At 61.9% G+C, this 448,397-nt stretch carries 443 protein-coding genes, 2 tRNA genes, 1 other RNA gene and 27 pseudogenes; 230 read left to right on the top strand and 243 right to left on the bottom strand.

The window, feature by feature from the left end:
• The first annotated feature begins 383 nt into the window (after positions 1-383).
• The 4 genes from NLM15_RS32500 to NLM15_RS32515 all read left to right on the top strand — a co-directional run bounded on the left by NLM15_RS32500 (position 384) and on the right by NLM15_RS32515 (position 3,589).
• Positions 384-665, top strand: a complete 282-nt coding sequence (locus NLM15_RS32500; RefSeq protein ID WP_254121841.1) for a hypothetical protein — start codon at positions 384-386, stop codon at positions 663-665.
• Positions 666-1,047: 382 nt separating this feature from the next.
• Positions 1,048-1,374, top strand: coding sequence for a low affinity iron permease family protein (locus tag NLM15_RS32505; RefSeq protein ID WP_254121842.1), 327 nt, complete (start codon positions 1,048-1,050; stop codon positions 1,372-1,374).
• Positions 1,375-1,490: 116 nt separating this feature from the next.
• On the top strand, positions 1,491-2,762 hold the full coding sequence (locus NLM15_RS32510) for a DUF892 family protein (RefSeq protein ID WP_254121843.1): 1,272 nt from the start codon (positions 1,491-1,493) through the stop codon (positions 2,760-2,762).
• Between the two features lie 104 nt (positions 2,763-2,866).
• Positions 2,867-3,589: a DUF72 domain-containing protein gene (locus NLM15_RS32515; protein ID WP_254121844.1), complete on the top strand. Its 723-nt coding sequence runs from the start codon at positions 2,867-2,869 to the stop codon at positions 3,587-3,589.
• Between the two features lie 30 nt (positions 3,590-3,619).
• Here NLM15_RS32515 and NLM15_RS32520 read toward each other — a convergent pair whose 3' ends face one another.
• Complete coding sequence (locus NLM15_RS32520) at positions 3,620-4,402, bottom strand: SDR family oxidoreductase (protein WP_254124534.1); 783 nt, start codon at positions 4,400-4,402, stop codon at positions 3,620-3,622.
• 396 nt (positions 4,403-4,798) lie between these two features.
• Here NLM15_RS32520 and NLM15_RS32525 point away from each other — a divergent pair, with 396 nt between their 5' ends.
• The gene (locus NLM15_RS32525; RefSeq protein ID WP_254121845.1) at positions 4,799-5,779 is read left to right on the top strand and encodes a DUF305 domain-containing protein; all 981 of its coding nucleotides are present in this window, start codon (positions 4,799-4,801) and stop codon (positions 5,777-5,779) included.
• 35 nt (positions 5,780-5,814) lie between these two features.
• Here NLM15_RS32525 and NLM15_RS32530 read toward each other — a convergent pair whose 3' ends face one another.
• A complete protein-coding gene (locus NLM15_RS32530; RefSeq protein WP_254121846.1) occupies positions 5,815-5,982 on the bottom strand; it encodes a DUF2934 domain-containing protein in 168 nt (55 codons plus the stop codon).
• A gap of 44 nt (positions 5,983-6,026) precedes the next feature.
• On the bottom strand, positions 6,027-7,076 hold the full coding sequence (locus tag NLM15_RS32535; RefSeq protein WP_254124536.1) for an ATP-dependent DNA ligase: 1,050 nt from the start codon (positions 7,074-7,076) through the stop codon (positions 6,027-6,029).
• Between the two features lie 125 nt (positions 7,077-7,201).
• Between NLM15_RS32535 and NLM15_RS32540 the strand changes: the two genes are divergently transcribed.
• Entirely contained in the window at positions 7,202-7,717 is a 516-nt protein-coding gene (locus NLM15_RS32540; protein ID WP_254121847.1) for a ferritin-like domain-containing protein, read from the top strand.
• A gap of 319 nt (positions 7,718-8,036) precedes the next feature.
• Complete coding sequence (locus NLM15_RS32545) at positions 8,037-8,399, top strand: response regulator (protein WP_254121848.1); 363 nt, start codon at positions 8,037-8,039, stop codon at positions 8,397-8,399.
• Between the two features lie 114 nt (positions 8,400-8,513).
• Here NLM15_RS32545 and NLM15_RS32550 read toward each other — a convergent pair whose 3' ends face one another.
• Entirely contained in the window at positions 8,514-9,119 is a 606-nt protein-coding gene (locus NLM15_RS32550; protein WP_254121849.1) for a cupin domain-containing protein, read from the bottom strand.
• A 227-nt stretch (positions 9,120-9,346) separates the two neighbouring features.
• Between NLM15_RS32550 and NLM15_RS32555 the strand changes: the two genes are divergently transcribed.
• From NLM15_RS32555 to NLM15_RS32565, 3 genes are read left to right on the top strand one after another with little or no spacing between them, the layout of a single operon-like run.
• Complete coding sequence (locus tag NLM15_RS32555) at positions 9,347-9,514, top strand: hypothetical protein (RefSeq protein WP_254121850.1); 168 nt, start codon at positions 9,347-9,349, stop codon at positions 9,512-9,514.
• A gap of 14 nt (positions 9,515-9,528) precedes the next feature.
• On the top strand, positions 9,529-9,927 hold the full coding sequence (locus tag NLM15_RS32560) for a low affinity iron permease family protein (RefSeq protein ID WP_254121851.1): 399 nt from the start codon (positions 9,529-9,531) through the stop codon (positions 9,925-9,927).
• A 24-nt stretch (positions 9,928-9,951) separates the two neighbouring features.
• Positions 9,952-10,284: a SemiSWEET family sugar transporter gene (locus NLM15_RS32565; RefSeq protein WP_254121852.1), complete on the top strand. Its 333-nt coding sequence runs from the start codon at positions 9,952-9,954 to the stop codon at positions 10,282-10,284.
• Here the strand turns inward: NLM15_RS32565 and NLM15_RS32570 are convergent.
• The 3 genes and pseudogenes from NLM15_RS32570 to NLM15_RS32580 all read right to left on the bottom strand — a co-directional run.
• Positions 10,214-10,957: pseudogene (locus tag NLM15_RS32570) on the bottom strand (excinuclease ABC subunit A); the annotation flags it as partial. The gene NLM15_RS32565 and the pseudogene NLM15_RS32570 overlap by 71 nt on opposite strands.
• A gap of 304 nt (positions 10,958-11,261) precedes the next feature.
• Positions 11,262-12,404, bottom strand: a complete 1,143-nt coding sequence (locus NLM15_RS32575; RefSeq protein WP_254121853.1) for an AI-2E family transporter — start codon at positions 12,402-12,404, stop codon at positions 11,262-11,264.
• Between the two features lie 15 nt (positions 12,405-12,419).
• Positions 12,420-12,635, bottom strand: coding sequence for a hypothetical protein (locus tag NLM15_RS32580; protein WP_254121854.1), 216 nt, complete (start codon positions 12,633-12,635; stop codon positions 12,420-12,422).
• Between the two features lie 1,015 nt (positions 12,636-13,650).
• Here NLM15_RS32580 and NLM15_RS32585 point away from each other — a divergent pair.
• Entirely contained in the window at positions 13,651-13,905 is a 255-nt protein-coding gene (locus NLM15_RS32585) for a PilZ domain-containing protein (RefSeq protein WP_254124538.1), read from the top strand.
• 14 nt (positions 13,906-13,919) lie between these two features.
• Here the strand turns inward: NLM15_RS32585 and NLM15_RS32590 are convergent, their stop codons facing one another.
• From NLM15_RS32590 to NLM15_RS32600, 3 genes are all read right to left on the bottom strand, one after another.
• Entirely contained in the window at positions 13,920-14,138 is a 219-nt protein-coding gene (locus tag NLM15_RS32590; protein WP_254121855.1) for a hypothetical protein, read from the bottom strand.
• Complete coding sequence (locus NLM15_RS32595; RefSeq protein ID WP_254121856.1) at positions 14,135-15,178, bottom strand: glycosyltransferase family 4 protein; 1,044 nt, start codon at positions 15,176-15,178, stop codon at positions 14,135-14,137. Before NLM15_RS32595 ends, NLM15_RS32590 begins: the two co-directional genes overlap by 4 nt.
• Positions 15,179-15,310: 132 nt before the next feature.
• Complete coding sequence (locus NLM15_RS32600) at positions 15,311-15,520, bottom strand: hypothetical protein (RefSeq protein WP_254121857.1); 210 nt, start codon at positions 15,518-15,520, stop codon at positions 15,311-15,313.
• Between the two features lie 253 nt (positions 15,521-15,773).
• Here NLM15_RS32600 and NLM15_RS32605 point away from each other — a divergent pair, with 253 nt between their 5' ends.
• Positions 15,774-16,094 carry a hypothetical protein gene (locus NLM15_RS32605; protein ID WP_254121858.1) on the top strand — a complete coding sequence of 107 codons (321 nt, stop codon included), beginning with the start codon at positions 15,774-15,776 and terminating at the stop codon, positions 16,092-16,094.
• 12 nt (positions 16,095-16,106) lie between these two features.
• Positions 16,107-16,733: a hypothetical protein gene (locus NLM15_RS32610; RefSeq protein WP_254121859.1), complete on the top strand. Its 627-nt coding sequence runs from the start codon at positions 16,107-16,109 to the stop codon at positions 16,731-16,733.
• A 113-nt stretch (positions 16,734-16,846) separates the two neighbouring features.
• Here NLM15_RS32610 and NLM15_RS32615 read toward each other — a convergent pair whose 3' ends face one another.
• Complete coding sequence (locus tag NLM15_RS32615) at positions 16,847-17,233, bottom strand: VOC family protein (RefSeq protein ID WP_254121860.1); 387 nt, start codon at positions 17,231-17,233, stop codon at positions 16,847-16,849.
• A 68-nt stretch (positions 17,234-17,301) separates the two neighbouring features.
• Positions 17,302-18,159, bottom strand: coding sequence for an SDR family oxidoreductase (locus NLM15_RS32620; protein WP_254121861.1), 858 nt, complete (start codon positions 18,157-18,159; stop codon positions 17,302-17,304).
• 144 nt (positions 18,160-18,303) lie between these two features.
• Between NLM15_RS32620 and NLM15_RS32625 the strand changes: the two genes are divergently transcribed.
• Genes NLM15_RS32625 through NLM15_RS32635 form a run of 3 tightly spaced genes read left to right on the top strand, consistent with a single transcriptional unit; the run spans position 18,304 to position 19,867 of the window.
• Positions 18,304-18,540 carry a DUF3551 domain-containing protein gene (locus NLM15_RS32625; RefSeq protein ID WP_254121862.1) on the top strand — a complete coding sequence of 79 codons (237 nt, stop codon included), beginning with the start codon at positions 18,304-18,306 and terminating at the stop codon, positions 18,538-18,540.
• A 16-nt stretch (positions 18,541-18,556) separates the two neighbouring features.
• Positions 18,557-19,528 (top strand): patatin-like phospholipase family protein, encoded by a 972-nt coding sequence (locus NLM15_RS32630; RefSeq protein ID WP_254121863.1) that lies wholly within the window; start codon positions 18,557-18,559, stop codon positions 19,526-19,528.
• A gap of 54 nt (positions 19,529-19,582) precedes the next feature.
• Positions 19,583-19,867, top strand: coding sequence for a hypothetical protein (locus NLM15_RS32635; RefSeq protein ID WP_254121864.1), 285 nt, complete (start codon positions 19,583-19,585; stop codon positions 19,865-19,867).
• Between the two features lie 421 nt (positions 19,868-20,288).
• On the opposite strand, the pseudogene NLM15_RS32640 reads toward NLM15_RS32635, so the two are convergent.
• A pseudogene (locus NLM15_RS32640) lies at positions 20,289-20,363 on the bottom strand (metallophosphoesterase); the annotation flags it as partial.
• A gap of 110 nt (positions 20,364-20,473) precedes the next feature.
• On the opposite strand from NLM15_RS32640, the gene NLM15_RS43800 reads away from it, so the two are divergent.
• From NLM15_RS43800 to NLM15_RS32665, 6 genes and pseudogenes are all read left to right on the top strand, one after another.
• Entirely contained in the window at positions 20,474-21,103 is a 630-nt protein-coding gene (locus tag NLM15_RS43800) for a DUF3459 domain-containing protein (RefSeq protein ID WP_254121865.1), read from the top strand.
• A 143-nt stretch (positions 21,104-21,246) separates the two neighbouring features.
• Complete coding sequence (locus tag NLM15_RS32650) at positions 21,247-22,422, top strand: zinc-dependent alcohol dehydrogenase (protein ID WP_254121866.1); 1,176 nt, start codon at positions 21,247-21,249, stop codon at positions 22,420-22,422.
• Positions 22,423-22,433: 11 nt separating this feature from the next.
• Positions 22,434-22,979 (top strand): hypothetical protein, encoded by a 546-nt coding sequence (locus NLM15_RS32655; RefSeq protein WP_254121867.1) that lies wholly within the window; start codon positions 22,434-22,436, stop codon positions 22,977-22,979.
• A complete protein-coding gene (locus tag NLM15_RS43805) occupies positions 22,966-23,406 on the top strand; it encodes a hypothetical protein (protein ID WP_309143629.1) in 441 nt (146 codons plus the stop codon). The genes NLM15_RS32655 and NLM15_RS43805 overlap by 14 nt, the downstream gene beginning before the upstream one ends.
• Positions 23,390-23,965 (top strand): annotated as a pseudogene (locus NLM15_RS32660) (YihY/virulence factor BrkB family protein). The gene NLM15_RS43805 and the pseudogene NLM15_RS32660 overlap by 17 nt, the downstream one beginning before the upstream one ends.
• A gap of 237 nt (positions 23,966-24,202) precedes the next feature.
• Positions 24,203-24,424, top strand: a pseudogene (locus NLM15_RS32665) (DUF892 family protein); the annotation flags it as partial.
• A gap of 18 nt (positions 24,425-24,442) precedes the next feature.
• On the opposite strand, the gene NLM15_RS32670 reads toward NLM15_RS32665, so the two are convergent.
• Genes NLM15_RS32670 through NLM15_RS43810 form a run of 3 tightly spaced genes read right to left on the bottom strand, consistent with a single transcriptional unit; the run spans position 24,443 to position 25,571 of the window.
• Positions 24,443-24,919, bottom strand: a complete 477-nt coding sequence (locus NLM15_RS32670; protein WP_254121868.1) for a DUF3147 family protein — start codon at positions 24,917-24,919, stop codon at positions 24,443-24,445.
• A complete protein-coding gene (locus tag NLM15_RS32675) occupies positions 24,916-25,248 on the bottom strand; it encodes a hypothetical protein (RefSeq protein WP_254121869.1) in 333 nt (110 codons plus the stop codon). Before NLM15_RS32675 ends, NLM15_RS32670 begins: the two co-directional genes overlap by 4 nt.
• Positions 25,245-25,571 carry a phosphatase PAP2 family protein gene (locus NLM15_RS43810; protein WP_309143657.1) on the bottom strand — a complete coding sequence of 109 codons (327 nt, stop codon included), beginning with the start codon at positions 25,569-25,571 and terminating at the stop codon, positions 25,245-25,247. The genes NLM15_RS32675 and NLM15_RS43810 overlap by 4 nt, the downstream gene beginning before the upstream one ends.
• Positions 25,572-26,448: 877 nt before the next feature.
• Here NLM15_RS43810 and NLM15_RS32685 point away from each other — a divergent pair.
• Entirely contained in the window at positions 26,449-26,886 is a 438-nt protein-coding gene (locus NLM15_RS32685) for a hypothetical protein (protein WP_254121870.1), read from the top strand.
• 98 nt (positions 26,887-26,984) lie between these two features.
• Here the strand turns inward: NLM15_RS32685 and NLM15_RS32690 are convergent, their stop codons facing one another.
• The gene (locus NLM15_RS32690) at positions 26,985-27,158 is read right to left on the bottom strand and encodes a hypothetical protein (protein ID WP_254121871.1); all 174 of its coding nucleotides are present in this window, start codon (positions 27,156-27,158) and stop codon (positions 26,985-26,987) included.
• Positions 27,159-27,318: 160 nt separating this feature from the next.
• Positions 27,319-27,543 carry a DUF2171 domain-containing protein gene (locus NLM15_RS32695; protein WP_254121872.1) on the bottom strand — a complete coding sequence of 75 codons (225 nt, stop codon included), beginning with the start codon at positions 27,541-27,543 and terminating at the stop codon, positions 27,319-27,321.
• Between the two features lie 269 nt (positions 27,544-27,812).
• On the opposite strand from NLM15_RS32695, the gene NLM15_RS32700 reads away from it, so the two are divergent.
• From NLM15_RS32700 to ligD (NLM15_RS32720), 5 genes are all read left to right on the top strand, one after another.
• Positions 27,813-28,124 carry a hypothetical protein gene (locus NLM15_RS32700; RefSeq protein WP_254121873.1) on the top strand — a complete coding sequence of 104 codons (312 nt, stop codon included), beginning with the start codon at positions 27,813-27,815 and terminating at the stop codon, positions 28,122-28,124.
• Positions 28,124-28,687, top strand: a complete 564-nt coding sequence (locus tag NLM15_RS32705; RefSeq protein WP_254121874.1) for an MOSC domain-containing protein — start codon at positions 28,124-28,126, stop codon at positions 28,685-28,687. Before NLM15_RS32700 ends, NLM15_RS32705 begins: the two co-directional genes overlap by 1 nt.
• A gap of 46 nt (positions 28,688-28,733) precedes the next feature.
• A complete protein-coding gene (locus tag NLM15_RS32710) occupies positions 28,734-28,994 on the top strand; it encodes a hypothetical protein (protein ID WP_254121876.1) in 261 nt (86 codons plus the stop codon).
• Between the two features lie 37 nt (positions 28,995-29,031).
• Positions 29,032-30,435: a TAXI family TRAP transporter solute-binding subunit gene (locus tag NLM15_RS32715; RefSeq protein WP_254121878.1), complete on the top strand. Its 1,404-nt coding sequence runs from the start codon at positions 29,032-29,034 to the stop codon at positions 30,433-30,435.
• A 108-nt stretch (positions 30,436-30,543) separates the two neighbouring features.
• Positions 30,544-31,491 carry a non-homologous end-joining DNA ligase gene (gene ligD, locus NLM15_RS32720; RefSeq protein ID WP_254121880.1) on the top strand — a complete coding sequence of 316 codons (948 nt, stop codon included), beginning with the start codon at positions 30,544-30,546 and terminating at the stop codon, positions 31,489-31,491.
• A gap of 31 nt (positions 31,492-31,522) precedes the next feature.
• Here the strand turns inward: ligD (NLM15_RS32720) and NLM15_RS32725 are convergent, their stop codons facing one another.
• Complete coding sequence (locus NLM15_RS32725; RefSeq protein ID WP_254121882.1) at positions 31,523-32,347, bottom strand: ribonuclease HII; 825 nt, start codon at positions 32,345-32,347, stop codon at positions 31,523-31,525.
• Between the two features lie 254 nt (positions 32,348-32,601).
• Here NLM15_RS32725 and NLM15_RS32730 point away from each other — a divergent pair, with 254 nt between their 5' ends.
• Positions 32,602-33,705, top strand: coding sequence for a DNA topoisomerase IB (locus NLM15_RS32730; protein ID WP_254121884.1), 1,104 nt, complete (start codon positions 32,602-32,604; stop codon positions 33,703-33,705).
• A 1,853-nt stretch (positions 33,706-35,558) separates the two neighbouring features.
• Here NLM15_RS32730 and NLM15_RS32740 read toward each other — a convergent pair.
• The gene (locus NLM15_RS32740) at positions 35,559-37,118 is read right to left on the bottom strand and encodes a hypothetical protein (RefSeq protein WP_254121888.1); all 1,560 of its coding nucleotides are present in this window, start codon (positions 37,116-37,118) and stop codon (positions 35,559-35,561) included.
• A gap of 718 nt (positions 37,119-37,836) precedes the next feature.
• Between NLM15_RS32740 and NLM15_RS32745 the strand changes: the two genes are divergently transcribed.
• A complete protein-coding gene (locus NLM15_RS32745) occupies positions 37,837-38,139 on the top strand; it encodes a hypothetical protein (RefSeq protein ID WP_254121890.1) in 303 nt (100 codons plus the stop codon).
• 28 nt (positions 38,140-38,167) lie between these two features.
• Here NLM15_RS32745 and NLM15_RS32750 read toward each other — a convergent pair whose 3' ends face one another.
• On the bottom strand, positions 38,168-38,350 hold the full coding sequence (locus NLM15_RS32750; protein ID WP_254124540.1) for a cold-shock protein: 183 nt from the start codon (positions 38,348-38,350) through the stop codon (positions 38,168-38,170).
• A 255-nt stretch (positions 38,351-38,605) separates the two neighbouring features.
• Here NLM15_RS32750 and NLM15_RS32755 point away from each other — a divergent pair, with 255 nt between their 5' ends.
• The gene (locus tag NLM15_RS32755; RefSeq protein ID WP_254121891.1) at positions 38,606-38,812 is read left to right on the top strand and encodes a hypothetical protein; all 207 of its coding nucleotides are present in this window, start codon (positions 38,606-38,608) and stop codon (positions 38,810-38,812) included.
• A 1,212-nt stretch (positions 38,813-40,024) separates the two neighbouring features.
• Here NLM15_RS32755 and NLM15_RS32760 read toward each other — a convergent pair.
• Entirely contained in the window at positions 40,025-40,234 is a 210-nt protein-coding gene (locus tag NLM15_RS32760) for a hypothetical protein (protein WP_254121893.1), read from the bottom strand.
• A gap of 142 nt (positions 40,235-40,376) precedes the next feature.
• On the opposite strand from NLM15_RS32760, the gene NLM15_RS32765 reads away from it, so the two are divergent.
• From NLM15_RS32765 to NLM15_RS32775, 3 genes are all read left to right on the top strand, one after another.
• On the top strand, positions 40,377-41,300 hold the full coding sequence (locus NLM15_RS32765) for an arginase family protein (protein ID WP_254121894.1): 924 nt from the start codon (positions 40,377-40,379) through the stop codon (positions 41,298-41,300).
• A 794-nt stretch (positions 41,301-42,094) separates the two neighbouring features.
• Entirely contained in the window at positions 42,095-42,298 is a 204-nt protein-coding gene (locus NLM15_RS32770; protein ID WP_254121896.1) for a hypothetical protein, read from the top strand.
• 513 nt (positions 42,299-42,811) lie between these two features.
• Positions 42,812-43,015: a hypothetical protein gene (locus NLM15_RS32775; protein WP_254121898.1), complete on the top strand. Its 204-nt coding sequence runs from the start codon at positions 42,812-42,814 to the stop codon at positions 43,013-43,015.
• A 158-nt stretch (positions 43,016-43,173) separates the two neighbouring features.
• Here NLM15_RS32775 and NLM15_RS32780 read toward each other — a convergent pair whose 3' ends face one another.
• Positions 43,174-43,395 carry a hypothetical protein gene (locus tag NLM15_RS32780; protein WP_254121900.1) on the bottom strand — a complete coding sequence of 74 codons (222 nt, stop codon included), beginning with the start codon at positions 43,393-43,395 and terminating at the stop codon, positions 43,174-43,176.
• Positions 43,396-43,924: 529 nt separating this feature from the next.
• Here NLM15_RS32780 and NLM15_RS32785 point away from each other — a divergent pair.
• The 3 genes from NLM15_RS32785 (at position 43,925) to NLM15_RS32795 (ending at position 47,404) form a co-directional block, all read left to right on the top strand.
• Positions 43,925-44,896, top strand: coding sequence for a DUF418 domain-containing protein (locus tag NLM15_RS32785; RefSeq protein ID WP_254121902.1), 972 nt, complete (start codon positions 43,925-43,927; stop codon positions 44,894-44,896).
• A gap of 1,091 nt (positions 44,897-45,987) precedes the next feature.
• Positions 45,988-46,734 (top strand): C13 family peptidase, encoded by a 747-nt coding sequence (locus tag NLM15_RS32790; protein ID WP_254121904.1) that lies wholly within the window; start codon positions 45,988-45,990, stop codon positions 46,732-46,734.
• Between the two features lie 253 nt (positions 46,735-46,987).
• Positions 46,988-47,404, top strand: coding sequence for a hypothetical protein (locus NLM15_RS32795; protein ID WP_254121906.1), 417 nt, complete (start codon positions 46,988-46,990; stop codon positions 47,402-47,404).
• Between the two features lie 157 nt (positions 47,405-47,561).
• On the opposite strand, the gene NLM15_RS32800 is transcribed toward NLM15_RS32795, so the two are convergent.
• On the bottom strand, positions 47,562-48,005 hold the full coding sequence (locus NLM15_RS32800) for an ABC transporter substrate binding protein (RefSeq protein WP_309143658.1): 444 nt from the start codon (positions 48,003-48,005) through the stop codon (positions 47,562-47,564).
• Between the two features lie 43 nt (positions 48,006-48,048).
• Here NLM15_RS32800 and NLM15_RS32805 point away from each other — a divergent pair, with 43 nt between their 5' ends.
• The gene (locus NLM15_RS32805) at positions 48,049-48,564 is read left to right on the top strand and encodes an MBL fold metallo-hydrolase (protein WP_254121909.1); all 516 of its coding nucleotides are present in this window, start codon (positions 48,049-48,051) and stop codon (positions 48,562-48,564) included.
• Between the two features lie 77 nt (positions 48,565-48,641).
• Here NLM15_RS32805 and NLM15_RS32810 read toward each other — a convergent pair whose 3' ends face one another.
• Positions 48,642-48,878, bottom strand: coding sequence for a hypothetical protein (locus NLM15_RS32810; RefSeq protein ID WP_254121911.1), 237 nt, complete (start codon positions 48,876-48,878; stop codon positions 48,642-48,644).
• 456 nt (positions 48,879-49,334) lie between these two features.
• On the opposite strand from NLM15_RS32810, the gene NLM15_RS32815 reads away from it, so the two are divergent.
• Together NLM15_RS32815 and NLM15_RS32820 are read left to right on the top strand one after the other, a co-directional pair.
• A complete protein-coding gene (locus NLM15_RS32815; protein WP_254121913.1) occupies positions 49,335-49,562 on the top strand; it encodes a hypothetical protein in 228 nt (75 codons plus the stop codon).
• Between the two features lie 236 nt (positions 49,563-49,798).
• Positions 49,799-50,329 carry a septal ring lytic transglycosylase RlpA family protein gene (locus NLM15_RS32820; RefSeq protein WP_254121915.1) on the top strand — a complete coding sequence of 177 codons (531 nt, stop codon included), beginning with the start codon at positions 49,799-49,801 and terminating at the stop codon, positions 50,327-50,329.
• A gap of 812 nt (positions 50,330-51,141) precedes the next feature.
• Here the strand turns inward: NLM15_RS32820 and NLM15_RS32825 are convergent.
• The 11 genes and pseudogenes from NLM15_RS32825 to NLM15_RS32870 all read right to left on the bottom strand — a co-directional run bounded on the left by NLM15_RS32825 (position 51,142) and on the right by NLM15_RS32870 (position 62,808).
• On the bottom strand, positions 51,142-51,396 hold the full coding sequence (locus NLM15_RS32825; RefSeq protein ID WP_254121917.1) for a PepSY domain-containing protein: 255 nt from the start codon (positions 51,394-51,396) through the stop codon (positions 51,142-51,144).
• Positions 51,397-51,541: 145 nt separating this feature from the next.
• Positions 51,542-51,808: a hypothetical protein gene (locus NLM15_RS32830; RefSeq protein WP_254121919.1), complete on the bottom strand. Its 267-nt coding sequence runs from the start codon at positions 51,806-51,808 to the stop codon at positions 51,542-51,544.
• 482 nt (positions 51,809-52,290) lie between these two features.
• Positions 52,291-52,732: pseudogene (locus NLM15_RS32835) on the bottom strand (patatin-like phospholipase family protein); the annotation flags it as partial.
• A 15-nt stretch (positions 52,733-52,747) separates the two neighbouring features.
• Positions 52,748-55,786 (bottom strand): efflux RND transporter permease subunit, encoded by a 3,039-nt coding sequence (locus NLM15_RS32840; RefSeq protein WP_309144952.1) that lies wholly within the window; start codon positions 55,784-55,786, stop codon positions 52,748-52,750.
• Between the two features lie 4 nt (positions 55,787-55,790).
• Positions 55,791-56,900 carry an efflux RND transporter periplasmic adaptor subunit gene (locus tag NLM15_RS32845; protein ID WP_254121921.1) on the bottom strand — a complete coding sequence of 370 codons (1,110 nt, stop codon included), beginning with the start codon at positions 56,898-56,900 and terminating at the stop codon, positions 55,791-55,793.
• 49 nt (positions 56,901-56,949) lie between these two features.
• Entirely contained in the window at positions 56,950-58,026 is a 1,077-nt protein-coding gene (locus NLM15_RS32850) for a calcium:proton antiporter (protein ID WP_254121923.1), read from the bottom strand.
• Between the two features lie 197 nt (positions 58,027-58,223).
• Positions 58,224-58,709: pseudogene (gene opgC / locus NLM15_RS44105) on the bottom strand (OpgC domain-containing protein).
• Positions 58,710-59,150: 441 nt separating this feature from the next.
• On the bottom strand, positions 59,151-60,014 hold the full coding sequence (locus NLM15_RS32855; protein WP_254117117.1) for an intradiol ring-cleavage dioxygenase: 864 nt from the start codon (positions 60,012-60,014) through the stop codon (positions 59,151-59,153).
• A gap of 233 nt (positions 60,015-60,247) precedes the next feature.
• Positions 60,248-61,828 (bottom strand): 4-hydroxyphenylacetate 3-hydroxylase family protein, encoded by a 1,581-nt coding sequence (locus NLM15_RS32860; protein ID WP_254117116.1) that lies wholly within the window; start codon positions 61,826-61,828, stop codon positions 60,248-60,250.
• Between the two features lie 21 nt (positions 61,829-61,849).
• Positions 61,850-62,254, bottom strand: a complete 405-nt coding sequence (locus tag NLM15_RS32865; protein WP_254117115.1) for a nuclear transport factor 2 family protein — start codon at positions 62,252-62,254, stop codon at positions 61,850-61,852.
• On the bottom strand, positions 62,251-62,808 hold the full coding sequence (locus NLM15_RS32870) for a flavin reductase family protein (protein ID WP_254117114.1): 558 nt from the start codon (positions 62,806-62,808) through the stop codon (positions 62,251-62,253). Before NLM15_RS32870 ends, NLM15_RS32865 begins: the two co-directional genes overlap by 4 nt.
• Positions 62,809-63,104: 296 nt before the next feature.
• Between NLM15_RS32870 and NLM15_RS32875 the strand changes: the two genes are divergently transcribed.
• Complete coding sequence (locus NLM15_RS32875) at positions 63,105-64,019, top strand: LysR family transcriptional regulator (protein ID WP_254117113.1); 915 nt, start codon at positions 63,105-63,107, stop codon at positions 64,017-64,019.
• A gap of 611 nt (positions 64,020-64,630) precedes the next feature.
• Entirely contained in the window at positions 64,631-65,530 is a 900-nt protein-coding gene (locus tag NLM15_RS32880) for a LysR substrate-binding domain-containing protein (RefSeq protein ID WP_254121925.1), read from the top strand.
• Here NLM15_RS32880 and NLM15_RS32885 read toward each other — a convergent pair.
• The 8 genes from NLM15_RS32885 to NLM15_RS32920 all read right to left on the bottom strand — a co-directional run bounded on the left by NLM15_RS32885 (position 65,527) and on the right by NLM15_RS32920 (position 75,103).
• A complete protein-coding gene (locus NLM15_RS32885; protein ID WP_254121927.1) occupies positions 65,527-67,023 on the bottom strand; it encodes an amidase in 1,497 nt (498 codons plus the stop codon). The two genes, NLM15_RS32880 and NLM15_RS32885, sit on opposite strands and share 4 nt — an antisense overlap.
• A 16-nt stretch (positions 67,024-67,039) precedes the next feature.
• Positions 67,040-67,837 carry a xanthine dehydrogenase family protein subunit M gene (locus NLM15_RS32890; RefSeq protein ID WP_254121929.1) on the bottom strand — a complete coding sequence of 266 codons (798 nt, stop codon included), beginning with the start codon at positions 67,835-67,837 and terminating at the stop codon, positions 67,040-67,042.
• Positions 67,838-67,848: 11 nt separating this feature from the next.
• Positions 67,849-70,236 carry a xanthine dehydrogenase family protein molybdopterin-binding subunit gene (locus NLM15_RS32895; RefSeq protein ID WP_254121931.1) on the bottom strand — a complete coding sequence of 796 codons (2,388 nt, stop codon included), beginning with the start codon at positions 70,234-70,236 and terminating at the stop codon, positions 67,849-67,851.
• A 2-nt stretch (positions 70,237-70,238) separates the two neighbouring features.
• Positions 70,239-70,730, bottom strand: coding sequence for a (2Fe-2S)-binding protein (locus NLM15_RS32900; protein ID WP_254121933.1), 492 nt, complete (start codon positions 70,728-70,730; stop codon positions 70,239-70,241).
• Positions 70,731-70,752: 22 nt separating this feature from the next.
• Positions 70,753-71,859: an ABC transporter ATP-binding protein gene (locus tag NLM15_RS32905; protein ID WP_254121935.1), complete on the bottom strand. Its 1,107-nt coding sequence runs from the start codon at positions 71,857-71,859 to the stop codon at positions 70,753-70,755.
• Between the two features lie 18 nt (positions 71,860-71,877).
• Entirely contained in the window at positions 71,878-72,783 is a 906-nt protein-coding gene (locus NLM15_RS32910; RefSeq protein ID WP_254121938.1) for an ABC transporter permease, read from the bottom strand.
• Positions 72,780-73,658 (bottom strand): ABC transporter permease, encoded by an 879-nt coding sequence (locus tag NLM15_RS32915; protein ID WP_254121939.1) that lies wholly within the window; start codon positions 73,656-73,658, stop codon positions 72,780-72,782. Before NLM15_RS32915 ends, NLM15_RS32910 begins: the two co-directional genes overlap by 4 nt.
• An 83-nt stretch (positions 73,659-73,741) precedes the next feature.
• Positions 73,742-75,103 carry a PotD/PotF family extracellular solute-binding protein gene (locus NLM15_RS32920; protein ID WP_254121940.1) on the bottom strand — a complete coding sequence of 454 codons (1,362 nt, stop codon included), beginning with the start codon at positions 75,101-75,103 and terminating at the stop codon, positions 73,742-73,744.
• A gap of 534 nt (positions 75,104-75,637) precedes the next feature.
• Between NLM15_RS32920 and NLM15_RS32925 the strand changes: the two genes are divergently transcribed.
• Positions 75,638-75,715 (top strand) — tRNA-Met (locus tag NLM15_RS32925).
• Positions 75,716-75,990: 275 nt separating this feature from the next.
• On the opposite strand, the gene NLM15_RS32930 is transcribed toward NLM15_RS32925, so the two are convergent.
• A complete protein-coding gene (locus NLM15_RS32930) occupies positions 75,991-77,538 on the bottom strand; it encodes a winged helix-turn-helix domain-containing tetratricopeptide repeat protein (protein ID WP_254121941.1) in 1,548 nt (515 codons plus the stop codon).
• A 144-nt stretch (positions 77,539-77,682) separates the two neighbouring features.
• Between NLM15_RS32930 and NLM15_RS32935 the strand changes: the two genes are divergently transcribed.
• The 6 genes from NLM15_RS32935 to NLM15_RS32960 all read left to right on the top strand — a co-directional run bounded on the left by NLM15_RS32935 (position 77,683) and on the right by NLM15_RS32960 (position 82,746).
• On the top strand, positions 77,683-77,922 hold the full coding sequence (locus NLM15_RS32935) for a DUF1127 domain-containing protein (RefSeq protein ID WP_254121942.1): 240 nt from the start codon (positions 77,683-77,685) through the stop codon (positions 77,920-77,922).
• An 814-nt stretch (positions 77,923-78,736) separates the two neighbouring features.
• Entirely contained in the window at positions 78,737-79,576 is an 840-nt protein-coding gene (locus NLM15_RS32940) for a Crp/Fnr family transcriptional regulator (RefSeq protein WP_254121943.1), read from the top strand.
• Between the two features lie 654 nt (positions 79,577-80,230).
• Positions 80,231-80,800 (top strand): thermonuclease family protein, encoded by a 570-nt coding sequence (locus NLM15_RS32945; RefSeq protein WP_254121944.1) that lies wholly within the window; start codon positions 80,231-80,233, stop codon positions 80,798-80,800.
• A gap of 123 nt (positions 80,801-80,923) precedes the next feature.
• On the top strand, positions 80,924-81,397 hold the full coding sequence (locus NLM15_RS32950; RefSeq protein ID WP_254121945.1) for a hypothetical protein: 474 nt from the start codon (positions 80,924-80,926) through the stop codon (positions 81,395-81,397).
• Between the two features lie 274 nt (positions 81,398-81,671).
• Positions 81,672-82,166, top strand: coding sequence for a hypothetical protein (locus tag NLM15_RS32955; protein ID WP_254121947.1), 495 nt, complete (start codon positions 81,672-81,674; stop codon positions 82,164-82,166).
• A gap of 313 nt (positions 82,167-82,479) precedes the next feature.
• On the top strand, positions 82,480-82,746 hold the full coding sequence (locus NLM15_RS32960; protein ID WP_254121949.1) for a hypothetical protein: 267 nt from the start codon (positions 82,480-82,482) through the stop codon (positions 82,744-82,746).
• Positions 82,747-82,774: 28 nt separating this feature from the next.
• Here NLM15_RS32960 and NLM15_RS32965 read toward each other — a convergent pair whose 3' ends face one another.
• From NLM15_RS32965 to ligD (NLM15_RS32995), 6 genes are all read right to left on the bottom strand, one after another.
• The gene (locus NLM15_RS32965) at positions 82,775-83,005 is read right to left on the bottom strand and encodes a hypothetical protein (protein ID WP_375166895.1); all 231 of its coding nucleotides are present in this window, start codon (positions 83,003-83,005) and stop codon (positions 82,775-82,777) included.
• 2,319 nt (positions 83,006-85,324) lie between these two features.
• A complete protein-coding gene (locus NLM15_RS32975; protein WP_254121955.1) occupies positions 85,325-85,576 on the bottom strand; it encodes a DUF6894 family protein in 252 nt (83 codons plus the stop codon).
• Between the two features lie 4 nt (positions 85,577-85,580).
• Positions 85,581-86,303, bottom strand: coding sequence for a Crp/Fnr family transcriptional regulator (locus NLM15_RS32980; protein ID WP_254121957.1), 723 nt, complete (start codon positions 86,301-86,303; stop codon positions 85,581-85,583).
• 643 nt (positions 86,304-86,946) lie between these two features.
• Positions 86,947-87,144 (bottom strand): hypothetical protein, encoded by a 198-nt coding sequence (locus NLM15_RS44110; protein WP_375166947.1) that lies wholly within the window; start codon positions 87,142-87,144, stop codon positions 86,947-86,949.
• A 1,565-nt stretch (positions 87,145-88,709) separates the two neighbouring features.
• Complete coding sequence (locus NLM15_RS32990; RefSeq protein WP_254121961.1) at positions 88,710-88,949, bottom strand: hypothetical protein; 240 nt, start codon at positions 88,947-88,949, stop codon at positions 88,710-88,712.
• Between the two features lie 32 nt (positions 88,950-88,981).
• The gene (gene ligD, locus NLM15_RS32995) at positions 88,982-89,860 is read right to left on the bottom strand and encodes a non-homologous end-joining DNA ligase (protein WP_254121963.1); all 879 of its coding nucleotides are present in this window, start codon (positions 89,858-89,860) and stop codon (positions 88,982-88,984) included.
• Between the two features lie 371 nt (positions 89,861-90,231).
• Between ligD (NLM15_RS32995) and NLM15_RS33000 the strand changes: the two genes are divergently transcribed.
• The 5 genes from NLM15_RS33000 to NLM15_RS33020 all read left to right on the top strand — a co-directional run bounded on the left by NLM15_RS33000 (position 90,232) and on the right by NLM15_RS33020 (position 92,125).
• Positions 90,232-90,681, top strand: a complete 450-nt coding sequence (locus NLM15_RS33000) for an Hsp20 family protein (RefSeq protein ID WP_254121966.1) — start codon at positions 90,232-90,234, stop codon at positions 90,679-90,681.
• Between the two features lie 70 nt (positions 90,682-90,751).
• Positions 90,752-91,072, top strand: a complete 321-nt coding sequence (locus NLM15_RS33005) for a hypothetical protein (RefSeq protein WP_254121968.1) — start codon at positions 90,752-90,754, stop codon at positions 91,070-91,072.
• Positions 91,073-91,092: 20 nt separating this feature from the next.
• On the top strand, positions 91,093-91,269 hold the full coding sequence (locus NLM15_RS33010) for a hypothetical protein (protein WP_254121970.1): 177 nt from the start codon (positions 91,093-91,095) through the stop codon (positions 91,267-91,269).
• A gap of 43 nt (positions 91,270-91,312) precedes the next feature.
• Positions 91,313-91,492, top strand: a complete 180-nt coding sequence (locus NLM15_RS33015; RefSeq protein ID WP_254121972.1) for a hypothetical protein — start codon at positions 91,313-91,315, stop codon at positions 91,490-91,492.
• 93 nt (positions 91,493-91,585) lie between these two features.
• Positions 91,586-92,125 carry a hypothetical protein gene (locus NLM15_RS33020; RefSeq protein WP_254121974.1) on the top strand — a complete coding sequence of 180 codons (540 nt, stop codon included), beginning with the start codon at positions 91,586-91,588 and terminating at the stop codon, positions 92,123-92,125.
• Positions 92,126-92,376: 251 nt separating this feature from the next.
• Here the strand turns inward: NLM15_RS33020 and NLM15_RS33025 are convergent, their stop codons facing one another.
• The 5 genes from NLM15_RS33025 to NLM15_RS33045 all read right to left on the bottom strand — a co-directional run bounded on the left by NLM15_RS33025 (position 92,377) and on the right by NLM15_RS33045 (position 95,558).
• A complete protein-coding gene (locus tag NLM15_RS33025; RefSeq protein WP_254121977.1) occupies positions 92,377-92,577 on the bottom strand; it encodes a hypothetical protein in 201 nt (66 codons plus the stop codon).
• Positions 92,578-92,985: 408 nt separating this feature from the next.
• Positions 92,986-93,630, bottom strand: coding sequence for a DUF2182 domain-containing protein (locus NLM15_RS33030; RefSeq protein WP_254121979.1), 645 nt, complete (start codon positions 93,628-93,630; stop codon positions 92,986-92,988).
• Between the two features lie 109 nt (positions 93,631-93,739).
• Positions 93,740-94,441 carry a DUF1326 domain-containing protein gene (locus NLM15_RS33035; RefSeq protein WP_254121981.1) on the bottom strand — a complete coding sequence of 234 codons (702 nt, stop codon included), beginning with the start codon at positions 94,439-94,441 and terminating at the stop codon, positions 93,740-93,742.
• 284 nt (positions 94,442-94,725) lie between these two features.
• On the bottom strand, positions 94,726-94,911 hold the full coding sequence (locus tag NLM15_RS33040; protein WP_254121983.1) for a hypothetical protein: 186 nt from the start codon (positions 94,909-94,911) through the stop codon (positions 94,726-94,728).
• Positions 94,912-95,348: 437 nt separating this feature from the next.
• Positions 95,349-95,558, bottom strand: a complete 210-nt coding sequence (locus NLM15_RS33045; protein ID WP_254121985.1) for a PRC-barrel domain-containing protein — start codon at positions 95,556-95,558, stop codon at positions 95,349-95,351.
• A gap of 354 nt (positions 95,559-95,912) precedes the next feature.
• On the opposite strand from NLM15_RS33045, the gene NLM15_RS33050 reads away from it, so the two are divergent.
• From NLM15_RS33050 to NLM15_RS33065, 4 genes are all read left to right on the top strand, one after another.
• On the top strand, positions 95,913-96,422 hold the full coding sequence (locus tag NLM15_RS33050; protein WP_254121987.1) for a Phasin protein: 510 nt from the start codon (positions 95,913-95,915) through the stop codon (positions 96,420-96,422).
• A gap of 217 nt (positions 96,423-96,639) precedes the next feature.
• Positions 96,640-97,599 (top strand): alpha/beta fold hydrolase, encoded by a 960-nt coding sequence (locus tag NLM15_RS33055; RefSeq protein WP_254121989.1) that lies wholly within the window; start codon positions 96,640-96,642, stop codon positions 97,597-97,599.
• Positions 97,600-97,633: 34 nt separating this feature from the next.
• The gene (locus NLM15_RS33060) at positions 97,634-97,933 is read left to right on the top strand and encodes a hypothetical protein (protein WP_254121991.1); all 300 of its coding nucleotides are present in this window, start codon (positions 97,634-97,636) and stop codon (positions 97,931-97,933) included.
• A 1,080-nt stretch (positions 97,934-99,013) separates the two neighbouring features.
• Positions 99,014-99,343: a PQ-loop repeat-containing protein gene (locus tag NLM15_RS33065; RefSeq protein ID WP_254121993.1), complete on the top strand. Its 330-nt coding sequence runs from the start codon at positions 99,014-99,016 to the stop codon at positions 99,341-99,343.
• A 46-nt stretch (positions 99,344-99,389) separates the two neighbouring features.
• Here the strand turns inward: NLM15_RS33065 and NLM15_RS33070 are convergent, their stop codons facing one another.
• The gene (locus NLM15_RS33070; RefSeq protein ID WP_254124544.1) at positions 99,390-99,599 is read right to left on the bottom strand and encodes a PRC-barrel domain-containing protein; all 210 of its coding nucleotides are present in this window, start codon (positions 99,597-99,599) and stop codon (positions 99,390-99,392) included.
• 163 nt (positions 99,600-99,762) lie between these two features.
• Here NLM15_RS33070 and NLM15_RS33075 point away from each other — a divergent pair, with 163 nt between their 5' ends.
• A complete protein-coding gene (locus NLM15_RS33075; protein ID WP_254121994.1) occupies positions 99,763-99,993 on the top strand; it encodes a DUF6894 family protein in 231 nt (76 codons plus the stop codon).
• Between the two features lie 1,307 nt (positions 99,994-101,300).
• A complete protein-coding gene (locus NLM15_RS33080) occupies positions 101,301-101,630 on the top strand; it encodes a hypothetical protein (RefSeq protein WP_254121995.1) in 330 nt (109 codons plus the stop codon).
• Between the two features lie 266 nt (positions 101,631-101,896).
• On the opposite strand, the gene NLM15_RS33085 is transcribed toward NLM15_RS33080, so the two are convergent.
• Together NLM15_RS33085 and NLM15_RS33090 are read right to left on the bottom strand one after the other, a co-directional pair.
• The gene (locus tag NLM15_RS33085) at positions 101,897-102,094 is read right to left on the bottom strand and encodes a DUF6894 family protein (RefSeq protein ID WP_254121996.1); all 198 of its coding nucleotides are present in this window, start codon (positions 102,092-102,094) and stop codon (positions 101,897-101,899) included.
• A 611-nt stretch (positions 102,095-102,705) separates the two neighbouring features.
• Complete coding sequence (locus NLM15_RS33090) at positions 102,706-103,056, bottom strand: hypothetical protein (protein ID WP_254121997.1); 351 nt, start codon at positions 103,054-103,056, stop codon at positions 102,706-102,708.
• Positions 103,057-103,618: 562 nt separating this feature from the next.
• Between NLM15_RS33090 and NLM15_RS33095 the strand changes: the two are divergent.
• The 3 genes and pseudogenes from NLM15_RS33095 to NLM15_RS33105 all read left to right on the top strand — a co-directional run.
• Positions 103,619-103,906: pseudogene (locus NLM15_RS33095) on the top strand (DNA ligase); the annotation flags it as partial.
• A gap of 1,329 nt (positions 103,907-105,235) precedes the next feature.
• Complete coding sequence (locus NLM15_RS33100; RefSeq protein WP_254121998.1) at positions 105,236-105,463, top strand: hypothetical protein; 228 nt, start codon at positions 105,236-105,238, stop codon at positions 105,461-105,463.
• Positions 105,450-105,878 (top strand): hypothetical protein, encoded by a 429-nt coding sequence (locus tag NLM15_RS33105; protein ID WP_254122000.1) that lies wholly within the window; start codon positions 105,450-105,452, stop codon positions 105,876-105,878. The genes NLM15_RS33100 and NLM15_RS33105 overlap by 14 nt, the downstream gene beginning before the upstream one ends.
• A gap of 624 nt (positions 105,879-106,502) precedes the next feature.
• On the opposite strand, the gene NLM15_RS33110 is transcribed toward NLM15_RS33105, so the two are convergent.
• A complete protein-coding gene (locus tag NLM15_RS33110) occupies positions 106,503-107,498 on the bottom strand; it encodes an MBL fold metallo-hydrolase (protein ID WP_254122002.1) in 996 nt (331 codons plus the stop codon).
• Positions 107,499-107,740: 242 nt separating this feature from the next.
• On the opposite strand from NLM15_RS33110, the pseudogene NLM15_RS33115 reads away from it, so the two are divergent.
• A pseudogene (locus NLM15_RS33115) lies at positions 107,741-107,914 on the top strand (DNA ligase); the annotation flags it as partial.
• A 102-nt stretch (positions 107,915-108,016) separates the two neighbouring features.
• On the opposite strand, the gene NLM15_RS33120 reads toward NLM15_RS33115, so the two are convergent.
• Complete coding sequence (locus NLM15_RS33120) at positions 108,017-108,160, bottom strand: SDR family oxidoreductase (RefSeq protein ID WP_375166896.1); 144 nt, start codon at positions 108,158-108,160, stop codon at positions 108,017-108,019.
• A gap of 117 nt (positions 108,161-108,277) precedes the next feature.
• On the opposite strand from NLM15_RS33120, the gene NLM15_RS33125 reads away from it, so the two are divergent.
• From NLM15_RS33125 to NLM15_RS33140, 4 genes are all read left to right on the top strand, one after another.
• Complete coding sequence (locus tag NLM15_RS33125; RefSeq protein WP_254122004.1) at positions 108,278-108,910, top strand: cysteine hydrolase family protein; 633 nt, start codon at positions 108,278-108,280, stop codon at positions 108,908-108,910.
• A gap of 188 nt (positions 108,911-109,098) precedes the next feature.
• Positions 109,099-109,602 (top strand): ferritin-like domain-containing protein, encoded by a 504-nt coding sequence (locus NLM15_RS33130; RefSeq protein WP_254122005.1) that lies wholly within the window; start codon positions 109,099-109,101, stop codon positions 109,600-109,602.
• A gap of 253 nt (positions 109,603-109,855) precedes the next feature.
• Positions 109,856-110,113 (top strand): response regulator, encoded by a 258-nt coding sequence (locus tag NLM15_RS33135; protein ID WP_254122006.1) that lies wholly within the window; start codon positions 109,856-109,858, stop codon positions 110,111-110,113.
• Positions 110,114-110,354: 241 nt separating this feature from the next.
• Positions 110,355-110,840, top strand: coding sequence for a ferritin-like domain-containing protein (locus NLM15_RS33140; protein ID WP_254122007.1), 486 nt, complete (start codon positions 110,355-110,357; stop codon positions 110,838-110,840).
• A gap of 14 nt (positions 110,841-110,854) precedes the next feature.
• Here the strand turns inward: NLM15_RS33140 and NLM15_RS33145 are convergent, their stop codons facing one another.
• Genes NLM15_RS33145 through NLM15_RS33160 form a run of 4 tightly spaced genes read right to left on the bottom strand, consistent with a single transcriptional unit; the run spans position 110,855 to position 112,860 of the window.
• On the bottom strand, positions 110,855-111,343 hold the full coding sequence (locus NLM15_RS33145) for a DUF3147 family protein (RefSeq protein WP_254122008.1): 489 nt from the start codon (positions 111,341-111,343) through the stop codon (positions 110,855-110,857).
• Positions 111,340-111,687 carry a DUF3147 family protein gene (locus NLM15_RS33150; protein WP_254122009.1) on the bottom strand — a complete coding sequence of 116 codons (348 nt, stop codon included), beginning with the start codon at positions 111,685-111,687 and terminating at the stop codon, positions 111,340-111,342. The genes NLM15_RS33145 and NLM15_RS33150 overlap by 4 nt, the downstream gene beginning before the upstream one ends.
• On the bottom strand, positions 111,684-112,289 hold the full coding sequence (locus tag NLM15_RS33155) for a cupin domain-containing protein (RefSeq protein WP_254122010.1): 606 nt from the start codon (positions 112,287-112,289) through the stop codon (positions 111,684-111,686). The genes NLM15_RS33150 and NLM15_RS33155 overlap by 4 nt, the downstream gene beginning before the upstream one ends.
• Positions 112,276-112,860: a phosphatase PAP2 family protein gene (locus NLM15_RS33160; RefSeq protein WP_254122012.1), complete on the bottom strand. Its 585-nt coding sequence runs from the start codon at positions 112,858-112,860 to the stop codon at positions 112,276-112,278. Before NLM15_RS33160 ends, NLM15_RS33155 begins: the two co-directional genes overlap by 14 nt.
• Positions 112,861-112,944: 84 nt before the next feature.
• Between NLM15_RS33160 and NLM15_RS33165 the strand changes: the two genes are divergently transcribed.
• The 6 genes from NLM15_RS33165 to NLM15_RS33190 all read left to right on the top strand — a co-directional run bounded on the left by NLM15_RS33165 (position 112,945) and on the right by NLM15_RS33190 (position 116,965).
• Positions 112,945-113,451: a SemiSWEET family sugar transporter gene (locus NLM15_RS33165; protein ID WP_254122014.1), complete on the top strand. Its 507-nt coding sequence runs from the start codon at positions 112,945-112,947 to the stop codon at positions 113,449-113,451.
• 51 nt (positions 113,452-113,502) lie between these two features.
• Complete coding sequence (locus NLM15_RS33170; protein ID WP_254122015.1) at positions 113,503-114,099, top strand: hypothetical protein; 597 nt, start codon at positions 113,503-113,505, stop codon at positions 114,097-114,099.
• 78 nt (positions 114,100-114,177) lie between these two features.
• Complete coding sequence (locus NLM15_RS33175; protein WP_254122017.1) at positions 114,178-115,125, top strand: DUF3618 domain-containing protein; 948 nt, start codon at positions 114,178-114,180, stop codon at positions 115,123-115,125.
• Between the two features lie 12 nt (positions 115,126-115,137).
• A complete protein-coding gene (locus NLM15_RS33180; protein ID WP_254122019.1) occupies positions 115,138-115,818 on the top strand; it encodes a hypothetical protein in 681 nt (226 codons plus the stop codon).
• A complete protein-coding gene (locus NLM15_RS33185; protein ID WP_254122020.1) occupies positions 115,815-116,231 on the top strand; it encodes a phage holin family protein in 417 nt (138 codons plus the stop codon). The genes NLM15_RS33180 and NLM15_RS33185 overlap by 4 nt, the downstream gene beginning before the upstream one ends.
• Complete coding sequence (locus tag NLM15_RS33190; RefSeq protein WP_254122021.1) at positions 116,228-116,965, top strand: hypothetical protein; 738 nt, start codon at positions 116,228-116,230, stop codon at positions 116,963-116,965. Before NLM15_RS33185 ends, NLM15_RS33190 begins: the two co-directional genes overlap by 4 nt.
• Before the next feature lie 83 nt (positions 116,966-117,048).
• Here NLM15_RS33190 and NLM15_RS33195 read toward each other — a convergent pair whose 3' ends face one another.
• Positions 117,049-117,312: a GlsB/YeaQ/YmgE family stress response membrane protein gene (locus NLM15_RS33195; protein ID WP_249759731.1), complete on the bottom strand. Its 264-nt coding sequence runs from the start codon at positions 117,310-117,312 to the stop codon at positions 117,049-117,051.
• 51 nt (positions 117,313-117,363) lie between these two features.
• On the bottom strand, positions 117,364-117,819 hold the full coding sequence (locus NLM15_RS33200) for a YidB family protein (RefSeq protein ID WP_254122023.1): 456 nt from the start codon (positions 117,817-117,819) through the stop codon (positions 117,364-117,366).
• A 272-nt stretch (positions 117,820-118,091) separates the two neighbouring features.
• Here NLM15_RS33200 and NLM15_RS33205 point away from each other — a divergent pair, with 272 nt between their 5' ends.
• Positions 118,092-120,020, top strand: a complete 1,929-nt coding sequence (locus NLM15_RS33205; protein WP_254122025.1) for an AI-2E family transporter — start codon at positions 118,092-118,094, stop codon at positions 120,018-120,020.
• A 43-nt stretch (positions 120,021-120,063) separates the two neighbouring features.
• On the opposite strand, the gene NLM15_RS33210 is transcribed toward NLM15_RS33205, so the two are convergent.
• Complete coding sequence (locus NLM15_RS33210; RefSeq protein WP_254122027.1) at positions 120,064-121,194, bottom strand: YihY/virulence factor BrkB family protein; 1,131 nt, start codon at positions 121,192-121,194, stop codon at positions 120,064-120,066.
• A 226-nt stretch (positions 121,195-121,420) separates the two neighbouring features.
• On the opposite strand from NLM15_RS33210, the pseudogene ligD (NLM15_RS33215) reads away from it, so the two are divergent.
• Positions 121,421-122,368 (top strand): annotated as a pseudogene (gene ligD, locus NLM15_RS33215) (non-homologous end-joining DNA ligase).
• A 28-nt stretch (positions 122,369-122,396) separates the two neighbouring features.
• Here the strand turns inward: ligD (NLM15_RS33215) and NLM15_RS33220 are convergent.
• Positions 122,397-123,222 (bottom strand): annotated as a pseudogene (locus NLM15_RS33220) (ribonuclease HII).
• Between the two features lie 246 nt (positions 123,223-123,468).
• Between NLM15_RS33220 and NLM15_RS33225 the strand changes: the two are divergent.
• Positions 123,469-123,774, top strand: coding sequence for a hypothetical protein (locus tag NLM15_RS33225; RefSeq protein WP_254122031.1), 306 nt, complete (start codon positions 123,469-123,471; stop codon positions 123,772-123,774).
• Here NLM15_RS33225 and NLM15_RS33230 read toward each other — a convergent pair.
• Together NLM15_RS33230 and NLM15_RS33235 are read right to left on the bottom strand one after the other, a co-directional pair.
• Positions 123,723-124,034: a hypothetical protein gene (locus NLM15_RS33230; protein WP_254122033.1), complete on the bottom strand. Its 312-nt coding sequence runs from the start codon at positions 124,032-124,034 to the stop codon at positions 123,723-123,725. The two genes, NLM15_RS33225 and NLM15_RS33230, sit on opposite strands and share 52 nt — an antisense overlap.
• 23 nt (positions 124,035-124,057) lie before the next feature.
• Positions 124,058-125,167, bottom strand: a complete 1,110-nt coding sequence (locus tag NLM15_RS33235) for a DUF1236 domain-containing protein (RefSeq protein WP_254122035.1) — start codon at positions 125,165-125,167, stop codon at positions 124,058-124,060.
• A 217-nt stretch (positions 125,168-125,384) separates the two neighbouring features.
• Between NLM15_RS33235 and NLM15_RS33240 the strand changes: the two genes are divergently transcribed.
• Entirely contained in the window at positions 125,385-125,612 is a 228-nt protein-coding gene (locus NLM15_RS33240; RefSeq protein WP_254122037.1) for a hypothetical protein, read from the top strand.
• Between the two features lie 273 nt (positions 125,613-125,885).
• Here NLM15_RS33240 and NLM15_RS33245 read toward each other — a convergent pair whose 3' ends face one another.
• The 4 genes from NLM15_RS33245 to NLM15_RS33260 all read right to left on the bottom strand — a co-directional run bounded on the left by NLM15_RS33245 (position 125,886) and on the right by NLM15_RS33260 (position 128,616).
• Positions 125,886-126,380, bottom strand: a complete 495-nt coding sequence (locus NLM15_RS33245; protein ID WP_254122039.1) for a PRC-barrel domain-containing protein — start codon at positions 126,378-126,380, stop codon at positions 125,886-125,888.
• Between the two features lie 128 nt (positions 126,381-126,508).
• Positions 126,509-127,549, bottom strand: coding sequence for a glycosyltransferase family 4 protein (locus tag NLM15_RS33250; RefSeq protein WP_254122041.1), 1,041 nt, complete (start codon positions 127,547-127,549; stop codon positions 126,509-126,511).
• A gap of 443 nt (positions 127,550-127,992) precedes the next feature.
• The gene (locus NLM15_RS33255) at positions 127,993-128,400 is read right to left on the bottom strand and encodes a hypothetical protein (RefSeq protein ID WP_254122043.1); all 408 of its coding nucleotides are present in this window, start codon (positions 128,398-128,400) and stop codon (positions 127,993-127,995) included.
• Positions 128,401-128,415: 15 nt separating this feature from the next.
• Complete coding sequence (locus tag NLM15_RS33260) at positions 128,416-128,616, bottom strand: hypothetical protein (RefSeq protein WP_254122045.1); 201 nt, start codon at positions 128,614-128,616, stop codon at positions 128,416-128,418.
• 309 nt (positions 128,617-128,925) lie between these two features.
• Here NLM15_RS33260 and NLM15_RS43685 point away from each other — a divergent pair, with 309 nt between their 5' ends.
• A complete protein-coding gene (locus NLM15_RS43685; RefSeq protein WP_305887439.1) occupies positions 128,926-129,327 on the top strand; it encodes a hypothetical protein in 402 nt (133 codons plus the stop codon).
• 79 nt (positions 129,328-129,406) lie between these two features.
• On the opposite strand, the gene NLM15_RS33270 is transcribed toward NLM15_RS43685, so the two are convergent.
• The gene (locus NLM15_RS33270) at positions 129,407-129,787 is read right to left on the bottom strand and encodes a hypothetical protein (protein ID WP_254122047.1); all 381 of its coding nucleotides are present in this window, start codon (positions 129,785-129,787) and stop codon (positions 129,407-129,409) included.
• A 125-nt stretch (positions 129,788-129,912) separates the two neighbouring features.
• Positions 129,913-130,251, bottom strand: coding sequence for a DUF1236 domain-containing protein (locus NLM15_RS33275; RefSeq protein ID WP_145668885.1), 339 nt, complete (start codon positions 130,249-130,251; stop codon positions 129,913-129,915).
• Positions 130,252-130,452: 201 nt separating this feature from the next.
• Between NLM15_RS33275 and NLM15_RS33280 the strand changes: the two genes are divergently transcribed.
• The 4 genes and pseudogenes from NLM15_RS33280 to NLM15_RS33295 all read left to right on the top strand — a co-directional run bounded on the left by NLM15_RS33280 (position 130,453) and on the right by NLM15_RS33295 (position 134,711).
• A complete protein-coding gene (locus NLM15_RS33280; protein ID WP_254122049.1) occupies positions 130,453-131,751 on the top strand; it encodes an Nramp family divalent metal transporter in 1,299 nt (432 codons plus the stop codon).
• A gap of 50 nt (positions 131,752-131,801) precedes the next feature.
• A pseudogene (locus NLM15_RS33285) lies at positions 131,802-132,850 on the top strand (hypothetical protein).
• A gap of 1,164 nt (positions 132,851-134,014) precedes the next feature.
• Entirely contained in the window at positions 134,015-134,188 is a 174-nt protein-coding gene (locus tag NLM15_RS33290; protein WP_254122051.1) for a hypothetical protein, read from the top strand.
• A gap of 280 nt (positions 134,189-134,468) precedes the next feature.
• Positions 134,469-134,711 (top strand): hypothetical protein, encoded by a 243-nt coding sequence (locus tag NLM15_RS33295; RefSeq protein WP_254122053.1) that lies wholly within the window; start codon positions 134,469-134,471, stop codon positions 134,709-134,711.
• Positions 134,712-134,764: 53 nt separating this feature from the next.
• Here NLM15_RS33295 and NLM15_RS33300 read toward each other — a convergent pair whose 3' ends face one another.
• The gene (locus NLM15_RS33300) at positions 134,765-134,989 is read right to left on the bottom strand and encodes a hypothetical protein (RefSeq protein WP_254122055.1); all 225 of its coding nucleotides are present in this window, start codon (positions 134,987-134,989) and stop codon (positions 134,765-134,767) included.
• Positions 134,990-135,867: 878 nt separating this feature from the next.
• Here NLM15_RS33300 and NLM15_RS33305 point away from each other — a divergent pair.
• Positions 135,868-136,053: a hypothetical protein gene (locus NLM15_RS33305; RefSeq protein ID WP_254122057.1), complete on the top strand. Its 186-nt coding sequence runs from the start codon at positions 135,868-135,870 to the stop codon at positions 136,051-136,053.
• 436 nt (positions 136,054-136,489) lie between these two features.
• Here the strand turns inward: NLM15_RS33305 and NLM15_RS33310 are convergent, their stop codons facing one another.
• A complete protein-coding gene (locus NLM15_RS33310; protein WP_254122059.1) occupies positions 136,490-136,717 on the bottom strand; it encodes a hypothetical protein in 228 nt (75 codons plus the stop codon).
• Positions 136,718-137,187: 470 nt separating this feature from the next.
• Here NLM15_RS33310 and ligD (NLM15_RS33315) point away from each other — a divergent pair, with 470 nt between their 5' ends.
• The 5 genes and pseudogenes from ligD (NLM15_RS33315) (at position 137,188) to NLM15_RS33330 (ending at position 140,884) form a co-directional block, all read left to right on the top strand.
• Positions 137,188-138,108, top strand: a complete 921-nt coding sequence (gene ligD / locus NLM15_RS33315) for a non-homologous end-joining DNA ligase (protein WP_254124546.1) — start codon at positions 137,188-137,190, stop codon at positions 138,106-138,108.
• A gap of 178 nt (positions 138,109-138,286) precedes the next feature.
• Positions 138,287-138,745, top strand: a complete 459-nt coding sequence (locus NLM15_RS33320) for an Hsp20 family protein (RefSeq protein ID WP_254122061.1) — start codon at positions 138,287-138,289, stop codon at positions 138,743-138,745.
• 71 nt (positions 138,746-138,816) lie between these two features.
• Positions 138,817-139,137 (top strand): hypothetical protein, encoded by a 321-nt coding sequence (locus NLM15_RS33325; RefSeq protein ID WP_254122063.1) that lies wholly within the window; start codon positions 138,817-138,819, stop codon positions 139,135-139,137.
• A gap of 994 nt (positions 139,138-140,131) precedes the next feature.
• A pseudogene (locus NLM15_RS44115) lies at positions 140,132-140,215 on the top strand (L,D-transpeptidase); the annotation flags it as partial.
• A 450-nt stretch (positions 140,216-140,665) separates the two neighbouring features.
• Positions 140,666-140,884: a DUF6894 family protein gene (locus NLM15_RS33330; protein ID WP_254122064.1), complete on the top strand. Its 219-nt coding sequence runs from the start codon at positions 140,666-140,668 to the stop codon at positions 140,882-140,884.
• Between the two features lie 389 nt (positions 140,885-141,273).
• Here the strand turns inward: NLM15_RS33330 and NLM15_RS33335 are convergent, their stop codons facing one another.
• Positions 141,274-142,245 (bottom strand): ABC transporter substrate-binding protein, encoded by a 972-nt coding sequence (locus NLM15_RS33335; protein ID WP_254122065.1) that lies wholly within the window; start codon positions 142,243-142,245, stop codon positions 141,274-141,276.
• 184 nt (positions 142,246-142,429) lie between these two features.
• Positions 142,430-142,921 carry a hypothetical protein gene (locus tag NLM15_RS33340; RefSeq protein ID WP_254122066.1) on the bottom strand — a complete coding sequence of 164 codons (492 nt, stop codon included), beginning with the start codon at positions 142,919-142,921 and terminating at the stop codon, positions 142,430-142,432.
• Between the two features lie 234 nt (positions 142,922-143,155).
• Between NLM15_RS33340 and NLM15_RS33345 the strand changes: the two genes are divergently transcribed.
• Complete coding sequence (locus NLM15_RS33345; protein ID WP_254122067.1) at positions 143,156-143,296, top strand: hypothetical protein; 141 nt, start codon at positions 143,156-143,158, stop codon at positions 143,294-143,296.
• 134 nt (positions 143,297-143,430) lie between these two features.
• Here the strand turns inward: NLM15_RS33345 and NLM15_RS33350 are convergent, their stop codons facing one another.
• Positions 143,431-143,889: an Hsp20 family protein gene (locus tag NLM15_RS33350; protein WP_254122068.1), complete on the bottom strand. Its 459-nt coding sequence runs from the start codon at positions 143,887-143,889 to the stop codon at positions 143,431-143,433.
• Between the two features lie 325 nt (positions 143,890-144,214).
• On the opposite strand from NLM15_RS33350, the gene NLM15_RS33355 reads away from it, so the two are divergent.
• On the top strand, positions 144,215-144,436 hold the full coding sequence (locus NLM15_RS33355; protein WP_309143631.1) for a hypothetical protein: 222 nt from the start codon (positions 144,215-144,217) through the stop codon (positions 144,434-144,436).
• An 81-nt stretch (positions 144,437-144,517) separates the two neighbouring features.
• Here NLM15_RS33355 and NLM15_RS44120 read toward each other — a convergent pair.
• From NLM15_RS44120 to NLM15_RS33375, 5 genes and pseudogenes are all read right to left on the bottom strand, one after another.
• Positions 144,518-144,665, bottom strand: a pseudogene (locus tag NLM15_RS44120) (IS110 family transposase); the annotation flags it as partial.
• A 212-nt stretch (positions 144,666-144,877) separates the two neighbouring features.
• Positions 144,878-145,276 (bottom strand): hypothetical protein, encoded by a 399-nt coding sequence (locus NLM15_RS33360; protein WP_254122069.1) that lies wholly within the window; start codon positions 145,274-145,276, stop codon positions 144,878-144,880.
• Positions 145,277-145,415: 139 nt separating this feature from the next.
• A complete protein-coding gene (locus NLM15_RS33365) occupies positions 145,416-145,946 on the bottom strand; it encodes a VOC family protein (RefSeq protein WP_254122070.1) in 531 nt (176 codons plus the stop codon).
• Positions 145,947-146,051: 105 nt separating this feature from the next.
• Entirely contained in the window at positions 146,052-146,900 is an 849-nt protein-coding gene (locus tag NLM15_RS33370) for an alpha/beta fold hydrolase (protein WP_254122072.1), read from the bottom strand.
• A 46-nt stretch (positions 146,901-146,946) separates the two neighbouring features.
• A complete protein-coding gene (locus NLM15_RS33375) occupies positions 146,947-147,771 on the bottom strand; it encodes an oxidoreductase (RefSeq protein ID WP_309143659.1) in 825 nt (274 codons plus the stop codon).
• Positions 147,772-147,931: 160 nt separating this feature from the next.
• Between NLM15_RS33375 and NLM15_RS33380 the strand changes: the two genes are divergently transcribed.
• The 4 genes and pseudogenes from NLM15_RS33380 (at position 147,932) to NLM15_RS33395 (ending at position 151,682) form a co-directional block, all read left to right on the top strand.
• Positions 147,932-148,786: a LysR family transcriptional regulator gene (locus tag NLM15_RS33380; protein ID WP_254122076.1), complete on the top strand. Its 855-nt coding sequence runs from the start codon at positions 147,932-147,934 to the stop codon at positions 148,784-148,786.
• A 1,455-nt stretch (positions 148,787-150,241) separates the two neighbouring features.
• Positions 150,242-150,472 (top strand): annotated as a pseudogene (locus NLM15_RS33385) (DNA ligase); the annotation flags it as partial.
• 24 nt (positions 150,473-150,496) lie between these two features.
• On the top strand, positions 150,497-150,676 hold the full coding sequence (locus tag NLM15_RS33390; protein WP_254122077.1) for a hypothetical protein: 180 nt from the start codon (positions 150,497-150,499) through the stop codon (positions 150,674-150,676).
• A gap of 469 nt (positions 150,677-151,145) precedes the next feature.
• Positions 151,146-151,682, top strand: a complete 537-nt coding sequence (locus tag NLM15_RS33395) for a DUF4142 domain-containing protein (RefSeq protein WP_254124550.1) — start codon at positions 151,146-151,148, stop codon at positions 151,680-151,682.
• A gap of 192 nt (positions 151,683-151,874) precedes the next feature.
• Here NLM15_RS33395 and NLM15_RS44125 read toward each other — a convergent pair.
• The 4 genes and pseudogenes from NLM15_RS44125 to NLM15_RS33415 all read right to left on the bottom strand — a co-directional run.
• Positions 151,875-151,946, bottom strand: a pseudogene (locus tag NLM15_RS44125) (DUF2934 domain-containing protein); the annotation flags it as partial.
• 292 nt (positions 151,947-152,238) lie between these two features.
• Positions 152,239-153,204 (bottom strand): non-homologous end-joining DNA ligase, encoded by a 966-nt coding sequence (gene ligD, locus NLM15_RS33405; protein ID WP_254122078.1) that lies wholly within the window; start codon positions 153,202-153,204, stop codon positions 152,239-152,241.
• Positions 153,204-153,734 carry an alpha-ketoglutarate-dependent dioxygenase AlkB gene (locus NLM15_RS33410; RefSeq protein ID WP_254124552.1) on the bottom strand — a complete coding sequence of 177 codons (531 nt, stop codon included), beginning with the start codon at positions 153,732-153,734 and terminating at the stop codon, positions 153,204-153,206. The genes ligD (NLM15_RS33405) and NLM15_RS33410 overlap by 1 nt, the downstream gene beginning before the upstream one ends.
• A 43-nt stretch (positions 153,735-153,777) precedes the next feature.
• Positions 153,778-154,020, bottom strand: a complete 243-nt coding sequence (locus NLM15_RS33415) for a hypothetical protein (RefSeq protein ID WP_254122079.1) — start codon at positions 154,018-154,020, stop codon at positions 153,778-153,780.
• A 343-nt stretch (positions 154,021-154,363) separates the two neighbouring features.
• On the opposite strand from NLM15_RS33415, the gene NLM15_RS33420 reads away from it, so the two are divergent.
• The 3 genes from NLM15_RS33420 (at position 154,364) to NLM15_RS33430 (ending at position 155,655) form a co-directional block, all read left to right on the top strand.
• Positions 154,364-155,002, top strand: coding sequence for a cysteine hydrolase family protein (locus tag NLM15_RS33420; RefSeq protein WP_254124554.1), 639 nt, complete (start codon positions 154,364-154,366; stop codon positions 155,000-155,002).
• On the top strand, positions 154,999-155,313 hold the full coding sequence (locus NLM15_RS33425; protein WP_254122080.1) for a hypothetical protein: 315 nt from the start codon (positions 154,999-155,001) through the stop codon (positions 155,311-155,313). The genes NLM15_RS33420 and NLM15_RS33425 overlap by 4 nt, the downstream gene beginning before the upstream one ends.
• An 84-nt stretch (positions 155,314-155,397) precedes the next feature.
• Positions 155,398-155,655 (top strand): hypothetical protein, encoded by a 258-nt coding sequence (locus tag NLM15_RS33430; RefSeq protein ID WP_254122081.1) that lies wholly within the window; start codon positions 155,398-155,400, stop codon positions 155,653-155,655.
• 6 nt (positions 155,656-155,661) lie between these two features.
• Here NLM15_RS33430 and NLM15_RS33435 read toward each other — a convergent pair whose 3' ends face one another.
• Complete coding sequence (locus NLM15_RS33435; protein ID WP_254122083.1) at positions 155,662-155,886, bottom strand: hypothetical protein; 225 nt, start codon at positions 155,884-155,886, stop codon at positions 155,662-155,664.
• 83 nt (positions 155,887-155,969) lie between these two features.
• On the opposite strand from NLM15_RS33435, the gene NLM15_RS33440 reads away from it, so the two are divergent.
• The 3 genes and pseudogenes from NLM15_RS33440 (at position 155,970) to NLM15_RS33450 (ending at position 157,856) form a co-directional block, all read left to right on the top strand.
• Positions 155,970-156,614: a cell envelope biogenesis protein TolA gene (locus NLM15_RS33440; protein WP_254122085.1), complete on the top strand. Its 645-nt coding sequence runs from the start codon at positions 155,970-155,972 to the stop codon at positions 156,612-156,614.
• 138 nt (positions 156,615-156,752) lie between these two features.
• A pseudogene (locus NLM15_RS33445) lies at positions 156,753-157,570 on the top strand (DUF72 domain-containing protein).
• A 40-nt stretch (positions 157,571-157,610) separates the two neighbouring features.
• Entirely contained in the window at positions 157,611-157,856 is a 246-nt protein-coding gene (locus NLM15_RS33450) for a hypothetical protein (protein WP_254122087.1), read from the top strand.
• Positions 157,857-158,049: 193 nt separating this feature from the next.
• Here the strand turns inward: NLM15_RS33450 and NLM15_RS33455 are convergent, their stop codons facing one another.
• On the bottom strand, positions 158,050-158,319 hold the full coding sequence (locus NLM15_RS33455) for a hypothetical protein (RefSeq protein ID WP_254122089.1): 270 nt from the start codon (positions 158,317-158,319) through the stop codon (positions 158,050-158,052).
• Positions 158,320-158,451: 132 nt separating this feature from the next.
• Positions 158,452-158,646: a hypothetical protein gene (locus NLM15_RS33460; protein WP_254122091.1), complete on the bottom strand. Its 195-nt coding sequence runs from the start codon at positions 158,644-158,646 to the stop codon at positions 158,452-158,454.
• A gap of 498 nt (positions 158,647-159,144) precedes the next feature.
• Between NLM15_RS33460 and NLM15_RS33465 the strand changes: the two genes are divergently transcribed.
• A complete protein-coding gene (locus NLM15_RS33465; protein WP_375166897.1) occupies positions 159,145-159,426 on the top strand; it encodes a Rieske 2Fe-2S domain-containing protein in 282 nt (93 codons plus the stop codon).
• A gap of 95 nt (positions 159,427-159,521) precedes the next feature.
• Positions 159,522-159,770: a PilZ domain-containing protein gene (locus NLM15_RS33470; RefSeq protein WP_254122093.1), complete on the top strand. Its 249-nt coding sequence runs from the start codon at positions 159,522-159,524 to the stop codon at positions 159,768-159,770.
• A 24-nt stretch (positions 159,771-159,794) separates the two neighbouring features.
• On the opposite strand, the gene NLM15_RS33475 is transcribed toward NLM15_RS33470, so the two are convergent.
• The 3 genes and pseudogenes from NLM15_RS33475 to treZ all read right to left on the bottom strand — a co-directional run bounded on the left by NLM15_RS33475 (position 159,795) and on the right by treZ (position 163,010).
• Positions 159,795-160,007, bottom strand: coding sequence for a hypothetical protein (locus NLM15_RS33475; protein ID WP_254122094.1), 213 nt, complete (start codon positions 160,005-160,007; stop codon positions 159,795-159,797).
• A gap of 260 nt (positions 160,008-160,267) precedes the next feature.
• Positions 160,268-161,124: pseudogene (locus NLM15_RS33480) on the bottom strand (SDR family oxidoreductase).
• A 68-nt stretch (positions 161,125-161,192) separates the two neighbouring features.
• On the bottom strand, positions 161,193-163,010 hold the full coding sequence (gene treZ / locus NLM15_RS33485; RefSeq protein WP_254122095.1) for a malto-oligosyltrehalose trehalohydrolase: 1,818 nt from the start codon (positions 163,008-163,010) through the stop codon (positions 161,193-161,195).
• A 338-nt stretch (positions 163,011-163,348) separates the two neighbouring features.
• Between treZ and glgA (NLM15_RS33490) the strand changes: the two genes are divergently transcribed.
• The 6 genes and pseudogenes from glgA (NLM15_RS33490) to NLM15_RS33515 all read left to right on the top strand — a co-directional run bounded on the left by glgA (NLM15_RS33490) (position 163,349) and on the right by NLM15_RS33515 (position 169,466).
• A complete protein-coding gene (gene glgA / locus NLM15_RS33490; protein WP_254122096.1) occupies positions 163,349-164,758 on the top strand; it encodes a glycogen synthase GlgA in 1,410 nt (469 codons plus the stop codon).
• A gap of 22 nt (positions 164,759-164,780) precedes the next feature.
• Positions 164,781-165,917 carry a glycosyltransferase family 4 protein gene (locus NLM15_RS33495; RefSeq protein WP_254122097.1) on the top strand — a complete coding sequence of 379 codons (1,137 nt, stop codon included), beginning with the start codon at positions 164,781-164,783 and terminating at the stop codon, positions 165,915-165,917.
• A gap of 72 nt (positions 165,918-165,989) precedes the next feature.
• Positions 165,990-166,271, top strand: a complete 282-nt coding sequence (locus tag NLM15_RS33500) for a DUF3606 domain-containing protein (protein WP_254122098.1) — start codon at positions 165,990-165,992, stop codon at positions 166,269-166,271.
• A gap of 21 nt (positions 166,272-166,292) precedes the next feature.
• Positions 166,293-168,530, top strand: coding sequence for a glycogen debranching protein GlgX (gene glgX / locus NLM15_RS33505; protein WP_254122099.1), 2,238 nt, complete (start codon positions 166,293-166,295; stop codon positions 168,528-168,530).
• 214 nt (positions 168,531-168,744) lie between these two features.
• Positions 168,745-169,248 (top strand): annotated as a pseudogene (locus tag NLM15_RS33510) (DUF72 domain-containing protein); the annotation flags it as partial.
• A gap of 11 nt (positions 169,249-169,259) precedes the next feature.
• The gene (locus tag NLM15_RS33515) at positions 169,260-169,466 is read left to right on the top strand and encodes a DUF72 domain-containing protein (RefSeq protein ID WP_254124556.1); all 207 of its coding nucleotides are present in this window, start codon (positions 169,260-169,262) and stop codon (positions 169,464-169,466) included.
• A 37-nt stretch (positions 169,467-169,503) separates the two neighbouring features.
• Here NLM15_RS33515 and NLM15_RS33520 read toward each other — a convergent pair.
• A pseudogene (locus NLM15_RS33520) lies at positions 169,504-170,285 on the bottom strand (SDR family NAD(P)-dependent oxidoreductase).
• Between the two features lie 158 nt (positions 170,286-170,443).
• Between NLM15_RS33520 and NLM15_RS33525 the strand changes: the two are divergent.
• Genes NLM15_RS33525 through NLM15_RS33535 form a run of 3 tightly spaced genes read left to right on the top strand, consistent with a single transcriptional unit; the run spans position 170,444 to position 173,301 of the window.
• Complete coding sequence (locus NLM15_RS33525) at positions 170,444-171,619, top strand: zinc-dependent alcohol dehydrogenase (protein WP_254122101.1); 1,176 nt, start codon at positions 170,444-170,446, stop codon at positions 171,617-171,619.
• Between the two features lie 13 nt (positions 171,620-171,632).
• Positions 171,633-172,178, top strand: coding sequence for a hypothetical protein (locus tag NLM15_RS33530; RefSeq protein ID WP_254122103.1), 546 nt, complete (start codon positions 171,633-171,635; stop codon positions 172,176-172,178).
• Positions 172,165-173,301 carry a DUF305 domain-containing protein gene (locus NLM15_RS33535; RefSeq protein WP_254122105.1) on the top strand — a complete coding sequence of 379 codons (1,137 nt, stop codon included), beginning with the start codon at positions 172,165-172,167 and terminating at the stop codon, positions 173,299-173,301. Before NLM15_RS33530 ends, NLM15_RS33535 begins: the two co-directional genes overlap by 14 nt.
• A 52-nt stretch (positions 173,302-173,353) precedes the next feature.
• Here the strand turns inward: NLM15_RS33535 and NLM15_RS33540 are convergent.
• The 8 genes and pseudogenes from NLM15_RS33540 to NLM15_RS33575 all read right to left on the bottom strand — a co-directional run.
• A pseudogene (locus NLM15_RS33540) lies at positions 173,354-174,265 on the bottom strand (ATP-dependent DNA ligase); the annotation flags it as partial.
• 10 nt (positions 174,266-174,275) lie between these two features.
• On the bottom strand, positions 174,276-174,482 hold the full coding sequence (locus NLM15_RS33545; RefSeq protein WP_254122107.1) for a DUF2188 domain-containing protein: 207 nt from the start codon (positions 174,480-174,482) through the stop codon (positions 174,276-174,278).
• Positions 174,483-174,497: 15 nt separating this feature from the next.
• Positions 174,498-174,671, bottom strand: coding sequence for a hypothetical protein (locus NLM15_RS33550; protein WP_254122108.1), 174 nt, complete (start codon positions 174,669-174,671; stop codon positions 174,498-174,500).
• 158 nt (positions 174,672-174,829) lie between these two features.
• A complete protein-coding gene (locus tag NLM15_RS33555) occupies positions 174,830-176,089 on the bottom strand; it encodes a hypothetical protein (protein WP_254122109.1) in 1,260 nt (419 codons plus the stop codon).
• A gap of 727 nt (positions 176,090-176,816) precedes the next feature.
• Positions 176,817-177,188: a hypothetical protein gene (locus tag NLM15_RS33560; RefSeq protein ID WP_254122110.1), complete on the bottom strand. Its 372-nt coding sequence runs from the start codon at positions 177,186-177,188 to the stop codon at positions 176,817-176,819.
• A 12-nt stretch (positions 177,189-177,200) separates the two neighbouring features.
• Positions 177,201-177,497, bottom strand: a complete 297-nt coding sequence (locus NLM15_RS33565) for a hypothetical protein (protein ID WP_254122111.1) — start codon at positions 177,495-177,497, stop codon at positions 177,201-177,203.
• Positions 177,498-177,789: 292 nt separating this feature from the next.
• The gene (locus tag NLM15_RS33570) at positions 177,790-177,969 is read right to left on the bottom strand and encodes a hypothetical protein (RefSeq protein ID WP_254122112.1); all 180 of its coding nucleotides are present in this window, start codon (positions 177,967-177,969) and stop codon (positions 177,790-177,792) included.
• Complete coding sequence (locus NLM15_RS33575; protein ID WP_254122114.1) at positions 177,966-178,181, bottom strand: hypothetical protein; 216 nt, start codon at positions 178,179-178,181, stop codon at positions 177,966-177,968. The genes NLM15_RS33570 and NLM15_RS33575 overlap by 4 nt, the downstream gene beginning before the upstream one ends.
• Before the next feature lie 334 nt (positions 178,182-178,515).
• Here NLM15_RS33575 and NLM15_RS33580 point away from each other — a divergent pair, with 334 nt between their 5' ends.
• Together NLM15_RS33580 and NLM15_RS33585 are read left to right on the top strand one after the other, a co-directional pair.
• Positions 178,516-178,974 carry an Hsp20 family protein gene (locus NLM15_RS33580; protein ID WP_254122116.1) on the top strand — a complete coding sequence of 153 codons (459 nt, stop codon included), beginning with the start codon at positions 178,516-178,518 and terminating at the stop codon, positions 178,972-178,974.
• A 78-nt stretch (positions 178,975-179,052) separates the two neighbouring features.
• Positions 179,053-179,385: a hypothetical protein gene (locus tag NLM15_RS33585; protein ID WP_254122118.1), complete on the top strand. Its 333-nt coding sequence runs from the start codon at positions 179,053-179,055 to the stop codon at positions 179,383-179,385.
• Positions 179,386-179,637: 252 nt separating this feature from the next.
• Here the strand turns inward: NLM15_RS33585 and NLM15_RS33590 are convergent, their stop codons facing one another.
• Entirely contained in the window at positions 179,638-179,808 is a 171-nt protein-coding gene (locus NLM15_RS33590; RefSeq protein WP_254122120.1) for a hypothetical protein, read from the bottom strand.
• A 138-nt stretch (positions 179,809-179,946) separates the two neighbouring features.
• A complete protein-coding gene (locus NLM15_RS33595) occupies positions 179,947-180,474 on the bottom strand; it encodes a hypothetical protein (RefSeq protein WP_254122122.1) in 528 nt (175 codons plus the stop codon).
• A 913-nt stretch (positions 180,475-181,387) separates the two neighbouring features.
• Here NLM15_RS33595 and NLM15_RS33600 point away from each other — a divergent pair.
• Positions 181,388-181,603: a DUF6894 family protein gene (locus NLM15_RS33600; RefSeq protein WP_254122124.1), complete on the top strand. Its 216-nt coding sequence runs from the start codon at positions 181,388-181,390 to the stop codon at positions 181,601-181,603.
• A 794-nt stretch (positions 181,604-182,397) separates the two neighbouring features.
• Here NLM15_RS33600 and NLM15_RS44130 read toward each other — a convergent pair.
• Together NLM15_RS44130 and NLM15_RS33615 are read right to left on the bottom strand one after the other, a co-directional pair.
• Positions 182,398-182,562: a hypothetical protein gene (locus NLM15_RS44130; protein WP_375166898.1), complete on the bottom strand. Its 165-nt coding sequence runs from the start codon at positions 182,560-182,562 to the stop codon at positions 182,398-182,400.
• 190 nt (positions 182,563-182,752) lie between these two features.
• Entirely contained in the window at positions 182,753-183,250 is a 498-nt protein-coding gene (locus NLM15_RS33615; protein ID WP_254124561.1) for a ferritin-like domain-containing protein, read from the bottom strand.
• A gap of 421 nt (positions 183,251-183,671) precedes the next feature.
• Between NLM15_RS33615 and NLM15_RS33620 the strand changes: the two genes are divergently transcribed.
• Complete coding sequence (locus NLM15_RS33620) at positions 183,672-184,559, top strand: manganese catalase family protein (RefSeq protein ID WP_254122128.1); 888 nt, start codon at positions 183,672-183,674, stop codon at positions 184,557-184,559.
• Positions 184,560-184,609: 50 nt separating this feature from the next.
• Here NLM15_RS33620 and NLM15_RS33625 read toward each other — a convergent pair whose 3' ends face one another.
• The 4 genes from NLM15_RS33625 to NLM15_RS33645 all read right to left on the bottom strand — a co-directional run bounded on the left by NLM15_RS33625 (position 184,610) and on the right by NLM15_RS33645 (position 186,999).
• The gene (locus tag NLM15_RS33625; RefSeq protein WP_254122130.1) at positions 184,610-184,816 is read right to left on the bottom strand and encodes a hypothetical protein; all 207 of its coding nucleotides are present in this window, start codon (positions 184,814-184,816) and stop codon (positions 184,610-184,612) included.
• 106 nt (positions 184,817-184,922) lie between these two features.
• Positions 184,923-185,156, bottom strand: coding sequence for a hypothetical protein (locus NLM15_RS33630; RefSeq protein WP_254122132.1), 234 nt, complete (start codon positions 185,154-185,156; stop codon positions 184,923-184,925).
• Between the two features lie 116 nt (positions 185,157-185,272).
• Positions 185,273-186,040 carry an NUDIX hydrolase gene (locus NLM15_RS43820; protein ID WP_309143633.1) on the bottom strand — a complete coding sequence of 256 codons (768 nt, stop codon included), beginning with the start codon at positions 186,038-186,040 and terminating at the stop codon, positions 185,273-185,275.
• A 785-nt stretch (positions 186,041-186,825) separates the two neighbouring features.
• Positions 186,826-186,999 carry a hypothetical protein gene (locus tag NLM15_RS33645; protein WP_254122134.1) on the bottom strand — a complete coding sequence of 58 codons (174 nt, stop codon included), beginning with the start codon at positions 186,997-186,999 and terminating at the stop codon, positions 186,826-186,828.
• Positions 187,000-187,265: 266 nt separating this feature from the next.
• Between NLM15_RS33645 and NLM15_RS33650 the strand changes: the two genes are divergently transcribed.
• The 13 genes from NLM15_RS33650 to NLM15_RS33705 all read left to right on the top strand — a co-directional run bounded on the left by NLM15_RS33650 (position 187,266) and on the right by NLM15_RS33705 (position 199,676).
• Positions 187,266-187,475, top strand: a complete 210-nt coding sequence (locus tag NLM15_RS33650; protein WP_254122136.1) for a hypothetical protein — start codon at positions 187,266-187,268, stop codon at positions 187,473-187,475.
• A 29-nt stretch (positions 187,476-187,504) separates the two neighbouring features.
• Positions 187,505-187,627, top strand: coding sequence for a hypothetical protein (locus NLM15_RS43605; protein WP_256565527.1), 123 nt, complete (start codon positions 187,505-187,507; stop codon positions 187,625-187,627).
• A gap of 201 nt (positions 187,628-187,828) precedes the next feature.
• On the top strand, positions 187,829-188,812 hold the full coding sequence (gene coxB / locus NLM15_RS33655; RefSeq protein ID WP_254124567.1) for a cytochrome c oxidase subunit II: 984 nt from the start codon (positions 187,829-187,831) through the stop codon (positions 188,810-188,812).
• Positions 188,809-190,722 (top strand): cytochrome c oxidase subunit I, encoded by a 1,914-nt coding sequence (gene ctaD, locus NLM15_RS33660; RefSeq protein ID WP_254122138.1) that lies wholly within the window; start codon positions 188,809-188,811, stop codon positions 190,720-190,722. The genes coxB and ctaD overlap by 4 nt, the downstream gene beginning before the upstream one ends.
• A complete protein-coding gene (locus NLM15_RS33665; RefSeq protein ID WP_254122140.1) occupies positions 190,719-191,318 on the top strand; it encodes a cytochrome c oxidase subunit 3 in 600 nt (199 codons plus the stop codon). The genes ctaD and NLM15_RS33665 overlap by 4 nt, the downstream gene beginning before the upstream one ends.
• Complete coding sequence (locus tag NLM15_RS33670; RefSeq protein WP_254122141.1) at positions 191,315-191,668, top strand: hypothetical protein; 354 nt, start codon at positions 191,315-191,317, stop codon at positions 191,666-191,668. Before NLM15_RS33665 ends, NLM15_RS33670 begins: the two co-directional genes overlap by 4 nt.
• Positions 191,656-192,579 carry a cytochrome c oxidase assembly protein gene (locus tag NLM15_RS33675; protein WP_254122142.1) on the top strand — a complete coding sequence of 308 codons (924 nt, stop codon included), beginning with the start codon at positions 191,656-191,658 and terminating at the stop codon, positions 192,577-192,579. The genes NLM15_RS33670 and NLM15_RS33675 overlap by 13 nt, the downstream gene beginning before the upstream one ends.
• Positions 192,580-192,663: 84 nt before the next feature.
• The gene (locus tag NLM15_RS33680) at positions 192,664-193,452 is read left to right on the top strand and encodes a heme-binding protein (RefSeq protein ID WP_254122144.1); all 789 of its coding nucleotides are present in this window, start codon (positions 192,664-192,666) and stop codon (positions 193,450-193,452) included.
• A 114-nt stretch (positions 193,453-193,566) separates the two neighbouring features.
• Positions 193,567-195,414 (top strand): methanol/ethanol family PQQ-dependent dehydrogenase, encoded by a 1,848-nt coding sequence (locus tag NLM15_RS33685; RefSeq protein WP_375166899.1) that lies wholly within the window; start codon positions 193,567-193,569, stop codon positions 195,412-195,414.
• Positions 195,398-196,237, top strand: a complete 840-nt coding sequence (locus NLM15_RS33690) for a substrate-binding domain-containing protein (protein ID WP_254122146.1) — start codon at positions 195,398-195,400, stop codon at positions 196,235-196,237. Before NLM15_RS33685 ends, NLM15_RS33690 begins: the two co-directional genes overlap by 17 nt.
• Positions 196,238-196,410: 173 nt before the next feature.
• Positions 196,411-196,872 (top strand): c-type cytochrome, encoded by a 462-nt coding sequence (locus NLM15_RS33695; protein WP_375166900.1) that lies wholly within the window; start codon positions 196,411-196,413, stop codon positions 196,870-196,872.
• Positions 196,873-196,893: 21 nt separating this feature from the next.
• A complete protein-coding gene (locus tag NLM15_RS33700) occupies positions 196,894-197,271 on the top strand; it encodes a cytochrome c family protein (protein ID WP_254122150.1) in 378 nt (125 codons plus the stop codon).
• 5 nt (positions 197,272-197,276) lie between these two features.
• Complete coding sequence (locus NLM15_RS33705; RefSeq protein ID WP_254122152.1) at positions 197,277-199,676, top strand: glucose/quinate/shikimate family membrane-bound PQQ-dependent dehydrogenase; 2,400 nt, start codon at positions 197,277-197,279, stop codon at positions 199,674-199,676.
• On the opposite strand, the gene NLM15_RS33710 is transcribed toward NLM15_RS33705, so the two are convergent.
• The 4 genes from NLM15_RS33710 to NLM15_RS33720 form a co-directional block, all read right to left on the bottom strand.
• Positions 199,661-201,457: an SDR family oxidoreductase gene (locus NLM15_RS33710; protein ID WP_254122154.1), complete on the bottom strand. Its 1,797-nt coding sequence runs from the start codon at positions 201,455-201,457 to the stop codon at positions 199,661-199,663. The genes NLM15_RS33705 and NLM15_RS33710 overlap by 16 nt on opposite strands.
• Before the next feature lie 86 nt (positions 201,458-201,543).
• The gene (locus NLM15_RS33715) at positions 201,544-201,891 is read right to left on the bottom strand and encodes a hypothetical protein (protein WP_256565905.1); all 348 of its coding nucleotides are present in this window, start codon (positions 201,889-201,891) and stop codon (positions 201,544-201,546) included.
• A gap of 54 nt (positions 201,892-201,945) precedes the next feature.
• The gene (locus NLM15_RS43610) at positions 201,946-202,068 is read right to left on the bottom strand and encodes a hypothetical protein (RefSeq protein ID WP_256565529.1); all 123 of its coding nucleotides are present in this window, start codon (positions 202,066-202,068) and stop codon (positions 201,946-201,948) included.
• A gap of 70 nt (positions 202,069-202,138) precedes the next feature.
• Complete coding sequence (locus NLM15_RS33720) at positions 202,139-202,414, bottom strand: hypothetical protein (protein ID WP_254122158.1); 276 nt, start codon at positions 202,412-202,414, stop codon at positions 202,139-202,141.
• Positions 202,415-202,621: 207 nt separating this feature from the next.
• Between NLM15_RS33720 and NLM15_RS33725 the strand changes: the two genes are divergently transcribed.
• Positions 202,622-204,223, top strand: a complete 1,602-nt coding sequence (locus NLM15_RS33725) for an alpha-amylase family glycosyl hydrolase (RefSeq protein ID WP_254122160.1) — start codon at positions 202,622-202,624, stop codon at positions 204,221-204,223.
• 46 nt (positions 204,224-204,269) lie between these two features.
• On the opposite strand, the gene NLM15_RS33730 is transcribed toward NLM15_RS33725, so the two are convergent.
• Entirely contained in the window at positions 204,270-204,659 is a 390-nt protein-coding gene (locus NLM15_RS33730) for a hypothetical protein (RefSeq protein WP_254122162.1), read from the bottom strand.
• A gap of 20 nt (positions 204,660-204,679) precedes the next feature.
• On the opposite strand from NLM15_RS33730, the gene NLM15_RS33735 reads away from it, so the two are divergent.
• Positions 204,680-205,564 carry an NAD(P)/FAD-dependent oxidoreductase gene (locus NLM15_RS33735; RefSeq protein WP_256565530.1) on the top strand — a complete coding sequence of 295 codons (885 nt, stop codon included), beginning with the start codon at positions 204,680-204,682 and terminating at the stop codon, positions 205,562-205,564.
• A gap of 41 nt (positions 205,565-205,605) precedes the next feature.
• Here the strand turns inward: NLM15_RS33735 and NLM15_RS33740 are convergent, their stop codons facing one another.
• Positions 205,606-205,890, bottom strand: a complete 285-nt coding sequence (locus tag NLM15_RS33740; RefSeq protein ID WP_254122166.1) for a hypothetical protein — start codon at positions 205,888-205,890, stop codon at positions 205,606-205,608.
• Entirely contained in the window at positions 205,891-206,190 is a 300-nt protein-coding gene (locus NLM15_RS33745) for a hypothetical protein (protein WP_254122168.1), read from the bottom strand.
• A 142-nt stretch (positions 206,191-206,332) separates the two neighbouring features.
• Here NLM15_RS33745 and NLM15_RS33750 point away from each other — a divergent pair, with 142 nt between their 5' ends.
• Positions 206,333-206,635, top strand: a complete 303-nt coding sequence (locus tag NLM15_RS33750) for a hypothetical protein (protein ID WP_254122170.1) — start codon at positions 206,333-206,335, stop codon at positions 206,633-206,635.
• A gap of 1,053 nt (positions 206,636-207,688) precedes the next feature.
• Here NLM15_RS33750 and NLM15_RS33755 read toward each other — a convergent pair.
• Positions 207,689-208,153 (bottom strand): NUDIX hydrolase, encoded by a 465-nt coding sequence (locus NLM15_RS33755; protein WP_254122172.1) that lies wholly within the window; start codon positions 208,151-208,153, stop codon positions 207,689-207,691.
• Between the two features lie 183 nt (positions 208,154-208,336).
• Between NLM15_RS33755 and NLM15_RS33760 the strand changes: the two are divergent.
• Positions 208,337-208,723, top strand: a pseudogene (locus NLM15_RS33760) (transposase); the annotation flags it as partial.
• A gap of 38 nt (positions 208,724-208,761) precedes the next feature.
• Positions 208,762-209,391: a tyrosine-type recombinase/integrase gene (locus tag NLM15_RS33765; RefSeq protein WP_254122174.1), complete on the top strand. Its 630-nt coding sequence runs from the start codon at positions 208,762-208,764 to the stop codon at positions 209,389-209,391.
• Positions 209,392-209,533: 142 nt separating this feature from the next.
• Here NLM15_RS33765 and NLM15_RS33770 read toward each other — a convergent pair whose 3' ends face one another.
• Complete coding sequence (locus NLM15_RS33770) at positions 209,534-209,800, bottom strand: DUF6894 family protein (RefSeq protein ID WP_254122176.1); 267 nt, start codon at positions 209,798-209,800, stop codon at positions 209,534-209,536.
• A 931-nt stretch (positions 209,801-210,731) separates the two neighbouring features.
• On the opposite strand from NLM15_RS33770, the gene NLM15_RS43615 reads away from it, so the two are divergent.
• Both NLM15_RS43615 and NLM15_RS33775 read left to right on the top strand, forming a co-directional pair.
• Positions 210,732-210,854, top strand: a complete 123-nt coding sequence (locus NLM15_RS43615) for a hypothetical protein (RefSeq protein ID WP_256565531.1) — start codon at positions 210,732-210,734, stop codon at positions 210,852-210,854.
• 319 nt (positions 210,855-211,173) lie between these two features.
• Positions 211,174-211,452 (top strand): hypothetical protein, encoded by a 279-nt coding sequence (locus tag NLM15_RS33775; RefSeq protein ID WP_254122178.1) that lies wholly within the window; start codon positions 211,174-211,176, stop codon positions 211,450-211,452.
• Between the two features lie 8 nt (positions 211,453-211,460).
• Here NLM15_RS33775 and NLM15_RS33780 read toward each other — a convergent pair whose 3' ends face one another.
• Positions 211,461-211,631 carry a hypothetical protein gene (locus tag NLM15_RS33780; RefSeq protein ID WP_254122181.1) on the bottom strand — a complete coding sequence of 57 codons (171 nt, stop codon included), beginning with the start codon at positions 211,629-211,631 and terminating at the stop codon, positions 211,461-211,463.
• 2,276 nt (positions 211,632-213,907) lie between these two features.
• Here NLM15_RS33780 and NLM15_RS33785 point away from each other — a divergent pair.
• Positions 213,908-214,150: a hypothetical protein gene (locus NLM15_RS33785; RefSeq protein WP_254122182.1), complete on the top strand. Its 243-nt coding sequence runs from the start codon at positions 213,908-213,910 to the stop codon at positions 214,148-214,150.
• Positions 214,151-214,244: 94 nt separating this feature from the next.
• Here the strand turns inward: NLM15_RS33785 and NLM15_RS44135 are convergent, their stop codons facing one another.
• Positions 214,245-214,553 (bottom strand): hypothetical protein, encoded by a 309-nt coding sequence (locus tag NLM15_RS44135; RefSeq protein WP_375166901.1) that lies wholly within the window; start codon positions 214,551-214,553, stop codon positions 214,245-214,247.
• A 1,293-nt stretch (positions 214,554-215,846) separates the two neighbouring features.
• On the opposite strand from NLM15_RS44135, the gene NLM15_RS33795 reads away from it, so the two are divergent.
• Together NLM15_RS33795 and NLM15_RS33800 are read left to right on the top strand one after the other, a co-directional pair.
• Positions 215,847-216,101, top strand: coding sequence for a hypothetical protein (locus NLM15_RS33795; protein WP_254122184.1), 255 nt, complete (start codon positions 215,847-215,849; stop codon positions 216,099-216,101).
• A gap of 74 nt (positions 216,102-216,175) precedes the next feature.
• Positions 216,176-216,484: pseudogene (locus NLM15_RS33800) on the top strand (transposase); the annotation flags it as partial.
• Here the strand turns inward: NLM15_RS33800 and NLM15_RS33805 are convergent.
• Positions 216,479-216,715: pseudogene (locus tag NLM15_RS33805) on the bottom strand (transposase); the annotation flags it as partial. The pseudogenes NLM15_RS33800 and NLM15_RS33805 sit on opposite strands and share 6 nt — an antisense overlap.
• On the opposite strand from NLM15_RS33805, the gene NLM15_RS33810 reads away from it, so the two are divergent.
• Together NLM15_RS33810 and NLM15_RS33815 are read left to right on the top strand one after the other, a co-directional pair.
• Complete coding sequence (locus NLM15_RS33810) at positions 216,651-216,953, top strand: hypothetical protein (protein WP_254122185.1); 303 nt, start codon at positions 216,651-216,653, stop codon at positions 216,951-216,953. The pseudogene NLM15_RS33805 and the gene NLM15_RS33810 sit on opposite strands and share 65 nt — an antisense overlap.
• A 214-nt stretch (positions 216,954-217,167) precedes the next feature.
• Entirely contained in the window at positions 217,168-217,944 is a 777-nt protein-coding gene (locus NLM15_RS33815) for a Crp/Fnr family transcriptional regulator (RefSeq protein ID WP_254122186.1), read from the top strand.
• 4 nt (positions 217,945-217,948) lie between these two features.
• Here the strand turns inward: NLM15_RS33815 and NLM15_RS33820 are convergent, their stop codons facing one another.
• Positions 217,949-218,785 (bottom strand): hypothetical protein, encoded by an 837-nt coding sequence (locus NLM15_RS33820; protein WP_254122187.1) that lies wholly within the window; start codon positions 218,783-218,785, stop codon positions 217,949-217,951.
• A gap of 94 nt (positions 218,786-218,879) precedes the next feature.
• Positions 218,880-219,167 carry a hypothetical protein gene (locus NLM15_RS33825; RefSeq protein WP_254122189.1) on the bottom strand — a complete coding sequence of 96 codons (288 nt, stop codon included), beginning with the start codon at positions 219,165-219,167 and terminating at the stop codon, positions 218,880-218,882.
• A 317-nt stretch (positions 219,168-219,484) separates the two neighbouring features.
• On the opposite strand from NLM15_RS33825, the gene NLM15_RS33830 reads away from it, so the two are divergent.
• From NLM15_RS33830 to NLM15_RS33895, 14 genes are all read left to right on the top strand, one after another.
• Positions 219,485-220,585 carry an inositol-3-phosphate synthase gene (locus NLM15_RS33830; protein ID WP_254124571.1) on the top strand — a complete coding sequence of 367 codons (1,101 nt, stop codon included), beginning with the start codon at positions 219,485-219,487 and terminating at the stop codon, positions 220,583-220,585.
• Entirely contained in the window at positions 220,585-221,181 is a 597-nt protein-coding gene (locus tag NLM15_RS33835; protein ID WP_254122191.1) for a histidine phosphatase family protein, read from the top strand. The genes NLM15_RS33830 and NLM15_RS33835 overlap by 1 nt, the downstream gene beginning before the upstream one ends.
• The gene (locus tag NLM15_RS33840; RefSeq protein WP_254122193.1) at positions 221,178-222,278 is read left to right on the top strand and encodes a glycosyltransferase; all 1,101 of its coding nucleotides are present in this window, start codon (positions 221,178-221,180) and stop codon (positions 222,276-222,278) included. The genes NLM15_RS33835 and NLM15_RS33840 overlap by 4 nt, the downstream gene beginning before the upstream one ends.
• Positions 222,275-223,042: a TIGR04290 family methyltransferase gene (locus NLM15_RS33845; protein WP_254122194.1), complete on the top strand. Its 768-nt coding sequence runs from the start codon at positions 222,275-222,277 to the stop codon at positions 223,040-223,042. Before NLM15_RS33840 ends, NLM15_RS33845 begins: the two co-directional genes overlap by 4 nt.
• Positions 223,039-223,980 carry a beta-xylosidase gene (locus tag NLM15_RS33850; RefSeq protein ID WP_254122195.1) on the top strand — a complete coding sequence of 314 codons (942 nt, stop codon included), beginning with the start codon at positions 223,039-223,041 and terminating at the stop codon, positions 223,978-223,980. Before NLM15_RS33845 ends, NLM15_RS33850 begins: the two co-directional genes overlap by 4 nt.
• A gap of 240 nt (positions 223,981-224,220) precedes the next feature.
• A complete protein-coding gene (locus tag NLM15_RS33855; protein ID WP_254122196.1) occupies positions 224,221-225,333 on the top strand; it encodes an NAD-dependent epimerase/dehydratase family protein in 1,113 nt (370 codons plus the stop codon).
• Positions 225,333-226,397: an NAD-dependent epimerase/dehydratase family protein gene (locus tag NLM15_RS33860; protein ID WP_254122198.1), complete on the top strand. Its 1,065-nt coding sequence runs from the start codon at positions 225,333-225,335 to the stop codon at positions 226,395-226,397. Before NLM15_RS33855 ends, NLM15_RS33860 begins: the two co-directional genes overlap by 1 nt.
• Positions 226,394-227,680, top strand: coding sequence for a TIGR04295 family B12-binding domain-containing radical SAM protein (locus tag NLM15_RS33865; protein WP_254122202.1), 1,287 nt, complete (start codon positions 226,394-226,396; stop codon positions 227,678-227,680). The genes NLM15_RS33860 and NLM15_RS33865 overlap by 4 nt, the downstream gene beginning before the upstream one ends.
• Complete coding sequence (locus NLM15_RS33870) at positions 227,677-228,789, top strand: glycosyltransferase family 4 protein (protein ID WP_254122204.1); 1,113 nt, start codon at positions 227,677-227,679, stop codon at positions 228,787-228,789. The genes NLM15_RS33865 and NLM15_RS33870 overlap by 4 nt, the downstream gene beginning before the upstream one ends.
• Positions 228,786-229,913, top strand: a complete 1,128-nt coding sequence (locus tag NLM15_RS33875) for a glycosyltransferase (protein ID WP_254122206.1) — start codon at positions 228,786-228,788, stop codon at positions 229,911-229,913. Before NLM15_RS33870 ends, NLM15_RS33875 begins: the two co-directional genes overlap by 4 nt.
• Entirely contained in the window at positions 229,910-230,998 is a 1,089-nt protein-coding gene (locus NLM15_RS33880) for a glycosyltransferase (RefSeq protein WP_254122208.1), read from the top strand. The genes NLM15_RS33875 and NLM15_RS33880 overlap by 4 nt, the downstream gene beginning before the upstream one ends.
• A complete protein-coding gene (locus NLM15_RS33885; RefSeq protein WP_254122210.1) occupies positions 230,995-232,119 on the top strand; it encodes a glycosyltransferase in 1,125 nt (374 codons plus the stop codon). Before NLM15_RS33880 ends, NLM15_RS33885 begins: the two co-directional genes overlap by 4 nt.
• 12 nt (positions 232,120-232,131) lie before the next feature.
• Positions 232,132-233,196: a UDP-glucuronic acid decarboxylase family protein gene (locus tag NLM15_RS33890; RefSeq protein WP_254122212.1), complete on the top strand. Its 1,065-nt coding sequence runs from the start codon at positions 232,132-232,134 to the stop codon at positions 233,194-233,196.
• A gap of 91 nt (positions 233,197-233,287) precedes the next feature.
• Positions 233,288-234,574: an NRAMP family divalent metal transporter gene (locus NLM15_RS33895; protein ID WP_256565532.1), complete on the top strand. Its 1,287-nt coding sequence runs from the start codon at positions 233,288-233,290 to the stop codon at positions 234,572-234,574.
• Between the two features lie 200 nt (positions 234,575-234,774).
• Here NLM15_RS33895 and NLM15_RS33900 read toward each other — a convergent pair whose 3' ends face one another.
• Both NLM15_RS33900 and NLM15_RS33905 read right to left on the bottom strand, forming a co-directional pair.
• Entirely contained in the window at positions 234,775-234,954 is a 180-nt protein-coding gene (locus NLM15_RS33900; RefSeq protein ID WP_254122216.1) for a hypothetical protein, read from the bottom strand.
• Entirely contained in the window at positions 234,951-235,175 is a 225-nt protein-coding gene (locus tag NLM15_RS33905) for a hypothetical protein (protein ID WP_254122218.1), read from the bottom strand. Before NLM15_RS33905 ends, NLM15_RS33900 begins: the two co-directional genes overlap by 4 nt.
• A gap of 320 nt (positions 235,176-235,495) precedes the next feature.
• On the opposite strand from NLM15_RS33905, the gene NLM15_RS33915 reads away from it, so the two are divergent.
• On the top strand, positions 235,496-235,783 hold the full coding sequence (locus NLM15_RS33915; protein ID WP_254122222.1) for a hypothetical protein: 288 nt from the start codon (positions 235,496-235,498) through the stop codon (positions 235,781-235,783).
• Between the two features lie 1,451 nt (positions 235,784-237,234).
• Positions 237,235-237,600, top strand: coding sequence for a hypothetical protein (locus NLM15_RS33920; RefSeq protein WP_254122224.1), 366 nt, complete (start codon positions 237,235-237,237; stop codon positions 237,598-237,600).
• An 860-nt stretch (positions 237,601-238,460) separates the two neighbouring features.
• Here NLM15_RS33920 and NLM15_RS33925 read toward each other — a convergent pair.
• Positions 238,461-239,036 carry an alpha/beta hydrolase gene (locus tag NLM15_RS33925; RefSeq protein WP_254122225.1) on the bottom strand — a complete coding sequence of 192 codons (576 nt, stop codon included), beginning with the start codon at positions 239,034-239,036 and terminating at the stop codon, positions 238,461-238,463.
• 133 nt (positions 239,037-239,169) lie between these two features.
• Positions 239,170-240,078, bottom strand: coding sequence for a LysR family transcriptional regulator (locus NLM15_RS33930; protein ID WP_254122226.1), 909 nt, complete (start codon positions 240,076-240,078; stop codon positions 239,170-239,172).
• A gap of 132 nt (positions 240,079-240,210) precedes the next feature.
• On the opposite strand from NLM15_RS33930, the gene NLM15_RS33935 reads away from it, so the two are divergent.
• From NLM15_RS33935 to NLM15_RS33960, 5 genes are all read left to right on the top strand, one after another.
• Positions 240,211-240,873: a hydrolase gene (locus tag NLM15_RS33935; protein ID WP_254124573.1), complete on the top strand. Its 663-nt coding sequence runs from the start codon at positions 240,211-240,213 to the stop codon at positions 240,871-240,873.
• A gap of 429 nt (positions 240,874-241,302) precedes the next feature.
• Positions 241,303-242,103 carry an SDR family NAD(P)-dependent oxidoreductase gene (locus NLM15_RS33945; protein WP_254122227.1) on the top strand — a complete coding sequence of 267 codons (801 nt, stop codon included), beginning with the start codon at positions 241,303-241,305 and terminating at the stop codon, positions 242,101-242,103.
• Between the two features lie 216 nt (positions 242,104-242,319).
• Complete coding sequence (locus NLM15_RS33950; protein WP_254122229.1) at positions 242,320-243,060, top strand: SDR family NAD(P)-dependent oxidoreductase; 741 nt, start codon at positions 242,320-242,322, stop codon at positions 243,058-243,060.
• A gap of 72 nt (positions 243,061-243,132) precedes the next feature.
• A complete protein-coding gene (locus NLM15_RS33955) occupies positions 243,133-243,999 on the top strand; it encodes an alpha/beta fold hydrolase (RefSeq protein ID WP_254122231.1) in 867 nt (288 codons plus the stop codon).
• Positions 244,000-244,030: 31 nt separating this feature from the next.
• On the top strand, positions 244,031-244,429 hold the full coding sequence (locus NLM15_RS33960; RefSeq protein ID WP_254122233.1) for a RidA family protein: 399 nt from the start codon (positions 244,031-244,033) through the stop codon (positions 244,427-244,429).
• Positions 244,430-244,706: 277 nt separating this feature from the next.
• Here the strand turns inward: NLM15_RS33960 and NLM15_RS33965 are convergent, their stop codons facing one another.
• The 9 genes and pseudogenes from NLM15_RS33965 to NLM15_RS34005 all read right to left on the bottom strand — a co-directional run bounded on the left by NLM15_RS33965 (position 244,707) and on the right by NLM15_RS34005 (position 251,691).
• Positions 244,707-245,219, bottom strand: coding sequence for a nuclear transport factor 2 family protein (locus NLM15_RS33965; protein WP_254122235.1), 513 nt, complete (start codon positions 245,217-245,219; stop codon positions 244,707-244,709).
• A gap of 65 nt (positions 245,220-245,284) precedes the next feature.
• The gene (locus NLM15_RS33970) at positions 245,285-245,722 is read right to left on the bottom strand and encodes an OsmC family protein (RefSeq protein WP_254122237.1); all 438 of its coding nucleotides are present in this window, start codon (positions 245,720-245,722) and stop codon (positions 245,285-245,287) included.
• A 53-nt stretch (positions 245,723-245,775) separates the two neighbouring features.
• Positions 245,776-246,553, bottom strand: a pseudogene (locus NLM15_RS33975) (pirin family protein).
• A complete protein-coding gene (locus NLM15_RS33980; protein WP_254122239.1) occupies positions 246,550-246,855 on the bottom strand; it encodes a GNAT family N-acetyltransferase in 306 nt (101 codons plus the stop codon). Before NLM15_RS33980 ends, NLM15_RS33975 begins: the two are co-directional and overlap by 4 nt.
• On the bottom strand, positions 246,852-247,694 hold the full coding sequence (locus NLM15_RS33985) for an alpha/beta fold hydrolase (RefSeq protein WP_254122241.1): 843 nt from the start codon (positions 247,692-247,694) through the stop codon (positions 246,852-246,854). The genes NLM15_RS33980 and NLM15_RS33985 overlap by 4 nt, the downstream gene beginning before the upstream one ends.
• Positions 247,695-247,771: 77 nt before the next feature.
• On the bottom strand, positions 247,772-247,939 hold the full coding sequence (locus tag NLM15_RS33990; protein WP_254122243.1) for a hypothetical protein: 168 nt from the start codon (positions 247,937-247,939) through the stop codon (positions 247,772-247,774).
• Positions 247,940-248,322: 383 nt separating this feature from the next.
• Entirely contained in the window at positions 248,323-249,903 is a 1,581-nt protein-coding gene (locus NLM15_RS33995; protein ID WP_254122245.1) for a Na+/H+ antiporter, read from the bottom strand.
• 196 nt (positions 249,904-250,099) lie between these two features.
• Positions 250,100-251,320 carry an amino acid ABC transporter substrate-binding protein gene (locus NLM15_RS34000; protein ID WP_254122247.1) on the bottom strand — a complete coding sequence of 407 codons (1,221 nt, stop codon included), beginning with the start codon at positions 251,318-251,320 and terminating at the stop codon, positions 250,100-250,102.
• Positions 251,317-251,691, bottom strand: coding sequence for a nuclear transport factor 2 family protein (locus NLM15_RS34005; RefSeq protein WP_254122250.1), 375 nt, complete (start codon positions 251,689-251,691; stop codon positions 251,317-251,319). Before NLM15_RS34005 ends, NLM15_RS34000 begins: the two co-directional genes overlap by 4 nt.
• Positions 251,692-251,808: 117 nt before the next feature.
• On the opposite strand from NLM15_RS34005, the pseudogene NLM15_RS34010 reads away from it, so the two are divergent.
• Positions 251,809-252,292, top strand: a pseudogene (locus NLM15_RS34010) (3'-5' exonuclease); the annotation flags it as partial.
• Positions 252,293-253,216: 924 nt separating this feature from the next.
• Here the strand turns inward: NLM15_RS34010 and NLM15_RS34015 are convergent.
• Positions 253,217-253,867 (bottom strand): hypothetical protein, encoded by a 651-nt coding sequence (locus NLM15_RS34015; RefSeq protein ID WP_254122252.1) that lies wholly within the window; start codon positions 253,865-253,867, stop codon positions 253,217-253,219.
• Positions 253,868-254,856: 989 nt separating this feature from the next.
• On the opposite strand from NLM15_RS34015, the pseudogene NLM15_RS34020 reads away from it, so the two are divergent.
• A pseudogene (locus NLM15_RS34020) lies at positions 254,857-255,101 on the top strand (hypothetical protein); the annotation flags it as partial.
• 72 nt (positions 255,102-255,173) lie between these two features.
• On the opposite strand, the gene NLM15_RS34025 reads toward NLM15_RS34020, so the two are convergent.
• Positions 255,174-257,261 (bottom strand): hypothetical protein, encoded by a 2,088-nt coding sequence (locus NLM15_RS34025; protein WP_254122254.1) that lies wholly within the window; start codon positions 257,259-257,261, stop codon positions 255,174-255,176.
• Positions 257,262-260,399: a hypothetical protein gene (locus NLM15_RS34030; RefSeq protein ID WP_254122256.1), complete on the bottom strand. Its 3,138-nt coding sequence runs from the start codon at positions 260,397-260,399 to the stop codon at positions 257,262-257,264.
• Between the two features lie 294 nt (positions 260,400-260,693).
• Here NLM15_RS34030 and NLM15_RS44140 point away from each other — a divergent pair, with 294 nt between their 5' ends.
• The 5 genes from NLM15_RS44140 to NLM15_RS34050 all read left to right on the top strand — a co-directional run bounded on the left by NLM15_RS44140 (position 260,694) and on the right by NLM15_RS34050 (position 270,887).
• Complete coding sequence (locus tag NLM15_RS44140) at positions 260,694-261,032, top strand: tyrosine-type recombinase/integrase (protein ID WP_375166948.1); 339 nt, start codon at positions 260,694-260,696, stop codon at positions 261,030-261,032.
• 820 nt (positions 261,033-261,852) lie between these two features.
• Positions 261,853-262,221: a hypothetical protein gene (locus NLM15_RS34035; protein ID WP_254122258.1), complete on the top strand. Its 369-nt coding sequence runs from the start codon at positions 261,853-261,855 to the stop codon at positions 262,219-262,221.
• Positions 262,193-262,360: a hypothetical protein gene (locus NLM15_RS34040; protein WP_254122260.1), complete on the top strand. Its 168-nt coding sequence runs from the start codon at positions 262,193-262,195 to the stop codon at positions 262,358-262,360. The genes NLM15_RS34035 and NLM15_RS34040 overlap by 29 nt, the downstream gene beginning before the upstream one ends.
• Before the next feature lie 1,253 nt (positions 262,361-263,613).
• Entirely contained in the window at positions 263,614-264,900 is a 1,287-nt protein-coding gene (locus NLM15_RS34045; protein ID WP_254122262.1) for a CARDB domain-containing protein, read from the top strand.
• 1,013 nt (positions 264,901-265,913) lie between these two features.
• Positions 265,914-270,887 (top strand): ATP-binding protein, encoded by a 4,974-nt coding sequence (locus NLM15_RS34050; RefSeq protein WP_254122263.1) that lies wholly within the window; start codon positions 265,914-265,916, stop codon positions 270,885-270,887.
• Positions 270,888-271,173: 286 nt separating this feature from the next.
• On the opposite strand, the gene NLM15_RS34055 is transcribed toward NLM15_RS34050, so the two are convergent.
• The 5 genes from NLM15_RS34055 to NLM15_RS34070 form a co-directional block, all read right to left on the bottom strand.
• Positions 271,174-272,145, bottom strand: coding sequence for a hypothetical protein (locus tag NLM15_RS34055; protein WP_254122264.1), 972 nt, complete (start codon positions 272,143-272,145; stop codon positions 271,174-271,176).
• Positions 272,146-272,460: 315 nt separating this feature from the next.
• Positions 272,461-273,897, bottom strand: coding sequence for a hypothetical protein (locus NLM15_RS34060; RefSeq protein WP_254122266.1), 1,437 nt, complete (start codon positions 273,895-273,897; stop codon positions 272,461-272,463).
• 48 nt (positions 273,898-273,945) lie between these two features.
• Positions 273,946-276,231, bottom strand: coding sequence for an AAA family ATPase (locus NLM15_RS34065; protein WP_254122268.1), 2,286 nt, complete (start codon positions 276,229-276,231; stop codon positions 273,946-273,948).
• Positions 276,232-276,657: 426 nt separating this feature from the next.
• The gene (locus NLM15_RS43620) at positions 276,658-276,792 is read right to left on the bottom strand and encodes a hypothetical protein (RefSeq protein ID WP_256565533.1); all 135 of its coding nucleotides are present in this window, start codon (positions 276,790-276,792) and stop codon (positions 276,658-276,660) included.
• 424 nt (positions 276,793-277,216) lie between these two features.
• Positions 277,217-277,396 (bottom strand): helix-turn-helix domain-containing protein, encoded by a 180-nt coding sequence (locus tag NLM15_RS34070; protein ID WP_254122270.1) that lies wholly within the window; start codon positions 277,394-277,396, stop codon positions 277,217-277,219.
• 157 nt (positions 277,397-277,553) lie between these two features.
• Here NLM15_RS34070 and NLM15_RS34075 point away from each other — a divergent pair, with 157 nt between their 5' ends.
• The gene (locus tag NLM15_RS34075) at positions 277,554-277,964 is read left to right on the top strand and encodes a hypothetical protein (RefSeq protein WP_254122272.1); all 411 of its coding nucleotides are present in this window, start codon (positions 277,554-277,556) and stop codon (positions 277,962-277,964) included.
• Positions 277,965-279,657: 1,693 nt separating this feature from the next.
• Here NLM15_RS34075 and NLM15_RS34080 read toward each other — a convergent pair.
• From NLM15_RS34080 to NLM15_RS34095, 4 genes and pseudogenes are all read right to left on the bottom strand, one after another.
• The gene (locus tag NLM15_RS34080; RefSeq protein ID WP_254122273.1) at positions 279,658-279,981 is read right to left on the bottom strand and encodes a DUF736 family protein; all 324 of its coding nucleotides are present in this window, start codon (positions 279,979-279,981) and stop codon (positions 279,658-279,660) included.
• Between the two features lie 665 nt (positions 279,982-280,646).
• Positions 280,647-280,958 carry a DUF736 domain-containing protein gene (locus NLM15_RS34085; RefSeq protein WP_254122275.1) on the bottom strand — a complete coding sequence of 104 codons (312 nt, stop codon included), beginning with the start codon at positions 280,956-280,958 and terminating at the stop codon, positions 280,647-280,649.
• A 711-nt stretch (positions 280,959-281,669) separates the two neighbouring features.
• A pseudogene (locus tag NLM15_RS34090) lies at positions 281,670-283,681 on the bottom strand (ParB/RepB/Spo0J family partition protein).
• A gap of 873 nt (positions 283,682-284,554) precedes the next feature.
• On the bottom strand, positions 284,555-285,601 hold the full coding sequence (locus NLM15_RS34095) for an IS110 family transposase (protein WP_254122277.1): 1,047 nt from the start codon (positions 285,599-285,601) through the stop codon (positions 284,555-284,557).
• 799 nt (positions 285,602-286,400) lie between these two features.
• On the opposite strand from NLM15_RS34095, the gene NLM15_RS34100 reads away from it, so the two are divergent.
• Positions 286,401-287,537, top strand: a complete 1,137-nt coding sequence (locus NLM15_RS34100) for a hypothetical protein (RefSeq protein ID WP_254122279.1) — start codon at positions 286,401-286,403, stop codon at positions 287,535-287,537.
• 57 nt (positions 287,538-287,594) lie between these two features.
• Here NLM15_RS34100 and NLM15_RS34105 read toward each other — a convergent pair.
• From NLM15_RS34105 to NLM15_RS34130, 6 genes are all read right to left on the bottom strand, one after another.
• A tRNA-Lys gene (locus NLM15_RS34105) sits at positions 287,595-287,670 on the bottom strand.
• 170 nt (positions 287,671-287,840) lie between these two features.
• Entirely contained in the window at positions 287,841-288,449 is a 609-nt protein-coding gene (locus NLM15_RS34110) for a Spy/CpxP family protein refolding chaperone (protein ID WP_254122281.1), read from the bottom strand.
• Between the two features lie 204 nt (positions 288,450-288,653).
• Entirely contained in the window at positions 288,654-289,667 is a 1,014-nt protein-coding gene (locus NLM15_RS34115) for a TRAP transporter substrate-binding protein (protein ID WP_254122283.1), read from the bottom strand.
• Between the two features lie 330 nt (positions 289,668-289,997).
• Positions 289,998-293,600 carry a hypothetical protein gene (locus NLM15_RS34120; protein WP_254122285.1) on the bottom strand — a complete coding sequence of 1,201 codons (3,603 nt, stop codon included), beginning with the start codon at positions 293,598-293,600 and terminating at the stop codon, positions 289,998-290,000.
• Between the two features lie 177 nt (positions 293,601-293,777).
• On the bottom strand, positions 293,778-295,340 hold the full coding sequence (locus tag NLM15_RS34125) for a 2-isopropylmalate synthase (protein ID WP_254122287.1): 1,563 nt from the start codon (positions 295,338-295,340) through the stop codon (positions 293,778-293,780).
• 561 nt (positions 295,341-295,901) lie between these two features.
• A complete protein-coding gene (locus tag NLM15_RS34130; protein WP_254122289.1) occupies positions 295,902-296,147 on the bottom strand; it encodes a hypothetical protein in 246 nt (81 codons plus the stop codon).
• Between the two features lie 304 nt (positions 296,148-296,451).
• Between NLM15_RS34130 and NLM15_RS34135 the strand changes: the two genes are divergently transcribed.
• The gene (locus NLM15_RS34135) at positions 296,452-297,684 is read left to right on the top strand and encodes an SMP-30/gluconolactonase/LRE family protein (RefSeq protein ID WP_254122291.1); all 1,233 of its coding nucleotides are present in this window, start codon (positions 296,452-296,454) and stop codon (positions 297,682-297,684) included.
• A gap of 87 nt (positions 297,685-297,771) precedes the next feature.
• On the opposite strand, the gene NLM15_RS34140 is transcribed toward NLM15_RS34135, so the two are convergent.
• Positions 297,772-299,661, bottom strand: coding sequence for a peroxidase family protein (locus NLM15_RS34140; protein ID WP_254122293.1), 1,890 nt, complete (start codon positions 299,659-299,661; stop codon positions 297,772-297,774).
• A gap of 195 nt (positions 299,662-299,856) precedes the next feature.
• Between NLM15_RS34140 and NLM15_RS34145 the strand changes: the two genes are divergently transcribed.
• From NLM15_RS34145 to NLM15_RS34175, 7 genes are all read left to right on the top strand, one after another.
• Entirely contained in the window at positions 299,857-300,990 is a 1,134-nt protein-coding gene (locus tag NLM15_RS34145; protein ID WP_375166949.1) for an NAD(P)/FAD-dependent oxidoreductase, read from the top strand.
• A gap of 286 nt (positions 300,991-301,276) precedes the next feature.
• Positions 301,277-302,521, top strand: a complete 1,245-nt coding sequence (locus NLM15_RS34150; RefSeq protein ID WP_254122296.1) for an ABC transporter substrate-binding protein — start codon at positions 301,277-301,279, stop codon at positions 302,519-302,521.
• Between the two features lie 102 nt (positions 302,522-302,623).
• The gene (locus tag NLM15_RS34155) at positions 302,624-303,499 is read left to right on the top strand and encodes a branched-chain amino acid ABC transporter permease (protein WP_211384649.1); all 876 of its coding nucleotides are present in this window, start codon (positions 302,624-302,626) and stop codon (positions 303,497-303,499) included.
• A 1-nt stretch (position 303,500) separates the two neighbouring features.
• Positions 303,501-304,427, top strand: coding sequence for a branched-chain amino acid ABC transporter permease (locus NLM15_RS34160; protein WP_254122298.1), 927 nt, complete (start codon positions 303,501-303,503; stop codon positions 304,425-304,427).
• Positions 304,427-305,905, top strand: coding sequence for an ATP-binding cassette domain-containing protein (locus NLM15_RS34165; protein WP_254122300.1), 1,479 nt, complete (start codon positions 304,427-304,429; stop codon positions 305,903-305,905). The genes NLM15_RS34160 and NLM15_RS34165 overlap by 1 nt, the downstream gene beginning before the upstream one ends.
• Before the next feature lie 39 nt (positions 305,906-305,944).
• On the top strand, positions 305,945-307,183 hold the full coding sequence (locus NLM15_RS34170) for an ABC transporter substrate-binding protein (protein ID WP_254122302.1): 1,239 nt from the start codon (positions 305,945-305,947) through the stop codon (positions 307,181-307,183).
• A gap of 195 nt (positions 307,184-307,378) precedes the next feature.
• Positions 307,379-308,689 carry an ABC transporter substrate-binding protein gene (locus tag NLM15_RS34175; protein ID WP_254122303.1) on the top strand — a complete coding sequence of 437 codons (1,311 nt, stop codon included), beginning with the start codon at positions 307,379-307,381 and terminating at the stop codon, positions 308,687-308,689.
• Positions 308,690-308,885: 196 nt separating this feature from the next.
• Here the strand turns inward: NLM15_RS34175 and NLM15_RS34180 are convergent, their stop codons facing one another.
• From NLM15_RS34180 to NLM15_RS34220, 9 genes are all read right to left on the bottom strand, one after another.
• On the bottom strand, positions 308,886-310,055 hold the full coding sequence (locus NLM15_RS34180; RefSeq protein ID WP_254122304.1) for a Gfo/Idh/MocA family protein: 1,170 nt from the start codon (positions 310,053-310,055) through the stop codon (positions 308,886-308,888).
• 218 nt (positions 310,056-310,273) lie between these two features.
• Positions 310,274-310,585 (bottom strand): septal ring lytic transglycosylase RlpA family protein, encoded by a 312-nt coding sequence (locus NLM15_RS34185; RefSeq protein ID WP_254122305.1) that lies wholly within the window; start codon positions 310,583-310,585, stop codon positions 310,274-310,276.
• A 103-nt stretch (positions 310,586-310,688) separates the two neighbouring features.
• On the bottom strand, positions 310,689-311,534 hold the full coding sequence (locus tag NLM15_RS34190) for a CmcJ/NvfI family oxidoreductase (protein ID WP_254122306.1): 846 nt from the start codon (positions 311,532-311,534) through the stop codon (positions 310,689-310,691).
• A 331-nt stretch (positions 311,535-311,865) separates the two neighbouring features.
• Complete coding sequence (locus NLM15_RS34195; RefSeq protein ID WP_254122307.1) at positions 311,866-312,804, bottom strand: ABC transporter substrate-binding protein; 939 nt, start codon at positions 312,802-312,804, stop codon at positions 311,866-311,868.
• A complete protein-coding gene (locus NLM15_RS34200) occupies positions 312,801-313,901 on the bottom strand; it encodes an LLM class flavin-dependent oxidoreductase (RefSeq protein WP_254122308.1) in 1,101 nt (366 codons plus the stop codon). Before NLM15_RS34200 ends, NLM15_RS34195 begins: the two co-directional genes overlap by 4 nt.
• 20 nt (positions 313,902-313,921) lie before the next feature.
• Positions 313,922-315,094: an acyl-CoA dehydrogenase family protein gene (locus tag NLM15_RS34205; protein ID WP_254122309.1), complete on the bottom strand. Its 1,173-nt coding sequence runs from the start codon at positions 315,092-315,094 to the stop codon at positions 313,922-313,924.
• Positions 315,088-315,888 (bottom strand): ABC transporter ATP-binding protein, encoded by an 801-nt coding sequence (locus NLM15_RS34210; RefSeq protein WP_254122310.1) that lies wholly within the window; start codon positions 315,886-315,888, stop codon positions 315,088-315,090. The genes NLM15_RS34205 and NLM15_RS34210 overlap by 7 nt, the downstream gene beginning before the upstream one ends.
• Entirely contained in the window at positions 315,882-316,904 is a 1,023-nt protein-coding gene (locus NLM15_RS34215) for an ABC transporter permease (protein WP_254122311.1), read from the bottom strand. The genes NLM15_RS34210 and NLM15_RS34215 overlap by 7 nt, the downstream gene beginning before the upstream one ends.
• Complete coding sequence (locus NLM15_RS34220) at positions 316,882-317,985, bottom strand: ABC transporter substrate-binding protein (RefSeq protein WP_254122312.1); 1,104 nt, start codon at positions 317,983-317,985, stop codon at positions 316,882-316,884. The genes NLM15_RS34215 and NLM15_RS34220 overlap by 23 nt, the downstream gene beginning before the upstream one ends.
• Before the next feature lie 475 nt (positions 317,986-318,460).
• On the opposite strand from NLM15_RS34220, the gene NLM15_RS34225 reads away from it, so the two are divergent.
• A complete protein-coding gene (locus tag NLM15_RS34225) occupies positions 318,461-319,441 on the top strand; it encodes an ABC transporter substrate-binding protein (RefSeq protein ID WP_254122313.1) in 981 nt (326 codons plus the stop codon).
• A 123-nt stretch (positions 319,442-319,564) separates the two neighbouring features.
• On the opposite strand, the gene NLM15_RS34230 is transcribed toward NLM15_RS34225, so the two are convergent.
• On the bottom strand, positions 319,565-320,032 hold the full coding sequence (locus NLM15_RS34230; protein WP_254122314.1) for a hypothetical protein: 468 nt from the start codon (positions 320,030-320,032) through the stop codon (positions 319,565-319,567).
• A gap of 377 nt (positions 320,033-320,409) precedes the next feature.
• Between NLM15_RS34230 and glgC the strand changes: the two genes are divergently transcribed.
• The 4 genes from glgC (at position 320,410) to NLM15_RS34250 (ending at position 324,406) form a co-directional block, all read left to right on the top strand.
• Complete coding sequence (gene glgC / locus NLM15_RS34235) at positions 320,410-321,672, top strand: glucose-1-phosphate adenylyltransferase (protein WP_254122316.1); 1,263 nt, start codon at positions 320,410-320,412, stop codon at positions 321,670-321,672.
• Complete coding sequence (gene glgA / locus NLM15_RS34240; RefSeq protein ID WP_254122317.1) at positions 321,669-323,126, top strand: glycogen synthase GlgA; 1,458 nt, start codon at positions 321,669-321,671, stop codon at positions 323,124-323,126. The genes glgC and glgA (NLM15_RS34240) overlap by 4 nt, the downstream gene beginning before the upstream one ends.
• Before the next feature lie 35 nt (positions 323,127-323,161).
• Entirely contained in the window at positions 323,162-323,422 is a 261-nt protein-coding gene (locus NLM15_RS34245; RefSeq protein WP_254122318.1) for a SemiSWEET transporter, read from the top strand.
• A gap of 300 nt (positions 323,423-323,722) precedes the next feature.
• Entirely contained in the window at positions 323,723-324,406 is a 684-nt protein-coding gene (locus tag NLM15_RS34250; RefSeq protein ID WP_254122319.1) for a nucleoside deaminase, read from the top strand.
• A 23-nt stretch (positions 324,407-324,429) separates the two neighbouring features.
• Here the strand turns inward: NLM15_RS34250 and NLM15_RS34255 are convergent, their stop codons facing one another.
• A complete protein-coding gene (locus NLM15_RS34255) occupies positions 324,430-325,200 on the bottom strand; it encodes a phosphorylase (protein WP_254122320.1) in 771 nt (256 codons plus the stop codon).
• 196 nt (positions 325,201-325,396) lie between these two features.
• Entirely contained in the window at positions 325,397-326,194 is a 798-nt protein-coding gene (locus NLM15_RS34260; RefSeq protein WP_254122321.1) for a class III extradiol ring-cleavage dioxygenase, read from the bottom strand.
• A gap of 151 nt (positions 326,195-326,345) precedes the next feature.
• Here NLM15_RS34260 and NLM15_RS34265 point away from each other — a divergent pair, with 151 nt between their 5' ends.
• Positions 326,346-326,525, top strand: a complete 180-nt coding sequence (locus NLM15_RS34265; protein WP_254122322.1) for a hypothetical protein — start codon at positions 326,346-326,348, stop codon at positions 326,523-326,525.
• A 15-nt stretch (positions 326,526-326,540) separates the two neighbouring features.
• Here NLM15_RS34265 and NLM15_RS34270 read toward each other — a convergent pair whose 3' ends face one another.
• Both NLM15_RS34270 and NLM15_RS34275 read right to left on the bottom strand, forming a co-directional pair.
• The gene (locus NLM15_RS34270; protein ID WP_254122324.1) at positions 326,541-328,001 is read right to left on the bottom strand and encodes a carboxylesterase/lipase family protein; all 1,461 of its coding nucleotides are present in this window, start codon (positions 327,999-328,001) and stop codon (positions 326,541-326,543) included.
• Positions 328,002-328,082: 81 nt separating this feature from the next.
• Positions 328,083-328,259, bottom strand: a complete 177-nt coding sequence (locus NLM15_RS34275; RefSeq protein WP_254122326.1) for a hypothetical protein — start codon at positions 328,257-328,259, stop codon at positions 328,083-328,085.
• A gap of 260 nt (positions 328,260-328,519) precedes the next feature.
• On the opposite strand from NLM15_RS34275, the gene NLM15_RS34280 reads away from it, so the two are divergent.
• From NLM15_RS34280 to NLM15_RS34290, 3 genes are all read left to right on the top strand, one after another.
• Complete coding sequence (locus tag NLM15_RS34280; protein ID WP_254122328.1) at positions 328,520-331,210, top strand: alpha/beta hydrolase fold domain-containing protein; 2,691 nt, start codon at positions 328,520-328,522, stop codon at positions 331,208-331,210.
• Between the two features lie 126 nt (positions 331,211-331,336).
• A complete protein-coding gene (locus tag NLM15_RS43825; protein WP_309144971.1) occupies positions 331,337-331,609 on the top strand; it encodes a hypothetical protein in 273 nt (90 codons plus the stop codon).
• A 112-nt stretch (positions 331,610-331,721) separates the two neighbouring features.
• Positions 331,722-332,027 (top strand): hypothetical protein, encoded by a 306-nt coding sequence (locus tag NLM15_RS34290; RefSeq protein WP_254122332.1) that lies wholly within the window; start codon positions 331,722-331,724, stop codon positions 332,025-332,027.
• 138 nt (positions 332,028-332,165) lie between these two features.
• On the opposite strand, the gene NLM15_RS43625 is transcribed toward NLM15_RS34290, so the two are convergent.
• The 8 genes from NLM15_RS43625 to NLM15_RS34325 form a co-directional block, all read right to left on the bottom strand.
• Entirely contained in the window at positions 332,166-332,294 is a 129-nt protein-coding gene (locus tag NLM15_RS43625) for a hypothetical protein (RefSeq protein WP_256565996.1), read from the bottom strand.
• 60 nt (positions 332,295-332,354) lie between these two features.
• Complete coding sequence (locus NLM15_RS34295) at positions 332,355-332,510, bottom strand: hypothetical protein (protein ID WP_212096529.1); 156 nt, start codon at positions 332,508-332,510, stop codon at positions 332,355-332,357.
• 115 nt (positions 332,511-332,625) lie between these two features.
• Positions 332,626-333,135: a septal ring lytic transglycosylase RlpA family protein gene (locus NLM15_RS34300; protein ID WP_254122334.1), complete on the bottom strand. Its 510-nt coding sequence runs from the start codon at positions 333,133-333,135 to the stop codon at positions 332,626-332,628.
• Between the two features lie 170 nt (positions 333,136-333,305).
• Complete coding sequence (locus tag NLM15_RS34305) at positions 333,306-334,469, bottom strand: serine hydrolase (protein ID WP_254122335.1); 1,164 nt, start codon at positions 334,467-334,469, stop codon at positions 333,306-333,308.
• Positions 334,470-334,639: 170 nt separating this feature from the next.
• Complete coding sequence (locus NLM15_RS34310) at positions 334,640-335,890, bottom strand: DUF1501 domain-containing protein (RefSeq protein WP_254122336.1); 1,251 nt, start codon at positions 335,888-335,890, stop codon at positions 334,640-334,642.
• Between the two features lie 2 nt (positions 335,891-335,892).
• On the bottom strand, positions 335,893-337,374 hold the full coding sequence (locus tag NLM15_RS34315; protein WP_254122337.1) for a DUF1800 family protein: 1,482 nt from the start codon (positions 337,372-337,374) through the stop codon (positions 335,893-335,895).
• A 168-nt stretch (positions 337,375-337,542) separates the two neighbouring features.
• Positions 337,543-340,053, bottom strand: coding sequence for a M56 family metallopeptidase (locus tag NLM15_RS34320; RefSeq protein WP_254122338.1), 2,511 nt, complete (start codon positions 340,051-340,053; stop codon positions 337,543-337,545).
• Positions 340,050-340,442, bottom strand: coding sequence for a BlaI/MecI/CopY family transcriptional regulator (locus NLM15_RS34325; RefSeq protein WP_254122339.1), 393 nt, complete (start codon positions 340,440-340,442; stop codon positions 340,050-340,052). The genes NLM15_RS34320 and NLM15_RS34325 overlap by 4 nt, the downstream gene beginning before the upstream one ends.
• 349 nt (positions 340,443-340,791) lie before the next feature.
• Between NLM15_RS34325 and NLM15_RS34330 the strand changes: the two genes are divergently transcribed.
• Positions 340,792-342,195 (top strand): hypothetical protein, encoded by a 1,404-nt coding sequence (locus tag NLM15_RS34330; RefSeq protein WP_254122340.1) that lies wholly within the window; start codon positions 340,792-340,794, stop codon positions 342,193-342,195.
• A 296-nt stretch (positions 342,196-342,491) separates the two neighbouring features.
• Here NLM15_RS34330 and NLM15_RS34335 read toward each other — a convergent pair whose 3' ends face one another.
• The 13 genes from NLM15_RS34335 to NLM15_RS34395 form a co-directional block, all read right to left on the bottom strand.
• Entirely contained in the window at positions 342,492-344,144 is a 1,653-nt protein-coding gene (locus NLM15_RS34335; RefSeq protein WP_309144953.1) for an NAD-dependent malic enzyme, read from the bottom strand.
• Positions 344,145-344,282: 138 nt separating this feature from the next.
• Entirely contained in the window at positions 344,283-345,281 is a 999-nt protein-coding gene (locus NLM15_RS34340) for a tripartite tricarboxylate transporter substrate-binding protein (protein ID WP_254122342.1), read from the bottom strand.
• 102 nt (positions 345,282-345,383) lie between these two features.
• Positions 345,384-347,711, bottom strand: a complete 2,328-nt coding sequence (locus NLM15_RS34345) for a mechanosensitive ion channel domain-containing protein (protein WP_254122344.1) — start codon at positions 347,709-347,711, stop codon at positions 345,384-345,386.
• Between the two features lie 769 nt (positions 347,712-348,480).
• Positions 348,481-349,335 (bottom strand): arylamine N-acetyltransferase, encoded by an 855-nt coding sequence (locus NLM15_RS34350; RefSeq protein ID WP_254122345.1) that lies wholly within the window; start codon positions 349,333-349,335, stop codon positions 348,481-348,483.
• Positions 349,336-349,635: 300 nt separating this feature from the next.
• Positions 349,636-350,673: a patatin-like phospholipase family protein gene (locus NLM15_RS34355; RefSeq protein ID WP_254122347.1), complete on the bottom strand. Its 1,038-nt coding sequence runs from the start codon at positions 350,671-350,673 to the stop codon at positions 349,636-349,638.
• Positions 350,670-351,599, bottom strand: coding sequence for a polyphosphate kinase 2 family protein (locus tag NLM15_RS34360; RefSeq protein WP_254122349.1), 930 nt, complete (start codon positions 351,597-351,599; stop codon positions 350,670-350,672). Before NLM15_RS34360 ends, NLM15_RS34355 begins: the two co-directional genes overlap by 4 nt.
• Positions 351,559-352,578, bottom strand: coding sequence for a branched-chain amino acid ABC transporter permease (locus NLM15_RS34365; RefSeq protein ID WP_254122350.1), 1,020 nt, complete (start codon positions 352,576-352,578; stop codon positions 351,559-351,561). The genes NLM15_RS34360 and NLM15_RS34365 overlap by 41 nt, the downstream gene beginning before the upstream one ends.
• Positions 352,575-353,456, bottom strand: a complete 882-nt coding sequence (locus NLM15_RS34370; protein ID WP_254122352.1) for a branched-chain amino acid ABC transporter permease — start codon at positions 353,454-353,456, stop codon at positions 352,575-352,577. Before NLM15_RS34370 ends, NLM15_RS34365 begins: the two co-directional genes overlap by 4 nt.
• A 5-nt stretch (positions 353,457-353,461) precedes the next feature.
• A complete protein-coding gene (locus NLM15_RS34375) occupies positions 353,462-354,166 on the bottom strand; it encodes an ABC transporter ATP-binding protein (RefSeq protein ID WP_254122354.1) in 705 nt (234 codons plus the stop codon).
• A gap of 5 nt (positions 354,167-354,171) precedes the next feature.
• Positions 354,172-354,939 (bottom strand): ABC transporter ATP-binding protein, encoded by a 768-nt coding sequence (locus NLM15_RS34380; protein WP_254122356.1) that lies wholly within the window; start codon positions 354,937-354,939, stop codon positions 354,172-354,174.
• Between the two features lie 15 nt (positions 354,940-354,954).
• Positions 354,955-356,265 (bottom strand): ABC transporter substrate-binding protein, encoded by a 1,311-nt coding sequence (locus NLM15_RS34385; protein ID WP_254122357.1) that lies wholly within the window; start codon positions 356,263-356,265, stop codon positions 354,955-354,957.
• Positions 356,266-356,360: 95 nt separating this feature from the next.
• Complete coding sequence (locus NLM15_RS34390; RefSeq protein WP_254122359.1) at positions 356,361-357,065, bottom strand: NUDIX hydrolase; 705 nt, start codon at positions 357,063-357,065, stop codon at positions 356,361-356,363.
• A 29-nt stretch (positions 357,066-357,094) separates the two neighbouring features.
• Positions 357,095-358,120: an ABC transporter substrate-binding protein gene (locus tag NLM15_RS34395; RefSeq protein WP_254122360.1), complete on the bottom strand. Its 1,026-nt coding sequence runs from the start codon at positions 358,118-358,120 to the stop codon at positions 357,095-357,097.
• Positions 358,121-358,258: 138 nt separating this feature from the next.
• Here NLM15_RS34395 and NLM15_RS34400 point away from each other — a divergent pair, with 138 nt between their 5' ends.
• Positions 358,259-358,708 (top strand): cupin domain-containing protein, encoded by a 450-nt coding sequence (locus NLM15_RS34400; protein ID WP_254122361.1) that lies wholly within the window; start codon positions 358,259-358,261, stop codon positions 358,706-358,708.
• 43 nt (positions 358,709-358,751) lie between these two features.
• Here the strand turns inward: NLM15_RS34400 and NLM15_RS34405 are convergent, their stop codons facing one another.
• Both NLM15_RS34405 and NLM15_RS34410 read right to left on the bottom strand, forming a co-directional pair.
• Entirely contained in the window at positions 358,752-359,537 is a 786-nt protein-coding gene (locus NLM15_RS34405; protein WP_254122362.1) for an ABC transporter permease, read from the bottom strand.
• Positions 359,537-360,355: an ABC transporter ATP-binding protein gene (locus NLM15_RS34410; protein ID WP_254122363.1), complete on the bottom strand. Its 819-nt coding sequence runs from the start codon at positions 360,353-360,355 to the stop codon at positions 359,537-359,539. Before NLM15_RS34410 ends, NLM15_RS34405 begins: the two co-directional genes overlap by 1 nt.
• A gap of 134 nt (positions 360,356-360,489) precedes the next feature.
• Here NLM15_RS34410 and NLM15_RS34415 point away from each other — a divergent pair, with 134 nt between their 5' ends.
• Together NLM15_RS34415 and NLM15_RS34420 are read left to right on the top strand one after the other, a co-directional pair.
• A complete protein-coding gene (locus NLM15_RS34415; RefSeq protein ID WP_254122364.1) occupies positions 360,490-361,272 on the top strand; it encodes an ABC transporter ATP-binding protein in 783 nt (260 codons plus the stop codon).
• A complete protein-coding gene (locus NLM15_RS34420; RefSeq protein WP_254122365.1) occupies positions 361,269-362,828 on the top strand; it encodes a glycine betaine ABC transporter substrate-binding protein in 1,560 nt (519 codons plus the stop codon). The genes NLM15_RS34415 and NLM15_RS34420 overlap by 4 nt, the downstream gene beginning before the upstream one ends.
• 30 nt (positions 362,829-362,858) lie before the next feature.
• Here NLM15_RS34420 and NLM15_RS34425 read toward each other — a convergent pair whose 3' ends face one another.
• The 3 genes from NLM15_RS34425 to NLM15_RS34435 all read right to left on the bottom strand — a co-directional run bounded on the left by NLM15_RS34425 (position 362,859) and on the right by NLM15_RS34435 (position 366,067).
• Positions 362,859-363,236 carry a rhodanese-like domain-containing protein gene (locus NLM15_RS34425; RefSeq protein ID WP_254122366.1) on the bottom strand — a complete coding sequence of 126 codons (378 nt, stop codon included), beginning with the start codon at positions 363,234-363,236 and terminating at the stop codon, positions 362,859-362,861.
• Between the two features lie 137 nt (positions 363,237-363,373).
• Entirely contained in the window at positions 363,374-365,086 is a 1,713-nt protein-coding gene (locus NLM15_RS34430) for a sulfatase-like hydrolase/transferase (RefSeq protein ID WP_254122367.1), read from the bottom strand.
• 315 nt (positions 365,087-365,401) lie between these two features.
• Positions 365,402-366,067 (bottom strand): TetR/AcrR family transcriptional regulator, encoded by a 666-nt coding sequence (locus NLM15_RS34435; RefSeq protein WP_254122368.1) that lies wholly within the window; start codon positions 366,065-366,067, stop codon positions 365,402-365,404.
• A 105-nt stretch (positions 366,068-366,172) separates the two neighbouring features.
• Here NLM15_RS34435 and NLM15_RS34440 point away from each other — a divergent pair, with 105 nt between their 5' ends.
• On the top strand, positions 366,173-366,793 hold the full coding sequence (locus tag NLM15_RS34440) for a hypothetical protein (protein ID WP_254122369.1): 621 nt from the start codon (positions 366,173-366,175) through the stop codon (positions 366,791-366,793).
• A 4-nt stretch (positions 366,794-366,797) separates the two neighbouring features.
• Here the strand turns inward: NLM15_RS34440 and NLM15_RS34445 are convergent, their stop codons facing one another.
• From NLM15_RS34445 to miaA, 9 genes are all read right to left on the bottom strand, one after another.
• Entirely contained in the window at positions 366,798-367,649 is an 852-nt protein-coding gene (locus tag NLM15_RS34445) for an SDR family oxidoreductase (RefSeq protein WP_254122370.1), read from the bottom strand.
• A 476-nt stretch (positions 367,650-368,125) separates the two neighbouring features.
• Positions 368,126-369,145, bottom strand: a complete 1,020-nt coding sequence (ilvC, locus tag NLM15_RS34450; RefSeq protein WP_014493068.1) for a ketol-acid reductoisomerase — start codon at positions 369,143-369,145, stop codon at positions 368,126-368,128.
• Positions 369,146-369,280: 135 nt separating this feature from the next.
• Positions 369,281-369,883: a LysE family translocator gene (locus NLM15_RS34455; protein WP_254122371.1), complete on the bottom strand. Its 603-nt coding sequence runs from the start codon at positions 369,881-369,883 to the stop codon at positions 369,281-369,283.
• A gap of 7 nt (positions 369,884-369,890) precedes the next feature.
• Positions 369,891-370,766, bottom strand: coding sequence for an EamA family transporter (locus NLM15_RS34460; protein ID WP_254122372.1), 876 nt, complete (start codon positions 370,764-370,766; stop codon positions 369,891-369,893).
• Between the two features lie 49 nt (positions 370,767-370,815).
• Positions 370,816-371,511, bottom strand: coding sequence for a class I SAM-dependent methyltransferase (locus tag NLM15_RS34465; RefSeq protein WP_254122373.1), 696 nt, complete (start codon positions 371,509-371,511; stop codon positions 370,816-370,818).
• 3 nt (positions 371,512-371,514) lie between these two features.
• The gene (gene ilvN, locus NLM15_RS34470) at positions 371,515-372,057 is read right to left on the bottom strand and encodes an acetolactate synthase small subunit (protein ID WP_254122374.1); all 543 of its coding nucleotides are present in this window, start codon (positions 372,055-372,057) and stop codon (positions 371,515-371,517) included.
• Positions 372,058-372,080: 23 nt separating this feature from the next.
• The gene (locus NLM15_RS34475) at positions 372,081-373,052 is read right to left on the bottom strand and encodes a threonine dehydratase (RefSeq protein ID WP_254122375.1); all 972 of its coding nucleotides are present in this window, start codon (positions 373,050-373,052) and stop codon (positions 372,081-372,083) included.
• Between the two features lie 4 nt (positions 373,053-373,056).
• A complete protein-coding gene (locus tag NLM15_RS34480) occupies positions 373,057-374,832 on the bottom strand; it encodes an acetolactate synthase 3 large subunit (RefSeq protein WP_254122376.1) in 1,776 nt (591 codons plus the stop codon).
• A 329-nt stretch (positions 374,833-375,161) separates the two neighbouring features.
• Positions 375,162-376,094 carry a tRNA (adenosine(37)-N6)-dimethylallyltransferase MiaA gene (gene miaA / locus NLM15_RS34485; protein ID WP_254122377.1) on the bottom strand — a complete coding sequence of 311 codons (933 nt, stop codon included), beginning with the start codon at positions 376,092-376,094 and terminating at the stop codon, positions 375,162-375,164.
• A 135-nt stretch (positions 376,095-376,229) separates the two neighbouring features.
• On the opposite strand from miaA, the gene NLM15_RS34490 reads away from it, so the two are divergent.
• Positions 376,230-377,948 carry a hypothetical protein gene (locus NLM15_RS34490; protein ID WP_254122378.1) on the top strand — a complete coding sequence of 573 codons (1,719 nt, stop codon included), beginning with the start codon at positions 376,230-376,232 and terminating at the stop codon, positions 377,946-377,948.
• A 100-nt stretch (positions 377,949-378,048) separates the two neighbouring features.
• Positions 378,049-378,954: a phosphoserine phosphatase SerB gene (gene serB, locus NLM15_RS34495; protein ID WP_254122379.1), complete on the top strand. Its 906-nt coding sequence runs from the start codon at positions 378,049-378,051 to the stop codon at positions 378,952-378,954.
• 143 nt (positions 378,955-379,097) lie between these two features.
• Here serB and NLM15_RS34500 read toward each other — a convergent pair whose 3' ends face one another.
• From NLM15_RS34500 to NLM15_RS34555, 12 genes are all read right to left on the bottom strand, one after another.
• Positions 379,098-380,597, bottom strand: coding sequence for a Do family serine endopeptidase (locus NLM15_RS34500; protein ID WP_254122380.1), 1,500 nt, complete (start codon positions 380,595-380,597; stop codon positions 379,098-379,100).
• A gap of 157 nt (positions 380,598-380,754) precedes the next feature.
• Positions 380,755-380,961 carry a DUF2065 domain-containing protein gene (locus tag NLM15_RS34505; protein WP_025038031.1) on the bottom strand — a complete coding sequence of 69 codons (207 nt, stop codon included), beginning with the start codon at positions 380,959-380,961 and terminating at the stop codon, positions 380,755-380,757.
• A 71-nt stretch (positions 380,962-381,032) separates the two neighbouring features.
• Positions 381,033-381,929 carry a protease modulator HflC gene (gene hflC / locus NLM15_RS34510; RefSeq protein ID WP_254122381.1) on the bottom strand — a complete coding sequence of 299 codons (897 nt, stop codon included), beginning with the start codon at positions 381,927-381,929 and terminating at the stop codon, positions 381,033-381,035.
• Positions 381,926-383,062, bottom strand: a complete 1,137-nt coding sequence (gene hflK / locus NLM15_RS34515; protein WP_254122382.1) for an FtsH protease activity modulator HflK — start codon at positions 383,060-383,062, stop codon at positions 381,926-381,928. The genes hflC and hflK overlap by 4 nt, the downstream gene beginning before the upstream one ends.
• A 153-nt stretch (positions 383,063-383,215) precedes the next feature.
• Positions 383,216-383,725: a dihydrofolate reductase gene (locus NLM15_RS34520; RefSeq protein ID WP_254122383.1), complete on the bottom strand. Its 510-nt coding sequence runs from the start codon at positions 383,723-383,725 to the stop codon at positions 383,216-383,218.
• Positions 383,725-384,210: a GNAT family N-acetyltransferase gene (locus tag NLM15_RS34525; protein ID WP_254122384.1), complete on the bottom strand. Its 486-nt coding sequence runs from the start codon at positions 384,208-384,210 to the stop codon at positions 383,725-383,727. Before NLM15_RS34525 ends, NLM15_RS34520 begins: the two co-directional genes overlap by 1 nt.
• Positions 384,211-384,215: 5 nt before the next feature.
• The gene (locus NLM15_RS34530; RefSeq protein ID WP_254122385.1) at positions 384,216-385,010 is read right to left on the bottom strand and encodes a thymidylate synthase; all 795 of its coding nucleotides are present in this window, start codon (positions 385,008-385,010) and stop codon (positions 384,216-384,218) included.
• Between the two features lie 170 nt (positions 385,011-385,180).
• Positions 385,181-386,161: a tripartite tricarboxylate transporter substrate binding protein BugD gene (locus tag NLM15_RS34535; protein ID WP_254122386.1), complete on the bottom strand. Its 981-nt coding sequence runs from the start codon at positions 386,159-386,161 to the stop codon at positions 385,181-385,183.
• 140 nt (positions 386,162-386,301) lie between these two features.
• On the bottom strand, positions 386,302-387,816 hold the full coding sequence (locus NLM15_RS34540) for a tripartite tricarboxylate transporter permease (protein WP_254122387.1): 1,515 nt from the start codon (positions 387,814-387,816) through the stop codon (positions 386,302-386,304).
• A gap of 7 nt (positions 387,817-387,823) precedes the next feature.
• Entirely contained in the window at positions 387,824-388,585 is a 762-nt protein-coding gene (locus NLM15_RS34545) for a tripartite tricarboxylate transporter TctB family protein (protein ID WP_254122388.1), read from the bottom strand.
• 93 nt (positions 388,586-388,678) lie between these two features.
• Positions 388,679-389,209, bottom strand: coding sequence for a chromate transporter (locus tag NLM15_RS34550; protein ID WP_254122389.1), 531 nt, complete (start codon positions 389,207-389,209; stop codon positions 388,679-388,681).
• Positions 389,206-389,811: a chromate transporter gene (locus tag NLM15_RS34555; RefSeq protein ID WP_254122390.1), complete on the bottom strand. Its 606-nt coding sequence runs from the start codon at positions 389,809-389,811 to the stop codon at positions 389,206-389,208. The genes NLM15_RS34550 and NLM15_RS34555 overlap by 4 nt, the downstream gene beginning before the upstream one ends.
• 96 nt (positions 389,812-389,907) lie before the next feature.
• On the opposite strand from NLM15_RS34555, the gene ssrA reads away from it, so the two are divergent.
• The 7 genes from ssrA (at position 389,908) to NLM15_RS34590 (ending at position 395,441) form a co-directional block, all read left to right on the top strand.
• Positions 389,908-390,275: a transfer-messenger RNA gene (ssrA, locus tag NLM15_RS34560) on the top strand.
• Positions 390,276-390,388: 113 nt separating this feature from the next.
• Positions 390,389-390,907 (top strand): SspB family protein, encoded by a 519-nt coding sequence (locus NLM15_RS34565; RefSeq protein ID WP_254122391.1) that lies wholly within the window; start codon positions 390,389-390,391, stop codon positions 390,905-390,907.
• An 87-nt stretch (positions 390,908-390,994) separates the two neighbouring features.
• Positions 390,995-392,428 carry a class II fumarate hydratase gene (gene fumC, locus NLM15_RS34570; RefSeq protein ID WP_254122392.1) on the top strand — a complete coding sequence of 478 codons (1,434 nt, stop codon included), beginning with the start codon at positions 390,995-390,997 and terminating at the stop codon, positions 392,426-392,428.
• Between the two features lie 276 nt (positions 392,429-392,704).
• Positions 392,705-392,893, top strand: a complete 189-nt coding sequence (locus NLM15_RS34575) for a DUF4169 family protein (RefSeq protein WP_254122393.1) — start codon at positions 392,705-392,707, stop codon at positions 392,891-392,893.
• Entirely contained in the window at positions 392,890-393,144 is a 255-nt protein-coding gene (locus NLM15_RS34580) for a ribbon-helix-helix domain-containing protein (protein ID WP_027529561.1), read from the top strand. The genes NLM15_RS34575 and NLM15_RS34580 overlap by 4 nt, the downstream gene beginning before the upstream one ends.
• Before the next feature lie 115 nt (positions 393,145-393,259).
• A complete protein-coding gene (locus tag NLM15_RS34585; RefSeq protein WP_254122394.1) occupies positions 393,260-393,535 on the top strand; it encodes a FeoA family protein in 276 nt (91 codons plus the stop codon).
• A gap of 34 nt (positions 393,536-393,569) precedes the next feature.
• On the top strand, positions 393,570-395,441 hold the full coding sequence (locus tag NLM15_RS34590; RefSeq protein WP_254122395.1) for a ferrous iron transporter B: 1,872 nt from the start codon (positions 393,570-393,572) through the stop codon (positions 395,439-395,441).
• 194 nt (positions 395,442-395,635) lie between these two features.
• Here NLM15_RS34590 and NLM15_RS34595 read toward each other — a convergent pair whose 3' ends face one another.
• From NLM15_RS34595 to NLM15_RS34615, 5 genes are all read right to left on the bottom strand, one after another.
• A complete protein-coding gene (locus NLM15_RS34595) occupies positions 395,636-395,953 on the bottom strand; it encodes a hypothetical protein (RefSeq protein WP_254122396.1) in 318 nt (105 codons plus the stop codon).
• Positions 395,954-395,973: 20 nt separating this feature from the next.
• Entirely contained in the window at positions 395,974-396,444 is a 471-nt protein-coding gene (locus NLM15_RS34600; protein WP_254122397.1) for a DUF302 domain-containing protein, read from the bottom strand.
• A gap of 7 nt (positions 396,445-396,451) precedes the next feature.
• Positions 396,452-397,000, bottom strand: a complete 549-nt coding sequence (locus NLM15_RS34605) for a c-type cytochrome (protein WP_254122398.1) — start codon at positions 396,998-397,000, stop codon at positions 396,452-396,454.
• Entirely contained in the window at positions 396,987-398,258 is a 1,272-nt protein-coding gene (soxC, locus tag NLM15_RS34610; RefSeq protein WP_254122399.1) for a sulfite dehydrogenase, read from the bottom strand. The genes NLM15_RS34605 and soxC overlap by 14 nt, the downstream gene beginning before the upstream one ends.
• A 122-nt stretch (positions 398,259-398,380) precedes the next feature.
• Complete coding sequence (locus NLM15_RS34615) at positions 398,381-398,719, bottom strand: carboxymuconolactone decarboxylase family protein (RefSeq protein WP_375166902.1); 339 nt, start codon at positions 398,717-398,719, stop codon at positions 398,381-398,383.
• Between the two features lie 106 nt (positions 398,720-398,825).
• Here NLM15_RS34615 and NLM15_RS34620 point away from each other — a divergent pair, with 106 nt between their 5' ends.
• From NLM15_RS34620 to NLM15_RS34635, 4 genes are all read left to right on the top strand, one after another.
• Positions 398,826-399,761 (top strand): AraC family transcriptional regulator, encoded by a 936-nt coding sequence (locus NLM15_RS34620; protein ID WP_254122400.1) that lies wholly within the window; start codon positions 398,826-398,828, stop codon positions 399,759-399,761.
• A 169-nt stretch (positions 399,762-399,930) separates the two neighbouring features.
• Positions 399,931-401,442 (top strand): ATPase domain-containing protein, encoded by a 1,512-nt coding sequence (locus tag NLM15_RS34625; protein ID WP_254122401.1) that lies wholly within the window; start codon positions 399,931-399,933, stop codon positions 401,440-401,442.
• The gene (locus tag NLM15_RS34630) at positions 401,439-403,145 is read left to right on the top strand and encodes an ATP-binding protein (RefSeq protein WP_254122402.1); all 1,707 of its coding nucleotides are present in this window, start codon (positions 401,439-401,441) and stop codon (positions 403,143-403,145) included. Before NLM15_RS34625 ends, NLM15_RS34630 begins: the two co-directional genes overlap by 4 nt.
• 179 nt (positions 403,146-403,324) lie before the next feature.
• Complete coding sequence (locus NLM15_RS34635; protein WP_254122403.1) at positions 403,325-403,780, top strand: hypothetical protein; 456 nt, start codon at positions 403,325-403,327, stop codon at positions 403,778-403,780.
• Between the two features lie 245 nt (positions 403,781-404,025).
• Here the strand turns inward: NLM15_RS34635 and NLM15_RS34640 are convergent, their stop codons facing one another.
• Both NLM15_RS34640 and NLM15_RS34645 read right to left on the bottom strand, forming a co-directional pair.
• Complete coding sequence (locus NLM15_RS34640) at positions 404,026-404,781, bottom strand: outer membrane protein (protein ID WP_254122404.1); 756 nt, start codon at positions 404,779-404,781, stop codon at positions 404,026-404,028.
• Between the two features lie 159 nt (positions 404,782-404,940).
• Positions 404,941-405,117 carry a hypothetical protein gene (locus NLM15_RS34645; protein WP_375166903.1) on the bottom strand — a complete coding sequence of 59 codons (177 nt, stop codon included), beginning with the start codon at positions 405,115-405,117 and terminating at the stop codon, positions 404,941-404,943.
• Between the two features lie 268 nt (positions 405,118-405,385).
• On the opposite strand from NLM15_RS34645, the gene NLM15_RS34650 reads away from it, so the two are divergent.
• Entirely contained in the window at positions 405,386-405,883 is a 498-nt protein-coding gene (locus NLM15_RS34650) for a GNAT family N-acetyltransferase (RefSeq protein WP_254122406.1), read from the top strand.
• 8 nt (positions 405,884-405,891) lie between these two features.
• Here the strand turns inward: NLM15_RS34650 and NLM15_RS34655 are convergent, their stop codons facing one another.
• Together NLM15_RS34655 and NLM15_RS34660 are read right to left on the bottom strand one after the other, a co-directional pair.
• A complete protein-coding gene (locus NLM15_RS34655) occupies positions 405,892-406,377 on the bottom strand; it encodes a YkgB family protein (protein ID WP_254122407.1) in 486 nt (161 codons plus the stop codon).
• Between the two features lie 210 nt (positions 406,378-406,587).
• Entirely contained in the window at positions 406,588-406,926 is a 339-nt protein-coding gene (locus NLM15_RS34660) for a response regulator (protein WP_254122408.1), read from the bottom strand.
• Positions 406,927-407,183: 257 nt separating this feature from the next.
• On the opposite strand from NLM15_RS34660, the gene NLM15_RS34665 reads away from it, so the two are divergent.
• Positions 407,184-407,411 carry a hypothetical protein gene (locus tag NLM15_RS34665; RefSeq protein ID WP_254122409.1) on the top strand — a complete coding sequence of 76 codons (228 nt, stop codon included), beginning with the start codon at positions 407,184-407,186 and terminating at the stop codon, positions 407,409-407,411.
• A 173-nt stretch (positions 407,412-407,584) separates the two neighbouring features.
• On the opposite strand, the gene NLM15_RS34670 is transcribed toward NLM15_RS34665, so the two are convergent.
• From NLM15_RS34670 to NLM15_RS34685, 4 genes are all read right to left on the bottom strand, one after another.
• Entirely contained in the window at positions 407,585-407,818 is a 234-nt protein-coding gene (locus NLM15_RS34670) for a hypothetical protein (protein WP_254122410.1), read from the bottom strand.
• A 23-nt stretch (positions 407,819-407,841) separates the two neighbouring features.
• Positions 407,842-408,957: a DUF2336 domain-containing protein gene (locus NLM15_RS34675; RefSeq protein ID WP_254122411.1), complete on the bottom strand. Its 1,116-nt coding sequence runs from the start codon at positions 408,955-408,957 to the stop codon at positions 407,842-407,844.
• A gap of 369 nt (positions 408,958-409,326) precedes the next feature.
• Entirely contained in the window at positions 409,327-412,944 is a 3,618-nt protein-coding gene (locus NLM15_RS34680) for an AsmA-like C-terminal region-containing protein (protein ID WP_254122412.1), read from the bottom strand.
• 290 nt (positions 412,945-413,234) lie between these two features.
• On the bottom strand, positions 413,235-414,467 hold the full coding sequence (locus NLM15_RS34685; protein ID WP_254122413.1) for a cytochrome P450: 1,233 nt from the start codon (positions 414,465-414,467) through the stop codon (positions 413,235-413,237).
• 129 nt (positions 414,468-414,596) lie between these two features.
• Between NLM15_RS34685 and NLM15_RS34690 the strand changes: the two genes are divergently transcribed.
• The 5 genes from NLM15_RS34690 (at position 414,597) to NLM15_RS34710 (ending at position 419,088) form a co-directional block, all read left to right on the top strand.
• Entirely contained in the window at positions 414,597-415,208 is a 612-nt protein-coding gene (locus tag NLM15_RS34690) for a TetR/AcrR family transcriptional regulator (protein ID WP_254122414.1), read from the top strand.
• A 196-nt stretch (positions 415,209-415,404) separates the two neighbouring features.
• Complete coding sequence (locus NLM15_RS34695; RefSeq protein WP_254122415.1) at positions 415,405-416,364, top strand: AraC family transcriptional regulator; 960 nt, start codon at positions 415,405-415,407, stop codon at positions 416,362-416,364.
• A gap of 97 nt (positions 416,365-416,461) precedes the next feature.
• A complete protein-coding gene (locus NLM15_RS34700) occupies positions 416,462-416,752 on the top strand; it encodes a hypothetical protein (RefSeq protein ID WP_254122416.1) in 291 nt (96 codons plus the stop codon).
• A gap of 120 nt (positions 416,753-416,872) precedes the next feature.
• A complete protein-coding gene (locus NLM15_RS34705) occupies positions 416,873-418,078 on the top strand; it encodes an NAD(P)/FAD-dependent oxidoreductase (protein WP_254122417.1) in 1,206 nt (401 codons plus the stop codon).
• A 92-nt stretch (positions 418,079-418,170) separates the two neighbouring features.
• Positions 418,171-419,088, top strand: coding sequence for an MBL fold metallo-hydrolase (locus NLM15_RS34710; protein ID WP_254124578.1), 918 nt, complete (start codon positions 418,171-418,173; stop codon positions 419,086-419,088).
• A 177-nt stretch (positions 419,089-419,265) separates the two neighbouring features.
• On the opposite strand, the gene NLM15_RS34715 is transcribed toward NLM15_RS34710, so the two are convergent.
• Both NLM15_RS34715 and NLM15_RS34720 read right to left on the bottom strand, forming a co-directional pair.
• Entirely contained in the window at positions 419,266-420,567 is a 1,302-nt protein-coding gene (locus NLM15_RS34715) for an MFS transporter (RefSeq protein WP_254122418.1), read from the bottom strand.
• Positions 420,568-420,658: 91 nt separating this feature from the next.
• Positions 420,659-423,088, bottom strand: coding sequence for an EAL domain-containing protein (locus tag NLM15_RS34720; protein WP_254124580.1), 2,430 nt, complete (start codon positions 423,086-423,088; stop codon positions 420,659-420,661).
• Positions 423,089-423,372: 284 nt separating this feature from the next.
• Between NLM15_RS34720 and NLM15_RS34725 the strand changes: the two genes are divergently transcribed.
• Entirely contained in the window at positions 423,373-424,539 is a 1,167-nt protein-coding gene (locus NLM15_RS34725) for an ABC transporter substrate-binding protein (protein ID WP_254122419.1), read from the top strand.
• A gap of 53 nt (positions 424,540-424,592) precedes the next feature.
• Here NLM15_RS34725 and NLM15_RS34730 read toward each other — a convergent pair whose 3' ends face one another.
• Genes NLM15_RS34730 through NLM15_RS34740 form a run of 3 tightly spaced genes read right to left on the bottom strand, consistent with a single transcriptional unit; the run spans position 424,593 to position 428,490 of the window.
• On the bottom strand, positions 424,593-425,570 hold the full coding sequence (locus NLM15_RS34730) for an NAD(P)-dependent oxidoreductase (protein WP_254122420.1): 978 nt from the start codon (positions 425,568-425,570) through the stop codon (positions 424,593-424,595).
• A 12-nt stretch (positions 425,571-425,582) separates the two neighbouring features.
• A complete protein-coding gene (locus NLM15_RS34735; protein WP_254124582.1) occupies positions 425,583-427,436 on the bottom strand; it encodes a TRAP transporter large permease subunit in 1,854 nt (617 codons plus the stop codon).
• Positions 427,437-427,458: 22 nt separating this feature from the next.
• Complete coding sequence (locus NLM15_RS34740; protein WP_254122421.1) at positions 427,459-428,490, bottom strand: TRAP transporter substrate-binding protein; 1,032 nt, start codon at positions 428,488-428,490, stop codon at positions 427,459-427,461.
• A 427-nt stretch (positions 428,491-428,917) separates the two neighbouring features.
• On the opposite strand from NLM15_RS34740, the gene NLM15_RS34745 reads away from it, so the two are divergent.
• The 7 genes from NLM15_RS34745 (at position 428,918) to NLM15_RS34775 (ending at position 437,117) form a co-directional block, all read left to right on the top strand.
• Positions 428,918-430,402, top strand: a complete 1,485-nt coding sequence (locus NLM15_RS34745) for a caspase family protein (RefSeq protein WP_254122422.1) — start codon at positions 428,918-428,920, stop codon at positions 430,400-430,402.
• A gap of 226 nt (positions 430,403-430,628) precedes the next feature.
• Positions 430,629-432,296 (top strand): SulP family inorganic anion transporter, encoded by a 1,668-nt coding sequence (locus tag NLM15_RS34750; RefSeq protein WP_254122423.1) that lies wholly within the window; start codon positions 430,629-430,631, stop codon positions 432,294-432,296.
• A 211-nt stretch (positions 432,297-432,507) separates the two neighbouring features.
• Positions 432,508-432,687, top strand: coding sequence for a hypothetical protein (locus NLM15_RS34755; protein WP_254122424.1), 180 nt, complete (start codon positions 432,508-432,510; stop codon positions 432,685-432,687).
• An 89-nt stretch (positions 432,688-432,776) separates the two neighbouring features.
• Positions 432,777-434,093, top strand: a complete 1,317-nt coding sequence (locus NLM15_RS34760; protein ID WP_254122425.1) for an ABC transporter substrate-binding protein — start codon at positions 432,777-432,779, stop codon at positions 434,091-434,093.
• Positions 434,094-434,159: 66 nt separating this feature from the next.
• Positions 434,160-435,095 (top strand): carbohydrate ABC transporter permease, encoded by a 936-nt coding sequence (locus NLM15_RS34765; protein ID WP_254122426.1) that lies wholly within the window; start codon positions 434,160-434,162, stop codon positions 435,093-435,095.
• 3 nt (positions 435,096-435,098) lie between these two features.
• The gene (locus NLM15_RS34770; protein WP_028147670.1) at positions 435,099-435,950 is read left to right on the top strand and encodes a carbohydrate ABC transporter permease; all 852 of its coding nucleotides are present in this window, start codon (positions 435,099-435,101) and stop codon (positions 435,948-435,950) included.
• A 75-nt stretch (positions 435,951-436,025) separates the two neighbouring features.
• Positions 436,026-437,117 (top strand): ABC transporter ATP-binding protein, encoded by a 1,092-nt coding sequence (locus NLM15_RS34775; RefSeq protein WP_254122427.1) that lies wholly within the window; start codon positions 436,026-436,028, stop codon positions 437,115-437,117.
• A gap of 128 nt (positions 437,118-437,245) precedes the next feature.
• Here the strand turns inward: NLM15_RS34775 and NLM15_RS34780 are convergent, their stop codons facing one another.
• Positions 437,246-437,605 (bottom strand): hypothetical protein, encoded by a 360-nt coding sequence (locus NLM15_RS34780; RefSeq protein ID WP_254122428.1) that lies wholly within the window; start codon positions 437,603-437,605, stop codon positions 437,246-437,248.
• 98 nt (positions 437,606-437,703) lie between these two features.
• Positions 437,704-438,684, bottom strand: a complete 981-nt coding sequence (locus NLM15_RS34785; protein WP_254122429.1) for a Spy/CpxP family protein refolding chaperone — start codon at positions 438,682-438,684, stop codon at positions 437,704-437,706.
• Positions 438,685-438,711: 27 nt separating this feature from the next.
• Between NLM15_RS34785 and NLM15_RS34790 the strand changes: the two genes are divergently transcribed.
• Positions 438,712-439,173: a hypothetical protein gene (locus NLM15_RS34790; protein WP_254122430.1), complete on the top strand. Its 462-nt coding sequence runs from the start codon at positions 438,712-438,714 to the stop codon at positions 439,171-439,173.
• Here the strand turns inward: NLM15_RS34790 and NLM15_RS34795 are convergent.
• A complete protein-coding gene (locus NLM15_RS34795) occupies positions 439,142-440,566 on the bottom strand; it encodes an FAD-binding oxidoreductase (RefSeq protein WP_254122431.1) in 1,425 nt (474 codons plus the stop codon). The two genes, NLM15_RS34790 and NLM15_RS34795, sit on opposite strands and share 32 nt — an antisense overlap.
• An 84-nt stretch (positions 440,567-440,650) precedes the next feature.
• Between NLM15_RS34795 and NLM15_RS34800 the strand changes: the two genes are divergently transcribed.
• On the top strand, positions 440,651-441,145 hold the full coding sequence (locus NLM15_RS34800; protein WP_254122432.1) for a thioesterase family protein: 495 nt from the start codon (positions 440,651-440,653) through the stop codon (positions 441,143-441,145).
• A 154-nt stretch (positions 441,146-441,299) separates the two neighbouring features.
• Here NLM15_RS34800 and NLM15_RS34805 read toward each other — a convergent pair whose 3' ends face one another.
• Entirely contained in the window at positions 441,300-441,473 is a 174-nt protein-coding gene (locus tag NLM15_RS34805) for a DUF1328 domain-containing protein (RefSeq protein ID WP_018319670.1), read from the bottom strand.
• 240 nt (positions 441,474-441,713) lie between these two features.
• On the opposite strand from NLM15_RS34805, the gene NLM15_RS34810 reads away from it, so the two are divergent.
• From NLM15_RS34810 to NLM15_RS34840, 7 genes are all read left to right on the top strand, one after another.
• Positions 441,714-444,341 (top strand): ATP-dependent helicase, encoded by a 2,628-nt coding sequence (locus tag NLM15_RS34810; protein ID WP_254122433.1) that lies wholly within the window; start codon positions 441,714-441,716, stop codon positions 444,339-444,341.
• Positions 444,342-444,349: 8 nt separating this feature from the next.
• Positions 444,350-444,634 carry a type II toxin-antitoxin system HicB family antitoxin gene (locus NLM15_RS34815; RefSeq protein ID WP_254122434.1) on the top strand — a complete coding sequence of 95 codons (285 nt, stop codon included), beginning with the start codon at positions 444,350-444,352 and terminating at the stop codon, positions 444,632-444,634.
• 88 nt (positions 444,635-444,722) lie between these two features.
• Positions 444,723-445,139, top strand: a complete 417-nt coding sequence (locus NLM15_RS34820) for a hypothetical protein (protein WP_254122435.1) — start codon at positions 444,723-444,725, stop codon at positions 445,137-445,139.
• On the top strand, positions 445,139-445,795 hold the full coding sequence (locus NLM15_RS34825; RefSeq protein WP_254122436.1) for an OmpA family protein: 657 nt from the start codon (positions 445,139-445,141) through the stop codon (positions 445,793-445,795). The genes NLM15_RS34820 and NLM15_RS34825 overlap by 1 nt, the downstream gene beginning before the upstream one ends.
• 153 nt (positions 445,796-445,948) lie before the next feature.
• Positions 445,949-446,485 (top strand): DUF962 domain-containing protein, encoded by a 537-nt coding sequence (locus NLM15_RS34830; protein WP_254122437.1) that lies wholly within the window; start codon positions 445,949-445,951, stop codon positions 446,483-446,485.
• 29 nt (positions 446,486-446,514) lie between these two features.
• Complete coding sequence (locus tag NLM15_RS34835; RefSeq protein WP_254122438.1) at positions 446,515-447,546, top strand: NAD-dependent epimerase/dehydratase family protein; 1,032 nt, start codon at positions 446,515-446,517, stop codon at positions 447,544-447,546.
• A gap of 27 nt (positions 447,547-447,573) precedes the next feature.
• Positions 447,574-448,200, top strand: a complete 627-nt coding sequence (locus NLM15_RS34840; protein WP_254122439.1) for an isoprenylcysteine carboxylmethyltransferase family protein — start codon at positions 447,574-447,576, stop codon at positions 448,198-448,200.
• The last annotated feature ends 197 nt before the right edge of the window (positions 448,201-448,397 follow it).

A 448,397-nucleotide genomic window follows, 5' to 3' on the forward strand; every position in this document is an offset into this window, starting at 1 on the left:
GAGCCTCAGCCTGAGCAACAATCTCGGCGCTGCTGGCGAGGGTGGAGTAGCTACGCTCTAGGGTTGCGAGCGAATGTTTGGCTCGCCCTTCATTTGCAGCCAACTTTGCGGCCCTACAACGCTCAGCCAACTCGCGGTATTCTTGCGCTTTTCTCATGACAACCAAGCCATCGGCGCTCTGGACGTTCCTACGCTGCGCGACAGTAGCGGGGTTTCACCGGAGGCAGAAAGTCCGCTGTCCGATAGGAACGGCAAAGAACATGACCCGTTGCCGGACATCGATGACGATCATTGCTCTCCTCCGCATTGACTAACCCGGTCAGCAACGCTGGCCGGGTGCTTGTCAGTGGCAAGAACGGGCACGAACGTAGGCAGAAAAAACAATGAAGTGGATGTTGGTGGTCTTGGTAGGCGGCGTCTCGCCCGTCAACACCGATCTGGTGTTCGATAAGTTCACCGACTGTCTCGCCGCCGAGGAGCAAATGCGACAGCATTATGCGGATGCGTTCGATGCGAGGGATCGTCAGGCGGCGGCAAGGATCGACCGGCGCAAGGACTACAAGAAGGCCCGCGACATTGAGGCCAAACGACTGCTGAGTAACGTGGGGACCTGTGTCCCGCATGGAGGCGGTGATCAGCAGCCCGGCACGGCTCCGCAGCGGTAGCCCCCTGTTACATCGTCGCAGCATCCCGCAACGTCACCGCCTCAGCCAGCACCTCAGCCGACGCCGCCGACCTAACGGCAGCGGTGTCAGCTTCTGGCCCATAGCCGAAGGTCTCGGCAGCCGTCGGCGCGTCCGTTGTTGGGGGTAGAGCGGAAGTCGCGAAGATCGGCCATGACCGTACCGCAGTGAGCTTCTCTCCGCTGCAGCTGGACGGCGATGACGACCCGCCCCGCTGCGGCGGGGTGCCCATGCGCTTGCGGCGGCCTCGGGCCGCCGCTTTTCAGAGGCGGCCCCGATCCTGATCCGAGCGGTCAGAGACGGCCGGCGGAATCTCCAACTGTCCCTCGGCGGGAACTCCGTCCCTCACTCGACGTTTGCGGGAATGCCCCCTGCCCACGCCAAAGGTTGGCTGACGGAACTCGGTGTCGCGATGTCGCGTCCGGCCGCGTTCGTGGTCTATCTGATCTATTGTGTTTGCTGGCTCACCCTTGGAAACGGCCTGGAGTGGCATTCGATGGCAACGCTTGCCACGTGGGGAATGACGCTCCTCATTCAGCGAGCCGAGCACCGCGATACCCAAGCCATTCACGCAAAGCTCGACGAACTCCTGAAGGTCCACGGCGGAGCCGACAATTCGTTGATGAGCATCGACGACAAGGACGCAGAGGAAGTCGAGAAAGACCGCACGCAGGTGCAGGAAGCGAAGTAGCAAGAGCGAGCGTCGCCACCTAGACAACCTGATGGCACTGACATCTGAATTAGGAACAAAGGTCGACAGCCACCGGTTCGAGAACTGAACTTTCTCGTACCCTGAGGGCAACCGGAATGTACCATCACGTCAAGAAACTCATGTTCACCGTCCGTGTCGACGAGCCGGATCCGCGGTTCGGCAACATGCTTCTCGAGCAGTTCGGCGGCGCCAACGGCGAGCTCGCCGCTGCCATGCAGTATTCCATCCAAGGCATCAATTGCGAAGATCCGGACCGCAAGGACCTCCTAATGGACATCGGCACCGAGGAGCTCAGCCATCTCGAAGTCGTTGGAACGCTTGCGCGCATGCATCTCAAACCGATGAAATTCGATCGCGAGGCGGCCGAAGCAGACCCGCTGATCGCGATCGCCGGCGGCGGGGGCGTAAATCTGTTCAACTCGCAAGGAAACGCCTGGACCGCCGACTACCTCAAGATTACGGGCGAACTCGATGTCGATCTGCGCAGCAACATCGCCGCCGAAGCCCGGGCAAAGATCGTCTATGAGCGGCTCATCAACTTCACCGACGATTCCGGCACAAAGGATGCGCTGCAATTCCTGATGACCCGCGAGATCACGCACATGAAGGCCTTCTCGCTGGCGCTCGAAAGCATGGCGAAGCCGGCATTCAGCATCGGGCGCATCGCTCCGACACCTGGCCTCGTCGACCAGTTCTTCAATGATTCGACCGGAACGGGCGATCACGGCGAGATCGATACGCGCGGGCCGTGGAACGAAGGGGGCGAGTGGGTCTTCACCGAGTCCCCTGCGATCCAGGCGGGTGAGCCTGGCCCGGCGTCGGCGATCGTGACCGAGAGCTCCCCGCCCGTGGACGAAGCCGGACTCGGTGAGCTCCTGATCGACGAGCTGCGCGACATCCTTCATGCAGAGAAGCAACTAACCAAAGCGCTGCCCAAGATGGCGGAAGCCGCGCGCTTCGATCAGCTTCGCGAGCTGTTTGAGCAGCATCTCGCCGAGACCGAAGCCCAGGTGGAACGCATCAACGAGTGTTTTGAGTTGCTCGGGAAGTCCGCGCGAACCAAGCCGTGCAAGGGTATGATGGGCCTCGTCGAGGAAGGCCAGGAGATCATGGACGAGGGCGAGGAGAAGGAGGATGCCGCCGCCGACCTGGCCTTGATCGGGGCGGCGCAGCGAGTCGAGCATTACGAGATCGCCGGCTACACCACCGCGCGCAACCTCGCCCAGCAACTCCGCCACAGCGCCATCGTCAGCTTGTTGTCGAAATCTCTGGCCGAGGAGGAAAATGCGGACCAACTGTTGAACCAGGTGGCCCGCTCGCTGATGTCGGTCGCAAAAATGCCGGCTACGGTCGAACAGACGGAGTAGACGCTACAGCCTGGCTCGGCAGTGCCAAGCAACGGTTCTGCCGCCCAACTGTTCTCCGTCAGACCGGCGGCGTCATGTCGCCGCGTCCAACGACGGAGAATTCAGTGGCGCGCGTCATGATTGGCACATCCGGCTGGCATTACGATTCCTGGCGAGGGCCATTCTTTCCGGAAAGTTTGCCGCTGAAGGAACAACTTCGCTACTATGCGAGCCAATTCGACACGGCCGAGCTGAACGGCGTCTTCTATCGCACCCCGACGCGCGAAGCGGTGAAAGCCTGGTGCGAGCAGACCGGACCAGAGTTCGTCTTTGCCTGGAAGGCCTCGAAGTTCATTACCCATTGGAAGCGCTTATCAGATCGTTCCGAAAACAGCCTTGAACTCCTGGAGGATCGCATTTCCTGCCTGAGAGGCAAGGAGGGCCCGATCCTGTTCCAACTTCCCCCGCAGTTCGAGGCAAATCCCGACCGGCTTGCCTCGTTCCTCAAGCTGCTGTCGAAGAAACGTCGGTACAGCTTCGAATTTCGCCATCCGAGCTGGTATCAATCCCGCATCCTCCGGATGCTCGCCGATCAAAACATCTCGCTATGTTTGTCGGACCATCACGATGCGCCTGCGCCCTGGAAACGTACGGCGGACTTCGTTTATGTGCGTGGTCACGGCCCGAGTGGACGCTATCACGGTCACTACACGCGACCGGCGCTGACGCAATGGGCAAAGCGTATCAAGTCATGGAAGCGACAAGGTTGCGACGTCTACGTCTATTTCGACAATGATCAAAAGAGCGCCGCCCCGGCCGACGCCCAGAAGCTAAAAGCTCTGCTCTAGCGCGCAAGGATTCAGCACATTCGAGCCATGCTACTGCTTGGCTGTGCCCGGCTCGGCCATCTTGCGGTGTTGCTTCGCCAGTATCTCGTTGGGCATGACATTCGCTATGCTCGACTGCACTTTGTTCTTGAAGCCCGTCACGATGTCAGACTCGCCATTCATCATCGCCGCGAAGCCGGCCTTCGCAACGTCAGCGGCACCATCCTTTTCTTCCGTTCCGACCTTGGTATCCATCATGTCGGCGCGGCGGAAGAACTCGGTCTCGGTGGCGCCAGGCATCAGGCAAGTGACGGTAATGCCGCTGTCACGGAGCTCCTCGCGCAGCGCGAAGGAAAACGAATCCAGGAATGCCTTGCTGCCATTGTAGACGGCTTGGAAGCTGCCCGGCGTGAATCCGGCGATCGAACCCGTAATCAGAATGCGTCCCGACTTGCGCCGAAGCATCTCGTTGGCGGCCCGATGGATCAGGTACAGCGTGCCGGTGATGTTGGTATCTACGACGTTCCGGATCCGACGAAATTCCTGATCGAGGAACGCCTTTCCTAGTCCGACGCCGGCATTGGCGAGCAACGCGTCGATCGGCCTGTCGCCGACCGCAACACAAAGTTTGTCGACACCCTCGGTGGTCGCGAGATCGGTCTCCACAGCCTGCACGCTGACCCCGAGCTTCCGGAGCTCGGCCCCCGCCGTCTCAATCGCCGGCTCGTTCGCGGCGATGAGGAGATCAAAGCCATCCTTGGCGCAGCATTTTGCAAGTTCCAGGCCTATTCCTGTGGAGGCACCAGTGACGACGGCGAATTGCTTGGCGGGCATGGGAGGGTCCTCGATATTGCTCTGACGAAGCTCAATCGTTCCGCCGGTCACCCGTTCCTAACCGACCTGAAGCGACCGATCGGCCAGCTACTGTAGTTCTGTATCGACCATAGCAACCTTCGTTCGGCGCTCGGCTTTGATGTGTTTGTTCAAGTGGAGGGACGAGGATGAAGGCGCTGACCAGGCACGGCAAAAGCGACATCCGCTGCGAGACGGCTCCTGATCCGAAGATCAGGACGGCTGCATCAAGGTGGTGATGAAGCCCTTTGACGCATGACACCTGCGAAATCGCGCTGGCTGGCGGCAACCCAGCTCGGAATCGTCAGCAGCAGTTTTTCAACCTTACTGAGCCAGGTGACGGCAGGCCAGATCGGCCGCGACCCGCTGGTCGACTGGATGACGGTCGCCGCGATCCCGGCGCGCGACGCGGTGCTGTCGTCCGAGCCGGGCGCTGCCGCGGTTGCGATCGGCATCGCCTTTCACCAATGGGCCGACGTCTCCTGGGCGCTGGTGTTCTTCGGCCTGTTCGGCCGCTGGACCGGGCGCCTCCACCCGGCAACTCTCGCCGGCCTCGCCCTGCCCTGGGCCGCCCTGACGTCAGCGACCGAGTGGTTCGTGCTGGTCCCCCTGTTTCCGTTCCGGCAGCCGATATTCACCCTGCAGCAGCCCTATTGGATCGGATTTCTGGTCCATCTCTCCTCCGCCCTGATCTATCCGCTGTTCGCGTGGCTCCGCTGGCCGATCGGCCAGGCGCCGGCGACCAGTGAGGTCCGGTTCGCGCAACGCTGGACGATCGGGGCGTTGTGCGCCCTCGCCTTGTCGACAACGCTCGGACTGGCCGAGGGAATGTCGGATCCGTTGCCGCTCGTGAGCGGCGATCCAGCCGACGACCAGCGCTATATCCGACACATGAGCACGCACCACGAGCAGGGCATCGAGTTGGCACGGCTTGCTGCCGCCCGTGCACAAGCACCGCACTTGCGCGCTCTCGCGGCGTTGATGGTCGCGTCGCAGGTGGGCGAGAACCGCATCTTCGCGCGCTGGTGGGACGGCTGGTCCACCGAGCCGATGCCGGTCTGCTCCAGCGAGGAGCGCGCGGCGATGCCGGGTTATCTTACCGCCGCGCAGATGGAACAGCTGCACGAGGCCACGGACGCCGAGTTCGACGCGATGTTCGTCCGCCTGATGAGCCTGCATCATGCCGGCGCGGTGCGGATGGCCGATGCCGAATTGCATTCATCGGGCGATCCGCAGCTGCGTCTGATGGCTCATGCGATCCGCCATGAACAGCAGGGCGAGATCGCACTGATGCACGGTGTCGGCGGCATCGAGGCGGTACGCCAGGCAACGCGGAACATGCTGGCGAACAAACTTTGACGGAACGGTCAGCGGGTTGTCTCGAGCCGCGCGGGCTACTCCGTGAACGTCTCGGCGGATTCTTCCGAATTTATGGCACTATGGTTCGAGAGCTCGCGCTCGGCATCGTGCCAGAACTCGTCGTCCCGCCCTTCCGGCCTACCCGCCAATTCCCAAAGCTGATGCGCGCGGGTCTTGATCTGGTCGTCCGTCGGCTTTTGCATGTGATTCCTCCCTATATCCTTCGCTCCAACGTAGCTTCCCTGCCTCACGATCCTGCCGCGCACGCACGCTGACGTGACTCGGACTTCGCGACCCTGGCCCGGCCTCGCTTGACCGATGTTTGCCGAAGCTGGTCCATCCGGCATTGCGAGGCTTTCTTGTCCGGGCGCCAGCGCAGGAGCCTCGTGCCATGGCGAAACCGGTCGCCGGACACATGGTCGTAGCAAACCTCGACGACGTTGACGGGGCACACCGGCTGCCACGCCGCGGATCGCTTCGTAGACCACCGGCTCGGCCCGCCCGGCGCCTTGCCAGTAAAGCTGCATTGGCTTGCAATCTTCTCGAATTTTTCGGTCAGGCCTGGCCGGTCTGAGGTCTTGATCGCCGAGGTGAAGCCGACGTGATGCAGAAGGCCGGAATCGTCATATAGACCAAGCAGCAGCGAGCCGATCACCTTGCGGCCACCCTGCTTCTTCTCGCCATAGCGGAAGCCGCCCACCACGCAATCGGCAGAGCGCAGCAGCTTGATCTTCTGCATCCCGTCTCGCGTGCCACAGCAATAGGGAAGGTCGAGCCGCTTTGCGACGACGCCGTCGTGACCGTCTTCCACATGCTGCAGCCATCGCGTCGCCTCGGCGCGGTCGCGGCTTGCCGGCGACAGCGTGAACACGTCCTTGCCGCCAAAATAGCGCCGCGCGAATTTCTCGAGCGCTGGGCGGCGCTTCGAAAGCGGAAGCCCCGCAAAGTCGGCGCTGGCCGACCGCAGCAGGTCGAAAGCGATGAAGCAGGCCGGCGTCTCGACGGCAAGGCGCTTGACCCGGCTGGCGGCGGGATGGATGCGCTGGAGGAGTGCGCCGAAAGAGTAGCCCTCCTCCAGGTGGATGATCAACTCGCCGTCAAGGATGAAGGATTCGGCGGACATGGCCGACGCAGCGGCAGCGACCTCTGGGAAATAGCGCACGAGGTCGCGACCGCCCTTCGACTGCATACGAATTCGTCCGCCATCGCGGCTCAGCAGGCAGCGAAATCCGTCCCATTTCGGCTCGTACTGCCACTCCGCCCCGCGGGGGATCTCAGTGACGGACAGCGCTTCCATCGGCTCCATGAGCAGCACCCCACTTCGATCGTCGAGAGGGCCTCCGTCTTGACGCATCGTAGCAGATGGGAACCCCGCGAGACGCCACGCGTTCCTCACCATCATTGCGAGAGGAGAAATCGATTATGGGCTTCTTCACGAAGGACATCAAAACGATGGAGGACCTGCTGATCCACGGTCTGCAGGACATCTACTATGCCGAGCAGCAGATCTTGAAAGCGCTGCCGACGATGATCGACAAAGCGACCAACCGCGACCTCGTCACCGGCCTCAAGAACCATCTGGAGGAGACTAACAAGCAGGTCGAGCGGCTGGAGAAGGCGTTCGCGAAGGTCGGGAAGGAGCCCAGCGGCACCAAGTGCCCGGCCATCGACGGCATCATCAAGGAAGCTGACGAGACCGCGGGTGAGATCGAGGACAAGGCAGTGCTGGACGCCGCCATCGTCGCGAACGCTCAGGCCGTCGAGCACTACGAGATGTGCCGCTACGGCACGCTGATCGCCTGGGCGGAAGAACTTGGCCACGACGAGATCGTCCGCTTCCTGACCACCAACCTCAACGAGGAAAAGGCGGCGAACACCAAGCTCAACACGGTGGCGCTGCGCAAGGGCGTCAACGCCAAGGCGTCGACGGCGGCCTAGGCCAGCTTCTTCCGTCTTGATCTCAGCGGCTCCGCGACATCGCGGGGCCGCTGCTCGTTGAGCCGAGAGCGTGACGCGAATTGGCGCAGCACGAACCAGGCGGCGACCGCGACGCCTGGAGCATCCGTTCAGCCCTAACCGCAGCGGCTCCTCAGGTCGCTTCATGCCCGGATATCGCGAGACCGCCGCGAATGCCCGTTAATGCGGATCAATCGTGAAGCGTCGCAGCAAGAAGGCGATTAACTTATGACATTTTCGGAACTGCGCAAACATTTAGCAGTTTGCAATTCGCAAATCAAAACGTTCAGGACGGCTGCAGGTGCGCATACTCATTGTCGAAGACGACACCCTCATCCGCGAATTCGTCGTCGATGTCCTCAGGGACGAGGGCTACGACGTCATCCATGCGGCCGACGGCGAGCAGGCGCTGGCCTGGTGCGGACGCAAAGCCGCCGACGTTCTGGTGACCGACGTGAAGCTGCCTGGAAAGATCGACGGCTGGCAGGTCGCCGAACGTTGCCGTCAGGATCATCCTAATCTTCCGGTGATCTACGCCACCGGCTTTTCGCCGGTCACGCCGCGTCCGGTCCCCGGCAGCCTCATCCTGCAGAAGCCGTATCACCCTGACCAGATCGTCGAGGCGATCAGGGAGGTGACGTCCGGCCGGTCACCGTCTGCCTAGCTCGTGCGTTGCTGCGGTTGATGAAGCGGGCATTACCTAGACTGGTCCCGACGGTCAGCATGGCAAAGGCCGAGACTACCGCGCCGCTGGCCAGAAAGCGGATGACATACTCGCTCATTTCGGCTTTTTCCATAGCTTGGGGAGCGGACCATCGGCGCCGTACGCCGGGTCCTTTCGCGGTACCGGCACTTTCGGGATCGTCTTCAACGCCCGCGAACGATCCTCGACGGTCGTGCACTCGTCGTACCTGCCCGTCCAGGGGTAGGCCCCGACGACGAGAAAGTACTTGTCTGCGGACAGGCACTGATGGCCCGTACCGGCGGGCAGGATCGCGACGTCACCTGCCTTCAGCTTGAATATCCGGCCCTTGCTGCCACCGAACCGGACGCGGCCCTCACCGCGAGCGATGCCGAGCACCTCGTGAATGCGGGAGTGGTAGTGAACATAGTCGTAGATGCCGTCGCGCCAGCTGTCGGCCCATCCGTTCGCCTCGAACAGGTCTTCGAGCACTGCCGCGGGATCGTGCTCCCCGTCGAAGTCGACCGCGCCCCTGTACAGGATCAGGGCCCAGCGTGGATGGTTCGGGATCAACCCATCATCCTTGAACCGAACGGTGTGGGGCTTTCTTGAACGCACAAGTTCGGGCGCCTTCCGCTTGCCAGGCCGGCGCAGACCGGTGGCTCGCTCCGCATATTCCTTGAAGTCTTCAAGTATCGGCATGGTCCGTCTCCTTCCGGGATAACCGGTGCAACCGCGAAGCATTCGTCCGAACCAGCACCGGGTGCACAATCGGCCACCATCGTCCGTCCGATCCAACATTCGGACTCCATAACTCCGAAGCGAGTTCCGGGTTCGATCCTCGTCGACGGAACGAACCGCGCAAGTCGTTGTTAGAAAAGCGAATTGGAGGCGCAGTGAAAAGGAAAGCGCGGACGTCGACGTTAGACGTGGTCGGACTCGCTGTGCCCGCAGCAGCCGCCTTCTATCTGCTTACCGGCGGCAAGAATGCCGGCGTCGTTCACGCCGACACTGGCGTCACGACGCAGAAGGCGGCGAACGCCGCCGGTGCGCGCGTCCTGCCCTCCGACCCCAAGCTCAAGGTCGAGCCGAATTAATCGGAGGAGTCATCATGCGAGCACACCTGCCTGTCGGGAATGCATCACCGGCGTCGCAGCGGAATGGCGATTGGTTCGCCCGACTGGCGGTAGCGACGTCGCGAATCTCCGGGCGCCCGCTCACTTTCCTTCTCGCGGTTACCACGGTGCTGGTTTGGGCCATCACGGGACCGCTGTTCGGCTTCAGCGACACCTGGCAACTCGTCATCAACACAGGCACCACCATCGTCACCTTCCTAATGGTCTTCCTGATCCAGGCGACCCAGAACCGGGATACGCTGGCGCTTCAGGTTAAACTCGACGAGCTCATCCTCGCGACCAAGAATGCTCACAACGCTATCGCAGGCATCGAGGAAGCTCCCGACAAGGAGATCGAGAAGGCGAAGGTGGAGGTCCTCAAGCGCGCCAGCTGAGGAAACGAGGAACGGCATCACGCCATGTCCGGCTCCATCGCTACCTATGTCGGCGGCGTCGCCGCCTTTCTCGCATCGCTCTCCTACATTCCGCAGGTTAGGAAGGCTTGGCCGCGCGGATCGACCCGCGACCTCTCGCTAGGCACGCTGGCTGCGCTTACGCGGGGACTGGGCCTCTGGACCGTTTACGGCGCGATCCAGGGCGACTGGGTCATCGTGCTGGCCAACGTCGTGGGAGCGACGCTCTCCGGTATCGTGCTGGCGTGCAAGATCCGTAACCTGCTGACCGCAGCGCTCTCTGCACCTCCTTGGCGTCATAGCCGGCATAGACGGGGACCGTGGGCTGCTCGTCCGTAAACAGGATCCAGTTTCGCGCCTTTCTTGGAAGGTCGCGCCAGGGCGTGTCGACGTCGTAACCAAGGGTCGTCAGGATATCGCGCAGGTTCTGGCCGTGCCATGCCGTCGGCCACGCCGCGACGGCCCGCTCGCGGATGGTGAGGGTGTCGTCCGGCACCATCGAGCGTTCGGTCACGTCGTAGACGCGGCCGAGACCGTGGCATTTCGGACAAGCCCCTTCTGCCGAATTGGGCGAGAAGGATTCTGCATGAAGCAGAGGTTGCGACTTCGGGTAGTCGCCGGCGCGCGAATAGAGCATCCGGAACAGGTTCGACAGCGTCGTGACGCTGCCGACGCTGGATCGCGTTGTCGGCGAGCCCCGCTGCTGCTGCAGCGCGACAGCCGGCGGCAGCCCCTCGACCTCGTCGACTTCGGGCACGGCCATCTGGTGAAACAGGCGCCGAGCGTAAGGGGACACGGATTCCAGATATCGTCGCTGCGCTTCTGCATACAGCGTCCCGAATGCCAGGGATGATTTTCCGGAGCCGGAGACGCCGGTGAACACCACAAGCGCATCGCGCGGAATGTCCACGTCCACGTTCTTCAAATTGTGCTCGCGCGCGCCCCGCACCCTGACTAATCCGTGTTCCGACTGCGCCGGGCTCTGCTTTAGTCTATACGCCTTGTCGTCCATGACTCGCTGCCGCTGCGGTTAAGACAGATAACGGGCCCGAAACGCCGACGATCCCAAGAGACTCGCGGGCTACCTCATGGAACCATTGCCAAGCGCGCAGGTTCGTTCCAACGACCGCCGGATATGAGACACATTATTCTGCTTCCATACTGGGCCGGCACGCCTGCAGGCCCATCCGGTGTGCAAATGGCGGGATTACATCGTGCGCTTGCTGCCTGGATCTCGACGCCGCTCAGCGTCCCACTCGCGGAGCAGGCAACCCTTTAACATTGGGCTATGCCGGGGTTTTCAATGATATCCTCCATCACGCCTGCGGTAGAGGCCGGAATATCCACTCGCGCCAAACCGCCAGTAGCGCGGCCATGATGACCGGCCCCACGAAGAGACCCATGAGGCCGAACGCAGCCAGTCCGCCGAAAATTCCGACGAACGCGAGCAGGAAGGGAAGCCTCGCCGAGCCGCTCACCACCGTCGGCCAGACGAAATGATCGCCAGCGATCATGACGATCGAGCCCCACAAGAACACTCCGGCCGCAGCGACCCCGCTTCCGCCCTCCGATATCGTGACGATGGCCGCGACGGTGAACGCCAGCCAGGCGCCGAACGGGATCATCGCGAACGCCGTCGTGAAGATGACGAACATCAGCGCATTGGGGACGCCCGCCACGAAATAACCGATGCCGATCGCTATCCCTTCGCCAAGGGCTACCAGCACCGTGCCGTTCACGGTCGCACGGGTCGCGTCGATCATCTTCTCGACTAGGCACTCTCCCGCGTCTCCAAAGAGCCTGTCGCAAGTCTCAAGGAAGCGGCTCGTAATCGAGCGGCCGCTGCGGAGCAGAGCGAATAAGGCCAACAAGGAGAAAAACAAGAGAAACAGCCGGTGGACCAGTTGACCGCCCAACGTCCGGAAGAGGTCGGATACGTTGTCCGCATTCACCGACTTCAACCACTCCGTAGCCGCCTTCGGATCCGAGAGATTGGCCCGCCACCATTGCTCCATGCTCCCGGCGGCGATCGGCAGGCGGGCGATCCAGTCTGGCACTTCGGCGCCGCTCTCCCGCGCCCTCTTGAGCCAGTCGGCCAGCAAATCGCTCTGCTGCGCGACTTCGTACACGGCAAGGGCAATTGGCGTTACCAGGATCAGTGCGACGAGGACTGTGAATGCAAAAGCCGCTGCTCCGGAAGGACCGCCCATGACGCGCGTGGCGAACGCCAGATAGAGCGGCCACAGGGCGACCGCCATGATGGTCGCCCAAACGAGAGCAGGCAGGAAACTCGCGGCGGTCCAAAGTCCGAGCGCCACTAATATCAGTGCCAGGGCGATCCTGGCGTTCATGCGCGCGCCCGCCCCCAGCGGGAGTGGCTTTTGATCGGCTGGCTTGGCCGCTGCGGGAGAGCCTCTCGATTGGAGTTTCTTTGATGGGGCTTTGGCCGTGCCGGTCATGCGCCTTTCCGACGTTTACCGGCTGCGCAGCTGCGGTCTTGCGGTAAGGAGCGCGCGGTCCGCTGACGGACGCGACGCCGGGATCACGCGTTTCGTGATACGAACCACATGCACTTTGCCTGTCGTGGTTCCTTGTCGCAGGCTGCGCCTGCTACGCCAGGCAGCCACCTCGTCCTCCAGACGGAATGCTCCGTCCTTGCCTTTGCCCTCGTGTTCGATGGTCGCGCCCATCTGGTTTTCCTCTTTAAGTCTCGCGCATAAAACGAGATAAGGCGACAGATGTTCCCTTATCCGGAACAACCGGCAGACCTCGGTCGTCTTTCCGAAGGATAATCGCCTTGCTGGCGCTTACGATCGGGGCTCAGTCAACCGACCAGATCGACTGGGCCGCATCGTCATGGTCCGGCGATGCAAGGTCCTGAAATGCGCGCGGCCTTGAATGCGCTTGCCGAGGAGTTCGACGTAGTCGCCGTTCCCTCTCAATATCAACACTGAGACGCATTCCTAGGAACGGTCCAAACCGCACACGATTTGTCCTTGGTAAACCTCAAGGAGAAACCTTATGCGTAGGACAATTCTGACGATCTTCATGGCCACGATGCTGGCCAGTGCCTCAGTGGGCGCCGCATTCGCACAGGGAGCGGGCGGTGCAGGCGCGGGAGCCGGCGGTGCGGGAGCAGGCGCTGGTGCAGGATCGGGCGGCGCGGGAGCAGGTGGCGCGAGCGCAGGTGGTGCGGCCGGTAACGGTGGCACTGGCGCAGGAGGGTCCGCAGGCGGATCTGGCGGCGGCGGCATCAGCCATGTCGAGCGCGGCGGGCAAGGCGCCTCCAGTCCTCCCGGCATGCGCAACGAGACGACCCCACCGTCGAACGGGACGACTCCGAGGCGTTGACCCCCGACAGCAACTGCGCGCCTGAGTACATCTCCTTCAAACAGCGCGCGTAAGAGCGGCCCCGGCGGACCCTCCCATGCGCCGGGGCCGCATTCGATTCGCGAATGATTTCCCTCGATGAACGAGGTGCCGATGAGTATCGCCCACCATTCTGAGACCCAACACCTCGCGGCCGGGAGCGCTGGGCCTGAACGGGGCCATCAGCAGAAAGGCACTCCATTTTCTAACAAATGATAACGCAACTTCCGGCAACAGGAGATTTCCTACGCGACGCAATCGTCCGATGGTGATTCCTCCGTGCCGCGATCCAAAGACGAGCAATCCGTTACGTTCGAAACCGCGCTTCCGGCGCAAATGATGGCCATCGACGGAACCTGGCGGCCTCCCTGTGCGGTCGAGACGATCTCGGAAGAAGGTGCGAGGCTGACGCTCGAGGTTTCCATCGAATCCCTTTCCTTGACAGAATTTTTCCTAGTGCTCTCCTCGACGGGCCTGGCCTATCGCAGCTGCGAGCTTGACGGCGTCAACGGCGCCGAGATAACCGTCAAGTTCTTGCGGGCTCGGGACAGGCGAAAAGAGCGTTCGGGAACCCGCAACGCGCCCGCCTGACCCGCCGCCCCCTTTCAATGGCCGGACGCAAGCTGCAGCTCCAGCATCGCCATCCGCTGAAGCACGGCAGGGTCCCGCTCTCCGGCATTTGCCGCCCGCAGGATGGACTCCGCCAACATATGGACGTGACGCGCGTGAACGGGCTCCGGCAACGTTGCAACGGCGGCTTCCAGCGCAGTCGTCATGAGCTGGACGACGTCAGGCGAAAACGCAGCGTGCGCAAAATCCTTCATGGCGCTTGGCGTCCTCCGCGAGCGATCAGCTCGCGATATCGGTCTTCGTACTCGCTCGCCATCCGGCTCGCGAGGAATCTCTCCTCGAAGCGGGCGCGGACCTTTCTTCGATCCAGTCGAACGACTTCCTTGACTGCTTCGATCGCCTGCTCTTCACCGTCCACGATGAAGCCGGTGACGCCGTCTTCCACGACTTCCGGCACCGATCCGGAACGATAGGCGATCACGGGCGTGCCACATGCCATCGCCTCGATCATGACAAGCCCGAACGGCTCGGGCCAATCTATTGGAAACAGCAAGGCGTCGGCGCCGGCGAGAAAGGGCTGCTTGCCAACCTCGTCCACCTCTCCGATCAGATGGACGTTCTCGCCGTCAATCTCGGGTTCGAGCTTCTTCTTGAAGTAGGCCGTCTCCGCGCGGGGTATCTTGGCGGCGATCCTCAGCGGCATCCGGACGGCGCGCGCAATGCGTATCGCATCTTCCGGCCCCTTCTCAGCCGTCAGCCGTCCAAGAAAGGCCAGGTAAGAACCTGGTTTAAAGGAGGGCCGAAACAGACCTTTGGGCAATCCGTGCGAAATCGTGGCGATCCAGTTCGCGTCCGGAAGCGCACGGCGCTGGTTGTCGGAAATGGAGACAAAGGGAGCTTCCGGAAAAGCAGCGATCACGTCGGATAGTCCCTGAAGGTCGAGCCGGCCGTGCATGGTCGTCAGAAACGGCACGCCGGTCCGGCTCAGGACCGGCAGGGGCAACCAGTCGACATGAGAGTGAATCACATCGAAGTCGCGCGCGCGCTCGGCGACAGCCTCGATCAGCAGCGCGCAGGCGGCGTTCGGATCGACGCCCCTGCGCCCCAAGCGCAGCGCTCGCGGCCACACCGGATGGAGGGTTCCCTTCGCCTTCGAATCCCCGCTCGCGAACAGGGTGACGGCGTGCCCGGCGGAGACCAATTCGTCCACCAGCCACGCGATCACCCGCTCCGTGCCGCCGTAAAGCTTTGGAGGAACACTCTCGGCCAACGGGGCAAGCTGGGCGATCCGCACCGAACTAGTCTCCAAGCGCGATGCGCAAGCCGATCACGACGACTGCGGATATGAGAAACGAAAGCGCGAGCAGCGTCCAACTGGGTCTTGTGCTTCCGCGGGCTACGCGCGCAACGAGCATTTTCATGCTCGTCAACATTCGTCACGGGGAAGCTGGTGCAGGTAGGCTATCCCGAAGCTGGCGAGCTCTTCAGTGTCGCTCTCTCGCTCTTCCCATCTCCTGTGCAGATGGCGCTGCAGCAGGCAGCGCCGGCTGTCGCAGGCGCCGACTTCGGGATGCCGGGCACGATACACCGTCCAGGCGGTCTCCGTAGCGTTCTTCAAGACGACTTCATCGACCATGCTCAGTCTCCGGAGACGAACCTCGTCGTTGCCAACTCAAGGCACTTGGGAAAGTTTCCACTTTTTCCCGACTAATAACGAAGGGAGGATTGAGAGGCTTTGTCGCCCGCGCAGTGCCGCACGACAGCGCAGCAGGCGTTGGCTGCGGCCAATCTTGCGAGAGAGTGCTGCGGCATTGCGCACTTCGCACAGCAGCAACCAATTCGGGTCTCAGTTGTTGTCGCCGGCATAATCACTAGCAGGAGACAAAAACATGTCACGTCTAACTTTGCTGGCCGCAACCTTGTTGCTGCTCGCGTCGTGCCCCGCGGGCGCCCAGTCGCAGCCGGCGCAAGGCGGGCCAGGCAACAACGCCGTCAACAGCTCCGACAAGAACAATTCGAACGCGCCAGTCGCGGGCCGCAACAGCTTCACCGAGGGCCAGGCGAAATCGCGGATCGAGGACGCGGGATATTCCAACGTCTCCGGCCTGCAGAAGGACAACGAAGGCGTCTGGCGCGGCAAGGCCGACAAGGCCGGTACCAAGACCGAAGTCAGCGTCGACTTCCAAGGCAACGTCAATCCCGCGAAGTAAGGAGCAGTTAGCATGACGACCACCATCTCTCGCCTATACGACAATTATTCCGATGCCGAGCGGGCCGTCACGCGGCTCGAGAGCGCCGGCGTGCCGCACTCCGACATCAGCATCGTCGCCAACAATTCCGACAATTGGTATGGTTCACAGCGCGGCAAAGTCGACCGTGACCGCGACGGCGTCGACGATCGCGCTGAAGGGGCCGGCGCGGGTGCTGGCATTGGTGCCGGCCTCGGCGGCGCGGCGGGCCTTCTCGCCGGCCTCGGCCTGTTGGCCCTTCCCGGTCTCGGGCCGGTCGTGGCTGCTGGATGGCTCGCCTCCACCGCCGCCGGCGCGGCCGCGGGCGCGGCCACCGGCGGCATCGTCGGCGCGCTCACCCAGGCCGGCGTTTCCAAAGAAGACGCATCGCGCTACGCGGAAGGCGTTCGCCGCGGCGGCACCCTCGTCTCCGCGAAGGTGCCCGACAACGATCGCGCGCGCCTCGATGCGCTTCTCCATGAGAGGTCCGTCAACCTTCAGGAGCGCAGTTCCGCTTGGCAGAAGGCCGGCTGGAGCGACTTCGACGCCGCAAGCCCGCCCTTGTCACCGGACGACATCGGCCGCGAGCGCGAGCTCTACGGCGCGGGGACACGGCGATAGTCCTCAGACCGGATATGACAAAGGCCCCGCGCTGCGGGGCCTTTTTTATCTGGAAAACCCATACACCTGGCTGGCCTCGACGAACCAGGCAAGATGAGGTCGGGCTTCGGAACCTAGAAGCTCTCTCTCGCAGTATACGTCACTGCCTCTATCTTGTTTCCGTCGAGGTCCCGAACGAACGCGCCGTAGTAGTTGGCGAAGTAATTTTCGCGGATACCGGCAGCTCCTTCATCAACTCCGCCATTCGTTATGGCAGTCTTGTGAAAGGTCCGAACGGTTTCGCGGTTTAGTGCCTGGAAGGCAATGTGAGCGCCATTGCCAGCCATTGCCGGCAGCCCATTTAGCGGTGTTTCAAGGCTAAAGACGATGTCGGATGCTCCATAGTGAAGCGACCTTTCGGAGCCTTTCAGTAGCCGAAAGCCAATCAGAGACATAAGCGGATCATAGAAAGCTTTGGCACGCCTTATGTCATTAGTGCCGATTGAGACGTGATGGATCATGTGTTTGCCGCCTTGATCATCCGCCCAACTCGGCAATTGGGGCTTAAATAGAGTTGCAAGTTCTTGGCCTAGATGAATGGCTTTCCGCCGGTGACGGCCAAGGTTGCTCCTGACGTGTAGCTCGATAGAGGATCGGCCAGCATGACATAGGCCGTCGCGAGCTCGGCCGGCTGTCCGGCGCGCTGCATAGGCACCTGCTTGCCGAAATTCTTGACCGAGTCCTCCGGCATGGTCGACGGAATGAGTGGCGTCCAGATCGGACCGGGCGCTACCGCGTTGACGCGGATCCCCTTCGCTGCCAACATCTGCGCGAGTCCTCCAGTAAAATTCTGAATGGCTCCCTTGGTCGTGGCGTAAGCGAGCAGGGTCGGGTTCGGCATGTCCGAGTTCACCGAGGCCGTGTTCACGATCGCGGCTCCCGGCCGCATGTGCGGGACGGCAGCCTTCGTCAGATAGAACATGGCATGAATGTTCACCTCGAACGTGTGCCGCCACTCCTCGTCGCTGATGTCTGCAATGTCCTTGAAGCTGGCCTGATGGGCGGCGTTGTTGACGAGAATGTCGATCCCGCCGAGCTCCGCGACCGCGCGCTCCACGACGGCGCGGCAATGATCTGGCCGACTGATGTCGCCGGGGATCAGGATGACCTTGCGCCCTTCCCGCTCAATCAGCGCCTTGACCTCGGTGGCGTCCTCGTCCTCGTTCAGATAAGCGATGACGATGTCGGCTCCCTCGCGCGCATAGGCAATAGCGACCGCGCGGCCGATGCCGCTGTCACCGCCGGTGATGATCGCCTTCCTGCCGGAAAGGCGGCCTGAGCCCTTGTAACTCTCCTCACCATGATCAGGCCGTGGATTCATCGCACGTGTCGAACCGGGCATCGGCTGCTGCTGCGCAGGGAAAGGCGGCTTTGGATATTCGGTCATCGGAGGCTCCGGCAATTTCCCCCGCTAACGGAGCTCCGCCGGAAGTGTTCCAAGGCAGCAGATGAGACACGATCTCGCGCGGAGCCGCAGCGCTAGGAACGCTAGATCGGAGGTAGCGTTCACGAATTGAATCAGGAGCCTTCCATGAAACGCGCCACCCTCATTGCCCTCACCGTGGGAGTCATGACCAGCTTCGCCGCCGCAACGCCGGCAATGGCGCAAGGTCGCTACTGCCTTCAAGGTCGCATTTGGGGTTATCCGGGCAACGGCCAGTTCGCGAGCTATGGCCAATGCATGGCGAGCGCCTCGGGAACAAACGCCTATTGCGGAATCAGTCCCCGCTACGCTTATGCCCGCCGCGGTCGAGGATACGAACGCTGAGGTAATCCGACCGGATATGGCAATTGATCCGCCTCTCACCGCCCTTGTCCTCTCCGGAGGCCTGGGGCTCGGCGCCTACCATGGCGGCGCCTTCGAGGCCTTTACGTCCTTGTCACTTTCGGCCGGCTGGGTTGCGGGCTCGTCGGCCGGTGCTATCTCGGCTGCACTCATCGCGGGAAGCGCTGCGGCCGACCGGATTCCAAACTTGCGCAACTATTGGCGAGCACCGGACGGCGTAACCGTGACGCCGAATGCCGGTCGCCACCTGTTCGGTTGGATGAACGCGATCAACGCGCACCTGTTCGGCAGCGCGGGGTTCTTCCATCCCCGACTTCCCCTTCCGGCGTCTCATTTCGGTGGCCTGTATGATCTAGGCCCCACGCGAGAGCGCCTCGAGGCGCTGATCGATTTCGATCGCCTGAACGATGGCAGTCCCCGCATCACGATCTGCGCCACGGACTTGGAAAGCGGCGACACCGTCCTATTCGATTCTGCATCGGAGCGCATCGACATGGATCACATCCTGGCCAGTTGCGGCTTTCTTCCCGAGTTCGCGCCGGTGCAGATCGCCGGCAGATGGCTTGGCGATGGTGGCTTCTCGTTGAACGCGCCCTTTGACCCCATCCTCGAAACGCCGGCCTCGCTCCGCCTCTATGTCATCGACCTCTTCGCCCGCGACGGTCGAGTTCCCGACGGAATCGAGGCCGCAGCCGAACGCAAGACCGACCTGACATTCGGCAACCAGACCTTTTACCGGCTTCGCCACGCCCTCGAAGCTCGCCAGCTCCGGGCCGAATTGCAAAGCCTTGATCACCATGACCTGATCCATCTCCTGAGCTACCGGCCAGGGCTGGAAGAAGCCGGGCCGGAAAAATCCTTCGACCTGTCGGAAACGGCGATGGCCCAGAGGTGGCGCGCGGGTTTTCTTGACATGCAAGCCACGGAAACCGCTCGTGCTCAAGATGGAATCCATCGCGTGCGCCGATGATATCGCACGGGACACGCGCTTGGCACGCGTCCCAGACAAACGAGAGAGGCTGCCATGGCATATGCTGTGTTCAACGACGACGAAAAGCTGAGCCGGACGTTCGCGACCAAGGAGAAGGCGCTTGAGAAAGCCGACGAGGCCGGCCTGGTCGAACAATCGAAGGGGAGCCGAAGCTGGAAGATGACCTGGAGATCAAGCCATGCACGCCTGATCCCCAGCCTCAAAACGATGCCGATCTCGACTGGACGCCCGATACGGCAAAACCCTGATCCTGCGTCAGCATCCCTTGCAGATGCTCTTGATCTTTCGATCGACGTTGGAGTTCCGCGAGGTCTCTGAGCGAATCTGGTCGTCACCCTGCAGCGAAGGACCGGGCGTCACCGTTCCGTCAATCCGGCCGCTGCTGGTCCCGCCCGCCGGGTTTCCGGCTCGTCCGACCGTGGTCGATCCCCGCGGGCCGGCGCCGCTCGATTGAGCCGTCCCGGCCGAGTTGGTCCCGGTGGGTGAACTGCCGGACGCGCCGGCGGCACTGCTCGCGCTTCCGCCTGAAGCTCCACCGCTCCCGCTTCCTCCCTGGCCCCAGACCGCGCCTGTAGTGGCACTAGTCAGGAGGGCAATCAGTATTAGGCCTGACTTAGTCATGCGCATCGCGTCGCTCCATTTCGACATCACGGGGTGCAATGTCTTGATGCACTTGTCGTTCCTGCATAGATCGTCGCAGCTCTTGCCGGACGGGTGCGGCGATCACGCAGGCTACGCCGACCCCGGCCAGGCATCGCTCCGCCTCCGGCCGCAACAGACCGTGCGTGTCCGAGATCACTCCGATTTTGAGCATTTCACCTGCAGCCATCCTGCCCAGTTAGGAACGACAGCTGCGCCTTGTCGCTGCAAGCGGCGATCGATGCGTACTTCAATGCCCTGCCCGAGAAGGCCTGGCCGGTGTAGGTGATCGGCGGCCACGACAAGCAACGGATCGCCAGCAAGATCGGCGAGGCGCAGATGCGCGTGCTTGCGATGCTCCTGATGTCGCTATGGGGAACGCCGTTCGCCTATATGGGCGATGAGATCGGTCGCAAGCGCGTCTCCATCCCGCCGGACAGCATTCGCGATCCCTTCGAGAAACTCGTGCCCAGCTACGGCCTTTGTCGCGATCCAGAGCGCGCGCCGATGCGGTGGGATGACAGTGCCGATGGGGGGTTTTCGAGCGGCTGTCCAGGGCTCCCGCTCGAGCCGGAAGGCTCGCCCAATGTCGGCGAACAGCAGCGCGACGAGCGCTCGCTATTGGCGCTCTTTCGGGCGCTGATGGCGCTGCGGCAGGAGCATTCATGCCTGCGCCAGGGTGACTATGAGCCGCTGCGATCGCGACACGACGTGCTCGCCTTCAAACGCGTGCAGGATGGGCGCGAAATGCTGATCGCCCTCAACATAGCCGCCGAGCCACGGACATGGCATTGGCAGGGCCTCGGACGCCTGCTGATGTCCAGCCATCTGGACCTGCGGCCGCGATCCTTGCCGGACGCCTCGATCCTGCTTCGCGCCAATGAAGGCGTCATCATCGCGCTCGACCCGCGATGATCGGATCGCGGACGCCCTACCGTTCCACCGCCGTCGCCTTCCTATTCCAAGGGCCTGATGGGGCGCAAAGATTTGTACCGTTCGATAGCAACCATTGTTCCTTTCCCGACTTGGATGCCACGTGTTGAGCGGGAGGAACAGAGATGAAGGCGCTGGTCTGGCACGGCAAGGAAGACATCCGGTGCGACACCGTGACCGATCCGGAAATCCAGGATCCACGCGACGCCATCATCAAGGTGACCAGTTGCGCGATCTGCGGCTCAGACCTCCATCTCTTCCACAATTTCATTCCGGGCATGATGCCCGGCGACATCATGGGCCACGAGACCATGGGCGAAGTGGTCGAGGTCGGCTCGGGCGTTGACGGCAAGCTGAAGAAGGGCGACCGCATTGTCGTTCCCTTCACGATCATTTGCGGCGAATGCGAGCAATGCAAGCGCGGCAATTTCTCGGTCTGCGAGACCACCAACCGCAAGAAGCACCTCGCCGACAAGGTGTTCGGGCATTCGACCGCGGGCCTGTTCGGCTATACGCACCTGACCGGCGGCTATCCCGGCGGCCAAGCCGAGTATCTGCGCGTTCCCTTTGCTGATGCCACGCACATCAAGGTCCCCGCCGGCATCCCCGACGAGCAGTTGTTGTTTCTCAGCGACATCTTCCCAACCGGCTGGCAGGCCGCCGTGCAATGCGACATCGTGCCGACCGACACCGTCGCGATCTGGGGCTGCGGCCCCGTCGGCCAGATGGCCATCCGCAGCGCCATCCTGCTCGGCGCCAACCAGGTGATCGCGATCGACTGCCTGCCTGAGCGGCTGAGCATGGCAGAGGCCGCTGGCGCCACCACGATCAATTTCGAGAACGAGAGCGTGCTGCAGCGGCTCAAGGAACTGACCGACGGCAAGGGCCCCGAAAAGTGCATCGATTGCGTCGGCATGGAATCACACGTGATGGCGTCACTGCCCGACACCATTCTGGACCGCGCCAAGCAGATGGTGATGCTGGAGAGTGACCGGCCGCATGTGCTGCGCGAGATGATCTATGTCTGCCGGCCCGGCGGCATCATCTCCGTGCCCGGCGTCTATAGCGGCTTCTCCGACATGCTGCCGATGGGCGCCTTCATGAACAAGGGACTGACGATGCGGACCGGCCAGACCCACGTCAACCGTTGGACCGACGATCTGCTTCGCCGCATCGAGGAAGGCGAGATCGATCCATCCTTCGTGATCACCCACACCGTCCCGCTCAAGCAAGGTCCCGAGATGTACCAGGTGTTCCGCGACAAGCGCGATTCCTGCGTCAAGGTCGTGCTGAAGCCCTGAAGGAGCAAACCATGTTTCATTTCTCCAACATCGTGCGCACCAAGGGCGACCCGAAGCTGATCGAGGGCGGACCGAGCCTCAAGCGGCCGGAAGACCAGCTCGCGCGCGCGCTCGGCTGGTTCAGCATCGGCCTCGGCGTCATGGAATTGTTCGCCCCGAGGCGCGTCACCGAAACGCTGGGCATGGAAGGCAACGAGACCCTGGTCCGCGCCTTCGGCGTCCGGGAAATTCTCGCCGGGATCATGACGCTCTCGGTGGAAAAGAATGCGGGCCTTTGGGCGCGCGTCGGCGGTGACGGCCTCGATGCGGCCGCGCTGATTTCCGGACTGACGCCGGATAATCCGAGGAAAGGCAACATCGCGCTCGCGCTGCTCATGGTCGGCGGCATCGCCGTGCTCGACTACCGCGCCGCTCAGGAAACCAAGCCGCGACGGCCGCCGTCCAAGTCGTCGCGCAAGCTCTATCCGAACCGCAGTGGCTTTCCCAAGGGAGTGGAGGCCGTAAAGAATCGAGCCAAGGAGATGATCCAGCACGCGACGGCCGGTGTCGCCTCCTGATTTGGCAGCTCGATCGAGTCCACATTGGGAATGCTTCCGGCTGTGGCTCGGCTTCCTCGATCGCGACGAGGCACAGCCGGCCATACGCTGGGAACGGACGGAGAGCGGCCTGTTACGGCTGAAGGATCTTGCGGAGCGAGCCTGCGTCAGCACGTCGACGCTGCAGCGCCGGCTCGCGACGGACGGCGGATTTCGACAGACACGCGAGCGGACCCTGGCTACATCAGCAATCCGCTGGCTGCAGGATACCAATGATAGCATCGAGACTATTGCCGCGGATCTCGTACCCGGCGGCGCTATTGATGTGGCGCGGGAGCAACTCACTCGTGTTGACACGAAAGGCGATCGATCGTTGGGCTTCACCTTCGCAGTCGGGCCTTGCGATTTCGCTCTGGAGCGCGAACGCCGCCATGAAGTCTCTGTTTGACACGCTGAACATCGTCTACGGCGCGCAGGAGAAGCGGGGCTTCTTCAAACTGAATGCCATGTCGCTGGCCTTCACCGTTGCCGCCATCGGCTTCATCCTGGCCGCATTGGCCGCCGTCGTCGCCATCCCCATCGTTTTGCAGCACCTCTGGCTCTCCGACCCCGTCGAACTTCTCATTCGTTTCGCGGCTTGGCCGGCGATGTTCGTCGCCGTCGCGCTGGGCCTGTCCTGCATCTACCGCTTCGGTCCAAGCAGGTAGGCACCGCGATGGAGGGATAGCACAGGTGCAACCTTGCTTTGGCTCGCGGCCTCCGCGCTGTTCTCGTGCTACGCCGCCAACTTCGGTACTTTCAATGAGACCTACGGCTCCCTGGGCGCCATCATCGGCTTCATGACGTGGCTATGGCTCTCGGCGATCGTGATCCGGCTCGGGGGTGAACTCAATGCGGAGATGGAGCATCAAACCGCGCGCGACACCACCACAGGACGGCCCAAACCGCTCGGCGCTCGCGGCGCGAAGATGGCGGATACGGTCGGCGCGACACACGCCGCGACCTAAAGTTTTTGGCGCAGACGGTCTAAACGTTCGGAGGTTTCATATAGATCCGTGCGTCGTCGTGGAGCGACGAACGCTGCCACGTCTTCCACGTCTCGGACTGCGAGAAGGCGCTTGCGTGGTGCAAACGCACGGCAGCGGACGTGCTGGTGACCGCATCCCGATGCCGGGAAATATAGACGGGTGCATCGCAGAGCGTTGTCGCCAGCACCATCCGGAGCTGCCGATCATCACGCAAGACAAGCGGTCTTGGATGCCGCCGTTGTCGCAAACGCGCAAGCCGTCGAGCACTACGAGATGTGCCGCTACGGGACGCTAATCGCTTGGGCCGAGCAGCTGGGCCTCGACGAGATCGTGCGCTTCCTCACGACCAACCTGAACGAAGAGAAGGCGGCGAACACCAAGCTCAACACGGTAGCGCTCCGCAAGGGCGTCAACGCCAAAGCCTCCGACGCGGCCTGAAATCCTTCCGTTGAATGCTCAGCAGCTCCGTGACATCGCGGGGCCGCTGCCGCGTTCGGGCTTGCGAGCAGCACGCAGCTTGCGCCGGGCGAACCAGGCGGCCACAGAGACGCAAAGCCAAGCTAGGGAGGCGCCAGTGAACGCGCCGACGACGCCGCGTTCGACCAGCAACCAAAACACTACGGCGAACGCCAACATGCCCAGCGCCCCGAGCGCGGCGCCTGCGGCGTCGAGCGCTGCGGCCTGTTGGCCTCGCCGCTCGCCTTGTAGCCCAGCCTGCCGCATGCGGCGGATTTCATGTTTCTCGATGAGCGTGGCGCTGGCGCAGAAGATGGCCGGCAGAGCGAGGAATAGGCCGCCCACGGACGCTCCATAGCGGCTGCTGATCAGACCGGTGAAGACCGTCGCCGCCCCGCCGAGCGCGAAGCGGACCTCATACTCATACCAGCGGCCTTCCCGCAGCGAGGACGGCGAGACGCGGATGGGCGTGCTCATGTCTGACCTCCGGCGACTGCCCAAAGGCAAAAGGCCGTGGTTAACCAAGCGACGATCGACAGCAAGGTCGCCAGCAGCGCGCTAATCCGCGCGCGAATTAGCAACTGGCAGACGACGACGCTGTCAAGTGCGACCGCACCCGCCATCATCGACAGGCTTTGGACGGCTGCGTAGGATTCGCCGTGCCGGTAAATCGCGATGCCCAGCGTGGCCAGCGCGACCGAGGGCGCGGCCCCGAACAAGCCGGCGAAGCTCAGCACGTCCCCAAGCATTGAGAACGCCGACACCACGGCGCCACCGATCAGGAAGCGGATGACGTACTCGGTCATTTCGGCCGCCTCTCATCCGAGGATCGCAGCGGATATCCCGTCCAGAACCGCAGCATCCGCTCCATGACGGCACCGAGCGCAAAGCCTGCGACCACGTCGCTCGCCCAGTGGGCCAGTACGACGATCCACGTCAGCGAAAGGCCCACCGCCAAGGTTTGGATCACTCTTCGCGGCATCGGCGGTAAAGTGCCCGCGGCGGACGCCAAGGCGCCCATATGCAGCGCATGCCCCGATGGAAAGGCGTCCTCCCGCTTGCCCGAAAACGAGACGCCGTGCACGTGGCCGAGCACCGTCTTGCGATCCGGACGAGTCTGGTCAATCACCGACTTCAAGGCGTGAGGTACCAACGACACCGCGACAGTAACCAAGAGCGCGTGGTTACCGGCGCGTTGCAACTGCTCCGATCTGCCTCGGCTCGCGACCCACCCAGCGACAGCCAACGCCAGCAATATCTTTTCGTCGGCGCCCCATGTCAGTCCACGTGAGACTATCTCCGCGCGATGGTTTGTGTTGCGCCACGGTTTGCGCAATCAGCAAATCGGGCTTGGTAGGCTTAACCTCAACTAGGGCCATCAGCTCGTCCGTCGCTGCCCGGAGAAGGCAACGTTGTTCTTGCATCTGCCATCATAACGTCCGGACGAATTCCAAGTTCATATGCGTGTCATAAAGCCGATTCGTCTGGCCTTCATTGCAGATGCATCGGCTCTGTCGGGAGAGGGGGCAATCGCAATGGCTGCCGGCAGCTCCTATCGGACGACGCCTATCGTTGACAGCATGGCGACGTCCGGCCGAGCAATACGTTATTGATCGCCGCCACCGACAGCAGCGTTCGGATAGGTCAAGGCATTAAATAGATCGAATGCGAGCCGTTCTCAGCATCAACACACCGGCCTAGGCACCGGTCTCCGCCTCCGCCAGCTGTACGCTTCGTCAAACACTCGGGCGGCCTTATCAATATCTACGGCGAGTTAAACGGGACGCCCTCAAACTCTACCTGCTTCACTATTTGGGAAGTCAGTTGTCGAAGACATCGCTGCGATGACCAAAACCATTGTTGACGGCGCGGAACTACTCGCGCAACACGATCGTTCATCAAGGACGTCTCGATCCGGGCGTTGATCTCATCCAGAACCAGCTTTCAAGCGGAGAAATCACGGGATTTGGTCGGGCGGATTTTCGACAAGTCTTGACCGCACTTTCATGCGCGCCACGAATGTCGCGCTAAACCGCGCTCAAGAGTGGAAAAACAATGCCCATACGGCGACGAGGCTCGCGGCTGCCAACGAGGCTGGCAAGCAGGAGCACGAGGACACTGGGTCCGGGTTCTGCCTGACGGGCTTCCACGGACTCTCGACGATCGGGCGTTGGCGATTGCTGCACATGTTGGAATCCTTCCTCAGAAGCAAGCCCGCGCCAAAGCGTTGGTTCCTGCGGAGGAACAGCGCCGCCCGCCAAGCGCTCATGTTGGCCGGAACAAAGGAAAGCCCATGGCTGAAAACATTCGATCCGGCACCACAGGACAAGCATGCCAAAGACCCCAACCAAAACGAGCAAGGAAAAGACGAACGACGAGGAGCTCGACAGCTTCCCAGCGTCGGATCCGGTCAGCAGCACGCAGGCATCGAAGGCGCAGCCTGACTGAGGCGGCGCAGGTATTCAAAGCGCTATGATGTGAAGATACATCCCCAGCACGATAGCGATGCTGAGGATGATGATGCCGATGAAAAACCGGCCCATCACTTCTCCTTCCAAACACCCTTAAACTTCTTCGCGGTCTTCTTGACGGCCATGAACTCGCCGCTCGTCTTTTTGCGCTTGGTCGAGGTTTTGGCGAGAGGGTTCTTGAGTTGCGTCCGCTTCTTCACCGCGCCCTTGCGTGCGTTGTCTCCGGACGGTTTGTTTACCGCCATCGGTGCCTCTAAAACGGCTCAAGGCACGAAGCAGGTTGTTGGTTCCTGGCAGGAACATCGTCCAGCTTGTGGGCTTTTCATTCCTACGGTCCCCGTGCTCGCGAGGAGGTCGTCAGCGCGCGGTTTACTTGCGGTGTATGGTGCAGGGCCCGCGCTCTTTTTAACCTTCCTGTTTGGGAACGGCGTCGGCGTTGAGTGAGAGCTTGACGACGTCGCCTTCGACCGATCCGACAAGCTTCTTGTCGATATAGTGGTGATGGTCCTTGTGACCCTCGGGGTTATCCTTCTTCGTCAGCTTGATGCGATCCCCCTCTACTTTATCGACAGTGCCAACCTGGACGCCGTCCTTACCGACGATTTTCATGTGTTCTCTGATTTCGGACATGTGCTTCTCCTTGCGAAGAGGCAACGGGAACAGCGGTACATCGTTGCAATGCCCTGAGGGCTGTTCTGGCGAAAGGATGGCGCTGCCCCCAGAGAATCGCAACACTCCTCAGATTTCAATCACTTCCTAAAGTGACGGCCGAGCGGGCTTCCATCTCCACCGGTTTCGACCGAACTAGTAGGAGAGCTCCGGCGTTTACCCTGATCATGTCAGACGCTTTTGATTACTTCCGCGCCTACGCTGTTAGAGCCCTTTGCAGGGCCCGATCGATGCCGCAGGGCAAGATGAAACATCTCCAGCTTATGGCCGGACGGATCTATAATCTCCTCAAGAAAGAGGCCGCTTATGGCCCGAACACGCAGCACCTCGAGGACTTCCGGGCAGCGCAGAAACTCGATCGATCTTTCGGCGATCGGCCCGATGACGCCTCGACAAAGTCGCTTTGCGCCGGCGACTACGCGAAGCATGGGACGGTAGGCTCGTTGAGTGGCCTCCGACGCTCGCACCGTGCAAAGGCCTCCTGCGGAAACGCAATGACGCTTGCGGAGATCACGCGCTACTTCCGCCACAAGCGGCGCTGATGCCGCAGGGGCACGATCGCTCGCTCGGGGGAAGGGTGGTTGCGGTCGCCGCCGATCGCGGGCACCGTTTCAGCAAACCGACGAAGGACCGCATAGTTCTGGTGGAAGGCAATGGCGTCGAAGGCGACGCCCACGCCGGCCCTTTCGTCCGGCACCGCTATCTAGCCCGCCGCAGACCCCGCCTGCCCAATCGCCGGCAGGTCCACCTGATCCCATCGGAACTCTTCGCAACGCTACTTAAAGCTGGCTTTGAGGTCAGTGCCGGCGACCTCGGCGAGAACATCACCACTGCCGGCCTGGACCTCGAGCGCTTGCCGCTCGGGTGCCTGATCGAACTCGGGCCGACGGCGATCATAGAGCTGACCGGGCTCCGGACGCCCTGCGTCCTCATCGACCGCTACCGAGCTGGCCTCAAACGGCACGTGCTCTCGTCGGCGGAAACGGGCCGTCCGTTCAAGTCCGGGGTGCTGGGCGTGGTCCGGGCCGGCGGGACGGTTGCGGCTGGCGATATCGCGCGAGTTCGGCTTCCGTCCTCGCCATTTCGCGCCCTCCCGGCTCTGTAGAAGGCCCAATATCTCGACGGCCCGCCCCAGATTATCCCGAGGCTTCATGAGCCGGCCCGATCTGATGATCTTCTTGGCGATCAGTTCGCTGAACGGGTGGCCTTCCACGATCCGTGATGCTGCCGTCCTCGACGACTTCTGGCATCGATCCAAAGCGGTTGGTGATCACTGGCCTGCCGCAGCCATCGCCTTGATCATGACGACACCGATTCCGTCCTCGCCGTATGCGCGCCATCCCAACGTCCTCTCATGCGACGGAACATTCAGGTCCGGCGCTGGTTCGCCAAGTTCCCGGCTGCGCGCTTGAGCTCCCAAGAAGACGCTTGTTCACGGAGAGTCCGCTGATGCCACCATCCAACGCGGTCAGAAGCGCTCCTGATCGGCGCCAACGAAGGCTTCTAATCGTATTGGCGATGGGATTCGTAGCCTTCGGCGCTGCGGCGGCCGCCCTCTTCTACGTGCTGCAGCCCGAGACACTCCGGATCGCCGTCGGCCCCTCAGGCAGCGAAGATCACCACGTGGTCGAGGCGATGGCCGAGGCCTTCGAGGAGGAAAGCAGGACGGTCAGGATCTTGCCGATCACGACCGCAGGAGCGGCCGAATCCCTGGCCCTCATGGGCGCCGGCAAAGCCGACTTGGCGGTCGGCCGGGGCGATCTTGCCATGCCGTCCGACGCGCAGACGCTCGCCGTCCTACGTAAGAATTACGTCGTCCTGTGGTCGCCCTCCGGTCGACAGGGCAAGGACATCAAGAAAAAGGCAGGGGCCAAGATCGCAGAGATGGCCGATCTGTCGGGGCGTAAGGTCGGCATCATCGGAAGGACCGGCGCCAACGTCGCACTCCTGCGGACAATTCTAGAGGGCTCCGGCGTGCAGCCTGACAAGGTTTCCACGGCTCAATTCGGGACCGAAGAGATCGAAAAGCTTGCGCAAGACACCACGCTGGACGCGTATCTCGCCGTCGGGCCCCTCGACAGCAAGATCACGGCCGCGGCCATCGCCGCGACGTCCCGATCGCGCGGATCGCCGAAGTTTATTCCAGTCGAAACGTCCGAAGCCATCTCACTGAGGCATCCGCGCTACGAAGCCGAGGAAATCCCCGGCAGCGTCTTCAACGCAAATCCGGCTTGGCCGGAGGACAAGGTCGACACCATCAGCGTCAACCATCTCATCCTGGGCAAAAAAGAGCTGTCAGAAGCCAAGGCCGCGGCGTTCTACCGGCAGCTTTTCGCCGTCCGGGACACGATCACGCAACGTGTCGCCGGCGCCGCGCACATCACGAAGCCGGAGACGGAGAAAGAGGCAGAGCCTTCCGTGCACCGGGGCGCTGCGGCGGTCATCAACGGGACCGAGCGAACGTTTCTGGACAAGTACAGCGACTACTTCTGGTTCGCCCTGCTTCTGCTTTCCGGCATCGGTTCGGCAGCCGCCTGGCTGCGTCGCTACCTGAACCGGGACGAGCGAGACGACAACGCCAGCAACCGCAACCGCATTCTCAAACTGGTCTCGGGCATTGGGGAAGCCCGGTCAGAAGAGGATCTGCTGACATCGCAACGCGAGGTCGACGCGATCATCGCCGAGACGCTCAAGTGCTACGATGATGGAGCAATCGAACAGGAGGACATGGCCGCATTCGGTTTGGTGCTCGAGCTCTTCGATCATGCCGCCGCCGAGAGGCGAGCCGCGCTGCAGAGCGGTTCGAGCTCTTCGCTTCCCTTCTCGAAGTCGCCTCGAGGTGGCGTCGGGTGACGGGCGCCAACAGCCGGCGATGCGGTTTCGGGCTCGGCCTTTCCTTGTCCGACGGAACTCACGATGCATCCTACACGTACTTGCCCACTGTTGTCCCGTCGTCCGGCCATGACCCGAAAATCCACGCTGCCTCATCGCCTGCAGCCCATGCTGGCCACGCTGACCGATTCACCGTTTGACGATCCCAATTGGGTCTTCGAGGACAAATTCGACGGTTTTCGTATGGTCGCGGAAATCCGCGGGAGCAGGGTCGCGCTCTATAGCCGCAACGGCAAAATCATCAGCCACTCCTATGTCGAGGTCGCGAAAGCACTTGAGGGCGTGATGGCCGACGCCGTGATCGATGGCGAGCTCGTCGCGATCGGGAAGGACGGCGTATCCCATTTCCAGTTGCTTCAAAACGCCCTGCGCCACGAGGCTAAGCTTTTGTACTGCGCGTTCGACCTCATGTTCGCAGACGGCGAGGACCTGCGTGCGCTGCCGCTCCTCGAGCGCAAGAAGCGGCTCAAGGCCATCCTGCCGCGCCACAAGCTGATCGCGTTCAGCAACCACCGCAAAGGCAGCGGCACAAAGTTCTTCGCAGAAGCAGAGCGGAGACATCTCGAAGGCATCATGGCCAAGCGTGCCGACAGCCCGTACGCGTCCGGGCGCCGGACCGCCGACTGGCTGAAGGTGAAGACCGCGCAGCGGCAGGAGCTAGTTATCGTCGGCTTCACGGCGCCGAGGCGAACCCGACCCTTCTTCGGAGCCCTCGTGCTGGCGGTACGCGAGGACGATGCGTGGCGGTACATCGGCCACGTAGGCACCGGCTTCAGCCACCAAGTTCTCGAAGAGCTTCACGGCAAGCTCGTGAGGCTCAAGACAGCCAAATCGCCCTTTCCTGCCAGGGTGAAGGATGAGCAGGTCACTACCTGGGTGCGTCCTTCGTTGGTCGCTGAAGTGAAGTTCGCGGAGTGGACCAGCAAGGGCGAGCTGCGTCAGCCGGTCTATCTCGGCCTGCGGTCCGACAAAAAGGCCAAGGATATCGTTCGCGAAAAGAGTCGGTCGCGAAAATAATTTCGCCGAGACGAAGCGTACGACCTGGAGTTCAGCAGGTTTCGCGCTCGGATGCTGAAGGCCACGGCGGCAGGGGCGGCAACCCGAGAGCCTTGCGTATAGGTCCGAACGACCGCCGGTGAGCTGCGCATGCGCCGAGCCTCGCGAGCGCCTCATAATGAGCCGGCACCGAGTAGCCCTTGTGATCCGCGAAGCCGTAGCCGGGGTGGCGCAAATCGAGCGTCCGCATGACGGCGTCGCGCTCGACTTTCGCGAGGATGGAGGCGGCGGCGATGCTGGCGGACTTGGCGTCGCCTTTAATGATGGCCTGCTGAGGGATGTCGATTTCCTTCAAGCGCTTCGCATCGATCAGCAAGTGCTGCGGCGTCAACCCTAGTCCCTGGACCGCACGCTGCATAGCCTGGATGCCTGCCCAATAGATGTTGATCGCGTCGATCTCCTCGACCTCGACGAACGCCACACACCAACTCTCTGCCTTTTCCTTGATCTCCTTCGCGAGTTCTTCGCGAGCTGCGGCGTCGAGTTTCTTCGAGTCGTCGATTCCGACTATCCGCGTGCCCGGTTTGAGAATCACGGCGCCAGCGGAGACGGGCCCGGCTAGAGGGCTCATCCCGGCCTCGTCCACGCCTGCCACTGCATGATGGCCGCTTTCCCAGAGAGATGTTTCGAAGCGGAGCATCTTGCGGAGACGCTGCCCTTCGGACCTATTTCCGAAACGCCGTTTGTCGATTGAAGCCAGGATGGCACGGGCTCCCGCGCGGCTGTCGGCCCGCAAGATCTCCTCGATGCTGGCCTCGAGCGGTCTTTTCTCGACGACATAGCGCTGACGCAATAGATCGAGTGAATACCGGGACATAGCGGCCTTGGTGGGGTCTGACTCTGGGGAGCGTGTCGATGAACTTTGTGGCAATTGTCTGAAGTTAAGCCATGCCCCCTCCTCGACTGCGCAGCGCTTGTCGAAAGGAACCACCGGCTCCCACCTGTGGTCCGGATGGTCTTCGCTGCATCTACACATCGCGTCCGCCGCCCCCAGAACGGAACCAACAGGTGCCTTCGTTCCTTTAGAGGGAGTGGGGCCTCAATCTCAAAGTGCTTCCGAGGGACAGGCCCATGCTCCGACAGACCGGCAACGAAGAACAGGTTCTAGACCGCACCGCCGAAGTGGCGGCCACCATCGCGGAAGAAGGGCTTCGGTACGTCAGCGACTCCGCCCCCGGCTACACGCGCAAGCGGACCGGGACCACCTTCAGTTACTACGACAAGGACGGAAAGCGCATCACCGACTCCGGCGTCATCCGGCGCATCAAGTCAATCGGCATCCCGCCGGCCTACGAATCCGTGTGGATCTGCCCCTCAGCCAACGGCCACATCCAGGCGACCGGGCTCGATGCGCGGGGCCGCAAGCAGTATCGCTACCACGCGAAATGGCGCGAGCTGCGCGACCAAAACAAGTACGAGCACATCATCCAGTTCGCAGTCGCGCTGCCCGCGCTACGCGACCGTGTCGCCGCCGACATGAAGGCGGACGGACTACCTCGCGAGAAGGTGCTGGCCACGATCGTCAGTCTTCTGGAGAAGACGCTAATCCGGGTCGGCAACGCCGAGTATGCCGAAACAAACAAGTCCTATGGGCTCACCACCATGCGCCGCAAGCATGTTGCGGTTGGCCGCGGCGTACTTCGGTTCGACTTCACGGGCAAGTCAGGCAAACAATGGAAGCTTCGCGTCGAGGACAAGCGGATAGCCGCGATCGTGAAGCGCTGCGCGGAGATCCCGGGACAAGAGCTCTTCAAATACCTCGACGACGACGGACAGCCCCGCACCGTCGATTCCGGCGACGTCAACGCCTACATCAAGGACATCACGGGCAAGGACTTCAGCGCCAAGGATTTCCGGACTTGGGCAGGGACGGTTCTGGCGGCGTTGGCGCTGGCCGAATTCAAGAAGTACGACAGCCAGGCCGAGGCCAAGCGCAACGTCGTGGCCGCGATCGAGAGCGTCTCGAAGCAGCTCGGCAATACGCCGGCCATCTGCCGCAAGTGCTACGTGCACCCGGAAGTCCTGAACGCCTACATGTCAGGTGACCTCGTGAAGATGATTGAAGCCAAAATCGCGCAGAAGTTCAAGCGCCAGTACGCCAAGCTCACTTCCGACGAGATTATGGTGCTGGCATTTCTTCGCAAGCGTCTCGATTTTCTGATTGCCCCCACCTAAGCCGTGGCTTCGGCGTCCTGATCGCCGACAGCCTTGCCGAACGAAGCCGGTCCCGCCCCTCGCACTAACCATGTGAAAAACTTCGGAACATCGCACAACGTGCGCAGTTTCAGGTTTTTGCAACAGGGTTGAGTGCTTGAGGCCAGGAAGTGCATATACCGCTTTCGCCTCGTCGACAGCGGCCTGCTGGGCTGGCTCGAACGCGGCGGGGTTTCCGTAAGAATACCCGCGCGCGAAGTTCGAGCATTGCCGTGAGAGGGCACACATGGCACGGCATGTCATTCCAACCCCTCCCGGCCGCCGATCCAATTGGGGATTTGAGCGCCGGGAGTGCTAGGCCCGCCAGCGCTCGAAGCTTCGCAGGAAACTCAACTGAGGCCGCCGGCTGAGGCTGTCTACCTCTGTTCGGTCCTCGCGAGGAACGCGAGTCTATCTAGTTGGCCGGCCAAACCCACAAAAGTTCGGGCGATATTTCTCATGACGGCGGCGCGATCCTTGGAAATGCCGCTCGCGCCAGAAAGTCTCTTGTAGCGGTCAGCATGTTCTCGGCACTCAGCAATGTCGATCACTTGCTCAGCCTTCCTGTTGCCCGCGCAGGACGGGGGATCGCCTTTCCCCACTGCCTTCCCTTTTCCCATGTTGGGCTCCTCAAATCAGGTTCGGACACTGAGTTAGATACGGACAGCGCCGGCTTGAGTTTCGAGAAGGAACCGCACGGAGGGCGTCTATGTGAACACCGCCCAACAGGTCGGCGACGTCGATCACTTCAAGGTCTTTGCCACGGCTGACGCCGCTCAGGCCTGGTTCGAGCAGATCCTAATGGCGACGCCGCCGAATACGATGTGATCAAGTGATGGAGCGGATAATCAGCGCCACGTTGTTGGTGGGTTCAGGGCCTTGCGACCCGCCGCTTTCAACGCGTCGGTTGAGAGCTGTCCATGTGCAGCGGCATCGAGGAGCTTCGAAGCAACGTACGCTCTGGCGCCCGTCTCGCTCACAGGAATATTTTCGCAAACTTCCTCAAGGACGGCCCTAAGGAGCGAAGTCGTTTCCGCACTGAACATGCACTAACCTCGAAAAAGAGAGGACATGAACACTGCGCGAGCGGAATATGTTCGCTCGGCAGCGTTTGTAATGCATTCCCATCTGGGCGCTGAAATCCCAGCCCCTCAACGCTGGCACACGCTCATCAAAGTTTTGTGACAGAGGCCGCCAGCGTGAAACCGGCGCCCCTCCTATCAGGTCCGAGCCATCGCCCGCCTTGAGTATTTACGATAACCTCTAGGCCCCGGCTCATCCCCCATTTGAGCTGGGGTCCTTTTCTTGCGGGACAAGGGATTAGGGGAAACGACAAGGGCGGGCAAATATTTGAGTCGTCGCTGGCTCGCCGCCAGAGCTGGCGGAGCGGCCCCGGCCAAAGTGTGGAATCTCAACAAGTCGTCCTTCGGGAGGCCAAGGCGGCTGATGGGTGGTTTGGCCTGTAGGCTACCCGCGGAAATCGGCATAGCTAGATAAGTAGCGCCGGTGGCCGAAAAGCGCCACAGCGCTTTAGTCGTGATCGGCAGCCTGCGTTCGGTTCACCCTTGGAACCAGACTCCGCAATGGCCCCTGCGCGGTTCAGCTAAGGGCCAAATCCGGACTGATGCGCGTACTAGTGACCGTATCATGAAGACATTGCCCGATCCACGCCCTTCAGAAGCCCCCGAAGTGGTAGTGCCTCCAGCTACGAGAGGGGCCACATAGAGGTTGGACCTTCAAGCGTTGAAGAAGGTCGCAAGTAGCCAAATCACGGTAATACCGATGCCCATTAGGGTGGCCTGTTAGATGAAGCCATGGTGATGAAGAGGGCGCTCTCAAACAAACAAAAAGTCATTCGCCATCATCAAGCCCGTGAAGTTTGCAAGCGTGACTTGATCAGCTCCAGCCATGATAATGGTGCTAGTTCCGCTTTGGGTGATGACAAGATCATCAAACGACTGCACGCCCGCAATATCAATGAAAGCTATCTTATCATCCTGACATTGGCTGAAATCCTGGATGACATTATTGGTTCCTACGGTCATTGAACCGTCGTCCTTGAATACAAACGTATCGGCACCTCCATGAGCATTGCCGCTCAGTTCACCATCTCCCCACATCTCATTGCTAACGGTGCAACCTTGCCCAGCCGTCCCCGCGTATAGGACATCGCTGCCGCCCTTCGCACGACCTGAAATTTGCGCCGCATCGCCCCATAAGAAATTGTCGACCCGGCCGCTATCAACGGCGTGGCCCCCGAGGATAAGATCATCACCTCCTTGGGTCGCCCCGCCCATGCTCTGTGCGTCGCCATAGAGCTGGTTTACAACATCAGTTGACGAGCTGTCGCCGCCGCTAAGACTATCGTTACCTCCGCTGGCAGCGTCGAGCATCGTAACAGCATCGCCGACGGCGAAGTTGTTGCTCCCCTGTAACGTCGCAAGGTCATCGCCGCCTTGCGCATGGCCGGACATTGCGGCGCCGGCGTCCCCGTAAAAAGACACTGCGGAGCCGCCCGCGTTTATGAAAGTATCGTTGCCGCCCTTGGCAGAGCCGGAGACGTCGCCCCCAGCATCGCCGTAGAAGGTCTTTGACATTATCGCCCCACCTGAGCCGGTAAAAGTGTCGTCGCCTCCTTCAGCATGGCCGGAAATGTTGCCTCCTGCATCACCGTAGAACACCTGCGTTGCGAACAAGGCCCCGTTGAAGGTGTCATTGCCACCTTTGCTGTGGCCGGTCATGTCACCGCCGGCATCTCCGTAGAACGTGTTGCCTGAGTCCGTTCTGGCTGTGAATGTGTCATCGCCGCCCTGGGCGTGGCCGGACATGTTGCTCCCGGTGTCCCCAAAAAAGATATTTGCAGCCTGCCTGGAGCCCTGGAAGCTGTCATTGCCACCCTTGCTGTGGCCAGACATGTCGCCGCCCGCATCGCCGTAAAAGGTGTGGGTGCCGCCCTGTACCGTCTGAGTTATAAAAGTATCGTCGCCGCCCTGAGCATGACCCGACATGGCGCCGCCGGCATCGCCGAAAAACGTGTTGATTTGCTGTCTGCCAGTCCCACTCAAGAACGTGTCGTTGCCGCCCTTACTGTGGTCCGACATGTCCGCGCCAGCGTCCCCGTATGCGGTGACACCACCCAATGGGAGTCCGTTGAACGTGTCATCCCCGCCCTGCGCAAAATCGAAAATGCTGCCAACCACGTCGCCATAAAATGTGTAATTGGAAAGTCCGATTTCATCGAAGGTGTCGTTCCCTCCCTTCGAAAAGTCAAACATGCTACCACCAGCATCACCGAATAGGGTCGGTGCGTCAGGGTTGCCTATCAGGTTGTCGTCGGTGCCAAATTGACGATTGACTAGGTCACCCGGAGTAAGCGGAACAGGCTGCCTGCGCATTGGAAATCCTCCTCGGCTGCACGCAACACAATCTTAGGATGTTTTTCCGGCCGCCAACCAAACTATAAGTGGGTATATCTTTCGGCCACACGTCCTGGAGATCGTGCGGGTGCAGCAGGAAACGAAAGTGGACGTTGCGCCATTTGGGTAGGCTCTGGCGTCACCGGTCAGGGACATGACAATGCCCTCGATCAGTTTGGTCCGTCTCACGCCAGGGGCAGCCGGCACGTACGCCAAAGTCGTCAAGCACCAAGTAAATGTCGCGGTCCGGCGATCGGCCAGCACGATCGAGGGCGACGAACGCATACGTTCATTCGATACTATCGATGGCGAAATGGCGACCGGCGTCGCGACCTATTGCTAGAGCTGCTTCTGCGGCTTTCACTGAGAAACTCAACACGGAATGGGGCACGCGATTATTTTCCGAAGTTTGTCCGGTTTTGCAGGTTCAGAGGGCGACCCACTTGGCCGTGCTTCCGGCACGGGGGTGGCCCGTTTTTATTGCGGATCGCTTTTCCATTCGGCGCCTGGGATGGCACTCGGTGCCACGACTGATTTGAGCACGATTGTCGAGCCACGTAATGAACCATTGCGGCGGCCCTTCGGGCGGTCTCTTTGCATGAGGTGCGGTGCGAAATTGATTTTTTGCTGGCTTTTCCCGCACGAAGAGTCCAGACTCGCTGACATTGAGAACTGAATTTTTTTCAAGGATATTGCGATGGGAAAGCCTACCGTTTCCCGTGATGCCTTTCGGGGTTTTTTCGCTTTCTATGCGGCGAAGGCTCATCACGACCACAAATCCGATGGCGAACATTGCCTTCTGAAGCTCTTCGGATCTGCGGATATTCCCGATAGTTTACTGCTGCAGTGGTCGGACAGAGTTGAACTGCTCGGCTCCGAAACCGTTGGCCGCTTAATAGAGCCGCGCGCCCGTCAAATCACCGATGGCAACGCGCGATACGACCATGCCAGCGACTTTCTCCACGCACTCCTGAGAGATCTCGGTCGAAAAACGCAGTGAGCAAAACGGCATATTGTCGGGGTAGCCGTCAGACGCGCAGATTTTCCGCGCTGCTCTTGCCGCGCTTGCGGTCAAGTTGGACCTCATAAGAGACCTTCTGCCCCTCGGCCAGGCCCGATAAGCCGGCGCGCTCCACTGCGCTGATATGAACGAAAACATCCTGGCCGCCGTCATCCGGCTGGATGAAACCAAATCCCGATGAGTGAGTGATGACAGGCGATGACTACGAGACTTGTGAAGCAGTTCACAGATCGGGACAGCAAAGCGCACTACGGTGAACGACAACGAAGGGCGTCGTCCTTTTCTGTCGTCTAAGTCCGTCAGAATTAGATGGGGCGCGGCAGCCGGATATGTCGGCTTCGCGAAGTTAGTCCGCGCCAGCGACGTCGTGGAATGACGCCTCGGGATTGCCTCACCCCACAAGCAAAAAAGTGGAACGGTTGGTATTCGCCGCAGGAAGACGACGATGATTGACGACCATTTGGCGTGTGCACATCGCAACAATATCCAACGTTATCGCCTCTTATTACAAACCACCCTGACAGAATTCGAGCGTCAGTTTGTCGAAAGGCGCTTGAGCGAAGAGCAATCGAGGCTGGAGATGCTCGTCCGGTCGGACTCAAACGAAGTGCACCGCGACCAGTCAACTGGCCCAGATAACCGCCTCGGCTAGGTCACAGGACGCGTTCCCTCGGCGGCCGCTCGTATCGGGCACTCCGCATGAACTCCGTCGTTGCTGCGCCCGGCGTCCTTGGAGGAGTCACGCGCCGTCCGGTAAGCGGCGCGTGGGCTTGGATCGCGTCTAGTGCTGAAGCGGCTCCTAAGCCGCCGGCTCGGTCAAGGCAGCAAGGCGGAGATCGGCCGCGTTTGCAACCTTGGGGAAAACTCACCATTGGTCAGCGGGGCTGCATTTTTCGAATCGACGCTGCGTGCACGCTCCTTGATGGTTAGGAGTTTAGGGTGCAGAGGTGAGCCAGTTCTTGTCCGTGCTGATGCTTCTAACGACCGTGTTGCTCACGGTCTGTTTTGGAGTGGCGGCTTGGCGCATCTCCGATGAGAAGGGGGTAGAAATCGCCGGCCAAATCCCACACCAGTCCTACCGCTCGAGGCCGACGACACAATAGGAACGTTTTTGCCGCGAAAGAGTCCGATGGCGACAATCCGCGCTTCGAGCGATGGACAAAACGATTGCCAAGGCGATCTCAGTATTCATCGTCGTCTTCGGCGTCGGGATCCTTGTGGTCGGCATTGGCTCGAGCTCGCCCGCCTTATGGACTTGTGTTGCCATCACTCTCATCGCGATTGGGCTCGTAAGTGCTTTCGGCGACTGCTAATGATAAGTCCACATTGTAGGGACCAGGACTTGGAACAAAGCTCATGGCCTCGATTGCCGTTCCATGAAATGGATCTTCGTCACGCAACCGCCGCCCGCGCGCTCTTGCGTTGACGGTCCGTCTTTTAGCCTGAAACGAATTTGCCGTGCCTTTAAAGAACCCTGACGCCATCGCTTCCGTCGTATCGGCCCTCAGGCTCGTCTACGGGGACGGAGCCGCGCGGACCATGCTCCTGGAGGGTATGAGCCTTGCCACGCTGAAGGACACGATGTTCTCCGCGCCGATAGCACATCGCGATGCCGTTCGATACATTGCGAACGCCTTAGACGACTTCGCAATCGCACCAGAACTTGGCCCGGTCTGGCACCTTCGCTATCTATACGACGACCAGCCCGGCTCATTTCGCGTCATTGATATGGAAATAGCCACACCGGCCGGTACGCTATCCAGCAACGACCTTTGGCTTCGGCTACCCGTCTAACTACCTTCCAACCTCGGTACGTGACCCGATCGTTAGCGAGGGTCCGTGCGTTGCCCTTGTCCCCGTCCGCTTAGCCGACCGGCCCCGGAAGCGTTTGTAGTCCCGCCTCAATGGCCGCAATGTCCCGCTCGATTTGAGCGATCGACGACCGGAAATCGAAGCCTGTTCTGGCCGTGAGGTCGATCACTAGGTTCCGGCGGTGCATCCTTAAGCCCTCGAGAGACTGGTGGTCCTTGAGCCTGGCGTAGCCGTCCACAATCAATTCAATCGCACTCGACATCACCCTACCCCACAATCAAATTGTCATTTGAAATAGTGTCTCCGGACGATATCGGCCGCGAGCACGAGCCCTACGGCGCGATCGGAACCCGGTCGAGCGACCCAGGTTGAAAGGAACGGGTAGACACTCCCGGAGACTTGTAATGCACACCGACAGGGCGACTTTTCTGGGCGTTGAGGCTTGTGACTTGACCACCACCCTGCCTGCAGCCGATGTCATCTTGTTCGGCGCTTCCGATGCCACCCCGTACGTTGTAGGTCAGACCAGCCATGCCGCCAAAGCGCCGGACTTCATTCGTCGCGCTCTGAGTCATTATGAGAGCGATCTCACCCGCTGGGACTTCGATCAAGAAGCGGAGCTGCTCGCTCCAACCAAATTGAGGGTGCTGGATGGTGGAAACTTGGTGACAGATCCCACGACGCCTGAGAGCAACCGCGATGTCATCAGAACCACCACGCAAGCAGTCCTTTCGGCCGGCGCGATTCCGATCTTGCTAGGCGGGGATGACTCGGTTCCGATACCCTTCTTCGAAGCATTCCGCAAAAGCAAAGGGCTGACGATCTTGCAGATTGATGCCCATCTTGATTGGCGCGATCAGCGAAACGGATCGGGGTATACATTCTCGAGCACAATGCGACGAGCCAGCGAATTGCCCTGGGTCAGACGCATCGTGCAGGTTGGTTTACGCGGCATTGGCGGCTCCGGTCGTACCGAGTATGACTATGCAAAGGCGTGGGGCGCGAAGATCGTCACCGCGAGAGATCTTCGGCTTCACGGGATCGCGAGCGTTCTTGAAGAGATAGAGGACGATAGCGAGTGCTTGATTACCATTGATTGCGACGGTCTCGACCCATCAGTCATCCCAGGCGTGCTTATACCGCAGCCGGGCGGACTGTCCTATTTTGAGGTTGTCGATCTCATGCGGGGTGTCGCGTCGAAGTGCAGAATCGTTGGGCTGGACATCGTTGAGTTCGTCCCCGAGCGCGACGTGCAAAATCTAGGGGCGATTGCTGTCTCGCGGATTCTCTGCAATGGGCTAGGTTGCATTCGAAAACGAGCCGTATAGCCGCTACTTCTGCCGCCATGCGCAGTTGCAACTGCCGGAAAGCCTGAAGGGTGAGGTGCCGTAATCTGCCTCTGCGAATGTCCTAATTAGGACAGCCCCCTGCGAAAGAGTCGCATATCGAACAGACCGTTGCGAACCTCTCAGGCAAACTGACCTAATCCGGGATTTTGCCAAACTCTCCCCGGGGCTGGAACGACGTCGCCCGCCCATTTTCGGGCGGGCGACATTGTGTGATTGCGATTAGAGGACAGGATTATGCCTAAGGAAAATTGCTTGATCGTTCGTGCTGCCGGACGACAATTGGACCTGCTACGCGGTGAAGCTTCCCGCATCGCAAAAGGAGCTAAAGCCGATTGGTGGATTGATCGCGCAGAGGTCGGAGCGCGCTTTTGCTTCGAAGCTGCTGAGGCGAAAGAGTCATTCGCGCTCGCTTGCGATAGCTTCGGAATTCCGTGCCGAGACGGTTGATCTACCTCGCCGCCCCTTGTCAATGGCCGCCAATTGAGGCGGCCTTACCCTCTTGGAAATCTAGGGGCACCGATTCACATTTGTTATAGAAGGAATTTGTTAACCGGGACAAAGTGGCAAAACCGGGCTGGCTAAGGATTTCATTTCGGAATTATTGAAACCCGGAAGCGCGAGGGGGGCCGCTGTGTAGGACAGCGGCCCCTTGCTGTCCCTACTTGACCCCAAGCGTCCTGGTTCGCAATATCCTAATTAACCTGGGTTAATGCAACCGTGTGCCGCCAATCCTAAAATACCGCTGTATCGACATTCGACATGGTGCACGAGCCATGACCAAGCGGCGACGCAGACTCAAACAAACCGACAGCCTCGAAGAACGTCTTTCGGCAGAGGCCGAACGTTTGCGGGAGCAGGCCAAGCGCCTCAAGCCTGGGATGGATCGCGAGGTCTTACTGCGCAAGGCTCGGCAGTACGAGACTAGCTTTCACATGAGCGAGTGGCTGCGTTCACCTGGACTGCAGCCGCCGAAGTAAAGCCATGATCCAAGACCCTCAGGTCGAGACCTACTCGTTCCAAGCGCGGGTTTGCCTTGGCATCGCCGCCATTGGCTTCGTAATCTTCGTCGCCGGGTTGCTTATGAGCGTCTTCTAGTAAAGCCGGTGTCGTTGGCGGCCTCTTTCAGCCGGATGCGCTGACTTTTCCGAGTGCCTGTTGAACAGTACCCGATTTGAAGACGTGCACGGTGGAACCGCGCATTGTCGACTGGATTGTGTGTGCGGTGACTGCCTCTGTCCCACAAGGCAACGCCTGTCCGGAGCCCCAGCATCATCAAGCCCCCCGGCCCGATGCTGGGGCCCACAGACGGATGTCCAGGCGGACGCGCATAATTCATCTTCAAAATTTGCTTCGGGATCTGGGAGCCAGGAACCTGCGGAAAACCATCGCGTTTCTTCGTCGCCAACGTCACGATTGGCAGCATTGACTGGTCCCGGCGGAAGACTTCTCCCCATGCGGTCCGCTGGGGCCACTTCTTCAGGGAGGAATGCATGAGCGGCAAGCGACGTCGTTTCAAGCAAACCGTGAGCCTGGAAGAGAGGCTTGCGGTGGGAGCAAGATTGCTGCGTGAGCGAGCTATGACTTTACCACCCGGTCCCGACCGGGAAGCCTTGTTGAGGAAGGCAAAGGAGATCGAGATGACGGGCAACGTTTCGCATTGGCTGAGCTCGCATCCGCTGTCGTCTTTAGAGTAATCTGAAGCGGTCGGTTCACAGAGCTGACACTCAGACCAATGCGGAGCCGCGCCGCCTACGAGCAGACCCTTGGAATGCTTCCGGAGATGTGCCCGCGATCTTGGAGCCGCAGCCGCCCTCAGCGAGGCGAGATTCCCGACGCACATGCCGCCGCCGCCTTAGCGTTTTTTCTTTGTCTTGTTTTTCTTCTCGACCCGTACGCCTTTGAATTTTTTGGCAGCTGTCTTCGCCGATTTCGGCTTCTTCACAGCCATGAACTCGCCGGACGACCGGTCGCGCTTGGTGTAGCCGGTAACGCCGCCAATGGTTGTTTTGGTCTGCGAGCGCTTCTTCACGGCGCCCTTGCGGGCATTGTCGCCGGTCGGTTTATTGACTGCCATGCTTCCTCCGCTGGTTGCCTCTCAGCTTAAAGAGCGCAAGCGCACAAGCAGTTCCAACCGCAAGAACTAATCTAGCCAATTCAAATTGAATCCCGGCTGTTGCGTGGAGTTGCGTATGCGTCAATCCGGCTGGCCCCCCTCAATCGTCCCGGCTAATGCCCCACGGTGTATCTCGTGGCAGATGATTTCGGGCGCGCAGGTAGCGCCTGGCGCGAAACCGACATGGAGGCGGCGGATCTCGAGACCGTCATTCAGGATCTGCTCGCTGGCGAGTATAGACGGCCGATCAGGGTTATCGCGTTCAACACGTCGGAGCGCTGGTCAGAAGACGTCTCCGAGGACGTTGCGCGCGAGATCCAGCACCGGTGCATCTGCAACTCACCGACATTCCTTCACACCTGCAGGAATTCGTCGATCGCTACGGACACCCGTCAATACAGCCTGCGCTTGGTCTGGCCGTGGCATTCCAGCGAAAAAGCCCGAAGCCCTGGGCATCAAGGCGTCCTTCCCCGGCTTAATCGAACCGGCCTTGGCATCTTCGATCGACCGTGTGCCGTCCGGCGAACGCTGGATTCACGAGATCAAATTCGACCGCTACCGCGTCCAGCTGCATCTAGTTAACGAAGCCATCACCGTATTCACCCGCCGTGGGCACGACTGGACCAAGCACTTCAAGAAGATCGCCAACGACGCCTGGCACATCAAGGCGAGCCCGGCCATCATCGATGGCGAAATCGTTGTGCCCGCCGCGGACGGTACAACCGGTTACCCGGTACTCATCAAGGAGCTGCGGGGCAACTTGAACAAGATCGTCTTCGTTGCGTTCGATCTCCTCTATCTCAACGGAATGGACCTCCGGAAAATCCCCTTGCTCGAGCGCAAGAGCGCGCCGAAGAACATCGTCGCCGGCAGCGACGTCCAGTTTAGCGAAAGCTTCGAGATCGACGGTCGCGCGATGTTCACGCACGCCTGCAAAATTGGGCTCGAAGGCGTGGTCTCAAAAGTGCGCGACAGCATCTACGCCAGCGCGCGCGGCAACAACTGGGTCAAAAAGACATGCGCCCAACGAGAGACTTTCACGATTGCCGGCTTCGCACTCGATGACGGAAAATGGGACGGTATATATCTGGCCTGGCGGAAGGGTAACGAACTGACCTATGCCGGCAAGGTTGATCACGGCTTTGACAAAACATCGGAAGCCGAACTCCGCACTAGGTTGCAGCCGCTGGTACGAAAGACACAACCTCATAGCAAACGCATCGCCCACAATGGCATTTGGTTGGATTTTCTATGCGGCTTGGGCCTGTTCGGGCACTTCGGCGCGGCCGAGGCGCTGGCCATCGGGCTTGCCGTGTACGTCTGCCAGGTATTCTTCAGCGCTGGGTGGCTGAGGCACTATCGATATGGTCTGGTCGAACGGTTGTGGCGAACGCTCATGTACGGCACGCAGCAGCCGATGTCTTTGAAAGGACCCGCTCGCGCGGAATACCGCCTCGCCTAGTCGGCGATGAAAGAGGCCCCAATTGAGGCGGTCTACTAGAAGACGCTCATAAGCAACCCAGCGAGGAAGATTACGGAGCCGACGGCGGCGATGCCAAGGTAAACCCGCGCTTGGAACGAGTAGGTCTCGACCTGAGGGTCTTGGACCATGACCTTACTTCGGCGGCTGCAATCCGGGTGAACACAGCCACTCGCTCATGCGAGACGAGCCAGGAACACTGTAGCTTTTGCCAAGTTTTCCCGATGCCCTCAAGCTCGTGAGGGCAAACTTGGAGGCCCCGGCTCATTGCCCCCCTTTGGGCTGGGGCCTTTTTTAGTCAAGCCTAGTTGACCAACCTGTTGGGCTAGGCGTTATCCCTCCCTCGAAATCCAGCGGCTGATCTGAAACCCCGCTCTTCCCTAGTCTTGGGCATGACCGCCCTCACCCGCCGCCGCAGCGAGGATTCGCACTAGGAGACTTGGCACATCTATTTCAAAGACGTCCACGTCGGCACCATTGGCACGCGCGCCGGCGTACCGACCACCGGCGATCAGTGGGGCTGGCGCGTCGGCTTATATCCCGGCCTTCACCCGGGCCAGCACAGCGATGGAACGGCCGAGACTTTCGAACTCGCTCGGGCCGCCTTCGACGCTGCTTGGACCGACTTGCTCCCGACCGTTCCGGATGACGCCTTTGCCAAGTGGCGCCACGATCGCGATTGGCGCGCCGATATGGCGGCCAGGCGCGCACGGGGCGAGAAGCTCGACAGCGAGATCAGAAACACGCTGATGCGCTGCGTCTGCGGGACCACATTCGACAGTTGGAATCCGGCGGAGAGCTACCCGCACCGCGGACATATTTACGCCGCGCAGGCAGGAAAGGTTCGCTGGTGAAGCACGTCAAAGTCGCCCTTACGCGGAACGCGCTCGCAATAGCAGAACAAATTGACGTCTGAACTATTGGGGCGGAACGGACATGCTCTGCCCGTCCCTTTCGGGGGCTTCGGGCCATATCCGCGCACGTGCCATTCCGAAGGATGGAAATTCACTGGCTTTCCGCTATTTTGTGTTGAGCCGCAGTTCTGTGGCGGCGATCTCGAAACGAGGTTCGCGATGACCTCCAGGTCCTCGATCAGGCGGTTCGGCGCGCCGCTCGTCGCTTTTTTTCTGACCATCTGGCCGTTGGTTCCTCCGGTACATGCTATTGAGGGCGCTGGAAAGGTTGGCGTGGTGTCCTTTGGCCTGTACGGGGATCAAGGCGTGTTCAGATCCGAGGCGACCGGCGCGGCTCAGGTCGTGGCCGGCCGTTTCGAGACTGGACCAATCAACGTGGAGTACAATTCCAAGAAAGGGGGAAGTGCAACGATCGAAGCTCTGACCAAGTCGTTGCAGACGGCAGCCAGCCGCTTGGATCCCGAGAAAGATGTTCTCTTTTTGATTCTCACCTCGCATGGTTCTCCTGATGGCCTTGCAATCAAGGCGGGGCGGCTCACAGAAACGCTCACACCATCTCGTCTCCGCGATATGCTCGCGAAGACAGGTGTGCGACACAAGGTGGTGGTCATCTCGGCTTGTTATTCCGGGGTTTTTATCCCGCGCCTGGCGACTCCCGATGTGTTGGTCATCACCGCGGCCGATGACAAGCATCCGTCGTTCGGCTGCCAGGACAAGGCCAAGTGGACCTATTTTGGCGACGCGTTTTTCAACGTCGCGCTCCGGAAAGCCGTCAGCCTGAAGGATGCGTTTCTCGATGCGCGCTCACTCGTCCGGAAGCGAGAACTGCGGGAACGTTTCGAGCCGTCGAATCCGCTCATGGCCGGCGGTGCAGACGTGCTGCCGTTGCTTGTCGGACGCCCTTGAACAACCGGCCGCGAGCGCAGAGGCTATTACGCGCGGGCGCATCGCCGTTTCCGGTTACCCCCGATTATGCAGACTGTTTGGCGGTCCCCTCGGACTTCGCATTTGGGCCAAGAGGCGAAATTGACTCGGCGTCACGCAAAAAAGCAATATCCTGCCGAGGAAGTGATCGGCACCTCTAACGGCGTGCACTTCTGGCTGAACCTTCGCGCGGTTCCGACGACCCACGCAAATGGGCTGGGAAACGGAGGTTTCCATGACCAGTTCCAATGGACGCCCGGCGCATCTTTATCGATTGACGATAGCGCGCACGGTGGGATTGTGTACGGTCGCATTTTTCGGCATCAACACAGCCTATTCACATGACCTGATGCGACCAAAACTGAACGCTTGGTTCAAAAGTCTCAAGAACAAGGCAGGTGAGTCGTGCTGTGATGGTGGGGACGGCCAATATGCGGTGGCCGAGTGGGATATGGCAAAAAATGGCTATAGAGTCCTTCTGAAGCATCCGCATCGGCCAAACGAACCCGGGCAATGGTTTGACGTGCCAAACTCTGTCGTGCTCAACCGGCAGAACCTCAGCGGCAGGGCGATGGTTTGGTGGTGGCCGTCCTACGCCGACGGAAGAATGACTCCTCTGTGGCGCTGCTTCATTCCCGGACCGGAGGGATGATTCTTCCCTGGCAAAACAATAAGCCACCCGTAGCCCGCCATGGGTCATAAGCGGCGGTGGACGCCGGGGCCGCCCAGCGTCTCGTCTACCTCCCACAGCCGACATCTTAATGGTTTGAGCGTTGTTCGGCTTGGGGCCAAAACCGAAGTGACAAGCCTTATTCAATCACCTCGTCCGCGCGCGTGAGAACGTTCGCCGGGATTTCGATACCGAGCGCTTTCGCGGTCTTGAGATTAATGACAAGCAGGTATTTGGTGGCCTGCTCAATAGGAAGCTCGGCCGCTTTGGCGCCCTTCAGCATTCGGTCGGCATAGTGTGCCCCGATTCGAGACAAGGCAAGAAAGTCCGGCCGTAGGAAATCAGTCCACCCGCTCGCGCAAAGGCCGGGGTCGAAGGAGATCGATGGTAAGCCGGCCTTTACCGCGAGATCGGGTACACGGTTCGACGGAACGGAAAATATTGGGTCACTAAATATGTCCAGGGCCTCTGCTTTCTGGGTTTTTGCAGCGGCAATGGCGCGAGGCACTTCTCCCGCTTCGCGCAAATCAAATACGTCTAGCTGAAAGCCGAGCTTCGTGCCGCAGTTGGTATCTCCGGAAATACCAGCCGATGCATCTCATTTAAGGTGTTGAGGAACACTGCGAATGCGCGATGAAAAGAAGCCCGATCCCAGGGCGATGCTTTTTCCGCATGAGGTGGTGTCCGCTGGAGTTGTGATGCAGGACGACCAGGTAAAGGTCTCATGCGTGTTGGCAGACCATCCTCCGCTTCCAGTTGCGTTGTCATATCGTTTTGACACGGCTGATCGTTCGGTCGTTTTCTCAGGGAATACCCGAAAGACCGACGCTCTGATCGATCTTGCCAAGGGCGCCGACATATTCGTATGCGAGGCGCAGTATCTCCCGGGAACGCGCAAGGTGCTCGACCAAGCTGTGCAGGCCGGCAGGTTCGACAAGGATACTGCGGCTGATCTTTTCAAGAGCATTTCAGGGAACGCTCTCACCGTCGAACAGGCGGGCGAAGTCGCTCAAGCCGCGGGCGTCAAAACACTGGTCCTAAGTCATTTTGTCCCTGCTGTGGCCGACCAGGTTTTCGTGGATGAGGCTCGTAAAACGTTCTCTGGCGATATTATAGCTGGGCGAGACCTGCTCGAACTCTAGTCGTGTTCGTGGGCTCAATGTCCACTATGGGTCAAAAGCCGCGCAAACCTTGCTCAAGAAGTTCTCGCGATCGATCTTCAGTGCCTCCGGAAAACGTATCGATGTTTTAATCTTGCGGTTGTCGTCCGAGCGGCATACTCGATGCGATCTATGTCGGCGTTATCGGCCGCAGTAACGTCCAAACGCCAATTCATGTCGTTCGGATAACCTTCGTCGCATTCGATTTCGACCGCGATGACCAATTCGCCCCCCGGAAAGCTCCGGATCTCCTGCAGTGCGATCAGCTCCAGATCTTTCCTTGACACGCTGATCATTGCGAGGCTCCGCCGCCACTTCCTCTGACAACACGTTGTGTTATTGCCTCGTTCCTAAAGCTCGAGACGAACTGCAGTCTTGTCGCACACGGAAAGGCACAGAAGACCCCGTCAGTTTTAGAGGAACCTGGCTCTCCACGGTTCATTGTCGCTCGAGGAGGACGCCATGACTGACACGCCATCCCAAACCCAAACCTCAACTTTCGCTGCCGCCAACGAAACGGTCCGCGAGGTCGCACGCGATGTCCGCGAGGGGCTCGGCGATGGCAAGCCGCCTGGCAGTGGAAGGCCATCGTCAGCAACCTAACGCGCGAGGCTCCGCTCGCATCGCTCGGAATCGCCATGCTGATTGGATATACATTGGCGCGCCGTTGATCGCTCTCCGCTCTTGGCGTCGAGGAGAAGGAATGTACGGCCCTTCCAGGTCGAGGCCGAAGCCAACGACAAGAACGCCGAATGCGTCAAAGAGCGCTGGCCAACTTCGACGACAACCGCGGCACAGCCGCGACGCTGCTCGCTGAGGCCGGCGCAATGGCCCCGGAGATCGCCGCGGCGCTATGCTGGAGCGTCGACAAGGCGCGGAAGGTGATCGATCTCTACCTCGTCAGACGGGGCGTGCTGGCGGCCAATGCAATAGCGAAGCTTGAGCAATTTCGAGATCAAAAGACTGCATCACCGGAGTAGAAGCCAAGCAGCGGATGCTGGAGGCTAATATGATTTGTGCCTTCGGTTTTGCAGCTTCTACGGCGTGATGCGTCGCAGCACGATGGCTGCTTGCTGCGCTGCGCCTAAACACTCTCGCAACCACGCATCGAACTATCGGTATGCATCACCTTTGTTCTGCACGTGGATGCGCGTGCAGGAACACAAGGAGATGAGTTCGCATTGTCCATCAGTTTCATTTGTGCGTGAGGCCGATCATGCAAGTTCTTTGGAGAATGATCGCGATTGCAACAATCCCAGCTTGGATGGCGATCTACTCAACTCCTGCTGTCGGACAAAACTTCGATGACAGGTGGTCCATCATTCCAAGAGCTCGCGCGGAGCCGGCTCTTGAAGGAAGCGACCAGACAAAGAAGGACGAAACACAAACGCAACCTTCGACCACACAGCAAACGCAACCTCACACTTCGGAAGAGCCCTCGAAAGATCGTTCAGGAGCTCCCTCTCCGAATCGAGTCTTCTCCGGCTCGGCCTCCTACTATTCTTATTCCAAAGGCAAGACAGCGAGCGGTTCATCGTTTGATCGTAATCGGCTAACAGCAGCGCACCGCCGCCTGCCCTTCGGCACCAAGTTGCGCGTCACCCACGGAAGCCGAAGCGTCATCGTCATAGTCAATGACCGCGGTCCGTTCGTCCGCGGTCGTGTCCTCGACCTTTCGTTGGCCGCGGCGCGGAGCTTGGGTATTACGGATCGTGGCGTGGCTCAGATTCATGCGGAGGTGTTGTGAACATTCGACCACTCGGGGAGTATCGGGACAGGATCGCTTGTGCAGATAAATAGGTGACGAGGATCGCTAACGCTTCGCCTTCTCCGACTGCGCGGGTTGATCGATAAGGGCCATAGGACAGCTAACTGCTCGGCGGGCAACAGCCGGGCCGTCTCTCGCTGGCTCTGATTATCTCGCAGATAGGTCACCGACTTTGGCAGCGAAACCGCAACGGCGGGCGCTGTCACAAACCTGTGGCACGGGCATTGCAGATTTAGAGGTAACTGGGATTTCAGGGCTCAGTTTGAGAATAAAACGCTGCCGGGACGTGTATTTCGAGCCCGGCAGCGTTCTAATTTGGGATTGATGGGACACCCGCCCAGTGTGAACGACGGGCTCTACGCCTCCCGATCGGCGCATCCGGACCTTTGAGACACGACAAGCGTTGACGCTCCAACCGGCAGGACCGTGAACCTGGAGTGTCGGACGTGAGTATAGTCCCTCTGGAACTTGAAAGACGGTTGGCGCAGCGGTGGGCGGCCAGATTCCAAAGGCCCATTCCCCCAGTACAGCAAGAGCGTCAGCCGAGGTTGGCGGGTCGTCTCGAAGCGAAAACAATCATCTGCCAAGAAGAGGCGCCAGCGTATGGAGAGCCCGCCGGCTCGATAGCCGGCGGGACATTTGTCGTTCACCGTCCGAGCTGGTGGTACGAGAGCTACGAGGAATCCGGCTGACACCGACTTCGCGCTACATCCGGGACAAGTTGTTTCCGAACTGAATTGTGTCCCCGTCGTTCAGCACAATCGGCAACCCGCCTCGCATGATCTCAAGGGCTAGTGGTCTGGCTTTTCGCGCACGATGACGCCGGTCTTAGGGTCGGCATGAAATTCCATCTTCTGTCCGTTCTTGATACCTTCGCCCTCCCATTGGCCGTCGTCGGCTTCAAGCTTAGTGACCTGCGAATAGCCCGACTCCATGACCTTAGCCTTCACTTGCTCCATCGGCATCCAGTCGGGTCCGGGTTGATCTGCTCTGGCCGCTGAGCCCATGGCGAGGGAACCAAGAACTAGAATTGTGGCAAGCTTCATCACAACCTCCTTTCGAGTGAGAAGCTTCAACGGGCGCGCTGAATTGACGTTCCTCTGTTACGCCTCGCGGCCCTAGCAGGCCGTGACCTCACGGCCGTAGGAAGGGCGCGCGGTGATCTCAGACAGCATTGCCTTCCTCATCGTCTCAGGCCCGTCCACTTCTTACATGCACGATCACTGGAAGCTTCTCCTCCATTGCCTTCGCGAGCACGCTGCCGGTGGTCCGGTCCAGCTCCGCAGCAATCTTCATGAGTGGCATGGTACCAGCCAAAGATCTAAGCTTTTGAACTTCCTCTGTGGTCCAATCCTGCTTCCAGCGCGCCATTTTCGTCCCAACGATGAAGCTTCCCGAGAGATAGTATGGCTGAAAATTTGCAAATTTCGTTGATTCCAATGATTTCACCAGCGACAAGGGGCTTTCCGTTTACGGCACATCGAATGGCACGAACTGCACTTGTCTGTGACGGGAGGCTCGTCTCAGTGTCGTCGGTTCCTCCGTCTGATGATGTCATTCCTCCAGAAGCTGCTCGGTAGGGAGAAGCGACGGCTCCGGCGCTCTATCAGCCCCCAGCCCCGGCGCCGGGGCCGTTCTTCTGAAAAGTTGGTCACCCAGGACCATGGACGAAGAGCGCTCGCTGGCGCGATGTCCGCTGCGGGTCACAAGGTCTCCTCTGGCCGACTGCTGTCAGGCGTCCGCTAAAGATTGAAAGGCGGTCGTATCAACCCCGTGGCTCTGTGTGTCACGGGTGCGGATACCGTCGACTGGCAAACGTGGGTTTGTGGTGCGCTCGGAGGGCGTTCGCATTTCCTGCGATTTCAATGGCTTATTCCAGCAACCTGGATCGAAAGGTTCATTTCACCCGCTAACGGAGCCTTTCAGCTTCCGGTGCCAGACGGGGAGCGGGCAAGCCGGTCGAAATCGATGGTTTCCGCCGGTATCCCCCGCAGCGGATTAAATCCCAGCAGATTGAGATCATAGGGCGAGAAGACACGCTCATCAGATCCATCGCGAGATAGGCTGGCGACGTATCGAGCGTCCACCGCCCCATCAGGCGATCCACCGGGGAGCGTTGCAGCGGGCTCAACGCCGCCGCCTGCGACACGCGCCGCCAGAAACGCTCCAAAGCATCGCGCGCGGCGTTGGCGCCGTCGACCAAACAGACCGCCAGCACTGCTGCGTTCATGGCGCCTGCGGACGTTCCGGATATCCCCGCGATCTTTAGGCCATCCTCCTCCAACACGCGATCCAGCACGCCCCAAGTGAACGCGCCATGCGAGCCGCCCCCCGAAGCGCAAGGTCAACGAGGGCCGGTTCGTCTTTGCTGTTCGGCGTCATTCGTCGCCCCCCTCGCTAGGACTGCTTCTCGAAGCGGAAAAGAAGAAAATAGCCGGCCGGGACGAAGAACAGCGTCAGCACCGAAGCGATTGCGAGCCCGGACATCATGAGGACGGCCATCGGCTGCCACAGAGCGCCTCCGGCGAACGCCATTGGCGCCAGCCCAAGGACAGTCGTCGCCGATGTCAAAAGGATCGGGCGAAGACGCTTCTCCGACGCCACGACGATCGCATCGCGCAACTGTCTGCTTTCGCGCTCGATGTCGATTTGATCGATCAGCACGATGGCGTTGTTGATGATAATCCCGGACAGGCTGATGATGCCGAGCGTTCCGAAGAAGGACAACGGCTGCCCCGCAGCCAGCAGCCCAAACGGGATGCCGATCAGGATAAGGGGGATGCTCACGAAAGTGAGGAGGGTCCGGCGGAACGAGTTGAACTGAAGGATGATCGCAAGAACCATGACGCCGATCGCGATCGGGAATCCTGCGACGAGCTTCTGGCTGGTTTCAGCGCTCTTCTCGATCTCGCCACCGATGTTGATGTGATACCCGCCCGCGAGATCCAAGGCTTTCAGACCGGGATCGATCGAGGCGAGGAGTTGGCCAGCCGTCAAGGCGGTGCTCCGGGCTGTCACCGCAATCGTTCGTTCCTGATTCTTGCGGCGAATGCGCGCGAAGTCGAACGTCGGCTTTAGTTTGGCGACCTGCGCAAGCGGGATCAACGTTCCGTTTTTCGCGAAAGTAGCGCTGGTCAGACCTTCGAGACTGTCAGACGTGTAGGCACCGGCTCTGAGCACGATCGGAATCAGATTGTCGCCCTCTCGGTAGACCGATACGGCAGCCCCACTGAAATACGTATTCAGCAACTGGGTGATTTCTTCCGAGGTGATACCGAGCTGCCGCGCTCGGTCCTGGTCGATCTCCGCGACGACCTTAATCAGCTTGTTGCCCCAATCGTCCTCGTTGTCGCGGATCCCCGGGGCAGTTCGAAACAGCGAGCGCACCTGCTGGCTCAGCGCAAGGAGGCGATCGCCGTCTGGGCCCGATATCTCGACGTCGACGATTCCCGATTCCACCGATCCCATCGCCAGCCGTTTGATCTTGAACTGCGCTTCGGGGTGATTGGCGTACAGATAATTCCAGGCGCGATCCGCGGCGCGTACCGCGCCTTTGTAGTCGGCCGCGTTGACCAGGAAGAAGGCCGACGCGGGATCGGGCGCGACCGGAGTCAGCGTCAGATAGAACCTCGGCCCGCCGTCGCCGATATAGAGGATATGGCTTCCGATTTCGGGGTTTTTGGTCTTGTCTCCCAGCCACTTCGAGATCCGCAATGCCTGCGCCTCGGTCTGCGAAATATCCGTTCCGTCGGGCATATTCATGTAGACGAGGAATTGATTGCGTTCGCTCAGCGGAAACATCTGCTTCGGCAGACTGCCGAACAGGCTTATCGAGAGCAGGACCAGGCCGACGCAGACCGCCATCACGATCGGCGAAAAGCGCAAGGCGAGATCCAACGCCATGCAGTAGAGCCGCTGCAGACGCGGGGACGACGCCCGTTCATCGCGCGGGCTTGTACGGCGACCGATAAACCAGACGGTCAACGCCGGCAGAATGTAGAGGGCGGCGACCCATGATCCGGCCAGCGTCATGGCGACTACGGCCGCGAGCGAGAAGCCATACTCGCCGGACGAGCCGGGCAGAAGAAATAGCGGAAGAAAGGCGGCGATGGTCGTGATCGAGGAAATGAGCAGCGGAAGTGCGTATTGTTCTCCAGCGGCAAGACCTGCCGCCTCGGCCGGCGTCCCCCGATCGATCCGGCTGACGATGTCCTCGACCATGACCACCCCGTTGTCAACCAGGAGGCCCAGGGCAATGATGATGGCAGCAATCGACACCTGCTCGAGCGCGATGCCGGCGACCCGCATGCCGATGACCGAGAACATGACGGCGAACGGGACGATCATGGCTGCGATCAGACCAGCGCGCAGTCCAAGAAACAGGACCACCAGGCCGGCGACGACAATGAACGTCTGGCCGACGTTCGAAAGCGCCGAACTGACGGAAGCGCGCACTTGTTCGGCCTGGTAGGTCGCAAAATCGACGACATATCCGATCGGGAGCTGACGTTCATAATCCTGCGCCGCGCTGCGGAGCCGCCGGCCGAGTTGCGTCACGTCCTGATCGGGCTGCATCACCACGCTCAAGACGACCGCGGGCCGTCCGTTGAAGTAGATCGGCTTGAATTTCGGTGAGACGTAGCCCCGGTGGACGGTGACCAGATCGGCGAGCCTGACCAGGCTGTCCGTGGTGCCTACCCGCGTCAGCATGGTTTCGATGGCTCGTACGCTGGGAAAATCTCCGGAGGTCTCCAGCAACAGCCGGGTGCCGTCGGCGTTGATCGTTCCCGACGGAAGCACGACGTTCTGCCCCTGCAAATCCTTGACGAGGGCATTCACCTGGACGCCGACGGACGCCAATTTTCGGGTGTCCAACTCGAGCCAGATGCGCTCCTCCTGGACGCCAAGAATGTCGATCTTCGAGATGCCGGCGAGCCGATAGAGCTTCTTGCGGAAATCCTCAGCGACGTCCTTCATCTCACGCTGGGAAAAGCCGTCTCCCGTGATGGCAATGGTGGCTATGGCCACGTCCCCGAAATCGCTGTTGACGAAGGGGCCGGCTACACCGTCGGGAAGCTCCAGCTTCACGTCGCCCATCTTGTCGCGGAGCCGTTGCCAGGTCGCCGTTACGTCGCCGGCGTCGTCCTTCAAATCGACGTAAATGGTCGCGGAGCCCTCCCCGGCCAACGTCCGGATGTCCTTCACCTCGGCGAGCTCTCGGATCTTGCGCTCGATCGGCACGGCGACCAGATTCTCGATGCGTTCGGGTGCCATTCCCGGAAAGAACGCGGAGACGACCGCGGTCCGGATGACGATTACGGGATCCTCTCGCTTCGGAAAGTTCGGATACAGAACGACGCCGGCGACGATCAGGCAAAGCATAATCGCGATTGTGAACCGCGATCGCGCTAGACCAAACCGCGTCAGAAGATTCACGGCCTTACTCCTGCACGGGTAGAAGCTTAACTTTTTGGCCGTCGACGAGATACGATACGCCCGCGGACGCAACGATATCGCCCTCGGCGAGCCCCGAGGTGACGATCAGACGGTTGTCCCGAACCCCGCCGACCATCACCTTGTGCTTTTTGACGGTCGAACTCGCGCCGTCGTAGAGAAAGACGCTCGCGGCCCCCTGCGGCTGGCTCGCGCTCTCGGGCGCGACGACGCCCAACGGGACAAGGAATCCAGCCGAGCCGCCGTTCAAGGGCTCCTCGATGGAGGCCTCGACGGACATGCCGGCATTCAATCCAGCGACCTTGTTTTCGAGGCGGACCACGACCGGAAAAGCCGATACCTGCTCTGCTTTGGAGCCGAGTTCCTTGATCTCACCCGTCAACTCGAGATCAGGTAGATCCGCGACCTTGACGTCGACTGCCCGCCCCACGGCGAGGCTCTGAAAAACGGGAGCCGGCGCCAGGAACGACAGCTCGAACCGATCATCGCTGTACAACGTCAGGATCGGCTGACCGGCTGCGATCTGCGCGAACGACTTGACCTCGATCCTCGCAATGGTCCCCGAAAATGGCGCGACAAGCTTGCCTCGCTCCAGGTTGTGGCTTGCCAGGTCGAGTTGGCGCTTCGCTTGATCCAACTGGGCCTTCGTACTCAGAAGGGTGGCCCTCGCCTGATCAAAAACGGATTGGGTCGAAACCCCCTTCTTGAGCAGTTCGTCCTTGCGCTGGAAATCGGCCTCCGCGTTGTCGGCCTGCGCTTGGGCCTGCTGCACGCCGGCACCTGCCTGCTCGACCTGCGTCTGCAAGGAGCGAGGATCGATTTCCGCCAGCACGTCGCCAAGCTGCACCTTCTGGCCGACAGTGAGAGCGATCGCTTTCAATTGGCCGGCGATCTCGAATGAAAGGCTACTGACATCTGCCGGCTGCAACACCGACGGGAAGCGGCGCACGCGGCTTTCGGCCTTCGCGGAGACCTTGTAGGCGCGAAGCCCGCGCACCGGGTCCTCCGAGCCCTCCTGCTTCTTGTCGCTGCAGGCCTGCAGTCCGAGCACGACGAGCCCCGCGCAGATCAGCAGCCGCCATCGCAATCGAAACATCGCCGGCTCCGCGTGCGAGTTGAATACGCCCGTGCGCGACGCTCCAACGTCAGGGTACTACAGCAAAGAAGACGAACACGGCGAAGATCACCAGATGCACGATCCCCTGGAGAACCGTGGTTCGCCCGGTACCCAGGGTGATCATGCCAAGGATCAGCGTCAAGGCAAGTACGACCTGATCCTTGACGTCCAGACCGAGTTCGAGACGCTGCCCGAGAACGATAGACACGACGGCGACCGCGGGAATGGTCAGGCCTATGGTCGCGAGCGCCGACCCCAATGCGAGATTCAGGCTGGTTTGCAGTCGATTCTTCCGAGCCGCCCTGAGCGCGGCGACGCATTCCGGCAGAAGCACCAGGGCGGCGATGATGATACCGACCGTCGACGCGGGCATGCTGAGGTTGTCTATCCCCGTCTCGATCGTCGGTGTCAGGATCTTGGCAAGGCCAACGACGGCCGCCAACGAAACGACGAGAAGGCCGGCACTTTCGAGCGTGGTCTTGTTGGGCGGCGGAGGCGCGTGCTCCTCCTTATCGTCGACCCCCGGAAGGAAATAGTCGCGGTGCCGTATCGTCTGCACGAAGACGAAGGACCCGTAGAGGACCAGAGAAATCAGTCCCGCAAAGACGAGCTGCGGCTTGCTATAAAGTGGTCCGAGCTCACGCGCTGCGAAATTTGGCAGGATCAGAGTGAGCGTCGTAAGCGCGGCCAGGACCCCCATCGCAGCGCTTGCCCCTTGAATTCGAAACTCCTGCTCTCGATAGCGGGCTCCTCCCATAAGGAGGCAAAGCCCGACGATACCGTTGCAGACGATCATGACAGCCGCGAAGACCGTGTCGCGCGCCAAACCTGCCTTTTCGGTCGGCGACGATATCATGACCGAAACAATCAGCGCCGTCTCGATGATCGTTACGGCCAGGGCGAGCACAAGTGTGCCAAATGGCTCACCCACCCGATGGGCAACGACTTCGGCATGGTACACGGCCGCGAAAACGGTCCCCAGCACAACGACCGCAGCAACGGTCGCGACAAGGCCGCCCTTGCCGACGAATGGGGTGATTACCAAGGTACCGCAAGCCAGCGCGGGCCACACCCTCGCCCACAAGGGCGTTTGAGCACTAACCACGCGGCTTCTCCTCACGCCCGAGATCAGTGACGATCGGCGCAGCGTTCCTACCCAGTGTCATCATTGTCCCCCCGAGTTTCCGTCACGCATCTCAGTGCGTGCAACTGAACGCCGCGCTATCCAGGCACCGTGGCCTCCCGCTTCCGACCGCTCGCATTTGAGACGAGCTCGTCCAGCCGCTTCGACCAAGCGACGTACTAGTCGACGGCCGACATGAGCCTAATGCCGCATCGCGCAATCAGCACTTGAATCAACAATGATCCTGAGCTGAGCGTCAACAGGAAATGTCCAAGGAAGAATCGAAGGGTCGATACACAGAACACGGCGAGGGACTGCTGCCCGCACCATATTGCAGGAGCGAAGACCGGCCATTCCAACATTCACGATTCTTTTGAGATGAACCGTGCTGCCAACAGCGCAATCGCCATAAAATGAAGGAAGCGGGGCAACCCTAGGCTCGCTTTGTCAGGACGGAAGGCATCCAGAAGTCAGGATGGCAACAACTTCCGAAACGTCGGAAACCTCATTGCCAAGGTCAGCACCGGCGCAAACGCAAAGTAGCAGGCGGCAAGAGCGACCAGGTTGGGAGAGCGCAGGATTTGGGACTGCGCCTCGGCCAATCCTCCGAGCGAGCACCATGCACCGGGCACAAATGGCAACTGCCAGTAAACGGATTGAAACACCAGGTCAGGGCCAGGGCATCAAGTCTTGGAGTTTCGCGCCAGGTTTCCCGTCAAGGTCACTCTCTGTCTGCGATTTCGTCTCGACAGACAGACCCGACAGGCGGTGGAGGGCAACGAGTTTCGGCGCATTTTCGTGCGCATAAGTGCCTTTTGCCCGAGACGCCGAAGAAGAGCCCTGCCGTGTATGAGGTCATGTTTGCCCACCGCTCATAACGGTCTGGTTGCAGGTTCGAGTCCTGCCGGGCCCACCAACGGGATCAATAGCTTACTTCGTTCTCGTTGCCTGCCGCGCCGCCGCCGCACCAGTAACCGCACCAGATACGTGCCCTCTTCGTTCGTGGGCGGTTCGCGCTCCGCCTGGATTTCGCCTGACGGGGAGAAGGTGAACGAGCTGATCGCTGGTGCCCATTTTGGTGGGCATCGCCTATCGAAAATCGAGCCTCAAGATAAGTGCAAGCCGAAGTCGTAGTGCAGGTGGAAAAAGGGCGAGTTTTGGATAAGGCCGTCCGGCGCCTGCCCCGCCGGCATCTCGACAAATTTGCGCACCAGGCTGTCCTTGACGCCGAAGACGACGTCGGTGTCGAGATACGCGTCGCCTTCCGCGAATATGTGCGTCACCAGCTTCTGATAGCCAGGCGCCGAAATCATGAAGTGGATGTGCGCCGGTCGCCACGGATGCCGTCCCTGCTTCTCTAACATGGCTCCGACAGGACCATCGTGAGGAATGGGATATGCCGCCGGCTTAATACTCCAGAAACTGAACCTCCCATCTCCGTCCGTCGAGAACCGGGCCCTCATTGCTAGGCCACCAGTCTCCCCGAGTTGCTGGACATCGTAGTAGCCATCGCCGTCCGAATGCCAGACATCGACGACGGCGCCGTTGATCGGCGTGCCGTCCGGAGCATTCACCGTTCCTGTGACAATGAGCGGGTCACCTTCGAGACCGCCAGAGATGTTATCCCCACGCCCTTTCTCGGGTGGCCCCTCGACGTAAAAGGGCCCAAGCACCGTCGACTCGGTGACGCCCTGGGCTGCTCCGTGATTAATGGCATCCACGAGCATCGAGACGCCGAGCGTATCTGACAGGAGCACGAACTCTTGGCGGGTGTCACTGCACATTTTGCCGGTATCCGTCAGGAACGCGATCCCCTTTTCCCATTCCTCGATCGTCGGCCGTACCTCCCTCACGAAAGCATGGAGATGCCGGACCAAGGCGACGCTGACCTCAGCCGCTCGCCGGTCGCTCGCACCTGAAAGACGGTCGACGACCGCGTCAGTGATCGTGATCTCGTCAAAGTTTCGCATAGTTCCCTGTCCAATTCATCTTTGGTGAAGTCACGTCAAATCCTGGCATCGTCCACCAGGATTACCTTCGGCGGACGGCCCTCGCAGCCGATCGACCCGATGGTCCGAGAACCAAGCACCACGCGTGTCGGCAGGCCGAGAAAAGTGAAGTGCTTGTATCATTCACCTTCGAAACTGCTGAAGGGACCGCGAAAGCCGACTGGGGGCTTCCGCGATCTTGGGTGATGCTTCACCTACTCGGCCGCGTCGTTCATGTAGGATTTCTTAACGTCCTGGGCCTTCGCGTAGTCAGGCTGGAAGCGGACGCTGGCGTAGTGGGACTTCTGCTCAGCTTCCTGCGCACGCTTCCCTAGTTCCGCCGTGTCGCCGAAGCCGAGGACCTGCCGCGCCAGCTCGGTCAGCGGTCCATCGACCTGATACTCTGTGCGCTGCATCGTCAGCAAGTTGATGAGATAGAGAGGCGTGCCATTGAACTTCTCGAACATCTCATGGCGGTTGCCCCACTCGCTCAGGAATCGCTCGCTGATTTGGCGGAAGATCTTGATACGGTCGTAGGCACTGATCTCAGCACCGCGGAGGGCCTCTGCGAGTTTCGGGCCGATATATGGATCCTCCATCTCGCGCTTCGACGGCTGGATAACAACACCGCGACCGCAGAAATCGATCAGGGTGTTCACCATCTTGGCCTGGTTCTCGAGATAGTAGGCGCGGCCGAAGTCGATGTAGATATTGTTCGGTTTGAACAGCCCCCCGGGCGTCGCGAATCCCGTCTCTTCAGCGGCGATCATGAAGGCCCGACAGGTCTCGCGGAAGCGAATGAGCTCAGCGAGCTGCGCCGCCACGACCGGGTTGGTGCTGGTGCCCAGCGACTGCGTCAAGAGCAGAGCGAGGCCGACCATCAGTTCGGCATGGACGCAGTGACGGATCTGGGTTTCGAGATGCACCCAGTCGAATTGACGTTGCGGATACCATTTCGCGTGGTCAGGATTGCCGACGTGCTGAACCCGGTCCCATGGAATGAGGACGTCATCGAAATAGACCATCGCGTCGAGTTCGTCACCGATGCTGGCCAACGGGCGATCGTACGGATCTGCGTCCGGCTGCGCGTTCGACTTGCGGGCCACGACCGAGATGCCCTTGGTAGCGATCGGCACCAGCGCGTAGACAGTCTGCTCCGCGGTCTGGCCGGGACGCCACAAGTTTCCAATAAGAAGATGATTGACGAACGGAACGGACGTGCCGATCGCCTTCCAGCCGCGGACAAGGATGCCGTCGTCGCGTTCTTCGATGATCTTCAGCATTGGCGTCTCGGCCATCGCATTGTCACGGCCGCGATCGAACTGGACGTCGAGGAACATGGGCGAGATAGCCAGATCCTGAGACGTCACCTCCTCCCACTGACGCTGAATATTTCCGGAGAGATCGCGCTTCTTGCCACTGAAGCGCGAATTGTCCGACCAAGGCTTCTGGTCGTCCACCTGGGTGAACATGACCACGTTCATGCCGGCTGGCGGCCGTGTGAAGATGCCGCCCTTGAAGTGACGGCAGAGGAAGTCGCAGTACTGGCGGCGCTTGACTACATCTTCCTTTGACCGCGGAAGGAACCAGTGCATCGACTGACGCTTGCCACTCTCATCGATGAAGGTCGCGATGTCTTGATGCTTCGGGTCAAGATGAAGATCGTAGTATTCGGCGATGGCATTCGCATACCCCTTCGTCATGGGATGCGTGGTCACGTCCTCGATTAGCTCACCACCGACGTAGACGCGGCGACCATCTCGTAGAGATTGAAGATACTCGGCACCGGTTCTCATAGCTCACTCCTTCTCATGTTCTTAGGAAACTTGCCGCTGGAACGTCGCTGCATCCCAGTAGTCTTCGCTGTGGCGTATCCGGCCGTCCTCGACTTGAACCAGTTGAACACCTCGCAACGAAATGGTCTTGGCTTCAGCCGTGCCGTTCTTCTGCGGAGCGGTCGCGCGCATGACGTAGGCGACGGCGACCGTTCCATCCCCTCCCACAATCATGGACTTCACCTCCCATCGGACGTCCGGGAGCCAGCTGAACAGCTTCTGCATGCCCACCGCGATCTCGGCGGGGCCTTGCTTCGTCTTGAGTTGCGAGACTTCGTCGTGCGTCGCATCATCGCAATAGAGCGCGAGGATCGCGCGGTGATCGTGCCTGCAGTAGGCGTCGTAGAGCGCGTTGGCGACTTCCTTCGGGGACGACGCGGACGTCATGCGCGCGCCTCCAGATCGACGCCATGCATGTAGCGCCCCTGTCCGTAGAGTAACGGCGGACCAGCGGCCGGCGCATGAATGCACTCGATCGCGGCGATGGCGATGCGATGGCTTCCGACCACAAGTTGCTCGACTGCCCGACATTCGAACACAACCGATGCCTCGCGTAGCCGCGGAACTCCGCTTCCGCCGAAAACGCCGGCCGATAGCAAGACGTGTTCGTCAATGAATTTGTCGACGCTAGGACGCGAGCAGAGCTCCGAAAGGTGAAGCTGATCCTGAGTGAGGAGGTTCACCGCGAAGCGCCCGCCCTCCCGGACGTGCGCGGCGGTCACGGTCTTGCTGTTCAAACAGATCAGGATCGTCGGCGGCTCGGTGCAGACCGAGGTAAACGAATTGATCGTCATCCCCCAGGGTCTAGCGCCATGCCAAGTTGTCACGACGCTCACGCTTCCGACGAAGTGCCGCATTGCCGCCCGGAATTCCGCCGCATCCGCAGTCGTCTGCGAAGGCGAAACTCCGAGGTCGTTTCCAATTCCCGAGTTGTTATTCATGGTGCGCCTCGTAGCGACTTATTCGTGTCACAGAAGCTAGGTGGCGCGCCTGGCCGACGTCTAATCGATAATAAGTATTCCAACTATCTGCCGGATCGATCCATCCGTCTCATGCGCCTTAAGACACCATTCGAGGGACGCCGAAAAGCCGAGAGCCAACACATCGCCGGCAACATCTCGCAACCGCAACATGCGAAATGCCGCCGATCGAAATACGGCAAGGACGAGCTCATTCCGATAGTGCACGACGATACAAATTGTTACGGTCCGAGGCTGCATTCACCGGGAGGCCTGGGGTGAACCTACGAAGTATTGACCTCAACCTGCTTGTGATACTCGACGCGCTCCTCACGGAGCGCAACGTGAGCCGGGCTGGCGAGCGCATCGGTCTCAGCCAATCGGCGATGAGCGCGGCTCTCGCGCGACTGCGCGAAGTCTTCCACGACCCATTACTCGTGCGCGTTGGGCGCGATCTGGCTCTAACGCGAAATGCGGAAGACCTCATCGTCCCGCTGAAAGAATCGCTTAGCAAGGTCGAACATCTCCTGCTGCGTCGTCCTGGATTCGACCCTGCGACCGATGCGCGGACGTTCTCGATCAGTGCGTCCGACTATGCGGGGTTGGTCCTGCTCACGCCGCTCGTGAGGATGATCTCCAACGAGGCTCCGAACGTGACGATTCATCTACTGCCTCGTGCTCGCGACGCCGCGCGCGTGCTGCAGACGAACCAGGCGGACATTGTCATCGAGCCGATCGAACTCTTCGGACCGAACGACTATCCGACGGCCTCGCTGCTAAGCGATCGCTGGCTCTGCGCCGTCGATGCAAATCACCCCGACGTCACAGGCGATATATTGAGCGAGACGCAGTTTCTCGAGCTCCCGCATCTCGTCTACGGCATCGGAGACGATCGGCAGCTGAACCTCGCCGACCAACATCTTGCCAATGCTGGCGTTCAACGGCGTATTGAGGTGACGGTCGAAAGCTTCCTGTTGAGCCCATTTCTTATCAAAGGGACGCGGCTCATCAGCCTCGTGCTGGAACGGGCGGCCAGAAGACTGATTGGCACGGTCGATATCAAGCTGCTGGAGTCCCCAATATCTGTCCCGGACATCCACGAGGCCATGTACTGGCACCCACGCCATACGACCGATCCAGCACACAAGTGGCTAAGAGAGAAGCTGCTTAACGTCGCGCAGCAACTGGATTGAGCCTCATCCACTCACATTCTGCATCGCGACTGACTTTGCGCGATCTTTTCGGCGAGCGTGCTTCCACCTCGCCAGGCTAATGTGATGTCTGTGGGTTATGGTGTGCTCGGAGGGCGTTCGTATTTGTTGCAATTTCAATTGCTTACGAAGGCAGACGAAGAGTTAAGGTGCATTTCACCCTCAAAAGGACTTTTGGCCATATCACACTTCAGGTACGTCGGAGCTCATCTTTCTCACGACGCGAGCCGGGTTCTGGTCCGGTTCAGCAGGTGCGGAATGGCGCCCCCGTATGCCAGGCGATTGGGCCGCTTATTCGCTCCCATCAGCACAAGCGTTCAAAACAGGCACTCCAAATTAGCTTAGCGCTACGCGCTGGCGTGAGGCCGCCTTGGGGGCCTTGAGATAGCCAGCGCTCCGACAAGGGACCCACCAACGGCGAATACGGGTATGGCAAGGGCGGCCGCATGAGGATCCGTCCCGCCGGGGGCGAACAGCGGGAATTCATCATGCGAACCAGGTGGTTCGGATCGGCGAAGCGTTTGCGCAATGGCGGGGGCCAGTCGTATCCTTAGCATGGAACTTGCATAAGCTTTGGGCGACATGGACGCCGCATGAACCTAATTAGTCTCGACATTCGTATGCTCCGGTCGCTGATCTCGGTTGTCGAGACCGGCAGTATCACGGAGACCGCGCGCCGGCTGGGCCGCACCCAGCCAGCCATCACTTTGCAATTGCAACGGCTGGAAGAATTGACCGGCAAGCAGTTGTTCGAACATAGCGGCCGAAGGCTCACGCTAACAGAGGATGGCTCTACAGTCCTTACCTATGCGAAATCCATCCTGCGGTTGCATGACGAATTGATTTCGCAATTGGCGTCACAGGAGATCGAGGGCCAGGTTGTGCTTGGCACGCCAGATCTCTATGCCGCTTTCATGTTGCCCTCGATCCTTAGCGTGTTCCGAAAATCGTTTCCGCGCGTCCAAGTTGAACTCAATTGCGCTCTGTCCACGCCGCTAGTCGGCCTCGTCAAGCGCGGCGATGTTGACATCGCGCTTGTTACTCGCATGAACGACTTCACCGGCGGCCAAGTGGTGCGACGAGAGCAATTGGTCTGGATGACCGGAGAGCAATCCTCGGCGCATCAGGAACGCCCGATCCCGCTTGCACTGCTTCCGCCCGGGAACATCTATCGCGATTATGCAATCGACACTTTGGAACGCGCGGGCCTTCGCTGGCGCATCGCCTGCGTTAGCGAGAGTGTCGGCGGACTGCAGGCTGCGGCCTTCGCGGGCATGGCCGTCACTGTGCTCGGCCGCAGCGCGTTGGTGCCGGCGATGCGCGAGATCGGGCCGAATGAAGGTCTCCCGCCGTTGCCAAAAATCGAACTCCTGCTCTACAAATCAAGCGTCGCTACTTCGACGGCGGCGACCGCGCTGCACGACTATCTGGCACACTATCTGCGCCTCGACGAAGAACTCAGCGGCCGCGGCCTACCAATTGAGCTTTCTTAGCGACACACCTCCGTCCGCATGCGTCCCTTCTCGCTCTGAGTTATCCAAGGCCAGAACTTCGCCCATGGCTGCGTCTGCTCGAACGCGGCGGCAATGCGGAAGATCGTGGGCTCGTCGAGCCAGGGCGCGACGATCTGAAGCCCGATCGGCATGCCGTCGCGATCAAAGCCGCAGGGCAGCGTCGCCGCGGGAAGACCGGCAAGATTGATCGGCCAGGTGAAGGGTGACCAGCCGAGATGCGGATCGACCGTCTTGCCATCGATGGTGCTAACGCCGAGTTGGCCGGCCTCGAACGCGGTGACAGCAACGGTCGGCGTCACCAGCACGTCGACGCGCTCGAACAGTTTGACGAAGGCATTGCGCGCCTGGCCGCGGCGGTAACTGGCTTCGATGTAGTCCGTGCCGGTGTAGTTGCGGCCGGCGCTGACGACATCGCGATAGTCCGCTTCGGAACTGGCGAGATCGGCGGAAGTCTTGGTCGCAACCGCGGCCGCCTGTTCGGTGAAGGCGATCGGCTTGAGCGTATGTTCGAGGATGCCGGGGTCGAGACCCGGCCCATCCATGGTGACCTGCGCACCGCAAGCATCGAGAACGGCGAGAGCCTTGCCAAAGGCCGCGCACACGTCAGGGCTGACGGCGGCATAGCCGAGATCGGCGCTGGCGCCGATGCGAATGCCGTCCAGGCGGCGTGCGCTCGTATCAAAGCGACGCTTGGACACAGGAAGGCTCGCGGCATCACGCAGATCGTAACCGGCGATGACCTCCAGCGTCAGCGCGGCGTCTGCAACGGTGCGCGTGATCGGCCCGGTATGGGCGAGCGAGGCCCAGGACGGCGGCGAAAAACCGGGCGAACGCGGCACGAGTCCAAAAGTCGGCTTCAACCCGAACACGCCGCAGAAGGAGGACGGCACACGGATCGAGCCGACACCGTCGGTGCCGATCGCGATCGGACCGCAGCCGGCGGCTACGCCTGCCGCTGCGCCACCACTCGATCCGCCGCTGGTGCGGCCCGGATTCCAGGGATTGCGCGTGAGGCCGGTGACGGGGCTATCAGCCGTCAGCTTGTAGCCGGACTCGCAGGTCGTGGTCTTGCAGGTGATGATCGCACCCGATGCCTTCAGCGACGACACCACGGCGGCATCGGCCTCGGGAACGAAGCTCGTGTTCATCGGCGAGCCGGCATAGGCCGGCACGCCCGCGACGAAGACGAGGTCCTTGATCGTCACGGGCACGCCGGCGAGCGGCCCCTTGGCCTCGCCCGCGCGCATCTCTCTGGTGATGCGATCGGCCTCCGCCCTCGCCTGCTCATACATCGGCGTCACCACCGCGTTGCAGGTCTCGCAGGTCGCCTCCAGCGCAGCGATAGTGTCATCGACGACATCGCGCGGGGTGAACGCCTCGCGCTTGTAGCCTGCCATGATCTCGGTTGCAGAAAGCGCGCCAAGGCCAGTCGGCGCCGGCGGGAACGCCGCACGGCCGGAACCATCAGTCATCATCAACCCTAAGAAGTTAGCTGAGCGCCGCGTCGACGGCGCGCTTGGCCATCACCGTGACGAGATGTGCACGGTAATCGGCTTCGGCGTGGATATCGGTGGTGAGGCCGTCGGTATCGATCTTGATCGCCGCGATCGCGGATGGATCGAAATTCTCCGACAACGCCGCCTCCATCGGCGGCACGCGGAATACGCCGGGACCCGCACCGGTTACGGCGACGCGGACACCATCAGCGAATTTCGCGACGAACACGCCGACCAGCGCATAACGCGATGCCGGCGCCTTGAACTTCGTGTAACCGGCCTTGAGTGGCACGGGAAAGCGGATCGCAGTGATGATCTCGCCCGGCTCGAGCGCGGTCTCGAACAGGCCGAGGAAGAACTTGTCGGCCGCGATCTCGCGCGCGCTGGTGATGATGGTGGCGCCGAGGCCGAGCACACCGGCGGGATAATCCGCGGCGGGATCGTTGTTGGCGACCGAGCCTCCGATGGTGCCACGGTTGCGCACGGCGGGATCGCCGATCATCGAGGCCAGCGCCGCGAGCCCGGGGATTTTCGCCTGCACCAGTTTTGATGCCGCCACCACCGCATGCGGCGTCATCGCGCCGATGGTGATGGTGACGCCGTCGTCGGTGATGCCCTTGAGGGACCCAAGCTTTGAGAGATCGACCAATGCGACCGGGCTCGCCAACCGCTGCTTGATCGTCGGGATCAGCGTCATGCCGCCGGCGACGAGCTTGCTGTCCTCGATCGAGGTCAGGAGCTTGGCCGCATCGGGAATTTGGTCGGGCTGGTGATAGGCAAATGGCTTCATGGATATCCTCCCTATTCCGCAGCGACCGGCAGCGACGCGTTCTGCAGTAGGCGCCAGATCCGGTTCGGCGTCGCGGGCATGTCGACATGGGTGACGCCAAGATGCGACAACGCGTCGACCACGGCGTTGATCACGGCAGCCGGCGAGCCGATGGTGCCGACCTCGCCGCAACCCTTCACACCCATCGGCGTGTGCGTGCACAACGTCGAATGGGTCGCGACCTTCATCATCGGCAGATGGTCGGCGCGCGGCATGCAGTAATCCATCAACGAACCCGACAGCAGCTGGCCGGAGCCTTCGTCATAGACCGCGTTCTCGAACAGCGCTTGGCCGACGCCCTGCACGATGCCGCCATGCAGCTGGCCCTCGACGATCATGGGGTTGATGACCGTGCCGACATCGTCGACCGCCGTGTAGTTGACCAGCGTCACCGTGCCCGTCTCCGGATCAACCTCGACCTCGGCGATGTGGCAACCGCCGGGATAGGTGAAATTGACCGGGTCGTAATAGGCCTGCTCTTCCAACCCCGGCTCCAACACTTCGAGCGGATAATTGTGGGGGACGTAGGCCGCGCCCGCGATCTCCTCGAAGGTCTTCATGCGGTCGGTGCCGGCAACGGAGAATTTGCCGCTCTCGAACTGGATGTCGACTTCGGCCGCCTCGAGCAGGTGCGATGCGATCTTCTTACCCTTGGCGATCACCTTGTCGGTCGCCTTGGACAGCGCGGCGCCGCCGACCACGAGCGAGCGGGAGCCATAGGTGCCCATGCCGAACTGCACGCGGTCGGTATCGCCGAACACGATGTCGACATTCTCGAAGGCGACGCCGAGCTTGTCCGAGACGATCTGCGCAAAGGTGGTCTCGTGGCCCTGGCCGTGATTGTGGGTGCCGATCATGACCGTCACCTGGCCGGTCGGATGCACCCGCACCGTGGCGCTCTCATAGAGGCCGCCGCGAGCACCGAGCCGTCCGGCAAAGCGCGAGGGCGCAAGGCCGCAGGCCTCGACATAGGTGGAGTAACCGAGCCCGCGGAATTTTCCTTTGCTGGCCGACGCCGCCTTGCGAACGCCAAAATTCTTGACGTCGGCGGTGACCAGTGCCCCGTCGAGGCAACCCATGGGATCGCCGGAATCGTACTGCACCAGCACCGGCGTCTGATAGGGATAGGCCTCCTTCGGGATCATGTTGCGGCGGCGGATCTCGACGCGGTCGATGCCCATCTCGCTGGCGGCAACGTCGACCATACGCTCCAGCACGAAGGTCGCCTCGGGTCGGCCCGCACCACGATAGGCGTCGACGGGCACCGTGTTGGTGAAAACGACCTTCACATTGCAATAGATCGCGGGCGTGGTGTAGACGCCGCCAAGCAGCGGCGCATAGAGATTGGTTGGGATGTTCGGCCCGAAGGTCGAGAGATAGCCGCCCATATTGGCCAGCGTGTTGACGCGGAAGGCGAGGAATTTTCCGTTTTCGTCGAGCGCCAGCTCCGCCTCGGTGACGTGATCGCGGCCGTGGCGATCGGAGACGTAGCCCTCCGAGCGGCTCGCGACCCATTTCACCGGCCGATGCACACGCTTGGCGGCCCAGGTAATCACGGCCTCTTCACCGTAGTGGAACTGCTTAACGCCAAAACCGCCGCCGACATCGGGCGCGACGACGCGCAGCTTGTGCTGTGGAATGTTCAGCACCAGCGCGCCCATCAGGAAGCGGACGACGTGCGGGAACTGGCTGGTGGTCCACAGCGTGAAGCGATCGGTGCCCGGCTCATATTCCGCGATCGCCGCACGCGGCTCCATCGGGTTGCCGATCAGGCGGTTGTTGACGAGGCTCAGCTTGGCGACATGCGCGGCCTTCTTGAAAGCGGTCTCGACCGCGGCCTTGTCGCCGAGCTCCCAGTCGCAGCAGATGTTGTTCGGGACGTCGTCGAACAATTGCGGTGCGTCCGGCCTGACGGCTTCGAGCACGCCGACCACGGAGGGCAATACCTCGTAATCGATGTTCAGCAGCTCGGCGCCGGCATTGGCCTGCTCCGGCGTCTCGGCGATGACGAAGGCGACCATGTCGCCGACGAAGCGCACCTTGCCCTGCGCAAGCATCGGGAAAGGCGGCTCCTTCATAGGCACGCCCTTGGCGTCCGAGATGCCCCAACCGCAGGGCAACCCGCCGAGACCATCGGCCTTGACGTCGTCGCCGGTCAGGACCGCCATCACACCGGGCGAGGCCAGCGCGGCGCTCTTGTCGATACCGCGCAACACCGCATGACCATGGGGCGAGCGCACGAACACGCCGGCGGTCATGCCCGGACGTTTGATGTCGGAGACGTAATTGCCGCGGCCGGTGAGGAAGCGCTGGTCTTCCTTGCGCTTCGGTGCGGCGCCGATTCCGATGACTTCACCCATTGTCACTCTCCCTTGGCGGCATTCATGGCGGCGGCGCCGGCCATGACCGAGACGACGATGTTCTGGTAGCCGGTACAGCGGCAGATATTGCCTTCGAGGCCGTGGCGGACATCGGCCTCGGTCAGGTCAGGCTTCTCGGTGGCGAGCGCGATCGCGGTCATCAGCATGCCGGGCGTGCAGAAGCCGCATTGCAGGCCGTGATGCTCGCGAAAAGCCTCCTGCATCGGATGCATCTGGTTCGAACCGGGCGCGCCCTGCAGGCCTTCGATGGTGAGCAGCGGTGCGCCGTCGAGCGCGGGCGCCAGCAGGGTGCAACTCTTCACAGGCAGGCCGTTGAGATGCACCACACAGGCGCCGCACTGGCTGGTGTCGCAGCCGATGTGGGTGCCGGTGAGGTTGAGCTGCTCGCGCAGCAGCTCGGCGACGAGCGTCGCCGGTTCTACCTCGACAGTGGTGGGGCGGCCGTTGAGTGTAAAGGATATCTGCACGGTCATACTCCTGTGCGCGACGGGGTCGTTAGGCGAGAGGCAGTGCGCTGCCGGTGGCCCATGTGGCCATGACGACATCGCCGACGGTGAAGGGATCTGCGAAGAAGGTCTTTTCAGGCACGTAAGCGACGAACTCGTCGTCAGGCACGGTGTCGAGCATGACCTTGACGAAATAGCCCTGATATTCGATCGCGAGCACGCGGCTCGGTAACGACGTGGTGCAGCCCGGCGGCAGGTCCCTGCCCGGCCGCACCAGCGCAACATCGTCGCGGCGCACGGCGATATCGACCTTGTCGCCGACGCTGACGGTCGGCCGCGCCTGAAGCGGCACTTCGATGCCAGAGGGCGCGGCTTGCGCGAGCGTGAAGCTGGCGCCATTGACCTTCTCTACCCGACCGGACAGCACGTTCTGGCCGCCCATGAACTCGGCAACGTAACGATCGTGCGGATGGGCGTAGACGTCCCGCGCGGCACCTGCCTGCTTGATCTTGCCCTGTTCCATCACCACGACGAGATCGGCCAGCGCGATCGCCTCGAGCTGGGTGTGGGTGACGTGGATGAAGGTGATGCCGAGCTCCTGCTGCATCCGCCGCAGCTCCTGGCGCATCTGGACGCGGAGTTGCTCGTCGAGCGCGGACAGCGGCTCATCGAGCAGCAGCACGCGCGGCTCGGTGATCGCGGCCCGCGCCAGCGCGACGCGCTGCTGCTGGCCGCCGGAGAGCTGCGCCGGAAGGCGATCGGCAAACTGGGTCAGCCGCACCTTCTGGATCATGGCGTCCGCGGCGCGCAGCCGATCCGTCTTGGACTGGCCGCGCACACGAAGCGCAAAGGCAATGTTCTCGCGCACGGTCAGGTGCGGAAACAGCGCGTAGGACTGGAACATCATCGCGGTGCGGCGCTGCACCGGGGCAAGGCCGACGACGTTCTGGCCGCCGATCACGATCTCGCCCGCGGTCGGGTCCTCATGGCCGGCGATCATGCGCAGGATCGTGGTCTTGCCGCAGCCGGACGGGCCGATGAAGCAGCAATAGGCGCCGTCGGCGATTTTGAGGTTGACGCCGTCGACCACGTTAGTGACGCCGTCAAAGCTCTTGCAGACGCCTGCCAGTTCGATATCGCCGCGATCGCTTTTCATTCCTGACTCAACCCTTGCTCAACCTTTGGCCCGGCTGCCGCGCTTCTTCTGGATCAGCACGATGGTGCCGAGGCTTGCGCCGATGACGATGAAGGAGACGATGGTGGTCACCGTGCCGAGCGCATAGAGCGAGGGCGAGGTGACGTTGAGCGTCATGCTCCAGATTTCCAGCGGCAGCGTGTTGAGCGAGCCCGCGGTCTGCAGGCTGCGCGCGAACTCGTCATAGGACAGCGTGAAGCCGAACAGCGCAACTGCGACGAGACCGGGCGCCAGTACCGGGATCATCACCAGCCAGATCGACTGCCAGCGGCTGGCGCCGAGATCATAGGCCGCCTCTTCCCAGACATGGTTGAAGCGCGACATCACCGCGAACATCACCAGTACGCCGAACGGCAGCGTCCAGGACAGCTGCGCGCCGAGCGCCGAGGTGTACCAGCTCGCATCCAGTCCCAGCGCCTGGAACAGCAGACCCGTGCCGAGGCCGAGCACCAGGCCGGGCGCGACCAGACTGCCGATCATTATGTAAAAGACGAAGGTGTCGCCGCGGAAGCGCTTACGGAAGCCAAGCCCGGCGAGGGACGAGACCACGACGGTAATGATTGTGACGATCACCGCCAGCTTGATCGAGCGGTCGAACGAGCCCTTGACGTCGCCGGTCCGCGCTTGCGTGAACAGATCGACGAACCAATGCAGCGAATGGCCCTTCATCGGGAACACGAGCCCGCCGCGGATATCCTGGAACGACAGGATGTAGATGCAGAACATCGGGCCGTAGAGCGCTATCACGTAAGCCGCGAACAGCGTCGCCAGCACGTAGAAGGTCCAGGGCCGGCCGCCCTTGCTCGGCGCGATCGCCTTGGTTGATGCGGGCGCGATCGTTTTGGATGTGTCGGTTTTGGGCATGTCGGCGAGAACCGCGCTCATCGCGTGATCTCCTGCCTGATATCGACGGTGCGCAGGATCAGCGAGACGATCGCGACCAGCACCAGCGTCAGCAGCACCGCGCTTGCCGCCGCGGTCGGATATTGCAGCACGCCGACGTCTTCGTAGAACGCGCTGACCACGGAGGCCGAGCCGCCGCCGGACATCACCTTGACGACGAAGAAGTCGCCCATCACGATCGAGACCACGAAGATGGTGCCGAGCGCGATGCCGCTCTTGGACATCGGCACCACGATCAGGCGCATGATGTCGAAACGGCTGGCGCCCGCGTTGATCGCGGCCTCGATCAACTTCTTGTCGATCCGCGCCATGGAATTGAAGATCGGCACGATCATGAAGATCGTGAGCTGGTGGACATAGGCGATGATGACGGCGAAGTCGGAGAACAGCAGCACTTCCAGCGGCTGATGGACCACGCCGAGTGCCAGCAGCGCCTGGTTGATCAGGCCTTCCTTGCCGAGCAGCGGGATCCAGGAAATCATCCGGATGATGTTCGAGGTCCAGAACGGCACGGTGCAGAGCAGGAACAGGCCGATCGCGAGCAACTGGTTGCGGACATGGAAGACGAGGAAATAGGCGACGAAGAAGCCGATGATCAGCGTGAAGATCCAGGTCAGCACGGTGAATTTGATGGTCGCCAGATACAGTTTCAGCGTCAGGGCCGAATGCAGCACCTCGACATAGCTCGTGAGCGTAAAGTCGGGCGTCAGCCCGCCGAAGCCGTCGGTGGCGAAGAAGCTCGCGGTCAGCACGACCAGGATCGGCGCCACAAAGAACGGCACGAGCACCAGGACCAGCGGCGAGACGTAGAGCCAGCCGGCGAGATTGGCGCGTGATGGAGCTTGACTGGGCTGCATATCAGCAAATGCCTCGAAGTCGGTCTCATCAGCACCGGCGCGTGACGGCGCCGGTGCTTCGTTGACGTCAGGGAAAGCAGGTTTCAGGCCACCTTGAAGTCGTTCCAGCGCTTGTTCATGTAGGCGGCTTCGTCCATCAGCGTGTTCCAGCAGGAGATGTTCTTGACGCGATCGAGGAACGAGCCGCCGTCGCGCTTGGTGCCGGCCTTCTCCATCGGCACGCCGTAGGGATCGTTGATGACCTCCGGCGCCGGCTTGCCGTCGTACCAAAAATCCCATTCGGCGGCGGTCAGGAACTTCTTCGCGGTCGAGGGCACCGGGCTGTAGTAGCCGTAGCGGCCGACGAAGCCGCCCTGCCAGCCCGAGAGATACCAGTTGAGATATTCGTAGGCGGCATCGAGCTTCTTGCCGGAGAGATGCTTCATCAGGCCCATGCCGTTGCACCAGCCGCGATAGCCTTCCTTGCCGTTCTTGACGTTGACGGGCGCGTAGACGCAGGGGATTTCCTTGACGCGCACCGCGGCAACCGCCGGCGACCACATCGACTGGATCACCACTTCGCCCGCGGCCATCAGCTGCACCGACTGGTCGAAGGTGGTCCAAGTCGCGCGGAATTGGCCCTGCTTCTTCAGCTCGATCAGCTTGTTGCAGGTGAAGTCGATCTCCTCCTTGGTCATGTTGCCCTTGTTGCCGTACTTGATCAGTCCGGCACTTTCGAAGCAGAGCGCGGCATCCATGATGCCGATCGCGGGCACGTCGAGGATCGCCGCCTTGCCCTTGAACTTGGGATCGATCAGGTCCTTCCATTCGGTCACTTCGTGGCCGACGAGGTCGGGGCGATAGCCGATCGAGTCAGCGTTGTAGACCTGCGGCAGGAAGGTCGCCCACTCCGTGACGCCGTCGTGCAGATCGGTGGAGACTGGCTTCGAGATGTACATGGCCTCGTAGGGCGAGATGCCCTGACGCGGGATCTTGTGGCCGTCGATCTCGCCCTTGGTGAAGATCGGCAGGATGTTGTCGAACTCCTTGATCTTCTTGACCTCGATGCCCTGGATCACGCTGCGCTTGGCGGCGAGCTTGGCCTGCCAGCCCTCGAGATCGGCGATATCGACCGTATTAGGCTGGCTTATGAAGCGGTTGATGGCGGCCGAGGTGTCGAGGTTCTGCATGGTGACCTTGAAGCCGAGATCCTTGGCCGCCTGATCGCCGATCGCCTTCACCACCGAATAGGACACGCCGACATGGCGCAGCTCGATGTCCTTGATCTCCTGCGCCCAGATGGTCGGGAATCCGCGGATCGCATCCGAGCCTGCGGCTGCGCCCGCAACGGCCGCTGCGCCCTTCAACAGCATGCGCCGGCTCAGCTTTTTGGTCGACTTGTCGTTCGCCTTGGCTTTCAATCCCGCCGGATTGGAAGTGGACGTCCCCTTCGTCTCGTCAGACATGGCAACCCTCGTTGGTTACGATGAACGCTCGCACCGATCGCCATTGATCGGCTGCTTCCGTGATCAGTTGCGCGTGAGGCTAGGGGTGGGACTTTGCGAAGTAAAATTGGAAGTAAAAATTCGCCGCATAAACGCGGCTAATGGATCAGACTACTGCATTTGGTTTTGGCAGCGCGCTTAATTTGACGTCAGGATTTGCAAACGTGCGCAGTTTTAGAGCGCGATAGGTTGGATGGCATAAGGTTCGATTCCCTCAGCTAGGCCATCGATTTAGCCGACAAAAAGCAAATCCAACAAAATCAAATAGTTCTTCCGAATGGGCTTGCGCCATCCAAACGCCCAGCGCGACGTCCGCCGTTCTGCTAGGCGTAGCCGGCATGCTTTGGAAACCACGACCAAGAGTAAAATAGCGGGGCGTTCCTTACCTGCCTTCGACGAACCGCGCGCTCCCGCAATACAGTCACCAAACGCCACCTGAACAATCCAGTAAACCTCCTGCCGCGCGGCCTCGCTGGGAAACACTATTGGTCGAACGGGAGGTCGCACTTGGTCAGGTTGGCCGCACCGCTCATAACGGTCTGGTTGCAGGTTCAAGTCCTGCCGGGCCCACCAACATGATCAATAGCTTACTTCGTTCTCGTTGCCCGCAACGCGGCCGCCGCACCAGAAACCGCACCAGGCACGCCGATCTTTCGTTCGTGAAGACGTTTCGCGCTCCATCTCCCCGGCTGTGATCTCCCTCGCAACAAGTGCCATGACCGCTAACGAACAATCTCGGAGATGGATTTTCGAACTTTGGTGCGTCCGCAAGGGGCCATTCCCGGACTCGTGCACGGCAGCAACAAGGGTTTCTGTTCGATCGCCTCGTCGGCACCCGCGCACCGCGCTTATTCGGGTAACCCAGCTTTGCGAAGACCCTCGGTATACAGCTTCCAGCGTGATTGCCCGCCCCGGGCGATCCACGCAGATATTGTAAAAGCGGGATCGACTTTAAGCACATGCGCTGCCCACTCACGCGCCTCTGCGTCGCGTCCGAGATGGGCGAAAGCGGCGGCGAGACAGCGGTAAGCCGACGAATAGGGGTTCTGACGAAGGGCCTTCTTTCCAGCGACGATTGCCTCGTCAAAGCGCCCAAGCTCAATTAAGGCCACCCCCATCCCAGTAAACGGCCGGTATAGCAGCGGGTCTACCGGGCTCAAGCGGATAGCACGTTCAAAGCTGCGGAGCGCTTCCTCCGGCTGGGCTGCAATTGTATAGACCCAACCTCGGCCATTCCATGCGTGATGTGAATTTGGATTGAGCTTGACCGCCCGCTCTGCCAGTTCGATCTCACGTTCACTATCGCTGACCATGAATGCCGAGGTTGCGGCAGCCATAGCTAACGTATCGGGATCATCATCGTCGACGCTCAATGCATAGTGAGAAAGCCGAATTGCTTCGTTCCGCTCGGAATCAGGATCGTCAGCATAGCCAAAGAGGACGTTGTTCATGTGACAGAGACCTGCCAGAGCAGCGACAACGCCGAACCGGGGATCTAGCTCCAAAGCCCGACGAGCCAGCCTGATCGCCTCGGCCACCCCTTCACGGGTCATTGGGTAGTACTGTTGCGCGGCTCGAAGATAGAAATCATACGCGGTTAGGTCCTTCGGTCGTCGCCGCGCCGCCTCCGCAATTTCTGTTTGAAGTAATTTCGGGTGAATGGCTGAGACGACCGCGACCGTGACTTCGTCCTGAAGAACGAAAATATCAGTCAGGTCGCGCTCGAACCTGTCCACCCAAATGTGCGCGCCTGTCACCGCATCGACCAACTGCCCAGTGATGCGAACTTTGCCTGACGCCTTGCGCACCGCCCCCTCAAGGACGTAGCGCACGCCAAGTCTGCGCCCGACTTCCTTAATATCGACGGCTCGGCCTTTGAAGGTGAAGCTAGAATTGCGAGCGATCACGAACAACGATTTGAACCGCGAGAGCGCGGTGATGATCTCCTCAACCATTCCGTCCGCAAAATATTCCTGCTCGGGATCGCCGCTCATGTTATCGAACGGCAATACCGCGATGGAGGGCTTGTCGGGGAGCGCAAGAGCGCTCTCGGGCGCATCGCCCGGATCCGGGCCCGCAATTTGTCGCGTCTCCTGCACCTGTCCCACGAAACGGAAGCCCTTGCGCGGAAACGTCTTGATGAGGCGCTGCTCCTTGCCGGTATCGCCGATGGCCGCGCGGACAGCATTCAGGCGGGTCGTAAGCGCAGCATCGGACACAATGCGACCATTCCAAATGGCATTGATGAGGTCGCCCTTGCTGACAACCCGCTCCCTGTTGCGGATCAGGTAATCGAGCAGGTCAAAAACCTGCGGTGTGATCGACACCGCATCGGTCCGCCGATGCAGCTCGCGCCGGTTGGTGTCGAATGCATATTCCTCGAAAAGATAGCGCAAGCTGCCATTCCTTCTCGGGGCCGCCTCTGTATTAGCGCATGAAGAATAAGCCGCCAGTAAGAGAAATGTAAGCCACCAGTTAAGCGCGCCGGCACCTCTTGGCGCAACCTCCGCCTGGTGAATAGTCGGGACAGGATACCCTCAATGAGCACGATCCAGGGGATTACCAAATTGGCACCGGCAACAGAAAGGCGGCAGGTCTACGGTCCTACAGAAGCATACTGGAACGCATTTCAGGAGTGGCACAAACGCCGGAGATTACTGGCCAACTTGTGCGATTTAAGTGACAGGGAGCTTATGGATATCGGTATTACGCGCGGCGAAATCGGCTACGTCGCCTCGCACCGGGGTAGCGATCCGAGAGGCATCCTGTCTGGTGAGTGAAGCCGACATCTGATAGCGGGGGAAGGTCGAACGATTAGTCACGGCCAGAAGGCGTAATTGCGCAGATGCTGACTTCCGATATGGGTCAATCGGATCGATCGGCTATGTCCGTGGTCGCGTCCGGTCTACCACAGAGAGCTGAGGTCAACGCGAATATGGACGTTCGACGCTAAGGGCCACGTGCGGCCGTGGCAGGGACCGCTCAGGTCGAGCGAAAGGCGAGAAAAAATTTGACGGGACGTGAACCAATTCACATCTGGCGAGGCCGGCCGGGGAAAGTATGAAGCGGTACATTAGCAGAACCAAGGTCGGGGGAACGATTGCCAAACCTGCTGCTACGGAGTGCTCCATGAGCGGCGAACGGTGGCCTTACTTTGCCGGCGTTGCATCGATCATCCTAGCGATATCCTTTGCGTACTTGCTTGAACGGAAGTGCCAAAGAGAGCTTGCATTTCAACGCTCCTTTCCATCCGCTCTGTCCGAGCTAATTGTAGGAGACGAGCCGATTAGGTGTTGGTTTGATAATTGATCTATGTGGAGGCCGGCTACTGCTCTGGGGCACAAGCAGCGGTCCGGCCCCTCGGCGAAGGAATCCGTCTACGGGCAGAAACGGCTTTGTGCATCGCAGGACGAAGCCCCCGGCGCCCCGCCCGGCCTGAGCGTTGACAGGCTACCGGCCACACGCCTGTGATCACTAAAAACAACCGCGCCGGGTAATATTGAACGTGGATCGATACCGCTTGTGTTGTCCGACTTCGACTGTCACGTATCCGCGAACTCCTACATAACCGAATGTTTGCATAGGGGTGATCCGATGAATTCCAATGCAGATTTTTCGAGAATTCTAGACCGCATACTTGATACGGCGGCCGACAATTTCAGGATCGCAAAGATCCTCGTTCAAATGGGATTTGATCCCGACAACATCACCTACGACGCACTGTTCAATCGGCTGTTTGAAATTGTGTTGGCGAATATCACGCTCGCCAACATGTTCGCCTTGGTTGGCGCCATATTCTTTGTCGCTACCTTGCTGATGCAAAGAATGGTGCCGCTGCGGGTCGCGAATATGGTCGGCTGTACATTCTTCGCAATTTCTTGCGCGCTTTCCGGAAGCGTCGCCACCTTTCTGCTTTATCTGCTGCTGTTGCCAGTCAATGCCGTTCGCCTCCGCCAACTGCTCAAGCTCGTTAAGAAAGCACGTAACGCGACGCGGGGTGACAGGTCGATGGAATGGCTCAAACCATTCATGACCGAACGTAGATATCGCCGAGGCGACATACTCTTCAGGAAAGGTGATGCCGCTTCGGAGATGTTCCTCATCGTCACCGGGAAGTTTCTCGTCAAAGAAATCGGCGTCGAGCTTCCGCCAGGGCGCTTCATGGGAGAGCTTGGCTTCCTCACACCCGATAACCGGCGAACCGCGACCGTCGAGTGCATAGAAGAGGGCCAAGTCCTGACCATAACTTATGAAAGGCTACTTGAAATCTATTTTCAGAGTGATCAGCAATTCGGCTACCATATCCTCCTTCTGACCAGCCAGCGTCTCCTGGAAAACAACCAACGACTCCAGGAAAGCATCTCGCGGCTGGAAGCAGCTCGCGCACAAGAGAAGGCGGCGCGACAGATGGCAGCTGCGCGGGGAGCAGCTTGAATGGCATTAACTACCATGGGGTACTACTGTCGCCGCGCAGTGCGGCTCTCGCGACGCAACGATGTCCGCTTGGGGTCACAAGCGGACTCCGCTACGTTGGTCGTCGAAGGTCCGCTAACGGCCTAATAGGCGTCATCAATACCGTCGCACACGAAGGTTCGCCAAGGGCCACGGGAAGGCGTCGGGTTGACTGCGGCAGGCGTCCACAAAGGGCGGAAAAGTGGTCGAACATAGAATATGACTCAGGCGGCTCGGTGTCTCGCGGTGCGGATACAGGCAACTGACAAACGTGGGTTTATGGTGCGCTCGGAGGGCGGACTCATCTATCGTGATCTCAAGCGGCCGCCACCAAAATCAGTAGGGCCTCCACCGAAAAGGAAAAGGTGTTGATGAGTTGGCGCTTCCCGCCGGTAACGTCCCGGCTCCGCAACCGAACCCAGCTATAGTGTCTGCCAGGCAGTGGTCCGCGCGGCTCTGCGTATGGTCGCCGCCGACCCGTTGGGGTGCGGCGGCTTCCAAGGTGAACGATCCGTAGAGGGTCGGTTTGGGGCGGTGCTCTTAGCGGGGAACCGCCCCCTTCCTTTGCGGACGTTGACAATCAACATACGTGAAAAACATCGTATTCCCATGCGGAAAACCCGTAGTTCACAGCCTATGAACACGCTGCAGCGACAAAGCGAACTGCAGATCATCACCACGGCACGAATTTCGCTCATAGCGTGCGTTTTTATCGCGGGCACGATCACGGGCGCGGCCGCCGGCGAGATCGTCGGCCAGGCGAACGTTATCGACGGCGACACACTGGAATTGCACGGCGTTCGCATACGCCTTTGGGGCGTCGACGCACCAGAGAGCGGCCAGTTCTGCCGCGGTGAGGACAGCCTGCAATATCGCTGCGGAGCCCAAGCCGCGAACGCGCTCGACGCTTTCATCGCGCGGCGGCCGATAAATTGCGTGTCCATCAGCCTCGATCGTTACGGACGCAGGGTCGCGACCTGCGCGGTAGCCGATGCCGACCTCGGTGAATGGCTTGTACAGCAGGGGTTGGCGCTCGACTGGCCGCAATATTCCAACGGCCGGTACGGTGCAGTTCAGCAGCAGGCCGAGCGGTCGGGCCGCGGCATCTGGAAAGGCAGCTACGTCGAACCCTGGCTCTATCGGATCTGTGTCAGAGGTGGTGGCAAGCCGGCCGTGTGCTCCGATGACGCGAACGTTCGACGGTGAGAGGCGACGCGTCATTCCGGCTGTTAACCTCGACGCTAACGCCAGTTGCTGACAACTTCTACTGCAACCGGCAGACGCGCGCGTAAGCCACCGTCGGCGCCCGCTGGCGGCGGCGATGTTCCCTTGCTCGGCGTGGAGCGGAGACTGCTGGCAGCCCTCGCCGCGGTTCATCCCGCCGGCATGACCGAGGCGCAGTGGGCGGTCGCGGCCGGCCGGAAGCGCAAGGGCGGCACTCGGAGCACCTATCTGTCGAGCCTGCGCACCGCAGGCTGCATCGAGCGCCGCGGCGAGAAGTACTTCGCGACCGCCGACGCGATCCACGCTCTAGGTGACGTCGTCCCGACGCTGCCGCCACCCGGGCCCGAGCTGGTCGCCTTCTGGAAACCGAAGCCCTCCGGCGTCGGACCGATGCTCGATGCGCTCACCGAACATTACCCGAATGCGATTAGCCGCGAAGACCTCGCGGCCGAGCTGAACCTCGCCGCCGCCGGCGGGACTTTCAGCACCTACGTCTCGCGGCTCCGCTCCCCGGGACTCGTCGAGGTCAATGGCCGCGATATTCGCCTGGCGCCGGCCCTGATGGGGGACGCTTCGTGACTGATCGTGCCCCTTCTCAAAGCTGAAGGGTCCGGTTTCGTTCGCGATCGGCGTGATGGGCCTCAGTGACGAGCCAGGAACATCGTCGCGCCTGCCAAGTTTTCCCGATGTCCTCAGGCTCGTGAGGGCAAACCTTGGAGGCCCCGGCTCATCCCCCTTTGGGCCGGCGCCCTTTTTGACGAAGCGAGACCTGTTGACCAACCTCTTGGGCTCGGTCTCATCCCTCGAAACCCAGCGGCTGGTCTAGAAGCCAGCACTTCCCTATTCTTTGGATATGACCGCCCTCACGCGCCGCCGCAGCGACAATCCAAACCAGGAAACCTGGCACATCTATTTTGACGACGTCCGTGTCGGCACTATTGGCGAGCGCGCCGGCGTGCCAGTTCATGCCGATCAATGGGCTTGGTCGGTCGGCTTCTACCCCGGCATGGAGCCGGGCACGCGACGCAGCGGCATCGCCGAGAGCTTCGATGCCGCTCGGCAGGCCTTTGAGACGGCTTGGTCCGAGTTAGAGCCCTCCATCCCCGATAGCGCTTTCGCGGAGTGGCGCTACGACCGAGACTGGCGGGCCGAGATGCCTGCGAGGCGCGCCCGCGGCGAGAAGCGCGACAGCGAGATCCGCAGCACGCTGATGCGCTGCGGCTGCGGCGCCGAGTTTGACAGCTGGAAGCCGCAAGAGAGCTACCCTCACCGCCAGCACATCTATGCTGCGCAAGCGGCCGAAAAAATCCAGAGGCGTACTGGCGCACTCGCAAAGCTATCAAGATAGTCGATGCTGGCGGACTTCTCCTGGCTTCATTTGCAATGCCGCCGCATCCTCGGCGCTCAACTCCCGCTGGACTAGGCTGGCCGTCCAGCCCTCCGGGATCGCATCGAGCACGTAGTTGACAGCGCTGTCGCGCTCCGTCGCTGCAAGCCAAATCTGGCGCTCGCCGCTGTCAGTTGTCACCCGCACTAAATGAACTCTTTGCATGGGCCTACAAGCACAACAATGCGCGTTGGTTGCATGGCAACCCTAGCTGAATTAGGCAGAACTCACCATTTGGAGTTAGGAAGACTGGATCAAATATGGAAAGCTGCGCATGAAGAACGTTGAGGCCCGCCCCTACTCCGACCCTGAAGCTGCGGCCCGAAAGCTCGTCGAACTCGCCGCCAGTATCGAGCCGGTGCAGGATGGTCGGATCTATATCGAGCGCATCAACGCGCCCTTCCTATTCACGCTGAAGGCGAGCGGCAGCGAGTTCGGAGCCGGCTTGAAGTTTGCCGTGCAACAGGGCTGGCTCGAGCTGCACGAGAGCGGAACGTTTGTGCGGCTCATCGATGGCAGTAAGGATCTCATTGCGACTTAGAAACCACGTCCTCCAAGCTGAGGCGGACTTAATTCATTTTCCGAGATCCAATATTGATCAAGAAGATCGGCTTGCCGGCTTCATCCGTCACCTCTAGCGACCATTCCTGTCCAGGGCGAAACCTCCCGTCGATGTCCTTAAAGACTTCGCCAGCAAAGATCGTAGCGTTGTGCCACGCCGCTTCGTCGTCGGGCAAATCCTCTCCTGTGTCATCGGTGCTCGGCACTGCGCTATGAACATTGAAGAAGTATCTCGGCATTTCCGATTAACACAGGTTAGTCGTCGTAGTTCCACAATCTTCTACTTCGCGCGTTGTCGGCTGACTTGTGTGTGCGGTGGGCTACCTCTGTCCCACGAGGTAATGCCTTTCCGGAGGCCGCAGCGAATGGAAGATGGCCGTAACTTCGAGAACAGGCCCCGCTCTATTGCGGACCTCGACAGCAATCGAAGACCCTTCGACGACTGCTTCACGAGCTGCGTTTAGGAGGGCATCATGGCCAGGCGAGTTGACCCACTCGTGGCGTGATTTGGTTCTCCAGTTTAGCCTGAGCTATGGCCTACGAGCGTTCCAGAGAAGTGTACCGGCCGTTCCGCGAGGATCGCGCGAGTTCGCGGTGGCCTACGCCCGCTACCTGACGGGCTACCGGAACAGTCTTGAGGCGCTTAAACAACCGCCTCCTGACACGTTCCTAGGCCGGAAGACGCAAGAGCCGTTCCCCAAAGAAGATGCGTAGTAAGGCCGAAGGTTAGCCAAATGCGCCTCTTGAGCGGTTCCCGAAAAGTTCGAGCCGCGCGCAAAAATAAAGTTCCCGGTTCGTTAACCTAAGTTGTCGTCGCACGGTGCCGATACTGTACGGTTAGTCCATCACCGCACGGTCCGTGGCATTTATCGGTGATGAGAACGCCATCACGCGCTCCCGCCTTCCCCCAACGGAAAGGAGCAGCGCCATGACAGAGCGTCGGCGTCGTATCAAGCAGACTGTGGACTTGGAAGCGCGGCTCGCGGCGGAAGCCATCCGCTTGCGTAATGAGGCCAAGAAGGCCGCCCCAGGTATCGAGCGCGAGAGCCTTCTGCGGAAGGCTCGCCAGTGCGAGACGGGTTCGCACATGAGCGAGTGGTTGAGATCGCCCGGCTTACAGCCGCCGAGATGAGGCTATGATCGAACAACCTCACACCAATCCATATTCGGTTCAGGCACGTATCTGTCTTGGCATCGCGGCCTTTGGCGCCGCACTGTTTGTTGCAGCACTATTCATGGGCATGAGGTAAGGCCGCCTCAGTTGGCGGCCTCTTCATTGGAGCATCTTCAAAATCTGGTGCTATCCTAATTAGGACAGTAGCCAAAATACGCCACTGCGCTCGGAAAGGCAGGGACCGCTCCCGCTGGGGCTGGCTGAGCAGGTGGCCGTCCCGCGACCGAGCATTGAATCAGATCCATCCCGATCGTTCTCAAGCTGGCATGTTCGGAGGGATTGACTGTTCACATTGCACCGCTGAGCACACTAACTTTGCGGACGGTTCGGGCAAGCGCGTGCGATGCAGCACAAGATAAGGGCCGCTGCTTTGTACAGCGGCCCTCACTTTCCGGGTTTCAAAATTTTCGACCGGTTTGCCTAATTATCCCGACAAGCGCCGCTCCGCCATAACATTTGTGAATCAGTGCACCCATCAGCGACATAGTTATTCCAGGGTTGCAGCCGTGAGAGGGAGACGTTGTCGATCGACGTCGCTGACCTCCATTTCGGCTTCTGTTGGCAATTCAAACAGGAACTCCCTGAGTCTTTCTAAAAGGGATTCACATAGGTGATGCGTAATACGCGATGGCTCGAATTAGCTTGCCCGGACGTCGGGGGCAATTCAGGGAGAAACGTCATTGAATGAGAGTGGGCCACAGTCGAGATTCTTCGTACGGCAAGGAGGGAACGGTTGGATGGTTTACGATCGAGAACGTAGAGGACCAGCTCTGATTGGGAGGAATTTTGCGGAAAATCTTACCCTGGAACAAGCCGAACGGGCGAAGCGAATTCTGACGCCGACTACTCAGCCAGATGGCGGTGTCTGATCTAAGCGGAGGATCGATTATGGCGCATTGCGTGATTGTTCGAGCCTACGGAAGGCAACTGGATCAACTTCGCGGCGAAGCTTCCCGCATCTCAAGAGGTCACAAAGTAGATTGGTGGATCGAGCACGGCGGAAAAGGCACTCAATTTTGCTTTGAGGACGCTCGAGCAAAGAAGATGTTCGCCTCGCTCTGCGACGATTTTGCTGTTCAATGCATTGAGACCTGATGAGGGCCGGCCACTGTGGACAGGGCGCATGAGGCCGACAGCTGGGGCGGCCCTACTCCACGTCCATAGGCACATTTGTGGGCGTCCGCCTCTTCAGGCGCCAATAGCCTATCAACGCGCGCCACTCGAAAACGTTGATCGTGACGCCGATAATCGCCGTCCCGATCCCCGACATTGGCAGAATCATCTCGAGCATCGACCCACCGCGCGCCGGGTCGATGTTCCTAGGTGCGAAAGTGAGCAGTCGTTCCAAATAGCTTTTCGGGCTCAAATCGGGAAAAACCGGCACCTACCCGCTTGACCTGGATATCAACAACCTGACGGTGACCGATCCAATGGGACCGTCTTGCGAGGAAACATCCAGAGTGAGCTCCCCCATCGTTTCGTCGAGTTGCTCAATCGCCATTGAGAGCGCCGCGTCGGCAGCCTGCCGAAGTGCCTCCTCGGCGTCGGGATAATCAATCCCTTCGTCGGTTAGTTCTCCCCGTTGCTGAAAGTAGAAACGCATCGCTTGATCCTGGCTCGGCTGCAAATCAGACATAAAGTTATAAGTTCCTATTGAGATGAAGGTAGCTGCTATCGAAGCCGCCCTCGGTAAGGACCTTATCGTGGTCCACGATGATGATTTGCTGCTTCTGTAAGTCCAGGACGCGCCGTGCCCGGAAGGACTGGAGTACCCTGTTTATATGCACGGCACTCAGCCCAAGCGCCTCTGCAAGGTCGTTCTGCGTAATTGGAAAATGAAAAGTACCGTCCTCGGCGAGGCCAACTGACGCCATGCGCTCTCGCAGCTCAGCGAGCAGATGAGCCATTCTTGCTGCGGCAGGACGGACACCCACATTTACAATCCATTCCCTGAAAATTGCCGAATCTATCAGGGTCTCGCGCCAGAGCGCGCGGCCTACCGACGGGCGAGCATCGATGAGAGCATTTACGGCGGAATGATCGATGAAGCCGAGCGTCGCCTCAGAAATCGTTGTCAGGTCATGATCCATCGTCCGAAGAAAAAGGCTTTGAAGGTCGGGAATATCACCTGGGATGTGAAACGAAAGGATCTGGCGGCGACCCGAATCGGTGACCTTTGAGCGGCAGGCGAAACCTTGGATCACCAGACAACACTTGGTCGGCCGGTCCCCTTCAGACACGATGAGAGTGTCGGCATCAACCTCCTTGATTTGCATAGGAAGGTTTGAAAGTGCTTCTGCGTCTTCATCGGATAAATGCGTATCGACCCGCAGCCGGCGGATCAGCATCTCGGTAGGATGCATGACGGTTTCCTGCGATGGCGACGATCAAGACCATCGACTTGAGATAGGTGGAGAAACCTTAAAACGACCAACCTAAGCCGCTGCAAGGCCGCATATCGCGGCGAACGTGGCGAAGCCGCCAACGTGGACCGGGCCTCCCCCTTCTGAGAGGCGAGTTCTGGACTCAATACGCGGTGCAAGCCGAAGTTCCTATCAGATAGGATAGGGAGCAGTTTTCTCCGAAGCGGTTTAACCTTTGAGAAAGAACTGAGATCATGTCCTCCGTTACTCTCGGCGCAATTGAGGAGGGTACGCGATGCAGCGCCGACGACGTTTCAAGCAGGCAACATCTCTTCAGGAGCGCCTCACGGAATTTGCAAAAGTTGCCCGGCAGCGAGCGAAGGCTATGCCTCCGGGTAAAGATCGCGAGATGCTGCTCAGACAGGCTCGCGAAGCCGATACTGGCTCGCACATTGAAGAATGGCTTTCTTCGCCGGGACTCAGGCGTCCGACATGATCTGACCGAGTTCAGCTGGAAGGAAGGACCGCCGGGCTTGTCGATTGATGTCCGTTCAGGGCGCCGAAGTCCTGCAATGGCCCCCTTTCTCGCCGCTAACCGGGACTACCCGACGTCAGGAAGCGTCTCCGATTTAGGAGTGCGGCCTTACTGCCCCCTAAGCCGTTCGATTTCGACGGTAAACCGGACCCGCATAACCAAGCCGTTATCGTCGCGGACGACTATCGAGGATTCGCTAGCCCTTATAGGCCGTTCGAAGTTGCTCGCCGCCGCGTCGGCCATAGCCTTGGCAGCCTCGCGCTCTACGGCCTCAAGATGGGCGAACTCTAAGCCTTCCTCGTCAATTAAGGGCCATCCTGGTCAAGAAGATCGAAGTAGTACCGCGCCATAAACATGAGTCTAGCATCGGCAAGCTTAAGTTCACCCAATGAATGTTAGCGCCAAATCAATCCGCAGAATGTCCAAAAGTGCACGCCAATCACGGCACAATGCTTCGCCCTGTCTCAGGATGCAAAGACAGCTTCTCCGCTCTAGCTGGGCTACCATGCGATCATTGGCATCGTTCATTTGCTGATCGGGTATTTGAGACTTGAGGCGCCGATAACGGGCAATCATCAGTTCGACAGTTTCGCCCTTGTCGCACGGGCTGATTTCTCTTCGCCGTGGACCACATAGCAATGCTGAATTGCCCACCGCGGTTTTCACCTTGGGCCACGGAGGTCGGAAACAGACACCCACTCCTAAGAATCTACTTCGGCGGCTGCAAGCCCCGCGAGTTGATCCACCGATCCATGTCGTCTCCTTCGCTCGGGAAAGGATCGTGCGCCTCCGGCGCGGGCCGCTTCACTACCTTGCGAGCTTCTTCCGTCCGCTGACGGATTTGTTCCGCGTGTTCTGCATTGTTGGGTGTTAGGTTAGCCGACTGCGGCATAGCGTGCACTCCCTGTCATAGCAGGCGGGAGCACAATGGTCTCTCAGCCACCGGCGCCTACGGACAGAGCCATGGCCGGTGATGCAGGAACAATGGACTATTTCCGAAATTGTTGCCAACCAAAACTAGGGCACCCATCCTTCCGCATCAGGATCGCTGGGCGCAATGAAAGCTGCCCTCATCATCCCAAACAAGCCGCGGACCAGGATGCCAGAGTTAGGTCAGGTTTTTCCAGCAAGCCGGCAGGCCGAACTACGCCGGCCATGTTGGTTGCCCTGCGCGAGACGTAGCTGGTTAGACTTCGCATCATCCCACGTGAGGGCAGCTAAACCTATCCAGCTGGGTGGACAACCCGGTAACGCTCCTCGCGATATTCTTCAAACGGAGGCTCGGCTGGGATTGGTGCCGGCAACTCGTGATAGAGCGTTGTATTGATCTGCCGATTCTTTGCAGGGCAACCCTTGGGACGTTCCGGAAAATCATTACCTTCCAAACCAGCTGGCGAGCCTACGGGCACGATATGACGTTTTCATCAAATGATTGGGGCGCTCCGGACAATCGGATTAGAGCTGCGCCGACGAAGTCAATGCTTGGCGGGTGGAGTCGCCAGGCTCTCCACGAGAACTCGGCTCCGGTCAGGCTCGACATAACTGTCACTGTGATTGCATTTGCAAAGCATGCCGGCCCCGCACTGACAGCCGAATACCTCGCTCCATGCACGGCACGGATGGTTTTCACACACGAAGCCAATGCCGAGGCAGACCGGACATTTAGGATTGATCATATCGATCCAGCTACGAACATCAGGATTGTGACGATGAGTCCGGCTAAGGACACCGCTATACCGAGATCGACCAGGAAAAGCAGCGAGGAAACGCTCTTCGTTGTCCACGTCGGCCCCCGGGAGATAAGTGCGGCCTTTGCTCTTGCGTTTCCAGGCATATCGCGCCCTTCTTACTGCAAGACGACAGCAGCTGTATCAGGCAATCCAAAAGCTGCGCCTCTTTTCAATCGATTTTGGCTTAAGAGCTCTTGATTGATACGCAACGATCGCGCGATTGGCGATCATCATCGGCCGACGCTCGCCCGCTCTGATCTGGTCTTCAATGAACCTAACCAGAAAGCCAGTGCATGCGTCAGCTTCGCCAAGCTCCCCTGACCTCTCAAGGAAGCTCCAGGCGATGTTGAACGAGTCCTCGATCATGCTGCCCATATACATGACAGGAAAACGTCGTCGGGCCGCCGCTGTTCCTATTTGCGACTAAGTCCCTTGAAGGAGCTTGCGCGCAGCAAGCCTTCCGATGTGATGTCCCGGTACTCGACGTCGGCATAGAATTTCGGCTCGACCCAGGTTGCCTTGGGCTTCCTAATGGGTTTCGTGAGTTTGGTTTTCGGGCTGACCACCGTTTCCAGCGCCTTGCGGATTTCTGCTGATTTCGTCCGGCTCCAACCGGTCCCGACCTTCCCCATGTATCGCAGCTCTTTGCCATCCTGCTTGCCGAGATACAGAGCGGCGACGCCGGATGGATCCTTGACGAATCCGACGACAGGAAATTTCTGGCGTTGGACGGCTTTGATCTTCTGCCAAGCCTCGACGCGATCCGAACGGTATGGCGCGTCCACCCGCTTCGATATAATGCCCTCGTAGTTGAGCTTGCCGGCCGCTTCGAACAGCGCCGGCCCGTCGCCCATATGATGCTCGCTGTAGAAAACGGGCGTCTCCAGCTTGTTGCTCTCGATCAGCTCCTTCAGCAGCTCTTTGCGGGCAAGCTGGGATAGCTTGCGAAGATCTTGACCGTCGAGCCATAAGAGATCGAAGGCGAAGTACAAAAAACGATCCTGGTCGCCTCTCCCGAGGTCAGCCTGCAACTCAGAGAAGTTGGTCCGCTCCTCATGGATGACAACCACCTCCCCGTCTACGATCGCCTGCCCCGTGATGTCGAAGGCGCCGACGATGGCTGAGAACCTATGTGTCCAGTCAAAGCCATTCCGCGTGAAGGCCCTGCGGTCGTCGCCATCGAGGTGAATCTGAATGCGATAGCCGTCGTATTTGATCTCGTGAATCCACTGGGATCCTGAAGGTGCTTTCGTCTTCAGGGTCGCGAGCTGAGGATCGATAAAGCCGGGCATCGGAGGAGACTCCACTTCAGGCGGAGCCCTCTTGGTACGCTTTGGCACTACGCTACTCACACTGAAAGCACACCACTGAAAGAAACGGCCTCAGCGGCACCGGGGGGATATGCTGAGGCCGGATCAATGCCCTCCTGTAACGGAAGACAAGATTAAAACGTCGGCTATTAACCCTTGTTCCCGGGAGGCGCCGGCCCCGCAGGAAGCCTCAAAATTTTTCGTTCGCCCCTTGAAACAAAAAAGCGCTTTGCTAATTTCTTCGTCGCCATCTGACGGTGGCGTCCGGGCGCCTGATGGGCCCGGGCAAAGAGACGGGCACCGGTCGTGTCCGGTGCCGCTCGTAACCATCTTGCTCTTTGGAGGATTTGGCTATGCGCACTTATGATTTCGCCCCCCTCTGGCGCTCGACCATCGGTTTCGACCGCCTTTTCGATCTCGCGGAAACCGCCCAGCGGGCGAGCGAGGACAACTATCCACCCTACAACATCGAGCGTCTCGCTGACGATCGCTATCAGATTTCTCTGGCAGTTGCCGGGTTTGCGCCCGAAGATATCGTGATTACGGCCGAACAGAACGTCGTCACCGTTGAGGGCAGCAAGTCCGACATGACCGAGCGCGACTTTCTCTACCGCGGCATTTCGACCCGCAGCTTCAAGCGACAGTTCAGCCTCGCCGAGTACGTCCAGGTCAGTAGCGCGGCGTTCGACAACGGCTTGCTCACTATCGAGCTCGTTCGCGAAATTCCGGAAGCCATGAAGCCACGCCGAATCGCTATCGGCGATGCCGGCAACGTTCGTAAGCTGGAAGCCAGAGCCGCCTAATGCAGGGCTTTCTGAGCCGCGCGACACTTCGCGCGGCTTCCGTTCCTCGTCAATGAAAAGGAGCAGGATCATGCGGCCGACGACCGCCGACGACCACGTTTTCGATTTCAACGCGCTGCTGCATCCCCGGATTAGGTTTGAAACGCCTGGAGATGTCGTGAAGCACCCTCACCTGAGAACGGCCGAGAAACGCGCGATACTGGCCTCATGGGCGTCCGACGCATCTGCAATCGCCTCGCGTCCCTCCATGCGTTTGCCAATCGGATTGGGAGCACCAGTCTCGATCGACGACATCCTCGCCGCCTTGCGCGCACTCGATGAAGATCCGGGCACGCCGCCGGGCGGCAAACCGTATCGCCTGCGCTCGACCGAACGTGTCATGGCCGCCTGAATTGCTCTCGGGAGGTGTCAATGGTGATCGACGAAAAACTGGCGCGCCTGCGCGCGCGTCACAATAACATCAGGCGCTATCGCCGGCTGCTGAGCACCGAGCTTCGCCTCTGGAACGGCAGTATATTCAACGGCGGCTCTCCGAGGAGACGATGGCGGTTGATTCCCTTTCGACGTCAACCTTTCCCCGAGCGATGAACGCTCCGCGACCTGCCAACCAGCGTAGAACGGAGGCGATGGCATGAATCCGACAATCGATCGGCTGGTTCAAGGCAGCGAGAAGATCATCAATCACTATCGCTGGCTGCTCAAACGCGCCAAAACGGATCGCGAGCGGGCGATCTACGAGCGTCGAATTGCTCAGGAAGAACGCTTGCTTCAACAGCTCTTCCAATGCTCACCGGGGGCAATACAGACCTGACCACATACGCCAATCGAAACTCTTCGCTAAGGTGATTATGGAGCATTTGTGACGCGCGGCCCTCGTCTCGCGCTCCGCGCGTCAGGACCCGCCATGCCCGCTATTGAACCCGATGCGAAGACCCTGAAGAAGCGCCTGGAGCTCTGTCTTGAGGCGCTCCGTCTTCGCAAGAAAATCTCGCCGACTACCACGCGGATCGAAGGCATCAAGGCGGAGCTGAAGATCTTCGCCAATGATCTCGGCCGTGGCTTCCGGGAAGTGGACACGAAACTGGGCACGTTTCGGTCTCGCCGGAAAAGCCGGAACGGTTCGACGGAGACTTCCCTGCCGTCGACGTTCGCAAATGGCAATCACTGCCCGGCTCCGAACGTAAGAAGCACCTTGAGAGCGGTCTTGTCGTCATTGAATCCCAGTGGGCCAAGCCATACCACGGGCGCGTCGATATCGAGCTTTATTGAAGACGCCCGTCGTCACACGGTCGGCCGACTGCGGGGACAGCGCGAATCTATCGCCGGCACGCTTGAGGATCGCACCGCGCGCGGCATCACAAAGGCGATCGTGCGCACCGGCCCCCAGGTTGAGCTGCTCTCGATCGAGAACTTGCGGCAGGATGATCAACCTGATCTCTTTTGAGCGGCTCAAACGAACACACCGCCGGCGCGGGGATGCGCGTTCGCTCCAACGCTGAAAGCGGACCATCGCTGCGCCGTCGGTCCAAATCAGCTAAGGGCCGCAAACGGACGTCCAACTAAATGGACGCTGCTATTCCCCAAGCAATTCAAGCTGGCTCGCCAAGCCGCTAAAGCTGTGTGAGATGTTGTTCATGATCGAGGCTGCTCTACTTGGAGCGCCCGCCTCTTTGGCTTTGGTTCTAAAAGCTTTGGCTATTGCACGACAGTCGGCAGCGCTCGGCACCACAGGTTCCTCGAAGTCACGCCCGGATGTTTGGCTGAGGAGTTTTTCACACGCAGCAAGCTGAACACGGAACGTGCGATCTGCTCGCGCACTCCTTCGGGGGCGAACGGGTGCTGGTCGAGAGTATCCCGGTATGCTTGGTCAACTTCCTCGTTTTTGTAAGAACGCATGGTCATCTCCTGACCGCCAGCATTGGAAAGGTTTGGGCCGAGTCATGGGAGGACTCACTGCTAAAAGCCTTCGAGACTGCTCTAGCTGTTCCTCTGAACGAGCAAGCATAACGCTCGTAAGCTCAGTCCCGGTTGCTGTTCTCTCTCGGGCATTCGCGACGCAGTCTGCGAAAGCTTCCAGCTCTCGGAACGCCGACATAGGAACGTCTCCCACCTGCGTGGCCATCGAATAACATACGTTAAGTTGATGACTTCGGACAGTCAAAAACGAGATGCGGTTAAGCCTAAACACGGATAGCCAGTCAATTGAACAATCGCGGTGACCCAGCCGCGTCGGCTTTGGACCACAAGCTGACATCAACCGCGTGAACGTCTCCTCGTCCTCGTCGGCGACGATCCGGGACGTCTTTAGCTTGCGCTGGTTCCGAACACTGCAACCGCTGCCAAGCATAACAACACACCAACCGCGCGGCTGAACCATTCCGCGCCCGGCGCCCATTTTTCTGCGATGACGTAGGCGGCAATGACCGCGATCCAGAGCAAATTCATGACGCCTGCGACGAACAGTAGCGCCATCAACGCCCAGCAGCAGCCGACGCAAAAAGCGCCATAGCGAAGGCCCTCACGCATCGAAATTGAAGAGCTCGACGGATTGAGCACCGCCCCCCATGGCGATCTGCAGCGGGCGAGACAGGCGTGCTTGAATGGCGTGAATTGGAAAAGGCCAGCTGCGGCCAGCACAGCGGCGCTTAGTAGCACGCTAACGCTTTCCATCATCGGCGAGACAAGAGCCGCCTTGAGGAGTGCCCAGTGCAAGAGAGTTGCTGCGACGCTGAATCCGCCCCACACCACAAAATATCCCGCTATGAACCCCGCGGCACGCGCGGAGCCGTCGATGCGGATAAGAACCGCGATCACTGGCAGAACCGATGGCAGCATCATTGCCGCCATCATCACCGCCCACATCAACAGCACGAGGCTGAGATCTGTCACATCCCAATCTACCATTTGAGGCATGATCCACATGTCCATGCCGACATCCATGTGGCGCATGCCCCAATCCATGTAGACAAGGTACGTCCATGCCCCTCCGATAAAGAGCCCGAGCAAGACCCCCACCGGCAGAAGGCGCCAAACCTCCATTGAACGTGGGCGCGGAATCTCAGGCCGAGCTAAAGGCGAAAGGCGCATAGAATCCATTCTTGCCGCTAATCTCCCACTGGAGATCAAAGTCTTTGTACGCGGTATGCGTCGATTTCGCGAGCACGTGTGGAAGCGCTCTTCCTAGCAAGTTCTCGACACGAATCTCCTTGCCGCCGAACCCCTCGATCGCGGTGATGTCAGCATCCCCGATTCCAGCAATGGTCATCTTCCACTGCCGTCCTTGGCCCTCGAACGTGATTGGCACGAACTTGACGCCGAGCACTTCGGCGACCAATCGGGCCTGCGCCGCGAACGCACCACCAGGCTTGAAGGAGAAGATCGCGCTCAGTGCCTCGCGCTGTTCCGGGCTTGCCCGCTCGTCGATGTAAAACGCCCCCCGCCAATTGCCTTTAGCCATATGGCCCGGCAAGGAGTTCATTCTCACCACATTCAATCCATCGAGCGCGACATCGCCTTTCCGGCCGGACTCGATATGGTAGCCAAGAAGGACCCCACATGTGCCGGGCGTCGGGACATTACCCACAACGCAGGGACACATTGCTTCGCAATTGCAGGCTTCCATAAAGAGGCCTTTGACGTTCCACGTGCTTTTCTCCTCCGCCGCTTCCGCAACTCGGACGGGGCGTAGCGCGCTTAGAACAGACGCAGCAGTTATTGAGCCAGCAATGTCGAGCAAACGGCGACGGGAGAATGGTGTCATCGTAACCTCCCCGCGTACGCTGATCAGCGTATTAGACGCGTTACCCGTATGAAAGGTTAGGGTCACTCGGCCTTGATGTCACAGGGCTCCTGAAGTGAGTATAGCCCTGGGCCGATCCGTGGGTAGCAGCTTTCCAAGGTCCCTGAAAAGGCGGATTTGGGTAGCAGCTTTGACGTACTTTTCATGCTGGGAACAAAAAAGGCCAAGCCCGGCGCAACCGTCAGCGCCGCCGAGCCATCTCGAAGGCGCGATGAAAACGAAAAATCGACCAAACGTCCGTTCGGTTACACGATCTCAACCGCCACATCGTTTCCAAGCACAGCGAGGTCATCGTCCAGCTGCAAAATCCGGCGCAATACTAAGCCTGAGACGATCAACCACTCGCCAGGCCTATTGCCCTCGCCAATAACCACCGTAGCATTTTGATCTGGCAGCGCTCGAAGCGCGTCTACAAGTTCGCGAACTTTCATTGACATCGCCCTCTCGGCTAGAGGCTGCCTCAATGGCAAGTTCATAGCGGCGAGCGCCTAGGTATCGCGCGAATAATTCACGGTCGCATGCACTGGCCGCTCGGATCTATCGCGCGAAGGTCTGCAGCCCGATAGCAACGCCTCGAAGACTCCACGTGCTCGATCAACCCGATCGACGTTTCACCGTTCCCTCTCTCCTGCCGGTTTTTCCCGATTGTTTTGATGGTCCCGCAAGATAGAGACTCGCCATGGGCCTAACATCTCGGCGCATCGACGAAAGTCAGAAACGGGTCACTTCCGACATGAACTTGAACTATCTGCATGTCTGCTTCAACAAGCGGATATCAACGCCCCAGCAGCTTCGCTCCGTTCGCAGCGATCGTCAGCAGCACCGCGACGAAGCCGAGGCCGCCGGCAATCCAGGCGCGCTGTCTTCGTCACTTCTGCACCGGCTTGATCGTTGAGACAGGCCACTTCCCAGGATGGCCAGCGATGGAAAGCCGCAAGCCGTGCGCTTCGTCCAAATATAGTCCCTCGACGGTCCCGGCCTTACCGTCCGTAAGCACGACCGCCCTGCCGATCAATTCCGTCTCGGCCTTGTGATATTCTCGCATAATCGCGGCGGCATGCTCTTTAGCTCGGGGCATTGCCTCTCAATCGCATTAGAGCGACGGTGCAGATGCAAACTTGGAAAATTAAGCAGCGTTCCCTTTGAGAACACCTCGGCCGACGGAGCCAGCTCTTTTACCGGGCTCGACGGCGGCCCCGGCGCCGCTTCGGCAGCGGAACACAACGAGCAGAGTGCTGACCGTTCTCAGGCCAAGCGCCGTCAAATATTGATCTCTCGGATTGCAAGTTCGGCGTTCGTGGTCCGGAGCTGCTACCTAAAATATCATATGCACGATTGAGCTGAGGACATCTCGCAGAATTTGCGCCTTTGGAACGCCGTATTCCAAAGCCTGTTGTCTTTACAGAAATGACCCCATCCCTTGGAGCGTCAGATGAGCAAACGTAAGCTGGCAACAGCGTCGAAGCGCGTCCGCAACCCGAAAAAGACCGCGCGGGCCCAACGAAACAAGCAAGCCCTTGTTAGAAGTTCGAGAGACGATCTGCACTCTGTGGCTGCAGCGGCGATTGAACGGCCTCTTAAGCTTCATAACGATCTAAAGCCCGACGCTCCACTCCGCGAGCCTCGGGTGGATGCGTTACCAGCTGACCTCAGTCAGGGGATGAGAGATAGCGATTCAACGACAGGCATCGCTTTGGCGACGTCAAACCTGCAGGCTTATCAAGCGAAACTTCTCGAGATAGCCCAAGACAACGGGCAATTTGCTTTTGAATTCGGTCTGAGGCTTGCGGCGATCAGGTCGCCAATTGAATTCTTCGCCGTTGTTACCGAATTTTCAAGAAGACGGATCGACATGTTCGGGCAGCATTCGAGAGAAATTGCTGCATATCCGTTCTGGCGGACCGAAGCGTCCCGGAAGCTGACGACTCTGCCGGGACGATGACGGCAAGCCGCAACGCTGCGGCAAACGGACGGACGCAAGCGGATCGCGCACACCGACGGTTTGCTTGCTTCGGCTGAAGGGCTATTCGCTTCGACGTGAGCTTACGCGCGACCCTAGTGAGCTCTCCGGTGCGAATGTCGGCTTTTCGAGCAAGGGTCCTCGGTTATTCCGCCCATTCGATGTACCGCGCCAGCGCGGACGATCTAAGGATTGACCAATGTCTACAACTGAAATCGTCCTGCTGATCGTTTTGGCCGGACTTCTCATTCTGTTACTCGGCAATATCGCGTTTCAGGTGGCCGCGGAGCGAAAAAATCCACCAATCGGCATCTTCATCGAGTGCGACGGAGTGCACCTGCATTATATCGAACGCGGTGATGCCGGCGCGCCTTGCGTGGTCCTGTTCCACGGGAATGGCACCATGATTCAGGATCTCATCCTAAGCGGTCTGGTCGACCGCCTGGCGCACAACTATCGCGTCATTTGCTTCGACCGGCCCGGGTTTGGTTACAGCGACCGTCCGCGGACGCGCATCTGGACGCCCAAAACGCAAGCTTCCTTGTTCGCTATGGCTCTTGATCAGCTTGGAGTGCGCCAACCCGTGGTGCTCGGCCACTCCTGGGGAACGCTGGTGGCGATCGCGCTGGCGCTGCGAAGCGGCCATGCCGTGAGCGGGCTCGTGCTTGCGTCTGGCTATTATTTTCCAACCTCTCGGATGGACTTTTGGCTCATGTCGGGTCCGGCACTGCCACTGCTCGGCGATCTGATGCGCTACACGATCTCGCCGATCATATCGTGGGCCATTATGCCGAAGCTAATGCGCACGCTGTTCGCGCCGCGCGCGGTTCCGCCGGCATTCAAGAACGAGTTTCCGCTCTCGATGGCTCTCCGGCCCAAGCAATTGAGGGCGGCCGCCGAGGAGAGCGCGTTCCTCATCCCAGCTGCCGCGCAGTTGCAGCGTCAGTATCAGGACATACGGTGCCCCGTTAGGATCGTGCATGGAACGGCTGACCGGCTCATCGAGGCCGACCAGTCGCGCCGCCTGCACGAGGCGTTGCCCCGCTCCCTGCTACATCTGGTCGAGAATGCCGGTCACATGGTTACCTATGCAGATCCGCTTGCAATAGCGGATGCCGTGGCGACGCTAGCGCTCACCGCACCGACGAGGATCGCGTAGGCCTTTCCGCCGCCCGCATGAGGTTTCGGCACAGTTGGCGCAGCGTTTGCGCCCGCTGAAGCCTTTGCGACTCTCGTCGAACTTACTGGTGTTCGAGGACGCGGAGATCGTCCAGCAGCTCGGCCTCCAGCAACTTGATGTGCTGAGCTTGTCGGATCTTCCGGAAACTCCTTGGCGAGCCGCAGGCAACGATGCAGTCGCTCCTGCAGAACCCGCTTGTCTCGGTCCCGATGAGAAGGAGAACGCTGATGAAGGGCGATATAGGCATGCTTTTCCGCAACTTTTTTCCCGCCCTCCCCCGACCAAGATTTCACTGCGCTGGCTTGCTGATTGAGACGCGCGGAAACGCGCCCACGCGGCACGCCCGTTGACTTGCAGCACGCTCGTTGACTTGCAGTACATGCAAAATATAGTTGTCCTTCTCAAAGAAAGTGGAGTTTCATCGGCGGTCTGATGGTGCGGCGTATTCCCTTCGTCGTACCGAGCTCGGTCCCGACGTGGGGCCGTTCACGCTGCATATTCATTCATAGCCGAGAAGGTGCGATGCATCGCTCAACGCACCCCACCCGTCGGTCAGAAAGTCGTTAGCCGGAAATTTCTCGATCTAGTCTGCTGGCTGCAGCGCCCCTGTTGCCGGGCGAGTCTTGCTCGATACCCCTTCCGAAGAAGGGGATTCCGAATTGCGCTTTCGATAGACGCACTTCAGTTCTTCGCGGCCCCGCGGACGCCCTCGTCGTCGGAGCAGGTAGCGACAACCAGGTTCTGCGCTCTGGATTGCCGCGCAGATGCCGATTGCAGCACACGAGGGACGGCGTTTTTGGTCAGGATCTTCTTGGCCGTCGCCCTCGAGCGCCACCTTGGCAATCTTGCCGACCTCGGTGATGACATGCCGCATGCAGTGCGCAGCGGACGTCTGAATCGTGTAATCCAGCGAAGGAATTCTTCCACGCTAGAGGACGTGGCTTGTCGGCCACACATCCGACTAAACCGAGACGGTGTGTCGGGATTCGCACAGACGCGCCAGCGCCATTTATTCAGCCTGTCGGCCATTGAAGCGGTGTGATCGGCGGATCAGCCCGGCGGTATCCTCCAAGGCCGCCGGGTTTTTTCCGGTCTGCCAGTGGCGAGGGGCTGACGGCGCTGTGTGAGTAGAGGCAAATGGGCTTAGATAATGATCTTCATCTCAAAATTGCTGTCATCGCCCTTGGCGTATTTACGACCGTCTTGGCGATCAGGCTGATAATTTCTTTCTGAGTTTCCCTCAGTGGGTGGTGCTTGCTCGGCCGGACCGATCACGGAACCGCGACTGCAGACTGCATATCCCGCATTAAGATTCTGCGAAAAGGGCATTCGATAATGCTCTTACGGGGCTGTATAAGTCGGTAGCTTCTTCCTCCTATTTGAAGAGGCTATCATGAACATATTGCATACGTGGCTTTCGCAACAGTCGCCCTTCCTCGTCGGCTATTTTGGGACCGCGCTTGTCATCGGCGCCTACGTCCCTCAGATCTGGCGCCTCTTGAGTGAGCAATGCTCCGCCGGAATCAGCGCGCGCGCCTACGCACTATGGATGTTGTCGTCAGCGCTCTTTCTCGGTCATTCGATCACCATAGGCGATTTGGTGTTCATGATGACACAGCTCGTGAACATTGTCGCGCTCGGGGCTATCCTCGTGCTTGCACGGCGGTTCCGTAACCAGGTCTGCGCCGCGCATGCGCGCAAGCTTCACGTTGTACAAGAGTAATTTTCAGGAAACGCACAACGCCAAAATTCGGCCGACATGGCGTCTGTCACTTCTGCGCCAGCTTGATCGGTGAGACGGGCCATTTCCCGGGATGTCCAGCTACGGAAAGACGCAAACCGTGGGCTTCGTCCAAGTGTAATCCTTTGACGGTCCCCGCCTTGCCATCCGTAAGCACGACTGCCTTGCCGATCAATTCTGACTCGGCTTTCTGATACTCCCGCAGGATAACGGCGGCATGCGCTTTAGCTCGAGGCATTGCCTTCAGGCATCTCGTTTTTGGTGCAAACTGCAAACGAGGGGAATTGAGCTGCGTTCCTTGAAACGTCCAGATCAGTACCACGTCTGCACCCAACCGTGCAGACAATCGCACGTCGGGAAAAATAGGAACTTCGCTCACTTATGCCGGTTCTTCCCGCCACATGCCCACCATCTATTTCGACATTCTCAGTGATGCCGACACGATCATCGACGACGAGGGCGTCGAATTGCCGGACACGTGCGTGGCACCTCAGATGGCTCTGGAACTGCTAGGTCAGGCGATTTTAGATGGATCGCGCCGTGGCACTCCGGGCGTGACCAAGGTCGAATTGCGAGATCAGAACGGGCCTTTTCTGCGCGTGTCAGCCGCTGTTGTGATCGAGAAACTGTAGCGAGATCTCGGTGATCGCGCCCCCCAAACGGACATTCATCAATGAGCGATTTTCTACGTCATTCTTCCGCCGATATGTCCGTTTTTCCGGGACGGGACGACCTGCTTAGTAGGACTGAGAAAACCTCGCCGGTCAACGACCGTCGATGGACTGATGGCTATCTGTTGCCAGTCGTATTCTTATGCGTCGCCGGCGCGGCCTCGGTTGTGTGGATCGGCGCCATCGGATGGACCAGTTGGCGGCTGATCAACTGGGTGATTTCATAGCCGTCCCGCAACCATAAGCCGCGGCGCCACCCGGCGGCGAGATCTCGAATTGCTAGCAGTTGCAGCCGGCGCGAACGGCTCGTCTAGGAACGTTGGGCTTCTCCCGCCATTGAAACAGCAAAAGGAAGGACATCATGATCCGCGACCTTTTGCTCCTGCTCGCAGTTCAATCGTGTTGAGCGCATTTATCTGGAGCATCTTCGGAAATTCACAAACACGGTCCGGCACCCGCGAGGTGAAGCATCACTATCCCTGAATGCCGCTCTGGATTTTTTTCAACCGACGTCTGAGTTCATCCGTATATGAGGACCGAACGCTGACGCGTCTGTCGCCCGGTGCCCACTTCAGCGCAGGCAGGCCAGTCTTAAATCTCCTGCGCGCACTCTCGTGCGCCCAGCACGTTCTGCACAGGGTCAGCGGAGGAGGGCTGTCAGGGTAGATCCTGACCTCGCCTGCGGAGTAGCGGCACTTGTCACTGTCGCACTTGGGATTGTTGTTCGGATTGTTCAAGCCTCGGTCAGTCGCGATCTGCCCAGTGTGAGCGAAGTTTGTGACGCGTGCATGCGCGGGTGACCGGCAACGGCCTCACGGCGCGCTGTTGCCGGACAGTGCGCTGTGAGGCCAGTCACGACGAGCCATCACTTGTGGGGGCTCGGGAAAACCCCGGCAACCGGCCGGTCGTTCCTAAGAGAGGGGCCACTTCCCGACGAGACGCTCGGCCCGCTGCGTCAGCTTCGCGCAGGTGCCGCGCGCTCGAAAAGCTCTGCGCTCACGTCATGGCTTCGACGGCCACCGCCGCTCCGGCCTTGCCGAAGGCAACCGTGCGGCTCTAGGGCAAGCGTCCGGTAGTGGCACGTCCGCCCCGCCCCATTTGAAACCAGAAGCCGGCGTAATCCGTTAGGGTCGCGTCTCCACGGCCGCCTTGCCCAAGCTTCCGGCGCCGTTGGAGGGGACGGGTGCGCTCAAGGGCGTGCCCGTCTTATCAATCTGGTTTCGCTCTGTGCGCCCGGCCCCGAAACTTCATGAAACGGAGGCGACCATATGGAGAATCCCGATCTCAAAGCGTGGGTCGATGGCTGGATGGAGAAAGTGAAGCAAGGCGCTGAAGTCCATCGCCAGCAAGGTCTGTCACCGGAGGATGCCGAAGCGCGCGACTATGCCCCCCCTGTCGTTAAGATCCTCACCATCGCCCACGTCCCGGAATCCCTGCAACAGGCGTGGCTGCAACATCTGCGCGACTTCGACGTCGCGCATCCCGGCTGTCATTTCGAGGTGATGGTGGATGCGCCCGAGATGCCGCTGCCCGACATTCTCAATATGCTGGCGATCAATCCGGGGCTGACCTTCACCAAACTGCTCGAACGCAAATGAGCTGGCCCGACCGGCGGTGCCATACCGAGCCCGGCTTGGGGCCTGAAATCAGCGGCGCTTTGCTCGCCGTTTTCCTTGTCTCAGCTTGCTCCCGTGATCGCAGGTCGGCATTGAACCAGAGTGGTGGCTGCCTCGGAGCGGCGGTGTGTCGGTGATGCTGCTGGGAGCCCTCATCATCGCGCTATGGTTCTTTTACTAGAACAGCACGATGAATCCGCCAACTGGGCCAAGGCTTACGTTCGCTTCTCAGCATTGATACGCAGGACTTAGAGCGCGTTTTGGGACTCGTCCACGACTTCCATCCGCCATTCGCGGTGGGGTGTGAGCTTCCCGCCGAGGCCTTGGAGTATCTGCCCAGCCGTTACCATGGCCTTAGACCAAGCGGCGTGCTCGTCAGCTAGCTCATAGCCTGCCCGGTCGAGTTCGCGGCGTTTGTGGGTGACGTGGAAGAAATAGCGCGGCATGCGTCAGAGTCCTACAGAGCCGGCCGCGTTCCACAACAGCCAGGGCGAAGGGCCGCGGTACGACGCGAATTCGCTCCTGATTGCATTTTTGCGGTCATCTCCCGATTCCTTTGGATGCTGTCCTGTCCACAACGAATTCGCGGCGAACTGGCATCTAGGATGTTGATTTGGATCAACCATCCCGCGAATAAGCGGGACGCCTAGGGTATACAAGTGAACAGATGGAACAGGCGGTGGTGGGACTGGTCACTGCGGTGCGCTGGGCTTATCCCGGCGCGCTCGCGCGGCCCCAGCGTCCCGCTCTTGTTGTTCTCCTCCCGGCGACGCTTGGGGCCGTCGGGCGCTGATCATGTACGTGCCCGCGAAACGGCGCTACAAAACGCGCGACGTTGTCGACTTGCTCAGTCCACGCGAGAAACGATTTTTGATGCGCTTGGCTGGCGGGAAGACTGACGCGCAGATCGCGGTCAAGCCTCGAGCAAGTCAAAGAGCAGAGAGCCCGGTTACTTGCGCGATTGCAGATCAATTCGCCCGACAAGATCGCTGATGCAGCTAGGCGATGGGCGAACTGGCCCCGCTATCGAGGCATCACTAAGAACGCAACAAATGTATTACTTCTTGAGAATGCCGATGTCGGTGTTGCCTAGGTTCTTTATGGCGCGTTCGGCGGCGGGCGTATCCACCGCGTTGTCGTGGGAAGTTGGAGCCGGACCAACCGAGGAAGCATCCACGTCGCCGGTCGCTGCGTGGCTGAGCGCGTTGCCCACGTTGGGACTGGAGTAGCCCCCAGTGCCGCTTATGGTATGCCCGGTCGATAGGGTGCCGCCCGCATAACCTTTCGAGCCGGTGGCCGCAGTTCCACTCGCTGCCGAGCCGCCACTGCTCGATTTACCTGTACTCTGGGCCAAGGCGAGCGAAGAGCCGCCAACGAGCAAGATCAAGATAGCGGCGATGTGATTCAAGAGCGGTCCTCTACTTGAATGACCGCTCAACGGGTTGCACCTCCGAAAGTTCCTAGGAACCTCCCGCTCTCCAGCCATTTCGGAATCATTGAAACCCGGAAAGCGTGAGGGGCCGCTGTGGACGACAGCGGTCCTTTGCCTTGTTGTGCAAGCTACTTCGGTGCCTGCGAGCCCGGGAATCGCAACCCTCGCTCATATGCAATCCAGTCTCGGCTTGTCTGGCTTTGCGGAGATCCTGCTATGACCGCCCTGACCCACCGCCGCCCCGCCAGCGCCGCCGAATGGCGACATGACCGCGACTGGCGTGCCGAAATGAAAGCTAAGCGCGCACGTGGTGAGAAACTGGACAGAATCTGCTAGCCGGAGAATATCGCAAGCCGATCCGGATTGTCGCCTTCAATCCAGCAGAGCGGTGCTCGGAAGATGTTTCCGGGCCGATCGCCCGCGAGATCCAGCGTCGTTGCAATGTGCAACTGAGCGATGTGCCGTCGTACCTCCAGGAGTTTGTTGATCGCTGCTCCCCACAAGACCTGCGGCAGTTCAGTCTGCACCTGGTGTAGGGATGGCCTTCCAGCGCAAAAAACCGGAAGCACTAGGCGTCAGGGCGCCCTTCCCCGGCTTCATCGAGCCGGCCCTGGCATCCTCGATCGACCGCGTGCCGTCCGGCGAACGCTGGATTCACGAGATCAAGTTCGACGGCTATCGCGTCCAGGTGCATCTCGCCAACGAAGCCGTCACCGTATTCACCCGCCGTGGGCACGACTGGATCAAACGCTTCAAGAAGGTCGCCAACGACGCCTGGCACTTCAAGGCGAGCTCGGCCACTATCGACGGCGAGATCGTGGTTCCCTGCCCCCGAATAGGATGCTCCGAGGAAACGCTGTCTGATGCAGGACTGAAGCCTTGGCAGACCAGTGGGTCTCTATGCATAACCAGATACGCTAGGGGCGCGCTCCATAATTTGTGCCGCACGATCTCGACCGCCCGCATCAAGCTGCGTTCCTTAACCGGCCCCGGAGCGGGGTCGCGTTCCTATTGTTAGGAGCACCGCGGTCTTTTAGCGGAGCGTTAGATGCCCGCTCCACCCGCGTCCAGACCAGTCAGCGCGAAGCGCTCGCTACATCGCGCTCTAATGCAGAAAATCGCTGGCTGCCACACGCCGCCGCATAAGCCCGTCCAGCACGATAAGACGCCCGCTGACCAGGAACCGTCCAGCCGGATGATCATTTGGCTCTCATGCCGACATTTGTGAGGCGATTAGCGTCGGCAACTGCTTCCAAGGATAACTCAACATGGACCGCCTGTTTCTGGCTGTCATCGTCTCGGCACTGCTGCTACTTACCGGCGCCTTAGGCTTGGCGCTCCGCGGACTTGGTGGATCTGATATCAGCGCGAAGCACTCGCTAATCACGCCCTTCCTCGTCCCGCCGTCCCCACCTCCCGATCCTGCGACGGTGGGACAGGCTGCTCGTCCTGAATTTCGTCCAGGACGAAGGGAAGAACCTCGGCCAGCTCGACCACCTGGGTGACTAAGATTGAGATCAATGCGCTCACAGCAGTACTCGCCGTTCAGGGCATACCTGTGACTGAGAGTGTTGCGCTCCCGCCTTAGTCACAGGGTGCGTCATGTCCCAAATCCCCCTGCGCCCCAGGTGTCCGAAGTACAGAAAGCCTATGCACTTGCCGATCAGGAAAACGGCGCCCAGACATTCAGCGCGTGATCGAGAGCGAAATGCGGGCGCCTGAGTAGCGCCTGACACGCGCGAGTTCGGTGCACTCTACCGTGCAGATAATCGCCTGTTGCAGCCGGCGACAAATGGCTCGCCTAGAAAATGGGCTTATTTCCCCATTAGCGAAAGGGACGACACCATGGTCCGTGACTTTTGCTCCTATTTGCCATTTCAATCGTATTGAGCGAACTTATCTGAAGTATCTTCGGAAATTCGCAAACAAGGTCTCGGCATCCGCGGGTTGAATGTCGCTCCGGATTTGCAGCCGACGCCTGAGTCAGTCCCTAGACGTATTCGGCGACCTCGTTAGAACGCGGCGGATCAGGTTTTCGTCCTTCGAGCGTCGAGACCGGCGGCTGATCGCTGGGAAGGCACACCGAAAATTTGGAACACCATTTGGCGGCGCGAGGTTCTTGCTCATCAGAGGCTAGGAAACGGAGTTTCCTTCCATGGCTACCCAGATTGTAATGGACCGCACAGGCGACGGCAGACATTTTTTTGAGCAAGACGACCGCAAGCAGCTGGCCGAGGCTGAGGAGCGCTTCAAGAAGCTAACCGGCCAAGGATTTACCGCTGCTACTCGGACAGCGGCTGGCGATCTAAACGTCGTACGGACATTTGATCCGACGGTGGAGGAAACGCTTTTCTATCTTGGCGGGGCCGGTGTTTCTGTTTAGAGGCGGCGGCGTCGGCAGCAGGGCTGCCAGCTTGCGGGCCGTGCGTGCCTTCTACCGGAGCTTTGCCAAGCAAAATGACCCGGAAACGCGTGCGTTCCGTCTCTTGCGAGAATGGCTATCTCCAGAGCAGCGCGCGCAATTTGATGCAGAAGATCATTTCGAAGTCATCGGTTCTCACACTGGCCGACGGTATCGAATTCACCGAGGCACCGTGAGTAATGTTTTGGAGCTCGATGAAGAGGGGCAACCCAAATTCGGGTGGTGCTTTCTTCCCGAATGTGGCTTGGCGGCTGGCGACGTCATGCTTGCTCAGAAGATTGCGCTCGAAACTGACGAAGCCGCAGTGCTCGCGATCGCCAACCGGGTTTCTACGAGACCGCCCTCGCGGCCCCGAGTGGTGCGGCGCGCCTATTAGGTCCGATCGCTTAGCTGCGAGACTTTCGATGCGCTGCTATATCTTCACGCTTCGACGACTGCGGCAGGACTAAACGCGCAAGAGACTGCACGAAGAGGTTGTACAACTGAGCTCTGCCTGTAGCGAACGACCCCTGTCGAGGTTTGGTATACGTGGGAAGTGCACTTGGAGGAAAAGGGCTGGGTCGACATGGCTGATCTCCGTCGCGCCATGACATTTGCTCGGGCGAAGTGGCCGAAGAAAACGTAGTGGCTGCCCCTTGCGGGCTCGAACCCGGACCTGTCACCGGACGTCCGGGCTGCCGCTGCTGCGTTCCATCAACGCTTTTAGCCTCCAGCGTCCGCTTCACCCCGGAAGCCGACCCCGACGAGCCGGTCCGGCATTTCGCCTAAGGGCCACGACCGGACACATGCACCGCAGCAAACAACAGACGTCGGTGCGCCAACGGACAAGATAAAACAAGCCGCCGGTGGCGATCCGGCTAACGTATTCAGGGAAGCAAGACGTGGGTAGATGGCTTGCGGGAGAGCCACGGTGCGCAGTCGATAAACCGCGCCGCTCTGCCGTGCAACGCCAGGGTCCCGGCTGTCCGGGACCCTCGCCGGCTGGCAAAATTCCCAACAGTCAGGTTGGGCTCAATGGGATCAACGTCATTTCCTCAGGATAATAGCGGAAGCCATCGCCCTGCTTCGCCACGTGGCCGATCCCCGGCCAAGCGAAATGATAGGCGAGCAGGCGCGTCCGGCCCTCCGCCAGCATGTTGAGCACACGCACCCGGCTCTTCGCCGACTGTTTGGCGTCGGTATCGTACATGAACTCGGTCAGGGGTTTCTCCAGAAGCAGGACCGGGTGGTGAGCGAGGTCGCCGATGTAGCACAGCGAGTCCTTGCCGGAATTGATCATGAAGACCGTGTGACCAACCGTGTGGCCCGGCGCCAAGATCGCATGAACACCGGGCAGGATTTCCTCGCCGTCCTTGATGAAATGCATCCGGTCCTTGTTCGGCTGCAGATTCTTGCGCGCCGTATCGAGAAAGACCTTGAACTCCGACGGCACCTTGGTCTCGTCAGTCCAGAAATCGTAGTCCGGCTGCGTGATGAAATATTCGGCGTTCGGGAAGTGACGCGATCCGTCGTCCGCCATGCAGCCGCCGCAATGGTCGATGTGCGCGTGCGTCATCACCACCGCGTCGACGTCTTTCGGATCGATTCCCGCCAGCTTGAGGCTGCTCATCAGCCGGCCAGTCGTCGGACCGAATAGCGTCAGGCTTCCCATCCCAGTATCGAACACGATGAGCTTGTCACCGGTATTGACCACCAGCGCGTTCTGCTGGAGCACCGCGTTGCTGAGCGGCAGGAAGTTGTCGGTAAGCTGCTTGTCCATCTCGGCAGCGCTAAGACCATTGAAGTTCTTGTGGGGGTCGCCGAGGGGCAGCGGCCCGTCGGTCACGATCGTTGCTTCAAAATCGCCGATCTTGAAGCGATAGAACGGGGCAACCTGGGTGCCGAGCTTCGGGGCCTTGGCGAATGCTGGGCTGAGCGAGCCGAGAGCGCCCATCGTTCCAACTGCAGAGGCTCCGATCAGCAAGTTACGGCGTGATACCGCATCGTATCTGGCCATGTGCTTCCTCCTTTTCGTCGCATCATTGGCGCTTATGCGCGAGCGAACGTTACCGCAGCCTGGGCCGCGCTTCGAGCAGAAAGTCGCAAAATCCGGATTGAGGTCCGGTCGCCCCGAGCATGCTGCCGATGCCTGTCGTCGCAAAAGCCGTTCCGAAGGGAGAAGTGCCTCGACCTATTCATGAACGGATTGCAGTGGGCTTGTGATCGACTACAACGACCTTTCGTGCCCCAAAGGTCATCCTCCAAAAGCGGCTGAAGCCCTTGATCCGGAAGACGCAGCTCTACGCGAAACGGATCGCCCACAAGGGCATCTGGGTCGAGCCGAAGCTGCTCGCCGAGGTCGAGTATCGCGCCAAGTCGGCTGAGGGCAAGGTGCGACATCCCTTTTTCAAGGGCCTCCGAGAGGACCTATGACGGCCCATAGGGACGCGGAATTCCAAGCTCTCAGCGCGCGCGGTCCGCCTTCTCGCAAGGACGATCTCCGAAATGCATCTGCCGGCTCGCCAGGTCCGTTGGTCAGCGACCGGTGAATCCGCCGTCCACCGGCAGGACGACGCCGATCACGCAACTAGCGGCCGGGCTGCAAAGCCAGGGTGCCGCGGCGGCGACCTCCGGGCGGCCCAGCCGTCCGATCGACTGCTCCTTCATGATCTCGGCCATCGCCTCGGACTAACCGTGCGGCATTTCCGCTGCCCATATGCCTGCATCGACCATCCTCCTTGCGATAAGGAACCAGGCACGCGCCGGTCCGTTAGAAGCGGCTGTCGAGGAAGAGCAATGTCCAAAGACGACCAGCTCCGCTACGGGGCGCCCGGCGAAAGCGCCGTCCATCACTGCGTCGACATGCAACGCATGTTCGCGGAGAACACCGACTGGAAGATGCCGTGGCTGCCGCGGGTCCTTCCCAACGTCGCCGCCATCGCCTCAGCGCACGCCGAACGAACCATTTTCACCCGCTTCATCCCTGCGCGGACAGCCGGGCAGGCCGGCGGCATGTGGCGGCGCTACTACGAACGCTGGAGCTCGATGACGATGGAGCGGATAGGCCCGGAGATGATCGAGCTGGTGCCGGAGCTTGCCCGCTTCGTGCCGCCCGCGCGCACGTTCGACAAGCACGTCTACTCGCCGTGGATAGGGACCGATCTCCACGCGCAACTGCGCGGCGCAGGCGTGGACACTCTCATCGTCACGGGGGGCGAGACCGATGTCTGCGTGCTCGCAACCGTCCTTGGCGCGGTGGACTGGGGTTTTCGCGTCATCCTCGCCACCGACGCGGTCTGCGGCTCCGCCGACGAGACGCACGATTCCACGATGAACATCTACCTGAACCGGTTCGGCCAGCAGGTCGAATGCGTCGCGACCGAAACTCTCCTCGCCGCGTGGCCTGGAACGGCGAGGCGTTGGTCGTGAGCATGGCATACCGCGTTCAAAACCTGCTGCCCAAAGAGACCGGAGCGCGCCCTGCGGGAGAGGCTCCAGAAGGAGCTGGACCAGGAAGAAATCGTCATCCGCGCCCAGGAAATCATCCCGCTTTGAGGGCGCGAGGAACGGTCGCAGGCGCCGATCGTTTGCTGTCCAAACCCAACCCGGAGGACACCATGGGATTCTTTACCAAGGACATCAAGTCACTGAACGACCTCTTCGTGCACACGCTGCGAGACATCTACTACGCCGAGCAGCAGATCGCGAAGAACCTCCCGGACATGATCGACAAGGCGAGCGACCAGACGCTGAAGAACGGCTTCGAGACCCATCTCTCGGAAACCAAGGACCAGATCACGCGGCTCGAGAAGGTATTCCAGATGCACGGCGTCGAGGCGAAGGGCGTCGACTGCCCGGCGATCGACGGCATCCTGAAGGAAGCGAGCGAAGTCGCGGGCGACGTGGACGACAAACAGGTCCTCGACGCCGCCCTCATCGCCGCCGCCCAGGCCGTGGAGCACTACGAAATCACGCGCTACGGCACCCTGATCGCCTGGGCGAAGAAGCTCGGCCGGGACGATTGCGCCTCCGTCCTGCAGCAGAACCTCGACGAGGAGAAGGCGACGGACCAGAAGCTCAACAAGCTCGCGCTGAGTGACGTGAACCAGAAGGCTGCCTGAGGCCTTCGCTCGCGCTACGTCGCGGACAACTCATTCGATCGAACGCCCCGCGCATTCGCGGGCCCGTTTTCACTTCCGCAGGCGCGGGCGCGATTATCCCATGTGAATCGCGGACCGACCCACGGCTTCGGTGGTTCGAGATCGATTAGGCTTGTCAGATTCTTCGGGTGTTGCCGGTGCGTATCCTCGTCGTTGAAGACGATCCCCTCATCGGCGAGTTCGTCGTCGAGTCCTTTGCGAGGAAGGCTTTGACGTGATCCATGCGGCGAACGGCGAGCAGGCGCTGTCCTGGTGCGGGCGCCAAGCTGCGGATGTGCTGGTCACGGACATAAAGCTGCCTGGCGGAATCGACCGCTGGGAGATCGCCGAGCGCCGCCGCGAGCAGCATCCTGGTCTGCCCGTCATCTATACGACGGGCTTTTCGCCCGTCACGCCCCGCCCGGTCCCCGGCAGCCTCACGCTGCAGAAGCCGTACCATCCGGAGCAGATCGTGGAAGCCCTAGCGAGGTGACGACCGGACGGACGCCGCCCAAGGCCTAGCTCTTGCGATTGGTGAAGCTGGCGTCGCCGGGTTCGGCGCCGATGGTCAGAACGCGGAGGACGGCTCCGTGCCGAACGGGGTCTCACTTTCATGAGTGCTGCCGAGGGCGCCCTTGCGGGCCGCGGTCGCCGATTGTCGCGGACGGGAACCGCGAAACGGCGCGCGCGTTCCATTGCCATCATTGCGAGAGGAAAAGTCGATTATCAAAACCATGGACGACCTGCTGACCCACGGTCTGCAGGACATCTACTACGCCGAACAGCAGATCGTCAAAGCGCTGCCGAAGATGATCGACAAGGCTACCAACCGCGACCTCGTCACCGGCCTGAAGAACCATCTCGAGGAGACCAACAAGCAGGTGGGACGACTCGAAAAGGCCTTCGCCAAGCTCGGCAAGGAGCCCAGCGGCACCAAGTGCCCCGCCATCGACGGGATCATCAGTGAGGCCGACGAGACGGCCGGCGAGATCGAGGACAAGGCCGTTCTGGACGCAGCCATTGTCGCCAACGCGCAGGCCGTCGAGCACTACGAAATGTGCCGCTACGGCACGCTGATTGCCTGGGCCGAAGAGCTCGGCCACGACGAGATCGTGCGCTTCCTCACCACCAATCTGAACGAGGAAAAGGCGGCGAACACCAAGCTCAACACGGTCGCTCTGCGCAAGGGCGTCAACGCGAGAGCCTTCACCGCGGCCTGACGATTAGACCAGCATCAGAAGGGTCGGCTACGCGGCATGGCGGGCCGGCCCTTCTCGCGAGCAGCCGCCCGTCGGTCCGACCTCATCTTGCGTCGCACGTGCCAGCTCGCGACCGAGACCGCCAACCAGGCCAGCGAGGCGCCGACGAAAGCGCCGGCAATACTCCGTTCGACCAAGAGCCAGAACACCACAGCGAACGCGAACATGCTCACCGACCCCAAGGCGGCGCCGGCGGAATCGAGCGCGGCCGCCATCTGTCCCCGTCGCTCCCCGGAAAGGCCGGCTTCGCGCTTGCGACGGATTTCATGCTTTTCGATCAAGGTGGCGCTGGCGCAGAAGATTGCCGGCAGCGCGAGCAAGAGACCGCCGATCGAAGCGCCGTATCGGCTGCTGATGAGGCCCGTGAAAACCGTCGCGGCGCCGCCGAGCGCGAAACGAATGACGTACTCATACCAGCGTCCCTCCCGCAGTGACGAGGGCGAGACGCGGATGGGCGTGGTCATGTTTGACCTCCGGCTACGACCCACAAGCCGAAGGCCGCGGCGAGCCAGACAACGATCGACATCAGGCTCGCGGGCAGCGCCCTCACCCGCGCTCGAACGAGAAGCTGCCAGACAACCACGCTGTAGACGGCGAGCGCGACGGCGCCAGCCGTCATCGATCCCGTCTGGACGGCGGCATAGCCGGCGCCGTGCTGATAGATCGCGATCCCGAGCGTTGCGAGGGCAACGGATGGCGCGGCCCCGAACAAGCCGGCAAAGCTCTTCGGCCTCAGGACGTCGCCCAGCATCGCGAAGGCGGAGACGACCGCGCCGCCGATCAGAAAGCGGAGCACGTACTCGCTCACTTCGGCCTCCTCCAAAGCTTCGCAAGCGGCCCGGCGGCGCCATATACCGGATCCTTGCGTGGGACCGGCACCTTCGAAATTGTCTTCAACGCGCGCGGACGGTCCTCGACCGCCGTACATTCATCGTAAGTCCCCGTTGCCGGATAGGCGCCCACGACGAGAAAATCGTCCTCTGCCGACAAGCACTGGTGGCCGGTCCCCGCCGGCAGGATAGCGACATCGCCGGCTTTCAGAGTGTAGATCCGACCCTTGTTGCCGCCGAAACGTACCCGCCCCTTGCCACGCGCGATGCCGAGCACCTCGTGAATCCGGGAGTGATAGTGCACATAGTCATAGATACCGTCGCGCCAGCTATCGGCCCCGCCGTTCGCCTCGAAGAGATCTTCCATCACCGCAGCGGGGTCATTCTTCCCGTCAAGGTCGATCGCCTTTCGGTAGATGATCAGCGGCCATCTGGGATGATTGGGAATAAGACCGTCGTCCTTGAAGCGAACGGTCTCAGGCTTCCGCTCCCGCACAAGATCGGGGGCTCCTTTTTTTCCGGGACGGCGCAGGCCAGTCGCGCGCTCTGCATACTCCTTCAGGTCCTCAAGTATCGGCATGGCCGTTCTCCATCGATTCGTCGGCGGCATATCCGGTCCAGAGGCGAAGGATTCGCTCCAGCACGGCGCCGAACACGAATCCGGTTACGACGTCGCTTGCCCAGTGCGCCAGCACAGCTACGCGCGTGAGCGACAGGCCGATGGCGAGCGCGCGGATCGCCCGGCGAGTTCCAGGCGGCAAAGGTCCGACCGCGGACGCCAGCGCACCCATATGCTGCGCGTGCCCGGAGGGGAACGCGTTCTTGCGCTTCCCGGAGAACGAGATGCCGTGGACATGTCCGAGCACCGTTCTACGATCGGGGCGGGTCTGGTCGAACAGAGACTTCATGCCGTGGGGCAGAAGCGAAGCGGCGACGGTGACCAGTAAAGCGTGGTTGCCCGCCCGGCGTAGCGCCTCGCCTTGCGTCCGGGTCGCGAGCCAGCCCGCCGCTGCGAGCGCCAGCAGAATCTTCTCATCGGCTCCCCACGTAAGCCCACGTGCAATGATCTCCGCTCGATGATTGGTGCTGCGAGCCACCGTGCGGGCAATCCGCACGTCTGCTTTCGAGGGCTTGACGGTCGCAAGAGCCATTGCTTCGTCCGGTTGATCTACCGGAGTTTAACGCTGGAGACAGTTCCCGGTTCGCTTCGGAGCAACCATACTTTCAAGCCGTTGTTGAAAAAACGAATTGGCGGTCCGATGAAGAAGCGGATGGCGCGAAAATCCTTGCTGACATTGGCCGCCATGCTGGCGCTGGCTGTTCCTGATCGGAGGACAAGATTCCGGTGCGGTGCATGCGGATTCCGGCGCCATTACGGAGAGCGCCGCGGCGGCGGCCGGCGCCAGGGTCTAGCCGACCGATCCTCCGCTAAAGGTCGAACCCAAGTAATCCAGAACCCTTGTTCTCGTTCGCTCCCTACATCGGTCGCCGCGCTCCTCGCCTCGCTCTCCTACCTGACGCAGGTCCGGAAGGCATGGCCGCGCGGATCCACCGGCGACCTATCGCTCGGCATGCTGTCTGCGCTCACGGTGGGACTTGGGCTCTGGGTCATCTATGGAGCTATCGAGGGCGACTGGGTCATCGTGCTGGCCAATATCGCCGGCGCGACGCTGTCGGGCGTCGTCCTGGGCTGCAAAGTTCGGGATATGCTGGCCCAAAGCAGACCCTCCGCAGGAGGTTAGGCCACCAGGAACTCCTCCCGACTTTCAGCGATTTCTGATCCGAAGGAACGCTTGAGCACAGGTCGTAAAGCGGATCGCCGCAGTGACGGATGGAATCTCGCGACAGCGCTGGGACTGCTGGCCGTGGCGTTTCTGTGGGATCGCATCGCGCCGCCCGAAAAAGCGCCTAGAACGAAGGATGACGCTGCCTTCTCCACGAAGGAAGATAACGATCGGCATGCCTCGCCGGCCGAGCTTGCGACGGAGTCCGAGGCCGCGGACGCCACGCCACGTCGCCCGCGGAATTCCCGCGCGGGGATGAAAGGACATTCTCTGGCGGTCTACGGCAACATCGGCGAGCCCCGCGTTCTCGCGCTCGCCGCCGGCATGACCTACTACAGCCTTCTGGCGATCTTCCCCGCCATCGCCCCGCGCGTTGCAATCTACGGCATCTTCTCCGATCCCGGCAGCATCGCAACTCGCCCGGCTTTGGCGTGGACCCTACACTACCTCTGTCGCGGCCAAGCAACGGCCACCGCGCCGCGAGTTCCACGGCTTGCCTGTCACCCGCGAGGCCGTGAAGCAAGCATTGGCCCAATCCCGCGCGCCGTATCGAGAACGACTCCCGTCGACCTTCTGCGGAGAGATCCGCACGGCAGCCGTCCTTAAAGGTCCGTAGGACGCGAGGAACGATCAAATACTGCGCGAGTTCGTCATTAAATCAAAGAATCAAAGGAGGGTGTCGCGATGACGCGATCCGTGGAGGAGTTGAGACGTGAGTCCGAGCGCAGCCGCGCAGAGTTGGCGGCGACGGTGGGGCGATTGAGGGAGCAGATATCGGGCACCGCCGACGACATTCGCCAAAAAGTCTCGCCGCAGCACATCAAATCCGAAGTCACCGAATACATCGACCAAAAGACCCAGAGTTGGATCGACGGGCTCAAGCAACAGATCATGGACAACCCGATGCGCGCTGTGGCCGCGGGGGCCGCAGTCGGTGTCCCGCTGCTCCGCTTGATGCGAGGTACGCCGCTGCCGCTTCTCATGATTGGAGCCGGGCTGGCCCTGACGTCGAAGACAGTACGGGACCGCGCTGCAGAGGTCACCGGTCCGGTCATGGATAAAGCGGAGCGCATGCTTGGGGACGTAACGGAGGGCGCCCGAGCGATGCAGGGTGACGCCAGTGAGACGCTCTCCGCCGCCCAAAATCGAGCCGCGGGGCTGGCAGGTGACGCGCAGGGCAAGGCCGCTGGTCTCGCCTCTGATCTGCGGCAGGCTGCAGGTTTCGCAAGCGAAAAGTTCAAGAGCGGCATGGACGCAGCCCAGGATGCCGCTGCGAACGCACCTGACCAGGCCCGACAGACCATCGGCGACAATGCCGCGCTGATCGGAGGCTTGGGCATCGCGATCGGCGCCATCCTTGCTGCCGCTCTTCCCGAGACCAAGACTGAAGCCGAGGTGATGGGCCGGGCGAGTGACGGAGTGAAGCAGGCTGCGGCCGCCGCCGCGCAATCTGGATTCGAGGCGGCGAAAGAGGCGACCACATCCGCGGCAGATGCGGCGACGCAAAAAGTCGCCGAGGCCGATCTGGGCAGCCACACTAGCCGTATGACGCAAAACATGGCCGACACATTGAAAGAGGCTGCCGACGACGTGGTCAAAGCCGCCTTTAGTCCCTCTCAAACCAACACTTAAAGGATCACCATCATGAGCGATTTGGACCCGCACAACGTGACGCAGTTCGGGAAGAACCAGGGCAAGGGCACCGCCAAAGACATCAAGGAACAAATAAGTGATGCCGGAGCGGAAGTGAAACAGCGCGCTGGCGACGCCTTCCGGGCATCGGCCGACGCCGCACGCGACAAGTTCGGCGAGGCCGCGGATGCGGCAAAGGAGGTTGCGGAAGGAACCGTGGACCAGATCCAGAGCCAGGCGCGCGAGCAGCAACGTTCGGGCGCAGATTTCATCGAGCGTCTGGCAGGCAACATCCGCGACGCGGGCCGCGCGTTTGAGGCCGACGTGCCGTTCGCCGCGCGTGGCATCGATTCCGCCGCCGACTACGTCGCGGACGCCGCACAGAAGATCCGGGATGGAAGCTTCAAAGACCTCGTTGAAGGCGCGACCGATTTTGCCAAACGTCAACCCGCGGCCTTTCTCGGGATATCGGTGCTGGCAGGTTTCGCGGCCGTGCGCTTCCTCAAGGCGTCGGGAGGGCAGTCGTCCTCCGCGGCGCAGCGCGACATGACTGATAGAACAGCGTCGGAGGGCGGCTGGAAGCCGAGCGCGAGCTCGTTCTCGCCGGGCCAACAAACCCGGCCTCAGGACTCCATGCATCGCAGCTCCGATACGAAGCAAACCTCGTCGGCACAGGGCAGCACGGTACCATGAGCATCGAGCGCGATATCAAGACCAGCCAGAGCGAATTTAGGGCCATCTCGACGCTGCTCGGCGATGCCATGGCGCAGTTCGCCAAGCTCTTCCAGAACGAGATTGACTTGGCAAAAGCTGAGCTTGGCGACAAGCTGCAGAAGATCGGCGGGGCGCTGGGCCTGATTGTAGGTGGCGCCGTTCTGGTGATCCCGGCGATCGTCATGGCCCTTTTTGCCCTGTCGGCCGCATTGATCTCGGCGGGATGGTCGCCGCCGGTCTCCTATCTGACCTCGGCAGTCATCGCGGCGGTCATCGCCGCCGTCCTGATAGCCATCGGCATCAGCCGACTTGATGCGCGTCATCTAGCCCCCCAGGAAACGATCAGCCAGCTCGAAAAGGATAAGGATACCGTGAAGGAAATGGTGCGATGAGCAGCACAAACATCAGCTTTATGGACAGTTTGGTCACCGCCGCCCGGGAAAACCCCCTCGCCGCAGCGCTGATTGGGGGCGGCGCGCTCTGGTTGCTTGCCGGCGACCAGAGGCTGAAGAGTGCGGCGCGATCGGCGACGGAGGCCGTTGCATCCGCCGCCGACGTCGGAACGAGTGGTCTCAAGTCGGCGGCATCCGCCGTCAAGCAGACCGTAGCGCCTCCGACAGCACCTGAAATGGACGACGATCGGGCAATGGGCGTTAGAGACACGTTTGAGGGCACGACCACTGCCGCTTCCGATGCGGTGTCGGGAGCAGCCAACAACGTCCGCGACCGCTTCGACGAGGGGGTCGCCTTCGCACAGGACCAGTTCAACAAGCTTGGTCGCCCGTTTCCAGATAAAGAAACCATCAACAGCGCGAGGTCGTCACTTGCCGATATGCTTGAACGGCAACCCCTCGTGCTTGGAGTCGTGGGTATCGCGATCGGTGCAGCGGTGGCAGGTGCGTTTCGTGCGTCCGATATGGAGAACAAGTATATCGGCGACGTCAGCGACGATGTGAAGGCGGATCTCAATCGACGCGCGGGTGCGGTGTCGCAGGCGCTGCGGGAAGCTTCGGACACCGTCGTCGCAGAGATCAGCGACACCGGGGCTGAACTTGTGGACCGCCTCAAGCAAACTGGCTCGGATGCCGCCGCAGCTGCGCGTTCCGAGGTGAAGTCGCCTTCATGAGTTCATGAGTTATCGCGGGAGCGCGCCGGCGGCACGCTCCCCGCGACCTGATCGGGCAAGATACAAGCCTGGCTTTCTACTGTTCAAATCACGCGCCTTTGGCGCCCGGCGAAGAGACCATACACAAAGAGTACGATGATGGCGCCGACCACGGCACCGATGAGTCCAGCGCCTTCTCCGGGACGGTACCAGCCAAGAGCCTGACCGAGGTAGGTCGCAACGAAGGCGCCGACAATGCCGAGAATGGTCGTCAGGATGAACCCGGAGGGTTCGTTGTCGCCTGGCATGATGAATTTTGCGATGACTCCCGCGATAAAGCCGATGATAATCGTCCAGATAATGCTTATGGTCCGCTCCTTCGAATAAACAACGGCAACCGTTCAAGGGCCATCCGACAACTAAGAGGTTGGTATCCGCCCCTCGGGTGTGTACCTGTCGATGGCCTGCGGCAGTTCACGCGAGAGCCTTGCGAGGATTTCGTCGTGAGACAGCCCGGTCTCTTTCTCGAGCTTGTCCAACACGTCGGGCCCGATTGCTTCCCGCAGTTGCGGAGGCGAGATCTCCTTATTCGGCTCAGAGCTGACCCAAGACTTCGCCACGTCGCCATGGCCGTTTTGGTTGAATTTCTCCAAGAGCTCGCCGATTCCTCCCTGAAGCAGTCCTCCGACACCCGCTCCGCTCAGCATGCCAGTGAGGTTGCTGAGCAGGCCGCCAAGCGGCTGTTGGGCATTGGAGGGCGCGAGAGATCCGGATCCCGGGCCTTTGAGAAACTCCGCCAGCTTGTCTCGATTCTGGTAGCCGGCGATCGCCAGCATCCCGAGAAGTGCAGTCATGGACGGCATTCCGCGACTCATTTGCGGGTCCTTTCAGGTTGAGACAGCTCGAACTCGGAAAGCCCCAGCTCTGTTCCTATGCGCCGACACTCGAAGGGTCGCGCTGATCGCAAGGGCAGATAGGAGCAAGAAGGGCTCGGCTTGGACTCACGAATGACGAGTGCTTGCCTCAGGCAACCGCATGCCTGCGTTTATCAGAAGGTATCTGCGCAATCTTCGTGGGAACGTTTGGCAGAATGACGGGTTCGGCTAGGCGCTGCGCCCCTTCGAGGGGCCTGCTTCATAGGGCTGCCATGGCTAACGCGGATCGCTTCGAACCCTGGGAAGAGGAGCGTGTTCCCGCGGCGTCCGGCCCGGCCTCAACCCTCTTATCGCTGCAGGTCGGCGTCGCTATCGTAGCTGCGCTTTACCTCGCACGAGAGGTACTCGTCCCGATTACGGTCGCGGTTCTTCTGTCGTTCGTCCTGTCCCCTTTGGTGAACTTTCTTCGGCGGTTGCGGCTCGGTCGGATCCCGTCAGTGCTTATCGCCGTGCTTTTTGCGATCGGAATTATTGGCATCATCGGCACGATCATCGGCTCGCAAGTTGCACAATTGACGCGCCATGCTCCCGAATATGCGGAAACCATCGAAAAGAAGATTTCGACCGTGCGTGAGTTGGCGCTGGACAAGATGTCCGGCGTACTTGAGCATTTTGGATATGATGCGAAGCCTAGGCAACCTATCGTGCCGCCGTCGGCGCCCAAGATCGACCGGTCGGCCGGCGAGCAACAAACGCTCGGAAACCAGCCGACAAACCCATTAGCTCTGCTTGAGAAATACCTGTCTCCCGTCCTGTCACCATTTGCCACGTTCGGCATCATCGTGGTGGTCGCCATCTTCGTGCTACTGCAGAAGGAAGATCTGCGGGATCGTATGATCAGATTGTTCGGCTCGACGGATTTACATCGAACCACCGTGGCGATGGACGACGCTGCGAAGCGATTGAGCCGCTACTTCCTTGCCCAACTCGGGCTCAATTCCGCATTTGGTGTCGTCATCGGGGTAGGCCTCTATTTCATCGGCGTGCCCAACCCCCTTCTCTGGGGGATCCTTTCCGCGTTGCTCCGATTTGTGCCCTACATCGGATCATTCATCTCGGCGGGCCTGCCCATCATACTTGCAACGGCAGTTGACACGGGCTGGTCTATGGCGATCTGGACGGCTGCACTTTACGTCGTCATCGAACTGCTCGTGAGCCAAGGCGTTGAGCCCATCCTCTATGGCCATAGCACCGGTCTATCTCCGTTTGCGGTCGTGGTTTCGGCCATATTCTGGAGCTGGCTCTGGGGATCGGTCGGGCTTGTCCTTTCGATGCCACTGACACTGTGCCTGGTCGTTCTCGGCAGGCACGTGGACCGACTTGAATTTCTTGATATCCTGCTTGGCGACAGGCCCCCGCTGACGCCGGTCGAGAGCTTCTATCAACGTATCTTGGCAGGAGATGCCGATGAGGCCCAAGACCATGCAGAACTCCTGCTGGACGAGCGCTCCTTGTCCTCCTATTACGACGAGGTCGCGCTCAAGGGTTTGCAGCTTGCCGCCAACGACGCCGAGCGCGGTGTGATCGGTCATCGGCAATTGGAAAAAGTCAGGAATACGATTTTCGGCCTGATACGGGAGCTGGCGACCTATGATGATAGCCATCCGTCTCGGTCCGGAGAGCCGCCGGCTGGCACTCCGAAAGACCAGCGGCCCGTTGCGGAAGCGCCTCCGCCAGATACGATGTTGAACTCTCAATCGCTATCGGCGCAATGGCGGGGCGAGAGTCCGGTGTTGTGCCTTGCTGGCAAGGGCCCTCTCGATGAATCCGCAGCTGCGATGCTGGCGCAGCTCCTTGAGAAACACGGACTGGGAGCAAGGGTTGCGAGCTATCATGAAGCCTCGCGTGAAGGGATCGGCTCTTTGGAGGTGACGGGAGTCGCTATGGTCTGCATTTCTTACCTCGACATACGGGGCAATCCTTCGCATTTGCGCTACCTGCTTCAGCGCCTGAGACGAAGGCTTAGGGGTGTTCCCATCCTCGTCGGTTTATGGCCCGCAGAAGACGAGGTTCTCAAAGACAGAGCGGTGCAGACAGCGGTGGGTGCGGATCACTACGTCACATCGCTGCGAGCAGCCGTAGATGCGTGTGTAGCTGAAGCCCGCCGGGGATCCCGCCCAGCATCTTTGTCCTCAATGTAATCCTCAAAGCTACCCGGCTCGACGAGCTGCGCCACCTGCTCATTCACGAACCTTGTGCCGCACCTACCGTGTCCGCGACTCGGGCCCCGCGCGCGCCGATGCGGTCTGGGGGACCCGTGGTGGTGTCGCGGGCGGTCTGATGCTCCATCTCGGCGTCGATCTCGGCGCCTAGGAGAACAACGATGGCTGAGATCCATAGCCAAGTCATGAAGCCGACGATTGCCCCAAGCGATCCGTACGTCTCGTTGAACTTGCCAAAGCTGGCGGCGTACCAGGAAAACAAGCCGGATACGGCGAGCCAAAGGAGCGCCGCGATCGCGCTGCCCCACGTGACCCAGCGCCATTGCGCTGCCTCTCGGCTGGGGCCATAGCGGTAAATCACGGCCAGGGCCAACGTGAGTACCACGAACATCGCAGGCCATCTGCCGATGCGCAGCAGTAGGTCACCGCTATTGGACAAACCTACATAGTTGAGGAGCACCGGAACAGCGACGATAGAGCCGAGAGCCGCTATGATGAATAAGATGCCTCCGAGCGTAAACGCCAGTGAAACAGCGTTCAGCTTGAAGAACCCACGCTTCTCGTCCTCCCCATGGACGATGTTCATGGTGTCGAACAGCGACTTCATGGCGGCATTCGCACTCCAGAGAGACGTTGCTAGTCCAATCAGGAAGGTGACGCCGAGCGTGTTGGAGCCCTTGGAAGCCACCCGGGTCATCTGCTCTCTCGCAACATCCAACGCTCCACCCGGCAAGAATCCACCAAGCTGATCGAGGTGTTTGCTGATGGTCATGGGATCAGAGAAGAGCCCGTAAACCGCAACCAGCGCGGCGATCGCGGGAAATATGGCAAGGATGCTGTAGTAGGTCATCCCTGCGGCAAGAGCCATGATGCGATGTTCAGAGATGTTGTTGTAGACCCGGAGCAGGATATCCTTCCATCCCTTCGCCGGGATCTCGGATGGCGAGGCGGCGTGCCGACCTCGGCCGTCTTCCCCAACTCGCGCGTCGGCTCTCGCAGGAGGGGCGGGTGACCTTCTCGAAAGTTGCGCCGCGTCCTCGGGCGGAGCCATTCGTTCAACGACAAAAGCTACTGCAAGCAGGCCGATAGCCGTAGCCAATCCCCATTTGCCAAGCTGTTCTTGCTCACCCGATTTTGTCAAAATATCTCTCATGTTGCTCTCCGAACATCCAATCAAATCCGGTCGAGAGCGTTCCTTTTTCAGTTTCTGCGCAAGCGATAGGGCGAGGACTTCTTTGCAGTGAGGCGTAGGCGGCAGGCGAGCTGGTGGCTGTATAGATTTGGGCTCTGCATTCCCAATTCCGCCGAAGCTCTCCCTTGTCGGGCGGAACCCACGATGCTTCCCGCTCGTTCGTATCCATTTCCGGCTTTTATCGTCCATGCCTCGAAAATCGCGCTTGCCTCTTCGCCTGCAGCCCATGCTGGCCACGCTGACGGATGCGCCGTTCGACGATCCGGATTGGGTCTTCGAAGACAAATTCGATGGTTTCCGCATGGTCGCGGAGATCCGGAGCGGTCAGGTCGCGCTCTACAGCCGCAACGGGAAGATCATCAGCCACTCCTATGTCGAGGTCGCGAAAGCACTTGAGGGCGTGAAGGCGGGCGCCGCAATCGACGGCGAACTCGTCGCGATCGGGAAGGACGGCGTATCCCATTTCCAGTTGCTTCAAAACGCCCTGCGCCACGAGGCTAAGCTTTTGTACTGCGCGTTCGACCTCATGTTCGCAGACGGCGAGGACCTGCGTGCGCTGCCGCTCCTCGAGCGCAAGAAGCGGCTCAAGGCCATCCTGCCGCGCCACAAGCTGATCGCGTTCAGCAACCACCGCAAAGGCAGCGGCACAAAGTTCTTCGCAGAAGCAGAGCGGAGACATCTCGAAGGCATCGTGGCCAAGCGCGCCGATAGCCCGTATAACTCTGGACGCCGGACCGCGGACTGGCTGAAGGTGAAGACCGCGCAGCGGCAGGAGGTCGTGATCGCCGGCTTCACGGCGCCGAGGCGAACCCGGCCCTTCTTCGGCGCGCTCGTGCTGGCGGTACGCGAAGGGGGCGCATGGCGGTACATCGGCCACGTAGGCACCGGCTTCAGCCACCAGGTTCTCGAAGAGCTTCACGGCAAGCTCGTGAGGCTCAAGACAGGCAAGTCGCCGTTCTCCGCCAAGGTGAAGGACGAGCGGGTCACGACCTGGGTGCGTCCTTCGTTGGTCGCGGAAGTGAAGTTCGCCGAGTGAACCAGCAAGGGAGAGCTGCGCCAGCCGATCTATCTCGGCCTGCGGTCCGACAAAAAGGCCAAGGACGTCGTTCGCGAAAAGAGTGGGTCGCGAAAATAGCGCCGCCGAACAGAGACGTCCGACCCGGTCAGCCGGCTTCGCGTTCGGCTGCTGAAGGCCACGGCGGCAGGGGCGGCAACCCCCAAGAGCCTTGCGTACGGGTCCGAACACCGACGGTGAGCTGCGCATGCACCAAGCCTGGCGAGCGCTTCGTGGTGAGCCGGCACGGGGTAGCCCTTGTGATCCGTGAAGCCGTAGCCGGGGTGACGAATGTCGAGTGCCCGCATGACCGTGTCGCGCTCGACTTTCGCGAGGATGGAGGCGGCCGCAATGCTGGCGGACTTGGCGTCGCCCTTGATGATCGCCTGCTGAGGGATGTCGACTTCCTTCAACCGCTTCGCGTCGATCAGCAAATGCTGCGGCGTCAATCCTAGTCCCCTGACCGCGCGCTGCATGGCCTGGATGCCCGCCCAATAGATGTTGATCGTGTCGATCTCCTCGACCTCCACGAACGCCACACACCAACTCTCTGCCTTTGCCTTGATCTCCTTCGCGAGCTCTTCGCGAGCCGCGGAGTCGAGTTTCTTCGAGTCGTCGATCCCAACTATTCGCGTGCCGGGTTTCAGGATGACGGCGCCAGCGGAGACTGGCCCGGCGAGAGGACTCAACCCGGCCTCGTCCACGCCTGCCACGGCATGAACGCCGCTCTCCCAGAGAGAGGTTTCAAAACTGAGGATCTTGCGTAGGCGCTGTCCTTCGGACCTGTTTTCGTAACGCCGCTTATCTATAGAAGCCAGGATGGCACGGGCTCCCGCGCCCGTGTCGGCCCGCAAGATCTGCTCGACACTGGCTTCGAGCGGTCTTTTCTCGACGACATAACGACGACGCAACTCATCGAGTGAATACCGGGACATGTAGGCCTTCGTGAAGACTGATTGTGCAGGTGTGTCCGTGAAATTTGTGACGATTGTCTGAAGTTGTCTTCACCGCCATCGTCGCCTGCACAGCGTCCCTTGGAAAGGGACCGCCGGCTCCAGCTGAGGTCCCGGTATGGAATCCACACCTAGTACCCGCCGACCTCGGAACGGAACCAACTGCTTGTTTTCAGTCCTTTAGAAAGAGCGGAGCCTCGATCCCAGGGTGCTTCCGAGGGGCAAAGCATGCTCCGACAGACCGGCAACGAAGAACAGGTTCTGGACCGCACCGCTGAAGTGGCAGCCACCATCGCGGAAGAAGGGCTCCGGTACGTCAGTGACTCCGCGCCCGGCTACACGCGCAAGCGGACCGGTGCGACCTTCAGCTACTACGAAAAGGATGGAAAGCGCATCACCGATGCCGCCGTCAGCCGACATCCCATGATCCCCACAGGAATCGACGGAGAAAGGGGCCGCTGGGAGCGGCCCCCTTTCCTAGTTCACCAGCTCCGGGTGCCGAAGCTGAAACCGATGCTCGGACCACCGCCGTAGCCCCGATCGTAGTAGCCGGGACCGCCGCCATAGTAGCCATAGCTCCGGCGGACCACGTAGCCGTCGTCCCCGCCATAGTAGCGCTGGACGTAGCGGGGGCCGCGGGCCCGGTAGCAGCGGCCATACTCGCTGCAGACGAGACGGACCTGCTCGGTGCCGCTAAGCTCGGTCGACGCTATGGCCGAAGGCGCGAGCGGCGCGGCATTCGCCGACGCCGCCATCAAGGTTGCCGTGAGCGCTCCCAGCACGATTGTCTTCATGGATATTCTCCTTCGCTTTTGGATTAGTCGATCTCTTCGATGATGCGACGCTCATGGGGTTCGACGATGTAGGTGCGGCTGTCCCGGTTGATGTAGCGGTACTCGCGAAGTGTCGGAGCATCCCGATAGACCTCCTCGGGGAAGGCCTCGATCTCCACGCCCTCCGGCACGCGCTCGCCGGCCCGAATCTCGGTCCGGACCGAGCTGCCGGTGGTCACCCGCTTCTCGCGCTCGACCGGGCGCGCCTTGGCGTGCTTGCGCACGACCTCGCGATCGCGGTCGCTGAACGTCATCTTGCGCTGCTCGGTGCGCGCCGGTGCCGCCGCCGTCGAACGGCCGGAATACGGCAGGACTGTCACGATCTTGTAGGTCGAGGGCTCGATGATCACGATCTCGTCCTTCACCAGCACGAAGTTGTAGCCCCGATACTGCGGCACGATCTCGACGACCTCTGCCGGCAACGGCTGCAGGCGGATGTCGCGGGGGACGACGGCGCCCACCGACAGGGAGAAGTTCACGTTGGTGAGCGGCTGCACGTTCAGGTGTGATATTGACGCGCTGATGCGGGTCCGCTGCTGGTCGTTGATGTTCACCGACGCGTTCACGTTGGTGTTCGACGAACGATCCGCCGTGTTCTGCTGATTGATCGGCTGCTGGACGGTGCTGGTCGAGCCGCTACCAGAGGGCGACTGCGCCTGGTTGGTGGTCGAGGACGGCGGATTGGCGTTCTGCGTCTGGTTGTTCGTGTTTGAAGTAGTATCGGTCTGCGCCTGGTTGGACGGCGTCGTGGACTGGTTCGACGGCTGATTGGTCTGGGCCTGGTTCGTCGAATTGCCCGAGGCGGGTGCCTGCGTGGTGTTGGTGCCCGTCCCGGAATTGGACGGCTGGCTACCGGCGGTTTGGCCGGTCGACGACGGAGACTGGGTTTGAGCCGAGTTGCTCGAAGGATTGGTCTGAGCCGAGCCCGACGAATTCGACGGCGTCGACGTCGAAGAGGACGGCGTCGATGTGGAGTCCTTCTGCTGCTGCGTTGCGGACGGACTGGAGCTCGACGTGCTCGGCGAAGATTGAGCGAAAGCCGAAGTCGCGATCGCGACGGCAGCGGTCGTGGCCAAGAATAAACGCTTGTTCATCTCTGAAACCTCCTAAATGCGGACCTCGGTTAACCCGAAGGGTCGGCTTCGGTTCCGTTTCGGGAAAACTCGGCAATCAGGGATCCGATTTCTTCTGCGAGCCGCATAATTGGTGCTGTAGCGAAATGGGACGACGGGCTAGTCGGCGGGAACAACCGGAAATTCGACGAAGAATCTCCGTTGGCAGTGACTACTTGCTAACACTGAGGAGGACATCATGAAGAAGCTGATCGTGTACGGCGCGCTCGCCGCTTTCGCCCTCGGCACCCAGGCCGCCAGCGCCGCCGAGTTCTACATCGTCCGCGATGCGACCACCAAGAAGCACACCGTGGTCGACAGCAAGCCGACCACGACCACCACCACGGTTGTCGGCAACGGCGTCTGCAAGACCAAGGTCGAGGCAGAATCGGCGGTCAAGACCACGAAGGTCTGCACCGAGCAGTAAGCGACCATTCGTGGGCCGACAGGCCCGCGACCTACTGACAGCGATTGGAATTCCCATATTGATTCTTTGGCCCGTTCCTGCCGTGCTCGTTGTTGGCGGCGTCGGCTATTTCCTGGTTCATATGCACTAAACTACTAGCTTTCGCACCAACGGCCCGTCCGGCTCCCCGGATGGGCCGTTTCTGTTTGGCGAGCGTCATCGAACCTCAAAGAAAAAGGGGCCTCCGATGGAGGCCCCTCAATCCGAGAACGCTTGGTCCCGTCAGTTGTAGTCCTAATACTTGAACTGCGGGAGCGCTTTCAGCTGCTCCTTGTTGCCGCTCATGACGGCGTGGTCCGGCACCCAATCGTTCGTGTTGCGGTTTGTCGTGGTCGTCGAAGCCGCACCGGTGGTGGTCTCGCGCGTAGTGGTCGTGTTGCTCGTCGAGCTTGTCCGGACCGGCTCTTCAACGAACTTCAGCTTGTCCATCGAGACCGCGATGTCGTGCTCGCCCATCCCGAGAAAACCGCCGATGCCGATCACCACGGCGTTGATCTTGCCGTTCTTGTCGACCAGCAGTTCGTTAATGTCGCCAAGCTTTTCGTTGGCCTCGTTATAGACGTTCAGGCCCATGAGCTTCGAAGCGCGCCAATTGTCCTTTAGCATCATCTTGTCGGCGGGCTGGGTAGCCGCCGGCGCGGCGCGGTCGGCCGGCTGAGCGGATTGCGCGAACGCGGCGCCCCCGACAACGGCGGTGCTCAGCAAAGCGACAGCAAGAAAGCTTTTCATGGAATTTCTCCTCCAGCGTGAGTGCAGCACCCGTTCGGATGCCCGCCCCAACGCCCATGACTGCCGGTTGTTCCCGGGAACGGGGGCCACGCCCCGCGCCTTGGAATCCTTCGCGCGAGAAACGCTCCTCAGGCGTGGCGTGCTCCGCGAGCGACCAGTCCCCGATAGCTCTCTTCATACTGCCTGGCCATGCGACTGGCGACGAAACGCTCCTCGAAGCGGGCGCGGATTGTGCTGCGGTCCAGCCGGGCGGCTTTCTTGACCGCTTCGATCGCTTGCTCCTCGTCGTCCACGATGAAGCCGGTGACGCCGTCTTCGACGACTTCCGGCACCGATCCTGAACGGTAGGCGATCACGGGCGTGCCGCACGCCATCGCCTCGATCATGACGAGACCGAACGGCTCCGGCCAATCGATAGGAAACAAGAGAGCTGCGGCGCCGGCGAGGAACGGCTGCTTGCGGACGTCGTCCACTTCGCCGACGAGTTTGATCGTCTGGCCGTCGATCTCCGGCTCCAGCTTCTTCTTGAAATAGGCCGTCTCCGCTCGAGGTATCTTGGCCGCGATCCGGAGCGGCATCCGGACGGCGCGAGCTATGCGCATCGCAGCTTCCGGCCCCTTCTCCGCCGTCAGCCGCCCGAGAAAGGCCAGGTACGCACCGGCTTCGAAGGAGGGACGAAACAGGTCCTTGGGCAGCCCGTGCGGAATCGTCGCGATCCAAGTCGCGTCCGGAAGGGGACGGCGCTGGTTGTCCGATATCGAGACGAAGGGAGCCTTTGCGAAAGTCCCGATCACATCGGGCAAGCCCGGAAGGTCGAGCCGACCGTGCATGGTCGTCAGAAACGGCACTCCGGCGCGACTCAGGGTCGGCAGAGGCAACCAGTCCACGTGGGAATGGATGATGTCGAATTCGTGCGCACGTTCGGAGATGGCCTCGATCAGTAGCGCGCAAGCGGCGTTCGGATCGACGCCCTTCCGACCCAGACGCAGTGCGCGCGGCCACACCGCGTGAAGCTTGGCCTTCGTGCTGGAGTCGCCGCTCGCGAACAGTGTAACGTCGTGTCCGAGTGCGACCAGCTCGTCCACCAGCCAAGCGATCACCCGCTCTGTGCCGCCGTACAGCTTCGGAGGAACGCTCTCGGCCAAGGGGGCAAGCTGGGCGATCCTCATCGAGCTAGGCTCCTAGCGCGATGCGCAAGCCGACCACTAGGAAAGCGGAAATAAGAAAGGAAATCGCGAGCAGCGTCCAGCCGGGTCTTGTGCTTCCGATGGCTACGTATGCGACGAGCATTCTCATCCACGTCAACATTCGTCAATGGGAAGCCGGTGCAGGTAGGCTAGTCCGAAGGTCGCGAGGTCTTCAGCATCGCTCTGTCGCTCTTCGCATCTCCGATGTAGATGGCGCTCCATGAGGCAGCGCCGGCTATCAGAAGCGTCGACATGGGGGTGCCGTGCCCGATACAACGTCCACGCGGTCTCTGCGGCATTTTTCAAGACGACTTCGTCGACCATCTGTACGCTCCCGGCGACCGATCCGATCGCTGGCAACTCGACACGGTCAGCAAAGTTTCTGGTTTTTCCCGGTTAACCTCGTGAACCGGACAAGTGCGCGTTCAGCAAGCTTTTGCGCGGGCCCGCTCGCGTGCCGCACGACGGCGCTGCAGGCGCTGGCTTCGGCCAGAGCGCCTAGCGGCGACAGGTGGGGACGCCGCTGGACTTGAAGCCGGCGGCGCCGCGGCGGGCGCAGCGCTCTCCGTCCTCGTGTCGGCAGGCCTTGCTTCCATGAACTCGAGCACGGAACGGCCCTTCTCCGTTATTCGCCATCCGCCATTCAGACGCTCGACCAGTCCTTGCGAGAAGATGTCGAGCTCCGGCACGCGAGCGGCAAGGCGTTTGGTGCGGTCGGCCCAATCACGCCCGCTCGTCGCCAGGATCGCCATGTCGCGCTTGAGATCGGCCATAACAGCGAACCCGTCGGGATAGCTCACCAGGATCTTGAGCACGGTGACCTGGAAGTTCACCCCGCTTTCCTCGACCTATCGCCACATCGTCGGCGCGTCGTGGAGGGCCGTGCGTCCGATCTGCTTCAGTTTCTCGGGCGAAGTGTCGCCGTCGGTAGCCGCTTCTAGGATTCTCGAGGCTACATGGGTGCGCGCCGCGGTTTCGTGGCGCGAGACGTCTTCGCAGACCTCATCGAAGACGGCGCGCAAGAGCGCGGTCGTGGCACGATCGAACATGGGACCCCCCAACGCAAGAAGAGTTAGTTTACTGCGGAAACGCTGTGCGGTGAATTCAACAAAGTTAATGCGGTTGGATCAAGCGAAGGTCCCTCGAGAGCTTCCGCAACGCAACATGAACTGAACCCAACCTAGACCTTGCTGTTGTGGTCAAGCTCGATGCTTTCGAGTCAAGCTGCTCCAGACCGAGCATCCATTGCCCGCTCGCCGCCGGGGCCAGCGAAACCATTGCCATTTTTTCCCGTTGTGGTCGGGGCGCTCGAACAAAGTGAGAGGATCCTCGATGAAGAAGATGCAATGTCGGCGCTGATGGTCGGCGCCCTCGGTTTGGCCTCGGTGGCCACGACGTCTCCTGCCGAAGCCCACTGGCGAGGCGGGTGGGGCGGATGGGGGCCGGGCATCGCCGGCGGCCTGGTTGCCAGCGCCGTCATCGGCGGGATTGCCTCCTCGGCATATGGCTGGGGACCGGGCTATGGCTACTACGGTAGCCCCCGCTACTATGGAGCCGGCTACTATGGCGGTCCCTACGCCTACGACTACGGGTACGACGAGCCCTATCGCTGGGGCGGCGGCTACACCACGACCTACTACACAGCGCCGGTGTCCTACGGTTACCGCTATCGCCGCGTCGTCCGCCCGGCCTACGCCTACTATCGCGGGTCTTATCCGGTCGTTCGTCATCACTGGCATCGGCATCACCGCCACTGGTGAGAGCGGGCGCACGTGGAACCTACGAAGGCCGCCCCTCGAGGGAGCGGCCTTTTCCTTTGAACCGCGGTCGCGCTTCCGCTCACCACCATCTGCCCGCAAATGGATCAGTCCGTTTGAAGGCGAGGCGCCGGTCGGGCGTCCGCTTCTGCAGCTTTGCCGACCGCTTCGGATGCGTGACGACCGCCGCAGCGCGGGCCCGCCCTTCCTTCCGGGCCTCGCCGGAAGGTGCTGCAGGCACGGCGGCCATGGCTTCTCGCACTTCTTGCAGCGGCTCTTCCGGGACCGGATCGGCCTGCGCGATCATCGGCGCTTCGGCCCGCTGGCTGGTGTCGAAGACGATCTTCTCCGGGAGGCTCCTCGCCGATTTTATGCGGATGATGGTCCTGTCGGGGTCGGCCACGGCGGCGGCTTCGACGGGAGCGGGCATGTACCGATCCGCAACGAAGAGCAGCGCCAGCAAGAACCCGCCGACCAAGACGAAATAACGAATGATCGGCATGGACGGCCGCTCGCAAATGGAATTCAAGGTACGGCGGGGGCCGGATGGGGGGCGGGCCGCTGCGATCAGCGACCCGCCGGGAAGGCTTAGTCGATCTCCTGGACGACCGTGCGGGTCGACGGATCGACCAGCATCACGCGCTCGCCCGAGTAGACATAGCGATATTTGGTGAGCGAGGGACCCCAGTCGGCGGGCACCGCCTCAAGTTCGACTTCGCGCGGCACGGGCTGGCCGACTACTATCTTCTGCTGCACCGGACGGACCTTGTGCTCTGTGACGTAGGTGCGGATCTTGGTGCGGTATTCTGGCTCGATCTGCACGGCGGCCGCGTGACCGGTGCCGGTGGTGGTGACGACCGTCGACTGCGCCATCGCGCCCGTCGAGATCAGCGCGGCCAGGGCCGTCGTCAGTAGAAGCTTGTTCATGTTGTTCTCCTCGCCGCCAGATGCGGCATGCGAGAACCCGCTAATGATGGCAAGGTTCCGGAAAGCAGCAGAGCCACTGCCTATTTTTCCCGAGAGCGTGGCGGCCAGGCGGAGTCGGTCTCGCCAAGACTGCGCCGAACAAATTCGACTGCATCGACGTTATGAGTTCCGGAATCAGATCCACGGCAGCGAGGACGACGAGTGGCGAGGAGGAAAACGCGCAAGAAGCCGGTCGAGAATAAAGATCAAGATAGCTTCTTGCGGCGTCTTGGTCCCGGCCTCATCACGGGCGCTTCCGACGACGATCCATCCGGGATCGGCACCTACAGCCAGGCGGGCGCCCAACTAGGATTCGGCATCGGCTGGACCATGCTGATCACCTATCCGCTGATGGCCGCGATCCAGGAGATCTCGGGTCGCATCGGACGCGTCACTGGGCACGGCATCGCCGGAAACGTCTGCCGGAATTTCCCCGCGCCCGTCATCTGGTCCATGATCGTGCTGCTCTTCGTCGCCAACACGATCAACGTCGCCGCCGACCTTGGGGCGATGGGCGATGCCCTCAAGCTTCTGATCGGGGGATCGGGCACACTTTACGTCGTGCTCTTCGGTGCTGTGTCCGTCATCGCGCAGATCTTCTTCAAGTATGAGCGTTATGTGGCGATCCTGAAATGGCTGACGCTCGTTTTGCTCGCTTATGTCATCGCCCTTTTTCTCGCAAAGGTGCCCTGGGGCGAGGCCCTGAAGGGGCTTCTCATCCCGAAGATCGAATGGAATGGACCCTTCCTGACGACCCTGGTCGCGATCCTCGGGACGACAATCTCGCCCTATCTCTTCATCTGGCAGTCCTCCCAGGAGGCAGAGGAGCAGCGGATCGATCCCGACAAGAAGCCGCTCAAGCGCGAGCCGGAGAAGGAGGACGAAGAGGTCAAGCGGATCCGGATCGATACACTTGTCGGCATGGCAGTGTCGAACGTCATCGCGATCGCGATCATCATGACGACGGCGGCAACGTTGCACGCGTCCGGCAAGACCGACATCGAATCGTCCGCCCAGGCGGCCGAAGCCCTGAGGCCCGTCGCGGGGGCGATGGCCGAGTTGATCTTCGCCCTCGGCATCATCGGGACGGGCCTTCTTGCGATCCCAGTGCTGGCCGGCTCGACGGCCTACGCTATCGGAGAAGGTCGCAAGTGGCCGGTCGGCCTGTCGCGAAAGCCGAAGGAGGCCGTCGCGTTCTATGGTGTACTCGCGCTTTCGGTCGCGCTCGGCGTTGGGCTTAACTTCACGGCGCTGGACCCGATCAAAGCGCTCTATTGGAGCGCGGTCATCAACGGTATACTGGCCGCTCCGATCATGACCGTGATGATGCTGCTGGTTCGGCGAAAGTCGGTCATGGGCGATCTGATGATTTCGGGGCCAGTCTATTGGTTAGGCTGGACCGCGACCGTAGCGATGTTCATGTGCATCATCGGCATGGCTTGCTCGATGATGTGGTCATAATCCCGCACGGAGGCGACCGCAAAGCCCTACCCCGTCAAAAAGGTCTGCCGATGTCGGCTTCTGCTCCGATCAATAGTCCCGCTGATCGACGCCAACGACGGCTCCTGATCTTGTTGGCTGCGGGTTTCGTCGCCTTCGGTGCTGCAGCGGCCGGCCTTTTCTACCTCCTGCAGCCCGAGACCCTTCGGATCGCCGTCGGCCCTTCAGGCAGTGAAGACCACCAGGTTGTTCAGGGGATGGCCGAGGCCATCGAGGAGGAAAGCAGGACGGTCAGGATCTTGCCGATCACCACCGCAGGAGCAGCGGAATCCCTCGCGGTCCCCTCGACAGCAAAATCACGAGTGCAGCTATCGTCGCGACATCCCGATCGCGCGGAGCGCCGAAATTTCTTCCGGTCGAAGCATCCGAAGCGATCGCCCTGCGGCACCCCCGCTACGAAGCCGAGGAGATCCCCGGCAGTGTCTTCAACGCCAACCCGGCCTGGCCAGAGGACAAGATCGACACCATCAGCGTCAACCATCTCGTCCTAGCCAGGAAAGAGCTGTCGGAAGCCAAAGCGGCGGCATTCTACCGGCAGCTTTTCGCCGTACGCGATACGGTCACGCAACGCGTCGCCGGCACCGGGCGCATCACAAAGCCGGATACGGAAAAGGAGGCGGAGCCCTCGGTGCACAGGGGAGCTGCGGCGGTCATCAACGGCACGGAGCGGACATTTCTGGACAAGTATAGCGACTACTTCTGGTTCGCACTGCTTCTGCTTTCTGGCATCGGCTCGGCCGCCGCCTGGCTCCGGCGCTATCTGAACCGGGACGAACGCGATGACAACACCAGCTACCGCGACCGAATTCTCGCGGTTGTAACCGAGATCCGCGATGCCGGATCCGAGCAGGATCTGCTGGCTTCGCAGCGGGAAGTCGACGCGATCATCGCGGAAACCATCAAGTGCTACGACGAGGGAGCCATCGAACAGGAGGACATGGCCGCGTTCGGCCTCGTCCTTGAGCTGTTCGATCATGCGGTCGCGGAAAGGCGGGCGGCGTTGCAAGGCGGCCCCGTCGAGACAAAGGGCGCGGGACCAACCATCGCCTCTCGCCGATAGTCGCAGCGCGGGCACACTTCATCGCTTCTGCAGTATGGTCGAGAGCGCCGAGCCGTCGTTCAAGATTGAGAAAACCTCTCGCGAGGACAGATGCGGGGCGGCTTCCTCGAACGTATCGCTGGCATCGATCTTGGCGCGCCCGACCGCAAGGCAACAGGCGGGGAAAGTCGGGGGAATTTGTTCTCGCCGCGTTCCGGTGTCAGAGCAGCTTCGCCGCTACTCCTTCGTCCCACTCCAGTTCGCATAACACCTCGGCTTCGACTGAGGTTTCCGCGGTGAAGTATTTGGCATTCTCAGTCAGAAGCCTCCGAGCGGCCTCCTCTGCCTTTACCTTTGAGTCGCAGCGCTCACTGAAGCTTGCAATCGCTTCTCCAGTTCGCTGAACTGCGTCCCATCGCAGTATCTCGACGTGCGCGTACCAGACACCGCGACCGGTACGTCGGCGAACCTGGATCTCTCGATAGCGTTCGGCCGCTTCGGAAACACCGAGCCATAAGGGTCCATCTGCTTCGATCTTGGCATTCTCGCGCGCCTCGAACGCGACACCCTTCAGAGTAAGGCTCGCTAAGCCACCTAAGCTTGTTATCGATGACGAGCAGGCCTCTCCTGATTTCTTGGATCGCGTCCTTGGCCTCGTAGGTGATCTTAGGAGGCCTAGGAACGCTTCCCTTACCGCCTGCGCTCGGAAGAAGATAAACGGTGAAAGATCATTTAACTTCAGCGCCCTAGTGCCTAGTGATGGGCTCGAACCGGGCAATTCTCGTTGCGCCGTCCCATAGCTCGACGGCATGTCCGTCGACGAGCAGTTCTGCCTTTTCGCGCGCGGTGGCTTCGTCCGGCACCTCAAGGTCAACCCGCTGTTCAATGTGCCCATCGGCACCGATTAGGTAGGCTCGATAATTGCCCATTTGGAAAAGCTCGCTCATTCCGAAGATGGAACAAGTTTAGAGGCGATCTAAATCCGCGTCATTAAGAAATGAGGCCGCCCCAAAATTGCTCGTGGGGGCAAACGTGGAGGCCCGGCTCATGCCCCTTTTGGGCCGGGGCCTTTTTCTAGTACTGTCTGTTTCCGACCTCGGTGGACTAGGTTCATTTTAAGAGCGGCCTAATCGATTTTGAACTTAAGTTACCAGCTGTAGTTGTAGGTCTGAGGAGGAACAGCCTATGGCAGATAAGCTCCCTGCCTATCGCCCCGGCGAATTTGCGCGCGACGTGGAGAAGGCCCGCAAACAATTTGAGAAAGCCGAACGGCTGGCACATGAAATGCTGCAGCGCCCTGTGCCCGACACCTTCCTAGGCCGCAAGACGCATGAGCCATTTCCCGTCGAGGAAGAGTAAGGTCCCTCAGTTGGCGGCCTAGGGCCTTTTTCGGCCAGCACCCTTTTTTTCGAGACCTGTTGACCAACCTGTTGGGCTTGGTGTCATCCACCCCTCGAAATCCAGCGACTGGCCTAGAAGCCTGCACTTTCCTAATCTCTGGATATGACCGCCCTCACCCGACGCCGCAGCGACAATCCACACCAGAAGACGTGGCATATCTATTTCGGTGACGTGCGTGTCGGCACGATTGGCACCCGCGCCGGCGTGCCGACCACCGCCGATCAGTGGGGCTGGTCCTGTGGATTCTATCGCGGCCGCGCGAAAACTGGTCGAGATCGCTAAAAGCATCACGCCGGTTCAGGACGGCCGCATCTATATCGAACGGATCAACGCCCCGTTTCTGTTCAGTCTGAAAGCTAGCGGCCCGGAGTTCGGAGCCGGGCTGCGCTATGCGATCGAGCAAGGCTGGCTTGAGTTACACGAAAGCGGCACCTTCGTGCGGCTGATGGCACTTAGCGAGGGCCTGCTGCCGCGCCGGTAGAGCGGGCCGCGTGTAACGGCCAGGTGGAGCTTGCCGTTGCCCGAGCGCGGGCCTTACTCCGTAGATGGCAAGACGGCTACACGGCGATCGCGGTCCCAGACTTCAATCGCGACGCCATCCACATACTGCTTGGCTTCGGCGATGGCCGCGTCGTCAACTTCGCAACTGACGATCACGGCCGCTTCTAGGATATGGCCCTCTTTGTCCACCCGGTAGAGGCGATATTCCGCCATTGTCGACTCGTCGGCCCCGTTTCGATAGGTGAATTTTTTACTCACCGCTCGCTCTTTGGCAATGACATTTCTCAAACGAGGAAGTCTGCCGAACCGGCACGAGAACGGCACCTATGTGCGACTCAAGACGACGGACCAAAAGCTGCTGGAGAACGGCTAGGAACTGCGGGAGCGATCGGCGTTTATTACTTCGCTGGCTCGCCGCCGAGTTGGCAAGCGGCCCCGGCCTCCCCCTTGACCCCACCTGTAGCCGGGGCCGCTCACTTACCGGCTGGCACGGGCCACCTTTATAATCCGACAATTAACGGAGCGCCTTTCGCGGTCGCGGTGTAGGCGATGCACGAAGCTGATATTGCGAGATACCTGCAGCAAGCGCGGAATTGCCTCGAGGAAGCTGAAAAGGCGGTTCTGGAGGCGGATAGAGAGGCTTGGCTGGAGCTCGGGCAAGAGTGGATGGAGATGGCCCGCAAAGCTCGTGGACAAGGGCCCTCCGAGCACTAGGGCAACGATCCCGACTTGGGGTGCTGTCCGTATTTGACCTCAAGTGTCCTAAGTTGAATTTGAGGGTGTCCTAATCTGCCGGTAGCCTGCCCCTCACGGGGAAAGCTCCATGAAAGACATGTTGGAACATCTTGCGATCCTTGGCGACAGTTCAGCCGGTGCGAAGAGATGAGAGACGAAGCTAAGTCGGAGAAAAAGCGCGCCTTCTTTGACAGGATCGTTGTTCGCTACAGGGACCTTATCACCGAGCTGGAAGCCATGATCTAGGAAGCCGAGAAGCACTAAGGCCGCCTCAGTTGGCGGCCTCTTTCAAAGATCCATTTGGCGCTGGCCTGTTTCCGAGCGATGGCCTAGTTTCGCTTTTGGAACTGAATAGAGGTGCTGCGGTTGCGGAGTCGTCGTTGACGGCTCAAGGAGGCGTCATGTCCAAGCACCGCAATAGGGCGAAGCAAACCCGCTCCCTTGAAGATCGAATGGCCGAACAGGCTGCCAAGCTTAAAGATCAAGCAGCCGAACGCGATGCGCTTCTTAAGCAAGCTAGGATTGCCGAGACCGGCGCACATCTGAGTGACTGGCTGCGTTCGCCAGGCCTGCAGCCGCCCAAATAAGCCTAACTCCAAACAACAAAACGGCCTCGCGCATCACCGGGGCTGGCACCGGATGCTGAGGCCGTTCGGCGCGGCCGAATCATAGCGCGCGTTGCCATTTATTCCCGGCCTGCCAATAGGCGCAACAAATTGCGTCCCAACCGCCAGCGGAACAATTGTGCACTTTGGCACTTATTGAGTCACCTCTGGCAGGGTGATCCCAATGAACTTTTTCAGTAGCGACAAATTTTCCGGATCGAAGACTCGGGAAGAGCAGCGGTGTAAGTGCGGTGCGCAACCCCGACTGGCTCACAAGATGATGGACCCATTGCGCGGCCTCACCGTGCATATGTTCGAGTGTCAGTGCGGCGAGCGCAGTTGGACCGAGGACAAAGAGTAAGGCCGCCTCACCCGCGGCCTTTACCGAAGACCCCGCGCGGTAACGCCAACCGTCACCCTAGCGGGCTCGCTTGGTGGCCTTCTTAGCTCTCCTCTCAACCCGCACACCTTTGAATTTCTTAGCGGCTTTCTTCGCTGTTTTCGGCTTCTTCACAGCCATGAACTCGCCGGACGTCCTGTCGCGCTTCGTGTAGCCAGTAGCGCCCCCGATCGTCGTTTTGGTCTGCGAACGTTTCTTCACCGCGCCCTTGCGAGCGTTGTCGCCGGTCGGTTTGTTGACTGCCATGTTTCCTCCGTTGGCTGCCCTTCGGTATAAGGCGCAGCAGTAACAAACAGTTCCAAGGGCTGGAACGAATTAGCCCAGTTCAAATTGAATCCCGGTTCTGTTGCGTTGAGTTGCGTATGCGTCAGTCCCGATGGACCCCTTCCATCGTGCCGGCCGATGAGCCGACCGTGTATCTGGTGGCGGATGATATTGGGCGCGCAGGCAGCGCCTGGCGCGAAACCGACATGGAAGCGGCAACCTCGAGACCGTCATTCAAGATCTTCTCGCCGGCGAGTATCGGCGGCCTATCAAAGTCATCGCTTTCAACACGGCAGAGCGCTGGTCTGAAGACGTCTCTGAGGACATTGCCCGCGAAATCCAGCATCGCTGTAACCTGCAACTCAGCGACGTCCCGTCTCACCTGCAGGAATTCGTCGATCGCTACGCTGCCCAAGACACTCGGCAGTACAGCTTGCGCCTGGTCTAAGATCGTGGCGTTTCAGCGAAAAAAACCGGAAGCGCTCGGCGTCAAGGCGCCCTTCCCGGGCTTCATCGAGCCGGCCCTGGCATCCTCAATCGACCGCGTGCCGTCGGGCAAACGCTGGATTCACGAGATCAAGTTCGACGGCTATCGCGTCCAGGTGCATCTCGCCAACGAAGCCGTCACCGTTTTCACCCGCCGCGGACACGACTGGACCAAACGCTTCAAGAAGGTCGCCAACGACGCCTGGCACATTAAGGCGAGCTCGGCCATCGTTGACGGCGAGGTCGTGGTGCCAGCCGCAGATGGCAGCACCGATTTCTCCGTCTTGCAGAACGAGCTAAAGGGCACCTCGACTAAGATCGTGCTCGTCGCGTTCGACCTGCTTTATCTCAATGGCAGGGACGTCCGGAAGATGCCGCTATTCGAGCGCAAGGCCACGCTGAAGAAGATCATCACCGGCAGCGATCTACAGTTCAGCGAGAGCTTCGAGATCGAAGGCCGCGAGATGTTCACGCACGCCTGCAAGGTCGGGCTCGAAGGCGTGGTCTCGAAAGTGCGCGACAGCATCTATGCGAGCGGGAGGGGCAACAACTGGGTCAAGAAGACCTGCGGGCAACGCGAGACGCTCGCCATCGCCGGCTTCGCCCTCGATGAGGGTAGGTGGGACGGCATTTATCTAGGTCGGCGCAGGGGCGAGGATCTGGTTTATGAAGGCAAGGTCGATCACGGCTTCGACAAGACATCGGCCGCCGAACTCCGTAACAAGCTTCAACCGCTCGTCCGGAAGACACAACCCTACGCGAAGCGGATAGCGCACAAAGGCATCTGGGTCGAACCGAAGCTGCTGGCAGAGATCGAGTACCGCGCCAAATCAGCTGAGGGAAAGGTGAGGCATCCGTTCTTCAAGGGGCTGCGCGAGGACCTGTAATGGCGGCGATCTGTGGCAAAATTTTTTCAGCGCCCTCTTGAAACGAAAATCGGCTTTGCTAATTTTTTTGTCGCCATCTGACGATGGCGTCCGGGCGCCTGACGGGCCCGGCCAAGAGACGGGCACCGGTTGTGTCCGGTGCCGCTCGTAGACATCTTGCTCTTAGGAGGATTTGGCTATGCGCACCTACGATTTTGCCCCGCTCTGGCGCTCGACCATTGGTTTCGACCGCCTCTTCGACCTCGCGGAGACCGCTCAGCGGGCGAGTGAGGACAACTACCCGCCCTACAACATCGAACGTCTCGCCGACGATCGCTACCAAATTTCGCTGGCGGTTGCGGGTTTTGCGCCCAAAGACATCGAGATCACTGCCGAGCAGAACGTCGTTACCGTCGAGGGCAGTAAATCCGACCAGACCGAGCGTGATTTCCTCTACCGGGGTATCTCAGCCCGCGCCTTCAGGCGCCAGTTCAGTCTGGCCGAATATGTCCAGGTGAAAAGCGCTGCGTTCGACAACGGCTTACTGACCATCGAACTCGTCCGCGAGATTCCGGAGGCCATGAAGCCCCGCCGGATTGCGATCGGCGACGCCTTGGCCGGCAACGTGCCGAAGCTGGAGGCTAAGGCAGCCGCCTAGCGCAGACGCCATTGGAGCTGCGCGGCACGTCGCGCGGCTCCTATTTCCTCGTCATTGAAAGGAGCAGGACCATGCGGCCGACGACCGCCCATGACAACGTCTTCGATTTTAACGCGCTTCGTCATCCCGGGACTATGTTTGGAACGCCCGGAGACGTCGTGAAACATCCCTACCTGACAATAGCCGAGAAACGCGCCATTCTTGCCTCATGGGCGTCAGACGCTTCCACAATCGCGTCACGTCCCTCCATGCGCGCGCCGATCGGACTCGGGGCACCGGTCTCGATCGACGACATTCTCGCCGCGTTGCGCGCGCTCGATGAAGATTCCGGCAGGCCGCCCGGCGGCAAACCCTATCGCCTGCGCTCTACTGAACGCGTCATGGCCGCCTGAATTATTATCGTGAGGTATCAATGGTGATTGACGAAAAACTGGCGCGGCTTCGCTGCCATCGCGACAATCTCCACCGCTATCGCCGCCTGCTGAGCACCCGGCTCTCAGTTCTCGAGCGCGAGTTCTTGATTAAGCGACTCTCGGAGGAGCAAATCGCTATTGATGCGCTATCGACGACGACTTTCCCACTTTCCTCGAATCTCAACGGTCCACCCCCCGGTGCAGCATGCAGGGTACCTTAGCTTCAATGCTGGAGATTATGTTGATCGATCGCAATCGTCGTGGTTGGGAATGGCGAGTTTGCGACCAGTCTGGCAATGTCCTGGATAAGGGCCGCGAAAGGACGCGAATGGCCGCGAGATATCGCGACTATCAGGGGATGTTTGTATTGCTCGCAAGCGGAGCCCGATTAATCGATCCGGGGCCGTTGGCGCCATAAGATCAGCTCACGATAACCCAAATAGACCTTCAGGTAGCCGCCCGGCAATGGCGGAAAGCGGCGGGCTTTGCAAAAATGTCCTTCCTGACCGGCCCGGGCCCCCAGGTAAGCGCGACTCCTGAGGGCAGTCGCGGTTTCCGTAACTCGCCGGTGCAGGCATTTTGGTGCTCGTGCAGCGATCTCTGCAAGTGACCCTAAGCACTCACCCTTAATGACAGGCCAGCCGGTTTGCTCGTGAGGTCCGACAACCGCCTCCTAGACTCCTGATGCGCGCCGCCTGATGAACGAACCTTAAGCTCGCGGTTCATCGGGAAAGTCAAAGCGGACAATGATAAACCCGACCGCACCAAACACCAACAGCGCCAGAAACAGTGCCGCAACAGCAAAGGACCACACAAAAGGCTCCAGCAGCTGAGTGCCACGTAATCGAGCCAACGAATTACCAGCTGATCCGAGGCACACCCGGACGTGGTTAAAGGGCAGTTGTCCGGGGTAAGATGACCTTGCTCAGTCAAGCCGCGCCTCGCAAGCGAACTATCGAGTTAGCCCTTTCGAGCATTGGAAGATTATCTGCCGCGGTTTATGGTAGGAGGTCCCGGCAACCCGCTCGGCGCGCGGGCGATGTGCCGAAACACTTCGGGCCGACATAGCGCTCAAGCTTGTTAGTCGCGCTTGTCCGCTCTGACGTCAAAACCTTCCACCTTTCGGACGTTCTGCCGGTGGGTTGTTCATTCAATGTGGAACCGCGCGGTGCGTTCTGCGGGGGACTCATACACCGTCCATGATCCCGCTATTCCGCCTCATTGCATCCGAAAGGATAACCGCCAGCCTTAGCCGGGCGGCAAGTTGCTAGAAATGGTTCGACGTGGCGGATCGGACGGGGGCCGGTGATTCTGAGAAAGAGCGCCGGGCCTTTTATTTGCGCGGCTTGCACAATATTTTGGCGAGCCAACTAAGCGGTTGTTTGCTTCAGTGATACGGGTCCTTGGAGCGACACCTCATCCGCGAGCCTCGCGCCATCCATCCGCGAGCCCCTGTTTGGTTATTCCAGCAGGGGCTTTGCTTTTCGCATTATCGCGGGCAACCCCGATGCCTCTTTTTACCTACAAGCTCATTGATGCGCATTTCGTTTCGGACTTCGGAGCGCATGATTTACCAAGCGAAACGGAAGCCCAAATCGAAGCCATCAAGCTCGCTCGTTCGTTACGCGAGACCCGACCCGAACTCGTTGGGAAAGGATACTCCATCTTTGTAATCGATGATGCCGACGCCGCCATTTGCGTCATTCCGCTCAACGCTGCTCGGTGACGGTGGTACGCGCCACTAGCGGAACGAGTTGCTTGGCAGGTCAGCCGTAATCATCTTTGGCCTCCACCGCGCCCGCACGATCGGCGCGGCACGGCCCATCGGCTAGCACAGGAACCACAAGTGCATATTGGAGTCGTCGCCAGCTCTGCGGCAGAGTTGGCAAGCGGCCCCGGCCTCCCCCTTGACCCCACCTGTAGCCGGGGCCGCTCACTTACCGGCTGTGCTGTCCGTATTTTGAGCGCTGCATTAGGGCGTGTACTCATAAATCTATCTTGCAGCTTCCAGCATAGCTTCGTCCGCACCGCCCAAGTAAGCGGACATTGGATGCGCAGATCGACAGGTCCGCTAAGGGCCATGACCTGACTCATGCACGGCAGCAAACAGCACCTCTATTCGATCACCTCGTCAGCGCGGACGAGCAGTGAGGGCGGCACGGTGAGGCCGAGCGCCTTGGCGGTCTTCATGTTGATGATGAGCTCGAATTTCGTCGGCTGCTCTACCGGCAGGTCGGCAGGCTTGGTGCCCTTGAGTATCCTATCGACGAAACTGCCTGCACGGCGGAATAGATCGGCTGTATCCGCGCCGTACACCGACAATCCGCCATTGGCGTAGACTCGAAACAAGTAGTTTGCAGGCAGTCGATGCTTCGCCGCGAGTGCGATTATTCGCGGAGCCTCGACATAGGTGAGCGGATCACCGAAATCAATTATTGCATCGGCGTTTTGGGCAGAGGCCGAAGCAAAGGCGAAGTCCAGGTCCTCGGCCGTGGCCGCTTCAACTGTCAGCAGCATTATGCCAAGCTTCCGCGCCTTGCTGCGTGTCTCTTCCACCAAGTAAAGCATTGGGTTCTTCGGATTGACCAAGATCGCGATTTTTGAGGCGCCCGGAACGAGTTCGCGAAGGATTTCGACGCGTTTTCCGAAAAAATCTTCAGGTACGTTGGTCGTAATACCCGTTATGTTGCCACCTGGTCGCGATAGACTTTGCACGAGGCCAAGGCGGACGGGATCAGCCACGGCCACGAATACAATTGGAATGGTGGCAGTTGCCGATTTCAGGGCCATGGCCGCTAGAGGTCCCGCAGCGATTAGCACATTGGGATTGAGAGCGATCAGGTCGGCGACTGAAGCTGACAATTGATCGGGTGGATGAGAAAAGCGGGATTCGATAATCAGGTTTCCATCTACCCAGCCGTGGTGTCGCAGCCCATCAAGGAATGAACGCTCGGATTGATTAAGGGCCTGCCCGCTCCCATCACCTACAGCAAGAAAGCCGATGCGCCGAGGCTTCCTCTGGGCCCACAAACGCTGGGGCGAAATGAGGAACATGGCAGCAGCCGCTATGAACTCGCGCCGCTTCATTCGATCCTCATTGCAGCCTGAGGACGACTGCGCACAGATTATCACATCTCTATGATCGTCGCGCTGGCTGTGGCTGCAAAATATTGCGTCGCCAAGCAGTACAATGGCGCATGCCCGCAGTGGCTCATTCGCGTCCAATTAGTTGCGCTTCGACCAGCGGAAATGAGAGAAGCGACCCGCCCCATTAGTCGTTCACGCACAGCTCGCCGCGACCTTGCGCATCAAATCCACCACCTTGACGACCGATTCCGGTAAGAAAAATAAGCCGGCCGGCCGAGTTGCTGAAGCGATCGGTCCCCTTCACGATTTTGTCCAGTTGGCTGAAAGCCTGCGCCTCGGTGTCGTACATGCCAGCGGTGGTGGTGGTTAATGTCCCCCCTTTTGCCGTGACTAGCACCGTTCCCGCGTAAGATTGCAGTGTTTTTGGCAACGAAGGCAGTCCTGCGGTTTCGGCCATCCCGTGCGCCGTGAAAAGCCACGTTGCGCCGCTTAGAGCGGGCTCGTCGCTCATGACTGTTCCGACAGTGCAAAGGTCGATCTGGCTTAAGCAACCTTCCTTGGTCATCTGAAGCGCAATTGTAGCCTCGAAGTTTCGGCACTGCGCGGGCTGTTGTGCGAAGCCGGCGCTTGTCGAAAGTGCAAGGATCAGGGTTGAAAGAAAGGTTGCTTTCATCATGCCCTCCCTCTCAGATAGTAGTGCACTCTACAGTTGATTGAACGGCAAAAATAGAGCGCAGCTGCTGCCAGATCGAAAGCCCGCTTAGCGTCAGTTGCCCCCCTTAAGCCCGCCCTCCATCAGGCCCGGTTAGCCCCCAATAGCAGACATAAGCGATTTATGAGTACACGCCCCCAGTGGCCTGATTTGATTTACCTCAAGGGTCGTGGATGACTTGGTTCGACGTTGGAGAGCATGAAGCCTCCACCCGAAGAGCCCCGCCCGGAAGATTCGCCATCGGAGCCAACGCGCGTTGAGCAGGCGCGCCGTATCATCGAGGAGTACGCGAACGACCTGCGGGAGATCATCGAAAAGCTCCGCCAGAAGATGAACTGAGTCTGCGGCTTGTTCCGCGCAAGGTGAGCCTCGCTTCCGGCGGCGAACATGTCGGATGCCCATGACGACAGGATGATCCGCTTCTCCGGCGTGGGTGCGCAGGCCGCGTTCCGCCGTTGAGCGTCGATCCGGCGTCAGGCCGCCTTCTTCTGCTCGATCTGCGGGCCGGGAAAGACGCCGTTCCCGATCTGGATCCGGCGCGGCTTCATGGCTCCCGGCACCTTGCGGACAAGATCGATGATCAAAAGGCCGTCGCGGAGGGCGGCCTCCTTCACCTGAACGTAGTCGGCCAGGTTGAACACACGCCGGAACGGCCTTGCGGCAATGCCCTGGTACAGGTACTCGCCAGCCGCCGTCTCGGGCTTCCTACCCTCGATGGTCAGCGCGTTGTGCTCGGCCGTCACAGCGATGTCATCGGGGCCGAAACCCGCGAGGGCGAGCGAGATCCGGTAGTGGTCTTCACCGGAGCGTTCGATGTTGTAGGGCGGATAGTGGTTTTCTGCTTGGCGCAGCGTGGTGTCGACGAGGTCGGCCAGGTGGTCGAAGCCGATGGTGGAGCGCCACAGGGGTGCAAAGTCGAAGGTAGTCCTCATGTCCAAGTCCTCCTAGGAGCAAGATGGATACAAGGAGCGCAAGGCAGGAGTCAGAGCGGGTCTGTTACCCGGCCCGGCGCCCGCGCCGGACCCACTAAGGCGTCCGGCACACCGCTCTCGCGGCAAGCAACGAATTAGAAGAGGGTAAAGGCGTTTCAAGAGGCCTTGAGCAAAAAAATCGAGATCCGTAGGCGGCCAGCCCGTAGTCCTCTGGCCGCTGCGGATCGCTCTTGACAGCCGTTCGCCTCTGAATATTTTTCCGCGTGGAAGATACGATCTTCCGAAACCCATGAACTCGAAAGGACAAAATTCCGTCGGAGTGACGATGATGCTTGCTGTAGATATTGCCCGCATCCAAGCCCACCGCAACAATATCCGCCGCTATCAGAGACTGCTGGAGACGAAGCTCACCGAGGTCGAACGGAGCTTCATCGAGCGGCGCCTTGATGAGGAGCGGGCCTCTGTAGAGACCATTGCAGCGGGGGCTTTTCCCGTCCCCATAGCTCCTTCGCCCCTCATGGCGGGCGCTGCCGGGGCGACGCCATGAGCGATGTGCGCGATCTTCTCATCCGTGGAAGCGAAAAGTTGATAGGACATTACAGCGTCCTCCTGGCCAGTCTACGGGCTTCACCAGGCATGGCGGCAACTTCTGGAAAAACGCCAAGACGTGTCGGCACCTTAACTGACGGCGTACGACCACTTGGCCGGCTGCATCAACGCCGTGCCTTGGAAGACCGACTTCGCAATATCAGACCAATCGCCGAAACTGACTGCATAGGCTGCTTTTCCAAATCGTGTGAGCCTCAAAATGGCACCCACTCCTTGGCGCTCTCGTGCCGGTGTAGAAAGTCCACAGCATCATTAGTGGAAGCACGCTGGAGCGCGGGACCCACCAGCCGACAGCGTCATACCATTCTCTGACGAGTAAGGCGTGATCATAACCAGTCGAAACCGGTTGTGACCACCCATGCATTACAACAGCAAGTAATCAGAGCGGGGCGCCAATCATTCGGAAAACCTTAGCGTCAGTAAACCTGGGGACGTCGTTCATAATTGCGTCTGTTTCGGCGGATGCAAGCGCAGCATGAAGAGCAGACTCATTGCGAAATCGATAAATTCCAACGGAGACATCTACGGCATCGGCGTCTCGCGGGAAGAAGGCGGTGGCACCTTCGAGGCCATGCTTCTGCCAACTTGCGAGGGCCAACGGCAGGTGAACATCGACATAGTAGTCGCGATCGAAATACGTGCCGCCGCTGCAGGTCACTATCATTGTTGCACTTGTCATAGGCCGACCTTCTAACTTGTTAAGAATGATTGTACACTCATAGAACGCTGCGCCATCTTCGAACTTGGCGCGCGGCGCTGTTATGATCGCGATCGCCATGTCGGCCGCTCCACCGCGCCGCTGGCGGGCGCATATCCCGGATGAGACAGTGGCCCGATGGCCGCTATTTCGAAAAGGTACATGGTGGCTCCAGCGCGAGCCGCGTGCATCCGGCATGTCGTTGTTCAAAGCCGGTAGCTCAATCCTCGTCTTGCCACCGCCGCAGGTTCGTTTGATCGTGGTAGGCCATGCGGTCAGGCGTGGTGATGAACTCGATCGTCGCGCCCCATGGCATGCGGCAATAGCAGACCCTGTTTCCGGGACCTTTTTCGGTTGCGTAGGGAATAGCGCGGGGCGCGGTAAGGACTGTGCCACCAGCCTTCTCGAAGCGCTCAACCGAAGCGTCGATGTCGTCAGTGTAGACGCCGAAGTGCGTAATGCCGAAGTCGCTGGCCCGAACCGGCTGGGCTTGTTCGGGGCCGTGCATTTCAAAGAGCTCGATGTCCGGTCCGGTTCCGATCTTGACCATCGCCTGCGCCCGCACGACCGTTCCAGGGAAAGCACCAGTGGCCCGCTCGAATTCGGCCCCCTGTCGCGGAGGGTCCTGCGGTCCGAAGGACTGATAAATCACCTGACCGCCGAAAGCTTCCACCAGGAACGATTTGGCTGCTTCGATGTCGGCCACCGTGATGCCGATATGATTGACGCCGCGAATGACAGGTGCGGTCATGATAGTGTTCCTTTCTCGTTTGATTGATCGAACGCGATGTGTGCGGGCGCAACTCTCCCGCAATGTCGTGATCCGCCCGGCCTACGACGGCGCGGGCGCAGAGCTTCAATTGGCCTTGAGGAAATCGATCAGAGCGGCTGCGACTTCATTCGGCCGCTCGTCAGCGACATAGTGGCTGCATCGCGCGATCGAGCCGCCCGTCACGTTGGTGGCAAACTCCTTGAGCATCGGCACCATCTGCGCACCGAAGCGCTGGTCGCCACCTATGCCAAGCACGGGTATCGCGAGAGGTTGCTTCTTATACTCGAGCGCGGCGGCGTGGTCGGCCGCGAGGGCTCGATACCATTCCATGCCCCCGCGCGTGCGGCCAGGAAGGGCCATCGCTTTCGCGTAGATCTCGATGTCCGCGGGAGTGAACGTGCTGTGATCGTAGAACCGCTCAGCCATGAAGGTCGAAACATAGTCATATTCACGGCCGTAAATCAGGCGCTCGGGCAGGTCCCGGTTCATATGGAAGCTGAAATGCCAGAGCTTTGCGGTCGTCGCCTCCCATCCAGTCCAGCCGGGAAGCGGAACGTCGAGGACGGCCAGGTGGGTAACAGCCTCCCGATAGGTGGCAACCTGCGGCAAGGCGACCATTCCACCGATGTCATGTCCGCACACGGCGTAGCGTTCATGCCCAAGGGCAAGCATTACTTCATGCGCGTCGCGCGCCATCGTCGCCTTGTCATAGCCGTCGAGCGGGCAGTCGGAAAAGCCCGCACCGCGCAGATCTATGGCCACCACGCTGAAATGGCCGGCCAGCAGCGGCATCACCTTGTGCCATTCCCACCATGTTTCTGGCCAGCCGTGAAGCAGAAGGATCGGCGGGCCTGAGCCTCCCGTCACGGCGTTGATCTTGATGCCGTTCACCGGCACCAGTTGCTGGGTAAACCCGTTCAAAGCTGCGATCATGATCGCTTCCGGTCAAATGGAGGTGTCAGATAGAGCGTGTACAAGCTCAGGGCTGGTCGAAATCGGTAGCGATCGTGATGTCACGCCAGGCGTCGATGTCGCTGCGGAAGGCCGCCAGCTTTCTCTCGGCGATCGCGTGCGCGGCCGGGCCGAGCGGCAGATGGAGCGGAGGGTCCTCGGCGTCGACCGCCTGCAGGATCACTGCGATCGCCTTGTCGGGATCGCCCGCCTGATTGCCGTCGCTGGTTTCGCGATAGTGTTTGCGTGAGCTTGCGGCATATTCGGGCATCTCGTTGGCCGCCATCATGATCGATCGGCCAAGGAAATCGGTGCGAAACGGCCCGGGTTCGACGACCAGCACGCGAACTCCGAACGGCTTCAGCTCGCCGGCGAGCGCTTCGGAAATTCCTTCAACAGCAAACTTGGCGGCGTGGTAATAGCCTCCGCCGCCGCGGCCCTCGATACCCGCACCGGACGACATGTTGACGATCGTTCCGCCCGAACGTCGTAGGACGGGTAGCGCGGCTCTGGTGGTTTCGATCAGACCGAAGACGTTTACATCGAACATCGGCCGATATTCTTCGGGCGTACCTTCCTCGATCGCGCCGAACAGTGCGTAGCCGGCGTTGTTCACGAGCACGTCAAACCCGCCAAATGTCTCGACCGCCTTCACGACCGCTGCCTTGGCTGCCGCCGCATCGGTCACGTCGAGTGGCAAGGTGATCATGCGGCCGCCGAAAGGCTCAGCCATTGCCTCGATCGATCTGACATTGCGGGCCGTCGCTATAACCCGATCGCCGCGCTGTGCCGAAGCGAACGCGAGCCGCTGGCCGAAGCCGCTCGAACAGCCTGTTATAAGCCAGGTTTTCATAACTTCTTCTCCAAGTTGTTTCACCCACGCAGCCGCCCTCATGGGGTGGCGGAATCCCAGAAGGACGCGCCTCAGACGATGGCGGGAAACTAGGTGCTTATATTTGTTCGTTAAGTGATGTTCCTGTACTCTCGGCGTTCAGTTTTGTGCGGGGGTCGCGATGGAATGGAGTGACGTAAGGATCTTCCTCGCTGTTGTGCGATCCGGCACGCTCGGCGGTGCCGCGCGTTCGCTTCGGACGAGCCATCCGACCGTCGGCAGGCGCCTACGCGCACTCGAGCAGGCAATCGGTCACACGCTCTTCCAGCGCACAGCGGACGGTCTTGTTCTGACCGAAGAGGGCCACGGAATCATCGCCCTGGCCGAGCAAATGGAAGAAGGCGCGCTGGCCATGGAGCGCCGGCTTGCGGGGCGGGAGCAGAATCTCAAAGGCAATCTTCGCATTTCATCAACGGACTGGTTCGGGGCCTATGTCCTGCCTCCCATCCTGGCGGATTTCTCGAACGCATACCCCAATGTCGACGTTGAGATCCTGACCGGCACGCGCCGGTTCAGCCTCGCCCAGCGGGAGGCCGAAGTCGCTTTTCGTGCCGCTCCGTTCGACACTGCCGATGTCATTCAGCGGCGGCTCTTCAGGCTCGAATACGGCGTCTACATCGCGCAGGAGGCGGCTGATCCCAAATATGGCGATGGGACTGGTTTCCGGCTGATCGCGCCATCCACGCCCCACTTCCCCGACATCGCGTGGCTCATCGAGAGTTTCCCCAACGCGAGACCGGTCCTGCGATCGAACAACCGCAACGTCCAAGGGCGCATGTGCAGGGAAGGCGTCGGCATCGCCGTCCTGCCTTGCGTGGTCGGCAATCAGATCCCCGGTATCCGTAGACTGGACCTGCCGACGCTGCCGCTAGCGCGAGACATTTGGATGGGATACCACCGAGACCTACGGCGCCTTGGGCGGCTTCGCGCGTTCATTTCGACGGTATCGGACCATCTCGTGAACGCGACTGCCTGATGTGCGGCCTGGAATGACTCAAGGCTCCTGAAGAGAACCAGGGTCGCTGCAGTCGTCTCGGCCGGTCGCTCCTCGACCGTCCAGTGCGCAATTTGCTTGCATTCGATCAACGTCGCATCCTGCGCAGCTATCGAGGAAGGCCCTGAAAACGCTGTGTGCTTATCCCGCTCAGGTTAGGTAATCCTCTAGACTTCCTCAGTGGGTCACAAGCGGAAATCACCACAGCCGACGCGGAAGTCGGCTATGAGCCAGAGGCGATCATCGAGGTGAATAATTATCACCTCGCCACGATTACAGTGCATCGGGCTCCTCTCTTCATTGCGTGAGCCGCCGGTTTCTGAGATCAACTCAAAACCATGCCTCTCGTAGAAGCTAGATCTCACTCTAAATCATCTTTCGGACGTTCGAGTCGGGAGAGCACTACCGCCTTTCCCCACACGACCCAATCCTACTCTATTTCCTTCGATCCTTCGCATGAGGCAGGTCATTCGCCTGCGCGATAAACGTCACCCCGACACGCTTTTCCAAATACGCGGTTTCCCAACAAGCACCGAAGCCAACCGACGAACCTCAATTTCTCCGGCGCCAACAGTCGGCGCCGGAGAGATCGAGAACAGCGGAATCAAAACCTGCCTGAGTAGTAAGTGATTTCAGGGCGCATTTGGAAAAAACGTCGGAATTCGCCTCTAGCAATATCAATTGCTTAGCTAGCATTTCCAAACAGGGAAGCGCTTCGCCCCAGTGCAGATTGTACGCCAACACGGCGCAACGTCGGAAGTTCGGCCATGCCTGCCGATCGATCTAAATCGATAGGTTACAGGCGAATTGTAGTTTGCCCAGGACCTGCGATCCACGAGTTTTCGGCGGTCAATCGGTGGTCAGACGTTTCCCAGGTGCTTGGGTGGGATCGCACGGTCGAACGCTCCTTTGGAGAGGTGGACAGTTTAAGCCTGCCTGGCAGCTGCTCTGCCCAAGTCAACTGTTGCCCCACGCCAAACATTGACCAATGTCAGGTATCGGTACTTTCCCCATCCCCTACCCTAGCGACTTTCCCGAGGTTGGATTCGGCGCGATTATGACTGAATGTCCCCGCGCATCATTCCTATCCCACTCTCCGGCGATCTGAGGAAAGCTCAGGCCAAGGGCGTCCGTCATGCTGACGGACTCCACGACACCTACTTCGAGAAGTCGAAGCTGATCCGCAGTGCGGCAGAAACCAAGATCCGTGAAGCCGACAAGCTCGAATGTGAGGCGTGGAACGCATTGATCTGGGCGTGGGCCACTGGGGAGATGCGCCCAATCGTCGACGACCGGCAAGCCGATCCGACGATTGGAACTAATGGGCAGCGGCTTCTTCGGCGGCGGCTCGCAGGGCCAAAGGCTATCAACGGGGGATATGATCTGCTTGAGGCGAAGTGCAAACGTTGCCGGCGCCTTTCACTGGTTTCATTGCGTGACATTATCTATGCCGGCAAGGTCGATCACGGGTTCGATAAAACTTCAGCCGCCGAGCTGCGGCGCAAACTGACACCACTCATCCGCAGGACGCAGCCTTACAGCAAGCGGATAGCCCATAAGGGTGTATGGGTCGAACCTGAGCTCCTCGCGGAGATCGAATACCGCGCGAAGTCGGCCGAAGGGAAAGTACGGCATCCTGTTTATCGCGGCATCAGGGAGGATCTGTAAATGGTAACCTCTTCCCTAAGACCCATGTCGGGCTTCGATCCGGCAGAACCCGCGATCCTTCACGATCGCATCGCGGATACGATTGAAACCTGGACGGGCGAGGACGAAGCTGACTTTCGCGCGACCTCCCGCAACCTCCCGGACGGCGCTGTCGCCTGGCGCGGTTTTGAATTCGACGGCTGGGGCAATGTGCTCGGCGGCTGATGGGCTTAGCCGGCTGCGGAGAATGGCCGGGAAGACTGAGCCGCCTGTTCTTCTTCGAATGCTGCTTCGGCGAGGCCGCGCCAGTCCCGGGCGGCCTCTTCCCATTCGCTCCGCCCCTGGGAGCACGCTTCAGTGCGCGCGAAATCATCGCAGAGATGCGCGTAAGCACGGAAGGTCATCGAGCGCCGAATCACAAAATCAGAATGCCAAGACAGGGCTGCGTTTTCCGTGCAAAAGTGTACACAGCGAAAATGGCGGTCGCGAATATGCTTTGTAGGAACGCGGCATATCAAAAACGATTGCCAATATGTGCCGGCCAAGCCTGCCGGCACGTTGCCTGTTAGGCGAGCGGCCCCGGCCTCCTCCTCTCGGCCGGGGCCGTGCAGCATTTACTGCGTCGTCGGCGTCAGGAACTTTGCTTGCGAAAGCCGGTTGCATGCGCATTCCAACTTCCAGGGGAAACAAATCCATGAAACAGACAATCCTCGCATTCGCTCTGCTGACCGTTATCGGCGCGCCCGCCCTGGCTCAGTCGGTCGGCGAGAAGACAGGCGTGAACTCTACCCTCGGGATCGCTCCCAGGACGAAAGACTTCATCAAGGAAGCCGCCATGAGCGACATGACGGAGATCGAGGCGGCCAAGATCGCGGAGCAGAAGGGCAACGCCGACGAAAAGAAGTTCGCCGAAATGATGGTAACGGATCATACGAAAACCAGCAGCGAGCTGAAGTCCATGGTGCCTGACAACCTGAAGGCTGCCATTCCCGCGTCGCTGGATGACTCGTCGCAGAAGGAGATCGCGAAGCTCCGCGATGCGAAGCCGGACGACTTTGCGTCAACCTACGACCCGATGCAGGTCAGCGCGCACAAGGACGCGGTGTCGCTGTTCGAGCGCTACGCGAACGGTGGTGAAGATCCCAAGCTGAAGGACTGGGCGGGCAAGACGCTGCCGGCTCTGAAGCATCACCTCGAAATGGCGCAGAACCTCGACAAGAACCGAAAGTAATCGCAGCCGGAGCCCGGCTTCGGGCGGGCTCGTCCTCTTGTGTCGATGTCGCGGCGCTGCGTCCTTTCGCAGGGTTGTGCTCGCCTCCCCATCTCCGGACGAGCTGGCAGTTTGATCGGCATCGACCTGTCCATTCGATCGTTTGGCCAGGAGCTGACGTTCGGCTTCGTACCAGAAATCGTCCATTTTTCCGAAGGGCTCGCCCGCGTCTTTCCAGAGCACGTACGCACGCGTCCTGATATCCTCCTCGCTCAAGCCCGTCATGCCACTTACTCCCTGTTGCTCAGCTACAAATCAGCATTTTGACCGCAAGTTCCTCCGCCGGCCGGGGCGTGCGCTGCGCGGCCGCGGCGCCCTCCTCACGAAATTAACTTTCGATTCACATAAGTTGACGCCGGGCGTGTCCGGGCCGGTATAGTGGCGGGACCGGGGCTGGCTCCATATTTCACTTAGGAGATTTTTACCCGGCTATTTTTGACCATCGCGTGGGCCGTAGCCGGGAATGGCTGCGGCCTTCCGCGTCGGGGCGCAACCGACGCGCCAGTGGCGATCAGCGTCAAGACCTGTGACGGCGCGCGGCTGGCTTTTTCTCACGCTCCAGCACAACGTCTTTCGCGTTTTTGTCAGCGCGCAGGCCGAGATAAACGGGATGGCGCATCTCTCCGGAAGCGGTCCATTCCGTAAACTTCACCTCGGCAACGAGCAGCGGCTTGACCCAGGTAGTGACGGCCTCGTCCTTCACTTTTTCGCCGAAGGGCGATTTGTCTGACTTCAACTTCACCAGTTTTTTGTGCAGCTCTTCGAGCGTCTCGTGGCTGAAACCCGTGCCGACATGTCCGATGTAGCGCCAGCCGTTTCCCTCGCGCAGGGCCAGGGTCAGCGCGCCGAAAAAAGGCCGCGTGCGCCGCGGCGCGGTGAAGCCAGCAATGACGACTTCCTGCCGCCGGGAAGTCTTGATCTTGAGCCAGGCATCCGTCCGCGCGCCGGAGAGGTATTTGCTATCGGTGCGCTTCGCCATGATCCCTTCGAGGCCTTTGCGTTCGGCCTCTGCGAAACACTTCGTGCCGGATGCCGCGCGGTGACGGCTGAACGCGATCAGCTTATGTTTTGGCAGGATGGCTTTAAGCTTCTTTTTGCGCGCGAGAAGCGTTAATCCACGAAGGTCTTCCCCGTCCTGAAACATGAGATCGAACGCGCAATATTGCAGCTTCGCCTGGTGGCGGAACGCATTTTGCAGTAGCTGAAAATGCGAGACGCCGTCTTTGCCGATCGCGACCAGCTCGCCGTCGATAACGACATCCCCTTTTACGGCTTCGAGCGCCTGCGCGACCTCGACATAGCTGTGGCTGATGATCTTGCCGTTGCGGCTGTATAAGGTGACACTGCCATTTTCGATCTTCGCGACCATGCGAAAGCCGTCGTACTTGTCCTCGAAGATCCAGCCCTTGTCGTCGAACGGCGCGTCGGTCAGCCTCGCGAGCATCGGTTGCAACTTTTTTGGCAGGGTGGAGACGCGGGCCACTATGAAAGCCTTCCTTCGCGGAGGTTACGAAACGTAATCGAATAGCGGAGGCTTTCGACGCCCGGGATGCTGTGCTGCCATTCGCTTCTTGAAGGGCCGCGCAGGAGATAGATGGAGCGCGGCTCGGCAAGAAGATTTGCGCGCTCAAATCCGATGTCTTTTCGCCTGCGAAGCCGGAAAATGCAGGCGGACAGAAGAGAGATGCCGGCGACATCGCCAAAGACGGAACGGTCTTTGTGCCAGCCGATTCCGGCCCCGCTTGCATACTCGGTGACAAGAACCTGCTGAAAGCTGCCGGGAGCGTTTCCGGAGAACGCTTCGGCGCGGCCGCGAAGCCCCATGAGAAACTCCGGCATATCGTCCGTCTTCGTCAGCCCGCCGCCGTTGAAATCGTAACGCCAGCCGAACGAGACCGTCCGGCGCTTGCCTGTGAAGCCTCGGAATTCAAATTCCCTGAACGGGAGGGCCTTGATATGGGTCAGAAGCCGCTCTTCTTCCTCAGCCGTCAGAAAGTCGCGCTGATACCTCATGCCTTCCGGGAGACTCGCGTCCCCAAAAAGATCTAATGTGCCGCTACTTTCGCGCACGCGCCTTTTTCCGTCCCTTGGCCTTTGCCGGCTTGCGGTCGCCGCGGTCGCCCTCATCCGCTTTCGCGGCTTTTTTGGCTTTGGTGCGTTTGTCCTGCGAGAGCGAGCGACCAACGTCATCGCTCTCTTTGATCCGGCCTCCCGCGTCGCGCCTGATGTAACGCTTATCGCCTTTGGGTTCGATCAGTTCGCGTCTTGCGGCGGCCCGCCATTTTGTAATGCGCTTCATTTCGTTCCTCAGCTTGTTTTCCCACCCAACTTTCCGCGAGGCCGCGCGGTTCCGTTTTTACGAGGGCGCGCCGCCCGCTGCGCGGCCGGCCAGGCTCTAGCGCGTACCGCGCCCGGGTCTTCGTCCCGGCCATCCGGTGACGATCCTTCGCGCTTTAAAGGCGGGGCTTGCGCCCCCTTCGGCCGTCAAGGGCGCGGCTCGCTCGCTCGTGCGAAGGCACACCCTTGACCGCCGATCCCCGCTCATTGCCGCAGGGCTAGCCGGGTTGCACGCCGCAACCCTTTTAAGGACAGGAACCAGCATCCGCGCCGCTCCGTTGGAGCTGGCGGTTGAGGATAAAGGCATGGCAAAGAACGACGACCTTCGCTGGGGAAGTCCGGGAGAGAACGCGGTCCATATCTGTGTCGATATGCAGAGGATGTTCGCCGAAACCACTGAATGGAAGATGCCGTGGCTGCCGCGCGTGCTGCCGAATGTCGTCCGGATCGCAGAGGCGCACCAGGACCGGACCATCTTTACCCGCTTTATTCCGGCGAGAAAGCCCGGCCAGGGCGCCGGCATGTGGCGGCATTATTACGAGCGCTGGGAAGCGATGACCATCGACCGGCTCGGCGCGGAGATGATCGACATCGTCGCGGACCTCGCGCGATTCGTCCCGCCAGCGCGAATTTTCGACAGGCACATCTACTCTCCCTGGACCGGTAGCGACTTGCACCTCCAGCTGCGCGGCGCGGGCGTCGATACGCTCATCGTCACCGGAGGAGAAACCGATGTCTGCGTGCTCGCGACCGTGCTCGGCGCGATCGATTGGGGCTTCCGCGTCATTCTGGTGACGGATGCGGTTTGCGGTTCGGCCGACGAGACGCATGATTCCATGATGAACGTCTATATGAACCGCTTCGGGCAGCAGGTCGAATGCGTCACGACCGAGACGCTTCTGAACAGCTGGCCCGGGAGCGCGCGGGCGAGGCTTGTGTCGTGAACAACTCCTATCTAATCCAGATTCTCCTGCCGAAGGCGAAAGGCGACGGCCAGCCGGTCCCGCAGCGCTGGTTCGAAGAGTTTCTGGAAGAGCTCAGCGGAAAATTCGGCGGCGCGACGAGCTTCGTCAGGGCACCCGGCCAGGGCCTCTGGCGCAGCGGCGAGGAAACCGAGCGGGACAATATCGTCGTCATCGAGGTCATGGCGGCAAAACTCGCGCCCGAGTTCTGGCGGACCCTGCGCGAGCGCCTTGAACGTGAGCTTATACAGGAAGAGATTGTTATCCGCGCACAGGAAATCATCGTCCTGTGAACATGGAGGAACGGTGGCCGGCGGAATGTTTTTCCGAGCCAATACACCAAGGATCAAAACACTCAACGGTCAACGCGGGAAACCATGGATCTCGAAATACTGAGGGCGGCGGCAGCAGGCATCACGATCATCGCGGCAGCCATGGTCGCAGCGAACATCAACGCGCGCGTCACGGTATGGGGCTTCGCTATCTTCATAGCGGCTTCCATGGCCTGGATTGCGGATGGCGTGCTGGAGGCGAAAACCTCGCTCGTCGTCCAGAACGCGGTCCTGCTTCTGATCAACGTTCTTGGGGTCTGGCGCTGGCTGCCGCGCGCCGGCAAGGAAGCCTCCGCGGCGTAAAATTCGTCAGGCCTGTCTCCTGTCCGCGATCGAGCGGCCGGCGAGCGCGGCCTCTCCTGCTTCCGTCAAAGCGCCGATGGAGGTCTTGCCCTGTTTCGCGCAGCGCACAAGGTTCTCCGCAATAAACGATCTAAGCTCATGGTCCTCGCGGTCCGGCCTTCCCTCGCAAATCCGGTCGAGGGCAGCTTCCATATTCGCGAGTGTGCGGCGATCAAAGCTTTCAAGGATCATCGGGATCTTCCCTGCGTCGGAGGACGGCAAGCTACAACCATCGCCGCCAATAATGTTTCCAATAGTGGAACAGAAACGTTCCCATGGCGGAACAAAAATACAGGACGATCCATTGGACCGGAATGCCGCGCAAACTCAAGGTCTATCAGACCTCGCAGGGATTTTTTGATCTCGCCATCGCAGCCCCCTCGATGAAGGCTGCGCTCGAAGCATGGGGCGCGGCCAGCAACCTTTTCCATCAGAGTTTCGCGAAGGAAGCCGAGGACGAGAAGGTCATCGCCGCCGCCATGGCAAAGCCCGGCGTCGTGCTGCAAAGACCCGTTGGCTCGAACTCCGCCTTCAGAGAGCACGCGGAATTGCCGTCCGCCGCGTCACTCGATGCACGGCCGCGGACGAAGAAAGAAAGTGCCGGCAGAAAGCGTCCTCCGAAGACGCGTGACGAGAAAACTGAGCGCAAGGCCGCGGCCAGATACGAGAAGGAGGAGCGCGAGCGGAAAGCGCGGCTCGCGAAGGAAGAGGCGCAAGCCGCCAAGGCACGCGAGAAACGCAACCAGGCAATCGAGAAGGCCCAGGAGGCACTGCTTGAGGCAGAAGCCGATCACGAGGACAGAGCCGACGCCATAGCGAAGGATCTTGAGGCCGTGCAGCGCCGCGCCGACGCAGAGGACGAACGCTGGGGGGAGCTTAAAAAGCGCCTCGAAGGCAATTTGCGAAAAGCGAAGGACTGACACGTGCCTTCACCGGCTCCCGGCCCCATCACACAACTGACGCTGGAAGAAAGACGCGAACGGCGCCGGCTTCGCCGTGAAAAACAGCGCGAGAACAACATTCTGCGCGCAGCGAAAATGCACCGTGTGAGGCTCAAGATGAAGGCGGACGGCCTTCCGCCACCGCCTGATTTAAAGAAAACAATCTTCGTAGGCTGTTCCGGCTGGCGGTACTGGAAATGGCGGGATTCCTTTTACGCGTCCGTGCCGCAGCCGAACTGGTTCCCGCACTACACATCAACGTTCGACACCGTCGAGATCAACGCGTCATTTTACTCATGGCCGACCGTCGCGAATGTCCACGCCTGGCGCCGCCAGCCGGGTGGCAAGGGCGTCGTCTACACTGTCAAGGTCTGCGAACTCATCACCCATGTCAAAAAGTTCAAGGGCACGAAGACGCTGATCCGGGACTTCGGGGTCGTCGCGGATATTCTTGGCGAACAGATGGGCTGCTTTCTGTTCCAGCTCCCGCCAAGCTACCGATACACGAAGGCCCGCCTTGCTGCGATCGTCAGCCAGCTCGATTCCGCACGCCGCAACGTCGTAGAGTTCAGGCACAAGAGCTGGTGGAATGAGGCAGTCTACCGCGCCTTCCGCGACGCCGGGATCATCTTCTGCTCCTGCAGCGGCCCGCGCCTTCCTGACGAGCTTGTCCGGACGGCGGACGAGGTCTACGTCCGCCTCCATGGGCCGGAGCGCTGGTATCGCCATATTATTCGGATGAAGAACTTCTGAAGTGGGCGAACCGGATCAGGGAGAGCGGCGCGACGCGGGCCTGGGTTTATTTCAACAACGACAATGATGCCCATGCGCCGGCGAACGCGAAGACGCTGCATCGCATGCTGTCCGCTCCCCGGCCGAAACGGCGGACCGCCCGCCCTCTTTTGGAACCCCGCCGGGACGGAATGCGTGGATAAGCGATAGTTGAAGCCGGCAAAAGCCGGGGCGGAGTAAAACATGCTTTTCTGGTTTTCAGCGCTGACACTCATGGCCGACGCGCTAGAGGTCATGGAGATGCGACTCCGGCAGATGGCCGCGGGAGACGGCACATCTGACGAGATGTTTCTCATGGTGACAGAGAAGTTCGACGCCGCCTCAGAGGCCGGCTCGATTTTCATCCGCGGCGGCGACTGCGGTCACGTCCTCGATCATTACAGGAAAATAGTCGCGGCGAATGCCGAGCGGCTGTCCGCGGGGCGATAGGAACGCTGCCGGGGGAGCAACGTTTTTGCTCTTATGAAACAGTTCTTCTTCGATCTCGCGGGCTGTTTCCGCCCATGACCGGGTTGGACATCCATGCGTATCCCGCCGCGAGGCGCAGGAGCACGCGAAGTTCATCGCGCATCGGATCGGCGCCGATCCATTTCGAGCCTTATTCCCGCTCCAGGTTCGCGGCTTAATGCCGGGCAGTCTTCTTCTTTTTGTTCTTTTTGGCGGTCTTCTTTGCCGCACGTTTTCTCGCGGGCTTCTTCTTCTCGACGCGCACGCCTTTGAATTTCTTGGCGGTCTTTTTCTTCTTGCCGGGACGCTTCACCGCCATGAACTCGCCCGAACTCCTTTCGCGCTTGGTCCATGCGCTCGCGCCGCCAATGGTGCTCTTCGTCTGCGAGCGCTTCTTCACAGCGCCCTTGCGGGCATTGTCGCCCGTCGGCTTGTTGACCGCCATGTTTCCTCCGTGAACAGAATTTCCGCACAATCAATGCGCGCGATTCCGCGAAGTTCCACAAACGGAAACGCTGTAGCATAGCAGACGGCCACTGCACGGTAGTGCCCGGGAAACGCTACCTCGGCCGCGATGTCACGATTTGCCTTGCTGCTTTTCCTCCGCGGTTTTTCCATCGGAGCTTTTCGAACGTTCCTCGAAGCGATCAGCGCCTTTAGGTAAATCGTGCCCCGTCCTGCTCTCTGTTTTTGCTTCATCCCTGGCAGCTGCCTCGCGCAAGTCTTTGGCGGCCTGTTCGCCCGCCTCTGATGACCTTCGTTTGTCGTCCATTGTCGCCTCCTTGGTCAAAACGACGCTTGTCCGAAATGCTCGGCCCACCGCATGGTTCAGCCGCAGCGATCCAATCAGATCGCCAAGGCGTTGTTCCCTGGCCCCGCGACTCTCCAGCCGGGAAATTCCTCGTCATCGTGCCCGGCGCGCAATAACCGCGTGGCGCTCTGCGAACAGTTGCGCCATGGTTCTGTTTGCTGCCGGGGACGGATCCAAGCGGATGCAGTCGGCAACTGGCGCAGTAATTAGATAACCCATTCGGGATAAGCTGGACGCGCAAAGGCGCCTGCGCATCGAAAGCCTGCCTGACAATTCTTCGAGGTCGTTTGCCTCTGGCGAGGCTGCTGGCGCCTCTTTGTCGGAGCCGTCTGACTCCTTGTTTTGTCGGGGCGCATACACTCCCCTCATGGCCGCCAAGAATTTCATGTCTGAGAACGTGACCGCCTGAAGAGCTTTGCCGAATATGTCGCGCCCGGCGAGGTCGGCTCCGTTGAGGCATTGACACCGGGGCAAGGTGCAATCGTTCGGCGCGGTCTGGAGAAGCTCGCGGCCTATCGCGACGATCAGGGAACGCTCCACCTCAATTCCGCAGCATGTAGTCACGTCGGCTGTTACCTGCACTGGAATGGTTTCGAAGTCTGTTGGGACTGCCCATGCCACGGTTCGATGTTCGAAATCGACGGAAATCCGATCAATGCGGAAAGCCAAGGCAACGTAGCCCGCCTTCCGAACAGAATGCGACCCGCCCTAACAAATGATAAGGCGGCTCCTGGCGACTGAGGATTCCATATACCGCATAATCTCCCGATGGGGCTTTCGTGCGGCAATCCAAAGACCAACAATCCGTGACGTTCGAAACCGCGATCCCGGCCCAGATGACGGCGATCGACGGCACGTGGCGGCGTCCCTGCGCGGTCAAGACGATTTCGGAAGCCGGAGCGACGCTTTGGCTGGACGTGTCGATCGAAGGCCTGTCGCTGACCGAATTCTTCCTGGTTCTCTCCTCGACCGGCCTAGCCTATCGCAGGTGCGAGCTGGACGGCGTGAACGGGGCCGACATCGCCGTCAAGTTTCTGCGCGCCAAAGATACACAAAAGGAGCGCCTGAAAAGCTCGGCACGCTGACGTTCATAAGTGCGCGCGTCGGGATCAAGGCGCGAGCTGCAACTCCAGCAGCGCCATTCGCTGGAGTGCGGCGACGTCCCGTTCGCCTGTATCCGCGCCCCGCAGGATCGACTCTGCAAGCAAATGGACATGCCGGGCGTGCACAGGTTCCGGGAGCGTAGCCACGGCCGCCTCCAGCGCTGTCGTCATGAGCTGGACGACGTCGGGCGTGAAAGCAGCGTGGGCAAAGTCCTTCATGATTCCCGCTTGGCGAAGCCGAGGATGCACAATGGCAATGGCGTTCGAGCCTTTCTGGAACGGAAACGCCGACGTTCCATTGACGTTCCCGGAGAAGGTTAGGCCTCATGGGAAAGCTGATCATCGGAATTGTGGTCGTCGGCCTAGCGATGACGATCGCCTTCGCGGTCTATGTCATTACGCTCTGAGCACGTGAAGGCTGTAATTTTCCGTCGGCCTCGCCGAATAATAAAAGTCCGCCCGATCGCTTGGCGCCGTCCTTAGATGAACGGGTTTCCCCCCGTCACGGCCAATGTCGCTCCCGATTTGTAGCTCGACAGCGGATCGGCGAGCATGACATAGGCTGTCGCCAGTTCGGCCGGCTGTCCAGCGCGCTGCATGGGAACCTGCTTGCCGAAATTCTTGACGGTGTCCTCCGGCATGGTCGAAGGAATGAGCGGCGTCCAGATCGGCCCAGGCGCCACTGCGTTGACGCGGATGCCCTTGCCTGCGAGCATCTGCGCGAGCCCGCCTGTAAAATTCTGAATGGCTCCCTTGGTCGTGGCATAGGCGAGCAGGCTCGGGTTCGGCATATCCGAGTTCACTGAGGCGGTGTTCACGATTGCGGCTCCCGGCCGCATGTGCGGGACAGCGGCCTTCGTCAGATAGAACATGGCGTGGATGTTGACCGCGAATGTCCGTTCCCACTCCTCGTCGCTGATGTCTCCGATGTCTTTGAATGTCGCCTGATGGGCCGCGTTGTTGACCAGGATGTCGATGCCGCCTAGCTCTGACACCGCGCGCTGGACGACCGTCCGGCAATGGTCGGGATGACTGATGTCGCCCGGGATCAAGAGAGCCTTGCGCCCTTCTCGCTCGATCAGCGCCTTCACCTCGGCTGCATCCTCATCCTCGTTCAACTAGGCATGACGATATCAGCTCCTTCGCGCGTGTAGGCGATCGCGACGGCACGGCCGATGCCGCTATCGCCACCGGTGATGATCGCCTTCTTGCCGACGAGACGCCCCGCGCCTTTGTAGCTTTCCTCGCCATGATCAGGCCGAGGGTTCATCGCGCGCGTTGAGCCGGGCATCGGTTGCTGCTGGGCGGCGAAGGGAGGCTTGGGATATTCGGGCATGGGACGACTCCTGGATCAGCTCCGCTAACGGAGCCTTGCCGGAAGTGTTCCTAGGAGCAGTCGGTACGTCAGCACTTCCGCCCCAGCCGCACGATGATATCGCTCGGCAATACCACCCCCGCATTGCCCGGTCGCAACTGCCATAATGTCTCACCGTCGATCAGCGTCGGCATGGGAAGTTCCTGCTCGGCGAAATTCGCGACGATCTGCAGCATGTCGCCGCCCCCCGTTCGCCAGCCGACGTTCAATCCGCCCATGCGCGGGTTATCTCCCAGCAAGCTCCGCTCGGCCGAGACGATCCCCGCTTTGATCAGCGGCACGATTTTTTCACGCCGGATCCGCAGCAGCTGAGCCGTCAGGCCCCGGAATTTAAGGCTGACCGGGGAACGATCGATATTTGCCCAATCGAGCTTCGACGCGCGAAAGGTTTGCTCATCGCAGGGGTCCGGTATGCCCGCGCGTGTTTCAGGGGTTGAGAAAGCCTTGAAATGCGCGAACTCCTTGCGCCGCCCCTCGCGCGTCAATTCGGCGGCCTCACCGGACCAATCCGCGAAGAACAGAAACGGTGTTTCGGCCGCGGCCTCCTCCCCCATGAACAGCATGGGAATGTGCGGATTGAGCAGGACCAGTGCGAGCGCCTGCCCGAGCTTTTCGGGGCTGACCAGCCGTGACAACCGCTCCCCGTAGGCGCGATTGCCGATCTGATCGTGGTTCTGCGCGAAGAAAATGGTGGCCTCGGGCGGAAGATGCGCGCTCGGCTCGCCTCGCGGCGCCTCGTGAAGCGGAAAAGTCTCTCCCTGGTAGGCAAATCCCTCCGTCAGCGAACGTGCGAGATGTTCCAGCGGCTTGTCGGCGAACGCGCGATAATAGCCCTCGTCCTCTCCCGTCAACAGGACGTGTAGCGCATTGTGAAAGTCGTCGCCCCATTGCGCGTCGTAATGGCTCGAGAGCCCTTGCCGGCGATCGAGAAGACGGGCCTGGTTTGCCTCGTTCTCGAGCATCAGATGGACGCGCCTGCCCGGCAGTTCGTGACGCACCGTCTCAGCGAGCTCGACGAGAAAATGCCGCTCGGAATCGTCTTTGAGCGCGTGGACCGCGTCGAAGCGCAGCCCGTCGAAGCCATAATCGCGCAGCCACATCAGCGCGTTCTCGATGAGGAATTCACGGACGAACGCGCCGTCGTGCCCCTCGAGATTGACCGCAGGCCCCCAGCCGGTGGTATGCCGCGCGGTGAAGAAGCTCTCGGCATAGCTGTGCAGATAGTTCAGCTGCGGGCCAAAATGGTTATAGACCACGTCCAGATAGACCATGATGTCGAGAGCGTGGGCCGCCCGCAAAAGCCGCTTGAGATCCTGCGGCTTACCGTAACGCGCGTTCGGCGCGTTCAGAAGCACGCCGTCATAACCCCAATTGTGCCGGCCGGGGACATCGTTCAGCGGCATCAGCTCGATGGCGGTGATGCCAAGCTCGCGCAGATAGTGCAGCCTGCTCTCGACGCCGGCATAAGTCCCCTCTTCGCTGAAGGTGCCGACGTGCAGCTCATAGATCACGGTCTCCGCCCAGGGACGGCCCGGATACAGCATGGAATCCCTCAGCGTCGCCGTATCGATGACTTCGCTCGCAGCTCCCACATCGTCGGGCTGGAAGAAGGAGGCAGGGTCGGGGACGACCAAATCCTCATTGATCCTAAATTGGTAGCGGGTGCCAGCGTGAGCGGTTGGGCTCAGCATCTGGTACCAGCCGTCCTCGTCGTGCGGCATGCGTCGTGGCGGACGACCGCTCTCAAGCAGTTCGACCGATCGGGCGGTAGGAGCCCAGAGGTTGAAGGTGACCCCATGATCGACGATTTGAGGGCCATGACGTCGGGGTTGGCCGGCAATTCCCATTCTCTGACTCAAATTCTGATCGCCCCTTTTATAGATGCCCGAAATTTCGCCGAGGCGTCGCGAAGACGCTTTACGGTCGCTTAAGCATGACGTGAAAGCTGGCATGCACTCATTCGTTCCTCGTTTGCAGCGTACAGAACAGACAGATCAGTCGGAGCGCTGAGCTTGTGGCAGCTCGGTTCTGTACACTTTTGTACCGAAGGCCAAAAAGTGGCTTCTTTCGAGCGAGACCAGGAACCTTTGCTGCGACGCGGAATTCCTGGATGGCGCTTCATTGGGGAAGCGCATTGGAATTCAAAAAGATGGTTGGCGTTGACCACCGCGGCCGGGCCTAGCGAATGCGTATTCTGTTCGCGACGCCCGAAGTCTCAGACTTCATTCAAGTTGGCGGCCTTGCCGCCGTGTCAGCCGCTCTTCCCCGCGCCTTGCGGGAGTTTGCAGACGTCCGGGTCATCATCCCAGGGTACCCCGCGGTCCTCCTGGGTTTAAAGGATCTCAAAACCGTAGGCCGATGCCAGGCTTTTGCCGGCCTTCCGGCTTTCGAAGTCGATCTCGGCCACACCGCCGACGGTCTGGCTTACTACGTCGTCCGATGTCCGGAGCTCTACGAGCGCGAGGGCACGCCCTACGCCGACGGACGTGGGGCCGATTGGCACGACAATAACGTCCGGTTCGCGGCATTCTCCTACGCCGCCGCGCAGCTCGCGAGAGGGCTGATCGACAAGGATTGGTCGGCCGATCTGGTGCACGCCAACGATTGGCAATGCGCATTGATCCCCGGCTATCTGAAATGGCATTACGCGCACATCCCCACCGTCTTCACGATCCACAATCTGGCCTATCAAGGCGTCTTCGACCGAAGCTCGCTTGCGCAGCTGGGTATCCCCGAGGCCAGCTTCAACATCGAAGGCGTCGAGTTCTACAATCGCCTCTCCTTTATCAAGGCCGGCCTGGTCTACGCCTCTCACCTGACGACGGTCAGCCAGACCTATGCCCGGGAAATCACCACCGCCGAGTTCGGCTGCGGTCTCGACGGACTGTTGAAGCAGCGAGCCGATCGTCATCAATTGTCGGGTATCCTGAACGGGATCGACGAGACTTGGGATCCCCGCACCTGCTCGTCCCTGTTGCAGCCGTTCGGCGCCGGTGACTGGACCGAACGCGCGCTGAATGCCGACGATGTCAGGGATCAGTTCGGCCTGGCCGTCTCTCGAGGACCGCTATTCGCTCTCGTCGCCCGTCTGGTGCATCAGAAAGGCGTCGACCTCGTGATCGAAAGCGCCCAGGCGATCGTCGATGCCGGCGGCCAGATGGTCGTCACCGGCAAGGGCGAGCCTCGATTCGAGGAAGCACTCCTCCAGGCACAGGCCCGCGCACCGCGGTCCGTTGCCGTGAAGATCGGCTTCGATGATGCCGAGGCGCGCAGGATCTTCGCGGGCAGCGATTTTACGTTGATGCCATCTCGCTTCGAGCCTTGTGGGCTTAGCCAGATGTACGCTCAACGCTTCGGGTCACTGCCGATCGGCCATCGCACCGGCGGTCTCGCCGAAACCATCGTGGATGGTGAGACCGGATTTTTGTTCGACCAGCCATCCGCTCCCGGCTTCCTCGGCAGCCTCTGCCGCGCCTTCTCGACCTTCGGCATGAAGGATCGCCTCGACCACATGCGCCGCGCTGCGATGGCTCAAGCGTTCAGTTGGAACCAATCGGCCAAGTCATACGCGGATCTCTATCGGGCATCGATTTAGAAGGGCATTGGGGGCACACAACATGAAAATCGCTCAAATTGCTCCACTTGCGGAAAGCTGCCCTCCGCGTCTCTACGGCGGCACCGAGCGTATCGTCTCATATCTGACCGAAGAGCTGGTGCGTCAGGGACACGAGGTCACGCTATTCGCGAGCGGAGACTCGGTCACGTCGGCAGAACTCGTGCCGTGCTCGAAAATGGCGTTGCGACTTGATCATTCAGTCAAGGACATGACGCCGTATCATGTCATGATGCTGGATCAAGTTGCGAGGCGTGCCGACGAATTCGACGTGCTGCACTTCCACATAGACCATCTGCACTGTCCCCTGATGCGGCCCTACGCGGATCGGATCCTGACGACCTTGCACGGCCGGTTCGATCTTCCCGATCTGATGTCGTTCTATTCGGCCTTCCCAGAGCCGCCGCTCGTCTCAATTTCAGACGCGCAACGCCGCCCGATGCCGCCTGTAAATTGGCTTGGAACGGTGCTTCACGGACTGCCTAACAACGTTCTGCCATACAGAAATCCACCGCCAGGCGATTATTTGGCGTTCCTCGGCCGCATCTCGCCTGAAAAGGGACCGGACAAGGTGATCGAAATCGCGACCAGGGCGGGAGTGCCGCTCAGGATGGCGGCCAAAATCGACGCCGCCGATCAGCGCTACTGGGATCAGGTGATCGCACCCATGGTCGCCGCGCACCCGCGCGTAGAGTTCGTGGGCGAGATCAACGAAGTCCAGAAAGCTGAATTCCTTGGCAATGCCCGCGCTCTGCTGTTTCCAATCTGTTGGCCCGAGCCGTTTGGCCTCGTCATGATAGAAGCAATGGCGTGCGGGATGCCCGTGATCGCCCTTGCGCACGGCTCCGTACCTGAGGTCATCGATCACGGCGTTAGTGGCTTTGTGGTCAACTCCGTCGATGAGGCGGTCGAGGCGGCAAAATCGATCGGAACGTTGGACCGACAGATGATCCGCAAGCGGTTCGAGGAGCGCTTTACGGCGGAGCGGATGGCGCGGGATTATCTGGCGGCGTATCGCCGGCTGCCAGCATTGCGACAGAAGGCGCAGCTCGACGTGTTCGCGATCCCCTCGTGCGACGGCGTGATCCGGATGCCGCCACCTGCTGCCGGCCTCGAACTGGGCGTACCAACGGCTGGCTGACCGCCTGCGGTGCTGCGACCAGGAACGGAATCGTCGAGCGACTGTTACGACGATAGACCAGGAGTTGCCGCCATGCGCCGCGCAAAGCCCCAGCCGATCCGTAACAAGCTCGATCTGACCGACCGTACCCAGGTGCGACTGATCAAGAAGCGCCTCAAATTATCCGACGCCGAGCTGACGACCATCGTCGAGCGAATCGGCAATTCGCTATCCGCAATCAGCAAGGAAGCCGCGCTGCAAAAGGCGACCGCGCCGTCAACGCCGACTGACGTCCCGCCAGCCGCGGTGATCGCTTCCGCAAATTGCGCTGAGCCAACGACATCGGAAACCGTGGCGGCCGCGCCGGCTTCATGACGGCTTTCCTTGGGGGACAAAATGGATCGACCATCACTTTCCGACGACGCCTTGACGCGAGCCGCGTCGAGCCTGCGCCGCTCCCGGATCACGGAAGGTAGGCCGTTTCCGCTCGGCGCCACCTGGGACGGGCTTGGCGTCAACTTCGCCTTGTTCTCCGCACATGCCACCAAGGTCGAGCTTTGCCTGTTCGACGATACCGGCGAGACCGAGCTCGAGCGGATCGAGCTTCCCGAATATACCGATGAAGTCTGGCACGGCTATTTGCCCTCGGCCCGTCCGGGCACTGTTTACGGTTACCGCGTTCATGGTCCTTATCAACCCGAAGCTGGGCACCGTTTCAACCCCAACAAGCTCGTTCTCGATCCCTATGCCAAGCAGCTGGTTGGCCAATTGCGCTGGGGACCGGAGTTGTTTGGTTATCAGCTCGATCACGCCGACAAGGATCTGTCATACGACGAACGTGACAGTGCCCCCTTGATGCAGAAATGCCGCGTGATCGATCCAGCGTTCACCTGGGGAACGGCCCGCAAGCCAGAAACACCGTGGGAGCGGACGATCGTCTACGAGATGCACGTCAAGGGCTTCACCCAACTGCATCCCCTCGTTCCCGAGGCGGACCGCGGAACTTTTTCAGGCCTCGCACATTCCGAGGTGCCGGCCTATCTGCGCTCGCTCGGCATCACCAGCGCGGAGCTTTTGCCGATACATGCCTTCATCGACGACAGCTACCTAGTCGAGAAAGGCCTACGCAACTATTGGGGCTACAACTCCATCGCCTTCTTTGCACCCGAGCCACGCTACCTGAAGACGCCGTTTGCGAACGAATTCAAAGCCATGGTGAACCAGTTCCATGCCCATGGCATCGAAATCATCCTCGACGTCGTCTACAACCACACCGCGGAAGGCAACGAGCTTGGGCCGACTCTGTCATTCAAGGGCATCGACAATGCCAGCTATTATCGCCTGCTGTCCGATCAGAAGCGCTACTACATCAACGACACCGGCACCGGGAATACGGTGAACCTCTCACACCCGCGCGTACTCCAGCTGGTTGCCGATTCCCTGCGTTACTGGGCAACCGACATGCGCGTTGACGGCTTCCGCTTCGACCTCGCCACGATCCTGGCGCGGGAGCCGTACGGGTTCGACGAAGGCGGCGGCTTTCTCGACGCGTGCCGCCAGGACCCCGTACTCTCCAGCGTCAAGCTGATCGCCGAACCATGGGACATCGGCCCGGGCGGCTACCAGGTCGGCCGCTTTCCACCCGGATGGGCCGAGTGGAACGATAAATTCAGGGATACAGCACGCGCCTTCTGGAAGGGCGATCCAGGCACCCTCGCTGACTTTGCCAAACGCATCTCCGGATCCGGCGACCTCTTCAACAAGCGCGGCCGCCGGCCCTGGGCCAGCGTCAACTTCGTCACCGCCCACGACGGCTTCAATCTCAACGATCTGGTCTCCTATAACGACAAGCATAACGAAGCGAATGGCGAGGACAATCGCGACGGCCACAGTAACAACCATTCATGGAATTGCGGTGCCGAAGGACCGACGGACGATTCGGAGATCACGGCGCTGCGCGAGCGCCAGAAGCGAAACCTGCTGGCGACGATGCTCCTGTCTCATGGTACGCCGATGCTGCTGGCCGGCGATGAGTTCGGTCAAACCCAGCAAGGCAACAACAATGCTTATGCACAGGACAACGAGACCAGCTGGCTCGACTGGATGAACATCACCGCGAACGGCCGGAGTCTTCGCGAGTTCACACGCAAGCTGATCGCCACGCGCAAAGCGTTTCCCATTCTGTTTCGCAGCCGCTTCCTTGTCGGATCCCACAACGAAGAGCTCGACGTGAAGGACGTCGCATGGCTATCCCCATCGGGGGAAGAGATGACAACCGACCAATGGCAGGACGGTAATGCCAAATGTTTCGGCATGCTCCTCGACGGACGCGCACAGGAGACCGGCATCAAGCGTCGCGGATCGGACGCGACCATGCTGCTGGTCTACAACGCTTATTATGACGTCGTGAACTTCACCTTGCCAGACGTCACCGACGGGAGCAGCTGGCTGGGCCTGATCGACACCAATCAACCCGACGTTCAAATGCCGGCGTTCGAATTTGGGCACGCTTACGCGGTGACGGGGCGATCTCTCGTGGTGTTCGGCTTGGCTACCGAGAACATCGCGACGCACCGCCTGCGGCAAGGTCTTGGCGCGCTGCTCGATATCGCCGAGGCACCCCTGCGCGACTAGAGGCCAGCAGCACTGGCCGTCTCCGGCCAAAAAGGGGACGATCAAGCGTCATAGATCATCCTACCAAGGTTGCCCCTTGCCCGCAGCGCGGCTTTGCATGATCCCCGACGAGGTCTCTAAGCACCAAGCGGTGCCCCACGCAACAATGGGGCGACAGAGGCGTTGTTGGAGCGGTTGCGGCTTTACCCGTTGCGCAACCCACGATGGCTTCGAAATGACTCGCACCCTGATCGGCACATCTGGTTGGCACTACGACTCCTGGCGGGGCCCGTTCTTCCCGGAAGGGTTACCGCTCAAGCAGCAGCTTCACTATTATGCCAATCAATTCGATAGCACCGAGCTCAATGGTGTGTTCTATCGCACACCCACGCCGGAGTCGGTCAAGGCCTGGCGGGAGCAGACTGGCAAGGACTTCGTCTTCGCCTGGAAGGCGTCCAAGTTCATCACTCACTGGAAACGTCTGTCTGACGCCTGCGAAAACAGCCTGGACCTATTGGAAGATCGCGCTAAATTTCTCCGTGGCAAGCTTGGTCCGATCTTGTTCCAGCTACCACCCCAATTCGAAGCGAACGCCGACCGGCTCCTTCGTTCTTCAAGCTGCTATCGAAGAGGCGTCGCTACAGCTTCGAATTTCGTCATCCCAGCTGGTTATCAGCCTCGCATTCTGCGGGTGCTCGCCGACAATAACGCCTCGCTATGCCTTTCCGACCATCACGATGCCCCGGCACCATGGGAGCGCACGGCGGACTTCGTTTACGTGCGCGGCCACGGCCCAGGTGGGCGCTATCACGGCCATTATACCCGCCCTGCTCTCGCGCAGTGGCCCGGCGCATCCGATCCTGGAAACGGCAAGGTTGTGACGTCTATGTCTATTTCGACAACGACCAGAAAAGCGCAGCCCCCGCGGATGCGGCCAAGCTGAAAGCGATGCTCTAGCGGTCGCAGCCGCAGCGGCTCTGGTCGATTTACGTAGCTAAGACTTTGCCGTGCCCGGTTCGGCCATCTTGCGGTGCTGTTTGGCCAAGACCTCATTTGGTGTCACATTGGCGATCGTAGTCTGAATTTTGTTCTTTATCCCTGTGACGATATCGGACTCTCCCCGCAGCATCGCATCGAAGCCCGCTTTGGCCACATCGTGCGCGTCGTCCTTCTTCTCGGTACCGACCTTCGTGTCCATCATGTCCGCTCGACGGAAGAACTCCGTCTCGGTCGCACCCGGCATCAGACAGGTGACCGTGACGCCGCTGTCGCGCAGCTCCTCGCGGAGAGCAAAGGAGAACGAATCCAGGAACGCCTTGCTGGCGTTGTAGACGGCCTGGAAGCTGCCGGGCGTGAAACCGGCAATCGAGCCGGTGATCAGGATGCGTCCCGCATTCCGACGAAGCATCCCGTTTCCGGCGCGATGGATCAGATAGAGCGTGCCGGTGATATTGGTGTCGACAAGCCGCCTTATCTTGGCGAAGTCCTGATCTAGGAAGGCTTTGCCAAGTCCGACACCCGCATTGGCAAGCAGAGCATCGATCGGACGGTCGCCGACAGCGGCGCAGAGCTTGTCGACGCCATCGATCGTGGACAGGTCGGCCTGGACCGCCTCGACAGTCGAACCGAGCCGGCGGAGATCGGTTGCCGCTTGCTCATCGCGGGCTCGTCTGAGGCAATGATCAGATTGAAGCCATCCTCGGCAGCGCAGCGTGCGAGTTCCAGGCCGATTCCGGTGGAAGCGCCGGTGACGACGGCGAGTTGGTTGGCGGGCATGGGCGTATCCTCGGGATTGAGACGATGACGCCCAATCACTTCGTTATCATCTCGTTCCTATCGCTCTGAAGCTGGTGCGGTGCAGAGATTTGCACCATGCAATAGCAACCATCGTCCGTTGTTGGACTTAGATGCGACATATCGAGCGGAGAAGTGGAATGAAAGCGCTGGTCTGGCACGGCAAGGAAGACATCCGGTGCGACACCGTCACCGATCCGGAAATCCAGGATCCACGCGACGCCATCATCAAGGTGACCAGTTGCGCGATCTGCGGCTCAGACCTCCATCTCTTCCACAATTTCATTCCGGGCATGATGCCCGGCGATATCATGGGCCACGAGACCATGGGCGAAGTGGTCGAGGTCGGCTCGGGCGTTGACGGCAAGCTGAAGAAGGGCGATCGCATCGTCGTCCCCTTCACGATCATTTGCGGCGAATGCGATCAGTGCAAGCGCGGCAACTTCTCGGTCTGCGAAACCACCAATCGCAAGAAACACTTGGCAGACAAGGTGTTCGGGCATTCGACCGCCGGCCTATTCGGCTATACACATCTGACCGGTGGCTATCCCGGCGGCCAAGCCGAGTATCTGCGCGTTCCCTTTGCCGATGCCACGCACATCAAGGTGCCCGCCGGCATTCCGGACGAACAGCTGCTGTTTCTCAGCGACATCTTTCCGACCGGCTGGCAAGCTGCCGTGCAATGCGACATCGTGCCGACCGACACTGTCACGATCTGGGGCTGCGGCCCTGTCGGGCAGATGGCGATCCGCAGCGCCATCCTGCTTGGCGCCAACCAGGTGATTGCGATCGACTGCCTGCCCGAGCGGCTCAGCATGGCGGAAGCCGCCGGCGCGACTACGATCAATTTCGAGAACGAGAGCGTGTTGGAACGGCTCAAGGAATTGACCGACGGCAAGGGCCCCGAAAAATGCATTGATTGCGTCGGCATGGAATCGCACGTGATGGCGTCGCTGCCCGACACCATCCTGGACCGCGCCAAGCAAATGGTCATGCTCGAAAGCGACCGGCCCCATGTGTTGCGCGAGATGATTTATGTCTGCCGGCCCGGAGGCATCATCTCGGTGCCGGGCGTCTACAGTGGCTTCTCCGACAAGCTGCCGATGGGGGCTTTCATGAACAAGGGACTGACGATGCGGACCGGGCAAACCCACGTCAACCGCTGGACGGACGATCTGCTCCACCGCATCGAGGAAGGCGAGATCGATCCCTCCTTCGTCATCACCCACACGGTCCCGCTTAGCAAGGGACCCGAGATGTACCAGGTGTTCCGCGACAAGCGGGATTCCTGTGTCAAGGTCGTGCTGAAGCCCTGAGGAGCATTCCGACATGTTTCACGTCTCCAACATCGTACGCACCAAGGGCGATCCCAAGATCGTCGAAGGCGGCCCAAGCTTGAAGCAGCCGGAAGACCAACTCGCACGCGCTCTCGGCTGGTTCAGTATCGGCCTGGGGGTCGTAGAGCTTTTCGCTCCCCGACGTGTCACGGAAACGCTGGGGATGGAAGGCAACGAGACAATGGTCCGCGCCTTCGGCATGCGGGAAATCATGGCCGGGATCATGTCCCTCTCGGTGGACAAGAATAAAGGCTTGTGGGCGCGAGTGGGCGGCGATGGCGTCGATGCGGCTGCCCTGCTTTCCGGCCTGACATCTGATAACCCCAAGAAGGGCAACGTGGCGCTGGCGTTGCTGATGGTGGGCGGCATTGCCATGCTCGACTATCGCGCAGCCCAGGAGACCAAGCCGCGCCGTCCGCCGCGCGATGAACGACGTAAGCTCTACCCGAATCGCAGCGGCTTTCCCAAGGGCGTCGAGGCTGTGAAAGGCCGGGCAAAGCAAGCTGTCCAGCACGCGACGGCCGGTGTCACCTCCTGATCTGGCCGAGACCGAGGACAAGCCGCGACGGCGTTCGCGCTGGATTGCGGCCGCCGCGCTTGGACTGATCAGCAGCAGCTTCTCAACCATCGTCAGCCAGCTCTTCGCGGCGCGGATAGGACGCGACGCCGCGGTCGACTGGATGACCGTCGCTGCCATTCCCGTGCGCGACTGGGCGCTCAGTGCGGAGCCCTCATGGAGCGCCATCGTCACCGGCATCGCCTTCCATCAATGGGCGGATTTTTCCTGGGCCTTGGTGTTCTTCGGCGTGCTCGGGCGCTGGACGGCCGATCTGCGGCCGTGGACGATTCTGCTGCTCGCGCTGCCTTGGGCAATTCTCACATCGGGAATGGAATGGTTCGTCCTCGTGCCGTTGTTCCCGTTCTCGCAGCCGCTGTTCACCCTCCAGCAGCCTTACTGGATTGGCTTTCTCGTCCACGCTTCGTCGGCCCTGATGTATCCCCTGTTCGTCCGGTTGCGCTGGATCCACGATGCCGCGCCCGCGTGGGATGTCTCATTCTCGAATGCCTGGAGCGCCGGGGCGCTGGCCGTAATCGCGGCGCTCGGCGCAATCGCGCTTTTCGGCGCTCGCGGCTACGAACTGCCGTGGGTGGGGCGCGACAAGGACATGGACCAGGCCTATATCCGCCACATGACCGCTCATCACGCGCAGGGCATCGAGCTGGCTCAATTGGCGGTTCGGCGGGCGCGGGACGCCCATCTCCGGAAGCTCGCCATGTTGATGGTTTCGAGCCAGATCGGCGAGACCCGGATCTTCGCAAGTTGGTGGCGAAGCTGGTTCGCCACCGAGATGCCCGACTGCAGTTCCGCGGAGCGCGCGGCCATGCCCGGCCTTCTGACCACGAACGAGATCCAGCAAGCCAGGAATGCGCCGCCCGACGGATTCGATGGGCTGTTCATCGCACTGATGAGCCAACACCACCGCGGCGCGGTCAAGATGGCCGACCAGATGTGGCATAGCTCCGGTGACCCGCGCCTACGCGTGATGGCTCACGCCATTCGCCATGAGCAGCAGGGCGAAATCGCGCTGATGCAGGGCGCGAGCGGCGCTGCCGCTGTCGGCACGGCATTCCGCAACATGCTGCGTGATAATGTGAATTGAACCTGAGGATGTGCATGGCACACGCGGCTGCTGGCGCGATCTCGCGACCTAGTTATGAGCGCGCTACTTTTTGGTGCAGCTGGTCCAGGTGGCACTGGGACGGCTTCTTGTCCAGGCGCCAGCGAAGGATCCTGGTGCCATGGCGAAATCGGTCACCGGACACATGGTCGTAGCAGACCTCGACAACCTGAACCGGGCGCACCGGCTGCCACTCGGCCGATCGCTTCGTCGACCACCGGCTCGGACCGCCGGGCGCCTTGCCGCTGAAGCTGCTCCCGCTGATAATCTTCTCGAACCGTTTGGTGAGGCCAGGTTTGTCCGAGGCCTTGAGCGCGGAGGTGAACCCGACGTGATGCAGGAGCCCGGATTTATCATAGAGCCCGAGCAGCAGCGAACCGATCACCCTCCGGCCGGCCTGCTTCTTCTCGGCATATCTGAAACCGCCGACCACACAATCGGCCGATCGCATCAGCTTGATCTTCTGCATTCCGTCGCGCGTGCCGCTGCAATAGGCAAGATCCCGCCGCTTCGCGACGACGCCGTCGTGGCCGTCCTCAATACGTTGAAGCCATCGCTTGGCTTCGGCGTAGCTGCGGCTCGCCGGCGAAAGCACGAACACATCGTTGTTGCGAAACTGGCGGCGGGCGAAGGCCTCCAGCGCGGGCCGTCGCTTGGCGAGCGGAAGCGCCGCAAGATCTTGATCCGCCGATCGCAGCAAGTCGAAGGCCATGAAGCTCGCAGGCGTCTCTCCAGCCAGACGCTTGATCCGGCTTGGCGCCGGGTGGATGCGCTGAAGCAGTGCGTCGAAGGAGTATCCCTCACCCAGCCGAATGATCAGCTCACCGTCCAAGATGAACGATTCCGCATCGATGGCGGACGCAGCGACAACGACTTCAGGGAAATAGCGAACGAGGTCTCGCCCGCCTTTCGACTGCATCCTGACGCGCTGACCCTCACGGATGAGCCCAGGAAAGCTAACCGGAATTTCTGGCGCCGATCGAATTGGCGCTCTCAGGCTCGGTCACGCGAACGGAATGCCCCTGTCGCATCGCAAGCGATGCTGCCGCAACGGCCGCCTCAAATGCAGCCTCCTTGGTCTGATAGGTATTCCGGATCGAGCCGTCATGTTCGACGTGCCAGGCGCCGTCCCTGCCGACGATGTCGTAAGCTGCAAGTCCCATGTTCTTCCCCTTCAATCAACCGTCCGGCGTCGCCTTGGACGCTTGTGTACTGCTCACCGGATCGGATGCCGGAAAGCTGTCTTTCAAACCTTTCTCGAGCTCATCATCCTTTGCCTTATCGCGGCGTATCGCTTGTCTGGGATCGTCCGCATTCTTGTCCGGTGGAGCAGGATCGAATTTCTCATTCATGCGTACCATCCTTTCATCGTCCGAACTCCGCAACGCGACACATGTTCCTCGGCGATGAACTGAGCCGCCAGCCTCACGTCTTTGGGTGCGTCGATCCGGAAGGTGTCGTGTGCCTCACCCTGTTCACCCGCTAAGCTGGTCCGTCCGGCCTCGGTCACTTAGGATTTCTTCCACCATCCGGCGATCGCAGCAGAAAGATCATACCACAATCCGGTCGGCAGGTCGGGCACTGCGACCCGCACGCTGAACTGGGCCGTGGTCGCATCGCGGACCCACTCGGCTGTCGCGAAGTCAAATCCGAAGCTGCCGGCATGACGAATGGCGTGGCCGTCCCGGCTGAGATCGCGGCACATCGCCTCTGCGGTCTGGCGTGCGCTTTCTTCATCGAGAGGATTCTTCGCTCGCAGGGTGACGTAAAGGCCGTGGGTGAAGTGAAGCTGGGCCGATTGCGACGCGAGCATGCGGCTAAACATCCGCGCGGTACGACGGCCATTGCGCAAGATGGCTGCGACGCGCTTCTTCGTCAGCATCCAATAGGCTTCACGGCCCACATAGGGCGGAAAATGAGCCGGGAGCGCAGCCCCGCCGAACAGCCGGATTGCATTGCGGACCTCCGCCGTCAGGCGTTCGATGATGACGCTCCTGCCCTCATCGCCTGCATTCTTCCATCTGACAAAAACCACCGACCCCAGGCGCCCATACTCCGCCCCGAGTGAATCCAACTTGTTGTGGCTTCGTACCATGACAACGGGAACCTGTTGGCGCTGCGCCCAGCGCAGGACCCGGCGGATGCGGCCGGAACGGACTGCAAAGCATGTTGTATCGAATACCAATAGGTCGAGTTCAGAGCTGCTGGAGCGCAGAATGGCTTCGAACGCCGTCGCAGGCAGACATGAATCCAGCAGAAGGACCCTTGGCAAGCCGGTCGATGTGGCGGCAAGCGGCAGCTCTGGAGAGACGATTTGCAGGCTGGGCGTAAAGCGTTCGATTAACTCCAGCGTCTCTGCGTACGACCCCGTCATTGCCAGGATTTCGCCACTGCCAAGAACTTGCACGGCCGAGAGCATCACGGCCGAGATCGCGGCCATGCCGGACGCACTGTAATAGAGTTCGCTGCTGCAGCCGGCGCCAAGTTCATAGAACATCGGTCCGCTGACGCTGAGGTCCGCGCGCTGATAGTCGTAACTGAATACGAATGGCCCGCTTGCAGGACACGCCGTCGTGGACCACGCCGTCTCGGTCGCCTTCCAATCCTGAAGTTCGTGCTCCGCACGCAGAGCGGCAGTCAGTTGGAATTTCATCCTGATAATCTCGTCTACGGAGCGTGGACGAGACAGGTTTTGCGGACGACACAGGCTGGCATTCAACAGCATGATTTCCTGGTACTTCCGCTCCAGATAAGTCTCAAACGTCTCCATGTGTGTCGTCAGATAAATTCCTTACACATTTTTTCTAAACGTCCATCACAAGCTGGAGGTCCAAACAAGGATTGCGGTAATTCAGATATCAAGCCGGCGGGTCAATTACGACGGCAGCACTCGCGGTTGATTAGCAGCAAGCGTCCGATCTTAACGTGCGGGAGACGACCTTCCGGCCGCCGATCGACAACCGCGTCCCTCCGGAGCCGCCGGCCATATGGGCGTCGCGTCCCAATCGAGCCAGCGGTCCTTTGGGCAACGCCTTCACGACGTTGCAGTCACCAAAACCGAAGGTTACCGGAAGTTCCCATTGACGAACTCCCCTTCCTCTCAGGCACAATGATGGCCTTCATCACCGGGCTTCCTGAGCTGCTCCTAACATATGTGGAAGTAGGAACCGCAGATTGATGCTGTCTCCCCCGAGGGGAGAGAGTCGCATATGACGCCCATGGATGACGATGAGGTTCGATTGCACTTGGCCGATCGGGCCTGTCCACATTGCGGGACCCGACCGTGCCTCCTGACGCCTATGCTTGATACGGAATCCGGCAAGCTGATAGATCTTTACCGATGCAGCAGGTGCGGCGAACGATTCCGCGACGAATAATTGACGCTACAATCGCGCCAGACGCATTCCAAGACGCTGATCGCCTACCCAACGGCCGACCATCAAACCTAGAATCGCGCAAAAATTCGCGCCCTTACGATAGGCTCACGCCGGACGAAGTCATGGCCCAGGCGTTTCTGCGCAAGCCGCGGGACCTTCCGAATATCCCCGCCTGATCCGCGTGTACCAGGCCGCGTAGGGACTGTTCTTGACCGCATGCCTGTTGAGGTCGGGCGCGCCGTCCTTCCACCAGACCGGTCCGCGTTCGCCCAAACCGCGCTTCGTCGCGTCAACCAGATCGCGTGCGGCAGACTCAGCCGCCGAGCTTCGCGCCGCCTTGGCGGCCTTCACGGCACGGCGCGCATCCATCAGATGCTTCACCAGCCGCGACTTCTCATCGGGATCAAGACCTGGATTGCTCATCCGCCACAGCTTGCCCCGGACGACGAAGTAGCGACCGTCGGGGGTCACGGGATGCTTGAGCCCAGCCATCCGATGAAGGCTCTATTTGGTGCGAACCATCGTTGCACCGGTGCCTTTCAGCGCCTCGACGATCTTCTCGGGTTCATCGCCATGGAAGTCGACTGACACCTCGATCTCGCCCTCCAACTTTTGCTGGCCCTCCGGCGCGGGCGCGGTCTTGACGTCCGCGCCTGCGGCCCGCGTGCCGGACGAATTCGCAGCCCCCGCGGGCTGAATGAAGACGTCACCCCGCGCCACGCCAAACTCCTGGACCACGCGCTCCACTGCCAGCTCGGCTTCACGCCGCGTGGCGAATTCTCCGACGATCGTGCTTTCCAACGTTGTTCTCCGCTTCAAGGGTCCAGCGGCGGACAACCGGCCATTGACGTCCAGAGTTCCTAAAGCCAGTCCGGATGTTTCCCTTTGGCGGAATCCGCCCGGGACGCGCCGGCGCAGAGCAGGAGAAACAGCGCCCGCTCTGCCTTGTATCTAGCGCCTGCGCGGCTGCATTCCGAGCCGGACATCAAGGCTTCTCCTCCAACCTCGCAGACGGTCCACTTCCAACGGCCGCGCCCGCGCTGCTTCAATACGATGTCGTAGCCGGCAAAGCGATCTTCCTCGTTTTCGCAACTCATGCGGCGAACCGTCCGGGCGAACCATCGCGGAGTTGGTCCAGAAGCCGTTGCTCGCGCGCGATCCTGGCGCGGTAAAGCTCGCGCTCCTTCTCCGTGTTTGCGCCGGCGAGCAGGAGCCGATAATGCGCGATGACCTTCTCGCTGCCACGGATCAACAGGTCCTTGACGCCAGTCATGAGGCAGCTCCCACTGTCGCGGGCACTTTCGGCATATCGAATGCGAGGGGAAAGGACCCGGTCGTCAGTCGCTGGAGCGCCGAGCTCTCTTCGGAGAGACGCCGTTCGATGAACTGGCGTTCGAGGTCCGATAGTCGCGTCTTCAGCAGACTGCGATAGCGATGGATATTGTTGCGGTGCGCACGGATACGGGCAAGGTTTTCGTCGAGCATCGTCGCCACTCCTGACGGTCTTCCAAAATCCTTCATGGTTCGAGACGTGGGAAGCGGATTCCCAAGCGGAAAAATATTCGGCGCGAAACGGCTGTCAAGATGGCAAAGCGGTGCGGTACGCGAATGTTCGTCCCTTGCGCGTTAACCAATCACATGAGCCGAAAAAAATCTGGCCGCCCCCTCTTGAAACGCCCTTCCGTTTTTCTATTTCGTTTTTCGCCGCGAGAGCGGTGTGCCTGACGCCTTCCAGGGTCGGGCACGGGCGCGGCCGGAGGTCTCAGGACCGCCGTCTTGCGTTCCTTCGTAACCATCTTGCTCTTTGGAGGACTTGGATATGAGGACCACCTTCGACTTCGCGCCGCTGTGGCGCTCCACCATCGGCTTCGACCATCTGGCCGGCCTCGTCGACAGCGCCCTGCGCCAGACCAGCGAGGACAGCTACCCGCCCTATAACATCGAGCGCTTCGGCGAGGACCACTACCGGATCACGCTGGCGGTAGCTGGCTTCGGCGCCGACGACATTACCGCGACCGCCGAGCAGAACGCGCTCATCATCGAGGGCCGCAAGCCCGAGAAGCCCGCGGGCGAGTTCCTGTTCCAGGGCATCGCCGCGCGCCCCTTCCGCCGCGTCTTCAACCTGGCCGATTACGTCCAGGTGAAGGAAGCCGCCTTCCGCGACGGCCTGCTGATCATCGATCTGGTCCGCGAGGTGCCCGAAGCGATGAAGCCGCGCCGAATCCAGATCGCCGGTGCGACCGCCTCGCCCCGGATCGAGCAGAAGAAGGCCGCCTGACGGCCTGCCGGGCGGCGGCACGTCCGCCGCCCGGATCTTGTAACGCTCCCTAGGAAGGAGTGCATAAGGGAGACGACCATGACCAACGCAAAGACGAATGCCACCAATCTCAATGCCATCTTTCACCCCGCCGCTCATTACGGATCTGCCGACGAGGTGTTGAACGACAGCGGACTTACCACGCCGGAGAAGCGAGTCATCCTGTCGTCCTGGGCGTCCGACATGTTCGCCGTGGAATCCCGTCCTGCCTTGCGCGCGATCCCGGGCATGGACCAACCAATCCGTCTCGCGGACATTCTCGCCGCCTTGCGCAAGCTGGACGACGACCATGATGATCCGCCTCGCGGCGGCGCGTCGATGCGGTTGCGGCGGCCTTGGGCCGCCGCCTCGGGGCGGCAACCGATGTCCTGACTCGGTCCGTCCTAACGATGCGACCAGGAGGCGCGGCGGACATATGAGCCGCGCCCGTTCGGGCGCCGGCGGGTAGGCCTTCGGATTTCTCAGGCTCCTAGGTATCGGAAGCTCTACGACCACCGCATCGTCATGGCGCACAACCGACGCCAGCACCGATCGCGTTGACTAACGCAGCAGCATGATCAGAATGATCAGCGGGATCGGTATTCCGACGAGCCATAGAAGGATCGGCATGGGCTTTCCTTTCGGTTAGTGACGGCGTTTCCAGGTGCCGTCACGGAGCGCTCCACCTTCGGTCGTGGCCAGGCTGGCGCAGAACGCACCCAGCAGCAGCGAAGCGGTCAGCCAGAACGCCAGGGATGCGGTGGCTTTGCGCGCAGCATCCATGTCGGCCTTGACCTGCGTGATCACGTCGTTCACGCGCTTCTCTGCCTCGGGTTGCGCAAGACCAGTGCGCGCCGCGACGACTTTCGCGACATACTCTCGATCCGGTCCCTTCAATTCGCCGCCATCACGAAAACTGCGGGTAAAGAGCCGGACAACCTCGCCGCGGACTTCCTACGGATTGACCGACGAAGCTTGAGAGGCTGGGTCACCGCGCAGCAGCGTATCTACATAATTATCCATCGGACCTCCGGATTGCCCGGCGCTCGTCGCCACGCCCTGGGCCGCTCCGGTCGTCGCGCTTCCGAGAATACTTGTCGCAGGGGTCGCGAGCACAGCAGCGCCGAGAACCGAAGCCAGCGCCCAAGCCACGAAGCCGTGCGCTGTGTCGCGGAAATAGACTTCGTCGCCGTGGACGCCTGCCCACCCGGAACGAAGCCGGCCCGCGAGATATCCACCGATCGAAGAGGCAATCATGGCGATGACAATCAGGTAGAGGCCGGTGGTGATCTTGAACGTTGTCGCTGAAACGCCCGACCCTGACCAGGGGGACACCATGCTCAGTCCGAGGCCCGTGCCAAAGGCCAGCAGCAGCAGCGTTATCGCGCAGGCGGCAACGGCGCCGGCAACGATGGCAGCCCACGATACGCCGGCCAGCGATGAATTGGGCGAATCCCCGGGGACGACGACGATATCGATCATGCGAGTGCTCCTCGGAACGACGCTCGGCGCGCCACCTGCTGCGACAATGTGCTGCCGAGGTTCCAACGGAGGTCGCGATGCAAGAGGCGTTGGCCGCCCTAACCAAGAGGAGGCATTGAAGGTCCAGCGGCGAGACCGCGCGGATCGGACCGTTCTCCTTCAGGAACAGTCTCACCTTGCTGACATTGATATTCCGCGAGGCCACGCATCCGAAAGGGCGAGCCCAAGATTCCCAAGCACTTCGGAGGCTCCGATGAGCGATCGTACAGGCAATGAGCCATCACCTTTGGTCCTTTTCGCCGTGGCCATCATCCCCATTTTCGCGGTCCTGGGATGGTTCGCGCTCAGATAGCGCTCGTCCAGCCGCCTTCCATGCTTCCTTTGCGTTCACTTAGCGCCTCGCCTGACCAAGCGCGCCGTGTTCAGCTGGCAATCCTACCCTTAACATTTGGTGCGGCGCTCACCCGGCTTCTCCGATAAACCTCGAACGACACCCGGCAAACATGGGTCATGAGATGCGCAGTAAGCGCATCTGAAGAAATAGCCGGACGAGCCGTTGGGAAAGCAGAAGCACGACAATGACACCACCAGGATGGGCAACGGCCGAAGGCCCCGGAAGCGAGTTGAGCGACAAATTGAAGAGAAGAATGGAGCTCGTCCTGGAAGAAACATTCCGGGATGCGCTTCCCAATGGCGGAGATCACAAAACCCGGAAGCTCGTTGCCGCGCGACTTTTAGCGGCCGCAGTGGAGGGCAGGACCACGTTGGGAGAACTAGGTCTCCTTGCCCGGAAGGCGATGGCAGAGCTCAAGAGCAAACCACGGTAGAGCCTTTACTGCCCGAAACATCCAAGCACCTCTCAGGGAACAAAAACAACATAGATTAAGTTGCTTTTCCGAAGTCGGGCAGAGCAATGACGCGGTATTTTTATCAGATCACGAACGGCGCCCCTCACAATGACGATGTCGGTGAGGAATTGGCCAACGATCACGCGGCCTGGATAGCCGCCAAACGGCTGGCGCGCGACATCGAGGACTCTCTCGAATTGGATGGGCGGTGGAGCCTCGAAGTTCGCGACGGGATCGGACCGGTCTGCTCGATCACGATCGAAAGCAAGAAGCTTCGTTGAGCCGAAAGTTGTACCTTCGAGGCAAGGGGCGACTTTCGATCCTTCACCGCGGGACGGACGGGCTCGACGTGGTGTCCACCCGCGCGGTGAAACGGCCCCGGTTGGGAAAACACCGGGGCCGCCTGGCTAAGAATTAGCCTCCGTTGAGCGCTATTGTGCCAAGCTCGTTCGACTTCTCGCGTTCCTAATCCGGCTTCCGGATTTGCAGAGGTGATCGTCGAATCAAAAGGCCCAGCTGTTCGCCGGGCGTCACCAGTACCCGTAGGGCCGGTAATGAGTGTGATAATATCGCGGGCCGTAATACCGCGGGCGATAGTATCGGGGACCGTAATAGCGTGGGCCATAATACGCGTACGGGCCGGGGCGATAATACCCATACGGCCCCGGGTAGTATCCCGCGCCGTAATAGTAAGGCGATGCGGCCGCCGCAGCGCCGAACGCCAAGGCACCGGCGGCAAGGCCAAAGCCCAGACCCGGGCCGCCCCAACCGCCATGCCAGCCTCCTCCCCGCCAATGTGCTTCGGCCGGGGCAAGTGTCGCGGTCGATATCGCGCCGACCGCCAGCGCTGCAAGGGCAACTTTTCGCATGCCTATTCTCCTCGGGTTGCGTCAAGCAACAATGCAGATTGTGTCCGCCACGTTCCTGTTGCGAACCGGCGCCGCTCCCCGCCCCGCGCCACTGGGTCGCTGTTGATCTGAGCATAATAACGGACGATGACCGAAGTCGCGACCGCCGATGGCGTGCCCGCAGATCCACCGAACTGACGCCGATCAGGCCGCAACGGCTCGGAGCGTTACCGGACATTCATTGCAGATGGACTGACGTCCTCACCACAGTGGATGCGATCCTCGCGTTCATCGAGGTATTGCTGATATTCGTTGATGGCCCGGTTGGCCATGCGGATGCGGTTTGTGTGCCCTTGGTCCACCATCGCGGCCATTCGCTGAGCAAGAAACACGCAAGTCTCGAACTCATCCCGGATCGCGCCGGCACGTGCCAGGAAGTCCCACGCGATTTCGTAAGCCTGCTCCGCGGCCGGATTGCGATAATCGCTGAAGATGATAATCGCTGAAGATAATGTGTGTCATCGATTGCCTCAGGGCGGCGGCACACCGGCGCGTCAAGCGAGCCGCCGCGCCTGCCGGCGGTTACGCCGATTGCCGCTGGTGCGCCAGATATGCCATCGTCACCTTCTCGACGTTGGACTCGATCCAGGCCGCCATACGTTGCTCCTCCTTCAAAGACGCTTCGAGCGGCTCCTTCGCTTCGGCGACCCCGGCGGCGCCGCAGAGCGCGAGAAGCGATTTATAGGCTGCAATCTCGAAATTCTCGAACGCGTTGTTGGCAAAAGTATTCTTGAGGATCTCGTCATCGGCAACCGAATGCGCCATGGCCTGCATGTTGGCCATCACGGACTGTGTCGTGTCCTTGAGACTGGAGGTGGTCTCGCCGCAAGATTCCAGACATCGCTCCAGCCGTTGCAGCTGCTCGTTGGTCTCCTGAAGGTGAGCGATTACTTTGGCCTTCACCTCCGGATATTCGTCCAGCCGCTCCGACTGACGTTCCATCAACTCCCTCGCCTGCACTTCCATCGCATGTGCATTGCGTAGTCCAACAACGAAAGTGTCGCGCGCAGTGTTCGCCATTTCCTGTCCTCCGTTCGACTGGCTTCGTTGCCGCAACCGCCATCCCGAGCGGTCGTTCCTAGCGCAAACGGGAGTCTGCAAAAGCCACGCGAGTTCCGGACCGGGACCCAACCTGACCTGCGATAGCAAATCTTCGATACGCCATGACCGGAGCCGTGCACATAGCCCGGCCTCTGACCGCCGCACCGTGACTGGTGATGACAAATCCGGCTTGCCGAGCGTTTCGACGAAATTGCCGTCCTGTGACAAGCGCGCGTCCGGCTCCGGCGGGACCCTCCCTCGCGCCGGGGCCACGCCATTTTTGCGGAATGAGGTGGCGGCAATTTCAGAGCATGTCCAGAACACGCGAGAAATGTTTTAGGAACGCAACCTGACAGCTTTTCATTGCGCCCATGTGCCAGGACACAAAAAGGAGCTGTGCATGTACTATTTCGACAAGCGACTGCAATATCCCGTACGGGTCGAGAAGCCCGATCCCCTCTTCGCCCGTCAGCTGCAGCAGGCCATCGGCGGCGTCGAAGGCGAGATCCGCGTCTGCCTCCAATATTTCTTCCAGGCGTGGGGCGCTCGCGGCCCCGCAAAGTATCGGGACGTGCTTCTCAACACCGCGACCGAAGAAATCAGCCTTATCGAAATGCTTGCGACGGCGGTTGCGCTGAACCTCGAGGAGGCGCCGGCAACGACGCAGGAGACGACGCTGCAGGCCAACCCGGTCGTCGGCGCCGTCATGAACGGCGGCGAACGGCCGCGACATGTGATCGAGGGCATGCTGCATCAGCACATCCTCTCGAGCGGCCTGTCGGCATTTCCCGGCAATTGCGACGGCGTACCGTTCAACTGCTCGCACATCTACGCCAGCGGTAACCTTGCGGCCGACATGTATTGTAACGTCGCGGCAGAGTCCACGGGACGAACGCTCGCGGTGCGCCTCTACAACTCCACGAACGATCCCGGCATGCAGGACATGCTGAGCTACCTCATCGCCCGCGATACGATGCATCAGCAGCAATGGCTCGCGGTCATTGAGGAAATGGGGGCGGACGCATCGCTGCCGATCCCGAACAGCTTCGATCGCAGCAAGGAGGCGACCGAGTTCAGCTACATGTTCATGGGCACGGAGCGCGGTGGCGACTCCCTGCAGCCCGGTCGATATTGCGAGGGTCCGTCCATCGACGGTCAGGGGACGTTCACCTTCCGCGGCGGGTTCGAGCCGCTCGGTCAGGAGCCGGTGCTGGGACCGGCGCGGCCCGACAGTGGGGCGCAGGTCGAGCAGATGAACGAAGCGCCCGTGACGAATGCACTGACCTGAGGTCATAAACAAACGGGCCGCCCATCACCGGGCGGCCCGTCTCGGAATACTTACTTGTTGGCCGAACCGGATCCGCTCGAGCCGGTGGTCACGCTCGGAGCGTTGGTCGGACTTGTCGTGGTTGCCTGATGACCGACGTCCCGTCCGTCGTAGAAAAAGACGGCCGCAATGACGGCTATGACGAAGATGGCGCCGACGGCCCAGCCGAGGGAGCTGCTCTGTCGCGACCTGGACGTCGTGTTGTCGTTTTCATTCATACCAATCTCTCCGTGGGATCGTTCGAGAACCTGTGGTCGGAAGAGACGTTCCAACGTCACGCCGCATCGATTGCGCCGCTACGATCGCAACGTCCGCGGTCCCGCCTCAACGCCGCCGGGCCACGAGGACCCCAATGATGAAGGCCGCGACCAGTGACCGCAACGGCGCGGTCATGGCGATGTCTCGCAATTGCTGCGCGACCTGCGCTGTAGCGGTCTTGCCCGGCGGTTCATGCGGCCTGCTGGCTCCATTGCCGCTTGCTGTGGAGACCTTTCCAGTACCGGTGTTATCGGCAAGGCCAGATGCTTCGGTCATTGCGGACGCGTCTTTGAAGTCCATGGTAGTTCTCTCATGGTTGATCGGGTCTAATCGCTGTTCTTTCCGACTGTTCCTGGCTGAGCTCACCGGCGCGCAACAGTCCTTCACCTCTCTTCCGGCAAGGATCTTGTCCTCATCTATACCGTTTGCGCTGCGAAGCGAACGATCAGGCGCCGCAGTTCATCTTTGTGCACGAGCTGGGCCGCTCGCTTGGGCGAGACCCAGATCGCCTCTCGCTCGCCCTTCTCCGGCCACCAGCGCTCGCGGCCATGCACCTTCATCGGAAAGACATCGACGTCCATGGTCCGCTTGCGCTCGCCCTTCCGCTTGCGATGCTTGAAGCTGCCCAACGCACGTTTCGCGATGACCCCGATCAGCCCCGCTTCCTCATAGGCTTCGAGCGCAGCGGTGCGATGAGGCTCCGTGTTGCGAATCAACGAGCCTTTCGGGACGCTCCATTTGCGCTTGCGCCTGGTCGTGATCAGCATCACGCGCAGCTCGGAATTTTCCAGACGAAACGGTAAAGCGGCGTATTGTTTTTTTGCCCATGCCCTGCCTCCAATAGGATGATAAGCGAGGGCTATCGCCACGGTTCCTCCGAGGCTCTTGCCGACGCGTCTCTTGCGGAAATGCCCCTCGATAGGAACGCACGATATGGCGAGCGCGTCTGTCGCCGACATGTTGGAGAGGATGCTGAAAAAGCGTCTTGGCTCGATCAGGGAGGCTAGAAGAACATGCCATACGCCGTGTTCAAGGATGGAGAGAAGCTCAGCCGGGCGTTTTCGACGAAGAAGGAGACGCTCGAGAAGGCAGATCAGGCAGGGCTGGTCGAGCACGACGGCAGAAAGCCGGTGCTGGAAGATCAGCTGAAGATCGAACCGTGCGCGCCCGATCCCGAACCGCACGATAACACGGATCTCGATTGGACGCCGGACAAGCCGGCGCCCTGATTTTCAGTCAGCGCCATTAGCAGCCCTTGCAGATGCTCTTGACCGTACGATCGACGCTGGAGTTTGGCGCATTCTCGGATCGGATCCGATCGTCGCCCTGCAGCGAGGGACCCGGCGTGGTTGTTCCGTCGATGCGTCCACTGCTGGTGCCGCCCGCCAGATTGCCAGGTCGTCCCACCGTGGTCGATCCTTTTGGGCCACTCCCGCCGCCCGACTGGGCGGTGCCTGCGCCGTTCGTTCCGAGGGTCGTCGTACCTCGCGCAGCATCGGCAGGGTTCGAGGAGTTGGCGGTGCCTGACGTGGCTGTGCTGCCTGACGTGGCTGCGCTGCCCTGGCTCCCAGCGCCCGATACTGCACCGCCGCTTGCGCCGGCAGAACCGCCCGCACCTCCGCCACCGGACCCACCCGAACCTCCGCCACCCCCCTGCGCCAAGGCGGGGGCGATGGACGCTGTCGCGAGGGCGGCGATCAGCAGAATCCCTAACTTTGTCATGCGCATCTCGTCTCTCCGTTCCATTGCTCCCAGCTTGTGGTTCCGCGTCAGCTCCTGTGGCGATCGTCGTGCGTATGGTGTTGATCGCGTTCGCCACCGCCGCCCGAGACTTGGGATTTCGGGCTGTTGGTCGGCGCTCCCGGCGCCGGTGCATCGTGCTCGCGCCCTCCCTTTTCAGGATGTTTCCGATCCTGGCGGGAGGAACCGGGTCCGCCGAAACGTTCCGCGTCTGGGTTCTTGTGCGGCATCATCGATCCTGCTGATAGCCTTGATTGGTAGTGTTCTGTTTGATGTTTCCCTGGCGCCCCTGAGTGTCGAAGTTCTCACGCTCAGGAATCTTATCTTCCGGCTCCGTCGCGGGATCCGAACCGGGTCCCTTGTTGCTGCGTTGCTCTGCCGGCACGGGAGGCATTTTGGACATCGTGGTCTCCTCATTTCTCCATCCTCACAGGGCAATCGGCATCCACAGCCGTCGTTCCTGTATCGATCGCCGCAGCCTGCGCCGACCGGAACGACTGATCGAACCGACGATTGGTCGCAGCATTCGATAGTCGGCGGCCTGCGCACGATGAGCCGCATGACGCCCTGCTCTCTGCAGCGCCTGCATTGCACCCAATGGCGTCCTCCTAAATCTAGGAACCACCACGTAGCGCCTGCATTGCCCGCATATCCAACGGGAGCACACAAATGGGCAATACCGGCGTCGGCATGCTTTTGGGAGACGTCTCGGCCACAGCTTTGTGGTTGTGGTTCATCGGCGCCTTCGTCCTTGGCGCGGTGATCTGGTACGGCGTCCGGCGGTCCGGACACTTGCGCCGCAGCGAGCGCGCGCAGCTGGACCGAAACACGGAAGCCGCGCAGCGCCGCGACGACCCACAAAAGCCGATGGCAAGGTAAAACGTACGGCATCATCAGCGGAACGACACATGCTTGAAGATCTGCGTGGGATCACTCAACCCGGAGCGGTCATTGCAGTCCTCGCCGTCCTGCTGTTGATGGCTGGCGCCGACCTGGCCATCGTGATCGCCACGAAAGGATGGCCTTTCTAATCCCGCGGTGGCACGCTGGATTGGCCTGCGGATCGTCGTCCACCTGACGTTCGCGTGTCGACGCTCGCGGATGTGCCGGAACGGGTAGCTCCAACGCCGCCGTTCCGAGGCCGAATAGGAACCTTCATACAAGCGATCGGTTCGCCCTGGGGCAAGGGGAGCTCGGCGACATCGATGCCTGTTCGGATACGTACGGCCTTGGTGCCATTTGCGTTGCTGCCGTTGGCCGCCTGTGCCGGACGGCAGTCTGCGCTTGCGCCGCAAGGGCTGCAATCCGACGAGATCCTGCGAACCTTCTTCATATTCCTGGCGATCGCCTCAGTCGTCTGGGTCGCAGTGGTGATCGTTCTGATCATCGGGATGTTGCGCAGGAAGCGTACCACGGACCAGCCGCTCGCGCTGCATATCCCATTCGAGCGCGTCACCGGGCGCGTCGTGCTTGGGCTAGGACTGGCGACGCTCGTGATCGTTCTGGGCCTCTCCATCGTCAGCTATGCCGGGCAGCGCACCGTGTTCGCGAGGGACGAGCATGCCCTCACGCTCAAGATCATCGGCCATCAATGGTGGTGGGAAGTTCGTTACGAGGACGGCAATCCCGACAGGAGCTTCGTGACCGCCAACGAGATCCGGATTCCGACTGGTCAGCCGGTCAAGGTCGAGCTGGAATCCGCCGATGTGATCCACAGCTTCTGGGTCCCGAGCCTGACCGGCAAGATGGACCTCATCACTGGACAAAAGAATGAGCTGCAGTTCACGGCGAAGAGCGCCGGCATCTATCGCGGCCAGTGCGCCGAGTTCTGCGGCCTTCAGCATGCACACATGGCTTTTGCCGTGCTCGCGCTGCCGCCGGATGAATTCGGCCGCTGGCGCGATCGAGAGAATCAAAGCGCGCATAGCCCGTCCGACCAGCTCGGCAAGCAGGGCGAGCAGCTGTTCCGCGCGCGAGGATGCGCGCTGTGCCACACCATTCGCGGCACGCTCGCCGGTGGACAGTTGGGCCCCGACCTGACCCATGTCGGTAGCCGGACGACGATCGCTGCGGGAACGCTGCCGATGACGACTGCCTCGCTCGGCGCCTGGATCGCCGATCCGCAGCACATCAAGCCCGGCAATTACATGCCGAAGATGCCGCTGCAATCGGGTGAGCTCATCGCGATCCTTCATTATCTGGAGCAGCTCAAGTGAGTGTCACCGCCGACCAGCGCGAGTTGCGCGACGATGCACTGAACGGCCTGCAGCTTTCGACACGGCTCGATAGCCTCTGGCGAACTCCATCCGGTTTTCTCGGCGCTCTTATGTCTGTTGACCACAAGGTGGTGGGACGGCGCTACATCGTCACCGCCTTCGTCTTCCTGCTGCTCGGCGGCGTTCTTGCGATCCTAATGCGTATTCAGCTCGCCGGCCCCGAACAGACATTCCTGTCGCCCGATAAGTACAACCAGATCTTCACGATGCACGGCTCGACGATGATGTTCCTTTTCGCCGTGCCGGTCATGGAGGCGTTCGCCGTCTACCTCGTGCCGCTGATGGTCGGAACGCGCAACATCGCGTTCCCGCGGCTGAACGCGTTCAGCTACTGGATGTTTCTGTTCGGAGGCTGCTTTCTCTGGATTTCTTTTGCGCTCAACGTCGGTCCGGATGTCGGTTGGTTCGCCTACGTCCCGCTGTCATCGTTGCAATACACGCCGACCAAGCGCCCGGACGTCTGGGCGCAAATGATCACCTTCACCGAAGTCGCCGCCCTCGCTGTTGCCGTTGAGATCGTCGTGACAGTTTTCAAGCTGCGCGCGCCCGGGATGACTCTCGACCGCATTCCCCTCTTCGTTTGGGCGATGCTGGTCACGGCTTTCCTGGTGATGTTCGCGATGCCCTCGATCATGGTCGCGTCGACGTCGCTGATCTTGGACCGTCTCGTCAACACGCGCTTCTACGACTCCTCGTCAGGCGGCCATCCTTTGCTCTGGCAGCACCTGTTCTGGTTCTTTGGCCATCCCGAGGTCTACATCATCTTCATACCCGGAACGGGCATGGTGTCGGCGATCCTGGCGACTTTCGCCCGCCGCCCCGTGGTCGGCTATCCCGTCGTTATCTTGTCCCTTATCGCGACCGGCTTTCTGTCGTTCGGCCTCTGGGTCCACCACATGTTCGTGACAGGCCTGCCTCAGCTCGGCGCCGGCCTGTTCACGGCATCCAGCATGCTGATCGCAGTGCCGAGCGGACTGCAGATCTTCTGCTGGCTGGCGACACTCTGGGATGGCCGGCCGGTCTACCGCACGCCGCTCCTGTTCGTGATCGGTTTCATCGTGATCTTCGTGATGGGCGGCCTGTCCGGCGTGATGGTCGCCTCGGTCCCGATCGATACCCAGGTACATGACACCTACTTCGTCGTCGCGCACTTCCATTACGTCCTGATCGGCGGGGCGATCTTCCCGCTCATCGGTGCGGTCTACTACTGGTTTCCCAAGATCACCGGCCGGATGCTCGGCGAGCGGCTTGGGCGCTGGAATTTCTGGCTGGCCTTTGTCGGCTTCAATATCGCGTTCTTCCCGATGCACATCCTCGGGCTGATCGGGATGCCGCGCCGGGTCTACACTTACACCGCCGACATGGATTGGGCGCATCTCAACCTGCTGTCCAGCGGCGGCGCTCTCATCTTCGCTCTCAGTTTTGCGTTGCTGCTGGTCAACGTGATCCGCAGTCTGCGGAGCGGCGCGCTCGCCGGCGACAATCCCTGGGATGCCTCGACGCTGGAGTGGGCGACGTCCTCGCCGCCGCCGCCGCAGAACTTCGACCGCATTCCCGTTGTTAAACACCGGGAGCCGCTATGGCTCGACGGTGAGAGCCTGCCGGTCGCCGCGGGCCTCAGCGTCGATCGGCGGGAAGTCCTTTTGACGTCGCTTGCCGAAGCCGAGCCACAGACCCGCGAGGCATCTCCCGAGCCGAGCATCTGGCCATTGCTGACGGCGCTCGCGACGACAGTGTTCTTCATCGGCTCGATCTTCACGCCGTGGGCCGTCCTGTGGGGCACCCCGCCGATGGCGGTCGCCTTGATCGGCTGGTTCTGGCCGGCCGGCAGCAGGGAGGACGAGGAGTGAGACAAACCATCGTCCGTAACGTTGGCGACTTGCCGACCTATGGCTACGGCCCGCGAAGCGGTCCGTGGTGGGGTGCCATGGGATTCATGGCGCTGGAGGGCATGGGATTCGCCATCGCGATCGGCGCCTATCTGTATCTTTATGCCGTCAACTCCAGCTGGCCGATTGGAGCATCACCACCCGATCTCTGGCCCGGTACCGCAGAGGTCGTGATCTATCTGCTGAGCATCATCCCTAACGAGTTCACAAATCGCGCTGCACACCGGCAGGATCTTCCTAAAGTGCGGGTCGGCCTCATCGTGATGTCGCTGATCGGCATTGTGTTGCTGGTCCTGCGCGGCTTCGAGTTCGCCCACCTCAATACGCGCTGGGACAATTCGGCCTACGGATCGATCGTGTGGCTGATCCTCGGGCTTCACACGACCCACCTCGCCACGGATCTCGGCGATACCGTGGTGCTGACCGTGCTGATGTTCACGCGCCACGCCAAACCGCGCCGGTTCAGCGATGTCACCGACAATGTCTTCTACTGGAATTTCGTCGTGCTGGCCTGGCTGCCGCTCTATGCCCTGCTCGATTGGGTGCCACGCCTATGACCGAGACTGAAGAACATACAAGGCTGCTCTATTGGGCCGGCGTCGCTCTCGGGCCGCTGGCCTGGGGTATCAACCTGCAGGGCGTCTACGCGCTCGCTCATTTCTCATGCGAGACGACCCGGCTAAGCGGCACCATCATGAGTTCCGTGCTGGCCGTCGTGGCTCTTGCGGGAACGGCGATCTCGGCCCGTGCGGTTCGTCGGGGCGTTGCCGCGCAATGGAGCGACACGCAAGGCGGCGGTCCCAGGACATTCATGGCCTGGCTCGGCGTTGGCTCCGGCGTGCTGTTCGCACTGGTGATCGCGAACCAGCTTGCCGCTTCGCTGATGATCAGTCCATGCTTGCGCTGACCCTGCTAACATTGTTGCTGAGCCTATTCGCCGGGCCGGCCCGGGCGCATGGACTCTCCGAGGTCGATACGGGATCGCTCTGGAGCTCGGATCGCTGGCTCCTCACTCCGCTCTATGTGGTCGGCATCGGATTCTACATCGGTACCCAGCGGCTCTGGCATCATGCCGGTGGAGGCCGCGGCGTCAGTTTTCGTCAGGTTGGTGCATTCTGGACGGGTTGGCTGATCGTCGCGCTCGCCCTCACCTCGCCGATTCACTGGCTCGGCGAGCGCCTGTTCACCGCCCATATGATCGAGCACGAGCTGCTCATGGTCGTCGGCGCCCCGCTGATGGCCTTTGCACGGATCAACGGGCCTATGTTGTGGGGTCTGCCCGCAACGCTTCGCCCGACAGCTGGCCGATGGCTCAACCTTCCGATTGTGGCGCGGCCATGGGCTGTCATCAGCCATCCGTTGAGCGCGACTGGCCTGCATGGCCTTGCGCTCTGGGTCTGGCATGCCCCACCGCTTTACACCTGGGCTTTGCAGAACACGACCGTCCACCGCTTCCAGCACATCAGCTTCTTCACCACGGCTCTGCTGTTCTGGTGGGTGCTGCTTCATGGCCGCGGCGTGGGCCGCAGCATACGGCTTCGCGACGGCATTGCGATCGTCTGTCTGTTCGTCACCGTGCTGCATTCCGGCGTGCTCGGGGCATTGTTGACGCTGTCGACACGGGTGTGGATTCCGGGCCAAGGCGCGCTCGCCGGCGAATTCGGCCTGTCGCAGCTCGAGGATCAGCAACTTGCAGGCATCTTGATGTGGGTTCCGATGGGGCTGCTCTACACCGGCGCCGCGCTATTCTTCGCCTATCGCTGGCTGACGGCATTCGACGCGCCCGCCCGCCGGACGGCGCTTGGACCCGCGGGCTGAGTGATGATACGAGATCGCGATGCATAGGAACCGCCGGTTTGATGCAACGTTCGCCTGCTGACTTCGACCATCCGTGGAGGGCAAATGGGTAAACGATCCGTCCTGGTGGCTACCGTTCTCACGGCGGCTCTCGCGATGCCGCAAGTCGCAACTGCGCAGGATCAATCGCGCGCGGGAATGTCTTGTCCGGTAGATCACGATCAGCTCGCCGACATTCTCAAGAAGAGCGTCAAGCCCGGCGGCGGTCCGAGCAACGGTGGCCTCGACAATAACGAATGGGCTGCGGTGGTAAACCGGCAGGGTGTTGTCTGTGCTGTCGCCTACAGTGGCAGCAAAGTCGATGACCAATGGCTCGGCAGCCGTGCCATCGCCGCGGAGAAAGCCAACACGGCGAATGCATTCAGCCTGAAGACCAAGGCCATGGCGACCGCGAATCTGTACGCTGGCACGCAGCCCGGAGGGTACCTGTTCGGTGCCGCGCTCAGCAATCCGCCATCCCCGGAAGTCATCTACGCAGGCACACCGGATGATTTCGGAACGGCGCATGATCCCATGGTCGGAAAGCCCGTCGGCGGGGTGATCGTCTTCGGCGGAGGCCTCGCTCTCTATGACGGCAACGGCATCGCCGGTGCACTCGGCGTCAGCGGCGACAGCTCCTGCGCGGATCACAATGTTGCGTGGCGCGTGCGTCACTTCCTCGGTCTCGATCACGTGCCGGCCGGCGTCAGCCCCAACATGAAGGATGCGATCATCTACGATATCGGCCCGGACGGCAAAAGCCCGTCGGGTTTTGGTCATCCCAAATGCGACGGCAAGGAGGATCAGATTGCGGTCGATCTCGGTGCGGGCGTGTCGGGAAACGTCGTGCGATAGCGGCACTCGCACCGCTCCCGCGGATAGGAACCATGCGCGGCAGCAACGTTTGTATGTTCGCAAACCGGCCTGCAGCACGGCACGGCCTCGTCAACGCCGTGGGGAAGTTCACCTATGTTAAAGTTTGGCGTCGGACGCCTGCTGGCCGGAATGATCGGCATGGTCTGCGCGTACGGCGCATCGGTAGCGCCGGTCTCCGCTCAAGGCGATCTTACAAACCGCATGAAGGATCCCGGCCAGTGGCCGATGGCGGCGCGTGACTACGCCAACACCCGCTACAGCGATCTCGACCAAATCAACGCCAAAAACGCATCCCGCCTGCAACTCGCCTGGACGTTTTCGGTCGGCGTCGATCGCGGGCAAGAGGCAGCTCCGCTCGTCATCGATGGGACCATGTATGTGGTCAGTCCTTATGCCCGACCTTACCCGAACCGCGTGTTCGCGCTGGATGCGACAACGGGCGAGCTGAAATGGTCGTATGCGCCGAAGCCGGAGCCTGCCGCGGCCGGCGTTGCCTGTTGCGACGTGGTCAACCGCGGACTGGCTTTCGACAACGGCAAGGTCTTCCTCAATACGCTCGACAACCACTCGGTCGCCATTGACGCCAAGACCGGGAAGGAACTCTGGCATACGAAGCTCGGCGAGATCAACAAGGGCGAGACCATCACGATGGCGCCCGTCGTCGTGAAGGGCAAGGTGCTCATCGGCAACAGCGGCGGCGAGCTCGGCGTGCGCGGCTGGGTCACCGCATTGGACGAGAACACGGGTGCAATCGCCTGGCGCGCCTACGCGACGGGACCCGACAAGGACGTATTGATCGGCGACGACTTCAAGCCCTTCTATGACAACCTCAAAGGCAAGGATCTTGGTGTCAAGAGCTGGCCCGCCGACCGATGGCAGGTTGGCGGCGGCACGATGTGGGGATGGATCTCCTACGACCCGGATCTCAACCTAATCTATTATGGCACCGCAAATCCAAGTCCATGGAATGCCAACCAGCGCAGCGGCGACAATCTCTGGAGCACGACCATTTTCGCGCGCGATCCTGACAGTGGGCGCGCGAAATGGGCGTACCAGGTGAACCCGCACGATCTGTTCGACCATGACGAGATCAACGAAAACGTGCTGGTCGATCTCGAACTCAACGGTCAGCGTCGCAAGGTGCTGATCCATCCTGGCCGCAACGGGTACATGTACGTCATGGATCGCGCCACCGGCGAAGTGATCTCGGCGGACGCATATGAGTTCGTGAACGCCTACAAGGGCGTCGATCTCAAGACCGGCAAGATCATTCCCAATGAGGAGAAGACCCCGCTGGTCGGCAAGACGGTCGAGAACATCTGCCCGACTGCGCCGGGCGCGAAGGACTGGCAGCCATCAGCTTGGTCGCCGCGCACAAAGCTGCTCTACGTGCCGCATCAGCATCTCTGCATGAACTTCAAGGCCTCGCAGGTGGGCTACATCGCGGGCACGCCCTATGTCGGAGCGGAGGTCGACATGTACGCCGGTCCCGGCGGACATCGCGGCGAGTTCATGGCGTGGGATCCGGTCGCGCGCAAGAAGGTGTGGGAGATCCACGAGAAGCTGCCTGTCTGGAGCGGCGCACTGGTGACCGCCGGCGATGTCGCATTCTACGGAACGATGGACCGCATGTTCAAGGCGGTGGACGCCAGGACAGGCAATGTCCTCTGGCAGTTCCGCGCCGGCTCGGGGTTCATCGGCCAGCCGATCTCCTATCGCGGCGCGGATGGACAACAATACATAGCGATCCTCTCCGGCGTAGGCGGCTGGCCCGGAGCGGTTGCCAATGCAGAGGTCGACCAGCGGGTGCGCAACGGAGCCCTCGGCTTCACTGGAGCGATGCAGGATCTGCCGTTCTACACCGCCGGCGGCAGCGAACTCTTGGTGTTCAAACTTGGCAGCGCCAGCTCTCAGGACGGCAGCCATGCGCCTCCGCGATAATTGCGCCGCCCTTGCCATCGGCGCCCTGACCGGCCTCGCGTCAGCCGTTCCTGCAAGTGCGGATGGCGAGCTTCGTGTCTGCGCCGACCCGAACAATCTGCCGTTCTCCAACAGCGCCGAGGCTGGCTTCGAGAACAAGCTGGCGACGATGGTGGCTGCGAAGCTGGGACGGCAGACCACCTACACCTGGTGGGCGCAGCGCCGCGGCTTCATCCGTAACACCCTCAAGGCCGAGAAATGCGACGTCGTGATGGGCGTGCCGGCCGACTACGATCGGGTGGAAACCACAAAGCCATATTATCGCTCCAGCTATGTGTTCGTAAGCCGTCAAAGCCAGCATCTCGATCTCTCGTCCCTGCTCGACCCGCGCCTGCATCGTCTGATAATCGGCGTGCACCTCGTGGGTGACGACGGCAACAATCCGCCGCCGGCGCAGGCGCTCGGTGAGCTCGGCATCGTCGACAATGTCCGCGGCTACTCGATCTACGGTGACTATCGTCAGGCCGATCCGCCCGCACGCCTGATCGAGGCTGTCGAACACGGCGAGATCGACATCGCCGCAGCATGGGGGCCGCTGGGCGGCTATTTCGCTGCGCAATCCGAGGTGCCGCTGACGGTCGCTCCGATTCAGGACGGCGCGCGCTTCGCGCCTCAACAGTTCCAGTTCGCCATCTCGATGGGCGTCCGCAAAGGCGACCACGCTCTACGAGATCAGCTGAATGTGTTCATCGACGAACATCGATCCGAGATCGCCGCTCTGCTGCGAAGCTACGGCGTTCCTCTGGTCGACGGTTCAGCCGCGGGCTCGGGAGGACACGAGTGATGTCTGCCATGGCGTTGCGCGCAAGTGCTCTATCCTTGCTCTTGGCGGCTGCTCCCGACGGCGCAACGCTCGCGCAGCAAACCCTGCCTCAATCCCAGGAGGTACACGCACCGGTACTGGCGCCCCGTCCAAATTTCGGCGGCCGCGTTGGCAATGGCCGTCCCGGCGTGTTCATGCAGGTTCCCGTGACCACGCTGTTCCCGGGCGCGCAGCCCGATCCGCCGCAGATCAAGAACCCGGTCCAGGGCGATCCCAACGCTCAGCAACGCGGCATGACCTACTATGTCAGCTTCAATTGCATCGGCTGTCACGCGCCGAACGGCGGCGGCGGCATGGGACCGGCGCTGAGCAACAATCTCTTCACTTACGGCTCGCAACCCGAAAACATCTATCTGTCGATCTACCAGGGACGGCCGAACGGCATGCCGGCCTGGGGCGGCGTGCTGCCGGACAGCGTGATCTGGGACCTCGTCTCCTATATCGGCAAGATCAGCAACGATCCCAACCGACAATGGGGCCGAACCTTCTCCGCCAATCCCTTGTCGCCCGAAGTCGAGCAAGTCCCGAGCGAGCAGGTTTCGACGACGGATCCCTGGTCGGCCACCAAGACATTCAACTTCGGCCAAAAGCCCTGATCGGCGGAGCGGAGCAGCCGGATGATCCATCCAACGACACGATTACTGATCGTCTCGCTGCTGGCCGTGACGGCGGGCGCTTGCAAGCCGGGTAAGGCGGCCGGCGCGGACAATTTCATGGGTGATGCGCGCCGCGGCACCGACCTCGTCAAGCAATACCAGTGCGGCACTTGCCACGACATTCCTGGCGTCGCTGGCGCCGACGGAAATGTTGGTCCCCCGCTCCAGCGGATTGGGACTCGCACTTATATTGCCGGCTATATCCAGAACTCGCCGGACAACATGGCTGCCTGGATCGAGGATCCGCAGCGGGCGTTGCCAGGGAATGCCATGCCGAGAATGGGCATCCCGCAAAAGGACGCGCGCGATATAGCCGCTTTTCTTTATACGTTGAAGTAAATCCAATGACCTCGATCCATCGATCGCCAAGCCTGTTTCGAGACGCGCCGTTGTTGGCCGTCACCGTCTTGGTCGTCGCCGTCATGGGATTGTTTCTTACCGCCGGCGGCGTTTGGCTCGCGGCGCTGGGGGGCTCCGTCTACTATCTCGTCGCCGGCATCATGCTTCTCGTCACAAGCTGGCTGCTCGCGCGCCGTCGCGCGGAGGCGCTCTGGGTTTACGCGGCGTTGCTGCTCGGCACGGTGGTGTGGGCGGTCTGGGAAGCGGGCTTCGATTTCTGGTCGCTGGCGCCACGCGGCGATGTGCTTGCGCCACTGGGCGTCTGGCTTCTCCTCCCCTTCATCGCGCGCCGGCTCGTGCCCCGCTCGCGCGCAGCGCGATGGGCTCTCGGCCTCGTGCTGATCGGAGCCGCCATCGTGCTCGGCGTCTCGCTGACGCATGACCGCCACGATCTCGCAGGTATCCTGCGAGAAAGCGACGTGACGGACGCAACTGCCTCGTCCGGGCAGGCCCCGCCCGCCGCCGGCGAAAACTGGACGGCTTATGGCGGCACCGGCCTTGGCACGCGCTATTCCTCGCTCACCCAGATCAGCAACGCCAATGTGAAGGACCTCAAGCTCGCCTGGGAATTCCGAACCGGCGATTACAAAGGACCTGATGATCCCGACGAGATCACCAACCAGGCAACGCCGCTCAAGATCGGCGATCTGCTCTACACTTGCTCGCCGCATCAGATCGTGTTCGCACTTGACGCGGCGACCGGCAAGCTGCGCTGGAAGTTCGACCCGCAGGTTCAGCACAACAAGACCTTTCAGCACATGACCTGCCGCGGCGTGTCCTATCATGCGACCAAACCGGGCGGCGTCACCACTGACGCTGCGGCGGCTCCAAGCGATTGCCCGGAGCGCATTTTCGTGCCGACCAATGACGGACGGATGTTCGCCCTGGACGCCAGGAGCGGCACGCCTTGCGAAAGTTTCGGGGATCACGGCCAGATCGACCTGAAGGAAGGAAGCGAGATCCAGACGCCCGGTTTCTACGAGGGCACCTCGCCGCCCGTGGTCACGGACAAGGTTCTGATCGTCGGGGGCGCCGTGATCGACAATTACTCCGATCGCGTGCCATCGGGCGTGATCCGCGGCTTCGACATCTATTCCGGACGCCTGATCTGGGCGTTCGACGCCGGCAACCCCAATCCGAACGAGATGCCGTCTGCCTCGCATCATTTCACGGCGGGCTCGCCAAACTCCTGGAGCATTTCGGCCGTCGACGAGAAGCTCGGGCTTGTCTATGTGCCGCTCGGATCGAGCTCTCCCGATATCTGGGGCGGCGGCCGATCGGCGGAGAAGGAGCGTTACGATTCGGCGCTGATCGCGCTCGACATCGGCACCGGAAAGCTGCGTTGGTCCTTTCAGAACGTACACCATGATCTCTGGGACATGGACATGCCCTCGCAGCCGAGCCTGGTCGATCTTCGCACGAACGGCGCGGTGACACCCGCGATTTACATTCCGGCGAAGACGGGCGACATCTTCGTGCTCGACCGCCGCGACGGACATCAACTGGTGCCTGCGCCGGAGAAACCGGTACCGCAGGCTTCCGCGCCCGGCGACCGGCTGTCACCCACTCAGCCGTTCTCGGAATTGAGCTTCCGTCCACCCGGCATGCTCACGGGCGCGCAGATGTGGGGCAGCACGATGTTCGATCAGCTCGTCTGCCGCATCAAGTTCAAGCGCCTGCGCTACGAGGGACCGTTCACGCCGCCCTCGGAGCAAGGCACATTGGTCTTCCCGGGCGATTTCGGCATGTTCGAGTGGGGCGGCATCGCGGTGGATTCGCAGCGACAGATCGCGATCGCGAACCCGCAATCCATCCCCTTCGTGTCCCGCCTGGTGCCGCGTGGGCAAGACAATCCGGCGGCCCCGAACTCCGCGCATCCGCCGGGCACCGAACTCGGAGTGCAGCCGATGTACGGCGCGCCCTACGGCGTCGATCTCGGCATCTTCCTGTCGCCACTCGGCATCCCCTGTCTTGCCCCACCCTGGGGCAATATCGCTGCCATCGATCTCAGGACGCACAAAGTGGTCTGGCAGCATCGTATCGGTACGATCCGCGATCAGGCGCCGTTGCCGCTGCCGTTCAAGCTCGGCGTTCCCATGCTGGGCGGGCCGATCGTGACAGCCGGCGGCGTTATCTTCATCACGGGAACGATGGACGATTACATCAGGGCATTCGATGCCCGTGACGGTAGACAGCTTTGGCAGGATCGGCTTCCCGCTGGCGGCCAGTCGACGCCGATGACGTATGAGGTGGGCGGCAAGCAATATGTCGTGACCGTTGACGGCGGCCACGGCTCGTTCGGCACTAAATTAGGCGACTATGTGCGCGCTTATGCGCTGCCATGACGACGGCGACGGACCGTGCCCGCCTGCGCCCGTCCGTGCCTCGTCCTGCTCTGAGGGCGGCTGGCGGCCGAGGCGACGAGCGCCACGCAAGCAGCTAGTCCCAACACTGCAAGACCCTTGCTGATCACGCCGGCCGGCGGAAGCTGTTTTCGCGCCAGCCAGCAGCCATCTACCGACGCGCCCGGCGGAGACGCCTCGATCATGCTGCCCTCGCTAACCGGCGCGCGGCGCGCGCGCGACAGCAAGAAACGGAAAGCACCTCCAAGCAATTGCTCGGTCAATTTCGGAGCGACGGCGTAGGCCATCTGGCCGGCGCGCGCCGGCCACCCGACGGCCACTTCATCGCGAGGCATGCGGACCAGGTCCAAGAACGTCTGTGCGACATCCTCGGACTGATACAACAGCGGTCCCGGATCGAGTCTCTTGCCCGACACGTTGGCACCGTGGACGAAGCCGGGCGTGTCCACCATCGCCGGGAAAACGCCGCAGACGTGGATATTCGCATGCGTACCGAGCTCCTGGCGCAAGCTCGCCGTGAAGCCGCGCAGGCCGAACTTGCTTGCGGTATAGGCCGCGGCAAACGGCGTCGGCGCCCAGCCCCCGAGTGAGATGTTATTGATCAGGATCCCCCGCTTCTGTCGGAGAAAGACCGGGAGCACCGCGAAGGCGCCGTGCATGGTCCCCAGCAGGTTGACCTCAATGGTCCGGCGATGCAGCGCGATGTCGGCATCCTGATAGGCGCCGAACACACCCGTGCCGGCATTATTGATCCAGACGTCGACGCCACCGAAGGCATCGTCGGCCTGCGCCGCCAACCGCCGGACCGCCTCGGCATCGGTGACATCGGTCGGGACCGCCAGCGCACGGCCGCCGAGTGCCTCGCACTCGGCCGCGAGGCCCTCGAGAATGTCTCCACGCCGCGCTGCGAGAGTGAGGCTCGCTCCTTCCCGTGCAAAGGCCAGCGCAGCGGCGCGGCCAATCCCACTCGACGCTCCCGTGATGACAACACGCGTACCCGCCAATGGGCGCGCGGCAACTTCGGACTTTCCCGGGAGCAGCCATCGCAGCGACCGCCGAAGATGTTCGGTCGCACCGGCCTCGAACCAGTCGCCGTGTGCGAAGATGACGCGCTCGGGCGCCAGGCTTACCAATCGCTGCGCGGCCGCCTGAACCGAACGGCCGCCGAGACGCAACAAAAGCCGCAGATAAACCGGCGCTTTGCCATCAGGCTTGGCGATGCCAAGCAGGTTAGCGGCCGCCTGATTTGAGGGCGGTAGATGAGAAGGATCGAGATTCTGCACGAGATCCGTCAAGATCAACGTGCGGCTCCGCTTATCGAATATCTCCACTTCCGAAAACATCGGTGCGGTCACGGCGATGGTCTCAAGCTCCGCAGCCCATTCTCTCGGGGTGAAATCGCTGAGTTCGCGGTCGACGCGAAGCTCGGCCGCTCGCACCTGTTTCCGGGCCGAAAGCCCCCTCGCCGCGAAGGTCTGAGCTTGCGGCAACTGCTTTTGCCAGTCGGGCAGAAACATCCAGTGCGCAACATTGGGCGCGAGCAGATATCTGATCGGGCCCAAACGTTCGAGCTCGCTGCGGAGAAGCGGCGAATACCGCACCGGCGAGTGCAATACGAGATCGCCATTCGACAGCCGGATGACCGTCATGCGAACAGGCAGGACCAGACCCGCAGCACTGATGGGCGCATCGTCAGCGATCCAGATGTCGTCGGTCACCCTCGTGAGGCCGGCGGACGACGAGGTAGCGTCAAACTTGTTCATGAGCGTATTCCGGTCAGGACCTTGCTCAAGTCCCCCGCGTGACGCTCGTTCCTAGCCCTCGCATCCAGGGTGCAGCCACGCCAACATCAGGACGCGCGCGCCCGAGGCGGCCTTCGCGCTTCGCGCAAACGCCGCCGTCGCGCCAACTGGTGTCCACGCCTTTCCCGGACCTGGGGGATCGCCCTTTCAACGGCCGTCAATTCAGGCGACAGGTCATCTTCGGCAGGCAGCGGATCCACGGAAGGCTGCTCCATGAGGCCCAGGACGGCGCGCCCCTTGTCGGTGATCCGCCAGCCTCCGCTGACGCGTTCGACCAGCACTTGCGAAAAAATGTCGAGCCCCGACACACGCGCGCCGAGTCTCTTGGTCCGATCCGTCCAATCGCTTCCGCTGGTCGCCAATATCGCCATATCCCGCTTGAGATCCTCCATCATGGCAAACCCATCCGGATAGCTCACCAGGATCTTCAGGACCGTAAACTTGAAAATTCACCGCCTCCCTCGCATGGCTACGGTCATGGCCGGCGCTTCCCTCAGCGCCTTGGAACCGGCTTGCCGGAAATCGTCGAGAGACGTCTGGACGGCGCGCGCGGTGGTGGCGGTATCGAACATGGCCGCGGGACCTCCAGTGAAAGAAATTCAGCCTACGAGAATCGCGGGGCGTGAGACTTAACAATGTCAATTATTGGTGACCTAGAGGCTCTTTAGCCCTGCTGAATTCGTTGTCCCGAGATTCGAATTGCGCAATGCGCTTGTCGAGCCGCCATAGTTCGATACGGCGAATTGATACCAGAGCAACTGCTTCGCGCTTGGCCTGCTCGTCGTCACCGCAGACAAGGTCGATGCAGCCGCAGAGTGACCCGTCCGGGTCGACCTGGTAAGCGCGATAGTGTTTCACGTTCAACCTCGCAGATCGTCCGGCCGTTGGTGCTTCTGCACCTTGCACGGTCACCGACATAGCCCCCGCCTACAAAGCTGACGTTGATGGTTCGCACCACTTTTGCATTATCATATGTTAATCCAACCGTCGGACGCAGCGGCCGCAAGCCCATAGCAACCATCGTTCCGCCTCGGATTTGTCAGCCATGGTCGAGCGGTATCCCGGCCTTTCAACCGAGGCAATGCCGCGAGCAATTCGTCTGGCAAGCAGAGGCAAATCGGAAGAATGACGTCGGAGAATTTGGTTAGAGAGGCGTGGTGGCGAACTGCAGTTATCTACGAAATCGCGCTGATCTCCTTTCAAGACTCCGGCGGAGATGGCAAGGGTGACCTGACCGGCCTCATGTCGCGCATCGACTACTTGAAATGGCTGGGCGTCGATGCGGTCTGGCTCACGCCGATCTACAAGAGCCCCTTCCGCGACCTCGGCTATGATATCTCCGACTATTGCTCCATCGACCCCGCATTCGGCGACCTCGACGGGTTCGACAGGGCGCTCGGCGCCCTTCACGCGCACGGCATCCGCCTCATTCTCGATCTCGTGCCCAATCACACCGCCAACGATCATGAATGGTTCGTCGAGAGCCGCAGTTCGTCCGACAATCCGAAGGCCGACTGGTACATCTGGGCTGATGCGGCCGAAAATGGCGGCCCGCCGAACAATTGGCTGAGCCGATTCGGCGGCAGCGCGGGGGAATGGTGTGAGACGCGACGGCAATACTACTATCACTCGTTCCTGGTCGAGCAACCAGACCTCAACTGGCGCAACCCGGGTGTCCAGCAAGCCGTGGCCGATGTCATGCGCTTCTGGCTCGATCGGGGCGTCGACGGTTTCCGTGTCGATGCCAGCGCGGTCCTGATCAAGGACGCGCTTCTGCGCGACAATCCGCCGAACCCGAACGCCAAAGGTAAACCGCCGCCACAGCGCCAGACGCCGGTCTTCACCGACGACCGGCCGGAGACAATGGAGTGCATCGAGTTCATCCGAAGCGTGATCGATGAATATTTCGGGCGGCTGCTGTGCGGTGAGGTCCAGGGCAAGACAGATCGCATTGGCCACTTCTACGGCACGGAGCGGCCGCGCCTGCACCTTCCACTCAACTTCGCGCTGCTCGATACGCCATGGGATGCGCTGTCGCTGCAGGCGACGGTGGATGCCTATTTCAACGCACTTCCCGAGGATGCATGGCCGGTGTGGGTGATCGGAGGTCATGACAAGCCGCGGATCGCGAGCAAGATCGGCGAAACGCAGATGCGCATCTTGGCGATGCTCCTGATGACCTTGAAGGGAACACCGTTCCTTTTCATGGGGGACGAGATCGGCCGCAAGCGGGTGTCGATCCCGCCCGATCGCGTTCGCGACCCCTTCGAGAAGCTCGTGCCAGGTTATGGCTTGTGTCGAGATCCCGAGCGCGCGCCGCTCCGTTGGGACGCCAGTGCCGGGGGCGGCTTCTCGAGCGGCTGCCCCTGGTTGCCGCTTGACCCGGAAGGCTCGGCCAATGTGATCGGGCAGCGGAGCGATGAACGGTCCATGTTGTCGCTGTTTCGCGCCCTGATGGCATTGCGCCGCGAACAGGCCTGCCTTCGCGAAGGCCGCTACGAGCCGCTGCGGGCTCAGCACGATGTGCTCGCCTTCAAGCGCGTCGTGCGCGGCGATGAGATGCTGATCGTCCTCAACATCGCTGCCGAGCCGAGACGATGGACGTGGCAAGGAAGCGGCCGATTGCTGTTGTCGACCCATCTCGACCAGACCTCGAGATCGTTGCCGGACGGTTCGATCCTGCTTCGCGGCAATGAAGGCGTGATCATCGCGATCGAACCGCGATGATGGTCACAGGAACGATGCGCCCGGCACGGCGTCTCATCCCTGCGTCCTACATGACCCACAGCCGGACGCATCTCGCATCAAAGCGGCGCCCCGGCGTGCTCTCCTTCAGGCGCCGGGGCCGCAGCGACGTTGGAGTTCGACGATGGGCAAAGCGGAAGAGATCAAGCAACGGATCGTCGGCAAGACCAAACAAGCCGTCGGCGAGATCATTGGCGATCAGTCGCTGCATGACGACGGCAAGGCCCAGGCACGCGGCGGCGATGGGCCCCGACACATCGGGAAGGCCGATCGACTCAAAAGACACAACCGCTCTCAACAAAACTCGGCAGAGATATCCGAACACTTTCTTACAAGCATATCGATAATACAACGCATTCACGGTGATCAGAGGACGCCAGGTCGCGCAGTTCGCTGCGAGTGTCGACGTGACGGTCATGTGAAATATATGAGGGCTTGATGTTCCGGGATTGCCTGATCGTCGGCGGAGGGCCTGCAGGACTGATGGCAGCGATCTACCTGGCGCGCTTTCGCCGCGATGTTTGCGTGATCGACGCGGGAGCAAGTCGCGCAACCCTGATTCCCCGCAGTCACAATCTGCCTGGTTTTACCGGTGGCTTGCCCGGAACGGAGCTTCTGGCCCGGATGTCCGCGCAACTCTCGGAGCTCAGAGTGCCCGTGCTCCACGCAGAGGTCACGGCTCTTGAGATGACCAAGCATGGATTTCATGCAACCTGGTCCGGCGGAGATGCCGACGCTGCGACCGTGGTGCTCGCATGCGGCCTGGTCGATATCCATCCCCCATGCGACGAATGGCAGCTTGCCGTCGCCGAGGGCACGTTGCGGTACTGTCCGATCTGTGACGCCTATGAAGCGAAGGGCCTCCGTATCGCGGTCGTCGGGCCGCTGCAGCATGCGGCGTCCAAAGCGATGTTTCTGCGCGGCTTCTCCCAGGACGTCACCCTGCTCGCCACCGAAATGGGCGCGGCTGAACAGATCTCTGCCATGACCGAAGCCGGCATTCATCTCGTCGACGCGCCGGACCTACGCTTCCGGCGCGCGGATCATAAGCTTGAGACAATTGGTCTCGAAACAAATTTGCAATTCGATGTCGTATACCCCGCCATGGGCGCCGAGGTGCGGTCCCAGCTCGCGCTATCGCTGGGTGCTGCGCATACGGATCAAGGCTGCCTCAAGGTGGACGATCATCAGCGGACATCGGTGGCCGGTCTTTACGGCATCGGAGACGTCGTCAGCGACCTGAATCAGATCAGCGTCGCCTTTGGGCATGCCGCTCTCGCCGCCTGCACCATTCACAACAGTCTTCCTCGACGTCTTGCGTAGGAGGGAGGGAGCACCGCTTGTGATGCTCCCGCCGTGCTCGCCTACTTGCCGTTGCCCTGGCTCGACGGCCCGGTCGTGGTATTGCTCGTCGCCGGCTGGCCGGTGCGATCGTGGCCAGAACTCACGCCACCGGCGGCGTTGTTGCCGTAGCTGTTGCCCTGGTTGGTGTTGACCGTGCCGCTGGCATTGGTGCCTGCGGTGCCCTGCACGCTCGAGGAGCTGGTGGTCGTTTGCCCGGACGCGGAGCCGCCTGAATTACTCTGCGCGAGAGCGAACGACAGGCTGCCGAACATGAGGCTCAGGAACGTCGCGAGATACTTCATCATCTATTCTTTCTCCTTGTTTCGAAACGGATCGGCGGCCTCGTCATAGCCACGTCGGCTGCTGAAGAACATCAAGGTCATCAGGCCGCAGCCGATCAGCAGCGAGAAGAACGAGCCGAGACCGAGCGCGATCCAGCCGTGCTCGTCCATGGCGACGTCGTCCACGCCGTTGGTCGCATCCCACGCCCAGGCGATGCCGAACGCGGCAAGGCCGAGCATGACGAGCAATGCCGCGACGAGAAGAACCTGACCGAGATTGGTGCTGCGCATGGCTGCTCCCTTCGGCGGCAACCGGAAGCTCATGGAGCCGTTCCTAATGCCAAGTATGATTTGGCACTTTCGGCGACCGCGGCGGTTAGCTCCGGAACACGGCCGCAACCGATCCCGCTTCGATGATGAAGCTCGCGCGCCGCCTCATCCCTGCCCCACAGCCGGAGGAATTGACATGAAGCTCATCGCGATGGCCGCAATTGGCACCGCACTTGGTGCGGGCCTGTTCACGACATCCACGGCCGGCGCGCAAAGCGGATCGGGCGCCTCCGGCACGGGATCGAGCATCAGCTCATCCGGCACCGGTGGCACGACCGGCGCCGGCGCCTCGAGCCTGAACACGCCGGCCGACAACAATGGCGGCGGGTCGAGCGCGCCGGCGAAATCCGCGCCGACGTCCCCGAACGCCACGGGTGCCGTTAAGGCGCACGGAGGCGCGAACTCGAACGCCGGCGCCTCGGCATCGGGCCGGAACTGAACGCGAGCGGATTGGCCGACTTGGTTGTGCGGTGTGTGCTTTCGGTCACAACAGAATCAGCAAGCTGCAAGCTTGCCTCGACAGTCCGGGCATGGCCGCAAGCTGCTTGGTCTACTGGATCCTACACTAAGGGTGGCGAGCGAGGAACCGATATTTCGGATTTGCGTTATAGTCAAATGACAGAGCGCATTCACACGTTTCGACTTCAAGTCCTCATGGCCAAAGAAGATATGCAAGCTATCGACGACTTTTGGTTCGCGGAGCGACTTCCTAGCCGTGCTGAGGCAGTCAGGGAGCTGCTGCGTCCGGGCATAAGTGTTCACAAATGCACTGCCAATGTGGCGTACTGAGGCAGCGTGGTTAGGATCCTCTCTCGACATGGACCCGCGATGAAGTGCTTGACGCGTGGTGACACAGATGGGTCTGGGAGAACGATCTGAACTGCGTTGGGCGGACAGCGCGCTTGCAGTTGCGGCGGCGCCGGCGTGACCTGCCCGGTCTGCAACGTCCAGCAGCGGGCGACACACCGCGCCAGAAGGCTTCCGCGTCGAGATCCAACACGGACCGCGGCCGTCACTGAGCGCTGGCCAGTCTCCGAGCCTCCGTGGTCTAGCTTTAACAACCGCAGTGGCTGCTCTCAATTTGTGCTATTTCAGCGTGCGAATGGAACTCATGGACGACATGTCCATTAATAACATGAACGGACCGGTCCGGGATTGGCGTCATGGGTATCGAGCGTATGCACTCCCCCAAATATTGGCGGGATCGCGCGGAGGAGTTCCGAACTAAGGCCGATGCTTGCGAGAACGCTGGCACGCGGGCCTCTCTCCGTAAGGTCGCGGCAAACTACGAAGAGTTGGCGCGGCGCGCTCAGCAGATTGTCAGCCTCGCGGACCTGGATCGGCAAGACCGGAAAGCCGTGCTTCAAGACTATGTCGACGATCAACGGGCGGTTATTAGAGACCTATCCCACAAGCTACATTGATGCCCGCTGCTCTCCCACCGAGAGCAAAGCTCACGGTGTGGTGAGGACGGTTGGCAGCCTCTTTCGTTTCAGCCATCAACGAAGTTGGGCGGCGCGGGTAGACGCGGCGGCGTAGCTCGGCGAGTCCCGGCACTGAAAGGAAGGCCCGCTACGCGATCGCCGTGAGCTGAACCAACACCTGTCATAGGAACGAGCGCTTGAGCCGACGCTTGTTTTTGTGCCGGCATCGCGGCCCGGTCGATCTCCTTCGGATCGCCGATGACTAGCTTGCCTCTGGCGTTCTTGGCGACGAAGATCGCATCGCTCATCTTCCGCCCCGACCGCTTGTTTTTCGCCGTGACCTCCTTCCAGAGGCTTACGCGTCCAAGCTTGAGTTTTGGCAGCTCCTCTTTGATTTCTCGGCGCAAGCATTCCTTTTCGGATTCGTTCGGGCGACGGCGGCCGCCCGGAGACATCCAGCGGCCGTCCGACCGACGCCTTACGAGGAGCACCTTGCCACGCTTCGCAGCAACCAGCTTCGATGATTTCGTCATAGCCAGCCGCAACGACCAAGAATCAGCGAAATGGTAACTTGTCTCTTCGGCTAGACAAGTTTGGCGGCTCGCCTAATGCCGCCAGGGTGGCTCGTTCACGTCTGCTAGTGGGATGGTCCGGCCGTGCTCCCGCCCAGCCAGCGATGGAAGCTGGTAAGGGGCGCCAAAGACGAGGAGCACGTCATGTCCCAACAGATCAATGCTCGAACTGCCATTGTTGGTATCGATATCGGCAAAAACTCCTTCCACATTGTCGGTCAGGACACGCGCGGGGAGATTGTCCTGCGGCAAAAGTGGTCGCGTGGCCAGGTGGCAGCACGGTTCGCGAATATGCCGCCCTACCTGATTGGCATGGAGGCCTGCGTCGGTGCGCATCATCTCAGTCGCAAGCTCCAAATACTTGGCCACGACGCCCGCCTGATGCCGGCGAAATACGTACGCCCCTATTCGAAGGGACAGAAGAATGGCTTCCGAGATGCGGAAGCCATCGCCGAGGCGGCTCAACGCCCGACCATGAAGTTCGTCGCGACCAAGACCGACGATCAGCTCGACCTTCAGGCGCTGCTCCGGGCTGAAAATGACCAGCCTCACTAGCTGAGGAGGTCAACATGACCGTTACCCCAACCACCATCCCCGCTGTCTCGAAGCATGTTCCTTGGAACAAGGGGAAGATCGTCGGCGCAAAGCCGCCGCTCCGTCCGAAGCACGTCTGGTCGATCCGAACCAAGCTCCAGGTCGAAGGCCGAATGCGCGATCTCGCACTGTTCAACGTCGCCATCGACAGCAAGCTGCGCGGCTGCGACGTCGTAGCCTTGAAAGTTGATGACCTTGCGCCAAGCGGATATTCAGCCGACCGCGCGACCGTCCGACAGAAGAAGACCGGCCGGCCAGTCAAATTTGAACTGACCGAATCGGCCCGGCAGGCAATCGACGACTACCTGCGGGTTACGGGCAAGAAGTCAGGAGAATACCTTTTCACTGGCCGGCGGCTGAGTGGCTATATGACGACCCGCCAGTATGCCCGCCTCCTATCCCATTGGGCCGACATCGGATTGGACCCGCATCTGTTCGGGACGCATTCCCTTCGCCGGACAAAGGCGACCTTGATCTATCGCCGAACCGGCAACCTGCGAGCCGTACAACTCCTTCTGGGGCATACTAAGATCGAGAGCACAGTTCGATATCACGGCATCGAGGTCGACGATGCCCTCGTGATAGCAGAACAAGTCGACATCTGACTTCTGAGGCGGAGCAGACACCCTCTGCGCTGCCGTCACAGACGGCTCCGGGCCAGATGCGGACGTTCAGATTAAGAGACAACCGAGCGGGGCCTATTCCTCAAGCTCCCGCAGGATACGGGTCAAAAAGCAGACTGTGAAGTTAACTCCCTTCATGAGAGTTTTCTGCTTCCCCAATCGGTGTTGCTGCCGCCACTTCAATCGTAGCCGAGACGGTCATAATCGGGACCTCTTTCGTTCTTACGAGGACGGACAGCTTATCGGTTAAGGTTGAAGGGCTGTGGTCTCGTATCCCCTCAGCCAAATATCTCATCGCGGCGTCCCGCGCGGCCGCGAAGTCCGGGAGTTCCTCGCCTTGGTCGTCAAGGATGACACCGGCCGCATCCTGATAGTCAAAATAGAACCGCATGTGGGCTCAACGCTGCGTTGGTCTCGACGTTCCTGCCTAGCAACTCCAACCGTCAGCACTTAAACACCCTCTTCTTGGCCGTTAGCTTTCTTTTCGAGATCGTCAATTCTATCGAGCGCGTTGCTCGGGAGTTCTCCCATGACGAGCAACGTAGAGTAGAGTTGCTGCGACATTCCTGGCGTTGCAGCCTTAGATACTCGTTTGATTTCGTCTCTCTTCCCATCGTCCTTCCGTCCAATTCTCGGTTGGTATCACTGGGGGTTGCAGATGCTAGCGAGGAAACTCGTCAAATGGCGAGCTGCTGACTTCACTTACTCAAAGTTAGCCGTTCGCTCTAAACGGACACGACGGACCGCGACCGTCAAGCCAAGGCGGATCAATCCGGGTCCGGAGCACCCGTCAACGCAACCATCGTACAACGCCCGGTTTCAGACAGCCGAAATAGCGGCGGCCCTTTCGTTGTTCAGCTGAGGGCCAGAGGGCCGTTTCGACGGCGAGCCCGGGTGGGGCACGGAAAGCACCGTCGGGCGGCGCTCCCTGCGGGTATCTTGCCGCCGAAAAGTTCTTGCAATACTCGAAAGGGCTAACCTGAGAGTTCGCTTGCGAGGCAGCAGCTTGACTGAGCAAGGTCTGCCCCCAGATCAGCCGGCGAGGATGATATTCCGCTCGTTGCTCGATTGGATGGCACTCAGCTGCTCGGAGCCTTCTGTGTGGTCCTTTTCTGTTGCGGCACTGTTCCTGGCCCTGTTGCTGTTTAGTGCGGTCGGGTTTATTCTCTTCAGCTTTGACTTTCCGCGAGCTTAAGCTTCGCTCATTCACGCGGCGGGCATTAGGAGTGGAGTCCGCTAAGGGTCAAACTGAGAAGAACTGACGTTGAGCACAACGAGTCCGCTCTTGCCTTGAGTGCTGACGCCGCGGCATAAATCGTCGCATGACAGTGCCCGCCCTCAGCCGCAAGCCTAGCGACAACCCGCACCAAGAGGGCTGGAACGTCTACTACGGCGATGTCCGCATCGGACACATCGGGACACGTGCCGGCGTCCCGAAGACGTAGACCGGTGGGGCTCGTCGCTCGCCTTCTACCCCGGCACCGACGTCCGGCAAGGCGGGAAAGGCATCGGCGCCACCGAGGAATGCCGGGGCGCGATTGAGCGAGCTTGGCTTGAGCTCAAACCGAAGATCGCCGAGGCGGATTACGACCGCTGGCGAGACGACCGCGACTGGACGGCGTGGAAATATCGCATGTGGACCGAGAAGCTTTCCCTGCCGACGCAGACCCGCGAGGATCGATCGCGCTGCTTCTGCGGCATCGAGATTACCAGCGTCAGCATTCCGAGCCACATCTGCACCGCACACCGCGGGACAGGAGCGAAATGAGCAAACTCACCGAAGAACGGCCCTACGCAAATCCCGAGACAGCCGCGCGCAAGCTGGTCGAGATCGCCGCCGCCACGCCCGCCGCCCAGGACGGGCGGGTCTACATCGAGCGCGTCAACACGCAGTTCAAGGCCCTCCTGAAGGGAAGCCGAGGCCATCCGGAGTTCGGCGCCGGTATCTGCTACGCGATCGAGCGCGGCTTGCTCTGGATGCATGAAAGCGGCACCTACCTGAAGCTGATGCCGCCGGGCCATGACCTACTGGCGCCGCGATAGATGCGCCTCTAGTCTTCCTCGCGGGGAAACGGCTCCTGCGTCTTGCGACCCAGGAAGGTGTCGGGCGACGGCAGCTTAAGCACTTCGGCCGATCTTGCCACCAACTCCTTCATGACAGCGTTTTGTTCCGCGATCTCGAAAGCTAAATCGTGCACGCGATAGACAGACCGATCTTGCATGGCGATGCTTCGCTTTAATGCAGGCGGGAGCGCGCTTGGTCTCTCAGCCACCGACGCCCACGGACTAAGCCTTGGCCGGTGATAGCGAGTAAACTACCCCAGGTGGCTTTGGTTCGAAATTGAACTTTACAGCCACCCGGCGCATGTGGATTACCGGGGGCACCATTGGACGGTATAGGAACTTCGTCAACTGAGGCGGCTTGTTTCCCGCTGGCTCGCCGTCGAGCCGGCGGCGCGGCCCCGGCCTACCCCCGTTGACCCCTGCAGCCGGGGCCGCCCACTTTCCCATTTATCTCGCACTGAAAAGACCGCACGCTCATTTCAGCCGTACCTGGCTCCTCGGTGTTTTCGCGAGCTGTTGAGACCTAAGATCGCCCGCCGCGCGTGCCTACGATAATCGACAACTTCTCTTCCGTTGCTTTCGCAAGTACGGCTCCCCGAGTGCGGTTTAACTCTTGGGCGATCAGCGTAAGTGGCATCGTACCTGCGAAAGACTTCAACTTCTCGACTTCTTCTTTCGTCCAATTCTCTTTCCAGCGCGGCATCTTTTGTCTCGCAGCGGCGTTCCTTGCCACTCACTATGGTTGAAAACTCAGGGGCTTTCGCCTGCCAAATTCAATTTCGGCAAAAGGCGTTGCGTGGGCGGCAACTCTGCGGCCGAACGGCCCATCCCGCGAGGCCCAGGGAAAGCAACGGGCCTCTCGCTGACGGCCCTCAAGAAATGGGCCCGGTGTGCCTAGGAGACCGAGCCCTAGCCTCAGCAGCGGCGATGGCCGTCGTTCGGCTATGATGCTCATAAGCGAATGAGTGGCTGCAAGTTCCTGACGGGGAGCCCAGCCTGCCGCCCAGCTCCGTTGACCACGATTTCTCGGGAGCAGGCCTGTACTCAGGAACAAGTGGCAGATGACCGGTTTGTTGCTGTGCTTCGGATGTTGGGTACCAGCCCGAGCGAACCCAACGGCTCCAGCCGCCCGGCAGCAGCTGGGGCCGCGGCTTTTCTGCCGGTAAAGGAAAAAAGGCCGCCCTGGGGGCGGCCTTAGTTTTGAGCGCTGATCTAAACTCTCTGCTGAAAATGCCCGCCGCCAAACCTGTAGCTGCGAGCCGCCCGGGTAGGCAATAAATCCGAAATCAAAGAACGAGCCCGGCTTCCGAAGGCTATCAAGGCGCCGCGCGGCCACTAGTAACATATGTAAACGGAACCGGGAAAAAACGGCAATATTTTGGCTCCGCAATGTTCTCAAACGAACAGAAACGCTGTGAGGGCAGAGTAATCTGAAGATCGCTTGGTCTTGCCAAGGGCCAAGCTTCCCCAAGCGGCCCCGGCCCCCCCAAAAGCCCCTTGCCGGGGCCGTCTTGGCAACTGACCTGTTCCCGACCTCGGTGGCCTATTTTGATTTTCACAGTGGGCCAATTTGGATGGTGCGCGCGTAATCGCAGCCGGCGGCGATGGCCAAGCAGTCCTTCGAGAACTGCGGGTCCCCTCGCCCGAAATGTTGGCTGTTGCGGCAGCGCTGCCGCGAACCGCAACACATCAAGAGCTATGGGAAACGATGGTGGATGCGGCATGATCGCCGCACCTATCCACACCCTGAGCGGCAGTAGCTCGCGCTCGTGCTTCCGTCGAAGTCAAAGGTGCAGTCCGATGATAAACCGGATGGCCGAGTAGGCGCCGCCGGCGACAATAGTCGTCGCACCAATTGCGAAAGCCACTCTCCAAGTCTCGACCAATCGACGCCTCGCACAAAAATTGGCCCCAGCATCGGCCGGGGGGCATGATGATGCTGGGGTTTCCAGACAGGCTCTTGTCTTGTGGGACCGAGACCGTCACCGCGGAATACAAGCCGAGCACCGACCAGCCGTTCCAAAGACAAATCTAAATCACTGTTGCTGTGGCTGAATCCCCACATCTCTTGCCCGAGGGAGTGCGGGATCTAAGCCGCGCTGCCCTCGGGTGCAACTGTCCGGTCCCCGCCGAATTCCGTCGACGTAGGCAACCTACGCGATTCCGACATTCGGCAGACCAAAGCGATACCTTTTCCACACCCACGACCCGCGGTGGCTCACGCTCGTTGTTGCAGGTCGCAAAAAACGGCCCCAGCACAACTAGATGCCGGAGCCGTTGGAAGCCTTGGCGGTTAAGGGTGGCGCCAAGGTCTACTAAGCTATAGGAACATTCGGCAATCGGGTCTGTATGCCGTCCGACATAGGCGGAGGAAATCGATAATTGACGCAGGTTGTGCTTCGGAACGTTCGGTGGTGGCGTTGCTTGGAGAGCAATGACGAGCACGACCGTAGTTCTCCTTCCTGCCATGGTGAAAGCGCTTCGCCTGGTCCGCGTCTACGGCTTTATGGTCGAGCGCAGAGACGGCCTGTATTACCCCGGCAGCAACCGGCCGGCATGCTCGAAGGCTTTGGCAGAGAAGATGGTTGAAGGCGGCTGGCTGGTGAAACACGGAGAGCGTTATCAGCCTACAGAGAAGGGCTGGCAGGCAGGAGATGCCGGTTCGGACGTGGGGTAAACTGGGTGTATCCCAGGCCGCCAGTGAAGATCACATTCGGCGAGATGCGCCAGATGGGCGGGATCAATGAAGGAGGCCGCCAACCCAGGCGACCTTACTTCATCTTCCTAGATCCAATGTTGATGAAGAAGATTGGCTTTCCGGCTTCATCCGACACCTCTAGCGACCACTCCTGCCCGGCACGAAACCTTCCGTCGATGCCCTCCAAGACTTCGGCAGCAAAGAGCGTAGCGTCATGCCACGCCGCTTCGTCGTCGGGCAAATCCTCTCCCGTGTCATCGGTGCTCGGCTCTACGCTATGACGTTGAAGAAGTATCTCGGCATGACTGGGGAAATGTGCGGGAAGCTGCCGAGTTCCTACACCCTTAACCGCCGTTCCGCGTCCTGTGCCATCTTGAGCCATTCATTGCCCGTGCGCAGCCAAGCTTCTTTGTCCGTCGCTCTAATCGAGCGATCTGCTTGGACTTGGCACTCTAGTGCTTGCGGGCGGAACCGGGCGACGTCTAGTTACCAACAGCACTTTCTTCGCCCGACGAAACACGGCAGAAACAATGCAATGATTTAGTTACGTTACCGGGGCTGGCTCATATTTCACTTAGATCGTTTTCACCTGGAATTTTCCGAGAATGAGGCCGCAGCAACCCTACCTGCTGCGGCCTTCTTCGTTCAGTGCTCAACAAAAATCCCGCCGACTTTGTGAGCCGGCGGGAGTTCAGACTTGGAGATTAAAGCGACCGGGCTACGATCGCTCCTGAGACCCTGCCGGCTCAGTTAGGCTTCACCGTGGCAAGCCCCCGCTCCGCGCGTCGGCGCGCCCATGCGGCTCGGATCAGACGCATTCGGTCAACAACGGCTCGCTGTCCTCCCGGTCGCAGTCCTGCTCGCGGTCGTTGAGCCTTCAGCACGCCGCTGGTCCGTCCAGCAGAGCGACGGCTCGCTATCCCCGCCGTCCCCCTCGTCCCCCGCCATCTCCCTGGTGCTGAACGCAGCCCGGCAAGGCAGTTTAGCGGGAGTTCAGCGCTGTAGCTCGCGAAGCTCTTGCCGAGATCCAGCGGCTCAATCAGATGGTCAATCGGACATGCACGCTGGCCGACGCCAGCATGCACGACAACGGTTGCGTCGACGTAGCCAAGGCCATTCGAAAGCGAGGCGAGGCATGAGTGACTGGCATCCGCCTGAAACCGCGCCTCAAGACGGGTCGGTCTTTCTAATCACGACCGCTGGCGCTGGCGTCGACCTATGCAGTTCGGTTCAGGAGCGCAATCGTTCGAGGATTACTTCTTCAAACAGAAGATCGAACAGAAGTGGCCATACATGGTCGGATGGAAAGCGGTCGGTCGACCCGCTCGGGTCTGCAATTCCAAGGCCGATCCCGCGTACAGAACGGATGGACTGGAGACGAGGTCTACCGGTCTTCGTTCATCGGCCGCCGAGGAAGCGCGCATGAACTTCACGAGGGCTATTGGTCGGCTGAGCGCGGCGATCCGGAACCAGAACCCTACGCATCATCCAGATCCTGCCTCCGGCGGCGACCGCAAGGCCCAGGCCAAAAGGCATCCGCCAGGCACACGGGCTGCACGCGAGCTATTACCGGGAGTCCCCGCTGATCCGGGAAGCCGCTGAGGCCAAGCTGCTCGAGGCCCACCGGCTGGAATGCGACGCCTGGAACGCGATCATGTGAGCCGGCGGCCCCGAGATGCCGTCGCCGGGCGAGCCGCAAGCCAACCCCACCATTGGCAAGGCGCTCAATGCCGGCTACGACCCGGTCGAGGCCAAGTGCAACCGCTGCCGGCGCATCTCCCTGGTCCCGATACGGACGATCAGGCGGCCCGCCGACACGCTGTGGAAGCTGGAGCCGGCGCTCTATTGCGAGCCGTGCACCGAGATCCGCGGCCGGCGCCAGCGCGCCCACATCCTGCGGGCCCGCGCTCGCTGCGACGGCTGCAAATGACCGTGGCTGTGTGAAAACGCTGCGCTTGATGTGATTCGCGCGATATGATTCCCGCACGATTTGCGGGGGCTCGGATGAAGCGCTTCATTGAGGGTGCGGATCGTGGGCAGAGCACGCTGTTTCCTGAATGCGTGGAAGACTGGATTGGCGAAGACAATCCAGTTCGCGTCATCGACGCCCTCGTCGACGACCTCGATCTGGCCGAGCTTGGGTTCGGCGGGGTCGATCCCGAGGCAACCGGCCGGCCATCGTACCATCCCTCGATTCTCCTCAAGCTGTACATCTACGGCTACCTGAACCAGGTGCAGTCGAGCCGGCGTCTGGAACGAGAAGCCGGACGCAATGTCGAGGCGATGTGGCTGCTGGGTCGGCTCGCACCTGATGGAGGTGTGAACACCTCGCTGGATCTGCTTTCTGGTGAGTTCAGCGAACCAACGCTCGACCTAATTGATCCATGACGCGGAAGTTGGTGTGAAGTGGACATGAAAGTGCGGCCGGCGAGCGAGCCACGCTTTGATCCTGGGTGTCTTGTGGGTGGCGTAGTTGTCCATGACGATATGGACATGGAAGGAAAAGCTCAACCATTTCCCGGAGGACAAGTCCCACGCGCGCAACACCCATTCGGCCGTTTTTGCCGAGGTCAAGGTGGACGAGGAGATCGGCATTCAGGGCGAGCAGGAACTGATTGTCGCGCTCAACATCGCCGCCGAGCCGCGAAAATGGACATTGCCGGGGCATGGCCGCCTACTGCTCTCGACACATCTTGACCGCCCTTCCCAACTCCTCGCACATGGCTCGATCCTGCTCCGTGGCAACGAGGGCGTGATCATCGTCGTCGACGACTATGAATGAGCGAACGTAGGAACGAACCGCGGCCCCGCGTTCGTCCTGCTTCAGGCGCTGGAGAGCGGCGAGCAGCGGAGAATCGGCGAAGTCCGGCGTCTTTATCTCCTCATCGCATGTATCGACGTTCACGGCATGAATTGATGCGAACGTATCAAGGGTTAATGTCGCGCCCCGCCTTCGATGTCACAGTGCACATGGGCCGCGGGCGATCGGACGATAAATGCAGGCAGGCTTTTCCTTCTCCAAGCTCGCCGACCGCCTGGTGAGTCTGTGTGACCTGAGCAGCGATGACCTCGCTCTGCTGGCGGAGATGCCGAGCACAATCGCGCATTTCAACTCACATCAGGCAGTTCTGCGCCACGGCGACGACCCGACACATTGCTGCCTGCTGCTTCAGGGCTACCTCTCGTGGCAAGACAGCGGCAGTGCCGACGGGCAAATTACCTCGATCGCCGTCCCCGGCGATATTGCCGATCTTCACTCGCTTCACCAGTCCCCTGTCATCGGAAATCTGATCGCCCTGGGGCCAGCCATCGTTACCTTCGTGCCGCATCGATTCCTGAGGACTCTTGCTGAGCGCTCATCTGCCATGTCGCGCGCGCTTCTACTGATGCTGCTGGCCGACCATGCCATGCAGCGCAACTGGGCAGTCAACCTCGGCAGCCGCGATGCCCTGACCCGCGTCGCACATTTGATCTGCGAGATCACCGTGCGCTTGCAAAATGTCGGACTCGCGAAGGATCTGAAGTTGTCGTCGCCATTCACCCAGTCAGATCTGGCTGCCGCCTGCAGCATCTCTCCCGTTCATGCAAACCGCACCCTTCAGGAGCTGCGTCGCGCGCGGCTGCTGCAATGGCAGGGCAAGACCTTGATCATAACCGATTGGCCGGGGCTGGTTCGTCTTGCCGGATTCGATCCGACCTATCTTCGTATTCGCCGCCGCGACCAGCCATCCACCCAATCGAGGCTGACACCTGCCGAGGTCGAAATGGCTTGAGTACTCACGCAGTAGCAGCTGATTGCCTGGCCCGATGTTCCAGGCGCTCTGCCACCTTCTGGACGACAGATTCCCACTCGCCAGGCTTAGTCTGATGAAACAGACGCAGGCTTGGATACCAAAGCGACCGAGAGCCAGACAAGGGCCACCTCCAATCGCAATCCGAATGCAGCAAGACCCAGGCTTCGCACCCGGTTGCTCCAGCAAGATGTGCGAGCATGGTGTCGACGCAGACGACGAGATCGAGCTGCCGAAGACGGTCACAAAGCGAGGCAATATCGGGCGCACTGATGTCGCGAGCACCAATCTTGGCTAGATCGCTCTGCTGCGTCCCCAGTTGAAGTGAGTAAAGCGTCACCCCAGCGACGGCGAGGCGATGCAACAATGCGGGCGGAATGGATCGCCGCTTGTCCCAAGCGCCGACCTCCCAGACCAGACCCACCGATAGGCCGTTACCTGCGATGAACTGCGGCATCTCACCTAGAGGAAGGGCCACATAGGGCGCCATCGTCGCGACATGTTCGCTTGTCGCCTTGATCGCATGCGGCACTTCCATGATTTCGATATCGACTTCGAAGTCCACCTCCGGCGCGCCGTCATGAAGTGCAATTGCCCGATCAACGCCAGCACTGCGCTCGACGAGGGGCAGCAGGTCTCGCTGGCACCAGACCGTTACTTGGCGCGCGACATTGCGCAAGGGACGCATGAACCGGAGAAACTGGATCGTGTCGCCAAGCCCATGGTAACAACGAACAAGGACACGCTTGCCGGCGAGCGGCTCCCCCCGCCAGATCCGCTGCAAATGGCGCGGGCCCGTGTGCTTCGGTGGAAAAGCAAGCATCGCGAGATCTCGGTCGTTGACGGCCCAAGCCCGCGCGAATTCGCCGGCCCGCATCGCCTCGACCCAACTATTCGTCACGTCCGTCCGCCCGCGATCAGGGGCGAACAAATTTGTGAAAGCGGCTCAGCTTGCCGTCCTTGGTGCGGTCCTGATGAAGGAACGCGATACCACTCTCGTCGAACTTGGCGAAGAACTCTTCCCAATCGATGCGGTCGAGCCCCTCGTCTGGCGGATCGAAGTCGATGCGCAGGATGCCGGCGTGTCCGTCCTCCTCGGTTGCTTTGACGGTTGCGGGCTTGCCCCCGCGCTCCTCGGTCCACTTTCTGATGATGTCATGATCGGTGGTCTGCTGTGCTTCGCTGTTCTGCGTCCTCGACGTCATCTCGAACCTCGCTTGCTAAGGACCCGGGCGATGATCGCCATCGCATCAGTCATCCGCCAGAACGCAGAGGACCGGGATTTGTTCTTCAGGGCTTCAGCCTTCGGCGAACGAACCAACCAGCATCTTCTTTATCTTCATCCAAGAAGAAGATCGTTCCGGCTTTGCAGCCCGGGATTCTATCGCAGGTTAAGCCTATCGAATTATTCCTCAGGGATTTGCGCGGCGCGAGCTGCGGTCGTGTCCACTGCTGGAACGAACATACCTCACACACGTTCGCCGACCTACTTACCTGCACACGGCTTCCGGAGGCTTCAACTATGCATTCCCCTCTTGCGGAAAAAAGGCGCGTGCGCGTCGGTATCGTCGGCGTCGGTAATTGCGCAAGCTCATTCGTCCAGGGGCTCACCTACTATCGCAACGCCAAGTCCAACGAACCGGTGCCGGGGCTGATGAACGTCGATCTCGGCGGTTATCACATCAGCGACATTCAGATCGCATCCGCCTTTGACGTCAACGCCGACAAGGTGGGACACGACGTGGCCGATGCGATCTTCACGAGACCAAACAACACGCATCGCTTTGCTGAGGTCGCGCCGACCGGCGTGACCGTGCAGCGCGGCCCTGTCCTCGACGGCATCGGCCGTTACCTCAAAGATGACGTGCCAATCGCCGCGGTTCCGGAAGCCGACGTCTCGGAGGCGCTCGCATCGTCCAGAACGGACGTGCTCGTGTCCTACCTGCCCGTCGGCGCCCAGCAGGCCAGCGAATGGTATGCGGCGCGCGCGCTCGAAGCTGGATGCGGCTACGTCAACTGCATTCCCGTGTTCATCGCCTCCAATCCGGCATGGCGACAGCGCTTCGAGGATGCCGGCTTACCCATCATTGGTGACGACATCAAAAGCCAGGTTGGAGCAACCATCTTGCATCGCGTGCTCGCGAACCTGTTCCGCGATCGCGGCGTCCGGCTCGACCGTACCTATCAGCTCAATGTCGGCGGCAACACCGATTTCAAGAACATGCTTGAGCGCGAGCGGCTCGCATCGAAGAAGATTTCCAAAACGCAGGCCGTGACCAGCCAGTTCGACGTCCCCATGGACCCCGACAACATCCATGTCGGGCCAAGCGACCATGTGCCCTGGCTCACCGACCGCAAATTCGCCTTCATCCGGCTCGAGGGCACGACCTTCGGCGGCGTTCCCCTCAGCGCTGAGGTCAAGCTCGAAGTCTGGGATTCCCCGAACTCGGCCGGGGTTGTCATTGATGCCGTTCGCTGCGCCAAGCTGGCAATGGATCGCGGGCTTGCCGGTGCGCTCACCGGCCCGTCGAGTTACTTTATGAAGTCGCCGCCTCAGCAATTCACCGATGCAGAGGCTGCCCGCCGCACCCGCGCCTTCATCGACGACAAGGCGCACGTCTGATGGCTAGTGTCGTTCATCTTGTCCGCCACGGCCACCACGCATTGCTCGGCCGCACCCTGTGCGGCCGAATGGACGGTGTCACGCTCTCCAAGACCGGTTCCGAAGAGATCGCACGTTGCGCACGCAACATCAGCCCGCGACCGTCCCTGATTCAATCCAGCCCGCGGCGACGCTGCGTGCAGTCCGCCTCCATACTGTCGGCTCACTTTCGGTTACCGATCGAGATCGTCCCTGCACTCGACGAGCTCAACTATGGCGAATGGACCGACCGCTCTTTCGCCGATTTGCACAATGATCGGCAATGGTCACACTGGAACACATGTCGTGGCAGCGCGCGTCCGCCAGGCGGCGAAAGCATGCGGTCTCTGCAACGTCGCGTTGTCAATCATCTGGAGCAGCTGCGCAATGATCCTCTCGCCGGCATCGTGATAGCCGTCAGTCATGCCGAGCCGATCCGCGCGGCGCTGCTGCATTACGCATGCATGCGGCTTGACGACTTTCTGTCCATAGAGATCGACCCGGCCAGCATCAGTACCCTCAGCGCCGAAGACCGCGGATTTAGCGTCACGACGATCAATCAGCGGGTGCCGGCGTGAAGATCGTCATATTCGGGCTCACGATCTCCTCTTCCTGGGGAAACGGCCACGCCACCCTCTGGCGTGGCCTTTGCAAGCATCTCGCGCGGCTCGGACATACGATCGTGTTCTTCGAGCGTGACGTGCCCTATTATGCCGACACAAGAGACTTGCTCGAGCTTCCTTCAGGTCGCCTCGAACTGTTCGCGTGCTGGGATGAGATAGCCCTTTCGGCACGCCGGCACGTTCGCGAGGCCGATGCCGCCATCGTCACGTCCTACTGCCCTGATGCCGTCGCAGCCACGGACCTCATCTGGTCGGAAAAGCGCGCTGTTTCCATCTTCTACGACCTCGATACCTCCGTGACGCTCGCCCGGGTGAAGGCTGGTGATCCAGTCCCCTATATCGGCTCGCGCGGTCTCTCAGACTTTGACCTGGTCCTGAGCTTCTCGGGTGGCCCCAGGATCCAGGACGACTTCCGACGCATCCTTGGCGCCCGCGAGGTCCGGCCGCTCTACAATCACGTCGACACTGACATTCACCGGCCAGCGGCTTCTCAGCCGCAGTATCGCGCCGATCTCTCCTACCTCGGCACGTATTCGAGAGATCGCCAGGCCGCACTCGAGGCTCTCCTCGTAGACGCGGCGGATACCCGGCAGGATCTGCGCTTCCTGATCGCCGGAGCGCAATATCCGGACGATTTCCCCTGGTCTTCCAATATCTACTTTGTCCGCCACCTGCCCCCATCAGAGCATGCATCGTTCTTCGCTTCGTCCCGCATGACGCTGAACGTAACGCGCCAGGCGATGGCCGACGCAGGATGGTGTCCCTCGGGCCGGCTGTTTGAAGCTGCGGCTTGCGGAGCTCCACTTCTGACCGACGATTGGCCCGGAATCAGCGACTTTTTTACGCCAGGCGAGGAAATCATGCTCGCGCACGACGCCGGCGATACGCTCTCCGCGCTGACGCTGACCGACGCTGAGCTCCAGCGCATGGCAAGACGCGCGCGTGAGCGAACTCTCAGTCAGCATACCTCCGACAGACGCGCCTCGGAACTCGTCAGCCTGATCGAACAGGCACGGCCGCGCGCACTCACGAGCGATGGAGCGACTGCGTGAATCAAAGACTTATTTCGAAGGACGAAATCCGCCGGCGCGTCGACGATCTGGGACCCTGGTTCCACAATCTTGATCTCGATGGTGTTCGGACTGCTCCATCGCATTTCCTTGGCGACTATCCCATGGTGAAATGGCGCCACTTCGCCAGCGTGGTTCCGGAACGGCTTGAGGGCAAGTCCGTGCTCGACATCGGCTGCAACGCGGGTTTCTACGCCATGGAGATGAAGCGGCGCGGCGCCGAGCGCGTCCTGGGCCTGGATACCGACGAAGCCTATCTCGCCCAAGCGCGCTTTGCCGCCGAAGTGAACGGGCTCCGCATCGAGTTTCGCAAAATGTCCACATACGATATCGGACAGCTCGGAGAGACATTCGACCTCGTGATATTTATGGGCGTGCTCTACCATCTGCGACACCCGCTACTTGCACTCGACCTCATCCACGAGCATGTCGCCCGTGATCTCCTGCTGTTTCAATCCATGCAGCGAGGCGGCGCTCACATCGACGCCGTTGACGAAAACTACGACTTTTGGACCACGGACCAGTTCGACTCCGCCGGGTATCCAAAGCTTCATTTCATCGAGAATGAATATGCTGACGATCCCACCAATTGGTGGGTCCCCAACCGGGCCTGCGTCGAGGCTATGTTGCGGAGTGCCGGTTTTTCCATCGCGGCGCACCCGGAAGATGAAGTCTATCTCTGCAAGCGATCGGAACGTCCGCAGTCCAACGGTTCAGCCCATCTGTTCCGGGGGATCGAGCGATGATCGAGGCAGCAAAGATCTGGAACGAACCGAACAACAAATCGCATTGGGATATCGTGCTCGATCCGGATTGGGCCCAATTTGCGAGCCTCGCCATCGCGGCGGGTAAGGCGATCTGCGGCGCACGGGCGGCGTTGCCGCGCGTGCTCGGCGGCCTCTCGCCGATCGATCCGTCCTTCATACGCAATATGAAGGCACGGGGCGTCCTCGATCATTTCGATGCAGTCGCCGTTCATGGATTCCCGCTCGACTGGAACCTCTGGCAGATCGGTGAGTGGCCGGCCAAGATCGAGGACATCAAGGCTGTAACCTCGCTGCCGGTCTGGGTCACAGAGGTCGGCGTCTCATCCTTCGGCGCCGAAGAAGTGCAAGCCTGGGGCCTAAGACGGACTGCCGAGCTCCTGATCGACCGCGCACCGCGCATCTATTGGTACAGCCTCTACGATCTGCCCTCGACCTGGGAAGCCACGACGCGGCACAAGGAGGCCGAGGGATCGTCCTATTACCGGCATTTCCATATGGGCCTGCTGCGCGAGGACGGCTCGCCGAAGGCCGCAGCGGCACTTTTCGAGGAGTACGCCCATGCCATGGGGCTCTGTCAGTGGTTTCACTTTGAAGATCGTCGCCTCGATAGCGCCGTACAGTGGATGCGTCGTTTAGGCGTCACTCATCTCAGGACCGGCCTGTCATGGGCCGACAGTTTTCGTCCCAACGCACTCGACTGGTTCGACCGTCAGATGGACGCTCTGGCGGAGTTTCGGGTGACCGTTACTTTCTGCTTTACACCCGAGCATCGCGGCATGGAGCCACATCACACCAGCCCGCCCCGCGACGTGAATGAGTTTGCCGATTTTTGTGCGCAGATGGTCGACCGTTACTGCGCGCAGACTGGCATAGCCGTTCCCCAACGCCTCGTCGCGCCAGTTGTGACAAGCGATTAGACGATCCAATCTTCTGAGTGACTCTCGAACCGCGCCTACGACGAGTCGCGGATTCACCCACGTTATTGATCCAGGTTAGCGAAATTATTGTTTGTACAATGCGGGGGAACGAACATTCCTCGCATCGCTTCTGACTCCAAACCCGGCCGGCGCGCGTCTCTCGACCCCATCAACTGCACGCCTCAGCTCCTATTATCGACCGATCCTCTGGATCGGTCCTGCAACGTTACGGATGTCGGAATGGCGCGAGTATTGATTACAGGCGGCGCAGGATTCATCGGCTCACACGCAACAGACGTACTGCTCGCTGCCGGCTATGATGTGAGAATTCTCGACAATCTTTCTCCGCAGGTCCATGGCAGCGGCCGCCCACGTCCAGCCTACCTCGCAAGGGAAGCCGAACTCCTCGTCGGCGACGTCACGGAGGCCAGCATCGTCGAACAGGCGCTGCGGGGCACGGATATGGTCCTGCATCTCGCCTCCGCTGTCGGCGTCGGCCAGAGCATGTACGACATCGAACCGTATGTTAGGACGAATGAGCTTGGCACCGCCGTACTATTGCAGGCCCTTTCGAGGCATCCGGTTGAGCGGCTGGTGGTCGCATCGTCCATGAGCATATACGGCGAAGGTCTTTACCGCACGCACGATCAGAGTGTTGTCAACGGCGGAGAACGGTCCGTAGAGCGGCTCCGCAGAGGCGAATGGGAGCTGCGCGATGCAAGTGGTGGGTTGCTTGAGCCCGCACCTACGCCGGAGACCAAGAACCCATCGCTTAGCTCGGTCTACGCGCTCAATAAGTTTGCGCAGGAACGCATGTGCCTCATCACGGGCAAGGCTTACGGCATTCCGACCCTCGCGCTACGTTTTTTCAACGTGTTTGGTCCACGACAGGCCCTATCCAATCCTTACACCGGGGTGCTCGCGATCTTTGCTGCCCGACTGCTCAACGGACGCCCTCCGCTCGTCTTTGAAGACGGCGAGCAGCGGCGCGATTTCGTCCATGTACACGACGTCGCCCGTGCCTGCCGCATCGCGCTGGAGACAGAGCATGCGCAGAACGTGTTCAATGTAGGCTCGGGTCAAAGCCGGACGATTCTATCGGTCGCACAGGACCTGGCTGATGTGATGGGGCGCCGCGACATCGCACCCGAGATCACGAGGAAATTTCGCGCCGGTGACATCAGGCACTGCTTCGCGGACATCGGCAAGTCGCGTGACCTGCTCGCCTTCGAACCACACGTCGCGTTCAAAGATGGGCTTGAAGAGCTCGCCGCATATCTCGCCGACCAGATCGCCGACGATCAAGCCGAACGAGCGACCAACGAACTGCTGCAGCGAGGATTGGTCGCGTGATGGAACAGCGAGACAACAGGCCCGTCCTGATCACCGGCGGCTGCGGGTTCATCGGTTGCAATCTTGCCGATCGCCTGGCGGCACGCGGTGAGCGCGTGCTGGTGCTGGACAACCTGGCCCGCGCCGGCGTGCGCGAGAACGCACAATGGCTCAAATCCAGGCATGGTGATCTCATCACCATCACGGTGGCGGATATCCGTGAGCCGATCCCGGTCATCGACGCCGTGCGTGACGCCCGGGCCGTGCTGCATCTGGCGGCCCAAGTCGCCGTCACGGACAGCGTGAGCGACCCGGCTGCCGACTTCGAGATCAACGCACGTGGCACCCTGAACGTGCTGGAAGCCGTTCGCCTGCACAACAGTACCGCGCCCGTCATGTTTGCCTCCACCAACAAGGTCTATGGCCGCCTCATCGAAGATAGCGAGATCGCGCTCGCCGGCCGCCGTTACACGCCGACCAGCGCCCTGCTGGTGGATGGAATCTCCGAGAACGCGCCGCTCGATTTCTATAGCCCTTACGGCTGTTCCAAGGGCACTGCTGACCAATATGTCCATGACTATGCGCGCGTGTTTGGGCTGCGTACGGTGGTGATGCGCATGAGCTGCATTTATGGGCCGCGGCAGTTCGGCACCGAAGACCAGGGGTGGGTCGCGCATTTCCTGCTGAGCGCTATCCGCGGCAAGCCCCTGACGATCTACGGTGACGGCTACCAGGTTCGCGACGCCTTGCATGTGTCAGATGCCGTTGCAGCCTGGCTCGCGGCGCTCGACCGGATCGGGCTCGCATGTGGACGGGTGTTCAATCTCGGCGGCGGACCGGCCAACGCCGTCAGCCTTCGCGAGTTGATCGACCAAATCTCCGAGCTCACTGGCCGCGAGATTGCATACTGCTTTGCCGATTGGCGTCCTGGCGATCAGCCGTGGTACGTCACTGATACGCGCGCCCTGTCCACAGCGCTGGGCTGGACCCCGCAAATCCCACTCGCAGAGGGTCTTCGCTCGCTTCACGCCTGGATGAGCGGCCGCTTCGCCGCAGCTCATGACAGCCGCGAGGCTCTAGCATGAAGCGCGTCGCCCTTATCAACCCGAATTGGGATTATGCCGGCAGCATCTATTTCGGCTGCCGGTCCCCTCACCTGCCGCTTGAGCTCGGGATCACCGAACACCACCTTAAAGCAGCCGGGCACCCGACGCTACTGCTCGATGCCCACATGTTCGACCTGTCGCCGCGCGACATCGAAGCAGAGCTGCAGAGCTTCGGGCCCGACATGATCGTCATCACCACGGCACCGACCTATCTGTTTTGGCGCTGCGCCCCCCCGGAGCTCCGCGTTCCGCAGGCGCTTGCTTTGGCAGTGCGGGATCTTGCGCCTGTGCTGATTGCAGTTGGCCCGCATGGATCGACGACCCCGCGGGCTGCACTCAGGAAACTCGGCGTTGACGTCGTCGTCATGGGTGAGTGTGAGGCGTCCTTGCTGCGCCTGGCCAACGGCGAGCGGGATTTTCCCGGCCTGTGCCTTGCGGACGAGGCTTCCATTCGGGTCAATGCTGGCCCGCAGGCCGCGCAGTTCAAAGATCAGCCCGCTCTCGATTGGTCGGCCGAGATGATCCGGCGCCATCATCACCACCATCACCGCTTTGAGGCAGCCCCTGTCGGCCCCGGCGCGGAAGTCGAAGCGTCGCGGGGATGCCCCTACAACTGCACGTTCTGCGCCAAGGAGAACTTCCGCAACGCCTACCGCAGGCGGCCGCCTGCGATCATTCTCGACGAGATCGATCGCCTGCATCGGCAGAACATCGAATATGTCTACTTCATCGACGAGATCTTTCTTCCCAATCACGAGCTGCTGGAAGGGCTAAGCCAGCGCGGTCTTAAATTCGGCGTGCAGACGAGGATCGATCTGTGGAACCCGGACATGCTCGCCCTGCTCGGGCGCGCCGGCTGTGTGTCGATCGAGGCGGGAATTGAAAGCCTCACGGTCGAAGGCCGCGCTGCGCTGGCGAAGAACTGCAAGCTGAGCACCGATCAGCTCGCTGACCGGCTTGTCGAGGCCCGCCGTCACGTTCCGTTCGTGCAAGCCAACCTGATCGAGGTGCCTGAAGACGACGATCCTGTCGTGCAGCGCTGGCGCGCAAAGATGCAGGATGCCGGCATCTGGGCCAACGATCCAGTCCCGCTTTATCCCTATCCGGGATCGCCGGACTATCGAAAGCTATGGGGCGAGCCCGATGATTTCGCCTGGGAGCGCGCACATCGGCACTATCTCACGATGTTTGACCAGTTCAGTGACGTGCAGAACGAACGCCCGGTACCGCTCGACGCACTCGAGCTTCAGGTGGCCTCATGAGCCTCGCATCGAGAATCAGACTCCTGATGACGACCGATACGGTTGGCGGCGTATGGACCTACTCATGCGCGCTGGCCACAAATCTTGCCGGCTCCGGTGTCGACGTCACCCTGGTGACGATGGGCCCTCGGGCGCATCCCGAGCAGCGGGCGATACTCAAGGGCTCGCCGGTGCGCCTGATGGAGACTGACCTCGCGCTTGAATGGCAGGATCCGGAAGGCCGAGATATCGACGAAGCGCGACGCGTCCTCGCCGCCGTCGAGGCGCGGGTCAGGCCCAATATCATTCATCTCAACAGCTTCCGGGAAGCGACCTTTCTCTGGCACGCACCGACGATTGTCGTGGCGCATTCCTGTGTGAACTCCTGGGCGCTGGCCTGTCGCGATACGGCCTGGCTGAGTGAACCCAGGTGGACGCGTTACACGGAACGGGTGGCCACAGCGCTCGATAGGACCCAGGTCTGGGTCACCCCCAGTCAGTCCTTTCACGACGACATCACCGATATCTATCGCCCTCACACGCCGGGTGTCGTGATCTGGAACGGGATCGTATCGCGGGCTCTCGGCGGCCGAAAGCGCGACCAGATCCTTGCGGCCGGTCGGCTGTGGGATCGCGGCAAGAACATCGAGACCCTGACATCAGCCGCACCAGGGCTGCAATGGCCGGTCCGCGTGGCAGGCGCCGGCGGCGCGAACATGCCGAACAGTGTCGAATGGCTTGGGCAAATCTCGCACGATGATCTGCGCGCACGTCTCCAGCGTGCGGCGATCTTTGTCAGCTCGGCGCTGTATGAACCGTTCGGCCTTTCGGTTCTCGAGGCGGCTGCAGCCGGCTGCGCACTTGTGCTGTCCGACATCCCGACATTCCGGGAATTATGGAGCGGCGCCGCGGTGTTTTTCGATCCGCAAGACAGCCAGGCATTGCATCAGATTCTGGACGGTCTCTGCGCCGATACTGCCGCGAGGGTACGCCTGCAAGGCGCAGCCTATGAGCATTCGCTCTCCTACGCGTTGGCGCGGACGACGGAAGCGTATCTGAACCTCTACAAAGACCTTCTGCAGTCCCGCCGGACGAATGCGCCGGCCATGCCGATCGAGGTGCGCGCATGAAATGCGTCCTGTTTTACCATGCGTTCACCTCCTGCTGGAACAACGGCAACGCGCATTTCCTTCGCGGCTATGCGCGCGAGCTCAGCGCACTCGGCCATGAGGTCATCGTGTTCGAGCCGATCGACGGCTGGAGCCGGCTGAACGCCATCCGAGAGGGAGGCGCCGCAATCCAGGACGTCGGCGATCTCTTCCCGGGCATCGCCATTTGCCGCTATGACAGCTGCCTTGACTTCGACGAGGCACTGGATGGAGCCGATCTCGTCATCGTGCACGAGTGGAATTCGCCTGACGTGATCGAGCAGGTCGGATACCGGCGTGCACACGGCTCGCGGTTTACGTTGCTGTTCCACGATACCCACCACCGCGCGATCACCGCACCGGACGAACTCGCCCAATTCGACCTGGACGCCTTCGACGGCGTGCTCGCCTTTGGCGAAGTGCTTCGCCAGATCTATGTCAAACTCGGCTGGGGTGACCGAGCCTATACGTGGCACGAGGGCGCCGACATCGCGATGTATCATCCCTTGCCAAGCGTCGAACGCACCGACGATCTGGTCTGGATCGGCAATTGGGGTGATGGCGAGCGCAGCGCCGAGCTCAACGAATTTCTGGTCAAGCCTGTTGCCGAGATGAATTTGCGCACGAGCGTGTACGGCGTTCGCTATTCGGAGCCGGCTCTCCATGCCATTCGGGGAGCGGGCATCCGATATGGCGGTTGGCTCCCGGCGCACTGGGCTCCGGTCGCCTTTGCCGGGGCGCGCGCCACTGTCCACGTGCCCCGGGGGCCCTATGTTCGATCACTCCCAGGCATACCGACCATCCGTGTGTTCGAGGCGCTCGCCTGCGGCATTCCCCTGGTTTCGGCGCCCTGGTCCGATGCCGAAGGCCTGTTTCCCGAAGACACTTATCTCAAGGCTGCGGACGGCACGGAAATGAAGCTGGCACTTCGCGCCGTTCTCGATGACCGGGCATTGTCGTCCGCGATGGTCGAGGCCGGCCTTAAGACGATCCGGGAGCGTCATACCTGCCGTCATCGCGCGCAGCAGCTCGTGGACATTGTCGAGGACATTCGCGCCTCCGATACCTCGTCACGGCCCCTGCGATACATTGGAGCCTCTGCATGAAGATCTGCTTCTTCGGGTCCAGCCTCGTCTCGTCCTACTGGAACGGTGCCGCTACCTATTATCGCGGCATGCTCAAACAGATCGCTGCGCTCGGCCACCACATCACCTTCTTCGAGCCCGATGCTTTCGAGCGCCAAGCCCATCGCGACATCGCCGATCCCGATTGGGCCAGAGTCGTTGTGTATCCGGCAACGGAAGATGGCTGGCGCGGCTCGCTCGAGGCAGCGGCGCGATCCGGCGACATGCTGATTAAAGCCAGCGGCGTCGGTGTCTTCGATCAGGACCTGGAGGAGGCGGTCGCCGCCATGTCCTCCCGAACCATGCGTGTTTATTGGGATGTCGATGCCCCGGCCACGCTCGAAGCCATGATGAGCGATGCCGGGCACCATTTGCGACGCGCAATTCCCTCCTACGATATGGTCCTGACTTACGGCGGAGGCGAGCCCGTCATCTCGGCCTATCGCGCCCTGGGCTCTCGAGACTGCGTTCCGATCTACAACGCTCTCGATCCCGAGACGCATTTTCCTTCGCCACCAAAACCTGGCTTTTCCTGCGATCTCAGCCTGCTGGCCAATCGCCTGCCGGATCGCGAGCAGCGCGTTGAACGCTTCTTCCTCGATGTCGCACGCGAGTTGCCGAACAAGACATTCACTCTCGGCGGTTCCGGCTGGGAGACCAAGGACACCGCCCGCAACATCCGCAAGGTGGGTCATGTCGGCACCGGCGAGCACAATGCCTTCTTCAGCTCCGGTCTTGCGACGCTCAACGTCAACCGCGACAGCATGGCGCGTTTCGGCTTCTCGCCACCGACACGGGTGTTCGAGGCAGTCGGCGCAGGCGCCTGCCTGATCACGGATCAATGGGACGGAATCGAAAATTTCCTGGATCCCGGTCGTGAGGTTCTGGTGGCCTCGGACGGAGCGGAGGTTGCCTACCATCTCAGCCAACTCAGCGCCGATCGCGCCGCGGCGATCGCTGCCCGCGCCCGCGCCCGCATTCTCAGCGAACACACCTATAGGCACCGGGCCCGCCAATTCAACGAACTCTTTGTCGGAAGCAGCTCGCGTATCGAGGCAGCAGAATGAATCTCAGCATCGTCGTCGTCGGTCTCTCGGTCACGTCGTCATGGGGCAATGGTCACGCCACGACCTATCGCGCCCTGATCGAGGCCCTCGCACGGCGGGGCCACCAGATCACCTTCCTGGAGCGCGACGTTCCGTGGTATCGTACGCACCGCGATCTCGACAAGCCATCGTCCTGGCGCGTGGAGCTTTATCAATCGCTGAGGGATATCCCCCAGCGTTTCGGCCAGCTTATCCGCGATGCCAATCTGGTGATCGTAGGCTCCTACGTACCCGACGGCATTGCAATTTCAGATTGGATTACCTCTTACGCACGAGGCATCAAGGCGTTTTACGATATCGACACGCCAGTCACGCTCGCGAAGCTCGACGGCGGCCTCGATTATCTCTCCGCGGCGATGATTCCTCGCTTCGACCTTTATCTGTCCTTTAGCGGCGGCCCTGTTCCCGCAATGCTTGAGGAACGTTACGGCAGCCCCCTGGCACGCGTGCTCTATTGCAGCGCCGACAACGAGACCTACAAGCCGCAACAGGCGCAGGCGAGATGGCTGCTCGGCTATCTCGGGACCTACAGCGAGGATCGACAACCGACCCTCGAACAGCTGCTGATCGCCCCAGCAAGGGAACTCGTCCCGGAACAATTCATCGTCGCCGGAGCGCAATACCCCGGGCAGATCCGCTGGCCTGACAACGTCCAGCGGATCGAACACCTAACGCCTCAACAGCACGCGAAATTCTATGCCGAACAACGGTTCACCCTCAATGCAACTCGCGCCGATATGCGCTCGCTGGGATTCTCGCCGAGCGTTCGCCTGTTCGAAGCAGCTGCCTGCGGCACCCCCGTGATTTCCGATCGATGGCCGGGCATCGAGACGATCTTCGAACCGTCGCGGGAGATCCTGCTGGCATCTACCCCCCGGGACGTCATCCAAATTCTGCGGGACATGCCAGAAGAACGACGACGCGCAATCGCCGAGAGAGCACGGCAGCGCGTCCTCGCAAATCACACCTCGGATCATCGGGCACGCCAGTTGGAGATATACTATGCCGAGGCTACTGCGCGGCCGCGCCGCAACCCGATGGGCGTCCCCGCTGCGCGCTCCGCGCAGGTCGCCGAACTCTGAAAGAAACGCATCATGACATTACAAACCCGCATCCACGCCTCCCGCCACTCTCCGACTGTCCTGATCGCCGGCGGCGCAGGCTTCATAGGCTCGCATCTCTGCGACGCGCTTTTGCAACGTGGAAACAACGTCATCTGCCTCGACAATCTATTTACAGGGACGATCGACAATGTCAGGCCGCTCCTGAACCACCCAAACTTCCGCTTCGTCGAGCATGACGTACGCGACACTATCAAAGTCGACGACAACATCGATCGGATCTACAGCCTAGCCTGTCCTGCTTCCCCCAGGCATTACCAAAGAGATCCGGTCGGAACGATGAAGACATGCGTGCTCGGCACCATCAACATCCTCGAGCTTGCACGCCAAAAGGGCGCCCGCGTCCTTCAAGCGTCCACAAGCGAGGTCTACGGCGACCCCGAGGTCCATCCGCAGCCGGAATCCTATCTCGGCCACGTCAATCCGATCGGCCCACGGGCCTGCTATGACGAGGGCAAACGCGCTGCTGAAACCCTGATGTTCGACTACCATCGCATGCACCAAACGGAGATCAAGATCGCCCGCATCTTCAACACTTACGGCCCGCGCATGCTGGAGAACGACGGCCGCGTCGTCTCCAACTTCATCGTACAGGCTCTTCGCGGCGAACCGATCACGATCTATGGCGCCGGCACGCAGACGCGGAGTTTCTGTTTTGTCGACGATCTCGTGCGGGGTCTCCAACTCCTGATGGAAAGCCCGTGCTCGGTGACCGGCCCCTGCAATCTCGGTAATCCGCACGAAGTCACCATAGAGGCCATCGCCCGTGAAGTCCTGAGGCATACGGCCTCGATCTCGCCGTTGCGTTTCCAGGCGCTCCCGAAGGATGATCCGAGGCGACGCAAGCCGGTCATCGACACCGCCACAAAAGCACTCGGATGGCGGCCGCGTGTGGCGCTGGAGGATGGTCTTCGGGCGACGGTTGCTTATTTCGCGTTACGGATCGCCGGCGATAGACCCCCACTGGTGCCCGCAATCGCGCCACGCCGGGCTGGACGACGCGCCAGCCAGTTGCGAATTGCCGATCCCAGGCAATGAGGTCCTAGAGGTCCTTTCCTAAGGGAGTCACGCGACCAAATCCCGGCTTCGTCGTGTTGTCGTGATTGCGTCTAGCGATCAGAGGGCTGCCATGGATGCGACGAATTCCCCCGATTCCAGCGACAAACCAAGGGATTTCTCCCGAGCCCTCGGTCTCGGACTCATAACCGGCGCGGCGGACGATGACTGCTCGGCGATCGGGACCTACGCGAGCTCAGGCGCGCAATTTGGCTATGGATTTCTCTGGATGGCGCCCGTGACGTTCCCGATGATGTTCGCCGTCGTCTATCTGTCGGCCAAGCTCGGGCGCGTCGCCGGTAAGGGATTGTTTGCCGTTCTCCGCGAACACTTCACGCCATGGCTGATGTGGCCGGCGCTGATCGGCGTTTTGATCGGGAACGTCATCGAGGCCGGGGCGAACATCGGCGCGATGGCTGCAACGATCAACCTGTTCGTGGCCATCCCGCATGGCATCGTGGTCCCGGCGATTGCGGGCATCATCCTCGTGCTACAGGTCTGTGGCTCGTATGCGCTCATCCGCAACGTCTTCCGCTGGCTGGCTCTGTCGCTGTTCGCCTATGTCGGATCGGCGGCCCTTGCATCGCCGGATCCATGGGCCGTGCTGCGAGGCACGTTCGTTCCGGAGATCCAGTTTTCCAAGGAATTCCTGTCGATGTTGGTCGCGGTGATCGGCACGACGCTATCGGCTTATCTCTATACCTGGCAGTCCAATGTCGAAGTCGAGGAGCTTATTGCCGCTGGTCGGATGAGCGCGCAGGCGCGACGCGCCGGCATGGGCACGGAGCTTGCACAATCGCGCCGCGACATTTTGGTCGGCATGGCGTTCTCGAATGTCATCATGTACTTCATTATTCTTTCGACCGGGGCGACGCTGCACAAGGCAGGGCAGAGCGACATCAGCACCGCGGCACAAGCCGCTGAGGCATTGAAACCCTTGGCCGGCAATGCCGCCTCCGCGCTCTTCAGCATCGGAATTATCGCGGTCGGGTTCCTCGCGGTCCCCGTCATGACCACGGGCGCGGCCTATGATCTCTGCCAGACCCTCGGTTGGAAGAGCTCGCTCAACGTACGCCCCAAGGAAGCCCACCAATTCTACCTCGCCATCGCCGGCTTCACGGCTGCGGCCGTCCTGCTCAATTTCCTTGGCTTCAATCCCATGAAGGCGCTGATTTATTCGGGCATCGTGCAGGGCTTCTCGACGCCGCCATTGTTGCTTCTAATCCTCCTGATGACGAGCGATCACCGACTGATGGGCAGCGAAGTCAACAGCGCCGGAATGAAGGCGCTTGGCTGGTTGACCGTCTCGGCGATATTCGCGGCAACGGCCGGCTTGGTCGCGAGCTGGATCATCGGTTGACTGCCTTCGCGAGGCGCTCGCGCACATCAGAAGGAACAAGGCGCGTTCCGCCTTGTACCGCGCGCCCGCGCGCGTGCATTCCGAGCCGGATATTACGGGCTCGCCACTAGCCGCGGAGACGGACCACTTCCATCTGCCGCGCCCACGACGCTTCAGCAAGAGGTCGAAATTGGCGAATTGATCGTTGTCCTTCTGACAGGTCATGCCAAGGAACGCTCCGAGAAACTGCACTGAAGCTGATCGAGAACGCGATGTTCTCGCTCGATGCGGCCCAGATAGAGTTCGCGCTCCTCGTCAGTTTTTGCGCGAGCCAGCAGCAGATGGTAGTGATGGATGACCTTCTCGCTGCCGCGGATCAGAAGGGCTCGGATCCCTATCATGAGGCGGCCCCCATGTTCGACGGCCTGGTCGATCCTCTCGGCATGGACAATGTAACGGGAAATGTCCTGGACGTCAGCGCCTCGAGGGCGGCTTGCTCCTCGGCAAGGCGCCGTTCGACGAACTGACGCTCGAGATCAGACAGCATCGTTCGCTCAAGCCGTCGATAGCGGTGAATGTTGTTGCGATGCGCGCGGATGCGGGCAAGCTCTTCGTCAAGCATCGTCGTCACTCCTGACGGTCTTCCATGTCCTTTTAGTTTCGTGAAATCTCAGCCAACAACCGAAGCCAGTTTGCGGCGGAGAATCTCGGAGGCGTCGCCGCGTCGCCCGAACCGCCGCTCGACCCGCACGCCCCGGTCATGCGCATCGTCGGAGCGGGAGCCGCTTTTCCAACACGCCTCAACATTTGTCTCGGATAGTCCAGAAAACTGAGATCCAGATCAGCGAGGAAGGCACAGAGGCGGCCGCCGCGACGGCAGCCATGACAACCCGCTCAATTTAAGCCATTGTGGTGCATCATGCGTGAGAAAAACGCTCGATCGTGGGCAACAACTTTGCCCTCACCAACAAGGCCGAAGTGCTCGCAGCAAAAACAGCTTCCCCGAAGCTCGACGCCGCCTCCATCCCGATGAAGCCGACGCATGTCGTGGTCAGCGCCAGCGCAGCGCACGTCTTTGAGAGCGCAAATTCCGCTGGAGTCATCGTCCAGAAGCTTCCTGCCGGAACACTGGTTTCGATGGTCAAAAACAGTGACGGGTGGGCGCTCGTAGCGAGAGATGGCAAAGAGATCGGCTACGTCGCGTTCTCATTACTCGCACCTATTCAGTAGTGGGCGGATCCACACCGAGTATGTTTTGGCCATGAAGGGAGGCTCACAATGGCAAGCAGGAGAGCCCACGGAGATTGTCACAAAGCTTCGGCAGGGTAACATCTGCGCGGACCGGGGCATGCCGATGGTGGTTGCTGTTCGCCAGAGTTCGGTCGTTACCCATAGCCGTTGGCGCCTCACGCTTCAGCCGCCGCGCTGATAAGTTTCCGCTCTGACTCGGCCTCAGTCGCGCGCTACTCAGGCAGGACGCATGTTGATAAGGCGGCCCCATTCCGGCGCCGCAGCCCACATCCGGCCATGTTGAAAGGCGCGCCAACACAGTGGAATCCGCTTGTACGGTTATGGTACTCTTCAGAGACTAAGCGCCACGCAAGAGTGCCACACAAAAACAGATCGTCGGGCCGAAATTACCAATAAAATCAATAGCAAGCAGGATTGCAGCCTTAGTTCAATCCTGTCTGGCAGCACCATCTTTCCCCTTGGAAAGACGGCGCGTTGGGCGTCGTTGAGTATAAATGCAGAAACATGCATGAGAATGCGCCGATAGCGGCACGTTTTTGACACGCAGATTCGGTTTTCGTTCTCTCTCCTCGCGGCGGTAGGCGCGGACAACAGCCGAGCTCGGCATCGCATCGAGGACGCAAAGGCTTGCGAGCAGGAACCCCCTCTTGATCTCTCGCGAAAGTTGCGAAACGCTCCCGTCGTGGAGGGGGGCTCGGAGATGCGCGGATACGCGTTTTTAGCGATTGCGATTGGGCTGCTGGCATACGTCGTCAGCCGTCCCGCCGCTCCGCCGTCCGCGCCTGCTACGTTCGCCCAACTGCCCGCCACCGCTCAGGTGCCACCAAGACCAGAACCGCGCCCAGAACCTTCCAGGACGCCGTTGGTGAAGGCGCCAGCTCCGCTCGACGTTAGACCGCAGATCCAGCAGCCGGCGCCACGCCAAGCCGCGCCAGTGCCGCCAACGCCATCTGCAACACCAAACGAGTCCAAAGTTAGAGAGACGGCGGCCGTACTTACAGCGGCCGCGATCGCAGCGGTGATCGTGGCGGAGAGTCGGCGCGCCTATCATGCCCGCGGGAAATCATGCGCTTGCCCCGATGACAGGATGCGCAACGGTCGCGCCTGCGGTAGTCGAAGCGCGTACAGCCGGCCGGGTGGCGCAGCTCCGCTCTGCTACCCGACCGATGTGAGCGAAGCGACGATCAAAGCCTATCGGGCTCGTCAACTGGCGGAGCGCTAGCTGCTATCCGATCTCGGTATTCATTTTCCGCTTAATAAGGTTGGGGCGAAGCGCCCCGCCGCGCATGGAAGGTCACTTTTGACCCTCAGTGACAGGCCGAGCCAATCCCCATCGATTGTTGCACTGCGTTTCTCTTGCCCTCGCGCAATGGTTGCGGTTGGATGGGTCTGGGAGTGGGGGACTTATGCATAGGTTAGCGATAGTTTTAATGGGCGCCGCATTGGCTGGTTGCGCGTTCCAACGAGCGGAAGTCGCGCAGGATGCGCGCACGCAAATGGTGGGCATGTCAAAGGAACGAGTGCTTGCATGCATGGGTGCACCATTAAACAAGGCGGCTGAAGGCAGCACCGAAGTCTGGGGCTATGATTCCGGGAACGGCATGCAGGTCGCTAACATCAGCGGCGATCGTTACAGTGCCACCGCGGTCAGCTCGAGGCGCTTTTGCAAGATCAATATCGTCTTCGCAGGCGGCGTAGTTTCATCCGTGAATTACTCCGGCCCAACCGGGGGTGTTCTAACGGCAGGTGAGCAGTGCGCTTATGCGGTGGATGCCTGTGTGGTTAAACGGCAATAGCCCGTTCTGTGGGCCGGTTTCGGCGCTCCAATTGAGAAGCATGAAAATTACCGCCATTCAGGACCAAGCGATACAGCCACGAATGGCACTCATCGTTCGCGGTAAGCCCGTTCAGCGAAGTTGATGGTTATCTCCTGTATGTCTTTGCGAAGGACGAGGAGCGCGCAGCTGAAATTGAGGACAATTATGCGCTCACATCTCAATCATCGCCTCGTAGATATTGAAGGGCGAGTCAAGAACCGATAGCCATACTCCTCAACTGCCCGGACCTACCGCCGGCCGCCTTAGCGATGGTCCAATGGCGTCGCTGGCACGGCCCGCCACCATTTCAACTATTGTCCGCGTATCGGTTACGGCTTAAACCTCCGCAACCTTCGAGCGAAGACGTAGCATGTCACTTCGCCCATCCGAAACCTGGAAATCTTGAAGATAATGGCGCATCAGTTTCGAGCACCCGCCTCGGCGATGGCCTGGCTCTCGGCTACCTCGCTGTTTTTGAGTGGATGTGTGACTTCCAGCGAAGCTCCCTCGCCCGTCAAAGCGAAGTCGCCGCTCAGTCAAGCGATAGTCTCCAGCCCGCGCGAGCAACAAATAACTCGACTGGAACCACCGGATTAGAGCCTGTAAGTCCCGAGATCTTGCAACGTCGAAGGCAGGCCATTGCCACCTTAGCCGCAACACCCCTGCTCGGAGACACTACTTCGTGGACGTTTTTGCAGGCGTGGCTGTCGCGGGCCTTGCAATTGTCTTGGCTTCATCGATCGAGAGACGTCCGTTATCGGCTCTCCCGAAAACAAGGATCTCGCTGCCAACAGCGAGCGCATGACTGCCCAGTTTCGCCCATTTTTGCTAGCACCGCGCTAAGGGCAGAACGCGACAATCGGAGGGCGGCGCAAGTCGGTCCATTTTGGGCCATAAGCCGACCTGTGGGGCGGAAGGCGCAATAAGTCGGCCGCAAGCATGTCCTCCACCGCTGAGGCCTTCGTCTGCATGCGCCGGAACGCCGATCCGATGTCGTTGGCTACGACGGTGCCCACTGCCTTAAAGCGGCGCTCAATCAAAGCGGCGTTGATCGCGTAGCCGCCGCCCGCGCAGATGCCAAGTAGACCGATCGCCTCCTCGGCGACGAAGGGCAGCGTCACGAGGAAGTCGATCGCGCAGCGGATATCCTCGACGCGCACTGCCGGGTTCTCGGTGTCTCGGGGTTGGCCTTCGCTCTCGCCCTGGAACGAGGGATCGAAGACAGTCAGATAGCCCTTGGCAGCCAGCTTCTCTGCGTAAACGGCACCCGCCTGTTCCTGTACGCTGCTGCCAGGGCCAACGATCACCACGGCCGGATGGCCTTTTTGCTCGGAGAAGCGATCTGGTAAGCGGAGGTGCGCGACGATCGTTCGAACATCGTTCTTGAAAGTGACGCGCCGCCTTTCGATGCTCATCCAGCCTCCTTGCGCCTGCAAATTGGCAAGTGCGCTCCGGCTCGATAGTGCCCTTCGGGCACGGGTGACGATAGCGTCGTTTGCTGTCGGTCTGTGTCGCAGTTTTCGCAACACTAACAGGTGTGTTCGCTTGCTACCGCGCTTGTTGAGCTTCCCTCAGCATGATTCCCCTGCAGAGGCTCTCGCAGCATTCAACCATCATTTCAGTCAGCACCCGCACCTTTCGGGCTGGATGATGGCCGGCCGGACGCACCACGTAGATGCCCAAGGTTGGGGGCGGATACTTCTTCATCACCGGAACCAAGGCGCCGGACTCAAGATGCCCGATGATAAGTTCCTTCGGAATACCTGCAAGCCCGATTCCCGCAAGAGCGGCGGCGACGAGAGCGACGGCGTTGTCCGCTTTAAAGCGCCCTTTCGGCCTAAGTGTAATCAGCTTGTCGCCATCAAGTGCCAGCCAGGTCTCAGTCCCTTGCATGACAACGTCGTGAGTTTCGAATTCTACTGGCGTTTCTGGAGCACCATGACGCTCGATGTATTCAGGCGTTGCCACATATACGGCTGGCGTGTATCCAACTTTCCTGGCAAGCAGGTTCGAATCGACGAGGTGACCGATCCTGATGGCGCAATCAAACCCTTCCGCGATCAGATCAACGAAACGGTCCGTGTAGGAAGCGCGAACCTGCAGCTCAGGATTGAGGCGCGCCAGTTCCGCGACCACGGGCGCGAAGTGTGTCGGGCCGAAGGTCAGCGGAGCGGCGATCCGCAAGTTGCCACGTAGTTTGCCCGCTGGCAGGATCGTTTCTCGAGCATTGTCGATCTCTGCGCAAACCTTCGCGGCGTGTTCGCGAAACGGTATTCCAGCTTCCGTCAGGCCAGCACCTCGAGTGGTACGTGCGAGCAATTGGATACCTAGGTCCGCCTCCAGCCTGGCCAAACGCCGACTGACGATCGACTTGGAAACGCCAAGACGAAGCGCAGCTGCCGTGACGCTTCCAGCATCGGCGACCTCGACAAATGTCCGAAGTTCCTCAATATCCACGTGCGTTCCCCGATCCGCAACTCAGCACAGCACTTCTTGAAACTATACGCATGAGAAATGCAATGGCATTCGAACATGCGCGGTGCGCTGCAAATCGCGACAAATGAGCGCTTCTGCAGGAAAGGAATTGCCATGAGTTTTCGCCAAGGTCTCGGTTCCCTCCTTCGACCGGAGGATTCGGTATTGGTTCTGATCGACCATCAGCCCTACCAGCTCGCCAACCTGAACAGCCATGATCCTCAGGCAGTAGTGAATAACACAACTGCACTAGCCAAGACCGCCAAGGTCTTCGGCGTCCCAACGATCCTGACGAGCGTCATTGCGGGGCGGGGCGGACTGATCTTCAAGCATGTCACCGACGTCTTCCCGGACCAGAAGGTGATCGACCGCACCTTCATCAACACTTGGGAAGACAAGGCCGTCGTAGAAGCTGTGAAAGCGACGGGACGGAAGCAGCTGATCATAGCGGGCCTCTGGACAGAAGTCTGCGTCGCCATGCCGGCGATCCAGGCCGCGGGCGAAGGCTGGGATGTGACAGTGATCACCGACGCATCAGGAGGCACCTCGGTTGAGGCCCACGAGGTCGCCATTCAGCGCATGATCGGGGCCGGCATCAACATGATGACTTGGTTGGCCCTCGCGGCCGAATGGCAGCGCGACTGGGCGCGTCTCAAGACGGCCGGTCCGCTGACGCAGGTCATGATCGATCACGTTGGCGGCAGCGGCGTCGCCTACCTGTGGGAGCAGCAGTTGCTGAACACACCAGTGCCTAACGAACAGTCGGCAGGCGTCTGATCGGAATGAATGGGGGAGCCGGGATGCGCCTTGCGCGACCCGCTCCCTGCGCCGCCGAAGAAACCGGCGAGCTAAAGGTGCAGCTCGCTGCGCAGGAGTGGCGGCCTGCGGCGCCTTCTTCCCGGCTGGGCCCACCTCACCGAGACAGTCGGGCGCGCGCGGGGCTAGGGACCTCCGACGCGCACGCAGTTCGACAGCATGGCCGGGCCTGAAGGCGCGTTCCTAGTAGGTGATCCGACGACAGTTGCGGCCAAGATCCAGGAGGCTAGTGCGGTCCTGGGCGGGCTCTCACGTATCACTTTTCAAATGAGCACCGCCTCGCAGGACTCCGCTGCAACGAGGCGCTCGATCGAGCCCCTTGGCAATGAAGTCGCTCTCGTCGCCAGGAGCATCGTCGGAAAGCTGGCGCTGCAATTCAGGAGGGTAGTTATGGCATCCCGCCCGCGACGTCACCGGTATTCGGTCGTGATCACCGGAGCCGGTACCGGTCTCGGTCGCGAGCTCGCGTTGGGCTACGCCGCCCGAGGCTGTATCGTCTTCGGAACTGCAGCGTCTGCTGCCGAGGTGCAGGAGCTCAGAACTGGGGCGGGCGGGCGCGTCAGCCTCGCGGTGAGCGATGTCACCAAATTCACCAAAGGCAGAATTTGGGCGGAAGGCGTGTCGGACGCGCTCGACGGGGCCGGGCTCGACCTCCTGATCAACAATTCTCACGTCATCCCCCCGAGCCCGCTCGAAGCGGTCTCAATCGATACCGCACGGCATGCTCTTGAGGAGAGCGTCATTGGTGCGATGAGCGTGATCAACGCCTTTCTGCCGGCTCTTCGCCGATCGCGCGGCCAGATCGTCCAAATCATCGACGCGAGAAGCAGTACCCCAGCTACCTTTTGTGGGCTTGCAGCAGCATCTAACGCGGCGCTCGAGGCGCTCGTGTCCGCTTACCGGGCCGACCTCAAGCCGTTCGGCGTGCACGTCACGACGGTATCGATGGGCCGCATCCAAGGCGGTGATGTATTGACGACGTCCGATGCTCTAATGAGCGCCGCCAATAACATGGGCCCTGAGCAGCGCAAACTGTACGGCAGGCGGCTTGCAGAATATTCCAAGAGTAACGAAGAGACGGGCGCGAACGCTTTGGACCCCTGTGAAGCTGCTGCGCGCCTGATCGAGATTCTCGACCAGGAACCCGCCCCAAGCCGGGTCGCCGTCGGGTCCGGTGCGGAGCCACATTGATCCACCCCGTTCTGCTGAAGCAGCGGTATCAGGTCGTCGATCACCCGCTGTTCCTCAAGCGTCCGATCGCGGCGTTCCATCCCCTGCAACACAGCTCGGCAGGTTTCGCCACTAAGCAAGGCGAAGGCCCCTCCCCAAAATAAGTTGAACATGTGCTCCCGTCGCGGCTTCACGCGCTCCGGAGCGGCCGACTTTAGGATGGAGAAAGGAAATAGAATGATCGATCTGAGTGGAAAGCGAGCCCTCGTGGCCGGTGGATCGCGGGGAATCGGTGCCGCGATCGCGCTGGCGCTCGCCGAGAACGGCGCCGACGTCGCGTTCACCTATCAGAACTCCGCCAAGAAGGCCCAGGCAGTAGCTGCGTCGATCAGGGCGACCGGACGTCGTGCCGTCGCCATCCAGGCCGACAGCGCCGACCCCGAGGCGATCACGCGCGCCGTCGACAACGCGGTGACCGAGCATGGCGGCATCGACATCCTCATCAACAGCGCGGCGATCGGCTATTATGGGTCGATTGCGGAGCTGGACCTCGGCGAGTACCAGAAGCTGATGGACGTCAACGTCCGCGCGCCGATGCTGTTCGCCAAGACTGTCATCCCGCACCTTCGCGCAGGGGGCCGCATCGTCACCATCGGCTCTGGTCTCGCCGAGCGCGTTCCATTTCCGGGCGTGACGGCCTACGCCGTCTCGAAGGCAGCGCTGACCTCGTTCACCCGCGGCCTGTCCCGCGAGCTCGGGCCGAGCGGCATCACTGTCAACCTGGTGCAGCCCGGCTCGACCGACACGGATGCGAATCCCGCAGACGGCAACACAGCCGACTTCCAGCGGGGCATGACGTCGCTGGGGCGCTACGCTGAGCCGCGCGAGATCGCCAATGCGGTCGTGTTCTTGGCAAGCCCGGCTGCGAGCGTGATCACCGGCACGATCCTCAACGCCGACGCGGGCGCGCTCGCCTAGGATTCAACACGCCGACGGGTCGGCCAAGTGCAGCTTGCCGGCACCATCGCCTCAGTCATAAAGGGCAGACAGATGTCGAGCGTTCGCTATCGCACCCAACGGGTCGGGGCCGTCGAGGTCTTCTATCGGGAATCCGGCCCCGTCGATGCCCCGGCCCTGCTGTTACTCCATGGTTTCCCGACGGCAAGCCACATGTTCCGGGACTTGATTCCTCTGCTGGCGGACCGTTACCGCATCATCGCGCCCGACCTGCCCGGATTCGGCCAGACGCGGGCACCCGAGCGCGGCGCATTCAACTACAGCTTCGACGACCTGGCCGTGGTGATCGAGGCGTTCATCGATGCGATCGGGCTAGACCGTTTCGCCATCTACATATTCGACTATGGAGCGCCGATCGGCCTGCGGCTCGCCATGAAGAACCCGGATCGCATCACCGCAATCATCTCTCAGAACGGAAACGCCTACGAGGAGGGCTTTAGTGACGAATGGGGCGCGTGGCAGGCCTACTGGCGCGAGCCTACCGAAGCAAATCGCGAGGCCTGTCGCGCATCGCTGTCGCCTGAGACGATCCGCAGCTGGCAATACGGGACAGGCGCGGATCCGGATCCGCTCGGCCCTGACGGATACGAGCTCGACATCGCGTACATGGCGCGTCATGGCGCGGAGGACATACAGCTTGATCTCATCCTGGACTATCGCAGCAACGTCGCGCTCTACCCGGCCTTCCAGGCGTACTTTCGCCAACACCATCCGCCGCTTCTGGCGGCATGGGGTCGTCACGATCCTGCGTTCGTTCCCGCAGGAGCACTCGCCTACAAGCGAGACCTGCCGAACGCCGAGGTGCACCTGCTTGACGCTGGCCACTTTGCACTGGAGACGCACCATCGAGCGATAGCCGTCATCATCCGCGACTTTCTTCAACGCTCACTCGGAAAGTGACGCCACCTCCCACCACACATAGGAGATACCGATGTCCACACGCGAGCCGATCTTCCCGGCCCAGCGCCACGCCCTCTATGACGAGCATCGCTACTCGGCGGCGATCAGGTCCGGCGACCTGCTGTTCGTGTCCGGGCAGGTTGGTAGTCGCGAAGACGGCTCGCCCGAACCGGTGTTCGAGAAACAGGTGCGCCGCGCATTCGCCAATCTCAGATCTGTTCTGGCCGCGGCCGGTTGCACCCTCGACGACGTGGTCGACGTCATCACCTTTCACACCGATCCTGAAGCGCAGTTCGAAACCGTTATGAAGGTCCGATCTGCCGAGATCGGCGATCCGCCTTTCCCCAACTGGACGGCGGTCGGCGTGACCTGGCTCGCCGGCTTCGATTTTGAAATCAAGGCGATTGCCCGCATCCCAAGTCAGCCTTGAGCGGCTGCCGGTTTCAGGCGTTTGGCGAGCACCAATGTCCTGGGGCCTCACTACCGGAAATGCTGCAGATCTAGACCGGCATGGCAATGGAATGGTGCGCAGGTCCTGGTCGGTAACGAGCTTCGGAGCTGGCCTTTGAGAGCCAACTCGGCCTTGCAGCTCCTCGCGGAGGTCAGGGTGGCTCCAACTAGGCCAGACGGCTCAAAGTCGGCCGGACGTGGCCTAGTCCCTTGATGCAAATGTAATGGCTTATCGCGGCCGGATCTTAACCTTGCTTTCAGACGCTGGTTTCCGATCCGTCTGGATTTGCTTTGATGAGATACTCGCCGCTTTCTCTAAAACTGCGGACGGTCGCGAAGGTATCTTCCATAAACTGCACGTATGACAGCTTGCCGTTCTCGCCGCGCGCCAGTACCGCGAAGGGTGATGTCACCTTTTTTCCCAAAATGTTTGATGTGTAAGTAAAGGAGCCAAAGATCGCTGCGCCATTCTTATTCTCAAAGCTGTCCTGAATTTGGAAGTCATCTGTCGTCCAATAACGGCTGACGTCCATAAAGGTCTGAACCAGTCCTTTGGTGCCTTCGTTGGTTCCGGCCCAAGGCATGATCTGCTTCAGTTCCGGGTGCTCATAATTGAGCGATACATATATGAAGTCATCAGTCGTAAATTGTTTGACGAAATCCAGATCGGTTGGGTTCGACAAGATCAACCGCAGAATGGCCAAAGGGGATGCCGCAGACGCGGGTTCGGCGGTAGACAACTTTTTGACAGCTTGCGCACTGGTAGACATTGTGAGCTCCTTCTTCTGGAAAATCTAGGAATTGAGGTGTCAGGTAGCCGCCCTTGGCTATCTCTTTACAGGTCAGTTATTGCTGCTAGCTCTGACCTTATCGAAGGAGAGCTTTCTAGAACGCGTTGAACTGGGCACTTGGAGGCAACATCGAACAGTCGTGAGCGCTGCTCGTCCGTAAGCTTGGCACCCCGAATGAAGATGTTTTTCTCGAACACATCAACGGGACTAGAAGCGCCGGCAGGCAGTCTTTTCGCGTAATCGAGCACCACCGACACATGTTCCAACGGCCAGCGCTGTTGGCGGGCGTACCAACGCACAGTCATCGCCGTGCATTCTGCCAGTGCAGTCGACAGAAGTTCAAAAGGGCTGGGACCAAGTCCGCCACCGCCGGCATCCACGGGTTCGTCGCCGGTAAGCACATGACTGCTCGTTTCGATCCGAACAGCGAAAGTGCTTCTTCCGGTCTCTGACACTGTTACATGTGCGCGCGGCGCAGCCATCATCATCTCCATCAGACAAGAGCGACAAAACCGATTTCTTGTAATCTCGCCGCTTAGGAACTGGCCGAGGCAGCCGGCTTGGGCTGGTCCGGTAGTGGGATGAACTCCGCGTTGTCCGCATCCGGCAGCTTCATCCGTCCCGCCCTCCAGTCTGAGGCCGCCTGAGCGAGCCGCTCCTTGGAAGATGACACGAAGTTCCAGTAGATGAAGCGCTCACCAATGGGCTCGCCCCCGAGCACTGGCACGCTCCTTGTGGCCGACCGGAACCTCTGCCGTTGACCCCGCCGACATGTCGAGATGTGCGTAGAACAGCGGCGAGTGCGTTACGGAGCCGGCCACCAAGCCGTAGGCGCTGCCGGCGATGAGATGCCCAATGACCCCCGACTCGTTCCACTGCGGCAGGTCGACTCCGGAATGGTGTGAAAAGGAAGGGGCGGCCTCCTCCTGGTCGACTGGCAGTGCAACCCAGGCCTGGATGCCGTGCACGCGATCACCATGCGCGCGGGCATGCTCGAAGCGCTCACTATGAGTGATGCCGCTGCCTGCTGTCATCCAATTGACTTCCAGCGGACGGATCGGCTGCTCGTAGCCGAGACTGTCGCGATGCATGATCTCGCCAGCGAACAGATAGCTCACAGTCGAGAGGCCTATATGCGGATGCGGGCGAACGTCTAAACCGCGATCATCGCTGGGCGCGATATCAATCGGTCCAATGTGATCGAAAAAGATGAACGGGCCCACCATGCGCCGCTTGGCGAATGGCAGCACACGTCCCACCTCGAAGCCACCCCCGAGATCTCGCCGCCGCTGTTCGATGACCATCTCAATCATAATCTTTTCTCCTGTTGAGCCGTGTCATCGACAACGTCCGAATATTCCGGGTGACGTGCGTAGAAGGCAGTCATGAAAGGACAAACGAGGATGGCCTTGCGCCCGGCGCGCCGAAGCGCTTCGAACACGCCGCGCGCCAACTCCGAGGCGACGCCGTGGCCCGCAAATCGCTCGGGCACCTCGGTGTGGGTGAGGACAATCCGGTCACCTTTAGGGCGGTAATATGCAGCAGCAAGTTCACCGCTGCCATCAATAGCCAGTTCGAAACGATGTTCGGCAACGTTATCCCTTACGGAGTTCATGATGTGGTCCGATCCTCGATGAACGCTAATAGATCGGCATTGATGACATCGGGATGAGTGGCGAACAGGCCGTGCGACAGGCCAGGATACGTCTTCAGTGTGCCTCTGGTTAACAACTGGATCGCCGTGCGGGCCGACGCGTCGACAGGCACAACTTGGTCATCCTCGCCATGCATCAGCAACACCGGAAGGGACACGGCCTTCAGATCCTCTGTGAAGTCGGTCTCCGAGAAGGCAGCGATGCAGTCGTAATGTGCCTTGGCAGCGCCCATCATGCCCTGCCGCCACCAGTTGCGGACAAGTCCCTCGCTCACTTCGGCGCCCTCGCGGTTGAAGCCGTAGAACGGTCCGTTGGGGACATCGAGGAAGAATTGCGCGCGGTTACGGAGGAGAGCTTTGCGAAATCCGTCGAAGACCTCCATTGGCAGACCACGAGGGTATCGTGGCGTCGCCAACATGATCGGAGTCACGGCGCCGATCAGCACTGCCTTGGCAACCCGACCGGGTTCACTATGGGCAACGTAACGTATCACCTCGCCGCCGCCGGTCGAGTGACCAACGTGCACTACATCCTTCAGATCAAGGTCACGTACTAGTTCGGCGACATCGGCCGCGTAAGTATCCATTTCGTTTCCGGTATCGGTCTGATCGGAACGGCCGTGACCACGCCTGTCGTGCGCTATGACGCGGTAACCTCTGTTGCGGAAGAACAGCATCTGATTGTCCCAATCGTCCGCGCTCAATGGCCAACCATGATGGAACATGATGGGTTGGGCGTCTCTCGAGCCCCAGTCCTTGTAATAGATTCTAGTGCCGTCCCGCGTTGTTAGCTTTGCCATTGTGTCGCTTTTTCCTAAGAAGCATCTCTCAGAAGATCAGTCCGACGAGGTTCAACGGTCGCCGCCTTGCTAGTAGGTCAATGATCGCGGGCAGCGGTCTTCTCTGGATCGAGCCCGTCAAAGCTTTCAAAGAAATTCATGAGGCCGGGCACTCGGCTATTAAACTGTACGCCTGCCTGCTCAATGCGGTGGCCCGCCGCCTGGTGAGCTGCAAACAAGGTACGACGGGCCGCGTCGAACGGCACATAGGCCTCATAGCCTGGCCCAGAAGGTAGGCAATATGAGGCACGTCTCTGTCCAGAGCGCGGCTATGACTGCTTCCGTCGACCGATTGCTGACGGCGTGCTTGAACTCGCTGTCCCCCTGGCTGTTGGCCGATGTGCGATCGGAGGTCGCAGGTGGCAGACATTCGTTACTGAGGATCTTCGGCACTTAACGCTCCGCTTGTTCAACGAGGTAACATTGTGGCGTGTGCTTACGGTAGGTTCGGAAAGTGAGCAGCTGTGTCTCACAAAGCGGAACGCAAATAGGTAGGCTTGTCGACCAACTCGCGCGCGCCCGATCTAAGTCTAATGACGAGCTTTGCATCTGCCGCCGTTGAAGCGCATAAAGAGTTTCTCGAGGTCCGTCATACAAACCGCTTTACCGTTATCTCTTCCAGATCAAGTTCTTGCTCTATTGCATGGAGCACGCTGTCATGGATCAGGTCTTCACGGTGCATCCGCAGCAATTCTTTACGACCAGCAGAAAGCGCGGCCAAAACGGCTGCGAAGTGATCCGCGCGATGTGAAGTATGAGCTTCGGGCTCTTCGGAGAACCGCACAGACGCTCGAACGCGGTAAGAGTATTGCTCCATTAAGCGAGGATGCCGGTGACTTCCGTCGGAATTCAGCGACTCTTTTTCAACCGCCGATAGCTGAGCCGCAGCGATGCGAGCGCGGGCCTCAGCCTCAGACAGCTTTGCGGCGGTTAATGAATTAAGTCCAATCCCGGAAAGCAAACGCACGAGGGGCGCCAACGTTGTGCCTTGGAGCAGGACCGTCACGAGAATGACCGCGAACGTTACCGCGAGAATGAGGTCGCGACCGGGAAACGCCTCAGGAAGCGAGAGCGCAGCGGCTAGGCTGACCACGCCCCGAATGCCGGCCCAGCTCATGATGAAGGGTACGGATAGGGGAGGATAAGGATCGCGCGCGCGCAGCGTCGAGAACAACGCGCGGGGAATGTACGTTGTCGGAAAGATCCACACAAACCTCGCGACGATCACGGCTGCGATCATCGCCATCATCGATGGCAGCAGTTGGAGCAAAGTTTCCAGTCCACCGAGCCGGGTCAATATGCCGCGCAGCGACAGGCCGATAAGAATGAAAATCATCGATTCCAGCAAGAACACGGCAACGCCCCAGACGGCCGCCGACCGCGTGCGTGTAACGGCTGAAAGAAGTTCATGCTGGTGCCAACCCATAACCATTCCGCACGCTACGGTGGACAAAACTCCGGAGACGCCCAATTTTTCCGCCGCAATGTACGAAATCCAAGCAGTCAGGAAACCCCAGGCGACGGTAAGATCGGCATCGGGAATGCGTTTAATGACGAAAATGGACCCGTAGGCGGCTGCCACCCCGAACGCCACGCCGCCAAATGCAACCCAGGAAAACTGGAATACCGCATAGGTCGTGCTGAATGCACCGGTAAGTGTTGCGCCGACGGCTAGTCGAAAAAGTACTAGCCCGGATGCGTCGTTGACTAAGCTTTCTCCTTCTAGCAGCGCGATAATTCTCTGCGGCAAAGGTAGTTTCTGCAGCACCGCCTTCGCAGCGACCGCGTCTGGCGGCGAGACAATCGCACCCAGAGCAAAGCAGGCTCCCCACGGAAGGGCCGGTTGTACCAAGTGTGTTACGACGCCGACGACCAACGTAGTGAATGCAACAGCTCCAACGGCTAGTTGCATTATGATCCTTATGTCGGCGCGAAATTCCCGCCAGGCAGTGAACCATGCGCTGGCCATCAACAATGGTGGCAAGAACAGAATTAGGACCAGCTCGGGATCGAGTTCGATGTTCGGGCTTTCCGGGATCATCGCGAGCCCAATTCCGCCCACGATAAGTGCCGCGGCACGAGGAAGCTGAAGCTTTCGCGCGAGTATCTCGAGGATGACGATCATGGCCAACAGCAGGAGCATGATCTCAAAGCGCGCTACAGGAGTCATGTCTTCCTACTCTCGTCTTAGCGATCAAGGCATGATCGAGCGGCTCAGCTCGATGAATGAGGACTTTAGGTTTCTGTCATCCGGATAGATGCGGTGTTGGCGCACCCTGTACGCGGTCGCGACTGAACATAGCGGGGCCTGCAGTGGAAAGAGGCGGAACGCCACCGACCGGCATCCGCCTCTGTCAACTACCGGTCTAAGGTGACTTCGCGCGAAGGTCCGACTTTTTCGCCTCCCGAGCGTTCTCGAAAGGATATATCAGTTGCCCTGATGCCAGCTCCCGTGGAGCGACGACAACCTGCCGCGAGCCATCCCTGTACTGCTCCACATCGGAACCGTCGACATTTTGGAATTGCAGCTGCAGCACACGTGGGTGCGCCCACTCGCCACGGACACCGAATTTGATTTTGCCCATCACCGTCGAGAACTCTGTGTTGCGTGTGAACTCTGAGAGTGCACTGTCGTTAAGGCTGCGCGTACCTTCGATAGCTTGTTCGATAACTTGCATCTGCGAGTACGCGAGCGGTGCCATATAATGTCCAAGCGGATCAACGGCTGACCCTGCTGCCCGCGAGCTGTAGGTTTTCAGGAGCTTATCTACGCCCTCGAACGCCAATGAGGGTGCCGGCACCCAATATTCGTAGTTCACGATCCCGTTCAAAAGCGGCCCGAGCTGGCTCCGGACTCCAGCGTTCTGAGGACCAATCATGCTTGCTCCAACCATCTTTGGCCGGAACGAATGCCTGTCGAGAGATCGAAGGAGGTCGACCGAATCCTGAAGATACGAGCACAGAAAGAGAAGGTCGCATTCGCTTCGTGCGGCGGCGTCAAGAAAGGGTGCGAAGTCAGTGGTCGTTAACGGGTAAGTCGCCTCATGAACGATTTCGAACTTGTACTTTGTTGCATTTGCCTTTGCACCGAGGATCGGATTGCGCGAGAAGACTGCATCCGCGGAGAGCAACGCAACAGTGGTAGGACGAGGATTTTGTAGCGAAGCAGTTTCGAAGAACCCTTCAGTGAGCGACGCGTTGGGGTCCGGACCTGTTGGAATCATCGCGAAGTAGTCAGAGTATTGCAGCTCGATGTTGGCACCAAGCGCCATAAGCCCTACAAAAAAGCGCCGCCGCGCGGTTATTTCCGGCAGAGCGGCAAGGTTGGTGTTGGTCCCGTATCCGCCCATCACGAGATCCACACGATCATCCTCGATAAGGCGCGCGTATAGCGACGCCACGCGCGACCCGTCCCCCTGATCGTCGTAGCGCACCAACTCGACCGGACGTCCAAGAAGACCGCCGCGGATGTTCACTTGGTCTCGCCAGATGTCGTGCGTAAGCTGGGCGGATCTGCTGTTTCCGGATACGGGCCCGGTAAGCGACAGACAGTATCCAATCCTGATCGGGGCCGAGATTGATTTCATTGCTCTGAGCCCGGTTGATCGAGGAACACATGCAGTGATCGGATTACGTTATCTTCGATATGGGCAACATCAATGCCGGTTACGGCGGCGGGACCTTCCGGTGGCCCCGACCACCACTGGAGTCGACCAAGACCGTTGTGACCGAGCGCCGGTCGGATCGGCTTGAAAACGAAACCTGACGGCAGTCGCTCAAATAGTTCTGTCACCGCTTGCGAAATCGCTTCATGACCTTGCACCGAATCTTGAGGCTCATGAAGCACAGCATCCTTATCGTAAAGCTCGCGGATCGCCTGGATTCTGCGGGATAGATCTCGTTCTCCGAAAACGCGTCGGAGATTTCCCTGCATGATTGCATCGTAGTCGATGGCCAAGATCCGTCGCACATTGCACTCCATCACATGGTACGTCCGCGAGGGTACACGCTTGGAATGGTCCGCTATAGCGTTGCCATGTGATTAGCTGTGTCGCAGAAAGTGGAACATCCGGTCCGAAAGTTCGCCGAACGCTACTGGCCCTTGTTCGAGCACAAGGCCTGGGGCCGCAGCATGAACGAGATCGACTGGCGCAAATATGGCTTCGCGGGCTTGCAGCTTGGCTATCTCCTGAACGGAGCCGGCTACTTCCATCAGGCGCACCGGCCGGTCGACGATTGCCACGCCTTGCTGGAGGTGCTCGCGTTCGAATTGCCGACGAAGGCCTCATCCGCCCTTGTGCTCCTGCTTGAAATCGCCCGCAGGCCGACGATGCGAATCTGGGCGGAGCAGACCGCTTTCGAGCTCAAGGACTCGTTGAAACGCAGGGTTATCGCTGGAATGACGGCAGCGACGGCAGCCGAAATCCTGGTTCAGGGACGTCGATGAGACCGCGCTCGACGATGAGATCGCGTTCCTCCGGACCGAGATTTACATGCAGAACGTCGAGCCAACTGTGCAGAGGCTGACCGCATTCACACGGTTATCCGGCCGGATCTGACGCCGCCTAGCGGCCGAGACGCTTCTCGACCCGATTGCGGTTAGGGCTGAGGGCAACGAGTTTGGTGCATTTCGCGCGCAAAAGGCGCCTTTTGGCCGAACCGCTGAAGAAAAAGCTGCCCTATGCGAGGGTAACGCTAGCCGCACCGCTCATAACGGTCTGGTTGCAGGTTCGAGTCCTGCCGGGCCCACCAATGAGATCAAGTACTTGGCAGAACAGCCATTTTTGTAGCGGACCGCTTCGCGGACCGGTTAACCATTGCGCTCGGCAAAGCAAGCGCGCCCATCATCCGTCTCGCAATTTCTCAACGACGGCGAGAGCCCTGCTTCGAGAGGTACGGTGCGCAACCCGATCAGTACGCGGCTGGAAGATCATGCAAGGCCAAGTGCCGCGTCAATTCTGCTTGCGTTCTTACAAACACTTCCGGATCGGGACCTACGCTAACCCCCAACTCTCGGCACTCATTGTAGAAATTTTGAACGGCCTCATGCGAGAGACGCCTCGTGCCGGTCTGGACAACGAGCGTCGTGAGAATCGGCAGATTGTTCGTGACGCAATAATGCACCACACGCCCCAGGCTTGACGCTACGACTGCGAGCGTCTTGTGCCCCTCCCAGGGAGTGTTCGGTCGAAACTCAGACCAGATTTGACCATAGGTGCACAATCCATCCTCGGATGTTGCGCCAATTCGCTGATCTTTGCGGCGACCTGGCGGGTACCAAACACTGACGGTTTCCGTCGCAGCCTCTCTAGTAAGATTTCGCTGCGTGAATACTTTCCACCCTCCGTCTTCTTCGCCTTCCGATAGTTCGACTCGAAGGCATCGAGCTGTTCGTCACTAAGTTGCTCTAGGAACATCGCTGTAACTCCGTGCGATCTTGATGGCGCTATCCCTTTTGTATTGGTCGCGATACATTGAGGGCCTCACGCAGCATTCTCGTCCTCAACCTCCGGCGGAATTTGAGCTTCTGCCGCGAGAACGGCCTTGATGTCTATGACGTGATGCTTGCTGAGATATATCGTCCTATCTTTTTGCCCGAGAGTTACCTCAAGCTCGTTACCCGTGAGATTCTGGACCATCTCACAGATAACTTCCCTGGATCCGTTCGCGTGTCGGTACATCGCCGAATGATTGGGGCAAAGCGCGAGATAGTTCTGGAAGTGGCGCTTTCTCAGATCGGGAAGGAACTCGACCACCTCAAAGAATTTGGCCCCGTCCTCCAGCTTGAACGGTAACGGACCTTTGCATATCTGGCATGTCATCTCGCCGTCAGCATTCCGATAGTGGTTCCGCAAATACTGCTCCGCCTCCACTTTCTTTTCCTCCCGACCGATGGATATTGACCGGCTCCGTATCTCGCTCTCCTTATCAGCAGCGTTCTCAGCCTGTTCGGCGACATTCCGAGCGCGTCGCTGGGGATTAGCAAGGTCTCGATCCGGAATAGCCGCCTTCGCGGCGTTCTCACGTTCAACGAAAAACTTTTCCTGCTCTTCCACAGGAAGGGCGGCGAAACGCCTCGCGCGCTCCAGCTCGGCTGCATCGGCAAAACCTGCTCTCTTGGCTATGCCGTCCATTCTATCTTCCTCCGCTGTTCGGCAGTATGCGTCGTAGCCAAATTCGATTGCACTTAGGCCCTTATTACCCGAGTCAAAAGGAAACCCTTCCGGCAACAATTCGCGCGATGCCGCTCCCGGACGAACAAACGCGCCATTGCCTTGTGGAACCCATTTGGTAGCCCGAAGCTCATGCACCAGACGCGAGGCCGCAGTATGCGTACCCCCGACAAGTTACGACGATAGGCAGCCTTCCAATAATTGGACTCGACAGGAAGTGATGTGATCGTTCGCCAGATTAACCGCGAAAGTTCAAGGGATGGCGCCTTCAAGAGTTTCTGGATGTGCGGAATGTAATAGTCTCAATCAATCGGCGACGTGGGTCTGTCGCCACCGACCAAACTCAGATACGCCCACTCCGGATTATGTCGGCAATATCCGTGCTCAATCTTCAATTGCACCGTAGCGCCTACGGATTCAGCAATGCTGCGACCCGCTTTATCGAGATTGCACAGTCCTTGTAGCGCGCCTGAAGCGCCACGCAGTCAGCATCTTCTCCGATACCGGTGTAATGGGCGGAGAGATCGATTTGTTTATAGGGCTCATCGAGATAGATGCCATTTGGCGCCACAAACTGACTTTCGACCTCTGACGTTGGTAGCGCGGGCGACGTGTCGTGATCTTACACAACCTGCATCAGCACCAAGGACGTGGCAGCTTTGGACAGCTCGTTGCGCCACATACGAAGCGAACTGCTAGACCTTCCGAGATTAATTAGCTCCCACATCCACGCCGTTGACTTGGAGCGCTCCGCAGCGACGCCCGAAATTGCACGCATTGGTGCCTTCCGTCCCAGACTTACAAGAGCATGCAATTTGCTGAAATGCCGGGCTACCGCTGCTGACCAATTCGCGAAGTCGCCGTACTGCAGCATCGCCCTTGTGGCGCTCTGCGTCGCATAGAGCCCGGTCTCCGGTTTCGGGCGCGTTAAAACCGACTAGCCGAACGTTCTGCTGACTATCGCCAGTGCCATCGTCGAGCCGATCCACCCGAAGGCGATGCCGGTGACCTTAATTTCGGGTGAGGAGCTCGACGTCTGAAGGCGCGCCGTGGGGCGAGGCGAAGGCGCTCCAGCGCGCCGCTGCCGGATGAGACGTTGAGATTGCGCGGCATGAAACACACCGCCGCTTGGCCCGATGGCCCCTGGCATCCGCATGAACATTTGTTTCAAGAACAGTTGAGCCTCGTGTTGTGAACGCGATCCGCCGGATCGGCGATGAGGTGCATCTCCATCTGTTGCAAGCCCCGACCCACGCCACCAGCTCACTCAATTCGGCGGAGGGAACCCCTTGATGAATCGGAATTTCGTAGCGTCATTGTCCGTATCGACAGTGATGTTCGCTGTTCTCAACCTCCCGTCTTTCACCCCAACGAACATGATGTCGGACGGATCGTCAGCCTTCAGCGGCATTTTGACAACGCAAAAGTGGTTTTCAAAAACATAGGTTTTCCGGCCGAGTGGTCCTTTGAGATCACGAACGGAAGCATGCATGGCGATGACACCTTGAGAACGGATCGCGTACTGTTGTTCCCACGACGGAATGATCGATTCGCCGATGTTTCCGGGGTCCGTCCAGAACGTGTACCACTTCTTATCCATGTAAGCATCCTTCTTAATATTCTTGATCGGGCTGCTTGTGACCTGCACAAGACGAATGACGAACTGAGCGTTGCCCTTCATCATTTCATTCATATCGGCGCCCCAGGCGTAGCGTCCGGTCACCACAGAGCCATGGTGAACGTCACCCGAAAAAACAACTAGCGCCTTGAGATTGGTTTCATTCTTAAGCCAGTCCATGAGTTCCGAGCGTTGAACCGTGTTGTTAGCGTAAAGCTCGTAATCCCCTTCATAGCGATCCGAGGGATATTTAAAGAGCTTACTTTGGATATAGAGCATGCTTCGATGGGGTAAAAACGGCGTCGGCAAAACCAAAAGCAGCAGCCCGGCTCTAGGCAAACCCTGTTGATCCATCTCTTCTTTGATCGCTGGCCACACTTTTTTTCCGCTCAACACGACCGACTCACCCCTCCGGTATTCGCGCCGAGTCCGCGTGTCGACGCAAATTGCCTTCGGGTTCGACGCTGCCGTAAAGGTCCAATGAAAGTTCATTAGCTGTTTGTCGTAAAAGTACGACGTCGGGCCCGGCATCCCCTTGCCTGTTCGAAGTCTCTCGAAATGCTTGAAGAGAGTGTCGCGAAAGTCCTTGTTGAATTTGCCGGGCTCGTTTCCCCACGCCTGAAAAGCCCAGTAGGCTGCCAAACCGTTCGAGATGATTCTTGTCGCAAGCGGGCTCGCCTTTGTCGCCGTCTCCCAGGGTTCATCGAGGTTCCAGTCGTCCGTGACTTCATGATCATCGCAGAGCATGTAGACCGCGATATTTGCCATGACTCGGCGGCTGGACTGCACAGCCGTCGGGAAATCCTCCAAATTCGGGACCGAGCCGTCGTCGACCCCATAGAGCTTGCAAAGCTCGGGGCTCCACACTGCTAAATACATCGAAGCATACTCCGCAAATGAGAGAAGATGAGCTTCTCCATCTTCTGTGCTGAATCCGATTGGACTCGTGATCCTATGGCTTAACTGCTTACGACCCGACCAAAGCTCCTCGGGGCCGGGAGCCCATTTCGATCCGCGACCTGCGCCGGGCTCTTCCGTCCACTTGGGGTTCTCGTGGGTAAAGTAATCAACTGACGTGTAGCCCGACCCGTCTGCTTTCGGAATTTTTTCGACATAGCCAAAGACGTTTTTCGCGATTTTCTGAACCGCCTTAAAGAGCGGAACAGCCACATCGTCGCCGTAAATTTGGTCGCCGCTGAGAAGAAGACTTGAGGGCCTTTTCTCGGGATCCGCGGCGTTCGTGGCCATGAATTCATCAAAGACATTGTGAGCATCTTCGCCGTGCGCCCCAGGGCGGCGACACGATCCGGTCGCAAGCGTCGAGTTTTTCTTTTCACCGATAATGAACGTCGGCAAATCAAACGGGGGATAATTGATTCTGAGTTTCAGATCACTGATCTTCGTCGTTTTCGGTTCACCGTTTTCTTCGGTGTTCAGGATTAAGTCATAGCCCAAGATCAAATCCGTCGGAAACAATCCCGATTTCGGCACGGCCGAGCAAAGGACAATCCAGATATTCTCGCCGATCCTCATTCGGTATTCGTCGCTGATCCTTAAAATAATTTCCTTGAAGGCTTTGTCGACAAGCCTTGTAGCGATCGACCCGTCGTTGTTGTAGGGAACAACGCGAGCCTGAGACCCTTTGATCTCTTTACTGCACGCCACCCAAAACCAGACGATTTCGCGCGTCGCTTTGCGCACGATCGGTCCTGCCAACACAAAAGGATGTGCAGCCATTTATTCCGGAACCCACTCTCCCGCGGCGTTCTTGATCCAAACGGGAAGCCTGTCGTCGGCGCGGAGATGCACGAGTGTTGTCGGGACACGGACGAGCCACGGATCCCCTTGCGGAACCTCTTCTCCTGGTCTCGCCAATCGTTCGGCGATTTCGTCGGCGATCGGAAGATAGAGTGGAGACGAGATCGGCGGCAGTCCCTTTCCCTTCCACGGCTCGCCAAAATGCATAAAGTGATCGATAGCGCCCTCAAATCCGGGACGCGCGGGAACTACGACCCGGCAATATCCGGCCTTTAAGAACTGGTTGAACTCGGGATCATTTTCTTCATAAGAGACTTTGGACTCCCACTGGCTTTTACGTCCCCAGAAATACGGATACGTGACCCATGTCATATGCTCCCATTCGAACGCCTGCTCGATGAAGCGCACGTACGGTCCTTCGGCCTCGTTCTCGTAAAGGTCCGATTCCGGAAGTCCGTGGGACCCTGTCGCCACCGCACCAAATCGTTCAAAGTGCTGATCAGTGAGAATTGCCACGCAGTTCTTTCGCAGTTCATCCTTCATTAACTGCAGATTGAGCGCTGGGCTTTTTCCTTTGATCGCAACACCTACCTGCATTTCGAGGTTCGCCAGTTTCTCCTCGTAGTCGGCCTGAAGCACCTTGTAGGCTTGGGTGAGCTTCGCGTGAGTTTCATGCCTCCACTTTCTCATCGCGCGCTCGGTGCGTTGGCATTTCACTTCACCGGCAATTGCCACATGACTGATCTTGTACGTGTTTAGAGCAAACGGAATCGAATCTGTCTCCAGATCCAAGTCCGTGCTCCACATCCAATCGCCCTTGGGAAAACGGTGTGTCCGCTTCCCGAGAACCACGTCGACCGTGGCGGCGTCTTCCCAGATGTTCGCTACTTTGCCGACACTGCCATGAACGGCTTGGTATCCTTCGTCGATGACGATTTGGCCGGAATGATCGTAATCCGTGCTGTCGTCTCCGCCGCCCGCCTTGAAATCAAATGATTTCGTTTTGTACTCATCCGGCGGAGGCGTGACATCCGTTGCACGGTAGAGCGACACGTAAGTGTGATAATTAATTTCGTCGATCTCATTAGGTCGAAGAGTGAAAGGCAACGGCCTTTCGAGCTCCATGGCGTGGGCATGGCTTTTCTCAAGGGCCGCGATCAAGAAAGCACCGGGCTCTGGCACCGTGAAGTCAAACATCGTGCGCAAGCCATAGTTAAACATTTGCGCTTCGTAGACTTTGTTAACCCATTGGTAAACGCCGCTGATGTTCGCGGGGCCGTCGGTGTTATCCAAAGTGTGCAGGTTCTTTTCGATGACTTCGTTGGTGACCCGGAGCGAGGCTCGCTGAAGAACGCGCTCCGTGATTTTTCTGGAACTGCGCTCCGTTACTTCTTGCGAAAATTTCGCCGCGGTTTTCGTCGCCTCTTCCTTGGTGCGATCGAGAGACCCCTCTGCACTCGCGGAAAAATCAACCGTGGGCCCGTACCTTCCTGACAGAGTGAGGCCTGCTTTAAGGGAGGCGTCCTCTCTCAAAGTGTTTTCCGTCTCGCGGGACATCTCGAAGCGGTTAGTCGATTCGAGCTCGCGTTCTTCGGTCGTGGTGGTCTCGCTTTCGCGGAATGTGACCTCTTCGGTCTCTCGGCGGCGCGAGTGCTCGCGATCCTTTTTCTCGCCTTTTAAGATGGATTCGATGTGAGCCACATCCGCCGCTTCATATTTGATCAGCTGCTGTTTGATGATCAAGAGATCGGCCATTCCCGAAGGAGCCACTTTGCCGTGGGAGTGAGGGACCCGGGGATCTAAGGGCAAGGGCGGCCCGGTCAGTGTTCCAACGCCAGAGCCTAAGACCAGAGTCGTCCAGTCTGACGCAAGAGGAGTCGCAACTTTGACGAGCGTGTTTCCGATTCGCTTGAGGCTTGTCCGCGTTGGCCTGCCAAAAAGAGATTCAAGTTCCTTCGCTAACGCTGTCTGCTCGCTTCGAAGAGACTCTACAATTTGATCAAGTGGGCGCTCGGAAACCGCAAGCCCTCGTTCTTTTAACGACGCGCGAGAGGCTTCGGGCATTTGAAGTTCGACCGCTGGTTTCAGCCGAAAGCTTGCCTCACCAGGCAAGAGGGGTGTGAATTCGCCTGTTCCGTTTTGCAGTTTTAGCGCCGGAAAAGCGCTCCCTTCAACTTTGGGGCCGAGTTCGACATTCGGAATTGTTCTCGTCGCGGGAGTTGGAGTTCCAGTTGCTCCCGCAGCGCCAGACTCATTCCTGATGTTGAGCTCAGTGCGCAAGAGATTCAGCTGCGAGAGGTGCTGGCGCTGACCCATTTCGGTTGAAAAAACCTGCACCGGTCGCCACTGAGGGGCGACCATGAATCCCACAGCCGGTCGTTGCGGCGTTGATTGGATATTGTCTCGGACGGTTCCGAGCCTCTTTAAGACCTCGACTGTTGTTCCCAGGTGCTTATAGAGATCGAATTTCTTTTGAGCGTTCTCTCGTCTTTTCTTCTCTTCTTCTTCACGTCTTTTCTGCTCCTCTTTCTCTTGCTCGGAGTTGGACAGCGCGGAAGGAGGAAGCAAGATATCTGGAAGGCGAAACGATCGACGCCGATACCGCCAGAGCACAGCCCCTTTTGCGGGAAAGTCGTCGACTTTGGAAATTTGAAGAATTGTTTCTAAGTCGCGAAGCTGGCGCGAGAGCTGTTCAATGGGCCTTTCATGCTCTTCAGGAAGAAGTTTGATCGCAATCAAACTATCCTTCAAAGAAGAGATCGGCTGATTGAGCGACCCTCGTAGCGCGAGAGTGTCCGGGCGTGCTCCGAAAGCGTCATCAACGGCTTGGGTCGCTTCCGAATTCGTCACCGCCTCTTTCTTTTCTAACGTGTCGAATGCAGTTGCGAGCGCCTTCAATTCTTTGGCGATAGAGAAGAGTTTCGGATCACCAATAAAAGCTGATGATTTAACGAAGTCACGTGCGGCGACCTTGTAGGCCTCCCGGCGATTACGACTTGTCTCGGCCGCTTTGAGCGCTGCTTGGAAAGGAGATTCTTGCGCCAGTAAAATGCTAGGAGCGTCTTCGCTCTGAGCTACCGCCGGCCGGGTGAGCATGAATCGGAAAAGAATTTCCACGGCGAACGCTCCCTTCTTTTGCAGAAGCTGACCTGCCCGGCTTGTTCCTCCGGGCGAGACTGGAGTCAGGGATGAGATTGGCGCGTGTTCGGGGGGAAAGCAATGGGTGATCGGCGGAGCTGATGATGTGGACGGCCCCACCGATGCGCTTCAGGGTCTGGCTTGGGGCCGCCATTTTGGGACCGACAGCCGGGTGCCACGTCACATGGCTGCTCTGATTTGCTCCAGTAAATCGTGCTTGCGCGGCCATGCTTTGTAAATAGAATCGCCTGAAGATTCAAAAGCGTGCGCTTTATGCCGGGCAAGCAGGCGAAGATTTTAGCTGCTGACCAGATCGACAATCTTCTTCTGTTTGCCGAAACGACTCGGTATCCGCTTCGAGACCGCGTGATCGTCTTGCTCTCTGTGAAAGCTGGCCTTCGAGCCGCTGAGATTGCGAACCTCACGTGGGAGATGGTTCTCGATCCGAACGGTGCCATTAGCCCAGCCTTGGAGGGCGCTGCAAAGAAGGGCCATGGCCGAATTCCCTCTCCATGCAGCCCTTCGAGAGGCGCTCTCCCCGCTCCGAGGGAAATCCGAACCTTCACAGCCCGTCGTGCTTTCGGAGCGGGGCGGCAAGATGAAAGCGCGTAACATCGTCATCTGGTTTAGCCGCGCCTACCGAGCTATCGGTCTTGACGGCTGCTCCTCGCATTCGGGCCGCCGAACATTCATCACGCGTGCGGCCCGGCTTGTACATAAAGCCGGTGGCTCCTTGCGCGATGTTCAGTTGTTGGCTGGCATCGCTCGATCCAGACCACGCAAGGTACATCGATGGCGACAGTGACGCCCAGCGGAGGCTGGTATCACTGATCTAGGACGCCGCTCACATCCCCCACGACCGCTGCGGAAGAAGGCAGCAAGGCTGGCCCCCTTCAACCTTCCTAAACTACACAAAGACGCTGACGCTTTGATCCGCGCCGTCTGTGCAGTCGTGGAATCCCTGTCATTCCTCGATGAGATCGACGAAGAAATTCGTTACGCGGGTTTGGATCAAGCTGTCGCGTCGGGCAATACACCGCCCATTTTTGATTGGCTCCTTACGTCAGGGTATCTCTGACCGGGTTGCGCGGAGCTACGTGGAGAAGCATGACACCGCGTCCTAGTCCAGGATGAAGGCAAAGCCTCGAAAGGTCGCGCTCCTGCCGGAAACTTCAAACTTACTGGGACTACGCGGGCTGCCGGTATGACAATGGAAGCTTCACTTGTGCCGAGCCCGATCATATCGACGCCTGCCCGGTACCTCGTCCACGCCTGCTGCTGGCGTTACTTGTGATCGCCGCGGCGGGCTGACTGTGGGACAAGCTCGATGAATGGGTGCGTGGCCGTTCGTGCTTTTGGCAGGGATAATCTGTTTCGGCTGGCTCATGAGCTAGCCCCTGCGCTGAGCGGGTCTAGGGCTGAGAGTAGAGCGATGATCCTCAATCGGAAAGACTTGCGGGAAGCCATTTTCACATCTGTGGGCGGCGGCATTCTGATCGCCATCGCCTTTTGGCTGCGTGGTCTAATCGAAGCCTACATGGGTGAAACAGCCGCAAGTTGGCTCCTCAATATTTTCCTGCTCGTCTATTTGCTGTCGCTGATCCCGGTTTTGAGTGGCTGGCTGGAAATTCGAAACTGGGAACGCATGGAGCGCAAGCAGAAGAGGACGAGCGCGAGCGGGTTAAAATGGAGAGGCAGGCAAGACAGCAGCAGGATGAATATGATCCTTCCTGAACTGGGTTCGGTAAAACCGACGGACGGCCAACCGTCTGATGTGCATCGCCGAAGAGGAGCAGATTGAGGACCCGGAACGTCGCAGTTGGATCATCGAACGACGTGAGCGCGAAAGCCCCAATGCGTTGACTGACCTTCCCCGGCTGTTTGATTTGATGAAGGCCAATCGCGATCTCAAAAAATTCGGGATCGAGCCCCCCCGCTAGGTGGTAGCAACCGCTGGTAGCCGAAGACCATCAAAAGAAGATAACCCTCGCGAGGAAGCTTGAATCCTGCGCAGTGGGGCATCGACACCTTGCGGCCCAGGGTGTAAATTCCTCGTGCCGCTGGTGAGAAACAGCATGGCCAGGATCTTACCTCTCTCACGAAAGGCCGCGACGATCCTTGCTGGGGTCGCTATCGGAGCTGCAGTAGCGTGGGAGGCAGAGGCACAGCCCAGAACGTTGCCCGATCTTACCGTATCCATGAGCGCGGCGCCGGTCGACGTGCTTGTCGGCAGGGCCTACGAAATCCAGATCATAATTGCCAATACGTCACCCGGATCACGCCGACCATCTCTGCTCAGAGACGCGCCGCCGATTGTACCCACCCCTCCAGTTGGAGGACTTGAAGTACCTCGATCCGGCGCACCTACAATCGCCGAAGGCGGGGCCGATGTGCAGAAAGCGCTTCTGAAGCTCACAACGACTTTCGCGGGTCATCGGCCAGTCTCAATTCAAACGCAACCGCTTATTTCCACCATAAGGTGCGATCCAGCAGCTGGTGTTGGGATGGAGCCTGATCCGACGACCGATATCTGTCGGTTTGGCCCCCTCAACAAAGGCGGACGCTGGACGATCACCCTGGTCTACCCCGCCGTGGGCTATATGCGGGGACCTCGGGGCGTGACCCTGCTTCCTGGCAATATGGCACCCGTCAGGTATGAGGCGCACATCGACTATCCTAATCAGATTGTCGAACGAGACGAGACGAACAATAAAGCCCAAGTTTCAATAAAGGTTCAAATCCCCACACAGGGGCCAGCGGGTGGGCCAGTTACAGGAGGTAATACCGAGCCCGCAGGATCCACAAGACAGTCGTTTTATTTTGACGGGTATCGTACCTGTAAAACGGGAGTCTCGTGCACCGAAAAGCTCTGCTCATGGGGTCAGGGGGTGGATATGAGTCTAGCTGGCACGAGAACTTTCTTTTGCCCCCTCTGCGGCAACGTTCCGATTTGTGGCCAGTTGAGGGAATGGGGTGAACTGAAGAACCGGGCGACTTTTAGGGGGCGTGAAAATTGTCCGTATCCGATGCCCGTGGGCTTCTGCTGAGGCTTAATCGAGGCGCTGCTGATAGAGGACTGGCTTTCGGTCGACTGTCGTGCAGCGTTCGAACAGCAGGCGCTCAGGAACGTGCTTGATAGAGACGCAGCAATCAGTCCATCTCATGTAAGGTTAAGAGCCTGTGGAGAGGAAGGATGGCCGGAGATCATTTCTATACGATTTCTGCCGCTGAACGCGACGCCGCCGTTCAGAATTCCAACTACAAGTCGGAAGGGACGGCGTGCTGGGTAATCGCACCTGATTCCCCTCTCGTTAACCCTAGAGGCCTTGGTGAACATTTCTACACAACCTCCGCGTCCGAACGCGACAATGCGGTCGCGAACGTGGGTTATCTTAGCGAGGGTGTAAGCTGTTTCGTCTTAGAGAGTCAGCTCTTTGGAAGCGTACCGCTATATCGCATGGTGAGCGGGATTAATGGCGACCACTTCTACACAATATCCGCGGCGGAACGCGATAATGCGATTGCCAACCTCAACTATACTAGTGAGGGCGTCGCATGCTATGTTTTCGATATTAAGACCGCGGAGAACTCCCCGCTGTTTCGCCTCCTAAGCAAGAATACCGGGGAGCATTTTTATACTACTTCGGTGCTCGAGCGAGACAACGCCATCGCAAATCTTAACTATGCGGATGAAGGCACTAAATGCTTCGTCTATACGGCGCCTCGACCGAATGCCGTCGCCTTCCACAGACTTGTCCGAGCAAGCGACCCTCAAGCGCCCGTCCCATTATTTCGCGCCTACAACCCGAACAATGGGGATCATTTTTACACCACGTCCGCTGTGGAGGCGGATTTCGCCGTCCAAAGATACGGCTACAGGGGCGAAGGTAAGGCCTGCTACGTCTATGACAAACCTCGAGGTGGAGTAACTCCATTCTACCGTTGCGTCAGCACAAAGATCGGAGACCATTTCTATACAACAGATCTCGCTGAACGGGATAATGCTGTTGCAGCGTTGGGCTATCGTGACGAAGGAGTTGCCTGCTACGTCTACGCAAATCAGACGCAAGGGTTCGTACCTCTATACCGCCTCGTGCAGACAGCCGCCGCCGCTGCTCGTATTCCTGACGGCCGTCCACAGGTTCAACGCGCAGAACTCACGTGGCTAAATACATGGATTCAACCAACGCAATTCCCGAAACCGGGACAAGCTTTTGTCGTCTATTTCAGCCTTGCGAACATTGGCAACAAGGCGTCGGGGCCATTCAAGATTCGCCTCGAGCTTGATGGGGGCGCGTCAAGAACAGACATAGCAGCCCCAGGGTACAATCCAGGACAAGGCGACTACGTGTATTGGCAGTTTCCGTATGGTTTGGGGGTGGGCCATCACTATGTTTATGCCTATCTCGATATTTTGAATCAGGTCCCAGAGAGCAGCAAAGCAAACAACATCAGTTACAGTGGATTCGGAGTTTCATAGAAAGCTTCCTCGGCACGAGCAGCCCGGATGAGCATCAACGCGCAGATCCGGACTTCGCCGAGGATTCCGCCGGCTCCCCCTAGCTCTCTATTCGGCGGTCAGAGAGTTATCACGAAGCTCCGCTTTGGACTGGGCCGAAATAAGAGTACGAGCGAAGCTGCGGCTCGCGCGGAAGGGCACAACAAGGCTCTGGGCTACCTTCTTGCTCAATTCATCAAGGATGCTCAATATAGGTCGCTCCACACTTGTGTGCTACTTACGGACAATGGTTCCCGCTGTTTGATCACCGCGGCGGCTCGGGAGCGTAAGCATCTTCTTCAGTGCCTTGCTCGCATCACCGCGTCCTTGATAAGTGCCGAGCAAAACGCTTGTCGCTATTAGAAGTCACCTAAACCTCCGGCCTCAGTCGCTCACCTACGTAGTGCTCAACGACGCCGAGTTTGAGTGAGGCGCCAATCCTAAGGAATAGGCTGCCCCCAAAAAAGCGAGAGCTTTCCTTTTCGGAAACCAACACGTTCAGAAATCTGCCGATCAGCGGTCCTTCATCAATGCCGGCTCGGGGACTTTTTAGCATCGACGATTGCAACAAACCTGGCACAGACTCGCCGATTTTGATGCTACATCGATACCACTTCGCGAAACTAGAATAAGGAGTCGTTGCGGATCGTCAAATCGAGCGCGCGACAAGTGTCACAGTTTGACGCCAGCGCAGGCCCAACGATCGTATCGGCAAAACTGTATCGACGGACTTCCGCTTTGCTTATCAGCGGGAATATCGCCTCTTGTTTCCGAGCTTTTGGGAAATGCCCAATATCCGTAGCTCGGTCCGCTTAATGATATCGTCGAGGTCCGTCTGCGGCCGTAGCGAAACCAGAAACTAAAACGGCCTCCTGCCCGAAGCGAATCGCTGTGGCCGGCGGCCCCTCGCCACAAAGCGTTGGGGCAGGTCCTTGAAAGTGTTCCTGATTTGAGCACGCTTGCGGCGGCCGGGCTACAACCTAAATTCGTCGCTCATGGCAAAGGGCAAGATGCGAGCTGCGCCGCGCAAGCAGACGACGCTCAAAAAAAAGAAGGCATCCGAGGGGCCTGTCAAGAAGACCACCGGAAAGTCAGGCAAGGGACGGACCTTGCCGGGCGGCAAATCTGCGTCCAAAGCAAGTGCCAAGAAAAAAAGCTCCGCCGACCTACTGGCACGGGCTGGCGGTAGTGCAACGACTGCCGGCGTGACCTTCCAAGCCTCCGTCGGCGCCGTTTTCGCAGTCCAGATGCTCGCAGAGACCGTCATGGATGACCGCCTTGGTCTAGGTGGCGCAAAGCCTTGCGGGATACGGTTTGAAAGTGAAGCCGCTGTCGACGATTGCGGGATCGAGACCGATGCCGGCGGTTGGATCTTCATTCAGGCCAAGACCGGGGTCACGCTATCCGGCAAGGCCGACAGCGACTTGCGGAAAACCGCTGGGCAAATGATCCGACTCTGGCATAGCGCCAGAAGGGGCCACGGGAGGAAGGGATGGGATCGGCCGTTGGATCCATCCAAAGATCGCCTGCTGCTGGCGGCAGGCCCGACATCGAGTGGCAGCGTGACCCGCGACCTCGCGCGCGCGTTGAACACCTGCCGCGCGCAATACGCGGCCCCCTCGCCCAAGGCACAGAAGGACGCCTTAACGACATTCGTCCAAGCCCTGAAAGCGGAGTGGAAGTCCCTTACCAAGGCGCCCGCCCGCGAGAGCGACATTCGTGCACTCCTTCCCCTACTTTTCGTAATTCCATTCGATATGGCGGGCGCCGACCGTGCTGCGGCCGTCGCGGGAGCCGGCCATCTCGTCACTCGACCGAGCACCGGAGCCAATGCCTTCGTGGCGATCGAAAAGCATTGTCAGCACCTGATGGAAGCTAGGCTCGGCGATGGCCCCCTGCAATTTCGTAGCGCTTTGTCCGCTCTTGGCATCTCACTCAAAGCGCCACCGCGTTACGAGGCGGATGTGGCGCAACTTGCCCGATATAGCGTGGAGATGGGCCGCCGGTTGGCGGAATTTGAGAAAACGACTGTCTCCGGCGTCGATATCACCGTCCCGCGGCACGTCACTCAAGCGGTGATGGAAGCCGCACAAAGCGGGTCTTTCCTTGTTATCGGCGAGCCCGGTTCAGGTAAAAGTGCCGTCATCAGCGCTGCGGCAACCGCGCTCCGCGAACAAAAATACGATGTCATTGAGCTGGCGGTCGATCAGTTGCCGGTTGCCTCGGTGGAGGGCTTGCGCCTGGAGCTTGGGCTCGAACACCGCGTCGTCGACGTCCTCCAAAATTGGCCGGGGGCAACACCTGCGTTTCTGTTCATCGATGCGCTGGATGCCACGCGGGGCGGTGCGGGCGAGCAAGTCTTTCGTAGCCTGATCGACGCCGCCGTCAAGTATCCCTCCGCTCGCTGGAGGGTGATTGCCTCCATTCGCTCGTTCGATTTGCGGATGGGCGAACAGTTCCGTTCGTTGTTCAAAGGGACACCGCCATCGGCGGCTTATGCGAGCAAGGACTTTCTCGATATCCGTCACATCACAGTGCCGCCGTGGACGGATGCCGAGTTTTCGGCGTTGCGCGCTAACGCGCCACCTCTGGACCAGGCAATCACGCGCGGCGGCGAGAAGTTGCACGATCTAGCGCGCGTTCCCTTTAACACACGGCTACTTGCTGAACTTATCACGAATGGCGCCACGCCCGAGGCGTTCAACAGCCTCGCATCGCAAGTCGCACTACTTGCGCTCTATTGGCGCAAGCGCGTCGAACAACACGGCAGTGGCGCTGAGCTCTGCCTCCGCGAGGCGGTCGGCGAAATGGTCGCCAATCGAAGCTTGCGGGCGCGGCGCACAACGGCGGCGGCTCCGGATCCTGCCGCCTTCGACGCCGTTCAAAAAGACGGCGTCGTGATGCTGTTGTCCGATGTGCGACTGATCGGCTTCCGGCACCACATCTTGTTCGATTACGCGGCGAGCCGCCTCTTCATCGATCCGTTGAATATTGCGGCGACCGTGGATCGTCTGCGCAATGACCGCAGCTTGTCGCTGATGTTGGCGCCTGCGATTGGTTTTGCGTTGCAAGCACTTTGGGAGAATGACGACCCTGCCCGCGAGGCCTTCTGGGTAGCCGTCTCGCTATTCGCTGGCGGCACCGGCGTCGACCCCGTGGCGCGCAGCATTGCGGCCCGCATCGCATCGGAGCAGCCGCGGCAGAAAGATGACCTGGAAGGTTTTCTTTCTCTTTTGCAGAACCATGCCAGCCGGAAAGCCGCCAGCGGCGCCTTTGCACACGTGGTGGGCTCGATAGTTGTGCGCGTTGATGACGGGCTTCCAGTCGTGGATGCCGCATGGTGCCATCTTGCCGCGCGCGTCAGCACCGAGCTGGAGGGACTGGCCTGGCCGTTCCGCACGCTTCTGACGCGGTTCAGCGATCGTCTCACGAATCCCGCCATTCTGGCCGATTTTGGCCTTGCGGCACGCGCGCTGTTTTCCTACGCGTTCGATCGCCCCCCTGCCCTGTCCTTGCTGCCTATCGCGATCGAACTGGTCGCACAGAGCTACCGTTCGGATGCGGTTGCCTCGCGCACCCTCTTGGCGAAGGCGCTCGCGGCCGCGCGCCTTGAAACCCACGCGCATGAAGACATCCCGGCGCTCGCACGTCAGGCAAAGCTGCTTCTGGATGCCGATCCCGATTTCCTTGTTGAGATCTTTGGGGTGGTCTTCGGCTACAGCGTCAGCGACGACAGCAAGACGTCTATGGGCTCTAGCCAGATCCTCGCTTTAACGAGCAACCGGCGGCAGGACTATGATCACGCAAAATGGGAATTGAAGGAGATCGTACCGCGCTTCCTGGAAGCGCAGCCGGAAACGGCCATCCGTGCCATCAGCGCCGCGCTAGCAGGCTATGTCCGACGCAAATACGGAGAGGTTCGCACCATTGATCTCCCAACTGCCGGTGCCACGCTGACGCTAATCGAGGATGACAGTCACATCTGGGCATCCAATCCCGATGATCGCCATGCGCATGCGGACAATGCGGCCGGCATGCTCTTGGCTTTCAAGACTCGCCTTGAAACTGCGAGCGACGATGACGCCCGGGCGCTTGCACAATATGTCATTCGCCATGCGAAGCCGCTGGTGCTCTGGGCGCGGTTATTTCTCGTCGGCGCCAAGCGCGCGGCGGTTCTTGGCAAACTTCTGTGGCCATATGCGAGCGCAACGCCGATCCTACGATCATCGGATACGGCAAAAGACGCCATTGATCTCGTCGCTGCCGTCTATCCCCTGGTCGATCCATCGGAACGGCAGCGGCTCGAGAATAGCGCCTGCACCATCACCTACCCGGACTTCAAGAATCCGGAACGCACGCAACTGGCGTTTTTAGGCCGTCTGTTTGGCGCCATTGGCCCAACCAATCTCACCACCGAACAAGCGCGCGGGTTTGTGACGGCGGCCACGACCCAGGAAATTTCGACCGACAATCGCAGAACCTACGAGTTCGAAGTGAGGAGCCTGCCGGTCGAACCGTATTACTGGCTTCCCAAGGAGGTTGACGCCAAAGCGCCCGCCAACGCGAAGCTGCTCCGCCTCATCGAAATCGTCGATGAGGCTGGCGGCGACTTCCCAAGCCGGCTTGCGGCAGCCGAAGCCGTGGCCTCAGCCATCCAGAGCGCCAGCGTCGACGGGGTTGCGCCGCGCATCACCGCGTATGCCGAAGATCAGCTGGGTTATGCGCTGCCGAAGCTTGCGCGCGAGCAGAGCGACTTGAGAAAAGATTCCGCGATGGCGGTGCGTCTCTGGACGCTGGTGTCACCAATGCTGACGAATTGTCGTCCGGAAGGAGTCCCGGGCAAAGCCACCGATCGCGGGCCGCGCGCATCTGCAACCGATGCGGCGTTGCGCCTTTGTACAATCTCTCAATCGTTGGCGGATCGCATACTTCCCACGATCGACCCCCTGCGCGACGACCCGAACGCGGGTGTTCGGTACGCGTTCGCCAACCATTTCGGATGCCTTTGGGAATTTAGGCGAGCGGATCTCTGGCGGATTGCTGAGCAATACGTCGCGAGCGCGACCGACAAGGCTGTGCTGACGGCCCTTACCGGCTTCCTCTGCTGGGCAATCCATCACGACGTGGAGCGCGTCGAAGATCTCGCATTGAAGCTGCACCCGCGCGCCAGCGACGAGGAGGATGTACATGGCGATAGCATGGTGGAGGGGATTGCCAGCGTGGTCACGTTTCTGTGGACCCGGTATGACCGGCCGCGTGCCCACAGCCTGATCCAAGCCTGGCTTGCCGAACCGGAGACCTATGACGCCGAGCTCGGGCGCGTCGTTGCAAGCATGCGCGGCCACATCACCGGCGGCTATCGACTGCACAAGACCATCGAGGTCAAGCTTCGCACGCATTTCCAGTCGCTGGCGGCCGAAATGGTGGCGCGCGCAGCGTCTTGCCTCGATGCGTTTTATGCCAAGGGCGACGCCGAACTCACGGAAACAGAGCGCAACCGCGTTCGCGCCTGTGCGCGTCTTGCCGATCAGATTGGCGACCAGCTCTATTTCTCATCGGGCGCAGCGGCGCAGGGCAGCGAGGACGTCCCCTTGGCCGGCATCGATTCAAAACGTGCATTTCTGCGGGATGCGACGCCGATCATCCGACGTCTTGGCGATGTCGCCGTCCCGCATACAATTTACTACCTCATCGAGCTGCTAGATTTCCTGCGCCCTGCCGATCCCGAGACCGTCTTTGACCTCATCGTGCACGCAGTTCTCACCGGCGGTCCACGACACGGTTACGAGTTCGAGCCTATGGCGATCAATCGGTTTGTGACGATCGTGGGGGTGTATCTGGCCGACCACCGCGGCATCTTTGCCAGCCCCGATCGGCGCGAGAAGCTGATTGCCTGCCTCGATATCTTTGTCAACGCAGGCTGGCCAACGGCGCGGCGCCTACTCTATCGATTGCCCGAGCTTCTCTGAGGCCGTTGAAGTTCAGATCGCCGGTTGGCTCCCAACGAGTTGCCCAGCAGCTTTATCCCAGGCAGTGGCGCTTTATTTCTCGCTCAAAGGCGCCTTTCGCCCGTCGTAAATTAATCGAGCAGGATTGGATCATGCAACTGCTGCGCGGGAGTGCGTGGCGGTAATGCGTAAGCTCGGTGCTAAAATGAGCGGCGGGAAGGTTGCCGCTGGAATGCTAGCGCTCTTGACGCCGCGAGCTCTTCTTAACTCACCAAAACGATTGTGACACCGCGCGGTCGAAACATCTCTATACGCGAAGGATGCGCTCAAGACCCTCGAAAAGGTATCCGTCGCTGGTCTTTCGGTAAGGAACGTAGCTGATGTCGAATTTCCTTAAAACGCGCGCGATACCCTTGCCGGCATATCGCGACAAGTCTGGCTTTTCACTGACAATGACCATGCGGTCCGCCTTGGCATGTTCATTGTAGACCAGCACCTGCCCGCACGCCAAGATCAGGTCGTGGGTTCGAGCCGCTGGCTTGACCTCAAAAAGAGCCGATTTCCCATTTTTTTCGACGAGTAGATCGGGCGTCACGCCTTCACAGGCGCGGAGCGCATAACCAAGCGCTTCGACCTGCTTCCACAAGGCGGTCGTGAGTGGATTGTGCTGCGCGAGAAAGACAGCGCTTGACCGCACACCGCCCTTCGGGGGTCCCGCATCCAGGCCGCTTCCGCCCTTCTTGCCTCCCCGACCACCACCGGACCTCAGATCGGGGTTGAGGCGACTGTAGTGATACTTTAGGACACGATCAAAGAAGCGATCATCATCGACGTCGGCAATCCGGAAGTAGAGCCGCCCATTGATCTTAATCTTTGCCTCATCTCGATGCGGCCGAGCTCGCCCATCCCGAGCGTAAACGCGACCGTCATGGTAGAGCGCAATTCTACCCTTGTCGCTCGCAAGGAGCGCGGCCGTTTTGCCAATCCCCGATTCTGCGCTGTAAGTCGCGAAGCCAAGGATATTTCTGTTGTCCTGTGATCCATCGAGGGGCGGCCCCCACAAATTGATCCCCATCCATTTAAACCCGATCCAGAAATCGAGCCCGAAGCCGGCAATATCCTCGGAGCCCTTGTAGCCGCGCAAGAAATATTCGTTGCCAGGTTCATGACCCGTGAATTGCCTCTTCATGCGATTGTGTAACCGCTCGAATATCTCGGTTTGCTGCTTCTTCGAGTTGATAACGATCGGCCCCATAGTGCCCCCCGGACTGGCGAACATGGCTTTAGAAGCCTCCCTTTGCGGACGCCGCCCAGTGGCGGGCAGGATATGCTAACGTAAGTCTGCTTGGCTCAATGGCATGGTTGGCAGACATGACGCCTTGTCCGCAATCTACCTCAACGGCCTTGCTGCAAACCATTTCCGCAGCCCCGACGAGGCCGCGAAATCGGTGCGCCGGCTCGAGCGAGTCGGCAAACGATAACTTCCATCAACCGCGACGGTGAAATCTATGCCAGCGGCAAATCACTCCGCGAACTCTCTGGCGAAAACGAAACCGATACTTTGCGCCGTAACGAGCGGCTAGGCAGACGCGCTTCAGCCGGCGGGCTCAGAACCACCCCACTTTGCTTTTAGCATCCCAGCTAGCTCAACAGATTCCGATACGGTCAGGTTGGATAACTCTTCAGCCAGCTTGGGAACATCGATCGCCGGTCGACTGCCAGGGTACTCGTCCTCTGTGAAGCGCGTGAGGGTCATATTCCCTGCTTTGAAGAACCCAAGTTCATCCCGGATTTTCTGAGCGTTCTGCATCCTATCGGCCGTCCATTCGGCCGTGTCCATGAAAATGAAATCCTCCGAAGAGCCTTCAACGCCGCTCGCATCCATCGCGATGCCAACGATGAAACGCTTTTCCGGCATGGCCGCCTTTGCGGCTTCGCAGCGCAGGCGCAGAATCTTGGCTCGCTCTTCACGATATGCTGCGTGATCTCCGCCCTGATCGCCCTGGCCAACATAAAGGACATACCCGACGTCGGCCTGATTGGATGGCAGCAGCGTGCCAATGGCGTTCTTTTTGGCCGCCTCCATCCGTCCCACGATGAGCTTTGACAGCACCCGCCGATGAAACCTGGTTTCCCCAGCCAAGATACGTGCCCCACGTTCATAGTCCGACATGTCCAGTTCGTTGCCGAACTCGAGGGTCTCGTCGAGGTAGTTGTCGGTGATGTACTCGATGATCCCGTCCCAGAACTCGCTGGCCTTGTTCGCCTCGCGGCCGGCGAGAAACTCCTGCGACGCCTCGACCGTTGCCCACAGCCCCCCCGGGACGGCGAAGTCGCCTTCGATGACCGGAAACGATCTGTTATTCCAAAGGTAGCACGCCAGCAGATCAGTTTCCGCCTCGGCATATTTGAAGTTGGGTCTCTCCATCAGCGCGACTTTGCTGTTGAGATAGTCGATGAAGTCCTTGATCGTCGATAGCTCGTTAAGAACCGTTGTCAGGCTTTCCTCGTCGAATACGTGTACCCAGCCCTTGGCCTTGTCCGTTATCCCCACGGTGAATCGGACGGCGTCATTCAGAACGGCGGGTTCAATCCTCAGTGCGCGCTTCCCCGTTTCCGCTTCGGCCCGGTCAAGAGCGCAAAGGGCAATGCAAATGCGGTGCACGCGGATGTCGTTTGCATTGGGCAGATTGATCGGCAGCCGTTCCTGGCACTTCACATCCAGAAAGACTTTCTCCGGGAAGGCTCGGATGCAGCGCTCTGCCTGGGCGATCTGCCTCGCTGAATCATCGATCGATTTGCCGTACCAACGCTTCCAGTCCAGGTCGGCGTTGCCGGTGCTGGGATAGCCGCAAGACTTGTCCGAAAAGATAACCACATCATTGCCGAACACCACGAGTAGATCGGTCAGCTCCTTGCCCGGCTTTCTGAACAGGTTCGGGTAAGTCCAGAGCTGAAGGAAGGATTTGTCGCACAGCTCTGCCAGCATCTTCTCAGACGCAGTCTGCCCCTCCGACTTCTTGAACCGCATCTCATCCCTCGCCCTGCTTGTTAGTCCCTCGGTTTCCTAAGCCGGACATCATGCCTGCAGCGCATTTACGATGCGGAGAGTTCGCCGCACGTAGCCTGTCAGCTCTACCGGGTCGATCTGGTCTGGCGTGATATCACCCATATTTTCCCCGTGGTGATATTGGCTGGTGTAGCCGTTGATCTGGTCGAGTTCATCATAAAGCGCTTGGGCCGGATGTGAGGCTCCGCCTGTCCTAATCTTACCGACCATGTCGCCCAGCCATTCAGTTGCAAGGAAGCTCGACGGGTAAGTGGTTCGGCAATAGGTCTCAAGCACCACTCGCATCTTTCTGATTACATCGACAAGTGTGCCGGCGCCGTTGATCAGATAGGTTTGGAGGTCATCAATATCGGTTGCCGTTCTGCCCTGAGTGGCCCTTTCAAGATCAATCTCCGAAAGCTTCGAACCCTGGGACCGCTGATCTGATATGCCAAGGCAGGCCCGCTCTGAGTGCGGTGCCTTATCCCACAACTGCTTCAAAAACGTTGCATCGTGCGACAGGACGACGAGTTGGCGACAACTAGCGGCCAGCTTCATGATCTCGTGCACGGTCTGGCGGCGCCGGAATGCGTCCTGGCTGTTGAACGGATCGTCGAACATCACGATCGTATTGGCCGCCTCGGGGTCGCGTTCTAGGTGGGCCAGAAAGAACGCCAGCGCCAACGTGGTCCGGTCACCGGCGCTAAGGGTATTCTTGAAGCTCGGCTCGCCGGCAGAAGTCTTCCCGTCGCCGATGTCGACCGGGACGTTGTTGATCACCAGCTGGTAGCTCGAGGTGGCGATACCGCCAGGATACCCGTGCTTGGTCTCTGTGATTGTAAAACCTGCATTGAAGGCGTCGAGAAAAGCATTGATGCGGTTCTCATACGGTTTGACGACGCCTTTGGTGTGTGCGTCCAGCGCCGCGCGTGCTGTGTCCTTCTGCGCATCGACGGCCTCCTTGGCGGCCACGAGGGCTGTATGGGCGTCGCAGAGCACCTTCACGTCCGGCATGTGCCTGGTCTTAACCGCTCTGAGGCGTGTCAACTCGGCTTCAGCGGCCTTCAAATCAGCGGCACCGGTCTCCGTCTTTTTTGCCACGATTGTAGCGTTCGCCGCCTTGATCGCGTTATTCACGCCTCCCAAAGCCGCTTGAGCCGCCTCATAGGCGGCTAATGCAGAATTGAATTTGGCGTCCAGTTCAATCGCTTCCAACGGGGCGCTTGCCTTTCGGCGAAGGAGTTCGGCCGCTACCTTGGCAAGGTCCCGCGCGGCTGCCGAAGTAGCGGCCGGCAGGTCGAGGGAGGTTGCCCCTAAATCGCAATACTGGCTCCAGAAGATAACGGCCGCACTGTTTTGTTCGGCGAGCGTCTCCAGACGCGCCAAGGCGGTCTCACCGAACAGTTGGGTAATCGATGCCGCAGCGGACGCAATCTCATCAGCCAATGCCTTGTAACGCTCGCTGAAAACCGACCGGTAAGCGGCCACCAGGGGTAACCCGGCGATGTCCTGGCCGCAGAAAGGACAACTCTCGGAGGCGTGTTCAAGCCCGCGGGCGACCCAGTTGGCTCCCCCGTCCGACATGCCGTGGCTCGCAAGGTGGCTTTTCAGCAGCTGTTCTGCATCGGCGGCGATGTCGTCGATGGTGCGCCCCAGGAGACCCACGAAGGTCGAGGGCATGTCCGGACAGGGAAATTCCACCAAAGGCTTGCGTTCCCTGATGGCACTCGCCTGCTTGGCAGCGTCTACGTTTTGCTGCTGTTTGATAATCTGAGCAGCGATATCGGCAGCTTCTGGCAGCGCGACAAAGCTCTCCAGCTTCATACCAGCTGGTACGTGAGGGTTGATAGCTTTGGCAGCCCCAGTGATCTCGGCCGTCTTCGCGCGGCTGTCTTGAGCCAGCCTCGCGTCTTCCTGCGCCAGCCTGACGCCCTGCTCGCCGACAATGACGCGGTAGAGGTTTCGCTTCTGCTCAATGTCGACAACATCGCCGGAGTGGACGTTTTCAGCGACAAACACCCCGTCAAAGATCGCGATCGCGGGCTTGGTTGTTGTCCAGGCCGCGCCGTCGAAACGAACCGCACCGGTATCGAAAAGAAGCTCCACACCTGACGGTACACTCACGCCCAGCGTCTTGCGGCCGGTAATATGGGATGCGTCCCCCGTTTTGAGCGAACGCATGATCGCGCAGATCGTCGTTTTACCGTACCCGTTAGCCCCGACGATGAACGAGTGCCGAGCGAGCTCCCGGTTTCCTGAAGCTGCTGAATTCCGAAAGCGGCCGACATTCTTGATCGCAATGATCTTTTTGAGCATACGCGTTTCCCCCAGCAGCATCTAACCCGCTGCCGAGAAACAGGGAAAGTGTATTTTCGCGATTATCCAACACTCGGTTGAGCGCCGGCAGTCTGCCCGATTATGCGGGCGCCTTGTCGCGCAGGCGATCAGCCAGCCGGCGTGAGACCTTCAGCAGAAGCGGCAGGTTCTCTTGAGTTAACTCCAGATTACCTCTGCATCAATGTCGCGGTACTCGTGGCGCAGGAAGTTGCCCAGCGTCTCGATTTTCGCCAGGCAAGCTCAGGTGCAGAAGGCAGAATTGCGTGGGAGGAGCAACTGGCCGTCACCCGAACTCATTGCAGCTTACGTCAGCGATCATCACGGGACCGCGCGCGAGCTGCATAGCTACACGGCCCACCATCTCACGATCTTGAAAAGCGACTCTGCAACATCCACGGCGCGATTTCAAAGGGCGATGGATGCGCTGCTGGCGGAAACATCGAGCCGCGCCTCGCGCGAGCGGCTGGCCAAACTGTAGGTCCAGCGCGACGTGATCGAGGCGACCATCGCCGAGGTCGCCTGCCCGCGGTCGAATTTCATCCCAAAGCCGCAAACGCGCATCACGAGAAGGTGTGGGACCTCAAAAGGACCTGGCTGGCTCGGATGAGAACAGCTGCCTCGCAGCCTGCGAGGCCATCAGGAGGATTGTTGAGAAAGTCGTCATCCGTCCGCAGGGTCGGTACAAACCCGTTGAGATCGACGTTCACGGCTAACTCCTGCTCAGGATTTCCGAGAGGGCGGCAGACCCCCAATCTAGGAGGGCGTTGGTAGCGCCGATAGGAGTTGAACCTATGACCTTCAAATTATTAGCCTGACGAAGAGTATGCGCACCGCGATCCTCAATTTGGCCGGAAGGCCCACTTCTCGAAGACAGTCTGCTAGCCACGCCGGTCCACGGCTCAAGCTGCGATGGCTTGGCACCCCCAGTTTAGGACCGCCCGATTTGAGGACAGACTAACCGAAGCTACTCGTCCTTCAACAACTTCCAAGGCTCCACATTAAGGCCCCTGGCAATCCTTGCCACATTGTCAATTGACACGTTTCGTTCCGAGCGCTCCACGCCGCTAAGGTAAGTGCGGTTTATACCGCTCTCAAGCGCAAGCGCTTCCTGGCTCAGGCCGCGCGCAGCTCTGAGGCGGCGCATGTTCTTCGCCAGAGTATCGCGCAGGGGGCCCTTGTGCGTCCGTTTCACGAGGATAGAAGGGCCCCGCTGACGCCTTTAAGGCGACCGCTTTTAAGTTACAATCGACGCGGCTCCGTGCTATCTTCCGACAATTGGTTGGACTCGTGCGGCTAGCGCCATGGTTCTTGTGAACGATGCAGTGGAAGCTTTCCTTGAATTGGGATGCGAAAACGGGACCCCCCTCGACCCGCTCTGGTACAGCGCTGGTTACCGACTGATCAGGACCGGCGAGATTGTCTGCTCCGTCAAGTTGCCTTGGTCGGTCGCAGAAGCCGCAATACTCGGCCGGTCGAAGGTCTCGGTTAGCCTCAGCCCAAGCGGGCAAATCGAGGTGTCCGCAGGAGGAGTCCTAGTAAACGAACAAATCGATCGACTTGTCGCCCGCGCTGTCAGCGAAGAGAATCTCGATCTGGAGGAGGCCACAGCTTTGGACCTGAGATCGCTTCTGCATTGTCTCGAACACTCGATGGACCTGGTCAAGGGAGCGATCGAGCGAATGCCAACGGCCCCTGCGGCCGCAATTGATTGACAAAGCTTCCTATGGCACGAGGGGCTTACGACAACCCGAGCCATCGTTCGATCGGCCTCGCGCGGTTCGGTCGAGCACGATCTGTGCTCCCGAAATCGATTCCCGTGTGGATGGCTCTTCGAGCCGCCCCCAACAAGGGCCTTCACTCCAAAGCAAAGATCAAGAAATCGCCGGCCGGCCACAAAAATCAGCCACAATTGCTCGGCTCGCTGAGGCGCCTGAATTGCTAGGTCGTGACCGATTCCGGCGGCCTCCGAGTGATCTCGATATGGCCTCAAATTCACTTGTGACCAGATTTTTCCGCGCCATAGTCATCACTTCTGCTCAACACGACGTAACTACCGGCCACCCGTGTTGAAAGGATCAGCGGTTACCAATCGAACCCGGTGCCGAGAGCCTGCTCTCTATGTTGAGTCGCGGACGAGCGACGTCAGGTCAACAACGCGCATTGGCCCTTGCTTGCTACTCCGCCCATCAGCATCGCGCCCAGGGCCAGCTACGATCGATGCGGGCCTCGTCAATGATGATCGATAGTCGCGGATTGCTCCTCTTCTGCTATTTCCGAGGGACGATGCCGGAGATAACTCTGTCTTCCGCTCTTTTCGGTCACGCTCGGCCAAACGTCGAATTCGTTGCCAAACTCCTGCATCGCCTCGTGGTACGCGCTGTTGTGCGGAGCCAATCAGTGCACACATCAAGATACAGACGCAACCATTCAACATCGCCATTGCATTAGGGAAGGTTTAGCGACATCACTTACATCGATAGAGCCAAATCCTGGATGTGCAGACAACCACTTAGTCGCTCTCAGGCGCCAGTGCTTTTATCTTGCACTCACTCCCCTCCTCTTTGTTACTCGCTAACCCTTCCTCATCTTGCCGCACCAGCATCTGGCGATCCAAACGACACGCAAAAAAATCGACGGCTCCGCACGTGTCCAAGCTATCAATTGTAGCCTCTCGGCGGCCTATAGAGCGGCGCAAATTCTAGTGGCATTGGAGCGAGCTTCCTCATCGGAATGGAGCGAAAAAGCCATCGAGCGACCTTCAATTCCGGGCAAAATTACACCCCGCGCAAGTGCATTTCTCCGATCGAAACGGGACGTTTGGCCAGTTGCTCTACCGCGCGCGCCTCTACTGAGAGTTCGGTCGAGGGCGCTGCCGTCTGCTGGCCAATTCATTGAGCAAGAGCTGCGACGATCTAGCAGTTAGCTTGCGGGGCTCCACTGTTTGCGAGCGTTTGCGATAGCGATCGTTACCCGAAGGGCCGAGACACCCGTAGGGTGGCTCGGTGAGGAGCGAAGCGACGAGTAGAGCGCGGGCCAAAGGCATCGCCCATATGCCATCTGCAGCAGCCGGACACTTAATTGGTCTTCTGGCGCGCTTGATCTCAGCCATGGTCGTTTCCTCAGTCTGCCATGGCGAGGTGCTGGCATCGACGCAAGACAACGTCGCTAACCGCAAAATTTGAAAGCCCGTCGAGCGTTGTGGAGAGACATAAGTGGGCCGAAACACAAGAATTCCAAGCTCGGAAGATCGCCTATTGGAGCCTTGAAACGCTCACAAACCGACAAGGATTCTCACGTCGGCGGACTGAATTTTTGACGCCGGAGCCGCTTAAATCGCTCAAAAAAACTGGCGTCCAGGAGACAAAAAAAGCTCCCGCACAATGCGCGGGAGCCCACTTTTTTGACTTAGTCGGCATGATTCCAGACGAGAAAGAAGCCGCCGTCACCGCCTAGGCCAACCGTTCGACCAAGGCTGGCGCAGAGCCTACGGCCCCCAAAGCCAGGTGCTGCGAGCGACAGGCTGACGTAGTCCGTTGCGCGGCTCTCGCCGCTCAGAATTCGACCGGATCCGACCTCGATCCCTTGAGTAAAGATGCGGAAGTCTGCAGGAGTATCGCCGGATTTATCGCGGTTGGGTACGATGTCGATGTGGGCGCAGATGGGCAGCAATTTGAGCTCGCCGCTGAAGCCGCCGTCCATTGTGCGGGTGACGAATCCGATCGCGGTCATGGTCTGTCTCCTTCGTTGCCGCAGGGGCCGATGCCCTGCGATGGCGAGACCGTCATGGCGGACGGCACCCATCCGAACCCTTGGGGGCGAAGCGCAGCGGCGCACCTGAGCTCGCTCCTTTTTTGCAGCGAAGCGGGCGCGAGGAGCCGGCTTGCCGGCGGGGAAAAAAGGCAGCGTGCGAGGGTTTCGGATAGGGGACGGCTGCCATAGGTCGTAGCGCCAAAAGCAGGGCATCGTGCCCCTTCAGACGGGGGAGACGGGCCTTGCCGCAGAACGTCATTCGCCCACGTAAACGGCGCGTGGGCAGCGACTCGACGTGCGCTTCACATCTCGATCTTCTCGCGATTCAGACCAGGTCATTTGGCTCGACGAGCGGCTCGGCTGCGCATCCGAGACGTGATGCCGGAGCCGCCAATCAGTCGAATCCGGTGCCATCGAGCTGATGCGCAGACGGCGATTGAACTCGCGAACCGCCATAAAATGCGTCCAAAAGCTCGATTTTATTCGCAACTCGGCGCCTCGAACCCGCTTCAAGGAGTGCCGCGAATCCGTGGCTGCGCGCCTCCCTTTTCTAGAGAAAAATGCCCTTCCATCTTCCTTCAAAGCGGCGCAGGAACCGCAAAATAGCCCCGCCTCCGAGGAGACGGGGCCGATGATCCCCGGCGTCAGTCGCCGCTGCGGCGCGACCAGATCAGGCTGAAACCTTCTTCGCCTTCGACCTTGACCAGCGAGGCGTAGATCGGAGCGGGGAAGCTCGGATCGTCGAGTTTGACCGAGAGATATTCGCGGTCGCTGTCGCGGACGGTCTTCTTCCAGGCGGCGCCGAATTCGGTCGCTCCGGCGAAAATCCTGAAGTCGGGAGCCTTGTCGTTGTCCTTCTCTGAGGCCGCGAACTTGGCCTTGATGTTCAGCGTCAGCGTCTTGATCGAGCCGGTGTAGCCGTTGTCCGAAGCGGTGAAAGTGCCGATGGTCGCCATGGTGATCTCCGTCTGTCTGTTGCTCGGGCCACGCCCATCGCAGCCTCGATGGCGATCTTTGGCCCGGGGAGCGATCGGCCCGCAGCCCTTGGGCCCGAAGCGCAGCGGAGGACGGCGAAAGCCTGCTTTTTTGTCTTGCGCGAGGAATGCCGCCTCTCGGCGGCAGGGGAAAAAAGCAGGCGTGAGCTGTTGCGGGAAGGCGATCGAGGCTCTTGCCGTCCCTCGGGCCTGATCAGCCAATCGAGGGTGCGTTGGACGCGAGCCCATGACCGGACTGACGGAGATGGCCGTGGCTGCCAGAGCCCACCACAGCATTGGAAAACGGCGGGATCGATCAGAGAAAAATCGACGTCTGCGCATCAAGCGCGAGCAAGATGCACCGGATAAAGCAAACGAGCTCGACCGCATTTTCGAATTAGGAAACGACGGCGGGCGCCCAGGATTATTCGCGCGACTACGCGGCGGATACGCGAGATCCAGATACGATCAGAACCCCAACCTGATCGCCTGGCCGCCGCCAAAAGGGAGGCGCCGCAAAAGCTCACCGGTTCGCTGCAAATGGCGCAGATCAGAGGGATCGTGACCCGCATTTGGAGACGGGCTAACGGGCTTAGTCGCCGCATCACCTCAACCAAACCGGCCGCGCACCGTTAGGTACGCGGCCGGAATTTGAAAGTGAGCCGGGGCATGCTCGCCGTCCCGGCTCACCTCTTACTCAGCAGCTTGCGAGCAGAATTCACGCCCTTGCGCCTCGTCTGACGTGCGGGCCTGATCCTCCGTTTTCACCGTACGGAGGACAGACGGCAACCAGTCCGTTGCTGCCAAAAGCTGCTCAGCGGCCGCTGCCATCTCGACCTTTTTCATTCCTGACAAACGTTCGGCGGCCTCCTCGCCGACGCCTTCGCGGACGGCCTCCAGAATGCCCGCCTTGGTGACCCGGCAGAGATAAGATTGCACCGTCGGCCGCCAATATCCGGTCATGTCGAGGCCCACGGCCCCGGCCATACGGCTGGCCACGGCCAACGCGCGAGGTCGCAGATCAAATGGCAATTTGACCGCATTGACCGTTGACGCCGTGCAATGGGCGAACAGCGCCATTCGGCTATCGTAGTCGAGTTCGGCCACGAATTCCCACAGCGCGGCGACGTCCCGGGGCATCTGCCTCGCCCAGTTCGCATGACCATCCGACCACGCCTTTCCGGCCGGCGTGTCTTCGATTCCGGCCGCATGCGTCGACAAATCCGCCTTTACGGGCTGAATACCGACCACATGGGCATTGGCGCCGATGTAGAAGATTTGCGCAGCAAGCGCGTGGGTGACGGCCACGATGGCGACCTCGGGCTGCTCGCTCAAATTGAGACGCAGCCCGAGGGTACGGTGCGCGGTGAGGTCACGAATGAGCGTGTCAGACAGCTTCTGCTCCTCGTCTTCCTCTTCATTCTCTCCGTCCTCTCCTTCACCATCGCGCGTGGCTTGATCGTCCCCGTCGCCTTCCTCGTCCTGCCCCTGAGCGTCGCCATTCCGCCCGGCCCCGGGTTGGGATTTGTCGTCCTCGGGACGGATGAAACCGCGTTCGATCCTGACGGTGCCGTCGTGATTAAGGATCACGAACGCGCCGCCGCGCGCGACATCGCCGGGATCGTAGGCCTGCCTTTTCGCTTCGAGTTGCTCGATTTGGCTCTCCAATTGACCGAACCGTGCATCCACCTCATCAGGCAATTCCTCGGCCGTTTGATGCTCTTCCGTCAGCCAATCGAACTCGGTTTGAAGCGCTTGAAGAGCGGCCTGATCTTCCGCCGAAAGCTCGACCGGATGCGGGTAAGCGCGCTTCATCCCGTGAGCATGCGGGAAGTCGAGGTGGGGCTCCGTCCACTTCCATCCCTCGGCCATCCGCAAGGCATCCGCCTCCCGGCCAAGCCGTGCGGTCACGAGCAAGTCGAGCAGCGCCAAATCTTCCAGATAGCCGCCACGGTCCTCGGTGAAGAGGTCACGCAAGACCGTACCGCCCTCCTCGACATAGGCTTCGAGCCCGACAAAACGCGCACGGCGATCCGTTGCGGCCACGTGTGTTTCGGTGAGGAGCCGGCGGATCGTACCGGCTTCACGGTCGTAGGACAGGCACTCATAGACACTCTCCTGCCGGGCCTGATCGTCGGTAATGGCAAAGGCCATCAACTGCTCAAGGGTCAGATCGCCCTCGCGATAGAGCTGGATCAATTTCGGGGAAACGGCACCCAACCGGAGCCGTTGCCGCACCACATGCGGCGTCACACCGAACCGGGCAGCGATCTCCTCCGCACCAAAACCACGCTCGTCCGCAAGCTTCCTGAACGCCTCGAACTGGTCGGCGGGATGCATGTTTTCCCGGGTAACGTTCTCGTCCAGGCTGATTTCGTGGGGGTCATTCGCGGTGTCGATGACGCAACGGATCGGCTCGGTCTTTTTGATCTCCTTCCGCTTCACCCGCAAAAGCTGGGCAAGCCGCCTGCCCTCGCCGATTGTCACGAGATAGTACCCTGTGGCGGCTCCCTCTCCGTCCAACTCCGGTTCGACCACCAGATTCTGCAGGATACCCTTGGCGGCGATACTCGCGCATAACCCTCGATCGCCGCTTCACTGTGCGGCGTCTTGCGCGCATTGTTTGGGGATTTCTTGAGCTTGTTGAGCGGAATCAAAACCTCCGTCCCGCTCGCCGGAATGATTTCAACTGACTTGGCCGACATGATCGTATTTTCCTTTGCTTCCATGGGTGCAAGGCGCACCACGCGCCTGCGCCCCTGCCCGTCGGCGAGACCGGGGTAGCAAGTGCCAGGGCGACCCGACCGGAGGGGGATCACCCGCCCGTAGGGGCCGCTCGATAGAAGCGGGTCTGCACAAGCGTGGGCCATGCAGTCCGGAGTTGGCGGATTGAAACAAGCGCGGAAGACCGGGGAGACCGCTCGGGGCGGCGCCGGCACCAGCCGGCGCTTCACCCTGGCGCGCGCGAGGGGCGGAGCCCCATAGATTTCAAGCATTAGAATGTTGAGCAAGTCACCGCGGGTGAAAGCAGGACGTCGGAAATAAGAGCAAAAGTGAGCAAATCAAAAGAGGCACCCGCAAGAGGGTCAGCATAGCGCCGACGCGAAAGCGGCGGGACCCGGGACCGAGTGCAGTCGCGAGACCGGTTAACAAGGCACCCGCGCGACGGGCAGTGATAGCGGTGCCGCGAAGCGGCAGCCCTTCGCGCGAGTGCCTCCGGCGAGCGACACATTATATATCTGCTGCCTGCGCGAGGAATCGAAGCCGAAGGCCAAGACGCAACGCGGCTCGGTTCATATGTGGACGGCCCCCGACTTGCAAGGATTGGCTCTGGCAGCATGCTCGGATCGCTTGCGCTCATATGTCCGGCCTGTTTTCGGGTCTTGCGACCACCGGCCAAGATGGGCTTCGCGGACAGTGAGATCCAAACACGAGAGCGGCATTTTCTGCCGGTAAACCGAGCGGAGCATCTCACATGACCGGCTCGCGCCGAACGTACCACCTCTTCCTATCCTGCAAGTTCCGCCCTCAGCGTCGAACCTACCGGTCTGGCGCCAAGCTCTGCATTTCGTTCAAGCCTAGGCCGGCGTCGGCATCGGTATGACACTGCCAGCAGGTCGGTAACGCTCGCCACTGACCATCAGTTTCCAGGCGATCCGCGCCAGCTTATTTGCCAACGCTATGGCGACCAGCTTCGGCGGCTTGCGCGCGATCATGCCTTTCAGCCAGGGCCAGGAGCGACTCTCGCGTCGCCGCATATCTGCGATCACAGCCGTCGCTCCAGCGACCAAAACGGTTCGCAACATGCCATCACCGGCGCGCGTAATCACGCCGAGTCGATTCTTTCCGGCTGTTGAATGATTCTTTGGTGTCAGGCCAAGCCAAGCAGCAAAGTTTCTTGCTGACTTGAACCCGCCTGCATCCACGACCTTGATTGACAGCAGCGTCGCGCCAATCGGACCAATCCCCGGAATGGCCGCCAGTCGTCGGCTCATCTCGCTACTCCGGTAGAGGTGCATGAGCTTCTTGTCGAGCTTGGCGATCTGGTCGTCGACGCGCGCCAGCTCTGTCGCCAACGCTTCCACGAGCTCCAGCGCCAAGTCGGGAACTGTCTCGTCAGCCCGAATATCGATCAGCAACTGCTGAAGCCGCGAAAGCCCCTTGGGCGCGGTAAAGCCAAATTCCGCGGCGTAGCCGCGGATCGAATTGGCGAGCTGGGTACGCCTGCCGATAAACTGACTGCGCACGCGCGTCAGCATCTGCGCGCCCTGCTGCTCGGGACTTTTGATCGGCACAAAGTTCTTGCGCAGTTTCGGTCGACTCGCCGCCTCGCAAATCGCCTCGGCGTCCGCAGCGTCGGATTTTCCGCGCTGCACGTACGGTTTGACATATTGCGGCGGGATCATCGCCACCTCATGCCCGAACGATCGCAGCTCCCTCGCCCAATAGTGCGATGCTCCGCAAGCCTCCATCGCGACAAACGCAGGCGGCAAACGCCTGAAGAACTCCAGAACTTGGCCGCGCTTCAACTTGCGCCGCAAAACCGGCTGCTCCATCCCGTCAACGCCATGCAACTGAAACACACTCTTTGACGTATCCAAACCGATGCGAACAATCGTTTCCACGGGTGGCTCCTTCGTTTGAGGTCATGACAACCTCAGCCTAGCCACGCAGAGTGGCGGAAGGGGGCCGTCCACCCCAACACGAGAGCCCGGTGCGGCGATAGCCGCACGCACGCCATTTGCGCGCACCCGATATCAACGACGAGATCCTCGGAGTCCAAAGGATGGCTACGATTTGCATTGGCGCCGGTTGGGATAACGCGAAGATGATCGATTTGACGAAATAGCGATCAGCCTGATCGAGATGACGCCAGCAGTCTGATCTGGGCGTAGCATGCGGCAACGTTGTTTAGCTTGGAATTGCCGGATTGACCGAATGATGTTTGCTCTGCTGCATGGCGATCGATGGATCCGCAGCCCAACCGAGCAGTGATAGCAAGTCGCGCGAGGCCAGATCGCGGCATTCCACACGATTGCCGCGCTATCCCGAGCACGGGGCGTGGCCAGCCGAGATGCGAATTGACATGCTCGCCGCGTATCTTGATTTCCGGAGCGTGGACGAGCTCGTGCGCTCTATTTCCAAGGGACACGCGCCGGCGCCGACCGGCTATCGAGTCCGCGGCCGATCGCGAGAGCCTATTTGGTCTAAGTTGGTCGTAGACGAATATGTTGCGCGGGACTCCGCTATTCGGCAGAATCGGCAGTCAACCGATCTGGCAGCGCTGGTATGAAGCCTCCGAAGACCGCTTTGAAATTGCCTCGGTATTGCAGAAGGAAGCCTTTAAGGAGTGGCCGGTGGGCCTATTTCTTTGAGCCTCCGACCTGGGCACGTGATCAGGGATGCCATGTCAAGGCAGAGCCTTTGGGCGAGGATTACGCGGCCGCCGTCGAACGCGCCGAGTACGTTCTTCTGCCGGCTTTCGATAGTTGGCGTTCTCGTGGTCTTACGGATTTGGTGCCGCTCGGCGTCGCGCCTGGATCATTCGACTGGCTCGCCGGGGTGTTCAAGGCTCATCAGAAGTGGAAGGAAATCGACCACAAGACGCAGCGTCTCTATGAGCAGGGCCTGACGCTATTCGCTGATCACTTATTGAAAGACGGTACGCGGGCGGGGTCGAAGCAGATCGCCGACTTTACAAAAGGCTTCGTCGACGCCGTCTATGCGAAGCTCCTCTTTGTTGAAGAGAAGGATGCCGACGGCAACATTGTGCAACGGGAACGCCGGCGCTTCGCGAACGCTGCGATGACGGCCTGCCGTCGTGCCTGGTTCGTCGGACAGCGCGCGGAAGAGAAGAAAGTGCCTGCCGTCAATCCGTTCTCCAAAATGGGACTGAAGGCGCGCGCCCCGGGGCAGCCAGCGCGAGAGACGCCGACTGCAACCTGGGACGAACTCGTTGCCTTTCGCGCCAAGGCGAACGAACTTGGCTATCGATCCGTGGCGACGGCGGCACTTGTCGCATGGGAATGGCTCCAGAGAGAAGAGCACGTCTTCGGTGCTCTCGAGATCGGCCACTACAGACCGAAAGAGCGCCCGAACAGTGTGCGTATCGTCCATCCGAAGAATGGCGAGGAGGCCTGGTGGCCCCTGTTCGACGAGACTGGCGCGACCTTGTTTCCCGAGCTGATGGCAGAGCTGGACGCAATCAAACAGACGACACTGTCTGGCCTGGTTTTTCGGCGCGACCATATGCACCGGAGGTCAGCCACCCCGCTGCCATGGATCACAGCAAAGCAGGACCTTCGCTACCTGCGGGAGGTCGTGAAGAAGATCATTCGCGCAGCCGGTCTTCGGGAGGAACTGTCCTTCACGTCATTCCGCCACGGCGGCTTCACCGAGGGTGCTGACAGCGATTTGACAGACGCTGAGCTCAGAGCCGCGGGCCGGCACCGCTCATCGCGGCAGTTGCCGACCTATGCAAAGCGCACACGGAAACAGCTAATTTCCGGCACCAAGAAGCGACGAGAGGAAAGAACAAAGGCAGCCGGTTTGTCGGAATAGCCATCGACCGTCTGTCGGAATGACGACCGCGACAAACCCCTAAGCTATTGAAAAGCTTGGTGGGCGCACCAGGGCTCGAACCTGGGACCCGCTGATTAAGAGTCAGCTGCTCTACCAACTGAGCTATGCGCCCGAAAGGCGGTCAATGCCTTGCGAGGCCGGTCGTTTAGCAAAGCGATCCGGGGATGGCAAGCGATGCGGCGAAGGTTTTTCCACAGTCCCCAAAAAGCGAAAAGCCGCTGGATTCCAGCGGCTTCCCCAGGGTTAATCTCGGGGTTAATCCCCGCAAAATCCCGCACTGGCTCAGAGCCGGCCCTCGCGATCCCGGTCCGGGCCGCCATCGCGGTCGAAACGGTCGCGGTGGAAGTGCTCCATGCCGCGCTCCATCATGCGGTCCATGCCCCGTTCCATGAAGTGCCGGGGCGGGCCGTCCCCACCGCCCCCGAACGGGCCGCGGTGGCGGGTCAGCACGGCAAGGCGCCGCTTCTGGCCCTCGTCGAGCGTCTTGTAGAGCGGATCGGCGGCATCGGCGATCTTCTTCAGGGCGGCAGAGCTGGCGCCCATGTCCTCGGCGCGCTGGCGCAGGCGGGCGATCGGATCATCAAGCCTGTCGGCATCCCTCGATGCGTCACCCGGGCCGGCATTCATCCGCGCGTTGGCGCGGTCGATGCGCAGCTTGGCGAAGTCGCGCACGGCGGCCTCGACCGGCGGCCACAGCTTCTCCTGATCGGCATTGAGCTTCAGCCCGGCATGGACGGCGGCGATCCGCGCGTCGACGAAAGCGGCGCGGTCCTCCGGGTTCATGCGCATGTGGCGGATGTGCTCCATCCACGGGCGATGATATTGGGCATAGACCGCGCCCGAGCCGGCGATGCTGAGCACGGCGATGGCGGCGATGGTGAACTTCCTCATACGAACCTCCTCTGGAAGGATGCCCGCGAGAATGAGCGCGATGCAGCTGACGCGCAACTTACAACTTGGACAGGGAAGCCGTTCTTACAGAGATGTAACTACCGTGAATGCCTGTTCAGATGCAGACTGAAATGATTTGCAACAAAAAGGGCTTCCATGCAGTGCACGGAAGCCCTTTGCGCATGCATTATTTTGCCATGCACGTTAGTTCGTCGCGCTCTTCGCTTCCTTCTGGAACTCGTCGATCAGCGGCTGACCGACGCGGCCTGCGGCGTCCTTGTAGACCGGCTCCATCGCCTTGCGCATCGCCGCATCCTGCTCCGGCGTGAGCTTGATGATCTCGCTCTTGCCGCTCTTCTTGATCTCGGCCAGCGCGTCGTCGTTCTCCTTCTGCGACTGCGCGTTGTTGAAGTCGGTTGCTTCCTTCATCGCCTTCGACAGCTGGTCGCGGATGTCGGCCGGCAGATCGTCCCAGAACTTCTTGTTCACGATCACGACGTAGCCGATGTAGCCGTGATTGGTCTCGGTGATGTACTTCTGCACCTCGTGCATCTTCTGGGTGTAGATGTTCGACCAGGTGTTCTCCTGCCCGTCGACGACGCCGGTCTGCAGCGCCTGGTAGACCTCCGAGAACGCCATCACCTGCGGCAGCGAGCTGAGCGCCTTGAACTGGGCCTGCAGCACGCGCGATGACTGGATGCGGAACTTGATGCCCTGGTAGTCAGCGGGCGTGACCAGCTTCTTGTTGGCGCTCATTTCCTTGAAGCCGTTGTCCCAATAGGCAAGGCCGGTGATGCCCTTGGGCTCCAGCAGCTTGAGCAGCCGCGCGCCGAGCGGGCCTTCCGTCACCTTCCGCAGCGTCTTCAGGTCGGGAAGGATGTAGGGCAGATCGAACACCTCGAACTCGCGGATGCCGAGCGGGCCGAACTTGGAGTTCGACGGCGCCAGCATCTGCACGCTGCCGAGCTGAAGCGCCTCGAGCTCTTCCTTGTCCTTGTAGAGCGTCGAGTTCGGGTAGATCTCGACCTTGACCTTGCCGCCGGTGTATTTCTCGGCGAGTTCCTTGAATTTCTCGGCCCCCTTGCCCTTCGGCGTGTCGGTGGCCACGACGTGGCTGAATTTGATGATGATCGGCGACTGGGCCGATGCCGGCCCGGCCAGCGCCAGCGATCCGGTCAAGACCGCGACCGATACCGCAGCCAAAATGAGTTTCCGCATGCTTCCTCCCGCACGTTTTTCGTGGGGCACGGACCTCCGGCCCCAGGCCTTAGTTTCAAGACTTGAGGCAGGATTATAGGGAAGCTGGTACCGGCGCTATTGCCCGTTAGCAGGGGGCGGCTTGCAAAAATGCAGGACCGCGAGGGGGTTGGCTCTTGCCGGACGTGCCACCGCGGATTGAAGGCGGGGGCCCGGCCGCGCCGCTGCGGCGTCCGCTTGTCGCGGGGCGCGGCGCCAATCCCGCTTGAATTCAGCAACCTCAAAAAAATACCCGGCTCCAGCGAGCCGGGCAGTTCGATCTTGCGGTCGGTCTTTAAGCTCGCCGTTGGCTCAATGGCCGAGCGATGCCACCAGCGTCTGCTGCTGCCCGTTGGCAACCGTGGGATCGCTGATGACGGTGCCGCCATGCCCGTCCGAGGACAACGCGAAGTCGGCCGCGCTGTACTGGCCGAGCAAGCTCAGCGATGCCGCGTGCGTGCCGTCGGAGACCGTCAGGGTGCCGCCGGTGTTGCCGCTGTTCTGCGCATAGGCGAACGAGGTCACGCCGTCGCTGAACTGGATGTCGCCGAGGTCGATGCTGTCATGATACTGCCAGCCGGAGATCGTTCCGGTGAAGCCCGACGCCTGGGCGAGCACCAGCGAGGCATTGGGGCCGGCGAAGATCACATCGTCGATCGTGCCGCCCGAATGGACAAAGGCGAGCGCCCCCGAGCCGATCGTGGTGACGTCGGCGCTGCCGCCGGACTGCACGTATTGCGTGCCGGCGAGGACCGTCGTGCCGGTCGCGCTGCCATACACATATTGCACGCCGCCGTTGACGATGGTGGCGCTGGCGGCGCCCCAATCGAGCTGCACGCCGCCGGCGTTGATCGTGGTGCCGGTCGCCGTGCCGTCGGCGTAGACGTTCTGCTGGCCGCCGGCGTTGACCGTCGTCACCGACGCGTTGCCGTGGAGATACTGGGAAGCGCCGTTGCCGATCGTGGTCTGGACCACCGTGCCGCCGTAGACCGACTGGATGCCACCGTCCATCGTGGTGTTGATCGCGGTTCCACCCGAATAGACGTCCTGCCCGCCGCCATGGATCGTCGTGTCCGAGGCCGTGCCGCCGCTCTCGACGGCCTGCAGGCCCGAATTGATCGTCGTGAGGCTCGCCGAGCCGAACACGTACTGACTGCCGCCGCTGATCGTCGTGATGATCGTGAAGCCCCAATCGATCTGGATGCCGCCGGCATTGATGGTCGATCCGGTCGCGCTGCCGTCGATGTAGACGTTCTGCTCTCCGCCGGAATTGACGGTGGTCGAAAAGGCGTTGTTGTGAACGTGCTGTATCCCGCCATTCGCGATCGCGGTCTGGATCGCAACGCCGAAGACATTCTGGGTGCCGCCGTCGACGGTGGTGTTGCTCGCAATACCACCGCCATGGATATCCTGCTCGCCGCCGGTCTTGATCGTCGTGCCGTCGGCCGAGCCGCCGATCTGGATGTATTGATTGCCCGAGATCACGGAGTTCGAGGCCAGGCCGTAGACCGCTTGCGCGGCCCCCGCGGCAACCACCATACCGTTGGCCGAGCCTTCCAGCACGACCACCGCGCCGCTCTCGACCTCGATGTCGGAGTAACCGGTGGCGTCCTTGATCCGCCAGACCCCGCTCTGGATATCGAGCTTCTCGACATTGACCACGGCGCCGAGCAGCGTGCCGCCGCCCGAAAGCGTGAGCGTGTCGAACCCGTCGCCGCCGTCGATGGTACCGCTGATGGTCGAGCCGGTGGCGAGATTGATGCTGTCGTCGCCCGCGCCCATCGAGACGTCGCCGGTGATGGAGCCGCTGTTGGTGAGCGTATCGTTGCCGCCGTCCGTGGCGACACTGCCGAAAATGCCACCATTGTTGGTGACGGTGTCGCCGAACGTGCCGACGATCGAGATCGCCTCGCCGTTGTTGCCGCGGATCGTGCCATCATTGATGATGGTCATGGCGGCGAAGGCGCTGCCGTCGTTGCTGTCGTCGACGGTGATCGCACGCTGGTCGCTGACAATCAGGCCACCCACCTCATTGTGGACGAAGCCGCCGCCGATCGCGAGCGCCTCGTTGAGGCCGTTGGCTCCGCTGGTCAGGCCGACCGCCCTGATCGTGCCGAAATTGTCGATCGAGACCAGGCCGTCGACATCGATGCCGTCGGCATCGGCGCCGCCGACCGACGTGCCGGTGATGGAGCCGTGGTTGGTCACTGATGTCGTCGTGTTGGCGGCGGTGTCCATGTTGATGCCGGAACCGCTGCGGCCGATGATCGTGCCGTCGTTGCTGACGGTGATCGGCTGGTCGCCGGTGATGGCGTGGCGCGCGCCGTCGATGATGCCGCCGGCGAAATTGTTGACGACACCGCCGGTGTTGACCGACTGGAAATCGATTGCGTCGTTGCCGTCCGAGGATGCCGAGGCGTTGTGGCTGACGATCTGGCCGTAATTGTTGATGGTGGCGTTCGCGCCGGGGCGGATCGCGTCGGCATCGGCCGCAGAGATCACGCCGGTGGCCGCGTTGTTGATGACGGTGTGCGCACCGCTCGAATTGATGTCGTCGAGGTCGAGCGTCTGGCCGGCATTGCTGCCGGTCCCGGTCGAGGAGATCGTGCCGTCGTTGTTGACGGTGAAGATGCCGCTGGTGCCGGAGACGAGGTTCGAGATCTTCACCGCGTCCTTGGTCGCGGTGATGGTGGCACCGGCCTTGTTGTTGATGGTGAGGCTGCCGCTGGTCGAGCCGCTGGTGGCGATCGCGCGGCTGGTGCCGGTGATGGTGCCGGAATTGTCGACCAGCGCGCCGGGCGAGGTGCTGCCGCCGATCCAGGTGACCGGGGTCGAGCCCGATAGCGTCGCGCCGGAGAGGACGGTCAGATGATCGTTGTTGGCGAGCGTGATCGGGTTCGACGAGTTGCCGGAGACCAGGGTGCCGTCGTCATTGGCGATGGTGCCGGTCGCCGTCGCGGTGCCGATCGTGACCGTCGCACCCGGATTGCTGGCGCCGGTCAGCGTCAGCGTGAAGCTCTCGTCGGGTTCTGCGGTGGTGTCGCCGGAGATCATGATGGTGACCGTCGCGGAGGACGCACCGTCGGCGATGCTGCCGCTGAAGCTCGAGCCGGGCAGCGTGCCGCCGAAATCGGCCGCATCGGTGCTGCCGGCGGCGAAGGTGCCGGAGAAGCTGATCGCGCCCGTGGTGCCCCCGGTGCGCAGAACCGTGAACGTCATCGTCTTGGTGCCGCCGTCACCTTCGGTGACCAGCACGCTCGCCGGCGAGAACGAGACCGTCTGCGTGGCGGCGGCCGCCACGGTGAAGGCGGTGGTCGGGAACGGCGCGTCGGGCGTGGTGCCATCCGCGCTCTGGTCGCCGCTGCCGTTCTGGGTGGCCCAGTTCGCGGTGTTGCCGATCGCGGCAAGGTAGTCGGCGAAGCTGGCGAAGCCCGAGCGCGGGCCGTTATAGCCGACGATGTCGAGGCCGCCGGTGAAGCTCACCGCGGTCTGGCCGGCGACGAGGCCGGTACCGGTCAGCGTGCCGTCGGAGGTCGCATAGCCGACATTCGAGATCGCGGCGAGAAAGGTCGGCGCGGTCGAGGAGCCGACATAGGCGTAGACGACCTCGCTGTCGTTGGACAGGCCGGTGTTGTTGGCGTTGGTGAAGGTCGCCGAGCCGGCGCTGGTGCCGAACGTGCCCTTGCCGATGTTGTTGATGTCGATGACGGTGCCGGCGGCGATCGCGCTGGTCGCGGTCCAGGCGATCGTGCTCTCGGCATTGCTGCCGGTGGCGAAGCTGGTTCCGTTCCAGTTGCTGTCGGTGAAGTTGATTACCGTGCCCTGCGGGATGTCGGCCAGGGCAACAAAGGACAAATTGTCGTTGCCGTCGCCGTTGAATCCGGTGAAGGCGATCGAACCAGCAGTGAGGGGCATTTCAAATTCTCCGGCAGCGGCAAGGGGCGCGCGACGCTGCCGGTTAATGGAACGTTAACATGACATGTTAATAACATATTTGTTGCGATACACCCCCGCATGACGTGATCGATCCCCAAACGAAAAACGCGGCGCCAGAGGCGCCGCGTTTGCCGGATGAGCGATGAGAACGAAGCGTCAGCTCGCTGCCGCCGTCGTCACCGTGTCGCGCTGGCGCTTCATGACGATCTTGTTGAGCGCGCCGAGATAGGCCTTGGCCGAGGCCACCAGCGTATCCGGGTCCGCCGCGCGCGCCGTCATCGCACGTCCCTCATGCGACAGCCGCACCGAGACTTCGGCCTGCGCGTCGGTGCCTTCGGTCACGGCGTGGACCTGGTACAGCTCGAGCTTGGCTTCGTGCGGCACCAGGCGCTTGATGCAGTTGAACACCGCGTCCACCGGACCGTTGCCCTCGGCCTCCTCGATCTTGATCTGGCCGTCGACGTCGAGCTTCATGGTCGCGCGCTGCGGACCATGGGTGCCGGCGATCACGGTCAGCGAGGTCAGCTTGATGCGGTCGTGCGAGGCCGCCATCTCCTCGTCGACCAGCGCCTCGATGTCCTCGTCGTAGATGTCCTTCTTGCGGTCGGCCAGCGCCTTCATCCGCGTGAACGCATCTTCCAGCTGGTTCGGGCCGAGCTTGTAGCCCATCTCCTCCAGCTTGTGCACGAAGGCGTGGCGGCCGGAATGCTTGCCCAGCACCAGCGAGGACTGCTTCAGGCCGACCATCTCGGGCCGCATGATCTCGTAGGTGGAGGCGTCCTTCAGCACGCCGTCCTGATGGATGCCGCTCTCATGCGCGAACGCGTTCCGGCCGACGATCGCCTTGTTGTACTGCACCGGGAACGAGGTTGCCGCCGACACCACCTTCGAGGCGCGGGTGAGCTGCGTGGTGTCGATCTTGTTCCAGTACGGGAATTTGTCGTTGCGCACGTTGATCGCCATCACGATCTCTTCCAGCGCGGCGTTGCCGGCGCGCTCGCCGATACCGTTCACGGTGCACTCGACCTGACGCGCGCCGCCGACGATGCCGGCCAGCGAGTTCGCCACCGCCATGCCGAGGTCGTTGTGGCAATGGACCGAGAACACGGCCTTGTCCGAGTTCGGCACGCGTTCGATCAGCGTCTTCATGAAGTGAGTGTATTCCTCCGGCACCGTGTAGCCGACCGTGTCCGGGATGTTCACCGTGGTGGCGCCGGCCTTGATGACGGCTTCCACGATGCGGCACAGATACTCCATCTCGCTGCGGGTGCCGTCCTCGGCCGACCATTCGACGTCGTCGATCTGGTTGCGGGCACGGGCGACCATCGCGACCGAGGTCTCGATCACCTGCTCCGGGGTCTTGTTCAGCTTCACCCGCATATGCAGCGGCGAGGTCGCGATCACGGTGTGGACGCGGCCGCGTTTTGCAAACTTCACCGCCTCGGCGCAGCGGTCGATATCGGCCGGGTGCGCACGGGACAGGCCGGCGATGACGGCGTTCTTGGAGCGGCGGGCGATCTCGCTGACGGCCTGGAAGTCGCCTTCGGAGGTGATCGGAAAGCCTGCCTCGATGACGTCGACGCCCATATCATCCAGCAGCTCGGCGACCTCGAGCTTCTCCTCGAAGGTCATGGTGGCGCCGGGGCACTGCTCGCCGTCGCGCAGCGTGGTGTCGAAAATAATGACGCGGTCCTTGTCGGACTTGTTCGCGGTGGCCATTTCAAATTTCCTTTTGAGCTTTCGCGCCGTCAGTCTTCTGGGCGCTTGAGGTGTCCGGTGATCTCGACCAACCCCTGAGCGCCCAGGCGCGTGGCGCCCAGCCGGCCCTCAGGGGCAAGTAAGAAGAAGCCCGCCAATAAGGAGGGTGGGCAGCAGCGCGGCCGGGATCGTGGCGGCGGCCAGAGCCACCTCCCCCGAAATCCCATCGATTTGGCCACGAATCAGCATTGCCAGACCCTTTTGAGCCCTCAAATCCTCGGTCAAAACCGTTGACGGTTGGTTGCCGGGAGGCTCAACGCGCCGTTTCTAGACGAGAAATGGCGGCAACTGCAACGCCAAAAGATGGTCAGCAGAGGTGACCTAATAGAACCGCGAAGCGTCCGCGACGGCGCCGCCCGCAACCCGATCCACGGCTCGTGACGACGTACGACCGCCCCTCTTCGGGGATCCCGATGGGCGGCTAATGCGGTTAACCAGAAATTCTGCGAAGGCAGCCTGCATGCGCGAAGCGATGCTTGGGGACGCCGGCCACGGATTGCGCTTCGCCCTACGGTCGTCAGGCTAGCTCGCGCGGCGACTGCGGGCCCGGCTTTCCCAACGGTCCAGCATCTGACCGAGCTCGCCGGTGGCGACGGGGGCGGCCTCGTTGGTGTTGGCGGGCGCGGCGGCGCGAAGCCAGCCCGGCTCGGTATATTCACGCCAGCGGCGCGCCTCCGCCCGACGTTTGCGGGAGACGAGATCGCGGGTGACATAGCCGGCGGAGAACGCGATGGCGAGCGCAATGACCAATGCAACAACGGCTAACACAATGAACTCCGGCTGATGCCCCGGCAACGTTCTGCCAACATCGCGCGCGAGGTCAAGGCTTGACACGCCCTAAAAACGGTCCCGGTTAACCGCCAGAGCGCGAAGACAAGCACCGAACGACAAGAGCGGGACGAATTGTCGCTTTTGCCCTCGCGGAGCCGCAATGCGGCCGCCTTTCAGCCCCTGCCAAGCCGGCGTCGCGCAAAGGCTGCGAGCCTGCCCCTCGCAACCGGCCGCGGACCGGACTAACCTTGCTCCGCTCGGCCGGATCAACCGGCCAGCCGAACATGATCGGGAGGACGCGATGACACGCCAAGAGGCTCGTGACCACGAGCAGCGTGACCAGGATGCTGCGCTTTCACGACGAACACTTGTCCGGGGACTTGCGCTCGGCGCCGCCGCCACGATGGCCGGCCCCGCGCTGGCCCAGACCGGACCTGCCGCACCGCCGACGACAATCACCACCCCGCCGCGTGATTTCGGCCCCAACGGCGCACCGACCACCTATTTCTGGGACCCTGACATCATTGCGGTCGATCCCTCCTTCAACGATCTCGCGCAGCCCAACACCGCGATCAAGCGGCTGCACACCGGCCTGTTGTGGGCCGAGGGCCCGGCCTGGAGCGCGCAGGGCCGGTACCTCTTGTGGAGCGACATTCCCAACAACCGGCAGATGCGCTGGACCGAGGACGACGGCCGCGTCAGCGTGTTCCGCTCGCCCTCGAACAATTCCAACGGCAACTCGTTCGACTTCCAGGGTCGTCAGCTCTCCTGCGAACATTTGACCCGGCGCGTGACGCGCTACGAGCACGACGGCACCGCCACGGTGCTCGCGGACGCCTATCAGGGCAAGCGGCTGAACTCGCCGAACGACATCGCCGCGCATCCCGACGGCAGCTACTGGTTCACCGACCCGCCCTATGGCGGCCAGCTCTATGAAGGCGAGCCCGACGTCGCGGGCGGCCCGAGCAATGCAGGCGGCAAGCTCAATCCGCGGATCGGACAGCCGGCCGGCTTCGTCCCGGGCAAGCGCGAGTTGCCCACCAATTGCTATCGCATCGACCCCTCGGGTCGCATCGACCTCGTCGTCACCGAGGAGCAGGTGCCGGATCCCAACGGCCTGTGCTTCTCCCCCGACTACAAGAAGCTCTACGTCGCCTCGACCGGCAAGGGACCGGGCGACACCGGGCCCGGCGGCAAGGGCGAGATCTTCGTGTTCGACGTCGGCAGCGACAACAAGCTCTCGGGTCTCAAGAAGTTCAGCGACTGCGTGATCGACGGCGTGAAGTGCGGGCCCGACGGCCTGCGCTGCGACGTCAACGGCAATCTCTGGGCGTCCAGCAATGCCGGCCGCGCGGTCGGCTACAGCGGCGTGACGGTGTGGTCGCCGGAGGGCAAGCTGCTCGGCCGCATCCGCCTGCCGGAAGTCTGCGGTAACGTCTGCTTCGGCGGCCCCAAGCGCAACCGCCTGTTCATGGCCGCGAGCCAGTCGCTCTACGCCGTCTACACCGCGACGCAGGGCGCAGGGCCGGGCTGAGGCGGCACGGAGCGGATCACGACACGGCGCCGGCGTACCTCGCCGGCGCCGAATGATGCTGTATCGCTCGTTTGAAGCGACCCAGCATTATGTCCATTCGTGATGATGCATCTCATACTGCTTTACGCCCAGCAGGTCGATGGTCTCGGAGCCGACCTGCAACAGTGTTCCGCCATGATGGTCAGATGATTTCGTGACGTGAACGTCGTTTGAAAATTGCAGTTTGTCCTGTTTGGGATCGAAGTCGGTGATGACCGCGGTGTTGTGCTTACCTGCGAGTTCAGCAAGGTCGAATACGAATGTGTCGACACCGGCACCTCCGGTCATGGTCATGCGGCCGGGCGCGGCGACCAGCGTGTCATCGAGATCTCCGCCGGTCAGGATATCCATGCCGGGAGATCCGACCACAAGCTGCGCCATGCCTGCTGCGGCCTCTTCTCCGGTCGGGTCTACGCCGCCCAGCGTGCCGCTGTGCCGCTCGGTGGCGACGAAGGCATCGCTCTGCATCGCAGTGGTATCGGTGTCGCGCAGAATGAGGTCCGACAGCGTGGTGTTCTTTATCTCGTTCAGGGTCTGCGTATCGAAGCCCTGGTTCTCGAAGTAGTAGCGATCGCCGTCGCGCAAAGCGGTGAACTGGTCGGCGATGATTTTGCCGAAGGTGGGCCCGATGACGGCTCCTGCCGCATGATCCTCAGCCAATCCACCGGCCCACAAATCGACGGCATCGATCGAACCATAGGCTTTCTCGAACGCTGCTGCCGTTGCCGGATCAGAGCTGAACTGATCGAAGCTGGTGTAAGGCGCAAGCCCCAGCGCCTCCCGGGTTTGGTTCAGTGTACCCAGCCCAAGATCATGGCCACGTTGGATATTGATCGCTGCCAGATCCATGCTGTCCGGAGGATCGAACAGGAGGTTTCGCAAGCCATCGACAATGTGAGCGTCCAGCGGGTTGGCCAAGTCCCCTGCCAGATGCCGCAGCAGGCCATCCGCACCCGTCGCCTTGAAAGTCGCCGTGTCTTCGAAAAACGATTGCGCCAGCGTCTGCTCCGACGTGAAAGCACCCAGATTGCTGGTCGCGCTGATCTCGTCGGAGACGATGGAGTGACCGAAGCGAAAGGCCGCACCGGCAAACTCTTCGGTGATCCGCGCGTCCGCCGTGCGATCATAGCCGTGGTATGGCTTGATGGCCTCCTCGCCCAACAGATGCGGCAGGAACTCGTTGTAGGTGATGTTGACCATCTCGGCCGTGGTGATGGCCTTGGCCGTCTCGTAGAGCTTGTCGCCGCTCCAGTTCGGATGGTCCTCGTGCAGTCGATCGACCTGGTAATTGTGCTCGCGCACAAACAAGACTTGCAAGGCGGTCAGGTCGGGATTCTCCTGCGCCCGTACGTCACCGGCCGCAAAGACATTGCCGTGCTCGGTCTCGACGATCGGGAGATTGTCTCCCGCCGACACCTTCATATGGCCGTCGGCCGTTCGCAGGCTCGCTGCGGTGGCCGCGTCGGAACCGTAGATCTGCGATCCGTCCAGCCAACCCGTCACCGTGTTGATCGCGGCCGCCGGATGCCCGGTGACCCCCGTCGCAGGATCGATCGCCACCCGCGTCAACGGGATCATGCTGCCGGGCGGCAGAAATTCATCATCAGCCGGGACCTTGATCGAGATATCATCCGTGCCTATGCCCTCCTTCTGCAGATCCAGATCGTGATCGATGAACTGGCCCCACGCATACATCATGCCTGACAGCGCGACGCCGGCATCATCCACCAGATGTGGGCCTTCCTCGTCATCGCCAACTTCCGTCTGCGCCACGACAATGTTGCTGATCTCGCGCGGATTCGGCCCCGGCGTCATTTCATTGACCCCATCGACGAAATTTGCCGGCCCCAGCCGAGCAAAGTCGGTGTCGGCCTGGTTCAAGGTGGGATCCGCACGATTGTTGTTGGAGCCGTCGATGCTGCGGAATCTGAGCGCCATGGTTTACCCTCCCCGTAGAGTGTTCCCCCCAGCGCCCGCTCAATTGGCCGCTTGCGGCATGACGCTTTTGTGATTCTTTGTGACGCTCGCATGATCGTTGAGTGACGACATCCGATATACGACAGAATTGCACCTCTAGCGGCGCAGCGGCAATCTCGGCCTGAACGATCGTGCCGAACAGGCGATGTTGCGCAAATCAGCGCAGCACTATCCAAGGAACAATCCATGCGCGTCATCATCTGCGGCGGCGGCGTGATCGGGGCCTGCACCGCGCTATATCTCCGCCGGCTCGGCGCTGAGGTCATCATCGTGGAGCGGACCGAGGTCGCGGCCGCCGCGTCCGGCAAGGCCGGCGGCTTCCTGGCGCGCGACTGGTGCGCAGGCTCGCCGCTCGATGCGTTGGCGCGGCGCAGCTTCGCGCTTCATGCGGAACTGGCGGAGGAGATCGCTGGCGATTGGGGCTATCGCCCGATGACCGCCTATAGCGGCTTCGTTGCTTCCGTTGGCGATGCGCGGCGGGATGCACCATCCGCGCTCGGCTGGCTCAGCGACGGCGTCGTCATCGCCCAGCGCATCGGAACAGTGGAGACGACCGCGATCGTTCATCCCCGCAAGTTCACGTCGGCCGTGATGAACGCAGCACTCGCGCAAGGCGCCGAGCTTCGGGCAGGCCGCGTCACCGGCATCATGCGCGATGCGAAGGGCACGACCGCGAAGGGTGTCGAGGTCGAAGGCAGCCTCGTCGAGGCGGATGCCGTCGTGATCGCGATGGGGCCATGGTCGCTGCTGGCCGCGCAATGGATGAGCATGCCCGCGGTCTATGGCCAGCGTAGCCCGAGCATCGTGTACGACATCGGCCCCAACGTGCCGGCCGATGCGCTGTTCCTGGAGTATGACGAGGACGGCAGCGCCGTGTCGATCGAAGTCTTTCCACGCGCCGACGGCAGCACGCATATCACGGCACTCTCAGACATCGCGCCGCTGCCGCTCGATCCGGCGGCGGTGACGCCGGACCAGGACGCGATCGCGCGCCTGCAAACCATGTCCGAGCGGCTGTCGCCGCTGTTCGATCCTGCGAAGATCATCGCACGGCAAGCCTGCTTCCGTCCGGTGACACAGGACGGCTTGCCGCTGATCGGCAAGGTCCCGCAAAGTGAAGGCCTCTATGTTGCGACCGGACACAATGTGTGGGGTATCCTGAATGCGCCCGCCACCGGCGAGGCCATGGCGAAACTGATCGCCGAGGGTGCAACGCGCGAGGTCGCTCTCTCGCCATTCGATCCAGCCCGGCTTCAGCCGCTCGATCCCGCGCTGCTGCAAGCACGCTGAGCTGATTGAGTTGCTCTTTCTTGTAGCCCGGATGGAGCGAAGCGAAATCCGGGCTACGAGCACCATGTTGTTCTGCGCCTCCGATGGCGACGCATGCCCACCGACGAAATCTGCATGCCTGCGCGCGAAACGGGTCCAGCAGCTCTCCTGCCCGCAATTTGCGCAGCGCTAGACTTTAGTCCGTCTCTCACAATCCTGAACGCGGTTTCACTTGCCGAGAATGTCGTCGCCGTTATAGTTGCGACACAATGGCTCACAAGAGGCCTGTTCAAAGGGAGAGAACAACATGAAAAAACGACTCTCTGTTGCATTGCGAATGGCGCTCGGTGCGGCCGCGGCCGGTGCGCTAATGGGAGCACCAGGCGCGGCACTTGCGGCTGATCCGCTTCGGATCGGCGTGATCGCGGAAGCGCAGGCGATTGCCGGCGCCTCGATTCCACAGGCAGCGCAGCTCGCCGCGGACGAGATCAACGCCAATGGCGGCGTCGACGGTCGCAAGATCGAGATCATCTCCTACGACAATCACTCCTCCTCGGCGGATTCAGTCCGTGCGTTCCAGCGCGCAGTGAACGAGGACAAGGTCAACGCGGTCATCGCCAGCTATATCAGCGAGGTCGTGCTGGCGCTGGAGCCCTGGGCCTCGCGGCTGAAGACGCCGTTCGTGACGCCGGGCGCCGCCTCCAACGAGATCAGCAAGAGCGTTCATGCCGACTACGAGAAGAACAAATACACCTTCCACGGCTATCTGACCTCGGCCGCGCTGGCACTCTCGGTCTGCGACGGCGCCAAGGACCTCCTCGTCGACAAGATGCACATGAAGACGGCGGTCATCATGAGCGAGGACGCCGCCTGGACCAAGCCGCTCGACGTCGGCTACGAGGAATGCCTGCCCAAGATCGGGCTGAAGGTGCTCGACCACATCCGCTTCTCGCCTGACACCACCGACTTCACGCCGATCTTCAACAAGATCGAGGGCTCCAAGCCCGACGTGATCATCACCGGCATCTCCCATGTCGGTGTGCAGCCGACGGTGCAATGGAAGAACCAGCAGGTGCCGATCCCGATGTTCGGCATCTCCTCGCAGGCGACCAACGAGACCTTCGGCAAGGACACCAACCAGGCGGCCGAAGGCGTGCTCTATCAGGGCGTCTCCGGGCCCGGCGTCGCGGTGACGCCGAAATCGGTGCCGTTCGCGGAAGCCTTCAAGAAGAAGTTCGGCAATTATCCGTCCTATGCCGGTTACACCGCCTATGACGAGGTCTACTACATCGCCGATGCGGTGAAGCGCGCCGGCTCGACCGACGCCGACAAGCTCGTCGCCGCGCTCGAGAAGACCGACTGGGAAGGCACGATCGGCCGCGTCCAGTTCTACGGCAAGGACGATCCCTTCACCCACTCGATCAAATACGGCAAGGGCCTGATCACCGGGCTGATGCTGCAATGGCAGGACGGCAAGCAGAGCGCGGTCTGGCCCAAGGACGTCGCCAAGGTCGACGTCAAGTTCCCGAGCTTCATCAAGCTCAGCAACTAGCAGGAACAGCTCCCGGGACCACCTCCCGGGAGCTTCCACATGCGGCTCTCCGCAGCACCTTCCCTCAAAGCGGCAGTTTGACTGCCACGCGGCCAATCATCAATGCGAGCTTTCCAGATCTTGATCGATGGCTTTGCCATCAGCGCCCTCTACGCTCTCGGTGCCACCGGCTTCACCCTCATCTTCGGCGTCTCCGGCGTACTCAACCTCTCCCATGGTGCCATCATGGTGGCCGCAGCGGTGGCGGCCTGGGCCGCGGCCAGCGTGCTCAATGTCGGCACATATGCCGGTGCACTGATCGGCGTCGGGGTCGCCCTCCTCACCGCCTTCGCGACCTATTTCGCGGTGGTGAAGCCGATCCAGGATTCCCGGCGTATCCCCAATGAGGAGAAGGAGATCTTCGTCCTCACCGGCACGTTGCTCTGGGGCATCATGATCCAGGAGCTGATCGCCTACTTCTTCACCAACAACGCCAAGACCGTGCTGCCGATCGTCGAGGGCGTCGTCGAGATCCTCGGCGTCCGCACGCCGAAGAACGAGATTTTTACGGCGATCGTGTGCTGCCTCGTCATCGCGCTGCTGTGGCTCCTGGTGAACCGCACCCGCACCGGCAAGGCGGTGCTGGCCGCCTCGATGAACCCGCGCGGCGTCACCCTGCTCGGGCTCGAGCTCACCAACATCTACATTGTGGTCTGGGGAATCTACGGCATCCTCGCCGGCATCGCCGGTGTGCTGCTCGGCATGTTCTTGGGCGTCAGCTCCTACAGCGTCGGACCGCTGACGGCGAGCGCATTCTCGATCGTGGTGCTCGGCGGTCTCGGCAGCGTCTCCGGCTCGCTGATCGCGGCCTTCGTGGTCGGCTATCTCGAGACGCTGACGGCTTATCTGGTCTCGCCGGCCTACCGCACCATTCCCGCACTGCTGCTGCTCGTGTTCGTCATGTATATCCGGCCCCAGGGCCTTCTGGGGAGGCGCTGAGATGTCCACCTTCTTCACCTCGCGCCTGTTCTTCATCTCGCTCGCGCTCGTCGTCATCGCGGCAACCTTGCCGCTCTACGTCTCCGGCTATGTGCTGGGCCTGCTCACCGTCGCGTTTTACTTCGGCGTGTTCGCGATGGCCTGGGACCTGTTGTTCGGCTTCGCGGGCGAAGTGAACTTCGGCCCGACCTTCCTGATCGGCGTCGGCGCCTACACCGCCGGCATCCTCAACGCCCAGTTCGGCTGGTCGGTTTACCCTTGCATCGTGCTCGGCGCGCTCGCCTCCGTCATCGCCGGCCTGGTGCTGGCGCTGCCGGCGCTGCGGGTGCGCGGACCCTATTTCGGCCTGACCACGCTGGTCGCGGTCTTGATGCTGCAGAACTTCATCGTCGTGTTCGCCGATCTCACCGGCGGCGAGATCGGCCTCACCATCCCCGATGTCATCACCATCAATGCCGGCGCCAATTACTGGATCGCGCTCGGCTTCATGACGATCTCGGCGGCGATCCTGTACGGCCTGTCGCAATCGCCGATCGGCCTTGTGCTCCAGGCGAGCGGCCAAGACCCGGTGCAGGCCGGCGCGCTCGGCTTCAACATCGTCAAGCACAAGCTCGCCGCGTTCATCGTCAGCGCGTTCTTCTCGGGGCTGTCGGGCGCGCTGCTGGTGTTCTACTTCGGCACCGCCTCGGTCGGCACCGTCGTCGATGTCGCGGTCGGCGTGAACGTCATCGTCTCGGCCGTGCTCGGCGGCCGGCGCACCGTGCTTGGCGCGGCGCTGGGCGCGATCTTCCTGATCGTCGCCGGCGAATTCCTGCGGCCGACCGGCGAACTCGCGACCTTCATCGTCTCGGCGGTCGCCCTGCTCGTCGTGCTGTTCTTCCCCGGCGGCTTCCTCGGAGCGGCCCTCTCGCGTGAGGCACGCTCGTGATGGATATGATTGCAAACCGGGCCGTGCTCGAAGTCCGCGGCCTGACCAAGCGTTTCGGCGGATTGACGGCGGTGAAGAACCTCGGCTTCGAGGTCAACGGCGGCGAGATTTTCGGCCTGATCGGGCCGAACGGCTCGGGCAAGTCGACCGCGATGAAGAGCGTGATGGGGATCGAGCGCCCGACATCAGGCGAAGTCATCTTCGAGGGCGACAACGTCGCCGGCCTGCCCGCGCACAAGATCGCGCGCAAGGGCTTTGGCATGGTGTTCCAGCACTCGCGGCCGCTGAACCGGCAGACCGTGCTGGAAAACATCCTGGTGGCACTGCTGCCGGACAGCCTGTTCATGCTGTTCCCGGACAAGGCACTGGTCGAGCGCGCCAAGTGGATCGCCGACCGCGTCGGGCTCGGCAATGTGATGAACCGCCGCCCGCCGACGCTGCCATTCGCCGATCTGCGCCGGCTCGAGCTTGCGAAAGCAATCGCGCGCGACCCGAAAGTCGTGCTGGTAGACGAGCCCTTCGCCGGGTTGACGCGGGCGGAGGTCGACGTCTTCTCCGACCTGATCCGCAGCTTCCGCGACGAGGGTCGCGCCGTGATGCTGGTCGACCACAACGTCAAGAGCGTCGCCGCGCTCGTCGACCGCGTGCTCGCGATGTATCTCGGCGAGGAGATCGTCACCGGCAAGGCCGAGGACGTCATGAAGAACGAGACCGTGCGCCGGGTCTATCTCGGCGGCGCCATCGAGACCCATGCACGGCCCGAGACCAGCTTCAAGGACAAGGTGCCGCTGCTCCAGGTCGAGAATGTCAGCGTGTTCTACGGCAAGGCGCAGGCGCTGGAGAACGTCTCGATCCACGTTCACGAGGGCGAGTTCGTCTCGGTCGTCGGCCTCAACGGCGCCGGCAAGACCACGCTGTTCAACACCATCTCCGGTTTCCTGCCTTACAGCGGCGAGATCGTGCGCGGTGGCGAGAAGCTGCGCGGCACGAGCCCGGCGAAGATCGCCCGCAGCGGCCTCGTGCAATGCCCGGAATCGCGCGAGCTGTTCGGCGAGATGAGCGTGCGCGAAAACCTCGATCTCGGCGGGCAGCATCTCGCCGACGACAAGCGCGCCGCGCAGCTCGCCTGGCTGTTCGAGCTGTTCCCGATCCTCAAGGAACGTCAGGGCCAGATGGCGCAGACGCTCTCCGGCGGCGAGCAGCAGATGCTCGCGATCGGCCGCGCGCTGATGATGCAGCCGCAGATCCTGATCCTGGACGAGCCGACGCTGGGCCTTGCCCCCGTCATCCTCGAGCAATTGTCCAAGGCGCTGGAGAAGCTGCGGCAGACCACGGCGATCACGGTGCTGCTCGGCGAGCAGAACGTCACCTTCGCCCTGCCGCATGCCGACCGCGTCTATGTGCTGGAGCACGCGCGGATCGTCTGGGAGGGCGATCCCGGACGCTTCGCCGCGGAAGCCGGCGCTGATTTCCTGTAGCCGTCAACATCAACAAAAAGCATAGAAAGGGAAACGACCATGAAACGATCGACGCTTCTTAGCAGCAGCCTCTTGACCTCCGCGCTGGCCCTGTGCCTCGCCGCACCCGCCTACGCGCAGTCGAACGATCCGATCAAGATCGGCGTCATCGCCGAGGTGCAGTCGATTGCAGGTGCTGCGACCCCGGGCGGCGCGCAGATCGCCGCCGACGAGATCAACGCCAAGGGCGGCATTCTCGGCCGCAAGATCGAGATCATTACCTATGACAACAAGAGCTCCTCGGCCGACTCGGTGCGCGCGTTCCAGCGCGCGGTGAGCGAGGACAAGGTCTCCGCCGTGATCGCGAGCTACATCTCCGAGGTCGTGCTGGCGCTCGAGCCCTGGGCGGCGCGGCTGAAGATGCCGCTGATCACGCCCGGCGCCGCCTCGAACGAGATCACCAAGGCGATCCACAACGACTACGAGAAGAACAAGTACACCTTCCACGGCTACCTGACCTCGGCCGCGCAGGCGCAGCTCGTCTGTGACGCCGCCAAGGATCTCCTGGTCGACAAGCTCAAGTTCAAGACCGTCGCGATCATGAGCGAGGACGCCGCCTGGACCAAGCCGCTCGACGTCGGCTACGAGGCTTGCCTGCCCAAGGCCGGCCTCAAGGTCGTCGAGCATGTCCGCTTCTCGCCTGACACCACCGACTTCACGCCGATCTTCAACAACATCGAGAGCAAGAAGCCTGACGTTATCGTCACCGGCATCTCGCATGTCGGCGTGCAGCCGACGGTGCAGTGGAAGAACCAGCAGGTGCCGATCCCGATGTTCGGCATCAGCGCGCAGGCGCTGAGCCCGACCTTCTGGAAGGACACCAACGGCGCCGCCGACGGCGTGCCATCGCTGGCGGTGGCGACGCCCGACGTCGCGGTGACCTCGAAGACAAAACCGTTCGCGGCCGCATTCAAGGCCAAGTTCGGCACGCCGCCGGCCTATACCGGCTACACCGCCTATGACGAGGTCTACTTCATCACCGAGGCCATCAAGCGCGCCGGCTCGACCGATCCCGACAAGATGGTCACCGAGCTCGAAAAGACCGACTACGAAGGCACGATCGGCCGTATCCAGTTCTACGGCAAGGACGACGAGTTCACCCACGGCATCAAGTCCGGCCCCACGACGGTGTCCGGCCTGGTCTTCCAGTGGCAGGACTCCAAGCAGGTCGTGGTCTGGCCCGAGAAGATCGCTGAAGGCAAGATGAAGTTTCCGAGCTTCGTGAAGCTGTCGCAGTAACCTGCTCGCAGCGGCTATCTGCGCCCATCGCTCGTTCGCGAGCGGTGGGCGTTTTCTTTGCCTTTCGCAGATGCGTTCAGGCCGGCCGCTGCCTCGTATCGACCTTGTGCGATGTTGACTTTCCGCCGCCCCACTCCCCATACTTCGCAAAAAAATAACAAGACCAATCAACAAACGGTTTTGAGGGAGGATAGGATGCCGACTTCACGCAGGCAGCTGCTGAAGAGCTCGGCGGCTGCCGCCGCTGCACTCAGCCTCGATTGGACACGGGCCCAGGCGCAAGCCGAGAATTTGCGCATCGGCCTGATCTACGACCTCACCGGCCCGTTCGCCGCCGGCGGCTCGGTCGCCTCCTCGATTGGTGCACAGATCGCCATCGATCTCGTCAACGAGAAGGGCGGGATCGGCGGCAAGACCAAGATCGTGCCGGTCGCCGCCGACTCCCAGAGCAAGCCGGATGTCGCGATCAACGAGGCAGAGCGTTTGATCAGCCAGGAAAAGATCGACATCATCAATGGCGTCTATGCGAGCTCGCACGCCGTGCCGCTCGCCGCCAAGGTCGAGCAGCAGAAGAAGATCCTCTGGATCACGACCGCGGTCTCGACCGCCGTGTTCAAGGACAAGAACCTGCAATACGTGTTTCGCGCGCAGATCCATTCCGATCAGTACGGCCAGGCGTTTGCAGGCTTCCTCGCCGAGCACGCGCAAGGCAAGCTCGGCATGGATCCCAAGGACGTCAAGGTCGCGCTGATCCACGAAGACGGCCCCTATGGCGTCGGCGTTGCCACGGCCGACGAGGCCTATGCCAAGCAGGCCGGCATCCAGGTGGTGCTGCGCGAGGGCTATTCGGCCTCGGCGCCCGATCTCTCGGTGCTCGTCACGAAAATCAAGCGCGCCAAGGCCGACGTGATCTCGCATGCCGGCTACAACCCCGACATCACCCTGTTCCTGCGCCAGGCCCGCGAGAGCGGCCTGCGCTTCAAGATGCTGTTCGGCGCGGGCGCGGGCTACAGTCAGCTCGACAAGCTGCGTGCCACCTTCGGCCCCGACATCGACAATTTCTGCAACATCGATCCGGTGCCGGCGCAGCTGCTCGATCCGGCCAAGCTTGCGCCGGGCATCGGCGACCTGACCAACGCCATGGTCACGCGCTACAAGGCCAAGACCGGCGCGACCGACGTGCCGCCGCACTGCTCGATGGGCTTCAACCAGACTTGGCTGCTGCTCAACAACGTGCTGCCGGTCGCCAAGGAGAAGTACGGCAGCTTCGAGCCCGAGGCCGTTCGCAAGGCCGCGCTCGACGTCGACATCCCCGCCGGCGGCACCATCCAGGGCTACGGCGTCAAGTTCTTCCCGCCGGGCACGCCGATGTCAGGCCAGAACGAACGCTCGACCCCGGTGGTGATGCAGAATGCCGGCGAGCACATCTCGGTGGTGTGGCCGACGAATATCAGGACGCAGGACCCGGTATTTCCGCTGCCGAAGGGATCGACGTACGGGGCGTAGTGAAGTCACCGCGGCGCGGACAGTGCGCTCCCTCGCCCCGCTTGCGGGGAGAGGGTTGGGGTGAGGGGGAGTCTCCGCGGGGGAGGTGACAGTTAGACTCGCGGAGAGTCCCCCTCACCCGGAATTCAAGCTGCGCTTGAATTCCGACCTCTCCCCGCAAGCGGGGCGAGGTGACGCTGCGGCTCCGCCGGTGCCCCTACAACACCACCCTTCTTCCCTCCTCCGCCGCCCAATACCCCGCATAGTTCACCTTGATCGTCTCATACGCCAACGCGAGGTCCGACAGCGGCTGCCGTCCCGTGGCCGCGCATTCCATGAAATCCTGGATCTCCTGGAGATAGCCGCGCGTCCATTCCTCCTCGAGGCAGACATATTGCCAGCCGGTTTTGCGGTCGACCTTCTCGGTGATGTAGACGCTGGCGAGCTTCTCCTCGGAGGTCTGGTAGCTCATCAGGTGCGTGTTCGGGGTGATGTTGGCGAACAGCGACCCGCCGCTCGTGTAGGTCTCGATCAGGTTGCGCACGCCGCCCATGATCATGTCGCCGGAAAACACGGTCGCCTTGGTGCCGTCCGAAAAGGTCGCCGTCAGCGTGCCCCAATCCTCGACGTCGACCGGATTGGCCTTGATGTAAGTCCGTTCTTCCGGCTTCAGGATCGCCGTGACGTTGCCGACATCGCCGGTGACGCTGGCGACGCGGATGGTCTCGCCGCGCGCCCTGGCTTCGACCTGCTTGAGATAAAGCACGGCCGAGAGTGGATGGCAGCCCATACGGATCAACGAGCCGCCGCCGGTCATCGCCCATTGCGCAGCATGCGCGGCGTGCGAGCCGGAATGGCTCTCCTCGCCCTTCATGAACAGGATCTTGTCCCTGGTCGCCTTGATGATCTCCGCGGTCTTGGTCACGGCCGGTGCATAGATCCAGTCCTCGGCATACATGAAGAGTTTTCCGGTGCGCTCGATCGCCGTGCGCGTCGCGTCCATCTCCTCCAGCACGCGCTCGTACATCAGCGCCTTCGGCACATGCTTGCCGACCGGCTGCTGATCGCCCTCACGGCCGAAATAGCCGGCGAACGGCTTTTCGCAGATCACGTGCTTGCCGGCCTGCATGGCGGCGATGATCATTTCGGCATGGAGATTGGGCGGGGTGCAGATGTCGATGACATCGAGCTCGCGGTCCGCGACCAGCTCAGTGAAGCTGCGATAGACCCGCGGAATGCCATGATGTCCCGCGAATGCGACGACGCGATCGCCGCGCGCGGCGACCGCTGCCACCTCGACGTCCACGCCATAGACGCGCCGGAACGCATACATGTGCAGCTCCGACACAAAGCCGCAGCCGACGAGCCCCACCCTGATTTTGGCCATAACGCCCCCTTGCTTTAGGTGGCACTATAGCGAATTCCAGCCAGATTCTATCGTGATTACGCGGGCGACGCGTCGCCCAATCCCTCATCCTGAGGAGCGCGGAATGCGCGTCTCGAAGGATGAAGGGCCCGGCTGTGGCCTCACCCTTCGAGACGCCGCGCAAGAGCGCGGCTCCTCAGGGCGAGGAGCGGTCGTCCGCGGTCGTATTGAACGCGCGCCTATTCCACCGAGACCCGCACCACACCGGCGCTCATCATGCCCAGCGCGCGGGCGGCCGGCACCGAGAGATCGACGATGCGGCCGCGAATGAAGGGGCCGCGATCGTTGACACGGCATTGAATCGAGCGAGCGCCATAGGACACTCGCAGCACGGTGCCGAAGGGACGCGTGCGGTGGGCACAGGTCAGCTCGCCGCCCTTACCGGCTTTTCCGTAGCCGTAGTATGAGGCAAGCCCGCTCTCGGCTTGCGCGGCAGAAAATGCAGAAAGCGAAAAAGTGGCCAGACAGAAGAATAGCGTCTGCGTTCGCACGGCACCGCTCCGGGTTCGCCCTGCCCGGCGCTGCAAACGTCGGTTTGTTCCGTTAAGTTCCAGGAACACTGCCGGGCGCGCCCGGCAGTGCCATCACACATTGTTACTGTTTGTGGAACACCAGCGTGCGGATCTCGATGCTCTCGCGGGGCGCCGCATCGGCCGGCGTGGTCGGATCGACGAAGGCGGTGTGCGGGCCAAAGCGGGTGCGGCCGTCGGTTGCGGAATCGTAGCACTTGAGCAGTAGCGCCTCGTCCGGCGTCATCTCGGGGAAATAAAACCAGCGATGACTCGGATTGTATTTCACCGAATAGGTCTCGCCGCGACGGTTGGGATAGATCAGGTCGGAGGCAACGAGGTCGTCGGGCGCGACTGTGGTGCCGTCGGCCATCGCCAGCGGTGAATCCCGCAGCGGTCCGCGGATCGGCCGCCAGAGATTGATCACCTGCACGCGGCCTTTCAAAAGCTCGTCGGCCTCGTCGGGCAGATGCTCGCGCACACGGTTGGCGCCCGAGACGGCGGTCTGGTCGACATGGACGCGCGTCGCAGGCTGGCGCGGCCCGCCGCCGCGGACATCGGCGGCGCCGTCGACGCGCTTGCGTACGGTATGATCGAAGATGACGACGCGATCGGCCTTCAGCGTCGCGCGCAGGAACGCCTCGACGGCGGGATAGTAGACCGCCCGTATTTCCTCGTCGTTGTAAAAATCCTTCACCTGTGTCGGGTGACGCACCAGCGCAAAGCCCTCGCGATCGAGCGAGAAATTTTGCGCGATCAGGCGCGCATCGAAGATCGGCACCTGGTGCGGCTCCGGCAACGACGTGCTCCTGGGCTCGCCCGGCGGCGGATCGAAAGCATAGGTGCGCGGCTTGCCCGAAACCGGCGCGAGATAGTTGAGTTCGGCAGTGACGAAGGGAAGCGATTCGATTTTTGTTTCTTGCAGGCCCATGGCCGGTCTCCCGATGTGGTCGTCTGAATGATTTTTGACGGGGAACAGCGAGGTGCAAGGGAGGCGCTGCAAATAGCAATGCGGATGTCGCCGCCAGCCGGCAGTGCAGAAGAAATGTCTCGAGGAATGTAGGTGAGCGCTGGTCCCCTTCTCCCCTTGCGGGAGAAGGTGGCGCGTAGCGCCGGATGAGGGGTATCTATCCGCGAGTTCAAGATGCCAGAGATGTGATCGCGGAGAGAGACCCCTCACCCGTCTCGCCGCTATCGCGGCGAGCCACCCTCTCCCACAAGGGGAGAGGGAAGACGCCGCGTCCGGGACACGAGAGTGTCGCTTACAACCCCGCCTTCGCAATCGCATCGGCAAAAGACCGATCCACGATCTCCGCCGCATCCAGCTTCTGCTTGATCAGGCCCCAGCGGAAATAGAGATCGATCGTGCCCTGCTCGTCCGCGACCACGCCGTCATCGATCGGCGCGATGCGGATTTTAGCGCGCGACAGCCAGTTCTGCGGCACGGCGGTCGGGATGTTCATCAGCCGGCCCCAGGTCGCGGCGTAGCTGTCGACGTTGTTCAGCGACCAAGCCCGCGCCGCGGTGAGGCGGCGGATGAAGTCGGTCAATTCCACGCGCTTGTCGCGGATCGCATCGGGCCGCGCGACCTGAAAGCTCAGCCCCGGCGTCAGCCCTTCCGAGGTGATGACGCGGCGCGACTTGAACAGCACCTCCTCCTGGCTGACATAGGGCTCCCAGGTCGACCAGGCATCGACCGATCCTTGCGTGTAGGCGATCTTGGCATCGGACGGCGCGAGGAACACGATCTGCACGTCGCTCGCGCTCCAGCCGTTCTTCTCGAGCGCGGCGAGGATCAGCTGATGGCCGATCGAGCCACGGCCGGTCGCGATCTTCTTCGCCTTCAGATCGGCAAAGCTCTTGATCGGCGAAGTCTCGGGCACGAGGATGGCGAGCCCCTCGCGCGTCTGCCGGATCGCGGCAATCGCCTTGACTGGCGCGCCGGAGGCGGCGGCGAAAGTGAAGGGCGCATCGCCCACCAGCCCGGTCTCGATCGCGCCGGCGCTCAGCGCCTCCAGCAGCGGTGCCGCCGCCGGAAACTCCTTCCACTCGATCTTGTAGGGCACATCCTTGAGCACGCCTGCGGCTTCCATCACGGCCTGCGAATTGCCCTTCTGATCGCCGACACGCAACGTGGTTTGCGCCGCCGTCAGCTCGCATGAGCCGAACAGCAGCGCGCCGGCCAGCATGAGGCGGATCATTCCGCCGCCTCGCCGCGAACGGCCTGACGCTTGGCGATCAGCTCGCGCGTCAGCGGGATCAGCTCGCGGCCATACTCGATGGCGTCGATCAGGGGATCGAAGCCGCGGATCAGGAAGTGGCTGATGCCGAGATCGTAATAGTCGCCGAACACTTCGGCGACTTGCTCGGGCGTACCGACCAGCGCGGTGGTATTGCTGTTGGCGCCGGTGAGCTTTGCGATCTCAGTCCAGAGCCGCTTGTCGATGCGGCTGCCCTGGTCGGCAAGCGCGAGCAGGCGTCGCGCACCGGCGGTGGCGTGGCCGTCGGCGGGCTTGCGATAGCCGGTCTTGTCCTGGAGCGCGGTGGCGCGGGCCAGAATCTCTTCCGCCTTCTCCCAGGCCTGCTTCTCGGTCGGGGCGATGATCGGGCGCACCGAGAGGCTGAAGCGCGGCGTCGGCCTGCCCTGCCGGATCGCAGCGTTATGCACGCGGGAAGTAACGTCGCGCACCTGTGCGTAGGATTCGCCCCACAGCGCAAACGTGTCGGCGTGCCTGCCGGCGACGTCGATCGCCGCATCCGAGGCGCCGCCGAAATAGACGCGGATGCCCTCCGGGCGATACGGCTTCACCTGCGAGAAGGCGTTCTCGACCTGGTAGTACTTGCCCTTGTAGGTGAACGGCTTGTCGCTGGTCCATTCCAGCTTGAGGACATCGAGGAATTCCGAGGTGCGGGCGTAGCGCTCGTCCTTGTCGTCGAGCGTGTTGCCGTCCTGCCGCAGCTCAGTGGCGTTGCCGCCGGTGATGACGTGCAGCGCAACCCTGCCGCGGGAAAACTGGTCGAGCACGGCGAACTGCCGCGCCAGCAGCGTCGGCGCGGTGAAGCCCGGCCGCTGCGCGATCAGCACGTTGAGGCGAGAGGTGACGCCCAGAACGTGCTGGGCGACCTGGAGCGCGTCTGGCGTCGTCGAATGAAACGCCAGCAGCGCGCGGTCGAAGCCGGCATTCTCGTGTGCTTTTGCCACCGTCTCGATGTGCGTGGGGTTGAGGATCGGTCCTTCGCGGACGACGGTCTCGGATGAATTGTTGTTGCTGATGAAGCCGATGAACTCGATCGACATGATGGTCTCCCTGTTTGTTTCTAAAGACCGAGCGCGGCGCGGCCGAGCCCGGTGCGCGTGGAATCGTCCTGCGGCGTGTGCACGCGGCCGCACAGGACGTCGCGATAGTGCCGCTCCAGCGGATTGGCGCGGGACAGGCCGTGATTTCCGGTCAGCGACAAGGCATCCTCGACCACGGCCACGGCGTTGTTGGTGACCGTCAGCTTGATGACGTTGGATTCGCCATCGGAGAGATCGACACCGTCATCGAAGTCGCGGGCGAAGGTGTCGATCAGCCGCGCATTGACCGCAAGCCGGGCCTCGATGGCGCCGAGGATCTCCTGCGCGCGCGGCAGGGTCGCCAGCGGCGCGCCGAGGCTGGCGGGAACGCGCTGCTTCAGGAACGAGACGAACCAGTCGCGCGCGGCGCGAGCGACGCCATCGTAGATCGCCGCCACGAAGACGGTGTGGACGGTCGCCTGCGCGACGTCGGGCGCGCGCCACTCCTGGGGCTTGCGGACATCGATCTCGGCATCGAGGGGGATCACGACGTCGTCGAAGATGACGTCATGGCTGCCGCTGGCGCGCAGGCCGTGATGGTCCCAGGTCTCGACGATGCGCGTGCCCGGCAGTCCTGCCGGCACCAGGAATTGACCGACGCGCGGCTCGGCTTCGTCGGTCCGGGCCCAGACCAGATACCATTTCAGGATCGGCGATCCCGTCGAATAGATCTTGTGACCGGTCAGGCGCCAGCCTGTTTCGGTGCGGCGCGCGATCGTCGCTGGCAGGCCACCGCGCGAGGGCGAGCCGAGCTCGGGTTCGACCCGCAACGCGTTGACGAGCGCGACGCCCTCGACCGTCTCACGCGCAAGTTTTCGCGACAGCCGCGCCGGCCATGTCGGGCTGCGCGCCATCACGAGATGATTGATGTAATGCATCGACAGCACCAGCGCGGTCGACGGATCGGCCCTGCCGATGATGCCGATGACCCGCGCGGCGTACCGTGCGCCCGCTCCGGCGCCGCCATGAACGGCCGGCACCGTCAGCGACAGCAGACCCGCCTCCGACAGCTCGCGAAAATTCTCGAAGGGAAAGCTGCCGGTGCGGTCATGCTCGGCCGCACGCGCGGCGAAACGCTCGGCCAACGCTTCGGCGCGTGCGATATAGTTGGGCTCGCTCTGGGCCGCGCGGCCCTTGGCTATCGAGGTCACCATGTGGCATCCAACCCCAGCAGGCCAAGGATCTGGCGGCGCAGATCAGCGAGATACGGATCGCCGCGATGGCGCGGATAGGGCCGGTCGACGCGGATGTCGGCCTTCACGCGTGCCGGGCGATCGCTGAACACGATGACGCGATTGGCCAGCACCAGCGCCTCCTCGGCGTCATGCGTCACCAGCAGCGTGGTAAAACCCTTGCGCTGCCAGAGCGAAACGAGCTCGGCCTGCATGGTGATGCGGGTCAGCGAGTCGAGTTTTCCCAGCGGCTCGTCGAGAATCAGGATCTTGGGATCGTTGACCAGCGCGCGCGCCAGCGCGACGCGCTGCGCCATGCCGCCGGAGAGCTGGTGCGGATAGGCGTTGCGGAACGACGCAAGCCCGACGAGATCGAGCGCGGCATCGACGCGATGACGCTGGCTCTTGAGAATGCCCTGGGCCTCAAGGCCCAGGGCGACGTTGTCCCAGACCGACCGCCAGGGAAACAGGGTCGGATCCTGGAACACGACGACGCGCGAAGGATGCGGGCTCCTGATGCGGCTCTCGTCCTCGCGCAGCGTTCCGGACCTCGGCTTGTCGAGGCCCGCGACGAGCCGCAGCAAGGTCGACTTGCCGCAGCCGGAGGGGCCGAGCAGCGCGACGAATTCGCCCGGTTCGACGGAGATGCTGACGTCGCTGAGCACCGGCAGCTCAGTGCCGTCGATGTCGAAGGCGTGGCTGACCTGGTCGATGTCGAGCGCGGCTCCGGCGGCCGGCGGGGTGGCGATGTCGGCCAGTGCGGCTGCTGCTACCATTTGACGGTCCCCTTCTGCCAGACCAGCAGGCGATCGCGGATCGCGAACAGCAGCGTGATCGCGCCGGAGCAGAGCAGCGACATCACGATCAGCGCCGCATACATGTTGGCGTAGGCGGCCCAGCCCTGAGCCCATTGCAGGTACCAGCCGAGCCCGGCCTTGACGCCGATCATCTCGGCGACAACAAGCACGGCAAAGGACGAGCCGAGCCCCATGAACAGGCCGACAAAGACGTGCGGGAGTGCCGCAGGGATCGCGACCTTCAGCACCAGGAAGGACGGTTTCGCTCCTAACGTACGCGCAACGTCGTAATAGGCATTGCTGACGCTCGCGACGCCCGACCAGGTCAGCACGGTGACGGGGAAGCCGGTCGCCAGTGCGATCAGAAAGGTCGAGGCGCTCCAGCTCGACGGGAACGTGAAGAAGGCGATCGGCAGCCAGGCCGTTGCCGGCAACGGGCCGATGAAGCGCAGCACCGGATGCACCCAATAGCCGACCGCGCGCGACCAGCCGATCGAGACGCCGGTCAGGAAGCCGACCGTAGCGCCGATCAGATAGCCGCCGAGCTGAAGCTTGACGGAGGCGAAGACACTGTCGAGCAGTTTTGGCAGATCGTCGGTATAGACTTCGATGATCGACTGCGGCGGCGGGAAGAACGGCAGCGGCAGCCAGGCGAATTTCGCGGTGGCGACTTCCCACAGCGTCAGGAAGGCGCCGAGCGCGATGAGCCAGGGCGCACGCTGGCGCAGGGCCTTGCCTGCGGAGCCCAGATAATCGGCACCGACGGTCCCGAACAACGCGACCGCGGCGACGATGAAGGCGGCAATGCCGAGCGAATGCGTGCGCGACCAGTCGCCGACATCCTGCCACCACAGGCAGGACAGGCCGAAGACAATCCAGGCGACGCTGGCGAGCACGCCGACGCCGGATTCCCGCAACCAACTCGCGAGCAGCGGCGCACGCGAGACGCGCGGCGCGCCGGAGGCGAGGCCGTCAGACAGCGAATACGTCGACATAGATGCGCTCCGCGAACTTCGTGGTATCCGTGCTCTGCTTGAAGACCTGCACGCTCTTGAGATCGTCGGCATAGGCCTTGAGCTCGCGCTTCAGGATCTCGCCGACGGGATGATGATGGTGGGTGTGGTAGCGCACCATGCCCTCGATATCGGCGAGCGTCGCCGTCTTGGGCGCATAGGGCTGGAACGACTTCGCCGCCACCACAGGGTTCTGCGAGGTGAACATGGCGGCATCGAGCAGCGCCTGCGTGATGGCACGCGCGACCTGCGGCTCCTCGCGCACCAGGCTGCCACGGAGGCCCACGATGCAGCAGCTCTTGTCGCGGTACTCGCCGTCGAGGTTGGAGGCGACCTCCTTGTACTGGGTGTCCTTCAGCCAGAGATAGGCGAGCGGATCGGACGACAGGAAGGCCTGCACTTCGCCCTTCTCCACGGCGACGTTGAGCAGGTTGCCGGGATAGGCGCGCCAGTCGACGTCCTTGTTGGGATCGATCCCGAGCTTGGCGAGCTGGATCGAGAAGAAGTTCTTGTCCGGACCGCCGAGATCGCCGACCGCGACGATCTTGCCCTTGAGGTCGGCGAGCTTGCTCACGTTGGAATCGGTACGCGTCAGCACGCGCATGCAGCCGCCATGGGTGCCCGCGGCGATCTTGACGTCAAAGCCCTGCTCCAGCGGCTTCAGCCAGCGCAGCGCCATGCCGAGGCCAGCATCGCTCTTTCCCGTCGCGATCGCCTCGAGCAGTTGATCCGTCGAGCCGGAATAATTGACGAGCTCGACGTCGAGATTCTGCTTCTGGAAGAAGCCGTGCTCGATCGCGACAGGCAGCGGCGCAAGGCAGACCGCGCCGGCGTTCCACGACAGCTTCAGCTTGCGCGGCGCGCCTGTGAGCGCGGGGCCATCCGCGGCCGTCCGGCACAGCGGAAACTCCGAGAAATCGACACCGGGCGCAATCGCGCGCGGCGCAAAGGCCTGCGCTGCACCAAGGGCACCAAGCGGCGCAGCGAACGCCGCCGCAAGGCCGGCCTGGAGCAGATGGCGCCGGTCGAGCCCCGAACCGCCGCGCTTGTTGTCGTTGTTCATCAGTCCCCGCTCCTGCGCTGGCACAGCTCCGCCATGCGCGCAACGGTTCAGGTTGCGCATGTTCCGTGCGGAGCTGCGTTGAGAGAATAATTTTCGCCGACGCTTCTCGCGCCGCGTTGATGCGATGCGCAAATCATGCGGCGCGTTCGCCGCATCGTCAATGAAATGGAATTTCGAATGTGGCGCGAAGCGAAGTCATTCTCTCCATCAGCGCGTGCGGGGACGATGAAACGATTTTTGCCGCTGCATTGGTTGGCAGGGCGCGACGCGGCTCCCTCTCCTGCTTCATTCTTGCGCAGCTTCGGTCGCGAACATCGCACGTTCTCGAAACCAGCGCCCCGCTGAAACGTCCTTGCTCATCGCGCACGCAATACGGTTGGCCATTTCATTGACTGCGCATCGCGCAATCATAGACTTGATCGTCTCGCTGCATCGTTCGCTCACGCGTCGTGAGCAAAGCAACAAGACAGGCCACATGAGCATCAACTCCCACGACCATTCCATCACACGCCGCCTCGCCGCATCGCTGCTTGCCGCCGCCATCACGTTGTCGACGGCCGCCGCGTCGTTCGCTGCCGACACCGTCGTGCTGCGCGTCGGCGACCAGAAGGGCGGCAACCGTTCGCTGCTCGAAATCTCCGGCTATGCGAAGGACCTGCCCTACAGAATCGAATGGTCGGAATTCCCGGCGGCCGCGCCGATCCTCGAAGCGCTCAACGCCGGCGCGCTCGACGTCGGCTACACCGGCGATCTCTCTTTCCTCTCGGTTTATGCCGCCGGCGCGCCGATCAAGGCGATCGGCGGCACCAGGTCGGATGCGAAGACGCAAGCGATCCTGGTGCGCCAGGATTCGCCGATCAAGTCGGCCGCCGACCTCAAGGGCAAACGCCTCGCCGGCACGCGCGGCGGCTGGGGCCAGTTCCTGATCGACGCGACGCTGGAGAAGGCGCAGATCAAGCTGGAGGATGCGACCTTCGCGCCGCTCGGCCCGGTCGACGCCAAGATCGCACTCGTTGCCGGCTCGATCGACGCCTGGGCGGTGTGGGAGCCCTATGTCTCGTTCGCGACGCTGAAGGACAAGGCCCGCGTGGTCGCCGACGGCGAAGGCCTGACGCCGACCATTACCTTCATCGTTGCCTCCGACAACGCCATCGCCACCAAGCGCGCGGCGGTGCAGGACCTCGTGCAGCGGCTGAACAAGGCGCGGCTATGGTCGCTCGATCACATCGGTGAATACGCCAGGAGCACGGCCGAGCTGACCAGGCTGCCCGAGGACGTGCTGCTGTCGGCCTACAACGCGCAGCGCACCAGCCCGATCGTAATCGACGAGAACGTGGTGAAGGAGGTACAGGAAGCCTCGGACCGCTCGACGCGCTACGGCATCCTGCCGAAGACGCTCGACGTCAGCAAAGCCGTCGACCGCAGCTTCACCGCTGCGGCCGCGGGATCGAACTAACCGGAGGCGGCGGGATGCGCAGGCTTCGCCTCGAGGCCGGCCCGTTGCATCTCGCCGCGATCGTGCTCGCGCATTTCGCCTGCATGAGCCTGATCGTGTGGCTGTCGCTCTAGCCGCGCAAGATCACCAATAGCCGTAGTAAGGCCGGTAATACGCCCGGGGCCGGTAGTAGCCATAGCTGTAGCCGTAATAGGGACGGGGTCGGTAGTAGGATCGATAGCCATAACCGTAACCCGGTCCATAGGCGTAACTCGATCCATAGCCGCCATAGTAGGCTGGCGCATAACCATAGCCGTAGCCCGGTCCTGGGTATCCGTAGCCGCCGTAGTACGGTCCGCCGCCATAGTAGCCATAGCTGCTGCTGGCGATGGCGCCGCCGATGATCGCGCCGGCTGCGAGGCCGCCAAGACCCCAGCCCCAGCCCCCGCCCCAGCCTCGGCCGCGCCAATACACCGGCGTGACATCATCGACTGCCGCGGCTTTCATGGCCGCAACGTTGGTCGGCAGCGGCGCCGCCGCCGCCTGCTCGATTTGGCCGGCCATCACGGCACCCGCCAGCGAACAGGCAATTGCAGTTTTCCAGATACTCATCGTCTTGCTCCCTGTCTGACGTTTCGTATGGAAGGGGATCGCAAGGCCATGATCGGGCATCCTTGCGCCAAGTCAAAGCCTCCGAAAGTTAAAACCTCCTGTTTCGTGCACCGCACAAGAAGCTCGCGCCTGCCTCAATTCTGGTCAGGCCCGGCGCCGGCATCCCCCGCACGGATATGACACCGGTACGACGGAGCCCGAGGCAGCAGGCCACGGCAAAGCATTAAGCTTCCCGCGCGTTCGCAACCAACAAGCACCTTCCCGATTTACTATTCGTACCGCTACTATCGGTTCCAATGGTGCGCGGCCGAGAGGCGTCTCGCGAAGGTCTTGCTTGACGCCAGAATCTGGCATGCGCCGGAGTGTGGGAGGATGACATGAGTGCCGTCGGTAATGAGCCGCTCGCCCGTCAGGCGTTGGCATTCGTCCTGGCTGGCGGACGCGGCAGCCGGCTTCTGGAGTTGACCGACCGGCGCGCCAAGCCCGCGGTCTATTTCGGCGGCAAGTCCCGCATCATCGATTTCGCGCTGTCGAACGCCGTGAACTCCGGCATCCGCCGCATCGCGGTCGCGACCCAATACAAGGCGCACAGCCTGATCCGGCATCTTCAGATGGGCTGGAACTTCTTCCGCCCGGAGCGCAACGAGAGCTTCGACATCCTCCCGGCCAGCCAGCGCGTTTCCGAGAACATGTGGTATGTCGGCACGGCCGACGCGATCTACCAGAACATCGACATCATCGAGTCGCACAACGCGCGCTTCATCGTGGTGCTCGCCGGAGACCACATCTACAAGATGGATTACGAGGTGATGCTGCGCCAGCACGTCGAGAGCGGCGCCGACGTCACCGTCGGCTGTCTCGAAATGCCGCGCCAGGAATCTTCCGGCTTCGGCATCATGCATATCGACGAGAACGGCTTGATCCAGGAGTTCCTGGAGAAGCCCGCCGACCCGCCGCCGATGCCGGGCAAGCCGGACGTCTCGCTCGCCAGCATGGGCATCTACGTGTTCGATGCGAAATTCCTCTACGAGGAGCTGAAGCGCGACGCCGCGGATCCGAACTCCAACCACGATTTCGGCAAGGACATCATCCCCTACATCGTCAAGAACGGCCGTGCGATCGCGCACCAGTTCTCGACCTCCTGCGTCCGTTCCGGCAGCGACCCGCGCTCCTACTGGCGCGACGTCGGCACGGTCGATGCCTATTGGGCCGCCAATATCGACCTCACCGACGTGGTGCCGGAGCTCGACCTGTTCGACCGCGCCTGGCCGATCTGGTCCTATGCGGAGATCACGCCGCCCGCGAAATTCGTCCATGACGAGGAGGGCCGCCGCGGCCAGGCCGTGAGCTCGCTGGTCTCGGGCGGCTGCATCATCTCCGGCGCGTCGCTGCGCCGTTCGCTGCTGTTCACTGGCGTACGCATCAACTCCTACGCCAATGTCGAGAACGCCGTGATCATGCCCTACGTGAATGTCGGCCGCGGCGCTCGCTTGAAGAACGTCGTGATCGACCGCGGCGTCGAGATTCCCGAAGGACTCGTCGTCGGCGAGGATCCAGAGTTCGACGCGAAGCGCTTCCGCACCACCGAGCAGGGCATTTCGCTCATCACCCAGCCGATGCTCGACAGGCTCAATACATGACGCCTGTTCGCGTCCTCGCGGTCGCCTCTGAGGTCTACCCCATCGTCAAGACCGGCGGCCTTGCGGATGTCGCCGGCGCGCTGCCGCTTGCGCTGAAGGCGCATGGCGTCGAGATGCGCACGCTGATGCCGGGCTATCCCGACGTGATGCGGATGCTGGGGGGCACCGTGGAAATCCGGCGCTGGCCGGATTACTTCGGCGGACCCGGACGCCTGCTCGCGGGCTCGCATGACGGGCTCGATCTGTTCGTGCTCGACGTGCCGCATCTCTATGCGCGACCGGGCAATCCTTACGTGACAGCCGATGGCGTCGACTGGCCGGACAATGGCGTGCGCTTTGCGGCATTGTCGCGTGTCGCCGCCGACATCGGCCACGGCCTCGTGCCGGCGTTCGTGCCTGACGTGGTGCATGCCCATGACTGGCAAGCCGGGCTCGCACCGGCCTATCTGCACTATGACAATCGTCCGCGCCCCGCCACCGTGATGACCATTCACAACATGGCCTATCAGGGCAAGTTCGATCGCGAACTGATCGGCTCGATTGGCCTGCCCTGGCACGCCTTCAATGTCGACGCCCTCGAATATTTCGGCGGCATCAGCTTTCTGAAGGCCGGCCTGCAATTCGCCGATCGCATCACCACGGTCTCGCCGACCTATGCGCGGGAGATCCAGAGCGACGAAGGCGGCATGGGGATGGGCGGCCTGCTGCGCGAACGCGCTGACGTGCTCAGCGGCATCCTCAACGGCATCGATATCGAGGTGTGGAATCCGCAACAAGATCCGCACATCGCCTACCGCTTCGGCGCGCAGGACCTGACGTTCCGGGCCGCGAACAAGGCGGTGCTTCAGCAGCAGTTCAATCTCGATTCTTCGGACGAGGCGCCCCTGCTCGGCGTCATCAGCCGCCTGTCCTGGCAGAAGGGGCTCGATCTCCTGCTCGAGACCATTCCGACCATTTTGGGCGAAGGCATGCAGCTCGCGCTGCTCGGCAGCGGCGACCGCGATCTCCAGGATCGCTATCAGGCCGCCGCCCGCGCGAATCCCGGCCGGATCGGGGTCGTGATCGGCTACGACGAGATCCTTGCGCATCTGATCCAGGCCGGTTCGGACGCGCTCATCGTGCCCTCGCGCTTCGAGCCATGCGGCCTGACCCAGCTCTACGCGCTGCGCTATGGCGCCGTGCCCATCGTCTCCCGGGTCGGCGGCCTCGAGGATACCATCGTCGATATCGGCGAGGCCGACAGATCGGGCTTTGATGCCACCGGCTTCAAGTTCGCCCCCGTGACCGCCGATGCCCTCGCCGGCACGCTGCGCAAGGCCAACACCGTCTTCCACGACAAGCTGACCTGGCGCCGGCTGCAACTGAACGGCCTTGCGACCGACGTGTCCTGGCGCAACCGCGCCGGCGACTATGCCGCGCTCTATCGCGATCTCATGGCAGCGCGCCGGACGTAGGCACAGGTCCGTCGAATCCATGTTATAGAGGCGGCATGGACCCCTCCGCGATCAAGCTGATCGGCTTTGCCGCCGCAACCTGCACCACCGTCGCCTACGCGCCGCAGTTCATCAAGGTCTGGAAGACCCGTTCGGCCCGCGACATCTCGCTCGGCATGTTTCTGGTCATGGTGCTGGGCCTGGCGCTCTGGCTGGTCTACGGCCTGCTCTCAGGCGACGCCCCTTTGGTCGCCGCCAACGCCGTCACCATGGTGCTCGCCGCCGGCATCCTGTTCATGAAGCTGAAGTACGGCTGAGCCTGAAGCTGCGAGGACGGATTGGCGTGCCCACATAAAACCCGGGATGTCTGCTTTCGAGGGACCCCGGAGCCGACATAGACAATCGACCATCGTGTGGTCAGTGCGGTACCTGAAAGGTAGCGGCCCTTGATCCAGATCAAGCCAGATTGTTTGTAGCCCGTTGTTTAATTGCCAACATTGCCAGGCCGCAGAAGCCGCCTCCGGTGCGGCGCCGGAAACATTCGTCGTCGCTCCAGCGCGGCCGTAATTTGAAGGGGGCATTCCCAACACCGATCTCGCGTTCCCGAGGGACCGCCCATGAGTAGATCAGAAGCTGACGCTCAAGATATGCGAATGATGGAAAGATGCCTCGAACTCGCTCGGCAAGGGGTGAAGCAAGGAGAGCTGCCATTCGGCGCCGTCATCGCGTCTCGGGGACGGATCATCGCAGAAGCGACCAACCACGTTTCATCGGAATGCGACGTGACCCGGCACGCGGAACTCGTCGCTCTTTCAGCGGCGCAAAAGATTCTAGGGCAAAAGCGTTTGCCGGATTGCACCTTGTATTCAATCGTCGAACCTTGCCCAATGTGTTCTTTCCCGACCCGGGAGGCGCGGATTGGTCGCGTGGTGTTCGCCATGTCATCTCCGGTCATGGGCGGATTTTCGAGATGGGACGTTCTGTCGGACAACAATTTGTCGAGCAGGCTGCCTGAGGTCTTCGGACCTGCGCCGGAAATCGTCTCTGGCTTGCTATCTCAAAGGGCCGAGGAGATCTGGCGCGACTGGAACCCGCTCGCCTGGCGATTTATGAGACGACGAGGCTGCATCGGACGAGCGGTCGAGCAGACTTCGTGCCATGCGGGCGCGCCTCGGCCAACGTTTTCCTGGAATGCGCTAGCGGATATTTTGGCCGCGCCGGCTCTTTCGATGAGTAGCGTCTTCCGGCGCCGGCGTGCAGATTCAATCACCATCTCGGACCTGGACAAACCTGGCGTCTAGGATCGGGAGGCGCTGCTGCAGGATCAGGCGCGTGTGGCTATCGTTTCAAGTGTAGGTGTCGGAATGGGCACCGGGTTTCGTGAACACAGGTGCGGGAAACCAAAGTGAGTTCCAAGCCGTTGCTTGGCGCTGCGCAAAGCCATCACCGCCATGACAGAGTCAACTGCGAGCCGGCCAAGACCAGGAAGCTGCCCCGGGTCTTGAACAAGCGAACGTCCAATCTTGCGCAGTTCAGGCTTACCTGCGGGCCCGATATCTATGAGCGCGGCCCTCGGAAGTTTTCGATGAGCAGGGTTTAGAACAACACGACAGACGGCAAAGGGAATTCTGAATTCGGAAGCAATTCGAGCGACGACCTGCGACTCCATGTCGGCGGCGACCGCCCCGGTGATGCCATGGAAATCCCGTCTCTCTTCAAGACTTGTCATCGGCGAAGCGACACCAGCTATCGCAGAGTAGCCGGCACCCGGGATCATCCGAAGGAGCTCCTCGGCCCAGGGGAGGTCAGCTGGATAAGCTTCATCTTTCGCGGCAAATACCGACGAGGCGATGACAACGTGACCTGGTCGGAGCTTCGGATCTAGCCCGCCGCAGACCCCAAAACTTATGATGCCGCGCGCGCCGTGGCTGATGGCGTCACGCAAGCAAGAGGCGGTTCGGTCACCGTTAGCGATCATCGCTGACGCGCCGGCTATCTTGGCCTCAATCGCAAGTCCAACGACGGCGATGACCGCCTTCACGTCACGGCGGGGGGCGCCAATCTGAGCGTCGTCGACCGTAACATGCAGCGTCATCAGAGGCGTCGATATCCTGAAACCGAAGTATCTCCAGACTCGGGCGATCAAGAGTAAGCCGGCACGAGCACTGCCCGTCTAGACAAAATCGACGGGCCTCCCGGTTGGAAGCCAGTTGTTGGAGAACTGTGCCTCGGACGCCACAGCTGCCGCCTGATCGCGGCGGAGACTCGCACCTTCAGAGGCGCAAGCAAGCTCAGCCGCCGAACACATACGACGCCATCGCGACGTTCGCGACCTCGTCGACGAAGACGCGTTTGCCCACGTCGCTGCCGGCGGCACCGGCGGCCACCATAAGCGGCAGCAGATGATCTTCGCGCGGATGCGCGAGGCGCGCGCTGGGCGCGTTCTCCCAGTCGACCAGCATCGCGTTGCGGCGCGCCGGATCCGGATTGCTGATCGCCTCGTTCAGGTAGGCTTCGAAATCGTACGAGACCGGTTTCGACTCTGCCCGGCCGAACCCGCGCATGTTGTGATAGGTCAGCCCGCTGCCGACGATCAAAATCCCTTCGTCGCGCAGCGATGCGATCGCCTGCCCGACCTTGATGTGCTCGGCCGCGTCGTAAGCAGACTTCAGCGACAGCAGCACGATCGGCATGTCCGCGTTCGGATACATCAGGCCGAGCGGCACGAAGGTGCCGTGATCGAAACCCTGATTGGGATCCTCCCGGCAATCGAAGCCCGCGTGCTCGAGCAGCGCCCTCACCCTGGCCGCGAGCTCCGGCTTGCCTGGCGCCGGATATTTGAGGTGATAGGTATGCTCGGGGAAACCGTAATAGTCGTACACCATCGGCGGATGCGCCGAGGTGGAGACGGTGAAGGCGTCGGCTTCCCAATGGCCGGTGATGACGAGCACGGCCTTGGGCTTCTCTGGGAGAAGCTGCGGCAGCCGGCCGAACTCCGCGGCGGTCCTGGCGTATTGCACGCGCCGGTCCTCCATGAAGGGCCATGGGCCGCCGCCATGCGACAGGAAGAGGGTCGGCAATCGCGTCATGAGGCTGGTCTCGTTGACAACATGCGGGGTGCGAACTGCCCGCGAACGGCGGCGAGCATAGGCAAACCGGTATGGTTAGCAAGTCGTTAACGATTTGCCGCCCACAATCCGGCCGTGGCCGAAGGAATCGGCCAGAAGACAGGGTCGTGAGATGAAGAAGTTTGCGCTGGGGGACGTCGTCAACAGTGACAAGGGCCGCCGCGGCGTCGTTCGCGCCGCCTACAGGTCGAAGGATGGCCAGCAGTTCTACGCCGTCGAGAAGGACGGCACGATGGACTACCTCGAAGAAGAGCGGCTGAGCCCGGCGCCGCGGGTCGAACTCGCGGCATAAATCCAACTCATCTTCCTAGCGCGCAAGCCGGTCGAGACGCTTCGTCAAGGGGTCGTCTCCGCTCGCGATGCGATCGTTCGTGATCAGCAGCAGGCGATCGCGGTCTGCGGCCGCATCCCAATGCGGCAGATCCGGGCCGTTGGGATCGCCGTTCCTCGCGAAGTTGATCCAGTAACCGCGCATGCGGTTCGCGACCTCGCGATCCGCCCGTGTGAGCAGTCCCGCGCCGGGCATGCCTTGCGCGCCGAAGATGAATTGCAGTTCGCGCCCGTGCCCTTCGTCGGGATTCGTGCGCCGGGCCTCGGCCACGTAAGCGAAGCGATAGCGAAACGTAGGCGCACCGGTTGCCGCATGGAGGCGGGCAAGCAGTCTGACCGGCTCGGTGAAGACCTTGTCGGTATAGAATTTGGCTGCGCGCTCCGATGGCCTCGCGATATCCGGGTAGAGTTTGCGCAGCTCATCGCTGGTCTCGCCCGAGGACGCCAGCGTCGCCCTGATCTCCGGCTCGCCATCGAAGCGCGTCTCGTCATCGTTCGAGCCGATGATGAGGGGAATGCGGCTTTCATGCCCCGCCGTAAATCCCGCGGCCACGTCTTCGCTCACCAGGGTTCCGTCCATCGCGGGCGCGAAGCTGCGTCCGGAGCTTGTGAGCAGGTTTTGCTCGGCAGCAAGCAGCCGCGCCGGCGCGACGACGCGCAAATCCGCCTCCTGCCCAAGCGCCGCCACGAATTGCCGGCCCATGGCCTCCGCCTCCTGTGCCGAGCGCAAACGCGCACGGCCGGGCAGCGATTGCAGAATGGCCTTCTGGAACAGATCGCGCGATTGCGCACACAGCATCAGAAGCGCGATCGACGTCGCGCCTGCGCCGCTGCCGAACAGGGTGACGTTGCCCGGATCGCCGCCGAAGGCCGCGATGTTGTCGTGCACCCAATGCAGCGCCGCGATCTGGTCCATCAGGCCGTAATTGCCGAAGCCGCCTTCCGACAGCGCGGGATGAGCGAGCCAGCCGAGCACGCCGAGACGATAATTCACGGTGACCACGATGAGGCCGGCCTGCGCGAGCTTTGCACCGTCGAACAGCGGATCGTTCGCGGTGCCGCCGGCGAATCCGCCCCCATGGATGAACACCATCACCGGCAGCGGACCGTCGACCCCGAAGGGACGGAATACGTTGAGCGTAAGGCAATCCTCGCTCGTATCAGGCAACGACGGCTGCAGGCATGGCGCGCCGTACTCGTAGGCGGTGCGCATCTCGGGGTTCTCGGCCGTTGCCTGCGGCGGGCGCCAGCGCAGCGGCCCGATCGGAGCGGCCGCATAGGCCAGCCCTTTGAAGGACGCCACCTCGCCCTCGACGGCGCCAAGCATCTGCCCTTCACGCGTCAGCGCGAACGGAAACTGTCCGACCGCCTGAGCGACGGCCGCACCGTCGCAGCAAAGCAGCGAAGAGGCCACAACGAGCGCAAACAACGACCGCATCTTGAGGGATCTCGGGGCGCGGAAGGGTTCCCCGGCAGGTTACGACTGCGGTACGCGACGAGGCAAGCTCGGCGGCCGCTCCTAGTTGCCCTTGGCGATAATGTCCGCCAGCGCGCGGCGGGCGACGATGCCGAGCTCGCCAAGCGTGGAGTGACCTGACTGAGCCGCCTCGATCAGGCGTTCGGCGATGAACCTGCGGCTGTCGTGATCGCCGCCATGCGGCAATTGGCGACACGTCTGCTCAAGGACGACGTCCATGTTCGCTTTCGTGCGCTCGCTCAACTCTGTCATGACGCCCTGGGCACGCGTGGCTTGTAACCGCAAGCATACACAGAAGGATGTGATCTGATTAGACCGGACTATCCCGGCGATTGTGCATCGCGGTGCGTGTATCGCCGTAACTTTCGCGCGGCCACGATGAGGCCGCAAACGACTACCGAAGATTGCATCTGCTCTGATGACAAGCCGGGCCTGCAACGATAGCCTGCCGGCAAAACAAGATACACGGGAGGAATACCATGCCTGACGCAATGGTCGCCGCACGTGAGTCCAAGGCGACGAGTGGAACAGCCCACCAGGTCGACGTCGCCGTGGTCGGCGCCGGATTTGCCGGCCTCTATCTTCTGCACCGCCTGCGCAAGGCCGGCCTCACGGCGGTCGCCCTCGAGGAAGCCGGCGATGTCGGCGGCACCTGGTACTGGAACCGCTATCCCGGTGCGCGCTGCGATATCCAGACCATCGACTACAGCTACACCTTCGATCCGGAGCTCGACGAGGCATGGACATGGTCGGAGAAATACGCGACCCAGCCCGAGATCCTGCGCTATCTCGGCTTCGTCGCCGACCGCTACGATCTGCGCCGCGACATCCGCTTCAAGACCAAGGTCACCGAAGCCAGGTGGGACGAGAAGGCCGAGCGCTGGCAGCTCACCACCGACAACGGCACGCCGGTCTCCTGCCGCCACTACATCATGGCCACCGGCTGCCTTTCGGCGCCGAAGCCGCCGGAGATCGACGGCGTCAAGGATTTTGAGGGCAAGGTCTATTTCACCGGCCGCTGGCCGCATGACGGCGTCGATCTCGCGGGAAAACGCGTCGCCGTGATCGGCACGGGCTCATCGGCGATCCAGTCGATCCCGCTGATCGCCGAGCAAGCCGCGCAACTGACCGTGTTCCAGCGCACGCCGAACTTCGCGCTGCCTGCGGGTAACGGGCCGGCGCCGGAGGATCGCAGGACCTACTTTGAAAGCGACCGCGCCGCCTATCGCGAGCATGCGCGCCAGTCGATGACGGGCGTGCCGTATCCGCAGCAGACGGTGGTGAGCTGGCAGTTGAGCGATGCCGAGCGTCGCGAACGCTTTGAACGCGCCTGGGCTGCCGGCGATCTCGTTCATATCCTGACCCAGCTCTGGGCCGACCAGGGCGTCGACTTCGACGGCAATGCGCTGATCGGCGAGCTGATCCGCGAGAAGATTTCCGCGGCCGTGAAGGATCCGGAAACGGCGGCGGCGCTGATGCCGCACGACCATCCCTTCGGTGCCAAGCGTCCCTGCCTCGATACAAATTACTACGCGACCTACAACCGGCCGAACGTCACGCTGGTCAATCTGCGCCAGGAGCCGATCAAGGCGATCACCGCAAGCGGCATCATCACCGGCAAGCGCAACTTTGATGTCGACGTCATCGTGTTCGCGACCGGCTTCGACGCCATGACCGGCGCGATTCGCGCCGTGCATCCCATCACCGGGCGCGGCGGCAAGTCGCTCACCGATGTCTGGGCGCAGGGGCCGCAGACCTATCTCGGACTCACGGTCGAAGGCTTCCCGAACTTCTTCATGATCACAGGGCCCGGCAGCCCGTCGGTGCTGTCGAACATGGCGGTGTCGATCGAGCAGCATGTCGACTGGGTGGTCGACCGCCTAGCGGCGCTACGCGACGCCGGCTTCACCACGATGGAGCCGACCGAAACGGCGCAGGCCGGCTGGGGCCGGCACATGACCGACTGCTCGATGGTGACGCTGCACCGGCTCGCCAACACCTGGTACACGGGCGCCAACGTGCCGGGCAAGGTGCAGGGCCTGATGCCCTATACCGGCGGCGTCGGCCCCTATCGCAGCATCTGCGACGAAGTCACGAGCCGCGGCATGCTCGGTTTCAAGCTGACCGGCCCGAACGGCGCGGCGCAATGCAATGACGGCGAGGTCGTGCGCCTGCAACCCGACGTGCGGCTGGTGCTGAACCTGCTCGCGTCGCTGAATCTGCCGCCGATCGAGTCGATGGGCGCGATCGGTGCCCGCGCCTTCGTCAACGAGTTCAACAAGGGCCGGCCTGCGGGACGGCCGATCGGCGACATCGTCGATGGCACCCTGCCCGGCGCCGACGGTCCGCTGCCGTACCGCGTCTACAAGCCGGCGACGGCGGGGCCGCATCCCGTCGTGGTCTATTTCCACGGCGGCGGCTGGGTGCTCGGCGACGAGCAGTCGGATGAACCGTTCTGCCGCGACATGGTGCGGCGGACCGGCATGATGTTCGTCAGCGTCGGCTATCGCCACGCGCCGGAGCATCGCTTCCCGACGGCGGCCGAGGACGGCTATGCGGCAACGCGCTGGATCGCTGAACACGCGGCCGAGCTTGGCGGCAAGCCGGGTCCGGTGCTGGTCGCGGGCTGGAGCGCCGGCGGCAATATCGCCGCCGTCACCTGCCAGCTTGCGCGCGATCGCGGCGGGCCGGAGATCGCGGGCCAGCTGCTGGTGTGCCCGGTCACCGACTGTACCTTCGACCGGCCCTCCTACAATGACAATGCGACCGGCTATTTCCTGACGCGGTCGCTGATGTACTGGTTCTGGGACCTCTACTGCTCGCCGGCCGAGCGCACTGATCCGCGCGTCTCGCCGCTGCGCGGCAAGGTCTCGGGCCTGCCGCCGGCCTTTGTCGTCACTTGCGAGTTCGATCCACTGCGCGACGAGGGTATCGCTTACGCCGACGCGATGGCCGCCGCCGGCGTCCCGGTCGAGCAGCTCAAGGCAAACGGCCATTTCCACTCGTCCTTTGCGATGGTCGACGTGGTGATCACCGGGGTCGCCGGCCGGGTGCAGATGGCCGAAGCCTTGCGGCGCTTCGCCGGGCTTCCGCCAAAGGCCAGTCGCGGTGACGAGAACAGCCACGGCCAGACCAGTCCGGGGCACAAAATCGCGGCGGCCGCGAGCTGATGGCGACGAGGCGGCCGGGAACCTTTTCCCGGCTGCTGCGTTGAGTATGAGGCATTGAGATGCAGCGATAGGTGTGGGCCCCGGCGCGCAGATTCGCGTGCTGGGGCAGTTTTGCGTGAGGCGATGATGGGGGACGTGGTTGCGCATTCAAAGGTCGATTTCGGAGCGCTTGCGGCCCTGCATAAATGGCCCTCGCTCGCGAACCAACGCCGACCGGACAGAGCCTCGTACCAGGTGAGCGAGGGGACACTCGACGAGTGCATCTCGGCGTTCATGGAAAAGCCGGCCGCGACCAGGCATCTCTATGATATTCACACGATGGCGCAGCCGCCGCTGGTCACGGATATCCTTTCGCCCGAGCACATCGCCGAACTCTCGCGGCTGAGAGAATTTCTCTGATTGCGTGCAGACGCGGAAGCTGCACGCGCACCACAAGCTTTTCACCAAGGCAGGAACCTTCTTCCGGATTTTCCCGTTAACCGGGATCGGAAGTCAAGACGAGTGCCCTGAGATGCTTGAAGCCGGTGTACCATCCGAGGTCGTGCCTTACGGCGCAGACCAGACCCTGTTCGTGGTGATCGATCGCCGCGACAAGGCGACCGAAATCCGCATCGAGCGGAGTGATCTCGAAACCACGATCGGCGAGCTCGTCGCCGGCTGCTTCAACGATCCGATCAAGGTGATCTCGTTCAACACGCTCGAACACTGGATGAAGGACATCTCGACGGACGTCGCCGGCGAGATCAAGGCGCGCTGCGAGATCGATGGTGTCACGCTGCCCGACTATCTCAGCGACTTCGTCGAGAGCTATACCTGACCGCGCCTCGTTCTCATTGATACGCTTCGAATCGCAGGCAATAAAAAAGCGCCGCTCCCGCGGCGCTTTTCGTGTGGCAGCATTTTTGTTCGAGCATGATCCTGTCGGAAAACCGCTACACGCTTTTCCGGATCATGCTCAGTGGTGCCAGAACAATGCCAGCAGCAGAACGATCGGCAGCGGCACGCCAAGCAGCCAAAGCAAAGCACCTCGTCCAAAGCCCATGACTTCCTCCTCCTCTTGCACTGCCCAGATGACGCAGGACACGAAGAGAAGTTCCGCGCTTCGAGGCGAGGGCGAATGCGTTCAGTGCATGGTTTATGGGAGTTATACGCGCCGGTACTTGCCGGCGATGACCTCGATCTCGCGGCGGCGTTCGCCGGCGAAAGTCAGGAGCTTTTCGATCGTCAGTGTATCCGTGATCCGTTTGGCGAGGCGCTCGGCGCGCGCGGCCTGATCTTCGAGATACTGGATCGTGTTCAAGCGCCGCCTCCCCCAGGACCTCCGATTTGAAGGCCCGACTTGTTTGGGCACCCATGGTGCGCCAGGGCGACTAACAGCCGGTTAAGCGCGAGCGCTCAAGTCGATGAATCGCGCTCTATCGCACCACGTCGAGCCGGACATTGGTGATGCCCTTGTCGACCATGCCGAGCTCCTCGGCCGCGGAAGGCGAGATGTCGACCACGCGTCCGCGAACATAGGGCCCACGATCGTTGACCCGGACGGTCACGAAGCGGCCGGAGGAGACGTCGGTGACGCGCAGCTTGGTGCCGAACGGCAGGCTGGGATGCGCCGCGGTCAATTCGTTCTTGTCGAACTTCTCGCCGCTCGCAGTTTTCGTATCCGAATAGAAGCTGGCAACGCCGTGCGAGGCGGTTTGCTTGGCGTCGGGCACGCGCGCCCGGCGGATCGGCCGTGGATGCAGCGCCGCCACCCGGTGCGGCCGCTCGACTGCGGAGTGCCGGCTGATGCCGAGATCAGCCTTCTGCCGGCCGACCGGCGACTGCGCGCAGGCGGCGAGCGAAGCGGCACCGATGATGGCGAGCAGCAATCGGCACGAGGTTGCGAGGGAAATCCGGGCACTTGCGGCACGTGCAATGTGAGACATGGTACGCCCCTCCGAACTGCCGAGAGTTTCGGTCGGGAATGAGGGCAGAACCTTGTCGGAACAAAAGCAGGCCTGAGGCCGCCGCCGTTTCACGTCAGCTGTGATGATTCCACCACAGTGGCATCCCCTGAATCGGGGCAGAGACGGCCTCCCAGAGGCGGCGGCCCAGCTCAGGCCGGAGGCGGGATCGCGCGCAACACGTCCCTGAATACGCCGAACTGCAATCGAAACGCTTGTGGGCTGTAGTCCTGATAGTAACCCGCGGTCACCGCGACAACGAGATCGAGCTCCGGGACGATGCGGATCGACTGCCCACCGCGCCCCAGCGCGCCGATCCAGTTGATCTTCCGGTCATTGAGGCGCGTTTGGCCGCGCCACCACAGATATCCGTAGGACTGATCGTCGGTCCCCTTGATCTTCTCTGCCGTCGAGGCGTCGATCCATGCCTTGGAAACGATCTGGCGATCGTTCCAGCGGCCGCCCGCAAGGACCAGCTGGCCGATCTTGGCCATGTCGCGTGGTCGCAAGCGCAATCCCGCTCCGGCATCGGTATCCCCTCTGTACCGGCCCCACACTGTGCTGGTGATCCCCAGAGGCTCGAACAACGTCTCGCGCGCAAATTCATCGAGGGGGCGTCCGGTCGCCTTGCGGATGATGGCCGACACGAGCGTAAGCGCGCCGGTGTTATAGAAGAACTCCTGCCCCGCCGCGGCAGTCACCGGAAGACCGAGAACGTAGCGACACGGATCCCATGCCATATGCATGCGCGTCTCGTCGTTGTCGTAGTCTCCCGTTGCGGGCGTCGCTTCGATCCACTTCAGGCCCATCGACATGGTGAGCACGTGCACGAGCCGGATGCGGTCCTTTTCAGGGGAACGCAAGTCGGCCAGCTCGGGAAAGAAGCTGAAGATCGGTTCGTCCACGCTGCGTATCAGACCGCGATCGATCGCGATCCCGACCGCGAGTGACGCAACGCTCTTCGACACTGATTTCATGTCGTGCAACGTATCGGCATCAAAGGCGACGGTTTCCACCCGGCGGCCGTAAATGCGGCTGGGTATCTCGTCGGCTCCCTTGAAGTAGCGCTCGAACGCCAGCTTGCCATCGCGGGCGACGAGGACGGCATGGATATTGGCATCGATCGAGGCGAGCCGATCGGCCATCCCGCACAGCGCCTCGCGATCGGCGAGACCGTTGCCATTGACGGAGCCGACCGGCCAGCCGTCGTTCCGCTCGATCGGGACACCGCAGCCGTCGGCTGCATTCACCGCCAACGCGGAGAGCGGCGCCAGTGCGGCTCCGCCGAGAAATGAAATGAATTGGCGCCGCCTCATTCGAACCGTCTCCGTCACCCCTGTTGGGGCGCAGAGCAAGCTTCGGCGCATCCGGGCTGCGCATGCTCTCCGAGGATGCGCGCGAGTTCACGCCAATAGAGCCTTCGCCAGTTCGTCTTCAAGCTGGCGAAAAAATCGAGCTCTCGTTGCGTCAGTGTGCACATCGCGCTTCAGGCCACGAGGCCCCCCATCGGCTTGACGTCGGCGCTGCCGGGGAAAACCGTTTCCGCCAGCACGTTCTCCTCGACGCGCAGATGATCTCTCAGCAGACCCTTCAGCACGGCGCGCAGATCCGTGGTCGGCTTGAGGTCGCGATCCTCCAACAGCTGCGCCGGCTTCAGGCCGGGCCAGTCCGCGATCACGCGGCCGCCGGCGAGCCCGCCGCCGATGAGGAAAGCGACCGTGCCGGTGCCGTGATCGGTACCTTGCGTGCCGTTGATGCGCGCGGTGCGACCGAACTCGGTGACGACGGCGACCACGGTCTCCTTCCACGCCTCGCCCATGTTGGTCTCGATCGCGGCGAACGCGCCGTCGAGCGCGCCGAGCAGATTGTAGAGCTGGCCCGAGGCCGCGCCTTCGGCGATATGCGTATCCCAACCAACGAAGCCCATCGCGCCGACGCGCGGGCCGTCGGGCTTGGCGAGATAGCGCGCGGCGGTGCCGGCCGCTTCGGCAAAATAGGCGCGCACACGCGCGATGCCGGGAGGCGCCAGCGTCGGATCGTCCGACATCGCATCGCCCTTGCCGGGCGCGCCGCCGAGTGAAGCGAGCTTCATGCGCGCCTGAAGCACGGTCGCAAGCTTCGGATCAGTGTGCTGGTAGAGATCGAGCAGGCGGTTCTGCGTGTCCTCGCTCGCCGGCAGCAATTTCTGCGGCACCCATGTCATGACGGGCGCCGAGCCGCGCACCACCAGCGGCGTCACCGAGCCGATGCCAAGCGCGCGGCTGCCGCGCGGATCGACGCGGCCTCCGGATTCCATCGCGAGCAGCGCGCGGTTGAGCCAGCCCGACGCCGTCATGCCGGGCTTGACGAGCCCGCTCTCCAGCACGTCCTGGCCGTCGAAATGCGAGCGCTCGCGATAGGGCGTCGCGGCGGCATGGACGATCGCCGCCTTGCCGCTCTTGTAGAGCCGGTGCAGGTTCGGCATCGCCGGATTGAGCGCGAAGAAGGCATCGAGCGGCAGCGCTGGCGGCTTGCCGTCCAGCAGCAATGCGCGATCGCCGCGCAACGAAACCCAGTCGGGATCGCCGACCGGCGCGACTGCACCGAGGCCGTCGAGCGCCCCGCGCAGGACGATCACGAGCAGGCGCGGATCGCGCCCTTCGGCACGTGCGATGCGCGGCATCTGGCTCCACGCGAACAGCGCACCGGAGCCGACCAGAAGCTCGCGCCGCGTGGGCAAATGATTGACGAAGCCCATGCTCACCTCCTCTGAAAATCCGCCGACATGAACAGCAGCGCCAATGCCTGCTGCCGGCTCTCGGCGCGGCCGACCGCCTGCTTCACCTCGGGCGCGATCTGCGATGCGAAGACGTCCTCGATGATGACTTGCGGATCGGCCATGCCGGTGATGCGCTCGGCAAAATAGTTGGCGACGTCGAGCCGGCGGCCGACACCGTCGATCCAGCTCGCCTCCTCATCCGGATAACCCTTCGGCGCGGACGGACGCCATAGCGCTTCGCCAAGCAGCTCCTGGCCGCCGGTGAAGCGGACGGGATCGACGACGGTGATGCCGGTCGCGCGCACCATGCCGACGACCCATTCGCCGGGACGCTTGAGCTTTGACGGCGGCCCGCGCCACGCGTCGTCCGACGACACCATCGCGATCGCGACCTGCTTGAGATCGCCTTCGGTGTCGCGAAAGGTCTTGGCCATCTGCTCGACCAGCGCCGGCGGCGGCTCGTCGGCGACGAAATGGCGCGCGAGCTTGGTTGCCACATGCGTGGCGGTCGCCGGATTTGCGGCGAGATCGCGCAGCACGGCGCGGCCCTGCTCGGCATCCTCCTGCTCGTAGCGCTTGCCGAGCACGGTCTGCCCGCCGGGCTCGTGCAGCCGTGGATTGAAGGTGAACTCGCCGCCATGCTGGGGATCGGCGCCCGGCGGCACCAGCGTCCAGCCGGTCAGCACGTTGGCGAAGCTGATCACGTCGTCCTGGGTGTAGCCGGTGCGCACGCCGAGCGTATGCAGCTCCATGATCTCGCGCGCAAAGTTCTCGTTGAGGCCGCGGCTGCGGTTGATGCCGGCGGTCGAGTTCGCGCCCATCGACTCCAGATTGTCGAGATAGAACAGCATCGCCGGATGGCCTTCGACGGCCAGCAAGAGATCGACGAAACGGCCGAGCGCGTTGGCACGAACCGCTTCGCGCTCATAGGCGCCGGACATGCTCTGGATCCGGTTGGCCGAGACGCAGAAATGGTTGGACCAGAACCACACCAGCCGCTCGGCAAAGCCGATATCGGCAGCGAGCGCGGCTTCCGTGCGCAGCTTGGCTTCCTGCAAATAGATCGGACGGCCGGGATCGGGAATGGCGTCGGCGGCCTGCTTGGCCGCCATCTCGGCAGCGTCCTTCTCCTGGCTGTAGCCCTGCGCTTGCCCCTCCGGCTGCGCCTGAGCCTGACCTTGGTCGCCCGCAGCAGCAGGAGCAGCGGCCATCTGCTGCTTCTTGGCCTGTTGCTGCGCCTGCTTGGCACGCGCCGTCCGCCGCGCATTGGCGTCGGCCACGGTGCGGTAGGCTTTCGCACTCGAAGGAAGGCTCGCCGCCGCGCTCAATACCAGCGGGCGGTCGAGCTCTGCGATCAAAGCGCCACGCGGATCGGTCCCGATGGCGGCGATCGATCCCGGCCGTGGTCCCATCCCGAAGCGATGGAGCGCCAGCACAACCTCGGCCTTTGCAGCATTGCTCATGGCGGTCGCTCAATCTTTCGAGACTGCCCGACGGCGTGCCGTCTGCGGCTACGAACGGTAATGCTACGGATCGTAGCATTCAGTATCTGAGCCTGCAAGCGGAGATTGAGTCACCGCCGTCACGACATCGGGAGCCGCCGGTCTTGGCAGACCGGCAGCAAAGCCGTCCTAGAAATTGGGCCCGAGCGCGATCTTCGTGATCGTGCCGTTTCTGACGCCGATGCGCCATTCCGCCGAGCCGTTGGCGAACTGGGCGACGTAGATGTCGCTGTCGAGCGCGGTGACGCCGCGGAACGAAACCGCGCGCAGCGCGCCGAGCCGCGCCAGGATCGCCTGGTCGAACGGAAGCTGCTGGCGCGTGATGTCGGCGACCTCCGGCGTCATGCGCTCGTAGTCCGGCTGGCCCTTGCCGACGCCGTCGATGTAGCGCCGCAGCATCTCCTCGCCATTGGCGATCGGGACGGCGCGGCGCGCGGCGCGCCCGGGACGTGCGCCAAGGCTCGACGCTTCGACATTGTGGAAGCGGGTCTGCCGGCCCGGCATCAGGACCTCGAGGCACCGTCCCGACTTGTCGGCGATTACCCAGGGACTGTTCACGGTGGTCGTGGAAGCCCAGGACGCGTTGGACCGGACGACGCTCTGCATCCTGCGGCTGCCGTCGGCGGCGAGATTGAAGACCTGGATGTCGTCGCCCATCTCGTTATAGACCATGATCCTGATCGGCGAGGTGCCGGCACGGCCGCGCACGCTCGCCTCCTCGGAGCAAGGCACGATGCCGCCGAGCTCGTCGTTGCCGTCGGCCCGGAAGATCACGTCGCCGGCCTTGCCGTCCGGCTCGAGCATCAGGCGGAATTCGGCCGTGCCGTTCTCGAACTTCGCGCCATAGATGTCGTAGCCGCCGGGACCGACGCCGCGGAAGAAGATCGACTCGACCGCGCCGAGCGCCACGAACGTCGCGCGCGTTTCATCGAGCAGCCGGTGGATCTTGGCCGCCAGCGGCGCACTCATGCGATCGTAGTTCGGCGTGCCGCGGCGCAAGTCCTCGATCCCGCGCAGGATCACCTCCTTGCCACCGGCGGCCGGGACCTGCTCCCTGAATCTGTCGGGAACCTCCGCGAGGCGGCGCGCGAAGTCGGCCTCGACCGCCTGCGCCACCGCCGCATCGATCCGCGGCGCGAGGCGCGCACCGAAGACAGCGTTCTGCACCAGCACACGCGAGACTTTGGCCTGCTCGTCGCGCAGGAAGATCAGCAGATTCTCGCCATGGATCGAGAAGACGTCGGCACCTTCGGCGAGGAGCGTCGCCGGGCCCTGCACGGTTTCCTGCACCCGGAGCCGATCACCGTCACGCAGGACCGTCAGCACGCGGTTCGGCGCAATCCTGTACCAGCCGACATACTGGTCGAGCCGCGCCGGTTCGGCTGCCGCGGTCGGCATCTCGGCAACGCGAACCGCGCGCACGTCGCGGCCGCTCATGCGCAACATCAGCTCGGAGGAGCGACGCTCCGCATCGAGCGCGAACGTGATCTCGCCGGACGAGGCCGCGTAGGACGCGGTGCCGTCAGCACCAACGGTCAGGCGCAGCCTGCGCTGCCCGGTGAGCTGGCCGTAGAGCTCGTCGCCCTCGCGGAAGATGGCGAACACCGAGGCCGGGCCCATGGCGTAGAAATTGACGAAGGGGCGATAATGCTGGGCCGGCACCTCGCCGGTATCGGCGGCAACGGCCGCGGGATCCGGGGTACGATAGGCGATCATGCCGGCGGACACGATCACGGCCGGCACGATCGCAGCCGCGATCCACAGCCGCTTGCGCCAGCCGACCGCGACGGGCATCGCCGCGGCCGCGATGATACGCTCGACGCGGGCGCGCACGGTCGAGGCCCGCGCCATCGCAAGCTCGACCGGCCGCGGTTTCACGCTGCTGGCAAAATCGAGCAGGATTTCCGCATAGGACAGCCGGTCGTCGATCACCTCGATCGCCTCTGCGTCGCTGATGATCTCGGCGAGTTCGGCAAGGCGCGCGAGCTGCCACCACGAGAACGGGCTGAACCAGAACACCGCGCGATTGAGGCTGGCGAGCAAGAGGACGTAGAAATCGCGGTTGGCGACATGCGCGCCCTCATGCGCGAGCACCGCAAGGCGCTTCTTCGCGTCCCAGCCGGCAAATTGCGGCGGCACCAGAATGGTCGAGCCGAAGGTGACGGGACCACCGACGTCGCGGCTGACGCGCACGTCGGCATCGATCATCTGCGGGCCGCTCATCGGCCTTGCCGCGCGTGCCAGACGCCAGGTCAGGCAGAGACCGATGGCCAGCCGCAGCAGCAACAGACCGGCGACGCCGGCATAGACCATGGTGGCGACCAGCCACCAATCGACCGAGAGCCCGCTCTTCACCGGCGGCGCGACGGGCACGACCGGCAGCGCGGGCTGCGGCGTCTCCAGCATCGAGATGTCGGCCGGAAGGAAATCGACCGGCACAGGCGCCGGCAAAGGCAGCCGGGTGATGGTGAGCGTCGGCCAATGCATCACGAAGGGCATCGCGAGCGAGGCAAACAGCACGACGACCCACGCCGTCATGTGGACGTGCGGATTGCGCACGCGAAACAGATTGAGACCGAACCAGACGACGCCTCCCAGCACAAAGGAGCGCAGCGCCGCCTCCGCCAGAGTTGCGATCATTCTTTCTTCACTCCCCTCGCCTTCTTCGCCTTGGCCACCTGGTCGGCCAGCGTGCGCAATTGCTGCTGGTCGAGCATCGCATTGTCCACCATGCCGACGAGGACCTCCTCGATCGAGCCGTTGCAGAACCAGTCGACGATGCGCTGCACCGCCTTGGCCGCGACCTTCGCGCGCGCTTCGGCGGCGTGGTAGACATAGGTGCGCCCGTCCACGGTGTGCCGAGCATAGCCCTTTTCTTCCAGCCGTCGCAGCACCGTGCGCACCGTCGATTCCTTCAGACGCCGCGACAGCCGCTCGCGCACGACTTCGGCCGTGACAGGACCATGGGCCCAAACCAATTGCATGACCTCGTGCTCGAGGTCGCCCAGTTCGGGCAAACGATCGTCCATGGTGTCTGAACCTTGCGGTTTGAGTTTCTTGTAACGCTACAGACTGTCGCATATGCCGCCGGGCGGCACAATGGCGATTCCACTGGGAATGGTGGTGGTTGGCTGACCTAACGGGGGCTCTGCTCGTCCGATGGACTTTGGATCTGGCCAGGACGCGGACTCGTTAAGGCGCGGCCACAGCCCGATTGACGCAAGTGTCGAACGTGAGGGAATGGGCAAGCAACTCAACCTATGATAGCGTACGCGCCTTTAGGCGAGTCAAGGGACCTCCCGCGACTGGAATGCGCGGGCATCTGCTGGCAGCGCCAACATTTCACACCGTGATCGGGATACATTTCGGGAGGAAGGAATGTTCATACGCACCACTATCCTCATGGCGTTTTTAACGTTGGGTTGCACGGTGGCCCTTGGTGCCGACCCTCGATGCGTCACCACTTCGTATAACCCATCCTTCGGGGTGCCTCCCGGACACACCGAGGACCAGGGCTTCAAGGGGCGCTTCGACTATCCCAGCACCGCAAGCGAAGCGGTACCGGATTTCGTGTCGACGATTGATTTCCGGACCGATTGGCGCGCCTACATGAATGCAGTTCTGGATTACGCGTTCGACGGCAACGAGGACGGCACAGAGGCGGGGGTTTCCAATGCGTTCCGCATTCAAGACAACCACAAGCGCAATTGGTACCACGGCCTCTGGATGGATCGGACAGCGACGGGACGAGAATTTCTGCATGGGCTCACGGCCGAGCGGCCCACCCTCAAAGATCAACTTAAAGAAGGCGTCGATGGCGGCGATCAGACGTGGGCAATCGGATTTTACAATCAGATCGGGGCAACAACATTCGCAAAGGTCTTCAAGGAACCATGCCAACCGGATCTGACCAACGTCTTGTTTCCGGTGGGCACCGTCTCATTCAAGCTCTTGTTCAGCACCGTGTCCGACGACAAGGTGCCATATCTAAAAGGCGCGCCGACTTGGAATGCCGACATTGATCGGATGCCCGAGCATAAGACGACCCGCGTGCCTCAGGCAGTTCATCTCATCCAGCTCGATATTGCCGTTCGAGACCCGCGGGCGGGCACCAGCGGATGGGTATTTGGAACGTTCGTCTACAGCACGGATGTCATATCCAAGGACCCCTGGCGCAGGCTGACACCCGTTGGACTGATGTGGGGTAACGATGCCCACGCCGAAGCCGATCAGCCCGTCACGCAGAGCATGATCAATGCTGACCTGAGGGGCGTCACCTACGGTTGGCAGAACCGTTTGGAGATGGGGTGGCATGGGCGCGTGAACGGGCCGCTCGACAACCTGAACTCTTCCTGCCTGAGCTGCCATGGTAGCGCACAGTTCCCGCGTAGCTTCCTTCTCGGAAATGTTCCAAGCAGGGCTGTCGATCCCGATCCGAAGAACAAGACCGCTTATGGGGAGCGGCTAAGGACCTATTTCAGAGACATCGCGCCTGGCGAGGTGTTCGATTCCCTTACGCGATTTTTCAACGACAACACGAACAGAACATTAGTCCGCGCGATCAGCCTCGACTACTCGTTGCAAATTCAGACGGGGCTGGAACATCTATGCCAAACGGCGAAAGATCGCGAGAAGCCGTTCGACGTCGTCGACGTGCCAGCCGTGTGTGTTCCCTCATCGTGGGCAGCAACACCCTTGTTCAGGAACGTCGCGGATCAGGCGACACAGCGCAAGGAACTGGAGAGCGTCGATTGGCATGCGCTCAACGCTGCCATTAGGTGATAGGACGCGTAGGGCACACATACGTTCACAAAGGCAGTTCCTATCGGAGCGAAGCAGACATCGCCGACGACTTATGAGTACGCGCCTGGTGAGGTGCCCCTGCCCCTCATCCGGGTCGCCGGACGATGCTTCGCATCGCCGGGGCGATCCGAACTCTCCCCGCGGAAGAGCGGAGAGGTTGGGGAGGCAACCTCTCTCGCCCTTCCCCCGTTCTTACGGGGCCGCGACGAGCCGCGCTCGCGCTGAGAGGGTGGAGTGAGGCGCTGCATCCGCAGGCTCGATCCCAATTGTGGGCGTCAGTAATGCGGCTCGTACATCTGGGACTGGACCAGGTCATTCACGTTGTTCGGCGCAGGTCCATCCGCGAGCCCGCGCTGATAGGCAACGTCCGCGACGGCGGCCGCAATGCGGGCCGAGACCTCGCGGATGCGAGGGAGCGCCGGATAGAGGCTACCCTGCGCGAGGTCGTCCTTGCCGACGCAATCGGCAAGCGTATGGGCGGCGGCCATGAACATCTCGTCCGTGACGAGGCGCGAACGGCTGGCGATGACGCCGAGGCCGACGCCCGGGAAGATGTAGGAGTTGTTGCCCTGACGCGGCACGAAGGTGCGGCCGTTGAGCTTCACCGGATCATACGGGCTGCCGCAGGCGAACAGTGCCCGGCCCCCGGTATAGCGGTAGGCATCCTCGGCCGAGCATTCGGCCTTCGAGGTCGGGTTGGAGAGCGCGAACACGATCGGCTGCTCGTTGAGCTCGGCCATCGCCTTGAGCACCTCGGGCGTGAAGGCGCCGCCGACCGCGGCGACACCGATGATCGCCGTCGGCTTCAGCGTCTTGATCGCGGTGAGGAAGTCGGCGATCGGCGCCTGGTCGGCATGGGCATAGCGGAGCTTGTGGCCGGAGAGGCCGTCACGGCCGCCGACGACGAGGCCGCGGGAATCCACCAGCCAGTTGCGCCGGAGCGCTTCGGCTTCCGACGCGCCCTCCGCCATCATGGCGGAGACGACGAGATCGGCGATGCCGGTCGCCGCCTCGCCCGCGCCGAGGAACAGGATGCGCTGGTCCTTCAGCTTGCCGCCGTTGACGCGCAGCGCCGAGAACAGGCCGGCGAGCGCCACGGCCGCGGTGCCCTGGATGTCGTCGTTGAAGACGCAGGCGTCGTCGCGATATTTGTGCAGCAGCTTGAACGCCGAATGATTGGCGAAATCCTCGAACTGGATCAGCACATCCGGGAAGGTTTTTCGTGCGGCAACCATGAATTCGTCGACGAAGCTGTCATAGGCCTCGCCCGTGAGCCGCCGCTCGCGCAGACCGAGATAATAGGGATCGTTCAGCAGCTCTTCGTTGTTGGTGCCGACGTCGAGCACGATCGGCAGGCAGTGCTCGGGATGCACACCGGCGCAGGCCGAATAGAGCGAGAGTTTTCCGACCGGAATGCCCATGCCGTTGGCGCCGAGATCGCCGAGGCCGAGGATGCGTTCGCCGTCGGTCACGACGATCAGCTTGGCCGGATAGGGCCAGTTCTTCAGGATCTGGGCTATCTGGCCGCGATCGCGCGAGGAGATGAACATGCCGCGCGGCCGCTGGAAGATCAGACCGTATTTCTGGCAGGCCAGCCCGACCGTCGGCGTGTAGATGATCGGCTGGATCTCGTCGATATTGTCGACGACGACGCGGAAGAACAGCGCCTCGTTGCGGTCGTGCAGCGCGTTGAGCGCGACGTATTTTTCCAGGTCCGTCGGCAGCGTGCGCAGATTGGTGAGCACGCGCTCGGCCTGCGTCTCCATCGTCAGCACGCAAGGCGGCAGCAGGCCGCGGAGGCCAAGCGCCTCGCGCTCCTGCGCGGTGAAGGCGGTGCCCTTGTTCAGCAAGGGATCGCGCAGCAGCGTCATGCCGTGGGCGGTGTCGGATGATGTCGAATGGGCGCTGACCCGAGCCGGTCTATTCACGAATTCCCCCGAGGAGTTTCTTATTGAACGGCGATCATTGTCGGCCAGTGCTCACCCGAGATCAAGGACGTAGAAACTCAGGCAGCGATTGTGATCTCGCACCGCAGCGAGATTTTCGCGTGCGATAACAGGTTAACGCTACTCCGGCTTGATGTCGGCGGCCTTCACGATCGGCCACCATTTTTCGGTCTCGGCCTTCTGGAATGCGCCGAGCGCCGCAGGCGATTGCTGGTCCGGCGGCGGAATTTCCTGCCCCAATTCGGCGAAGCGCTGCTTGACGGAGGGATCGGCAAGCACGACGGCGATGGCGGCGTTGAGCCTTGCGATGATTTCCTTCGGTGTGTTCTTCGGTGCCCAGATGCCGTGCCAGTAGGAGATGTAGAGGCCGGGCAGGCCCGCCTCGTCGACGGTCGGGATATCGGGCGCGGAGGCGAGCCGCGTCGGCGAGGTCACGGCGAACGCCTTGATCGCGCCGTTCTTGTATTGCGGCAGCGAGTTCGAGGCCTGGTCGAACATGATGTCGATCTGGCCGGCGACGAGATCGATCATGGCTGGTCCGGCGCCGCGATAAGGCACGAACTGGAAATCGGTGCCGGTCCTTTCCTTGAAGAAGACGCCGGCGACATGCGCGCCCGTGCCGGCACCAGCCGTGCCGGCCGTCGCCTTGCCGGGGCTGGCCTTCAGCCACGCAATCATCTCTTTCAGATTGTTGGCCTCGAGAGACTTCCGCCCGACGATCAGCTGCGTGCCCATCGCGATCGTCGCGACCGGCTCGAAATCGGCGATCACGTCATAGGGCAGCTTGAAGATCGCGCCGTTGAGCACGTGCGTGCCCCAATGGCCGATCGTGATCGTGGTGCCGTCGGGCGTCGCGCGCGCGACACGGGCGCCGGCGATGCTGCCGGAGGCGCCGGCCACGTTCTCGACCACGACCGTGGTGTGCAGCTCGGCCGCGATTCGCTCGGACAGGATTCGCGCCAGCGTGTCGGTCGGGCCACCCGCCGCGAACGGGACGACGAGGGTAATGGGGCGCGATGGAAATGGCTGGGCGCCCGCCGGCGCAATCCACACCGCGCATCCAATCAACGCGCAGACGACAATCACATGACCGCGTAGTCCGGCCCACAGCCCCCGCATCAGTCTCTCCCACCCTTTTTACCGCCCGCATGTTGTCAGCGGACTGGGGCCGGAGTGAACGCTGCCAGGTGGACAGAGGCAAGCGGTAAGTTTACCGAGCGGTTATCCAGCCGCCCGCCTTGGCGTCAAATTCGCCGCAGCTTCGGTCGGCGGCGCGACCTGCATCAAAATGGTCTGGACCGGGGATGCGACCTCGATGCCGTTCTGCTGGAAGCGCAGCTTCATGCGGCGGTTGAATTCACGCTGGACCGGCCAGCGGCCGGCCTCGGTGCAGCGGATCTGGCCGACGATCGACACCATGGCGCCGTCGACCTTGTCGATGCCCCACAGATCGAGGTCGCCGCGGATCGCCGCGCGAAACTCCGGCTCGTGCCGCATCTCGTCGACGATGTCCTTGAGGATCTGGCCGGCGCGGTCGGTGTCTTCCTTGTAGGCGACATTGACGCTGACGGACGCATTGCCGGCGCCGCGGCTGGCGTTGGTGATGGTGGTGACCGCGCTGAACGGCACGATGTGCACCGCGCCGTCGCCTGCGCGCAGACGAATGGTGCGGATCGAAACGTTCTCGACCACGCCGGAGAGCCCGGAGACGCTGACGCTATCGCCGACCTGCACCGTGTTCTCCAGCAGCAAGAACAGCCCGGTGATGAGATCCTGCACCAGCTTCTGCGAGCCGAAGCCGATGGCGATGCCGACGATGCCCGCGCCCGCGAGCAGCGGGGCGACATTGACGCCGATCTCGCTCAGCGCCGTGAGGCCGACGACGGTGGCGATCAGGCAGAGCAGCGCCGTCCGCAGCATCGGCTGGAAGGTGCGCAGGCGCGCGGCGCGGGCATAGTGCCCGTCCCGCGACAGCGTGTTGATCTGGCGATCCAGCAGCGCGTTGCTGGCTTCCCAGATCACGGCAGCAATGATCACGGCGATGCCGATCGTCGCCACCGCCGAGATCAGCCGGCTGCCGATCTGGCCACCATAGAACCACACAATGGCATCGACGCCCCAGACTTCGAGCACGGCGACGAAGCCGATGAACGCGATCACGCCTGAAACGATCTTGCGCAGCAGCGGCAGATAGCGGTTGGCGCGGGTCTCCAGCCCCGGAAAGCGCTGGAGGATCTCCGGCTTGATGCGGAAGCCGCGGTCGATCAGGCTCAGCGTCAGCATGATGGCGACGCGCGTGATCAGGGCCACCACGACGGTGCCGACGAAATATTGTAGCAGCAGCGAATAGCCGTTGCGGATGTTGAGCGCCCAGACCGCCCACAGCGCAAGGTCGAGCGCGATGGCGAGATAGTGCCAGCCGCCGGCAATCCGATTGCGCAGGCGCGCCGCGATGCCCTGCCTTTCAGCCGGCGCACGAATGGCTTCGGCGACCTGGCGGCGGCATTGCAGGATGATGACGACGATGAAGAGATGCACGACCAGCATCACCATGCGCAGCAGCGCCGCGTAGCCGGCGCGGTGCAGCCCGAGCAGCAGCGCCACATTGGCAAAGGCAATGCCAGTGACGCCGACGCCGACGATGCGGCGCGCCCAGATCTCGATATAGGCGGCGGTCTCGGCCCGAACCGGAACGAGGCCGAACGGGCCCGCCAGCGCACGAACGACGCAGATGAGCCCGCGCGAGAACGCATAGGCATTGACGACGGCGAGGATCACGAGGCGGACGGTTGCGGGGTCACCGATTTCCGTTCCAAGCAATGCGGTTGCCGCGCCGATGAAGACGAACACCGGGAGCAGCTCGAGGATGAGACGACCGAGAACGAACGGCAGCCGCAGCAGCGACTGCCAGACACGCGCCAGGCTGTGGCGGCGCTTGTGCAGTTCGGGCGCGGGCGTGACATCGGCGACCGACGATGGCGGATCGGCAATCGGCAGCACCTGCGCCGGCAGGCGCGCGGTTTGCGGCACGCGTCCCTCCAGGAACGCGACCGGACGCCGGATCAGACGGAAGATCACCCACTCCGCCGCGAGGGCGCAACCGAGCACCAGCGCCAGCTTCCAGGCGATCTCGATCAGGAGGTTGTAGGCGGCGGGGTCGTTGGCGGTCCGCACGATCCAGTAATAGAAGGCGGGGAAATGCGTCAGCGTCCGCGCCACGCTGGCGATCTCGCGCGAGATCTCGCCGATCTCTTCGGACACCGTCAGCAGGAGCTGCGCGCCGAGGCCGTCGGCCGAGAGTGGGATCGGCGATTTCTGCTCGGGCGCGGCGGGCTGCTGCTGACCGGTCGCATTCGCGATCGCGCGCAGCGTATCGATCATCTGCGCGCGCTTCTTGTCGTCCTGGAGCGTATCCAGCGCACGCCTGGCGTCCTCCGGCGACAATGCGGCAGCATTGTTGGCGGCCGCCGGCGCGGCATTGACGCTGGAGAGAGATGAGATCGCGAGGAAGAGAGCGGCGAGAAGCGCCGGAACAAACTTGTGCGACACGAGGATTCCCTGGAAAAATGAATGCGCCGGCGGAATCGGGACAGTCACCGCCGAAGCACTGCGTCATGTCGGATCGCCGCTATTCGCCCCGGCGCTGTGTCGGAAGTTGGCCAGCGAGGCGACATTCTCTTGGCATTTGCCGCGTCGCAGGAACGGGAACCGCGGGTTCAGCGGCGCCGAAACAGCATTTCGATGCAAGGAGCGCAAAAAACTCTCCCGTCATTCCGGGAGTCGGCCCGGAATGACGGCGAGGAGGAGGAGAGTAAGCAGGATGTCAAAGCGCCTGTCGCGGCGGCCTCATCACGGCCATCCGACTCGATCGGTGTGATGCAAATTACAGCGCCGGGAAGGTAGGGGCTTTGCCTCACTGATGCAGCCCGCTAAACCTTGACCCGGCGTGCCGTTCGCGGTTTCCGCCGCTATGCGATAGTCCGAACGAGCTCCATCGCACTTAACGCGGCTGGATTTGCGGAGGTGGTGTCATAGACCTCCCCTTGCTCATGAGGTGGACGTTGCGCGTCGCTTGTTTGCGACCACCGGCATGCTCCTCCCGTGACATAAAACTGTCAAGCAGGATCAATGGTTTTGAGATCACAATTGAGGGCGCATCCATGCCGGTTCCGCGACGGATTGGCCGCGAGAAACGGCGAAATAAGCGCGTTGTGTCGAAGGCATTATTCGCGTCTGCCGCCTTTCATAATTTCGAGAAAGCCAGAGCACCGGCAGACCACTGCCATCGACCACCGCATGAATTGTGCTGGTCAACCCATCACGCAAAAAATGGGTGGGGCGCATCTCCGGTACCCTTCGCTTTCATGACTGCGATGCACCGGTCAATATCTTCATTGGATAAGTTCAGTCCGAATTCGCCGCAGAGAACGTCTCGGAATTCGCTATCGGCGGCCAGCCATCGCTTTCTTGCCTGGCCTTCTGCATCGCGTACGGTAACGCGCGCATTGTACATCGTGATCCGCGTCCCGTTGGGGCCAGGCTTGGCGACGATGATGTTGCCTTGATACGGTGTCTCCGGATGCGTGCCGGTGTACCAATTGGTGATTTCGTATTCACCGTCGTAGCGCGGATAAGGGATGACCCGGTAAATGTGCTGCCAACCACGGTTGAGCCGCGCCTGCAACGTCAGCTCTCCGTCGACGTCGATGAAGCGCATCAATTCATGCGGCGTTTCCTGCTCCACCTGCGGCGCGAGCAAGAGCGCAGAAGTGGGCGCGAGATTTCCAAAGCCTACATCCGCCAGATAGGGGCCTTCAGGCAACTCTACCTGCAACAGCATATGAATAGCAGGACGCGGTGCATCAATCGCGAGCCCTCGGACAACACGCCCCTGAAGGCTGGTGATGCGATAGCCGAGCGACCGAAGCCCCGCTCGAAAGAGCATATTTTGTTCGAAGCAGTAGCCGCCACGCTTGTTGGTGATCATCTTGCTCTGCAGCGAAGCCAGATCGAGTTTCGGCGGGCGCCCGAGCATGATGTCGAGCGTCTCGTAGGAAATGGCATGTGAGTGGGCCACAATCAGGCGGTTCAAGGTCTCGAGCGTGGGTGCAATGGAGCCGGAATAGCCGATGCGCTTCAACCAAGCGCTCTGATCAAAGTGTGCGTCGGTCATTGCGAGCCCCGACCTTTGCCACGTTGGACCTACTCGGGAAGATCATCCACGTCGTAACGATCGTAGCGCGTCGCCGCCATTCGGTCTATCGCACGAATTTTCGCGGGGGCTCGAGCGATGGTGGCATCATGCTCCTGTTTTGCCCGACGCGTCAAACGGCTTCGCAAAATCCGCAGACGTTCACGGCGACCGCCAAGTCATTGATTTCGCTATCCCCGGCTACTGTGCATGGGGTTGTTTTCGCGGTTTTTGTCCGCGGCTACGCGCATGCGGGCCAGGACGCCTAGAGAAACAGGACGCCTAGAGAAACATGTCCGTCACATCGACCGTCGAAGACTCTCCGACCCGGTCGAAGTTTCGCGCCAGCCAGCTTCGCGCCGCCTCGCGGCCCTCGTCGCGCAAGCGGCATAGCAGGCTCCATTCGGGATGGAATTGCGTGGCCGTGCCGAGCTGCGACATCAGCTGGTCGTTGCCGATCCAGTGTATGTACATGCGGCTATGCCTGTCGCTGTCGAGCTCGCCATTGTCGATCAGCCGCGTGGCGAAGGCGATCGCGCGCATCTCGCGCATCAGGGACGAATTGAAGCTGATCTCGTTGATGCGATGGAGCACGTCGGCTGCACTGGCCGGCAGTTCGTCGCGCCGGATCGCCGTGACCTGCACGATGATGACGTCGTGACTGCCCCTGCGGTAGATCAGCGGATAGATCGCGGGATTACCGAGATAGCCGCCATCCCAATAATGCTCGCCGTCGATCTCGACGGCCTGGAAATAGGGCGGCAGGCAGGCCGAGGCGAGCACGGTTTCCGGGGTGAGAAGCGGGCTCTGGAACACCTTGATCTTGCCGGTGCGGACGTTGGTGGCGTTGAGAAACAGCTGCGGCGCCTCCGGCGAGGAATTGAGCCGGTCGAAATCGACCACGCGCTGCAGCAGCTCCCTAAGCGGATTGAACTGGAAGGGATTGAGCAGGTTTGGCGGCAGCGTGTGCGTCAGCGTGTGGATGAAGGCGTGGACCGGATGATATTCCGGCGGCAGCTTCAGGGCCTGGATCCACTGGTTGAGCGGCGAGAACAGGTCGTACGCCATGTCCATCCGCGACACTTCGTACCAGAAGGCGTGCAGGTTCTGCCGCGCGGCCTCCGCGCCTCCTTTCGCCATGCCGGAGGCCATCGCCACCGCATTCATCGCACCGGCGCTGGTGGCGCTGATCGCCTCGATCGCGAGCCTGCCGTCCTCGAGCACCTGGTCGAGCACGCCCCAGACGAAGGCGCCGTGCGCGCCGCCGCCCTGGAGAGCGAAGTTGACGTTCTTCCGGTTCGCGGTCTCGCTGATTGTCACTTCGCTCGCTTCCTGCCGCCCTTCCCCTCTTTCTCCAGCGCCTTGCGCACCTCGTCGAATTCGCCCAGCGAAGCCTTGTCGGCGCGGGGAAAGCGCAGGTCCAGCTTTTCGAGCGCAGCATTGATCACGGAGCCGATCACGACGCGCGCGAACCATTTGTGGTCGGCCGGCACGACGTACCACGGCGCATGAGCCGTGGCCGTGTGCCGGACGATGTCCTGATAGACGGCCTGGTAGCGCGGCCACAGCGCGCGCTCCTTGATGTCGTCCATGGAGAACTTCCACTGCTTGGCCGGATCCTCCAGACGGTCGAGGAAGCGTTCACGCTGCTCATCCTTCGAGAGGTTGAGGAAGAATTTCAGCACGACGGTGCCGTTGCGGCAGAGATAGCGCTCGAAGGCGGAGATGTCCTCGAACCGCTCCTTCCAGATGTTCTTGGTAACGAGCTTTGGCGGCAGCTTCTCCTTGGCGAGGATTTCCGGGTGCACGCGCGTCACCAGGCATTCCTCGTAATGCGAGCGGTTGAAGATGCCGATATGGCCGCGCTCGGGCAGCGCGATGACGTGGCGCCAGAGGAAATCGTGGTCGAGCTCCTTGCTGCTCGGCGCCTTGAAGGCACTGACTTCGCAGCCTTGCGGATTGATGCCCTCGAAGATCGCCTTGATCGCACTATCCTTGCCGGCGGCGTCCATGGCCTGGAACACGATCAGCAGCGACCAGCGGTCCTGGGCGTAGAGCTTCTCCTGAAACTCGATCAGCCGCTTCTTGTTGGCGTCGAGAATCTCCTGCGCCGCCTCCTTGTCGAGATCGCCCTTCTCGTTGGTCTTGTGGTCCTTGAGATGAAACTTGCCCGATCCGTCGTAACGGAACGGCGTGATGTAGCGGTCAAGTTCCTGGGCGAGCGATTTGGACGGCTTCTTGTTCATGAGCGCGGGGTACCTTGCGTTGCGGCTTCAATCGGTCGAGCAAGCTACCAAGGATGCCCTTGGGAAGGAATATGATGAAAAGCACGAGCAGCACGCCGTAGACGAGGTTGTCCCAGCCGACCGCCTTGGTGCCGAACCCGATGCGCAAGGTCTCGGCCAGCAGAATCGTGATGATGGCGCCGAAGGTCGGGCCCAGCGAAACGAACAGGCCGCCGACGATGGCCGCGAACACCATCTGGAGCGAGACCGCGATGCCGCTGACGGTGTCCGGCGTGATGAACATCTGGTACTGGCAGTAGATCGCGCCGGCGAGCGCCGTCATCACCGCGCTGAGCAGCGTGATCTTCAGCTTCTCCGCGGTGACGTCGACGCCGGCGGCAGCCGCCGCGTCCTCGTCCTCCGAGATCGCCTCCAGCGCGTAGCGGGCCATGCTGCGGTCGACCCAGTGCCAGACCACGATGCCGAAAAGCCAGACCCCGAGCGCGATCAGGTACCAGGTGGTCTTGTCGTCGAATTGCAGCGCCAGCAGCTTGTTGCCCGACGCGCGGTTCGGGGTGTAGCCGAGCGAGCCGCCGGTATAGTCGCGCGTCGCCGTGATGACCTGGAGCACGATGCCCGACAGCGCCAGCGTCACCAGCACGAAATAATGCCCGGTGATGCGGAAGCGGAAACAGGGATAGCCGACGATCAGCGCCAGCGCACCGGCCCCGACCATGCTGACGGGAATCCCGATCCAGGGCGACCAGCCAAGATGATTCCATAGCAGCGCGGTGACATAGGCGCCGATCCCCATGAAGCCGCCGTGCCCGAGCGAAACCAGGCCGAACCTGCCCATCATCGACCAGGAGGTGTAGGCGAACGACCAGATCAGGATCAGCACCAGGATGTGCAGATGATAGGGATCGCGATACACGAACGGCAGCGCGACCAGCGCCGCGAGGCCCACCGCCCAAGCCGCAAGCCGGCCCTGCCCCATCATCGGCGCCTCGCAAGCAGGCCCGCGGGCCGGATGAACATCATGACGATGAAGAAGGCGAAGGCGAGCACGTAGCCCCATTCGAGATCGGAGAACAGGCCGCCGAGCGAGATGATCTCGGCGAACACGAACGCGGCGATGAAGCCGCCGATGAAATTGCCGAGGCCCCCGAGCACGCAGATCAGGAAGGTGATCGGCCCGAAGGACAGGCCGACGAAGGGATGCACGTCATATTGCAGCACAAGAAGACAAGCCGCGAGCCCCGCCAGCGCGCCGCCGAGCGCCGAGGTGACGAGATAGATCCGCTTCGTATCGACGCCCATCAGCGCCATGATCTGGCGGTCCTGCGAGATGGCGCGGATCGCGGTGCCGGTGAAGGTCCGCGTCATGAACAGATAGACCGCGACCATGCCGACCAGCGCCGCCAGGAACGAGAGCAGCCGGGCGTAGCTGAAATTCATGTCGCCGAAGGCGAGCACCGGCAGGCGGATGCCAAGATTGCGGAAGTCGATGCCGAAGGCGACGGTGGCGAAGCTCTGGAGCACGAACAGCACCCCGCCGGTGGCGAGCAGCTGGTTGATCGGCGGCGCGGTGAGCAGCGGCGCGATGACGAGGTAATGCAGCGCCGCGCCGAGCACCGCGACCAGCAGGATGGTTAGCGGCGCGGCGACGAAATAGCTGACGCCGTAATACTGCACCATGAAGTACATGGCGTACATGCCGATCATCACCAGCTCGGCGTAGCAGATCCAGGTCACGTCGATGACGCCGAAGATCAGGTTCAGCCCGAGCGCGAGCAGCGCCAGCACGCCGCCGAGCAGGATGCCGTTGATCACGGCCTCCAGCAAATAGATATCGAAAACATCCAGGAACGCCTGCATGAACCTCACACCCCGAGATACGCTTCCTTGACCGTGTCGCTCGCCAGCATCTCGGCCGACGTGCCGGATGCCCTGATCGTGCCCGCCTCGATCAGATAGGCGCGATCGACCACCTTCAGCACCTGCTGCACGTTCTGCTCGACGATCAGCACGGTCAGGCCACTGGCGCGGATCCGCTTCACCAGCTCGAACACCTGCTGCACCACGACCGGCGCCAGCCCCGCCGACGGCTCGTCGAGCAGCAGGAGCTTTGGATTGGACATCAGCGCGCGGCCGATCGCGCACATCTGCTGCTCGCCGCCGGACATGGTGCCGGCCATCTGGTGGCGGCGCTCCTTCAGGCGCGGAAACAGGTCGAACACGACGTCCAGCCGCTCGGCATAGTGGCCACGCGCCTCCCTCATGAAGGCGCCCATCTTGAGATTGTCGTCGACCGAGAGCTGCGGAAACAGCCGCCGGTTCTCCGGCACATGCGCGATGCCGAGGCTGACAATCTTGTGCGGCGGCGTCGCCACCACGTCGACGCCTTCCATCCTGATCGACCCGCGCGAGGGCCGGATCAGGCCGGAGATGACGCGCATCAGGGTGGTCTTGCCGGCGCCGTTAGGGCCGATCACACCGACGGCCTCGCCCGCCTTCACATCGAGATTGACGTCGAACAGCGCCTGGAACGTGCCGTAACCCGCGTTGACCGAACGAAGCTCCAGCATCGCGACTAGCCTCCCGCGCGGCGGCGCGCTTCCGCCGCCGCGGCCTGCGTGGTCTCGGCGTCGGTGCCGAGATAGACCTCGATGACGCGCGGGTCGCCCGCGACCGCGCTCGGCAACCCTTCCGAGATCTTCTCGCCGTGATCGAGCACCATCACGCGATCGACGACGCGCATCAGCACGCCCATGATGTGCTCGACCCAGATGATGGTGATGCCGAGCTCGTCGCGGATGTTGCGCAGCATGTCGGCCGCCTGGTCCATCTCGGCCTCGTCGAGACCGCCGAGGCTCTCGTCGGCGAGCAGCAGCTTTGGCGCGGTGGCGAGCGCCTTGGCGAGTTCGAGCTTCTTCAGGCCGGCGGCGCCCAGGCCATCGACGCTGGCATGGCGATCGGTCGGCAGGCCGACCATGGCCAGCGACCGCTCGGCCGCCTCCTCCGCCTTGATACGGCTGTGACGGCCCTGGCCGTAGAAGCCGGCCAGCGCGACGTTCTCGAAGATCGTCAGGCGTCGGAACGGCCGCGGAATCTGGAAGGTGCGGCCGATGCCGCTGTTGATGATCCGGTGCGGCGCGAGGCCTGCGATCTCATGCCCGCCGAACAGGATCGAACCTGACGTCGGCGCCAGCGTGCCGGAGAGCATGTTGAAGATCGTGCTCTTGCCCGAGCCGTTGGGGCCGATCAGGCCGAGGATCTCGCCCTGGTCGACCCTGAACGACACGTTGTTGACGGCGGTGAAGCCGCCGAAGCGCTTCACCAGCCCGCTGACTTCCAGCACCGCTTCGCTCCGCCGCTACTGGTTGCTGTAGGTGGTGCCCTTGGGCAGCGGCAGCACGGCCTCGCGCTGCGCCTGGCTCTTGGGCCACACCACAGAGGACTTGTCGTCGATATACTGGATCACGACCGGGAATGACCGCTCGTTCTGCCCGGCCATCGGCGTGCCCTCGCCGTAGAACTTCACGCCGAAGCCGAGCATCGTGCCGCCCTCGGGGATGTCGGTGTCGAGCGCCGCCTTGCGCAGCGCGTCGGGATCGACGCCGCCGTACTTCTTGATCGCGCGCGGCAGCACGTCGGACATGAAGACGTACGTGTTGGACGCGCCGATGCCGACATGGGCGGAGCGGATGGCGACGCCGGGCCGGATCTTGTCGAACTCCTCGCCGACCATCTTGATCACAGGCGGAAGCTTCGGATCCATGGTCTTCTGGTTGGCGAGCCAGATCGAGATCGGGTCGGTGTTGAAGATGTAGGTGGCGTCAGCCCCCATGCCTTCCTTCAGCTTCTCATAGACGCCATAGCCCGCGCCATGCCCCATCAGCGCGCCGAACTTCAGTCCCTGCTCGCGGGCCTGACGCAGCAGCAGCGTGATATCGGGGTTGTAGCCGGTGTGGAAAATGACATCGGGCTTGGCGCGCTTCAGCTTGGTCACCAGCGCGGACAGATCGGGCGCGGTGGCTGAATAGCCTTCCTTCATCACGACGTTGAAGCCGGCCTTCTTTGCGCCGGCCTCGTTGCCCCTGGAGACGTCGACGCCATAGGCGCCATCCTCGTGGATGATGGCGACGCGCAGATCCTTCGGCTCCTTGTCGAACTTCGCCTTGGCATTCTGTGCGATGAAATCCATCGTCATCATGCCGAACTGGTCGCCGCTCGCCTGCGGGCGGAAGACGTATTTGTAGCCCTTCTCGTTGAACACGGCCGACGAGATGCAGGTCGTCATCCACATGAACTTCTTGAGCTGCTCGACACGCGCGGCCACCGGCACGCATTGCGCCGAGGAGAAGAAGCCGAGCACCATGTCCACTTTTTCCTGCTCGAGCAGGCGGACGGATTCGTTGATGGCGACGTCGGGCTTGCTCTGCGCGTCGGCATAGACCGCCTCGATCTTGTAGCCCTCGACGCCCGTCTTGGCGAAATGGTCGAGGATGATCTTTGCGCCGATATAGCCGAGTTCGGAGCCACCGCCGGCGAGAGGTCCGGTCAAATCAAAAACGACGCCGATCTTGATCTTCTTCTCCTGGGCCTGGGCGGACACCGCCAAGCCCGTCGCGGCAACCGCGACCAACAGCCCACGTACCAAGCGGGCAGCCATGCGCAGACGCATCAAAACCTCCCTGGACGATTGTGCATTGCATTCTTATTGCTTTTGCTTTTTTGCCCATCACATGGGCTGAGCGCAGCGATGTCAAGCCTCGCGCGTCAGCGCGGCGCGAACTGCTGCTCGACGAAGGCCGTGACAAATCGCGGCATGGACGGCGTGAGATCGCTCACTCCACGCACGAGATGAATGGCCGAAAGCTCGGGCTCGGCCTCGTTCGCGAGACTGGCTTCGATCCGGGCGCGCGCCACGGTGCCCGGCATATCCAGGTCGAGAATTTGGATCAGTGCAATCGACGGGCCGGTCACGACGCAATGCCAGTCCGGCTCGGCCCGGTAATCGGCCTCGGTCAGGCCGGTCTCTTCCCCGACCTCGCGGATGACACTCCCGGGAATGTCGAGCGCGCCGTCCCTGACGTCGTCGAGGTCGGGCGTGCCCGAGGGGAAATAGATCCGGCCGGCATTGGCGGTGTGCTGCGCCATCTCGCCCATGATGAAGGCGCCGTCGGAGGCGCGCAGCGCGCCCATGCCGAAGCCGTTGAACACCGCCTTGTCGGGAAAGCCCCAATCGCGCCAGGCAAGGAAGCTCGCGAAATCGGTCTCGAAATAGGTCGCCGAGAGATGGCCGTCGTTGAACACGGCATCGCGCCCGAGCAGGACGCGGCCGTTCCAGAGCTTCGGCCGCTCGCGCTGCTTCTCGGCGAAATGCGACGCGATCTCGGCACGCTGTTCTTCCGCGAACGGCCAGACGATCGGCCGCACGGCAAGAGCAAGCGTCGTGACGCGATGAATGACCGGTGACGTCATGACGCCTGTTTACATTGCCTTCGCGTCAGTTATTTGGCGCTCCCGGTGGTCTTCTTGGCCTGGTCGACGAATTTGTTGGTGAAGGTCTTGCTGACGTCGATCTTGGCGTTCGCGACCTCCGGCGAGCCGACGCTGAACACCGCGAGCACGGCGTCCGCGCCCTTCGGGTCCATCTTGCCGGTTTCCGAGAACATCGGGATCGTGTTCTTCAGCGCGGCGAGATAGAGGTCCTTGTTCTTGCCGACCATCTCGTCGGGCATCTTCGCCATGATCTCCTCGGGCGAATGCGAATGAATCCAGGCGATCGTGGCAAGCATCGCGTTGGTGAGCGCCTGCGTCTCCTTCTCGTGGCCGTTGATCCAGGCCACGGTCGAGTACAGCGCGCCGCCCGGATATTCGCCGCCGAACGTCTCGAGCGTATCTTTCTGCGTCCGGGTGTCGCTGAGGATACGCAGATCCTTGTGGCTGCCCTGGAGCACGGTGACGGAGGGATCGAGCATCACGGCGGCATCGAGCTGGCCCTGCTCCATGGCGGCAACCGCGGTCGCGCCAAGGCCGACGCCGATCACGGCGGTGCCGGCGGGATCGAGCCCGTTCTTCTTCAGGAGATATTTCAGGAAGAAGTCGGTGGAGGAGCCGGGTGCGCTGACGCCGACCTTCTTGCCGGCGAGGTCCTTGATCGACTTGATGTCATTGGTGCGCGAGGGCGCGACCACCAGCACGAGGCCGGGATAGCGGTCATAGACCACGAAGGCCTGAAGCTCCTGCTTCTTGGCGGCGAGATTGACGCAATGGTCGAAATAGCCGGAGACGACGTCGGCGCTGCCGCCGAGCACGGCCTTGAGCGCGTCCGAACCGCCCTTGAGGTCGACCAGCTCGACATTGAGGCCGGCCTTCTCGTATTCGCCGAGCTGCTTTGCCAGCACCGTCGGCAGATAGCACAGGCAGGCGCCGCCCCCGACCGCGATGGTCACCTTGCTTTGCGCCGCGGCAAGCGAGGTGGTGAGCGTCAGCGCGAGCAGCGCGCCGGCGAGCCTGGCAATCGTGTTCTTCATTAGTTTCCTCCGTTCGGCTGGCGGCACCATAGAGCAGCAGGACTGGCTTGAGAAGCGCGCCTTAAGGCACTGGCCATCGGCCTTTCGGCGCAATAGCATGGGTGCACAACAACAAACTTGTGATGGGGAGGATCATCCATGAATCGCCTTGCAATCGGGCTATCGATCGCCACCGCTTTTGCTGCCGGATGCGGCGCGAACCAGCTGCTCCGACCGGCGCTGGCCGCCGAAAACATCACCGCGCAGGTCATCCACACCGGCGAGATGGAAGGCGACGCGCTCGGGAACGCCAACAATGTCGGCTACCGCTCAAAAATGTTCGCGAGCGCGGACGGCGCCACCATCTCGATCCAGGTCGGCAATGTGCCCAAGCACATGCACCCCAACACCAACGAGATCCAGTACATCCTGGACGGGACCGGGACGATCTGGCTCGGCGATAAGGAAGTGACGGTGAAGCCGGGCGACCTCGTCATCATCCCGAAGGGCACGCCGCACGGCGGCACCAAGCCGATCAGCGGCCAGGTCAAGGCGATCGCGATCAAGACCCCGCCGCAGGCGCCCGACGACACCAAGCTGCTGGATTGAGCCTTCTCGGTTCCGGGCTCGCGCCGGGGCGCGGGCCCGTTTCCTACCCGCGCCCGTCCACGGTCGGCCGCCAGACCAGCAGCCTGCGCTCAACCAGCGTCACCCCGAAGTCGATCAGGATGACGAAGGCCGAGAGCACGAACATGCCGGCGAACACGCCGGCGACGTCGAATATGCCTTCGGCCTGCTGGATCAGATAGCCGAGCCCCGCCGCCGATCCCAGATATTCGCCGACGACCGCGCCGACCACGGCGAAGCCGACCGAGGTGTGCAGCGACGAGAACATCCACGAAAGTGCCGACGGCCAATAGACGTGCTGCATCAACTGCCGCTCGCTCATGCCGAGCATGCGGCCATTGTCGAGCACGGTGCGGCTGACCTCCTTGACGCCTTGATAGACGTTGAAGAACACGATGAAGAACACCAGCGTCACGCCGAGCGCGACCTTGGACCAGATGCCGAGGCCGAGCCACAGCGCGAAGATCGGCGCGAGCACGACGCGCGGCAGCGCGTTGACCATCTTGACGTAAGGGTCGAACACCGCGGCGACCAGCGGCTGGCGCGCGAACCAGAAACCGATGAGAACGCCGCCGGCCGATCCGATCACAAAGGCCAGGACCGATTCCGTCAGCGTGATGCCGAGATGCTTCCAGATCACGCCGGACGAGAACCACTTCACGATCTGGGCGAAGACGTCGACAGGATTGGAGAAGAAGAACGGCGGCAGCAGGATCTTGCCGAACACCGGCACGGTCGAAAAGAGTTGCCACAGCGCGAGGCAGACGACGGCGACCAGGATTTGCAGTGCGAGCAGCGTCACGCGCGACATCAGACCGCCTCCGCCGCTTGGGTGGATTGCGCGTAACCCTTCATCACCTCGTCCTTCAGCACGCTCCAGATCTCGCGGTGGAGTGCATGGAACTCCTTGTCGAGCCGCACCTCGAAAATGTCACGCGGGCGCGGCAGCGTGACCCGCCAGTCGCCGATGATGCGCGAGGACGGCCCGGCCGACATGATCACGACGCGGTCGGCGAGCGCGATCGCCTCTTCGAGATCATGGGTCACGAACAGCACGGCCTTGCGGTCGGCATTCCAGAGGTCGAGCAGCAGGTTGCCCATCACCTGCCGGGTCTGCGCATCGAGCGGCCCGAACGGCTCGTCCATCAGCAGAATTTTTGGATCGCGGATCAGCACCTGCGCCAGCGCCACGCGCTTGCGCTGGCCGCCCGAGAGCATGTGCGGATAGCGATTGGCGAAAGCACCGAGGCCCACGGACGTCAGCCATTTCTGCGCGCGCGGCAGCGCCTCGGCGCGCGGCGTGCCCTTGATCTCGAGCCCGATCGCGACATTGTCGAGCGCGGTCTTCCAGGGGAACAGCGCATCGGCCTGGAACAGGTAGCCGGCGTCCCGGTTGAGCCCCGACAGCGGCCGGTCGAAGATCTTGACGCTGCCGGCGGCCGGCTTGAGCAGACCCGCGGCAACGTTGAGCAGCGTCGATTTCCCGCAGCCGGTGGGCCCGACGATGGCGACGAACTCGCCCTGCGCGACCGCCAAATGCGCCTTCTCCACCGCCGTATAGACCCGCCCGTCCCCGAGCTGGAACGCGACCTTGGCATCTTCCAGCGCCACTGCCGTGGGCATTGTCATGTGTTCCCTCCGAACATGGCCCGATGCCTTAGCCGCTCGCGCGGCCAAGTTCAATCGAGCCGCCAAGCGTGCTACGCATGGGCCTTGTCATCCCCTCCCTCCATGGGCGGGGCAGCGAAGCGAGCCCCCGCCCGATGCCGTCCAGGCCGATGATTGGCTATGCCCACGTCACCAAAAGCTTCGGCTCGCTCAAGGCCGTCGACGATTTGTCGCTGGACGTTGCCGAGGGTGAGTTCGTGGCCATCGTGGGCGGCTCGGGCTCGGGCAAGACGACGCTGCTGCGGCTCGCCAACCGGTTGATCGAGGCGGACGGCGGCACGATCACCGTCGAGAGCGACAACGTGCAGGACATCGATCCGGTCGAGCTCCGGCGGCGGATCGGCTACGTCTTCCAGAGCGGCGGACTGTTCCCGCATTTGAGTGTCGCCGACAATATCGGGATCACGCCAAAACTACTTGGCACGCCCGCAGCCAAGATCGCAGCGCGCGTCGACGAGCTGCTCGAGCTCGTCCAGCTCGACCGCCGCGCGCACCGCGACCGCCTGCCCGAGGCGCTCTCGGGCGGCCAGCGCCAGCGCGTCGGTGTGGCGCGGGCGCTCGCGGCAAGGCCTCGCATTGTGCTGATGGACGAGCCGTTCGGTGCGCTCGATCCCCTCACCCGCGATGCGCTCGGCGAGGATTTTCGCGAGCTGCATCGCAAGCTCGGCCTGACCACGGTCATGATCACCCACGACATGACGGAAGCGATCCTGCTCGCCGACCGCATCGCGGTGATGCGCGGTGGAAAGCTGCTGGCGCAGGGCACGCCCGCGGAGCTCTCGAACAGCGGCGACGCCTATGTGCTGGAGCTGCTGCGCACCCCGCGGCGCCAGGTCGAGCGGTTGAACGCGCTGCTGCCAACGAGCGGTGCGGCATGAACCTCCTCGCCGATCCGCGCTGGGGCGAGGCGCTGTCGCATCTGCCCGACTACCTCGGCAATCACGTGCGGGTCAGCCTTGCCGCGCTCGCGCTTGGCCTCGCCATCAGCCTGCCGCTGGCGATCCTGACGCGCAACCGCCCGGCGCCACGCGCCGTCCTCCTCGCGCTCGCCAGTATCGTGCAGACGGTGCCGGGGCTGGCGCTGCTTGCACTGTTCTATCCGCTGCTGCTGCTGATTGCCTCCGTGACGCTCGCCTGGTTTGGCGTCTCCTTCTCGGCCTTCGGTTTCCTGCCGGCGATGCTGGCGCTTGCGCTCTATTCCATGCTGCCGGTGCTGCGCAACGGCATCACCGGGCTGAACGGCATCGACCCCGCGCTGATCGAAGCCGCGAAAGGCGTCGGCATGACCGCGCGGCAGTCGCTCGTCATGGTCGAGCTGCCGCTGGCGCTGCCGGTGATGATGGCGGGCATCCGCACTGCCGCGGTATGGGTGATCGGCACCGCCACGCTCTCCACCCCGATCGGACAGACCAGCCTCGGCAATTACATCTTCGCCGGGCTGCAAACCCAGAACTGGGTGTTCGTGCTGTTCGGCTGCTTTGCCTCGGCCCTGCTCGCGCTCGCCGTCGATCAGCTGCTCGGCCTGATCGAGAGCGGCTTGCGCCAGCGCAGCCGCCTGCGTCCCGCGCTCGGCGGCATCGGAATCGCGGCGCTGGTCCTCGCAACGCTGGTGCCGGCGATGGGACGCTCGTCGCAGAGCTACGTCGTCGGCGCCAAGACTTTTGCCGAGCAATATGTGCTGTCGGCCCTGCTGAGGGACCGTCTCCAGGCCGCCGGTCTCTCCGCGACCGCTCGGTCGGGTCTCGGCTCCAGCGTGATCTTCGAGGCGCTCAAGGCCGGCGACATCGATCTCTATGTCGACTATTCCGGCACGCTCTGGGCCAACCAGCTGCATCGCACCGAGATCAAGCCGCGCGCGGAACTGCTGGCGGAGTTGAAGACATCGCTCGCGAAGGACAACATCACCCTGCTCGGCGAGCTCGGTTTCGAGAATGCCTATGCGCTGGTGATGCCGAAGAAGCGCGCCGAGGCGCTTGGCATCCGCACCATCGCCGATCTCGCCGCGCATGCTTCGACGCTGTCGATTGCCGGCGACTACGAGTTCTTCTCTCGCCCGGAATGGGCGGCACTGCAAAAGGCCTACGGCCTCTCGTTCCGCGCGCAGCGGCAGATGCAGCCGGACTTCATGTATGCGGCCGTCGCCAGCGGCGAGATCGACGTGATCGCCGGCTACACCAGCGACGGGCTGATCGCAAAATACGATCTCGTTGCGCTCGACGATCCCAGGCACGCGATCCCACCCTATGATGCGATCCTGCTGCTGGCACCGAAGCGGTCCGGGGACGAAAAACTGCAGGCAGCCCTCAAGCCGCTGCTCGGCAAGATCGACATCGCCACGATGCGCGAAGCGAACCTGCGCGCCAGCGGCAACGACGCGAATTCGTCGCCCGATGCGGTGGCGAAGTGGCTGTGGGAGAAGGTGGGCAGGCGCTAGGGGAATGCCTCCCCGCGCCGCCGCCTTTGCTTAAGCCTTCTCGGTCGCCTCTCCGGCATCGACCCAGTCCTTGAAGCCGCCGACGTTGTAGACGTGGCCATAGCCCATGTCCTGAAGCAGCTTGCCGGCGAGCGCGGAGCGGCCGCCGGAGGCGCAATAGAGGATCACGGTCTTGTCCCTGGCGAGGGTCTTGTCGTGATAGGGCGAGTCCGGATCGGCCCGAAACTCCAGCATGCCGCGAGAGATATTCAGTGCGCCCGGGATCTTTCCGCTCTTCTCGATCTCAGGCGCATCGCGCACGTCGAGCACGAGCGCGCCCTTCCCGATCATCTCCTTGGCCTGGGCCGGCGTGATTTTCGGCACGGCCGCGTTAGCGGCCTCGAGCATCTGTTTCACGGAAATTGGCAAATTGCTTCTCCTGTGGTTCGCAATTGATTGAGCGCCCCATTACCCGGCATCGTCCCTCATCGCGTCACTCGTTCGGAGGAGGACCCCGGGCCAGAATATCGACGGATGCGATGGCGAATGAATGGCCGCGATGGAAACTACAGCCCCCGGATCATCCCCGCATTGATCAGCAGCCGGTTCAGCCGCCGCGCCTCGGCGCCGTCCTTGCAGCCGTAGAAGATGCCCTTGCAGCGGAGCATGATCTCCTTCTGCTCGGCAAAGGACGGATCGAGCGGAATGCCGGCGGCTTCCTGGATCACCAGCGGCAGATAGGGGCCGTCGACCGTGTCCATCACTGCGGCGCTCTTCACCGGCTCGAAATTAATGGCGTCGATCGCGTAATAGGTCGCGTAGAGACGCGGATCGTAAGCGTCGAGCTTCTTGCCGAGAGCGCCCTCGTCGAGCCCGGGCTCGAGGATAGCAGGCGCAAACTCAGGCTGATGGTCGCCGTAGCGCACGATCAGGAACGGCTCGCCCGGAAAGTTCTTCTTCAGCCCCGCAACGAAAGCCTTGTACTGCTCCGCGCTCATCGCCTGCCGGCGCAGATATTCGTCGATGGAGGCCACATTGCCCGGCGCACGCCAGTTCGGCAGCAGATCGGGGCGGAAGCGCGTCTCCCAGGGGAAATGATTGGCGCCGAGATAGATGAAGGTGAACAGCGGCTTGTTCGGCGGCTGCTGGCCCATCAGCTGGAGCGCCTTGTCGTAGAAGAAAGAGTCCGGCTCGACGTCCTTGGCGCCGAGATCCTTGGAATCGAGGAAGCGTTCGACGCCGGTTGTCGTCTGGAAGCTGCGCGCAGCCATGAAGCCGCCATAGGCGGGATAGAGCGACATCGTGTCATAGCCGCAGCGGCGCAGCGCCAGCGGCAGGCCGCGCTCGACGCGGCTCGATGCGATGCGCGTCACGAAATAGGCGAAGCGGCCGAACGAGCGCGAGGAGAGGCCTGCGAGCACGTTGTATTCGGTGAACCAGCTCGGACCGCCATTGCTCTCGGCGAGGAACGTGCGCTGCTTGCCGTCCCAGGATTTGAAATGATTGCCGTAGCCCGGCGGCACCTTGATGCCCTGCGCGGCGCGAATGTCGAAGCTCGATTCATCATGAACCATGATGATGTTCGGCCGGCGGCCCGCGGGGTGGCAGGCATCCACCAGCGGCATGTTGAGCCGTTCGTTGGTCGAGGCCGCCGACTCCATGAAGCCGTATTGCGCGAAGTCGGAGACCGCGCTGACGCCGGAGCGGAAGAACTTCGAGAGATAGCCGTCGTCGTAATAGCCGCGCCAGGCCTCGTCCGGATGATAGAGCGAATAGCCGACCAGTGCGGCAAGGCAGGCGAGCTTGCAGGCGAGCGCCGGCAGGCGGCGGATGCGGAACGGGTCGAGCCACCACAGCGCATACATCAGCGGCAGGGTGACGAGGCCGGCCAGGATCACCGACCAGCGCAGATTCGGGAAGATCGTGAACAGGAACGCGACGGTGTCGCGGTCGATCATCATCAGGTCGATGAAGTTGACCGTCATCTGCGCAACGTCGTGCTTGAGCCGCGACAGCAGCACCAGCACGACGACCATGGTCAGCGACAGCGCGCCCGACAGCGCCGGCCGGCGCAGCAGCGTGATCCAGAAGAAGTTGAGGATGCCCCAGGCGAGTGCGAAGGACAGGCGCGAGCCGAAATCGGTCTCGGTCTCGTACATCAGCGCAAGTGCCGCCAGATGCGGAGCCGCGACCGCGAGCAGCCGCCAGATACCGAGCGCGGCGACGCTCGCCAGTGCGGCGGTCGTGGCAGAAGGGCCTGGATTGGGCGCGGACGCCATCGACGGCACGCAACAGCTGGTCCGGCGCAATGATACCTAGCCGTCTGGCCGGCGTGACGACGGCTAGGGCGTCCGGCGCAGCCGGAAGCCTGCACCGTGTCATAAAACTGTAACGGAACAGTCAAGGACAGGCAACGCGCGCCGCGATCCGACTTTGGCTTTATGGAGGTGGGCGGCGAGGTGCCGCACACCTGGCTCTATCCCCTCACCCTGAGGAGCCCGCGAAGCGGGCGTCTCGAAGGGCGAGGCCCGGGGCGGGGCCTGCATGGTTCGAGACGGCGCTGCGCGCCTCCTCACCATGAGGGTTGGGCAGAGCTACCCGCCGCTCCAGGCCTTGGCGATCCCGGCGATGAAGAGGTCGATCACCCCTTCCGCCATCCGCTCGATCTCGCCCTCCTCCACGCCCCAGCGCGGAAAGTGGCCGTCCAGATTCATCCGGGCGAAACCGTAGACCAGGGCGCGGCCGGCGATCTCGATGCGCTTGAGGTCGTCCGACCGCAGCAGGCCCTGCGCCGCCGCGTCAGCCAGCATCTGCTCGGTCAGAGCGATCAGCTCGGCATTGTCACGGGTCAACTCGGTTGAGCTGCCATGGGCGAAATAGCGCCCGGTGGAGATGATCTCGAAGTGCGCGGGGTTGCGCATCGCCCAGCGCAGATAGGCCAGCCCGAAGGCGCGGAAGCGGCCGAGCGGGTCGGTCGCCGGCGCCTGGCCCAGCGCCACCTCGATCTCGGCACGGAAGCGCCGCTGCGCCTCCTCGGCCACCGCCGCCATCAGCGCGTCGCGGTTGGGGAAGTGCCGGAACGGCGCTCCAGGCGACACCGCCGCCCGCCTGGCAGCCTCGCGCACCGAGATCTCGGCCCCCTCTGCCGCCAGTTGCATCGCAGCATCGATCAACACGCGGCGGAGGTCGCCGTGATGATAGGGCCGGGCCGAGGAGGCCTGGCGGCGGGCGCGCGGCTTGGACGTCTGACGGGAGGGCATGGGATTTCCTAACATCACCCGAACGTGAATGTAAGCAGCGATTACACCGTTGCCGCCACGCCGCCCTGGAATGTAATCGTTGATTACATAACGGAGGAGATCATCGTGACCGAACGTCAAAACTGGTTCGAGGGCTGGCGGCTGCTCGGCGTCCTCTCCCTGATCCTGGTCGCCCTAAGTCTATGGATCGCCTCGATGCGGCAGTTCGAGGTCGAAGGCGTGCGGATGGTGATCCGTTTCACGGCGCGAAGCTCGCTGCTGCTGTTCTGCCTCGCCTTCAGCGGCGCGGCACTGGCACGGCTGTGGCCTAATGCCTGGACCCGCTGGCAGCGCCGCAACCGCCGCTATCTGGGCCTGAGCTTTGCGGCGTCCCACGCCATCCATGCGGTTGCGATCATTGCCTTCGCGAAAATGGATCCGGCCGGCTTTGCGGAGGCAACCTCGGCCGCCTCCTACGTCTTTGGCGGTATCGGCTATGCCGTCATCATCGCCATGAGCGCGACCTCGTTCGACCGCGCCGCCGCGCTGCTCGGGCCGCAAGCCTGGCGCGTGCTGCACCTCGGCGGCGGCTACTATCTCTGGTTCCAATTCATGGTGTCGTTCGGCAAGCGCGTGCCGGCGATGCCGCTCTACGCCGCGTTCCTCATTCCGCTGCTCGCCGTGGTGGCACTGCGGCTGATCGCGATGGCCGTCCATCCGCGCGGACGGACCATCGCGGCCCGCTAGGGTCTCAGCCCTGCGGCAGCAGCCCCAGCCGCTTGGCGATGATGCGGTCGAGTGTCCGTTTCGGCAGCACGGCGCCGATCAGATGGCGCAGCGGGTCCGGCGTGATCTGGTAGCGCACCTTGGGGCTTGCCGCGGTCAGCGCCTCGAACACGATTTCGGCGATCCGCTCGGCCGGCAGCCCGGTCTCGCCGAGCTTCATCATGAACGCCATGACCTTGTTCAGCGCCGGGAGATAGGGCGAGTTCTGGTAGACCGAGAGATCGGTCTGCTCGGCCTTGCTCCAGATCGGCGTCTTCACCGCGCCGGGCGCGACGATGATGACGTCGATGCCGAACAGCATCAATTCGCGGCGCAGGCTCTCCGACAGCCCTTCGATGGCGTGCTTGGAGGTGCAGTAAGGCGCCGACAGCGGATTGCCGTTCTTGCCGGCGACGGAGCTGATCATCACGATGCGGCCCTTCGGCCCCTTCAGCGAGGGATCTGCCCCGAGCAGCGGCCCGAAGGCTTGCGTCGCGATCACCGGGCCGATGACGTTGATGTCCATCTGGCGGCGGAAATCATCCGCCGACAATTCGAGCACGGGGCCGGCAACCGCGATGCCGGCATTGTTGACGAGACCCGCCAGCGTCTCGCCGCCCAGCGCCTCACGCACCTGGCGGGCGGCGGCCAGCACGGCAGCCTCGTCGGTGACGTCGAACAGCAGCGGGATGAAATTGGCGCCGAACTCGCCCTTGAGCCGGTCGGCATCCGCCTGCTTGCGGACACTGCCGAAGACGCGATAGCCGCGCCCGATCAGGAATTTCGCAATGGCCCAGCCGATGCCGGTGGACGCGCCGGTCACCACAACAGATCGCATGGTCCCCTCCCCCTTGAGTTCCCGCGATCATGCAGGAGGAACGCGCCAGTGTGCAATGCCGCCCAACGCTCAAAGGGCGACGCAGGTGTCAATTCTTAAGATGAAGCGGCGCGAACGTCGCGACATGAGGTTGATCGCGCGCTGAAAATGCAGATGAAGAGCCGAATCCTTGACTCTGAAGACACTCGGCTTTTGGTGATCGCGAGCTTCTGAAAAAGCCCTGACAAACGACGCGAGATCAAGAATGTGGTTTAAGCGTCAGTTCTTCGCGCTCAGAGTGCATGTCAGCTCGCGAAGAATTTGAATGAAGCAGCAATGCTTCGCGCGAGATGAAAAGAGCGAGACCGCTGGTTGCGATCTCGCTCCAAGATACTCGTGAAGGTTTAAGAATTGGTTGGGCGAGCGAAGCTTGTGCTTTCGCTCCCGCGTCCCGGACGTAGCGCGGCGCGCCGCGCCACGTCCGAAGATCGACGGGCTTAGTTCTTCGACTTGTCGACCAGCGCGCCCTTCTTGATCCAGGGCATCATGTCGCGCAGCTTCGCGCCGACTTCCTCGATCGGGTGAGCGGCGAGCTTGGCGCGGGTCGCCTTGAACGAGGTCTGGTTGACCTTGTTCTCGAGCATCCAGTCGCGGGCGAACTTGCCGCCCTGGATGTCGGCGAGAACGCGCTTCATCTCGGCCTTGGTCTCGGCGGTCACGATGCGCGGACCGGTGACGTACTCGCCGTACTCGGCCGTGTTGGAGATCGAGTAGTTCATGTTGGCGATGCCGCCTTCATAGATCAGGTCGACGATCAGCTTCACTTCGTGCAGGCACTCGAAATAGGCCATCTCGGGCGCGTAGCCGGCTTCGACCAGGGTCTCGTAGCCGCCCTTGATCAGCTCGACCAGGCCGCCGCAGAGCACGACCTGCTCGCCGAACAGATCGGTCTCGCACTCTTCCTTGAAGGTGGTCTCGATGATACCGGCGCGGCCACCGCCGACGGCGGAGGCGTAGGACAGGCCGAGGTCATGGGCGTTGCCCGAGACGTCCTTGGCGATCGCGATCAAGCAGGGCACGCCGCCGCCGCGCTGATACTCCGAGCGCACGGTGTGACCGGGGCCCTTCGGCGCGATCATGAGCACGTCGAGGTCGGCGCGCGGGTCGAGCAGGTTGAAGTGGACGTTGAGGCCGTGCGCGAACACGAGGGCGGCGCCCTTCTTCATGTTGTCGTGCAGGTGCTCGCGGTAGATGTCGCCCTGGAGCTCATCCGGGGTCAGCATCATGACGAGGTCGGCCCATTTGGCGGCTTCGGCGACTTCCATCACCTTGAAGCCGGCGGCTTCCGCCTTCTTGACCGAACCCGAGTCCTTGCGCAGCGCAATCGCCACCTCCTTGACGCCGGAGTCCTTGAGGTTGAGCGCATGGGCGTGGCCCTGGCTGCCGTAGCCGACGATGGCGACCTTCTTGCCCTTGATCAGGTTCAGGTCGGCGTCGCGATCGTAATAAACACGCATAGTCGTTTCCTCGGTTCAGGTGGCCAGAATCGGCCGTTGGTCAGGTCTCAGGCGGTGAAATTTGCGGATTTCCCGGGCTGTCTAGAGCATTTCGCAGCCCGAAGGAAACCCGTTTCTGCATGGAAAACTGCGGCATCATGCATCCATGAAGACAGGGTAGAGCGATGCCAAAAGCAGGATCGCCATCAGGATATTGAAGGCGCGGACCAGCCGCTCAGAGGTCAGGACCGGCCGCAATGCGGTACCAAACAGCGCCCAGACCACGGTCGAGACGGCGCCCACGAGCAGGCTGATCAGGGTCTGGATCGCGATGTTGAGCGGAAACTGGGCGATGGCCGCATAGGCGGTGATGGTGCCGATCACGATCACCCAGCCCTTGGCGTTGATCCACTGGAACATGGCTGCGCCCCAGAAGGTCATCGGCCCACGGGCGCTCTCCTCGCCCGGCTTGGCGGGGCCGGAGAGGGCAATCATGCCGGCCAGGTAAATCAGGTAGGCGGCGCCGGCATATTTCAGGATGGTCTGGAGGACCGGATAGGCCAGGAACACCGAGCCGAGCCCGAGGCCGACCGTGGCGATCATGAAGGCAAAGCCGAGGACGATGCCGACGATGTGGGGGATGGTGCGCCGGAAGCCGTAGGTCAGGCCCGAGGACAGCAGCATGATATTGTTCGGCCCAGGCGTGAAGTACATCACGACCATGAAGATGAGGAAGGCATAGAGCAACGACTGCGACATGCTCACCTCACGCCGTCTTCGGCAGCGGCTGCGGGCGCCGCGCCAGCACCATCACGGCGATGCCGCCGATCACGGTCAGCATGCCGGTCAGCCTCAAGGGTCCGAATTTTTCACCGAACACGATGCTCGAGGCAGCCGAGCCGACGAAAGGCACCAGCAGCGCGAACGGCACCACCTGCGCCGCCGGATAGTCGCGCAGCAGCCGGCCCCACAGCCAGTAGGCAATGCTGGTCGAGATGGCGCCGATCGTCAGCAAGCAGACTAGGCCCGTGAGCGACATGTGGATCAGCGACTGGAAGGTCGGCACCGGCCCGTTGACGACCAGCGCCAGCGCGAACAGCGGCACCGCCGCCGTGAGACAGAGCCAGGCGAACAGATCGAACATCGGCGCGCCGCGGGCACCGCGCAACAGGAGATTGCCGACGGCGAAGCAAATCGGGGCGATCATCAGCACCGCGAAGGCACCGACGCTGAAATCATAACCGACGGTGCCGCAGATCATCAGAAGACCGACTGCTGCGATGACGATTCCGAGCGCCTGCACCGGCGTCGGCCGCTCCCCGAATGCGACCGCGGCGAAGCCGATGGTGAACAGTGCCTGGCTCTGCACGACGACGCTGGTCAACCCCACCGGCACGCCGTGGGCGATGCCATAGGCCTGACTCAGGAACTGGCCGAGGAACAGCGTGAAGCTGATCGCGATCAGCAGCGACCAGGCGACCTTCGGCTTGGGAATGAACAGGCACGGCACCGCGGCAATGGTGAAGCGCATCGCCGTCATCAGCTCCGGCGAAAACTCGTCGAGCGCGATCCGGCTCGCCACGAAGGCAAACCCCCAGATGACCGCCACCAGAATGGCGATGAGGATATCGGCCGGCTTCATTGTTGTTCTCGGTTCTGCTTTGTCGTGCAGCCCTGTTTGTTGTTCTGTTCTAGCCTTGCTCGCCGGCTTTTGGTTTCCGCAGCAGATAGGTGCCGTGCATGGGCGCGTGGTAGTCGGCCGAGACCAGCGTGAAGCCGACATCGGTCAGCATCCGCTCCATCACCCAGCCGAAGGTGGAATATTCGTCGCGCATGTGCGTGACGACGCCTTCGCGCGAAAAATCGTGGTTCTTGATCTGGAAGTCGGCCCATTGCTCGACGTCGCGTTCGACGGCGTCGGGCATCGAGGCGTAGACGATGTCGCGCAGATAGAAGCTCGCGCCCGGCTTCAGTGCACGGTAGATTCGCGACATCGCCACCACCTTCCAGAAATCCGGCAGATGGTGCAGCGTGAACTCGCTGACGATCAGATCGTAGGATTCCGGCCGGTAGGCGAAGCTGAGCAGGCCGGCGGACTGCGTGCGCACGGGCGCCTTGCGGTCGCGGGCGTAGATCTCGGCGAGTGCCAGCATCGCCGGCGAGATGTCGATGGCGTCCACCTCGGCACCCATCAGCGCCGCTTCGGTGGCGAGCACGCCGTTGCCGCAGCCGATATCGGCGATGCGCCAGCCGCGCTGCACCCCGAGCATTTTGAGCGCGGCGCGCGCCCGCAGATCGGCATCGTCATGGGCGTCGTAGATCGAAGCCACTGCGGGCTCGATCCCCATCCGGTTCCGCTCGTTGTAGTACCAGTCGCGCGCCAGCATGGTTCACATTCCTTCAGGTCCGCGGCCGATCGCGGCAACGCCGGTACGCGACACCTCGACAAGGCCGAGCGGGCGCATCAGGTCGATAAACTGGTTGATCTTGTCCGTATTGCCTGTGATCTCGAACACAAAGCTCTCGGTGGTGGCGTCGATCACGCGGGCGCGGAACGCATCCGCCAGCCGCAGCGCCTCGACACGATGCTCGCCCTGCCCGCGCACCTTGACCATCGCCAGCTCGCGTTCGATCGAGCGCTTGGTCTGGGTCATGTCGACGACGCGATAGACCGGGATCATGCGGTCGAGCTGGTGCTTGATCTGCTCGATCACCATCGGCGTGCCCGTGGTGACGATGGTGATGCGCGACAGATGCTTCTGCGCTTCGGTCTCCGAGACCGTAAGGCTCTCGATGTTATAGCCGCGGCCGGAGAAGAGGCCGATGACGCGCGCGAGCACGCCGGGCTCGTTCTGCACGAGCACCGAGAGCGTATGCGTCTCGTTGGGATCGTGGCGGTCCTCGATGAAGTAGGCGGATGCGGGCTGGTTCATGGTCGTCCCCTCTTGTCTCTCCGTCACGCCATCGCTGGCGCCTCTGCCCCGACCCAACTGCGGAACAGATCGAAATCGATATTGCCGCCGGACAGCACGAGACCGACGCGCTTGCCTGACAGCTTGTTCTTTTCCTGAAGCGCCGCAGCGAGCGCGGCGGCTCCCGCGCCTTCAGCGAGATTGTGCGTGTCGGTCCAGTAGGCGCGGATCGCGGCGGCGACTTCGTCGTCGGAAACCTGCACGATGCGCGCGGCCCCCTTCCGGATCAGCGCGAACGCGTCTGCGTCGGGAATGCGCGTGGCCATGCCGTCGGCCAGCGTGTTGCTGGTCTTCGTCGTCACGACCTTGCCGGCCGCCAACGACAGCGCGTAGGACGGCGCTTCCGTGGACTGCACGCCGACGATCTCGGTCTTCAGGCCCAGCAGGTCGCGCGCCATGATGCAGCCGGAAATTCCGGACCCTTGCCCGATCGGAACATAGAGAACGTCGAGATCCGGCGCCGTCCGGAACAGTTCGAGCGCATAGGTGGCGACGCCGAGCACGAGATCCGGATGGAACGACGGCACCATGTGCAGGCCGGTAAACTGGGCGCGCCGTTGCGCCTCTTCGGCGGCGGCCTGAAAGTCCTCGCCGTGCTCGACCAGCTCGGCGCCAAAGGCCTTCATCGCGCGGTTCTTCTCGACCGAGTTGCCGCGGGGCACGTAGATCACTGCCGGCACGCCATGGCGGCCCGCGGCGAATGCCAGGCTCTGGCCGTGATTGCCGCGCGTCGCAGAGATGATGCCCGGAATGTCCGGCCGCTCGCGCTTCAGCCGTTCGAGATAGACGAGACCGCCGCGCACCTTGAAGGCGCCGATCGGCGTGTGGTTCTCGTGCTTGACGATGACCTGCGTCCCGAGGCGCTCGGCGAGCAGCGGCCAGCCGCGTGCCGGCGTCGCCGGCACCGCCTGCCCCACGATCGCATGTGCGCGCTCGAGCTCCGTCAGGTCGAACATGGGCTCACACCAGCGCCTTGCCGCCGGCGAACGCCTTGGCGGTGGCCTCGTCGTTGGCCTGCTCGGGCAACAGCATCTCGTTGTGCGCCTTGCCGGAGGGGATCATCGGGAAGCAGTTTTCGAGCGCCGCGACGCGGCAGTCGAACAGCACCGGGCGCTTGACCGAGATCATCTCCTGAATGGCACCTTCGAGATCGGACGGCTTGTGCACCTGGAGGCCGACGCCGCCATAGGCTTCCGCGAGCTTGACGAAATCCGGCAGCGCTTCCGAATAGGAATGCGACAGCCGGTTGCCGTGCAGCAGCTGCTGCCACTGCCGCACCATGCCCATGTACTGGTTGTTCAGGATGAAGATCTTGATCGGCAATTCGTACTGCACCGCCGTCGACATCTCCTGCATCGTCATCTGCACCGAGGCATCGCCCGCGATGTCGATGACGAGGCTGTCGGGATGCGCGACCTGCACGCCGATCGCGGCCGGCAGGCCGTAGCCCATGGTGCCGAGACCGCCCGACGTCATCCAGCGATGCGGCTCCTCGAAGCCGAAGAACTGCGCCGCCCACATCTGGTGCTGGCCGACCTCCGTCGTGATGTAGGTGTCCTTGCCGCGCGTCGCATCGAACAGGCTCTGGATCGCGTGTTGCGGCAGGATGACGTCGTTGCTCTTCTTGTAATAGAGCGAGTTACGGGCGCGCCACTGCGCGATCTGCTGCCACCACGCCTTGATGTCGGGCTTCTTCGCCTCCGCCTTGAACACCTGGAGGATGTCGCCGAGGACGTTGCCGCAGTCGCCGATGATCGGCACGTCGACGCGGATGTTCTTGTTGATCGAGGACGGGTCGATGTCGATGTGGATCTTCTTCGAGCCCGGCGAGAACGCATCGACGCGGCCGGTGATGCGGTCGTCGAAGCGTGCGCCGACGCACAGCATGACGTCGCAATCATGCATGGTCATGTTGGCTTCGTAGGTGCCGTGCATGCCCAGCATGCCGAGCCAGTTCTTGCCCGACGCGGGGTACGCACCCAGGCCCATCAGCGTCGAGGTGATCGGGAAACCCGTGACCTCGACCAGCTCGCGCAGGAGCTTGGTTGCCTCGGGGCCGGAATTGATGACGCCGCCGCCACTGTAGATCACCGGGCGCTTGGCATTGGCGAGCAGCGACACCGCCTTGCGGATCTGCGTCGCGTCGCCCTTCACGCGCGGCGCGTAGGAGCGGTGCACGTCCGACTTGCGCGGCGGATGATAGGTGCCGGTCGCGAACTGCACGTCCTTGGGCACGTCGACGAGCACCGGGCCGGGACGGCCGGAGGTCGCGACATAGAAGGCCTCGTGCAGCACCTTTGCGAGATCGTTGACGTCGCGCACCAGCCAATTGTGCTTGGTGCAGGGCCGCGTGATGCCGACCGTGTCGCACTCCTGGAACGCGTCGTTGCCGATCAGATGCGTCGGCACCTGGCCGGAGATGCAGACCAGCGGGATCGAGTCCATCAGCGCGTCGGTCAGCGGCGTCACCATGTTGGTGGCGCCGGGTCCGGAGGTCACCAGCGCAACACCCGGCTTGCCCGTCGAGCGCGCATAGCCCTCCGCGGCATGGCCCGCGCCCTGCTCGTGGCGGACCAGAATGTGCTGGACCTCGCTCTGCTGGAAGATCTCGTCATAGATCGGAAGCACGGCGCCGCCGGGATAGCCGAAAATGTCGGTCACGCCATGATCGATGAGCGCGCGGACGATCATCGCGGCGCCGGTCATCTGGTTCGGATCGTGGCTTTTGTCGCTCATTGTCTTGCTCCGGATGCGCTGTTGTCAGCGGCTTCGTTCGTGTCGGTTTCGGGAAATAAAAAAGGCCCCGAAGAGGGACCCTGCACACCGCCTGTCATGTGGATGGCAGCTAGCCACCCCCGGCGGTGTGCCTGGGTACGACGGCGATAAGGAGTTTGGTAATAATGTTGCGCATGACGGACGCTCGGCTTCCCAAAGGTTGCGCGAAACATAGCGGCCAAAGCCTGGATGTCAAGGCGATGCGGCCGTTCCCGCGCGATTTTGGCAGTGTAGCGGTGTTCCCGGGGTTCGGCGAGGGGTAAATTCGGGAACCCGGGTACAAAAACGCGTCAGCCGGGACCCAGGACCGCGCTAACGGCTGCGGCCAGCCAGCCCCTCGCCTCCTCCAGCTTCACCCATTCGAAATCGGGCAATTGATGCCGGAACCAGGTGAATTGGCGCTTGGCATAGTGGCGGGTGTCGGCCCGGCCGATCGTGGCGGCGTCCTCCAGACTGAGTTCGCCCCGCAGGTGCCGGATCATCGCCGGCACGCCATGGGCCTTCATGGCCGGCAGCAGCGGATCGAGCTGCCGGGCGGCAAGCCGCTCGACCTCCTTCAGCGCCCCGCCACCGAGCATGGCGTCGAAACGCGCATCAATGCGGGCATAAAGCTCGTCACGCTCGGGCGCGAGAAAAACCGCGCGAAAACTGTCCTTCGACAGCAGCGGCGGTTGGCCCTCATGGTGCCAGTCCAGCAGCGAGCGGCCGGTCGCCTCGATGACTTCGAGGGCGCGCGCGATCCGGGTGCGGTCACGCAAGTTCAATCGTTCGGCGGCGCGCGGATCGCGGCGCGCGAGTTCCTCGTGCAGCGCCTCCACGCCGTTCCGCTCCAGCCGCGCGCGCACGTCCTCGCGCACCTCGGCGGGAATCGGCGGCACCACGCTGAGGCCCGCCGTCAGCGCCTTGAAATAAAGCCCCGTGCCGCCGATGAAAATCGGCAGGCGTCCTTCGGCTTTCGCCTCTTCCAGCGCCTTCGCCGCGTCGGCCACCCAGGCGCCGGCCGAGAAGTTCACGGCCGCATCGACGTGGCCGTAGAGACGGTGCGGCGCGCGCGCTTCCTCGCCATGTGTGGGGCGCGCGGTGATGATGCGGAGGTCACGATAGACCTGCATGGAATCGGCATTGATGACGATTCCGCCCGCGCTCAGCGCAAGCTCCAGCGCCAGCGCCGACTTGCCGCTGGCGGTCGGGCCTGCGATCAGGATGGCGGCGGCTTGGCGCATGGGAGCCGGATCACGTTGCACAACATCCGCATTGCATTTTTGTGCCGCCTTGTGCAACAATTACTGGTTGCTTATTATGTTCTTATCGCACTTTGCTTGCTTAATCTCATTTTGAAGCATCGATTGGAGAACGTCATGAAAAGCGACCATCCGTCGAAACAGAAGCAATTCACCGCCATCACAACAAGCGTGCTCGCGGCGTTGCTCGCCGTGCAACCGGCAAGCGCGCAAACCGCCCTTCCCCCCGACGTCATGCAATCCTGCACCGTTCAGGCCTCGGAGTTCGCGAACTGGTTTGCCGGGGGCAGCTCGGCGAAGGACGGCCTCGTCGTTCCCGCAAACAGTCTCGCGTTCGGCTCGGGTCCCGATTGCAACTTCTACAAATGGTCCGTCCAGATGTTCCTCTGGCTGACCTCTCCGCGCGGCCCCGGCAAGCACGTATTCAGCTCGTCCCAGTTTTATGGCCTCTCGGTGCCAGCAGGTGACAAGCGCAAGCTCATCCCGCAAGACGACAACACGGTGCTGAGCTTCGCGCCGTCGATCTCGCTCGTCGGAGACAAGGGCTTGGACGTCGTAGCCGACAGCAAGGGAACCATACGCAACGTCGTGCGCGCGCAGACCGGACGGGCTGGCAGCGCGCTCTTTCGCGACAAGACCGGCAAGCCGATCGATGTCGCGCGCGTAGCGGCCTCGGTCAGCGGCAAGCCGCTGCTTCTCGACGATACGAACAAGGTGCTCGACGTCGAAACCACGGCGAGTGGTGCGCCCGTGCTTAGCGATGCTTCCGGCAAGGCGATCAATCTCGCCGACGAAACCGTGACCGTCGACGGTGTCCAGCGCCTGTTGACGACCTCCGGCGACGTTGTCGAGCTCGGCCAGGCCGGCGGCGGCGCAGTGCTGGTGACGCGGAACAACGGCCTCGTCTACTACCTGCTCCAGGTCAACGACGTGTTCGCCTATTTCAGCACGGGCGCAACCGACGGCAAGTTTTCTCCCGTGCCGACCGAATTTCCATCGGAGGCCTCCCTTCTGAGCAAGATCACGGACGTTGCCAGGAACGCGCCGGCACCTCACGCCAGGCCGGGATTCCAGGACAGCATCGCGCTCGCCATGGAGCTGAAATCGTCCTGGGTCGAGGCTTCGACACTCAGCAATCCGCAAGACTATTTGACCATCAAGGCGACCGTTCCCGGTTTCGACACCTCAAATCCCCAGAAGTGGGTTCACACGTCCCCAAAGACCGTCGATCTTGCACTGGTCGGATTTCATGTGGTCGGGAGTGCTCTCGGTCATCCCGAAATGATCTGGGCCACGTTCGAACATGTCAACAACGCCCCCAACCAGAAATACGTTTACAAGACCACGTTGGGGGCCGAGGCTACCGTACCTGCCGACGGCAGCGGATCGTGGCTGTTCTCGAGTTCTGGAGCTTCGAGTCCCGCGTCACCGCGGATGACGGTTGACGGAAATGGCGACATCGTCGCGTCCGGCGCCAATGGCACGATCGGTGCCGTGGACGTGACTCGGGCGAATGCCTGGGGCACGCCCCTCACGGACACGGCCGCGGTTGCCAACAACACCAACTTGATCTCCATCAACCGCAGCATCCTCGGTCAGATGCCGGCTGGGGATGTGCGCTCGAAGTACATCATGATCGGATCGACCTGGACCAGCGATGGGAAGGCACCCGCGGGTGCAAACGTCGTCGGCACCAAGACGCTCGCCAATTCGACCATGGAAACGTTCAAGCAGAACCTGAATTGTCTCTCATGCCACCGTGGCGATATGCTCGGTACGAGCAGCGGTGGCGGTCTCAGCCATGTCTGGGGGCTGATTACGCCTCTCTTTCCCTAAGAGCCGGTCTGCAAAAGATATTGATGCGGTACGGCGACTTGCCGGTAGAGCAAGGTCCTGCGATAAGCACGACCTTGTTCAACCTCCCATACCGGCCTGCATGTCCCTCGTCGCCACGCTGATCTGCAACCCTGACAATCCCGCGCTCGACTCTACCATTGTCGACGGCGCCCGCGCCGTGCTGCCCCACGCAGCGCCGGCGCACTGGCTGTTCGACGGCGTTGCGGTCGACATCCCCTTCGGCGCGCAGGATAACCTCGAAGGCGACCGCCACGCCATCGAGCAGCGGTTGCGCGAGCTTCGCGGCGATCTCCCCATCGACATCGTGGTGCAGCCTGTCGGCTTCCGGCGCAAGAAGCTCTTTCTCGCCGACATGGATTCCACCATGATCGGGCAGGAATGCATCGACGAGCTCGCCGATCTCGTCGGGATGAAAGCCCACGTGGCCGCCATCACCGAACGCGCGATGCGCGGCGAGATCGAGTTCGAGCCGGCGCTGCGCGAGCGCGTCGCACTTCTGAAGGACCTCCCTGCCGGCGTGGTCGACGAGGTGCTGGCCAAGCGCATCACATTGACCCCGGGCGGCCGCGAGCTGGTCGCGACCATGCGCGCGCACGGCGCCTATACCTGTCTGGTCTCCGGCGGCTTCACCCTGTTCACGAGCGCGGTCGCGGCCAGGATCGGCTTCCAGGAGAACCGCGCCAACGAGCTCGTCGTGCGCGACGGCAAATTCACCGGCGAGGTGAAGGAGCCGATCTTGGGGCGCGCGGCAAAGCTCGCGACGCTGGTGGATTTGATGGAGTCGTTCGATCTCGACGACATCGACTCCGTCGTGGTCGGCGATGGCGCCAACGACCTCGCGATGATTCAGGCGGCGGGGCTCGGCGTGGCGTATCACGCCAAGCCTGCGGTCGCGGCCGCGGCTGCCGCGCGGATCGACCATGGCGATCTCACCGCGCTGCTCTATGCGCAGGGGTATCGGCGCGACGAGTTCGTGGAGGCGTAGAGCCTCCCCTCCGCTGTCATCACCCGCGAAAGCGGGTGATCCAGTATTCCAGCGACAAAGCGAGGATACGGAGAAGCCGCGGCGTACTGGATGCCCCGGTCAAGCCGGGGCATGACAGTTGAGTGTGGGGCCAAGACCGCCCCTTATTGCACGCTCAGCGCCACGAAGCGCAGCTCGCCGTCGGCGTTGGAGACCAGCAGCAGCACGGACTTCTTGCCGTCCTTCTTGAGCTGGTCGACCCGCTTCTGGATGTCGGCGCCGCTGGAGACGGACTCCTGCGCCACCTCGACGATGACGTCGCCGGCGGAGAGGCGCTTCTCGGCAGCGTCCGAATTGGCGTCGACATTGGTGACGACCACGCCCTTGACGCTGTCCTTGATCTTGTAGCGCGTGCGCAAATCCTTGCTGAGCGCCGCAAGATCGAGACCGAGCGCCTTCTGCGTCACCGGCTTCTCGGGCGCGGGTTCGTCGGTCTTCACCGCGGCCTGCACCTTGTCGGGATCCTGGAGGCGGCCGAGCGTGACCTTCTTGGTCTCCTCCTGGCCCTTGCGGATGATGACGACGTCGACCTCCTTGCCGACCGCCGTGTCGGCGACGACGCGGGAGAGATCCTTGGGGTCCTTGACGTCCTTGCCGTCGAACTTGACGACGACGTCGCCGGGCTCGATGCCGGCGGGCTTGGCCGGGCCCTTGTCGTCGACGCCGGCGACCAGCGCACCGCGCGCGGGCTTGATGTTGAGGCTCTCGGCGATCTCGTCGGTGACGCTCTGGATGCGCACGCCCAGCCAGCCGCGGCGCAGTTCGCCGAACTGGCGGAGCTGGTCGACCACGGCGACAACCGTCTTCGAGGGCACGGCAAAGCCGATGCCGATCGAGCCGCCGGAGGGAGAGATGATCAGCGTGTTGACGCCGATGACGTCGCCATCGAGGTTGAACAGCGGACCGCCGGAATTGCCGCGATTGATGGAGGCGTCGGTCTGGATATAGCTGTCATACGGCCCCGAGGAGATGTCGCGGTTCTTGGCCGAGACGATACCGGCCGTCACCGTGCCGCCGAGACTGAAAGGATTGCCAATCGCAACCACCCAGTCGCCGAGGCGCAGCTTGTCGGAGTCGCCGAACTTCACGGCGACCAGCGGCTTCGGCGGCTTGAACTTCAGCACGGCAAGGTCGGTCTTCTTGTCGACGCCGACCAGCTCGGCCTTGATCTTGGTGCCGTCGTTGAGGATGACGTTGATCTCGTCGGCATCCGCGATGACGTGGTTGTTGGTGACGACGACACCCGCGGTGTCGATGATGAAGCCGGAGCCGAGCGAGTTGGTCTTGCGCGGCGGGTTGTCGCCACGCTCGCCGCCCTTGCTGCCGCCGCCGGGACCCCTGCGGTTCTTGAAGAAGTCGTCGAAGAACTCCTCGAAGGGCGAACCGGGCGGCAGTTGCGGCATGGTGTTGCTGCCGCCGCCCTTGGCTTCGACGGTCTGCGAGGTCGAGATGTTGACGACCGCGTCGATCACCTTTTCGGCGACGTCGGCGATGCCGTCCGGTCCGCGCGCAAAGGCAGGTGTGGCGAACGCGCTGAATGCACTGACGGCGAGCGCGGCCAGCCCTAAGCGCAAGCGGGTCGGGGCAATGGTGGCAGCGGTCATTGGTATCTCCAGAGAAAAGGATAAGGCGCCAAGGATTCGCCTCCAAGACTGCGCTCGAACGGGGGGACGGCGCAAGCGCGGAGCTTCACGGGGCTCAAGACCCGGACAATACGGCGAAAACCAGTCTCTCGCCTTCACTTTGGCGTTGGCGCGACGCCTAAATCGGACGGCGCATAACCCAGATCAGGACCAGGCCGGCCACGGCCGAACCGATCCCAACGGCCCGCAGGATATTGTCCGGCGTGGCGATGGCGCTCTTCATGGCCTTGCGCATCCAGTTGGGACTTGCCGCGAACATCAAGCCTTCCAGCACGAACAGGATGCCTAAGCCGATGAGGAAGTCGGCGAACGCAATGGACCTCATCGGATTGGAACCTCCCGTTATACTGTTCTTGTCTGGACGAAGGGCGGCCAGACCGGCCGCCCTTGTCTAGCTTACGGCTTCGCCGGCGTCGCGGTCGTCGTCTTGCCGGACGGGCTACCAAAATACCGGAAGAAATCCGACTCCGGCCGCAGCAGGAAGCGGGTGTCGTTCGACTTCAGCCCGTTCTCATAGGCCGTCATCGACCGGTAGAAGGCGAAGAAGTCGGCATCCTTGCCGTAGGCCTCGGCGAACAGGCGGTTGCGCTCGGCATCGCCCGCGCCGCGGGTCTGATCGGCCTGCGAGTTGGCTTCCGCGATGATCACGGTCGCCTCGCGGTCGGCCTTGGAGCGGATCTCCTGCGCCTTCTGGCCGCCCTGTGCGCGGAACTCGGCAGCTTCGCGCTCGCGCTCCGTCTTCATCCGCAGGTAGACCGCCTGGCTGTTCTGCTCGGGCAGGTCGGCGCGCCGGATCCGGACGTCGACGACCTGGATGCCGTAGCCGTCGGCCTCGCGATCGAGCTGGTCGCGGATGCGCAACATCAGCTTCTCGCGGTCGTCACGCACGACGTTGATGAAGGTGACCTCGCCGAGCACGCGGCGCAGCGCCGCATTCAGGAGCGTGGTGAGCTGGATGTTGGCGGCCTGGATCGAGCCGACGCTCTGATAGAAGCGCAACGCGTCCTTGATGCGGTAGCGCGCGAAGGCGTCGACCACGAGACGCTTCTGGTCGGACGCGATCGCTTCCTGCGACGGGTTCTCCAGATCGAGGATCCGCTTGTCGATGTTGATCACCGAATTCCACGGCGCCTTGAAGTGCAGGCCGGGCGCGGTGACGACGTCGACGGGGCGGCCGAACTGCAGCACGATGGTCTGCTCGGTCTGCTGCACCGTGAACAGCGACATGTAGCCGACGATCACGACCAGCAGGAGGGCGAGCAGCGTGACGATACCTGTGACCGGAGACCTCATCGGGTGGCTCCGCTCGATTGCTGACCGGTGGTAGGCGGCCGCTTGGTGGTCAATTCGTTGAGCGGCAGGAAGGGCACGACGCCCTGGCCCGAGGAGCCGCCGTCATAGACGAGCTTGTCGGCACCGCCGAGCACGCGCTCCATCGTCTCCAGATAGATCCGTTCACGCGTCACGTCGGGCGCCTTCTTGTATTCCTCGTAAACCTTCAGGAAGCGCGCGCTCTGGCCCTTGGCCTCGGCGATCGCCTGCTCCCTGTAACCTTCGGCGTCCTGCTGAATCTTGGCCGCACGGCCGCGCGCCTGAGGAACGACCTGGTTGGCGTAGGTCTGCGCTTCGTTCTGCAGCTGCTCGAGATTGGCGCGTGCCGCCTGGACGTCGCGGAACGCATCGATCACCTGCGCGGGCGGATCGACCTTCTGCATCTGCACCTGCGTGATCTGAATGCCCGCGCCGTAGCTGTCGAGGGTGCGCTGGATCAATTCCTGCACGCCCTGCTCAGTGACGTTGCGCGCGCCGGTCAGGATCGGCTGGATCTGCGAGCGGCCGATCACCTCGCGCATCGCGCTCTCGGCGACCGCCTTCACGGTGCCTTCGGGGTTCTGGATGTTGAAGAGGAAGTCGCCGACGCCGTCCGGCTTGATGCGCCAGAGCACGGTGAAGTCGACATCGACGATGTTCTCGTCGCCGGTCAGCATCAGGCTCTCTTCCGGCACGTCACGAATGGAACGGCCGCGCCGCGCCGGATCGTCGATCAGCGTCATGCCGATGGAGATGGTGTTGACGCGCAGCGCCTTCGGCAGCAGCACGGTCTCGATCGGATAGGGCAGGTGATAGTTCAGACCCGGCTGCACGGTGCGGACATGCTTGCCGAAGCGCAGCACGACGCCGAGCTCTTCGGACTGCACCCGGAAGAAGCCCGACAGCAGCCAGAACGCGATGATGAGCAGGATGATCAGCGTGATGCCGATGCCCGAGAAATAACCGCCCGGCATGATCTGCTGGAGGCGGTCCTGGCCGCGCCGCAGAAGGTCTTCCAGATCCGGCGGCCTCGGCCCGACCGGTTGCGGGCCGTTGCCCCAAGGTCCCTTCGGACCCGAGCCCCATGGGCCACCGCCCTGATTCTTCCACGGCATTCGACGCTCTCCTCGGCAGGGTGGAATTGCCCCCGCCCGCATTGTCCGGTCCGGCTTTATAGGGGACAGGCAAGTCCCTTACAACGCGGCCTGGGCCGCCTTCCGAGCTAAGCTCGGGCACGAAAAAGTCAATGTTAACATTGGCGAATGCGGTTAATGGCCCGCCCGCCGACGATATGTCACATAGGAGTAGTCGGCGCTGTCGTTGGGTCCGGCGGGATGACGGATGCGCTCGACCTCATCCCACTCGGCCTTGTCGATGTCGAAATGCGTGTCGCCTTCGGGGCGCGCATGCACTTCCGTGATTTCGAGGCGATCGGCGCGGTCCAGCCATTGCCGAAAGATCTCGGCGCCGCCGATCACCGCGATCTCGGCGACCGAACGCCGCAGGGCATCGCCGCGCGCGACTGCGCCTGCATCGGCAGCCGACGTCGTGACGATGGCACCATTGGCGCGATAATCCGCATCGCGCGTGATGACGATGTTGGTACGGCCCGGAAGCGCCCGCGGCAGGGATTCGAAGGTCTTGCGGCCCATGATCACGGGCTTGCCGATCGTCAGCGCCTTGAAGCGCGCCATGTCGGACTTCAAGCGCCATGGCATCGCGTTGCTCGCGCCGATGACGCCGTTCTCCGCAATCGCGACGACGAAGACGATCTCCATCAGGACGCGCTCCCGGCAAGCCGTGTCAGCGCGGGGCCGGTGACGCGGCACAGCGTCCAGTCGTCCATCATGACGGCGCCGAGCGATTTGTAGAACGCAATCGACGGCGCGTTCCAGTCGAGCACCGACCATTGCAGGCGCGACCAGCCGTTGTCGACGCACTCCTTCGCGAGGTAGGCCAGCAGCGCCTTGCCGAGGCCCCTGCCCCGATGCGACGGCCGCACGAAGAGATCTTCGAGATAGATGCCGTGGCGGCCGCTGAAGGTGGAGAAATTCGCAAACCACACCGCAAAGCCGACCGCCTCGCCGTCCCACTCGGCGATCGCGCAATGGAGTTGCGGTCGTTCGCCGAACAGCGCTTCCGCAATCATCGCCTCGGTCGCCTCGACCTCGTGCGAGAGCTTTTCGTATTCGGCGAGCTCCCGGATGAAAGCAAGAACGAGCCCGGCTTCGCCGGCGCGCACACGGCGGATGTTGAGCGACATCTGCGCTAGACCGCGACTTCCGCCTTGATGTGCGGATGCGGATCGTAGCCGACGAGCTCGAAATCCTCATAGCGGAAGGAGAAGATGTCCTTCACATCGGGATTGATCCGCATCACCGGCAACGCGCGCGGCGCGCGCGTGAGCTGAAGCCGCGCCTGCTCCAGATGATTGGAATAGAGATGGGTATCGCCGAGCGAATGCACGAAGTCGCCGGGCTTCAAGCCCGTGACCTGCGCCACCATCAAGGTGAGCAGCGCGTAGGAGGCGATGTTGAAGGGGACGCCGAGGAACACGTCGGCCGAGCGCTGATAGAGCTGGCACGACAGTTTGCCGTTCGCGACATAGAACTGGAACAGCAGGTGGCAGGGCGGCAACGCCATCTTCTCGACATCGGCCGGATTCCAGGCGGTGACGATCAGCCGGCGCGAATCCGGGGTGCGCTTGATCATGTCGATGACGTTGGCGATCTGGTCGATGCTGCGCCCGTCGGCCGTAGGCCAGGAGCGCCATTGATGGCCGTAGACCGGCCCGAGATCGCCGTTGGCGTCGGCCCACTCGTCCCAGATGGTGACGCCGTTGTCGCGCAGATATTTGATGTTGGTGTCGCCCTTCAGGAACCAGAGCAGCTCGTGCACGATCGCCTTCAGCGGCAGCCGCTTGGTCGTCAGCATCGGGAAGCCGGCGGACAGATTGAAGCGCATCTGATGGCCAAACACGGACAGCGTGCCGGTGCCGGTCCGGTCGGTCTTTTCGGCGCCGTCTGAAAGAATCCGCTCGAGCAGGTCCTGATACTGGTGCATGTGCCAATGAGCCTTTGGGGAGGCGGCGAACTTAACGGCGCCCTCCGCGCTGCGACAGCGGCGATTCGCTATCCTCCCTGATTATACCCGGAAAAGTGAGCGTTCCCGGCACAAACGACGAGGGGCGGAACTGACGTCCCGCCCCTCGCCTATCGGCTTGAAAGTGCTGGCTAAGTTGCCGGCTTGAGCACCGGGGTCCACTTCGCGATCTCGTTCTTGACCAGGGTCGCCAGCGCCTCCGGCGTCCGGTCCTTGGGCGCCGGGATCACGCTGCCGAGCTCAAGCAGGCGCTTCTTCACGGTCTCGTCGTCGAGCGCCTTGACGGCGGCGGCGTTCAGGCTCGCGATGATCGCAGGCGAGGTTCCCTTCGGCGCGAACATGGCATTCCAGGCCTGGGCCTGGAAATTCGGAAGGCCCGCCTCCGCCGTCGTCGGTACGTTCGGCAGCGACGGATTGCGCTCGGGCGTTGCGATCGCATAGGCCTTGATGGTGCCGGCATTGATCTGCGGCACGGCGTTGACGATCTGGTCGCACATGTAATCGACCTGGCCGGCCACCAGCGCGTTCATCGCCGGACCGGTGCCGTTGAAGGGCACGCCAACCGGCTTGACGTCGAGGATGGAGTGCAGCAGCTCGCAAGAGACGTGCGAGACCGAGCCGACGCCGGCATGCGCGGCGTTGACCTTCTCGGCGTTGGCTTTCACGTAGGCGACGAACTCCTTGAGGTCCTTCGGCGGAAAGTCCTTGCGCGCCAGGATCAGGATCGGCGTGCCCGCGAGCAGCGCGACCGGCTCAAAATCCTTTTCCGGGTGGTAGGCCAGCTTCGGGTAGAGCGGCACGGAGGCGGCATGCGTGCCCATATGCCCGGTGATGAGCGTATAGCCGTCATTGGCCGCGCGCGCGGCACGCGCGGTCGCGGTGGTGCCGCCAGCGCCGACCACGTTCTCGATGATGATGCTCTGTCCGAGCGTCTGCGCCATATGCCCTGTGACGATGCGCGAGATCACGTCGGTCGGACCACCGGCCGCGAACGGCACGATCATGGTGATGCTGCGCGTCGGATAGGTCTGCGCCTCCGCCGGTGCGGCAAAGGCGCACAATGATGCGAACGCCGCGGCGCATGCGCCTGCAAGTGCGCGAATGGAAGTCATGTCGATCCCCTCTGACATAAGGCAAAATGCCGGCCACAGGGCCGGCATTTTCATTTCACGAAGCCATCGCACAAGTCGATTCGACTTCCGAATGCGGCGCGCCGACGCAGGGCGCGGCGACGACGCAGGGCGCGGCGCGGTCAGTTCTCGGATTCGGTGAACACCTCGTCGCGCTTGGCACGCAGCACGGGCAGGACCGTGAGGATCAGCAGAAACGCCGCGATCGCCAGCAGTACCGCCGACAACGGACGCGTCAGGAACACGCTCCAGTCGCCGCGCGAGATCAGAAGAGCACGACGCAGGTTCTCTTCCATCAGCGGTCCGAGCACCATGCCGAGCAGCAGCGGTGCCGGCTCGAAATCGTGCTTGATCAGCCAGTAGCCGACCAGACCGAAGACGCCCGCGAGGATGACGTCGACCGGCGCGTTGTTCACCGAGTAGATGCCGATCGCGCAGAAGATCACGATCGAGGGGAACATCAGCCGGTAAGGCACGCGCAGCAGCCGCACCCAGATTCCGACGAGCGGCAGGTTGATGATGATCAGCATCAGATTGCCGATCCACATCGAGGCGATCATGCCCCAGACCAGATCCGGCTGCTTCTGCATCACCTGAGGGCCCGGTACGATGCCGTGGATCGTCATCGCGCCGACCATCAGCGCCATCACCGCGTTCGGCGGGATGCCGAGCGTCAGCAGCGGGATGAAGGAGGTTTGTGCCGCGGCGTTGTTGGCGCTTTCTGGCGCCGCCACGCCCTCGATCGCGCCGCGGCCGAACCGCCTCGGATCCTTCGCGATCTTCTTCTCCAGCGTATAGGCAGCGAAGGACGCGATGACCGCGCCGCCACCCGGCAGGATGCCGAGGATCGAGCCGAGCACGGTGCCGCGCAGGATTGGCGGCGTCGAGTCGATCAGATCCTTCTTCGTCGGCATCAGGCCGGTGATCTTCTGCTGCACGAGGTCGCGGTTCATCTCGGCGCCGGCGTCGAGATTGCGGATGATCTCGGCGAAGCCGAACACACCCATCGCCACCGTCGCGAAGCCGAGACCGTCGGCAAGCTCCGGAATGTTGAAGGCCATGCGCGAGGCGCCGGTCTCGATGTCCGAGCCGACCATCGACAGCAGCAGACCGAACACGATCATCGCGATCGCCTTCAGCACCGAGCCCTTGGCGAGCACCACCGCGAAGATCAGGCCGAGCACCATCAGCGAGAAATACTCGGCCGGACCGAACGCCAGCGCAAGTTTCGTGAGCGGCGCGCCGAGGACAGCGATCAAGATGGTCGCGACGCAGCCGGCAAAGAACGAGCCGATCGCGGCGATCGCCAGCGCCGGGCCGGCGCGGCCCTGCTTGGCCATCTGGTGGCCGTCGATGGCAGTGACGACCGATGTCGCCTCACCTGGTATGTTGACCAGGATCGACGTGGTCGAGCCACCATACTGGGCGCCGTAATAGATGCCGGCGAGCATGATCAGCGCGCCGACCGGCGGCAGGCCGAAAGTGATCGGCAGCAGCATCGCAACCGTCGCGATGGTGCCGATGCCCGGCAACACGCCGACCAGCGTGCCCACGAGGGCGCCGATCAGGCACATCAGGAGATTGATCGGGGAGAACGCGACGGCGAAGCCGTGAGCGAGGTTGGCAAAAATATCCATCACGCCCTCACTGGATCAGGAAACGCGGAAACATCGGCATCGGCAGCCCGAGCACGTATGGGAACAGGATTGCGCAGCCGAGCGTCAGGCATGCGCCGACGATGGCCGCTTCCAGCCAGCGCGTCTCGTGCGAGCCCACCGCCGCGATCATGAAGCTGACGAAGGCCGTGACCACGAGGCCGAGCGGTCGGATCGCCAGCGCGAAGAAGAGGATCGCGGCCATCACGAACAGCGGCCCCCGCCAGGAGTAGTGGGCTAGCGCCGCCCCCTCCGTCAGGAGGCCCGTCAAGGCGATGCCGGCGGACAAGGCGACCAGCAGTCCGCCGAACATCCGCGGCGCGGTCCCTGCGCCGAAAGAGAAGCCTCGCATGCCCTGCAGATCACTCGACGCCCACAGCGCGAACAGGGCGACCGCCATCAGGACGACGCCGCCGATATAGTCCTGCGCGGACCGGATCTTCATGAACAGCGTGAGGATCGCGACTGCAAACAGCGGGTAGGAATAGATCAGCGCCAGCAGCACCTCAGCCGACGCCTTCTTGGTACCGCCGCCGAACGATCCGAATAAGGCACCGGGCGCGCCGACGAGCAGCGCCGTCGCATGGCTGGTCACGACCGTCGCCGGGCCGCGCCCGGCGCCCCAGCCGAAGATCGTCCCGATTGACCAGATGAATTCGAAAATCTGCGGCGCAATCGCCAGCAGGCAGAAGCCGAGCGCCACCGACGTATTTCGGGTGGCAGTCGCTGAGTGGCCCATCGTGTCGGCCATGCTTGTCTCCTCCGCGACTTCTAAGTCACGAGCACTGTTGTTCTAATCGGCTGGAATGGATCCCCCACCCGGATCACTGCCTAGCGATTTTCATCACACAATGCCAGCAAAACCCAACAGGCCCCCGGCGAGCAAAAGCCATAGTGGATTGATGCGCGAGATCGATGCGACCACCGCAACCACCGCGGTCAGAAGCAGCGCAGCAATGGTGCGATCGGTCGACTGGGCCAGGATCAAGGCGCTGGCTGCCATCAATCCGATCGACAGCGGAACCAGTGCAGCCTGAATCAGGCCGGGCCAGCGCGACTGGCTGGGCCGGTTCAGGAGCCGGCTGACATAATAGGCAAGCAGCGCCGTCGGCAGGCACATCGCCAATGTCGCCGCCAGCGCGCCGGGGATGCCGGCGACGGCATAGCCGATTAACGTGACGATAAGGACGTTCGGACCTGGCGAGAGCTGCGCGATCGCATAGGCGTCGGCGAACTGCTTGTCGGTCATCCAGTGATGCACATCGACGGCGATGCGGTGCATCTCGGGCACGGCCGCCGCGGCACCGCCGACCGCGAACAGCGACATTAGACCAAAGGTGGAGATCAGCGCCCAGATCGGGTTCTCACTGTTCATGCTGCTACCTTCCGCCGCATCAGGAAGGTCACGCCGATGCTGACGGGGATCGCGACCAGCAGCACCGCCTGGAGCGGCAGGCGGAGCACGCCGATCGCAACGAACACGCCGAGCATCAGAATGAGCACGACGACGTCCATCCGCTTGATCAATGGCATCATCATGCGGAAGACCACCGCGATCAGGAGGCCGACCGCCGCGCAGGAGATGCCCGCGAGGATGCGGCGCAGCACCTCCACATCGCCGAACCGGGCGTAGATGATGGCGAGCACGGTCATGATCACCGTCGGCGGCAGCAACAGCCCGGTAAAGGCGGCAACGCCGCCGGCGATCCCGCGCAGCCGCGACCCGAACACCATCGACAGGTTGACGATGTTGGGCCCGGGCAGGAAATGGCAGAGCGCAAAGGTCTCGTTGAACTCCTCCGCCGTCATCCAGCGGTGCTGATCGACGATGGCGTGGCGGGCAAACACCAAAACCCCGCCGAAGCCGGCCAGCGACATCCGGGCGAAGGCCAGGAACAGCGCAACGAGGCCGGGTGGAGGGGCGTGGGTAGCTGGACGGTCCGGCTCTTGGGCGGCCGGTGCTGAATCCGGGGACATGTCAGGAGCTTAGAACGCAGTCCGCCATGCGGCCAAGATCATACCGAAGGCCGGCCGGAACCTATCCAAAGAGAACCGTGGGGTCTCCGCTCGAAACCTCTGTTTTTTGAAACCTTTGCCCCCTATATTGGGGGTGCCGGTTCGCCGGCTATGGAAATAAACGGTCGTCGCAATAAACCATTCGGACCCGGGGGCGGTACCCGGCGCCTCCACCAAAGCCCACCAGCGGGCTAGCCCTGTAAGCGGGCTTTGGCGGGGGCGAAATAGGATCGACGAGGGCGTAAAGGGCGTGCTTTTTCCCGGTATTGTTCCGCCGTTATCGGGCTACTGCAATAGTTGCCAACGACAACTTTGCTCCGGTTGCTCAGGCTGCGTAACGCAGTTTGAAAGACCATCTTAAAGTCCTAACGGGTTAAGCTCCGTTAGGCGGGGTTCGGAGGCACCTGGCAACAGAAGCCTCCACTTACCTCTTATTTCCTTCCCGGCGGGGACTCCTGCTGACGCGTCAGGCGCGGTACTATTGCGGCTTGGCGAGTCGGGCCGGCGGGGCCGACTCCGGGAATGCGACAGGACCATCATGGCGACCGATCATATCCGATACGATGTGCTGGCCCGCGACGCGCTGCGCGGCGTGCTGCGGAAGGTGCTGACCGATGCCGCGTCCCATGGACTGCCGGGCGAGCACCATTTCTTCATCACCTTCGTGTCGAAGGCCGAGGGGGTGAAGCTGTCGTCGCGGCTGCTGGCGCAATATCCGGAAGAGATGACGATCATCCTCCAGCACCAGTTCTGGGACCTGACCGTGCTCGAGGACCGTTTCGAGGTCGGCCTGTCCTTCGGCGGCATTCCGGAGCGGCTGATCGTGCCGTTCAGCGCGATCAAGAGCTTCCTCGATCCGTCCGTGAAGTTCGGCCTCCAGTTCGACACCTCCGATGTCGCCGAGGTCTCGCCCGAGACATTGCCGGCCGCTCCCGCACCGTCGGCCGTCGCGGTGCCCGCGCCTGCCACAGAGCCGGCAGAGAGCACAGACGAGCCGACCGCTCCGAACCAGGGCGGCGCCGAGGTGGTGCGGCTCGATCGTTTCCGCAAGAAATGATCTAGGTTGGGCGCGAAACGGTCGCGCCGGCCAAACTGCCTATATAGAAGAGCACATGAAGAGGCCGCGCGGCGTTCGTGCGGCAGGATGGATGTGCTCATGGCCAAGGCTGCCCGCTCGAAGACCTCGTCTCCCGCCACCCGCATCGAGACCGACAGTTTCGGTCCCATCGAGGTCCCCGCCGATCGCTATTGGGGCGCGCAGACCGAGCGCTCGCGCCAGAATTTCCGCATCGGCATCGACCGCATGCCGATCTCGCTCGTGCATGCGCTCGGCATCGTCAAGCTCGCCGCCGCACAATCCAACCTCGCGCTCGGCCTGCTCGACCAGCGCCGCGCGAACGCCATCATCCGCGCCGCGCGCGAGGTAATCGAGGGCAAGCTGGACGATCATTTCCCGCTTGTCGTGTGGCAGACCGGCTCGGGCACCCAGAGCAACATGAACCTCAACGAGGTCATCGCCAACCGCGCCAATGAGCTGCTCGGCGGCAAGCTCGGCGCCAAGGAGCCGGTGCATCCCAACGACCACGTCAACATGAGCCAGTCGTCGAACGACTCGTTCCCGACCGCGATGCATATTGCGGCCGCAAGCCGCATCAATGCCGATCTCGTCCCTGCCCTCGGCGAGCTGCTCCGCGCGCTCCGCAAGAAGGAGAAGGAGTTCGGCAAGATCGTGAAGATCGGCCGCACCCACACCCAGGATGCGACGCCCCTGACGCTCGGCCAGGAATTTTCCGGCTATGCCGCCCAGGTCGAAAGCGGCATCGCCCGCCTCAAGGTCGCGGTGAAGGACCTCTATCCGCTGGCACAGGGCGGCACCGCCGTCGGTACCGGCCTCAACTCGAAGCCGCGCTTTGCGAGGCTGTTCGCAAAGCACGCCGCCGGGATCACCAAGCTTCCCTTCACCAGCGCCGCCAACAAATTCGAGGCGCTGGCCTCGAACGACGCCTATGTGCTGGCGCATGGTGCCATCAATTCGGTCGCGACGGGCCTGTTCAAGATCGCCAACGACATCCGCCTGCTCGGATCGGGCCCGCGCTCGGGCCTGGGCGAACTGATCCTGCCGGAGAACGAGCCGGGCTCCTCGATCATGCCCGGCAAGGTCAACCCGACGCAGTGCGAGGCGATGACGATGGTGTGCTGCCAGGTGTTCGGCAATCACACTGCGATCACGGTCGCCGGCAGCCAGGGCCATTTCGAGCTCAACGTCTACAAGCCCGTGCTCGCCTACAACATGCTGCACTCGATCCGCCTGATGGCGGACGCCGCGCGCTCCTTCACCGAACACTGCGTCAGCGGCATCCGCGCCGACGAAAAGCGCATCAGCGACCTGATGCAGCGCTCGCTGATGCTGGTGACCGCGCTCGCCCCGAAGATCGGCTACGACAACGCCGCCAAGGTAGCGAAGACGGCGCACGCCAACGGCACCACGCTGAAGGAGGAGGCGCTGCGGCTCGGCTTCGTCTCGGCGGCCGAGTTCGACCGCCTGGTGCAGCCGGAGAAAATGACGCAGCCCGGATGAATTCCGAATTCCGATAGTCATCCGTAATGATACGGAGCCCCGGGAAGCATAAATATAAGGCTTAAAGGACAGGATTTGATTACCGTCAATGTTGCGGGGAGGCGGCGTGCTACGCCGGCCTCTCCGCCCTTGACGGGGCTAATTCATCGTTTGATGGCCCAGAGGCCGATTGACGAGGACGAGCGAATGGCGATCAAGTCTTGTGGGGCGCATCGCGCCACCCTGTTTCTGAATGTTTCATCTTGTCTGAGGAGGATCGGATGATGGAGACGCGGCATGGGGAACGTCATCAACCTGAATCGTTTCAGGAAGCGCGCCGAGCGGGAAGCCTCGGCGAAGCGGGCGGACGCCAATCGGGCGAAGTTCGGCCGCACGAAGGCGGAGCGGTCGGCGGAGGAGACGCACGCGGACAAGGCGAAGGCGCATCTGGACCAGCATCAGATCGATCGCGAGGATCAGTCATGAAGTCGCCCGTCGTGAAACGATCGATCGTGGTCGCCGGCCACAAGACCAGCGTCAGCCTGGAAGAGGCGTTCTGGAACGGCATGAAGGAGATCTCGGGCCTGCGTAACATGACGCTGTCCGAACTCGTCGGCGAGATCGACGGCGCCCGCCAGCAGGGCAATCTGTCCTCGGCGATCCGCCTGTTCGTGCTCGACTACTTCAAGAGCCGCGCCATGGCCGCCATCCAGCCGGAAAAGGTCCCGGCCCAGTAGGCGTCAGGGGCGCTTTTCCGGGCGTCCCCCGATCTGCACTTTAAAATCACTCTAAGGTGCAGTTTCGACCGACCCGCGCGCTTGACCTCAATGCCCTGCGTTGAAAATACAGGGCATGACCGACACCAATGACACGCGTTCGCGGATGCCGCTGGGCCTGGCCCAGCGCGGCTATATCGGCGTCATCCAGCACCTTTCCGCCAAGGACGCGGGCTCGGCGCTCTCCGACATCGAGCTCGAGAGCCGGCTGATCGAGCTCGGCTTCGTCGAGGGCGCCCGGATCGAGGTCCTGCACGAGGGGCTGGTCGGGCGCGACCCGATCGCCGTCCGTGTCGACAACATCACGATCGCGGTCCGCCGTCGTGAAGCCATGGCCATCATCGTCGCTTAGATGCCGACCGGACCCCGATCCAAGGCCTGATCCCATGGAATTACCCCTGCTGCATCTCGCCCTGGTCGGCACGCCAAACAGCGGCAAGACCTCGCTGTTCAACGCGCTGACCGGCAGCCGGCAGAAGGTCGCGAACTATCCGGGCGTCACCGTCGAGCGCAAGGAAGGCTTCTTCGTCACGCCCCTGGGCCGCCAGGTCTCCGTGGTCGACCTGCCCGGCACCTATTCGTTGCGCGGCCGCAGCCCAGACGAGGAGATCACCCGCGACTTCGTGCTCGGCAAGGCCTCCGGCGAGACCGTGCCCGACCTCGTGCTGTGCGTGGCCGACTCCACCAATCTGCGCCTGACCATCCGCTTGCTGCTGGAGCTGAAGCGCACCGGCCGGCCGATGATCCTCGTCCTCAACATGTTCGACATCGCGAGCCGCCGCGGCATCACCGTCGACGTCGCGCGGCTCGCCAAGGAGCTCGGCGTGCCCGTGGTCACCTCGATCGCGGTGCGCAAGAGCGGCACGGCCGATCTGCTGGCTCTGACCGACGAGATCTCGGCAAAACTCGCCGAAGAGCCGCAGGAGAACAACTGGCGCGCGCTCAGCGTCGCCGAGCTGCGCGCCACCCAGCGCGAGGCCGACCGCATCATTGCCGATTGCGTCAGCCTGCCTGCCAGACCCGACACCTGGACCGCACGGATCGATGCCGTGGTGCTGCACCCGGTCGGCGGACTGATCGTGCTCGCGCTGATCCTGTTCGTGATGTTCCAGGCGGTGTTCGCCTGGGCACAGCCGGCGATGGACCTGCTCAAGTCCGGCTTCGACGCGCTCGGGGAGCTCGTGCAGGCCACCCTCCCCGACGGCCTGTTGCAGAGCTTCCTTCAGAACGGCGTAATCTCGGGCGTCGGCAGCGTCATCGTGTTCCTGCCGCAGATCATCCTCATCTTCCTGTTCATCCTGCTGCTGGAAGATTTCGGCTACATGGCGCGCGCGGCATTCCTGATGGACCGCATCATGGGCGGCGCGGGGCTGCATGGCCGCGCTTTCATTCCGCTGCTGTCGAGCTTTGCCTGCGCCATTCCCGGCATCATGGCGACGCGCGTCATCGACGACAAGCGCGACCGTCTGACCACGATCCTGATCGCGCCGCTTATGACCTGCTCGGCGCGCATTCCCGTCTATACGCTGATCATCTCGGCCTTCATTCCGGCGAGAGACGTCTGGGGCTTCATCAACCTCCAGGGGCTCGTGATGTTCGGTCTTTACGCAGCCGGCATCACCAGCGCGCTGCTGGTCTCGTTCCTGATCAAGTTCTTCATGCTGCGCGACTATGCCCCGGCACCGTTCATGCTGGAGCTGCCGGACTACAAGATGCCGCGGCTGAAATCGATCGTGATCGGCATCTTCACCCGCGCCAAGATGTTCCTCTATCGCGCCGGCACCACGATCTTCTCGATGATGGTGCTGATCTGGTTCCTGGCCTCGTTCCCGCAGCCGCCTGCGGGCGCGACCGAGCCCGCCATCGACTTCAGCCTCGCCGCGATGATCGGCAAGGCGCTGGAGCCGCTGCTCGCCCCCGTCGGCTTCAACTGGCAGATCGCGGTGGCGCTGATCCCCGGCATGGCGGCGCGCGAGGTCGCGGTGGCCGCGCTCGGCACCGTCTATGCGATCGAAGGCGGCAAGGAAGCCGCCGAGCAGATCGGTCAGGTGCTGGCGACGAAATGGTCGCTCGCGACCGCGCTGTCGATGCTGGCCTGGTACATCTTCGCCCCGCAATGCGCATCCACGCTCGCCGTGATCCGGCGCGAGACCGGAAGCTGGACCTGGATGGCCGTGACCTTCCTCTACATGCTGGTGCTGGCCTATGCCGCGAGCCTCGTGACCTACAACGCCGCGGTCGCGTTAGGGGCGGGATAGCCCCCTCAAAACAAAAGCTGAGAAAACAACCCCATGCACAGTAGACGGGAGTTGTGAAATCAATGGCTTAGGCGGTGCGAGAATTGTCCACTAGCCCGGGTGGAGCGAAGCGTAATCCTCGCTACAGACTGCCCCGGTTGCACCGTCGGGCAAAACACTGGCACAATGACATCATCGCTCCCTGCGCTCGGCCGCTAGCGCGGGCCGCCCCGCTCATCCTCCGCATCGCTCTCCGGCTCCTGGATCAGCACCGCGGGCTCGTCATAGCCTTTGCGACTGCTGTAGAACACCAACGCCATCAAGCCGATGCCGACGACCAGCGAGAACGCGACGCCGAGCACCAGTGCGACATAGCCGGACGCCGGCACGCTCGTGTCCGTGCTGGTCCAGCCGAGATAGCCCAGAACGCACGCGGCCACGAGCATCGCGCATAACACCGCGATGACCAGCCATCTCGCGAGCTTGCCGCCTTGGGGAGTGGATGGCGCCTGTTGCCCGTCGGTGCTGTTCATGGACTCTCCTCAAGCGCTTGCTACGGCGCAGTCGCCTTGGTCGCGATCGCATGCAGGGCGCCGGTCATCGCGGTAACCGCAGCCTTGGCCGGCTCGCCGACACCATGACGCCCGGCGAGCCAGGCGGGATCGTTGTAGGACAGCCAGGTCGCGCCTTGTTCGTCCTGCCAGACCAGCGCTTTCAGCGGCAGGTCGATGCCGATGGTCTGAGCCTGCTGCATCAACGGCGTGCCGCCTTTGGCGTTGCCGAAGATGATGAGATCAGTCGGCCGCAGGGACAGGCCAACAGCGGAAGCGCCCGCGGCGTGATCAACATGGGCGAACACGGTAAGCCCCTTGGCGTTCACTTCGGCCTCCAGTCGCTTCATCGTGTCTTCGGGCCCGAAGCTGCTCTTGATGGTGATGAGTCCGTCTGCGGCCATTGCCTGTGTCTCCCATGAGCATATCGCGGCGATCAGAGCGAAGATTTTGACCAGTGCCGAAAGCCTCATCGTCCGCTCACTTCTTGCGGAACAGTTTGGCGGGGTCGAATTCCGGCTCCGGAATGAAGCCGTCGCGATTGGGCATCCTGATCTTCGGCAAGCTGTCCTTGTCGACCTTGCCGTCCGCGGCAACGATGCCGTTGAGGCTCAGGATGTAGGCGGTGACGGCGTAGGTTTCGTCGGTGTTGAGCGAGCCCGGCGTCGGATAGGGCATCGCGCGATGAATGTAGTCGAACAAGGTCGTCGCATAGGGCCAGAAGCTGCCGACGGTCTTCACCGGCATGTTGGAGGCGAGCGTCCCCTGCCCGCCGGCAAGCCGATCTTTGATGCCGCCCTGGCCGTTGTCACCATGACAGGCTGCGCAATTGTCGGAAAACACCTGCTTGCCCTGCGCGACCGTACCGCTGCCGTCAGGCAGGCCTTTGCCGTCGGGGCCGATATCGATATCCCACAGCTTGATCTCGGCCGGCGTTGCCGGACGGCCGAAATCGAACGCCAACGCGGGGGCTGCGAGCAAACCAGTCGCGAGGATGCCGGCGAGAAACAGCTTGCTATGCGAGGACATTGCGGACCCTCCCGGCCTCATCGATGCTCCAGGTCTGCTGGGCGTTGTAGTGAAACAGCGCATTGCTCCCCATCGCGGCGATGAAGGACTGCCGGTCCGGCTGAACGTTGCCCTTCTCGTCGGTCGAGCGGCTGACGATTTTCGTCGGCTTGCCGTCCCAGACCCAATCCATCTGGAAGCGTACCTGCGCCTTCGACAGCACCGGCAGGCTCAGTTGCGCGGGCTTCCACGTCTTCGCGCCGTCGGTCGAGATCTCGACCTTGGCGATCTTGCCATGGCCGCTCCAGGCAAGGCCGGAGATCCGGTTGTAGCCCGGCTGAATCTGCATCATGCCCGAGGGCTGCGTGATGACCGAATTGGTTTCCATCCTGAGCTGGAATTGCCGCGCCTTGCCGTCCGCCAGCAGCTGCGTGTAGCGCGCCGTCTCCCAGCGCGTCATCCAGGGCGCGTTGCCGAACTTGAGGCGGCGCAGCCATTTGATGTTGAGGTTGCCCTCGAAGCCCGGCATCACCAGCCGCATCGGAAAGCCGTGTGCAGGCCGCAGCGGCTCGCCGTTCTGCCCATAGGCGACGAAGGCTTCGTTGACGATCTCGTCGGTGAGCGGGATGCTGCGATCGACGCCCGCGCCGTCGCCGCCCTCGGCCAGCATCCAGTTCGAGCCCTGGTCCTTGGCGACGAGGTCGATCAGGAATTTCAACGGCACGCCGGTCCATTCATTGGTGCTGACGAGACCATGCGTGTTCTGCACCGTGATGTCGGGATCGGCCTTTTTCCAGTTTTCCCAGCCGTTGCCGGTGCATTCGATGAACACGACGCGCGTCACCGACGGCATCCGCTTCAGGTCCTCGACGCTGAACACCAGCGGCTTCTGCACCAGGCCATGGACGAGGAGCCGGTGCTGCGCGGGATCGATATCGGGCACGCCGGAATGGCTGCGCTCGTAATGCAGATCGGTCGGCGTGATGTTGCCGACGAGCTTATGGTGCGGCGTCTTGGAATTGATGGCATCGCCGGGGTCGACGTTGCGCTTGCCTGGTGTGGACTCCGGAATGCGATCGAGCTTTGCGAAACGGGAGCGCTCGCTGTGTGCGCTGAGATCGGCGCCGGGGCCGCGATCGGGGATGTCGGCCAATGTCTCGGCACCGGCCGCCTCGGTCGCGACCGCGCCCAAAATGCCCGCCGAGAGGCCTCCCACGAAGCCACGGCGCGACACATTCGCAGGTCGTGGCAATATCTCAGTCGGAGTCTTGGACGACATATTCGCCTCCGTTTACCAATCGTGCTTTTTGGAAATTACGTCCGCCTTCATGTCCCCAAATCTAGCGGACGCTGCGAAGATGGCGCGTTAGGTGATGTTAGAAGGAATGAGCGTCGGCGAATTCACGCGTCCCTGAAAGCCTCGTGCGCGCGGGTCGAATAGACCAACGCCGCACCGGCATTGACCGAGATTGCGGTGCCGAGCGCCTCCGCAATCTCGCCCTCACTCGCGCCATGCTTTTTCGCTTCAGCGGCGTGAACAGTGATGCAGCCGTCGCAGCGCAGACTGATGGCGACGGCGAGCGCGATCAGCTCGCGCGTCTTCGCATCGAGATGACCGGTCTTGGCGCCTGCGCCGCTCAGGGTCGCGTAACCCTTGACCGTATCCGGCGTGAGCTTCCCGATCTCGCCGACGCCCGCGACGACCTGACGGCGGTAGTTATTCCAGTCCAGCATTGCCATGTTATGCTTCCTCGGTGCCTTGACGCGGACAGGTTAGATGCGCTTTGCCGCTCCGTGGATGGCCAGGCGGCTCGGAGACATGTCCGGGCGGATCAAGGGGAGAGAAATGTCCGAGACGGACGCGGCGGAGCTGTTGAAGGCGATGGTGCCGCTGTTCAGGATCCGTCCCGTGTTCGAGGATTCCTGCAAGTTCGGCGGCGGCTGGGAGTCGCTGCACGCGCCGAACGGCAGAGGATGGGCGCAATTCCATATGGTCACACGCGGCTCTTGCGTGGTCGAGCGCCCGGGCCTTGATCCGCTGAGGCTGGAGGCTGGTGACATTCTGCTGCTGCCGCACGGCGACAGTCACGCGGTCCGCAGCCGAACGGGGAGCGCTGCCGGGCGGATCTCGACCGAGGTCCGAAATGGCGTCCGCCAGCGCGCGACGGTTGATGCCGAGGTCGATACAGAGCTGTTGTGTGGCCGGCTTCTGTTCGAGACGACGGACGAGAACCCATTGATTGCCGCCCTTCCCGACGAGATCATCCTGCGCACAGCGGGCGAGCCATTGCTGGAAAGATTTCGGCGCCTGTTGACCGATATCCGCGAGGAGCTGGATGCCGGGAGGGTCGGGTCGGAGGTGGTTGCGGCCGATCTCGCGAGGGCGCTGTTCGTCATGATGCTGCGCGACCATCTCGCAGACGACGCAACCGGCAATGGGACGGTGTCGCTTTTGCGCGACCGCACCACGGCTCGTGTCGTGTCCGCGATCCTCGGCGATCTCGCCCGGGACTGGACGCTCGATGAGATGGCGGCCGTTGCGATCACCTCGCGCGCGACATTGGTGCGGGCATTTCAAAAGCGTGCGGGGATCGCACCGATGGCGTTCTTGTCCGATTTGAGATTGACGATCGCTCGCAAGCGGCTGGCCGGTACCTCCGATCCGATCGCGAAGATCGCGGGCGAGGTCGGCTATGCGTCCGAAGGCGCCTTGAGCAAGGCCGTCATGCGCAGATACGGCATACGACCCGGCGCCCTGCGCATGGCGAAGCCGCAGCAGTAGCCACCGTCAGGACAGCGGTTCCCACGGGGGCCCATTTCCCGCAAAGGAACTTGGGGCCGTCCTTCGAGTTCCTTATCGGCATTCCCTTTTCGGTGGAAGCCTTTGGCTGCCAGCCGCGGGACTCAACACCCATGACGCCCTTTCCGGGGTAAAAGCGTCAGGACGTTCGATGATCACCACAGCCAGCGCCGCTCAGGACGGTGAGCCTGATTTGCCGAGGGTTTCGACCGGCAGCGAGGGGCTCGACGACATCCTCGGAGGCGGCTTCGACGCCAACCGGATGTATCTCTACGAGGGACGGCCAGGCACCGGCAAGACCACAATAGCGCTGCAGTTCCTGCTGCAAGGCGCCCGTAACGGCGAACGCGTGCTTTACATCTCGCTATCCGAAACCAGGCCCGAGCTGGACCTCGTGGCGCAGCGGCACGGCTGGTCGCTCGAAGGGGTCGACATCTTCGAACTGGTGCCGGCGGAGACGACCCTCGACCCGGAGCGCGAGCTCACGGTGTTTCATCCGGCCGAGATGGAGCTGAACGAAACGACCGGCCTGATCTTCAGGGAGGTCGAACGGATCAATCCGACCCGCGTGGTGCTCGACAGCCTCTCCGAACTGCGCCTGCTTGCCCAGAACCCGCTCCGTTACAGGCGCCAGGTGCTGGCGCTGAAGCACTTCTTCACCAACCGCAACTGCACGGTCGTGCTGCTCGACGATCTTTCGTCATCCCAGGACGACCTCCAGCTCCATTCCATTGCGCACGGCGTGGTGATGCTCGAACAGCTTGCCCTCGACTACGGCGCAGAACGGCGGCGGCTTCGTGTGATCAAGATGCGCGGCATTCGTTTTCGCGGCGGTTTCCACGATTTCACGATCGAGCGGGGAGGCTTGCGGATTTTTCCCCGCCTGATCGCGGCAGAGCATCACAAGGCCTTCCTGGGCGAGTTCACGCCGAGCGGCAATGCCGAGATCGACCAGCTCCTGGGCGGCGGTCTCGAGCGCGGCACGAACGCGCTTCTCATCGGCTCCGCCGGCGTCGGTAAATCGTCCCTTGCGCTGACCTATGCGATCGCGGCGGCCGAGCGAGGCGAGCACGCGGTCTTCTTCGCGTTCGATGAGGGCCGAGGCACCGTCGAGGCTCGCGCGAAGTCGCTTGGCTTGCCCGTCGAAAAGCACTTCGCATCGGGACTGATCCGGTTTCAACAGATCGATCCGGCCGAGCAGTCCCCGGGCGAGTTCGCCGCAAACGTGCGGAAAAGCGTCGAAGCCGACAATGCCCGCATTGTCATCATCGACAGTCTGAACGGCTATCTGAACGCCATGCCGGACGAGCGATTTCTCGTCCTGCAGATGCACGAGCTCCTGACCTATCTGGGGCAGCAAGGCGTGATGACCATTCTGATCCTTGCCCAACACGGGCTGGTCGGGCCGATGGAGACGCCGCTCGACATAAGCTATCTGAGTGATGCGGTACTGATGCTGCGCTATTTCGAGTCGGCCGGAACGGTTCGGCGCGCATTGTCGGTCGTAAAGAAGCGCAGCGGCCATCATGAGCATACCATCCGCGAGTTTCGCCTCACCGGCGCCGGCATCACGCTCGGGCCGCCGCTGAAAAACTTCAGCGGCATCTTTTCCGGCACGCCGCAATATACCGGCACGACAATGCCGGGAGGATCGCTGGAATGAGCCCCAACCGCGATCGCCACATTCTCGTCTACGCACCGATCGGCCGCGACGGAGCGGCGTCCACCGAGCTTTTCCGCAGCTCGAATCTGGAAGCGGTCAACTGCCGTAGCCTCCCGGAACTCGTCAGCGAGATGGGCGCCGGGGTCGGCGCGGTTTTTCTTGCCGAGGAAGGACTGTTCGGCAAGGACATGACCGCACTGGCAGAGTGGGTCGAGAGGCAGCCGCCATGGTCCGACCTCCCTTTCGTCATCCTGACCAGCCACCGCGAGCAGCCGCCGGTCGTCGCCTGGCGCCGCCAGATCGTCGAGGTTCTCCGCAACGTCTCCCTGCTCGAGCGGCCGGTTCAGCCCATGACGCTGACCAGCACGATCCAGTCGGCGCTGAGAGCACGCCGGCGTCAGTATGAAATCCGCGCCTTGTTCGAGGCCCGCGAGCAGACCGCCCAGCAACTCGAAAAGCTCGTGGTCGAGCGCACGCGGGCGCTCGCGGAGGCCAACGAGCAACTGCGCGTCGAGATGGACGAGCGCGCCCGGGTCGAGGAGACGCTCCGGCAAGCCCAGAAGATCGAAGCCATCGGACAGCTGACCGGCGGGGTGGCGCACGACTTCAACAATCTGCTGATGGTGATCTCCGGCGGCCTCGACATCCTCGACCGCCAGACCGATCCGGCCCGTCGTCGCCGACTCATGGACGGGATGGTCCAGGCCGCCCAGCGCGGCGCCAGCCTGACCAGGCAACTTCTTGCGTTCTCCCGCCGGCAGACGCTCCGGCCCGAGCCCGTCGACGTCGCCTCGCAGATGGGAGGCATGCGCGAACTGCTCGATCGAAGCCTGAGAGGCGACGTCCATGTCGAGTTCGATTTTCCGGACACGCTCTGGCCGGTGGAGGTCGATCCCGGCGAGCTCGAACTCGTGATCCTCAACCTCGCCGTCAACGCCCGTGACGCCATGCCCAATGGCGGAACGATCCTCGTGCGCGGGGAAAATCTGCCCGATCTGAATGACGCGCAGATCGCCGGAGACTACGTGCGCCTGTCCGTCGTCGATACCGGTGTCGGCATGGGTCCGGAGATCCTGTCGCGCGTTTTCGAACCATTCTTCACGACCAAGGAGGTCGGAAAGGGCTCGGGGCTCGGGCTGGCCCAGGTCCATGGCTTTGCGACGCAATCACGGGGTACGGTCCGCATCCGATCGGAAGTCGGCCAAGGCACCAGCATCGAACTTTACCTGCCGCGATCGCTCAGCCTTCCCTCCGGGGAGCGGCATCCCATCGATCTCAACAGGGCGCGGCCGAAAAGGAGCAATCATGGCCGAATCCTTCTGGTCGAGGACGATGACGAGGTTGCCGCACTGGTGAGCGAGATGCTCGGGCAGCTCGGCTACGAGGTCACGCGCGCGGCGAGTGGCGCGGCCGCGCTCGGTGCCCTGGCCGACGGACGCGCCGTCGACCTCATCTTTTCCGATATCATGATGCCTGGCGGCATGAATGGGGTCGAGCTGGCGCGAGAGATCAAGAGACGGCGAAGCGACATACCTGTCCTTCTGACCAGCGGATACTCCGAGGCGGCAGTTCACGACGCCGAATTGGCGGGCCTTCAGATCCTGCCGAAACCCTATCATCTCGACGAGCTGGCCGCGGCGCTCAGCGCGGCAAGGTCAGGATCCGGGCTGGACACGGAGTCCAAGCGTTCCAGCCGGTACTGATGTCGCGCGGTGCCGAAGGCGATCGACGGCCGGCCTCCGGCGCGGCAAGGCGATGTCCGGGGCTAGATGGATCTCCTTCGTGCTTGATCTGAATCAAGCTGTCTCGCGCAACGTCTCCAACAATGACCATACGTCGTCGCAACCTGGCCCAGACATGCGGGGGGCACGGAGCGACTGAAATGCCATTGCTGGGGTATTTCTGGAAGGTCGGCGCGGCATTGCTCGCGCTCCTGTTCGTTGCGGACGTTCTCCTGTCCAAGGCACCCGTCATGGAGAACGCGGCCGTGGATCGGCCGGCCATACGCATTCAGTCGGATCGCAAATGGCCCGAGCGGGTGGTCTTCGACACGCACTCACCGGTGATTGCCGGCGCCGCGCCCGTGATCTCGATTGCGGAGGCTGCGACTTCGCCCGACCGCGTCAAGCCTCCCGCTCAAGCGGCGGAGCAGCCGGCGGTCGCGAACGCACTCGCGCTGCTGCCGCGTCCGGATGCGCGTTCGCCCGAAGCTGTCGACCGCAAGCGGTCACGCAAGGCCCAGCATGCCGCGATCAGGCCGAAGCGGCAGGTGACGCCACCGATCGTTCTTGCAGCGCGGCAGGGGCAGTTCCCATGGTTCGGATTCAGGTCCTGGTGAGCGCGGTACTGCTGACGGGCGCCGCCAGAGGGCGACAAACCAAAGGGAGGCGGCCAAGGAGCCGCCTCCGCGAATATGGCCGATTGCGCTAGATCAAGCCTGCGTCTCTTTCTCGCGGCTCGAGGCAGGCCATGCGGACTATGCAGTTTGTGCCAATGCGCACGCCGACGGAAATCCTCGTATCCTTCGGCATGAAAAAGGCCCCGGTCGATGCCGGGGCCTGAAGTTGCTGGGAAGACACAAGCTCAGTAGCGAGCAGCGACCGGCGCGCCGTAACCGCCGAAGCGATAGTTCAACCGAAGCGTGACCATGTCGATATCCTGGCGGACCCCGTTGCCCAGGAGGGTAAAGCCTCCGGGCGTGACCACGCCTGCGAAGGTTGTGTTGTCATTCCCCATCCAGAGATGGTCGTATTCGACACCGACCGACCAGTTCGGCGTAAAGCCATATTCCCAGCCGACCCCCAGGGCGCCGCCCCAGCGCGTGTGACCTGCGGAGGCCAGGCCAACCCCGGTGACGTTGTTGAATATATCGAAGCGATTGTTGGTCACGGCGGCGCCGCCCTTTACGTAGAACAGCGACTGGTTCCATGCCCAACCGAGTTGGACCGTGAACAGACCAATGGCGTCGGTCTTGCCTGTGGTCGAGATCAAGGGATCGATCAGGCTGACACGCGTGTTCTTGATGTCGGCCCAATCGCCCTGTGCTTCCAGGCCCAGCACAAATTGATTGGTTTGCCAGCGGTACCCGATCTGTCCGCCCACGAGTCCGCCGGAGCGATCAGCGCAACCGCCAGCGACATTCCCGGCGGGCGTTACGAAATCCAAGCAATTATGGGTCTGTCCCCAGCCGCCATTGGCGCCAATGTAGAATCCGCTCCAGCTGTAGACGGCCACCACCGGTGCCGGCGGCGGCGCCTTGACGGCCATGTCGGCTGCCATGGCGGGAGCCGCCACGCTCAGCGCCGCGAAGCTGATCGCAGCAATCGAAAGCTTTCTCATCGTCTCGTCCCCTTCTAGTTCTTTTCGTTCAAAAATGGGCACCTATGCTGGGTGGCGTGCATAAGTCGCGCGAACATCCAGAAGTTTACGGGGCAGAAGACTCCAGGCCCGTAACAAAATGGCAACACCCAGGCGCCATTTCTATGCACGGTAAGATGCTTACTCGACATTCGGCGCTGCAGGCGGCGGATAGGTTCCTTCATCGTTGAGCCACGCCTGGATCTCCGACGCCGGAATGAGCCGCCTGGGGACGTGGGGATTGATCGTGCCTGCAAAGACGGCGAGGCCTTCGTCGAGCTTTGTGCGCGCGAAACGCTTGGCTTCGTCCTCGGTCACGAAAGTCTTCGTCTCGCGCGGACTGCGCTGCCTCGGCAAGGCACCACGCTGTCGAACATCAAAGGTGACGTACCAGGTCGGGATCATCACACCCCCAACAGACCACAAGCCCCCGCCTGTCGCGGTTGTGGCGCGGTCGTCATCCTAACGCTTGATTCAAATCAAGCCAGCGCCTGATGCGGAAGATTGACACGTCGGACCAAACCGCGGAAGGACGTATCAGCAGCGAATGAACGATGTCCGGTTTCGAAAGCGGCTATCGAGGGCCATGGATCATTTCAGCACCGATCGATTGACCGCCGAGAAGCTGCGCGAAGACCACCTCGCCGACCTGGCCGCGCTGCATCTCGATGCCGACGTGTCCCGCTATCTCGGCGGCGTGCGTACGCCCGAGGTGACGAAGACCTATCTCGCGGTCAACATGGCCCATTGGGACCAGCACGGTTTTGGGCTGTTTGTGCTGCGAACGAAAGACGGCGCGTTCGCCGGACGGGCCGGGATCAGGCACATTCTCGTGGACGGAATCGACGAGATCGAGATTGCCTACACGTTCAAGCGCGACCTCTGGGGCAAGGGACTTGCGAGCGAGATCGCAACCGCGCTGACGGAGATCGGGCTGTCACAGCTCGAGCTCCCGTCCCTCATCGGCCTGGTTTTCGTCGCACATGGCGCATCACGTCGCGTGCTGGAGAAGGCGAACTATGTCCTGGAGAAGAGCACCACGCATCACGGCGAGGATGTCGTGATCTACCGCATGCGTCGGTAAGAGGCGTCTCAGCCGGTGCGGAGCCGAACGACCGATTGCGGCAGGGAGGCGAGAAACAACACCACGCAGACACACAGCAGGACGATGTCCTTGAACAGGAACTCGCCGGTGAGATTCCAGGCCATCGGATCGGTCGAAAGGCTCCAGGTGACGACGCCCGGCGTCGTGAAGAAGAACGACCACGTGACCGCGAAGGTTACGATGCCCATGAATGAACCGAGCGCAGACAAGATCGGGCTGAAGCTGCCGGCCGCGAGCAGCGCCGCAATCACGAACTCGGCGACACCGAGAAAATAGGCCTCGCCCCTCAGGCCGAACACCGACAGCCAGGAGATGAACGGGCTGTTGGTGATGAACTGGGCGATGCCTTGTGCGGATTGCGGTGTGAATTTCTGCATTCCAAACGATACGAAGATGATCACCATGACCCAGCGGAGAATGGCGAGAGGACGATAAGAACCGCCCCCATTCTCAGCGACGTTGAACCCTTGCATGTGACGATTTCTCCCCGGATTGCATGTTGTTCAGCTCTGCGAAAACAGCTTCGCTGAAGGCAGTACGGAGAGAAGCGTCCGTTGTTACCCGCGCGCCGGGGTTTCACTGATCACAGCTGCGTGCGATGCGCGTGTTCGCGGCGCGGTCGACCAACCGCGGGATGGGCGGTCCCGGATTACGCTGCGCTCCATCCGGGCGAACCCAAAGGTTCAAAGCTCATGGAGCGCGGCGATGAGCCGTTCGGGGTGAAACGGCTTTTCGAGAAGCACGCTGTTGGGCACGCCTTGCGACTTCCATAAGCCCAAATCGGCGCCGGCCATCATGTACACGACCGGAAGGTCCGGATGCTTCTCTCGCATTCTCCGGGCCACATCCCAGCCGCTCAGCTTGCCGCCAAGACAGACGTCGGTCACGAGCGCCTTGTGATGCTTCCCCCTGGCGACGAAGATAGTGATCGCCTCCTCGCCCGACGAAAGGATGTCCGACGCGAAGCCGGCTTCGGCCAACGCACTCTCGAGCACGCCCTGAAGCGGATATTCGTCCTCCACGATCAGGATCGAAGGCGGCTCCGACATCAGTGGCCTTGAGCTTCGACTTGGGCTGGCCGGCGATCCGTCGCGGCACGCAACATTTCAGTTGGCGCAAGGTACGACACGAATGTGCGCCTTTGTTGACGATGCTCTGCAGTTCCGCGGTTTCCCGCTGTGAACCCTGAACGGCTGTTCAAGAAAGTTTCCTGACAGTTCCTGCAACAGGCGATGGCGGCAATTGTTGACTCCCGGACGATGCAAAGGAGGAGGAACAGATGAAGAAGCTGACTTATGCTCTCGCGGCGGTAGCGACGCTTGCAATCGGTGCCCCCACCATCGCCAATGCGGCCGGCGTCGGCGTCTATGTCGGCGGCGACAGGGATTACTATGGTCCGCGCGCACGCATCTACGAGCATGACCGCGGCTGGCATCACGGCTGGTACCACCGCGACCGCGATTACGACCGCAGCGTTGTGATCCGCCGTCATTACTGGGACGATTAGCGACGGCCGGCAACATCAAGCAGGCAAGATCAAGCAGAAAGGCCTCGCTTCGGCGAGGCCTTTTTTGTTTCCGGATTTCGTATATGCAAATCTGATCGTTCGGCGGCGAAGTTCGCAGGCCCGGTCAAGCGCAGCGAAATCAATTCCCGGGCCATCCGGGCTACGACGGCATCTTACCGGAAATACCCCAGCACCAGATCGATATCCGAACTGCCGGCGGCCGTGCCGTTCAGCTCGGCATCGATGACGCGGCGGCAGGCTGCGATCGCGGCGTGGTCGCCGAGATCGTTGGCGGCTTCCAGCACGAGCCATGCGGCGTCGACGGAAGCCTGCTCCGGGGCCGATCCGCTCGTCTCGGCGTTGAGCCTCTTGGTCTTGCGGACTGCGGTGCCGAATTGAGGCAACATGGCAAATACTCCTCTCTTCGTGCTCAGTGAATCTGGAGCTCGGGCTGACGGCCCGCTTCACCCGCACCGGTCTTGCGCGACTGGTAGAACTTCAGGACGCTGCGCGAGGTCTCGATCTTGAGCTTGCCGAAGTCGCGCTCGTTGTCATGGAGCTCACGCGCCGTGATCAAATGGTCCTTGGCGCCGAGGAACAGCAGCGACATCGTCGTGTTCCACGAGAAATCGAGCGCCTTGCACAGCACCAGAAGGATCTCGCGGTTGCGGTCCATCATCGCGCGCTCGATCACGTCGACCGGCAGCGACGACAGCAGCGACAGGCCGATCTGCACCTCGTCGAAACGGTGCTGGCGCGCATAGTTCGAGATCGAGTCCTGGTTGAGGTTGCCCTGGCGGTACTGCGTCGTCACCACGCGCTTGGCGACGAAATAGCTGCGCGAGGACGGACCGAACTTGGATTGCAAATCGCCGGTGACCTCGGTCACCGAGCTCTGGATCTGCGCCATCATCTCGGGGCGCTCGTGCTCGAGGCGGCGGCGGACGTCTTCCGACGCTTTCGCGATGAGCTGCTGGAAGATGTGGCGCGGCACGTCCTTGCGCAGGCCGAGCTGCTCGGCGAGGATCGAGTCGCCTTCTGCGCGGCGGACCATGTGCAGCAGGCCCGAGCCCGAGAAGCGCGCGCCCTCGTTCTTCGCGACGGAGGTGACGACCTCCTGGTTGCCGCGCTTGACCAGCACGTCGGTGACGGCTTCGCCGATCGACTCGCGCTGGGCGATCGCAAGCAGATGCGCCTGCCCCTTGGTCAGGGCGCTCTCGACCAGCATCTTCTCGTCGATCCGCGTGGAGTCGCGCAGCACCGGACCGGCAACCTCGATCTCGTCGTCGAGCGCGAGCTTCTGGATGACGTTGAGCGGCGCGTGGTCGCAGGCCGACATCAGCTCGGAGAGCTGCGCCCGCGCGGCGACCTCGATCTCGTCGGCGAGCTTGCCGATGACCTCGCCGAACATGCTGATCTCGTCGTCGCTGTAGCGGCCGGTGATCAGGATGTCGGTCGCGTGCCACAACGCCTTCGCCCGGCTCTCGTCGGTGCCCCGCGCGATCGCGTCGTCCAGATCCTGCAGAAGCGATTTCGCCCCGTTCATCTCGATACCCCAATTCTTGGCGAGCCATCCTGCTTGTGCTGGCAGGACGCCGAATTCCTCTGGGAACGAGACTAGGGAACAAACGCGCAAATCCGGTAAAATCGGCAGCGCAGTTTTGCCGAGGAAAATTCATTAAAATGCGAGGGAACGGGTTTACCGGCGGGCAAGGCCTTCGCGGCGGCATGGGATAACGAGGACTGCGAAGCTGCCCGGCCTTCATGGTTCGAGACGCGCCGAAGACGGCGCTCCTCACCGTGAGGGTCTAAAATATTGCCGCGAAACAGGACCTCATCCTGAGGAGCCCGCCGACGGCGGGCGTCTCGAAGGATGGCCGCAACGATGCTGCCGGCCAAGTTCTTTCGACTGCACTCACGGATTCGACGGCGTCAGCACCAATGGCGGCTTGGGCCTCGGTTTTGCGGGCGGCGGGCCGGGGGCCGGCCTCACCTCGATCGGCGGCGGCAGCGGCGCGACCTGCTGGCTCGCGAGCGGAGGGCTTGGCGCGGCGGGCGCGGCATGCGGCGCTTTTGGCAGCGGCGCGGTTTTTGGCTTCGCCGGCGCGCGGCGGGGATCGCGGCCGGGCATCGGCACATCGGTCAGAGACGGCTCGGGCACGGGATCGGGCGAGACCAGCGTCGGCAGCGCCGCAGTCGCCGGCGGCGGCTCGCCGCGCTCGATCGCATCCAGCCGGCGCGTCTCCCGATCGATCGTGCGTACCGCAAGCCACGACGACAGCGGCGCGAGATCGATGGTGCGGTTGAGCTTGTCGGGTGGCCCCGCCGCGAACAGCTGGATCTCCGGCGGTGCGCCGGAGAGCCCGGTCATGATCGGCGTCAGGCTGGCGCGGATGTCGGCCTGGTCGGCGGGAATGTCGTAACCGCCGGAGACGATGGCGCGCGCGTTCTTTGCTTCCAGCGGCGTCGCGCCGACGCGCAGGCGGCCGTCGCGGATCGTGAACGGAATCTGCGCCGAGGCGACCGCGATCGGCGCGGCGGCGAGCGCGGGCTCGACCAGCTGCCGCAGCCTGTTGTCGTCACTGACCTGACCGCCGTCGCTGGCGCGAATGGCGATCTCGAAGGCGCGCGGATTGAGGCCGCTGATTTCCGCGGCGTCCAGCGTCACCGTGCCGTTGCCGGCGAGCGCACCGGTCAACGCCGCAACGCTGCGGCCCTGGCTGGTCAGCGCCATCTGCACCGAGGCGCGGCCCTTCGGCAACGCGAGGTCGCGGTAGCGTAGCGTCGCCGCATCGACATTGCTGAGCTCGATGCGCGCGTTCAGCGTCAGACCATTGGCGCCATTGCGCGCATCAAGGCTCGCCGACATCTCGCCGCCACTGAGGCCGCCCTTGAGCGTGTCGAGTGCGAGCGACTGACCATCGCTCCGGATCGTGCCGCCGAAGGGACGCAGCTCGATGCCGCCGGGCAAGGTGCCGTGCAAGGCCTGAAAGGCGATGCGGCCGCGCCAGCCACCGAGCAGTCCCGCACTCAGCGGCTCGCCGGAATCACGTCCGGCCGCGCCGATCACCATCGCGAGCGCGGGCGCAAGGTCGAGCTTGTCGAGACCGACTTCGCCATCGACGCTCTTCTCCTGATCGAGCGTCACCGCGAGATGACCGCGCAGATGCGAGCCGGCCGCGCTGCTGTCGAGATCGTCCAGGGTCAGGCGGTTGCCGGAAAGGCCGACGCGCGAGGACAGGCTGACGGTCCGCACCGATTGGTCGGCCGGGCTGGTCCCGAACAACGGCGCCAGATTGGCGTTGCGCACGCGCAAATTCACGGTGGCCTTGGGCTCCGACAGTTCGACGCTGCCTTGCGCATCCGCATCCAGCCCGCCGCCGCTGAGCTTTGCGCTCAGTTGCAGGGGCTTACGCCACGCGCCGCTCAAACGTCCTTCGAAGCGGGAAGTGCCCTCGCCGGCAGCAACCGCACGATCAAGACCGAACAGGGCCAGTAGCGTACTGCCACGCTGGGACGACATCCGCGCATCGATGGTGAACTCGTTGCCTGAGAGGGCGCCGAGATCAAGACCGCGAAGGTCGGACACCGCTGGCGCAGCGCCCGCCTGAACATGCCCCGTCGCCTGCGGCGTCGCGAAGTCGAGCTGGGCCGTGGCGGAGCGGCGGCCGCCATCCCCTTTCTTGTCGGCACCGAGATCGAGGACCAGACTCGCGGTGGAAGGCCCCGAGGCGGAATCGATTGCCTGAAGGCGCTGGGCCCATGCAGGCGAAAGCGCATCGACGATGGACGTCATCGGCCGCAGCGAAGCGGCCGTCAGGTTCAGCACAAACCGTCCCTGCGAATTGACCCGATCGAAATTTCCGCCGCCATCGACGGACATCCCGCCCGCTTGATCGAACTTCAGGCGATCGAGAGCGACGCTCTTCGGATCGTAGGCGAGTCCGGCCGAAAATCGTTGTAGCTCCTGGCCGGCCGAGATCGCCCGCCCGATATCGAGCGAGAGTTTTGCTTCCTCCGGCCATTCGCCCTGGGGACCGGCGAGCGCGCGAACGAAACTCGCGGCGGCATCGAGGTCGAGACGATCGGCCTTCAGGTCAGCATCGATCCGCGAGCCTTTGCTGGCGCCTGTCTGCACGAAGGCGATACGGCCTTCGACCGTGCCGCCCTCGATGTCGGCTTTCAGCTTGTCGACGGCGAGATGGTTGGCGGCGATGGTCACGTCGCCGGCAAGCCGCAGCGGCCGCGTGCTGCGGCGGTTGACCTCGCTGCGGCCCTGGAGCCAGGCCACCAGCGTATCGGGATCGGACGATTCGACGCTGAGACGGCCGCTGAAGCTATCGGCGCCGGGCGTTGCGCCGTTGAGCGAGAGCTGCGTCGTGCCGGGGGCGCGCAGCTCGAGCCGCTGGAAGGTCCAGGACCTTCCGTCGGTCTGAAGCTCGGCCGTGATGTTCTGGAGCGGACGGCCGCCGAGCATGATCTGGTCGGAGTTGAACTCGATCTGCGCCGCGATCGGCGCCTGCGGAATCGCGGCAAGCCCGGCGCGCAGCGCCGGCAGGACGCGCTGCGGATCGGCATCGTCCCTGCCCGCCAGCTTGTCGGCATCGACCTGGCGCGCCGACAGCACCGCGCGCAGCAGCGGCGAAGCGCCGAACTTGACGTCGCCGACACCGCCAAACTTGAGCGCGTTGTCCTCGGCGCCAAAGCTCGCGTCGATCTGATCGAATTTGGCGCCGGCCGGATCGGCCTTGAGCTTTGCCGTGAGCTTCCAGGGCGTCGGCCCCGTCGTGCCGACCTTCTTGATCGCGGGCACGGCGAGCGTCAGCGCGCCGTCGAATTTCGGCAGGCGATTGTCGAAGGCGAGCACGCCTTCGAGATCGGCCAGGATCGCGCGCTGGCCGGGATCGATGTTGAGGTGGAGACGGGTAGCGCTGCCGTCGGCGCTCGGGCCGGAGGAGACGCGGAACGGATAGCGCACCCCGGCGGCGGTGAAACTGCCGTCGCCGCGGACCGAGCCGGCCAGCGAACGCACGTCGCCGGAAAAGGCGATGTCGTTCAATTCCAGCGTCGAGCGGCTGGCCGCATCGTGCAGGGCGATGCGGCCGGTGAGGTTGAGCCGTTCGATCGCAAGCGAGGCCAGATTGAAGGTGCCGCTCGCGGTGGATGGCAGGTCGACACGGCCCCTGGCATCCAGGCCGAGATCCACCGCCATGCCATTGACCGAAAGCTCGGTGGCGCGCCATTCGCCCCGCATCAGCGAGCTCAGGCTGAACTCGACGTCGAGCTTGTCGGCCCGCAGGCGGCCGAGATCGTTGTTGCCGCCGAAGGTGACCGAGCGCAGCCGCAGCGTCGGCGCCGGCAGCAGCCGCGCGTCCAGCTCGCCCGCCACCCGCACCGGCACGCCGATGATCGTGCCAGCCTCCGCCTCGAACTGGGACCTGAACTGGTTCCAGTCGATGAAATAAGGCCCGATCAGCGCGGCCAGAAGCGCAATGATGAAGGCAATCGCCAATCCGAGCAGCGTCGTCTGCACGGGTCTCCCCTCGGCCAAACCGGCACCCGGGCCAAACCTTGGCCCTGCAAACCTTGGCCTTGAGGCTTCAGGCGCGCCGGAACTGCCTCTTATATAAAGGGAAGTGTGGCGAAGTCACAGCGACTGTTGCGCGCGGAGGTTAACGCGGGTCGCGAGACCCTCACCCTGAGGAGGCCGCGGAACGCGGCCGTCTCGAAGGGCGAGGCCCGGCTCTCGCCGCATGGATGCATCCGGGCCTGTCATCCTTCGAGACGCGCTGGCGCGCTCCTCGGGATGAGGACCGCCAGCTGTCACCAGCTCGCCGGCAGGTGCTTGAGGCCGCGCAGCACGAAGGTCGGCCGCCATTCCGGGTTCTCGACGTTGTCGATGCGCAGATCCGGCAGCCGCCGCAACAGCGTCGCGATGGCGATTTCGGCCTCGATGCGCGCCAGTTGGGCACCCAGGCAGAAATGGATACCGCCGCCGAACGACAGCGGCCTCACGTTCTGGCGGGTGACGTCCAGCCGGTCGGGCCGGTCGGGGTAGACCGCCGGATCGCGGTTGGCCGAGCCGAGCAGGCAGAGCACGGTCTCGCCCTTGGGGATGCTCTTGCCGCCGAGATCCTCGATGTCCTCCAGCGCCACGCGTCCGGTCATCTGCACCGAGGAATCGTAACGCAGGAATTCCTCGATCGCGCCCACCATCAACTCGGGCCGCGCCTTCAGCAGCGCGAGCTGATCCGGATTGCGATGAAGCGCCAAGAGGCCGTTGCCGATCAGATTGACGGTCGTCTCGTGGCCGGCGCCGAACAGCAGGATGATGTTGGCGGTCAATTCCTCGTTGGTGAGCTTGTTGCCGTCTTCCTCGGCCTGCACGAGCTGGGTGGTGAGATCGTCGCCGGGATTGCGGCGGCGCAGCTCGAACAGCTGCTGGAAATACATCTGCGCCATCATGTTGCCGGCGTTGCCCTTCGCGATCTCCTCCGGCGTGAGCGGCACGGGATCGAGCAGCCGCCCGCCATCGCGCGAGCTCTTGTAGAAGGTCTCGCGATGATCCTCGGGGATGCCGAGCATGTCGCAGATGATGGTGACGGGCAGACGGAACGCGAAATCCTCGATCAGGTCCATGTGGCCGCGCTCGATCACGGCATCGATGGCCTGGTCGACGATCTCCTGGATCCGCGGCCGCATGTCCTCGACGCGGCGGGCGGTGAAGGCCTTCACGACGAGGCCGCGCAGGCGGGTGTGATCCGGCGGATCGGCCTGCAGCATCCAGTGGCTCATGCTGCGGAAGACCGGCTCGTCCATGATCTTCTCGCTGTAGCGGCGCTTGGAACGCTCGACAAAGTCCTTGCCGAAGCGCTTGTCGCGCATCACGAGACTGACGTCGGCGTGGCGGCTCGCGACGAACTGGCCGAACGGCGTCACATGGATCGGATCGATCGCGCGGAGCCGCTCATAATGCGGATAGGGGTCGCGGATGAAGTCCGGCGACAGCGGGTTGAACAGCGGTCCGCCGCCGGCGCCTTGCACATGCTCGTTCATGGTGACCTCCAATCGGGTTGCCGCCTGAATCGAATACGCCGGGCAGCCCCCTTGCGCAGCGTAACCATCCCTGAACTATCAACTCGATACATTGTTGTATCGAGTTGCATTCTGCCCTAAACTGCGCCGATGTCAAGGCTGAGAACCAGGCCGACCAGGGACGACACGCGCGACAAGCTTTTCGAAGCGGCCGCGCGCGTGTTCGAGGCGGACGGCATCGGCGGCGCCAGCATCGAGGCGATCGCCGCCGCTGCAGGCTTCACCCGCGGCGCGTTCTATTCCAACTTCAAGAGCAAGGACGAATTGATCATCGCCATGCTCGAGGATCATGTCGAGCAGTCGATCCGGCGCAACATGGACATCCTCGCGCAGCACGACAATCTCGACGATTTCATCGCGGCGCTGAAGACGATGGATCGCAGCCGGCAGGACCCGCTGGGCCGCTCGCCGCTCCTGCACATGGAGATGATCCTGTTCGTCGCGCGCGCCGAGAAGCGCCGCCCGGAGCTTGCCAAGCGACTGCGCGCGCGGCGCAAGCTGGTCGCCGACATCGTCGAGGCCACGTTGAAGAGCAACGGCCGGAACGACACGCTGAACCCGCCGTGGATGGCCTGCGTCGTGCTCGCACTGGAAGACGGCTTTCGCCTGCACCGCCTGATCGATCCGGAGACCACGCCAGCCGACAGCTTCCTGCGCGCGATCACGGATTTGCGGCGCAGGACGGGATTGTCGTCGAACTAGCGTTCAAGACACCGACACCTCATCGCCCGCCCCCGCCGTGCATTCGCGAAAGGACGCGCCTGCCTGGAGCAGGATCAGACAAAGCAGAACCGCTTCAGGCAAGACGACGCGCCGTTGCAGCGCATAGAACGCACCCGGACCCGCCTCAAACACGGACGCCTGGTCTGGTTCGAGAGACATCGGGAGGAGCCACGCGATGATCGGGAACACCCCACTCATGCGCAACCCCTCGCACAAGGGCCTGCCACCCATACCGAGCACACAGCCGGACGACTGCGCGACGTCGGCGCGGCGCGCCGCCGACGCGGAGATGGCGCGCGTGCTCAAGACCAGGCCGCTTCGCATGGCCTCGGATTCCGACAGCGGCACCATCGCCTATTGGAAGCACGAGCCGCTGCACGACGTGGTGGAGCCCATGGCCGATCACGTCATCATGACTTATCCCGCCGGCTCGCAGACGCTGGAACGGCGCACGGGACGGACGGCCGCGATTTCGACGGCGCGTCCCGGCGTCGTGACGATCATTCCGGCCGGCTCGACGTCCCGATGGGACATTCACCGGCCCATGCATGTCATCCAGCTCTATCTTCCGCAACGGACGCTGCTGCGCATCGCCGACGAGGCCAACACGGCAAGCCCCAACGACCTCCTGGAAAGAACCGGGGATCCCGACGCCATCACGTCGAGCCTGCTCCTGAGCGCGGCCGACTCGCTCGACGGCAACGGCACGCTGGATGGGCTGTTCAGGCAGCAATTGACGGATCTTCTCGCCACGCGCCTGCTGGCCGCTCATGCAGGCGTCCCGGCTGCGCGACAGCCGACCATCGGCGGGCTTTCGCCATCGGTCTTGCGCCGCGCGATCGAACGCCTGCGTTCGGACGGCGATGCAGACGTCTCGCTCTCGGCGCTCGCGTCCGACGCCGGACTGTCGCGCTTTCATTTCTGCCGGTCGTTCAAGGAGAGCACCGGGCTTTCGCCGCATGCCTGGCTGCGGCAAAACCGGCTCGAGCAGACCATGAACATGCTGCAAGAGAGCGACGAATCGGTCGCCTCGATCGCCGCCGCCCTCGGCTATTCCTCGCAAACCGCCTTCGCCGCGGCCTTCAAGAAGCTGACAGGCGAGACGCCGAGCGATTGGCGCAGGCGCGCACGTTAGCAGCAATCTCTCGACAGGGACGGCAATCGCTCTGGGGCAATCGACAATCTGGTTCGCTAAACATCGCAACGTCACATCATGGGGACGGAGACAAACGATGGACTGGAAACGGCTTGCAATTGCCCCCCGGCGGAAGGCCGTCTCGACGGCGCTCGTATACGGGCTCTCACTGACCGTGCGCTTCACCTCGCCGACAGCCGAAGAGGCGCCGCCACAGACCGCGCAAAACGCCAACGCCTCGACATCGATCCTGCTTGATCGTGGCTGGCCCAGGAAGCCCGTGATGCCGGCCGCGCTGCGTGGCTGGCCATTGGGCCCGCGAAGCTGCCACGGAGGATGTGAAGGCCCCGCGCTGCTGTCCTCGCTGCCGAACTGCACCGCGCCGTAAGGGCACGGCACTCTCCGTCTCACCTCTTCGCGCCATCATCGACCCTACGAGGCTCTGCTCGCATCGAGCGGCGGCGACGGCGCGCGCGTTCCAAACCAACCAAACCCAGGATTCGATTACATGCGACTGCTCATCATTGGCGCCGGCTTCGCCGGCATGTACGCCGCTCTCTCCGCTGCCCGCCTGCGCGACATCCAGGGCGCGACGCCGCAAGATCTGGAGATCTCGCTGGTCGCGCCGGAGCCGACGCTGGTCGTCCGCCCGCGGCTGTACGAGCCGAAGCCGGAAACCCTCACCGCCCCGCTGCTCGACGTGCTCGAGGCCATCGACGTCGACTACGTCCAGGGCAGCGCGGAGACCGTCAACACCGAAGCGCGAACGGTGCAGATCGCGACTGCAAAGGGCTTGAAGAAAACCCTGTCCTACGACCGTCTCGTCGTCGCCACCGGCAGCCGCCTGTTCCGTCCCAACATTCCCGGCCTTGCCGAGCACGCTTTCAGCGTCGACTCGCTCGACGACGCCATCGCGCTCGACAAGCATCTGCACGGCCTCGCCGAGTGGCCGGCCGGCAACGGCCGCGATACGGTCGTCGTCGCCGGCGGCGGATTCACCGGCATCGAGGCGGCGACCGAGCTGCCCGCACGCTTGCACAAGATTTTCGGCAAGGACGCCGGCACGCGCGTGATCATCGTCGATCGCAACAGCGCGATCGCGCCCGACATGGGCGAAGGCCCTCGCCCCTTGATCGAGGAGGCCTTGCGCAAGCTCGGCGTCGAGACCCGGCTCGGGGCCGGCGTTGCCTCGCTCGACAAATCCGGCGTTACGCTGTCGACCGGCGAACACATCGAAACCGAGACAGTGGTGTGGGCGGCAGGCATTCGCGCCGCGCCGTTGACAGCGCAGATCCCCGCCGAGCGCGACAATTTCGGCCGGCTGCTGGTGGACCGCGATCTGCGCGTGCCCGGTGTCGCCGGCGTCTTCGCCACCGGCGACGCCGCGCGGGCGGCATGCGACGACGACGGCAATTACGCGCTGATGTCGTGCCAGCACGCCACGCGCATGGGCGCCTTTGCCGGCAACAATGCCGCCGCCGAACTCCTGCGCGTCCCGACCAGGCCGTATCACCAGAAGGCTTACGTCACCTGCCTCGATCTCGGCGAAGCCGGCGCGCTGTTCACGCGCGGCTGGGAGCGCAAGGTCGAGATGGTCGGCGACGTCGCCAAGAAGACCAAGCAGGAGATCAACACCGTCTGGATCTACCCGCCCCGCGCCGAGCGCGCCGCAGCGCTCGCGTCGGCCGACCCGGAACGTGTGACGAACCTCTAGCGGCACGAAACCATGACGGCCGCGCTCTCCCGGCTGCGCGGCCGGCCCAACCAAAGCAAGCCGGGAGCTCTGCCTTGAAACAGGAGACCAACATGAACCTGCACAACACCTCATACCAAGCGACATCGAAACCCGAAGAGCTGGTGCCGTCGCGCTATGCGCTGAAGGTCGGCGAGATCGACGTGCTGGTGGTCAGCGACGGCGTGCTGCCGCTGCCAACCACCATGCTGGCACACAACGCCACGCCGGCCGACCGGGCGACCTGGCTGCACGACATGTTCCTGCCGCAGGACGCATTCGACTGGGCGCTGAATGCGGTCATGGTCCGCAGCGGCGGCAGGACCATCCTCATCGACGCCGGACTGGGATCAGACCCGGACCTGCACCTGCCGCGGGCCGGCCAGCTGATCAAGCGTCTGGAGGCCGCCGGCATAGATCTTTCGTCCGTGACCGACCTGGTGCTGACCCACATGCACATGGACCATATCGGCGGGTTGCTCGTCGACGGCGTGAAGGAGCGGCTGCGCCCGGACCTGCAGATCCACGTGGCGGCCGCCGAGGTCAAATTCTGGGAGGCGCCTGATTTCTCGCGCGTGGCCATGCCGCCGGGATTCCCGGACGCGCTTCGGGCGGCCGCCAAGCGATTCGCGAAGGAGTACGGCGGTCATCTGCGGCAGTTCGACGAGGAGCACGAGGTTGCGCCGGGCGTCATCGTCCGTCGCACCGGCGGTCACACCCCCGGACACAGCGTGGTTCGCGTGGCGTCCGGCGGCGAGGCGCTGACGTTCGCCGGCGACGCCGTGTTTGCGGTGGGGTTCGAACAGCCGGAGTGGCACAACGGCTTCGAGCACGACCCCGAGGAAGCCGCGCGCGTTCGTATCCGCCTGTTGCGACAGCTTGCCGAGACCGGCGAGATGCTGGTGGCGACGCACCTGCCGTTCCCGTCCATCGGCCGTGTCGCAGCCGACGGCGACGCCTTCCGCTGGGTGCCGGCGTTCTGGGACTATTGATCGTTTGCTGAGTTAGGGCCAAGCCGGGGCGCGTGCTCATGACACCGATGAGTTCGCGCCCCGGTTTTCATGCGTCGTGTCGCCCGGAAGCGATTACGCCGACCGCTTCACCGCGTCGCGACGCGGCATGCTTAACGTTCCGCGAAAAAGCCGACGGCAATCCGATGCGTGCGGAACCTATTCGGCGCCGGTTGCGGCCGGAAGCTTGTGCAGCCTGCCCGCCACCGCACGCACCTTGCCCGGCGCGGCCTGCCAGATCGAGAGCGCCGACAATCCGCTCACGAGGATCGCGATGCCGAAGGCGAGCGTGTAGTCGCCGGCGCGATCGTAGAGCAGGCCCGTCACCCAGGGACCGGCCGCGCCACCGGCAAGCGCCGCCAGCATGATCGTGCCGAAGATGCTGCCCTGGTGCCTGCCCTGGAAGATCTCGAACACCACCGCGCCCATGATCGAGGTGAGGCCGTAACCGAGCGCGCCTTGCGTGAACACCATGACATAGACCAGCCACAGCGACGGCTGGAATTTCAGCGCCATCAATGCCGCGAAGCAGATCGCAAAGCCTGCGCAGCTGATCGCCCACACCCATTCCCGCCCGATCCGGTCGGAGACGTGGCCGAGCAGGATCTGGCCGGGAATACCGAGCAGGCTGACGATGCCGAGCGCCCACACCGCGACACCCGGGCCGAAGCCGATGTCGAGCAGGAATTTGGTCTGGTGCACCTGCACCGCGTACCAGATGTACAGGCCGCTGAAATAGCCGAGCGCGATCCACCAGAAGCGCGCGGTCGCGACCGCCCGCCGCAGCGTCCAGTCGGTGCCGACCCAGACGGGATCGACGATGTTGGAGACCGGCGCCGCCGCGCCCGCCGCCGACGTGGCATCGCCGTCCGGCTGAAGGCCTATGTCTTCGGGGCGCTTGTGCAGGAACAGATTGATCGGCGCGAGCACGACGAGGATGAGCAGTCCCATCGCGGTGCAGGCGGTGCGCCAACCGGTCTGCTCGATCATGTGCTGCACCCACGGCAGCAGCGTCACCGAGCCGATGCCGACGCCGGCAAAGGCAATCCCGATGGCGAAGCCGCGCTTGCGGATGAACCAGTTCGGCAGGAACAGCGACTGGCCGGAATAGCCGAGACACACCGAGCCAGCGCCGACCATGACGCCGATGGTCACGTAGAGATGCCAGGGCTGGCTGGTGAGTGGCGCGAGCAGCAGCCCGCCGCCCATCAGCACGACACCGAGCTCCATCACCGCGCGCGGGCCGGCGCGATCCATCAGGCGGCCGATCAGCGGGCTGACGATGCCGGAGACGACGAAGCCGAAGGAAAATGCCCCGGCGGTGACGCCGCGCTCCCAGCCGAATTCGGAGATAATGGGAGGAAAGAACAGCGAGAAGGCGGTGCGCGCGTTGACGCCGATGGCCATGGTGACGAAGGTCACGGCGACCACGACCCAGCCGTAGAAGAACGGAAGTCGCATGTTTCTGTTATTTCATCCCTGGACGATCCTAACGACCATCCGGGGCTGCCCGGGTCAAGCGATTTTCGCGTATCGCCTGGGGAGGGTGTGCTCAGGCCGCGTCGAGCTGCGAAGGCTGAACGGCAACGTCGAATGCGATCTGGTCGACCGGCTGCGGGCGTCCGAACAGATAGCCTTGTGCAAAGTTGACGCCGAGCGCCGTCAAACGCTCGAACTCCTCGGCGGTCTCGACGCCCTCCGCGGTGACCGACATATCCAGTCCGCGCGCGAGCGTCACGATCGAGGCGATGATCGCGGAGCTGCGCGGCTGATGCGTGAGGTTGCGGATGAAGGACTTGTCGATCTTGATCTTGTCGAACGGGAACACGGTCAGATAGCTTAGCGAGGAATAGCCTGTGCCGAAATCGTCGAGCGCCAGCTCGATGCCGATGTGCTTCAGCCGCTCCATGAAGGCAAGGTTCTCGACGCCGCGCTCCAGCAGCACGGATTCGGTGATCTCGATCTCCAGCCGCTGCGGCGCCAGGCCTGAATCGCGCAGCGCCGCGCAGATCGTCTCGAACAGCTCGGCTTCCTTGAACTGGATCGGCGACAGGTTCACCGCAACCATGAGATCGGAGGGCCAGCCGGCTGCGTCCGCGCAGGCGCGCCGCAGCACGAATTCGCCGAGCGGCACGATCAGTCCGGTCTCCTCGGCCAGCGCGATGAACTGGTCCGGCGGGATCAGGCCGCGGCTCGGATGCCGCCAGCGCACCAGCGCCTCGAAACCACGACGACCACCGCCGGCGACGTCCACAAAGGGCTGATAGTGCACCTCCAGCTGGCACTGCGCGATGGCATCGCGCAGATCGCCTTCCAGCGTATTGCGGGCCTCGAGCTCGGCCGACATTGCCTCGTCGTAGATGGTGAAGCAGTTGCGGCCGGCCGATTTCGAGCGGTAGAGCGCCAGGTCCGCCTTCTTCAGCAGCTGCTCCTGGTCGCCGCCATGGTCCGGTGCGATCGCGATGCCGATGCTGGTGCCGATCTCGACACGATGGCCGGGCAGCAGGAACGGTTCGGCGACCAGCTTGGCGATCCGCGCGGCGAGCTCGGTCGCGCAGGCCCGCTGATCGTCGCATGCCTCCTGGATGATGGCGAACTCGTCGCCGCCGAGCCGCGCCAGCACGTCGGTGGCGCGCAGCGCAGATCGCAGCCGCAGCGCCACCTGGCGCAGCAGCACATCGCCCGCACCGTGGCCGAGCGAGTCGTTGACGTTCTTGAAGCGGTCGAGATCGAGCATCAGGATCGAGAACGGCAGGCCCCTCACGCTCAACTGGCTGTTCATCATGTCGAGCCGGGTGAGGAAGAAGGCGCGGTTCGGCAAGCCCGTCAGGATGTCGGTCTGGGCGAGCTCCAGCACCCGCCGGTTGGCCAGCGACAGCCGTCGCGAGTTGCGGCTTGCGAGCATGAGATAGGTTGCGAGCGAGAGCGTCAGCAGCATGCCGACGATGATGACCGCGGCCGCGCGGTCGTAGGCCGTCTCCAGCGAACCGCCGGCCGTCGGCATGGCGCGCACCTGCCAGTCGGTATCCCCGATCTTGAGGTTGCCCGACCAGTGCAGCGTCCGCGCGACGTCCCGCATCGACTGCGGCGACGTCGCGGCCGACGAATAATCCGGCAGCATTTGCTCAAGGCTGACGATCTGCCCCGTGAAGGGCGGATAGACGTTCACGCTGACCGCCGGGCTTGCGCCCGTGGTGACGCGAATGGACTGGAGCAGCAGCGGCAGGTCGAAGACGCCGACGACGAAGCCCGCCAGATTGCGCCGCCGGTCCGCGACCGTGTCGCGCGACGTGCCCTTGGCGTAGACGGGAATGGCGACGAGGACGTCGGGCAGCCGGCCGCCCTCCCTCGGCTCGTACAGGCGCGTGCGAATGGCGGCGACGCGGTCATTGTCGCGCGCGCGCTCGAGCACTGCGTGGCGCTCCGGAACGCTCGCGTAATCCATGCCGTAGACCGAGGACGTCTTCGGCTGGGTCGAGTAGAACACCGGAAAATATTCATCGGCCTGCGGCGCGGTCGTGAAGCCCTCGCCCTGGAGCGACTTGATGCGATAGCCGGACACGCCGTCCGTGATCGCGGCGGCCTCGTATTCAGCGCGCTCCTTGCGGTTGACGCGCGGCAGCCAGGCGATGCGCAGCATGCCGGGATGACGTTCGAACAGCCGGGCGCTGAAGGTCTCGAATTCGCTGCGGGTGATTTCCTCGTTGGTCGATTCGAACAGCGTGCGCAGCGCGACGAGCCTGGAGATGTACTCGCTCATGCCGTTCTGCATGACGATGGCTTCGGTTTCGGCCGCGTTCCCGAACTCGATCCTGGTGACGCGGTCTTCCCATCGCGCCACGGCGGCGGCGCCCACGACCGAGAACAGAAGACCGACGCCGACTGCGACGAGCGCAGGGCGATAGAGTCCGAGCAGCGGCGCGGCACGCCACCATCCGCTCCTACGCCCCCGATCCTGATCGTTCTGATCCCGACCGCCCATCTTGATCCGCAAGTCCCCTGTCACGGCAGCCCACCTCTGGTTGAGCCACCGTAACTGCTATCGGACAAGGACCGCGGTTAAGAACCGCACAATTTCGCAACCCGTGCGTTTCACATTGCGTGGCTTAGTTAACGATTGACCAGCAAGCAGGGCCCATTTTGCCAGCAACTTGCCGCTTTTCCCCGGAGTCTTACGGAGCACCGTTGCATCAAGGGTTAGCGAGCTGTTCAGGCCGGCCGGACTATCGTTTCCGACAAATCTTCCCTTATCCGGCAAGCATCCTCATGACACGACCGCGATCAGCGGCCCGCGCCGCCCTGGCCATCGCGCTACTCGCCGTGGTGAATTTCGCAGCGAAAGGCGACGAGGTCGGCGTCAGCGAGGATGCGATCCTGTTCGGCCAGGCCGCCGCGCTCGAGGGCCCCTCTTCCGCGCTCGGACAACGGATGCGGCAAGGCATCGTCGCGGCCTTCACCGAGATCAACGCCAAGGGCGGCGTCCACGGCCGCAGGCTTCAGCTCATCAGCCGCGACGACGGCTACGATCCCGATCGCTCGGTGGCGCAGACGCTGCGGCTGATCGAGGACGACAAGGTGTTCGCGCTGATCGGCGCGGTGGGCACACCGACCGCGATGGCGACCATACCGATCACGAGTGCGAGAAACGTTCCCTTCATCGGCCCGTTCAGCGGGGCCGAGTTCCTGCGCGACCTCGAACTGTCCAACGTCGTCAACATCCGCGCGAGCTACGGCGCGGAGGCCGAGGCCTGGATCAAGCACCTCACCGAGGATCGCCGCTACACCCGCATCGGCATCTTCTACCAGGACGATTCCTTCGGCCGCGACGGTCTTGCCGGCGTGAAGCGCGCGCTCGCCAGGCGCGGCCTCGAGCTCGCCGCCGAAGGCACCTTCGAGCGCAACACCCGCGCGGTCGGCTCGGCCTGGCGCATGATCAAGCGCGCCGAGCCCGAAGCCATCGTGATGGTCGGGACCTACGGCCCCTGCGCTGAGTTCATCAAGCTCGCGCATCGCAGCGGCTTGCATCCGACCTTCGTCAACATCTCCTTTGTCGGCGCCAATGCGCTGGCGAGAGAGCTCGGTCCCGACGGCGAAGGCGTCATCGTCTCGCAAGTCGTGCCGTTTCCCTGGGATCGCTCGCAAAAGCTCGTCGCCGACTACCAGGCGGCGCAGACGGCGTTCGACCCGACGCTGACACCGGACTTCGTGTCGCTCGAAGGTTATCTCTCCGGCCGCCTCGCGGCCGCGGCGCTGGAACACGCCGGGCCGCAGCCGACCCGCGCGAGCCTCCTGCGCGCCGTCAACGATGTCGGCCGCTTCGACATCAGCGGCAACGTCGTCACCGTCGGCATCCGCGCGGTCGAGACGCCGCCGAAGGTGTTCTTGACGGTGATCCAGAAGGACGGGACGTTCAGGGCAGTGGATCGGCTTTAGGGCCGCGACCTGGAGAGGGAACGGAGAGAGCGGTGCTGCCGGCTAGTGTCGCTTCACGGCCGCCGCGTCCAGCGGTCGGCGTTGACGGCGCCTTGCGGCACCTCGCCTTTGACGATCGCTTCGACCTGCCGCACCGTTTCCAGCGACTGATATTCGATCGCCTGCGGCGTCAGCCCGCCGACATGCGGCGTGGCGATGACATTTGGAAGCCTTGCGAGCTCCGGGCTCGGCATCTGGTCGGGCGCGCGGCCGACATCCATCGCCGCGCCGGCGATGCGGTTCTCCAATAGCGCGCGCGCAAGCGCCGCTTCGTCGACGAGATTGCCGCGGGAGAGATTGATGAAGACGGCATGCTTCTGCATCCGCGCCAGCGCGGCCTCACCGATCAGGTTCTCGGTCTGCTCGTTGGCGATCGCGAGGCAGACGACATAGTCCGACGCGGCGAGGAGCTCGTCGAGAGAGACATGCCGGATCGCGCTGTCGCCGACGGTCGCGAAGGGATCGGCGACCAGCACCTCCATGCGCAGCACTTTTGCGACCTCGGCGAGGTAACGCCCGATGCTGCCATAGCCGATGATACCGATGCGGCTGCCGGCGAGCTGGCGGCCCATCCGCGCCTCGACCTTGCGGCCGGCCTGGTAATCCGCCGTCGCCCGCGACACGCCGCGGGAGAGATCGACCATGAAGCCGAGCGCGAGCTCGGCCACCGCCTGCACGAAGCCCGGACCGGCGCGGGTCACCAGCACGCCGGCGTTCGAGGCCGCATCGACGTCGACATTGCGGATGTCGACGGCACAGCGGACGAAGGCACGCAGGCGCGGCAGTTGCGCGAAGATCTCGCCGCGCCCCTCGGTCATGCGATCGGCGACGATGATGTCGGCATCTTTCCCGGCGCGCACGAGGCCGAGCGCGTCCAGCGTATCGTCGCTCTCGTGCAGGATGACATCGGCGGCCGCACGCAGGCCGTTCAGGCTGCGGTCGCCGTAGTAATTGCGACGCATCTCCGGCGTGTGGGCGAGCAGGACTTTCACGGCAACACTCCTTCAGTAACCGAATGCCCGCGGCAACGCCGTCGAGAGCCATGGCACGAAGGCGATGACGAGCAGGCAGAGGAACAACAGGCCGAGATAGCCCATGATCGGCTTCACCGTCTGCTCGATCGGAACATTGCCGATCAGGCAGGCGCCATAGAGTCCGAGCCCGAGCGGCGGCGCGAACAGGCCGATGCCCATCGCGATGACCAGCACGACGCCGAAATGCAGGGGATCGACGCCGAGCTGCACGGCGACCGGCAGCAGCAGCGGCCCGAAGATGATGAGCGCGGCGGCGCCTTCCAGCACCGAGCCCATCACGATCAGCACGGCGATCGCGAGCAGGATGAACAGCCACACGCCCGAGGTCTTGGACAATCCCAGCATGAAATCGCCGACCGCATGCGGCACCTGCTGCAAGGTCAGCGTGAAGGCGAGCGACTGCGCCGCGGCGACGATGAACAGCACGAGCCCCGCGCGCGTCGCGGCCTGGACAAAACTGTGCGCCGCCGATTTGAAGCTGAGCTCCCGGAACACGACACTGCCAACGACGAGCGCATAGGCCACGGCGAAGGCCGAGATCTCGGTCGCGGTGGCAAAGCCGCTCTTGAATCCGAAGAAGATCATGAAGATCAGGCCGAACGAGGCGATCGCGCCGCTCCACAGGCCCGACACCGGCATCTGCGGCTCGATATCCTCGGCCTCAGCCGGAGTCTTGCCGAAGATGATGGAGACGGCGATCAGGACCAGTGCCATCAGCGCCGCCGGCAACAGCCCGGCGACGAACAGGCCGCCGATCGACAGGTTCGCCACGAAACCCAGGATGATGAGGTTGATGCACGGCGGAATCGTTTCCGCCATCACGGCGGACGCGGCAAGCAGCGCCACGGCGCCGCCCGGGTTCTGCTTCGAGCGTCGCGCCGCCGGGATCAGCACGGAGCCGACCGCGGCGACATCGGCCATCTTGGAGCCCGAGATGCCCGAGAACAGCACCATCGAGGCCACCATCACGACGTTCAGCCCGCCGCGCATGCGGCCCACCGCGCGCTGCAACAGCTCGATCAGCCGCACCGACATGCCGTTGGCTTCCATGAGGTAGCCGACGAGGATGAAGAAGGGGATCGCGAGCAGCACGAAATTGTCGATGCCGCGCGCCATCTGCTGGGCGAAGATCACGCCGGGCAGCGCGCCCTCGACCCAGATGAAGATCAGCGCAGCCAGCGCCAGCGCGAAACCGATCGGCAAGCCGCCGAACAGGGTCGCGAAGAAGCCGATCAGCATCAGCGTGCCCGCCGAGGGCACCGTGGACGGCGACAGATAATCCCAGGCGAGATAGAGGCCGGTTACGACCGCGACCGCAATGAGCCCCCTGACGATGTCAGGAAACGGCCGCGCGCAGAGCTGGTCGATCGCGAACACCGTCATGAACAGCGCGCCGATGCCCATCGGGTAGAAGGTCAGCTCCAGCGGCAGGCCGGATCCCGTGGTCTGGCCTGCCGTCAAGGACCCAAGCTTGATCGCGTTGTAGGCGACATAGCCCGAGATCAGCACGACGAGCACGCTACTGGCGGCATCGACCAGGGCGCGCAGCCGCACCGGCAGCAGATCGCGGAAGAAGGACACGCCGACATTCTCGCCGCGCGCGAGCGCGCTCGCCGCGCCGAAGAAGGCCGAGCCGACCATCAGGCCCCGGGCGACGTCGTCGGACCATTCGACCGGCGCATTGAAGAAGAAACGCAGCAGCACGGAGACGCAGACGACCACGAGATCGGCGGCGAGCAGGATGGCCGCGATCGCGTCGCTGAGGCGAAGCAACAGGGTGATGCTCCCGTGGCGCTCGCCCGAGAGAGACACGGCGCCGGCCATCGCCAGCTCGGATTTGGCCATATCAGGCCTGCGTCGCGCGGATGACGTCGATGACGGCCTTGGATTCCGGCCGCGCCTTGATGAAGTTCTCGTGCTGCGGCGCGACGCGCTTCTTGAACGCTTCGCGGTCGCATTCCGCCACCGTGACGCCCTTCTCGGTCAAGGCCGCCAGCGCCTCCTTCTCGACCGCAAGCCCGTGGGCACGGGTGTCGACCGCGGCCTTCTTCGCGGCATCGAGAAAGCCCTCGCGCAGCTTCGGATCCATGCGGTTATAGGTCATGTCGCTGAAGTAGATCGCGAGCGGCGAGAAATTGTGCTGCGTCAGCGCATAGAATTTTGCCGTTTCGAAGAACTTGCTGGCGAGGATCGTCGGCGGATCGTGCTCAAGGCCATCAAGCACGCCGGCCTGCAGCGCCGTGTAGATCTCGCCGAACGCCAGCGGCGTCGCGGCGGCGCCCATCAGGCGCAGGCATTCCGTGATGACGGGATTTGGCAGCGTGCGGATCTTGAGGCCGGCGAGATCCTCCGGCGTCTTCACCGGCTTCTTCGCCAGCACGCTGCGTGAGCCGAAATTGTAGGCCCAGGCGATGATGCGGATGTTGCCGCCCTTGAGCAGCGCGTCCTCGATCGGCTTGGCGGCGCCGGCGTCGAACGCCTTGGTCTGCTGCGGGAAGCTCGAGAACAGGAAGCCGAGGTCGAAGGTACCGACCAGCGGCACCAGATTGGCCGAGATCGACGAGCCCGACACCATGAGGTCGATGACGCCGAGCTTCACCGAGTTGATGACGTCGATCTCCTGCCCGAGCTGGTTGTCGGGGAAGAAAGCAACCTCGACCTGCTCGCCAAGCCCGTTGCCCTTCAGGTTCTTGACGAGGTTGTCGTAGTAGACGCGGCCGTTGGCGTATTTGGGATCGTTCGGCAACGAGGAGGAGCATTTCAGCTTCAGCGTCGCAGCTTCCGCGCGGCCGATGATGGCGGGAGAGAGCACGAGGCCGGCGGTGACCGCCGTCGACGACTTGATGAAGGTGCGACGGCTCACGGGCACGATGGTCATGGCGCGGTCTCTCCCCGAATATTCTTGTTTACGGCCGAGATCGCAGCCACGGCCTGTTGCGCGGACTGTATGGCCAAAGCGACGGGGCAGGCAAGGCTTGCCCCAGGACGTCGCAATGCGGCGTGTTGCGAATATTGACGGCATCCGCGCGCACCGAAACAAGCATGTTTTTGCGGGATTCTTGATGAGATCGGCCTGGAGCCCGATGTGCGCAAGGACACTTTTGCGCAGCATCAGCGATCAATCCAATTGGCGCATGGATCAATGCGCAATTCACATGGATGCCACCAGAACGATGCCGCTGGGCTCCGGCAGACGCCCTGCCCCATTTTGCCGCGGCTTAGCGTGATCCAGTGCACAGACAGGCACGTGGCGGCGACCTAGAAAAGGTGACATCATCGCGCGCATTGCCGATGGAGGTGACACTATGCGCCGTCCAGCCTTTCGCAATTTGCTTCTTGCCTCCAGCCTTCTCGCGCTCACGCAATTGATGACGCCGACAGACGCCGCCGCCGAGGCGCGGCTCGCACTCGTGATCGGTCAGTCGGCCTATCGCACGGTGCCGGAGCTGCCCAATGCCGCCAACGACGCCAAGGGCATGACGGAGCTGCTCGGCAATGCCGGCTTCACCGTCACCACGGCGGCCAATCTGGCGCAGAACGAGATGCGCGCGGCGATCTCGGATTTCGCCGGCAAGGTCAGCGCCAGCGGCGCCGATACCGTCGCGCTGGTGTTCTATGCCGGCCACGGCCTCCAGATCGACGGCGAGAATTATCTGGTCCCGGTCGATCTCGATCCCAAGCGCGAGGCCGACATTCCGCTCCAGGGCGTGCGGCTGAACGATCTGCTCAACACGCTCGGCGCACTGCCGACAAAGGCGCGCATCTTCATGCTCGACGCCTGCCGCAACAATCCGTTCCCGGCGCTCAGCGGCGCCGGCCACGGGCTCGCGATCGTCGATACCAAGGCCGGCGCGCCCGGCTCGTTCATCTCCTATTCGACCTCGCCCGGCGCGGAAGCCGAGGACGGCAGCGGCATCGACAGCCCCTACACCACCGCGGCGCTGACCGTCGCCAAGCAGCCCAATTTGCCGATCGAGGAAGTGTTCAAGCGCATTCGCGTCGCGGTGGCGCAATCGACCGACGGGCGGCAGATCCCCTGGGAAAGCTCGTCGCTGACGACCGACTTCAGGTTCTTCGGCGGCGAGAGCAGCGGCGGTCAGCCTCCTCTTCCCGGCGCATCGTCAATGGCGCTGGCCAGCGGCACGCGCAGCGTCGAGGACTGGCGCAGGGATCTGCTGGGCAAGGACGCCAGGGCCGCCTATGAGCTCGTGATCACCGACGACACCGTGCCGGCGTATCAGGCCTATATCGAATTATACGCTCAGGACGCCCGCACGCCGCGCCTGCGCACGGTGCTGGAGCGGCGGCGGCAGATGCTGGCGTGGGAGCGGGCCACCGCGATCAACACGCGCGCCGCGTTCGAGGCCTACCTCAACAATTGGGACAACAGCGACCTCGCCGCCACCGCGCGCAGGCTGCTGCTCCGCGTGCAGAACCGCAACTATGCGTTGCCCGTCACGGCTGCAGCGACCCCTGCCCCGATCGCCGTCGCAATGGCCCCGACCTGTCCTTGCTCGACGCCGTCGCCGCCGGCGACGCCGGTCAATCCGAGCGTCGCTCCGGTGATCAAGAAGCGCGTCGACGACACGCCGCCGAAGCGCAAGGTGGTCGAGACGCCGCCGAAGCGCCGGCCTGCGCCTCCGCCCGAGGAAGTGGTCTACGAACGCGCGCCGCCTTCGGGCCCACCGCCCGGCGCCGTGATGCAAGGCATCGGCATTGGTATCGGACTTGGCGTGGGAATGGGTGGCGGTCGCGGCGGCGATTATCGGAACGACCGCGGCCGGTACTGAGGCCATTTCGGCGAGCCGGAGGATAAAGGAGGATAAATATGTCCTCCGTCATTGCGAGGAGTTCTAGCGGCGAAGCAATCCAGGCTGTTTCCGCGGATGCATGTCCGGATTGCTTCGCTGCGTTCGCAATGACGGCGGATGCAGAGAAATTGCGTCTGTCGCTTCCCGGTACGGAAATGCTGTAGTCTGGTTGCCCGCCGCCAGGCTTTCCGGGGATTTCTCATCGATGCCGCACGACGCTCACGCCAGGCACACATGGCCGCTATTCCGTTCGCTCGCGTCGTATTCCCTACCGGGCGACCTGATGGCCGGCCTGACGCTGGCGGCGATCGCCATTCCCGAACAGATGGCGACCGCGCGGCTCGGCGGCTTTGCGCCGCAGATCGGCTTCTTCGCCTTCATGGCCGGCTCGCTCGGCTTCGCGCTGCTCGGCGGCAACCGCTTCCTGTCCTGCGGCTCCGACTCCACGATCACGCCGATCTTCGCCGGCGGGCTCGCGGCGCTGGCCGCAGCCGGCTCGCCCGAGTATCAGGGGCTTGCGATCGCACTGGCGCTGATGGTCGGCGCGATGATGCTGGCCGGCGGCGCGTTCCGCCTCGGCGGCATCGCCAACCTGTTGTCGGTGCCGGTCATGGTCGGATTCCTCGCCGGGATCTCCGTCCACATCATCGTGTCGCAGCTGCCGGGCGTGCTCGGGCTTCCGTCACCGAGCGGGCCGACGCTCGATCGCATCGGCGTGCTCGCCGGCCAGCTCGGCCACACCAATCCGTTTACGCTGTGCATCGGTCTCGGCGTGCTCGCCGTGGTCTTCGCCTCCGAGAGGGTCAGCGCGAAAATCCCGGGCGCGCTGATCGGGCTCGTCGCCGCGACATTGGCCACAATCGCGCTCGGCCTCGAGAGCAAGGGCGTCAACGTCGTCGGCATGGTGCCGGGCACGTTGCCGCGGCCGACCCTGCCCGAGCTTGCGCCGGAGCAGTGGGTGCGCCTGGTGCCGCTCGCCTTCGTCATCACGGTCGTGGTGATGGTGCAGACCGCGGCGACGACGCGGTCGTTCCCGTCCGATCCCGACAAGCCCGCCGATGTCGATCGCGATTTCCTCGGCGCCGGCGCCGGCAGCGTGCTGTCCGGCCTGTTCGGCGCGTTCCCGGTCAATGCCAGCCCGCCGCGGACGGGCATCGTCGCCGAGACCGGCGGACAGTCGCAGCTCGCGGGCCTTGCAGCAGCGGCAATCGTGCTGGCACTGCTCGCGTTCGGCACCGGATTGTTGCAGCACATTCCGGACGCCGCGCTCGGCGGCATCCTGCTGTTCGTGGCGCTGCGGATCATCCGCGTGAAGCAGATCGCCACGATCTACCGCCAGTCGCCGAGCGAATTCCTGCTGATCGTCGCCACCGCCGCGCTGATCATCGTGCTGCCGATCCAGCAGGGCGCGTTCCTCGGCATCGTGCTGTCGCTGCTGCACGGCATCTGGAGCATCACGCGCGCCAGGCTGGTCGAGTTCGAGCGCGTACCGGGCACCACGATCTGGTGGCCGGCGCATCCGCACATCGCCGGCGAGCGCATCAATGGTGTCGCCGTGATCGGGCTGCAGGCGCCGCTGTCCTTCCTCAACGCGCCCGGCTTTCGCAGCGACGTGGCGAAAGTGCTCGGCACGTCGACGCCGCAGCTGCTGGTGCTGGAGGCAAGCGGCATGGTCGAGATCGACTTCACCGCCGCGCAGATCCTGCTCGACGTCTTCAAGGTGTGCAGCGAGCAGGGCGTCACGGTCGCGCTGGCGCGGCTGGAATCGGTGCGCGCGCAGGACGCGTTCGAACGCTTCAGACTGTTCGACGCCCTGCCCCGCGAGCACGTCTTCCACAGCGTCGACGAGGCCGTGCGCAAGCTGGCGAAATAACCACCGCCTTCAGTTCGCGGAGTAAGACCACGGCAGCGCGTCAAAGCTAGCACTTGATTTCCTGCTGCGACCGGCGACAATGACGTCGCGCCAGCTTCCGGTACCGAACTTCACATAAGACGGGGAAAACCCGCTTGGCCGCGGCTATACCGTCGCTGCGCGGGAGGGATCGTTATGACGGTAGGATTCAAGTCCTGGCTGCGGCGCCGACATGATCCAGGCCGCCGGTCGTATCGCCGTTACGATTGGGAGCGATGCGATCGCGCCGCTGCCTCGCGAAGAACGCACCCTGGTTCGCGGCGAACTCGCCACCCCAGCGCTGCAAGTGAAACACCACCGAATGATCATCGAGCCCATGCATTGCGTAGGCATCAACGCGCGCATGCGTTGAACCACGGAGGCGCAATGGACTGAAAGGCACCCAAGCCGGCGCAAGACTGGCCGCAGAGCATCAACTCGGACACATCGAGGGAGGGATGCATGACGACAGTAACCCGACGTAACGTCCTCAAGGGCGGTACCGCGCTTGCGGGCGGCATGGCCGGAATCCTGGCGGTTGGTAGGCCGCCCGCGTATGCGCAAGCCGCCACGGTACACTGGCTACGCTGGACCGACTTCGTTCCGGCGTCAGATCAGCTGCTGCGTAACGAAATCGCCAAGGAGTGCGAGAAAGCGATCGGCATAAAGCTCAATATCGAGACCATCAACGCCAACGATATCCAAGCCCGCGTCACCTCGGCGATCCAGTCCGGGTCTGGCCCCGACATCGTCTGCGTCCTCAACAATTGGGGGCAACTTTACGGCGAAAGCGTCGCAGACGTCAGCGACATCGCTGAAGCACTCGGCAAGAGCCAGGGCGGCTTCTACGAAACATCCCGCGCTGTCGCCAATGACGGCAAGAAATGGATTGGAGTGCCGTGGTGCATCGTCGGCCTGCAGATCGCGTACCGAAAGTCCTGGTTTGCCGAGATCGGCTACGCGGACGGAAAATTTCCTCAGACGTGGGAAGAGTATCGCGAGGCCGGCAAGAAGCTGAAGGCGAAGGGACGACCCATCGGCCAAACGCTGGGTCACACCTTCGGCGATGCCCCCGCCTTCGCCTACCCCTATTTGTGGTCCTGGGGCGGCAAGGAAGTCGAGGCAGACGGCAAGACGGTTGTGCTGAACAGCCCGGCAACGGTCGAGTCGGTGAAGTTCATGGTAGCCTTCTGGAAGGATGCCCACGATGAAGGCGGGCTCGCCTGGGACGATTCCAACAACAACCGCGCTTTTCTGTCCGGGACATGCAGCGCCACGCTCAATGGCGCCTCGATCTACATCGAGACTCTGCGCAAGCCGGATACCTACAAGACGGAGGCCGCCGCGCCACTGAAGGACGACATCCTGCATGCCGCGCTGCCCAAGGGCCCCGGCGGACAGTTCAGTTATCACGTCCCGTTCTCGAACCTCCTGATGGGTTATTCCAAGAACCAGGATGCGGCGAAGAAATTCCTTGGCTGGATTCACTCCAAGGACGTCTACGACAAGTGGTTCGTCTCCCAGAAGGGCTTCTCGGTCGGCCCGACCACGGATTGGGAAAAGCACAAGCTCTGGGGCGACGACCCGATCATGCTGCCCTACAAGCAAGCCGCGCGCACAGGGCGCTTCGCTGGCTACGAGGGCCCCTCTACCCGCAGGGCAGCCGAGGTCGTGACCAAGTACGTCATCGTCGATATGTACGCAAAGGCCGTCCAAGGCATGCCCCCCGAGGATGCCGTGAAGTGGGCGGAAGCTGAGCTCAGGAAGGTCTACGTCTGAGGATAAGATGCCCCCCCTGCTATTTTTCGAGGGGTGGCGGAATCTTCCGGCCGACGAGGATCGAACATGGCGATAAGCGCGGTTTCCGACACCACGCTCCGCGAGACGCCCCCTCCCCGGCGACAGCGTTTGCTCGAGGACGAGCGCTGGCTGGCGTTCGTGCTGTTGGTACCGACCATCGTGCTGCTCGGCATGTTCATCGCCTATCCCTTCATGCGAGGGATATTGCTGTCGGTCACCAGCTCGCGCGTCGGTATTCCCGGCGACTTCGTCGGCCTCGCCAACTTCTACAAGATCTTCAATGACGGGATCTTTCGCACCGCCGTTTACAATACCTTCCTCTACACGGGCGTGACCACCGTCTTCAAGCTGGGACTCGGGCTGTGGTTGGCCATGCTGCTCAACCGTAATTTCCGCGGCAAGGCTTTTACCCGTGCCTTCATCCTGCTGCCATTCATTATTCCGACCGTGCTCTCGACTTTCGCCTGGAAGTGGATGTTCGACCCGACGTTCAGCGTTCTCAATTGGCTCCTCTACCATCTCGGCTTGATCACGGGGCGGATCAATTGGCTGGGCGATCCGGACCTCGCGATGATCTCGATTATCATCGTCAACATCTGGCGCGGGGTGCCGTTCTTCGCCATCAGCTTGCTCGCCGGCCTGCAGACCATCAGTCCTGAACTCAACGAGGCCGCCGCCATCGACGGTGCCAAGCCGTGGCAGCGGTTCTGGCACATCACCTGGCCGCTGCTGTTGCCCGTGACCATGGTCGTGATGCTGTTCTCGGTGATTCAGACGTTCGCCGATTTCCAGATTGTCTATGTGATGACGGGCGGCGGGCCGGCCAACGCAACGCACCTGTTCGCCACCTACGCCTATCAGATCGGCGTCGGCACAGGCCTCCTAAGCGAGGGCGCCGCCATCTCGCTCGCCATGTTTCCGGTCCTGTTTCTGGTCGTCGTCTTGCAGCTTCTCTACATCCGCCGCGTGGAGGTTCGCTGAGCCATGATCGAAGGCGCAAGGTGGCGAAAGTGGGTGTTCTTCTACGTCCCTATGACGTTGTTCCTGCTTTTCCTGCTGTTCCCGTTTTACTGGATGGTAATCACCTCGGTGCGGCCGGACGGCGAGCTTTACCGCCCCTGGAATTCGAGCAACTACAATCCGTTCTGGACCTGGAAACCGACTTGGGATCATGTCAGGTACCTGTTCGAGGAGACGCTGTTCGCATCCTGGCTATGGAACACGACGTTCATCGCGCTCGCATCAACCGCCATCTCGCTCGTGTGCGGTGTGTTCGCCGGCTATGCTCTGTCGCGGCTGAACTTTCCATTTGCCGGCAGCCTGGGCACCGCCATCTTCATTACCTATCTGGTGCCTCAGACGCTGCTGTTCATTCCGCTGGCAGAGATCATACGCAACTATCGGCTGGGTGACACGCCTTGGTCATTGATCCTGACCTATCCAACTTTTCTTATTCCATTCTGCACCTGGATCATGATGGGCTACTTCAAGGCGGTACCCAAGGAGCTCGAGGAATGCGCGCGCATTGACGGCGCCTCGCGCTGGCAAGCGATGCTCTACATCGTCATCCCGGTGGCGATCCCGGGCATCCTCTCGGCCGGCATCTTTGCTTTCACGCTGTCCTGGAATGAGTTCATCTATGCGCTCGTCTTCCTGTCCTCGCCAGAGCAGAAGACTGTGCCGGTCGGCGTCACATCGGAGCTGATCCGCGGCGATGTATTCTACTGGGGGCCGCTGATGGCTGGGGCCCTGCTTGGATCGATACCAGTCGCTATCGCATACTCGTTTTTCGTCGAGCACTACGTCGCGGGACTGACCGGATCGGTGAAGGGCTGACAGCACCACGGTCAAGGGAATTCGAAAGCGCGCATGCAGACTGCGCATAGCCCCTTGGGAGGCAGGTGGAAGCGAATGGGCCAGGTCGTCCTCAAGGGGATCAACAAGTTTTTTGACAACGTGCACGCTGTCAAAGACGTCAATCTTCAGATCCGCGACAAAGAGTTCATGGTGTTCGTCGGCCCCTCTGGCTGTGGCAAGACGACGACGCTCAGGATGATCGCCGGGCTCGAAGCGATCAGTTCCGGCGATATCTCCATCGACGGCAACGTGGTCAATGAATTGGCGCCCATGGACCGCGACATCGCCATGGTGTTCCAGAATTATGCCTTGTACCCGCATATGACCGTGTACGACAACATGGCGTTCGGCCTGAAGATGCGCAAATTCGAGAAACCCGAGATTGACAAGCGCGTGGTGGAGGCAGCTGACGTGCTCGGCATTGGTGAATTGCTAACGCGCAGGCCACGCCAGCTCTCAGGCGGTCAGCGCCAGCGCGTGGCGTTAGGCCGTGCTATCGTGCGCCACCCCCGCGTGTTCCTGTTCGACGAGCCGCTGTCGAACCTCGATGCCAAGCTGCGGGTGCAGATGCGCGTTGAGCTGAAAAAGCTACATCTGCGTCTCGGCACCACAGCCATTTACGTTACTCACGATCAGGTCGAGGCTATGACGCTGGGTGACCGGGTCGTCGTCATGAGAGACGGCGTGGTGCAGCAAGTGGGGGAGCCGCTCGAACTCTACAATCATCCCTCCAACAAGTTCGTCGCCGGCTTCATAGGCTCCCCAGCCATGAATTTCGCGGCCGTTACGGTGACCGAGGCGAACGGATCGCTGATTGCCGAGAACTCCGGCCTGCGCATCAAGCTGCCGGACGAGACCGCGCAGCGGCTGCGCGGCCGTATCGGGCGCAAGGTCATGCTCGGCGTGCGGCCAGAGGATCTCACCGTGGCGGGTAGCGCTGATCTTGGCCACCCATGCTTCGATGCTGTGATTGAGGTGGTCGAGCAACTCGGCTCGGAAATCCTGCTCGATATGAAGGTCGGCGAGAGTATCATGGTGGCGAGCGTCGAGCCGACCGCGAGGGTGAGGGTGGGCGACAAGCTGCGCGTTGCCATGCGGCCTTCCAGGCTTCATGTTTTCGACGCGCAGACCGAGGCGGCCATCTGACGCCAGCAGAGGATCAATTCCACCGGCGAGCGGGAATTCGCCTTCCTGTCACCGGCTTCGATGACGCCCGGAGAGCGCGATGGCACTTGGCTCGTTGCCGGGCATACCGGATTTACGAGTACACGCCCCTAGGCCAGCGTGGGATGGTCCCGCTGCACGGTCTCACGGATCCAGCTGGCGTGGATCGCGCGAAACAGGATCTGCGCGGTCTTGATGTCGTCCGCCCTCATGCAGAGATCGACGATGCGATGGACGGCGGCGTCGCGCATCAATCCATCCGAGATCTTCATGGCGATTTCCATCGCCACCTTGGCCGCGCGCTCGTACCGCTCGCTTTCGCGTGTGTCGTTGCGCGCCGAACCTGCCGCGCTGACGGCTGCGGCGTCACAGATCGCGCGGATGCGCTCGGCGGCCTCGATGTCGCCGAGCGGGCCCTGAGGGGGCTGGTCCCAAACATCCGCCGGCTTCGGCCTCGCAAACCACTTCATCGTCCCCCCACCCGTGGTCTTCAAGACGCGCGCACAATATTGGACAAGATCGAGATCGGCGATCCGGTTTTTTCCGCCATGCCTGGCTTGCCGCGCGCTCAGGACGTGCGCCTCGGCCCGATGGCCTCGAACTGCGCCTTCTGCTCGTCATTCAGCGTGGCGTAGAAATCCTCCAGCGCCGCGCGAACCGATTTGACGCCGTTCAGCATCACGTCGAGCCGCTTGCGGATCGCGACCATGCGCGCCGGCGGCGTCATCACGTCGTTGGGCTGGCAGGCCGCCTTGAGCGATGCGCTGGCCTTGGCGCTGGTATCCTGGAGCACCTGCAGCGCAGCGCGCTGGGTGTCGTCGGGGTGAAGCCTGGCCTCAATGTCGGCGCCGGGCCATTCGAGTGCGGCAGATGCTCCGCAAGTCTGGACCAGCGATCCACCGGCACTGCTGGAAGCCGTCGCGCGGCGCTGATCCTCGGCCAGCGCATTGAAGCGCGCCTTCTGCTCGTCGGTGAGCGAGCCATAGAATTTATCCAGTGCGGGCTGAACGAGATCGACGGCTTTCTCCATCGCCTCGACGCGCTGCTGCATCGCCGCGAGCCGACCGGGCGCCGTCGCCGCGACCTGCGTCGGGCAGGACGCGCGGATCAGCCCTGCGGCGTCGATCGAGGCATTGCCGAGATCGTCGAGGCTTGCGCCTTGCGCGTCCGTCGGCTGCACGGCGGCTGCGATCTGGTCGATCGGCAGACCGACGATGTCGCGGCGGTCGCTGCCGCAGAGCTGATCGAGCGCGACGCCTCGCGCTTGCCGTCGTCCTTGCGGACGTTGCGGCAGATAGGCCGAAAGACCGTCATAGCCATAAGGCCCGAAGATGCCGGCATAGATGTCCGGATAGCCGTAGCCCCAGAAGCCGACACCGTCGCCCCAGATCGTGTAGTCGTAGAGGTCGTTATAGGCGAACGGCCAGAACAGCGGCCCGACCCAGCCGTAGCCGCCGCCCGTATGTTGCCACCATCCGCTGCTTGCGCCATGCCAGCCGGCGAGTGCGGCAGCGGCCGCGATCTGCGCCCGCACCCCCGGATTGCTCATCAGCCGGCCGTTGCGGAAGGCGGCGGAGTGCGCGTTGAAGGCATTGCGGAAATGCGCGGGACGGACGCCGGCATTGCGGATCTGACCGAAGTTCGGGCCACCACGTCGGGCGCCCGCTGCGAACCGCCCGCCATGATGCCCGAAGCCATGCGCGTGTCCGAAGCCATGATGGCCAAAATGGCCACCGCCGTGATGACCACCTCCGTGATGACCACCACCGCCGTGATGGCCACCGCCATGCCCGCCTCCGTGCCCACCACCATGGCCGCCACCGTGCCCGCCCTTGCCCAGAGCCGTACCGGCCAGCATGCAGGCAAGCGCCATCACGGCAATTCCAACGATCGGTCGCAACATCGCATCCTCCCGCAAAGCCGCGCCAATAAGGCATCGGAAATTGTCGGGAATTGGAACCAGCGCGGCCGCCGAAAGTTCCGCGACCGCGACGCGGCAGGCCACGCTAGCCTTCCGGCACAATCTTGCCGGGATTGAAGATGTTGAGCGGATCGAGCGCTTTCTTCAAAGCCCGCATCGCGTCGAGCGCTTCGGGGCCGAGTTCCGCCTTGAGATATTTCTGCTTGCCCTGGCCGATGCCGTGCTCGCCGGTGCAGGTGCCGTCCATCGCCTGCGCGCGCTCGACCAGGCGATGCATGAATTCCTCGCCGCGCGCCATCTCGGCGGCATCGTTGGTGTCGCAGACCAGCGAGCAGTGGAAATTGCCGTCGCCGACATGGCCGACGATCGGCGACAGCAAATTGAGGCGCTTGAGGTCTTCCTCGGTCTCGCTGACGCAATCGGCGAGCCGCGAGATCGGCACGCAGACGTCGGTTGCAACCACGCCGATGCTGTCGCCGGGCCGCAGCGCCTTCACCGACCAATAAGCGTCGTGCCGCGCCTGCCACAGTTTCGTGCGATCCTCCGGCTTGGTGGTCCAGGAGAAGTCGCCGCCGCCGCAGTCCTTTGCGATCTCGCCGAAGGCCTTGGACTGCTCGCCAACCTCGACCTCGCTGCCGTGGAATTCCATCAGCAGCAGCGGCGTCTCCGGCAGCGTCAGCTTCGAATAGGCATTGCAGGCTTTCACCTGCGCGGCGTTGAGCAGTTCGATGCGCGCCACGGGAATGCCGGTCTGGATCGCCAGGATGACGGCCTGACAGGCCCCGTGCACGGTCTCGAACGATACCGCGCCGGCCGCGATCGTATCGGGGATGCCGCGCAGGCGAATGGTCAGTTCGGAGATGATGCCGAGCGTGCCTTCGGCGCCGACGAACAGATGCGTCAGGTCGTAGCCGGCGGATGATTTCTTGGCGCGCGTGCCTGTGGTGATGATCTCGCCGTCGCCGCGCACCACCTTCAGCGCCAGCACGCTGTCGCGCATGGTGCCGTAGCGCACCGCGTTGGTGCCGGAGGCGCGGGTCGAGGCCATGCCGCCGAGCGAAGCATCCGCGCCGGGGTCGATCGGAAAGAACAGGCCCTGGTCGCGCAGATGTTCGTTCAGCGCCTTGCGGGTGACGCCGGGCTGGATCACGCAGTCGAGGTCCTCGGCATGCACCGCGAGCACCTTGTTCATGTCGCGCAGGTCGATCGAGATGCCGCCGGCCGGCGCATTGACCTGGCCCTCGAGCGAGGTGCCGGTGCCGAAGGGAATGACGGGGACGCCGTTTTTGGCACAGATCCGCACCACGTCCTGGATGTCGGCGGTCTCCTGCGCCATTACCACGCCATCAGGCGGCTGGTTGACGATCCATGTGGTGGTATGGCCGTGCTGCTCGCGCACGGCCTGCGAGGTGATGAGGCGGTTGCCGAAGCGTGCGGCAAGCTGCTCCAGCGCGCTTGCAAGGGCTTTCGGCTCCGGCCGCGGCGGATTATTGGTGATGGTCGTACCCACGGACATTCCTCCCGACAGAAGAACCGTGGCAAAGGACATCTCACCGGTCAAGTCAAGCGACCGGACGCATAGCAGGAAGGACACATGCCGGAGACCGCCGCTGCCGAACCGTTCCGCGCCTCGATCATGCAGATCGAGCCGCAATGGATCGACTATAACGGCCACCTCAACATGGCCTATTACAACGTGATGTTCGACCGCGCGATCGACCAGATGTGGTTACAGCTCGGGATCGGGCCGGGCTACATGAAGGAGCGGGGCGGCTCGACCTTCACTGCCGAATGCCATGTGCGGTATTTGCGCGAAATCCACCTCGGCGACCCCGTGCAGGTGTCGGTCTGGCTGCTCGAAGCCGACGACAAGCGGCTGCACACGTTCCAGGAGTTGCGGCACGCGACCGAAGGCTGGCTGTCGGCGACCTCGGAAAACATGTCGCTTCACATCGACATGGGATCGCGAAAGGTGGCGGCCTTTCCGCCGGATATCCGCGAGCGCATTGCAGCCGTCGTCGAGGCCCACAGCGCCGTCCCGCGGCCCGAGGGCATCGGCCGGAACGTGGCGATGCCCCCGAAGCGGTAGTGCATGATCCACTTCAACGCCTCATCCTGAGGAGCCCGCGAAGCGGGCGTCTCGAAGGATGCAAGGCCACAGTCGGGCCTCATGGTTCTCTATGCTATGCGAAGCATCGTCCGGGAGACGCGCTTCGCGCTCCTCACCATGAGGGACTGATACGCTATACCCTGTTGCGGCCGCGCGCCAAGCCAACCACGGCCGAGACCAGGAACAGTACGACCGCGATGAAGAAGATGATCTTGGCGATCTCGATCGAGGCGCCGGCGATGCCGCCGAAGCCCAGAATGCCGGCGATCAGTGCGATAACCAGAAACGTCACAACCCAGCCTAGCATGGTCAAATCCTCGTCTTGATGTCTGTTCTTGCGTCGGCGCGGCTGGCCGCGCCACCTGCCCAGACAATCTCGACGCGGGAACGATGGTTCCGGCACATAGAACGGTGAAATTCGCGCTTCTCGCTGGAACAAATCGGCCCGCCGCGCACGTGGAAAACCCCGCCCCGGCGCCCCATATAGGCACCAATCCCTGTTAAGAAGGCTCCCTCCCGCCACCCCGCGGTGCCAACGTGGGGCCAAATGATTCGCATGACCGAGCCGAGCAAGATCACGTCCCAGAGCGTCCCCGACCACCAGCCCGCGGCCGGCGGCATCGCCGCGCGTGCGCGCGCCTCGGTGGGCCCGAAATATCTGTCGGGGCTCAATCCCGAGCAGCGCGAGGCCGTGGAGACGCTGGACGGCCCGGTTCTGGTGCTGGCCGGCGCCGGCACCGGCAAGACGCGTGTGCTGACCACGCGCATCGCCCACATCCTCAGCCAGGGTCGCGCCCGCCCCGCCGAGATCCTGTCGGTGACCTTCACCAACAAGGCCGCGCGCGAGATGAAGCACCGGCTCGGCCAGATGCTCGGCCACGCGGTCGAAGGCATGCCGTGGCTCGGCACCTTCCACTCCATCGGCGGCCGCATCCTGCGCACCCATGCCGAGCTGGCGCAGCTCAAGTCGAACTTCACCGTGCTCGACACCGATGATCAGGTTCGTCTGCTCAAGCAGCTGCTGCAGGCCGACAACATCGACGACAAGCGCTGGCCGGCGCGCATGCTGGCCGGCCTGATCGACGGCTGGAAGAACCGCGGCCTGACGCCGTCGCAGGTGCCGTCGGGCGAAGCCGCCGTCTTCGCCAACGGCAAGGGCGGCAAGCTCTATGCGAGCTACCAGGAGCGGCTGAAGATATTGAACGCCGCCGATTTCGGCGATCTGCTGCTGGAAGACATCCGCATCTTCCGCGAGCATCCGGATATCTTGCGGCAATACCAGCAGCGCTTCAAATTCATCCTGGTCGACGAATATCAGGACACCAACGTCGCGCAGTATCTGTGGCTGCGGCTGCTGTCGCAGGCGCCGGCCTCTCCGTCCTTCGCCTCTCCCCGCTTGCGGGGAGAGGCCGACGCGCTCGGCAGCGCAATTGCGCGCCAGAGCGCGGCGGGTGAGGGGGACTCTCCAAGCACCGAGCTCGCCGAGACTCCCCCTCACCCCGACCCTCTCCCCGCAAGCGGGGCGACGGAGCAGAAGGGCCCCACCAAGAACATCTGCTGCGTCGGCGACGACGACCAGTCGATCTATGGCTGGCGCGGCGCCGAGGTCGACAACATCCTGCGCTTCGACCACGATTTCCCCGGCGCCAAAGTGATCCGGCTCGAGCGCAATTACCGTTCGACCGGCCACATCCTCGCCGCCGCCTCGCATCTGATCGCGCACAACGAAGGCCGGCTCGGCAAAACGCTGCGCACCGAGGACCATGACGGCGAGAAGGTCACGGTGACGGGCTCGTGGGATTCAGAAGAGGAAGCCCGCGGCATCGGCGAGGAGATCGAGCAGATCCAGCGCAAGGGCGAGAAGCTCAACGAGGTCGCGATCCTGGTGCGCGCGTCCTACCAGATGCGCGAGTTCGAAGACCGCTTCGTCACGCTCGGCCTGCCCTATCGCGTCATCGGCGGTCCGCGCTTCTACGAACGCGCCGAAATCCGCGACGCGCTGGCTTATCTGCGCGTCATCAATTCGCCCGCCGACGACCTCGCCTTCGAGCGCATCGTCAACGTGCCCAAGCGCGGCCTTGGCGACGCCACCGTGCAGATGCTGCACGACCACGCTCGCAAGCGTCGCATTCCGCTGTTCGAGGCGGCACGCGCGGTGGTCGAGACCGACGAGCTGAAGCCGAAGGCGCGCGGGTCCTTGCGCGACGTCGTCGCCCAGTTCGACCGCTGGCGCGCCCAGCGCGAGGTCACCGCGCACACAGACTTGGCCCAGATCGTGCTCGACGAGAGCGGCTATACCGAGATGTGGCAGAAGGACCGTTCGGCGGACGCCGCGGGCCGGCTGGAGAACCTGAAAGAGCTGGTGCGCTCGATGGAGGAGTTCGAGAACCTGCAAGGGTTTCTGGAGCACATCTCCCTGGTGATGGACCGCGACAGCGGCGCCGACGAGGACGCGGTGTCGCTGATGACGCTGCACTCGGCCAAGGGGCTCGAATTCGACAACGTGTTCCTGCCCGGCTGGGAAGAAGGCCTGTTCCCGAGCCAGCGCACGCTGGACGAACAGGGCCGCGCGGGGCTGGAAGAAGAGCGCCGGCTCGGCCATGTCGGCCTGACCAGGGCACGGCGCCGCGCGATGATCTATTTCGCGACCAACCGCCGGATCCATGGCACCTGGTCGACCACGATCCCGTCGCGCTTCCTCGACGAATTGCCGGCCGCCAATGTCGAGATCACGGAATCCAAGGGTGGCTCGGCCTGGGGCGGCACCGGCGGCTATGGCGCCTCGCGTTTCGACGATATGGAGGCGTTCGGCTCGACCTATTCGACGCCGGGCTGGCAGCGCGCCCAAGCCAACCGTAATCGCGGTGGCGGCCGCAGCGGCGGTGGCGACAGAAGCGGTGGTTTCGAGGAAGAAGCCTCGACATTCTCGTCTTCCTCATCATCCGGACCCGATTTCGGCAGCTTCTCCTCGCGCCGCCGCGGTCCGCTGACGATCGAGGGCGAGCTGGTCGCGAAATCCACCGGGACGACGTCGGAATTCTCACTCTCCGACCGCGTCTTCCACCAGAAATTCGGCTATGGCCGCGTCACCAAGATCGACGGCAACAAGCTCACCATCGCTTTCGACAAGGCCGGCGAGAAGAAGGTCGTGGACAGCTTTGTGCAGCGGGCCTGAGGCCCGATATGGCTCAATACGTTGCCATCATCGAGGACACTGACCCGGACGCCGTCAGCTTGTGGTTTCCCGACCTGCCCGGCTGCATTTCCGGCGGCGACGATCTCGACGAGGCCCTGGAGAGTGCGCCCGAGGCACTCGCGTTCTATGCGCAGGAGCTGATCGCGGACGGCCGCCAGCTTCCCCCGCCGCGGACGCTGGACCAGCTCAAGGCCGAGCCTGAATTTGCCGACGACCTCAGCATACACACGGTCGCCCTGATCGAATGGCCTCCCCTCGCCGACACCGAGTGAGGACTGTTCGCCGCACTGACCGACCGTTCGACGGTTCTGGTCCGAACAGCCCTTGACCACCGCGAACTTCCCCGTATCAGATGCACCCATGGTCCGGGGCTCCATCACACTGATCTTGCTGACATTGGGGATGCCGTCGCTTGCGGCGGCGGAGACCATGAGCTTTGGCGATTCGATCGGGCTGCTGGCCAGGAGCTGCGGTGCGGAAATCGTCGCCAATTGCCGCGGCGTCAACCCGGACTCGACCCGCCTGAAGGAGTGCCTGTCGCGCAACCGCGACGTGCTCTCCCAGCAGTGCGCGAGCGACTATCTCGGCGCCTTCGACGCCATCCAGAAGCGCGTCGCCGCGCGCGTCACGGTGGCGAACGCCTGTCAGCGCGAGATCGTCAAGGTCTGCGGCGGCTCGACCAAGGAGACCAGCAAGTCGATCCCCTGCCTGGTCTCGACGCCCAAGGGCATCAGCAACAACTGCCTGAAGGCCGTCGACGACGCGGGGTATCGCTGATGCGCGCGTCCAGAATTGCCATCACGCTCAGCCTGGCCCTGCTCGCGAGCGCAGCAAGCGCGCAGACGGCGGCGCCGACCCGTGACGACATCGTCGGCAAGCTCAACCATTTCGAACAGGCCGGCGAGGTCGATCTTCCCGCGCTCAAGCAGCAGGTGATGGAGCGTGCCAAGGCCAGGATCAAGAACGATCCCGGTCCGGTGAACCGGCCGCTCATCGCGCCTGACCTGGCCAGCCTGCCCGCCTTCAACGCGCAAATCCAGTTCGACGCCGACACGCCGATCATCCAGCCCGCCTCCTACCAGACCGTCGGCCGCATCGCGGACGCGCTGGTTCATTCCTCGCTGCTGCCCTACACCTTCCTGATCGTCGGCCATGTCGAATCAAATTCGAAGACGCGCGAGGCCAACGCCATCCTGAGCCAGCGCCGCGCCGACGCGATCCGTGACGTGCTGGTGAACACGTTCAAGATCTCGACCAAGCGGCTGCATCCGATCGGCCTCGGCGAGGAGCAGTTTCTCGACCGGGCCAAGCCGACCTCGGCCGCCAACGGCCAACTGCAAATCCTGACCTACGCCAAGCTGCCGGAGGAGGCGCCTGCGCATCCGGCCTCAGCGCCTGCACCTGCGGCGAAAAAGCCCGCCAAGAAGCGCTGAGCGGGAGCGCTTCGGCAGCTGGCGGAACCCCTTGAAGTCCTGACCGTTTTGCGACCTGTCGGAAGCGCAACAGCCATGCTTTGCGCGACACGCGGGCCGGTTTGTGCACTGCCCTATCAGGTGCTATAGCCTGTTCTCGCCCTTCCCGACCCCATGCTGCACGAGACCGAGATGGCCAGTTATTTTCAACGCCAACTGGCCGACTACGTCGAATATCATCGCGATCCCTGGAACTGCGCGATGCACGTGGTCGGTATCCTCCTGCTCTTCACCGGCGCCGTGCTGCCGCTGACCCTCGTGCATTTCCCCGTCTTCGGGATCGAGGTGAGCCTTGCGGTGATTCTGGCCCTGCCGGTGCTGGTGTACTGGCTGATGCTGGATGCCGGGGTCGGGCTCGGCATCCTCGCCGCGATGGTCGTGCTGCTTTCGGTCGCAACCGCGATTGGCAATCAGGTCTCGATCGTCATGATGTGGTCGATTTTTGCGGTGCTGATCGGCATTGGCGTCGCGGCGCAGATCGTGGGCCACAAGGTTTTCGAGGAACGGCAGCCGTCGATGGTCGACCACCCCACGCATTTCCTGCTTGGACCGATGTTTGTCATGGCGAAATTATTCATTGCATTGGGCTTCCGTCGCGACCTTGCCGCGATTCTGGCGCCTGTTCCGACTAATTCCCTTTCAACCCGATAGCTCTAGAAGCGAAACAGCAAACCTTCTGCATGGCTCTCGTACTGGTTACCGGTGGCAGCGGCTTCATCGGACATCATCTCGTAGAAGCGCTCCGCGCCCGTGGGCAGCGGGTGCGGGTTCTCGATGTTCGTCCGCCGGCCGCGGCGAACGCCGACGTTGAACATGTGCACGGTTCGGTGCTCGACGCCGCCGCCGTCGATGCGGCGGTCGCGGGCGTCGATCAGGTCTATCACCTCGCCGGCCTGCCCGGCATGTGGGTCGCCAACAAGCAGGACTTCCACGACGTCAATTGCCGCGGCACCGAGGTCGTGCTCGCAGCCGCGATGAAGCGCGGGGTCTCGCGCTTCCTGCACTGCTCGACGGAATCGATCCTGTTCCGCTATTCCGACCTCAATGGCGTTGCCGCCGAAGAGGCGCTGCAGCCGGCCGATGCGATGCCCGGCGCCTACACGCGCTCGAAGTCGCTCGCCGAGCATCACGCCGCGAAGGCCGCGGCCGCGGGCTTCCCGCTCGTGATCGGCACGCCGACCATGCCGATCGGCGCTGCCGACCACAATCTGACGCCGCCGACGGCGATGCTCTGGTACTTCCTCCAGAAGAAGGTGCAGCCGCATCTCAACTTCCTGGTCAACCTCGTCGACGTGCGCGACGTCGCGATGGGCCTCGTGCTGACCATGGAGCGCGGCCGCCTCGGCCAGCGCTACATCCTCGGCGGCGATTGCGTTCCGCTCGGCAACATCCTGCGGATGATGTCGGCAATGAGCGGCCGCCGGCAATTCCCGGTCGTCGTGCCCGGCAAGATCGCCGAGCTGTCCGCGATCATGCTCGAATCCATCTCCGATCGCATCACGCGCCGGCCGCCCAACGGCACCGCCGAGGGTGTGCGCATCGCACTGGCCGCAAGCGACCTCTCGATCGGCAAGGCGCGCACCGAGCTCGGCTACTCGCCGCGCCCGATCGAACCCGTGCTGCGTGAAACCATCACCCATCTGCTCGCCCGCAATGGCCAGCAGCCCTCCGGCGCCATCAAGCATCACGCGCTCTCCTCGCGCGCGGGCTAAGGCCGCCGCCTAACGCAAAGAACCTTCATGTCCTTCGATTTCAGCAAGCTTCTCTCCGTGGCCTGGGGTGGCTGGACCACGACCTGGCCGACCGAACTTCTGGCCCTGATCTGGGTCGCCTTTCTCGCCAGCTGGGTCGGCGCCTCGTTCTGGCAGGGACGGACGCAGAAGCAGGTCATGACGCTGGAGTCGCAGCAATATCGCCTGCCGATCCTGGTCGGCGGCATCCTGTACACGCCTTTTATTGCGGAGATCCTGGGCTTAAAGCCCCTCTGGGTGCTCGGCAACACCGGCATCGCCATCGCCGCGCTGCTCTCGGTCGCCGGCATCGCCTTCGCCTGGTGGGGCCGGCTGCATCTCGGAAAATTCTGGTCCAACACCATCACCCACAAGGAAGACCATCGCGTCATCGATACCGGACCCTACGGTTTCGTGCGGCACCCGATCTACACCGGGTTGATCTTCGGCATGCTGGTGACCGGCGTTGCGATCGGCCTGGTGACGACGATCCTCGGCGCCATCCTGATCTCGCTCGGCATGTGGCAGAAGGGCCGGATGGAAGAGGTGTTTCTGTCCAAGGAGCTCGGCGAGGATGCGTACGGCGCGTACTGCCGCCGGGTGCCGATGATCATCCCGTTCCTGTCGCCGCGCTGAAGCGTCCCGAAGGCGCAGTCCCTGCCGTCCGCTTTCTCTGCACGACGTTACTGCTAGTGTGGGACTTGCGCTCGATCCAAGCGCTTGCTTGTCAGCCAAGCAAGCGACAATACGAAATATCTCGCCGGACGAGAGCAGATCTGCGAGGGCATCCGCCTAGCCGGGGTGCCAAAGGAGTGATGTCCGTAAACTGACAA

Origin of the sequence: Bradyrhizobium sp. CCGB20 (assembly GCF_024199855.1) — a bacterium.
Classification (GTDB): domain Bacteria; phylum Pseudomonadota; class Alphaproteobacteria; order Rhizobiales; family Xanthobacteraceae; genus Bradyrhizobium.

What these genes read in the sequence shown, in the direction of transcription:
- NLM15_RS32500 (WP_254121841.1), top strand. Translation starts at nt 384, where the DNA reads ATGAAGTGGATGTTGGTGGTCTTGGTAGGCGGCGTCTCGCCCGTCAAC.
- NLM15_RS32505 (WP_254121842.1), top strand. Translation starts at nt 1,048, where the DNA reads ATGCCCCCTGCCCACGCCAAAGGTTGGCTGACGGAACTCGGTGTCGCG.
- NLM15_RS32510 (WP_254121843.1), top strand. Translation starts at nt 1,491, where the DNA reads ATGTACCATCACGTCAAGAAACTCATGTTCACCGTCCGTGTCGACGAG.
- NLM15_RS32520 (WP_254124534.1), bottom strand. Translation starts at nt 4,402, where the DNA reads ATGCCCGCCAAGCAATTCGCCGTCGTCACTGGTGCCTCCACAGGAATA.
- NLM15_RS32525 (WP_254121845.1), top strand. Translation starts at nt 4,799, where the DNA reads ATGACGGTCGCCGCGATCCCGGCGCGCGACGCGGTGCTGTCGTCCGAG.
- NLM15_RS32530 (WP_254121846.1), bottom strand. Translation starts at nt 5,982, where the DNA reads ATGCAAAAGCCGACGGACGACCAGATCAAGACCCGCGCGCATCAGCTT.
- NLM15_RS32535 (WP_254124536.1), bottom strand. Translation starts at nt 7,076, where the DNA reads ATGGAAGCGCTGTCCGTCACTGAGATCCCCCGCGGGGCGGAGTGGCAG.
- NLM15_RS32540 (WP_254121847.1), top strand. Translation starts at nt 7,202, where the DNA reads ATGGGCTTCTTCACGAAGGACATCAAAACGATGGAGGACCTGCTGATC.
- NLM15_RS32550 (WP_254121849.1), bottom strand. Translation starts at nt 9,119, where the DNA reads ATGCCGATACTTGAAGACTTCAAGGAATATGCGGAGCGAGCCACCGGT.
- NLM15_RS32560 (WP_254121851.1), top strand. Translation starts at nt 9,529, where the DNA reads ATGCGAGCACACCTGCCTGTCGGGAATGCATCACCGGCGTCGCAGCGG.
- NLM15_RS32565 (WP_254121852.1), top strand. Translation starts at nt 9,952, where the DNA reads ATGTCCGGCTCCATCGCTACCTATGTCGGCGGCGTCGCCGCCTTTCTC.
- NLM15_RS32575 (WP_254121853.1), bottom strand. Translation starts at nt 12,404, where the DNA reads ATGACCGGCACGGCCAAAGCCCCATCAAAGAAACTCCAATCGAGAGGC.
- NLM15_RS32580 (WP_254121854.1), bottom strand. Translation starts at nt 12,635, where the DNA reads ATGGGCGCGACCATCGAACACGAGGGCAAAGGCAAGGACGGAGCATTC.
- NLM15_RS32585 (WP_254124538.1), top strand. Translation starts at nt 13,651, where the DNA reads ATGATGGCCATCGACGGAACCTGGCGGCCTCCCTGTGCGGTCGAGACG.
- NLM15_RS32590 (WP_254121855.1), bottom strand. Translation starts at nt 14,138, where the DNA reads ATGAAGGATTTTGCGCACGCTGCGTTTTCGCCTGACGTCGTCCAGCTC.
- NLM15_RS32600 (WP_254121857.1), bottom strand. Translation starts at nt 15,520, where the DNA reads ATGGTCGATGAAGTCGTCTTGAAGAACGCTACGGAGACCGCCTGGACG.
- NLM15_RS32605 (WP_254121858.1), top strand. Translation starts at nt 15,774, where the DNA reads ATGTCACGTCTAACTTTGCTGGCCGCAACCTTGTTGCTGCTCGCGTCG.
- NLM15_RS32610 (WP_254121859.1), top strand. Translation starts at nt 16,107, where the DNA reads ATGACGACCACCATCTCTCGCCTATACGACAATTATTCCGATGCCGAG.
- NLM15_RS32615 (WP_254121860.1), bottom strand. Translation starts at nt 17,233, where the DNA reads ATGATCCATCACGTCTCAATCGGCACTAATGACATAAGGCGTGCCAAA.
- NLM15_RS32620 (WP_254121861.1), bottom strand. Translation starts at nt 18,159, where the DNA reads ATGACCGAATATCCAAAGCCGCCTTTCCCTGCGCAGCAGCAGCCGATG.
- NLM15_RS32625 (WP_254121862.1), top strand. Translation starts at nt 18,304, where the DNA reads ATGAAACGCGCCACCCTCATTGCCCTCACCGTGGGAGTCATGACCAGC.
- NLM15_RS32630 (WP_254121863.1), top strand. Translation starts at nt 18,557, where the DNA reads ATGGCAATTGATCCGCCTCTCACCGCCCTTGTCCTCTCCGGAGGCCTG.
- NLM15_RS32635 (WP_254121864.1), top strand. Translation starts at nt 19,583, where the DNA reads ATGGCATATGCTGTGTTCAACGACGACGAAAAGCTGAGCCGGACGTTC.
- NLM15_RS32650 (WP_254121866.1), top strand. Translation starts at nt 21,247, where the DNA reads ATGAAGGCGCTGGTCTGGCACGGCAAGGAAGACATCCGGTGCGACACC.
- NLM15_RS32655 (WP_254121867.1), top strand. Translation starts at nt 22,434, where the DNA reads ATGTTTCATTTCTCCAACATCGTGCGCACCAAGGGCGACCCGAAGCTG.
- NLM15_RS32670 (WP_254121868.1), bottom strand. Translation starts at nt 24,919, where the DNA reads ATGAGCACGCCCATCCGCGTCTCGCCGTCCTCGCTGCGGGAAGGCCGC.
- NLM15_RS32675 (WP_254121869.1), bottom strand. Translation starts at nt 25,248, where the DNA reads ATGACCGAGTACGTCATCCGCTTCCTGATCGGTGGCGCCGTGGTGTCG.
- NLM15_RS32685 (WP_254121870.1), top strand. Translation starts at nt 26,449, where the DNA reads ATGCGCGCCACGAATGTCGCGCTAAACCGCGCTCAAGAGTGGAAAAAC.
- NLM15_RS32690 (WP_254121871.1), bottom strand. Translation starts at nt 27,158, where the DNA reads ATGGCGGTAAACAAACCGTCCGGAGACAACGCACGCAAGGGCGCGGTG.
- NLM15_RS32695 (WP_254121872.1), bottom strand. Translation starts at nt 27,543, where the DNA reads ATGTCCGAAATCAGAGAACACATGAAAATCGTCGGTAAGGACGGCGTC.
- NLM15_RS32700 (WP_254121873.1), top strand. Translation starts at nt 27,813, where the DNA reads ATGCCGCAGGGCAAGATGAAACATCTCCAGCTTATGGCCGGACGGATC.
- NLM15_RS32705 (WP_254121874.1), top strand. Translation starts at nt 28,124, where the DNA reads ATGCCGCAGGGGCACGATCGCTCGCTCGGGGGAAGGGTGGTTGCGGTC.
- NLM15_RS32710 (WP_254121876.1), top strand. Translation starts at nt 28,734, where the DNA reads ATGAGCCGGCCCGATCTGATGATCTTCTTGGCGATCAGTTCGCTGAAC.
- NLM15_RS32715 (WP_254121878.1), top strand. Translation starts at nt 29,032, where the DNA reads ATGCCACCATCCAACGCGGTCAGAAGCGCTCCTGATCGGCGCCAACGA.
- ligD (WP_254121880.1), top strand. Translation starts at nt 30,544, where the DNA reads ATGACCCGAAAATCCACGCTGCCTCATCGCCTGCAGCCCATGCTGGCC.
- NLM15_RS32725 (WP_254121882.1), bottom strand. Translation starts at nt 32,347, where the DNA reads ATGTCCCGGTATTCACTCGATCTATTGCGTCAGCGCTATGTCGTCGAG.
- NLM15_RS32730 (WP_254121884.1), top strand. Translation starts at nt 32,602, where the DNA reads ATGCTCCGACAGACCGGCAACGAAGAACAGGTTCTAGACCGCACCGCC.
- NLM15_RS32740 (WP_254121888.1), bottom strand. Translation starts at nt 37,118, where the DNA reads ATGCGCAGGCAGCCTGTTCCGCTTACTCCGGGTGACCTAGTCAATCGT.
- NLM15_RS32745 (WP_254121890.1), top strand. Translation starts at nt 37,837, where the DNA reads ATGGGAAAGCCTACCGTTTCCCGTGATGCCTTTCGGGGTTTTTTCGCT.
- NLM15_RS32755 (WP_254121891.1), top strand. Translation starts at nt 38,606, where the DNA reads ATGATTGACGACCATTTGGCGTGTGCACATCGCAACAATATCCAACGT.
- NLM15_RS32760 (WP_254121893.1), bottom strand. Translation starts at nt 40,234, where the DNA reads ATGTCGAGTGCGATTGAATTGATTGTGGACGGCTACGCCAGGCTCAAG.
- NLM15_RS32765 (WP_254121894.1), top strand. Translation starts at nt 40,377, where the DNA reads ATGCACACCGACAGGGCGACTTTTCTGGGCGTTGAGGCTTGTGACTTG.
- NLM15_RS32770 (WP_254121896.1), top strand. Translation starts at nt 42,095, where the DNA reads ATGACCAAGCGGCGACGCAGACTCAAACAAACCGACAGCCTCGAAGAA.
- NLM15_RS32775 (WP_254121898.1), top strand. Translation starts at nt 42,812, where the DNA reads ATGAGCGGCAAGCGACGTCGTTTCAAGCAAACCGTGAGCCTGGAAGAG.
- NLM15_RS32780 (WP_254121900.1), bottom strand. Translation starts at nt 43,395, where the DNA reads ATGGCAGTCAATAAACCGACCGGCGACAATGCCCGCAAGGGCGCCGTG.
- NLM15_RS32790 (WP_254121904.1), top strand. Translation starts at nt 45,988, where the DNA reads ATGACCTCCAGGTCCTCGATCAGGCGGTTCGGCGCGCCGCTCGTCGCT.
- NLM15_RS32795 (WP_254121906.1), top strand. Translation starts at nt 46,988, where the DNA reads ATGACCAGTTCCAATGGACGCCCGGCGCATCTTTATCGATTGACGATA.
- NLM15_RS32805 (WP_254121909.1), top strand. Translation starts at nt 48,049, where the DNA reads ATGCGCGATGAAAAGAAGCCCGATCCCAGGGCGATGCTTTTTCCGCAT.
- NLM15_RS32810 (WP_254121911.1), bottom strand. Translation starts at nt 48,878, where the DNA reads ATGATCAGCGTGTCAAGGAAAGATCTGGAGCTGATCGCACTGCAGGAG.
- NLM15_RS32815 (WP_254121913.1), top strand. Translation starts at nt 49,335, where the DNA reads ATGCGTCAAAGAGCGCTGGCCAACTTCGACGACAACCGCGGCACAGCC.
- NLM15_RS32820 (WP_254121915.1), top strand. Translation starts at nt 49,799, where the DNA reads ATGCAAGTTCTTTGGAGAATGATCGCGATTGCAACAATCCCAGCTTGG.
- NLM15_RS32825 (WP_254121917.1), bottom strand. Translation starts at nt 51,396, where the DNA reads ATGAAGCTTGCCACAATTCTAGTTCTTGGTTCCCTCGCCATGGGCTCA.
- NLM15_RS32845 (WP_254121921.1), bottom strand. Translation starts at nt 56,900, where the DNA reads ATGTTTCGATTGCGATGGCGGCTGCTGATCTGCGCGGGGCTCGTCGTG.
- NLM15_RS32855 (WP_254117117.1), bottom strand. Translation starts at nt 60,014, where the DNA reads ATGCGAAACTTTGACGAGATCACGATCACTGACGCGGTCGTCGACCGT.
- NLM15_RS32860 (WP_254117116.1), bottom strand. Translation starts at nt 61,828, where the DNA reads ATGAGAACCGGTGCCGAGTATCTTCAATCTCTACGAGATGGTCGCCGC.
- NLM15_RS32865 (WP_254117115.1), bottom strand. Translation starts at nt 62,254, where the DNA reads ATGACGTCCGCGTCGTCCCCGAAGGAAGTCGCCAACGCGCTCTACGAC.
- NLM15_RS32870 (WP_254117114.1), bottom strand. Translation starts at nt 62,808, where the DNA reads ATGAATAACAACTCGGGAATTGGAAACGACCTCGGAGTTTCGCCTTCG.
- NLM15_RS32880 (WP_254121925.1), top strand. Translation starts at nt 64,631, where the DNA reads ATGAACCTAATTAGTCTCGACATTCGTATGCTCCGGTCGCTGATCTCG.
- NLM15_RS32885 (WP_254121927.1), bottom strand. Translation starts at nt 67,023, where the DNA reads ATGACTGATGGTTCCGGCCGTGCGGCGTTCCCGCCGGCGCCGACTGGC.
- NLM15_RS32890 (WP_254121929.1), bottom strand. Translation starts at nt 67,837, where the DNA reads ATGAAGCCATTTGCCTATCACCAGCCCGACCAAATTCCCGATGCGGCC.
- NLM15_RS32895 (WP_254121931.1), bottom strand. Translation starts at nt 70,236, where the DNA reads ATGGGTGAAGTCATCGGAATCGGCGCCGCACCGAAGCGCAAGGAAGAC.
- NLM15_RS32900 (WP_254121933.1), bottom strand. Translation starts at nt 70,730, where the DNA reads ATGACCGTGCAGATATCCTTTACACTCAACGGCCGCCCCACCACTGTC.
- NLM15_RS32905 (WP_254121935.1), bottom strand. Translation starts at nt 71,859, where the DNA reads ATGAAAAGCGATCGCGGCGATATCGAACTGGCAGGCGTCTGCAAGAGC.
- NLM15_RS32910 (WP_254121938.1), bottom strand. Translation starts at nt 72,783, where the DNA reads ATGAGCGCGGTTCTCGCCGACATGCCCAAAACCGACACATCCAAAACG.
- NLM15_RS32915 (WP_254121939.1), bottom strand. Translation starts at nt 73,658, where the DNA reads ATGCAGCCCAGTCAAGCTCCATCACGCGCCAATCTCGCCGGCTGGCTC.
- NLM15_RS32920 (WP_254121940.1), bottom strand. Translation starts at nt 75,103, where the DNA reads ATGTCTGACGAGACGAAGGGGACGTCCACTTCCAATCCGGCGGGATTG.
- NLM15_RS32935 (WP_254121942.1), top strand. Translation starts at nt 77,683, where the DNA reads ATGAGCACGATCCAGGGGATTACCAAATTGGCACCGGCAACAGAAAGG.
- NLM15_RS32940 (WP_254121943.1), top strand. Translation starts at nt 78,737, where the DNA reads ATGAATTCCAATGCAGATTTTTCGAGAATTCTAGACCGCATACTTGAT.
- NLM15_RS32945 (WP_254121944.1), top strand. Translation starts at nt 80,231, where the DNA reads ATGAACACGCTGCAGCGACAAAGCGAACTGCAGATCATCACCACGGCA.
- NLM15_RS32955 (WP_254121947.1), top strand. Translation starts at nt 81,672, where the DNA reads ATGACCGCCCTCACGCGCCGCCGCAGCGACAATCCAAACCAGGAAACC.
- NLM15_RS32960 (WP_254121949.1), top strand. Translation starts at nt 82,480, where the DNA reads ATGAAGAACGTTGAGGCCCGCCCCTACTCCGACCCTGAAGCTGCGGCC.
- NLM15_RS32965 (WP_375166895.1), bottom strand. Translation starts at nt 83,005, where the DNA reads ATGCCGAGATACTTCTTCAATGTTCATAGCGCAGTGCCGAGCACCGAT.
- NLM15_RS32975 (WP_254121955.1), bottom strand. Translation starts at nt 85,576, where the DNA reads ATGTCTGATTTGCAGCCGAGCCAGGATCAAGCGATGCGTTTCTACTTT.
- NLM15_RS32980 (WP_254121957.1), bottom strand. Translation starts at nt 86,303, where the DNA reads ATGCATCCTACCGAGATGCTGATCCGCCGGCTGCGGGTCGATACGCAT.
- NLM15_RS32990 (WP_254121961.1), bottom strand. Translation starts at nt 88,949, where the DNA reads ATGTATATGGGCAGCATGATCGAGGACTCGTTCAACATCGCCTGGAGC.
- ligD (WP_254121963.1), bottom strand. Translation starts at nt 89,860, where the DNA reads ATGCCCGGCTTTATCGATCCTCAGCTCGCGACCCTGAAGACGAAAGCA.
- NLM15_RS33000 (WP_254121966.1), top strand. Translation starts at nt 90,232, where the DNA reads ATGCGCACTTATGATTTCGCCCCCCTCTGGCGCTCGACCATCGGTTTC.
- NLM15_RS33005 (WP_254121968.1), top strand. Translation starts at nt 90,752, where the DNA reads ATGCGGCCGACGACCGCCGACGACCACGTTTTCGATTTCAACGCGCTG.
- NLM15_RS33010 (WP_254121970.1), top strand. Translation starts at nt 91,093, where the DNA reads ATGGTGATCGACGAAAAACTGGCGCGCCTGCGCGCGCGTCACAATAAC.
- NLM15_RS33015 (WP_254121972.1), top strand. Translation starts at nt 91,313, where the DNA reads ATGAATCCGACAATCGATCGGCTGGTTCAAGGCAGCGAGAAGATCATC.
- NLM15_RS33020 (WP_254121974.1), top strand. Translation starts at nt 91,586, where the DNA reads ATGCCCGCTATTGAACCCGATGCGAAGACCCTGAAGAAGCGCCTGGAG.
- NLM15_RS33025 (WP_254121977.1), bottom strand. Translation starts at nt 92,577, where the DNA reads ATGCGTTCTTACAAAAACGAGGAAGTTGACCAAGCATACCGGGATACT.
- NLM15_RS33030 (WP_254121979.1), bottom strand. Translation starts at nt 93,630, where the DNA reads ATGCGCCACATGGATGTCGGCATGGACATGTGGATCATGCCTCAAATG.
- NLM15_RS33035 (WP_254121981.1), bottom strand. Translation starts at nt 94,441, where the DNA reads ATGACACCATTCTCCCGTCGCCGTTTGCTCGACATTGCTGGCTCAATA.
- NLM15_RS33040 (WP_254121983.1), bottom strand. Translation starts at nt 94,911, where the DNA reads ATGAAAGTTCGCGAACTTGTAGACGCGCTTCGAGCGCTGCCAGATCAA.
- NLM15_RS33045 (WP_254121985.1), bottom strand. Translation starts at nt 95,558, where the DNA reads ATGCCCCGAGCTAAAGAGCATGCCGCCGCGATTATGCGAGAATATCAC.
- NLM15_RS33050 (WP_254121987.1), top strand. Translation starts at nt 95,913, where the DNA reads ATGAGCAAACGTAAGCTGGCAACAGCGTCGAAGCGCGTCCGCAACCCG.
- NLM15_RS33055 (WP_254121989.1), top strand. Translation starts at nt 96,640, where the DNA reads ATGTCTACAACTGAAATCGTCCTGCTGATCGTTTTGGCCGGACTTCTC.
- NLM15_RS33065 (WP_254121993.1), top strand. Translation starts at nt 99,014, where the DNA reads ATGAACATATTGCATACGTGGCTTTCGCAACAGTCGCCCTTCCTCGTC.
- NLM15_RS33070 (WP_254124544.1), bottom strand. Translation starts at nt 99,599, where the DNA reads ATGCCTCGAGCTAAAGCGCATGCCGCCGTTATCCTGCGGGAGTATCAG.
- NLM15_RS33075 (WP_254121994.1), top strand. Translation starts at nt 99,763, where the DNA reads ATGCCCACCATCTATTTCGACATTCTCAGTGATGCCGACACGATCATC.
- NLM15_RS33080 (WP_254121995.1), top strand. Translation starts at nt 101,301, where the DNA reads ATGGAGAATCCCGATCTCAAAGCGTGGGTCGATGGCTGGATGGAGAAA.
- NLM15_RS33085 (WP_254121996.1), bottom strand. Translation starts at nt 102,094, where the DNA reads ATGCCGCGCTATTTCTTCCACGTCACCCACAAACGCCGCGAACTCGAC.
- NLM15_RS33100 (WP_254121998.1), top strand. Translation starts at nt 105,236, where the DNA reads ATGGCTACCCAGATTGTAATGGACCGCACAGGCGACGGCAGACATTTT.
- NLM15_RS33110 (WP_254122002.1), bottom strand. Translation starts at nt 107,498, where the DNA reads ATGGCCAGATACGATGCGGTATCACGCCGTAACTTGCTGATCGGAGCC.
- NLM15_RS33120 (WP_375166896.1), bottom strand. Translation starts at nt 108,160, where the DNA reads ATGGCCGAGATCATGAAGGAGCAGTCGATCGGACGGCTGGGCCGCCCG.
- NLM15_RS33125 (WP_254122004.1), top strand. Translation starts at nt 108,278, where the DNA reads ATGTCCAAAGACGACCAGCTCCGCTACGGGGCGCCCGGCGAAAGCGCC.
- NLM15_RS33130 (WP_254122005.1), top strand. Translation starts at nt 109,099, where the DNA reads ATGGGATTCTTTACCAAGGACATCAAGTCACTGAACGACCTCTTCGTG.
- NLM15_RS33140 (WP_254122007.1), top strand. Translation starts at nt 110,355, where the DNA reads ATGGACGACCTGCTGACCCACGGTCTGCAGGACATCTACTACGCCGAA.
- NLM15_RS33145 (WP_254122008.1), bottom strand. Translation starts at nt 111,343, where the DNA reads ATGACCACGCCCATCCGCGTCTCGCCCTCGTCACTGCGGGAGGGACGC.
- NLM15_RS33155 (WP_254122010.1), bottom strand. Translation starts at nt 112,289, where the DNA reads ATGCCGATACTTGAGGACCTGAAGGAGTATGCAGAGCGCGCGACTGGC.
- NLM15_RS33160 (WP_254122012.1), bottom strand. Translation starts at nt 112,860, where the DNA reads ATGGCTCTTGCGACCGTCAAGCCCTCGAAAGCAGACGTGCGGATTGCC.
- NLM15_RS33175 (WP_254122017.1), top strand. Translation starts at nt 114,178, where the DNA reads ATGACGCGATCCGTGGAGGAGTTGAGACGTGAGTCCGAGCGCAGCCGC.
- NLM15_RS33180 (WP_254122019.1), top strand. Translation starts at nt 115,138, where the DNA reads ATGAGCGATTTGGACCCGCACAACGTGACGCAGTTCGGGAAGAACCAG.
- NLM15_RS33185 (WP_254122020.1), top strand. Translation starts at nt 115,815, where the DNA reads ATGAGCATCGAGCGCGATATCAAGACCAGCCAGAGCGAATTTAGGGCC.
- NLM15_RS33190 (WP_254122021.1), top strand. Translation starts at nt 116,228, where the DNA reads ATGAGCAGCACAAACATCAGCTTTATGGACAGTTTGGTCACCGCCGCC.
- NLM15_RS33200 (WP_254122023.1), bottom strand. Translation starts at nt 117,819, where the DNA reads ATGAGTCGCGGAATGCCGTCCATGACTGCACTTCTCGGGATGCTGGCG.
- NLM15_RS33205 (WP_254122025.1), top strand. Translation starts at nt 118,092, where the DNA reads ATGGCTAACGCGGATCGCTTCGAACCCTGGGAAGAGGAGCGTGTTCCC.
- NLM15_RS33210 (WP_254122027.1), bottom strand. Translation starts at nt 121,194, where the DNA reads ATGAGAGATATTTTGACAAAATCGGGTGAGCAAGAACAGCTTGGCAAA.
- NLM15_RS33225 (WP_254122031.1), top strand. Translation starts at nt 123,469, where the DNA reads ATGCTCCGACAGACCGGCAACGAAGAACAGGTTCTGGACCGCACCGCT.
- NLM15_RS33230 (WP_254122033.1), bottom strand. Translation starts at nt 124,034, where the DNA reads ATGAAGACAATCGTGCTGGGAGCGCTCACGGCAACCTTGATGGCGGCG.
- NLM15_RS33235 (WP_254122035.1), bottom strand. Translation starts at nt 125,167, where the DNA reads ATGAACAAGCGTTTATTCTTGGCCACGACCGCTGCCGTCGCGATCGCG.
- NLM15_RS33240 (WP_254122037.1), top strand. Translation starts at nt 125,385, where the DNA reads ATGAAGAAGCTGATCGTGTACGGCGCGCTCGCCGCTTTCGCCCTCGGC.
- NLM15_RS33245 (WP_254122039.1), bottom strand. Translation starts at nt 126,380, where the DNA reads ATGAAAAGCTTTCTTGCTGTCGCTTTGCTGAGCACCGCCGTTGTCGGG.
- NLM15_RS33250 (WP_254122041.1), bottom strand. Translation starts at nt 127,549, where the DNA reads ATGAGGATCGCCCAGCTTGCCCCCTTGGCCGAGAGCGTTCCTCCGAAG.
- NLM15_RS33260 (WP_254122045.1), bottom strand. Translation starts at nt 128,616, where the DNA reads ATGTTCGATCGTGCCACGACCGCGCTCTTGCGCGCCGTCTTCGATGAG.
- NLM15_RS43685 (WP_305887439.1), top strand. Translation starts at nt 128,926, where the DNA reads ATGGTCGGCGCCCTCGGTTTGGCCTCGGTGGCCACGACGTCTCCTGCC.
- NLM15_RS33275 (WP_145668885.1), bottom strand. Translation starts at nt 130,251, where the DNA reads ATGAACAAGCTTCTACTGACGACGGCCCTGGCCGCGCTGATCTCGACG.
- NLM15_RS33290 (WP_254122051.1), top strand. Translation starts at nt 134,015, where the DNA reads ATGGCAGATAAGCTCCCTGCCTATCGCCCCGGCGAATTTGCGCGCGAC.
- NLM15_RS33305 (WP_254122057.1), top strand. Translation starts at nt 135,868, where the DNA reads ATGTCCAAGCACCGCAATAGGGCGAAGCAAACCCGCTCCCTTGAAGAT.
- NLM15_RS33310 (WP_254122059.1), bottom strand. Translation starts at nt 136,717, where the DNA reads ATGGCAGTCAACAAACCGACCGGCGACAACGCTCGCAAGGGCGCGGTG.
- NLM15_RS33320 (WP_254122061.1), top strand. Translation starts at nt 138,287, where the DNA reads ATGCGCACCTACGATTTTGCCCCGCTCTGGCGCTCGACCATTGGTTTC.
- NLM15_RS33325 (WP_254122063.1), top strand. Translation starts at nt 138,817, where the DNA reads ATGCGGCCGACGACCGCCCATGACAACGTCTTCGATTTTAACGCGCTT.
- NLM15_RS33330 (WP_254122064.1), top strand. Translation starts at nt 140,666, where the DNA reads ATGCCTCTTTTTACCTACAAGCTCATTGATGCGCATTTCGTTTCGGAC.
- NLM15_RS33335 (WP_254122065.1), bottom strand. Translation starts at nt 142,245, where the DNA reads ATGAAGCGGCGCGAGTTCATAGCGGCTGCTGCCATGTTCCTCATTTCG.
- NLM15_RS33340 (WP_254122066.1), bottom strand. Translation starts at nt 142,921, where the DNA reads ATGATGAAAGCAACCTTTCTTTCAACCCTGATCCTTGCACTTTCGACA.
- NLM15_RS33345 (WP_254122067.1), top strand. Translation starts at nt 143,156, where the DNA reads ATGAAGCCTCCACCCGAAGAGCCCCGCCCGGAAGATTCGCCATCGGAG.
- NLM15_RS33350 (WP_254122068.1), bottom strand. Translation starts at nt 143,889, where the DNA reads ATGAGGACTACCTTCGACTTTGCACCCCTGTGGCGCTCCACCATCGGC.
- NLM15_RS33355 (WP_309143631.1), top strand. Translation starts at nt 144,215, where the DNA reads ATGATGCTTGCTGTAGATATTGCCCGCATCCAAGCCCACCGCAACAAT.
- NLM15_RS33360 (WP_254122069.1), bottom strand. Translation starts at nt 145,276, where the DNA reads ATGGCGATCGCGATCATAACAGCGCCGCGCGCCAAGTTCGAAGATGGC.
- NLM15_RS33365 (WP_254122070.1), bottom strand. Translation starts at nt 145,946, where the DNA reads ATGACCGCACCTGTCATTCGCGGCGTCAATCATATCGGCATCACGGTG.
- NLM15_RS33370 (WP_254122072.1), bottom strand. Translation starts at nt 146,900, where the DNA reads ATGATCGCAGCTTTGAACGGGTTTACCCAGCAACTGGTGCCGGTGAAC.
- NLM15_RS33375 (WP_309143659.1), bottom strand. Translation starts at nt 147,771, where the DNA reads ATGAAAACCTGGCTTATAACAGGCTGTTCGAGCGGCTTCGGCCAGCGG.
- NLM15_RS33380 (WP_254122076.1), top strand. Translation starts at nt 147,932, where the DNA reads ATGGAATGGAGTGACGTAAGGATCTTCCTCGCTGTTGTGCGATCCGGC.
- NLM15_RS33390 (WP_254122077.1), top strand. Translation starts at nt 150,497, where the DNA reads ATGTCGGGCTTCGATCCGGCAGAACCCGCGATCCTTCACGATCGCATC.
- NLM15_RS33395 (WP_254124550.1), top strand. Translation starts at nt 151,146, where the DNA reads ATGAAACAGACAATCCTCGCATTCGCTCTGCTGACCGTTATCGGCGCG.
- NLM15_RS33410 (WP_254124552.1), bottom strand. Translation starts at nt 153,734, where the DNA reads ATGAGGTATCAGCGCGACTTTCTGACGGCTGAGGAAGAAGAGCGGCTT.
- NLM15_RS33415 (WP_254122079.1), bottom strand. Translation starts at nt 154,020, where the DNA reads ATGAAGCGCATTACAAAATGGCGGGCCGCCGCAAGACGCGAACTGATC.
- NLM15_RS33420 (WP_254124554.1), top strand. Translation starts at nt 154,364, where the DNA reads ATGGCAAAGAACGACGACCTTCGCTGGGGAAGTCCGGGAGAGAACGCG.
- NLM15_RS33430 (WP_254122081.1), top strand. Translation starts at nt 155,398, where the DNA reads ATGGATCTCGAAATACTGAGGGCGGCGGCAGCAGGCATCACGATCATC.
- NLM15_RS33435 (WP_254122083.1), bottom strand. Translation starts at nt 155,886, where the DNA reads ATGATCCTTGAAAGCTTTGATCGCCGCACACTCGCGAATATGGAAGCT.
- NLM15_RS33440 (WP_254122085.1), top strand. Translation starts at nt 155,970, where the DNA reads ATGGCGGAACAAAAATACAGGACGATCCATTGGACCGGAATGCCGCGC.
- NLM15_RS33450 (WP_254122087.1), top strand. Translation starts at nt 157,611, where the DNA reads ATGCTTTTCTGGTTTTCAGCGCTGACACTCATGGCCGACGCGCTAGAG.
- NLM15_RS33455 (WP_254122089.1), bottom strand. Translation starts at nt 158,319, where the DNA reads ATGGCGGTCAACAAGCCGACGGGCGACAATGCCCGCAAGGGCGCTGTG.
- NLM15_RS33460 (WP_254122091.1), bottom strand. Translation starts at nt 158,646, where the DNA reads ATGGACGACAAACGAAGGTCATCAGAGGCGGGCGAACAGGCCGCCAAA.
- NLM15_RS33470 (WP_254122093.1), top strand. Translation starts at nt 159,522, where the DNA reads ATGACGGCGATCGACGGCACGTGGCGGCGTCCCTGCGCGGTCAAGACG.
- NLM15_RS33475 (WP_254122094.1), bottom strand. Translation starts at nt 160,007, where the DNA reads ATGAAGGACTTTGCCCACGCTGCTTTCACGCCCGACGTCGTCCAGCTC.
- treZ (WP_254122095.1), bottom strand. Translation starts at nt 163,010, where the DNA reads ATGGGAATTGCCGGCCAACCCCGACGTCATGGCCCTCAAATCGTCGAT.
- glgA (WP_254122096.1), top strand. Translation starts at nt 163,349, where the DNA reads ATGCGTATTCTGTTCGCGACGCCCGAAGTCTCAGACTTCATTCAAGTT.
- NLM15_RS33495 (WP_254122097.1), top strand. Translation starts at nt 164,781, where the DNA reads ATGAAAATCGCTCAAATTGCTCCACTTGCGGAAAGCTGCCCTCCGCGT.
- NLM15_RS33500 (WP_254122098.1), top strand. Translation starts at nt 165,990, where the DNA reads ATGCGCCGCGCAAAGCCCCAGCCGATCCGTAACAAGCTCGATCTGACC.
- glgX (WP_254122099.1), top strand. Translation starts at nt 166,293, where the DNA reads ATGGATCGACCATCACTTTCCGACGACGCCTTGACGCGAGCCGCGTCG.
- NLM15_RS33515 (WP_254124556.1), top strand. Translation starts at nt 169,260, where the DNA reads ATGGGAGCGCACGGCGGACTTCGTTTACGTGCGCGGCCACGGCCCAGG.
- NLM15_RS33525 (WP_254122101.1), top strand. Translation starts at nt 170,444, where the DNA reads ATGAAAGCGCTGGTCTGGCACGGCAAGGAAGACATCCGGTGCGACACC.
- NLM15_RS33530 (WP_254122103.1), top strand. Translation starts at nt 171,633, where the DNA reads ATGTTTCACGTCTCCAACATCGTACGCACCAAGGGCGATCCCAAGATC.
- NLM15_RS33545 (WP_254122107.1), bottom strand. Translation starts at nt 174,482, where the DNA reads ATGGGACTTGCAGCTTACGACATCGTCGGCAGGGACGGCGCCTGGCAC.
- NLM15_RS33550 (WP_254122108.1), bottom strand. Translation starts at nt 174,671, where the DNA reads ATGAATGAGAAATTCGATCCTGCTCCACCGGACAAGAATGCGGACGAT.
- NLM15_RS33555 (WP_254122109.1), bottom strand. Translation starts at nt 176,089, where the DNA reads ATGGAGACGTTTGAGACTTATCTGGAGCGGAAGTACCAGGAAATCATG.
- NLM15_RS33560 (WP_254122110.1), bottom strand. Translation starts at nt 177,188, where the DNA reads ATGGCTGGGCTCAAGCATCCCGTGACCCCCGACGGTCGCTACTTCGTC.
- NLM15_RS33570 (WP_254122112.1), bottom strand. Translation starts at nt 177,969, where the DNA reads ATGACTGGCGTCAAGGACCTGTTGATCCGTGGCAGCGAGAAGGTCATC.
- NLM15_RS33575 (WP_254122114.1), bottom strand. Translation starts at nt 178,181, where the DNA reads ATGCTCGACGAAAACCTTGCCCGTATCCGTGCGCACCGCAACAATATC.
- NLM15_RS33580 (WP_254122116.1), top strand. Translation starts at nt 178,516, where the DNA reads ATGAGGACCACCTTCGACTTCGCGCCGCTGTGGCGCTCCACCATCGGC.
- NLM15_RS33585 (WP_254122118.1), top strand. Translation starts at nt 179,053, where the DNA reads ATGACCAACGCAAAGACGAATGCCACCAATCTCAATGCCATCTTTCAC.
- NLM15_RS33595 (WP_254122122.1), bottom strand. Translation starts at nt 180,474, where the DNA reads ATGATCGATATCGTCGTCGTCCCCGGGGATTCGCCCAATTCATCGCTG.
- NLM15_RS33600 (WP_254122124.1), top strand. Translation starts at nt 181,388, where the DNA reads ATGACGCGGTATTTTTATCAGATCACGAACGGCGCCCCTCACAATGAC.
- NLM15_RS33615 (WP_254124561.1), bottom strand. Translation starts at nt 183,250, where the DNA reads ATGGCGAACACTGCGCGCGACACTTTCGTTGTTGGACTACGCAATGCA.
- NLM15_RS33620 (WP_254122128.1), top strand. Translation starts at nt 183,672, where the DNA reads ATGTACTATTTCGACAAGCGACTGCAATATCCCGTACGGGTCGAGAAG.
- NLM15_RS33625 (WP_254122130.1), bottom strand. Translation starts at nt 184,816, where the DNA reads ATGAATGAAAACGACAACACGACGTCCAGGTCGCGACAGAGCAGCTCC.
- NLM15_RS33630 (WP_254122132.1), bottom strand. Translation starts at nt 185,156, where the DNA reads ATGGACTTCAAAGACGCGTCCGCAATGACCGAAGCATCTGGCCTTGCC.
- NLM15_RS33645 (WP_254122134.1), bottom strand. Translation starts at nt 186,999, where the DNA reads ATGTCCAAAATGCCTCCCGTGCCGGCAGAGCAACGCAGCAACAAGGGA.
- NLM15_RS33650 (WP_254122136.1), top strand. Translation starts at nt 187,266, where the DNA reads ATGGGCAATACCGGCGTCGGCATGCTTTTGGGAGACGTCTCGGCCACA.
- NLM15_RS43605 (WP_256565527.1), top strand. Translation starts at nt 187,505, where the DNA reads ATGCTTGAAGATCTGCGTGGGATCACTCAACCCGGAGCGGTCATTGCA.
- NLM15_RS33670 (WP_254122141.1), top strand. Translation starts at nt 191,315, where the DNA reads ATGACCGAGACTGAAGAACATACAAGGCTGCTCTATTGGGCCGGCGTC.
- NLM15_RS33675 (WP_254122142.1), top strand. Translation starts at nt 191,656, where the DNA reads ATGCTTGCGCTGACCCTGCTAACATTGTTGCTGAGCCTATTCGCCGGG.
- NLM15_RS33680 (WP_254122144.1), top strand. Translation starts at nt 192,664, where the DNA reads ATGGGTAAACGATCCGTCCTGGTGGCTACCGTTCTCACGGCGGCTCTC.
- NLM15_RS33685 (WP_375166899.1), top strand. Translation starts at nt 193,567, where the DNA reads ATGTTAAAGTTTGGCGTCGGACGCCTGCTGGCCGGAATGATCGGCATG.
- NLM15_RS33690 (WP_254122146.1), top strand. Translation starts at nt 195,398, where the DNA reads ATGCGCCTCCGCGATAATTGCGCCGCCCTTGCCATCGGCGCCCTGACC.
- NLM15_RS33695 (WP_375166900.1), top strand. Translation starts at nt 196,411, where the DNA reads ATGCAGGTTCCCGTGACCACGCTGTTCCCGGGCGCGCAGCCCGATCCG.
- NLM15_RS33700 (WP_254122150.1), top strand. Translation starts at nt 196,894, where the DNA reads ATGATCCATCCAACGACACGATTACTGATCGTCTCGCTGCTGGCCGTG.
- NLM15_RS33705 (WP_254122152.1), top strand. Translation starts at nt 197,277, where the DNA reads ATGACCTCGATCCATCGATCGCCAAGCCTGTTTCGAGACGCGCCGTTG.
- NLM15_RS33710 (WP_254122154.1), bottom strand. Translation starts at nt 201,457, where the DNA reads ATGAACAAGTTTGACGCTACCTCGTCGTCCGCCGGCCTCACGAGGGTG.
- NLM15_RS33715 (WP_256565905.1), bottom strand. Translation starts at nt 201,891, where the DNA reads ATGATGGAGGATCTCAAGCGGGATATGGCGATATTGGCGACCAGCGGA.
- NLM15_RS43610 (WP_256565529.1), bottom strand. Translation starts at nt 202,068, where the DNA reads ATGTTCGATACCGCCACCACCGCGCGCGCCGTCCAGACGTCTCTCGAC.
- NLM15_RS33720 (WP_254122158.1), bottom strand. Translation starts at nt 202,414, where the DNA reads ATGTCGGTGACCGTGCAAGGTGCAGAAGCACCAACGGCCGGACGATCT.
- NLM15_RS33725 (WP_254122160.1), top strand. Translation starts at nt 202,622, where the DNA reads ATGACGTCGGAGAATTTGGTTAGAGAGGCGTGGTGGCGAACTGCAGTT.
- NLM15_RS33730 (WP_254122162.1), bottom strand. Translation starts at nt 204,659, where the DNA reads ATGACCGTCACGTCGACACTCGCAGCGAACTGCGCGACCTGGCGTCCT.
- NLM15_RS33735 (WP_256565530.1), top strand. Translation starts at nt 204,680, where the DNA reads ATGTTCCGGGATTGCCTGATCGTCGGCGGAGGGCCTGCAGGACTGATG.
- NLM15_RS33740 (WP_254122166.1), bottom strand. Translation starts at nt 205,890, where the DNA reads ATGATGAAGTATCTCGCGACGTTCCTGAGCCTCATGTTCGGCAGCCTG.
- NLM15_RS33745 (WP_254122168.1), bottom strand. Translation starts at nt 206,190, where the DNA reads ATGAGCTTCCGGTTGCCGCCGAAGGGAGCAGCCATGCGCAGCACCAAT.
- NLM15_RS33750 (WP_254122170.1), top strand. Translation starts at nt 206,333, where the DNA reads ATGAAGCTCATCGCGATGGCCGCAATTGGCACCGCACTTGGTGCGGGC.
- NLM15_RS33755 (WP_254122172.1), bottom strand. Translation starts at nt 208,153, where the DNA reads ATGACGAAATCATCGAAGCTGGTTGCTGCGAAGCGTGGCAAGGTGCTC.
- NLM15_RS33765 (WP_254122174.1), top strand. Translation starts at nt 208,762, where the DNA reads ATGACCGTTACCCCAACCACCATCCCCGCTGTCTCGAAGCATGTTCCT.
- NLM15_RS33770 (WP_254122176.1), bottom strand. Translation starts at nt 209,800, where the DNA reads ATGCGGTTCTATTTTGACTATCAGGATGCGGCCGGTGTCATCCTTGAC.
- NLM15_RS43615 (WP_256565531.1), top strand. Translation starts at nt 210,732, where the DNA reads ATGACAGTGCCCGCCCTCAGCCGCAAGCCTAGCGACAACCCGCACCAA.
- NLM15_RS33775 (WP_254122178.1), top strand. Translation starts at nt 211,174, where the DNA reads ATGAGCAAACTCACCGAAGAACGGCCCTACGCAAATCCCGAGACAGCC.
- NLM15_RS33780 (WP_254122181.1), bottom strand. Translation starts at nt 211,631, where the DNA reads ATGCAAGATCGGTCTGTCTATCGCGTGCACGATTTAGCTTTCGAGATC.
- NLM15_RS33785 (WP_254122182.1), top strand. Translation starts at nt 213,908, where the DNA reads ATGACGAGCACGACCGTAGTTCTCCTTCCTGCCATGGTGAAAGCGCTT.
- NLM15_RS44135 (WP_375166901.1), bottom strand. Translation starts at nt 214,553, where the DNA reads ATGGCTCAAGATGGCACAGGACGCGGAACGGCGGTTAAGGGTGTAGGA.
- NLM15_RS33795 (WP_254122184.1), top strand. Translation starts at nt 215,847, where the DNA reads ATGCCGTCGCCGGGCGAGCCGCAAGCCAACCCCACCATTGGCAAGGCG.
- NLM15_RS33810 (WP_254122185.1), top strand. Translation starts at nt 216,651, where the DNA reads ATGACGATATGGACATGGAAGGAAAAGCTCAACCATTTCCCGGAGGAC.
- NLM15_RS33815 (WP_254122186.1), top strand. Translation starts at nt 217,168, where the DNA reads ATGCAGGCAGGCTTTTCCTTCTCCAAGCTCGCCGACCGCCTGGTGAGT.
- NLM15_RS33820 (WP_254122187.1), bottom strand. Translation starts at nt 218,785, where the DNA reads ATGCTTGCTTTTCCACCGAAGCACACGGGCCCGCGCCATTTGCAGCGG.
- NLM15_RS33825 (WP_254122189.1), bottom strand. Translation starts at nt 219,167, where the DNA reads ATGACGTCGAGGACGCAGAACAGCGAAGCACAGCAGACCACCGATCAT.
- NLM15_RS33830 (WP_254124571.1), top strand. Translation starts at nt 219,485, where the DNA reads ATGCATTCCCCTCTTGCGGAAAAAAGGCGCGTGCGCGTCGGTATCGTC.
- NLM15_RS33835 (WP_254122191.1), top strand. Translation starts at nt 220,585, where the DNA reads ATGGCTAGTGTCGTTCATCTTGTCCGCCACGGCCACCACGCATTGCTC.
- NLM15_RS33850 (WP_254122195.1), top strand. Translation starts at nt 223,039, where the DNA reads ATGATCGAGGCAGCAAAGATCTGGAACGAACCGAACAACAAATCGCAT.
- NLM15_RS33855 (WP_254122196.1), top strand. Translation starts at nt 224,221, where the DNA reads ATGGCGCGAGTATTGATTACAGGCGGCGCAGGATTCATCGGCTCACAC.
- NLM15_RS33860 (WP_254122198.1), top strand. Translation starts at nt 225,333, where the DNA reads ATGGAACAGCGAGACAACAGGCCCGTCCTGATCACCGGCGGCTGCGGG.
- NLM15_RS33865 (WP_254122202.1), top strand. Translation starts at nt 226,394, where the DNA reads ATGAAGCGCGTCGCCCTTATCAACCCGAATTGGGATTATGCCGGCAGC.
- NLM15_RS33870 (WP_254122204.1), top strand. Translation starts at nt 227,677, where the DNA reads ATGAGCCTCGCATCGAGAATCAGACTCCTGATGACGACCGATACGGTT.
- NLM15_RS33875 (WP_254122206.1), top strand. Translation starts at nt 228,786, where the DNA reads ATGAAATGCGTCCTGTTTTACCATGCGTTCACCTCCTGCTGGAACAAC.
- NLM15_RS33880 (WP_254122208.1), top strand. Translation starts at nt 229,910, where the DNA reads ATGAAGATCTGCTTCTTCGGGTCCAGCCTCGTCTCGTCCTACTGGAAC.
- NLM15_RS33885 (WP_254122210.1), top strand. Translation starts at nt 230,995, where the DNA reads ATGAATCTCAGCATCGTCGTCGTCGGTCTCTCGGTCACGTCGTCATGG.
- NLM15_RS33890 (WP_254122212.1), top strand. Translation starts at nt 232,132, where the DNA reads ATGACATTACAAACCCGCATCCACGCCTCCCGCCACTCTCCGACTGTC.
- NLM15_RS33895 (WP_256565532.1), top strand. Translation starts at nt 233,288, where the DNA reads ATGGATGCGACGAATTCCCCCGATTCCAGCGACAAACCAAGGGATTTC.
- NLM15_RS33900 (WP_254122216.1), bottom strand. Translation starts at nt 234,954, where the DNA reads ATGATAGGGATCCGAGCCCTTCTGATCCGCGGCAGCGAGAAGGTCATC.
- NLM15_RS33905 (WP_254122218.1), bottom strand. Translation starts at nt 235,175, where the DNA reads ATGCTTGACGAAGAGCTTGCCCGCATCCGCGCGCATCGCAACAACATT.
- NLM15_RS33920 (WP_254122224.1), top strand. Translation starts at nt 237,235, where the DNA reads ATGGGCGCCGCATTGGCTGGTTGCGCGTTCCAACGAGCGGAAGTCGCG.
- NLM15_RS33925 (WP_254122225.1), bottom strand. Translation starts at nt 239,036, where the DNA reads ATGAGCATCGAAAGGCGGCGCGTCACTTTCAAGAACGATGTTCGAACG.
- NLM15_RS33935 (WP_254124573.1), top strand. Translation starts at nt 240,211, where the DNA reads ATGAGTTTTCGCCAAGGTCTCGGTTCCCTCCTTCGACCGGAGGATTCG.
- NLM15_RS33945 (WP_254122227.1), top strand. Translation starts at nt 241,303, where the DNA reads ATGGCATCCCGCCCGCGACGTCACCGGTATTCGGTCGTGATCACCGGA.
- NLM15_RS33950 (WP_254122229.1), top strand. Translation starts at nt 242,320, where the DNA reads ATGATCGATCTGAGTGGAAAGCGAGCCCTCGTGGCCGGTGGATCGCGG.
- NLM15_RS33955 (WP_254122231.1), top strand. Translation starts at nt 243,133, where the DNA reads ATGTCGAGCGTTCGCTATCGCACCCAACGGGTCGGGGCCGTCGAGGTC.
- NLM15_RS33960 (WP_254122233.1), top strand. Translation starts at nt 244,031, where the DNA reads ATGTCCACACGCGAGCCGATCTTCCCGGCCCAGCGCCACGCCCTCTAT.
- NLM15_RS33965 (WP_254122235.1), bottom strand. Translation starts at nt 245,219, where the DNA reads ATGTCTACCAGTGCGCAAGCTGTCAAAAAGTTGTCTACCGCCGAACCC.
- NLM15_RS33970 (WP_254122237.1), bottom strand. Translation starts at nt 245,722, where the DNA reads ATGGCTGCGCCGCGCGCACATGTAACAGTGTCAGAGACCGGAAGAAGC.
- NLM15_RS33980 (WP_254122239.1), bottom strand. Translation starts at nt 246,855, where the DNA reads ATGAACTCCGTAAGGGATAACGTTGCCGAACATCGTTTCGAACTGGCT.
- NLM15_RS33985 (WP_254122241.1), bottom strand. Translation starts at nt 247,694, where the DNA reads ATGGCAAAGCTAACAACGCGGGACGGCACTAGAATCTATTACAAGGAC.
- NLM15_RS33995 (WP_254122245.1), bottom strand. Translation starts at nt 249,903, where the DNA reads ATGACTCCTGTAGCGCGCTTTGAGATCATGCTCCTGCTGTTGGCCATG.
- NLM15_RS34000 (WP_254122247.1), bottom strand. Translation starts at nt 251,320, where the DNA reads ATGAAATCAATCTCGGCCCCGATCAGGATTGGATACTGTCTGTCGCTT.
- NLM15_RS34015 (WP_254122252.1), bottom strand. Translation starts at nt 253,867, where the DNA reads ATGGACGGCATAGCCAAGAGAGCAGGTTTTGCCGATGCAGCCGAGCTG.
- NLM15_RS34025 (WP_254122254.1), bottom strand. Translation starts at nt 257,261, where the DNA reads ATGGCTGCACATCCTTTTGTGTTGGCAGGACCGATCGTGCGCAAAGCG.
- NLM15_RS44140 (WP_375166948.1), top strand. Translation starts at nt 260,694, where the DNA reads ATGCCGGGCAAGCAGGCGAAGATTTTAGCTGCTGACCAGATCGACAAT.
- NLM15_RS34035 (WP_254122258.1), top strand. Translation starts at nt 261,853, where the DNA reads ATGATCCTCAATCGGAAAGACTTGCGGGAAGCCATTTTCACATCTGTG.
- NLM15_RS34040 (WP_254122260.1), top strand. Translation starts at nt 262,193, where the DNA reads ATGTGCATCGCCGAAGAGGAGCAGATTGAGGACCCGGAACGTCGCAGT.
- NLM15_RS34045 (WP_254122262.1), top strand. Translation starts at nt 263,614, where the DNA reads ATGGCCGGAGATCATTTCTATACGATTTCTGCCGCTGAACGCGACGCC.
- NLM15_RS34050 (WP_254122263.1), top strand. Translation starts at nt 265,914, where the DNA reads ATGGCAAAGGGCAAGATGCGAGCTGCGCCGCGCAAGCAGACGACGCTC.
- NLM15_RS34055 (WP_254122264.1), bottom strand. Translation starts at nt 272,145, where the DNA reads ATGTTCGCCAGTCCGGGGGGCACTATGGGGCCGATCGTTATCAACTCG.
- NLM15_RS34060 (WP_254122266.1), bottom strand. Translation starts at nt 273,897, where the DNA reads ATGCGGTTCAAGAAGTCGGAGGGGCAGACTGCGTCTGAGAAGATGCTG.
- NLM15_RS34065 (WP_254122268.1), bottom strand. Translation starts at nt 276,231, where the DNA reads ATGCTCAAAAAGATCATTGCGATCAAGAATGTCGGCCGCTTTCGGAAT.
- NLM15_RS43620 (WP_256565533.1), bottom strand. Translation starts at nt 276,792, where the DNA reads ATGAAATTCGACCGCGGGCAGGCGACCTCGGCGATGGTCGCCTCGATC.
- NLM15_RS34070 (WP_254122270.1), bottom strand. Translation starts at nt 277,396, where the DNA reads ATGCGCCGCCTCAGAGCTGCGCGCGGCCTGAGCCAGGAAGCGCTTGCG.
- NLM15_RS34075 (WP_254122272.1), top strand. Translation starts at nt 277,554, where the DNA reads ATGGTTCTTGTGAACGATGCAGTGGAAGCTTTCCTTGAATTGGGATGC.
- NLM15_RS34080 (WP_254122273.1), bottom strand. Translation starts at nt 279,981, where the DNA reads ATGACCGCGATCGGATTCGTCACCCGCACAATGGACGGCGGCTTCAGC.
- NLM15_RS34085 (WP_254122275.1), bottom strand. Translation starts at nt 280,958, where the DNA reads ATGGCGACCATCGGCACTTTCACCGCTTCGGACAACGGCTACACCGGC.
- NLM15_RS34110 (WP_254122281.1), bottom strand. Translation starts at nt 288,449, where the DNA reads ATGAGGAAGTTCACCATCGCCGCCATCGCCGTGCTCAGCATCGCCGGC.
- NLM15_RS34115 (WP_254122283.1), bottom strand. Translation starts at nt 289,667, where the DNA reads ATGCGGAAACTCATTTTGGCTGCGGTATCGGTCGCGGTCTTGACCGGA.
- NLM15_RS34120 (WP_254122285.1), bottom strand. Translation starts at nt 293,600, where the DNA reads ATGCCCCTCACTGCTGGTTCGATCGCCTTCACCGGATTCAACGGCGAC.
- NLM15_RS34125 (WP_254122287.1), bottom strand. Translation starts at nt 295,340, where the DNA reads ATGGCCACCGCGAACAAGTCCGACAAGGACCGCGTCATTATTTTCGAC.
- NLM15_RS34135 (WP_254122291.1), top strand. Translation starts at nt 296,452, where the DNA reads ATGACACGCCAAGAGGCTCGTGACCACGAGCAGCGTGACCAGGATGCT.
- NLM15_RS34140 (WP_254122293.1), bottom strand. Translation starts at nt 299,661, where the DNA reads ATGGCGCTCAGATTCCGCAGCATCGACGGCTCCAACAACAATCGTGCG.
- NLM15_RS34150 (WP_254122296.1), top strand. Translation starts at nt 301,277, where the DNA reads ATGAAAAAACGACTCTCTGTTGCATTGCGAATGGCGCTCGGTGCGGCC.
- NLM15_RS34155 (WP_211384649.1), top strand. Translation starts at nt 302,624, where the DNA reads ATGCGAGCTTTCCAGATCTTGATCGATGGCTTTGCCATCAGCGCCCTC.
- NLM15_RS34160 (WP_254122298.1), top strand. Translation starts at nt 303,501, where the DNA reads ATGTCCACCTTCTTCACCTCGCGCCTGTTCTTCATCTCGCTCGCGCTC.
- NLM15_RS34165 (WP_254122300.1), top strand. Translation starts at nt 304,427, where the DNA reads ATGGATATGATTGCAAACCGGGCCGTGCTCGAAGTCCGCGGCCTGACC.
- NLM15_RS34170 (WP_254122302.1), top strand. Translation starts at nt 305,945, where the DNA reads ATGAAACGATCGACGCTTCTTAGCAGCAGCCTCTTGACCTCCGCGCTG.
- NLM15_RS34175 (WP_254122303.1), top strand. Translation starts at nt 307,379, where the DNA reads ATGCCGACTTCACGCAGGCAGCTGCTGAAGAGCTCGGCGGCTGCCGCC.
- NLM15_RS34180 (WP_254122304.1), bottom strand. Translation starts at nt 310,055, where the DNA reads ATGGCCAAAATCAGGGTGGGGCTCGTCGGCTGCGGCTTTGTGTCGGAG.
- NLM15_RS34190 (WP_254122306.1), bottom strand. Translation starts at nt 311,534, where the DNA reads ATGGGCCTGCAAGAAACAAAAATCGAATCGCTTCCCTTCGTCACTGCC.
- NLM15_RS34195 (WP_254122307.1), bottom strand. Translation starts at nt 312,804, where the DNA reads ATGATCCGCCTCATGCTGGCCGGCGCGCTGCTGTTCGGCTCATGCGAG.
- NLM15_RS34200 (WP_254122308.1), bottom strand. Translation starts at nt 313,901, where the DNA reads ATGTCGATCGAGTTCATCGGCTTCATCAGCAACAACAATTCATCCGAG.
- NLM15_RS34205 (WP_254122309.1), bottom strand. Translation starts at nt 315,094, where the DNA reads ATGGTGACCTCGATAGCCAAGGGCCGCGCGGCCCAGAGCGAGCCCAAC.
- NLM15_RS34210 (WP_254122310.1), bottom strand. Translation starts at nt 315,888, where the DNA reads ATGGTAGCAGCAGCCGCACTGGCCGACATCGCCACCCCGCCGGCCGCC.
- NLM15_RS34215 (WP_254122311.1), bottom strand. Translation starts at nt 316,904, where the DNA reads ATGTCGACGTATTCGCTGTCTGACGGCCTCGCCTCCGGCGCGCCGCGC.
- NLM15_RS34220 (WP_254122312.1), bottom strand. Translation starts at nt 317,985, where the DNA reads ATGAACAACGACAACAAGCGCGGCGGTTCGGGGCTCGACCGGCGCCAT.
- NLM15_RS34225 (WP_254122313.1), top strand. Translation starts at nt 318,461, where the DNA reads ATGAGCATCAACTCCCACGACCATTCCATCACACGCCGCCTCGCCGCA.
- NLM15_RS34230 (WP_254122314.1), bottom strand. Translation starts at nt 320,032, where the DNA reads ATGAGTATCTGGAAAACTGCAATTGCCTGTTCGCTGGCGGGTGCCGTG.
- glgC (WP_254122316.1), top strand. Translation starts at nt 320,410, where the DNA reads ATGAGTGCCGTCGGTAATGAGCCGCTCGCCCGTCAGGCGTTGGCATTC.
- glgA (WP_254122317.1), top strand. Translation starts at nt 321,669, where the DNA reads ATGACGCCTGTTCGCGTCCTCGCGGTCGCCTCTGAGGTCTACCCCATC.
- NLM15_RS34245 (WP_254122318.1), top strand. Translation starts at nt 323,162, where the DNA reads ATGGACCCCTCCGCGATCAAGCTGATCGGCTTTGCCGCCGCAACCTGC.
- NLM15_RS34250 (WP_254122319.1), top strand. Translation starts at nt 323,723, where the DNA reads ATGAGTAGATCAGAAGCTGACGCTCAAGATATGCGAATGATGGAAAGA.
- NLM15_RS34255 (WP_254122320.1), bottom strand. Translation starts at nt 325,200, where the DNA reads ATGACGCTGCATGTTACGGTCGACGACGCTCAGATTGGCGCCCCCCGC.
- NLM15_RS34260 (WP_254122321.1), bottom strand. Translation starts at nt 326,194, where the DNA reads ATGACGCGATTGCCGACCCTCTTCCTGTCGCATGGCGGCGGCCCATGG.
- NLM15_RS34265 (WP_254122322.1), top strand. Translation starts at nt 326,346, where the DNA reads ATGAAGAAGTTTGCGCTGGGGGACGTCGTCAACAGTGACAAGGGCCGC.
- NLM15_RS34270 (WP_254122324.1), bottom strand. Translation starts at nt 328,001, where the DNA reads ATGCGGTCGTTGTTTGCGCTCGTTGTGGCCTCTTCGCTGCTTTGCTGC.
- NLM15_RS34275 (WP_254122326.1), bottom strand. Translation starts at nt 328,259, where the DNA reads ATGGACGTCGTCCTTGAGCAGACGTGTCGCCAATTGCCGCATGGCGGC.
- NLM15_RS34280 (WP_254122328.1), top strand. Translation starts at nt 328,520, where the DNA reads ATGCCTGACGCAATGGTCGCCGCACGTGAGTCCAAGGCGACGAGTGGA.
- NLM15_RS43825 (WP_309144971.1), top strand. Translation starts at nt 331,337, where the DNA reads ATGGGGGACGTGGTTGCGCATTCAAAGGTCGATTTCGGAGCGCTTGCG.
- NLM15_RS34290 (WP_254122332.1), top strand. Translation starts at nt 331,722, where the DNA reads ATGCTTGAAGCCGGTGTACCATCCGAGGTCGTGCCTTACGGCGCAGAC.
- NLM15_RS34300 (WP_254122334.1), bottom strand. Translation starts at nt 333,135, where the DNA reads ATGTCTCACATTGCACGTGCCGCAAGTGCCCGGATTTCCCTCGCAACC.
- NLM15_RS34305 (WP_254122335.1), bottom strand. Translation starts at nt 334,469, where the DNA reads ATGAGGCGGCGCCAATTCATTTCATTTCTCGGCGGAGCCGCACTGGCG.
- NLM15_RS34310 (WP_254122336.1), bottom strand. Translation starts at nt 335,890, where the DNA reads ATGGGCTTCGTCAATCATTTGCCCACGCGGCGCGAGCTTCTGGTCGGC.
- NLM15_RS34315 (WP_254122337.1), bottom strand. Translation starts at nt 337,374, where the DNA reads ATGAGCAATGCTGCAAAGGCCGAGGTTGTGCTGGCGCTCCATCGCTTC.
- NLM15_RS34320 (WP_254122338.1), bottom strand. Translation starts at nt 340,053, where the DNA reads ATGATCGCAACTCTGGCGGAGGCGGCGCTGCGCTCCTTTGTGCTGGGA.
- NLM15_RS34325 (WP_254122339.1), bottom strand. Translation starts at nt 340,442, where the DNA reads ATGGACGATCGTTTGCCCGAACTGGGCGACCTCGAGCACGAGGTCATG.
- NLM15_RS34330 (WP_254122340.1), top strand. Translation starts at nt 340,792, where the DNA reads ATGTTCATACGCACCACTATCCTCATGGCGTTTTTAACGTTGGGTTGC.
- NLM15_RS34340 (WP_254122342.1), bottom strand. Translation starts at nt 345,281, where the DNA reads ATGCGGGGGCTGTGGGCCGGACTACGCGGTCATGTGATTGTCGTCTGC.
- NLM15_RS34350 (WP_254122345.1), bottom strand. Translation starts at nt 349,335, where the DNA reads ATGACCGACGCACACTTTGATCAGAGCGCTTGGTTGAAGCGCATCGGC.
- NLM15_RS34360 (WP_254122349.1), bottom strand. Translation starts at nt 351,599, where the DNA reads ATGAACAAGAAGCCGTCCAAATCGCTCGCCCAGGAACTTGACCGCTAC.
- NLM15_RS34365 (WP_254122350.1), bottom strand. Translation starts at nt 352,578, where the DNA reads ATGATGGGGCAGGGCCGGCTTGCGGCTTGGGCGGTGGGCCTCGCGGCG.
- NLM15_RS34370 (WP_254122352.1), bottom strand. Translation starts at nt 353,456, where the DNA reads ATGCAGGCGTTCCTGGATGTTTTCGATATCTATTTGCTGGAGGCCGTG.
- NLM15_RS34375 (WP_254122354.1), bottom strand. Translation starts at nt 354,166, where the DNA reads ATGCTGGAGCTTCGTTCGGTCAACGCGGGTTACGGCACGTTCCAGGCG.
- NLM15_RS34385 (WP_254122357.1), bottom strand. Translation starts at nt 356,265, where the DNA reads ATGCGTCTGCGCATGGCTGCCCGCTTGGTACGTGGGCTGTTGGTCGCG.
- NLM15_RS34390 (WP_254122359.1), bottom strand. Translation starts at nt 357,065, where the DNA reads ATGACGTCACCGGTCATTCATCGCGTCACGACGCTTGCTCTTGCCGTG.
- NLM15_RS34395 (WP_254122360.1), bottom strand. Translation starts at nt 358,120, where the DNA reads ATGAAGAACACGATTGCCAGGCTCGCCGGCGCGCTGCTCGCGCTGACG.
- NLM15_RS34400 (WP_254122361.1), top strand. Translation starts at nt 358,259, where the DNA reads ATGAATCGCCTTGCAATCGGGCTATCGATCGCCACCGCTTTTGCTGCC.
- NLM15_RS34405 (WP_254122362.1), bottom strand. Translation starts at nt 359,537, where the DNA reads ATGTCGCGCGTGACGCTGCTCGCACTGCAAATCCTGGTCGCCGTCGTC.
- NLM15_RS34410 (WP_254122363.1), bottom strand. Translation starts at nt 360,355, where the DNA reads ATGACAATGCCCACGGCAGTGGCGCTGGAAGATGCCAAGGTCGCGTTC.
- NLM15_RS34415 (WP_254122364.1), top strand. Translation starts at nt 360,490, where the DNA reads ATGCCGTCCAGGCCGATGATTGGCTATGCCCACGTCACCAAAAGCTTC.
- NLM15_RS34420 (WP_254122365.1), top strand. Translation starts at nt 361,269, where the DNA reads ATGAACCTCCTCGCCGATCCGCGCTGGGGCGAGGCGCTGTCGCATCTG.
- NLM15_RS34430 (WP_254122367.1), bottom strand. Translation starts at nt 365,086, where the DNA reads ATGGCGTCCGCGCCCAATCCAGGCCCTTCTGCCACGACCGCCGCACTG.
- NLM15_RS34435 (WP_254122368.1), bottom strand. Translation starts at nt 366,067, where the DNA reads ATGCCCTCCCGTCAGACGTCCAAGCCGCGCGCCCGCCGCCAGGCCTCC.
- NLM15_RS34445 (WP_254122370.1), bottom strand. Translation starts at nt 367,649, where the DNA reads ATGCGATCTGTTGTGGTGACCGGCGCGTCCACCGGCATCGGCTGGGCC.
- ilvC (WP_014493068.1), bottom strand. Translation starts at nt 369,145, where the DNA reads ATGCGTGTTTATTACGATCGCGACGCCGACCTGAACCTGATCAAGGGC.
- NLM15_RS34455 (WP_254122371.1), bottom strand. Translation starts at nt 369,883, where the DNA reads ATGTCGCAGTCGTTGCTCTATGCCTTCCTCATCTTCATGGTCGTGATG.
- NLM15_RS34460 (WP_254122372.1), bottom strand. Translation starts at nt 370,766, where the DNA reads ATGAAGCCGGCCGATATCCTCATCGCCATTCTGGTGGCGGTCATCTGG.
- NLM15_RS34465 (WP_254122373.1), bottom strand. Translation starts at nt 371,511, where the DNA reads ATGCTGGCGCGCGACTGGTACTACAACGAGCGGAACCGGATGGGGATC.
- ilvN (WP_254122374.1), bottom strand. Translation starts at nt 372,057, where the DNA reads ATGAACCAGCCCGCATCCGCCTACTTCATCGAGGACCGCCACGATCCC.
- NLM15_RS34475 (WP_254122375.1), bottom strand. Translation starts at nt 373,052, where the DNA reads ATGTTCGACCTGACGGAGCTCGAGCGCGCACATGCGATCGTGGGGCAG.
- NLM15_RS34480 (WP_254122376.1), bottom strand. Translation starts at nt 374,832, where the DNA reads ATGAGCGACAAAAGCCACGATCCGAACCAGATGACCGGCGCCGCGATG.
- miaA (WP_254122377.1), bottom strand. Translation starts at nt 376,094, where the DNA reads ATGCGCCAAGCCGCCGCCATCCTGATCGCAGGCCCGACCGCCAGCGGC.
- NLM15_RS34490 (WP_254122378.1), top strand. Translation starts at nt 376,230, where the DNA reads ATGAAAAGCGACCATCCGTCGAAACAGAAGCAATTCACCGCCATCACA.
- serB (WP_254122379.1), top strand. Translation starts at nt 378,049, where the DNA reads ATGTCCCTCGTCGCCACGCTGATCTGCAACCCTGACAATCCCGCGCTC.
- NLM15_RS34500 (WP_254122380.1), bottom strand. Translation starts at nt 380,597, where the DNA reads ATGACCGCTGCCACCATTGCCCCGACCCGCTTGCGCTTAGGGCTGGCC.
- NLM15_RS34505 (WP_025038031.1), bottom strand. Translation starts at nt 380,961, where the DNA reads ATGAGGTCCATTGCGTTCGCCGACTTCCTCATCGGCTTAGGCATCCTG.
- hflC (WP_254122381.1), bottom strand. Translation starts at nt 381,929, where the DNA reads ATGAGGTCTCCGGTCACAGGTATCGTCACGCTGCTCGCCCTCCTGCTG.
- hflK (WP_254122382.1), bottom strand. Translation starts at nt 383,062, where the DNA reads ATGCCGTGGAAGAATCAGGGCGGTGGCCCATGGGGCTCGGGTCCGAAG.
- NLM15_RS34520 (WP_254122383.1), bottom strand. Translation starts at nt 383,725, where the DNA reads ATGGAGATCGTCTTCGTCGTCGCGATTGCGGAGAACGGCGTCATCGGC.
- NLM15_RS34525 (WP_254122384.1), bottom strand. Translation starts at nt 384,210, where the DNA reads ATGTCGCTCAACATCCGCCGTGTGCGCGCCGGCGAAGCCGGGCTCGTT.
- NLM15_RS34530 (WP_254122385.1), bottom strand. Translation starts at nt 385,010, where the DNA reads ATGCACCAGTATCAGGACCTGCTCGAGCGGATTCTTTCAGACGGCGCC.
- NLM15_RS34535 (WP_254122386.1), bottom strand. Translation starts at nt 386,161, where the DNA reads ATGACTTCCATTCGCGCACTTGCAGGCGCATGCGCCGCGGCGTTCGCA.
- NLM15_RS34540 (WP_254122387.1), bottom strand. Translation starts at nt 387,816, where the DNA reads ATGGATATTTTTGCCAACCTCGCTCACGGCTTCGCCGTCGCGTTCTCC.
- NLM15_RS34545 (WP_254122388.1), bottom strand. Translation starts at nt 388,585, where the DNA reads ATGGCCGACACGATGGGCCACTCAGCGACTGCCACCCGAAATACGTCG.
- NLM15_RS34550 (WP_254122389.1), bottom strand. Translation starts at nt 389,209, where the DNA reads ATGAACAGTGAGAACCCGATCTGGGCGCTGATCTCCACCTTTGGTCTA.
- NLM15_RS34555 (WP_254122390.1), bottom strand. Translation starts at nt 389,811, where the DNA reads ATGTCCCCGGATTCAGCACCGGCCGCCCAAGAGCCGGACCGTCCAGCT.
- NLM15_RS34565 (WP_254122391.1), top strand. Translation starts at nt 390,389, where the DNA reads ATGGCGACCGATCATATCCGATACGATGTGCTGGCCCGCGACGCGCTG.
- fumC (WP_254122392.1), top strand. Translation starts at nt 390,995, where the DNA reads ATGGATGTGCTCATGGCCAAGGCTGCCCGCTCGAAGACCTCGTCTCCC.
- NLM15_RS34575 (WP_254122393.1), top strand. Translation starts at nt 392,705, where the DNA reads ATGGGGAACGTCATCAACCTGAATCGTTTCAGGAAGCGCGCCGAGCGG.
- NLM15_RS34580 (WP_027529561.1), top strand. Translation starts at nt 392,890, where the DNA reads ATGAAGTCGCCCGTCGTGAAACGATCGATCGTGGTCGCCGGCCACAAG.
- NLM15_RS34585 (WP_254122394.1), top strand. Translation starts at nt 393,260, where the DNA reads ATGACCGACACCAATGACACGCGTTCGCGGATGCCGCTGGGCCTGGCC.
- NLM15_RS34590 (WP_254122395.1), top strand. Translation starts at nt 393,570, where the DNA reads ATGGAATTACCCCTGCTGCATCTCGCCCTGGTCGGCACGCCAAACAGC.
- NLM15_RS34595 (WP_254122396.1), bottom strand. Translation starts at nt 395,953, where the DNA reads ATGAACAGCACCGACGGGCAACAGGCGCCATCCACTCCCCAAGGCGGC.
- NLM15_RS34600 (WP_254122397.1), bottom strand. Translation starts at nt 396,444, where the DNA reads ATGAGGCTTTCGGCACTGGTCAAAATCTTCGCTCTGATCGCCGCGATA.
- NLM15_RS34605 (WP_254122398.1), bottom strand. Translation starts at nt 397,000, where the DNA reads ATGTCCTCGCATAGCAAGCTGTTTCTCGCCGGCATCCTCGCGACTGGT.
- soxC (WP_254122399.1), bottom strand. Translation starts at nt 398,258, where the DNA reads ATGTCGTCCAAGACTCCGACTGAGATATTGCCACGACCTGCGAATGTG.
- NLM15_RS34615 (WP_375166902.1), bottom strand. Translation starts at nt 398,719, where the DNA reads ATGGCAATGCTGGACTGGAATAACTACCGCCGTCAGGTCGTCGCGGGC.
- NLM15_RS34620 (WP_254122400.1), top strand. Translation starts at nt 398,826, where the DNA reads ATGTCCGAGACGGACGCGGCGGAGCTGTTGAAGGCGATGGTGCCGCTG.
- NLM15_RS34625 (WP_254122401.1), top strand. Translation starts at nt 399,931, where the DNA reads ATGATCACCACAGCCAGCGCCGCTCAGGACGGTGAGCCTGATTTGCCG.
- NLM15_RS34630 (WP_254122402.1), top strand. Translation starts at nt 401,439, where the DNA reads ATGAGCCCCAACCGCGATCGCCACATTCTCGTCTACGCACCGATCGGC.
- NLM15_RS34635 (WP_254122403.1), top strand. Translation starts at nt 403,325, where the DNA reads ATGCCATTGCTGGGGTATTTCTGGAAGGTCGGCGCGGCATTGCTCGCG.
- NLM15_RS34640 (WP_254122404.1), bottom strand. Translation starts at nt 404,781, where the DNA reads ATGAGAAAGCTTTCGATTGCTGCGATCAGCTTCGCGGCGCTGAGCGTG.
- NLM15_RS34650 (WP_254122406.1), top strand. Translation starts at nt 405,386, where the DNA reads ATGGATCATTTCAGCACCGATCGATTGACCGCCGAGAAGCTGCGCGAA.
- NLM15_RS34655 (WP_254122407.1), bottom strand. Translation starts at nt 406,377, where the DNA reads ATGCAAGGGTTCAACGTCGCTGAGAATGGGGGCGGTTCTTATCGTCCT.
- NLM15_RS34665 (WP_254122409.1), top strand. Translation starts at nt 407,184, where the DNA reads ATGAAGAAGCTGACTTATGCTCTCGCGGCGGTAGCGACGCTTGCAATC.
- NLM15_RS34670 (WP_254122410.1), bottom strand. Translation starts at nt 407,818, where the DNA reads ATGTTGCCTCAATTCGGCACCGCAGTCCGCAAGACCAAGAGGCTCAAC.
- NLM15_RS34675 (WP_254122411.1), bottom strand. Translation starts at nt 408,957, where the DNA reads ATGAACGGGGCGAAATCGCTTCTGCAGGATCTGGACGACGCGATCGCG.
- NLM15_RS34685 (WP_254122413.1), bottom strand. Translation starts at nt 414,467, where the DNA reads ATGAACGAGCATGTGCAAGGCGCCGGCGGCGGACCGCTGTTCAACCCG.
- NLM15_RS34690 (WP_254122414.1), top strand. Translation starts at nt 414,597, where the DNA reads ATGTCAAGGCTGAGAACCAGGCCGACCAGGGACGACACGCGCGACAAG.
- NLM15_RS34695 (WP_254122415.1), top strand. Translation starts at nt 415,405, where the DNA reads ATGATCGGGAACACCCCACTCATGCGCAACCCCTCGCACAAGGGCCTG.
- NLM15_RS34700 (WP_254122416.1), top strand. Translation starts at nt 416,462, where the DNA reads ATGGACTGGAAACGGCTTGCAATTGCCCCCCGGCGGAAGGCCGTCTCG.
- NLM15_RS34705 (WP_254122417.1), top strand. Translation starts at nt 416,873, where the DNA reads ATGCGACTGCTCATCATTGGCGCCGGCTTCGCCGGCATGTACGCCGCT.
- NLM15_RS34710 (WP_254124578.1), top strand. Translation starts at nt 418,171, where the DNA reads ATGAACCTGCACAACACCTCATACCAAGCGACATCGAAACCCGAAGAG.
- NLM15_RS34715 (WP_254122418.1), bottom strand. Translation starts at nt 420,567, where the DNA reads ATGCGACTTCCGTTCTTCTACGGCTGGGTCGTGGTCGCCGTGACCTTC.
- NLM15_RS34720 (WP_254124580.1), bottom strand. Translation starts at nt 423,088, where the DNA reads ATGGGCGGTCGGGATCAGAACGATCAGGATCGGGGGCGTAGGAGCGGA.
- NLM15_RS34725 (WP_254122419.1), top strand. Translation starts at nt 423,373, where the DNA reads ATGACACGACCGCGATCAGCGGCCCGCGCCGCCCTGGCCATCGCGCTA.
- NLM15_RS34735 (WP_254124582.1), bottom strand. Translation starts at nt 427,436, where the DNA reads ATGGCCGGCGCCGTGTCTCTCTCGGGCGAGCGCCACGGGAGCATCACC.
- NLM15_RS34740 (WP_254122421.1), bottom strand. Translation starts at nt 428,490, where the DNA reads ATGACCATCGTGCCCGTGAGCCGTCGCACCTTCATCAAGTCGTCGACG.
- NLM15_RS34745 (WP_254122422.1), top strand. Translation starts at nt 428,918, where the DNA reads ATGCGCCGTCCAGCCTTTCGCAATTTGCTTCTTGCCTCCAGCCTTCTC.
- NLM15_RS34750 (WP_254122423.1), top strand. Translation starts at nt 430,629, where the DNA reads ATGCCGCACGACGCTCACGCCAGGCACACATGGCCGCTATTCCGTTCG.
- NLM15_RS34755 (WP_254122424.1), top strand. Translation starts at nt 432,508, where the DNA reads ATGATCCAGGCCGCCGGTCGTATCGCCGTTACGATTGGGAGCGATGCG.
- NLM15_RS34760 (WP_254122425.1), top strand. Translation starts at nt 432,777, where the DNA reads ATGACGACAGTAACCCGACGTAACGTCCTCAAGGGCGGTACCGCGCTT.
- NLM15_RS34765 (WP_254122426.1), top strand. Translation starts at nt 434,160, where the DNA reads ATGGCGATAAGCGCGGTTTCCGACACCACGCTCCGCGAGACGCCCCCT.
- NLM15_RS34770 (WP_028147670.1), top strand. Translation starts at nt 435,099, where the DNA reads ATGATCGAAGGCGCAAGGTGGCGAAAGTGGGTGTTCTTCTACGTCCCT.
- NLM15_RS34775 (WP_254122427.1), top strand. Translation starts at nt 436,026, where the DNA reads ATGGGCCAGGTCGTCCTCAAGGGGATCAACAAGTTTTTTGACAACGTG.
- NLM15_RS34780 (WP_254122428.1), bottom strand. Translation starts at nt 437,605, where the DNA reads ATGAAGTGGTTTGCGAGGCCGAAGCCGGCGGATGTTTGGGACCAGCCC.
- NLM15_RS34785 (WP_254122429.1), bottom strand. Translation starts at nt 438,684, where the DNA reads ATGAGCAATCCGGGGGTGCGGGCGCAGATCGCGGCCGCTGCCGCACTC.
- NLM15_RS34800 (WP_254122432.1), top strand. Translation starts at nt 440,651, where the DNA reads ATGCCGGAGACCGCCGCTGCCGAACCGTTCCGCGCCTCGATCATGCAG.
- NLM15_RS34805 (WP_018319670.1), bottom strand. Translation starts at nt 441,473, where the DNA reads ATGCTAGGCTGGGTTGTGACGTTTCTGGTTATCGCACTGATCGCCGGC.
- NLM15_RS34810 (WP_254122433.1), top strand. Translation starts at nt 441,714, where the DNA reads ATGATTCGCATGACCGAGCCGAGCAAGATCACGTCCCAGAGCGTCCCC.
- NLM15_RS34815 (WP_254122434.1), top strand. Translation starts at nt 444,350, where the DNA reads ATGGCTCAATACGTTGCCATCATCGAGGACACTGACCCGGACGCCGTC.
- NLM15_RS34820 (WP_254122435.1), top strand. Translation starts at nt 444,723, where the DNA reads ATGGTCCGGGGCTCCATCACACTGATCTTGCTGACATTGGGGATGCCG.
- NLM15_RS34825 (WP_254122436.1), top strand. Translation starts at nt 445,139, where the DNA reads ATGCGCGCGTCCAGAATTGCCATCACGCTCAGCCTGGCCCTGCTCGCG.
- NLM15_RS34830 (WP_254122437.1), top strand. Translation starts at nt 445,949, where the DNA reads ATGCTGCACGAGACCGAGATGGCCAGTTATTTTCAACGCCAACTGGCC.
- NLM15_RS34835 (WP_254122438.1), top strand. Translation starts at nt 446,515, where the DNA reads ATGGCTCTCGTACTGGTTACCGGTGGCAGCGGCTTCATCGGACATCAT.
- NLM15_RS34840 (WP_254122439.1), top strand. Translation starts at nt 447,574, where the DNA reads ATGTCCTTCGATTTCAGCAAGCTTCTCTCCGTGGCCTGGGGTGGCTGG.